Source organism: Leeia aquatica, from assembly GCF_012641365.1.
Classification (GTDB): Bacteria; Pseudomonadota; Gammaproteobacteria; order Burkholderiales; family Leeiaceae; genus Leeia; species Leeia aquatica.
In genome coordinates, this window is the sequence record NZ_JABAIM010000001.1 from 1175810 (window position 1) to 1626272 (window position 450463).

The window sequence follows — 450463 nt, forward strand, 5'->3', positions numbered from 1 at the left end:
CCTGCAACAGCTGGTGCGAGGCGTGGTGCGTAGCGAGCGTTTGTTGCAGCAACTGCTGTTGCTGTCACAGCTGGACCCGATGTCGCAGGTACCCGATGCCCAAGCCATTCACTGGCCTGAACTGCTGGAAACCTTGCTGGAAGACTGGGGGCTGACACACCCGGCAGACGATTTTCCCATTCAGGTCATCTGGTCTGATGCCCAGCCGCTTCCGCTACAGGGCAACGCCATGTTACTGAGCCTGCTGCTGCGAAACCTGCTGGAGAATGCCCGCCTCTATGCGGCAAGTGAAGCCGGTGTCAGACTGACCCTGGCCAAGGATGGCCTCACCGTCAGCGACCATGGCCCCGGCATGACAGCAGAACACCTCGCCCGTCTTGGCGAGCGGTTTTACCGCCCGGCAGGACAAGCTCAGCCCGGCAGTGGGCTTGGGGTATCAATTGCGATGCGGATTGCCCAGTTGCATGGCCTGCAACTGGACTTCCACAACCGCCCGGAAGGCGGGCTGGCGGTCCGTCTGCACCGGCCTGCAGCAGCGTAAACAGGCCTGTCAGGTCAGCAGGCAGTGTGCCCGGGCCACCGCGATCGGCTTGCTGCGATCCTCCTGCCAGGCCTCGATAGTGATGTGGGCCACTCGCTTACCCTGTCGGGTCAGATGGCAAGCGGCATACGTGTCCTGCGCGCGGCCTGAGCGCAAATAGTCAATGGCAAAATCCACTGTCAAGGGGATGGCTTCGCTTTCCTGCCGCCACAGGATGTAGAGCTGCGCACAGCACTCCATGAAACCGCCAATCACGCCGCCGTGCAGGGCGGGCAGCAGCATATTGCCCACATGCCTCTCCTGATAAGGCAAGGTAAACCACAGCTCGCCCGCCGCTTCGGTCACCTGCATGCCCAGCCCTGCAGCATAGGGTACGCTATCCAGCACCCGCTGATATTGATGATCCTGCCGGGATTGTGCCAAGGCGACAAACACCGGGTGGCGTTCCATATCCTGTTCCATGTTGGCCTCAGCTGCTTTGACGCATGAAGGTCGCCACGGCCGTGGCGATGGGTTGTTGCGGGTCATCGTGATAGATGCAGCCCCGCACGAAAGCGATCTGGCGGGTCATGCGATAACACTCGGCACTGGCCGTCAGCGCCAGGCCGGGCGTGGCCCGCTTGAGGAAATCCACCCGCAAGTCCAACGTGGCAATCATTTCCCACTCGGACAAGGCACAGAACACCGCAATACCACAGGTACTGTCCAGCAGGGCAGTCAACACCCCGCCATGCACCGTCCCGCTCACCGGGTCTCCCACCAGTTGCGGCTGGTAAGGCACACGCAAGGTCGCACAGCGGCGAGCCATGCTGACGAACTGGTACTGGTAAGCCAGACCATGCGGCATGCGTCCGAAAAACTGTTTGATGGCGATGTCTTCAAACTCTGGCGAATCCACCAGATACGTGGTGTGGGGCAATGTCGCCTCCTTGTTCAAGCACTTGCTTGATTTTATACAGTCACCCGAGCAAAAGCGAGCCAATCGGACAGGGTACAATACCACCCGGCAACATCCCCCGGGCTGAGTGAGCAGCGTCCCGACGCACGACTCTGATCAGTGCTTGACTTCAACTTTCATTGGTATTACATTGGCCTCATGTATCTAACTGGTATCAATTCAACCTCCAACCCGAATGGAGACAGAATGCGTATGGCGTTGCGTTATCTGATTGGTGTGGACGGTGGCGGCAGTGGTACCCGTCTGTGCCTGGCAGACACGCAAGGCCACATCCTGACCACCCAGACCGGTGGTCCTTCTGCGCTGGGCCAAGGCATTGAAGCCGCTTGGCAGACCATTACCGGCCTGTGCCAACAAGCCTTCAACCAGCAGCATCTGACCTTCAACCCTGCTGAATGTGGTATTGGGCTCGGTCTGTCCGGCGTACACAATCCGCAGTGGGCACACGCCTTCCAGGTTCGCGCCCCCGGCTTTGGCCATCTGCAGCTGGATACCGATGCCTTTACCACCCTGCTGGGCGCGCATGCCGGTGCCCCCGGTGCCGTGGTGGCCATCGGTACCGGCAGCGTGGGTGAGGCCCTGTACGCGGACGGCAGTCGACGCGGTGTCGGCGGCTGGGGCTGGACCAGTGGCGATGAAGCCAGTGGTGCCTGGCTGGGCAAACATGCCTCAGCCCGCACCCAGAAAGCACTGGATGGCCGCCTGCCGGATGGTCCGCTGGCTGCGGCTGTGATCCAGCATTGCGGTGGCAGTGCCGATCACTTCATGGCCTGGCTGGGAGAAGCCGACCAGAACGCCTATGCCCAACTGGCGCCGCTGGTCTTGCAGCACAGCGACGACGATACTCACGCCCGCCCCTTGCTGCAGCAGGCGGGTCAGGAAGTCGCCTTGCTGGCGCAGGCGCTGGACCCGGAAGGGACGCTGCCGCTGGCCTTGTGCGGTGGACTGGCCCAGGCCCTGACCCCCTGGCTACCGGAAGCCCTGCGTCAACGCATTCGTCCCGCACAGGGCGATTCGATGCAAGGTGCCCTCATTTTGATTCAGAAAGCGTGCTGATGGACTATCAGGACAAATTGCTGGCCTTGCGCCCCGACGAGGACAACGCCACCCCGCTCTACCTGCAGTTCAGCCAGAAGCTGGCTGCGGCCATCAATGCCGGGGTCTGGCAGGCGGATGAAGCGCTCCCCTCCGAGCGGACTTTCTGTGAGGCACTGGGTATCTCCCGCGTCACCGCGCGCAAAGCCATGGACCTGCTGCTGGAGCAAGGTCTGATCGACCGGCGACAAGGCTCCGGCACCTATATCACCCCCAAGCTGGAGCAACCGCTGTCCCGGCTCTCCAGTTTCTCCGAGGAGCTGCGGCAGCGGGGTTTCAAACCGGCCTCTCGCTGGTTGTCCCGCGAAGTGGCGCACGCCACGCAGGAAGAGGTATTGAAGCTGGGGCTGTCGCCCAACAGCAATGTGGCCCGCCTGCGTCGCTTGCGGACGGCGGACGACGTAGTGATGGCGATTGAAACCAGTACCTTGCCTCTGAGCAGCATGCCCGATCCCAAGCAGGTGGGCGACTCACTGTATGCCTGGCTGGATCAGGCGGGCACACCGATTGTGCGCGCCCTGCAGCACATCAAGGCCATCAACGCCAGCGAAGAGCAGGCCCGGCTGGCCGGGGTCAAAGTGGGCACCGCCATGCTGCTGATCACCCGGATTGGCTATCTGGAAAACAATATTCCCATCGAGCTGACGCATACCTATTGCCGCAGCGATTATTACGATTTTGTCGCAGAACTGCGGCGGTGAGGTAGCAGTGCTGAACGGAAACATCCTGACCCCGGACGGCTGGTATCACGGCACCCTGCATTTTGCAGAGCGCGTGGCCCGCATTGAGGGACAGCCACAGTCACCCGACAGCAATGGGGATGACTACCTGTTGCCGGGCTTCATTGACCTGCACGTCCACGGCGGCGGCGGGCGTGACGTGATGCAGGGTCAAGGGGCCATTGAGGTGATTACCCGGCAGCATGCCCGGCATGGCACCACCTCCCTGCTGGCCACCACCATGACCGCGCCGCGCGAGCACATTGAAGCGGCACTGCGTGATCTGGGTGCCAGCATGCAGCAGCGCAGCCCACACGCTGCCCGGGTGCTGGGGGTGCATCTGGAGGGACCGTTCATCAACTCCGGCAAGCTGGGTGCCCAGCCCAACTTTGCCCGCACCGCCTTGTGGGACGAGCTGCAGGCCTACCACGAACTGGCCCCGATTCGGGTACTGACGGTCGCACCAGAGATTTCCGGCCATCTGGAGCTGATCCAGAAGGTGGTGGCGCAAGGCATTCGCGTACAGCTGGGCCACACCCTTGGCAGTTATGAAGATGGCGTGGCCGCGCTGCAGCACGGCGCCACCGGTTTCACCCACCTCTACAACGCCATGAGCCCGCTCCACCACCGTGAGCCCGGCATCGTGGGCGCTGCGCTGGCGCACGCTGAATTCTCTGAGTTGATTCCGGACCTGCTGCATGTCCATCCCGGCGCCATTCGCGCCGCCATGCGCGCCATCCCCAAGCTGTTCTGCGTCACCGATTCCACGGCCGCCGCCGGCATGCCGGATGGTGACTACCAGCTGGGCAGCCATACCGTGACCAAATGCCTGGGCGGGGTGCGCCTGCCGGATGGCACGCTGGCCGGCAGCACGCTGACCATGGACGTGGCACTGCGTAACCTGGTGCTGATCGGCCTGAGCCTGAGCGACGCCAGCAACCGCCTGTCGCGCAATCCGGCTGATTTTCTGGGCCTGTCTGACCGGGGCCGTCTGGCCCCCGGCAGCTGGGCCGACATTCTGGTTGTAGACCGTCATTTGCGGCTGCGTGCCGTGTACGTGGAAGGAGAACGGATTGACCTCGCGGATGCTTGAAGAGGCGTGCAGCACGTCTGAAATGATCAGCCTGCAGTTGCAGCAGGATGAGGCACGCTATCTGGCACTGGGTGAAGCGCTGCGCGCTGCCCCCCCTCAGAATGTGGTCACGGTGGCGCGGGGCAGCTCCGACCATGCAGCAGGCTATCTGGCCTACCTGCTGATGTCTCGCATCGGCAAGCTGGTGACCTCGCTGCCGATGTCGCTGGTCACCCTACACAAGGCGCCGCTGGACACCCGCCAGGCGCTGGCGGTTGCCATCTCGCAATCCGGACAAAGCCCGGACGTGATCGAACCGATCCGTTTCTTCCGCGACGGCGGAGCCAATACCGTCGCGCTGGTCAACGACGTGCGCTCACCGCTGGCAGAAAGCGCGGAATGGACCTTTGGCCTGTGCGCGGGTCCGGAGTTGAGCGTCGCGGCCACCAAAAGCTTTATTGCCAGTCTGGTCGCCGGTGCCCGTCTGGTGGCACACTGGCAGAACGATCAGCCGTTCCTGAAAGCCATCGCCACCCTGCCGGAATCGCTGCTGCTGGCTTGCAAGCAGGACTGGAGTGCGGCGCTGGATGTACTGGCCCCTGCCAGCCGCATCATGGTAGTCGGTCGTGGCATCAGCTTTCCGATCGCGCTGGAAGCCGCGCTGAAGTGCAAGGAAACGTCGGCCATCCAGGCGGAAGCGTTCTCCGGTGCCGAAATCAAGCATGGCCCGATGGCGCTGATTGATGAAGGCTACCCGCTGCTGATTTTTGCCACCCGTGGTCCGGCACTGGAAGGGCTGCGCAAGCTGGCCGCCGAGATGCGTGGCCGGGGTGCACGGGTGCTGCTGGTGGCCCCGCACGATGTGCCGGAGCGAGACCTGACGCTGCCCGGCGCCGTGCTGCCGGAGCTGGACCCGATTGTCGCCATCCAGGCTTTCTATGTGATGGCGGCGCAACTGGCCGAGGCCCGCGGCATGGACCCGGACCAGCCACGACATTTGAGCAAGGTCACCCGGACCGAATAAAACGGAGCAGGGTTCGCCCTGTTGCAGCAGAGAAAACAATACGGAGCGGCCACAGGCTGCCCAATACAAGTGATCGGCAATGCACTGATCGCAGGCAGGCAACTGCCATTGTGTTTCCGTCAGCCCGGACCACCGGGCGGCGGCACGACCGTCCAGAAAACAGCTGAATCGGGCGGCGGTAATTCACTAACCTTGGAGATGCATCATGCAATTGAAGAAGCTGGCAAGCAGTCTGGCATTGATCGGTTTTGCTGTCGCAGGCAGCGCACACGCCGACAAGGTCAAGGTTGAATACTGGACCATGAGCCTGGCACCGAAGTTCAATGCCTACTTTGACATGGTGGAAAAGAAGTTCGAAGCGCAGAACCCGGACATTGACGTGGTCTGGGTGGACCTGCCGTGGGACGTGATCCAGGCCAAGCTGACCGCTGCCATTGCAGCCGGCCAGCCCCCGGCCCTGGTCAACCTGAACGTGCCTTGGGCCTATGACTACGCACAAGACGGCGTGATCCAGCCGGTAGATGGCCTGCTGGGTGGCGACAAAGCCGTCTACGCCTCCGGCGCACTGGCCGATGTGACCTTCAAGGGCAAGGTTTACGGCTTCCCGTGGTACAACGGCGCCAACATCCTCGCCTACAACACCAGCTTGTTCCAGAAGGCCGGTCTGGCGGGCAAGACCCCGAAGTCGCTGGATGAAGAGCTGATGATGGCCAAGCAGATTGCGGCCAAGACCGGTGTTCCGGGTTTTGCCCCTGCACTGGGCAAGATCATCGGCATCTTCCAGGCCGAAGGGCTGGACATCGTGGTGGGGGGCAAAGCGGCCTTTAACAGCCCGGCACACGTCGCGCTGCTGAAGAAGTTCCAGGATGCCTACAAGTCCGGCGCGCTGGCCAAGGACAATCTGTTCGCTGAAGACAACTTCCAGACCTCAATTGCCCTGTACAACGCCGGCAAGCTGGGCATGCTGGAAAGCACCCCGTCCACGCTGGACCGCACCAAGTCTGACGCCAAGGACATCTACGCCCTGACCGAAGTGGCACCGGCGCCGATGGGGCCGACCAAGGTGGTCAAAGGCGGCTGGTTGATGCACTTTGCCGTACCCAAGGGCGTCAACGCCAAGGTTCTGCCTGCCACCGCCAAGTTCGCCAAGTTCCTGACCGGCGACGAAATGCAGCTGGCTTTCTCCAAGGCCACTGGCGGCACCTACCCGTCCACCATCAAGGCGGGTGACGATGCCTACTTCCAGTCCCTGCCGGCAGGCTCGGGGGCCCTGGAAAAAGCGCGCGCGGTCGGCGGCAAGAACATCGACAACATCCGTACCTTGTGGGGCGTGCCGGGTCTGCCGGACTTCGAAGCCCTCAACAAGCGCCTGCAGGACGCAGTGGAAGCAGGGGTGACCGGCAAGAAGGACATCAAGGAAGCGCTTGATGACGCCGCCACCTTCTGGAACGAGAAGCTGGCCAAGAAGTAAATCCAGCTGAAGGTTGACTGCCCGGGCACACCCGGGCAGTCGGCGCACGCCCCTATTCCGCATTTGCTGTTCCAAGCAAAGGATATGTCACATGAAGCTGAACCGATGGGTAAGCAGTGGCCTGCTTGCGCTCGCCGCCACCTCCGCGATGGCCGACAAGATCAAGCTGGAATTCTGGACCAACAGCCTGCATCCAAAGTTTGATGGCTACTTCAAGGCGCTGGAGCAAACCTACGAAGCACAGAACCCGAATGTTGATCTGGTCTGGGTAGACATTGACTGGGACAATTTCGAGCCGAAACTGGCCGCGGCGCTAGCCGCCGGCAATGCGCCAGCTGTGGTCAATATGGATGTCCCGCAAACCTTCCGCTTTGCCCAGCAGCGGATGATTCTGCCGCTGGATGAGCAGATGGGTGCCGACCGCTCGCATTATGTGCGTGGCGCGCTGGAGGACGTGACCTTCAAGGGCAAGCTCTATGGTTTCCCTTGGTACAACAACGCCAACGTGCTGGCGCTGAATGCCGATCTGCTGAAGAAAGCCGGGCTGGATGCCAGCAAGCCTCCCCGCACGCTGGACGAACAGCTGGCTTTTGCCAAGCAGATTCGTGCCAAAACCGGCCAGCCGGGCTTGTTGCCTCAACTAGGCAAGATGTCTGGGGTGTTCCAGGGCGAAGGCCTGGCCTTGGTCAAGGATGGCAAGGCCGTCTTCAACTCACCCCAGCATGTGGCGCTGGTGCGCAAATTGGCCGACGCCTACAAAAGCGGCGCTTTGGCCAAGGACAGCCTGTTCTCGGAAGACAACTTCCAGGATTCCATCAAACTGTATAACGCCGGCAAGCTCGGCATGATGGAAGCGGCGCCGTCCGCCTTGTCCCGCACTCGGGATGATGCCAAACAGGTTTACGCCAGCACGGTGGTACAACCCGCACCATTGGGGGGAGGCAAGATTGCCAAGGGGGGCTACCTGTTCACCTTCGCCATCCCGGTCACCACCGACAAGGCCAAACTGCCAGAGGCCGTGAAGTTTGCCAAGTTCATTACCAATGACATCAACCAGCTGGCCTTCTCCAAGGCCACCGGTGGTACGTACCCGTCTACGGTAGGGGCGCTGGCCGATCCCTTCTTCACCCAGCTGCCCAAGAACCCCGGTGCACTGGACGTCGCACGGGCAACCGCAGCTCGGGTTGCACCCAATGTGCGGACGCTGGAGCTGGTCGGGGTACCGAACGTCACCACCCTGTCCAAAAAGCTGCAAACCGCCATTGAGGCTGCAGTCACCGGGCAGAAAGACCCCAAGCTGGCGCTGGATGAAGCTGCCGAGTTCTGGAATGAACGCCTGAAAGCCACACCGTAACTGTCGCACCCGGGCCGGTTTACCGGCCCGGCCAAGCACCACCTGAGAGAGAGTACACCGTGAAACCTGACCGCTTCCGGACCTTGCAGGGTTACCTGTTTCTGGCCCCTACCCTGCTGCTGTTGCTGGCCTTCACCCTGATCCCGGTGTTGTTCAATACAGCCTTGTCCTTCTATGACTATTTTCCCTCGGTCCGGGCGGACTGGGTGGGTCTGGAGAACTTCAAATACCTGTGGGAGGACGACCTGTTCCACATGGCACTGAAGAATTCGTTGACCTATTTGCTGATCGTGCCGCTGATCCAGCTGGCCGCCATTGTGCTGGCCGTCCTGGTCAACAACAAACTACCGGGCATCCGCCTGTTCCGCGCAGCCTACTACACCCCGGTGGTGACCATGGTGGCGGTGATCGGCATTGTCTGGACCATGATGTACCGTGAAGACGGGCTGATTAATCAGACCTTGCAGTTCCTGCATGCCATCAATGCACCCATCGGCTTTCTGACCGACGACAGCATTGCCTTGTTTGCGGTGATGTTTGTTACCTTCTGGCGCGGTCTGGGCTACTACATGGTGATCTATCTGGCCGGGCTGCAGGCCATCCCGCAGGAAATGCAGGAAGCCGCCACTCTGGATGGTGCCAACGCCTGGCAGCGCTTCTGGCGCATCACCCTGCCGATGCTGAAGCCCTCCATCCTGATCTGTTCGGTGCTGTCTACCACCGCAGCGCTGAAGTGTGTGGAAGAGCCTTGGGTGATCACCAAAGGTGGTCCACTGAATGCCACCTATACCGGCTTGTTCTATGTGTACCAGATGGGCTTCCGCAGCAGTGAATGGGGCCGTGCCGCCGCCGCTGGCGTGGTACTGGCGGTGCTGTGCCTGCTGGTGGCGTGGCTGAACTTCCGCTTCATCCGCCCCAGCCATCGTTAAACCAGGTCATCAGGACGCATCATGGATTTGAGAACCCGTAAAACCCTGCAGCGTACTGGCAACAAGGTGCTGCATTACAGCATCCTGCTGGCACTGGCGCTGTTCACCTGCTACCCCTTCCTCTGGCTGCTCAACACGGCACTGGGGACTGAAGGAGGCGTCTTCGACTTTCCGCCGCCGCTACTGCCACGCGGCCTGACCCTGGAGCACTTCCGCCAGGTCTTCGAGCAATTCAGCATCGGTACCTTCTTCAAGAACTCGGTGTGGATCTCGGTCTGGACCATTTTCTGGACCCTGTTCCTGTCCAGTACCGCCGCCTATGCGCTGTCGCGCATGCGCTTTCCGGGCCGCAATCTGGTGTTCACCATCATTGTGGTCAGCATGATGCTGCCGGCTGAGGTCAACTTTCTGCCCAACTACGTGATCATGGCCAAGCTGAACCAGCTGATGATGTGGCTGGCGGACAGCACTGGCTGGGAAGCGCTGGCCAGCATCAAGTTTGCCGATGGGCACCTGGGCGTGATCCTGCCCACCGTCGCCACGGGCTTCGGCATCTTTCTGATGAAGCAGGCTTTTGAGGAAATCCCGCAGGACCTGATCGACGCCGCCCGTATCGACGGTGCCAGTGAATTTGCCATCTTCTACAAGGTGGTGCTGCCGCTGACCCGCCCGCACCTGGCCGCGCTTGCCATCTTCACCCTTGTCAGCAGCTGGAACAACTTCATGTGGCCCAGCATCGTGCTGACCAGCCCGGATCAATATCCGATGGCCACTGGCGTGCTGCAGCTGTTTGGCGCCTTCCAGTCCTCATTCCGGTTAACCGCTGCCGGATGCGTGATTGCCATCGTGCCCATCCTGCTGGTGTTTGTATTTACCCAGCGCTACTTCATGCGCGGGATGGAGGGTGCAGTGAAGTAAGCCTGAACACACTGACCGGTTGGCTGCCCCGACCCCGCCTTCAGACCCTGCCCAAGCATGGCATGGGGTTTGGCAGGCCGCTAACCGAAACAGGCCGCCAACGCAGCCTGGCCTTACCTTGGAGAGACAGAAATGACGTACCCGCTTCGCGCTGGCGAGCACATGATGATTGAAATCTGGGGCCATACGCTGGACCCGGTGACTGAAGACCTGATCCGCCGCAACGGCATCCGTGCCGTATGCCTGTTTCGCAAGAATATCGACAGCTTTGCTCAGACCCAGGCGCTGGTGCAGAAGCTGCGTGACATCATGGGTGAGCACGCCCTGATTGCCATCGACCAGGAAGGTGGCGCCGCCGTGCGTGCCTGGTTCCTGCCACTGGGTCCTTCCGCCATGTGCCTCGGCGCGGCCGACGATGAACAGCTGGCCGAGCGGGTGGGCGAAGCCACCGCGCATGGTCTGGCCGCACTGGGCATCAACTGGAACTTTGCACCGGTGCTGGACCTGAACAACAACCCGCGCAATCCTATCGTCGGCGAGCGCTCCTTCGGCGCGGATCCGGTACGTGCCACCCAGTTGGCGCTGGCCTGGCAGCGCGGCAGCCTGCGTGGTGGCGTGGCCTGCGCCCTCAAGCACTTCCCCGGCCACGGCGATACCGATGTCGACTCCCATCTGGCGCTGCCGATCGTCGACAAGCCGCGTGCGGCACTGGAGCAGTACGAGCTGGCCCCGTTCGCGCTGGCGCTGCCGGAATCACCGTCCTTGATGACAGCCCATATCGTCTACCCGGCTTTCGATGCCGAACGCCCGGCCACACTGGCGCCGTCCATCCTCACCGGCCTGCTGCGTGAGGAGTGGGGCTACCAGGGTGTGGTGATCAGCGATGCACTGAACATGAAGGCGATCCGCGATGTCTACGGTCAACCCGCCGGAGCGGTGATGTCCCTGCAGGCCGGAGCGGACATGGTGCTGGTGATGGCCGACGCCGCAGAAACCCAAGCCACAGTCGATGCCGTGCAAACCGCCATCGAGCAAGGGGCACTGGATGCCGCCGCGCTCCGCACCAGTCGGCAGCGCCTGCAGGAGATGGCCGCACGCTTCCCCAGCCAGCCGCACGCCTATACCCCGAGTCAGGACGCACGTGACCGTGCCGTCATGCTGCAGGGCTGGTTGCGCGGGCTGACTCTGCATGGCAATGCGCAACGCCCCCACCCGGGCCAGAAAATCCGCTTGCTGGTGGCACGCGAAGTACCTGGCGATGGTGTGTCGGAAGCCGGTATTCGTGGGCAGGAACTGGTCGAGGCGCTGGCCCCGCACTTCCCGCTGGACGTGGTGCAATATGAGCACGTCAGCGAGCTGGACTGGCAACAACTGCCACAGGATGGCCTGTTTACCGTGCTGGCCAGTACCGGGCGTGAACGCTACACCGCCAGCCAGCAGCATTGGCAACCCGATCTGCATCTGGTGTTATGGAACCCTTACCAGGCCAACGATATTGATGCCCCGGCCCTGATCAGCTACGGCTTCCACCCGGAAGCGCTGCAAGCCTGCATCAGCTGGCTGAAAGGCGACTGTGAAGCCCCTGGCCGCATGCCCGCCCCGCTGGCTGCCGCAGCCTGACCGACTGAACTTTGAGAGTACACACATGGCGCACCTCCGTTTACGCAATATCCAGAAAACCTACGATAACCAGCAGGCCGTGATTCACGGGGTGGACCTCGACATCGCCGATGGTGAATTCGTGGTGTTCGTTGGCCCCTCCGGCTGTGGCAAATCCACCTTGCTGCGCATGATTGCCGGGCTGGAAGAGATCAGCGGTGGCGAGCTGTTCATCGGCGAGCAACTGGCCAATGACATTGCCCCGGCCAAGCGTGGCGTGGCGATGGTCTTCCAGAGCTATGCGCTCTACCCGCACATGAGCGTCTACGACAATATGGCGTTCAGCCTCAAGCTGGCCGGTACACCCAAAGCCGATGTCGAGCGCATGGTGAAGCGGGCGGCCGAGATCCTGCAAATTACCCACCTGCTGGACCGTAAGCCGAAGGCACTGTCCGGTGGCCAGCGGCAACGGGTGGCCATTGGTCGCGCCATCGTGCGCAAGCCGCAGGTGTTCCTGTTTGACGAGCCGCTGTCCAACCTGGACGCTGCCTTGCGGGTGCAGATGCGGATTGAGCTCTCCCGCCTGCATCAGGAGCTGGGCACCACCATGATCTACGTGACGCACGATCAGGTGGAGGCCATGACGCTGGGCGACCGCATCGTGGTGTTCAACGGTGGCCATATCGAGCAGGTTGGCACCCCGCTGGAGCTGTACGACCACCCGGCTAATCTGTTTGTGGCCGGCTTCCTGGGCTCCCCCAAGATGAACTTCATTCCGGTCACCCTGCAAGGGCAGCAGGATGGCGTGCTGAAGCTGGCCCTGCCAGATGGCCAGACGGTCCAGCTCAGCGGGCGTCACACCGACGGGCTCAGCTCCGGCAGCGCACTGACACTGGGCATCCGCCCCGAGCATCTCAGCCCCTCCGAAGCAGGCATCCTGCAGGTGCGCATTGACCTGGTGGAGCATCTGGGGGACTCCATGGTGGCCTACGTCGAACTGCCCGGTGTCAATGACATTCTGGCGGTCAAACTGCCTGGCGACCGCAGCAACCTCAAGGCTGGCGACCTGATGCGGCTGCATGTTGCAGAAACGCATCTCCACCTGTTCGATGCTGCAGGAAAAGCTTTGCCTCGTCTCTGATTTGTTTTACATTGGACTCATATTGGTATTTAAGCCATATCCATACAAAAGATCGTGGAGTGGCAAAAGAATAGCCGATCAAACAAAGATTTGACGGTAAAACCATTCAGCTTGGCCGCAGTCGGAGATCACACACTGGCGCGGGCAGGCTGAACACAAGCAGCAAGCAACTATAATACCACCTTGGAGAAACTAGCATGAAACGCGCACTCGCTTTGGCGGTGGCATCTGCCTTCGCCGTTCACACCGCCTACGCCGACTCCGGCAACGTCAACATCAGTGGCTGGATTGAGGCTGACGTATCATACGAAGACATCACCGGCAAGAATGTACGTGACAATCTGATCGCTATCGACGGACGTTTGAACTTCACCGGCACCGAAGATCTGGGCAATGGGTTGTCCACTATTTGGCAAATCGGTGCCAAGATCAATGAGGGCGAATCCACCAACCAATGGAATCCTTCTGCCATTTTCGGTAGCAATGACACTTTTATTGGTTTGAAAGGCAGCTTCGGTCAGGTTCGACTGGGCAAGATGCTCACCCCATACTATGAAATTGTAGACTGGCCTCTGTCCTCTGCTGGTATGGGCAAAATCATGGATGCAGGTGACCCGTTGAAGACCTCCGGGGGCTACGAGACCTGGAAAAACGGCGACCGCGTCGACAACAGTATCCGCTACGACTCACCGGACTTTGGTGGCTTCAGCGCCTCCGCCATGTACTACACCGCAGAGAACAAAAACAGCACTGGCCGAAACAGCCAGTCATTCTCCTCACGTCTTGCCTATGCCAATGGTAGCTTCAACACGTCACTGGGCTATCAATACCAAGGCGACAATGCTGGCACCGATGGCAACAAGCTGAGCTCCATCGTCTGGCAAATGGGTTATAGCTTCGGCAACTTTGGTATTTATGGTGGGGTGAAACAGACCAAGCTGAGCGGCAATGGCTTGGGCGAGAAGCGCAACTACTGGGAAATCGGCGCAACCTACTCCGCCTCCGACAAGCTGTCCTTCCGTGCCGCATACGGCCAAGCCGGTGACCAGAAGGGTAAGTACGGCAGCGATGACGGTGCCAAAGAGTTTGCCTTCCAGACCAACTATTCTTTGTCCAAGCGTACCAGTGTTCATCTGCGCTTTAACCAAATCAAGAATGACATTGGCCGTGGCTGGTTTGGCGAAGCTGGCAAGACGGGCCGTCGCTACATGTTCATCCTGGCCCACAGCTTCTGATGTGTTGTACCCCGGCTGCGGCCGGGGCGTAGTCCTCTCTTCACTCCATATGTTGATGCGCTGCCCAAGGGGCAGCGCTTTTTTTCGTGGTTCGCGACACGCAATAAAAAACCCCGCAACAAGGGCGGGGCTGGATGGTCAAGCCCAACTCAGGCTGTAGCCGTTTCCCGCAACTGCCGTGCCGCTTGCACCATATGGCGCAGGGCCGCTTCGGTTTCATGCCAGCCACGGGTCTTCAGGCCGCAGTCCGGGTTCACCCACAAGCGTTCCGCCGGGATCACCTGCCGTGCTTTCTCCAGCAGGCGCACCATCTCGTCGACCGCAGGGATGCGTGGCGAGTGGATGTCGTACACACCGGGGCCGATGTCGTTCGGGTAGTTGAAGGCCGCAAAGGCGTCCAGCAGCTCCATGTCCGAGCGTGAGGTCTCGATGGTGATCACATCCGCATCCATCGCGGCAATGCTCGGCAGGATGTCGTTGAACTCCGAGTAGCACATATGGGTGTGAATCTGCGTTTCATTCTGTACGCCGCTGGCCGACAGACGGAACGCTTCCACCGCCCATTGCAGGTAGGCATCCCAATCGGCACGGCGCAACGGCAAGCCTTCACGAATGGCCGGTTCGTCAATCTGGATGACACGGATACCAGCCGCTTCCAGATCACACACCTCATCTCGCAGGGCCAGCGCAATTTGCCGGGCTGTCAGCGCGCGGGGCTGATCGTCCCGAACAAAGGACCACTGCAACATGGTGACCGGGCCGGTTAGCATGCCCTTCATCGGGCGAGCCGTCAGGGTCTGGGCAAAGCGGCTCCACGCCACCGTCATCGCTTGCGGCCGGGACACATCCCCAAAAATCAGCGGTGGCTTCACGCAGCGGCTACCGTAGCTCTGCACCCAGCCGTTCTGACTGAAGGCATAGCCCGACAGCTGCTCGCCAAAGTACTCGACCATGTCGTTGCGCTCAGCTTCGCCGTGCACCAGTACATCCAGCCCCAGCTCTTCCTGCTTGGCGACGGCCAGACGGATGGCGCTCTTCATGGCGGCCAGGTAACCGGCCTCATCCAGTTCACCCCGCTTGAACGCGGCACGCGCACTGCGGATGTCCTGCGTTTGCGGGAAGGAACCAATGGTAGTGGTGGGGAAAGCCGGCAGGTTCAGGTGCGCCTGCTGGCTGACTTGCCGCACTGCAAATGGCGCGTCGCGCTCGGCATCCGCGGCCGTCAGAGCCGCCAGACGGGCTGCCACAGCGGCATTATGAATACGGGTCGAGCTGCGGCGGGAGGCAGCAGCCTGGTCACTGTCCGCCAAAATGGCAGACACCACAGACTCACCCTGGTTCAGGGCGTGCGACAAGGCCGCCACTTCATCCAGCTTCTGCCGCGCAAACGCCAGCCACGATTTCAACTCAGCATCCAGCTTCTGCTCAGCCGCCAGATCCACCGGCACATGCAGCAAGGAGCAGCTCGGTGCCAGCCACAGCTGCTCACCCCGATCGGCCACCTCGCTCAACTGGGCCAGCTTCTGCCGCAGGTCAGCACGCCAGACATTGCGCCCATCCACAATGCCAACCGACAGCACCCGGTCTTGCGGCCACTGTGCGGCAAACACAGACAATTGCTCCGGTGCACGCACCACATCTATATGCACCCCGGCCAGCGGCAAGCGGGTCAGCAAGGGCAAGTGCCGGGACACATCGCCAAAGTAACTGGCCAGCAGAATCGGGATACCCTGCTCTGCCAGCAGCGGGTAAGCCTGCTGGAAAGCCGCCAGCCATGGCTCATCCAGATCCAGCGCCAGAATCGGTTCATCCAGCTGTACCCATTGCACACCCAGGCCGTGCAGACGCAGCAAGAGGCTGGCATAGGCCTTCAACAAGCGGGGTAGCAGGTTCAGGCGGTCAAACCCCGCCTGCTTGCTCTTGCCAAGGAAGAGATAGGACACGGGACCGAGCAGCACCACCTTGGCAGGGATCGACTGGGCCTGGGCTTCCTGTACTTCGTCAAACAGCGCATGGGAGGACAGTTCAAACCGGCTGTCTGCGGTGAACTCCGGGACGATATAGTGGTAGTTGGTGTCAAACCACTTGGTCATTTCCATGGCCGGGGCGGAGGCCGTACCACGCGCCATGGCAAAATAGGTATCCAGACCCACTTCACCACCACTAAAGCCATAACGCGCCGGGACGTTGCCCAGCAGGGCGGTCAGATTCAGTACTTGGTCATACAAGGCAAAGTCGCCCACTGGCACCCAGTCCAGCCCGGCCTCACGTTGCCACTGCCAGTGTTGGGCACGCAAAGTGGCGGCGGTATCCTGCAGCTGTGCGGCGCTCAGCTCGCCGCGCCAGAATTGTTCCTGCGCAAACTTCAATTGGCGTTCCCGGCCAATGCGGGGAAAACCGAGGTTGTGTGTCTTGCTCATGAGGATGGCTCCCATTGTTCACTCATCAATCGGGATGCTGCACATACCGCACCCAATGCGGCAGGCAGTGGCAACGGCCCTCCGTTACCTGGTAGCCATGGTAAGCGCACGCCGTAAATTAGAAAAACGAATAATATTTGCTATAATCAATAAAAAATCTCATACAAAGACATGATCGACCACAAGCATTTGCGCCTGTTGCACGCACTGGCCCGCACCGGCACCTTGTCCGCCGCGGCCAAGACCTTGTTTCTGACCCAATCGGCCCTCTCGCACCAGATTCTGGCGCTGGAGGAGCATTACGGCCTCAAGCTGTTCGAGCGCAAGAGCCAGCCGATCAAGTTCACCCCAGCCGGGCTGCGCCTGCTGCAACTGGCGGAACAGGTACTGGACCTGACTCAGACCGCAGAACGGGATCTGGCCCGGCTGGCCAGTGGTGATGCCGGGGACTTGCGCATAGCGGTGGAGTGCCATACCTGTTTTGACTGGCTGATGCCCGCCATGGACCAGCTGCGCGAGCACTGGCCGGAAATCGAGCAAGACATCCTCTCGGGTTTCCACACCGACCCGGTCAACCTGCTGGTCGACGGCAAAGCCGATCTGGCGATTGTGACCGAAACCCCTGCCCGCCCCGGCATTCACTACCATCCCCTGTTCCGCTTCGAGATTGTCGGATTGGTGGGGCGGCGGCATGCGCTGGCGGGCACCGAGCGTTTGCAGGGCAGTGACTTCGCCGCGGATACCCTGATTACCTATGCGGTGCCGGAAGAACTGATCGACCTGATCCAGCAGGTACTGAAGCCCGCTGGTTTGCATGCGCAGCGCCGCACCACCGAATCCACAGTCGCCATCTTGCAACTGGTGGCCAGCCGACGCGGGCTGGCAGCGCTGCCCAACTGGAGCGTGCAGCCCTATGTGGACCGGGGTTATGTGCTGGCCAAGCGGATTGGCGAACATGGTCTCTGGCGTACCTTGTATGCCGCCACGTGGCATAGCTTTGGCGAACAGGCCTATGTCCAGGACTTCCTGCGCATCATCCGCGATCACAGCCTGAGCACCTTGCCCGGCATTGAGCTGGCGGAAGACTGAGCCCGGCGTGGCAAACCTGCGCTAACGATCAGGGTCAGCGCAGCTACCGGGCTGGACAATGGCAAGGGGTGTCCTATAGTCCAGATATATCGCTGCCACCTGCAGCCCTGGAGCCATCATGACCCTGACCCGCCGCCTGATGCTGACCCTGTCCACCGCCATTGCTGGCCTGTTGCTGGTGGGGGTCACCGGCCTCGTGCAGTCCTCGCGCATGCATGACGAAATCACCAATCTTGCTGATAACTATGTGCCCAGTATCGAGGCGGTGGCGGACATGGATCGGCAGGCGCTGCTAATCCGAACCTTTGTATTGCAGCATATCCTGAACCCGGATGCGGCCAAGATGGCTGCGCTGGATCAGGAGATCGCCAAGACGGACAAAGCGCTGGATGCCACCCTGGATTACTACCAGAAGAACCTCGCCTCTGACGACAAGGACCGACAGTTACTGGAGGCGGACCGCGCCCTGCTGGCGCAGTATCGTGAGAAACGACAGATTACGCTTGAATTGTCTCGCACCGGCAAGAAGGATGAAGCCCGTACCAATGCAGCCACGGTTGCCGGGCCCCGATTGCAGGCACTGATGGATGGCATCAAGGCGCATATTGCCTATATCCACGGCCAGACAGAACAAGCTCACGAAAATGCGAGCGCACGCTACCAGCAGGGTCGGCTGTGGTCCATCATCATCACCTTGCTGGCCCTTGGCTTGTCCACCGTGTTGGCGCTGTGGCTGATCAAGGCCATCCGAACGCCGCTGCAACAGCTAAAGGCAACCGTCAGCAAGGTCAGCCAGCAACTGGATTTCACCAGCCGGTCACAGGTACTGCACCAGGATGAAATCGGCGAAACCGTGACTGCGTTCAATACCCTGCTCGAACGTCTGCAAGCCAATCTGCAACAGCTCTATGGTGGGGCTGGAGAAGTCGCCGTTGCAGCCCAGCAGATGGCGCAAACAGCCAGCCAGTTGTCCCAGTCGGCCTCCAAGCAAAGCGAATCATCCGCAGCCGTCGCGGCAACTGTTGAGCAGATGACCGTCAGCATCAATCACATCGCCGAGCGTTCCAGTGATGCCCATCAACTGGCGCGAGACTCTGGTCAGCTGGCGCGCGAAGGCTCCAGCATCATCGGCCAGACCATTACCGACATTCGCAGCGTCAGCCAGACGGTCAGCCAAGTGGCAGGCAGCATCCGCGAACTGGAGGCACATAGCCAGCAGATCGGCTCGGTGCTGGCGGTCATCAAGGAGGTGGCGGACCAGACCAATCTGCTGGCACTCAATGCCGCCATCGAAGCCGCACGTGCAGGCGAACAAGGACGTGGCTTTGCCGTGGTGGCCGATGAGGTGCGCAAACTGGCGGAGCGTACCTCGGCCAGCACCCAGGAGATTGCCGCCACCATCGCCGCCATGCGCCAGCAAAGCCAGCAGGCGGCGGACCGGATGCAGGAAGCTGAATCACTGGTGTCACAAAGTGTAAGCCGTGCGGACCACGCGGATCAAGCCATGGCCCGCATCGGAGAAGCCGCACACCGCACCGAAGGCATGGTCAGCGACATTGCCAGCGCCATCCAGCAGCAAAGCGCTGCCAGCAGCAGCATGGCCGCCAATGTCGAGCAGATCGCGCAGATGACGGAAGAAGCCAGCGTAGCCGCCCAGGAGTCTTCTGGCAGCGCCACACACCTGCAGCAACTCTCCCGGCAACAGCAAGGCATCCTGGAGGCGTACCGGCTGGCTTGAGGGCCTGCCCTGATTCCAGTAAGCTGCCGCGGTTGATTGCTGGATGGAGAAGTCATGGCGCGCCCTGCCGAGCTGGTATTGATTGCTGCTGTCGCCCGTAACCGGGTGATCGGGCTGGATAACAAGATGCCATGGCACTTGCCGGAAGATTTGCGCTACTTCAAGGCCCAGACCGAAGGCCATACGGTGCTGATGGGGCGCAAAACCTTTGAATCACTGGGCCGCCCCTTGCCCAAACGACGCAACATCGTCATCACCCGGCAGTCAGACTGGCAGGCTGAAGGCGTGGAGGTGGCGCACAGCCTGCATGAAGCCTATGCGGCCTGCGCGACGGAGGGGCGGGTGTTCGTCATCGGTGGTGCGGAGTTGTACCGGCAGGCACTGCCAGATGCCGATACCCTGCTGCTAACCGAGATGGATATTACCCCTGAGGGCGACACCTTTTTCCCCGAATTTGATGCGGCGCAGTTTCGGGAAGCAGCGCGTGATCCCCACCAAAGTGCGCAAGGCATGCACTATGCCTTTGTGCGCTACAGCCGCCAGCAGCCGGAATAAGCCATGAATGGGGAGCGCGCACCGTTTTTTGCGGTGTCTACCTACAAGCTGCTGTGCATGACGATAGGCAGCCTGGGCTTCTACATCCCCTTCTGGTTTTACATGCACTGGTCCCGCATTGAGGAACGCGAGCATCGCTCGCTGCTGCCGCTGCTGCGCGCCATTTTTGCGATCCCGTTTGTCTACTTTCTGTTTCGGCGCTTTGCTGACGCTCAACGCGAACACCATGCGGGCGAGCCACTGGCGGCCGGGCTGTGGGCCATCGTCCTGATTGTGCTCAACCTGCTGGCCAGTACTCTGATGATGCAGGCCGGAGCCTGGCCACTGCTGGGCATCCTGCTCTCCCTATTGGAAGTGGTACCCTTGCTGGTGGCCCAGGCCGCCATCAACCAGCACAATCAGCTGCTGGTACCGGGGCACGACCGCAACGACCGCCTGACACCGGCCAATCGCCTGGTCTTGCTCATCGGAGGAGTGTTCTGGCTAATGATGGCCTGGTCCCTGCTCAGCGGCCAGCTACCGGTCAGCTCACTCGGGCAAAGTGGCTTCGCTGGCCTGAAGTGAAACCGCCTTGCGCCCATAGCACAGGGCATGCAGCGCCACGATGACCGCCCAGCACACCCAGGCCGACCACAGGTTGTGCGAAAGAAAATGCGCGCCACGTGCCACCTGGCTCCATCCCATCAGCAGGCCCAGCAACAGCGCGCCGCTCCATAACAGGGCAGCACGACGGCTTGAATGCTGCCGCCCCCAGAACCAGAACACCAAGAGCCCAAAGCCACCGGACGCATGGCCACCCGGGAAGCAGTGCCCGGGCTTGAGTCCCGCCGGCAAGCTTTGCCACAGCGGCAGATGAGGCAGGCTGCCGCCATACTCCAGCGTACCCCACGGGCAAGGCCGGTCGCTGATGGCTTTCAGCAGGCTGACCACCGTGGGGGCCAGCAGCATGCCCGCCACCAGAAACAGGTAAAAACGACGCTCACTCCCGCGGGTGCGCCACGCTTGCACACCCAGGCCAACGGCCAAGGTCAGCAGCGCGTACTTCACCCATTTGTGTACCACGGTTTCCAGAAACCAGGCATTCTGCAGCGGGAACGTCCGGCTGGCGGCATCGTAGAACGCATTGCTGATCCAGTAGTCCAGCCGGGTCAGCTCAAACAGCAGCAACAGCAGACAGGCGCTCGCCAGCAGCCATAGGCTCTGGCGACGATAAAAACCGACAGCGGGTTGGGTGATCACGGTAACGGTGGCAGGCGCGAAGTCTTGTTTCGAAACAGGTAGGACGCCCCCTGATACCAGGCGATGGCGTCATCCCGCAGCGCTGGATCATCCGGCAAGCCTACTGCACTGCCATCACTGAAGTTGGGCAGCACGGTTTTGACCTGCTTGCGTGGCGACAGGATAGCCAGTTTGCCATCCTTGAGGTAACCAATATCCTGGTAGGTGGCGATGAAAATCCGCTCCCGGCCCGGCTCCAGCGTGGCGATATCGTAACCGAAGAAGTGGCTGGTGTAACTGAAATTCAGCAAGCCCAGCAGGGTCGGTGCCAGATCCACCTGCGCCATCAGGCGTGGCATCACGCCGGGCTGGATCACCTTGGGGGCATACACCATCAGCGGAATATGGTAGCGATCCACTGGCAGATCGGTCTTGCCCGCGCTGGAAGCACAATGGTCGGCGGTGATCACAAACAAGGTGTTGTCGAACCAGGGCTTCTTCTGCGCCCGGCGAATGAAGTCGCCAATCGCCCAGTCGGTGTATTTGACGCCACCTTCGCGGCTCTTGCTGTCCGGGGGAATGTCGATACGCCCGGCCGGGTAGGTGAAGGGCCGGTGGTTACTGGTGGTCATGATGTGGCTGAAGAAAGGCTTGCCACCGGCGACGCTCTGGTCCATCTGCCGCAGCGCCAGGGTGAACAGGTCTTCGTCAGCCACCCCCCACACATTCTCAAAGTGAACGTCTTTGTCGCTCAGCGCAGTACGGTCCACCACCCGGTAGCTGTTGCTGCCAAAGAAGTGGTTCATATTGTCGAAGTAGCCATAGCCACCGTAAAGAAACTGACTGTCGTATCCCTTGCTGCGGAACACGTAACCCAGCGAGAACAGGTTTTCGTTATCCGGACGGCGAACAATGCTCTGGCCGGGGGTGGGTGGCAGCGCCAGCGACAAGGCTTCCAGACCACGCACGGTACGGGTACCAGACGCATAGAGGTTGGTATACATCAGGCTTTGCTTGGCCAGGGCATCCAGCTGCGGCGTAATGCCTTGCGTGTTGCCAAAGCTGGCCATGAAATCGGCGGACAAGCTCTCCACCGAGATCAACACCACATTCATCCGCTTTTCCGGACCGGGGTAGCGAACGGTACGCGCCAGCTGACGGGGATCTTCGCTGATGAAGGTGGATTCCGGGGTCTTCAGCAGGGTGCGCAGACGGCGCAGCACTTTTTCATCCGGCTCGCTGGCGTAGAAGGTGGCGTAATCCAGCTCATTATTGCGGTTGGCGGCAAAGAATTCATAAATGCCATTGCCAGACAACTGGTTGACCACGGTGTTGCTGCTCAAGTCTTTCTGCTTGTAATCCACCAGCCAGTAGGACAACACGGGTAACAGCAGCAGGAGCGCCGCCACACCCGTGCGGGCTTGCCAGCGGCTGGCTTGCTGCCAGGATGGCCGTAGTGCCGGGCGGCACAGCCAGATCAGCACCAGCGCCACCAGCAGCAGGCCGGACAGGATGGCGCCGACTGGATAAGATTCCTGGATATTGCGGACCACTTCCTGTGTATACAGCAGATAATCCACAGCGATGAAGTTGAACCGGGAGCCAAACTCGCCCCAGAACACCCACTCACCGGCTGCGGTGAACAACAGCAGGAACACCAGCCCGACAAAGCTGAGCTGCAGCCACCAGGTCTGAATGCGATGGCGATACCAGCGGTCCGGCATCAGCCACAGGTAGACCACCAGCGGAATCATGAAGTAACTGAGCGCCACCAGATCGAAAAACAGGCCTACCCCGAACACCCGCAGCAAGTTGAGCGGGCTCCAGTCCATATTGGCATGCGCCAGCACCAGCAGCGCAATGCGGGTCAGCAGGGACAAGCCCAGCAATAGCGCCGCCAGCACCACCAACGGGCCAAACCGGTTCGCCAGCAGGCGTGATTGCTTCTCTTTCAACATTATCAGGTCCTGTATCCGCCACCGTTCCCGGAGGGCCGGTCGCATCTTACGCCAACAGCTGGAGACTGTCTTGTTTAACGATATCAGTCTGGTGCGTATCCACTTTGACGCCCCCAGCTGCACGGGGTTCACGCCATCATGCCTGCGCGAGAGTGCACACCATAGCGAGAGTCGCTTATCCTGACCTTAAGCCGCAGCCCGACAGCAGGATCGACCAGCGGCCTCTCTTGGGCGAGCTGTGCCACAATACTTGGCAAGAACGGTAGCGGGGAGTCATGATGGCGGGATACAGCGGCAAACCTCTGATCGGCAAGCTGGGGCTAAAGGAAGGTCAGCAGATGGCCTTGCACCATGCGCCGGAATGCTTTGTTAACCTGCTGGCACCCTTTCCCGCTGCCGCTACACTGTACCCGCAGCGTCAGGCAGGGTGCGACCTGTTACTGGCTTTTTATATCCGCCAGGCGGATTTAAGCAGAGACTTTCCGGACCTGCTGACCGACCTGAGCCCTGGCGGCATGCTGTGGATTGCCTGGCCGAAGAAGGCCTCCGGTGTCGCCACCGACATTCGGGAAGATGGCGTACGGGCGGCCGGACTCCCGCACGGCTGGGTGGATGTCAAGGTTTGTGCCATTGACGAGACCTGGTCCGGCCTCAAGTTCCTACGCCGCAAGACCTGACGGGGCGCTTTTCAACACCTGATGGCGTGTGCCCTGCAACCAGCCATAACCCAGCAGCAGCACCGGCAGGAACAATATCCATTGCGGCATCAGCCACAACCCCGCCCAACCGGCCTGTCGCAAGGCAATCACCCAGAATACCAGGGTACCGGCAGCCCACCAGGCCAGCACCACTTGCACCCGGCCCCGCCGCTGCGGGTCGGCGGGGTGCCGGAGGCCAGACCACAATACCCAGGCGGAGGCCAGCAACATCACGCTCACCAGATGCCAGCAGGCATAGAGTATCAGTTGCAATTCCTGCGGCATGGGCACCTTCAGGAACGGGGTGACCACGTCCATACCACCGCCAACCAGATGCAGCCCGGCGGTAAAGGTTGCCATACTGGCGGCTGCCATACCCATCCACTTCATGATGTACTCCTTGAGGACAATAATCCGTTCAGCAGCAGGTCGATCATCTGACCGATACGCGCCTCGACCGCCTGCCAGGTCACCCAATCATCGTGACGCAGCGCCAACTCAAGTGACACCACGCCATGTATCCCCGCCCACAGGCTTTGCGTCGCCAGCTCCAGTGCCGGGGTGGCGTCGGCCGGGATGCCCTGGGCTTCTGCCAGCGCCAACCGCAAGGCGGCGTAGCCATCACGCCCCGGATTGTCCTTGCGCTCGGCAAACTGCTGCGAGGGTACGGGTAAGGGATGCATGAACATCAACTGATAGGCATGCGGATGATGCAGCCCGAAGCGGGCATAAACCCACAGCATCTCGCGCAGGCGCGCTACCGGGTCCGCCATCGGCAGCAAATCGGCCATCTCGGCAGACAGCGCGCTGAAATCGTCCAGCACCAGCCGGTACAGCAGCGCATCCTTGTCGGCAAAGTAGCTGTACACCGTGGCCGGGGCGTAACCAATCGCGGCCGCCAGTTTGCGCAGTGTCATGCCCTCCACCCCGTGTTCGACCAGCAACTGCCGGGCCGCCTGCATGATGGTGTGTTCCAGTGCCGTACGTTCAGCCGCACGGCGTTGTTGGCTCAGGCTCATGGAATCTTCAATAATTGAACAATGTTCAAACAATAAACATTGTTCAAACAAAAGACAAGGCTCGCCACTACCCTGCAACAGGGCTATCATCCCAAACCCTGCCGGGAAAGCCCCCATGAGTCGACCCCCACTTGAATGGCACGACGGCCAGCCCTATTCCAGCCAGTATGGCGACGTGTACTTCTCACGTGACAGCGGGCTGGACGAGACACGCCATGTGTTCCTGCAACATAACCAGTTAGCGGAGCGCTGGTCGCACCTGCCCTCAGGCGCTCACTTCGTGATCGGTGAAACCGGCTTTGGTACCGGCCTTAACCTGCTGGCGGCGTGGCAACTATGGCGGCAAGTCGCTCCGACTGATGCCCATCTGCACTTTGTCAGCGGCGAAGCGTGGCCGCTCAGCCTGGCGGAACTACAGCAGGCGCATGCGGCCTGGCCCGAGCTGGCCGAACTGGCAGCCACCTTGCACGCGGTGTGGCATGACCTCGCTCCCGGCTTCCACCGCCTGCATCTGGATGCCCACGTCAGCCTCACCCTGCTGATCGGCGACATCAACCAGACTTTGCCGGAGCTGGAAGCGCAAGTGGATGCCTGGTTTCTGGACGGCTTCTCCCCCGCACGTAACCCGGAGATGTGGAACCCGGCCCTCTATGCCCAGCTGGCCCGGCTGGCCGCGCCAGCGTGCACGCTGGCCACCTTTACCAGCGCGGGGCATGTCCGCCGGGGTTTGCAGGAGGCGGGCTTTGAAGTGGCACGGGCGCCGGGGCATGGCCGCAAGCGCGAGATGCTGGCCGGGCAGCGGCTGCAGCCCGGCAGCCAGCATGCCTTGCAGCACTATCGACCGGTATCCGGCACGCCCCGCGAGGCCATTGTGCTGGGTGGCGGCATGGCAGGCTGTGCGGCGGCCTGGAGCCTGGCGCGGCGCGGCTGGAGGGTGACCCTGCTGGAGCAGCACCCAGGCCTGGCGCAGGAAGCCTCCGGCAATGCCGCTGGCGTGCTGTATGCGCGACTGGCCCCCAAGATGGGGCCGCTGGCTCAGCTCATCCTGGCTGGGCTACAGTACAGCCAGCGCATCATGGCCCCCCTGCTGGGCTGGGATGGTGAGCGTGCCAGCCGCTGCGGTGTGCTGCAGCTGGCGTTTGATGTCGACGAAGCCGAGCGCATACAACAACTGGCAGCGCTGGACCTACCCACATCACTACTACAGCCCGTAGATGCCGCCACCGCCAGCACACTAGCCGGGGTGAGCATGTCACAAGGCGGGCTGTTTTTCCCGCAAGCCGGCTGGGTACATCCGCCTGCGCTGTGTCAGGCACTGACCACGCATCCGCTGATCAGCGTGCACTGCAGCCAGAGCATTACGCAGTTGCAACAACATGAGCAAGGCTGGCAGGTACACTCCGCCAGTGGCGAGCAGTGGCAGGCACCGGTATTGGTGCTGGCCAATGCCCACCACGCCCGGCAGTGGCAACCCTGCTTGCCGATCCGCACCCTGAAAGGGCAGGTCAGCTACCTGCCCGCGACCGTGGCCAGCCAGTCACTGCGTACCGTGGTGTGCGCCGAAGGCTATGTGGCACCGGCACGGCAAGGCCTGCATGCGCTAGGCGCCACCTTTGAGCCACATGCCAGCGATACCGCCGTCACCCACGCCGGACATCTGGATAATCTGCATACCCTGCGGCAACTGCACCCCGGCCTGCATGCGGCGCTGGATGGCCCGGGCTGGCAAGCGCGACTGGCGGGCGGGCAAAATCTAGCGGGGCTGGGTGGGCGCGCGGCGTTCCGCGCCGTGTGCCCGGACTACAGCCCACTGATTGGCCCGCTGGCGGATCTGGATGCCGTCATCACGCCACGTCGGCTGGGGCAACCCTTGCTGCAACCCGGCGAAGCCGCCCTGCCTGCCTTGCCTGGCCTGTTTGCCACGCTGGCGCACGGCACCCGTGGCCTGATCACCGCCCCGCTGGCCGGTGAAGTGCTGGCGGCATATCTGAATCACGAACCGTCACCGCTGCCGCGCGCGCAACGGTTAACAGTGCACCCGGCCCGCTTCCCGATTCCACCGCAACCGATCCGCAAGAAAGGATAGCTCATGCCCTCCCCTGACCACCCGGAATTGCATGGCAGCCGGATCAGCTTGCGTATTCCGAGGCCGAGTGATGCCGCAGCGGTGCTGGACTATTACCAACGCAACGCTGACTTTTTTCGTCGCTTTGATCCCCCATACCCGGAGGGTTTTTATACCCTGGCTTGGCACCAGCAGCGCATCGAGAAGGCCAACAAGGATGTGGCGGAGGATCGGGAATACCGCTTTGTACTGTTCAAGCCGGAACAGCCAGACCACATTATCGGCAATGCCAATCTGAGCGCCATCCAGCGCGGCCCTTTTCAGGCCTGTAACCTCGGCTACGGGCTGGATGAACAGGCCCAGGGGCAAGGGGTAATGACCGAGGCTTTGCGTCTGCTGATTGATCATGCGTTCAACGCACTAAAGCTGCACCGCATTCAGGCCAACCACTTGCCGGACAATCTGCGCAGTGCCGGTGTGCTGCAACGACTGGGATTTGTACGCGAAGGCTATGCCCCGGCCTACCTGTATATCAACGGGGCCTGGCGTGACCACGTGCTGAATGCGCTGAGCAATCCGCACGGGCCGGAGATGGGCTAGACAGAACACCGGCAGCACCCGCACGGGCGCTGCCGGGCAGAACATCAGGCTGCAGCCAGCGCCTGATCGAGGTCGGCCAGAATGTCGTCGATGTGCTCGATGCCGATCGACAGGCGCACCATGTCTTCGCTGACGCCCGCCTTCTTCAGTTCGTCCGGGTTCAGCTGGCGGTGAGTGGTGGAGGCCGGATGGCACGCCAGCGACTTGGCATCGCCAATATTCACCAGGCGGGTGATCAGCTGCAGCGCATCTTGGAAGCGGCCACCCGCCTCGCGCCCACCTTTCACGCCAAAGGTCAGCAGACCGGAAGCACGGCCACCGAAGTACTTGTCCACCAAGCCGCGCGACTCATGTCCGGCCAGCCCGGCGTAGTTGACCCACTCCACCTTGGCATGACCTTGCAGGAATTCGGCCACCTTGGTGGCGTTTTCAACATGGCGGTCCATGCGCAGGGCCAGGGTTTCAATACCTTGCAGAATGAGGAAGCTGTTGAACGGCGAAATGGCCGCACCCATATTGCGCAGCGGCACCACCCGGGCGCGGGCAATATAAGCCGCCGCGCCCAGCGCTTCGGTGTACACCACGCCGTGATAGGACACATCCGGTTCGTTCAGGCGGCGGAAGCGGGCCTTGTGTTCCGCCCAAGGGAACTTGCCGCTATCCACAATTGCGCCGCCAATGCTGGTGCCATGACCGCCCAGGTATTTGGTCAGCGAATGCACCACGATGTCGGCACCGTGCTCGAATGGCCGGGTCAGGTACGGCGTGGGCACCGTATTGTCCACGATCAGTGGCAAACCATTGGCGTGCGCCACCTGCGCAAAGGCACCAAAGTCCACCACATTGCCCAGCGGATTGCCGATCGACTCCACATACACTGCCTTGGTGCGCTCATCCACCAGCGCAGCAACCTGGCCCGGCTCGCGGTAATCGACAAAGCGTACCTCAATGCCATACTGCGGCAGGGTGTGGGCAAACAGGTTGTACGTCCCACCGTACAGGGTGCTGGTAGCAATAATGTTGTCGCCCGCTTCCGCAATGGTCTGGATCGCGTAGGTGATGGCCGCCTGCCCGGAAGCCAGCGCCAGCGCGCCGATGCCTCCCTCCAGCTCAGCCAGCCGCTGCTCCAGCACCGAGGTGGTCGGGTTCATGATGCGGGTGTAGATATTGCCCTGCACCTTGAGGTCGAACAGGTCTGCCCCGTGCTGGGTGCTGTCGAAGGCGTAGCTGGTGGTCTGGTAGATCGGTACGGCCACCGCGCGGGTGGTGGGATCGGGGCTGTAGCCACCGTGCACGGCCAGGGTTTCGAACTTCATGCGCACCTCTTTGCAATCGGGTTGGGAAGACAATCAGCACAATCTAGCACAGTGCCACCTCACCCCAAAGCAGGAAGATTCACTTGGTTATTCCGCAATGGTGCAAACGGGTCAGTTACCCGGAGGGGCCAGCCACAGCCGGAAATGAAAAGAGCGAGCCTTGGCTCGCTCTTTGACCGACCTCAGGTCGGCTGGCCCATGCCGGGCCTTTGCACCGGAAGATCCGGTCTTGGTGTGAAATCAGTGCAGATCGCTCACCCGACGCCCACGTGACTGCCGACGCTCATTGCCATTGAGTAGCAGGTTGGCAAGCTGCCAGTCACGATCCTCAGCCTGCGGGATTTGCCGACGTTCACTGTGGCGGCGATCTTCCAGAATGGCTGCCTGGATACCTTCATCAACTGCATGCTGTTCGGTCAAATTTGTCCTCCACGGCAGTGACTTGGGATCATTTATACGCCCATGCCCCCACCCTGCCAAGCACCGTTTGTCAGCTGAGCAGCCAGTCAATTGTCATGAAGGATCAGCGGCTGAAGCGCCCCACCACATGCAGCAATTCCTCAATGGCCCGCTCGCCGTCGCCGCTCTGCAAGGCATGCCGGACGCAGCCACGGGTGTGGTCTTCCAGCAGTTGCAGTGCTACCGCGTCGAGCGCTGAGCGGATGGCGCTGATCTGTGTGAGGATGTCGATGCAGTAGCGATCGCCTTCCACCATGCCGGCCACGCCCCGCACCTGCCCCTCTACCCGGCGCAGGCGACGCAGCAGCGCGTCCTTATGCGGCTGTACCGTCTGGCGGTCGTCCGGTGAGCAATGGGCGTGGTCGTCAGCGGACGTCATAACCGGCTTCCTCAATCGCTTTGACCAGCTGTGGCCGCCCGGTCTGGGCCGGGTCAAACTGTATTTCGGCCTGCTGCGGGCTGAGGCTGACCGTGGCCGACTGCACGCCCGCCTGGCTGCTCAGTATCTTTTGCACGCTGGCCACGCAGCCGCCGCAACTCATGCCATCCAGTTCCAGAATCAGGGTTTCCATGACATACCTTTTCGATGAGCGGTCACAGCGGGGGACGCCAGCGCTTGAGCAGCAAGGCATTGCTGACCACAGACACCGAACTGAGCGCCATGGCCGCCCCGGCTATGACCGGATTGAGCTGGCCCAGTATGGCCAGCGGAATACCCAGTGCGTTGTAGCACAGGGCAAAAAACAGGTTCTGCCGGATTTTGCGCCCGGTTGCCCGTGAAAGGTCAATCGCTGCGACCACATCGGTCAAGCGGCCATGCAGCAGGGTAACATCGGCCTGGGCGCGCGCCACGTCCGAACCTGAGGCGACGGCCAGCCCCACATCGGCCACCGTCAGCGCGGGCGCATCGTTGATGCCATCGCCCACCATGGCGACCGGCCCCATGGCTTTCAACTGTTGAATACGCTCGGCCTTGCCCTGGGGCGACAAACCCGCGTTCACCGCCTCCAGCCCAAGCTGGCGCGCTACCGCCTCCGCCGTACGCGGCTGGTCGCCGGTCAGCATATGTGGGGTGATGCCCTCGGTACGCAACCAGTGCAAGGCCTCGCGTCCGCCTGGTCGTAATGGATCGGCCAGCGCCAGTGCGCCCAGCGGGGTTTCCCCTTCGGCCAGCACCACCACCGTAGCCCCCTCCTCCTGCCAGGAAGCTACCTGTCCTGCCGCGGCTTCCGGCAGTGTCACCCTGGCAGCGGCCAAGAGCTGCAAGGTCCGCCATTGCCCCTCGACTTCAAGCTCGGCACGGACCCCTTCCCCGACCACTTGCTGAAACGCACGTAACGGCAAGCTTTCCGCTGCGCCAGCGGCCCGGCAGATGGCTGCCGCCAGCGGATGGTTAGCCTCGCGCTCCAGGCAAGCACTCCAGCGCAAAATCGTCTCGGCGCTGAGCCCAGCTTGCCAGCTGACCCTGCCATGCAGCACCGGATGGCCCTCGGTCAGCGTACCGGTCTTGTCCAGCGCCAGCTGGCGGGTGCGTGCCAGCCGCTCCAGCCCGGCAGCATGACGGAACAGGATGCCGTGACGCGCGCCTTGGCCGACCCCGACCATGATCACCGTCGGGGTTGCCAGCCCCAGCGCACAGGGGCAGGCGATCACCAGCACCGCAATCGCCGGGGGGATGGCTTGCGACAAGCTGCCACCACAGGCCCACCAGCCCAGCAAGGTCAGTATTGCCAAACCCAGCACGGCTGGCACAAACCAGGCCGCGACCTGATCGGCAAAGCGCTGGATCGGTGCGCGCGACGACTGTGCTTCCTGCACCAGACGGATGATCTGTCCCAATTGGGTCGCCTCACCCACTGCGCTCGCCTCACAGACCAGACGCCCGGCCTGCAGCACCGTCCCGGCAAACACCGTGGCCCCTGCCTGCTTGCCCACGGGCAGACTCTCGCCGGTCAGCATGGCCTCGTCCAGTATGCCCTCGCCCTCTCTCACTTGGCCATCCACCGGTACCGCATCGCCAACCCGAAGCAGGAAGCGGTCACCGGTCTGCAGCTGACGGGTGGGTACGGACAGCCAGTCCTGCGCATCATCTGACCAGCGCAGGGCCTGCTGGGGGCGCAGCTGTGCCAATGCCATCAGTGCCGCCTGGGTTTGCCGCCGCGCCCGGCCTTCCAGTGCCTTGCCCAGCATGACCAGCGTCAAGATGGCACTGCTGGCCTCAAAATACAGATGGGGCGATCCTTCACCCAGCCACAGCCAGAGCGAGTAACCGTACGCCGCGCTGGTACCCAGCGCCACCAGCACGTCCATATTGGCCGCACCGGCCCTGACCGCCCGCCAGGCTGAGCGGTAAAAGGGTGCCCCCAGCCAGCATTGCAGCGGCGTGGCCAGCAGCCATTGCCATACCGGCGGCAGCATGCCGTGCATGCTGCCCAGCAACATGCTGACCATGCCGGGCAAGAAAGGGAGGGTCAGCAGTATGGCCAGCAACAGACGGCCATGCTGCTGCCAAAAGCCCGGCGCTGGAGCCTCGGTCTGCCCCTCGACGAGTGACGCGACAAAACCCGCCTTGCCCAGTGCTGCGACCAGGGTGGCCTCCTGCAACAGCCCCGGCAAAAAGCTGAGCTGCACAGTTTCATCGGCCAGATTCAGTTGCCAATGCTGCAGCGGCAGGCGCTGCAGCTGTTGCTGCAACGGGCCAGTTTGCCCGGCGGAGGCCAGCCCCGGCACCGACCAGACCTGTACATTAGGTCTAATCCCATACCCGGTATGGGTAATTTTTTCATACAGCGACGTCAGCGTGTGCTGCTGATCGTCAAACTGCAAACGGGCCGTTTCATTGGCGAAGCTGACCTCGGCCTCGACGCCGGGAATACGGGACAGCACCCGCTCAATACGGCTGGCACACGCGGCGCAGGTCATGCCGCTGATGGGGACATCAATGCTGTAGTGGCTCATGGACTTGCCTGCATGCAGGCTTCCAGCTGAAAGGTGTCCACATCATACACCGTTAGCGCAGCTTATTTCAAATACCCCAACGGGGTATATATTTATACGGTAATTTTCATGTTGCGCTTCGGGGGGTGTGCTATACCCAAAGTGAGCACAACGGAACCACGGCGCCCAAGGAAAGAAAAGAGGATGGCTCCGGGAATTCTGCCAACAGAATGACGCCTAAGTCTTTAGGGCTGCCCGCATACCGCACAAGGAGATTGGCGCATGGACATCTTCAGCAACTTTGCCAGCCGTTATGACCGTACCCGCGAGGAAGAATACTCGCTGGAAGAATACCTGCAACTCTGCAAGACCGACCCCATGGCCTATGCCACCGCATCCGAGCGGATGCTGAAAGCCATTGGCGAGCCGGAGCTACTCGACACTCGCAATGACCCGCGGCTGTCGCGCCTGTTCACCAACAAAACCATCAAGATCTACCCGGCTTTCGCTGAATTCTACGGCGCAGAAGAGGTGATCGAGCAAGTGGTGGCCTTCTTCCGCCACGCCGCGCAGGGGCTGGAAGAGCGCAAGCAGATTCTCTATCTGCTGGGCCCGGTGGGCGGTGGCAAGAGCTCAATTGCCGAAAAGCTGAAGCAGCTGATGGAAGTGGTGCCCTTCTATGCCATCAAGGATTCCCCAGTCAACGAATCGCCTCTCGGCCTGTTCAGCGCCACGGAAGACGGCAAGATTCTGGAGGACGACTACGGCATTCCGCGCCGCTATCTGAACAAGGTGCTCTCGCCGTGGGCGGTGAAACGGCTGGAGGAGTATGGCGGCGACATCCGTCAGTTCCGCGTGGTCAAGCGCTACCCCTCCGTGCTGCGGCAGATCGCAGTGAGCAAAACCGAGCCGGGTGATGAAAACAATCAGGACATCAGCGCCCTGGTCGGCAAGGTGGATATCCGCCAGCTGGAGCTGTATGCGCAGGATGACCCCGATGCCTACAGCTACTCCGGTGGTCTGTGTCTGGCCAACCAGGGGCTGCTGGAGTTCGTGGAAATGTTCAAGGCACCGATCAAGGTGCTGCACCCCTTGCTGACCGCCACCCAGGAGGGCAACTTCAAGGGCACGGAAGGCTTCGGTGCCATCCCCTTTGACGGCATCGTACTGGCGCACTCGAATGAATCCGAGTGGAAGATGTTCAAGAACAACAAGAACAACGAAGCCTTCCTCGACCGCATCTACATCGTCAAGGTGCCGTACTGCCTGCGGGTGGCAGATGAAGTGAAGATTTACGAAAAACTGGTGCGCACCTCTTCACTGTGCGAAGCCCCCTGCGCGCCTGGTACGCTGAAGATGATGGCCCAGTTCTCGGTGCTGACCCGACTGAAAGAGCCGGAAAACTCCAGCGTATACAGCAAGATGCAGGTCTACGATGGCGACAACCTGAAAGACACCGACCCCAAGGCCAAATCGATCCAGGAATACCGCGATTACGCGGGCGTGGACGAAGGCATGACCGGTATCTCGACCCGCTGGGCGTTCAAGGTGCTGTCCAAGGTGTTCAACTTCGACAATACCGAAGTGGCCGCCAACCCGGTGCACCTGCTCTATGTGCTGGAGCAGCAGATTGAGCGTGAGCAGTTCCAGCCGGAGCTGGAGCAGAAGTATCTGGCCTATGTGAAGGAATATCTGGCCTCCCGCTATGTCGAGTTCATCGGCAAAGAGATCCAGACCGCGTATCTGGAGAGCTACTCCGAATACGGCCAGAACATCTTTGACCGCTATGTGACCTTTGCCGATTACTGGATTCAGGACCAGGAATACCGTGATCCGGATACCGGCGAGAGCTTTGACCGTGCCTCGCTCAACAATGAACTGGAGAAGATCGAAAAACCCGCCGGCATCAGCAACCCCAAGGACTTCCGCAACGAGATCGTCAACTTCGTGCTGCGGGCGCGTGCCAGCAATGCGGGCAACAACCCGCTGTGGACCAGCTACGAAAAGCTGCGCATGGTGATCGAGAAGAAGATGTTCTCCAACACCGAGGAGCTGCTGCCGGTGATTTCCTTCAACGCCAAAGCCAGTGCCGAAGATCAGCGCAAGCATGAAAACTTCGTCAACCGCATGGTGGACAAGGGCTACACCCCGAAGCAGGTCCGGCTGCTGTGCGAGTGGTACCTGCGGGTACGCAAGTCGTCCTGAGGTCCGGCGCCGACGCGATGTCGGCCCCGCCCGGCCACGCCCGACGTGGCCGGGTACATGCGGGAGAAGCACATGTACCAGCTGATTGACCGGCGTCTCAATGGCAAGCACAAGAGTGCCATCAACCGGGAGCGCTTCCTGCGCCGCTACCGCAATCAGGTCAAACAGGCCGTGACCAAGGCGGTCAAGGGCCGCAGCATTACCGATATGGAAGGCGGCGAGCAGGTCTCCATCCCCTCGCGCGACATCAGCGAGCCGGTGTTCGGCCACGGCCAGGGTGGCGTATGGGAAGGAGTGCATCCCGGCAATGAGGAGTACAGCCGGGGTGACAAGATCAATCGGCCGCGCGGCGGCGGGGGAAGCGGCAGTGGCAGCGGCCAGGCCAGCAATGAGGGCGAAGGCGAAGATGATTTCGTGTTCCAGCTCTCCCGCGAGGAATTTCTGCAGTATTTCTTTGAAGACCTCGAGCTGCCCAATCTGGTGAAAACCTACCTCAGCGCGTCGCAGGAAATGAAAACCGTACGCGCCGGCTATACGGCTGAGGGCACGCCAAACAACATTCATGTGGTGCGCTCGCTGAAAGGCGCACTCGGCCGCCGCATTGCACTCTCCAAGCCATTGCAGACCCGTCTGAAGGGCATGGAAGATTATCTGGCGGGCCTGCTGGAAGAGGACAATGACGAAAAGGATCGCCGCGAGATCACCATGTTGCGGGACAAGATTCATGTGCTGAAGGGGCGCATCCTCGGCATCCCCTTCATTGACCCGTTTGACCTCAAGTACACCAACCGGGTGAAGCAACCCCGCCCGACCAATCAGGCGGTGATGTTTTGCCTGATGGATGTCTCCGGCTCCATGGATGAGTCACGCAAGGATATTGCCAAACGTTTCTTCATCCTGCTCTATCTCTTCCTCAACCGTGCCTACGAGAAGATCGAGGTGGTCTTCATCCGTCACCACACCCAGGCAACCGAAGTGGATGAGGAAGGTTTTTTCCACTCCCGCGAAAGTGGTGGCACGGTGGTGTCCAGCGCCCTGAAGCTGATGCTGGAAGTGATTGAAGCCCGCTACTCGCCCACCGAGTGGAACATCTATGGTGCACAGGCGTCCGACGGCGATAACTGGGACAACGATTCGCCGCTCTGCAAGTCCTTGCTGTCAGACAAGATCATGCCGCTGGTGCAGTACTTCGCCTATATCGAGATCACCGACGGCCCAGAGCAGAATCTGTGGCATGAATATGTCCATGTGAAGGAGTTCCATCGCTACTTTGCCATGCAGAAGATCCGCACCCCGGCGGACATCTACCCGGTGTTCCGCGAATTGTTCAAGAAACAGTCTCCCACCGCAGCAGCCTGACGGAGCATCGCCATGTCACGCCAGCCCCTGCCCGCCCCGTCCGAATGGACGTTTGAGCTGATCGAGCGCTACCACGAGGAAATTGCCCGCGTAGCCGCCGGATATAAACTGGACACCTATCCGAACCAGCTGGAAATCATCACCTCTGAGCAGATGATGGATGCCTACGCTTCTGTGGGCATGCCGGTGCTGTACCACCACTGGTCCTATGGCAAACACTTCCTGTCGACCGAGAAATCTTATCGTCGTGGCCAGATGGGGCTGGCGTACGAGATCGTCATCAACTCCAACCCCTGCATCTCCTACCTGATGGAGGAGAACACCATGCCGATGCAGGCACTGGTGATCGCCCATGCGGCTTATGGGCACAACTCCTTCTTCAAGGGTAATTACCTGTTCCGCACCTGGACCGATGCCTCTTCCATCATTGACTATCTGGTGTACGCACGGAATTACATTGCTGATTGCGAGCAGCGCCATGGTATCGACACCGTGGAAGACTTGCTGGACTCCTGCCATGCCCTGATGAACTACGGCGTCGATCGCTACAAACGGCCACAGCGACTGTCGCTCGCACAGGAGGCCGCACGCCGGCGTGACCGCGAGGATTACCTGCAATCGCAGGTGAATGAGCTGTGGCGTACCATGCCGCGCCAGGCCGTACATGAGCAAGACACCGAGCCACGTCGCTTTCCGGATGAACCACAGGAGAACCTGCTCTACTTCATCGAAAAGCATGCCCCGCTGCTGGAGCCCTGGCAGCGTGAGGTGGTGCGCATTGTGCGCAAGGTGGCGCAGTATTTTTACCCGCAGCGACAAACACAGGTGATGAACGAGGGCTGGGCCACCTTCTGGCATTACACCATCCTCAACACCCTGTTTGATGAGGGTCTGGTGACCGATGCTTTCATCATGGAATTCCTGCAATCCCACACCAATGTGGTGTACCAGCCCCCGGTGAGCAGCCGCTGGTACAGCGGGATCAACCCCTATGCACTGGGCTTCGCCATGTACCGCGATCTGCGGCGCATCTGCGAGAACCCGGATGACGAAGACCGTGAGTGGTTCCCCGATTTGGCAGGTAGCCCATGGCTGGAAACGCTGGACTTTGCCATGCGCAACTTCAAGGATGAGAGCTTTATCTCGCAATACTTGTCGCCACGTCTGATGCGGGAGCTACGGCTGTTCTGCGTGCTGGATGATGATAGTCGCGACAAACTGGAGGTCAGCGCCATCCATGATGACCAAGGGTACCGCCATATCCGGCAAACGCTATCCGAGCACTACAATCTGTCGCAGCGCGAACCCAACATCCAGGTGTGGAATGTCAATGTGCGTGGTGACCGCAGTCTGACCCTGCGCCACTTCCAGCACCAGCGCCGCCCGCTGAACGGCAATACCACCGAGGTGCTCAAGCATGTGGCACGCCTGTGGGGGTTCAATGTGCATCTGGAGAGTGTGGACAACGACGGCACCGTGACCCAGACTTGGGATTGCCTGCACGAAAAACGCGTCTGAGCTGACAGAAAAGCGCGCAGGTTACCGACCAAGCCAGCAAGCCCTGACTGGAGTACACCATGCGCCGATTCTTCCTGTTGCTGTTCTGCCTGCCTTGCCTGAGCTGGGCGGGCTCCGGCAATGATGCCTTTAACCATGGCCAGTCCAGGCTGGCCTTGCAGCGCTATCTGCAAGAGGCCAAGGCCGGCAACCCCACCTCCCAGTACAACTACGGCGCCATGCTGGTGAATGGCGATGGAACCCGAGCCAACCCGAAAACCGGCGGCCAGTGGATACGCAAGGCCGCTGAACAAGGGTTTGCCGAAGCCCAGTATCGACTGGGCTGGATGCTGGAGCGCGGGCTGGGCATGAAGAAAGACCTGCCGCAGGCCATCGACTGGTATCGCAAGGCGGCCGAGCAGAATCAGGTGGACGCCCAAATGGAACTGGCCAACCGTTACTTCAGTGGCGCGGCCTTGCCACGTGATGATGTGCAGGCGGCCCACTGGTATCGGGAAGCGGCACGGCGCGGCGACATTGCCGCCCAGTATGTGCTGGGCAGCCTGTACGAGAAAGGTTATGGGGTGGAGGTTGACCTGCAGGAAGCGCTGAACTGGTATCAGGAAGCCGCCAATCAGGGCGACATTGCCGCCGTCAGCAAGGTACGGGAGCTGAGCGAGCGCCTCAAACTGACCCGCTGACCTCCATCAGGGCTGCTGCGGCTCCTGGTCCCGCAGCAAATGCTCCAGTGCCGCCCGCAGTGCCGGATAACGGAAGCGGTATCCCATGCTTTGCATGCGCCGTGGCAGCACTCGCTGCCCGGTGAGCAGCAAATCGGCCATCTCGCCCAATGCCAGCTTCAGCGGCCAGGCCGGCAGCGGTAGCCAGGCAGGCCGCCCCAGTACTTGCCCGGCGGTGCGGGCGAACTCGGCATTGATCACCGGCTCCGGCGCGGTCAGATTGTAAGGCCCGCTGGCCTCGGGCGTGGCCAGCAGCGTCTCGACGATGCCCAGCCAGTCTTCCAGATGGATCCACGACAGCCACTGCCGGCCGCTGCCCGTGCGCCCGCCGATGCCGAAGTGGAATGGTTTCAGCATGGCCGGCAAGGCCCCTCCCGCATTGCCCAGCACCAGCCCGGTCCGCAGCAGCGCCAGGCGGACGCCCAAACGGGTAGCGGCCTCAGCACTACGCTCCCAGTCCTGGCACAGGGTAGACATGAAGATATCCTGCCCCTGCTGCTGCTCATCCAGTTCCTCATCACCATGCACACCGTAGAAACCGATGGCGGAACCGGACAGCAGGACTTCAGGGCGCTGCGTTCGGCGGGACAGCCAGGCCAGCAGGGTATCGGTCAGCGCTATCCGGCTGTCACGCAGCAGCTGTTGCCGGGCCGGACTCCAGCGGCCTCCGGCGATAGGCGCACCGGCCAGATTGATGATGCCATGCAAGGGTACCGTATCCGGCAGATCGTCCAGGGTGCGAAATACGGAGACCCGCCCCCCGAACAGCCGCTCGGTGCCTGCCGGGTTTCGACTCCAGACACTGACCTGTTGCTCGGCATCCAGCAGGCGATGCACCAGTGCTTGGCCAAGAAAACCCGACCCGCCGGTCAACAACCAATGGCGTGGCTGGGTGAAGAATTGTTGCCGACGCAGCTCCAGCGCATCGAACCGCCCACTGCCTGCCTGTTGATCCACCCTGCCCCCTGCCCAGAAACACACTGCCCCCATGATGACATCAAGGGGGCAGTGTGTACAACCGGCCAGACGGCGGCGACTACATGCCGAGCCAGTGCGGCAGGAACAACGACACCTGCGGTACATAGGTCACCAGCAGCAGGAAGCCGATCATGGTCAACAGCCACGGCAATACCGCGACCGTCAGCTCGGAAATACCCATGCGGGTAATGCCGGATGCCACGTAGAGGTTGAGCCCTACCGGCGGATGGCACATGCCCACCTCCATGTTCACCACGATCAGGATGCCGAAGTGCACCGGGTCAATGCCCAGTTTCATCGCCACCGGGAACAGGATGGGGGCAAAGATCAGCACGATGGAAGACGGCTCCATCAGGTTTCCGGCCAGCAACAGCAGCACGTTGACGAACAGCAGGAAAGCAATCGGGCCCAGCCCCTGTCCAATCAACCAGTTCGCCATGTTCTGCGGGATGTTTTCCGAGGTCATCAGGTAAGAGAACAGGGCTGCATTGGTGATGATGTAGAGCAACATGGCACTCATGCTGGCCGAATCCAGCAGTACCTTGAACACCCGGCGCAACGGCATGTCACGGTAAACGAAAACCGCGATCACAAAGGCGTACACCGCACTCATGGCCGCCGCTTCGGTGGGGGTGAACTTGCCGCTGTAAATGCCGCCCAGCACCACCACAATCAGCATCAAGCCCCAGATGCTCTTGTAAAAAGCCCGGCCACGCGCTGCCCAGCTGGCTTTGGGCAAGCGCGGGTAGTTGTTTTTCCAGGCCAGGTACCAGGTGGTCAAGCCCAACAAGAAGGCCAGCAACAACCCCGGCACCACGCCCGCCATGAACAGCTGGCCGACCGAGGTGTTGGTTGCCACCGAATACATCACCATCACGATGGACGGCGGGATCAGGATGCCGAGCGCACCGCTGGTGGTGATCACCCCGGCACCAAAGCGGCTGGGGAAGCCTTGCTTGACCATCGCCGGCAGGATGATGCTGCCAATCGCCACCACAGTGGCCGGGCTGGAGCCGGACACCGCTGCAAACAGCGCGCAGGCCATCACCCCGGCCAACCCCAGCCCGCCGTGCCAGTGCCCGACCATGCTGGAGGCAAAGTCGATCATGCGCTTGGCCACCCCGCCATGGGTGAGGAAATTTCCGGCCAGAATAAAGAAGGGGATCGCCATGATTTCGAACTTCTCGATCCCGGTAAACAGCTTTTGCGCCACCACGGTCACCGGCGCATCGGTAAAGGTGAAGAAGAAGGTCAGTACCGTGAGGCCAAGGGAGATGGAGATCGGCATGCCGGTCAGCATCAGCACGATCAGCAGGGTCAGAATGATCAGCGCACTCATGCTTGCGGTCCTTTGCGTTGATTCAGGTCTTGCGGGACCAGATTGGCGTCGTCCAGCACATCTTCCATGCCATCGACGTGGCTATGGTCATGCTTGGGCAAGGCACCGGTGCGGGCGAAGGACACCAGCACCTGCAGAAAACGGAAGCACATCAGTGCCGACCCCAGCGGGATGGCGAGATAGACAATCCATTGCGGCCATTCCAGCACTTCGGTGGTGGAGCCATACTCATGCACTTCGCGCACCAGACCATAGCCCATCCAGCCAATGGTGCCGGTAAACAAGGCACCGCAGGCCAGCCCAAACAGGATGAAGCCGTAGCGGTAGCGGTCGGACAAACGATTGATCAGCACATCGACACCCACATGGATGCCGGTACGCACGCCGTAAGCCGCGCCGAACTTGGCCATCCACACGAACATGTAGATGCACAGCTCCTGTGCCCAGCTGACATTGAGCTGAATCATGGCATCCTGAATGCCAAACGCGGTGATCCCGGACAGGTAGCGCTGCACTACCGCCATGAAGATCACCAGTGTGGCACCCGCCATCAGGAACGCAATCAGCGTTTCCTCCAGCCGGTCCAGCAGCCTGGACAACAGTTTAAAAAGGGGTTTCATGGATAGCCTCCAGCCTGTTTCAGGCGCAAACGAAGGGCATCCCCCCGGCCAAAGCCGGTTGGTGCATCATCAGACAGGGGAAAGGGGGCCGCCCTGTCGGACGGCCCGTTCAGGATTTACAGTTTCGCAGGATCGAAACCGGTTTCCTTGTAGATTTTCTTCACCAGCTCGAGGCCAACCCGGTCGTCCATCTGGTCGTGCACCTTGACCAGGGCCTTTTTCATTTCATTCCGTTCGGCCACCGTCGGCTCGTACACCACGGTTTTGCCAGACGCTTTCACCTTGGCCAGCGCCTCTTCATTTTCCTTCTGAGCGATGGTATTGGCGTATTGGGTGGCGTTGAACATAGACTGGGTCAGCGCAGCACGCACGTCTTCCGGCAGACCGTCCCAGAACTTCTTGTTCACGATCACCGCATAGCCCAGATAGCCATGGTTGGTGAGGGTGACGTGCTTTTGCACTTCGTGCATCTTTTGGGTGTAGAAGTTGGACATCGGATTTTCCGTGCCATCCACCACCCCGGTCTGCAGCGCCTGGTACACCTCGGAGAAGGCCATCACCTGCGGATTGCTACCCAGTGCACGCATTTGCGCGTCCAGCACCTTGGAGGCCTGGATACGCATCTTCAGCCCCTTGTAATCGGCCACCGTATGCAACGGTTTGTTGGCGCTCATTTGCTTGAAGCCGTTGTCCCAGAAGGCCAGCCCGGTGATGCCTTTGCTTTCCAGCTTCTGCAGCATGCCCTGCCCAATCGCACCGTAAGTCACCTTGTGCAATTCCTGGTAGTTGTCAAACAGGAAAGGCAGGTCAAATACCTCGAACTCCTTCACTCCCAGCGGGCCAAACTTGGCCAGACTGGGCGCCAGCATCTGCACAGACCCGAGCTGCAAGGCTTCCAGCTCTTCCTTGTCCTTGAACAGCTGGCTGTTCGGATAAATCTCGATCTTCACCCGGCCTTTCAGCCGCTCTTCAGCCAGTTTCTTGAAGTATTCTGCCGCCTTGCCTTTCGGGGTATCGGCCGCCACCACGTGGCTGAACTTGATCACAATCGGATCAGCCTGTGCTGCCAAGCCAGGTACAGTCAGCGCAGCAGCCAAAGCTAGGGTTTTCCATTGCAGTTTCATCTTCGTATCTCCATGCAGTGCAGATGGGAACAGGCCTGTTATTCATCAGGCCCTTTATGTTGTGCGGGCAGTATCCCGCTTGTTGCCCTCGTCCACCATTGGGGAAACCCTTGATCAGGGAATTCCCGCATCAATCGGCCAAACCATCGCCAGCCGCAGCTGAACGCGGTACGCTAGGGCATGGCATTCCGTTTCCACACCCGCTGGCTCTGGGCCATGCCCAATCTGGTACTGCTGCTGTTCCTGCTGGCAGCAGGGGGCTTTGTTTATCTACTGCAGCACAATGAACTGGGCGAGCGGCGCGATGCCTTGATCGTGGATGCACTGTGGCAGGAGCAGACGTTGCGGCTGCATCTGGAAAGCCAGCGCAACCAGTTGATCGAACTGGCGCATGCCACCCAGAGCGAGGGGCTGGATGAGGACCAGTTGTCTGCACGCAGCCTGTTCCTGCTGTCCGAGAACCCGGAAATCATGGGCATGGTGCGGCAGGACAGTCTGGACCGCTCATTATGGGTGTACCCGCCGCTGGCCAATGCCGCGCTCGACAGCATTTTAAGCACGCCGGAGGCACGGCAGGCGCTGCGCCAGGCCCACCTGACCGGTCGCCCGGCCTACAGCACAGCCATATTCAGCCCCACCCGGGAATACGTTTTTGTTCTCTACGCGCCAATCAGTGATGGCAAGCGCTATGCCGGTGCACTGGCCAGTGTGCATTCGCTGAAAGGCCTGCTGGAGCAGCAAGTACCATGGTGGATTGCCAACAAATACCAGATCAGCATTGTCGATCTGGACGGCAAGGGGCTGGCCGCCAAATTTGACCAGCGCATCCCCGGCAGTGACCTCAGCCACGAGCTGGCCTTTGACCCGCCCGGTGGTGGCCTGCGCATGCGCGCCACCAGCTACCAGCAGGCCTCCCCCATTCTGCAGCGTGCCCTGCTATGGGTGCTGATCGGGCTGGCTGGCGTCATGCTGTGGTCAATGTGGGCCTTGCGGCGCCACATTCGGCAACGGCTGGAGGCCGAGCGTGCCCTGCGGCAGGAGATGTCCTTGCGGCGGGCGATGGAAGACTCGCTGGTCAGCGGCATGCGCGCCATGGACATGCATGGCAAGCTGATCTACGTCAATCGCGCATTCTGCGAGATGGTGGGGCTCAGCAGCGAGCAGTTGCTTGACCAACAGACCCCCATGCCCTACTGGGCGCCTGAGGCGCAGGATGATTGTGCCGCCATCTACCAGTCCATCCTCGCAGGGCAGTGCCCCCCCAATGGCTATACGGCCCGCTTCATGCGGCAGGATGGTGAGCGGTTTGACGTCCGGATCTATGCCTCGCCGCTGATCGACAGTCAGGGCAAGCAGAGTGGCTGGATGAGCTCCCTGTACGACATCACCGAGCTGAAGCGGGAACGGGAGGCACTGAAAGCCTCACATGAGCGCTTCATGACGGTACTGGACGGGCTGGATGCCATGGTCACGGTGGTCGATCCGGATAGCCACGAGGTGCTGTTCAGCAATCAGCGGGTACGTACCTGGCTCAGGCTGGCCTCCGACAGTGCTTACTGCATCATTCCCTTGCTGCCCCTGCCCTATCAGCACGACGACGGCGAAGCCTGGGATGCCATCGGCCAGCGCTGGTACCATATCCAGCGCCGCTTGCTACTGTGGGTAGATGGTCGCCCGGCCTGGCTGTCCATCGCCACAGACCTGACGGTGCTGCGCAGCATGCAGGAGCGTGAGCAGCAGCAGGCGCAGCAGCTGCAGCACACCGCACGCCTGATCAGCATGGGCGAGATGGCTTCCAGCCTGGCGCATGAGCTGAACCAGCCACTGGCGGCCATCTCCAGCTACAGCACGGGTTGCCAGAACTTGCTGGAGCAAGGCACCACCAGTCCGGAGGCGCTTCGCCTCGCCTTGGGCAAGATCAGCGAGCAGGCCAGACGTGCAGGCGGCATCATCCGTGGCATCAGGGAATTCGTGCAGCGCCGCGAGCCCAAACTGGGCGCCTGTCAGCTCAATGACATGATCGACAACGTACTCTCCCTACTTAGTGCAGAGCTGCGCCATACTGGCACCCAGGTACGCTACCGGCTGGTTTCCCTGCCCGATATTCAGGCTGACCGTGTGATGCTGGAGCAAGTGCTGTTCAACCTGGCAAAAAATGCCATTGAAGCCATGACCAACCGCCCGGCTTATCAACGCAAATTGACCCTTATCAGCAAGCAGCTGGACCATCATGTCTGCATCACGGTTGCCGACCGGGGGCCTGGCCTCAGCGAAGCGGAGAAGCAGCAGCTGTTCACGGCCTTCTACACCACCAAAGCGCAAGGCATGGGCATGGGGCTCAACATCTGCCGCAGCATTGTGGAGTATCATCAGGGGCGCCTGTGGGTTGAAGACAATCCCGGCGGAGGCTGCCGATTCAGCTTTACCCTGCCATTGCCACCAAGGGAGGTGGACCATGTCGAAACTGCCTGAGCTACCCCAGTTGATCGCCCTGGTGGACGATGATGATGCCATCCGCGATGCGCTGAGTTGGTTGTTTGCCTCGCGCCAGCTGAGCATCGAGACTTTTGCCGACCCGGCGGCCTTTCTGGGCAACTACGACCCGCACCGCTACGGTTGCCTGTTGCTGGATGTACGCATGCCGCAACTCAGCGGCATTGAGCTGTTCGAGAAACTGAAAGCCTCCGCCTATTGCCCGCCCGCCCTTTTTCTCACCGGCCACGGCGATGTGCCTTTGGCGGTGCAAGCCCTGAAGCTGGGGGCAGAGGATTTCATCGAAAAACCCTTTGATGACAACGATTTGATCCAGCGTGCCCAGCTCTGCCTGCAAAAAGATGGACAGCTTCGTATGACATGGCATAATGAGCGGGAACATGAGCGGCGTCTGGCAAGCCTGACGCAACGCGAGCGTGAGGTGATGCAATTGATTCTGCTGGGGCGCCTGAACAAGGTCATCGCGGATCAGTTGGGCATCAGCATGAAAACGGTTGAAGTTCACCGCGCGCGCGTGCTGGAGAAAATGGGTGTACGTTCTGCAGTCGAACTGGCAGCCATGCTGAAACCGTAGAGGTATCATTGACTTTTGCAGGGCGAGAACCTAAGCTGGCACCATATATTTCGTTCTCAGAATAAAATATATGTCCACTGAACCTAGAACCGCCCTGACAACCGTCTTGCAAGCCATACGGGAAACCAACCCGGTGAGCCGCGCGACCTTGACACGCCTGACCGGCCTGTCGGCGTCGGTGGTGTCGACCAGCACCAAATTGTTGCTGGAGCGGGGTTTGCTGCAGGAGCATGGTACGCATCAGGATAGTCTGGGGCGTCCTCAGGTGCTGCTGCGGATCAACCCCGGCTATGCGCTGGCGGTCGGGATGGCCCTGTCGTGGAGTGGCCTGCACGCGGTGTTGACGGACCTGGAAGGCAATGTACTGGCGCGGGATACGGTGCAGCTGACCAGTAACCAGCCAGAGCAGATCATTTCCAGTTGCGCCAGCCTGCTGGGTAGCCTGCGCAATCAGCGCCGCTTTCGCAACAAGGAAGTAGTGGGTGTAGGGCTGGCCCTGCCCGGCTGGATCGACAATGCAACGGGGACCTGCCTGAAGTCCACGGTGCACGGCTGGCAAGGCGTGCAGTTTGGCGCTCGGCTGGAGGATGCGCTGGACCTGCCGGTGTTCATGGAAAACGACGCCAACGCCTTGGCGGTGGGTGAGAAGTGGTTTGGGCTGGCGCGTGGTTTCGATAACTACGCGGTGGTCACCCTGGTGGGCGGGATTGGCGCCGGTATTTATACCGGTAACCAGCTGTACCGGGGATCGCGCGGTGCGACGGGTGAAATTGGCCACGTCAGCATTGTGCCAGGCGGTGCACTCTGCACCTGCGGCAAGCGCGGCTGCCTGGAAGCTTTGGCTTCCATCCCGGCGCTGTTGCAGCAGTCGCACCGACTGGGTTTGGGGGAAACGCTGGATGAGCTGGTGCACGCGGCCGAAACCGGTCAGCGCGAGGCCCAGATCCTGTTCAGCGAGGCAGGACGCTATGTGGGGCATGCTTTGTCGATGCTGACCCACTTGCTGGATCTGCAGGCAGTGATTGTGACGGCGCCGGTGGCGTACCTGAACCACTATCTGCGTTCTGCGCTGGAACACAGTTACGCTGAGAATAGTGTGCTGTTTGCCGACACCGGCTTGCAGCTGCTGTATCAGGAGGAAGATTCGGACATTTGGGCCATGGGTGCCGCCAGTCTGGCCATCCAGTCCTTTTTTGAACGTGGCGGGGTTTCGGCACAAGCCAGCTGACACCGCAATGAATTCAGTCTGCGTTTGCAGACGTACCAGCTCCAAGGTAGCGGTGATTTACCGCACGCCGGCATGCTCTGCATGACCGGCGATTTTTTTGCCCATTCTAGCCCGATTCCACCTGCCCGGCCCAAACAAAAACACCCCGCCAGGCGGGGTGTTTGGGTCAGCACAGCAGTCCTGTCAGGCAAACAGGCATGCCGCCTTGGTTTCGCTGGCCACCTGCCGCAACTCGGGCACATCCTTGCTGCAACGCTCCTTGGCCTGCGGGCAGCGGGTACGGAACACGCAGCCAGACGGCGGGTTGATGGGCGAAGGCAGGTCACCACTCAGCAGCTGAATCACCTTCTTGCGCTCCACTTCCGGATCTGGAATCGGGATCGCCGACAGCAAGGCGCGGGTGTAAGGATGGGTTGGCGTATCGTACAGCGCATGCTTCTCCGCCAGCTCCATCTCCTTGCCCAGGTACATCACCAGGATACGGTCGCTGATGTGTTTCACCACCGCCAGATCATGCGCGATGAAGATCAGTGCCAGGCCCATTTCCCGCTGCAGTTCACGCAGCAGGTTGATGATCTGCGCCTGGATCGACACATCCAGCGCGGACACCGGCTCGTCACAGATCACCACCTTGGGCTTGAGGATCAGCGCACGGGCAATGCCGATACGCTGGCACTGACCACCGGAGAACTCATGCGGATAGCGGTTGATCTGCTGCTCGGTCAGGCCGACCCGCTTCATCATCTCCTTGACCCGAACCATCACCTCATCGGACGACAGTTCTGGCATATGGGTGCGCAGCGGCTCACCGATAATCTGCGCAATAGTCATGCGCGGATTCAGTGAGGCCAGCGGGTCCTGGAAAATCATCTGGATCTCACGGCGTACCGGCAGCCAGTCCCGCGCAGCCGCACCATGCATCTCCTTGCCCATCCATACGATACTGCCTGAAGTCTCGGCACCTTCGTGCAGATTCAGTACCGCACGTGCCAGGGTGGATTTGCCACAGCCGGATTCGCCCACCACACCGAGGGTTTCCCCGGCGTACAGGTCAAACGACACGCCGCTGACGGCCTGCAGCTTGCGCTTGGGTGACCACGGCCACTGCTTGTCGCTCTTGACCGTAAAGCGGACACGGATGTCGCGTACCGACAGAATGGGCTTCTCGCCCGGTTTGCGCTCAGCCATGAACCACCTCCTTCTGCTGCATCACCTTGATTTCAGTTTCCGGGCGATGACAGGCTCGCAGCTGGGTAGCGTCCCGCACAGACGGCTGCAGCGCCGGCAACACGGAAGCACACTGCTCGCTGGCCAGCGTACAGCGCTCACTGAACGGGCAGCCCTTGGGCAAGTTGGCCATATTGGGCGGATTGCCCGGAATGGACACCAGCTCATCCCCTTCGTGGTCCAGACGCGGCAAGGCGCCCAGCAGACCCACGGTATAAGGGTGGGTTGGATGGTAGAAAATCTGCTGGGCATTGCCGTGTTCCATCACCCGGCCACCATACATCACCATCACGTCATCACACAGACCCGCCACCACGCCCAGATCATGGGTAATCATGATGATGGCCGTGCCAAAGTCGCGCTGCAGCTCTTTCAGCAGGGTGAGGATCTGCGCCTGCACCGTCACGTCCAGCGCCGTGGTCGGCTCGTCGGCAATCAGCAATTCCGGCTCACACAGCAGCGCCATGGCAATCATCACCCGCTGACGCATGCCGCCGGAAAACTCGTGCGGATACATGGTGACCCGACGTGCGGCTTCCGGAATCTTGACGGCATCCAGCAATTCGACCGAACGCTTGCGAGCGTCCTTGCGGCTCATGCCCTTGTGCAGCTCCAGCACCTCGGTCATCTGCCGCTCGACCGTCAGGTACGGGTTCAGCGCCGTCATCGGGTCCTGGAAGATCATCGAAATGCGATCGCCACGGATCCGGTTCAACTGCTTGGGCGACATGGCCAGCAGGTCCTGCCCTTCGTACAGGGCCTGACCGGTGGTACGACCATTCTTGGCCAAGAGGCCCATGGTCGCCAGCACCGTCTGGCTCTTGCCGGAGCCGGATTCACCGACGATACCGAGGGTCTGCCCCCGGTCCAGCTCAAAATTGACCCCGTTCACGGCATAGACCAAACCGTCGTTGGTCTTGAACTGCACGCCGAGGTTTTTCACCTGTAACAGACTCATGATGGTTTCCTCAGCGGTCTTTCGGGTCCAGCGCGTCGCGCAGGCCGTCACCGATGTAGTTGAAGCAGTACAGCGTGATCGTCAGCAAAGTGGCCGGTACCAGCAGGATGTAAGGTGCCAGCTCCAGCTTCTGGATGCCGTTACCGATCATTGAACCCCAGCTACTGTCCGGGAACTGTACCCCCAGCCCCAGCACCGACAGCACCGATTCGGTCAGGATCACACCCGGAATGGTAATCGAGGTGTAGATCACGACCACACCGAGCAGGTTCGGCACAATATGGCGCATCACGATCTTCCAGGTCGGTACTCCAATGGCGCGCGCCGCCTCGATAAACTCCTTGGACTTGATCGACAGGGTCTGACCACGGACCACACGCGCCATGTCCATCCAGGAAAATACCGTAATGGCAATCACCACCAGACCAAACTGGTTGCCAAAGATCTCGCTGAAGCGAACCCCAAACAGGGTCACAAACAGGATGGCAATCAGCAAATAAGGGATGGCGTACATCATATCAACAATACGCATCATCACCGAATCCACCCGGCCGCCGACAAAGCCGGCCACCGATCCCCAGATCACCCCTACCACAACCGAGGTGAGGGTCGCCAGCAAGCCGATGAGGATGGATACCCGCCCGCCATGCATGGACATCACCAGCAAGTCGCGGCCTTCGTCGTCCACGCCAAAGTAATGCCAGTTCTGCAGGGTCGGTGGTGTACTCATCGCACCCCAGTCCGAATCAATCAGTTTGTGCGGAGACAGGCTGGGCACCACCATACAGGCCAGCACAATCACCGCCAGCACGAACACACTCAGCACCGCGGCCTTGTTGCGCCAGAAGCGGATATAAGCATCCCGCCACGGGCTGCGCCCCTTTACACTGCTGGTCATGCTGCTCTGAGCCATTTCCACCAGCGCATTCCGTTGTTCTTGTTTAACCATGATGCACCTCAATAACGGATGCGCGGGTCAAGCCACGCGTACAGCAAGTCCACCAGCAGGTTGACCAGCACCGCCAGCACCGTCACCAGCACGACCAAACCCAGAATCAGGGTGTAGTCACGGTTGGATGCAGCCGTTGTAATCAGCTTGCCGAGGCCCGGCAGGGAGAACACGTGCTCAGTCACCACCGCAGCGGTGATCGACGAAATCGCCATCGGCCCAATCGCAGAGGCCACCGGGATCAGCGCGGGCTTCAGCGCATGCCGCAACACGATGGTTCGGGTCGACAGACCTTTGGCACGAGCAGTCCGGATGAAGTTGCTGTTGAGCACTTCAATCAGGCTACCGCGCATGACCCGCCCGGTAGTGGCCATATTGATAATGGTCAGCAGCGCAATCGGCAGCACCATGTATTTTGCGCCGAAATCGTTCCAGCCACCGGCCGGCAGCATCGTCCACCAGATGGCAAAAAACAGGATCAGTATCGGGCCAATCACAAAAGAAGGGACCGTACTACCCACGCTGATCTTGAACATCAGCAGGTAATCCACCCAGCTATTCTGACGCAGTGCCGCCACAATACCGGCCGAAACACCCAGCAGCAGCGCAAGCAGAATGGAAATGCCACCAATGGTCAACGACACCGGCAAGGCATTGGCCACGAGGTCATTGACCGACCAGTCTGCAAAGCGGAAGGAAGCCCCCAGATCGCCATGCAGCAGATTGTTCAGATAACTGAAGTATTGCTTGTACCAAGGCCAATCCAGATGGTACTTGGCTTGCAGGTTGGCCAGCACCGCTGCGGACAGCTTGCGCTCACCATCAAAAGGACCACCGGGGGTGATGCGGACCAGCACATAGCAGACCGTCACCGCAACCCACAAGGTGGGAATCGCCGACAGGATACGGCGAAGGGTATAAGACCACATTTTCAGGACTCTCCAAAACGCGCAAGCGGTCAACGCATGGTCTGCTCACGGGGAACAGGTGTGACAACATACCGGGCAGCAATCATGCTGCCCGGTATGGTCAAGCGTCATACAGGCTTGCGTTACAGCAACCGGCACGCACGGCTTGCGCCGTGCGTGGCGTCCGGCGGTACAGCTTTGCACTGTACCTGACCCTTACATCAACCGCTTAGTGCTTGATGATGTACAGGTCTTTGCTGCGGAAACGGTCCATCGGGTTCATGGTGGAGTAGCCGCCAACATACGGCTTCACCAGACGCGGCAGGGTGTACTGCAGCAGCGGGATCATCGGGTAATCCTGCATGATCATCGCAGCGGCTTGGGTGAACAGCTTCTTGCGCTCAGCCGGGTTCAGCGACTGGTTGCCCTTCAGGATCAGCTCGTCGGCCTTCTTGTTGCAGTTCTTGTTGTCGTTCTGATCAGAACCACACTGCACCAGGGTCAGGAAGGTGGTCGCGTCGTTGTAGTCAGCCACCCAGCCGTTACGGGCAATCTGGAATTCACCGTCATGGCGCTTTTTCAGCAGCGCCTTGAATTCCATGGCTTCCATGTCCATTTCAACGCCCAGCTTGGTGCGCCACTCGGAGGCCACGAACACGGCCATCTTCTTGTGGTATTCGCTGTTGTTGTAGCTGAACTTGATCTTGGTGCCCGGTTGCACGCCGGCAGCAGCCATCAGCTTCTTGGCTTCAGCCACGCGCTTGTCCATCGGCCAGGTCGACCAGTCGTACACACCGGCATCGGCACCGGCCACACCCTTCACGATCACGCTGTAAGCCGGAGCCTGGCCATCAGCGGTAATCTTTTGTCCCAGGATGTCACGGTCGATCACCATCGACAGTGCCTTGCGCACGCGCACATCCTTCAGCAGCGGGTCGGTGTTGTTGTAAGAATAGTAACGCAGGCCCAGCATGGTGCCGTTCTTGATTTCCTTCGGCAGTTCGGTCTTGAACTTGTCGAAAGTGCCCGGCGGCAGCTGGTACACCCAGTCGTTTTCACCCGATTGATACAGCTTCACGTCAGCATTGCCGTCTTCGATCGGCAGGTAGGTCACCTTGGTCAGCTGAACGTTGGCCTTGTCCCAATACTGTGGATTCTTTTCCAGCACAACCTTGTTGTTGACTTGCCAGTCTTTCAGCACGAAAGCACCGTTGCTGACCATATTGCCCGGCTTGGTCCATTCCTTGCCGAACTTCTCAACGGTCGCCTTGTGGATCGGGCCCAGGTTCAGGTTGGACATCAGGTCCGGCATGAAGCCCACCGGGTACGGAGTCTTGATTTCCAGGGTGTACTGATCAATGGCCTTCACGCCCAGCTCGGACGGAGCCTTCTTGCCATCAACGATTTCCTGGCCGTTGGCGATGAAAATGCCGTAGGTCGATGCGTAGGGGGAGGCGGTCTTCGGATCAACGAAACGTTGCATGCCGTAAACGAAGTCACCGGCAACCACGTTGTCACCGTTGGACCACTTGGCGTTCTTGCGCAGCTTGAACACCCAAGTGGTCGGATCCACTTGCTTCCAGCTCTCAGCCACGCCCGGCACCACTTTACCAACGCTGTCGGTCGCGGTCAGGCCTTCAAACAGGTCACGGGTCAGGTTGTTGGCACCCACCGACTCGGCCACAGCCGGGTCCAGGGTTTCCGGCTCGGAGCCGTTGTTACGTACCAGTTCCTGCTTGGCGTGCAGTTGGGTACCGGCCGGCACCTTGGCTGCCCACACGCTGCCAGCAGCGAAGCACAGTGCCACTGCACCCGCCATCATCTTGATCGACATGTTTTTCATCGCTCTCGGTCTCCTTGCTTGACTGCCACCATCTGGGCGGTGGACAGCGTCACGTGATTGAGAATTACGCTGCCCGAAACCAGTCGGGCCTGGCCTGCGCAATTTATGCACAAAACGGCGGCATTATGCCCCCGCGTCTGGAGACCGGCAAGCGGTGGCCATCAAATTTTTTTACCTTGCAATCCGTGCGATTACGGAAGCATATCGGGGAAATTACGTAGATCTAGGCTGGGTGCGCCTTAGCAGAGAATTTTGACCGGCGTATGACAGGCCGGCGCAGAGGAGTGCCCATTCATTCTCCAACAAGCCGAGTGATGCTGACAACCACTTTTTGCTGTCCGTGTTGCTCCCACGCGACGTCCAGATCATAGAGCGCGACACCGTAGCGGCGTCCTTCCGCTTGATGGTAAGCCGGGCGAGGATCGTAGCCCAGTGCGGCGGCAATCACGTTCGGCAGTTCCGGCCAGCGCTGCCGGTGCTCAAGCAGCTGCGCTTGCGCAGCCTCACTGTAGGTGATGGGCGACTGCTGGGGCGGCGCATCCACATAGCCACCACGGGCATCCGGTATGGCATCCGCAAAGGGAATATAGGGCTTGATATCCAGTATCGGCGTACCATCCAGCAGGTCTGCGCCACTGACCTGCAACACCACGCCCGCCTCCAGGCGAACCTGATGCAGGGCGACCACCGACAAACCAATCGGATTGGGCCGGTGGGTGCTGCGGCTGGCAAACACGCCGACCCGCCGGTTACCCCCCAGCCGTGGTGGCCGCACGGTCGGCCTCCAGCCGCGATCGAGATTGGCATGAAAGGCGAATAACAGCCACAGGTGCGAAAAGCCCTCCAGTCCCTGCACGGTCTGCGCGATATCATAGGGGGGCAGCAACACCACTTCACTGCTGATGCCCGCCGTCAGACCGGACTGGCGAGGGATACCAAACTTCTCGCGAAACGGTGAGCGCACCACCGCCACCGGCTGCATGGCGAGGGCGGCGGGGCTGTGCATCAGGCGTACCAAGCGTCCGTCAGCGCTTCCACTTCCACTTCGGCCACATCCTTGCGTGCCTGCAGCCATTGCTGCACAGCGGCGCGTTGCGCTTCCGTGACCGAGCCACGACGCGCGTCCAGCATCACATAGCCTTCCAGCACTTCAGCGGTCGGCTCGTGGAAGCCACCACCAAAGATCAGGTTTTGCCCTTCAATGGCTTCGGTCAGAAAGTCATCCAGCAGGTACATGCGCGCATCGCTATCCAGCCCGGCTTGCAGGCGGATGCTGACACCGAAGCCCAGCTCCTGCCATTGTCCCAGGCGCAGCTTCTTCAATTGACGGGGTTTATAACGGGAAAGACGAGACATTCAATCACACTCCATAAAAGCAATTCATGCTGCGCAGGCAACACATCGGCTGCGCAGTCTGGCGCAAGGGCTGACGATGGTCAACCGGTCATCCGTTGGCGCCGCAGCACTTCTTGTACTTTTTGCCGCTGCCACAGGAGCAGGGATCATTGCGCCCCGGCGCCTCGGCAGCGCGCAAAGGCTGATTGGACAGCACCGCCCCCAGCTCTGCAGCCAGCTGCAGCTGGCCATCGGCATCAGTACGCCAGTAGCGGTACAGGGTCAGCAGCAAGGCGGGCAGCTGGTCAATCCGCCGCTGCCGTGCCTTGGCCGACACCGGTTCCAGATCCTCATTGCCTGCCAGCTCGATCACCGGCATCAGCAAAGGCTCCAGCATGTCCTCACGCTCCGGCTCGCCGAACCAGGCCTGCTCGCAATACTCCAGCCCGACCAGAAAACCTGCCGCCCACCACTCGCCATTGAGCGGCACATCCTCGTCCTTGCTGATTTCCCACTCATCCACCAGCGGCTGGTACGGGGTTGCCGACTGGGTCACGGCTTGCTCCAGCTGCACGGCTACCGTAGCAAAATGCCGCCGCAGCAAGCTGGTGACACGCTCGCGCTCCGCCTCATCAGCAAATTTCGGTTCCTCACCTTCACCCCACACCACCGGCAACCAGTCTTCCGCCGCCACCAGTTGCGGTCCGGTCACCAGCGCACAGAACAGGCCATCGACCGCCTCCAGTGGCAGGCAATCGTCACCCGTGGCATCCGACTGCAGAAAATCGGACAGAAATTGCAGTTCATCCCCGCTCAGCGAGGTCAGTTTGTCATTCATCATGGGCTTTCATGTGCAACCGTCGTCCCGCTTGCGCCCCCGAACAGGTTTGCAAAGCGTAAAGACGCCGGGTAAGGAAAAAAGTCGTCAATCTGCCCAGCCCGGATGCGGCGCTGCTTTTCACGCCAGAATGCCGGGTCAAGCAAATCACGGTGGTGTTTGAGGAAAACCTGCCGCACTTCGGCATTATTCAGCAAAAAGCGGCCAAACTCTTCCGGAAACACATCATTACGGGCTACCGGGTACCACGGCTCGCTGGCCATTTCCATCTCCGGGGTGGGCGCCTCCGGAATATCGCGGAACTGGCAATCGGTCATGTACTCGATTTCATCATAGTCATAAAAAATCACCCGGCTGTAACGGGTCACACCAAAGTTCTTGTACAGCATGTCACCGGGGAAGATATTGGCGGTGGCCAGATCCTTGATGGCATTACCGTATTCAATGATCGCCTGCTCGCGCTGATCGGACGTGGCGCTGTTCAGGTAGAGGTTGAGCGGTACCAGCCGCCGTTCGATATAGAGGTGTTTGATCACCACCGTATCGCCCTCTTCTTCGGTCACCAGTGCCGCATGCTGGCGCAGCTCCTGCAGCAGCTCATCGGTGAAGCGCGCGCGAGGCAGCGCCACATCGGAAAACTCCAGCGTATCCGCCATGCGCCCCACCCGGTCATGCTGCTTCACCAACAGGTATTTGGCCTTGACCGTGGCCCGATCAATATCCTTGGGCGGGGCAAAACTGTCCTTGATGATCTTGAACACATAGGGATAAGACGGCAAGGTGAACACCAGCATCACCATCCCCTTGATGCCGGGCGCGATGATGAAGTCATCCTGCGAATGGCGCAAGTGGGTCATCAAATCGCGGTAGAACATGGTCTTGCCCTGCTTGGCCAGCCCCAGCATGGTGTACAGCTCGGCACGCGATTTGTTGGGCAGCATGCCGCGCAGGAACTGGACATAACCGCTGGGCACCGCCATATCGACCATGAAGTAGGCCCGCGACAGGCTGAACAGCACCGAAATGCGCCAGATGTCCATCAGGATGCAGTCGAGGTACAGCTTGCCTTCCGCATCATGCAATACCGGGATCGCAAACGGATATTCCTGATTGCCATTCACCCCTTTGCCGATGATGTAAGCGGCCTTGTTGCGGTAGAAGGCGGAATACAGCACCTGAATCTGCAGATTGGCCTCGGCATGTGGCCAGCCACCCAGCTGCGCCTTCAGGGTGCGCATGACGTAGTCGATGTCACGGTCCAGATTGGCAAACGGTCGTTGCCAGCCAAAATCCTGCACCACTTGCTTCAGGGTACGCCGTAAGCCGTTTCGCTGCGGGTAGTAACTGGTATAGGTCGGGGGATCGCTGTGCAGGTACTCGGTACTGACCGCAGGCCGGACAAAGATGAAATCGTTGTGAAAGTAGGTGCGGTGCAGAATCTTGCAGAATACCGAGTTGAAAAAGGTTTCCGCCAGTTCCGGCTGCTTGTGATCGACCAGCAGACCGATGAAATACAGCTTGGCTTGCGCCCAGCAGCCATCATCCAGGGTCTCGGCGTCAAACTCGCGGTGCAAGCGCTCTACCGTTTCCAGCACCCGATCATCGTAGAAGGCGATCCGGTCGCGGTTGGCACCTTGCACCGCCACCCAGTCCGCCGCTTCAAACCGGGCTTTGGCTCCGGCAGCCAACTCACGAAACAGGTGATAGTGGCGATTGAAGCCTTCCACCAGCACCCGTGCAATCTCGGCGGCCACGCCGCCCTGCCCTGCATAGTCTGCCATGCTCATCCCCCTGCCAGGTTACAGGGAGATGATACCTGATGCGAAGGCAGATTGTTGCGCAGCAGCAAATCAAACCAGTGGCGTCACCGTGTAGTCCGGCCATCCAGCTTGCAAGCGCGATGCGGGCGGGGCTTCGGCGGTACCCCAGTATTCTTCCATATGCTCAATCAAACCCTCCGCTGTCACGGTAAACAGGGTATTGGCAAAGAAGATGGTGCTGCCGTGCTCCACCCGGATGATGCTGTGTACCCGGCCATCCAGCAGCACATTGACAGCCAGCAAGTGCAGTGTCCAGCCCTCCGGGTATTCGCGGTTGGCACGGATGATGGTATCCGCCGAGGCGAGGCGCTCGCCACTGGCTACCCAGTCACAACAGGCCCGATCGACCAGCAGCGCACGCGCGCCCGCCCAGTCGCGCGCCTGAAAACTGTGCCAGAGTTGGCATACCACGGATGCAGCCAGATTGGAGTGAGCAGGTGAAGACAGGGACATGATGACCTCCGGGTTAAACAGGAAGCCACTCTAACAGAACGAATGTTCTATATCAAGCCCGTCAGCAGATTACGCCGCCGCCCAGGCATTCCTCGCCCCGATACAGCACCACCGACTGCCCCGGCGTCACCGCCCACTGGGGTTCGTCAAAGCGCACCTGCATGCGGCCATCCGCCAGCGCAGTCACTTCACATGCCGCATCCTGTTGCCGGTAACGGGTCTTGGCCGCCAGCCGTTCCCCCACCGCCGGTGGTGCCACGGTCCAGCTCAGGTCGGTGGCTTCCAGCTCCAACTTCAGCAGTAGCGGGTGATCGTGACCTTGCACCACGATCAGCACATTGCGCTGCATATCCTTGGCGGCGACAAACCACGGCGTGCCCTCGCCCTCCGCACTGCCACCGATGCCCAGCCCTTTGCGCTGGCCCAGCGTGTAGTACATCAGCCCAATGTGTTCGCCCATCCGCTTGCCTTCCGGGGTTTGCATCTCACCCGGCTGGCGCGGCAGGTAGCGGTTGAGGAAGTCACGGAACGGGCGCTCGCCAATGAAGCAGATGCCGGTGCTGTCTTTCTTGCTGGCATTCGGCAGGCCAATCTCGGCAGCAATGCGGCGCACCTCGGTCTTGTGGATGCCGCCCAGCGGCATCAAGGCGCGTGCCAGCTGATGCTGCTGCAAACGATAGAGGAAATAGCTCTGATCCTTGCCAGGATCCACCCCTTTCAGCAGGCGCGACGGACCGTCACCATGCAGCACCTGCGCGTAATGGCCGGTAGCAATATAGTCAGCCCCCCGAGCCATGGCGTGATCCAGAAAGGCCTTGAACTTGATCTCGGCGTTGCACAGCACATCCGGGTTCGGCGTGCGACCTGCGGCATACTCGGCCAGAAAATAGGCGAACACCCGGTCCTTGTACTCGGTGGCGAAATTGACCAGATCAATGTCGATGCCCACCAGATCGGCCACGGCAATCGCATCGTTGGCATCTTCCTTGATCGAGCAGTACTGGTCGTCGTTATCGTCTTCCCAGTTCTGCATGAAGATGCCATGCACCTCATGCCCTTGCTGCTTGAGTTGCCAGGCGGTGACCGATGAATCCACGCCGCCAGAGAGACCGACGACGATACGTTGCTGCGTCATGCTGTGTTCATTCCTTCAGGATTACCCACACAAATGGGGGCAACACCACGGTCCTTCAAGGCTGCAGCTCATATACCCGCCAACGGGCGTAAGGATCCGTCGTCGCAGGTGCTGCTGTACGCGGCGCATCACTGAGGACCGTCTTACCTGGTGTGGATGTGACGGCCGCAACCAGCACCGCCCGCTCATCGCCAAGGCTATCCGGCAACAGCTCGTTCACCGCCAGCACTTGCCCTTCCGGCAGATCGTCGGGCCAGGCACCGGCCAGCCACTCCGACAAGCCGAACACCACCGCAGGATGGCCATTGTCAAAAAACCAGTTATCGACCACATACTCATCGGAACTGCCCCGCTCGATGAGGTGCGCGCTGCGGTGGTAGTTGAAAATCAACGGTGCGCGCTCAACAAAGTGGCCGACATCATGAAAACGCAACCAGCCCTGGCGTGACATGAGTTGCAGGTAATTGGTGGTGGTCGCGGCATGGTCGTAGCAATCCATGCGCCCTTCGACACCGGACTCCATGCCGCCATTATCGCCCCGGTCGTTATGGATGGGGGTTTCACGCCCCATCAACCGCGCCAGTTCACCCACAGCCAGCGCCACGGCGCGCCGCTCACTGCGTGCGTCTGCCACTTTGGCAAAATAGCGACCTACCTGCTGCAACTGCCCGTTCGACAAGAACACCGATTGCTGCACCTTGCAGCCGTAGTTATAACAAATATCGACCGCCTCAGCGGCGACCTGCCCACTGGTCATCAGGCCCAGCAGCAGCGCGCTGGCCGCCACGCCACTCCGCCACCCCATTACGCCCCCTCCACCAGCACCGACAGCGGGAAGCGCTGTCCGGCCAGATAGTCTTCCACACAGCGCAGCACCAGCGGGCTACGCAAGCGCTCCGGCTGGGCACGCAATTCATCAGCCGTCAGCCAGACGGTTCGCAGGATGCCATCATCCAGCGTCAGCGCAGGGTCAGCCTCACCCACGCTGCCGATCACTGCCACCCGCAGGTAGGTCAAGGTCGGCAGGGGCAGCCGGTAAATGCCGAGCATTGCCTGCGGCGTGAAAGCACGGCAGGTTTCTTCGCGGGTTTCGCGCACCACGGCCGCCAGCAAAGACTCGCCCTCCTCCAGGTGCCCGGCAGGCTGATTAAGACGAACGCCGTCGGCGGTGGTTTCCTCCACCAGCAGGAAGCGGCCCTGCTGCTCGACGACGGCGGCTACCGTCACGTTCGGTTTCCACACCATGGCGTGCGGTCCTTGCTCCGGGTTTGACAACAGCGGCAGATTGTACCACTGGCGGCGCACTCACCTGCAGCACCCGCTGCTCGCCAGGTTGCAGGCCATCCAGAGCCCACTCGCCAATCCGGACCCGGATCAGGCGCAGGGTCGGCAGCCCCACCTTGGCCGTCATGCGGCGCACCTGGCGGTTCTTGCCTTCACGGATGGTCAGCTCCAGCCAGCTGTCCGGGATATGCTTGCGCACCCGGATGGGGGGCTGGCGCGGCCAGACATCCGGTAATGCCAGCCGCTGCACTTGTGCAGGTAGTGTGACGAAATCCCCCAGATTCACACCCTCACGCAGTGCCTGTAGCTGCAACTCATCTGGCTCACCTTCCACCTGCACCCAGTAGGTCTTGGGCAGTTTGTGGCGCGGATCAGTAATGCGATGATTCAACCCACCATGGTCAGTGAGCAGCAACAAGCCCTCGCTGTCGGTGTCCAGCCGACCGGCCGCATAAAAACCGGGGCGATCAATCAGGCTGGATAGGGTGGGATGCGTCGGGTGGCCGGAAAACTGGCAAATCACGCCATAAGGTTTGTTGAGCAGGATCAAGTCTGGCATGGTCACCGGGCCTTGCTGCCACGCCGTTCATACCATCAACGGGGCAACTGGTTTGATTGCGAAGTATTTTTACGGGATAATGCCAAGGTTAACCCGCTGGCAAATACACCCTGCCAGAAAGACGGGCCAACCCTTTTCCTGCCAGCGTGGATGACTATATTACACCCGTGGCAACGACAGTGCGTGCAACACGCGCCGTCACCGCCCACCGCGCAGGCAGCAGTGTCCCTGACCAACCTCACGATGGAGTAGGCATGAGCATCCAATCGCACATCACCGTTCCGGCCGGCGGCCAGAAAATCATTCCCGGCCAGCCGATGCCGAACAACCCGATCATTCCGTTCATCGAAGGTGACGGCATTGGCGTGGACATCACCCCGGTGATGAAAAAGGTGGTGGATGCCGCCGTGGCCAAGGCCTATGGCGGCCAGAAGCAGATTCACTGGATGGAAATCTACGCCGGTGAGAAATCCACCCGCGTGTACGGCAGCGACGTGTGGCTGCCGGAAGAAACCATGGCCGCACTGAAGGACTATGTGGTGTCCATCAAGGGCCCGATGACCACCCCGGTGGGCGGTGGCATCCGCTCGCTGAACGTGGCCCTGCGCCAGGAGCTGGACCTGTATGTCTGCCTACGCCCGGTACGTTACTTCCAGGGTGTGCCGTCGCCGCTGAAACAGCCGGAACTAACCGACATGGTGATCTTCCGTGAAAACACCGAAGACATTTACGCCGGCATCGAGTGGGCTGCGGAATCCGACAACGCCAAGAAGGTCATCGCCTTCCTGCAAAATGAAATGGGCGTGAAGAAGATCCGCTTCCCGGAAACCTCCGGCATCGGCATCAAGCCGGTCTCGAAGGAAGGCACCCGCCGTCTGGTACGCAAGGCCATCCAGTACGCCATCGACAATGACCGCAAGAGCGTGACCATTGTCCACAAGGGCAACATCATGAAGTTCACCGAAGGTGGCTTCCGTGACTGGGCTTATGAACTGGCCAAAACCGAATTCGGTGCCGAGCTGATCGACGCTGGCCCGTGGTGCAAATTCAAGAACCCGAAGACCGGCCGTGAGATCATCGTCAAGGACGCCATTGCCGATGCCTTCCTGCAGCAGATTCTGCTGCGCCCGGCGGACTACGATGTGGTGGCCACGTTGAACCTGAACGGCGACTACGTCTCCGACGCGCTGGCCGCACAGGTGGGTGGTATCGGTATCGCCCCGGGTGCCAACCTGTCCGACAGCGTGGCGATGTTCGAAGCCACCCACGGCACCGCACCGAAGTACGCAGGTCAGGACAAGGTCAACCCCGGTTCGCTGATCCTCTCTGCCGAGATGATGCTGCGCCACATGGGCTGGACCGAAGCCGCCGACCTGATCATCAAGTCAATGGAAGCCGCCATTGCGGCCAAGCAAGTCACCTATGACTTCGCCCGCCTGATGGACGGCGCCAACGAAGTGAGCTGCTCGGCCTTCGGCGACGCCATGATTGCGCGCATGTAAGTTGTACTGCTGCGGTACCTCCAACAGGCCACCTTCGGGTGGCCTGTTGTTTTTCATGCGCTCAAAACAGGCTCAGCTGCCCGTTCGCCGGTGAGGGTGGCTGGAACAGGTCGCAGCGCACATCCAGACTGCGGCGCGCAAGGCCAAGGCGGCGGCAATGCAGGGCAAACTGCCGCCGCAGCATGTCGGCATAGGGGCCGCGTCCTTTCATGCGTTCACCGTAGGCGGACTGGTAATCCTGCCCGCCGCGCATCTGTTGCAGCACACTCATCACGTGCTCGGCCCGCTGCGGGTAGTGTTGCTTCAGCCACTCGACAAACAGGTCACGAATCTCCAGCGGCAGGCGCAGGATCACATAGCTGGCGCTGCCCGCCCCGGCTTCTGCAGCCGCCTGCAGCACGGAGAATACCCCGGCATCGGTCAGTGCCGGGATGATGGGCGCCACCAGCACGCCAACCGACACCCCTGCCCGATGAAGTGCCTGTACTGCCTGCAGACGTCGTAGCGGCGTGGCGGCGCGCGGCTCCAGCCGTCTGGCCAGCTCGGCATCCAGCGTGGTGACCGACAGATAGGTTTGTATCAGCCCCTGTGCGGCCAGGGCTTGCAGCAGGTCCAGATCACGCTCGATCAAGGCCGACTTGGTGATGATGCCGACCGGATGGCGGCAGTCCAGCAACACTTGCAGCAGCTGGCGGGTGATTTGCCATTGCCGGTCGATCGGCTGATAGGGGTCGGTATTGGCGCCCAGCATGATCGGGCTGGCCTGGTAGCCCGGCTTCGCCAGTTCCTTGCGCAGCAAGTCGGCGGCGTCCGGTTTGGCAAACAGCCGGGTCTCAAAATCCAGCCCGGGCGACAGGTCATGCCAGGCATGGCTGGGTCGCGCATAGCAGTAAATACAGCCGTGCTCACAGCCCTGATAGGGATTGATGGACTGGTGGAACGGGATGTCCGGGGACTGGTTCTGGCTGATGATCTGCCGTGAACGCACCACCTGCACCACGGTAGCGACACGCTCAGGCACGCCCTCCTGCAGCCGCTGCTGCTCCAGCTGTTCCGCATCCGCTTCGCGCGTCGCCTGCAGATAACGACCACCACGGTTACTCGCCGCGCCACGCCCGCGCAGCCCGCCTTGCAGGGCAACGGCATCCGTCGGTAGCGGCGCTTTAAGCGGCTTCACTTGGGCTCCCTCTGATCAATATAGAACGATCGTACTATATTGATCAGAGGGAATCAACTCATCGCATTATCCTGCTTCAACAGTTCACTGAGAGATCCAGATCCGGGAACCGATCATGGATGACCTGCAGGAAGGCCTCCACCACTTTGGGATCAAACTGGCTGCCTGCGCGTGCCTGTATGTATTGCACGGCAGCCTCCAGCGTCCAGGGCTCTTTGTAGGGCCGCTTGTGCATCAGCGCATCAAACACATCGGATACCGCCGCGATACGCGCAGACAGGGGGATCGCCTCACCCTGCAAGTGCTGCGGGTAACCACTGCCATCCCAATGCTCATGATGATTGCCCGCAATCTCGCACGCCAGCGACAGGTAGCTGACCCCATCGACCATGTCGCTGGCCTTGCCCAGGATGGAGCCACCGGTGGACGCATGCTGCTGCATCACGCCCCGTTCCTGCTCATCATGCTTGCCCGGCTTGAACAGGATATGATCCGGAGTCCCCACTTTGCCGACATCGTGCAGGATGCTGGCCATGCCGACCTGTTCGACAAAGGCCAGCGTCAGCTGCTCGCTGTAGTACCCAAGCGCCTGCAGCTCGGCCACAATGGCATCGGTCATGCCCTGTACCCGCAGCACATGCTCTCCGGTATCGGTATCGCGGAACTCGGCCAGATCTGCCAAGGCCACCACCGTCGCCGTCTGTGCCCGCTTGAGTTGCTCATACAGGTAGAGATTGTCGAACGCAGCCGAGATACGGTCACAGAACACCCGCAACAATTGCTGCTCCAGCATGGCCAGTGGCCAGGGTGGCGCAAAGCAGATCACGTACTCGCGCTGATTCTCGGTGGCGATGTACAAGGCCACCCAGTCCTCGGCAAACTGGTGGGCCTGCTGCTGCAAGGCTGTCTGGATCAAGGCTTCGGCATCTTCACGGATATGCGGGTCAGGCGTATCCAGCAAGGTCTCGAAGGCTTCTGTTGCCGCCACCACACTGAGCGGTTGATGCTTGCCGGGTATCGGCGGGGGCACCGAAACGCACAGCACCCCATCGGCGCCAAAGCCAAGAATGCCACTGATCTGGCGCAGCACCCCGGAGGCAAACTCCCGCAGTGAGTGCTTTTGGTACAGGTTTGCCGAGGCATCCAGAATCTTGCCCAGGCCCTGGCGGCTGCGCTCAATGGACAGCAGACTCTCATACGCGCGCAAAGAGGCAATCACAGTGGTGAACAGCTTCTGGCTGGTCAACTCGGTTTTGGCTTTGTAATCGTTGATGTCGTAGTCGGTGATGACCTGCTGCTCTGGTGCCTGACCGGGCTGCCCCGTGCGCAGCACAATGCGCACCAGCGCATTCTGCAGCTCTTCACGGATACGCCGCACCAGTCGCAGACCGGCATCGTCGGTTTCCATCACCACATCAAGCAGCACCAGCGCCACATCGTCCCGACTGGAAAGTACCTCGAAGCCCTCGGCCCCCGAGTAAGCACTGATGAACTGCAGATTGCGCCGCTTGTAGCTGACCCCCTGCATGGCCAGCCGTGTCACGCTGTGCACGTCCGGCTCATCATCCACAATCAGGATCACCCAGGGCAATGAGGAAGGCCCGAGCAGCGTGGTACCGGGCTCCTCATCCTCAATCAGCCAGTCGTCCTCATCCGGCATACTCATGTTACTCCCCTTGCCCCGCCACCCTTGGTAACAGCATGGTGAAGCGGCAGCCTTGCCCCAGCGTGCTGTCCACCTCAATACTGCCCCCCAAGCGGCGACGTACCAGGTTATACACAATATTCAGGCCCAGCCCGCTGCCCCCGCTACCACGCCGCGTGGTAAAGAACGGATCAAACAGGTGGCCGACATGCTCCGGTGCCACACCTTTGCCATTGTCCATGAACTGCAGGCGTATCCTTTCCTCATCCGGCAGGGTGACCCGGATCAGGATGGCACCATCCTGCTCGGGCTCAAACGCATGAATCAGTGCATTCATCACCAGGTTGGTGAGCACCTGTGCAATCGCGCCCGGATAGCTGTCCATTTCGCAGCCCTCCGGGCAATCCAGCGTGATGTGCACCGGGCGCCGCTTGTAGTGTGGTCGCAAACTGTCCAGCACCTCTTCAATATAGTCGTGCAAATCAAATTTGCGCCGGACTTCGCTGGTCTGATCAACCGCAATCTCCTTGAAGCCCCGGATCAGATCCGCCGCACGCAAGCTGTTGCTGGAAATCAGCGATGCGGTATCTTCCACCTGCTGCATGAACTGCGTGAGGTCCGACTTCCGCACCGCGCCCTGATCTACCAACTCTCGCATCCGGCGGACGGTTTCACTCAGGTGCGATGCTGCCGTCAAAGCCACCCCCACTGGTGTATTGATCTCGTGCGCCACGCCGGCCACCAGTCCGCCGAGCGAGGCCAGCCGTTCGGACTCCAGCAAGCTGTCCTGAGCTTCCCGTAGCTGCTGTATGGCGTTCTCGGCTTGTACTTTCTCCTGCTGCAGACTGGCTTCCATATCCCGTCGTCGTACATTTTCCTCGGTCAACGAGTAGGCGAATTCCAGAAAGGCGGCACTCACCCGCGACAGCTCATCCTGGCTGGTCAACCGAAAATCGGCTGCATTGACACCGCCGCCGCCGCCGGATGCCAGCAAGCGGGCGGTGGCCTCTTCCAGCTGGTGAATGTCGCGCATGGTGCAGAGGTAAAAGGCCAGAAACAGGTAAGCCGCCAGTGCCAGGGAAAACGCCACCAGCCCCAGCAGCGCCCATTGCTGCTGACGCTCACTGTGCAGTGCACTTTGCAGATGCGTCTCCAGCGTGCGCACAGAGCGCTGCCACGCCTCATCGGCAATCCGCCACATGCTGTTCAAGACAGGCTGCATGCCGCGCAGCAACACTCGATCCGTCAAGCGGTCCTCATTGCGCAGGCGCTGCAGGACCTCACGCAACAATTGCACCTGGGCGGCCATGCGCCGGTCATCCCGGTCCATGCGATCCCGGTCTGCTTCATCGGTGCTGCGCTCATAACTGTTGCTCAGGATCGGCAAGCTATCGGCCCAGCGATCCAGCAGATCTTGCATGGCGCCCAGCTCTTCAATGGTCAGCTCATGCTCGGGGATGGCTTTGGAGAGGGGGCGCAAACGGTATGCCACGGCACGCAGCTGTGTCTGATAGTAAGGATGCAGCACCACCACTTGCTGGCCCAGCGAGAAGCGGAGCATGCTGTTTTCCAGCACCAGGCCCGATCGCTCATAGATATCGGCACGAATCGCCTGGATGGCGGGTGGCGTACTGTTGACGCGATACTCGGCCGTCTCCAGCTGCTGCCCTAGCAAATCCTGCCGGAATGCATCCAGGGTCTGCAGCTCGCCACGCGCAGCGGCAATGTAGCGGTCGCGCCCCACTTGATCCAGTGCCTTGTTCCACAGTGCCAAGGCGGACTGAAGCGGCAGGAAACGCTCACGTTGCCGGGCGACGGGAACGCCAGGCAGGGTCAGCAAGGCCAGACCACTCAAATTGCTCTCGATCTGGCTCAGCGGCTTTAACAAGGCGATACCTTGCTGTTCCTGGATCAGGGTATTGCTGCGTTCGACCGAAGACTGCCAAAGCTGCCACGTCAGCAGCAGCATGGGCAGCAGCATACAGGCCATCACCGTCAGAAACTTGACGGGATAGCGCACCTGCTGCATCAGCCAGATGCCTGGCCGCATCAGCCCTACATGACCGCCCACCCTGCTCTCCCCGGGACGCTGCTGTACTTTTACCTTAGCAGACCGGATCGGGCTGTGCTGGGGTCAGGCGGGCAATGCAGGGTAGAGGTCGAACCGGGTGCTGTCACCACCAATGGCACCCGAAGGAGCTCTGTCGGCCAGCCAGGGCGCCCCTTTGGGACGCTTCACCACCACACGCCGGCGCGCCACCCGGCACGCCTCCAGCAGCAAACCATCGGCGTCCGGATCACCGGACAGCAGTTGCTGAAACACCTGCATGCCCTTGCGGGCACGTGCTGTCCCTCGCTTCTCCGGGAACATCGGATCGAGGAACACCACATCAAAGGCAGCATCCGGCTGTTCGCGCAGCAGCTGCAGTGCATCACCATATTGCAGCTGCATGCGGGCTACAATGTCCCCGACCTCTGGATCTTCTGCCGCACGCAACAGACCATCCTCCAGCAGTGCAGCCACCACCGCCACGCGCTCAAACATCTGCACTTCGCAGCCGAGGCTGGCCAGCACAAAGGCGTCTCCCCCTAAGCCAGCCGTCGCATCCAGTACCCGGCAGGTCTGCGTGCCTTTTAATCCAATGGCCTTGGCCACCGCCTGGCCTCGTCCACCGCCAAACTTGCGGCGATGTGCCGCCGCCCCCGCGACAAAATCGACCCGCAGCGGGCCGGGGGCCTGAGGTCCGTGGCTGAGCAAGGCCAGCCCCTGCGCATCCAGCCACAAGCTATGCGCCTCATCCCGTCGGGGGCGGCAGACAAAGCCATAGCGTTCCGCCAACAGGTCAGCAGCCGAAAGCTGTTCAGAGGCCGCCTCAAGTGGCAGGCTTGCGTTAACATCGTGATTCATCACACTCTTCCAACAAGGAACCTTCATGCGGGTGGGGGTATTGGCCTGGCTGATCGGCGTGGTCTGTTTGCAGCAACTGGCTGCGCTGCCCAGCCTCAGCCTGTTGCTATGCCTGCTGGCCCTCGCCCTGCCCGGCTTGTGCCTGTGGCGACGGTATCCCGTCTGCGGCTATCTGGGTTGCCTGCTGGCGGGCTTCGCCATCAGTGGCCTTTGGGCACTGCCTCGTGCTGCCGCCCAATCCGCCTGGCCAGCGACCGCACAGCATTACCCGGTATGCGGCACCGTGCTGGATTTACCCGAGCTGCGCCAGCAAACCCTGTGGTTCACCCTGCAACCCGATGCCCGGCTTCCCCTGCCAGACCACGCGCCCTTGCGCATCGGCTGGTACCTGGGCGGCAGTACCCTTCAGCCGGCCACACCCCATGCCGCAGAGTATTGGTGCTTCGATGCCCGCCTGCGCCCGGTACACGGTCAGTATAACCCGGGTGGCAGCGATCTGGCGGCCCACTACTGGGCGAATGGTCTCTACCGCAGCGGCTATCTGGACCCGAAGACGGCCCAGCGCCGGACATCAGCCTTGACACCGCCGCTCCGCGCGCAACTGAATGCCTGGCGTGAGGCCTTGCGCCAACGCCTGCTGGATCAACTGGGCAACCACCCGCAACGCGGTTTGATTGTGGCGCTGTCACTGGGGGATCAGAGCCTGATTCCGGCAGACCAGTGGGCGGTGTATCGGCAAACCGGGGTCACCCACCTGGTCTCGATCTCCGGACTGCACATCACCTTGTTTGCGTGGCTGGCCAGCCTGCTGGGCAGCGCCGTATGGCGACGCATGCCGGCTGCCGCAGCCCGCCTGCCAGCGCAGCAGGTTGGTCTGTGGCTGGGCTTGATGGCTGCCACGGTCTATACCGCCCTCTCCGGCCTGGCCATACCGGCAGAGCGCACCTGGCTGATGCTGCTTGTGGCTTGCTGGATGCTGTCCCGTGGCAGACGCTACCATGTGTCCGACAGTCTGGCGGTGGCATTGTGGGTCATCCTGATCACCGATCCCTGGGCCGTGCTCTCCAGTGGCTTCTGGCTGTCATTTGGCGCAGTGGCCTTGCTGGTCTGGCATGGCAGTGGTCGTCAGCCAGGGCGGTGGTACAGCGCCCTGCGTAGCCAATGGGCCATGTTTGCCGGCATGCTGCCACTGCTGGTGTACGGGTTTGGGCTGCTGTCCCTGATTGCGCCTGTTGCCAATGCGGTGGCCATCCCCTTGGTCAGCCTGTTACTGGCCCCGCTCTCGATTGCCAGCCTGCTGCTTCCCATGCTGGCCGAGGGTACCGCCATGTTGGCACAGGGCCTGTTCCACGTGCTGGCAGTGCTGGCGCAATGGCCGCTGGCGACGCTGAGCCTCGCGGCCCCCGGAGTGCTGACCACGCTGCTGGCTGGTGCGGGGGGGCTGTTGCTGCTGGCGCCACGTGGCTGGCCGGGACGCGGCATGGGCTTCCTGCTACTGCTGCCGCTATTCTGGTCCGATCAGCTGCGTCCGGCAGCCGGCGCCATCCACCTCAGCGTACTGGATGTGGGGCAAGGGCTGGCCGTGCACCTGCAAACGGCCACGCATGACCTGCTGTACGATACCGGTGCACGTGGTAACGGTGAGCGGGTGCTGTTGCCCTATTTCCGTTCACAGGCCGTCAGTCGACTGGACCTGTTAATGCTTAGCCATGATGACAACGACCATACCGGCGCCAGCCGTGAACTGCTGCAAGGCCTGCCGACCATGGGCTTGCTGGCCAGCATGGCGTCACCACCGGATGTCGCAGGACCACGCCCGTTTCGCCACTGCCAGGCAGGGCAACACTGGCAGTGGGACGGCGTAGATTTCGCCATCCTGTGGCCGCCCGCCCATTCTTCGCCAGAATGGACCGACAACCAGCGTAGTTGTGTACTGCGGGTCACAGGGGCTTTTGGCTCGGTGCTGTTGACCGGAGACCTGGAGCAGAACGGGGAAACGGCACTGATTGCCTCAGGCGTGCCGTTACACAGCACCGTGCTGGTGGCCAGCCATCATGGCAGCAAACGCTCTTCCAGTACGGACTGGATTCAGGCCGTGGCCCCTGCGGCTGTTATCTTCAGTGCAGGCTATGGCAATGCTTTCCACCATCCTCACCCGGATACCCTGGCCCGTTTCCATCAACAAAGCGTGCCAAGCTGGCGCACCGATCTGCAGGGGGCCATTCAACTGAAGCTGGATGGTCAGGACTTGCAACCTCAGGGCTGGCTGGACTCACACCGCCGATACTGGCATGCGGTTGACCACTAGGCAGCCATTGCAGTATTGATCGGCCCGCACCTCGAACGAAGCGCGATGCAGGGTAGACAGCGTGACCGGCGGCTTGCCGGGCCGCACCAGGGTCACAATGCAATTGGCCAGTTTGGTATGCAGGCAGGTGTGGGGATGGCCGGCCACCGGGTAGCTGAAGCGGGCAAACAGCGGCAGCTGGGCCTGTATCTGACCGTGTATGCGCACACCGGACTGGCGGACGTCAAAACTCCAGACCACCAGCCCGGAATGGCTGTCTTCACGGATGCCATCTGCCAGCACATTGATCACATACACGGCTTCGGCATAGTGCAAGGTGAACACACTCATCCACGGCGCCCAGTCCTTGCCCAGGGACAGCTTCTGCGTGGAACACTCCAGATAAGCATGGTTGCTGTTGTCAAAGCCCACCACCTGCGCCCAGGCCTGCCGCTCAAACATCTTCAGCCCCTGGTCATCCAGGCGACTGCCGAGCCAACCTTTGACTTCAACTGGCTCGTTATCCAGCCACAGCATGCCGTTGAACAGCAAATGTGGCGGGCTATAACTGCTGCCATCCGGCAGCGCCGCTGGTGCAGGCAATTGATCGGCCAGCGGGTGACTGCTAAGCTCCCAGGACAGCTGATAGCCCACACCGGGCGCCGCCCCGCTCAGGTGATCCAGCCCCAGTACTGCGCGATCCATCTGCAGGCGCTCCTGCTCATAGTCGATCGCGCACAAATCCGCCGCTACCGGCAAACGCCCCCGCCACACCGAATTGCGCTCCCCGTCAAAAAAGGCCACAGAAAGCTCGCCATCCGCCGAGCTTCCGGGCTTGGGCAAGGAGTAAGACAACCACAATGCCAGTGGCCGCGTCGGATGATTGGCACGGATGATGTGCCCTGTCAGGGTTCGGGCACCTCGTTCAGGTGCAGCGGAGGGCATGGATACGTTCTCTTGCAATCAATAACGATTTGTATTCTGCATCATCTCGCACATCGCCCACCCTTCATGAGGACGAGGTTACGGATGGCTCCACGCCACAAATTCCATATAAAAACAACGGCATAAAATGGTCACCACAAGGCATCCGGTGTACCAGCCGAATCAAAAGCGGGCGAATTCCAGTATAGGCGGCTCTGGAAAATCTGCAACTGCCGAATCAGGATCAGCGCGGGTTTTGTGTCAAACCTTGATACAGTTCCAGATAGCTCTGGCTGAGCTTGTGCTGTGGCTGCAGGTTGATCAGGGGGCATGACAGCTGATGCGACTCACGTACCACCACAGAGCTGCCCAGCCGTACTGGCAGCACCGGCAAGCCCTCCGCCTGCAGGGCTTCCACCAGCTGACGCGGCAAGCTGGCGCGAGGCTGGTACTGATTGACCACAATGCCTTCCACTTGCAAATCAGGATTATGGTCATCCCGCAGCTCAGCCACATTGTCGAGCAACTGGTACAAGGCCTGCCGGGAGAAGGCGTCACAATCAAATGGAATCAGACAACGGTCTGCCGCAATGAGCGCCGAGCGGGTGTAAAAATTCAGGGCCGGCGGGGTGTCCATATAGACTTGTGCAAACGTATCGGACAGCGACGCCAGCGCATCACGCAGTTTATAGATTTTGTAGCGGGCTTCGAGCTTGTCTTCCAGCTCCGCCAACCGACGATGTGCCGGCAGCACGAACAGATTTGGAAAGGGCGTGGGGTGGACATACGCCTGCGCCGGTTTCTGGAACAGGCTGACATTGAGCACCTGCTCAAACAGCTCGGCCAGACCGGGCAGTGCCGTCGCGGCGGCCTCCCCCAGCAGATAATGGCTGGCATTGGCCTGCGGGTCCAGATCCACCACCAGCGTCGGGGTGCCTTGCGACGCAGCAATCGCTGCCAGATTGCAGGTGATGGTGGATTTGCCGACGCCACCTTTCTGGTTGAAAATCACACGCCGCATGTTCATGTCCCGAAGTTGGTTAGAATACGGGGAAACGGTACACCACTGCTTATGCTGCAGTGCATTATCCGGCAGGACCGCGTACCCTGCAATGATTCCACCCTGACCTAAAGCAAAGGCCCTCCATGTCGCACCAGGCTGACTCCGTCAAATCCATCATCTATGCGCTGACCGCCAATCTGGCGATTGCCGTTGCCAAGCTGGTAGGCGCCGTCATCACCCGCTCCGGGTCGATGCTGGCCGAAGCCATCCACTCGTTTGCCGACTGTGCCAACCAGGGCTTGCTGCTGTGGGGGCTGAAAGCAGCCAAGCGCCCACCGACTTCGGATCACCCCTTGGGTTATGGCAAAGCCATCTACTTCTGGTCTTTCATCGTGGCCTTGATGCTGTTCAGCGTCGGCGGCATGTTTTCGATCTATGAAGGCTGGCACAAGCTGCACAGCACGGAACCGCTGTCCTGGCCATGGGTGGCCATCGGCATCCTGACCTTCAGCATCATTGCCGAAGCGTTGTCGCTGGCGGGCTGCCTGAAAGAGATCAACAAGGCACGCGGTCGCCGCTCTCTCTGGCGCTGGGCGCGTGAATCCCGGCAAAGTGAGCTGATTGTGGTGCTGGGAGAAGACGTCGCAGCGCTATTTGGCCTGGTTTTTGCGCTCATCGCCATCGTGTTGACCCTGCTGACCGGCAATCCGGTCTATGATGCACTGGGCAGCATCATGATTGGCGTGCTGCTGATTGCGGTAGCGGTGTTCATCGGGGTGGAAATCAAGGGCCTGTTGATTGGTCAGAGTATTGAAGACCGTGAACAGGAAGACATTCGCCAGTGGTTGAAGGCGCGTGGCGAGATCAAGCAGGTGCTGAACCTGATCAGCCTGCAACTGGGCAACCGCTGCATGCTGGCCATCAAGGCTGAAATGGCCGAATTCACGGACCAGCATGCCATGATCCGCGCCATCAACACGGTAGAAGCGGAGCTGCGGCAGGCGTTCCCGCAAGTACAATGGCTGTTTTTCGAGCCGGATGACCGGCACTGAACCTGATATCTGAAGCTGGCAAACATGGTTTCTGTTGCACACCCTTTAGCCCATTCCGAGCAGCCACTATCGGCGGCCCTGGCAGAGCGCCTGGCGGCGCTGGAGGAGCGCTTCACCCCGGCGGAGCGTGCCACCATTGAAGCCGCGGCGCAGGTGGCGGAAACCCTGTACCGCGACCATCTGCACCCGGTCACCACCCTGCCCCTGCTGCAGCATGCGGTGGCCACCGCCATGATGGTGGCCGACCTGCGGCTGGACCACGAGGCCATCGCGGCAGCCCTGCTGTTTGCGGCGCCGGACTATCTGGTCAACTGGGAAGTGACGCTGGCGGATTTTGGCCCCGATGTGCACAAGCTGATCGACGGGCTGAGCAAGGTGCGCCAACTCCCCCTGCTGGCCGAGAGCAACCGCAGCGACCCCCGCCTGGCCGGTCAGCAGATCGAAGTCATGCGCAAGATGATGCTGGCGATGGTGGAGGATGTGCGGGTGGTGCTGGTCAAGCTGGCCTGGCGTACCCAGACCATGCACGGCCTGAAGTATGCCGACCCGGAACAACAGGTTCACATTGCCCGCGAGACCATGGACCTGTTTGCTCCGCTGGCCAACCGGCTGGGTATCTGGCAGGTGAAGTGGGAACTGGAAGACCTCTCTTTCCGCTATCTGGAGCCCGCCCGTTACAAGAAGATTGCCCAGCTGCTGGATGAAAAACGCCTGCAGCGGGAAGCCTACATCACCGATGTGCTCAACCAGCTACGGCATGAGCTGGCGCAAGCGGGCATTGAAGGTGATGTTGCCGGGCGGCCCAAGCACATCTACAGCATCTGGAAAAAGATGCAGAAGAAGCGGCTGGAATTCCACGAGCTGTACGACATCCGTGCCGTGCGCATTCTGGTACCCACCATTCGCGACTGCTACACCATTCTCGGCATCGTCCATCACCTGTGGCGACCGATCCCGGGGCAGTTCGACGACTACATCTCGCACCCCAAGGGCAACTTCTACCGCTCCTTGCATACCGCTGTCATCGGGCCGCAGGAAAAAGGCATGGAAGTGCAGATTCGCACCTTCGACATGCACCAGCATGCCGAGATGGGCGTGGCGGCCCACTGGCGATACAAGGAAGGCGGGCGTGGGGACGCCGGTTACGAAGAAAAGATCGCCTGGCTACGGCAACTGCTGGCGTGGCGCGATGAAATCGGCCATGAGGATGAAAGCAGCGATGAAGGCCCACCCGAGCTGGTGGAGCAGTTCAAGAACGAGCTGTTCCGCGACACCGTTTACGTGCTGACTCCGCAAGGCCGGGTGATCGACCTGCCCGGTGGGGCCAGCCCCATCGACTTTGCCTACGCGCTGCATACCGACCTTGGCCACCGCTGCCGAGGCGCCAAGGTCAACGGTCATATCGTGCCGCTGACCTACGCGCTGCAGAATGGCGACCGCGTGGAGATTCTGGCCGCCAAGGAGGGTGGCCCCAGCCTCGACTGGCTGCGTCACGGCTTGCTGAAGTCCAGCAAGGCCAATGCCAAGGTGCGGCAATGGCTCAAGCAGCAGCATCTGGACGTGCTGATCGAGCAAGGTCGGCAGCTGTACGAGAAGGTTCGCCTCAAGCACCACAGCCATCTGGAACTGGAAACCCTGGCTGGCCGCCTGGGATTCCGCAAGCCGGAAGACCTGTTTGCCGCCATCGGACGCGGCGAGCTGGGACCGAAGGCGCTGGGCGATGCCATCCAGACCCTGCCGGTCACCAGCAGCGAGCCAGAAGAGGCCACCGTCACGGTAGAAGACCTGATCCGCCGCAGCAAGGCGGGTGACAATGCCCAAGGCATCCTGATCGAGGGTGTCGATAACCTGATGACGGTACTGGCCAAGTGCTGCAAACCAGTGATGGGGGACGAAGTGGTGGGCTATGTCACGCGAGGGCGCGGCATCTCCATCCACCGCAAAGGCTGCAAGGCGCTGGAACGACTCGTCGCCAGCTGCCCGGAGCGGATGATCGCCGCCAACTGGGGCCAGCTGCGCGACGCACGCTTCCCGGTAGACGTGGTGGTGGAGGCACAGGACCGTAATGGCTTGCTGCGTGACGTGTCAGAAGCGTTTAGCCGCGACAAGACCCATATTACAGCGGCGCAGACCCTGTCCCACCAAGGCGGCGCCACCCTGCGCTTTACCGTGGAGATCCTGAGCCTGGAGCAACTGCGCCACCTGCTGGCGCAGCTCTCCAGCGTGCCGGGTGTCATCCGCGCCAGCCGCCGTTAACGCAGGGGGCGCGTTGTGACGCGCCCCGCACTGCTCAGCGCAGGGCCTCCCGCAAGGCCAGCAAGGAAGCCGCACTGGTTTCCGGGCGGCCATACTCCGGCGGGCGCAAGCTGCCACCCATGAATACGCGCGGATTACGATATTGCATCGGGCTATCGCACCACCCCATGGCGGCCACGTGGATTTCGCTGATGCCTGCGCCATAGCCGGTCAGCAGCGGTAACAGCCGTGGCGCGCTACGCTCTACACCCCCGCCCGGCATGATGCTGATGCGCCCTGCCGCCCGCACCAGCAGCTGCTGCAGCAAGGGTGCACCTTCAAAGGCGCTGGCCTCCTGCCCGGAGGTCAGCACGCGGGACACCCCCAGTTCGATCAAATCATCCAGCGCCGCAAATGGGTCGCGGCACATGTCGAAGGCACGATGGAACGTCACCGGCAAGCCGCCAGCCTGCTCCATCAAGATACGACAGCGCGTCACATCCACATCGCCTTCCGGTGTCAGGATACCGAACACCACCCCGTTCGCCCCGGCCTGCCGTGCGGCTTCCACATCCAGGCACATGGCTCGGAATTCATCCTCGCTGTAGCAGAAATCACCGCCGCGTGGCCGGATCATCACCATCAGGCCCAGTTCAACGGCTTCGCGCACTGCCCGGATCATGCCCAGAGAGGGGGTGGTGCCCCCTTCCAGCAGGTTGTCGCACAGCTCCACCCGCTGCGCCCCCCCGGCTGCAGCCGCCCGAGCCGACGCCACGGAATCCAGACAGACTTCGATTTGCAATGTCATGCACCCTGCTCCTGTATCTTTGCCATTCGCAAAGGCCACAGTCTGCGCCAGACCGCAGGCCCACCTGAACTGAATTCACGGCCCGTCGTACGGCGTGTTGCAACAGGGCGACACTGGTCTCAAACGCCCGCCTGCTGCAGGCGACCATGCCGTTGCCAGCACGACCGCCTGCCCTGCTTAGCGCACCACCGATACCGGCTTCCACTGTCCGGACTGGTATTGCTTGACGGTAACTGCGGCGTGTTTGATATCCCCGTTCGGATCAAACTCCACCGGGCCGATCACACCACTCATCTTCAGCTTGGCCAGGAAAGGCAGATAACGTGCAGGCTCCGTGGAGTCTGCCGCCTTCATGGCGTGTGCCAATGCCATGACCGCATCGTAGGCATACGGCGCATAAATATTGACCTCCACGCCGAAACGGGCCTTGAAGCGCTTGTAGAAATCCGCGCCTTTGCTCATCTTGTCCGCCGGCAGCCCCGCCTCGGTACAGTACACCCGGCTGTCCAGCACATTGCCGGACAGCTCGATCATGTCGCTGGAGCAGGCACCATCCCCCAGCACCAGATTGGCCTTCATCCCCAGGCGACGCATTTGCTGCAGCAAGGGTGCCGCCGTCGCATCCATGCCACCGTAGACGATGACATCCGGGTTCTTGCTGCGGATGGCGGTTAATACAGCCATCCAGTCTGTCGTCTTTTCCGTGCCATACTCCCGTGCCACCACGCTGGCAGGCGAACCTTGCAGCGACTTCTCCACCTCGGCCACCAGACCCTGCCCATAGGCAGAACGGTCGTCAATCAAGGCAAAGCGTTTGCCCTTGAGCGTCTGGAACGAAAAACGCCCCATCGCGCCACCCTGCTGCTCATCATTGGCGACCAGACGGAAGGTGGTTTTGAAACCTTGCCGGGTGTACTTGGGGTTGGTGGCGGAGGGGCTGATCTGCGGAATGCCCGCATCCGAATAGATGCGGGATGCCGGAATGCTGGCGCCAGAGGTTTCGTGCCCGACGACCCCATTCACCTTCATGTCGACCAGCTTTTGCGCCACGATGGTGGCGGTGCGCGGGTCGGCCACATCGTCCTCCGACACCAGCTCCCAGCGTACCGGCTGCCCGCCAATACGCCACCCCATCTTGTTGAGGTCTTCAATCGCCAGGCGGGCACCATTGTCGATGTCTTTGCCTGCCCGTGAAATCGGGCCGGTCAAGGGCGAGGCCTGGCCAATCCGGACCAGGGTGTCTGCACTGACGGCCGGCATTCCGGCCAGCAACAGTACGCCCAAAGCCGTCTGCGTGATCTTGCGGTTCATGTGTGTCTCCTTCTCCGTGGTTTACAGGTTGATCCTGCTTGTTTATGCGACTGCGGTCCGCTGCTGCTGCCGTTCTCGGCAGGCCGCACCAAACGTGGTAAAGATGTGGGTGGACAAGGCATCCTGGCCCACCAGGGCTTCCGGGTGCCATTGCACCGCCAGATTGAAACCGGGGGCCGAGGCATCACAAAAGGCCTCAATCAGCCCATCCGGCGCCACCGCTTCCACCGTCAGCCCGGCTCCCAGCACGGCCACACCCTGTTCATGCAGGGAATTCACGCGGACCTCGTCCACGGCACACCCGCGCTGCAATATTCCGCCTTGCCGCAAGCGCACCGAGTGACTGAGGGCATACCAATCGGCCAACGGCCGGCTGTGATCCCCCTCGCGGTGGTCCAGCGCGCCCGGCTGCTCATGCACCGCCGGATGCAGCGTGCCGCCATAGGCCACATTCATTTCCTGAAAGCCGCGGCAAATGGCCAGCAGCGGGATGCCGCGCGCAATGATGCGGGGAATCAACCGCAGTACTGCCTGATCCCGCTCCTCATCCTCCAGGGTGCCTGCCGGGGCGGGGGCCGCCCCATAACAAGCAGGGGCCACGTTTGAGGCACTGCCGGTCAGAACCACGCCGTCCACTTCCTCCAGCAGGCACGCATCCAGCCCTTCCGGCATGCCAACCGGCCACAGCCAGGGCAAGCCTTCGGCAAACTGCTGCACCGCACGCACATAGCTGTGCGACACCGAGTTGGCGGCATGGTGGCGATAGACGATCCGGTCACTGCATATGGCAATGCGGGGCAAGGCGGTGGGCATGGACATGCTCTACGGGTATCTGGATGGTGTAATGAAAACAGTCCGCGGCATTTGCGGAAAGCCATTACAATCGAAAGCTGCTTTTGCACAGGACGCAAAACCATGGATCAGATCGTTGCACTTCGCAGCCTGCTGCAAGTGGTGCAGCATGGCAGTTTCTCGGCGGCGGCCCGGTCGCTGTCGGTCGCAGTATCCTCCCTCACCCGGCAGATTGACGGCCTGGAGCGGGATCTGGGAACGCGCTTGCTGATCCGCTCCACCCACGGCTTGCATTTGACGGAAGCCGGTGAGTGGCTGCTGCAGAAATCACGGCTGCCGCTGATGGACGTAGAAGCCGCCCTGCAGCAGGTGAGCGCTCTGGATCAAGCTTTGCAGGGCCGCATCAAGCTGACGGCCCCACTCAATTTCGGGCGTCGCCTGCTGCCGCCGCTGCTGGTCAGCTTTCTGCAGCAGCATCCTGCCGTCGAGATTGACCTCAGGCTGTCCGATCACTACCAACGGATCGCGCTGGAAGGTTTTGACATGGGCATCCGTGTGGGACAACAGCACGACCCGGATCTGCTGGTGTTCCCGGCTACCGCCCACCGCCCCATCCTGTGCGCCAGCCCCGACTACCTATCGCGCCACGGTACCCCAGCGGAGGCCCGTGACCTGCACCAGCATGCTTGCCTGCCGCAGATCGTGCTCGACCAGCCTGCGAGCTGGACCCTGCTGGTGAACGGAGAAGCCTGGAAGTTTGTACCCCGTGGCCCGCTGCAGTCGGATCGCTCAGAGGTCTTGTATGAGGCCGCGTGTGCCGGCCTTGGCATCGCGGACATGCCGTACTGGCTGGCGAGTGAGGCTTTGCAACAAAGTCGGCTCGTGCAAGTATTGCCCCAGCATCCTTTGCTATCCCCACTCGGCGATCAGGTTTACATCGTGATCCCGCCGCACCGTCGGCAGTCTCCCCGGGTGCGTGCACTGCGTGATCATTTGCTGCTGCATCTGGCCAAGGTGGATGATGCCTGAGCTCGCTCACCGGCCACGCCGGATCGGATTGTCGCTACGTCCGCAACAACTGACTGGTAGATCAGGTTTTTTTCCTGCTTTTTCTGGTTGAAGCTGTTGCAACTGCGCTACAATCCGGCACGATGCATTTTTCAGAACTTGGTTTAAGCGAAGAGATCATGCGTGCGATAGCCGATCAAGGCTACGACGCACCGACTCCTATTCAGGCGGCGGCCATTCCGGCCGTCATGGGCGGTCGCGACCTGTTGGCCGCGGCACAGACCGGTACCGGCAAGACCGCAGCGTTCACGCTGCCGATGCTCAACCGGCTTCGGCCCTACGGCAACACCAGCCCCTCGCCTGCCCGTCACCCCCTGCGCGCGTTGATCCTGACGCCCACCCGTGAGTTGGCCGATCAGGTGTTTGCCAACGTACAGAGCTACAGCAAATACCTGCCGCTGCGCTGCACGGTGGCTTTCGGTGGCGTTGCCATGCCGCCGCAGACCACCGCGCTGCGCAATGGCGTCGAGATCCTGGTGGCCACCCCAGGCCGTTTGCTGGACCATATCCAGCAAAAGAACGTGCAGCTCAACCAGGTCGAGTTCCTGGTACTGGATGAAGCCGACCGCATGCTGGACATGGGCTTCATTGACGACATCAAGCGCCTGATGGGCATGCTGCCTGCCAAGCGCCAGAATCTGCTGTTCTCGGCCACCTTCTCGCCGGAAATCAAGGCGCTGGCTGATCAGCTGCTGGATAACCCGCAAGTGGTGGAAGTGGCACGCCGCAACGCCACCAATGCCAATGTGACCCAGCTGCTGTACAAGATGAAAGAGGAGCAGCGCTATCCGCTGCTGCTCAAGCTGCTCAAGCATCACGACATCCAGCAGGTGCTGATTTTTGCCCGCACCAAGCAGACCACCGAGCGACTGGCCCGCCAGTTGCAACGGGACCGGGTGTCGGCCGTCTCCATTCATGGTGACAAGACCCAGCAGGCCCGTCTCGAATCGCTGGCCGCCTTCAAGGAAGGTCGCGCACTGGTGATGGTCGCCACCGACGTGGCCGCACGCGGGCTGGACATTGACCTGCTGCCCTTCGTCATCAACTACGAGCTGCCCAACACGCCGGAAGACTATGTACACCGCATTGGTCGTACCGGTCGGGCGGGTGCGCTGGGTACCGCCATCTCGCTGTCCGCACCGGATGATGAACGGTCGCTGGCCAATATCGAAAAGCTGATCAAGCAGCCGCTGTCGCAGCAAGACAGCGACAGCCTGCTGGCACCGCCGCCTCGCCCGGTTCGGGAAGTGGTCAGTGAAGGCCGCCGCGAGCGTAGCCGGGACAGCGATGGTCCGCCCGAGCTCAGCAACTGGCCCACCACACCGCGCCGCGATCGCACCCCACAGATCGCAGCCTTGTTCCTGCCGCCACAACGCGTGGTCAGCCCGGATACGGGCGACACCGCCTGATCTGCATGTCCAAGGTGGACCCTGCGCTGTTGGCACAGCTGCGGCAGATACCCCTGCTGCAGGCCATGCAGTTGCAGGTAATCCAGGCGGACATGGACGGCATCCACTTCAGCGCGCCGCTGGCAGCCAACCGCAATGATAAAGGCACCGCTTTTGCCGGTAGCCTGGCCAGCCTTCTGACCCTGTCCGGCTGGGCCATGACCACACTACAGGCCCGGCACGCCGGCTTTGATCTGGCGGTGGCGGTCAGCCATAGTGAACTGCGCTATCTCCTGCCGGTCACCGATACCCTGCAGATCGTCTGCCCGCCCCCCACTCCTGAAGCCCTGCATCACTTCCTGCACGCCCTGCAACACAAAGGGCGAGGCCGCCTGCCGCTGGAAAGCCAGGCGCTGACGGCAGACCGCCGCGTCGCGGCCTGCCACCTTGGTCAGTTTGCGGCCTTCCCTCGCCCACACGCCTGAGCCTTCCCTGTCCGGAATGACAGGTCCCCACGGCTAGCGCTTTTCGCCATGCTGCCGACGGATTATTGTTAGGAAGCAGTCGCCCGGTGTGGCGCGGTTAACGGCTTAGGGATGCAACACAATTTTTCATGAGTGCAGAATGTGTGCTGTTTGCGCCGCATCCGGCGCGCCATGCCTTGATCCGGTCCTACTGGCCGGACAGTCTGGCCGCGCCCTGCACCCTCTCCCTTTTGCCTGAAGCGCCCCTCCCCGCCTGCCTGCTTTATGATCTGCATGACAGCCCCATGGCAGACCTGCAACGGCTGCTTGACTGGCGTCAGCATCATCCGGACGTACCACTCATCCTGCTGGGGGCAGACTTGCAGCACGAGGCGGTATTGCGTCTGCTGCAGGGTGGCGCGGGCGACATCCTGCAAGATCCGCTGTTACCGGCACTGCCGCACTACCTGCACCGTATTTTGCAGCAGGCACAACTGGATGCAGCGATCGACACGCTGCTGCTCGAGACGGCAGGCTTGCAGGGGGCTGACTTTTTGCAGGCCCTGGTCGAAGCACTGGCCCGGCTGCTGCAGGTCGATCAGGCGTATGCATCCACCCATGACCCGGTGCAACCCGACTGGCTGTGCACCGTCGCAGGCTGGCGTCGGGGGCAACCGGTCCCCCCGGTGCGCTACCCGCTGAGCGGTTCTCCCTGCGAACAGGTACTGCGGCAGGGCAAGCTGTGCTGTTACCCGAATGATGTGCAGACCTGCTTCCCGGAAGATCTGATGCTGCAGGAAGATGGGCTGGTTGGCTACATTGGCTACCCCTTGCGGGACCGGCAAGGCCAGGTCATTGGTCTGGTCAATGTTCTGCACCAGCACCCGCTGCATCCGTCGGCGCAATTGCGCACCATCCTGCGCCTGTTTGCTGCCCGTGCCGGCACCGAGCTGGAGCGCTTGCGCACGGCCGACCAGCTACAGGACACCCAGGGGCTGTTGCAGCATGTGTACGCCCACGCGCCCATCCTGCTCTGCCAGCTGGATCCGGCAGGACATGTACAGCAGGCCAACCCAGCCCTGGAACAGGCGCTGGGTAGTGCACTGCCTTTTCTGCATGGGCAACCGTGGCATGTCCTGTTCCAGCAGCCCGCCATAGCAGACTGGCAGCAGCCCCCGCAGCAGCTGGAAACCAGCCTGCCGGCCGCCAGCGGCAAACAGACCTACAGTTGGGTGTTTGCCCCTCGGTGCACCGCAGAGGGCTCGATCCGCGACATTCTGGCGATTGGCACCGACATGACGCAGCGCAAACAAAACGAGCAGGCGCTGCGCGACAAGGCGACCGCACTGGAAGCCACCAACCGTGAACTGGAAGACTTTGCCTTTGTGGCCTCACATGACCTGCAGGAGCCCTTGCGCAAAATCCTGGCGTATAGCGACTTGCTACAGCAAGAATGTGCAGCCTACCTGCCCGATACCGGGCAACAGTACCTGCAGCTGATGAACAAAGCCACCCAGCGCCTGCAACAGCTGATCCGGGATTTGCTGCAGTTGTCACGGGTCACCCGCAGTCAGCGCCGCTTTGAAGCGGTGTCACTGACGGATGTGCTGGAGCAGGTGCAACAGGATCTGGAGATCCCTTTGCGGGACACCCAGGCCCGCCTGCAGATCGAGGGTAGCCTGCCCACCCTGACCGGCGATCCGGTGCAGCTGCAGCAAGTGTTCCTCAACCTGCTCAGCAATGCCCTGAAGTACACCCGCCCAGACGTACCACCCGAAATCCGGATTCATGCGGAGCCTTACCGCCTGCCCCACCGCAAACCGCAGTGGCGCATTCTGATCTGCGACAACGGCATTGGCTTTGAGCAGCAATATGCTGAGCGGATCTTCAAGGTTTTTCAGCGCCTGCATGGGCGTGAGCAATACGAGGGGACGGGCATTGGCCTGGCCATCTGCAAGAAAATCGTTGAGCGGCACCGTGGCCAGATCACCGCTGAAGGCCGCCCCGGCGCCGGGGCGACGTTTATCCTGGATTTGCCGGCTTAAGGACATCCGCCATGCCTGATCTGATGCGCCCGATTTCCCTGCTGATTGCGGATGATGACCAGGAAGATTGCCTGCTGACCCGCAAGGCACTGGAAGCTGCCCGCCTGCACAACCAGCTGGAGTTTGTGGCAGATGGTGTCTACCTGATGCAACGACTGCAACAGTCACTGCAGAACCCGGAGATGGCGCTACCCGACCTGATCCTGCTGGACCTCAACATGCCGCGCATGGATGGCCGCAGTGCCTTGCAGGCCATACGCAACCACCCGCAGCTACGCCATTTGCCCGTGGTGGTGCTGACCACTTCGCGTGAGGAGGAAGATGTCTTTCGCAGCTACGACCTGGGCGCCAACTCCTTCATCACCAAGCCGGTGCTGTTCGATAACCTGGTCGCGGCCATGCAGTCATTGGGCCACTACTGGCTGAGCATCGTGCAGCTGCCCAAACACCCGGTGGCATGATGCGCACACCGCTGATCAAGGTCTTGCTGATTGATGATGATCCGGAGGAGCGGCTGCTGATCCAGCCTTTGCTGCGTGCGGAGGAACAGGTCCGCTACCAGCTGGAGCAGGTAGCGGACTACGACACAGCACGCAAGCGCATCCTGCAAGGCCACGATGACGTCTATCTGGTGGACTACCATCTGGGCGCCCATGACGGTATCGGGCTGATCGAGGAAATGACCGCGCTGGGCTGCACGCGCCCCTTGTTGCTGTTGACACATCAGGATAGCCTCAGCATCGACCAGCAGGCCATGCTGAAAGGGGCCGCCGACTACCTGCCCAAGGGTGAGCTCAGTGCACCGTTGCTGACCCGGGCCATTCAGCACGCGCTGGAGCGCAAGCGGCATGAGCGCCTGCTGCGCACCATGGCCATGCACGATGCCCTCACCGGTTTACTGAACCGGACAGGGGTCTACGACTACCTGGAGCATGCACTGGCCCGCTGCCAGCGCGATGACCGTCAGCTGGCGGTGATGTTCATCGACCTGGACCGCTTCAAGGAGATCAATGACACGCTAGGTCACCGGGTGGGCGATGCCTTGCTCATCGGTATTGCCCATCGCTTGAAATGTGCCCTGCGGGTGCAGGACATGGTAGCCCGCATCGGTGGTGATGAGTTCCTGGTCGTGGCCGAAGGCTATCAGCGCAAGCAGACCCCTGCGCACATTGCCGAAAAGATCCTGATGGCACTGCGCGAGCCTTTCCCGCTGGAAGGCAAGCCCTACTTTGTTACCTGTTCCATCGGCATTGCCACCTATCCGGATGGCCCAGCCGAAGCGGAAACCCTGATCCGGGATGCCGACACGGCCCTCTACAGCGCCAAAGACAGTGGCAAAAACACCTATCACTTCTTTACAGAGGCCATGCAGCAAAGCATCCGCGAGCGCCGGGATATCCATAATCATCTGTTGCAGGCCATGCAGCAAGATGAGTTCGAGCTGTACTACCAGCCGCAATTTGCGCTGGGCACGGGTGAGGTGGTGGCGCTGGAAGTCATGCTGCGTTGGCGACACCCACAGCAGGGCTTGCTGCAGCCGGAAGCATTCCTGGGTCACGCCGAAGAGCTGGGGTTGATGCAGCCTTTGCTGGAGTGGACGTTACAGTCACTGGCGCAATTCCAGGCACAGCTACCCGAGTCGCTGCAAACATCACTCCGCTACGGCATCAATCTGAGTGGGCGCCTGTTGTTGCGCGACCCCTTGGTCGAATTGTTGCAGCAATGGTGCGACCGGAGTGGCATTCTTCCGCAACAGCTGGAACTGGAAATCAGTGAGGAAGCCTTGCTTGAGTTGCACCGCAAGCAGGATCGCCGCCCCTTGCGCTTGCAACAGGCAGGATTTGGCCTGGTGCTGGATCACTTTGGTACCGGCTATGCCTCCTTTGGGCAGCTCCAGCACTACCCCATTTGCGGCATCAAGGTAGACCGTGAGTGCACACAGCAGTTGCTGGATAATGAAGTGGTCCGTGCCGTGGTGGAAGCCACCCGACATGTCGCCCACTCCTTGCAACTGCACGCGGCAGCCTGTGGGGTGGAAACCCCGGCCCAATTGATGCTCTTGCGCGAGCTGGGCTTTGACCGCGTGCAAGGTCAGCTTCCCCACCCTCCCCGGCCTGCAGCCCATATGCTGGAACAATTGCAGCACACCTTGCGCCTGCGCTGAAGGCATGGGCAAGGGCATGCTATGCTGTGATCATCCGCCCTGAACGAGACCCGTCATGCCCTCCATGCTGACCATGCATGCCATCATTGTTGATAACCGTAGCCCGGAGCGGAGTCTGCGCTGGCAGGAAATTGCCCGTCCTCAGCCCGCCCCTCATCAAGTCCTGATCAAGGTAGCGGCTTGCGGGGTCAACCGTATGGATCACCTGCAACGCATGGGGCATTACCCGGTTCCCGATGGGGCCTCACCGCTGTTGGGAGTGGAAGTCTCCGGTGAAGTAGTGGCGTGTGGTACGCAAGTCAGCCAGTGGCAGGTGGGTGACCTGGTCTGTGCCCTGCTCGATGGTGGCGGCTATGCGGAGTATGTCGTGGCGGATGCCCGGCTTTGCATGCCGATCCCGATCGGCTGGACACTGGAAGACGCGGCCTCCTTGCCCGAGGCTTTGTTCACGGTACAAAACACCTTGTATGACCATGCCCATTTGCAGCCCGGAGAATCAGTATTGATCCATGGCGGCAGCAGCGGCATCGGCGTCTACGCTTTGCAATGGCTGGCTGCAGCGGGCCACCCGCTCTATACAACGGCCGGCAACGACGAGAAGTGTGCCGCCTGCCTGCAGCTGGGGGCGAAGCAGGCCATCAATTACCAGCAGCATGATTTCACCCCTTTTATCGAGTTGGCCGGCGGGGTGGACGTGGTGATGGACATGGTCGGTGGTGACTATACCCTCTCCCATCAGCGCTTGTGCCACACCGGTGGACGCATTGCCATCATTGCATTCCAGGGGGGGCGCCATAGTGAGGTGGACCTGGGTTTGATGCTGGCCAAGCGTTTACAGCTGTTTGGCGTGACCCTGCGGGCGCAGTCCACCGAGCGCAAGATTCGCATGGCGCAGCAGATACGCCAAACGGTATGGCCCATGCTGGAAGATGGCCGGATCAAACCCATGGTGCATGCACGCTATCCGATGGCCGACGCCGAACAGGCGCATCATGCGCTGCTGCAACATCGGCATGTGGGTAAACTGCTGTTGCTGAGCAAAGGCGCGGCCTAAGCACTATACTGAAGATTACTTCCGCGGGAATCTGTCATGCTGACTGCCGCCTTACCCAATCTGCACGCCTGGGCGCTTTATCTGGAGCGTGCACCACTGCCCGTGCTCCAGCGCACCGTGGATGAGCTGGCGGCACTCCATCAGCGGCTGGACCAGATTACGGGCCGGGATTTGTCACGTGTCATCCTGCACGATCCGATGATGACCTTGCGGGTTTTACGCTATCTGCAATCGCACCGTGCTCCCAGCCAGCAAACTGAAGTCACCACCATCGCCCATGCCATCATGATGATGGGGCTCGGGCCCTTTTTCCGCGCCTTTCAGGACTTGCCCACACTGGAAACCCATCTGCAGCCCTATCCCGATGCCCTGCATGGCGTGATGCGGGTGATGAGCCGGGCCCGACATGCCGCCTTGTTTGCCGAGGACTGGTCACGACTGCGGCATGATCTGGAATCGGACGAAGTGACCATTGCTGCGCTGCTGCACGATGCCGGCGAGATGTTGCTGTGGTGCTTTGCGCCCGCGCTGGCCAGCCAGATCCGCCAGCTGCAGCAGGACAATCCGGGCATGCGCAGTGCACAGGCACAAAAGCAGGTACTGGGCTTTCCGCTCCCCGAACTGCAGCAGGAGCTGGCGCGGCAGTGGCATTTACCGGCATTGCTGCAAGCGCTGATGGACGACCAGCAAGACCAGCGCTCACCCCGCGTGCACAATGTCGTGCTCGCCGTAGCTCTGGCTCGCCACGCAGCCAATGGCCTGCATGATGCGGCGCTGCCGGATGACTACACGGCAGTCCAGCAGTTCCTTGGTCTCAACCCGGAGCAAACCTGGGACCATATCCGGCGCATGATCCTGAAGGCAGGGCGCGAGTGGGACTGGTATGGTGTCTCACCCGTGGCTGCCTGGCTACCGCAACAATAAATACCTGACCAGAAGTCTAGTTACAGTACAAAACCTTGACCTGCGTCTAACGTTTGCCAATCTCTTCATGTTTCAATGCGCACTCGCGCAAGGAAGATGAAAATGGCAATTGAACTCTATAACGATGGTGAGCATGCCTGCCTGATGTTTGCCGACCTGGTAGACGACCCCAACGATCACGCTGTACAAGCCAACCAGTTCCTGATTGTTGACAGCGGCCACGGCGCGCTGATCGACCCCGGTGGCAACATGACCTATAACGCACTGCGCATGGCCATGCACGCCCGCTTCCCTCCCAATGGGCTGGATTATGTACTGGCCTCGCATGCCGACCCGGACATCGTCGCCTCGCTCAACAAATGGCTGGTGCACACCGAGTGCAAGGTGATGGTGTCGCAAGTCTGGGCACGCTTCGTTCCACATTTCTGCTCAATTGGCAGCACCGACAACCGCATCATCCCGATTCCCGACCCTGGCCTGCACATCCGTCTGGGCAAAAGCAAGATTCTGGCCGTGCCGGCGCACTTCCTGCACTCGGAAGGCAATTTCCAGTTCTATGACCCGAAGGCCAAGATCCTGTTCTCCGGCGATATGGGGGCCTCGATGGTGGACCACGACGATGCCATGCAACCGGTCAAAGACTTCGATGCCCACCTGCGCAGCATGCGCGGTTTCCACCAGCGTTATATGTGCGGCCAGAAAGTGACACGCTACTGGGCTGACATGGTGCGCGAACTGGATCTCGACTGGCTGGTACCGCAGCACGGTAAACCGTTCAAAGGCAAGGCCATGATACATGCCTTCCTCGACTGGATCAGCGACTTGCCCTGCGGCATCGACCTGATGACGCCGAACCATTATCGGCTACCTGCGTCGTGACCCGCGCGCTCCTGCGTCAGCGGCGCAGTAAACAAAAAAGCCCTGCAAGTGCAGGGCTTTTTTGCGCAGGCTTAAGACTTAAGCCTCAGCAGCTTCCTCAGCTACCACGTCCACATCCGGACGATCCACCAGCTCGACCAACGCCATCGGCGCATTGTCACCCTGGCGGAAGCCGAACTTCAGCACGCGCAGGTAACCGCCGTTGCGGTTCTGGTAGCGCGGGCCCAGTTCGTCAAACAGCTTGCTGACGATGTCGCGATCGCGAGTGCGGGCAAATGCCAGACGGCGGTTTGCCAGCGAGGGCTTCTTGCCCAGCGTGATCAGGGGCTCAGCCACCCGGCGCAGTTCCTTCGCCTTCGGCAGCGTGGTCTTGATGACTTCGTGCTTCAGCAGGGCATTGGCCAGGTTGCGCAGCATCGCCTGACGGTGGCTGGAAGTACGGTTCAGTTTCCGATTGCCATTACCATGACGCATGATTCAACCTTTTTAAGCTTTTTCCAGATTGGCAGGCGGCCAGTTTTCCAGCTTCACACCCAGCACCAGACCCTTGGAGGCAAGCACTTCCTTGATTTCATTCAAGGATTTGCGGCCCAGGTTCGGGGTCTTCAACAGCTCGGTCTCGGTACGCTGAATCAGGTCACCAATGTAGTAAATATTTTCTGCCTTCAGGCAGTTGGCCGAACGAACGGTCAATTCCAGATCGTCCACCGGACGCAGCAGGATCGGGTCAAACTGCGGTGCTTCCGGCTGAGCCACTTCAGCAGTGGTCCCTTCCAGATCAGCAAACACCGACAGTTGATCCATCAGGACACGTGCAGCATAGCGCACGGCCTCTTCCGGATCGATCGAGCCGTTGGTCTCGATGTCCATCACCAGCTTGTCCAGGTCCGTCCGCTGTTCCACACGGGCGCTTTCCACCGCGTAGCTGACACGACGTACCGGGCTGAACGAAGCGTCCAGCAGCAAGGTACCCAAGGCACGACCTTCGTCGTTCTTGGCACGTACGTGTGACGGCTGATAGCCGCGACCGGCTTCCACCCGCAGTTCCATCGACAACTTGCCGTTAGCGGTCAGGTTGGCGATCACGTGATCCGGATTCACCAGCTCAACATCATGGCTCAGCTGGATATCACCGGCCACCACCGGGCCCGGGCCTTCCTTTTTCAGGTTCAGCACCACGGAAGAACGGTTGTGCAGCTTGAACACGATACCCTTCAGGTTCAGCAGCAGGTCGACAACGTCTTCCTGCACACCATCCAGCGAAGAATATTCATGCACCACGCCGTCAATCTTGACTTCCGTTACGGCATAGCCCGGCATCGAGGACAGCAGGATGCGGCGCAGCGAGTTGCCCAGCGTGTGACCGTAGCCGCGCTCAAACGGCTCCATCACCACCTTGGCGTGCTCAGCGGTGAGGTTTTCGACCTCGATCACACGGGGTTTCAGAAATTCATGTGCACTGCTATGCATAGTCGATTCCCAGTAATGGCAGACGGATTACTTGGAGTAGTATTCGACGACCAGTTGTTCGTTGATGTCGCTCGACAGTTCCGAACGTTCCGGTGCGCTCTTGTACGTACCTTCCATCTTCTTCGGGTCGACCGAAACCCAGCTCGGGAAGCCGATGGACTCAGCCAGTGCCAGTGCTTCAACGATACGGGTTTGCTTCTTCGACTTCTCACGAACGGACACCACATCGCTGGCCTTCACTTGGTAGGAGGCGATGTTGACGCTCTGGCCGTTCACCAGGATCGCGCAGTGGCTCACCAGCTGGCGTGCTTCTGCACGCGTGGAGCCAAAGCCCATACGATAAACGACGTTGTCCAGGCGGCTTTCCAGCAGCTTCAACAGGTTTTCACCGGTCGAACCCTTGCGGCGGGCGGCCTCTTCAAAGTAGCGGCGGAACTGACGCTCCAGCACGCCATAAATACGGCGGATCTTCTGCTTTTCACGCAGCTGAACAGCGAAATCGGACTGACGCTGACCGCTCTTGGCGCCATGCTGGCCCGGAGCGACATCAATCTTGCACTTGGAATCAATCGAGCGACGAGCGCTCTTCAAAAACAGGTCAGTGCCTTCCCGGCGGGACAGTTTGCACTTTGGACCAATATACCTTGCCACGAATGTTCTCCAATCGTTGGATGATTAGATGCGACGCTTCTTCGGCGGACGGCACCCGTTGTGCGGGACCGGCGTCACGTCGGAAATGCTGGTGATCTTGAAGCCGAGTGCGTTCAGAGCACGCACTGCGGATTCGCGACCCGGGCCCGGGCCCTTGATACGCACTTCCAGGTTTTTGACTCCATACTCCTGAGCCACTTTGCCAGCTTGCTCAGCAGCCACCTGCGCAGCAAACGGGGTACTCTTGCGAGAACCCTTGAAGCCAGCGCCACCCGCCGTCGCCCACGACAGGGCGTTGCCCTGACGGTCGGTGATGGTGATGATGGTGTTGTTGAAAGAAGCGTGTACGTGGACGATGCCTTCCGCAACACTCTTCTTGACCTTCTTGCGCACGCGCGCAGCAGTAGCCTTAGCCATGAGTGATCCTTAGATTACTTCTTGTTGGAAACGACCTTGACCGGACCCTTGCGAGTGCGCGCATTGGTGCGGGTACGCTGGCCGCGCACCGGCAAACCACGGCGATGACGCATGCCGCGGTAGCAGCCCAGGTCCATCAGTCGCTTGATGCTCATCGTCACTTCACGGCGCAGGTCACCTTCAACGGTGAACTTTGCGACTTCGTCACGCAGCTTTTCCATGTCAGCGTCGCTGACGTCCTTCATCTTGGTGCTGTAACCAACACCAGCCTTGTCACAAATCACCCGCGCACGAGTGCGGCCGATACCATAAATGGCGGTCAGCGCGATCTCAGCATGCTGATGATTCGGAATATTTACGCCTGCAATACGGGCCATGAAACACCCCTAAAAAATCAGTGATTATAATCAAACAAACTTGTCAAGGTCAAATCAGCCTTGACGCTGCTTGTGCCGAGGGTCGCTGCAGATGACACGCACAACGCGGTTGCGACGAATCACTTTGCACTTGCGGCAAATTGGCTTAACAGAAGCTTGTACACGCATGATGAATTCCTACTCTCTATTGCCCGGTTACTTCGCCCGGAAAATGATCCGAGCCTTGCTCAGGTCATAAGGGGTCAGTTCAACGGTTACCTTGTCGCCCGGCAGGATCTTGATGTAGTGCATACGCATCTTGCCGGAAATATGTCCCAGAATGACATGGCCGTTTTCGAGCTTCACCCGGAACGTTGCATTGGGTAGGTTCTCAAGAACCTCGCCCTGCATCTGGATTGTTTCTTCCTTTGCCATTCAACCAACCCGTCTTAATTGGCGCCCTTGAAGTTGGCTTTCTTCAAGAGACTTTCGTATTGCTGGGACATCATCTGCGCCTGGACCTGAGCCATGAAGTCCATCGACACGACGACAACGATCAGGATTGACGTCCCCCCAAACAGGATCTGGGTATTCAGGGCACTGGACAGGAAGTCGGGGATCAAACACACCGCCACCATGTACAACGCACCCGTCAACGTCAACCGCAACACCACCGCCTCAATGTAACGCCCGGTTTGCTCACCTGGACGCACACCTGGCAGTACGGCACCACTCTTCTTCAGGTTGTCTGCCATGTCCTTCGGGTTGAAGGTCAGGGCGGTATAGAAGTAGCTGAAGAAAATGATCGCAGCGGCAAACAACACCATATGCAACGGGCTACCCACCTGCATCATGCTGGAAATGTCTTTCAACGCCAGCATCACCGGGTTTTCACTGTTACCCGCAAAACCGGTAATGGTCGTCGGGATCAACAGCAGGGTCGAGCCAAAGATGGCGGGCATCACACCCGACATGTTGACCTTCAGCGGCATGTGGCTGGACTGCGCCTGCATCACCTTGTTGCCCACCTGACGGCGCTGATAGTTCACGATCAGCTTGCGCTGACCCCGCTCCACAAACACCACCGCAGCGACAACCAGCAAGGCAAACACCAGCAGCAGGATCGACCCCAGAATCCAGCGGGAATCGCTGGCAGCCAAGGTCAACACATGGCTGATGGCACCCGGCAGGCCCGACACAATACCCGCGGTGATCAACACCGAGATACCATTGCCCAGACCCCGTTCCGTAATCTGCTCACCCAGCCACATCAGGAACATCGAACCCGCAACCAGGCTCACCATGGTGGTCAGCACAAACTCTGCCGGGCTGACATTAGGCAAGCGCAGCGCCATTTGCGAGCGCGCCATGAAGAAGGCCCAGAACAGCGCCAGCACCAACGTCGCATAACGGGTGTACTGCGTAACCTTGCGGCGGCCTGCCTCACCATCTTTCTTCAGCTCCTTCAGCGACGGCAGCATTTCTGCAGCCAGTTGCATCAGGATCGAAGCGGTGATGTAAGGCGAAATGCCCAACACGAACACCGACGCACGCTGTACCGCGCCGCCGGAGAACATGTTGAACAAGCCAGCCAAACCGTTCTGGTTATCCGAGAACAGCTTGGCCAATTGCGCCGGATCGATGCCCGGAATCGGGATATAGGTCCCGATCCGGTACACAATCAAGGCCAGCAGCAAAAACCACAGCCGCTGCTTCAGGTCACCAAACTTGCCCGCAACAGCGGCCAACGGGTTTGCATTAGCCATGGTTGGTCTTATTCACCCACCGAGCCACCAGCAGCAACGATGGCTGCTGCTGCACCCTTGGTTGCCAGGACGCCGGACAGCTTGTAAGCGCGGTCAACCGTACCGGACAGAACCAGCTTGGCACCCTTGGCACGGCCGGAAACCACACCGGCTTGCTTCAGGACCAGCAGATCCACATCGGTCACCGGCAGCTTGGCCAGCTCGGACAGACGCACTTCCACCACATCGCCACGGGTCAGGGAGTTGAAACCGCGCTTCGGCAGGCGGCGTTGCAGCGGCATTTGACCGCCTTCAAAGCCCACCTTGTGAAAACCGCCGGAACGGGACTTCTGACCTTTGTGACCACGGCCAGCAGTCTTGCCCAGGCCGCTGCCGATACCGCGACCGACGCGACGCTTGGCGTGCTTGCTGCCTTCAGCCGGCTGAATCGTGTTCAAAAACATGTTAACCCTCGCACTTCAGCAGGTAATGAACCTTGTTGATCATGCCGCGGTTTTCCGGGGTATCCAGCACCACAGCGCTGCTGCCGACCCGGCGCAGACCGAGGCCACGCACGCAGGCGCGGTGGGATTCCAGACGACCGATCAGGCTCTTGACCAAGGTCACCTTGATGGTTTTCTTGTCAGACATGGCCTTACCCCAGAATTTCTTCAACGGTCTTGCCGCGCTTGGCAGCAATGTCCGCAGCGGTCGACATGGCCAAGAGGCCATTGATCGTCGCACGAACCACGTTGTACGGATTGGTCGAACCGTGGCACTTGGCGGACACATTGTGCACGCCCATCACCTCGAATACGGCACGCATCGCGCCACCAGCCTTGATACCGGTACCATCAGGTGCCGGCTGGATCATCACGGTGGTTGCACCATGACGGCCCACAGCGGTGTGGTGGAAGGTACCATTCTTCATCGGCACCTTAGCCATCTTGCGACGTGCTTCTTCCATTGCCTTTTGCACGGCAACCGGCACTTCTTTCGACTTGCCCTTGCCCATGCCGATGCCACCGTCTCCGTCACCCACCACGGTCAGTGCAGCGAAGCCCAGAATACGGCCACCCTTCACCACCTTGGTCACACGGTTGACGGAGACCATCTTTTCGCGCAAACCCTCGTTGCGATCGTCCATCTCAACTTTGGCCATGATTACCTCGATTAGAACTCAAGACCGTTGGCGCGGGCTGCATCAGCCAGTGCCTTGATACGGCCGTGGTATTGGAAGCCAGAGCGGTCGAACGCAACCTGAGTGACGCCGGCAGCCTTCGCCTTTTCAGCGATACGCTGGCCGATCAGCTCTGCCGCTTTGATGTTGCCGCCATTGCTCAGCGACGTGCGCACATCCTTATCCAGCGAAGAGGCAGCAGCCAGCACTTCCGAGCCGTTAGCCGCAATGATCTGCGCGTAGATATGGGTGTTGCTACGGTACACCGTCAGGCGAACTTGCTTCTGCTCTGCAATGCGTGCACGGGTTTTGCGTGCGCGGCGCAGACGAGACTGTTTCTTATCCATGACCTGGCCCTAATTATTTCTTCTTGGTTTCTTTGATCACCACCACCTCATCGGCGTAGCGGATCCCCTTGCCCTTGTAAGGCTCAGGAGAACGGTACGCGCGAATTTCGGCAGCAGTCTGACCAACACGCTGTTTGTCCGCACCCTTCAGCACAATTTCAGTCTGCGTCGGGGTTTCGGCCTTCACACCTTCCGGCAGCTTGTGTGCCACAGGGTGGGAGAAGCCCAGCGTCAGGTTCACCACGTCGCCGGCAGCAGCGGCACGGTAACCCACGCCAACCAGCTGCAGCTTGCGCTCGAAGCCCACGCTCACGCCTTTGACCATATTGGCCACCAGCGCGCGCAGCGTACCGGACATGGCACGTGCGTGACGGGTTTCTTCAGCCGCGGAAAACACCAGGTCATTACCGGTTTGTTCCACCTTGACTGCACCCGTCAGCGCCTGGCTCAGCGAACCGAGCGGGCCCTTGACGGTAATGTCGCCAGCGGTGATGGTTGCGCTCACGCCGCTAGGCAGGGCAACCGGATTCTTAGCTACTCGAGACATTCGCTTACCCCCTTATGCCACGACGCACAGCAGTTCGCCGCCGACGCCTTGTGCACGGGCCTTGCGATCGGTCATCACGCCACGCGAGGTGGAAACGATGGCCACGCCCAGACCGTTCATCACGGTCGGCATGTCGTCACGGCCCTTATAAATCCGCAGACCAGGACGGGAAACGCGCTCGAGGCGCTCAATGACCGGGCGACCTGCGTAGTAACGCAGTTCGATGGTCAGAGTTTTCTTGTTACCCGCTTCATCAGCCACGGAGAACGCATCCACATAGCCTTCGTCCTTCAGCACGGCGGCAATAGCCACCTTCAGGGAGGACGACGGCATTGCCACAGACGACTTGCCAGCCTGCTGGGCATTCCGGATGCGAGTCAGCATATCCGCAATCGGATCACTCATGCTCATTTGTACTTACCTCGCTTACCAGCTTGCTTTGGTCATGCCCGGCACTTCGCCGCGGAAAGCTGCATCACGCAACTTGCTGCGACCCAGACCGAACTTGCGGAACACGCCACGCGCACGACCGGTGAGCTGGCAACGATTACGCAGACGCACCGGGCTGGAATTGCGCGGCAGCGCTTGCAGCTTGACGCGTGCGGCGAAACGTTCTTCTTCGCTCAGCGACTGGTTGTTGATGATGGCAATCAGCGCTTCGCGCTTGGCGGCAAACTTGGCCACCAGCTTTTCACGCTTTTCTTCACGGTTGATCAACGCCAACTTAGCCATGACGCCCTCAGTTCTTGAACGGGAAGCGGAACGCAGCCAGCAGAGCGCGAGCCTCGTCGTCCGTCTTCGCAGTAGTGGTAATGGTGATGTTCATGCCACGCAGTGCGTCGACCTTGTCGTAGTCGATTTCCGGGAACATGATCTGTTCCTTGACGCCCATGTTGTAGTTGCCACGGCCATCAAAGGACTTGGCAGACACACCACGGAAGTCGCGGATACGCGGCATGGCGATGGTCACCAGGCGATCCAGGAATTCATACATCCGCTCGCGGCGCAGGGTAACCTTGCAGCCCACCGGGTAGTTGTCACGAATCTTGAAGCCGGCAATCGACTTCTTCGACAAGGTCACCACCGGTTTCTGGCCAGCCAGCTTCTGCATGTCGGCCACGGCGAATTCCATCACCTTCTTGTCGGCAACCGCTTCACCCACACCCATGTTCAGGGTGATCTTTTCGATCCGCGGCACTTCCATGATCGACTTGTAGCCGAACTGTTTAATCAGTTCCGGCACCACCGTCGACTTGTAGTAATCGTACAGACGCGCCATCTTTACGCCCCAACCTGTTCGCCATTGGACTTGAAGACACGCACTTTCTTGCCATCTTCAAGCAGCTTGAAGCCGACGCGGTCGGCCTTCTGCGTTGCCGGGTTGAACAGCGCCACGTTCGAAGCGTGCAGCGGCTTTTCAACAGCAACAATCCCGCCAGCCACACCCTTGACCGGGTTCGGCTTGACGTGTTTCTTGGCAACGTTCACACCCTCGACGACGATATAGCCATCGGCCTGAACCACCTTCACGGTGCCACGCTTGCCCTTGTCTTTACCGACGATCACGATGACATCGTCGCCTTTGCGAATTTTCTGCATGGTGACCTCTTAGATAACTTCCGGCGCCAGCGAAACAATCTTCATGAAGCGCTCGGTACGCAGCTCACGCGTCACCGGCCCGAAAATCCGGGTACCGATCGGCTCGAGCTTGTTGTTCAGCAGCACAGCGGCGTTGCTGTCGAACTTCACCAGGGAACCGTCAGCACGACGAACGCCCTTGGCAGTACGCACCACCACAGCACTGTAAACATCGCCCTTCTTGACACGACCACGCGGCGCCGCATCCTTGATCGACACCTTGATGATGTCGCCAATGGTTGCATAACGACGCTTGGAGCCGCCGAGCACCTTGATGCACATTACAGAGCGTGCACCGGTGTTATCCGCGACATCGAGTCGGGTTTGCATTTGAATCATGGTATTTAAACTCCAACTTATTCCGTTTGCGACAATCGCAGCCGGCCAGTTTTGGACCCCGTAGAAAGGGGTGTGGCGCGGATAGCCGCGCCACAAAGAACCGGCATTCTAAAGCAAACGGAATCGGTTTGCAATAGAAATATCAGCGAGCTTTCTCAACCAGCTGCTTCACGGTCCATGCTTTGGTCCGGGAGATCGGGCGGCACTCTTCAATCACCACCACGTCACCAATACCATACTCGTTGTTTTCGTCATGTGCGTGATACTTCTTCGACAGACGAATCACCTTGCCATACAGCGGGTGCTTCACGCGACGTTCGACCAGGACCGTAACGGTCTTGTTCATCTTGTCGCTGACAACACGACCGGTCAGCGAGCGGTTAACTTTCACATCAGTCATGTTATTCCGCCTTTTCACGCAGAAGGGTACGAACGCGAGCGATGTCGCGGCGTACGTTCTTCAGTTCGCTGGTCTTGGCCAGTTGCTGAGTGGCATGCTGCATACGCAGGCCAAATTGCGCCTTCAGCAGCGACAGCAGTTCTTCCTGCAGCTCTGCCGGGCTTTTTGCACGCAGTTCAGAGGCTTTCATTGTTGACCCACCATTCTGACCACAAAGGTCGTCAGGAACGGCAGCTTGGCTGCCGCCAGACGGAAGGCTTCGCGGGCAACTTCTTCGCTCACGCCGTCCATCTCATACAACACCTTGCCCGGCTGGATTTCTGCAACCCAGTATTCCGGACTACCCTTACCGTTACCCATCCGCACTTCAGCCGGCTTGGAGGAGATCGGCTTGTCCGGGAACACACGGATCCAGATACGGCCACCGCGCTTGATGTAACGGGTCATCGCACGACGGGCAGCTTCGATCTGACGCGCGGTCAGACGGCCACGGCCGGTCGCCTTCAGGCCGAATTCGCCAAAGTTGACGTTCGTGCCACGGGTCGCGATACCCTTGTTGCGACCCTTCTGTTGCTTGCGGAACTTAGTCCTAGTTGGCTGCAGCATGTTTAGCCCCCGGCTTGCGAGATTTCTTTTCCGGCTCGGCAGGTGCAGCCACTTGAACCGGCTGGCTACCCATTTCGCCCTTGTAAACCCAAACCTTGATACCGATGATGCCGTAAGTGGTCTTGGCTTCAGACACGGCATAGTCGATGTCGGCACGCAGGGTGTGCAGCGGCACACGGCCTTCGCGGTACCATTCGGTACGGGCAATTTCGATACCGTTCAGACGGCCAGCGCTCATGATCTTGATGCCCTGGGCACCCAGACGCATGGCGTTTTGCATGGCACGCTTCATGGCACGACGGAACATCACGCGCTTTTCCAGCTGCGCAGCAATGTTGTCAGCAATCAGCTGAGCATCGGTTTCCGGCTTGCGGACTTCTTCGATGTTGACGTGCACCGGCACGCCCAGCATCTTTTGCAGTGCGCTGCGCAGACCTTCGATGTCCTCGCCCTTCTTGCCGATCACCACGCCCGGACGGGCGCTGAAAATGGTGATCTTGGCGTTCTTGGCAGGACGCTCGATGACAACGCGGCTCACGGCTGCGTGGCTGAGCTTCTTCTTCAGGTACTCACGTACCTGCAGGTCTTCGTTCAGCATCTTGCCGAAGTTACGGCTGCTGGCGTACCACTTGGAAGCCCAGTTTTTGGTAACGGCCAGCCGGAACCCGGTCGGATGAATTTTCTGTCCCATGGCTATTCCTTATTCACCAACAGTCAGCGTAACGTGACACGTCTGCTTCTCGATGCGGTTCCCACGGCCCTTTGCACGGGCGGAGAAACGCTTCAGGGAAGGACCCTTGTCCACGTAGATCGTGGTGATCTTCAACGTGTCAATGTCAGCGCCTTCGTTATGCTCGGCGTTGGCAATCGCGGATTCCAGCAGCGCGCGAATCAGGGTGGCACCCTTCTTCGGCGAGAACTGCAGGATGTTCAAAGCCTGGTCCACGGACTTGCCACGGACCAGATCAGCCACCAGACGGCATTTTTGCGCCGAGAGGCGAGCATTCTTCAATACAGCAGAAACTTGCATGACGCCCCCTTAGCGCTTTGCCTTCTTGTCGGCAGCGTGACCCTTGAACGTACGGGTCAGCGCGAATTCGCCGAGCTTGTGGCCAACCATGTTTTCGTTCACGTACACCGGAACGTGCTGACGACCGTTATGAACGGCGATGGTCAGGCCCACGAAATCCGGCAGAACGGTGGAACGACGAGACCAGGTCTTGATCGGGCGCTTGTCGTTGGTCGCGCGCACGGTCTCGACTTTCTTGAGCAGGTGACCGTCAACAAACGGGCCCTTTTTAATGGAACGTGCCATGTTGATTACCCTTTATTCGAGAAGCGGCGACGTACGATCATGCCGGTAGTCCGCTTGTTGCTGCGGGTACGCAGGCCCTTGGTCTTCTGACCCCACGGGCTGACCGGATGACGACCAGCGGAGGTACGACCTTCACCACCACCATGCGGGTGGTCGATCGGGTTCATCGCCACACCGCGAACGGTCGGGCGAATACCACGCCAACGGATGGCGCCGGCCTTGCCGTAGGAGCGCAGGCTGTGCTCTTCGTGACCCACTTCACCGATGGTCGCGCGGCAGTCCACGTGCACCTTGCGGATTTCGCCAGAGCGCAGACGCAGCTGAGCGTACAGGCCTTCGCGAGCCAGCAGCTGTACCGAAGTACCGGCGGAGCGAGCCAGCTGGGCACCCTTGCCCGGGCGCATTTCCACCAGGCAAATGGTGGTACCCACCGGGATGTTGCGCAGCGGCAGGGCGTTACCTACCTTGATCGGGGCTTCAGAGCCGCTGATCAGCTGTGCACCCACCTTCAGGCCTTTGTTGGCCACCACGTAGCGACGTTCGCCGTCGGCGTAGCACACCAGCGCAATGTGGGCGGTACGGTTAGGATCGTACTCGATGGTTTCCACAGTTGCCGGGATGCCATCCTTGTTGCGACGGAAGTCGATCACGCGGTAATGGTGCTTGTGACCACCGCCACGATGACGGGTGGTGATATGACCGTTGTTGTTACGGCCGGACTTCTGCGACTGGCTTTCCAGCAGCGCAGCGTGCGGGCGACCCTTGTGCAGACCCGGGGTCACGACCTTGACAACGGCACGGCGACCAGCGGAAGTCGGTTTTACTTTAACGATAGCCATTATGGACTCCTTATTCGCCAGCCGCGAAGTTGATTTCCTGGCCCGGCTTCAGGCACACGAAGGCCTTCTTCCAGTCCTTGCGGCGACCCATGACCTTGCCGAAGCGCTTTTGCTTGCCCTTCATGTTGGCCACTTGCACCGATTCAACTTGCACCTTGAACAGCAGTTCGACTGCCGCCTTGATTTCCGGCTTGGTAGCATCCTTCACCACCTTGAACACCACTTGCTCGAACTTGTCGGCCAAGCGGGTGCTCTTCTCGGAAATCTGCGGAGCCAGCAGCACTTGCATCAGACGTTCTTGATTAAAGCTCATGCCAGCCACTCCTCAAACTGCTTCACCGCTTCACGGGTCAGCACAACCTTGTCAAAGCGCACCAGGCTCACCGGATCTGCTTCGGGCACTTCCAGCACCAGGGCGGACACCACGTTGCGAGAAGCCAAGAACAGGTTTTCGGTGATTTCGTGCGACACCAGCAGGACGTTTTCCAGACCCATGGCTTTCAGCTTGCCCACGAATTCCTTGGTCTTCGGCGCATCGATTGCCAGCGCATCCAGAACCAGCAGGCGGTCTTCACGCACCAGCTGCGACAGGATGGCGGCCACACCGGCGCGGTACATCTTGCGGTTCACCTTCTGGGTGAAGTTTTCTTCCGGCAGGTTCGGGAAAATCTTGCCACCGCCACGCCAGATCGGGCTGGAAGCACGACCGGCACGAGCGCGACCCGTACCCTTCTGGCGCCAGGGCTTGCGATTGGACTTTGCCACTTCGCTACGACCCTTTTGCGCACGGTTACCGCTACGGCCGTTGGCACGGTAAGCGGTCACCAGCTGGTGCACCAGATCTTCATTGTAATCACGGCCAAACAGGGCGTCGGAAGCTGTCAGCGACCCCACCACTGCACCGGTATCATTGATAACTTTCAGTTCCATTACGCACCCGCCTTCACACTGGGACGTACCACCACGCTGCCACCCTTGGAGCCTGGCACCGCACCCTTCACCAGCAGCAATTGACGCTCAGCGTCAACCCGCACCACTTCCAGGCACTGCACGGTACGCTTCACGTTACCGTACTGACCGGCCATTTTCTTGCCCGGCAGCACGCGACCCGGATCCTGCGCCTGACCGATGGAGCCCGGCGTATTGTGGGAGCGGGAGTTACCGTGGGAAGCACGGTTGGAAGAGAAGTTGTGACGCTTGATCACACCGGAGAAGCCCTTACCTTGGGTGGTACCGGTCACATCGACCAGCTGACCCGAAGCAAACAGCTCAACCGACAGGGCCTGACCCGGCTGGAAAGAAGCCAGCGCGTCAGCGGCCACGCGGAACTCGGCCAGTTCCTGCGCTGCTTCAACCCCAGCCTTGGCCAGGTGACCAGCCAATGCCTTGTTGATACGGCTGGCTTTTTGCTCGCCCACTGCAATTTGCAGGGCGGCATAGCCATCCACATCCGGGGTCTTGATTTGCGCAATACGGTTGTGCGACAGATCCAGCACCGTTACCGGGATGGTTGCACCATCATCGGTAAAAATGCGGGTCATGCCGACCTTGCGACCGACAAGTCCTAAACTCATAATAATTTCCTTTTCAGGCTCGGTTACGATTGACCGAAAAATGAAAAACGGGCTCGCAATAGAGCGAGCCCGCGATTCTAACAGCAGTTGCAGATTATTGCAACTTGATCTCTACGTCGACCCCAGCCGGCAGGTCCAGCTTCATCAACGCGTCAACCGTCTTGTCCGTCGGGTCCACGATGTCCATCAGGCGCAGGTGGGTACGGATTTCGAACTGGTCACGAGACGTCTTGTTCACGTGCGGCGAACGCAGCACGTCAAAACGTTCGATCTTGGTCGGCAGCGGAACCGGACCCTTGACCACAGCGCCAGTGCGCTTGGCAGTGTCAACGATTTCCTGGGCCGAGCGGTCGATCAGTTGATAATCGAATGCCTTGAGGCGGATGCGGATCTTTTGGTTCTGCATGATAGTCGCCTTTGATTATTCGATGATCTTGGCAACCACACCGGCGCCAACCGTGCGACCACCTTCGCGAATCGCGAAGCGCAGACCGTCTTCCATCGCGATCGGGGCGATCAGGGCTACCTTGATCGACACGTTGTCGCCCGGCATCACCATTTCGGTGCCTTCCGGCAGCTCAACCGCACCGGTCACGTCGGTGGTACGGAAGTAGAACTGCGGACGGTAGCCGTTGAAGAACGGGGTGTGACGGCCGCCTTCATCCTTGCTCAGCACGTAGATCTCGGCGCTGAACTTGGTGTGCGGGGTGATGGAACCCGGCTTGGCCAGCACTTGGCCGCGCTCGACTTCTTCACGCTTGGTGCCGCGCAGCAGCACGCCAACGTTGTCACCCGCTTGACCTTGGTCCAGCAGCTTGCGGAACATTTCCACGCCGGTGCAGGTGGTCTTGATGGTGGCCTTCAGACCCACGATTTCCACTTCTTCGCCGACCTTGATGATGCCGCGTTCAACACGGCCGGTCACCACGGTACCACGACCGGAGATGGAGAATACGTCTTCCACCGGCATCAGGAAGGTGCCGTCGATGGCGCGTTCCGGTTCCGGGATGTAGCTGTCCAGTGCGGCGGCCAGCTTGAAGATGGACGGTTCGCCGTATTCGGACTGGTCGCCTTCCAGCGCCAGCTTGGCGGAGCCGGTCACGATCGGGGTGTCGTCACCCGGGAAATCGTACTTGGACAGCAGCTCGCGCACTTCCATTTCGACCAGTTCCAGCAGTTCGGCGTCGTCCACCAGGTCTGCCTTGTTCAGGTAGACGATGATGTACGGCACGCCAACCTGGCGGGCCAGCAGGATGTGTTCGCGGGTTTGCGGCATCGGGCCGTCAGCTGCGGAGCACACCAGAATGGCGCCATCCATCTGGGCGGCACCGGTAATCATGTTCTTCACGTAGTCGGCGTGACCCGGGCAGTCCACGTGTGCGTAGTGGCGGCCTTCGGTTTCGTACTCGACGTGTGCGGTGTTGATGGTAATACCGCGGGCCTTTTCTTCCGGCGCGCTGTCGATCTGGTCGTAGCCCTTGGCTTCGCCACCGAACTTCTTCGACAGAATGGTGGTGATCGCTGCGGTCAGGGTGGTCTTGCCGTGGTCAACGTGACCAATGGTACCTACGTTGACGTGCGGCTTGGTCCGCGTGAATTTTTCCTTAGCCATCTTGATTCTCTTCCTTAGCTATAGAGTGAATATGCTTACTTCTTGCTGTTGATCACGGCGTCGGCCACTTGGCGCGGCGCTTCAGCGTAGTGCTTGAATTCCATCGAGTAGGTTGCACGACCTTGCGACATGGAGCGCAGCGTGGTCGAGTAACCGAACATGGCGGCCAGCGGAACTTCAGCCTTCAGCATCTTGCCACCTGCCGGGTTGTCATCCATACCCTGGATGATCCCGCGGCAAGAAGACAGATGACCCATGATGTCACCCATGTACTCTTCCGGGGTTTCGATTTCCACCGCCATCATCGGCTCCAGCAGCACCGGCTGAGCCTTGCGCATACCGTCCTTGAACGCCATGGAGGCGGCCAGTTCGAACGCCAGCTGCGAGGAGTCCACATCGTGGTAGGAACCGAAGATCAGGCGAACGCGAACGTCCACCACCGGGAAGCCGGCCAGAATACCGCTCTTCAGGGTGTTCTGGATGCCCTTGTCGCAAGACGGGATGAATTCGCGCGGAATCACGCCACCCTTGATCTCGTCGACAAACTCGTAGCCACCGCCTTCGCCCATCGGCTCCAGCTTGATCACCACGTGACCGTACTGACCCTTACCACCGGACTGCTTGACGTGCTTGGCTTCTTGCTCAACCGAAGCACGGATGGTTTCACGGTAAGCCACTTGCGGGGCGCCAACGTTGGCTTCAACGCCGAATTCGCGCTTCATGCGGTCAACCAGGATTTCCAGGTGCAGTTCACCCATGCCGGAAATGATGGTCTGGCCCGATTCTTCATCGGTACGCACGCGGAACGACGGATCTTCCTTGGCCAGACGACCCAGTGCCAGACCCATCTTTTCCTGGTCAGCCTTGGTCTTCGGCTCAACGGCAACGTGAATCACCGGCTCCGGGAATTCCATGCGTTCCAGCACGATCACATTGTTCGGATCGCACAGGGTTTCACCGGTGGTCACATCTTTCAGGCCGATGGCGGCAGCGATGTCGCCAGCGCGAACTTCGTCAATTTCCTTGCGGTCAGCCGCGTGCATCTGCACGATACGGCCAATACGCTCTTTCTTGTCCTTGACCGAGTTCAGCACGGTATCACCGGAGTTCACCACACCGGAGTACACGCGGAAGAAGGTCAGCTGGCCGACGTACGGGTCGTTCATCAGCTTGAAGGCCAGGGAAGAGAATGCAGCGGAGTCATCCGCAGCACGCGAAGCCGGGGCACCGCTCTCGTCCGTACCTGCAACCGGCGGAATGTCGGTCGGTGCCGGCAGATAGTCGATCACCGCATCCAGCATGGCCTGCACGCCCTTGTTCTTGAAGGCGGTGCCACACATCATCGGCACGATTTCGCTGGCGATGGTACGCGCACGCAGACCGTGCTTCACATCTTCAACGGACAAGTCACCTTCTTCAAGGTACTTGTTCATCATGTCTTCGGAGCATTCGGCGGCGGCTTCAACCATCTTCTCGCGCCATTCCTGGGCAGTCGCCTGCAGGTTGGCCGGGATGTCGCGCAGCTCGAACTTCATGCCTTGCGAAGCTTCATCCCAGTAGATGGCCTTCATGGTGACCAGGTCGATCACGCCTTCGAAGGTGTCTTCAGCGCCGATCGGGATCTGAATGGCAACAGGGTTGGCCTTCAGGCGCAGCTTCATCTGGTCAAAGACGCGGAAGAAGTTGGCACCTTGACGGTCCATCTTGTTGACAAAGGCGAGCCGGGGCACACCGTACTTGTTGGCTTGACGCCATACGGTTTCCGACTGCGGCTGCACGCCACCTACCGCACAGTACACCATGCAGGCACCATCCAGCACACGCATGGAGCGCTCCACCTCAATGGTGAAGTCCACGTGACCCGGGGTGTCGATGATGTTGATGCGGTGCTCGGGGTACTTGCCGTCCATGCCCCGCCAGAAGCAGGTCGTCGCAGCGGAGGTAATGGTAATACCCCGTTCCTGCTCTTGCTCCATCCAGTCCATGGTGGCTGCACCGTCGTGCACTTCACCGATTTTGTGCGACACACCGGTGTAGAACAGAATGCGTTCGGTGGTCGTAGTCTTGCCGGCATCAATGTGCGCACTGATGCCGATATTGCGATATCGTTCGATAGGTGTCTTGCGTGCCACAGCTCACTACCTTGTCAACAAGTTGATAAAGAACATCGGGTTCACAAACCCACCGCTTAGAAGCGGTAGTGAGCAAACGCGCGGTTGGCTTCAGCCATGCGGTGCACTTCGTCACGCTTCTTCATGGCGCCGCCGCGGCCTTCCGCTGCGTCAAGCAGTTCACCAGCCAGACGCTGGTCCATCGACTTTTCGCCACGCTTGCGAGCCGCTTCGCGAATCCAGCGCATCGCCAATGCCATACGACGAGCCGGACGCACTTCCACGGGAACCTGATAGTTCGCGCCACCAACACGACGGCTCTTCACTTCAACCATCGGCTTGGCGTTCGACAGTGCCTGGGTGAACACTTCCAGCGCGTCCTTGCCGGACTTCTTGCTGATTTGCTCCAGAGCACCGTACACGATACGCTCGGCGACGGACTTCTTGCCGTCTTCCATGATCGTGTTCATGAACTTTGTCAGGTCTTTGTTACCAAATTTCGGGTCCGGCAAGACTTCACGCTTGGGAACCTCACGACGACGTGGCATGTTACTTCCTTTACTAACGGTTCAGTTGAGTGGTTTGGCCACTCGCGATCATCCATCAGATGATCACTTACTCGACGGACGGGCCGCCGCGAAAAAATCCAATCAGGCCTTCGGGCGCTTTGCACCGTACTTGGAACGAGCCTGCTTACGGTCCTTAACACCTGCGGTGTCCAGGCTACCGCGCACGGTGTGATAACGCACACCCGGCAAATCCTTCACACGACCACCGCGGATCAGCACCACCGAGTGTTCCTGCAGGTTGTGGCCTTCACCACCGATGTACGAAATCACTTCGAAGCCGTTGACCAGACGCACCTTGCAAACCTTACGCAGTGCGGAGTTCGGCTTTTTCGGAGTGGTGGTGTACACGCGGGTGCACACGCCACGCTTTTGCGGGCAGGAATTCAGTGCCGGCACCTTGCTTTTTGCCGGAGCACTTTGGCGCGGTTTACGCACCAGTTGGTTAATAGTTGGCATTGTTTCTTCCTGACAAATGAACAGGCGACGCACGAACGCCGCCCACCGTAAAGACCGCGGATTCTACGCTCTGGAATAGCGGCTTGTCAAGCAAGCCGCTGATTCTCCGGCAAATTTCAGACCAGCTGTTCAGCTTGCCCGTCCACGCCCTCACCTTCTGCTGGCACAAACTGCTCTTCCGCCAGCAGCTCGCCGCTTTCCTTGCGGCGGCGTGCCGTGTGGTACGCCAGGCCGGTACCGGCCGGAATCAGGCGACCCACGATCACGTTTTCCTTCAAGCCACGCAGGTCGTCCTTCTTGCCCATGATGGCGGCTTCGGTCAGCACGCGCGTGGTTTCCTGGAACGATGCAGCCGAAATGAAGGAGTCGGTCGACAGCGATGCCTTGGTAATACCCAGCAACACATTGTCAAACTCGGCCGGCTGCTTGCCTTCTGCCACCATGCGTTCGTTTTCGGTCAGCACCTCTGCACGCTCGACTTGCTCGCCTTGCAGGAAGGCGGTGTCGCCGGCGCTGGAGATCACCACGCGACGCAGCATCTGACGCACGATCACTTCGATGTGCTTGTCGTTGATCTTCACACCCTGCAAGCGATACACCTCTTGCACTTCTTCGGTGATGTAGCGCGACAGGGCTTCGATACCTTGCAGGCGCAGGATGTCGTGCGGATCCACCGGACCGTCGACAATCACTTCACCCTTGTTCACCACCTGACCGTCGTGGACCAGCACGTGCTTGTCCTTCGGAATCAGGTATTCGTGTGCCACGCCATCCAGATCGGTCAGCACCAGGCGTTGCTTGCCCTTGGTGTCCTTGCCGAACGACACGGTACCGGTAATTTCCGCCAGCATGCCGGCATCCTTCGGCGAACGGGCTTCGAACAGCTCGGCCACGCGCGGCAGACCCCCGGTAATGTCGCGGGTCTTGGAGCTTTCTTGCGGGATACGTGCCAGCACGTCACCCACGTTCACATCCTGACCATCCTTCACCGAGATAATGCAGCCCACCTGGAAGGTGATGTTCACCGAGGTATCGGTGCCGCTCAGCTTCACTTCGTTGCCGTTGGCGTCCAGCAGCTTCACCTGCGGGCGCACGCCCTTGGTGGAGCCGGCACGACGCTTCGGATCAATCACCACCAGCGTGGACAGACCGGTCACATCGTCGATCTGCTTGGCAACGGTCACACCCTCTTCGACGTTCTCGAACTTCACCTGACCGGCGTATTCGGTAATGATCGGACGGGTATGCGGGTCCCAGGTGGCCAGCACTTGACCTGCCTTCACCGGTGCACCATCGGTCACTTGCAGCATGGCACCATACGGCACCTTGTGACGTTCGCGCTCGCGGCCATTTTCTTCCTGAATCACCACTTCGCCGGAGCGGGAGATGGCAATCAGTTCATTCTTCACGGTGGTCACATAACGCATCGCGCCGGAGAAGCGGGCAATACCGTTGGACTTGGTTTCCACCTGGCTGGCCACTGCTGCACGCGACGCCGCACCACCGATGTGGAAGGTACGCATGGTCAGCTGGGTACCCGGCTCACCGATCGACTGCGCGGCCACCACACCCACCGCCTCACCCACGTTCACCATGTGACCACGGCCCAGATCGCGGCCATAGCACTTGGCACACAGGCCGTAGCGGGTGTCGCAGGTCAGCGCAGTACGCACCTTCACTTCGTCGATGCCCAGCGCTTCGATGCGTTCGACTTCATCTTCGCCCAGCAGGGTGCCGGCTTCGTAGACGGTTTCGCCGCTTTCCGGGTTCACCACGTCCACTGCTGCCACACGGCCCAGAATCCGCTCACGCAGGGCTTCCAGCACGTCACCGCCCTGCACCACGGCCTTCATGGCCACGCCATTCTTGGTGCCGCAATCCTGCTCCACCACCACCAGATCCTGGGTCACGTCGACCAGACGACGGGTCAGGTAACCGGAGTTGGCGGTCTTCAACGCGGTATCGGCCAGACCCTTACGGGCACCGTGCGTCGAGATGAAGTACTGCAACACGTTCAGGCCTTCACGGAAGTTCGACGTGATTGGCGTTTCAATAATCGAGCCATCCGGCTTGGCCATCAGACCCCGCATACCGGCCAGCTGACGAATCTGCGCTGCAGAACCCCGGGCGCCGGAGTCGGCCATCATGTAAATGGCGTTGAAGGACTCTTGATCCACCGTCTTGCCTTCACGGTCGACCACCTTCTCGGTTTTCAGCGCGTTCATCATGGCGGTGGCCACACGGTCACCGGCACGACCCCAGATATCCACCACCTTGTTGTAGCGCTCACCCTGGGTCACCAGACCGGAGGTGTACTGTGCCTGGATCTCGTTGACTTCCTTCTCGGCTTCGGCCAGCAGGGCCAGCTTTTCCGCCGGGATCAGCATGTCGTCAATACAGATCGAGATGCCGGCACGCGTAGCATAGGTGAAACCGGTGTACATCAACTGATCGGCGAAGATCACGGTGTCACGCAGGCCGCAACGACGGAACGAGGCGTTGATCAGCTTGGAGACTTCCTTCTTCTTCAGCGCCTTGTTGACGAAGCTGAACGGCATGCCCTTCGGCAGAATCTCCGACAGGATGGCACGGCCCACCGTGGTTTCATAGCGGGTCAGCTTGTTGACCAGCTCACCCTCTTCGTTACGCTCCCACTCGCGGATGCGCACGCTGATACGGGTGTTGAGCTCGATCACCTTGTTTTCGTAAGCACGCAGGGCTTCGGCCACGTCTACAAAGGCCATGCCTTCACCACGCCCGTTGATCTTGTCACGGGTGATGTAGTACAGACCCAGCACGATATCCTGCGACGGCACGATGATCGGGTCACCGTTGCTCGGCGACAGCACGTTGTTGGAGGCCAGCATCAGGGTGCGGGCTTCCATCTGTGCTTCCAGCGACAGCGGCACGTGAACGGCCATCTGGTCACCGTCAAAGTCGGCGTTGAAGGCGGAGCAGACCAGCGGATGCAGCTGGATGGCCTTGCCTTCGATCAGCACCGGCTCGAATGCCTGGATACCCAGACGGTGCAGGGTCGGCGCACGGTTCAGCAGAATCGGGTGCTCGCGGATCACATCTTCCAAGATGTCCCACACCACCGGGGTTTCCTGCTCGACTTCACGCTTGGCCGCCTTAATGGTGGTGGCAATGCCCATGGCTTCCAGCTTGTGGAAGATGAAGGGCTTGAACAGCTCCAGCGCCATCTTTTTCGGCAGACCGCACTGGTGCAGACGCAGCTGCGGACCCACCACGATCACCGAGCGGCCGGAGTAGTCCACGCGCTTGCCCAGCAGGTTCTGACGGAAACGACCGCCCTTACCCTTGATCATGTCGGCCAGCGACTTCAGCGGACGCTTGTTGGCCCCGGTCATGGCCTTGCCACGACGACCGTTGTCCAGCAGCGAATCCACCGCTTCCTGCAGCATGCGCTTTTCGTTGCGCACGATGATTTCCGGTGCCTTCAGCTCCAGCAGGCGCTTCAGACGGTTGTTCCGGTTGATCACGCGGCGGTACAGGTCGTTCAGATCGGAGGTCGCAAAGCGCCCACCATCCAGCGCCACCAGCGGGCGCAGGTCCGGCGGCAGCACCGGCAGCACTTCCATCACCATCCATTCCGGCTTGATACCGGAACGCTGGAAGGCCTCCAGCACCTTCAGGCGCTTGGCAATCTTCTTGATCTTGGTTTCCGAACCGGTGGCATCCAGCTCGCGATGCAGACGCTCCACCTCGGAGGTGAGGTCGATGGCACGCAGCAGGGCACCGATCCCTTCCGCGCCCATTTCAGCACGGAATTCATCGCCGTATTCTTCCACCTTGTCGAGGTAGTCTTCTTCGGTCAGCAACTGCGCCTTGTTCAGCGGGGTCAGACCGGGATCGATCACCACATAGGCTTCGAAGTACAGCACGCGCTCGATGTCGCGCAGCGTCATGTCCAGCACCATGCCCAGACGCGACGGCAGCGACTTCAGGAACCAGATGTGGGCGGTCGGCGAAGCCAGTTCGATGTGACCCATGCGGTCACGACGCACCTTGGCCAGCGTAACTTCCACGCCGCACTTCTCGCAGATCACACCGCGATGCTTCAGGCGCTTGTACTTGCCGCACAAGCATTCGTAATCCTTGGTCGGGCCAAAGATACGGGCACAAAACAGGCCGTCGCGTTCCGGCTTGAACGTACGGTAGTTGATGGTCTCCGGCTTCTTCACTTCACCGAACGACCAGGAGCGGATCTTCTCCGGCGACGCCAGACCGATCTTGATCGCGTCAAATTCGTCGTCCTGCGTGACCTGTTTGAAGAGATCGAGCAAACCTTTCATATATCCTCCAAGTCGCAGAGGGCCGCAGCCCTCCACTGGCGTTCGGTGTTATTGGCGTTCCAGATCCATGTCGATACCCAGCGAGCGGATTTCCTTCACCAGCACATTGAAGGACTCCGGCATGCCTGCATCGATCTTGTGATCGCCCTTGACGATATTTTCGTAGACCTTGGTCCGACCGGTAATATCGTCCGACTTCACCGTCAACATTTCCTGCAGCGTGTACGCCGCACCGTAAGCTTCCAGCGCCCACACTTCCATCTCACCGAAGCGCTGACCACCGAACTGGGCCTTACCACCCAGCGGCTGTTGCGTCACCAGCGAGTACGGGCCGGTAGAACGGGCGTGCATCTTGTCATCCACCAAGTGGTGCAGCTTCAGCACGTGCATGTAGCCCACGGTCACCGGGCGCTCGAACTGCTCGCCGGTGCGGCCGTCATACAGGCGCAGCTGGGTCTTGGTCGGAGTGAAGCCCAGTACGGCAGTACGCGGGTCGCTGTCCGGGAAGGCCAGGTCCAGCATCGCCTTGATTTCGGACTCCTTGGCACCGTCGAACACCGGGGTGGCAAACGGCACACCGCCACGCAGGTTATGCGCCAGTTCCAGCACTTCCTGATCGGTCAGGCCCTGGATGTCTTCCTGCTTGCCGCTGCTGTTGTACATATTGTCGAGGAAGCCACGCACTTCGCTGACATTGCGCTCCTGACGCAGCATTTCGTCGATGCGACGGCCCAGACCCTTGGCTGCCCAACCCAGATGGGTTTCCAGAATCTGACCCACGTTCATCCGGGACGGCACGCCCAGCGGGTTCAGCACGATGTCCATCGGCGTACCATCGGCCATGTGCGGCATGTCTTCCACCGGCACGATGCGCGATACCACACCCTTGTTACCGTGACGACCGGCCATCTTGTCACCCGGCTGCAGGCGACGTTTCACCGCCAGATACACCTTGACCATCTTCTGTACGCCCGGCGACAGTTCGTCACCTTGCGTCAGCTTGCGCTTCTTCTCCTCAAACAGCTGATCGAAGTCCAGACGCTTCTGCGCCAGGATGTCCTTCTGCTGTTCCAGCTGACGGGCAGCATCTTCGTCGGCCAGACGAATGTCGAACCAGTCGTGCGAAGCCATGCCTTCCAGGTACTCGGCGCTCAGTGCCGTGCCCTTGGCCAGCTTCTTCGGACCGCCGTTGGCCACCTTGCCGATCAGCATCTTCTTGATACGGGCAAACGCATCGCCTTCCAGAATACGCAGCTGGTCAGCGAGGTCGATCTTGAAGCGCTTCAGTTCATCGTCAATGATGGACTGGGCACGCGCGTCACGCGGAATGCCTTCGCGGGTGAAGACCGACACACCGATCACGGTACCGCTCATGCCGGTCGGCACGCGCAGCGAGGTGTCCTTCACATCAGACGCCTTCTCACCGAAGATGGCCCGAAGCAGTTTCTCTTCCGGGGTCAGCTGGGTTTCGCCCTTCGGCGTCACCTTGCCCACCAGCACATCACCGGCTTCCACTTCGGCGCCGATGTGTACGATACCGCTCTCATCCAGACGGCCCAGCATGCGCTCGGACAGGTTCGAGATGTCACGGGTGATTTCTTCCGGCCCCAGCTTGGTATCGCGCGCCACCACCGACAGCTCTTCGATGTGAATGGTGGTGTAGCGGTCATCGGCCACCACGCGTTCGGAGATCAGGATCGAATCTTCGAAGTTGTAGCCGTTCCACGGCATGAAGGCCACCAGCAGGTTCTGGCCCAGTGCCAGCTCGCCCAGGTCAGTCGAGGCACCATCGGCGATCACGTCGTTACGGCCAACCTTGTCGCCCACCTTCACGATCGGGCGCTGGTTGATGTTGGTGTTCTGGTTGGAACGGGTGTACTTCACCAGATTGTAGATGTCGACACCCACTTCACCAGCGCTGGTTTCATCGTCGTTCACGCGGATCACGATACGGCCCGCATCGACATAATCCACCACACCACCACGGTCCGCCTTCACTGCCGTGCCGGCATCCACCGCCACGGTGCGCTCAATACCGGTACCCACCAGCGACTTTTCCGGACGCAGGCAAGGCACAGCCTGACGCTGCATGTTGGCACCCATCAAGGCCCGGTTGGCATCATCGTGCTCCAGGAACGGGATCAGCGAAGCGGCCACCGACACAATCTGGCTCGGTGCAACGTCCATGTACTGCACGCGGTCCGACGTTTCCAGGATGGTTTCACCCTTTTCACGGCAGGTGATCAGCTCATCGGCCAGGCGACCTTCTTCGTCCAGTGCCGAGTTGGCCTGGGCGATCACATAGCGACCTTCTTCAATGGCGGACAGGTATTCGATCTGGTCAGTCACCTTGCCGTCCACTACCTTGCGATAGGCGGTTTCCAGGAAGCCGTACTCGTTGGTACGCGCATAGATGGCCAGCGAGTTGATCAGACCGATGTTCGGGCCTTCCGGCGTTTCAATCGGGCACACACGGCCATAGTGGGTCGGGTGCACGTCACGCACTTCAAAGCCAGCGCGTTCGCGGGTCAGACCGCCCGGGCCCAGCGCGGACACACGGCGCTTGTGGGTGATTTCCGACAGCGGGTTGGTCTGGTCCATGAACTGCGACAGCTGGCTGGAACCAAAGAATTCCTTGATGGCGGCGCTGACCGGCTTGGCGTTGATCAGGTCATGCGGCATCAGGTTTTCAGATTCGGCCTGCGACAGACGCTCCTTCACAGCACGCTCAACGCGAACCAGACCGGCGCGGAACTGGTTCTCGGCCAGCTCGCCCACCGAGCGCACGCGACGGTTACCCAGGTGGTCGATATCGTCGACTTCACCACGGCCATTGCGCAGCTCAACCAGAATCTTGATCACGGCGACGATGTCTTCGTTCGACAGCGTACCGGTGCCGAGGATTTCCTCACGGCCGATACGACGGTTGAACTTCATGCGACCCACCTTGGACAGGTCATAGGTTTCGTCGGCGAAGAACAGGCGCTGGAACAGCATTTCGACCGCATCTTCGGTCGGCGGCTCGCCCGGACGCATCATGCGGTAGATGGAGATGCGCGCGGCATTGCGGTCTGCGGTTTCATCCAGACGCATGGTCTGCGAAATGAAGGCACCAAAGTCGAGGTCGTTGGTGTAAATCACTTCCAGACGGGCGATACCGGCGATCTGCATCTTGTTCAGCAGCGACTCGGTAATCTCTTCGTTGGCCACGGCCAGGATCTCACCGGTGGCCGGATCAATCACAGTCTTGGCCAGCACACGGCCCACGGCCATTTCATCCGGCACGCTCAGGCTGGTCAGACCCGCCGCAGCGATATCCTTGATGTGCTTGGCGGTGATGCGCTTGTCCTTGGCAACGATAACTTTGCCCGAAGCATCCTTGATGTCGAACTTGGCTACTTCGCCCTTCAGGCGTTCCGGCACCAGTTCCAGACGCACTTCTTCACGACCCAGATGGATGGTGTCAAAGGAGAAGAATTCCGCCAGGATGTCTTCGTTGCTGTAGCCCAGCGCGCGCAGCAGGATGGTCACCGGCATCTTGCGACGGCGGTCAATCCGGAAGTACAGCAGGTCTTTGGCATCGAACTCGAAGTCCAGCCAGGAGCCGCGGTAAGGGATGATACGTGCGGAGAACAGCAGCTTGCCGGAGCTGTGGGTCTTGCCCTTGTCGTGCTCAAAGAACACGCCCGGTGAACGGTGCAGCTGGGAGACGATCACCCGCTCGGTACCGTTGATGATGAAGGAACCGGCTTTGGTCATGAGCGGAATTTCGCCCATGTACACTTCCTGCTCTTTCACTTCCTTGATGGTCGGCTTGCTGGCATCCCGGTCCATGATGGTCAGGCGCACGCGTGCACGCAGCGGTGCAGCAAAGGTAATGCCGCGCTGCTGACACTCGGTCATGTCAAACGGAGGGGTGCCCAGCATGTAGCTGACAAACTCCAGACGGGCATTGCCCGAGTGGCTGGAGATCGGGAAGATGGAGTTGAACGCAGCCTGCAACCCTTGGCTTTCGCGGGATTCCGGCGCACGATCCGCCTGCAGGAATGCTGCGTAAGATTCAATCTGGGTTGCCAGCAAGAACGGAACGTCAAGCACACTCTCACGCTTGGCGAAACTCTTGCGGATGCGTTTCTTCTCTGTAAAAGAGTAACTCATAGAGACTCCATGGAGGTAAATGCCGCAGAAAGCAAAGAACAGCTCACTTGCACGGCCAACAAATCGGCTGTTGTTTGCACTCTGTGAAATGCCGATTCAGGTCTTGCAGCCCGAACCGGCACAAAGCAAACAAGGCCGGCGGTCTCCCGCCAGCCTGGTTTGCCGCAATCAAGACAATTACTTGATTTCTGCCTTGGCGCCGGCTTCTTCCAGTTGCTTCTTCATGGCTTCTGCGTCGGCCTTGCTTGCGCCTTCCTTCACGGTCTTCGGAGCACCGTCCACCAGGTCCTTGGCTTCCTTCAGGCCCAGGCCGGTCAGCGCGCGAACAACCTTGATGACGTTAACCTTGTTGTCGCCAGCAGCGGCCAGGATCACGTCGAACTCGGTCTTCTCTTCAGCAGCGGCAGCAGCGCCACCAGCAGCCGGAGCAGCCACAGCCATAGCGGCAGCGGACACGCCGAACTTCTCTTCGAACGCCTTCACCAGGTCGTTCAGGTCCATCACGGTCATCGCGCCAACGGCTTCGAGGATGTCTTCTTTGCTAATTGCCATTTTCAAATCACTCCTGCAATCTTTAAATCGTATCTAGTCGGATTCACCCACACGGATGAATCAAGCGGCTTCGGTTTCGCCCTTTTGAGCAGCCAGTGCAGCCATGGCGCGAGCAAAGCCCGACACCGGTGCCTGCATGACACCCAGCAAGCGAGCCAGCAGCTCATCACGGCTCGGAATGGAAGCCAGCGCTTGCACGCCTGCCTTGTCCAGTACCTTGCCTGCGAAGCTACCAGCGGTCAGAACCAGCTTGTCGTTTGCCTTGGCAAACTCGTTCAGCACTTTGGCGGCAGCCACCGGATCTTCGGAAAAACCGTAGATCAGCGGGCCGGACATTTGCTCAGCGAGGCCGGCAAAAGGCGTACCTTCCACAGCACGGCGCACCAGGGTGTTTTTCAACACGCGCAGGTAAACACCGGACTGACGGGCATTGGCACGCAATTGCGTCAGCTGACTGACCTTGACACCACGATATTCAGCCAGAACAATGGTCTGAGCCTTGGCAACTTCTGCCGCAACTTCAGCCACAACGGCCTTTTTATCTTCGAGATTGAGACTCAAGGTCTATCCTCCTATCAAACCCGAAGTCGGTCAGAAACCGACTTCACCTCGGCGACCTTGGCTCAGGAATGATTCGTACTGCATGAATTCGTATCCTTTACCCGGGATCACCATCTGCGCAGGCAGGCATTCCAACAGCGAATGCCAATTACGGCGAACCACCTGCGGTCTTTGACGATCTGCATCACTCATACGGCAGCGAGACAGCCCAAAGTACGGCCAGCCCGAAGGCCGGCCGTGTTACTGCATTACTGTGCGGCCAGGCTGGCGGTGTCGACGCGAACACCGATACCCATGGTGCTGCTCACCGCAACCTTGCGCAGGTAAACACCCTTGCTGGAAGCCGGCTTGGCTTTTTGCAGGGCTTCGATCAGCGCATTCAGGTTTTCACGCAGGGCAGCAGCTTCGAAGGAAGCGCGGCCCAGGGTGCAGTGAATGATACCGGCCTTGTCGGTACGGTATTGCACCTGACCTGCCTTGGCGTTCTTCACGGCGGTAGCGGCGTCCGGGGTCACGGTACCGACCTTCGGGTTCGGCATCAGACCGCGCGGGCCGAGGATCTGACCCAGCTGACCAACGATACGCATGGCGTCCGGGGTAGCGATCACGATATCGAAATCGAGCATGCCGCCCTTGATCTGTTCAGCCAGATCATCGAAGCCCACCACGTCCGCACCGGCGGCCTTGGCCGCTTCAGCGTTAGCGCCCTGTGCGAACACGGCGACGCGAACGGTCTTGCCGGTACCACGCGGCAGCACCACGGAGCCACGAACCACTTGGTCCGACTTACGAGCGTCCACACCCAGGTTCACCGAAACGTCTACCGATTCGTCAAACTTGGCGGTCGCGGTTTCCTTGATCAGGGACAGTGCCTCATCAACCGGGTACAGCTTGGTGGAATCCACCTTGGCACGCAGTGCCTTTGCGCGCTTGGAAATCTTCGCCATGATCAGCCCTCCATTTCCACGCCCATGGAACGGGCGCTGCCAGCGATACAACGAACCGCTGCGTCCAGATCGGCAGCAGTCAGGTCCGGCATTTTGGTCTTGGCGATTTCTTCAGCCTGAGCACGGGTCAGCTTGCCCACCTTGTCGGTATGCGGCTTGGAGCTGCCCTTTTGCAGGCCAATGGCCTTCTTGATCAGGGTGGTGGCCGGCGGCGTCTTCATGATGAACGTGAAGGACTTGTCCGCGTAGGCGGTAATCACCACCGGAATCGGCAGACCCGGTTCCAGCTTCTGCGTTGCGGCGTTAAAGGCCTTGCAGAATTCCATGATGTTCAGACCACGCTGACCCAGTGCCGGACCGATCGGCGGCGACGGGTTTGCTTTACCAGCGGGCACTTGCAGCTTGATCAAGCCAACAATTTTCTTTGCCACGTTAATACTCCTGAATGTGGGTCAAGCGCAGGCGATCAACCTGCTCCCCGTTGATGCAACAACACCCCGCACCAGGCGGGGTATCGCTTTACGCTGCCCAGAAGATCAGATCTTCTCGACTTGCGTGAAATCCAGCTCCACCGGAGTAGCACGACCAAAAATGGTCACCGATACCCGCAGCTTGCTCTTGTCGTAATTCACTTCTTCCACCGAACCATTGAAATCGGTGAACGGGCCTTCGGTCACCCGAACCGCCTCACCCACTTCAAACAGGATCTTCGGCTTCGGTTTCTCCACACCTTCCTGCATCTGATGCAGGATTTCGTCCACTTCCTTCTGGCTGATCGGGGCCGGGCGCGTCGCCGTGCCACCCACAAAGCCGGTCACCTTCGGCGTGCTCTTCACCAAGTGCCAAGTTTGGTCGCTCATCTCCATCTCGACCAGCACATAGCCCGGGAAAAACTTGCGCTCGGTGATGCTCTTGTGGCCGCCCTTGACTTCCACCACTTCTTCCACCGGCACCAGAATGCGACCAAACTGGTCTTGCAACTCGCTGCGGGAAATCTTGTCCTGCAGAGCGCGCTGCACACTCTTCTCAAAACCGGAATAGGCGTGCACGACATACCAGCGCATTGCCATGTTCTACCCTTACCTGTTCAACAAATAGCTATAAACGATCTTGGACAAACCCCAGTCCACCACTGACAGGAACACCGCCAGCAGCAGCACAAACACCAGCACCACGCCGGTCATCTGCAGGGTTTCCTTACGGGTTGGCCACTGAACGCGCCTGGCTTCCTTGTACGAATCATGAGCATACGCACGAAAGCGCCCACCCAGATCGCTGGTTGCCATCAGGCCCAGTGCCGCAAGCACCGTTACCAAAACAATAGCCCCGCGCGCCACGCCAGGGAGGCTGTGCAGGGTGTAAAACGCAACAAGGCCAGCCGCAACCAACAGCAGGGATGCGGCCAGCTTGGCTTTGTCAGTCGAAGTCATTATGGCTTGAAAGCTCTTGTCAGCACCCCGTAAGGCTAGGGTGTATGGCAGGCCAGGAGGGTTTCGAACCCCCAACCCTCGGTTTTGGAGACCGATACTCTACCAATTGAGCTACTGGCCTGAAGTGGGTGCAGTAAGGTACTGCACCCGTAACGCTTTGTCAAACTTATTCGATGATCTTGGCAACCACACCGGCGCCAACCGTGCGACCACCTTCGCGAATCGCGAAGCGCAGACCGTCTTCCATCGCGATCGGGGCGATCAGGGCTACCTTGATCGACACGTTGTCGCCCGGCATCACCATTTCGGTGCCTTCCGGCAGCTCAACCGCACCGGTCACGTCGGTGGTACGGAAGTAGAACTGCGGACGGTAGCCGTTGAAGAACGGGGTGTGACGGCCGCCTTCATCCTTGCTCAGCACGTAGATCTCGGCGCTGAACTTGGTGTGCGGGGTGATCGAACCCGGCTTGGCCAGCACTTGGCCGCGCTCGACTTCTTCACGCTTGGTGCCGCGCAGCAGCACGCCAACGTTGTCACCAGCCTGACCTTGGTCCAGCAGCTTGCGGAACATTTCCACGCCGGTGCAGGTGGTCTTGATGGTGGCCTTCAGACCCACGATTTCCACTTCTTCGCCGACCTTGATGATGCCGCGTTCAACACGGCCGGTCACCACGGTACCACGACCGGAGATGGAGAATACGTCTTCCACCGGCATCAGGAAGGTGCCGTCGATGGCGCGTTCCGGTTCCGGGATGTAGCTGTCCAGTGCGGCGGCCAGCTTGAAGATGGACGGTTCGCCGTATTCGGACTGGTCGCCTTCCAGCGCCAGCTTGGCGGAGCCGGTCACGATCGGGGTGTCGTCACCCGGGAAATCGTACTTGGACAGCAGCTCGCGCACTTCCATTTCGACCAGTTCCAGCAGTTCGGCGTCGTCCACCAGGTCTGCCTTGTTCAGGTAGACGATGATGTACGGCACGCCAACCTGGCGGGCCAGCAGGATGTGTTCGCGGGTTTGCGGCATCGGGCCGTCTGCCGCGGAGCACACCAGGATGGCGCCGTCCATCTGGGCGGCACCGGTAATCATGTTCTTCACGTAGTCGGCGTGACCCGGGCAGTCCACGTGTGCGTAGTGGCGGCCTTCGGTTTCGTACTCGACGTGTGCGGTGTTGATGGTAATACCGCGGGCCTTTTCTTCCGGCGCGCTGTCGATCTGGTCGTAGCCCTTGGCTTCGCCACCGAACTTCTTCGACAGAATGGTGGTGATCGCTGCAGTCAGGGTGGTCTTGCCGTGGTCAACGTGACCAATGGTACCTACGTTGACGTGCGGCTTGGTCCGCGTGAATTTTTCCTTAGCCATTGCGCAAATCCTCTAAGTCTCTGAATTCGAATGCGACAACCGCATGACATCGGTTGGTGCCCATGGCCAGAATTGAACTGGCGACCTCTCCCTTACCAAGGGAGTGCTCTACCCCTGAGCTACATGGGCGCTCACAGAAATCGTTGGAGCGGGTGAAGGGAATCGAACCCTCGTCGTAAGCTTGGAAGGCTTCTGCTCTACCATTGAGCTACACCCGCCTAACTGCCAAGTCGAGGTCCTGATGCTTTGCAGCCAAAATTCACCACACCGCCGACCGCTACTGCAATCCTTCTGGTGGAGAGGGCTGGATTCGAACCAGCGTACTCGTAAGAGGACAGATTTACAGTCTGTTGCCTTTAACCACTCGGCCACCTCTCCAGAAGAGACGCGCATTATGAGGAAACCACCCCACCCTGTCAACACCTCCCCATGCAATTTTCTCAGGTTTTTTCACACCCGTAGTGGGACTCAAAAATGGCATATATATCACGCGCGCGTAAGATCGAAAGGCCACTTGACGTGGCCTGCACGACGCAAGCACGTCTGGGGGGATTGGCTTCGTTCCATCCACACCACCCGCCCTAGCCTACCCTGCACCCTGGCGCCGGTGCGCTGAAACACCGCTTTGGATGTTTTTTCAAAAAAGGGTTGACGCGGGGCCGGATATCCGATTTAATGCGCGTCTCTTGTCGCTGACAAGAACGGCCAAGTAGCTCAGTTGGTAGAGCAGCGGATTGAAAATCCGCGTGTCGGTGGTTCGATTCCGCCCTTGGCCACCACAATTCATCATGACCTGATCCCTCTCTGTGATCACGGCAAATTCGGGGTGTAGCTTAGCCTGGTAGAGCGCTACGTTCGGGACGTAGAGGCCGGAGGTTCGAATCCTCTCACCCCGACCAGTCTTGTTTTCCCCGCTATACTGTCCATTAACAGTCTTTCACTTTTTAATACGCGCCCTAGACGGTAAGATTCCGCCTTTATTTCCCTGTCATTTCTGCGTTTGCCGCCGAAGTGGATAAGCACATGCTGGCCGAACTTGATCTTCGCGATAATCCTTACGCCGAGCAGCGTCGCAAGGGCTTCCGCTGGCTGAAATTTGATGCGCCGCTGGAAGAAGCCTACCTGGCCTATTTGCTGCAGCGTTATCAATTGCCACGCCGTATTGGCGGCATCATCCTGACGCTGGTTTTGCTGTTTTTTCTTGCGCAAGACATTCACTTTGCCCTGACGCATTACGTCCCCACCCTCAGCGGCGCCTTGATAGCGCTGCGCCTGATCTGCATCGCCGCCATTCAGTGTTGTGCCTGGATTGGTGAGCGGCAAACCTCACCCATGCAAAGTCAGCGCTGGATCATTTATGGTTTGCTCTCGCTGAGCCTTTGTACGCTGGCGTCTACCTTGCTTTACCAGCCTGTCCTGCTTGGCCTGGGTATCCCGGTGGCGCTGGACACCAATTTTCTGCTGCTGATCGCCATTTTCTTTCCGATCGGTCATAACTATTGGAATGCCGTCAAGCTGGCCTTGCTGGTCTGCATCAGCAGCTGGCTCATGTTGGCCCTGATGCTCAGTCCCGAGGCCATGCCTGATTTCTGGCACCTGCTGCCTTACCAGGTGACGGCCCTGCTGGGTCTGGCTGGCATGCGTTTCTCGCACGATCACGCCACTCGAGCCCAATTCCTGACCCGAGGCATCCTGAATCATCTGGCGGGCACGGATGGCTTGACCGGCCTTTTGAACCGTCGGGCTTTTGAGCTGCGCGCGCAGCAATCGTTGCAGCAGGCTCAGCGTGAACACAAGGGCACGGCGCTGCTCCTGATGGATGTGGATCATTTCAAAGCTTACAACGATCTGTATGGCCACCCGGCTGGCGATCAGGCGCTACGCCAGATCGGCCAATTGCTGCAGCAGCAGCTGCAGCGTGGTACCGATCTTGCTGCACGTCTGGGGGGTGAGGAATTTGCCATCCTGCTGCATGATTGCAGCGCCCAGCATGCACAACAGGTTGCGCGACGTATCATTCATGAAGCCGAGCATCGCCTGGCCATTCCGCATGCCCACTCCAATACGGCGAGCCATGTCACCCTCAGCTTGGGCTATGGTCTGGCCGAACCTGGCGAAACCCTGGCGGAACTGTACCAGCGCACGGACTTTGCCTTATACCGTGCCAAATCCAGCGGTCGCAATCGCGCCGAAGCGGCCACACCCGGCTCGCAGATCCCCTTCCCTTTCAGTGAGTGAATACCTGCCTGGCCCGTTGTGCCACAATGCGCACTTTTGCGGAGGCACACCATGGATCAAGCTGCGCGCGTCACCATTCCACTGGATAAATCCTGGCGACTGCTCAATCACGGCCCCACCGTGCTGGTCAGCTCCGCCAGCGGCGACCGCCGCAACGTGATGTCCGCCGCATGGTCGATGCCGCTGGATTTCTCGCCACCCAAGATTGCCATCGTCATCGACAAGGCCACGCTGACACGAGAGCTGGTCGAAGCATCCGGAGAGTTTGCGCTTTGCATCCCGCCTCGCACCCTGGCCGCCTCGGTGGTCTGGGCAGGGCAGCACAGTGGCCGGGACGTGCAAGGTGACAAGTTTGCACACGCCGGTCTACGCACCTTCCCGGCCAGCCGGATTGGCGCCCCCTTGATTGAAGATTGCCTGGGCTGGCTGGAATGCAAGGTCATCAGCGAGCCTGACGTGCAAGGCAAGTACGATCTGTTTCTGGCCGAGGTCGTCTCCGCCCAGGCCGATGCGCGCATCTTCCAGGATGGCCACTGGCAGCAAGATGCCATGAGCCCTCGCAGCATTCATTACATCGCTGGCGGGCTATTCTTCGAGACCGGCGAGATGTTTGACACGACTCCGCGCTAAGTCCTGCACCCCCTCCTCCTGTATTTTTTTCTGTTAGCCCGCCACAATGTAGTAACCTGATTGTAATGTGAACGCACCCTCACGCGACCTGACGGTGCAGTCGCCTGAGGGTACCCGTTTCGCGCAGTCATACCCGTGGCGCATGGCCAGTGGCCTGCAGCGGGTGCGGCAAGGGCTAAAGTTCGTTCCCGAAAATTCATTTGACGTACTTGTTTGTGTCACACCGCGGCCACGGCCGCCGTTTTGAGCGTCTGGATTTGACCATTTTGCGTCGTGTGCAGACAGAATTCGCCCTCTGGTTTTTTGGCATCATCGCCAGCGCTTATGCAGCACCATAAGCTGACGTGATAATGTGTGATTTCGCACCTGAAATTTTGTTAAAACAACATCGCTGTCACAAATCTGTCGCAAAACTTGGCAACAATGGACGCTTTCGCGTCATGCCCATCATGCTGCGCTTGTCTGCTTTTTCATGACACGCGGATGGCATGCCAGGTTGATCGAAAAGAAACAGGTACTCACCCAATGCAGCCTCAGGGTTGCGGGTTGATGGCACTGCCGGCGCATTCCGGTGGAGCGAACTCAGAATCACAGGTTGCAGTTGCAGTCGGGTCTGTTTTTCGTGAAAAACTAAAGAGAGGATCAGGAACATGAGCAAGATGGGCATCAAGGTCACGCTGCTGGCAGCAGCCATCGGGGCAATCGGCGCCGCACAGGCTGAGGCACCTGCCAAGCTGGTGGCCGCGGCCAAGGCAGAAGGTGAACTCACCGTGATCGCACTGCCGCACGACTGGTGTGGCTATGGCGAAGTGATCAGCAGCTTCAAGGCCAAGTATGGTCTGAAGGTGAATGAACTGAACCCGGACGCAGGCTCCGGCGATGAAATCGAAGCCATCAAGGCGAACAAGGACAACAAGGGTCCGCAAGCACCGGACGTGATCGACGTGGGTCTGTCCTTCGGCCCGCAAGCCAAGGCTGCCGGCCTGATTCAACCGTACAAGGTCAGCACCTGGAACAGCATCCCGGCTTCCGCCAAGGATGCCGACGGCTTCTGGTATGGCGACTACTACGGCGTGCTGGCTTTCCAGGTGAACACCGACATCATCAAGAACGTGCCGAAAGACTGGTCCGACCTGCTGAAGCCGGAATACAAGAATGCCGTGGCACTGGCGGGAGATCCGCGTACCGCCAACCAGGCCATCCAGGGCGTGTTCGCTGCAGGCCTGTCGCAAGCCAAGGGTGACGTGAGCAAGGCTGGCGATGCCGGTCTGAAGTTCTTTGCCCAACTGAACAAGAACGGCAACTTCGTACCGGTGATCGGCAAGGCCGCCTCGCTGGCCCAAGGCACCACTCCGATCATCATCCGCTGGGACTACAACGCTCTGGCTGACCGCGACACCCTGAAGGGTAACCCGAAGGTCGCCGTGGTGATCCCGAAGACCGGCGTGGTAGCAGGTGTGTACGTACAGGCCATCAGCGCCTATGCACCGCACCCGAACGCCGCCAAGCTGTGGATGGAGCATCTGTATTCGGATGAAGGCCAGGTTGCATGGCTGAAGGGCTACTGCCACCCGATCCGCTTCAACGATCTGGCTGCCCGCAAGAAGATCCCTGCTGACCTGCTGGCCAAGCTGCCGCCGGCTGCTGCTTACAAGGGTGCGCTGTTCCCGACGCTGGAACAGCAGGAAGCCTACAAGGCCGCCATCACCAAGCAGTGGGATCAAGTGGTCGGCGCTGCCGTCAAGTAACATCCTGCCTTGCAGTGCCTCCCTGCCACCCGCCCGGGTGGCAGGGGGTGCTGTCTGTGTATCACCGCCTCACACAAGGCTGACATCATGGCCGATACCTCTCGGGTTGCTGGTCCCGCTGCGTCTGTTGCAGACCGCAGCTGGCTGAACTGGCTGGGCGTTGCGCCCTTCCTGCTGTTTGCCCTGCTGTTCCTGATCCTGCCCACCAGTTTGCTGCTGGTCGGTGCCTTTCAGGATGCCCAGGGTCACTTTACGCTGCAAAACATGCGCAACCTGTTTCAGGAAAACATCCTGAATGCTTATTGGTTGAGCATCCAGATCAGTGCGGCATCTGCCTTCTTTGGCGGCATCATCGGTGTGCTGATGGCCTGGGCGGCCATTCAGGGCCGTTTGCCAGGCTGGATTCGCCCCACGTTGATGACCTTCAGTGGCGTGGCGTCCAACTTTGCCGGGGTACCGCTGGCGTTTGCTTTCCTCGCCACCCTGGGCCGCATGGGCTTGGTGACGGTACTGGCGCGCGACTATCTGGATTTTGACCTGTATGGCACCGGTTTCAGCATTCTCAGCTTCACCGGGCTGACGCTGACCTACCTGTACTTCCAGATTCCGCTGATGGTGCTGATCATCAGCCCGGCCATCGAAGGCCTGCGCAAGGAATGGCGCGAAGCCTGTGACAGCCTGGGGGGCTCCAGTTTCCATTACTGGCGCTACATCGGCCTGCCGGTGCTGTGGCCCAGCATCATGGGCTCTACCCTGCTGCTGTTCGCCAATGCCTTTGGTGCCATTGCCACCGCCTATGCGCTGACCGGCAGTTCGCTCAACATCATCACCATCCAGCTGTATGCACAGATTCGTGGCGACGTGCTGCATGACCCCAACCTGGGCTACGCGCTAGCCATGGGCATGGTGATCATCACCGGCCTGTCGAACGCCGGCTACATCTGGCTGCGCTCGCGCTCTGAAAGGGGTCGCAAATGAAACAGAACCGTATCGGCGCCTGGATCGCCATCATCATCGGCACCCTGTATTTCTTTGTGCCCCTGCTGGCGACCTTCATCTTCAGCCTGAAGATGCGACGCGATGAGTACAGCTTTGATGCCTATGTGGCGGTATTTACCGATCCACAGTTCCAGGCCACCTTTGGCTACTCTACCCTGCTGGCCTTGCTGACCATCGTGGTAGGCGTGCTGCTGGTAGTGCCCACCGCCTACTGGGTGACCTTGCGTCTGCCCAAGGCGCGTCCGGTGGTGGAGTTCATCACCCTGCTGCCGCTGGTGATCCCGGCCATCGTGATCGTGTTTGGCTATCTGCGCATGTACAACAGCAGCTCCATCCTGCCGATGACCAGCAGCGAGCGCGCCACCGACATCCTGTTGCTGTGCAGTTACGTCACCCTGTCGCTGCCCTATATGTACCGCTCGATCGACACCGGGCTACGGGCCATTGACGTACGCTCGCTGACGGAAGCGGCAGAGAGTCTGGGTGCAGGCTGGACCACCATCCTGTTCCGGGTGATTTTCCCCAACATCAAGTCGGCCATCCTGTCCGGTGCCTTCCTGACCTTTGCCGTCGTCATCGGGGAGTTCACCATGGCCAGCCTGCTGAGCCGCCCGGCCTTTGGCCCTTACCTGCAGCTGATCGGCGCCAACCGCGCCTATGAGCCGTCGGCGCTGGCCATCATCGCCTTCATGATTACCTGGGCCTCGATGGGGCTGATCCAGGTGTTTTCACGCAACGCTGGCGCCCTGCGCAGCAAGGCAGAACAAGGCCACTGAGCCAATACACACTGAGAGTGGAATACTGACATGGCCTTTCTCGAAATCAATCACCTGAAAAAAGCGTTCGGCACCCACACCGTGGTGCACGATTTCAACATGAATATTGAGCAAGGTGAGTTTGTCACCTTCCTCGGACCGTCCGGCTGCGGCAAGACCACCATCCTGCGCATGGTAGCGGGCTTTGAGACCCCCAGCAGCGGCCAGATCTGCATGAATGATCTGGACGTGACCCGCTTGCGCCCCAATCAGCGCGACATCGGCATGGTGTTCCAGGCCTACGCCCTGTTCCCCAACATGACGGTGCGTGAAAACATCGGCTTCAGCCTGAAGATCGCCAAGAAATCGGCAGCGGACATCCGCCAGCGGGTGGACGAAATGCTGCAGCTGATCAAGCTGCCGCAGCTGGCCGATCGCTACCCCTGGCAGCTCTCCGGTGGCCAGCAGCAGCGGGTGGCGCTGGCACGCGCGCTGGCGGGTGAACCCAAGCTGCTGCTGCTGGATGAGCCGCTGTCCGCGCTGGATGCCAAGATTCGCGTGTCCCTGCGCGACGAAATTCGCTCGCTGCAGCGCAAGCTGGGCATCACCTCCATTTTCGTGACGCACGATCAGGAAGAAGCCCTCTCCATCTCCGACCGTATCGTGGTGATGAACGAAGGCCGCGCCGAACAGATCGGCACCCCGTTCGACATCTACAACTATCCCCGCACCCGTTTCGTCGCTTCCTTTGTGGGTACCCTTAATCAGTGGGCGGGGCAGCTGGTGGATGCCAGCACCGGTAAAGTGCAGCTGGATGGGGTAACACTGACCACCAGTCGCCTGCCCAAATCAGCGGCATCCGCCCTGACCCTGGCACTGCGTCCGGAATCGGTCCGTCTGGGCGAAGGTGGCGATGGCCGCAATACGCTGGCAGCAACAGTAGAAGACGTCAACTTCCTGGGCGCCGTGGTGCGTATTCGTGCTCGTATCGCTAGCCAGACCGTCAGCTTTGACCTGTTCAATGATCCGCATCAGCCGCTGCCGCGGCCGGGCGATGCCATCAAGCTGAATTTCTCTTACGACAACCTGCTGGTGCTGGAAGACGCACCCGCTGCCTGACTGCCCATCCCGCTGCGAGGCGGGATGGCGAGAGACGCCCATGACTGAACTTGCTTTGTTTGACCTTGACCATACGCTGATCCCGTTTGACAGCTCCCAGGAATGGGGCCGTTACATGATGCAGCAAGATATGGCGCCAGAAGGTTTTGCGGCCCGACTGGACCAGTTTCAGGAAGACTATGTAGCCGGTACGCTGGACATGGATGCCTACCTGCGCTACTTCGCCGCTCCGCTGGCCAACTACAGCCGCACTGAACTGGACCAGTGGCATGAACGCTTCATGGATGCCGTGGTGCGCCCGCAAATCACCGCAGAAGCACGCCAGCTGGTACAGCAGCATCTGGACGCAGGGCACCTGTGTGGCATCGTCACCGCCACCATTGACTTCGTCACCCGCCCGATTGCACGTGAATTCGGCGTGAAACACCTGCTGGCGATCACACTGGAAACCGCCAATGGTCAGGAAGACGGCGCGTATACCGGGGGCTGGGTCGGCATCCCGACCTTCCGCGAAGGCAAGGTCACCCGCAGTGAAATGTGGCTGCAAGACATGGGGCTAAACTGGGACAGCTTTGCAGCGATTCACTTCTACAGTGATTCGATGAACGACCTGCCCCTGCTACGCCATGCCAGCCATCCGGTTGCCACCAATCCGGATGCACGCCTGAAGGTGCTGGCCGAGCAAGAAGGCTGGCCGATCATTCAGTTGTTCTAAGCCGCTTCTGGGTTAGCCGGGGTGTCCGGCGCTGGCCAGCGGTGCCAGCGCCTGGCACCATCCGGCCAGCATCGCCGCAAAGTCCACCTCGGTCACCACGTCCTTGGGCGCACACGCCGCGTAGCGAGCCGCCACTTGCTGCAACCAGCCATACAATTGCTGATCCGCCTGCAGCAAGGCTTGCCATTGCTCGATCGAAGGTAGCGGTTCGCCAGTCAGCCAGCGCTGCCATTGGCTCAGCCAGCGATAGCGCAAGGTCTCCAGCACCACCCACATGAAGTGGCTGCTCCCCACCGGCCCGGCCTGCCAGCCTGGTCGGGTCATTCCGCAGCGCTGCAAACCCGCCTCCAGCTGCCGCACTTGCGCGGTGGGCCCACCCCAGGCCAGCGGCCAGCCTGCCCACAGCGGATCGGGAGGCAACTGGCTGAGATAAGCCACCCCCGCCTCCGTAAACGCTGCCGCATCGTGGATCACCTGTTCGAACCAGCAGTGACGCGCATCAACCACCATGCAGGACTGCAAGGCCAGACTGGGCTGCAACCAGTCCTCATCACCCAGGCGAACAATGATGCCCTGACGGGATTGTGCCAGCCAGTGCTGCAGCGCCACTGCATCATTGCAGGGCAAAGCCGTGATCGCGGTGGTCTCAAACCACGCCTGCTGTGCTGCGCCGGAACGGGTGACGGCTACCCGCATAGCCCCTCCTGGATGGCTGGTGGTGTCTGGCAGGCCCTGGCCTGCTGGCGCAGCCAGTCGCACACCGCCTGTACCGCCGGACGGTGTGCCACCTCCTTGCGCCACAACAAATGATAGGCGTAGGGGCCGCACAGGGCAGGATACGGCAAAGCCTGTAGTCGCCCCGATTGCAGATCATCCAGTAAATGCGGCAGCGGCGCAATGGCTACGCCTTGCCCATGCCGCGCTGCCTCCAGCGTCAGATAGGTATGCGAGAAGGTCGAACCCAGCCGCCGCCCTTCCGGCAGTTGCTGCAGGGCAAACCAGCGCGGCCAGTCCAGCTGCTCAGGCAGCCTGGATTCAAAGCGGTCAAACAGCAAGGGCCAGCTCTCGGTCTGCTGCAATGACAAGCTGCGCAGCAAGGCCGGGGGGGCCACCGCCAGATACCACTCCGGCATCAGCGGTTCATGGGCGAGCGCAGGCCAAGGGCCTGTACCAAGCCGAATCGCGATGTCGATCCCCTCGCGCTGCAGGTCTTCCGACGGAATGCTGGCCAGCAGGTTCAGCTCGATCCTCGGGTGCTGCCGTCGGAAATCCTCCAGCCGGGGCATCAACCAGCTGCTGGCCAGCGAGGGCACCAGCGTCAACGACACTTGATGCGACGCCCCTTGCTGCTCGCGGTGCTGTTGCGCCACCGCCTCCAGCTGTGACAGCAAAGGGCGCCATTGGCTGGCCAGCTGGCTGCCCGCTTCGGTCAGCATCACGCCACGCGGCAAGCGTTCAAACAGGGCACTTCCCAGCCAAAGTTCCAGCTGCCGGACCTGATGCGCCACCGCTCCAGCGGACAAATGCAATTGCCGCCCCGCCTGCTGGAAACCTCCCGACTCCGCAGCGACAACAAATACCCGGATCGCGGTTAATGGCGGTCCCTGCACATAGCCCCCAAATTTTAATGCCTGAGCACACAAACTATCGCTTTGCGACACCGCTGGCAAGCCCGCTAGACTGCGGTTCATCCTGACCACTGCCATCAAACTGTCATGCCGAATCGCCACACACCCGCCTTTGGCCTGTTGCTGATCCTGATTTCTTCCGCAGGCTTTGGCTGCATTCCGTTGCTGGCCCACCTCGCCTATCAGGATGGCGTCAACGCCACCAGCCTGCTGGCGCAGCGTTTTCTGGTAGCCATCACCCTGCTGTTGCCCTGGGTCTACCAAAGACGCGCGCAGTGGCCAGACCGGCGGCAGGCGCTGGCGTACATGCTGATGGGCGGCGTGTTGTATACCCTGCAAGCACAAAGCTATTTCACCGCCTTGCAGCATGCCAGTAGCGGGCTGGTAGCCCTGTTGCTCTATGTCTACCCGATCCTGGTGGTGCTGTTTTCCGCCATGCTGCGCTGGGAGCCGCTCAGCTGGCAGCGCGGTCTCCTGCTGATCCCGGCATTCGGTGGCACCCTGCTGATGCTGTCGGGTCCAGTGCAAGGCTCGACGCTGGGCGTGGCACTGGGGCTGGCTTCGGCACTGTGCTATGCCGTGTATATTCTGTGTGGCAGCCGCTTGCGGGGCGACGCGCTACTGTCTGGCTGGCTGATCCTGTGTGGGGCCGCCATCAGCAACACGCTGCTGGCCACGCTGCAAGGCTGGCAGTGGCCCAGTCACGCCTCGGGCTGGCTGGGCATTCTGGGGCTGGCCGTGTTTGGCACCGTGCTGGCGATCACCCTGTTCCTGGCCGGGATGGCACGCGCCGGGGCAGGCCCCTCGGCGATTGTGTCCACGTTCGAGCCGGTAGTCACCATTGCGCTCGGCTATCTGCTGCTGGGCGAGCGACTACAGCCCATGCAGTGGCTGGGGGGCGCGCTGGTGCTACTGGCGGTGGTGCTGCTGGCGCGGCAAACCATGTCAGCAAAAGCGCTGGCGAACGACTAAACTGGCAGAAGACTTCGCTGGAGCCTGTCATGTCTGTTGCCTCGCCATATCGCCGCCGTTATCTGCAGTGGGGTAGCGCTGCCACCCTGCTTGCAGTCTTGCCGCAGTTGTCTCTGGCCGCCAGCACCGACACTGTACGGCGTCTGCAAGGCGAGCTGTGGATCAACGATCAGCCTGCCCAGCTGGGCAGCCCGGTCAAGGTGGGCGATGTCTTGCGTACCGGCTCCGACAGTTCCGCACAGGTGGTGCTCGGCAAGGATGCCTACCTGCTGCGTGCCCATACCCGCCTGCAGCTGACCCCTGCCAGCGATGACGGGCTGGTGGTCGGCGTGCTGCGCCTGTTCAGTGGCGGCGTACTCGCCTCGTTCGGGCGCGGTAACAAAACCCTGCGCACCCCGACCCTGACCGCCGGCATACGCGGCACCGGCATCTATATGGAAACCCAACCGGGCGGCACCTATTTCTGCACCTGCTACGGGCAAGTGGAACTGACCGACCTGCAAGGCAACCGCCGCTGGATCAGCTCCGCCCATCACCAGTCCGTGCTGTCTGACCAAGGGATGCAGGATGCTACTTTGCTGAACCACACAGATCACGAGCTGATCGAGCTGGATGCCCTGCAGGGGCGCACCCCTCCCTTTGTTGCCAAGCCCAGCTGATCTTCATCCAGTGCTGCAGGGCAACATTATTTCCGTGGAATGACTAGCAAGCGCTCGAAAAAGCGGTAAACTTGCGATACACTTCCGCCAATTGTGAACTATAGTTTACTATTCATGACACCGGGGCCGCGACAGCGCCCGGGCAAGGGTGAAAAGGGACCGAGACATGGAACGCGAATACATGGATTACGACGTCGTGATCGTCGGCGGAGGGCCTGCGGGCCTGTCGGCGGCGATCCGGCTCAAGCAGCTGGCCAATGAAGCAGGCCGCGAGCTATCAGTAGTGGTGCTGGAAAAAGGCTCCGAAATCGGAGCGCACACCCTGTCTGGTGCGGTGATGGATCCGCAAGCCCTGACCGAACTGATCCCGGACTGGAAAGCCCAGGGCGCCCCCCTGAATGTGCCAGTCACGGAAGACCGCTTCCTCTTCCTCAGCGAAACCGGTGCCACCCGCGCACCCAACTGGCTGCTGCCCAAAACCCTGCACAATGAAGGCAATTACATCGTCAGCCTGGGTAATGTCAATCGCTGGCTGGCCCAACAAGCCGAAGCGCTGGGCGTGGAAATTTTCCCCGGCTTTACCGCCTCACAGGTGCTGTGGGACGAAGAGCGCCAGATCGTGCGCGGGGTGATTACCGGCGACATGGGCGTGGCGCGTGACGGCAGCCAGAAGGGTGAATACACCCCGGGCATGGAGCTGCGTGGCAAGTACACCCTGTTCGCTGAAGGCTGTCGTGGCCACCTCGGCAAGCAGCTGATCCAGCACTACCAGCTGGACGATGGCCGTGATGCGCAGAGCTACAGCATCGGCATCAAGGAACTGTGGGACATCGACCCGGCCAAGCACAAGCAAGGTCTGGTGGTACACACTGCCGGCTGGCCACTGGGCAGCGATACCTATGGCGGCAGCTTCCTCTACCACGCCGAGAACAATCAGGTGGTGGTGGGGCTGGTGGTGGGACTGGGTTACAGCAATCCTTATCTGAGCCCGTTTGAAGAATTCCAGCGCTACAAGCATCACCCGGAAATCCGTCAGTTTCTCGAAGGGGGCCGTCGCCTTTCCTATGGTGCCCGTGCCATCGTCACCGGGGGCTTGCAGGCGCTGCCGAAGCTGACCTTCCCCGGCGGTGCGCTGGTGGGTGACAATGCCGGTTTCCTGAATGTGCCGCGCATCAAGGGTAGCCACGCCGCAATCAAGAGTGGCATGCTGGCCGCAGAAGCCGCATTTGAAGCCTTGGGAGCCGACCGCGCACATGACGAACTGAGCGCTTACACCACCCGCTTTGAGGGTAGCTGGCTGCACGATGAACTGCATCGCGCCCGTAACTTCAAGCCGTGGATGAGCAAGGGCGGCTTGTGGCTGGGTACGCTGATGGCCGGAATGGACCTGAAGCTGTTTGGTGGCAAGGCTCCTTGGACGCTGCACAACAGCACGCCAGACCATGCCAAGCTGAAAGGCAAGGATGAGTGCGAGCCAATAGCCTACCCGAAACCGGATGGCAAGCTGTCTTTCGACCGCCTCTCCTCCGTCTTCCTCTCCAACACCAATCACGAGGAAGACCAGCCCTGTCACCTGACGCTGAAAGACGCATCCGTCCCCATCAGCATCAATCTGGCCCGTTATGATGCGCCGGAACAGCGCTATTGCCCGGCGGGAGTGTACGAAATCGTACGCGCCGACGATGGCAGCAACCCGCGCCTGCAAATCAACGCGCAGAACTGCGTGCACTGCAAGACCTGTGACATCAAGGATCCCACCCAGAACATCAACTGGGTAGTGCCGGAAGGTGGCGGCGGCCCGAACTACCCCAATATGTAAACGGCCCGTCTTGCCCTGCATACACCCCGCCCTGGCGGGGTGTATGCTTTTCAGGCTTGCGCAGACTCAAAGCCCTGCAGCACATTCACCGCATTGATGCCGATTTCTTCCACGGCATACCCGCCCTCCATCACGAACAGGGTCGGGCAACCCAGTCCTCCGATGTGCTCCCCCATCCGCAGGTAGTCTGGCGAGCTCAGCTTGAACTGGCTGATCGGATCCTCCTGATAAGTATCCACCCCCAGCGACACCACCAGGGCGTCTGGTGCAAACTGGCGAACACGCTCACACGCTGCTTGCAGCGCCTGCTGGTAAGCGGCCCAGACGGTGCCGTGCGGCAAGGGGAAATTAGCGTTGTAGCCCTCGCCCTCCCCCGCGCCGATTTCATCGGCATAGCCCAGAAAGTAGGGATACTCCACCCGTGGGTCGCCATGAATCGAGGCCACCAGCACATCGTTGCGCCTGTAGAAGATATCCTGGGTGCCGTTGCCGTGGTGATAATCCACATCCAGCACCGCCACCCGCTCCGCACCTTGGTCACGCAGCATCTGCACGGCGATGGCGGCGTTGTTGAGATAACAGTAGCCACCCATATAGTCACGGGCGGCATGGTGTCCGGGTGGGCGGCACAGGGCAAAGGCGGCCCGCTCACCCTGTTGCAGCAGCTGTGCGCCGGTCATGGCGACTTGCGCACTCTGCCACACGGCCTCCCAGGTACCTGCGGTGATCGGTACCCCGGCATCCATCGCATAGTAACCCAGCAAACCGTCGATATCCTGCGGGATCCGATCAGTACGCAAGCGGCGTACCGGCCACACCAGTGGCAAGGCATCATGGCTGCGACCTGCCGCAGACCAGCGCTGCCAAGCCGATTGCAGAAATTGTACAAAGCCCGCGTCGTGCACCCGCAACACGGGCTCCAGACCAAACGCTTGCGGGGGGCGCACCTCACCCAGCCCGACCGCCTGCACCCGCGCCAACACCATGTCGGCACGGCTGGGCATCTCAAAGCAGGGCCTCATCTCTCCATCGATCAACTCAGCCTGGCCGTGATGCAGGCGATGGCTGTCACTGTAAATCGTCAACATGGCTAAAACTCCGGCAAAACAAGGGGCCGCCCCCTGTCTTGTGCGGGGGCAGCAGCCCGGATATCCGGGCGTCAGGAAGGTGTCACCTTATTTTTTCAGCTTGGTCCACACCTTGTCGCGCAGGGCCATGGCCTTGGTGGAACACAGCTTGTTGGGCACAAAGCGGCTACGGTAAGCGGCAGGCGTGTTCACAGCCGGGTCATCACGCAGGGCCGGCAGCAGGAATTTGTCAGAGCCCTGGATGGCATTGTTGTAGCCAGTAAAGTTGGAAGCCAGCGCAATGTTTTCCGGGGCCATCATCCAGTTGATGAACTTGAGCGCGTTGTCCTTGTTCTTGGCCCCAACCGGAATGGCGAAGTTATCGTTCCAGAACGACATCCCTTCCTTCGGGTAGACGAACACAGCCGACTTCAGCTTTTCCTTGGTGCGGTGCGCCGCGCCGTTCCATTGATGGTGCAGGATCACTTCCTTGGCCTGCATGCGCTCAATGGTGCCGTCCGAGTTGTACATCGCCAGCATCGGCTTCTGTTTCAACAACAGGTCCAGCACCTTCTGTGCTTCCTTGGGATCTTCGGTGCACTGGTCGACCTTGAGGTACAGCGAAGCGGCAACGAACAGCTCATTGACATCATTGAGGGCCACCATCTGCCCCTTCATGGCAGCGGGCGGTTCAAAGAAGCTCTTCCAGCTGTCCTCCAGTTTGCCGCCTGGCACCCGGGTGGAATCGTAGGTAAAGCCGGTGACCCCCCACATATAGGGCGCGGTATAGCTGCGGCTTGGGTCAAATACGGGTTTGTTCAGGGGTGCCGTCACATTCTTGAAGTTCGGCATCTTGTTGACGTCAATCTTCTCCAGCAGCTTCTCGGTGATCATGATCTTCACCATATAGTCGCTGGGCACAATCACGTCGTAGCCCTTGGCACCGGCCTTGAGCTTGGCCAGCAGGGTTTCATTGCTGTCATACACATCCAGGTTGACCTTGATGCCGGTATCTTTCTCGAACTTCTTCAGCAAATCGAGCGGAATGTAGTCCGACCAGTTGTACAGGTTCAGCTCCCCACCTGCTCGGGCCACGCCGCTCATGCCCAATGCCACCACCAAAGCCAGATGACGCCACTTCATGCTTGCTCTCCTTGATGTGATGCAAAGTCTCAGGGTTTCTTGCGCCCCAGCAACCAGGACAACACCACAAACCCCATGGATACCAGCAACATCAGTGCCGACAGCGCATTCACCTCTGGTGAAATGCCCCGTCGCACCATGCCATAGATATGTACCGGCAGCGTGGTGCTGCCCGCCCCTGCCACAAACGAGGTAATCACGTAATCGTCCAGCGACACGATGAAGGCCAGCATCGCACCGGAAAGAATGCCCGGCAGCAACAGCGGAAACGTCACCCGCCAGAACGTACGTTGTGGCGTGGCATACAGGTCTGCAGCAGCCTCAAACAAGCGCGGGTCCATGCCTTCCAGCCGGGCACGGATCGGCAGGTAGGCAAAGGGAATGCAGAACACGGTATGTGCAATCAGCACGGTGAGCATGCCCAGCTCCAGCCCCAGCGCCAGAAACAGCAGCAGGGAAGCGACCGCAGTGACGATTTCCGGCGCCAGCATCGGCAAGCCCAGCATGGCCTGCACCAGCCCCTGCCCACGGAAGCGGCCCGACGACATCGCCAGCGCCGCCAGGGTGGCAAAGGTGGTGGCAATCAGGGTGGCGCTGGTGGCAATCAGGAAGGAATTACGCGCTGCACGCAGGATGTTGGGGTCATCAAACACCACGCCATACCATTGCCAGGAGAAGCCGGTCCAGATCGTCGCCACCCGATTGGCGTTGAAAGACAGTGCAATCAGTACCACGATCGGCAGGTACAGATAAACCAGCGTCAACCAGGCCAAGCTGCGCACGCCACGGAAACGCCAGAGCGGGTTATGCGGGTTCATGCGGCCTCCGTGTGGCGGCGGAAGCGCCACTGATACGCCAGCATGGCCAGCAGCACCATCAGCAGCAGGGTAAAGGACAAGGCCGCACCGAATGGCCAGTTTCGCGCTGTACCAAACTGGTTCTGGATCAGGTTACCAATCATCAGCTGCTTGCCCCCCCCCACCAGCTCTGGAATGTAGTACGAACCAATGGCGGGGATGAACACCAGCATGCAGCCTGCCACGATGCCCGGCATGGCCAGAGGCAGGATCACCCGACGAAACGCCAGCCAGCGGTTGGCACCCAGATCAAACGCCGCCTCCACCAGTCGCCAGTCCATCTTTTCCAGGCTGGTATAAATCGGCAGGATCATGAAGGGCAGGAAGGCATAGACCATCACAATGCCTACCGCCGTCGGCGTATACAGCACCCCCAGCACCCCGTCAGGCAGCCCCAGCAGCGGGCGCAGGCTGTCAATCAGCCCGCCGTTGCGCAACAGCAGCATCCAGGCAAAGGCCCGAACCAGCAGGTTGGTCCAGAACGGGATCGAGATCAGAAAGATCAGCCGGTTACGCGCCCGCTCTTCCTGCAGCGCGATATACAGCGCCGTGGGCAGGCCAATCAGCAGGGTCGCCAGGGTCGCCATCCCGGCCAGCAGGAAGCTGCGCAGGAAAATCTGCAGGTAATCACCGTTCAATACCAGCTGGTCGTCCAGATCGCGTTCGTACAGAAACTGAACATAACCTTCGGCACTGTATTGACCCCATTTCACCCCGCCAAACGTGTCGGGCGCCATGATGGACATCCACGCCATCAGCCCCATCGGCAGCACCATGAACACAAACAGGGTGAGTACCGTCGGGGACAGCAGCAAGGGGCGCGACCAACGCGAGGTACGCATGCTCAATCCTCCAGCACTTGTACGGCCGTCGGATCCAGCACCAGCCCGACGCGGTCGCCACGTTGCCAGCGTTGCTGTGCTCCCCGGTCGTTCTGCATCCGCACCTGACAGGGATGCCCGCCCTCCAGCGTCAGCTGATACAGCGTATCGGTCCCCAGGTAGACCACCTCCTGCACCGTGGCGGCAAGGCCATCACCGGGTGCATTCACCCGCATCCGCTCCGGGCGCACCGCCAGCGTCACCGCCTGGCCAACGGGCTGGGCAGCCGCGGCAGGCAGCCATACACCTTCACCCAGCTGGTAGCCGTCGGAGGTCACCGTCGCAGGCAGCAGATTGATGTCGCCAATGAAACGGGCCACGAACCGGTTGGCCGGGTGATCATAGATTTCGGTCGGGCTGCCCACCTGCTGCACCTTGCCGCCGCTCATCACCGCAATGCGGTCGGACATGGTCAGCGCCTCTTCCTGATCGTGAGTAACAAACAGGAAAGTGATGCCGGTTTCACGCTGCAGACGCTTGAGCTCAACCTGCATCTCCTTGCGCAGCTTGAGGTCGAGCGCAGAGAGGGACTCATCCAGCAACAGCACCTTGGGGCGGTTGGCCAATGCGCGTGCCAGTGCGACCCGCTGCTGCTGCCCGCCCGAAAGCTGCGCCGGTTTGCGCGACGCCATGCCTTCGAGCTTGACCAGCGCCAGCATCTCCGCCACCGTCTGCTGAATCGCTGCAGTGGATTGGCGCTGCACCTCCAGCCCGAAGGCCACGTTCTGTGCCACCGTCAGATGCGGGAACAGCGCATAGCTTTGAAACACGGTATTGATGGGGCGCTTGAACGGCAAGGTACCCACCAGTGAGGTGCCATGAAGCCGAATGTCGCCCGAAGTCGGTTGCTCGAAGCCCGCAATCAGCCGCAGCAAAGTGGTTTTGCCACAGCCGGAGGGCCCCAGCAGGGTAAAAAACTCGTTCTCGCGTATGCCCAGAGAAACCTTGTCCAGCGCCAGCGCGCCTTGGGCAAAGGCCATGCAGACCTGGTCAATGTCAATCGCCGTCCGGGTAGCGGTCATGCACATATCCTGTGAGGTAGCAGGGTTCAGTGTAGCGTGCGCCAGCTCAGCGTGCATGCTCAATCTCCCGCATGCCATCACTGCTGAGGATGCCGCCATAACATTGTGGCCGGCGATCACGGAACAGGCCCCAGGCATGGCGGCGGCGTTCAATGGCACGCAGGTCGTAGGTTTGCAGCAGCACCCGTTCATCTTCCTGCCCGGCACTGACCAGCAGCGCGCCTGTCTCATCAGTCAGGAAAGATGAGCCATAGTAACGCTGAGAAAAGCGCTGCCCCTGCTCCACGCCAATGCGGTTGGCGGCGATGACCGGTATCACGTTGGCGGCTGCATGGCCCTGCATCACCCGCTGCCAATGTGCGGAAGAGTCCAGCGCCGGGTCTTGTGGCTCGCTGCCAATGGCGGTCGGATACAGCAACAGCTCAGCCCCTTGCAAGGCCATGATGCGTGCGGCTTCCGGAAACCATTGGTCCCAGCAGATACCGACCCCAATACGGCCATAGCGGGTATGCCATACCTTGAAACCGGTATCGCCAGGCGTGAAGTAGAATTTTTCGTTGTAGCCCGGCCCATCCGGGATATGGGTTTTGCGATAGACACCGAGGACCTGTCCGTCGGCATCCAGCATGGCAATGCTGTTGTAGTAGACCTGCCCTGCCCGCTCAAAGAAACTGATGGGCATCACCAGCTGCAATTCTGCCGCCAGCCTGGAGAAGCGTTGAAGGGTGGGGTGACCCGCCATGGGCTGCGCCAGCCGCAGATGGGCCGCATCCTGGTCGGTACAAAAGTAGGGTAACTCAAACAGCTCCGGCAACAGCACCACCTGTGCGCCTTGGGCGGCGGCCTGTCGCACCAGTCGTTCAGCGGTAGCAATATTGTCTGTGGATTGCCATGAACCAGCGGCCATCTGGATTGCGGCTACGGGACAGTCCATCCTCCACCTCCCCCTTGTGTGACGCTATTGTGAACCGTGACCGTGCACTGACTGTCAGCGTGAATGCGGTCAGCCAGGGGATCATTTCGGCCAACCGTTACTGCGTTGCAGCATGCGCAGGCGGCGCAGACCGCCAGTCACTCGGGCAACGTCCGGTCCAGCGGCGGAAGGCATGGCGAAAGCTGGCGGTCTCACTATAGCCCAGCCGCTCGGCCACCTCGGCAATCGGTAAACGGGTTCGCTCCAGATAGTCCACTGCCATCTGACAGCGTACCCGGTCCAGCACCTGCTGGAAATGCACCCCTTCGGCCAGTAGCCGTCGCCGCAACGTGCGCTCCGACATGCACAGGGATTTAGCCAGTACCTCCAGCTGACCATAATGCGCCGGGTTACTGCGCAGCAAATGCAGCACGCGCGCCAGCAAGCGGCTGCCTTGCACCTGCTGCCACTCCTGTTGCAAACGCTCGCACTGCTGCACCGCCATGTAATGGCTGACCGGCTCCGCCAGTGGCAGCGGCTGTGACAGCCATTCACGCGGAAACCACACCGCATCACATGCGGCCTCAAAGACAGGCATGACACCAAAGCAGGACAAATAGGCCGGGGCATGCTCCGGTCTGGGGAAGCGCAAGCTCACCGCACTGGCCTCCGTGGCGCGCCCCAGCACATCACCAATAATGGCCCACAACGAGGCCAGGCACATGTCCGCGTTAAGGGGGTAGAGCGCGGCGCGCGCATGGTGCGGGCCCGCCACCAGGGCGGCAAGCTCTCCGTCCTCAAGCAGGTTCAGTTCAAAGAAACTGCCCAGCAGGCCGGGAAAAGCCAAGGCACAGCGCAAGGCATCGCGCAGCGTCGGGCTGACCAGCATGGCATAGCCGAGCGCCCCGTAGCTCGACACATGCATGTTGCGGCCAATGCGCAAACCGATGACGGTATCCTGACTCAAGCGCAAGGCATTGGCGAAAATGGTCAGCTCCTGCCCTTGCGTGATCATGGCGGCTGGCGTTTGCAGATCCGACTCACTCACCCGGCTGCCCGAGAGCAAGGCCGATACCGCAATTCCCTGCGCCTGCAGCAGCTTGGCTGTCAATGACACGGTATGCAGTGTCATCGGGCGTTGATCGTAGTCGTCGGCAAAGGCGGGGTCCATGGCCGTAATTGTGCGCCTCCGCCGTCAATCGTCAAGAGCAGCCAGCCGCGACACAAGCAGGTAGAATGGCAGCTCTATTTCACCCCATGATGCAAGGTAGACCGTGTCTGAACGTCCGATGCTGGTGCTGGCCAGCGACAACGCGGGCAAGCTGGCCGAATTCCGGCAATTGCTGGCCCCGCTTGACCTGCAGATCATCCCGCAAGGAGAGCTGGGCATTCCGGGGGCGGAAGAGCCCCACGCCACGTTTGTGGAAAATGCGCTGGCTAAGGCGCGCCACGCCAGCCAGCTGAGCGGCAAGCCCGCGCTGGCGGACGACTCCGGCCTGTGCGTACAGGCGCTGGGCAATGCGCCGGGCGTCTGGTCTGCGCGTTATGCCGGTGAACCCAAGTCAGACGCCCGCAACAATGCCCGACTGCTGGAGGCGTTGAACGGTGTCAGTGACCGCCGTGCCTATTTCTACTGCATCCTGGCCCTGGTGCGCCACACCAACGACCCCCGCCCCATCCTGTGTGAGGGCATCTGGCGCGGCGAGATTGCCCAGGCGGCAGACGGTGAACACGGCTTTGGCTACGACCCCCTGTTCTGGGTAGCCGAGCTCGGCTGCACCTCAGCGCGCCTGAGCCGCGAGCAGAAAAATCAGCATTCGCACCGTGGCCGGGCGCTGCGGGCCTTGTTGCAACACTTGCAGGAAGAAGCATGGTGAGCTTTACCCCCCCGATCTGGCACAAGGCGGACGGTAGTCCGGTATCCTGTGTCGAGAAAATCAAGGTGCTGAACGAGAACCTGGAAGAATTGCGCCAAATGGCGCAAGACGCGCTGGAAGATGCCGTACTGCTGGAGTGCACGGAAGCCCAGATTCGGCAGGCACTGCACGCGCTGATCGACAGCCTGCACAACCCCTATCAGGAAGCCGGTCAGTGAGCGCACCGGTGGCCCTGCCGGTGGGGCGCAGCAACTGGTCCTTGCAGAGCCTGCCGCCGCTCTCCCTGTACGTGCATATCCCGTGGTGCATCCGCAAGTGCCCGTACTGCGATTTCAACTCGCACGAAAAGCGTGGCGAGCTGCCGGAGAAGGCTTACCTCGACGCGCTGGTGCGCGATCTGGAACTGGCCTTGCCGCTGGTATGGGGGCGGCGGATTGTGTCCATCTTCTTCGGTGGCGGCACCCCCAGCCTGCTGTCGGCCCAGGGGCTGAGCCGCCTGCTGGATGACCTGCGTGCGCGGCTACCCCTGCTGCATGAGGCCGAAGTCACACTCGAAGCCAACCCTGGCACCTTCGAGATCGAGAAATTCCGTGATTACCGGGCGGCGGGCATCAACCGGCTATCTATTGGCATCCAGAGCTTCAACCCGCGCCACCTGCAGGCGCTGGGCCGGGTACACGATGCCGACGAAGCCCGCCGGGCCGTCGACATCGCTGCACAGCTGTTCGACACCTTCAATCTGGATTTGATGTACGCGCTACCCGGCCAGACGCTGGATGAAGCGCTGGCCGATCTGGAAACCGCGCTGGGCTGGCAACCGCCGCATCTTTCCTGCTACCACCTGACGCTGGAACCGAATACCCTGTTCTACCGCAACCCGCCAGACTTGCCGGACGACGACCTGTCGGCGGACATGCAGGAAGCCATCGAGCAGCGGCTTGAAATTGCAGGCTATCAGCACTATGAGACCTCCGCCTTTGCCCGCCCCGGCCACCCTTGCCAGCACAATCTGAACTACTGGCAGTTTGGCGACTATCTGGGCATTGGCGCAGGCGCGCACAGCAAGCTAAGCTTTCCGGACCGCATTATCCGGCAGGCCCGCTACAAGCAACCGGCAGCCTACCAGCAACAGGTCGCCGCCGGTACGCCGGTACAGGAAGAGCGGCAGGTCACGCTGGACGAATTGCCGTTTGAATTCATGATGAATGCGCTGCGCCTGACCGCAGGCGTACCCACTGAGCTGTTTGCCCGCCATACCGGCCTGCCCTTGTCGCGCATCGAGCGCACCTTGCAGCTGGCCGAACAGGATGGCTTGCTGTACCGTGATCATCAATCCTTGGCGCCCACCTTGCGTGGACAGCGCTTCCTCAACAGCCTGTTGCAACGCTTCTTGCCGGAATCCCGCCCATGAAAGATGACGCCCCGCGCCTTGCCGTGCTGATCGACGCTGATAACGTCAAGATCAGCACCATTACCCCGCTTTTGTCAGAAATTGCCCAGTATGGCCGCATCACTACCCGGCGCATCTATGGTGATTTCACCTCCAACAATCTGGCGGGCTGGCGCGCCGTGATTGCCGAGCACGCCATTCAGCCCATCCAGCAATACCGCAACACCATCGGCAAAAATGCCAGCGACAGCGCGCTGATCATTGATGCGATGGACATGCTGCACTCCCGCCGCTTTGACGGCTTCTGCATCGTCAGCAGCGACAGTGACTTCACCCGCCTCGCCGCCCGCATCCGCGAAGACGGCCTGATGGTGTACGGCTTTGGCGAGCGCAAGACACCCAAATCCTTTGTGTCAGCCTGCGACAAATTCATCTACGTGGAAATCCTCAGCACCACCAGCGAGATCAAGCCGGGTAGCAGCAAGAAAAAACCGAAGTCGCCACAGCAAAAACAGGTCGACCCGATTCGCGATGTGCTGGCCCGTGCCGCACAAAGTGCGGCCGGTGAAGATGGCTGGGCGCAGCTCGGCAAGGTCGGTCAGCTGGTCAGCGCCAGCCAGCCCGACTTTGACCCGCGCAACTATGGCTTTGGCAAGCTGCGGCAACTGATCGAATCGTTTGGTGACTTCCAGCTGGAAACGCGGGCGCACGGTGCCGGGCAAAGCCTGTTCATCCGTCTGCGCGACAGCAGTAGCCCGAGCACACCTGTGACGCCAGCCGCAAGCAGTGCCCCAAATGCGACACCCGCCGCAGCCGCCAATGGCGAGCGCCGCGATGAGCGCAAGCGCCGCAAGGGTCGTAACCGGCGCGACGAAGCCGCGTCCTCCCTCATGGCCACCGCTGCGCCAGCCGAGGAGACCCCTTCAGCGCCTGCAGTCGAAGCACCGGCTGCTGCGCCCGCCTCTCGCCCGCTGCAACAGGAGTTGCATGACCTGCTACAGCACGCGGTACAGCAATCGCTCAGTGCTGATGGCGCCGCCCTGCTCGGCAGCATTGGCCAGCAATTGCGCAAGCTGAAGCCGGATTTCAACATCCGCAGCTATGACTATGCCACGCTGACCCAGGCGCTGGCAGACAGTGGCTTATTCTCGCTCAGCGGCAAAGGGGCTGCTTTGCGAGTCCGTTTGAAGTAACCCTGACAACCCCCAAGGAGACAACATGGCTAAGACCATCATTCATACCGACAACGCCCCCAAAGCCATCGGTACCTATTCGCAAGCGGTGAAAGTGGGTGACACTGTGTACCTGAGCGGGCAGATTCCGCTGGATCCGGCCTCCATGCAGCTGGTGGAAGGCATCGAAGCGCAAATTCACCAGATGTTCAAGAATCTGGCTGCAGTGGCGGAAGCAGCGGGTGGCTCGCTGGGTAATCTGGTCAAACTCAATGTGTTCATGACTGATCTCTCCAACTTCGCCAAGGTCAACGAGATCATGGCGCAGTACGTGCCGGAGCCCTTCCCGGCCCGCGCTGCGGTGCAAGTGTCGGCGCTGCCGCGCGGCGCACTGATCGAAGCCGACGGCGTGCTGGTTCTGGGCTGATGCCCTGCCTGAACCGGCAGGCCAACTTGCCGGTTCAGCATCGATTCAGCAATGGTGATTCATCATTCACAAAACGCTTGAGCCCATGCGCCGCTCGCGATAAGCTAGCAGCATGCAAGCCAGAAGCCCGCGACACTGGACGACGGGCCGGAACCCTTGACACTGCAAATGCAAGAGGAGAACCTCCCGTGATGATTCGCCGCCTGTCGCTGGCCCTGGCCAGCCTCTCCCTGCTGACGGTTGCCACCGCCGGCCATACTGCCACCCCGACTGCGCCTGTCGCCCCTGCTGCACCCGCGCCCAAGGCTGCGGTAGACCTGAATTCACCGATCGGCCTGTGGGAAACCATTGACGACGAAACCAAGAAACCGAAATCCATTGTGCGGCTCTACGACCAGGGCGGCGTGATTTCCGGCAAGGTCGAGAAGCTGCTGAACCGCCCGGCTGGCGATGAAAACCCGCTGTGTACCGAGTGCTCGGATGAGCGCAAGGACAAACCCATCCTCGGCATGGTCATCATGTGGGGCATGAAGAAGAGCGAAGACGGCTGGGAAGACGGCAAGATCTTCGACCCCAAGAAGGGCAAAACCTACTCCTGCCAGTTCAAACTGGCCGAAGGCGGCAAGAAGCTGGAAGTACGAGGTTATATCGGGGTGGTGGCGCTAGGCCGCACCCAGACCTGGAACCGGGTGCAGTAAGCGCACCGGTCTCGCAAAGGCGTGCTGCGGCACGCCTTTTTCATTTCATCTACGGAGTGAAACATGTCTGCCATCTGGTTTGCACCGCTGTCGCTGGATACTTTTCATGCCGTGAGCCAAAACACGCTGGCCGAGCATCTGGGGATCCGCTTCACTGAAATTGGCGACGATTATCTGGTTGCCACCCTGCCGGTTGACACCCGCACCGTGCAGCCGATGGGCCTGCTGCATGGTGGTGCCAGTGTGGTGCTGGCCGAAACCATGGGCAGCCTCGCCAGCTTCTGTGTCATCAACCCGGCCGAGTCGGTCTGCGTTGGCATCGAAGTGAATGCCAATCACGTCCGCGCAGCGCGCAGCGGCTTGGTCACTGGCATTTGTACGCCCTTACATCTTGGCCGCCAGCTCCATGTATGGGATATTCGCATCAGCGACGACGCTGGCAAGCTGGTGTGCGTGTCGCGACTGACCACTTCCATCCAGCCGAAAAGCCGATTGTGACCCGTTGAGCACCACCGACCCGTTCCTCAAACTGCCCGGATTCACCGCCAGTGTGCGGGACAAGCTGGCCAAGCTGAACCTGCTGCGGCTTGCCGACCTCACCTTGCATTTGCCGCTGCGCTACGAAGACGAAACGCAGTGCTACCCCATCCATGATGCCCCGCACGATCGGGTGGTGGTGGTGGAAGGCGTGATCCGCAAGAGCGAAGTACAGATTCGCCAGCGGCGGCAACTGGTGGCCGAAGTACGTGACGACAGTGGTCGCCTGATGGTCCGCTTTCTCAATTTCTACCCGGCGCAGCAGAAGCAGTGGCAGATCGGCAAGCGGGTTCGGCTGACCGGCGAGGTGCGCACCGGATTCTATGGCCCGGAGATGGTGCATCCCAAGGCCCGCTTTGTCGAAGCAGGCGCACCGCTGCCGGAAGGCTATACCCCGGTCTACCCGACTACGCAGGGGCTGGGCCAGGATACCCTCAAGCGTCTGGTCGAACTCGCGCTCAAGCACAGTCCGCTGACCGATACCCTGCCCGCCAGCCTGTTGCAGCCCTTGCAGCTCCCCGCACTGGAAGCCAGCCTGCGCCTGCTGCACCAGCCGCCCCCCGGCACCGATTTGCGCCCCTTGCTGCAACGTCACCATCCCGCCTGGCAACGGTTAAAGTTTGACGAGCTGCTGGCGCAGCAGCTGACCCTATTGACCAACCGGGCTCGCCGTCGCGCCATTCCCGCCCCCGTGCTGCCCAGCCAGGGACGGCTCAGTGGCCCCTTGCTGGCGCGGCTGCCGTTCCAGCTGACGGGCGCGCAACAGCGTGCGGTGGACGTCATCAGTCAGGACCTGCAGCGTCCGGTGCCCATGCAGCGGCTGCTGCAAGGCGACGTCGGCAGCGGCAAGACCATCGTGGCGGCACTCGCCGCCTTGCAAGCCGTCGAAAATGGCATGCAAGTCGCTTTCATGGCCCCGACCGAACTGCTGGCCGAGCAGCATTACCGCAAGCTGGATGAATGGCTGACGCCGCTGGGTGTCCGCATCGGCTGGCTGACCGGCAGCCAGAAAAAGAAAGTGCGTGAGGCGATGCAGGCCGAGATCGCCAGCGGCGAGATTCAGATTGCCGTGGGTACCCACGCGCTGTTTCAGGACAGCGTGCAGTTTGCCAATCTGGCGCTGCTGCTGGTCGACGAGCAGCATCGCTTCGGCGTGGCGCAGCGGCTGCAGTTGCGCAGCAAAGGCGTCGCCAGCAGCGGTGCGCCGCATCAGCTGATGATGTCAGCCACTCCGATTCCACGTACGTTGGCGATGAGCTATTTTGCCGATCTGGATGTGTCGGTGATCGATGAGCTTCCGCCCGGCCGCACCCCCATCGTCACCACCTTGCTGGATAACCGCAAGCGGGAAGCACTGGTAGCACGCGTGGGTGAGGCCTGCCGTAGCCAACAGGCGCAAGCCTACTGGGTGTGCCCCTTGATCGAGGAATCCGAGGCGCTGCAGTTGCAGACGGCGGTGGCCACGCACCAGGAACTCTCCACAGTTCTGCCCGACCTCCGCATCGGGCTGGTGCACGGCAAGCTGTCCGCTGCCGACAAGCAGGCGGTGATGCTGGCCTTCAAGGAACACCAGCTGGATATTCTGGTGGCGACCACCGTGATCGAGGTGGGGGTAGATGTGCCGAACGCCAGCCTGATGGTGATTGACCACGCCGAGCGCATGGGGCTGGCACAGCTGCACCAGCTGCGCGGGCGGGTCGGGCGCGGCAGCAAGGCCAGCTACTGTACCTTGCTGTATCAGGCCCCACTGGGCGAGCTGGCCAGCGCCCGGCTGGACCTGATGCGCCGCAGTACCGATGGCTTTGAGATTGCGCGTGAGGACTTGCGCCTGCGCGGCCCCGGCGAACTGCTGGGCAGCCGGCAAAGTGGCGTGCCGTTGCTGTGCTTCGCCGATCTGGAGCAGGATATGGATCTGCTGGAAGCCGCCCGCAACCTCGCCCCGCGCCTGCTGCGCGAACTGCCCGATGTCGCCGCCGACCATCTGGAACGCTGGCTGGGCTCACGCAGCGGGCTACTGGATGCCTGAGGGAACGTCGTCCAGCAGCTGGACTCTGAGAGACAAGACCCTTCTGCACGCTGGAGAGCCCTCATTCATGCGCTTATTGACCCTGGCCCGGCAAGGGCTTCTGCTACTGTGTGGCATACCCCTGTTTGCATGGGCGACCTCTTGGCAGGATGGCGACCTGATTTTCCAGACTTCGCGCTCCAGTCAGAGTAGCGCCGTGCAGATCGCCACGGGTTCCCGCTATTCCCACATGGGCATGCTGGTGCAACAGCGGGGAGAATGGCAGGTGCTGGAAGCGGCCGCCACCGTACGCTATACCCCGCTCGCAGACTGGCTGGCGCGCGGCGTGGGTGGGCATGCGGTCATCAAGCGGCTGCGTACACCGTTAACGCCCGCACAGCAGGCAAGCTTGCGGGCCGCGATCCCGACCTATCTGGGCAAACCCTATGACCTGACCTTCCGCTGGTCCGACCACCGCATCTACTGCTCCGAGCTGGTCTGGAAGCTGTACCAGCGCACATTGGGTATCCGGATCGGGCCACTGCAAAAGGTGCGGGATTTCCGCCTGGCCGACCCGCGCATCCAGGCACAACTGCGCGCCCGCTATGGCGAGCAGCTGCCGCTGGATGAGCCAGTGGTGTCTCCCGGCGCCATGTTTGACGACCCTCAACTGCAAACCGTGATGAAGCGCTGATCAGCCCTGCAGCGCCCCCGCATCAGGACTCCGACGTTTGCTGGCGCTCAAGGGTGCGTGGGTTCAGCTCGGCCCACTGCGCCAGATCCAGCTCGGCGCCATGCGGGCGCAAGTGGGAGAGGAACTGGCGGCTGGCGTGCTCCCAGCCGAACTGCTCAGCATGCTGGCGTGGCAGGCGACGGTCGATCTCCAGCGCCTGCAGGCATGCCGTCTTCAGGTCTTCGTGCATCACGCCGGCAGGCGAATCGCCGATCACATCCAGTGGCCCGGTGACCGGGTAGGCGGCGACCGGGCAGCCACAGGCCATGGCTTCGAGCATCACCAGCCCAAAGGTATCGGTCTTGCTGGGGAACACGAAGACCGATGCGCTGCGGTAGACCTCGGCCAATTGTTGCGAATCCAGCACGCCCAGCCAGTTAACGCTAGGAAAACGTCGCGCCAGCTGCTCACGCTGGGGGCCCACCCCAGCCACCCACTTGCTGCCGGGCAAGTCCAGCTCCAGAAACGCGGCCAAGTTCTTTTCCACCGCCACTCGCCCCACGTAGAGGAAGACCGGGGGTTCGGTGGCCAGCGCGTCTGCACGCCCCTCCGGGTGAAAGGTATTCAGGTCCACCCCGTGCGACCAGGAGGCCACATTGTTGAAGCCGCGTGCCTCCAGATCGCGCCGCACCACTGGCGTCGGCACCATCACCGCCTCGGCAGCACCGTGGAAACGCCGCAGCCAGGCATAGCTCACCGACAGCGGTAAACCGGTGCGCAACTGCACATACTCAGGGAAGCGCGAGTGATAGGCAGTCGTGAACGGAAAGCCATTGTTGAGGCACCAGCGCCGTGCCGCCATGCCAAGCGGGCCTTCGGTGGCGATATGAATCGCATCCGGGTTGTACTCGACTATCCGGCGGCTGACCTTGCGATAGGGGAACAGCGACAGGCGGATGTCCGGATAGGTGGGCATCGGCATGGTGCGAAAACCTTCCGGGGTCAGAAATTCGACCTGATGGCCCCAGGTTTGCAAGTCTGCTGCGGTGTATTGCAGCGTACGAACCACACCGTTGACTTGCGGCAGCCAGGCATCAGTCACGATCAGGATGCGCATGCGGTGCTCTCCTTGCTCTGAAAAGGTAATTCATACTGTTGCGGCAGGAAGGCACCGCCCGGCGTCTGCCAGCTGAGGATGCGCAGTTCGCCATTCTCCAGCTCCACCAGCGCGGTCAGGCTTTCCACCCAGTCGCCATCGTTGGCGTACAGCACGCCGTTGATGTCGCGCAGTTCCGCCTTGTGGATATGGCCACACACCACACCGTCGAGCCCGCGACGGCGCGCTTCGGCAGCCACCGCCTCTTCAAACTGGCTGACAAAATTGACGGCCTTCTTGACCTTGTGCTTGAGGTATTGCGACAAAGACCAGTAGCCCAGCCCCAGCCGCGCGCGCAACAGGTTGAGCCAGCGGTTGAGCTTGAGGGTGAATTCGTAGGCACGGTCGCCGACAAAGGCCAGCCATTTGGCACACTGGATGACACCGTCGAACAAATCGCCATGCAGCACCAGCATGCGCCGCCCGTCGGCCAAGGTATGCACCACTTCGTCGGCAATATGGATGTCACCGAAGGACAAGCCGATGAACTGGCGGATGGCCTCGTCATGGTTGCCGGGAATGAAGGTGACCTGGGTGCCTTTACGCGCCTTGCGTAGCAGCTTCTGCACCACGTCGTTATGGCTCTGTTTCCAGAACCATTGCCGTCGCAGCGCCCAGCCATCGACGATATCGCCAACCAGAAACAGGTAGTCCGATTCGGTATGCTTGAGGAAATCCAGCAGGTAGTCCGCTTGGCATCCGGCGGTACCCAGATGGATATCCGAGATGAAAATGCTGCGGAAACGGTGTCGCTGGCCGGTGTGCTCCGGTTCCTGATCAAGCCAGTCTGGGCGGGGGGCAGGGGCATTCACGCCCCTGATCTTGCCCGCACCGGGTTACATCACCATGACGCCAACATGACAGCCGTGTGTCAGGCACTGGCCGGTGGTACAGCCGCTAGCCCGCCGTACTCCGCTGCAAATGGGCCAGGATGTGTGGATAGACGTCCTGCGCCGCCTGCTTGCCAAATATGCAGTCGATATGGCCGTAACCGTCAATCACCGTGCGCTGGTAGAGGCTGCTGCCAAAGGTTTCACACAGCATGTCGTAGGTCAGTGCTGTGCTTTCCGGCAAGAAGCAGGCATTTTCGCTGCCGTGAATGAAGCTGACCGGCTTGTGGAAATGCTGCAGCACCCTGGCACGTGCCTCGGCTTCTTCCGGCAAGTATACATCCTCGCCATCGGCAGCCACCACCTTGCCCTCCCGCACCATGCGGGCGAGGTGGGCGATGCTGTCGATGTTGGCAATACCAAACCATTCACCCAGCGTATTGTGGGTCAACTCATTCAGTTGCGCATGCTCATACAGCAGGGCATACATAAAGCTGATGCGATGGCACACTGCACTATGGCAGCCCTCGTCACGCGGAATGGCCGGGTTCAGTGTCAAGGCCATGTCATACAGGCGGCTGAACCAGCCCGGGTCCTTGTCGACAAAGGCATCCAGTGTATCCACCCCGAGCACCTCCAGCGCTTCCGGCAAGTGCAGGCCTGCCCGCAAGCGGTTGGAGAAGGGCGCTTTCACATGTCCGGCCACCTGTGAGAACAGGGCGGAGCGCACGCCAGGCATGCCTGCCGCCATCGCCATGAACAGCGTACTGGCCCCAAAGCAGTGGCCGATGACATGAATGCTGTCCTGTCCGGTCAAGGCACACACCTTGGCGACCGCCGCCGGCCAGTCGCGTCGCGCCACATCATCACCGGTAAAGGGGGTACGACAGGATGGCAGGGCAATGCTGGCGCGGAAATCCAGCAGCCAGACGTCGTAGCCATGCGCATACAGATATTCCAGCAGGTTGGTGTCGATGGTATCGAGCGAGAAAATGGTGCTGGCGACCCCCAGCCCGTGTCCCAGCAACACCGTACCCTTGTCGCCTCCCCGGTAGCGGCTCAGCTGCAGGGTGACGCCATCATCGGTCTGTACCGGGTAAAGCTGGGGCAGCGGGACCCGCAGCGCCCGCTTCTTGCGCAAACGGGTATCGTCCACCTCACTGCTGCCAAAGGGATAATGGGTCAAACCGCCCAGATAGCTGTCCACCAGCTTGCCCGCGAAGAAACGCCCAAAGCGGGCCATGGCAGACAAGCGCTCGCTGGCGCTGCTGGCATGCAATACCTGCAGGGTTTGCATCTGCTTGAGGAAATCCAGCGGCTGGATATGCAGGATCCCCACCCCCAGCACCGGCGCTTGCGCGTCCAGCCCTTCGTGCACGCTGACATACAGGGTGGTGGTATCGGCCCACATGTCAAACAGGGGATCATCGCGGATGATTTTCTCACCCGAGAAAAACCAGCTGCGCCCATCCGGCGCGTGCAGCTGCATCTGGTAGCGCATATTGCGGGTATCCACCTGCTCGGCATTATCCGTCAGCAGCTGGAAACGGCCATGGCTGGTGGTCAAGGGCTCCGCACACAGGGCGGGGGCCTGTACGGTACCGATCAGGCCTGCCCGATGCGCGGGCTCATCCAGCAGTTGCGTCAGGTCATCGCTCTCGATGGTCAAGGTAAAGGACAGCGGCGAAGCTGCGGCCTCACCCTGCAGGTAACCCTGCTGAAAACCGGCGGCATCCGCCTGCTTCACCGCCGTCGAAAAATAGCCCTTCATGGTTTCCGTAAAGCGGATACCCACCGGCGGCGGCGAAAGCGGTGTGGCCGGATGGGAAGGCAGGCTGACATCCAGTGTCCAGCCTTGCTGAGTAGCCCACAGCATCAGGCTGCGTTCCGCCAGCGCCGTGATGGTGAACAAGGGGTTCACCCCCAGCGAGGTCGGCATGATGGCCCCATCCAGTACAAACAGCCCCGGGTGGACGCTGTCACCCTGCTCGCCGGCAAACACCTGCCCCAGATGGTTGACCACCCCTTGCTCTGCCCGCTCCCCCATGCCACACCCGCCCAGCGGATGTACGGTGATCAGCTCTTTGCCCAGCAACGACGTCCACATCGGGTTCCGCACGAACTCGCCACCCTCGGCAAAACTGAGGTCACGCAGCACCGCATTATCGCGCTGGAATACCGGCAGCTCACCCACCTGTGGCCACACTACCTGCACTCGGTCTTCCGCATCCAGCGCCAAGTGGCCTCCCGCGCCATCGTGGCTCATCACCAGATAGGTCTGGGTATGCTGAACCGCACCATGGTAGGCACCCAGAATCACGCTTTCCGTTTCGCGCAGCTGGCGGCGGGCAGCAGCCAGCATGCCATCATCCGGGCTCTCCGCCAGGGTAGCGTCAGCAGCGGCAAATGCCGCGGGCAACAGGCTGGCCATGGCGCCGGGCAGGCTACCCTCTTCAATCACGTAGCCCTCCTGCACCTGGCTGCTGCCACGCTGGTCAATCAAGCCGGTAATGCAAGGGCCTACCGGATCCGCCAGATCCGGCGCACGGGTACCGTCACCGATACCATTGACGCGTTGCTCCAGGTTATAGGCAAACGCCAGCACGTCACCATTACCCGTGAAGTGCTGACCCAGCTGCGCAGACAAGGGCAAGCCCTGCTGGCGCGAGCGCAACAGGATCTCGGTCGACCCCAGGCTGCCCGCACCCAGTACCACCTGACTGGCGGTAAGACACAGCAGTTCGTCACCAAACCGGTCACGCCCAGTATCCAGCAACTGATAGTAGACCTGCCAACGCTGCTGTGCGGCATCCCAAGCCAGATGATGGACCTGCACCTCACAATAGATTTCCGCACCGTGGTTGCGGGCGTCCGGCAGGTAGTTCATCAGCGTGGTATTTTTGGCCGATACATTACAGCCGGACACACAATCGCCACAGCCGGTACAGGGTTGCTGCATCACGCCCACATGATTGGGGCCATCCACCGTGAAATTGACATTGATCGGTGGTCGCGTACAGCTGGCGGGCAGGCTGTCGGCCATCTGCTGCAGCACCTGCAGTTTGGCGGGTGTGGGCCGGTCTGCCGGATAAGGCTGCGGCTTCAGCATGTCGCGTGCACGCTGATACCCTGCCTTGCGGCCTGACTCATCCTGCCGCAAGGCGGCAGGCCAGCGAGGATGGTCAAACACGCGGGGGTCCGCTTCCAGCGACACGTTGGCGTTCACCAGCGAAGTGCCGCCCAGGCCACAGCCCAGAAACACGTGCATGTCGTCATGCAGGCGCAGGTCATACAGTGCCGTTGACCGGCCGCCCGAGAGCCCGCCCTTGCGCCACTGGAACTGCCCTGCAGCCTCTCCGACTGTATCCGGATACTCGCCGGGTTGCAGCTCTGCGCCCCGCTCCAGCACGCACACGCTCAAGGCACTGCCATCGCTACGGCGCATGCGCGCCAGACGCGATGCCGCCACCCCGCCGCCATAGCCGCTACCGACCACCACAGCATCATAATGGGCTTGCAGGCGATCAATGGGCAGTGACAAACGAATCAGGCCAGATTGCGACATGGTATTCCCTTTCTTGAACGATCAGGCCGCCAACAGGCCATAGCCCGGCAGCAGCTCCAGCAGCACATATTGCCGGTGCCGTAACAATGCATCATGAAAGCGTTTCCAGTGGCTGTGCTGGAAAGCCGGGGTCCACGGATAAACCTGCCCTTTCGGCTGCTCATCTGCCAGCTCGCCCAAGGCCTGCGCCTTCCACGAGCCTGGCCCCTTGGCCAGATAGGTCAGTCTTTCCTTGATCGGTTCACCGCTGGCATCATGGAAGCGGCCGTGCGCAATGGCATCCAGCCAGACCTGATGGCGGACCTCACCGTCTTCATCCTGCGTCTGCCACAACAGCTGGTCCAGTGCGCTGAAATCCGGCAGCGTCACCGCCAGATCGGGATCCCCAGCTCGGTAACGGCAACAGGCCACATACAGCGCCCGTGCGGCCGCAGCAAAGTCCTGGGCATTATTGCGCTCGACCGCTTCTCCCCAGCCATTGTGATATCGCCAATGCAGCCAGGGCAAATCCGGCCAGGACAAGGCCGCACCATGCCCCAGCGGCAGTACCGCCCCGACCAGTTCCCCGGTCAAGGCTTCGACCTGCTCCCGAAAGTATTCGGATAAGCGCTTGATCAGGCTGAGTGGGGAATGGCCATGTTCATCCTGCAATTTGGTGGCGCGGTTGACCGCATGCTGCAGGCCGCAAAACCCCTGATGCGCCCAAGTATCCGCGTACACATGCAGCACAATGCCCAGCCGATGCAAATCCGGCGTCTGCCCGCGCTGCCGGATCAGGTCCGCCACCATGCGGCGGGCGGGCGGACTATCAGGGCGACAGACCATACGGCGAATGAAGCTGTGCTCATCCGTTGCCGTCAGCGGGGTATCCAGCCCGTCATTGCCCGGCAGAAAATGAAACGGGATCCACGCATAGTGGTCCGCCAGCTCGTCAAAGTTGCGGTAATCCAGCATTTTGTGGGCGGAGGCAATCCGCTCGTACAGCATGCGGTTATCAAAGTGGATCAGGCCCTGGTTGGTGGCATCGTCCACATACTGCGCACTGTGGGCAATGATACCGGCCTCCTCAGACGAGAAGCCTGCCATTCGGGCCACCACCCAGGTCACACCATGGTGAAAATCGATCTGCATGCCTTGCCCCCGCGTACTGATCTGTCGTTATAGGCAAAAACCTGATGGCAAACCAGCCTTCGCCAAAGAAAAACCCCGCCGCAGCGGGGTAAGACTGGCCATCCGGACAGGGCACCTCAGTCCGACTTGTGCGAGCCGCTCAGCAGACTTTCAATAGGCCGGTCACGCCGCAAGGCCTCCACCGCATCACTCACCTTGCGCACGGCGATGCGGTCCGGGCAGAAGAAATCGTCATACAGCACGTTCAGCTGACGATTGATCGCCCACTTGCGGAAAAACTGCCAGCTGGGGTTGCGCGGTTCACGCCAGGTACGGGTCCTGTCGTCACCGATGGCGTACAGCTTCTGTTCGTGGGAAGCACAGCGCATGCCTTCACGGGTAATGTTGACCGCCCCGTTTTCGCTCAACACCTTCAGCGTATAGCGCACCACCCCATCCGACGTGACATGCAGGCTGCCAACATCAATGAAGAACTGGTTGGTGGTACCCGAAGTGACGGTAAAGCGCACCCAATCCGGTTTGTCCGGAAACGGTGGCAATGCGGCCTTCACTTCCACCCACGGCTGCTCGGTGTCGTCAATCAGGTCGGTTTCTTCAGCCTGCGCAGTCATCGCCAACCCGGTCAACACCAGCGCGGCCATCCAACGGAATGTCATGTCTACCTTACTCCTGTTTACATCAACGTCGCGGGGTCGGTATTGGCCCCGCACAGCAGCACCCCGACCCGCTCACCCGGCTGCGGCTGGTATTGCCCGCTGAGCAAGGCCGCCAGTGCGGTCGCCCCGCCGGTCTCCACCAGCAGGCGGCATTGCTGCCACAGTGCACGGCGTGCCGACAGAATGGCTTCATCATCCACTTGCACCACCGTCGCTACATGCTGCTGGGTGACCGGGAAAGCCAGCTCACCAATCCGGCGCGATCCCAGCGAATCCGCCGCCACCCCGCCTACCGCCACATCCACCGGCTGCCCGGCCTGACGTGCGGCAAACAAGGTCGGCGCCGTAAAGGGCTCCACCGCCACCACTTTGACCCGACCCGCATACCAGGCTGCCATCCCGCCGATCAAGCCGCCACCGCCCACCGCCACCAGCACGGTATCCAGCTGGGCTTGCTGCTCCCATTCCTGCGCCAGCGTACCCTGCCCGGCCAGCACAGATTCCTGATCGTAAGCATGCACGGTCAACGCGCCGGTCTCCGCCGCACGTTGCTGACTGGCGGCCAGCGCTTCGGCGTAGTTGGCACCATGCAAGTGTACCGTCGCACCGAGACCGCGCAGCCGTTCCACCTTGGCAGCAGGCGCAGCGGCAGGCACAAAGATTTCCGCCTGTGCGCCCAGACGCTGCGCGGCCAGCGCCACCGCAATGCCATGGTTACCCCCGGAGGCGGCAATCACGCCGACCGCCGGCACGGGTTGCGACAGCAGGGTATTAAACGCCCCCCGCGCCTTGAACGAACCTCCATGCTGCAGGTGCTCCAGTTTGAGCGTTAATTCCAAATCCAGCCCAAAGCAGCCCAATCCTGGGCGCAACACCGGGGTTTCACGGACAAAGCCGCGGATACGGGCGGCTGCTTCACGAATCAGATCGGGGGTCACTGGCAGAGGTGCGGGCACGGGGTCGTCCTGTTCTGCGCCGCGACAGCGGCAATGTGCCGATTCTACCCTGTCTGCCACAGCCTTGCAGGGCAGACTGCTATACTGCGCGCTTTCTCAATGCGGGGGCTTGCATGTCGATTTTGCGTCCATGGTTTGCCAGCCGCTGGCATGCGGTCTGGAGTAGCCTGTTTCTGCTGGTGCTGCTGGCCAGCTGGTGGCAACCGATCTGGCCGTATGAGCAAGCCCTGCACAACAGCCTGACGCTGGTTGGCCTGTTGTGGCTGACCTGGCTGCAGCGCCGCTTCCCGCTCAGCGCCACCGAGCTCGGCGGCATCCTGCTGTTCCTGATGCTGCACAGCGTGGCCGCCCGCTGGCTGTACAGCAACGTGCCCTACCTGCAGTGGTGGCAGATGCTGACCGGCAGCACCCTGCCCGACATGCTGGGCGGCCAGCGCAACCACTTCGATCGCTTGGTACATTTTATGTACGGAGCTTGCCTCACCCCGGCCCTGAGCCGGGTGTTGAGCGCCGGGCGGCAGCGGGTCAGCCGCCAAGGCTTCTGGCGCGCCGTGCAGCTGATTGTGGTCAGCAGCGTCGCCTATGAGTGGTTTGAGTGGCTGATCGCCATCAGCCTCTCACCCCACGATGCCGAAGCCTACAATGGCCAGCAGGGCGATATGTGGGATGCCCACAAGGACATGCTGCTGGCCACCCTCGGCAGTCTGCTGTGGGGGTTGCGTTATGCCCGCGCGCCACGTGAATCGGGAACAGTCACGCCATCGTGATGTTGCAGGCTGTCCGCCGGAGCCTCGGCCCGCTGGTTCAGCCCATAATCCCGGCTCACACTGGCCACCCGCAAGCGGTAATCACGAAACACCCCTGCCCGCCCGGCCGCCTGAGTCTGCCGATGCGAGAGGTGATTGCGCCAACGCACGACCGCCGCCTCGTCCTCCCAGAAGGACAATGAGAGTAATTTGTCCGGGGACACCAGGCTGGCAAAACGCTCCACCGAGATAAACCCGGCTTGCTGCTGCAAGTGCGCGGCCAGTTCAGCCGCCAGCTGCAGATAATGGGGACGCTCGGTTTCATCCAGCCAGACTTCAAAAATGACGGCAATCATGCAAACCCCTCTTGGCGCAGGTCAGGAATACGCCCATTCAGTGAGCGCAGGAAAGAAACAGATTGGGGCAGTGCGGGCATGGGCAGTGGCACGGCTTCACGCAACAGGCTGCTGGCCAGCGTAAACGCCAGTGCCTGGCCTGGGCAGGCATGGGCACCCTGCCCAAAGCCAAACAAGCGTGGTGCAGGCCGCTCCGGCCAAAAGCGGTCCGGCTCCGGATTGGCCGCCGGATCACGCTGGGCTGCAGCCAGCAATACCAGAATCACCGCCCCGGCAGGCAGCCTCTGCCCGGCAACCTCGGCATCTTCCACCACAAAGCGGCGGGTGTTTTGTACCGGACCATAGCAGCGTGCGCTTTCCACCACCCAGCGCATCCAGTCTCGTGCGGGATCATGCAAGGGCACGCCTGCTTGCCGGCAAGCCAGTGCAGCATGACCAATCAGGGCTGCGGTGGCTTCGTAGGTTTGTGACAGCAAGCCCAGCAGATTGGCATGGCGTGCGGCATCCGGCAGGCCCGGTACAGCTCGCATCGCCTGTTGCAAGGCGGCGAGCGGCGTACCTTCGGCCAGCGGCTGCTGCATCAGCCCGTCCATTGCCAGGCTCAGCTGCGTGGCAGCATCGCTGGCCTGCTGTAACTGCGTTGTCGTACTCAATGGCGACAGACAAGCCACAAAGGCCGCAATCCATGCGGGCAGGCAAGCCGCCTGGGCTGGGGCAAACCCCAGCAGCTCGCCTACCAGCTGCACCGGCAGGTGGGACGCCAGACGCTGCCAGCCCGCTGCACCCTGCAGCAGCACCCGCTGATCACGCACCCTCGCCTGGCATAGCGCCGCCACCCGCTGCAGGTCCAGCCGCGCCAGATGCTGTTGCAGCAGCGGCTTGAGCTCAGGGTGAGGGGTGGCATCGTTCATGCGCACCAGCCAGCGAAACACCTCACCCGCCGGACTCCCGGCAATGGCAGTGGGTACCGGCTCCTGCGTCGGTCGTACCCGGCACGCCGGATGGGTCAGTACCGCAGCCACATCCTCGGCGCGGCTGGCGACCCACAGACCGCGCTGCGGATCATGCAGCAGCCCGCCCTGCGCCCTCAGCTGGGCGTAATGGGGCCAGGGATCGGCCAAGGTTGGCAGGTCAAGCAATTCAGAGATCGGCATCATTCAGGCTTTCTTTGCGAACACCGGCGTATTGTGTATGCTGGCCCATCGGCTTGATTCGATGGAGATCGAAACATGAATGATGAGAGTGCAGATGCCCGTCTGGCCCGAGTCGCCGCGGCCCTGGCCGAGCCTGCCCGTGCCCGCATGCTGTGCAGCCTGCTTGATGGCCGCGCCCGCACGGCAACCGAGCTCGCCACGGTAGCCGAGGTGGCACCCTCCACCGCCAGCAGCCATCTGGCGCGCTTACAGCAGGAGCACTGGATAGACTGTCTGGTGCAAGGCCGCCACCGCTACTATCGCCTCAGCGCCGGTCCGGCAGCAGGGGCCCTGGAAGCCCTGCTCAATGTCGCCGGACACACAGCCGCCCCCTTCCAGCCCAGCACCCCGCATCATCTATTGGACTTGCGCACGTGCTATGACCATATGGCCGGGCGTGTGGCGGTAGCCCTGCATGACCGCCTGTTTGCGCTGGGCTGGCTCAGCGACCCGGAGACTTATCAGCTACAAGCCACCGGCCAGCATGCCTTGCAGGCACTGGGGCTGGACTGGGCAGCGGTAAACAAGCCTCGGCGCAAACCGGCCTGCGCCTGCCTGGACTGGAGTGAACGCCGCCCGCATCTGGGTGGGGTGCTGGGCGCAGCGCTGCTGCAACTGGCCCGTCAGCGCCAGTGGGTACAGCAAGACCTCGACAGCCGCCGCCTGCAGCTCACCCGCCAAGGCCAACACGCCCTGCAACAGCATTTTGGCCTGACACTGCACTGATCCCGGTCAGGTCAGCATTGCCCCGTCCATCCACAGCTGCAATGCCCCCTCGCTGGAAAAGTGCAGCAGGGGCATACCCTGCAGCAGCGCAGGTAACAGGGCATCATACTTCCCCTTGCCTGCCTCGGCGCTGCTGCGCAGGCCGCCCGCCTGCTCCAGCCCGGCCAGATGGGAGGCCAGCGCAGCCGTGGTATGCAGACTCCAGTCCAGCTCCCGATTTTGTGCGAGCATCGCCTTGAAGGCGTCCTTGAAGGGATAGTCCTCCGGCAAAACCAGCTTGCCTTCCTGATCAAAGCTCAAGGCCTCTGGCGCATAGGGGATGTTGTGTGCTGCCAGCGCAGCCTTCATTTGCCCCTCTGTCCGCTGCCGCATGGCCTCGACATTGCGGGCGCTGGGCAGCAATAGTGGGCCAGGGAAAGGCTGCGACAGAGCTTTATCCAGAGGCATTTCGCCCTGGTCGGTATCTACCAGCGCATCCATGGACCTCACACCGGACTCTGCCGCCAGCCGCGCCTGCGCCTCAGCCGAAATATGGGTGACGCTGGCAGGGTTTGCCGCTGGGGTGGCAGCGGTTGCCGCCGTACGCGAAGCGGGTTTGCTGTAAACCGTACTGACCAGGCTGGACAAGGCAGAGAGCGGATTCATGACGGGCTCGCTTTCAGGGTTGAGGCGAGACTGACCAGCAACCTCCGTGCCAGCCTTGCCCTGAGCCGCCCGCCGGACTAGAGTGGTGTGGCCCTGCCACTGGAGCCCGCCATTCATCACAGATGATGGAAGTACTGAAGCTGAATACTGAGCTGACCCAGGCCACCCGGTACATGACCGAACGCATTGATCACCTCACCGAAGAGCTGCACCGCCATATCCTGCGCAGTACCGCGACGCCGGATCCCTCTTGAAGGCCTCAGCTGCGCGGAGGCTGAGGCTCACTCAGTAACCAGCGGAACAACCCCGCCGCCGCTGCTGCGCCAAGCAGCTGTGACAGGATGAAGCCCGGCACATCCTGCGGGCGGATGCCGGCAAAGGTATCGCTGAGCGCTCGAGCCAGCGTTACCGCCGGGTTGGCAAAGGAGGTGGACGAGGTAAACCAGTAGGCCGCCGTGATGTACGCCGCCACCGCAAACGGGGTGATGCCCGGTCGGTGCCGCGAGCAGCTGAGGATCACCGCCAGCAAACCAAAGGTAGCCACGCCTTCGCTCCAGCATTGCGCCAGACCACTGCGGGCGTGCAGGGAAGCTGAGAACAGCGGCTCGCCAAACATCAGGTGGGCGGCAGCCACGCCCGCCAAGGCTCCCAGTACCTGCACCAGCACATAGCCGGATAATTCGGCCCCACGCAGCTGGCCTTGCCACGCCGCTACCAGGCTCACCACCGGGTTGAAATGCGCGCCGGACACCGATCCGAAGGTCAGGATCAGGGCAAGCAGCCCAGCCCCCGTCGCCAAGGTATTGGCCAGCAGTGCCAACCCCACGCTGCCACCGGCCAGCCGCTCGCCCATGATGCCGGAGCCCACCACCACCGCCAGCAGGAATGCGGTACCGAGCGCCTCTGCCACCAGCCGTCGGCTCAGCGTCATACCGGCATCTCGCCAATCGCCCGCATCTCACGCAATACAGCGTCCCGTTCCATGCTGGACACCGGCAGGTCCACAAAACGCTGTACCTTGGCACGAATCTGCGCAGATACCTTGCTGAACGCCGCACGCCGCGCATCATCGCTGCCTGCTACGGCTGCCGGGTCCTCAAACCCCCAGTGTGCCGAAATCGGCTGCCCCGGCCACACCGGGCACACTTCCCCTGCCGCGTTATCACACACCGTCACAATGAAATCCATACGCGGCGCATCCGGCCCGGCGAACTCATCCCAGCTTTTGCTGCGCAAGGCATCGGTCGGGTAGCCGATTGCCGCCACCTGCTCCACCGCAAACGGGTTCACCTTCCCGGTGGGAAAGCTGCCGGCACTCCAGGCACGAAAGCGGCCTTGGCCCAAGGTGGTGATCAGGGCTTCCGCCATGATGCTGCGGGCCGAGTTGCCGGTGCACAGCACCAGCACATGCAAGGGGTAGTCGGTCATGATGGGACACTCAGGTTTAAAGAAAAACAGAACGGATCACGGCTGCCCCGGCTCGGCACAACCCGGCGCACCCACAGGTGCACAGCAGCTCGCACCACTGCAGCAGTTCTCGGTGAGGTAGGCCAGCAGGGCATTCATGGTGGCAAAATTGGCGGCATAGATGACAAAGCGCCCTTCCTGCCGCGAGCTCACCATCTGCGCCAGCGTCAATTCCTTCATATGGAACGACACCGAAGAAGGCGGCATGCCAACCAGCTCACCGATTTTCCCGGCAGCCAGCCCCGAAGGCCCGGCCTGCACCAAGGCGCGAAAAATGGCGAGGCGCGCTTCGTGCGCCAGCGCCGACAAAGCAGCAACGATCGGACTTTTCATGATAATTCTATAATAATTGAAATGTGGTGTGCTGTGAAGGGTGCTGCCTCTCGACACTAGTGGGAAACTACGGAAGGCGAGACATACAGGAAGTCGTGCCGAGGCCAACCCCACCAAAAATTGATTTTGCGGAGCAAACCCCGATTTGCGGAGCAAAAGAAAACGGCCCACATTGCTGTGGGCCGCTTGAATACTGGTGGGTGATGAGTGGCTCGAACACTCGACCTACGGATTAAGAGTCCGCTGCTCTACCAACTGAGCTAATCACCCAAATTGTCGTGGTCATTGCTGATCGACCCCGACATTCTACCCTGTTTTTGGTGGGTCGTGCGGGACTCGAACCTGCGACCAACGGATTAAAAGTCCGCTGCTCTACCGACTGAGCTAACGACCCTCAAACAAGAGAAGCGAGATGATACGGTCGCTTTGGCTTCTTGTCAACAGGCCGCGCCCTACTTTGTACGAACCACTCAGAAGGTCAGCTTCTCCCCGAACTGCTGTTCCAGCAGGCGGCTTTGCACCTGCATCTGCTGCAGGTCACCGGCGTAGAGCTTGTCCTCCAGTTCATCCATGGCGTTGTGCATCAGCTCAAAGTGCTGCAGCAGCAGGTCATGTGGAGACTTGCCCTGTTTTTTCATGCGGGCGTACATCGGCGGCAGCCGCAGATAGCTCTCGATGGAGGTAGGCAGATGCTTGAGCAGGGTCTGCTTGATCAGATGACGGGCCTCTGGGGCAACATCCCCAGACACTTCCAGCTCCTTGATCCGTGGCAGCATCTGCTGGGCTTTGTCGAGGATATGCTGTAGCGCAGGCTGAGTGTCTGGCGGCAGCCGTGGCAGGGCATGCTCGCGCAGCCACTCCAGCGCCTGCTGGGTTTTCAGGTTTTCCGGCAGGGTCATCGGCGGAGGCGGGGTCAGGGTCACCACCAGCGCCAGCGTGCCGATATAGGCCCCTGCCACCATGCCCCACACCATCCAGTTCGGCGCCCGCAAAATACCCGCCAGGTATAAGCCCAGTACCGCGATGGCCGCCAGCAGCCCCAGCAGATTGGCGGTAGAATAAAAGAAACGTCGCCAGCCCATGGTTACTGATTGGCCCTTATCTTCTTGAACACTTTGGAGAGTGGCGTCTTGCGCGCATCAAAGGTCTGTCCGCCGGTCAGGCTTGCCAGCTGGCTCATCTCACCCTCATCGGATTCGCCAAACAGGATCGGGTAAACCGGCACCTTGCCCCCACCCCACTGCTGCAACTTTTGCTGGAAGTCGCTGAACTCACTGCCATCTGCATTCTCTCCGTCTGTGAGCAGGATGATGGCCACATTGCGCTCACCCGATTTGGCCAGCTTCAGCGCCTCCGGATAAGCCTTGAGCAGGGTGTCGTAGATGGCGGTACCGCCACCGGCCTGCAGGTAATCCACGTTATAAGCAAACTGTTGCATGATGACTCGGTTGGCGTCCGGGTCCTTAACCATCTCGAAAGACAGCATGGGGTCGATCACGTGGCTGAAGGGCAACAGGAACAGCTGCTCACGTTCGCGCAAGGTGGCAAAGCGGCCTGTCACGGTATTGTCGTCCTGCACCAGCGTCAGCAAGGCTTTGCGGGCGGTGCCGATGCGATCATCCCGGCTCATCGAGCCCGACTGGTCAAACAGGATGAAGGTGCTGACCGGGCGTGAGTAGCTATCCAGATAGCCACGCAGGATGGCATCCACCACTGCACGTGAGCCCGGGAAGGGCAATTCGTTGACCACCACGTCGCCATCATCCCCGCCTGTGAGCGGGGTACGCTGGGTGGTCGCCGCAATCTGCTTCTGGGTTTCCGCGCTACGCAGCCAGGTCAGCAGCGCTTTGTAGGTAGTCGCTTGTTTGGAGGATTTCAGCAGCATCAGGGGATAGTCCGCCGTGATCACGCCCTCCTTCGGCAACAGCACCTGCAGCGGCACACCACGCGCCGCCATGCCTTTGATGACGGATTCGTAGTTGACCATGCCATCGGCCGCCGCCGGTGTGGCCGCCAGCTTCTCGGCGAGCAGACCACTGGAGCCACTGGCGAGCGACTGCCCCTTGAACAGGGCTTTCAGTTGCTCAGACGGCACATCGCTTACCTGCAGGGCATCGGCCTTGCCGGACAGCTCCGTCGCCAGTCCCACCAGCGCGACAAAGCCGGTATTGGACGAGGTCGGGTTGCTCATGGCGAAGCGGAACTTGCCTTGCTCAGACGCTGCAATCACGTCCCGCCAGCCCACTTGACCGGACTTCCAGCCAAGCTTCGCCGCCACTTCCGGCTTCACCCCCAGCACCACGCGGGAGTACATGGTTTTTTCCGATTGGGCGATCAGCTGCCGCGCTTCCGGAATCAGCTGCATGTACTTGCCGTGCGACACCCAGACGGCATCATAGCGATCCGGTTGCTCCTGCAGCTGGTCCACCGCATCCAGCGTGCCGCTATATTCGAGCTGGATGTTGACCTTGTTCTGCTGCCCGAACTGCTGCAGCAAGGGCACCATGTCCTTCAGCTCCGAGCCCGCCAGAATGCGAAATACCGGCCAGGAGGCATCCGGCGCAGCGGCATCCTGCGAGGCGTCGGGTGACGATGTCTTGTCGCACGCCAGCAGACTGGCTGCCAGCACGGCCAGCAGCCCCCATTGCAGATACCGCCACGCCCGGCGCATCACAGCGTAATGCCCTGCTCGGCTTGCGCACCCGGCTTGTTCGGGTCCATATCCAGCCGTTTACGCGCCGTGTCGATCTGAGCCTTGATAAGACGGTTGTTCTCCGCCATGGTGGCGAGCGCCTGGGTGCGATAGTTGTCCATGGTGTCCATCGCCTTGAAGGTCTGGTCAAACATGGTTTGCAGGGTTTTCACCCCCAGCGCCGGGTCCTGGGCAAAGCGGGTGGTCATGTTGACGTGCTCGTTCAGGGCCACCCCGGTATGCACGATCAAGTCTTCAATGGTCTTCTGGGTAGCCTGCACCATCTCCATGGTCTTCTGCTGGCGATCGGTCGCACGCGCCAGCGTCACCGCTACGGTGAGTGCGGCACGGCCAATGGTCGCCATGCGGTCGCAAGCATTCACCACCTCACGCCCGGTCTTCTTCAGCTCACCCAATACCGCGTAGGCATTGATGGACAGCGCTTGCGAGGTTTGCACATCCGCCAGGTTCTGGCGGATATAGAACAGCACTTCCTGCTCCAGCACCTTGGCGCGGTCGGCGTCATTCGGTTTGATACGGTCGATCTCGGCGCTCATCCGCTCGTCCAGCGAGCGGATGAAGAAAGCCACCCCTTCCAGCTTTTCCAGCGCCGCCCACATTTGCTGGCGCGCCACATCCAGCTCGGCAATGTCTCCCCGGATGGCATCCTTGGCCTCCAGCAACTGCTCGGTCAACTTGGTGATCTGCTCACCTGCCCCCTGATAACGGCGCAGATAGGCATTCAGCTTCTTAGCAAACGGAATCGGGATGCCGAGGAAACGGGTCGGGGCGAACAGGTCACCCTGGCGAGCCGGGTTCAGGTCATCAAACAAGCCGCGCAGCTCCAGCAGCGCCTTGGAGGCAGGGTCATCTTCCAGACCGATCAGGTTACGCTCGGTGAAACTGTTGCTCAGCGTGGTGGCAGTTTCGATCTCCTTGCGCCCGACCGAGAATGCCTTGTCCAGCTGGCTCTGGAATTCCGGGGTTTTCGGGTCGCCACTCAGCAGCGCCTGCATGAAGCCATCCAGCTGCTCCTTGATGCGCGCCTGCATCTCGTCCGGCAGCTTCACGGCACCCGGTGTCTGCTCCGGCTTGACCGGCTGGATCACTTCTGGCGGCTCCAGCTGCAAGGTGGGCAGGTTGAATTCCGGAATGGCCTGGATAACGGGCGCGGCAGCGGTCTGGGTCTCAACAGTCACGGGGGTGATCCTTTCCTGGTCAGCACTACTCATTCAAATCGGGCAACGATAGCGTCCTGCATGGCATCCAGCACGTGGGTAGCCGGCATGTCGGCCAGTTCAATCAGCTCGGGCGCAGGCAGCTTGATGGATTGCATGGCCGCCTCAAACACCTTGGGGTCGTTGGTGCGGAAACCATACTCTGCCGCAATCTTCTGCAGGTCTGGATCGCTGGCCAGCAGCTGGCCCACCCGCTGACCTGCGTTGCTGCGGGACACCCAGATGTGCTTGAGCACCAGGCTCGGGCGCGGGTAGATCAGTACATGCTTGTCGCGCAGCTTGCCCTGCCGCTTGGCTTCGACAAACTGGGATTCGTAGATCAGCACCAGTGGCGCCTTGCCCATGCCCTGACCGATGTAGTCTTCAAACGGCCCGGCCAGCGTACCTTCCTGAAAGCCTTGCCGGGTCATCAACGGTGCCAGCTCGTCTGCCAGCTTCACTGCCGCCTCGCTATTGGCGGGGACCTCGCCATGATTGCGCACCCAGGCCAGCAGGGCAATGTACAGCATGCCAGTATTGGATTTGCGCAGATCGGGGGTATTGACCAGGATGCCCTTGTTGACCGGGAATACGGCATTATTCTGCAGCTGGTTCCAGCGCTTGCCTTCCAGCATCAGCGGCAGGGTCTTGTCCAGCAACAGATTGGACACATCGTCGCGGGTTTCCAGCAGGCCGTTGGACGACAGCACCGGCAGCAATGGGGACCAGCTGGCCATCACCAGCGGGGTGGAGAATACGGGCTGCGCCGTCACCCCTGGCTGCCCTTTCAGGCCTTGCTGCACGTCCAGCGCGGCATTGGACCCGGCGGGCCAGATGGCGTCAAAATTACTGAGTTTGGGTAGATCATCCTTGAAGCTGCCACTCTTGGTCAGCTGCAGGCACAGGTTTTCTTTCTGCAGCCGTGCAATCACCCGCGCATCCTGCAGGTAGGCAAACTTGGCGGAGCCGGTCAGCACGGAGACTGTATTGCAGTTGGCAGGGACCTGTGCAGTAGTGGCCATGGCACCGGCAGGCACCGAAGCGGGCACCGTCGACGCGTCATCGCCAGAACCCGCCGCGCCCCGCGTAGATTTCCAGATCCCGGCTGCTACCGCCAGCAGCAGTGCCAGCGAGAGAATGACCCCGAGTATCTTGCGTCCCATGCCGTCCCATCCCTTTCCATGTAGAAGCCATTAGCGCACAAGCCGGTTGCGCAGCCATGACGGCACAACAATAGCAGAAAGACTGACCGCTGCGTGCAGGCTGAAACATTGCCTGATCAGATGGGGGAGCCCAGCCTTGTTTTCAAGCCGCCGCAACCATAGACTGCAAGCGTGCCCCACTCCTCACGCATCGATATGCTGAACGATCTATTCATAGTTCTGCGCTGGTTCTTCCGCGCTTTTCAGCTACTTCTTGTCTTGCTGATCCTTGCTCTGGTCTACCTGAGCTGTAATCGCACCGATAGCTTTCACATCAAATATGCTCAACTGGCTGAAGTCGCCAGCCAACCCCGCCCCATGCACCAACAGGGCTCACAACATGCATCCCGCACGGATGGAAACACCACCAGCCGGACGGAGGGATTTGGTTTCATGTTGCACCATATCCGGGCAGGGCAAGGCGGGATACTGGCTTATCGCAAGTTTGACCCTGGCAGGGGGCTGACAATAGAAGATGAAAACTACACCAAACTGACTGTTTGGCTACCCGATGGCCTACCGGCCACCCCAATGACCGTGGCGCTCACGCCTCAGTCCCGCATTCAAGCCATCTATTCCCAGGGCGGTTCCGCTTGGCCCGAAAACGACTGTACGATATCGTTGACCCAAGGCCGCTTGCAGATTACACCCGATGGAAATCAGTTTGACGTGGCATATCAAGGAAACGTCGCATTGCAACCAGATGTCGGCCCAGAATGCGATGAACTGTCCACACTACAGCTGACATTCACGACCTCTCCCCTGAGTTTTTCTGAGTTGACCCCTTGGCTAGGGCGGCCTGGAGCGGACTTGTATAACGAGACTTACCGTTAGCCATACTTACAGCACCCGCCCTTCCATATCCGCCGCCAGAAAGTCCAGCAGCAGGCGCAAGCTGAGCGGCTGGTGCTGCCGGTTCAGGTAGAGGGCGTAAACGCCTAAGGTAGCAGGCGACCATTCGGGCAGAACGGCCTGCAGACGACCTTGCTGCAAATCGGTTTGCACCAGATACATGGGCAGTTGTGCGATACCGGCCCCCGCCAGGGCCGCGCGGCGGGTAATCAGCGTTTCATTGCTGTGTAGCCGCCCGCCAACCGGCACCCGCACGCTGTCCTGCCCCCGGTGCAGCAGGTACTCGCTGCGGCCGACGTAAGCATGCGTAATGCACTGATGCTGCTGCAACTGTTGCGGCATCTCGAGCGGCGCATGCCGGGCCAGATAGTCGGGTGATGCGCACAGTACCGAGTGACACCGCCCCAGCAAGCGGGCGTGCTGCTGCTCATCGAGCTGATTGGTGATGCGCAAGGCAAGGTCCACCCGCTCCTCCACCAGATTCACCGCCCGCTCCAGTACCAGCAATTCAATATGAATGCCGGGGTAGTGTTGCAGGAAGCGCGCCATCGCCTCGGTGAGATAGGCATCAGCCAGTGAGGCGCTGGTGGTCAGTCGCAAGCGCCCCTGCGGGGTTTGCCGCAACGCCCCGACCACCCCCTGCACCTGCGCCTCCAGCGCCAGCATGCTGCGGCAGTGCTGCAAAGCCTCCGCCCCGGCTTCAGTCAAACTCAGGCGGCGGGTAGTCCGGTGCAGCAAGCGCAGTTGCAACCACCCCTCCAGATCGGCCAGATAGCGTGACACCATGGCCCGTGACAGCGACAGCCGCTCCGCTGCCAGCGTGATGCTACCGCTATCCACAATCTCCACAAACACCCGCATGGCAGTCAGGCGGTCCATTAATTTGCTCGAATCAGTAAACAGTTCATTCATTATATCGATGTTTATTGCAATTCAATTCACAAATAAAGTAGCGCCATACGGTCGCTGACCGCCATACTGCGAAAGGAAACACCATGAAACCCCGTCTGTTGTTCACCGCTACCCTGCTGGCCCTGTCTGCCACCCTGCACGCTGCGCCGCTGCAGATCAAGGTGTACAGTGCCAACGACAACAGCTTCAACGTCAACTCCACCCTGGTCTATGGCGACCATGAAGCCATGGTGATCGACGCCGGGTTTACCCGCGCCGACGCCCTGCGCATTGCTGCCAACGTGCTCGACAGTGGCCGTACCCTGAAAACCATTCTGGTGAGCCAGGCCGATCCGGACTACTACTTTGGTGTGGAAGTGCTGCACGCCCAGTTTCCGCAAGCGGAAGTGGTAGCCACCCCCGCCGTGCTGGAGGTGATCCGCAGCAAACTGAAGTACAAGCTGGAATTCTGGGGCCCGAAGATGGGCAACAATGCGCCGCAGCAACCGGTATTGCCCAAGGTGCTGAACGGCAACCGCCTGACGCTGGATGGTGAAGCCATTGAAATCCGCGGTACCACAGGCCCGCTGGCACATCGCCCCTATGTGTGGATTCCGTCGATCCGTACCCTTGCGGGCAATGTGGCCGTATTCAACCAGTGGCATGTGTGGACTGCTGACACCGCCACCCCGGCGCTGCGCTCCGCCTGGCGTGCCCAGCTGGACGAGATGCAGGCCTTGCAGCCACAATCCGTTGTACCGGGCCACATGAAGCCGGGCAGTGCGCTGGACGTCAGCGCCATCCGCTTCACCCGCGACTATCTGCAAAGCTATGAAACGGCCCTGCAGGAAGGCAAAGACGGTGCTACCGTCATCCAGCGCATGAAGCAGCAATGGCCCGCGGCCACCGGCATGCTGTCGCTGGAAATCGGTGCCAAGGTCAACAAGGGCGAAATGCCCTGGTAAGACAAAGGGGCAGCGGCCTGCCGCTGCCCCCAGACAAGGACTACACCATGGCAACCCTGCACTACTTTCTGGACCCCTTCTGTGGCTGGTGCTACGGTGCCGCGCCACTGATCAAGGCTGCACGCCAGCACCTGCCGATGGTGCTGCACGCGGGCGGCATGATGATGGGTGCGCAGCGACAGCCAGTCACCCCGGCTTTGCGTGACTTTGTGCTGTTACACGATGACCGCATCGCCGCGCTGACCGGTCAGCCCTTCAGTGCCGCCTACCGGGATGGCCTGCTGCAAGACCCGCACGCCGTATTTGATTCCGAGCCCCCCACCACCGCCCTGCTGGCGGCAGACAGCCTGGGCGGACGCGGGCTGGACCTGCTGGCGCAGCTGCAGTGTGCCCACTTTGTCGAAGGCCGCCGTATTGCCGACCCCGAGGTGCTGCGCGAGCAAGCGATGCAGATCGGTTTGCCGGAGGCCGACTTCGTGCACGCCTGGCAGGCGCAATCCGGCGATCCAACGCTGAGCCATGTTGCGGCCAGCCGCCAGCAGCTGGCCCGCGCAGGTGGACGCGGTTTCCCGACGCTGGTGCTGGAGCAGGAGGGTCAGTGGCAACGCATCGAGCTGTCTCCCTTCATGGGAAAGGGGGACGCCTGGTCCGCCTGGCTGGAGGAGCGCTTTCCGCTGCCCGCTGGCGAGCCCGGCTTGCTGTGTGACGCCGACCAGTGCCTGCCGCGATGAGCCTGTGGGAGGGTCAGGCCGGGTCCGGCTTGTAGAATTCGAACTCCGGCAGGGCCACGCCATCCTTGCGCCAGGTCAGCATGATCACGGTGTTGTTGTTGACCGCCACCAGCGACAGCGGCCAGCCACCGTTGGCCTTACGCAGGGATTCATACAAGGGCCAGAAGTAGTCCCCGGTCTGCCCTTGCGGGTCATACGGCACATCGACATAAAACACCGGGTACTTGCGCTCGTTGCACAGCTGCACCCGATAGAGTTTGACGCGATTGTGCTCAAATACGCCTTTGACCGGGTGTTTCCAGCCTTGCAGCGACACCTCTTCACAGCCCTTGGCCAGCCGGGTGTACAGCAGGGTCTGCGGCAGGGGCTTGGGGTCGACGTTATAACCGGACGCCAGCACCACCCCACTCATCAATAGCGACATCAACATCGGCGACCCCGCCTTTTACAAAAAACAGCACTGTAGCACAGGACAATCGCATAACCAGCGCGTGCCCCGTTACACATTCTTCACAGTGCCCCACCCGTCAGCAGGCTGCGGGTCAGCCGCTTCCAGTCGGTCAGCTGCCCGCCATCCAGCCGGGAGAAGAAGGCATCGTCCGTTCGCTCCACCGCCAGGATGGCCGCATGAATCAACTGCCTGCCGGACTCGGTAAAGCCAACCTCAACCGCCCGGGTATCGGTGGCAGACGGTACCCGCGCCACCAGCCCCATGTCTTCCAGTTTGCGGATGGCCTTGGACAAGGTCATCTTGTCGATACGGGTATGCGCCACCAGCCGGGCCTGGGTCGGCGGCTCCTGCTGCTGCTCGAACCAGCACAAGAATGGCTAGCTGCGGCTTAACACCCGCCTTGCCACGGCGGGCAACCAGCGCACCAACAGGCGGGCCAGCCTGGCCTTGCCAATGTGAATCTGCCACTGGTCCCGCTGCCAGCCGCGCCAGAATGCCGCCGCCACCTGCTCCGGGCTGAGCTTGCCCTGCCCCCGACCCTGGGTCATGGCGGTATCCACTAGCGGTGGCACCAGCTCGAATACCCGAATCGGGCTCCCCGCCAACTGCGCACGCAGCCCCTGGCTGAAGTTGAGCAAGCCCGCCTTGCTGGCGCAGTAGCTCAGGGCAGAAGCTTTCGGCATCCAGCCCAATACCGAGCAGACATTCACCACCGCCGCCACTGGCTGCTGCCGCAGCTGCGGCAGCCAGGCTTGCGTCAACAGCATGGGTGCCAACAGATTGGTATGCAGTTCATCCTGCACGGCCTGAGGTGAGAGGCTATCCAGCGCGCCACTGCATTGCACCCCGGCGTTATTGACCAGTACCTGCACCTCCGGAAAGCGCGCCGCCAGTTGCAGGCAGTCCGCCATCCGGCTCAGGTCAGCGCAGGCATACTGCGAGCCCGGCAGGCTGGCCACCGCCTGCTGCAGCGCCGCCTCATCCCGCCCGACCAGCACCACCGGATTACCGGCCTGATGAAACTGCCGCGCCAGCGCCAGACCAATGCCCCGACTGGCCCCCGTCACCACGACCCGCAATCCGGAAGTCTGCATCACCGCCCTGCCCTGCTCTGGAAAGCACACAGCATGGCGAATGAGACTGTTGCGGGATTGTAAAAACCCGCCACGAGGGCGGTTTCGGGAGATCAAAACTCAGCAGGTCTCAGCTTTTTAAACCTGCGACCTCTTTCAGTGCATTCAGCACTTCTTCGCAAGCCCATATCAATGCAGGGTACTTATCCTGCCCCAAGAAGGTACACTCATGGACAATGAGGTTACGAAAATCAACCGCAAGGCGAAACAGGTCCCAAGTATCTCCTTGAAAAAACAATCCAGGGTCGCCCTTGTCATAATGCTCCAACACCATCCTCACCATGTCTTCAGGCTTGCCATTCCTGAACTTCTTGTACGCTCCCTCAATGTCCAGCTTTTGATTAGTTTTAGCTGCTACAGAGTTCACAACCAGCGATCTTGCCAAGGCTTCCACTGCTGAAACCATCGTCACCAGACGAGTCGCCCCAATTTCTTGTTGTGCAATCCGTTGCATTATGACCTTCAAGCGCTGCTGAGGGTGTGCCCTGACATACGCAGCACGGAGACTGTCACACTCTGCTGCATAGTCAATTTCTGGATTCATGATTTCCAAGCAAGCCTCCTCATTCGACTGCATGCGGATTCGTTACATTTTACCCAGTCTGACAACACTGATCTGAAGGCCCCGAGATCTGAAAGCTCAATGGCTAGGACTCATCATCCCAAGCCGCCCGCAACAGATACGACGCAATCCACCGGCCGTATGGTGATTGATTGCGGTGGGGGATATCGTCAGACATAGCCAAGCGCTCTCATCATTATCCCGGGCACATCAGGGATGTTATCGGGGGTAGAAAATGTGCAGCCCAAAGGTGATCAGGTACATAGCCGTTAACCCAAGAGCACAGTCCGACAGCACACTAAGCCTGCGATCCCCCAGCACTTTGTGCTGTCGTCTGAAAACGAAGGCAAAGACCTTGGTGGTCGTATCCCATGATGAAGAGAAAAGGCTGGGTTGCCCTAACGCCAAGTAAACATTGGGATGTGCTCGCTTGAGCTGCCTGAACATCAAAGTACCTACCGTGCTTTGCACTAGAAAGAGTATCGGCAACACCCATCGGAGCAGCGCCATACAGTAGCCTTTCAACATGTAAACAAAAACCCGCCGCAGGTCACCCCACGGCGGGTTGGTGTGCGGCAGGTACAGCTTACCAGACGCCGAGGTAGGCCAGCATGCCTTCGGCGGCCTGGCGGCCCTCAAACACGGCACGCACCACCAGATCGGCCCCGCGCACCTGGTCGCCACCGGCAAAGATCTTCGGGTTGCTGGTCTGGTGCTTGAAGGGCTGGCTGGCCGGGGCGACAGTGCGGCCACGGTCGTCAGTCTGGATGCCTTGCGCGGAAAACCAGCTTTCCGGCTCAACCTGAAAACCAAACGCCACGATCACCACGTCCGCAGGCAGGATTTCCTCGGAGCCGGGGATCACTTCCGGCGCGCGGCGGCCCTTGGCATCTGGCGCACCCAGCTGGGTGGTGACCAGCTTGACGCCAAGATGACCATCCAGCTGCACCACGCCAACCGGCTGGCGGTTCCACAGGAACTCCACGCCCTCTTCCTTGGCATTGGCCACTTCGCGGCGCGAACCCGGCATATTGGCTTCGTCACGGCGGTAGGCGCAGGTCACACTGGCGGCACCCTGACGGATCGAGGTGCGGTTGCAGTCCATGGCGGTATCGCCACCGCCCAGCACCACCACCCGTTGGCCCGCCACACTCTGGAAAACCTCGCCATCCTTGAGGGTGCCCAGGTTGTTGCGCACATTGGTGATCAGGAAAGGCAGCGCTTCCTGTACACCGGGCAGGTCTTCACCTTCAAAGCCTCCCTTCATGTATTTGTACGCCCCCATGCCCATGAACACCGCGTCGTAGTTGCGCAGCAGTTCATCGATCATGATGTCGCGGCCGATATCGGTATTGAGGCGGAATTCCACCCCCATTTCCTCCATCATTTGCCGCCGACGTTGCAGCACATCCTTTTCCAGCTTGAATTCGGGGATGCCAAAGGTGAGCAGGCCGCCGATTTCTTCATAGCGGTCAAACACCACCGGCTTCACCCCATTGCGCACCAGCACATCGGCGCACGCCAGCCCAGCCGGGCCGGCACCGATCACCGCCACCTTCTTGCTGGTCCATACCACGTCCGACATATCGGGCCGCCAACCGGCCTTCCACGCTTCGTCGGTAATGTATTTCTCGATGGAGCCAATGCTGACCGCGCCGAAATCGTCATTCAGGGTACAGGCGCCTTCGCACAGCCGGTCTTGCGGACACACCCGGCCACAGACTTCGGGCAGGGAGTTGGTCTTGTGCGACATCTCGGCAGCTTCAAACAGCTTGCCCTCCCGCACCAGCTTCAGCCAGTTGGGGATGAAATTGTGTACCGGGCACTCCCATTCGCAATAGGGGTTGCCACAGCCCAGGCAGCGGCTGGCCTGCTCCATGGCCTGCTCCCGCCCCAGCGGCTGGTAGATTTCCTTGAACTCGATTTTCCGCACGCTGGCGGGTTTCTTCTCGCCGGGGTTACGCGGCAGATTCAAAAACTGGAATACGTCGCCCATGCTTACGCCTCAATCCTGTAGGGCGGGAACCTCCCGCCGTGTCCGCCTGCGGGTTGCCCCGCTGGCCTGACTGCCGTGGCAACTGCCACGGCGCGCGCATCAATCCTTCAGCAAGCTTTCCAGCTTGGCCGCCTTCGGCTTGACCAGCCAGAACTTGCCGACCGCCTCGCTGAAATCGTCGAGGATGTCACGGCCCCGCTCGGAGCCAGTGTATTCGACATGCTCTTCGATCCGCTCACGCAGGAACTGCCGGATGTGGCCGTAGGCCTCGCCGGTGATCAGCTGGATGTCCACCAGTTCATTGTTGTAGCGGCGAACGATCTTGTCGTGTTCGTCGTACACCATGGCGAAACCGCCGGTCATCCCCGCGCCGAAGTTGCCACCAGTTTCCCCCAGCACGATCACGCAACCACCGGTCATGTACTCGCAGCCGTGCTCGCCGACCCCTTCCACCACCGCCAGCGCACCGGAGTTACGCACCGCAAACCGCTCACCCGCCAGACCCGCTGCGTACAAACGGCCACCCGTGGCACCGTATAAGCAGGTGTTACCGATGATCACCGACTCATAGCCCTTGTAAGCCGCCTTGGGCGGCGGCGCGATGACAATACGCCCGCCGTTCATGCCCTTGCCGACGTAGTCGTTGGCGTCGCCTTCCAGGGTCAGGCTCAGGCCACGGGCGTTCCACACGCCAAAGCTCTGCCCGGCGCTGCCTTTGAAGCGGACATGCAGCGTGCCCTCTGGCAAGCCTTCCACCCCCCAGCGACGGGCAATCTCGCCCGACAGGCGCGCCCCGATGGAGCGCTGGGTATTCTGGATCGGGTAATACAGCTCTTGCATGCTGCGGTGCTGCAGTGCCAGCTGCGCATCCTGCACCATCTGCTCGGCCAGCTCGCCTTTGTCAAACGAGGGGTTGCTGGCCTCCACGCAGAAGCGCGGCTCGCTGGCAGGGATATCGCCTTGCCCCAGCAGCGACTGCATCTGCAGGCGTTGCTGACGCGGTGACTGACCTTCCAGCAGCTGCAGCAGGTCCATGCGCCCAATCAGCTCGTCCAGCCGGGAGACGCCCAGCTTGGCCATCCACTCCCGGGTTTCCTGCGCGATGAAGGTGAAGTAATTGATCACCATCTCCGGCAGGCCGATGAAGTGCTTGCTGCGCAGCTTGATCTCTTGCGTCGCTACCCCGGTGGCGCAGTTGTTCAGGTGGCAGATGCGCAGGTATTTGCAACCCAGCGCCACCATCGGGCCGGTACCGAAGCCAAAGCTCTCGGCGCCCAGGATGGCGGCCTTGACCACGTCCAGACCGGTTTTCAGGCCACCGTCGGTCTGCACCCGCACCCGGCCACGCAGGCCGTTGGCGCGCAGCACCTGTTGTGCCTCGGCCAGCCCCAGCTCCCACGGCGTACCCGCGTACTTGACCGAAGTGAGCGGCGAAGCACCGGTACCACCGTCGTAGCCGGAAATGGTGATCAGGTCGGCATACGCCTTGGCCACACCCGCCGCCACCGTGCCCACCCCAGGCTCTGCCACCAGCTTGACTGATACCAGCGCACTGGGGTTGACCTGCTTCAGGTCAAAAATCAGCTGTGCCAGATCTTCAATGGAATAAATATCGTGGTGCGGCGGCGGCGAAATCAGCGGAATGCCCGGCTTGGAGCAGCGCAGGCGGGCAATCAGCGGCGACACCTTGTCGCCCGGCAGCTGGCCGCCCTCGCCCGGCTTGGCGCCTTGCGCGATCTTGATCTGCAGCACTTCGGCGTTGACCAGATAATGCGGCGTCACCCCGAAGCGGCCAGTCGCCACCTGCTTGATCTTGGAATTCTTGATGGTGCCGTAGCGGGCCGGGTCTTCGCCACCCTCACCCGAATTGGAGCGGCCACCGATGCGGTTCATTGCCTCAGCCAGCGCCTCGTGCGCTTCCGGGCTGAGCGCGCCGAGCGACATGCCCGCCGAGTCGAAACGCTTGCGGATGTCCTCCACCGGCTCCACGTCTTCCAGTGCGATGCCGTCGCCCGTCTTCAGCTGCAGCAGGTCGCGGAACATCGCCACCGGACGCTGGTTCACCAAGTCGGCATACTTGCGGTAGGCTTGATAGTCGCCCTGTTGCACCGCTTTTTGCAGCCAGGTCACCACATCCGGGTTATAGGCGTGGTATTCCTCGCCAAACACATATTTGAGCAGACCACCCTGACCGATGGGCCGCATCGGGTTCCACGCCTGCCGCGCCAGCGCCTGCATGTCTTCTTCAAAGTCGGCAAAGTTGGCACCGGAGAGGCGGGTCACCGTATTCGGCATGCACAGCTGCATCACTTCGTCGTGCACGCCAACGGCTTCAAACAGGCCCGCACCGCGATAGCTGGCGATGGTGGAGATGCCCATTTTCGACAGCACCTTGAGCAGGCCTTTGTTGATGCCTTTGCGGTAATGCGCCAGCAGGTCATTGGTCTCGCCATTGATCTGCCCGCCCTCGCGCAGCTCGTGCACCGTCTGATACGCCAGATACGGGTAGACCGCCGAAGCACCCACCCCGATCAGACAGGCAAAGTGGTGCGGATCACGCGCGGTTGCGGTTTCCACCACCAGGTTGGTTTTGGTGCGCAGGCCAGCGTTGATCAGCGCGGTATGTACGGCACCGGTGGCGAACAGTGCATGCATCGGCAGCCGGTCCTTGCGGATCGAACGATCCGACAGCACCAGTATCACCCCGCCGCTGCGTGCCGCCGCCAGCACCTCTTCGCTCAGGTCACTCAGCGCCTGCTGCAGGCTCTTTTCCTGCGGGTTGTAGCACAGCTCGAAGCGTACCGCGCGGTAGTTCGGGTCCGACTGGCTGGTCAGCCGCACATACTTCTCGTGTGACAGCACCGGCGAGCGAATCTCCAGCCGCTTGGCGTGGTCCGGGCTTTGTTCGAAAATATTGCGTTCCGGGCCAAACACCGTGTTGAGCGACATTACGATGGCTTCACGGATCGGGTCGATGGGCGGGTTGGTCACCTGGGCAAACTGCTGGCGCAGGTAATCGAAGGGGGAGCGGATTTTCTGTGACAACACCGCCATCGGCGTATCGTCGCCCATCGAGCCGACCGCTTCCTGCGCGTCCTCCGCCAGCACGCGAATCACCTGATCGCGCTCTTCAAAGGTGAGCTGGAACTGCTTCTGGTACGCCTGCAGTTCCTTCTTTTCCATCACCGGGCCCAGACCATCTTCGTCCAGCGCGGTTTCAATATAGCGGGCGTTGTCGCGCACCCATTGGCGGAACGGGGCGGATTCCTTGATGTGGCTGTCGATGTCGAGCGAGGTCATCAGCTCGCCGGTGGTCAGGTCTGCCGCGAAGATCTGGCCCGGCTTGACGCGGCCCTTGCTGACCACGTCTTCCGGCTGATATGGCCAGACGCCAATTTCCGAAGAAATGGTCAGGTGGCGGTCACGCGTCACCACGTAGCGGGCCGGGCGCAGGCCGTTGCGGTCCAGCATGCAGGCGGCCACCTTGCCATCGGTCAGCACGATGCCCGCCGGACCGTCCCATGGCTCCATCTGCATTGAGGTGTATTCATAGTAGGCGCGCAGATCGCGGTCCATGCTGTCGACGTTCTGCCAAGCCGGTGGCACCATCAGCCGCAGCGCTCGGAACAGCGGAATGCCGCCCATCACCAGCGCTTCCAGCATATTGTCCATCGACATGGAATCCGAGCCATCGGTGCTGACGATGGGGCGGATGTCATCCATGTTCGGGATCAGCGGCGAGGCCATCACCTGCTCGCGCGAGCGCGCCCAGGAGCGGTTACCCTGCACCGTGTTGATTTCACCGTTGTGCGCCAGCAGGCGGAACGGCTGCGCCAGCCGCCACTCCGGCCAGGTGTTGGTGGAGAAGCGCTGGTGGAAAACCGCGAGGGACGACAGGAAACGCGGATCTTTCAGGTCCGGGAAGAACACCGGCAGGTTGGCCGGCGTCACCAGCCCCTTGTAACTGATCACCCGACAGGACAAGGTCGGCACATAGAAGGAGGCGTCACCCGCACCGGCGGCCTTTTCGGCACGGCGACGGGCAATATACAGATTGCGCTCGAACGCATCGGCATCCATGGTCGCCGGGCAGTTGACGAACACCTGCTCGATGATCGGCAGGGTTTGCCGGGCGTAGTCGCCCAAGGCTTCCGGATTGGTCGGCACCGGACGGAAACCGGCCACCTGCAGCCCTTGCCGGGTCAGCTCACTGCGCAGGATGGCGCGCGAATCATTGGCGATAGTGCTGTCCGCATTGAGGAACACCAGGCCGGCGGCGTAATTGTCTGCCAGCGGGAAACCACAGGCCCCAGCCACTTCACGCAGGAAGGCGCTCGGTTTCTTGAACAGCAGGCCGCAACCATCACCCGACTTGCCATCCGCCGCCACCGCCCCCCGGTGGGTCAAGCGGGCCAGCGAATCAATAGCGGTCTGCACCAGCCAGTGGCTCGGTTTGTCATCCAGGTTGGCGATCAAGCCAAAACCGCAACTATCCTGCTCAAAGTGACGGCGATACAGCGTACCGTCCAGCCATTGCTGTCTGCTCATCTGCAATTCTTTCCACAGCAGCGGGGGCAATCAGCTGACCCATGATCGCACCCCCGGTTATTCACGGGTTACCAGTCTGGCAAAGTCCTTCGCTCGCTTGCCCCACTTGGCACGACCCGTCTGGCTTGTGGCCCGACCTGTCGCACTGCGGGGAGCTGATCCGGGTAATGCGCGAACACTTGCGGTATCTGCCTTCTCCGCATCAGCAGAGAGGGAAATTGATTGTATGTAAGATGGACTGTCGATGCAATCGCTTTTTTGCAATGCAATAGTTGTTTAATTTCAAATACTTAAGCAATTCATCGCAAACAAAATACGCAAAAATACGTACTTTTCCTACCAAAAAACTACAATTCTGCGACATTCATTGTCGAAAAAGTGACGCATTTTTGACTGGCAAGGCCCTGCGAAATGTGTCATGGTGCACGCCAAGATAACCCCGACGTCCACGCAAACCCATCATGTATTACAAACGCGCCTTGAAACACCTGCTCTACATTGAGCTGGTTGCGGCCTTGGCAACCGTTGCAGCCTGCTACTGGCTGGGGAGCCAAACCCTCCTGCAGTTTGTCAATGTGTCCTCCTGCGTAGGCTTGGGTGTGGGTGGTATCGGGGCCTTGATCATGCAAGGTAACGGCTACTCTTCAGAAGATGCCGTGCAGGAAGACATGGCGCTGTCTGTTGCCAGCGACCCCGATGCCGCCTCATGGTGGCGTGCCTATGACCGCTGGCTTGCCGAACACCAGTCTGTCTTGCTGATTATTGGCGGTGTACTCTGGCTGGGGCTGACCGCGCTGGCTTACAACCTCCTGCACTAGCCCCCCGCATCCGCCACCCCATCCGGATTGACGGTGCCCGTCGACATCGGACACCAAGACGGATGGCAACGTTTTGCCAAAGGCTTAACGTCAGCCAGCCCTTGTGATACCCTCAATCCATGAAAGACTACGTGCGCAACCGCGCCAAGGCAGTGCAGGCTCCCATGCAAACCGGCAATATCTTTATCGTGGCCGCCCCTTCCGGTGCTGGCAAAACCACCCTGGTATCAGCCTTGCTGGCCGCAGACAGCAATGTGCGCCTGTCGGTGTCCTACACCACGCGCGCACCGCGTGAAGGCGAGCGGCATGGTACCGACTATCATTTTGTCTCGCGCGACGAATTCGTCGCCATGATTGGTCGTGGCGAATTCTTGGAGCACGCTGAGGTGTACGGTAATTTCTACGGTACCTCAGAGCGCTGGATACGTGAGCAACTGGCCAAGGGGCAGGACATCCTGCTGGAGATTGACTGGCAAGGCGCGCAGCAAGTCCGCAAGCTGTTCCCGCAGGCGATCTCGGTGTTTGTACTGCCGCCGTCACTGGAAACGCTGGAGCGTCGCCTGCGTGGTCGCGCCAAGGATAGCGAAGACGCTATCCAGCGTCGCATGCAGTCGGCACAGGAAGAAATCCGCCACGTAGACGAATACGATTACGTGATCGTGAATGAGTATATTGATGAAGCCGTACGCGACATCATCAGCTTGGTGCGTGCCGCTCGTCTGCGTATTGCCAGCCAGATGGAACGTCACACCACACTGATTGCCGAACTTAAAGGCTAAGGCTGAAGGCTGGCCGTTTGGCCAGCAAGCCGGTAAAATAGCCGCCCTTTGCGGTACGCCGCTGTTTTTTAATGTATTTTGAAGAGTGAACCATGGCCCGCATTACCATTGATGATTGCCTGAAGCGCATGTCCAACCGTTACAACCTGACCCTGGCCGCCACCACGCGTGCACGTCAGATTGCCAACGGCTCCACCCCGCTGGTGGAACAGGGCCGCGACAAGCCCACCGTAGTGGCCTTGAAGGAGCTGGCGCAGGGCAAGCTGGCCGATGACATTGTGAACCGTTATCGCGACTGATCGTCTCACCGCATGAATCCTCCTCCGGCCCCCCTCACTGCCGGTCAAGGCGTGCGCGTGGCAGTTGCCGTGCCCATGCAGGGTGGCCCGATGGACAAGGACGTCTCCGACTTTTTTGACAAGCTGGCGGCCTACCTCGATAGTGAAGAGGTCGCCCAGCTGGATGCGGCCTATCGTTTTGGCGAAGTGGCCCATGAGGGCCAGTTTCGCAAGAGCGGCGAGCCTTACATCTCCCATCCTTTGGCCGTCGCCAGCATTCTGGCCGACTGGCGGATGGACCCTCAGGCGCTGACCGCCGCCCTGCTGCACGATGTGGTGGAAGACACCCCCGTCACCAAGCAGGAATTGCAGGAGCTGTTTGGCAAAGCAGTGGCCGACCTGGTCGATGGCCTCTCCAAGCTGGAGCGCATCGAGCTGCAAAGCCAGGAAGAAGCACAGGCGGAAAATTTCCGCAAAATGTTGCTGGCGATGGCCCGCGACATCCGCATCATCCTGATCAAGATTGCCGACCGGCTGCACAATATGCGCACGCTGGGTGCCATGCACCCGGACAAGCAAAAACGCATCGCCCGCGAGACGATGGACATTTACGCCCCGATTGCCAACCGCATCGGGCTGAATGCCGTCTATCAGGAGCTGGAAGACCTCAGCTTCCGCTATCTGCACCCCAATCGCTATCAGGTACTGGCCAAGGCGGTGAAGGCCGCCCGAGGTAACCGGCGGCAGCTGGTGGACAAGATTCTGGGGGCGATCCAGCAACGCCTGCAGGATGCCCGCCTGCAAGCGCAGGTGAGTGGCCGAGAAAAGCACCTGTACAGCATCTACAAGAAGATGCAGGAAAAACACCTCTCCTTCTCCGAGGTGCTGGATATCTATGGCTTTCGGGTGATCGTGAACGACATCCCGTCGTGCTATCTGGCGCTCGGTGCCCTGCATGCACTGTACAAGCCCATTCCCGGCAAGTTCAAGGACTACATCGCCATTGCCAAAGCCAATGGCTATCAGTCGCTGCACACCACGCTGTTTGGCCCATACGGCACACCGATTGAAGTGCAGATTCGCTCCAGCGAAATGCACCAGACGGCGGAAGATGGTCTGGCTTCGCACTGGATGTACAAGAGCGCGGAGGGCAACCTCAACGACGTACAGCAACGCACCCACAAATGGTTGCAGCGCCTGCTGGATATTCAGTCGGAGAGCGGCGACGCTGCCGAATTCCTCGAGCACATCAAGGTCGATCTGTTCCCGGACGAGGTGTACGTGTTCACCCCCAAGGGGCGCATTCTGGCGCTGCCACAAGGGGCCACCGCCATCGACTTCGCCTACGCGGTGCATACCGACATTGGCACCCACTGCGTGGCCGCCCGGGTCAATTTCGAGCTGGCCCCGCTGCGCACCCGCCTGCGCAGTGGTGACCGCGTCGAGATCGTGACCGACCCCAATGCTTACCCCAATCCGTCGTGGCTGTCTTTTGTTGCCACCGGCAAGGCTCGCTCGCACATCCGGCACTACCTGAAAACCATGCAGTTTGGCGAATCCGTTCGCCTGGGTGAGCGCTTGCTGCAGCAGGCGCTGCAGGTGTTCTCGCCCCGCCATGGCGCGGTGTCGGACCATGTGTGGGAGCACTATCTGCGCGAGAACGGGCTGCCGGACAAGGCCGATCTGCTGGCCGACATTGGCCTCGGCAAACGCCTCTCCATGGTGGTGGCGCGCGGCCTGCTGATGGCTGAAGGCATCGAACCCAACGAAGCCAGCAACCTCTCCGCCATCCCGATCCGCGGCTGGGAAAACATGGCCTTGCAGTTCGCCAAATGTTGTTACCCGATCCCGGGCGATAATATCGTCGGCTTCATCAACAAAGGCCAGGGCCTGGTGATTCATACCGCCGATTGCCCGGTGATCCACCGCAGCGATGTCGATCAGGACAAGCTGGTAGACGTGGAATGGGATCCGGTGGCGGGCCGCCTGTTCGAAGTCGGCGTGGACATCATCGCCAGCAACGACCGTGGCGTCCTGGCGCAGATCGCTGCCGTGATCTCGGAGCAGAACTCCAATATCGTCAACGTACATCTGGAAGAATTTGAAGAGCGGCCCAACTTCACCTCCATCCGCTTCCTGATCCAGGTGGAGCACCGCCAGCACCTCGCCACCGTGCTGCGCCACCTGCGCGCCCTGCCGGTGGTGGAGCGCCTGCAGCGCCGTCGTAATCACCACTGAGCCTGTTGTGTGGATCGACACCCACTGCCATCTTGACGCGCCGGAGTTCGACGCCGACCGTGAGCAGGTGGTGCAAACCGCCTTGCAGGCCGATGTCAGCGCCATGGTGCTGCCCGCAGTCTTCATCGAAAATTGCCGCAGCCTGCCCTCCACGCCATGGCCCTGCTGCCGGGTCGCGCTCGGCCTGCACCCGATCTATATCGACAGCCACCATCAACCCGAACACCTCGACGAACTGGCGCAGCTGGTGCAGCAGCACCGCCCCATTGCCATCGGCGAAATCGGGCTGGACTTCTTTGTTGACGGCCTTTCCCAGCAGAAGCAGATTGATTTCTTTGTGGCCCAGCTCAAGCTGGCCCAGCGCTTCGATCTGCCAGTAATCCTGCATGTTCGCCGCGCACAGGATCAGGTACTGAAATACCTGCGCCGCCATCCGGTGCGCGGCGGCATCGCGCATGCCTTCAATGGCAGCCCGCAGCAGGCTGCCGCCTTTATCGAGCTGGGCTTCAAGCTTGGCTTTGGCGGGGTGATGACCTTCCCGCGCGCGCGCCGGGTACGCGAACTGGCACAGACCCTGCCGCTGTCGGCGCTGGTGCTGGAAACCGATGCACCGGACATCCCGCCGGAGTGGGACCACCGAGGCCGTAATCAGCCCGCCTGGCTGCCGCGTATCGCCCAAGTGTTGGCCGAGCTGCGTGGTGGCATGCCCCTGCCTGAGCTGGCACAAGCACTGCGCCACAACAGCGAAGCGGTATTCGGCCCCCTGCCCTGACCGACCATTGCCGCCAGCCGGACAAACCCGGACAATGTGGCGTTTTCAGCGTCACACCACTGGACCCCGCATGGACCTGCCCGCCATCAAACACTATCTGCAAGACTTGCAGCAGCGCATCGTCACCGCGCTGGAGCAGGTCGATGGTCACTCCTTCCAGCGCGACAGCTGGATACGCCCGCAAGGGGGCGGCGGCCTGTCCTGCCTGACGGAAGACAGCACGGTACTGGAGCGCGGCGGCGTCTTGTTCTCGCATGTGCTGGGTGAGCAGTTGCCGCCCTCGGCCTCGGCCCACCGCCCCGAGCTGGCTGGTCGCCGCTGGGAAGCGATGGGGGTGTCGCTGGTGCTGCACCCGCGTAACCCTTATGCGCCCACCGTACACCTCAATGTACGCTGCTTCTGCGCGCTGGCCGAAGGCCAAGAGCCCGTGTGGTGGTTTGGTGGCGGCATGGACCTGACACCCTACTATGGCTTTGAGGCCGATGTCATCCACTTTCACCAAACCTGCCATGACGCGCTGGCCCCGTTTGGCGAGCAGTACTACCCGCAAATGAAAGCCGCCTGCGACCGCTACTTCCACCTCAAGCACCGGCAGGAACCGCGCGGCATTGGCGGCATCTTCTTTGATGACTTCAACCAGCCCGGCTTTGAGCAAAGTTTTTCACTGACCCGTGCCGTCGGCGATGCTTTCCTCACCGCCTACCTGCCTATCCTGCAGCAACGCCGGGATACGCCCTATGGCGAGCGCGAGCGTGACTTCCAGCTCTACCGCCGTGGCCGCTACGTGGAATTCAACCTGGTATGGGACCGTGGCACCCTGTTCGGCCTGCAATCCGGTGGCCGCACCGAATCCATCCTGCTCTCCATGCCACCACACGCCAGCTGGCGCTACGACTGGCAGCCCGAACCAGGCAGCCCGGAAGCCCGCCTGTATAGCGACTTCCTGACCGAGCGGGACTGGCTGAAGCAACAGTAATCGCAAAGCCGCAGCACATTGCGCATGATAGAATGCCTCAAAATCCATTCATCATATAACCAGAACATCACAGGGAGCCTGCCCATGCTGTCCAGCCTGCGAAAACTCAGCCTGCTCTTGCCCGTCCTCTTGCTTCAACCCAGCTGGGCGGAAGAGGCGACATCCGGGACCGTCAGTACCGCGAATGCCGAAGCAGATGCCGAGGCCGCGTTCTTCAAATCGCTCAACTTCGTCAACGGCCCCAGCCAGGTGCAGGTGGGCAGTTACGGCACCTTCAAGCTGCCCAAGGACTATGAGTACCTGCAGGATGCCGACACCCGCCGCCTGATGGCACACTGGGAAAACCTGGATACCGGCAAGCCTGAATACTACTTTGCCCCCAAGGGCGGCAAGTGGTTCGCTGTGTTCAGCTACGAAGATACCGGGCATGTGAAGGATGACGAGAAGATTGACGCCGCCGAGCTGCTGCAAAGCATGAAGGACGGTGCCATTGCTGGCAATGCCGAGCGTGCCAAATTGGGCTGGGCCCCCATGACGGTACAAGGCTGGCATCAGGAACCCTTCTACGATCCGGACTCAAAACGCCTGACCTGGTCGATCAACTACCTGAGCGGCGGCCAGGCGGTGGTGAACTACAACACCCGCGTGCTGGGCCGTACTGGCGTGACCGAAGTGACGCTGGTAGCCGAACCGCAAGACCTTGAAGCGGCCATCAAGGAATTCAAGGAGGCCATCAAGGGCTACGACTACGTGGCCGGTCAGCGCTACGCGGAATATCAGGATGGTGACAAGACCGCCGAGTACGGCCTCGCCGCGCTGATTGCCGGTGGTGCCGCTGCTGTGGCTACCAAAAAGGGCTTCTGGGCCGCCATTGTGTCCTTCTTTGCCGCAGGTTGGAAAATCATTGCCGGGGTGTTTGTCGCGCTGGGTGGCTGGGTGGCCTCCCTCTTCCGCAAGAAGGAATGATGCTGCACCTGCCTCCGTTTGAGGTGCTGCTGGTGCTGGGGGTGGTCGGCTTTTATCTGTTCGATTCCGCCCAGCTGCTGTATCGCAATGAACTGCTGCTGCACAGCACCGGCTCCACTTGGCACGTCAGCGCGCCAAGCGGACTGCCCCTGCGCGGGCGCTACTTGCACATCCCCAACCCCTTTGCGCCCGGCCAGCTGCTGCTCAGGCTGAACTGGTACACCAGCGCACCTGCGCTGGATCGCCAGGCCCTGCTTGAGCTGCAGCGCACGCTGCAGCCCTTGCGCTACCTGTGTGGCCTGCTGGCCATTCAGCTGCTGCTGGGCCTGCCGCTGGTGCTGCTGCTGTTCCGGCCAGGCTCGGTTTGGCTCACCCAGATGGCCGCCATCTACCTGATTCTGCTGACCCAGGCGGTCTACCTGTGGCAACAGCGCGCCGCACTGGGACTCAGTCGCAAGGCCGCGCTGATGCTGGCGTTTGAAGTCATCACCTGCCCGCCCTTCGGGCTCAACCTGCTGCGCCGCCTCAGCCTGATGCACCCCCTGCATGGCGACAGCCTGCAGCTGCTGCAACAGCTGCTACCCGCCCCGGCGCAAACCGCCCTGTTCACTACCCTGCAGCAGCAACTGGCAGAAGACCTGCAGCTGGAAGCCGACGACAGCCCGGAGCGCACCGCCTTGCTGGCGTTACAAGCCCGGCTGGCTCAGCTCAACCCTGCGCCCGCAGCAGCCGACACCCCGGACTAAGCATCCACATCAGGCCGGACAGGCGGCCGCAGGTCGCTGGGGCGGGCGGACGCCCACGCGCCATACGCCCACGGCAGCGGCCAGCAAGGTCAGCAACACGTTCACGGCACCGCAGATGGATTCCTGCAGATACGCCGCATGATAGTCCGCGCTCAAGTGCCCCGCCGCCAGCGACTGTATCGCCAGCGCCGTCGCCCGCCCGACAGCTGGCATCACCAGCAGGTGCGCATTGAGCACAATCAGCAACATGATCAGCGCCTTGATCTGTACAAACCGCACACGGACACCATAGCGTTTGAACGCCATCAGCAGCCCGCTGATGGCCATCAACCACATCCCCGGCAAGGTCAACGCCTGCGTACCGGCACTGATGATGCGGCGACCAAACACCATCCACTCCAGCGCCGCCCCCTCCATCAACGTCGATACCAGAATGAACGACAGGATACTGCCCAGAAACAGTATCAAACCGATAAAGTGCAGTAGCTTCATCACGCGAAACATAGGATTCTCCAGAATTAACCGCGGGTTAAACCGCATTCCATGATTGGGCCGCCGGGTCAGGCGGGTGTACCGAGGCTTAACAGCTGCAACAGCCTGTGCAGGGTCGCCGTCGCCTGGTCTGCCTCATCCGCCGGCACGGCACGGGCCAGCCTGCTCACCTCGGCCTCCCACAAAGTCTTGGCCCCCAGATAGCGCTCGTTGCCCTGCGGGGTTAACCCATACTGGGGTGAGCGTTTGTGGGCAGGGTTGGCCTGCGCCGCCACCCACCCCAGCTCCAGCAGCACATTGAGCTGCTTCTGCGCCCCTTGTCGCGTCATCCCCATCACCTCGGCAATCTGAGGCGCGGTCAGCGGCTGATCGGCCATGGCCATCGCACCCAGAGTCTGCCAGCGCGCACTGGTCAGCCCCAATGGCGCCACCAGCTCATCCCCCCAAGCCAGCAGCTGCCCGTTCAAGCGAAACACCATCAAGGTCAGCTGACTGATGGCGTCCATATCCTGCGCAGTCTTCATGCAGTCCCCCCTTTATATTGACAACCAGTTTCCATTATTGGTAACCAGTTGTCAATATAGGGCTATAAAAAAGCCCGCATCAGCGGGCCTTTTTGCCGTACTTCACAGGCCCTTGGCCTGTGTCGGTTAGACGTTGAACAGGAAGTTCATCACGTCGCCATCCTTCACCACGTATTCCTTGCCTTCGGCGCGCATCTTGCCCGCTTCCTTGGCGCCTTGCTCGCCTTTGCAGGCGACGAAGTCTTCGAAGCCGATGGTCTGGGCGCGGATGAAGCCGCGCTCGAAGTCGGTGTGGATCACACCGGCGGCTTGCGGGGCGGTGTCGCCTTTGTGGATGGTCCAGGCGCGCACTTCCTTGACCCCGGCGGTGAAGTAGGTCTGCAGGCCCAGCAGGTCGTAGCCGGCGCGGATCAGGCGGTTGAGGCCCGGCTCTTCCAGGCCCAGCTCGGCGAGGAAATCGGCCTTGTCGGCGTCGTCCAGCTCGGCAATGTCGGATTCGATGGCGGCACAGACAGCGACCACCGGCGCGCCTTCGGCGGCAGCATAGGCCTGTACGCGCTCCAGCAGCGGGTTGTTCTGGAAGCCGTCTTCTGCCACGTTGGCGACGTACATGGCGGGCTTGATGGTGAGCAGGCAGAAGGGCTTGATCAGCAGCTTTTCGTCATCCGACAGGCCGAGCGAGCGGGCGGGCTTGCCTTCGTTCAGGTGCGGCACCAGCTTTTCCAGCACGGCCACCAGCTTTTGCGCTTCCTTGTCGCCCGATTTGGCTTTCTTGCCATCGCGGATGATGGCTTTTTCGACCGTGGTCAGGTCGGCCAGCGCCAGCTCAGTGAGGATCACTTCGATGTCGGACAGCGGGTCAACCTTGCCCGCGACGTGGACGATGTTTTCATCTTCAAAACAGCGCACCACATTGACGATGGCGTCGGTCTCGCGGATGTTGGCGAGGAACTGGTTGCCCAGGCCTTCGCCCTTGCTGGCCCCGGCGACCAGACCGGCAATGTCGACAAACTCGACAATGGCGGGCAGCACGCGCTGTGGCTTGACGATGTCGGACAGCGCCTGCAGGCGGGCATCCGGCACCTCGACCACCCCTACGTTCGGCTCGATGGTGCAGAACGGGTAGTTGGCGGCTTCAATGCCCGCCTTGGTCAGCGCGTTGAACAGGGTGGACTTGCCGACGTTGGGCAAGCCAACGATGCCGCATTTCAGACTCATGCCTTCAAACCTTTGCGATAATGGCCCAGGGCCGTAAGCTATTTAATCCGCTATTGTACACCGTCAGCCCCGGCTGTCGGAATGCCCGTTGATGCAAGCACTTGTTTGTGCGTCATAATTCTGCCTCATCAGCATGACCTGGAGACCCTGTATGACTGCCCCCTTGCGTGTTGGACTGATTGGCTATGGCTATGCTGGCCAAACGTTTCATGCGCCGCTGCTGGGCAGCACGGCCGGTATGGTGCTCAGCCGTATCTGCTCCAGCAAACCGGAGCTCGTGCAGCGAGACTGGCCGGGCTGCATGGTGGATGCCGACCCGATGCAGACCCTGCAGCATCCGGAAGTAGACCTGGTAGTGATTGCCACGCCGAACGATAGCCACGCGCCACTGGCGACTGCGGCCTTGCGGGCGGGCAAGCATGTGGTGGTCGACAAGCCGTTTACACTGACGGCCACAGAAGCCGAAGCACTGGTGGCGCTGGCGGAGCAGCAGCAGCGCGTCCTGTCGGTGTTCCACAATCGCCGCTGGGATGCGGATTTCCTCACCCTGCAGCACTTGCTGGCGGACGGGGTGCTGGGCGAGGTCTGCCATGTAGAATCCCGCTTTGACCGTTTTCGCCCGCAGGTGCGGGAGCGCTGGCGCGAGCGTGCCGAGCTGGGTGGCGGGTTGTGGTATGACCTCGGCCCGCATTTGCTGGACCAGGCGGTGTGCCTGTTCGGCCTGCCGCAACGCCTGCAGGCGCAGCTGCATACGGTGCGGCCCGGTGGGAGCCGTGATGACTGGGCGCACGTGCTGCTGGACTACGGTAGCTTGCAGGTAGAGCTGCGGGCGTCCATGCTGATGGGCGGCGGCTTGCCCCGCTTTGCAGTGCATGGCACCCAGGGCAGCTGGATCAAGCACGGGCTAGATGTGCAGGAACAGCAGTTACAGCAAGGCATTCGTCCCGGCCATGCGGACTGGGGGCTGGACCCTGTGCCCGGCCTGCTACTGCCAGAAGGGGATCATGCACAGCCTGCGTCACCGCGAGGCAACTATCCGGCCTACTATGCAGGCATCCGCGACTGCATTACACAGGGGCAACCCAATCCGGTGAGCGCCACGTCGGCACTGCACGTGATGCGCCTGCTGGAACGGGCGCAACAGTCGGCAGCGGAGGGGCGCAGCCTGCCAGTCAGCGCCTAGCTGTGTCCCGCCGGCTCGGTCAGGTCGGGCATGTGGTCGTCTTCACCCCAGACATAGAGGCAGTTCCGGCCGTTTCGCTTGGCATGATAGAGGCTGATATCGGCCCGGTGCATGAATTCGCTGGCCGTCTCGCCATACCGCCATTCGGCCAGACCAAAACTGGCCGTCACCCGGGGCACAGGGTCAAAACTGCCCAGCATCACAGCCACCCGCAGCTGCTCTGCCAGCACCCGCGCGCCGCTTTCTGCGGTTTCCGGTAGCAGCAGGCCAAACTCTTCGCCCCCCAAGCGCCCCAGGCAATCCCGCTGCTTGATCATCTGCTGCAAGGTATACACCAGCTGGTGCAACACATGATCGCCCACATTATGACCAAACTGGTCGTTGATGGCCTTGAAATGATCCAGGTCAATCATCACCAGACAAAGTGGCCGCTCATCAAAGGTGGCTTGTGCGATCGCGTCATCCAGCGACCGCAGAAAGGCGCGACGGCTGATGGCACCGGTCAGGGCATCCTGCCCCGCTTCCTGCGTCAGCAGTGCATTGGCCCGGTTCAAGGGCTTCAAGACCAGCATGCTCAGCAGCAGGTTCAGCACCACAAACAGCAAGCTGTAGATACCGGCCAGCAGCCACAGATAGCGAGTAAACGTATCATCCATCCGCTGCATGGGCACTTGTGCCGGTACGGACACAATCTGCGCCCCGACAATGTCACCCATACGCCAGCCGAAGCCGTTTTTGCGCCCGTAAAGGCTCACCAGTGCTTCAGGGGCCCGGTCCGGGCTGGAGTGGCAGTACAAGCACGCTTTGTCCGAGATGCGAATGGGGCGGGCCAGATTGAAACGGCTGCTGTCGGGCGTCTGCACCAGCTCCGTGACCGCTCCCTTCAGATGCTCGCTCTGGTAGCGCTGGATCAATGCCACTTCCCAGCCTTGGGCCACATTCTTGGGGTTCATCGGGTTCAGTGCAGCTTCGCGGTAGGACTGCCCCGGATAATGCTCATGAAACAAGGCCATGACTTCGCGTGCAGCAAACGCAGGCACCGCTTGCTTGCGAAATGCAAACGCCGGGTCTGCGTCCAGAATCGGCTTGATCTGCAGGGAGGTGTAACGCCGTACCGCGATGGCCGCTTCCATAGTGGCTTCTGCATTACGATGCAGTTCCTGCATCATTTCCTGCTTCAGGTTGTCATGCAAATACCACGCACTGACTGCCATGCCCAGCATGCAGGTCAACAACAGCACCAGATTGAACTTCGCGCGCATCAGCACGGCGCACTCCAGCGGGATTGGTCCCGTCCTAGCCCCATACCATCACTATATGTGATGCGCAGCAGATTTGCTGACTGAAGCGAATCGTTGCTTCATTCCGCCTCATCATGGGCACCCAAGGCGGGCCCACAAAGAAAAACAGCCCGGCAAGCCGGGCTGTTCTATCGTAAGCGGAAGCTTACAGCGGCTTGATGTTGGCCGCTTGCTTGCCCTTCGGGCCAGTGGTCACGTCGAAGCTGACCTTCTGGTTTTCCTGCAGGGACTTGAAACCATTCGATTGAATGGCGGAGAAGTGCGCGAACAGATCTTCGCCACCATCATCCGGAGTAATGAAACCAAAGCCTTTAGCGTCGTTGAACCACTTGACGGTACCGGTTGCCATGAATCTATTTCCTTGAAAAAAATTGGATGTATCGGGCGGATGCCCATTTTTTGCAAGCAGGGTCGACACCGGGAATGACAAACTGATACGCCGTGAAGCATTAACGACAGCTGACGAAAACCGTACTACCTTGAAACCTGCATGCGCAGTGTGCACTTGCCCGCTGGTGCCGTCAAGCATGCGGGCACATTTATTTCTACTCTGCCCAGCCGTACCGTGGTTGTCCTGCCACAGCGTCAGCTGATTTCGTCAATCCAGCATTGCTGGATGGCTTCCAGAATGCGCTCACCACAGTGCGCCGGATCGTCGTCAAAATCCGGCAGCGCCAGCACCCATTGCATCAGGTCGGTAAAGCGCAGCTGACGCGGGTCAATGTCGGGGTGCGCCTCGGAGAGCTCGATGGCAATCTCCAGTGAATCGGTCCATTTCATGGCATTGCCCTCAGTGGTTTTCCTTGGCGTGGTTGATGCTGTATTTGGGGATTTCCACCACCAAAGGCACCGAGCCCACCTTGGCCTGACAAGACAGCCGGGATTGCGCGGTCAGCCCCCAGGCGCGGTCCAGCATGTCGTCTTCGTCTTCATCCGATGCAGACAGGCTGTCAAAGCCCTCGCGCACCACCACATGGCAGGTGGTACAGGCACAGACCTGACCACAGGCATGGTCAATCTCAATGTCGTGCTCCAGCAAGGCATCGCAAATGCTTTGCCCCGGCGTGGCCTCGATCTCTGCGCCACTCGGGCAAATTTCATCATGCGGCAGCAAGGTGATGCGGGTCATGTCAACTCCACGATTAGTCCAGACTGGTCAATCGCTGACCAGCCAATGCCCGCTTGATGCTGGCGTCCATGCGGCGAGCGGCAAATTCATCGGTGGCCTGGCTGGTCTCGCGTGTGACATCCCGCAGCTTCGTCATATCATCACCGGCCAGTGCCTGCTCGAGTCGGTGCAAGGCTTGCCCCAACTGCTGCTGTTCCAGTTCGCTCAACAAATGGGCATCCTCTGCCAGCGCAGCGCGGGTAGCATCCAGCAAGCGCTGCGCGTCCACCTGCGCTTCCGCCCACTGGCGAGCAGCAATGTCTTCTTGCGCATGGGTAATGCTGGCTTGCAGCATGCGGCTGATCTCGTCATCGCTCAGGCCATAGGAAGGCTTGACGGTGACGCTGGCGCGAACACCAGTGGTTTTCTCGCTGGCTGAGACCGATAACAAGCCATCTGCGTCTACCTGAAAGGTGACCTGAATCCGGGCCGCACCGGCTGCCATCGGCGGGATGCCGCGCAGTTCAAAGCGGGCCAGCGACCGGCAATCCACCACGCGCTCACGCTCGCCTTGCAGCACGTGGATCAGCATCGCCGTCTGGCCATCCTTGAAGGTGGTGAACTCCTGAGCGCGTGCAGTGGGAATGGTCGAATTACGCGGAATGACCTTTTCCACCAGTCCGCCCATGGTTTCCAGCCCCAGCGACAACGGCGTCACGTCCAGTAATAGCCAGTCCTCCCCGGCTTTGTTACCCGCCAACACATTCGCCTGAATGGCAGCCCCCAGCGCGACCACCTTGTCCGGGTCCAGATTGTTCAGCGGCGCACGACCAAAGTAGTCGGCCACCGCTTGCTGCACATGCGGCATGCGCGTGGCGCCCCCGACCATCACGACACCATCCACGTCATCCACTTGCAGACCGGCATCACGCATGGCTTTGCGCAGCGGCAGCAGGGTTTTGTCGACCAGGTGGCGGGTCAGCTGGTGAAAAGTGGCCTGATCCAGTGTCAGGTCAACGGTATCGCCCTGCTCCAGAATGGCGGCGATGTTGGCGCTCAGGTTATCGGTGAGCGCTTCTTTGGCCAGGCGGGCCTTCTGCTGCAGCAGCTGGGTATCACGCGGACCCAGCAGGGAGAGCCCGGCCTGCTCCAGCATCCAGCAGTACACCCGGTGATCAAAGTCATCGCCTCCCAGTGCGGAATCACCACTGGTGGCCACCACTTCGAACACGCCACGGCTCAATCGCAGGATGGAGACGTCAAAGGTGCCACCGCCGAGGTCATATACCACATAAGTGCCTTCGGCGTGGTTATCCAGCCCATAGGCGATGGCGGCAGCGGTCGGCTCATTGAGCAGACGCAAAACATTCAGCCCGGCCAGTTGTGCGGCATCCTTGGTGGCTTGTCGTTGCGCATCGTCAAAATAGGCGGGTACCGTAATCACCGCACCGACCAAGTCGCCACTGCCGGCGGTCACCAGCGAGGCTTCGGCGCGGGCTTTCAGGCTGCGCAGGATGTCGGCGGAGACTTCCACCGGGCTTTTCTGGCCGCAACGCAACTTAAGCTGCACCATGCCGGGCGCGTCGATAAAGCGGTAAGGCAGGTGCTCACTGGCGATGTCTTTCAGACCACGGCCCATGAAGCGCTTGACCGATACGATGGTATCTTGTGGCTCGCGCGTCAGCCACGGCAAGGCGTCGTAGCCTACTTGCGGCTCGCCGTCTGCCGGATAGTGCACGACAGAGGGCAGCAGGCCACGCCCTTGGGTATCCGGCAGCACGGTGGGCAAGCTGCTGCGCACAGTTGCCACCAGCGAATGGGTGGTCCCCAGGTCAATGCCGATAGCCAGACGGTGCTGGTGGGGGGCGGCGCTCATGCCGGGTTCGGAAATTTGCAGCAGCATCAGTGTGTTCTTATCGATTTGATGATACCGGGTGCTTGCTGACAAGCTAGCCCAGCAGCCGCTCCAGCGCGGATTCCACTTCTTCGTCCAGCTTTTCCACAAAGCGCAGCTTGCGTACGGTACCAGCCGCGGCAACATCGTCTCGCTGCACATCCAGCCAGTTCACCAGCGCAGCCTGCAAGGTACGCTGCTCTTGTCGGAGCGCTTGGGACAAGCCTTCCAGCGCGGCAACATCACGTTGCCGGGCTGCATCCTCCAGCTGCTCACGCCATTCCATCTGCTGCATCAGGAAATCACGCGGCATGGCGGTGTTCGACTCCAGCTCCGGGTCCACCCCGCGCAATGACAGCAGGTAAATGGCCCGGCTCAACGGATGCTTGAGGATGTGATAGCCCTGGTTCGCCAGTGTGGCCCACTCCAGCGCACGACGTTTCTCGGCGTCGGTTGCCAGCGCATGCCGGTCCGGGTGCACCTGCGCCTGCACCGCGCGATAGGCCTGCTCCAGCGGTGCCAGGTTCAGCTGCTGCTGTTCGGGCAAGCCGAACAGGGAAAAATGGGTTTGCTGCACGCTCAAGCCATCCTGCGGTCAAACATTGAAGCTCTCGCCGCAGCCACAGGCATCCTTGACGTTCGGATTGTTGAACTTGAAGCCTTCGTTCAACCCTTCCTTGACGAAGTCGAGCTCGGTACCGTCGAGGTAGACCAGACTTTTCGGGTCAACCAGCACGGTGACACCGTGTGACTCAAAAGTCAGGTCTTCATCCTGTACCGCGTCAGCAAATTCCAGCTTGTAGGCCATGCCAGAACAGCCCGAGGTTTTCACCCCCAGCCGCAGGCCCACGCCCTTGCCGCGCTTTTGCAGGAAATTGGCCACATGGGTGGCGGCTGCTTCAGACAGTGTCACTGCCATGATCGACTCCTGCTCAAGCGTCGTGCTTGGCTTTGTAATCGGCCACCGCGGCCTTGATGGCATCTTCGGCCAGGATGGAGCAATGCACCTTGACGGGCGGCAAGGCCAGCTCTTCGGCGATTTGCGTGTTCTTGATGGACAGCGCCTCATCCAGCGTCTTGCCCTTCACCCACTCGGTCACCAGTGAGCTCGACGCAATCGCCGAACCACAGCCGTAGGTCTTGAAGCGGGCATCTTCAATCACCCCTTCTTCATTGACCTTGATCTGCAGCTTCATCACGTCGCCACAGGCCGGTGCCCCCACCATGCCGGTGCCCACACTGTCGTCACCCTTTTCGAAGGCGCCCACATTGCGCGGATTTTCGTAATGATCAATAACCTTGTCTGAGTATGCCATGCTGTTTCCCCTTGGCCGGCCTGCTGCCTGACCTTACAAACTGTATCAGTGTGCCGCCCATTGCACGGTGCTCAAATCCACACCGTCCTTGAACATTTCCCACAATGGCGACAATTCGCGCAACTTGCCGATCTTTTCCTGGATCAGTTGTACCGCGAAATCGATTTCCGCTTCGGTGGTGAAGCGACCCAAAGTAAAACGGATTGAACTGTGCGCCAGCTCATCCGAACGCCCCAGGGCACGCAACACATAAGAAGGCTCCAGACTGGCCGAGGTACAGGCCGAACCGCTGGATACCGCCAGTGCCTTCAGTGCCATGATCAGCGATTCACCTTCGACGAAGTTGAAGCTGACGTTCAGATTGTGCGGCACACGGGCGTCCATATCCCCGTTCAAATGCACTTCTTCGATCTGGCTCAGGCCGCGCCACAACCGGTCACGCAGCATGCGGATGCGCTCGTTCTCGCTCGCCATGTCTTCCTTGGCAATGCGGTAGGCCTCACCCATGCCGATGATCTGGTGCGTTGCCAGTGTGCCGGAACGCATGCCGCGCTCGTGGCCACCACCATGAATCTGCGCTTCCAGTCGCACCCGTGGCTTGCGTCGCACATACAGGGCACCGATACCCTTGGGGCCATAGCTCTTGTGGGCGGACAGGCTCATCAGGTCCACCTTGAGCACAGCCGTGTCGATGACCACCTTGCCGGTCGCCTGTGCGGCGTCGACATGAAACAGCACACCACGGCTGCGGCACAGCTCGCCAATCTCGGCAATTGGCTGAATCACGCCAATCTCGTTGTTCACCATCATGATGGACACCAGAATGGTATCCGGGCGAATGGTAGCCGCCAGTTCATCCATGTCCACCAGGCCGTTGGGCTTGGGGCTCAGGTAAGTGACCTCGAAGCCCTGCCGCTCCATCTCGCGCATGGTATCCAGCACGGCCTTGTGCTCGGTTTTCAGGGTAATCAGGTGTTTGCCCTTGCTGCTGTAGAAATGGGCAGCGCCTTTGATGGCAAGGTTGTCGGATTCGGTCGCGCCGGAAGTCCAGACAATTTCCTTGGGGTCGGCATTGAGCAAATCTGCAACCTGCTTGCGCGCCAGCTCCACCGCCTCTTCCGCCTCCCAGCCATAGGCATGGGAGCGGCTCGCCGGGTTGCCGAAGTGTTCGGTCAGCCAAGGAATCATTTTCTCAGCCACACGCGGGTCAATCGGGGTGGTGGCGGAGTAATCCAGGTAAATCGGCTTGGTGCTCATAGGTCGTCCAGTCAGATGCAGAATTACATTACGGCAGACAAGCGCTTGTCCAGCACCACCGGATGCTCGGACCCGGTGCACTGCTCACGCTCGCGCTGCTTGGCGACCAGCTCCGCCAGCGATACCGATGCCAGATAGCGGAAAATGGTCAGGTTCAGGTTGGTCCACAGATCATGGGTCATGCAGCGGTGCTCGTCGAGGCAGTTTTCCTTGCCGCCGCACTGGGTCGCATCAATCGGCTCGTCAACCGCCAGGATGATGTCAGCCACCGAGATGCTGAGCTCGGGACGGGCCAGACAGTAGCCGCCTCCCGGCCCGCGCACGCTGTCCACCAGCTCGGCGCGCCGCAGCTTGCCAAACAGTTGTTCCAGGTACGAGAGGGAAATCTTCTGCCGCTCGCTGATGCCAGCCAGCGTCACCGGGCCACACTGGTGGCGCAGCGCAAGGTCCACCATGGCGGTGACCGCAAAACGACCTTTGGTAGTAAGACGCATGACGGGCTCTTTCGGCCTGTAGAAGCCAATGACCCGATTTTAAAATACCCGATTAAATTGGTCAACAATTCAACCGTGATACTTGCCCTGGGTCAAGTGCGTGCCAGCCGCTGCCGGACAAACGCCACCACCACCGGCAGCACCGACAGCGCGATGATCCCCAGCACCAGCAGCGAGAAATTGGCGCGCACAAAGGGCTGGTTGCCAAAGAAATGGCCCAGATAAACCAGCAACAGCACCCAGCTCAGCGCGCCCAACACGGAATACAGCAGAAACTGACGATACGGCATGTGGCCGGCACCTGCGGTGAACGGGATATAGGTCCGCACGATCGGGATGAAACGCGCCAGGATGATGGCACGGCCACCATGCCGTTCAAAGAAGGCATGGGTGCGCTCCAGATATTCACGCCGGAACAGGCGTGAATTCGGCTTGGCAAACAAGCGCTGCCCCAGCCACCGGCCCAGCGCGTAGTTGACGTTGTCACCCAGCAAGGCGGCCACGATCAAGCTTGCCGCCAGCACGTGCGGGCTCAATGTCGTTCCCACCGTCAATGCCCCTGCAGCAAACAGCAGTGAATCACCGGGCAGGAAGGGCGTAACCACCAGCCCGGTTTCACAGAACACGATCAAGAACAGGATGCCATACACCCATACCCCGTGCTGATTGAACAGCTCGCGCAGATGGGTATCGACATGCAGGATGAAGTCAATCAGTAACCAGATCGTGTCCATGGTAGCGCTCAGGGCAAGGCGTGTTCGACTTCGGTTTTCTTCGGCTTGACGAAGTCTTCCCGCTTGACACCCAGCATCAGCAACAGCGGCGAGGCCACCAGCACCGAAGAGTAGATGCCAAACAGAATGCCGATGGTCAACGCCAGCGCGAAGTTGTGCAGGATTTCGCCACCGAGGAACAGCATGGAGGTTACCATCAGCTGCGTCGACAAGTGGGTGAGGATGGTCCGGCTCATGGTGGCGGTAATGGCGTTGTCGATGATTTCCGTCACCGTCTTGTTGCGCAGCTTGCGGAAGTTTTCGCGGATCCGGTCAAACACCACCACCGATTCGTTCACCGAGTAGCCCAGCACTGCCAGCACTGCCGCCAGCACCGTCAGGTTGAACTCCCAGCCAAACGCGGCGAAGCAGCCCAGAATGATCACCACGTCGTGCATGTTGGCAATGATGGCCGACACTGCAAACTTCCACTCAAAGCGAATGGCCAGATAGACGATGATGCCCAGACACACCAGCGCAATCGCCGTCAGACCACCGGTAACCAGTTCCTTGCCCACTTGCGGGCCCACAAACTCAATGCGTTTCATCACCACCGCAGGCTTGGCTGCCACTTGGCACACCCGCTGTGCCTGCTGGCCCGGCTGACCCGGCACCGCCACCAGCTGCCCCTGCTCGGCGGTACACAGCGCAGCATACACCCGGCTGGCGGTCTCGGCAGACGACCGGCTCTTTTCCAGCGGCAGCCGAATCATCACATCATGGCTGGTGCCATAGTTCTGCACGGCCACATCGGTATAGCCCAGTTTGCTGATGGCACCACGCACCCGCTCCAGATTGGCGTTCTGGGTGTACTGCAGCTCCACCACCGTACCCCCGGTGAAATCCACGCCAAAGTGCAAACCCTTGGCAATCAGGAAGTACACCGCTGCCAGGAAAGTGACCAGCGAAATGAAGGTGGTCAGCTTCCCGTAGCTCATGAACGGGATGTCTTTTTTAGGGTGGAAGATTTCCATATTGCGTTTTCCTTGTTGGCCCGCTCAGATCGACAGCGTCTTCAGCTTCTTGCGGCTGCCATAGACCAGGTTGACCAGCCCACGCGACACCAGCACGGCACTGAACATGGAGGTCAGGATACCCAGACAGTGCACCACGGCAAAACCACGCACCGGGCCACTACCGAAGATCATCAGCATCAGGCCCACGATCAGCGTGGTCACGTTGGAGTCAATGATGGTGGCCCAGGCATGCTTGTAGCCTTCCGAGATGGCCATCTGTGGCGACATGCCCGCACGCAGCTCTTCACGGATGCGCTCATTGATCAGCACGTTGGAGTCAATGGCCATGCCCAGCGCCAGCGCGATGGCGGCAATACCCGGCAAGGTCAGCGTGGCATGGATCAGCGACAGCAGCGACACCAGCAGAAACACATTGACCGCCAGCGACACAATGGAGATCACCCCGAACACCCGGTAATAGACCAGCATCAACACTGCGACCAGCGCAAAGCCCACCCAGGTGGAGTGGAAGCCACGCTCAATGTTTTCCTTACCGGCAGACGGCCCGACCGTACGTTCTTCCACCACCTTCATCGGTGCAGCCAGCGAACCAGAGCGCAGCAGCAGTGCGGTCTTGACCGTCTCGGGCGTAGTAAAGGAACCGGTAATGATGACGTTACCGCCACCAATTTCTTCATGCACCGATGGTGCCGTCACCACTTCCGACTTGCCATTCTCCACCAGCACCATGGCAATGCGCGAACCGGGCGCTTTCAAGGCCAGCTCACGGGTCAGGTTCTTGAAGATGTCTGCCCCCTCGCCATCCAGATTGATGGAGACGGCGGGTCGACCATCGCGGTCATTGGAAGTCTGGGCATTGGTGATGTTCTCACCGGTCAGCTCCACTTCCGTGCGCAGCAGGATCGGTCGGGTCTCGCCCTTGAAACGTTCCTGCATCAGCACGGTACCGGCCGGTACCGCGCCAGACAGGGCGCTGGACAGGGCTTGTGGGTCTTCCACCACCCGACGCACTTCCAGCGTCGCGGTGCGACCAATGATGTCCTTCACCTTGGTGGTGTCCTGCACGCCAGGCAGCTGCACCACAATGCGGTCCGCCCCTTGCTGCTGCACCACCGGCTCGGCCACGCCCATGGCGTTGACGCGCTTGCGCAGGGTGGCGATGTTCTGCTCCACCGCAGATTTACGGATCTCGGTCAGCGCGTTCGGTGCCAGGCTGCCTTCCACACGGAATTCACCGTCTGCTACCTGCTTTTGCAGGCTGACACTGACCAGCCGCGCCTTTAGCCCTGGCAGGGAGGCATCCAGACTGGCTTCATCGCGGAACTTCAGTGTCAGGCGGTCCGCACGGCGGGTCACCGTCGCACGTACCTTCTTCTCGCGCAGCACATTGCGGGCATCACGGGCAAAGCCTTCCATGGCCTTGTCTTCCGCCGCACGCATGTCCAGCTCCAGCATGAAGTGCACGCCGCCACGCAGATCCAGCCCCAGCACCATGGGGTTGGCCCCAAGGTCACGCAGCCAGTTCGGCGTATTCGGCACCAGGTTCAGCGCCACCAGATAGTCATCACCCAGCGCTTTTTGCAGAATGTCTTTGGCACGCAGCTGCGTCTCGGTATCCGCAAAGCGCAGTTTGACGCCATTCTGGTCCAGCTCCGAGGCGGTCACCGTCAGGCCCGCTTTGCGGACAGCGGCTTGCGCCTGATCCAGCAGTTGAGGCGTGACAGTAATGGTGGCCTTGTTGGGCGCAATCTGCACGGCTGGCGCTTCGCCAAACAGGTTAGGCAAGGCATACAGCACACCCGCCAGCAACACGAAGGCGGTCAGCAGCTTTTTCCAAAGAGGAAAACGATTCATGGTTCAGACATCCGTGAGACACGGGGTGGCGCACCCACCCCGCTGAGTGGCACCGCTTACAGCGACAGGGTGCCCTTGGGCAGCACGGCTGCAATGGCAGCGCGCTGAATCAGCAGCTGGGTATTACCTGCCGTTTCGATGGTGATGTAATCGTCAGCCAGTTTGTTGATACGGCCAGCCACGCCACCGTTGGTCAGGACTTCATCGCCCTTTTTCAGCTGGCTCAGCTGTTCGCGCAGTGCCTTGGCCTTCTTTTGCTGCGGGCGGATCAGGAAGAAATAAAACGCCACAAAAATGACCACCATCGGCAGAAACTGTTCGATCATGGACGGGGCAGCTGCGGCTGCAGGTGCGGCGTGAGCGGGGCTAATCCACATGGCAGGATATCCTGAAAATATTCGATAACAAGTTATTGATCGTGCTTGGCCGGGTGCATGCCTTGACTGTCACACACCCATTGCCAACCTTAGATGATACCGTAAAACCGTAACAACGCTAAGCCGCCCCCTTTTCCGCCGCCGTGTCACGCGGCGGAAAAAAGAAGGGGCCGGGTTGCCGAATGAAACGCCGCCCCAATGCGGCCAGCAAGCTGCGTCCTTGACCGAAACTGACGCGCCGTGCATGCAAGGCCACCAGCAGCGCCAGACTGAAACTCACCACCAGATTGACCATGCCGATCAGCGCTACCCCCAGCAAGGAAACACTCCACACCTGCCATGGCAGCTGGAAATCACTGCCCACCAGCGCAAACACAAAGTTGGCGCTGGAGAAGGTGATGTGGCGAATGTCGATCGGCAAACCGAAGATAAAACCCAGCGTGCCGATACTGCCCAGCATCAACCCAAAGAAGAAGTTGCCTGCCAGCGCCCCCAGGTTATCCCCCACATAGCGGGCTACACGCTGCAAGCGTTGCGGCCCGAGCAGGCGACGCAGCCAGCCCAGTTGTTGCAACCGCTCCGGAATCTGGTTGTAACTGGCCTTGTTGTCGTAGTAGCCGGAGATCAAGCCCGACAGGAACAGACATACCCCGGCAATGGCAGCATGGGGCAACGCCAGGCTCTGCCAGGGATGCAGGTCGTGCAGCAGGTGTGCCACCTTGTCCGGATTGGCCAGATGCTGCCCGCTCGCCCACTGCCAGAACAAGGCGATCACCAGCGCGGTGGGCATGGCGACCAGCACATTGCCCATGATGGCGCTGAATTGCGAGCGCGCCACCTGCACACACAGTTCCGCCAGCTCTTCCAGCTGCGCCTTGCCTCGGCTCACTGCCGCATCAATGCTGGCCGCCAATTTACTGGCCGTCATCGCCGGTTGTTTGGTAGCGATGGTGAAATGCAGCACATGCACCAGCATGAAGCCCAGCGAATAATTCAGGCTATACAGGAAGGCATAGCCAAACGGTGCCAGCACCAGCTTGCCTGCCAGCACTTTAAGCAAGGCCATGAAACCGACAATCCCGCCCGCCCCCATGGCGGAGCGCAGCATGGAGAACCAGCCGGCGCGGTCGGTGGTCACATAATGCTCGCCCACTTGGCCAGCGCGCTCGGTCACCTGCAGAGCCAGCAACTCGGTATTGCTGTGAAACACTTCCCGCAGGCTGTACTGGTGACGGCTCGCTCGCATCAACTGTTGAAACAGGCTCACCGCCTGGCGTCGCAATGCAAGGTCCCAGCGCGAGGACAGCAAGTCCAGCAACAGCTCCAGCCGTGCCATGCTGGCTTCCAGCCGCAGCAGCAGCCGGGTCAGGCTGACACTGACCCCTTGTTGCGCCGCACTCTTGCGAATCCGGGACACGATCACGGCACATTGTGCCAGCAACACTCGCATATGGCGGGCATCCAGCCGGGGTACGCGCCCCTCACCCAGTGCCTGCTGACACGCAGCCACTTCTGCCATCAGTTCCGTGTTCTGCCGAAGGAAGGGTGATTCAAACCGCTCGATTGCCGGATAATTGCGCACCAGCTCCGGCTCCAGACCAATGGCCGTCATGCGGTAGGACAACACCTGGGCCGCTTCCAGTGCTTCCTGCAACCAGTAACGGCGCAGTACCGCATCACGTCGCCGCCACCCCATGGCGTGGAGCAATGCCAGCCAGGTATCGGGCGCAACGGCCATCAACCACGGCGCATCCCGCTTGAGGTCGAACACCTGCAGCAACACATCCTTCAGATAGCGGTCGTTGCAGGCAGGCGGCAGCCAGCGGGCATTGAAACGCCGCCACAACGCGCTCCAGAAGCCTTCGTTGGCGGGAATGCCGGTATCAGTGAGCAGGTGCACCAGCTTGCGGCTGAGGATTACTCGCTCAAGATAGGCTCGCAAGCCTTGTTGATACGCTACGTTCTGCTGCAGCAGAAAAGCCAGGGCGCGCACATTCTGGGTCGCCTGTTCGCCGTCATCCGGACGCGCGGGACGCAGGCAGGAGATCAATTGCTGCAAGGGCTGGATCTCATCCGAGCCATGCGTCAGCAATTGTTGTAAAACCTCATCCATACTCATGCCATTCCTCCTTTCCAGAAAGAAAGACCCCGCATGGAGGGCAACAGTTCCCTCCGGCCCACGAAGGGAACGGCCTCAACACCCATCAGGAACGTGGATTAAGCTGAGCGACCGACATGCCTTCCGCCGCCAGCCACGCCTTCAGCCGCTGGTTCAGCTGCTCGAGCGTGATGGCCTTGATCTGCGCTTCCAGTGCTGCGCGGTTACGCAACGGCCAGCCCATCAACCAGCGCCCCAAGGCCCGGCTGCGCAAGCTGGCATTATCCTGCTGCTCTTCGGCCAGCTGCCGCAGCAAGCGCAGGCGCCCCTCTTCCAGCTCAGTGGCCGTCACCCCCTGGGTGCGCAGATCGGCAATCACCCGCTCCGCTTCGCGCAATGCTTCCGCCGCATGGCTGGCCTCGCCGGAAAAGTGCGCTTCGGCAAAGAAACCTTCGTACTGTTTGAGTGAACTGTCCACCCACACGGAATACGTCAGTGCCTTGTCTTCACGGATGGCCTTGGTCAGCCGTCGATCCAGTACATCATCCACCAGGCGGCGCAACCACAGGTTTTCCTCACTAACTTCCGCCCGTGCGGTCAGGTACAGCGTGGTATCGCTCTTGCGGGCCGACACCTGCTTTTGCGAGTCGCTGCTGTGCTGGCGAATTTCACGGAATCCGCCTTTGGCCACCAGCATGTCTGGCGTTTCCGGCTTGAACCAGTTATCCGGCTGTGGCAAACCGCCAATCCAGGTCGCCAGCAAGGGCTTGATGGCTTCCGGGTCCATATCCGCCACAAACACAAACCGTAAAGCCGCCGGGTTGCCCCACAAACGGCGGGCGACAAACTTGAAGTCATCCTCTCCAGTCTGCCGTACCGTACCGGGCGAGGGCATCAGCTTGCGATAGTGCCCACCCCAGATCTTGTCCATCATATCTTCCTGCAATTGCAGGTCGCTGCGTGAAGACAACTCCCGGTTTCGTCCAATCCACATCCCCAGCCAGCCCCAGGTTTCGTCTTCCTCAAAGCGAGGCTGGGTCAGCCGCAGGTGAATCAACGACAAGAGGTTGGTCAGGTCTTGTATTTGCGCCTGCCCCTGCATGCCATGATCGTACGGATTGACATAATACTTCAGCCGCGCAGTCTGGGTCGCCAGCACCCAGTCCAGCTCGCCTTGCCGGAATGCACCGGCACCACTGTCGTTCAAGGCGCGGTCGATGATGGTCGCCGGGGCATACAGGGTGCGCGGCACAGCGGCCTCGCCGCCAAACATGCCAGCGGCAAAGCTCACCTGTTTGCCCTGATCCCGTGTGCGGTAAAACAGCGCCTCGGCACCGTTGCTGAAACGCCAGCGCACCCATGCCCCCTCCGGGTCGGCCTCTTCCGCCACCACGGTCCCAGGCTTGCCAGGGGGGGCAGACAATGGCCGCTCGGGGGCAGGCTCAAAGGGGGACAGGCGTTCCTGCGCCATACGGGCATCAATACGCAGCAACCTTTCCGCATCAGGCGCCTTGTAGCGCTCATTGCTACCGAGCCGGATCCAGTGGATGGCTTGTTGTTGTGACAGGCGCTTGGCCAAGGCATTGATTTCCGGCAGCAGGTCTTGCTGCAGCAAGGCCTGGACCCGACCCTGCTCATCAGCGGGAGACAGCGTCGTTCGGTCTCCATTCCAATCATTCAGCAAACGCTCCAGAACGGCCGACGACTCCAGATGCTCATCATCATCCAGTTGCGATTGCAGAATCACACGGGATTCCGCCTTGGCGCGCTCCCATTCCTGCACCGTGAAACCATGCTGACGCACACGCTCAAGCTCGGTGCGCATCGACTCCCACGCGCTCCCCAGATCATAGCTGGTCGGCCAGGCCCAAAGGGAACGCTGCACCTTGCCATCCAGCGTCGGATCGGTATCCCCGCGCACGCCCTGAAAGGCCTGGTTGGGCCGCAAACCAACGGCACGCAGTCGGTTACGCAGCATGTGATAGTGCAAGTAGTTGAGCAGATTGCTGCGGTATTCCGCCGCCGTGCGCTCAGGCGAATGCGGCTCTACCCAACTGAAACCGACGTAGTAGCTGTCCTGGTCCACTTTCATGACCACAGCGCGGGTTTTGTCTGCGTCCGGGATCCGTTCGGCCACAAATGGCTTTTGCTCCAGTGAGCGGGGAATGGCCTGCATCAATGGGCGCAGCTGCGCCTCCAGCTCGACCGGGTCAATGTCGCCAACCGCCACGACCTTCATCCGCTCCGGGCGATACCATTGCTGGTAGAACGCTTGCAGCTGCGCCACATCCGCCCTGGCTACCCACTCCATCTTGCCGATCGGTTTGCGCTGCAGATACGCGCTGCCGGCCAGCTCCAGATTTTCAAGCGGTGCCAGCTGTGCATCCCGGTGCTCGCGCAGCCGCCACTCCTCGGTCACGATGGCCGCTTCCTTGCGGGCATCTTCCGGGTCGAACTGAATGCCTCCTGCCCAATCTGCCAGTAATTGCAGCCCCTGCTTGAAACGGGCAGGCTGAGTGGTAGGCAAGGACAGCTCGTAGCTGGTTTCATTAAAACTGGTATGGGCATTGGTGTCCGGGCCAATGCGCATGCCGAGGGACTCGATGAAACTGGCGACATCCTGCTGCTGAAAATGGCGGGTATGGCGGAAAGCCAGGTGCTCCAGCAAGTGCGCGTAGCCTTGCTGCTGCTCGGTTTCCTGCATGGAGCCAGACTGCACTATCAGGCGGAGTTCAACCTTGTTACGGGGTACCAGGTTTCGTCGGATCATGTAACGCATGCCATTCGACCAGGTGCCTTGCACAACGCGGCTGTCTGCCACCAGCGGCGTGCTGGCAGCATCTGCCCACGCGACACAGGAAGCCACCAGCAACGCAGCGCCCAGCAAGGGTTTCCACAACGTGATCTTCATCTTCAAGCGCTTAGTTCCCAATATGATTAGTCCGTACCCCGCGCCCGCTCTTCGGCAAACTGACGGGTAAATTCTGCAAAGCGGCCGGCATCCAGCGCGCCACGCATGTCGCGCATCAGTTGCTGGTAGTAGTGCAGGTTATGGATGGTGTTCAAACGAGCACCGAGGATTTCCCCGGTGCGGTGCAGGTGGTGCAGATAGGCCCGGCTGAAGTTGCGGCAGGCATAGCAGTCGCAGGTTTCATCCAGTGGGCGAGTATCCAGCCGGTGTTTGGCGTTCTTGATCTTGATGTCGCCAAAACGGGTAAAGATCCAGCCATTGCGCGCATTGCGAGTGGGCATCACACAGTCGAACATGTCCACGCCGTGGCTGACGGCATACACCAAATCCTCCGGTGTACCTACCCCCATCAGATAGCGCGGGCTCTCCTTGGGCAGCTTCGGCGCCGTAAACGCCACCATGCGGTGAAACTCCGGCTTGGGCTCGCCCACCGACAGGCCCCCGATGGCATAGCCGTGAAAGCCAATGTCGGTCAACCCGGCCAGCGATTCCTCACGCAGATTCTCGTGCATGCCACCTTGTACAATGCCGAACAGCGCATTCGGGTTCTGCTGCTCGCCAAAGGCTGCCTTGGAGCGCTTGGCCCAGCGCAGGCTCAGCCGCATCGAATCCGCCGCTTGCTTCAGGTCCGCCGGATAGGGGGTGCATTCATCGAAAATCATCACGATGTCCGAGTTCAGCACCGTCTGGATGCGCATCGACTCTTCCGGGGTCAGGAAACACTTGTCCCCATTGACCGGGCTTTGAAAGCGCACGCCCTCTTCGGTGATCTTGCGCAGCGCCCCCAGGCTGAACACCTGAAAACCGCCGGAGTCCGTCAAGATGGGCCGGTGCCAGTTCATGAAGCGGTGCAGACCACCATGCGCCGCGATCACATCCAGCCCAGGGCGCAACCACAAGTGGAAGGTATTGCCCAGCACAATGTGTGCGCCGATGGTTTCGATCTCATCCGGCGACATCGCCTTGACCGAACCATAGGTACCGACCGGCATGAAGGCGGGGGTTTCCACCTCGCCGTGATTGAGGGTCACCGTACCACGACGGGCTTCGCCCTCGGTACGATGCAAACGGAATTGCAATGCCATGCTGCTCTCCTGCCAGTGGGCAAGACAGGCCCACGGCGTGACCGGACACCACACCCTGCGGGCCGGTTGAATCCAAACAAAAACGGGGCCGACACCCGGCCCCGCGCTCTACTGAAAATTATAGCGTTTTCATGCGGAGGTGTTAACTGGCCGCCGCATCGCAGTAAAGGTAGGGTGTTCCCACTCCCGGAACACCACCATCAGGCCACTGCCATGGCGTCCGCTCAGTGGCAGATGGTCGCTGGCCTGGTGTGCATCGGCAAACGCCTGCTTGAGCGACAGCAAGCGCTGGCGCAATTGGCCATGTGCAGCATCACTCAGCATGCCATGCAGGAACCACAGCTCCTGATCGCTGGCACCATTGACGAAATCCTGCTGTCCGGTATGGCGGAAAAACTGGCGGATGGGACCACCCGGCAGCCAGTCGAAATCACGCGCCACCTTGAGCTTGACCCGGTTGCCCGGATGCAGGTCGATCAGCCCCATGCGGTCGAGCTGGGCCAGGTGGCGCACGCAGAGCGGCAGGTCTACGTCGTAGACCTGAATGATCTCGTCCACCGTCCAGCTGTTGACCACACAAACCGCCACCAGCAACAGTGAAGGATCCGCCACCAGCGCCGCTTCCTGTGCCTGGCTCAGATGCGACAGGCGCGGCTCGTCTGCCAGCGCCACCAGATCAGCGAGCGACAACTCCAGCATGCGGCTCACCTGTTCCAGCCGCTCCAGGGTGAAGCGTTCACTGGAAAACAACCGCTTCACGCTGGCTTCGGACAAATCCAGTACCTCGGCCACCTGCTTGTAGGTCAGGCCGCGCTGGCGCAGTTGCTGTTTGATGGCATGAATCAGCCGGGCACCCTGTGACACATCGCCTCCGGTATCGTTTTTCGCTACCGGACAGCTTAAAGGATGCTACCGCTGACGACAAGTCAGCCGCGCAGCCGGAACCACCCCGTCAGGCTGACCCGTTCACGCTGGGCGGGCTGCACGGCATGCCAGAAACGCTCGGCCAGGAAAAACACTGCCGTTCCGGCTTGCGGCAGGATGTCGTGGTATGGACCGGCTTCGTCACTATCCAGCCACAGCCGCAGCGCCCCCCCGTCGTCCATCTGCCAGTCCGGGTTCAGATAGTAAACGCAGCTCAACACCCGACTGCGCTGCCCCTGAAACGCATCCAGATGGCGTCCATAGAAGGCCCCGGCCGCATAGCGGGCAAAGTGGCACTCATACTCCGCCAGCCCCATGAACAGGGCGCGATTGACCGCCTGCCGCACCGACTCCAGCCGCTGCAGATAGGCCTGCTGTGCAGCATCTGCCGTTGCCGGGTCCAGCCACATCACCTCGTCCGAGCGAATACCCTCCCGCACTGCAAACTGGCTGGCACGGCCGGTACCGGCCAGATGAAATCCGCCCGCGGCATGCACCTGCAGGCAAGAGGAACGCAACTGCTGCACCGTTGCAGGTGGGAGCAGACCCTCGGTCACCGCCCAGCCCGGTCCGGCCAGGGCATCTACCAAACGGTCCAGTCCGTCCGGCTGGCTCAGGTCCATCCGCATCACCTCAGCCGTCAAAACTGCTCATCCTCGCGCAGATAGCGCCACTGCCCTTGCGGCAGATCGCCCAGCATCACGCGACCAATGCGCACCCGCTTGAGGCCGACCACACGCAAACCTACCAGCTCGCACATGCGGCGAATCTGTCGTTTCTTGCCTTCTTGCAGGATAAAGCGCAGCTGATCCTGGTTCTGCCACCACACCCGTGCCGGTTGCAGCGCCTCGCCATCGAGTGACAGACCGTGGTTCAGCAAGCGCAGGCCCTGCTCGGACAAGCGCCCCTGCACCCGCACCAGATACTCTTTTTCAACGGTGGAATGCTCGCCAATCAGCCGCTTGGCCACCCGACCATCCTGCGTCAGTACCAGCAGGCCCACCGAATCAATGTCCAGCCGTCCGGCCGGGGCCAGCTCTCGCAAATGCGCCGGGTCGAAGGCGATGTTGCTGCGGTCGCCATTGAAATGGGTCTCCTGCGTCACCAGGCTGGCTGCGGGTTTGTAACCTTTTTCGGCCTGGCCGGAGACATACCCAACCGGCTTGTTCAGTAAGATGGTCACTCGCGCCGCCTGCCGGGCGGTCGCCTGTCGCATCAGCTCGATGCGCTGGCTGGGCAGCACCTTGCTGCCGAGTTCGCTCACCACCACGCCGTCCACCTTCACCCAGCCCCGGGCAATGTAGTCGTCCGCCTCTCGGCGTGAACACAGCCCCAGTTCGGCCATGCGTTTACTCAAACGTAGCGGTTCCATCGACAACTCCTGACAAACAACCGGCTATTGTAGCGGCTTCCCGCGCCCGCGCCGAGCCGGAGCGGTCAAACGGTCAAGTTGCTCGTTCCGGGGCTGGACTTCTCACGGCAAGTCACTACCATAGGGACATCTTTCTGACTGGCAGGACACTCCATGGCCAAAGTGCTGATGCTGTTGCCCGAACGAGACTACGATCCCACCGAGGCCGCAGTCCCTTGGGCAGCACTGCGCAAGGCCGGGCACGAGGTGATCTTTGCCACGCCGGGCGGTCAACCCGCCTTTGCCGACCCGCGCATGGTCAAGCACGGCTTTGGCCTGCTCAATCCGCTGCTGATGACACGCCCTGATGGTCTGGCGGCCTACCGTGACATGTGCAGTGACCCACCTTTTGCTCACCCCATTCGCCATCAGGACTGGGCCAGCGTGGAGCATGACGCCCTGCTGGTGCCGGGAGGCCATGCCCAAGGCGTGAAAACCCTGCTGGAAAGCGAGGCCGCGCAGCAATGTGTGGTGGCCAGCTTTGCGGCCAATCTGCCGGTGGCTGCCATTTGTCACGGCCCGGTCCTGCTGGCGCGCAGTCGCATGGCCGATGGCCGCTCGGTACTGCATGGCCGCAAAACGGCTGCATTGACCTGTGCTCTGGAATACAGTGGCTGGCTGATGACCTGCTTTTGGCTGGGCCGTTACTATCGCACGTATCCGACTACCGTCCAGGCCGAGGTCAGCGCCGCGCTGGCCTCAGCGGACGACTTTGTGAGTGGTCCCTTGCCGTTGCGACGTGACCGCCGCGACCACCCGGAGTACGGCTTTGTGGTGCGCGACGGCCAGTATGTGTCCGCCCGCTGGCCGGGAGACAGCCATGCCTTTGCCGCTGCGTTTGTCGCCCTGCTGGCCGAGCAGCGCTGACTAGCGCTTTGACTCGAAGATCACATACAGCTTGCTGGCCGGCTGCAGCACCTGCCATACCCCGACAAAGCCCGCCGGAATCACAAAACTGTCGCCCGCACGCACGGTAATGCTCTCCCCCGTCGCGTCGGTGATTTTGACCTCGCCCGTCAGCATGTGGCAGAACTCGTGCTCGGTGTAACGCACCCGCCAGGTGGCTACCTCTCCCCGCCACACGCCGGCGTGGAATTGGTCGCTTTCATCCGAGTACACATTGCGCACCGCCTGCCGACCGTCACCCGCCAGCAGCTTTTCCGCATCCACCACGTAGTTGTCCTCTACCGCAGCAGCGGTAGCAAACAGGACGATATCGGCAACATTCATACAGGCTCCTGCCGCAAGGCGGCGCATGATCAATGCGGTAGCTGCTGCAGCTCCCGCACAAACTTTTCAATCCCGGACAGCAACATCTCAATGGCAATGGCAGTGAGGATCAGCCCCATCAGCCGCTCAAACGCCATGGTCACCTTTTCGCCCAGGAAGTCCGCTATGCGCTCGGCGAAGCCCAGCACCACGGCGGATACCAGCATGGCAATGGTCAGCGCCAGAATCCACGATCCCAGCCGGTCTGGCTGGTTGGACACCAGCAGCAGCACGGTCGCAATCGCCGACGGCCCGGCAATGAACGGTATGGCCAAGGGCACGATAAAGGGTTCCCCATGCATCTGGTGGCCAAAGATGCCTTCCGGATGCGGGAAGATCATGCGCAGTGCGATCAGGAACAGGATCACTCCGCCGGCAATACCCAGTGATTTGTCGGACAGGTGCATCAAGTCCAGCAGGCTGCGGCCAAAAAAGACAAAAAACAGCAGGATCAAGAAGGCAAACAACACTTCCCGGATGATGATGCGGCGGCGACGTTTGGGATCGACCTGCTTGAGCAGGCCGATGAACAAGGGGATGTTCCCGAGCGGGTCGGTCACCAGAATCAGCAGGATGGTGGCAGATACAACAGATGAAGCTTCCATGATTCAAAACGGCAAGGTTATTAAAAACCTATTATAGCGGTTCAACCGCATCCTGAATGTATCCGCCCGCCGCGGGTACCGCTTCCAACGTCTGAAACACTGGTTTTCCCAGTTGTTGTGCTACGGCCACCATGCGGTCAGCACCACGGGACGGCCCGCCAATGCGCAACACCCCATCGCAATGCGCCAGCAGGCGTTCGGCATGCGGATGAAAGTGCGCGTCCCATAGTACGTCGCCTGGCCCGTGACTCCCTGCCAGGCGCAGCATGGGCAGTGCCAGCCATTCACCGAGCACGGGCATAAGGCCCTGCTGATACAGCGCCCAGGCAACCGACTCCATGGCCGCCACATTGGCAGCCAGTTTAGCTGGATTATCGCCGGTTCCCGAACGGTAAGGGCCAGCCACCAGAATCATCAAGGATTGGCTCATCATGCCGCCTTGGTGAACAAGTGCAGGGCTGCGTACTGCAGCAACATGATGGTCTTGGCATCACAGATCTCGCCATGCTCAACCTTCTGCATGGCCTCAACAAAAGGCATGAGCACCACCTCGATGTCCTCACCCTCTGCCTCCAGCCCGCCACCTTGCCCGCTACGCTGGCCGGGGTCAAAAGGTGCCACAAAGAAGTGCAGACGTTCGGTCACCGAGCCGGGGCTCATGAAGGCCTCAAATACTTTCTGCACATTCCCTACCTGGTAGCCCGTCTCTTCCTCAACCTCCTCACGGATGCGATGTTCCGGATCTGCCGCATCCAGCAACCCCGCCGGGGCTTCCAGCAAGAAGCCATCGTGCCCGGTGACATACGCGGGATAACGAAACTGCCGCACCAGCACCACTTCCTGCGTCTGTGGGTGGTAGAGCAAGATGACCGCACCATGACCGCGGTCGTAAGTCTCGCGGCTCAACGTCTGCCAGCGGCCATCCCTCCGCAGAAAGTCAAAGGTCGTGGTTTTCAGCACATACCAGTTGTCCGACAGCAGGGTAACGGTCTTCACCCTGACGCGCTGCGTTTCTTCTGCCATGACACCCCCTTGTTTCGATCACCCACACAGTGTATCGTGCAATTTCATGCAAAAACAAGAATTTTCGTGCAATGCTAACCCAACAACGACGCCAGTACATTCTTGATCTGTTACAGCAGGAAGGCGAGGTGGTCGCCAAAGTGCTGGCGCAGCAATGGTCGATCTCGGAAGACACCATCCGGCGCGATTTGCGCGAGATGGACAAGCAAGGTTTATTGCAACGGGTACATGGCGGCGCCCTGCCGCGCTCTCCCGCGCTGGCCGATCTGACAACCCGGTCAACCTTGTGCGGCGAAGAAAAGCAGCTAATTGCTCGGCACGCGCTGACCCTGATCCAGCCGGGAGACATGGTGGTACTGGATGGTGGCACCACCACCCTGGCGCTGTGCCAGCAGATTCCAGCCAGCCTGCGAGCCACCTTTGTGACCCACAGCCCGCCGATTGCCATGGCACTGGCACAGCACCCGCTACTCGACGTCGTGTTGCTGGGCGGGCGCTTGTATCGTCACTCGATGGTGGCGGTGGGCGGCATGACGCTGGAAACCATTCAGCAGCTGCAACCGGACCTCTATTTCATGGGAGCCAGCAGCATCAATTGCGAACAGGGTGCCAGCACAGGCGACCCGGAAGAGGCGCTGATCAAGCGTGCTCTGGCTCGGCAGGCACGCGCCTGCTGGTTGCTGGCCTCCAGCGAGAAGTTCGACACGCATTCACCCTGCCAGATCCTGCCCGCATCACAGCTGCCTGACATGATCGTCAGCCCGCAACTGTCCGTCATCGTGCGTGAACGTTTGCAGCAGCTAGGCTGTCGGGTGCTTGTGGCAGTGTGACCCTGCACAAAGGTTAGCAATCGCTAACCTTTGTGCTATCCTTGCGGCTCTTTCCCATCGAAAGCCGCTGATGACTGCCCTGCCACCCTGGCACCACCCGTCCGACGCTGCAGGCAAACGCACGCTACTGACCGCCGCCATCCGCTTGATGGGGCAATATGGCGTACACGGTACCAGCATCCGCCAGCTGGCCGACGTCAGTGGGCTCAGCAATCCCGCGCTGTTCAAGCATTTTCCCAACAAGGAAGCGCTGGTTCTGGAGCTGTTCCGTCGTTGCTATCTGGCGCTGCATGACCAACTGCGACAGATCCTGCAGCAGTCACAACCGCCTCAGGACACCCTTCGTCAGCTCCTGCAATGCTTCAGTCACTGGCTGCAACACTATCCGGATGCCCTGCTCTACCTGAATGAGCACTTCATCTCCTTATGGGCACAGCTGTCACCCGAAGACCAAGCCCGCAGCGCATTACCGCTGTTACACGCCTGGCTGGAACAGCGCCCCCTGCCCGGCAGTGTCAGCCTGCGTGCAGCCATCCTGGTGGGCACGCTAGGGCAGCTGGCCCGTTTGCGCTTCTACCGGATTGAAGTCCCTACCGATGCCGAGAGCCTCTACGCCCAGCTGGCCCCCATCCTGCTAGGAGAAACCTGCACATGAAGTCACCCCTGCAATGGTCACGCGGGCCACAACTGATCCTGCTACTGGGGCTGTTCCTGACCGCCTACCTGCTGCTGAATGCCACCCACTTGCCGCTGTCGATTCCTGCCTATCGGGATGCCAACGGCGGCTACACCATCCTCAACCTGCTGCCATTTTATGACGCAGACACGGCGTATCGTTATCTGCAGCAGCTGACCCCACAGGCCATCACCATCTACCGCAACATCGTGCTGATGGACGCACTGTGGCTGATTCCGGCCTATACGCTGCTGTTTTCCCTCGGCATCCGGCATGCCAGCCAGTGGCGTAGCGGCGGGCACAGTGGTCGTGTTTGGCAATCGCTGAGCCTGCTGCCCTGGCTGGCGGCATTATTGAACTACATTGAGGACGCGATGATCTTGTATCTGATGCAGGAATTTCCGCAGCGCCATCTGGCGCTGGCCACCCTCTGTGGCGGGCTGACAACCAGCAAAACCCTCCTGCTGGTCATCAGCCTGTGCAGTTGCCTGGGGCTCTACCTCAGCATTGCGCTGCGACGCCCCAGAACTTCACGGTAAGACTCGCTTACAGGCCGCTACGCTGACGGTAGCGCACCAGCTCGTCGATGGTCAGGCTGGGCAACTGGTGCTGGCGAGCATAAGCCTCGATCTGCTCGCCGCGTGCCATGCTGCCATCCGGATTCATCAGCTCACACAGTACCGCGGCGGGCGAGAGCCCGGCCATCCGCGCCAAATCCACCGAGCCTTCGGTGTGACCCCGCCGCACCAGTACACCGCCCGTCTCGGCACGCAGCGGGAAGACATGGCCGGGACTGACCAGATCCTCCGGCCGGGCCTGTGCTGCTGTCGCGGCACGGATGGTGGTCACCCGGTCTGCGGCGGAGACGCCGGTGCTGACACCATGCCGTGCCTCGATGGACACGGTGAAGGCTGTGCCATAGCGGCTCTGGTTGTCACTGACCATGGGCGGCAGTTGCAACTTTTGCAAGGCTTCATCCGGCATGCACAGGCAGACAATGCCGCTGCAATCCCGAATCAGCATGGCCATGTTCTCCACGGTCAGCCGGTCGGCAGCGACGATCAGGTCGGCCTCGTTTTCACGGTCATCGTCATCCAGCAACAGCACAGGACGACCCTCCCGCATGGCCTGCAAGGCCGCAGCCATACGGCTTTCCAGTACCGGATCAACAAGATGGGACAAATTGGACATTTGAAACGCTCCTCGTAATGATACAAACGAAAAACGTTTCAGGGCGATGCCGCCAGCGATCTGGCGGACAGACAGGCGAACACCGACGGCCACGGCTGTGGCATCGGGGTTCACGTCTTCTCTCATCCGGACTGTAACCGTCGGCTCTGGCATCTCACCAGATCTGCTGACCCTGCCGGTAAGGCAGGCGCTCGCGGGCTCGGCCTTTCGGCCATACCGCCGGTGGGGACTTTCACCCCGCCCTGAAGACGTACTTATATGTGCACAGCCTCTGCCATGCACAGCCGCATTCTGCCAAGCCCTTGCCCACAAGGCAAGCGGGTTCAGGCCTGCTTCTGCCGAATGGCCAGTACCGCCTGGTTACGCAACGTTTTGAGCAGGGTCAGCTCTTTGCTGCCCAGCTGCAATGTATTTGCCAGCGCCTGGTCAGCATAGAACATGCCCACCAACCGCTTGTCCACCTGCAAGGGCAGGATCAGGAAAGCCTCTGCGCCAACGATACGGCGGAACCATGCGGGTACCCGCTCGGCAATATTCGGGGCCGACGCATCGTCAATTTGCACGTCCAGATTCTTGGCCAGCGCCAGCTGAAACACATCCTGCGCGCCATCCAGTGGCAGCACAAATTGCTGCTGCATGCGCGCCAGATCCGCCCCATAGCCAAAGCGGGCCTGCAGCCGGGGTGAACGGGCATCCCGCGCACAGAACAGCACGCGCTGAAATCCCATGCCGCGGTACATGGTTTCCAGAATCATGTTGATCAGGTCGTTCAATTTGAAATCACTCACCAGACTATTGGTGATGTCCTGAATCCCTGCCGACAGGATCGCCTGCGCATCCGGGCGCTCGGTGGTCATATCACTCACCGCCGCTTGTCGCGCCTGCTGATGGGCCTCCTCCAGCAGTTCGCCGGGGTTGCCCGCTGCAGAAGGCATGATCGCGCCACTCAGGCCCGTCCAGTCCTGCATGCGTTGCAGGAAATCGCCACCCCCGGCATCCAGCCCGAAATAATGCGCATCCCGCGCCAGATCGGCCAGCGCCGCTTGCAGCAGTTGCAACTGTTCTCGCGCACGCATGCCGCTCGCCGCACCATAGCGCTCTGCCAGCTGCACCATCAGTTTGTCACGCTCGGCCACCGCGCTGGAAGTGGCCAACTGTGTCAGCTCTCCGGCCAGGTTGGCGGAAAGTCGCAAGCGATCCGTGTCAGCATGTGGGGTCGGCACCCGCTCACTCGTGTAGCCATGCAGGGCTTGCACCAGCCGGTCCGGGAAATTCCACTCCCTTGCAATCCCGACACCCAGCTCGGCATAGCTCAGCCCCAATACCTGCACCACCGCCGCCGCCTCATTGCTACCTTGTTGCTGTCTACGTTCAATTTCCTGGTATTCGTCATGCAGGTAATAAGCGGTCAGCAGCTTGCCGATCTGGTAGAACATGCCGCCAATAAAACTCTCTTCCGTGCTGCGCAAGTTCAGCTTGCGTGCCACCCCTTTGGCCAGCAAGCCCGAGAGGAAGGTGGACAACATCAGCTCACGCAGGTGGCTGGCCTGACTGCGGTTCTGCAAATGCTCAAACAGCACCAGCCCGATGGCGAGATTGCGCACAGCCTCAAAACCAAGGATCATCACCGCCCGCGAAATGGTGCTGATGGTGCCGCCAAACTGGCCATAGGTCGCGGAATTGACCATGCGCAGCAGCTTGTTGGTCAGGGAAAAGTCACGCAGGATGGTTTCTGCCAGCCGGTGAATGCTCTCAGCGTCCGCCGCGACCAGCTTGTTGATGGCAGAAATGGAGCGCGAGAGCGCCGGGAAGTCTTGCGCGTGCTGCAAACGGCGCAGCAGAAAGTCCAGCGTGGTCTGCCCGGTGCTACTCCCCTCTGCTTGCAATGGAGGGGCCAGAAAAGCCTCCAGTGCAGCCAGCATGTCACTCGCCTGCGCGTAGCGCTCGCCCGCCTCCTTGTTCAGTGCCACCAGCAGCACATGCTCCAGTGCAGGGGGAATCTCCGGCTGCAGTTGCGAGGGTGGGGTGATCGGGACATGGGCAATCCGGTGAAACACCGCAAACAGATTGTCACCGGCAAAGGGGCTGTGCCCGGTCATCATCTCGTAGCCCAGCACGCCCACCGAGAACACATCGGCGGCCAGTCCCAGAGTGCTGCCATGCACGGCCTCGGGGGGCATGTACTGCGGGCTGCCTGACACCGTATCGCCCGACACCCCGACCGGTGCGGCAACCCCGAAGTCCATCAGCCGGGCCTGGTCATTCAGGTCCAGAATCACATTGGCGGGCTTGATGTCCCGATGCAACAATCCCTGCGCATGCGCGACCGTCAAGCCGGACAGCACATCGCGCAGGATGCGGGCCGCGCGATAGGGTTCCAGTCGCCCGGAAAACCGCAAGTGATCGGCCAGGCTGACGCCATCGACATACTCGAACACCAGCACCGGCGCACCATCCTGCGTCAGCACATCGTAGAGCTGTACAATATGGGGGTGCTGCAGACGGCTGACGGCGCGAGCTTCGTCCAGCAAGTCTGCTTGCTGCGCCACGTTCTTGTCATGCCAGACCTTCAGCGCAACCTGTCGGCCCAGTACCGGGTCCCGCGCCAGCCAGACCGTCCCCTGCGCCCCTTTGCCCAAGGTGCGGATCAGCTCAAAACGACCGATTGCCGCCATGCGGCCTCACCCCAAATGCAGATACACACTTGCAGTGTAGACCGTGCGTCCTGCGCTTGCCGCTCAGCTTTCCGCGTTCAGGCGGCCATCCCGCAGACGGTAACGCTGCTGCATGCGTCCGGCGAGTTCCAGGTCGTGGGTCACCAGTACCAGGGCCGTGCCCAACTGCTGGTTCAGCTCCAGCATGCAATCAAACGCCTGGCGGGCGTTGTCACTATCGAGGTTACCGGTGGGTTCATCCGCCAGCAGGCAGGCCGGGCGGGTGACCAGCGCGCGGGCAATGGCCGTACGCTGACGCTCCCCCCCGGACAGCTCGCCGGGTTTGTGGGCGGCCCGCGCCGCCAGGCCCACTTGCTCCAGCAGGGCCAAGGCTTGCTTGCGGGCTTCAGCGGCAGGCTGCCGCCGGATCAGCAGCGGCAGGGCCACGTTTTCCAGCGCCGTCAGCTCCGGCAGCAGGTGGTGGAACTGGTAGACAAAACCCAGCGACTGATTACGGACTGCACTGCGCCGTGCCTCGCTCATGCTGGAGAAGGCTTGCCCGTTCAGACGGACTTCACCCTTGGCCGGCTTGTCCAGCCCGCCCAGCAAGTGCAGCAGGGTGCTCTTGCCGGAACCGGACGCGCCGATGATGGCCACCCGGTCGCCCGCGGCAATTTCCAGCTGGACCTCGCGCAATACGTCAACCGCGGTGGGCCCTTTACCGTACTGCTTACTCAGCGACACGGCCTGCAGGATAGGCGTTTTACTCATAGCGCAGGGCCTCCGCCGGTTGCACCCGTGATGCACGCCAGCTCGGATACAGGGTCGCTACAAAGGACAGGCTCAAGGAAATGGCGGCAATCCAGCCCACTTCATTCCAGTGCAGGTCGGACGGCAAGGTGGACATCATGTAGACCTCGGGCGGCACCAGCTGCATGCCCAGCACCCGCTCCAGCCACGGAATCAACACATCAATATTCAACGACAAGGCCACCCCGCCCACCACGCCAAGCGCAGTACCGATCAGGCCGGTAATCATGCCCTGCACGATGAAAATGGCGAGAATACTGCCGGGTTTGGCGCCCAGCGTGCGCAGGATGGCAATGTCCGCCTGCTTGTCGGTCACCAGCATCACCAAGGTGGAGACCAGATTGAAAGCCGCTACCATGATGATCAGGGTGAGGATGATGGTCAGCATCACCTTCTCGGTCTGCACTGCACGGAAATAGCTGGCGTTCTGCAAGGACCAGTCGGTGGCGTAGGTATCACGCGGCAATTGCGCCAGCAGCTGCAGCCGCAAGGTGGGCGCACGGTCGGGGTCGTCCAGCCGCACCCGCACCCCGCTCACCGCATCACCCAGCCGGTAGAGCTTTTGCGCATCCCGCAGATGAATCAGTGCCACATTGGCATCCACGATGTTGTAATCCATGTGGAAAATGCCGCTCACCGTAAATTGCTTCATGCGCGGGATCACGCCGGCGGGGGTGACCTGGCCATCGGGCGCCATCAGCACCACCTTGTCGCCCACGTAGACGCCCAGCTCACGCGCGAGCTGGGAGCCCAGCACGATGTTGAACGCGCCGCCCTGGAGGGCATCCAGCCGCCCCTGCCGCATATGCCCGGCAAAATCCACTACCTGCCCTTCCAGTGCCGGGTCCACGCCACGAATCAGCGCCCCCTTGACGTTGGATTCCCACGACAGCAAGCCTTGCGACTCCACATAGGGGGCCGCACCCAGCACATGCGGCTGCTGGCGTGCCAGTGTCCGCACCGCAGGCCAGTCCTGCAGCTGCGGCATGCCCTGCACTTCCAGATGCGCGGTGGTACCAAACATCTTGGCCCGAATTTCCTTCTGAAAGCCATTGACCACCGACAGCACGGTAATCAGCGCCAGTACCCCCAGCGCAATGCCGAGCATGGATGCCAGCGAGATGAAGGAAATGAAACTGTTGCGACGCTTGGCCCGCGTATAGCGCAAGCCCAGCATCAATTCAAAATGGCGCACCGCGCACCCCAGTCAGCAAGAAGTCGGCAGTGTGCCACAGCCACCGGCTGCCGTCAGCCCGGCACCGAGACACAGCGGTTCAAGGGCAGTGACACACTCTGCCAGACCTGGGGCGCATTCGGCGCATCGGCCCAGGCCACCAGTCGCGCCGCCTCGGCCACAGCAGGCAGCCGGATGGTCTGGCCATCGCCGGTCACTTCAGCCGACCACAGCACCGCATGCTGATGACTCAGGGTTCGACCGGCATTTTCCCCCCGGGCGATGGCGTGCGGGAACGGCGCGCGCGTCAAGGCCAGCTGGTAGCGTACTGGCACGCCCTCCGCCTTGCCCTGCAGTGCCACTTGCAGGCCTTGCGCATCCTGTGACAGCACCTGCAGTTGCAGGCTCACCCGCGCACGCGCCTGTCGGGCTGCCTGCACACGGCTGCCCTCCCAGGCTTCCAGTGAACGGCCATTGAGCATCACCTGCGGGGTATAGACCACATTGCCGCCTTCACGCTGTACCATCTGTCGCTGTCGCCGCGACCAGGCGGCTTGGCTCAAGGCATCGGTCCAGCCCAGTCCGTTCCAGTAATCCACATGCCAAGCCAATGCATTGACCTCCGGCGGCAGGCGGCCCAGCCAGGCGTCTGCCGGCGGGCAGCTGCTGCAGCCTTCCGAGGTATACAGCTCCACCAGCGGCTGCGGGTAGGCCGGGCTGCTCACCTGACACAAGGGTGCGGCTGCAAGCGGCAGCCAGCAGGCACTCAACCATCCCATCCAGCGATACACCATGATGCGTGCTCCTGTTGTTCCATTATCGGCTTGGTCGCACACCACCGCCGACGGCTTACAGTGCTGCGCTACAATGGACGCATGAAACTGAACCTCTACCTGCCCGGCCTGTGCTGGGCTGACGCCGACCCCGCGCTGTACCAGCAATTGCCGACCCCGGCACTGGACCTGCTGTTCCGCCGTGCCCGCCACCGCCCGTTGGGCCTCGACGGTCTGGCGGTACTGGCTGACCGCCTGGGCCTGCCTCAACCCTTGCCGCACGCTGCGCTGAGCGCCCTGGGACTGGGTCTGGATGCGGGTGAAGGCCACTGGCTGCACGCCGACCCGGTGAGCCTGCAACCCTCGCGTGGCGAGCTGATCCTGCTCGACAGCAGCCAGTTCAGCCTGAGCCGCGACGAGAGCGACGCGCTGCTGGCGGCGCTGAACACGCATTTTGCCGACGATGGCTTGCAGTTTGTCGCTGCCGATGCCACCCGCTGGTTCCTGCGCCTGCCCTCCGCCCCGGCGATGCACACCACGCCGCTGCTGCAGGTGTTGGGGCGGGATATCCACCCGCGGCTGCCCCAGGGCGAACAAGCCATGCACTGGCACCGTCTGCTCAATGAGCTGCAGATGTTGCTCTACCAGCATCCCGTCAACGATGTACGCGACCGACAGGGTGATCCGCTGCTCCACAGTGTCTGGCTATGGGGTGAAGGCGCACTCCCCCCGGCGCAACCCAGCAAACACGCCCTGCAGCTGTGGGCCGATGCGCCGCTGTGGCAAGGCATTGCCCGCTGGCAACAGCGCCCCATCCAGCCCTTGCCCGCCGATGGCACGCGCTGGCTGGCCTCCACCCCCACCGGCGAGCACCTGCTGGTCCTGCCCCAGCTACAGGCGGCCACGGCCTGGCAGGATGGCTGGCAGTGGCGCGAGGGGCTGCTGCAGCTGGAGCAGCGCTGGTTTGCCCCGCTGTGGCAAGCACTGTGCAAGGGCCATGTGCAGCAATTGAACCTGCTGTGGGAGGGACCACACGGTCTGGTCGGCAGCAGCCTGACTCCGGCCGTGCGCTGGCGCGTCTGGCAGCGCAGCCGTCCCTGGCATCAGCTGCGCATCACACTGGAACACTCCACCACACTGGCCCCTGCACTGGCACTGGATTGGCACTAAACACCCAGCCCAGTCATGGTTAGGCTAGGAGCCACTGTTTTTTAATCCTGATCCGATCCTGGAGTGTTCATCATGTCACGAGATCCTGTCATCAACCCGTTTGGGCAAGCCATTGGCTATCCGGTGGCGAACTGGCAAGCGCTGACCGGCCCTGAGCACATGGTGATGACTGGCCGTTATTGCCGGCTGGAGCCCTTGTCCCGCGCCCACTTTGATGGCCTGTGGCAGTGCCTGATGAGCGATGAGGCGCAAGATACCTGGACCTACCTGATGGACCATCCGGCCAGTCGTGCCGAATTCGACGCCTGGCTGAACAAGCGGGTCGACAGCACTGACCCACTGTTCTTTGCCATCCTTGATCAACAAACGGGTGCGGTACTGGGTCAAGCCAGCTATTTGCGCATCGACCGCAAGGAAGGCGCAGTCGAAGTCGGCTGGTTGCACTATAGCCCGACGCTGCAACGCAGCCGGATCGCCACCGAAGCGATGTATCTGATGATGAAGCAGGCGTTTGCCTGGGGCTACCGCCGCTACGAATGGAAGTGCAACAGCCTCAACGCACCGTCTTGCCGCGCCGCGGTGCGCCTGGGCTTCACCTTTGAAGGCATCCACCGTCAGGTGCGGGTCGACCGTGGCCATAACCGGGACACCGCCTGGTACAGCATCCTTGACCATGAGTGGCCGCGTATCTCGGTGGAGCTGGGGCGCTGGCTGTCGCCGGACAACTTTGCGCCGGATGGTCAGCAGCGCAGCCGCCTGGACCTGTCAGCAGCCTGAGACGGGTTGCCCGGCCGGGCCACGGGTGACCACCAGGATCACCGGCTCCTGACCGGGCTCTACCACGGCCAGTGTGCTGCCGGGGCACTGCTTGGCGCGCTTTTTCATCAGGGCCGCCTGCTCTGCCAGTGCATGATGGGTCATGCTGCCCTGCCCGGACACCACCACGGCGCCCAGGGAAAGACTGGTCAGCGGGAACTGCCCCTCCTGCCCGGTACGGTCTGTGGCATGCAGTCGCCCCTGGCGTCGATGCTCAGGATCAAACAGGTGCGCGGCCTCTTCGTCAAAGCGAAACAGGGCATGCCGACAGCGTGATTCCCAATCGGCGCTGCGCATCAGCAGCATGAAGTCATCGCCGCCAATATGGCCAATGAAGTCCAGCTCGGCATGGCAGGCGTCCACCAGGATGCGTCCGGTCAGGCGAATCAGGTCGTCCCCTTGCCGGTAGCCATACAGATCATTGAACGGCTTGAAATGGTCCAGATCGGCATAGCAGGCAACAAACGGCGTAGCCTCCGCCAACAGCCGGTCAACTTGTTCGTCGATCGGTACATTGCCTGGCAACTGGGTCAGCGGGTTGGCATAACGGGCGGCGGTCAGCTGCTGCGCTGTAATGGCCCGCATCAGGTCAAAGGCACTGCCAACGCCCTGATACAGACCTCCATCGGTAATGACAAAGCCCTTGCCCAATTGTGCTCGCCCGCCCTCCAGCACCTGTTGGCTCAGGTGCGTCAACGCGGTATTGGCTTCTACCACCAGCGCATCCGCATCCATCAGTACCCGGCAGGGGCGACGGCCATACAGGTCGCGCTTGAACGGGCCAGCAAACAGCTCCAGCAAGGTTTGCCGGTCCAGCATGCCCAGCGGACGGCCATGATCGACCACCGGCAGAGCCACCAGATCCGGCTCACGGGCAAAGCGCTGGTAGACCGCCTCGCAATGCACATCCGGTGCGACCGGCTCAACCCGATGCAGCAGGGAGTGCGCCACCACTTGCCCCGGGCGGGCATTGCGCTGCTGGTGGGCACGGCGAGCCTCGCTCTGAATGGTGGCGACCACATCCTGATCCAGCGGCGTTACCGCTTCTGGCTGTGGCTTGCCCAAAAAATAGCCTTGACCGTAGCTAACCCCGAGTTCCTGCAGCACCCGCAGTTCACGATGGCTTTCAATGCCTTCGGCGATCAGCAAGGCGCCGGACAGGGTGCACAGCTGCTGTATGGTCTGGGTAAAGTGCCGCTTCATGGGCTCCGCGTCGATTTCCTGCACAAAGTGCATGTCCATCTTCACGTAAGCGGGCTTGAGCTCATGCCAGCGACGCAGGCTGGAATAACCCGCGCCGAGGTCATCCAGCGCCAGCGCAAAACCGGCCTGACGATAGGGGTCCAGACTGCGCAGCAGTTGCGTCAAACTGGCGACCGGGCGTTCCTCGGTCAGCTCCAGCACCAGCTGCGAGGGGCGCATGTCCAGTTCTGCCAGCTGTTGCTGCAACTGCTCGCTGGAAAAACCGGGACTAAAGAAACAATCGGCAGAGGTATTGAGAAACAGCTGACCCGGCAAGCCCTGTTCGGCAAACGCCCGCAGGATCACCTTGCGGCAGCAGGCCTCCAGCTGTAGTAGCAGCCCATGCCGTGAAGCTACCTCAAACAGCGCCAGCGGCGTTGCCAGCACGCTGCCTTGCGGACCACGGATCAAACCCTCAAAGCCGAGGACGCGCCCCTGCCGCAGGTCCACAATGGGCTGAAAGCAGGCATGCAAGGCCTGCTCGTGCAGCAATTGCACCAGCAGACCCAGCGTTTCATCCCGCTCAGTCCGGCTCAAGACGTGTAAGGACACCTCATCCCGCCTGTCAGTTTTGCAGGTCCATAATGCGGACAAGCTTACGGCGGGTGTATTACTGGGCCATGACAGGCCGGCCGGGGAACAGCCCGTACTTCATGCACACAGAACATGTGCCGGCGTGTGGGGCAGCTGTGGATAAGCCCCGCAACACCCTGTTGTTGTGGCACTTTTACTGCTTGCCCAAAAAACAGGCAACCCCTGCCCTCAGGCCTCGTCAGGGCTTTGATTCAGCCCACCCACCGCACTCATGCACAGCGAAGTTGAACCGGGCTGAGGGCAAGCTGTGGATGGGTGGGGTAAGCCCCTGTTCACAAAACACTTTTATGGGTTGCGCAAAAAATGGTCAGCGCCAGATTTTACCCACGCACAGCCTGAATGCAAACGGGGACAGCCTGTGGAAAACCGTGCTAAACCCATGAACAGGCAACGGTTTTCCACCTTGACCAAAAAACAGTCAATTCAGACAGCAGCAGGCACCTTGCTGCGCCATAAGGACCAGCGACCACTGCCCTGTGCCACCAGCACCAGAATCAGCAAGCCCCACTCCAGATGGTCCAGCGCCGCCGCATGAGCATTGGGTAGCAACAGCACATGCCGGTAGGACACAAACGCCATCAGGTTGATCATGAACAGGCTGGCAGCGGCAAAGCGGCCAAAAATCCCCAAGAGCAGCAATACCGGCATCACCAGCTCGCCAAAGGTGCCCATCACTGCCGCAAGTTCCGGCGGCAGCAGGGGGACGTGATATTCCTCACTGAACAGCAACAGCGTGGTATCCCAGTCGCGCAGCTTGGTCAGCCCGGAGAGGAAAAACACACGAAACAGGTACAGTCTTAACAGCAACAACACCAAAGGATTCAGCCAGGCGGCCAGTGTTTCTCCGGCCTGGTGCCATTGGCAGAGCCGCGCTAATGTCTTGTTCATTCCTCTTCACTCCAGTGTGCTTCGCACAGGATCGTCCTGTGCATCCAGTCTTGCAGCAATGGCCCCGGCTCGAACCCCGCATCACAGCGTAATGCCGTATCCAGCGCCTCGGCAAACGGCCGCTGTTGCATCACCGCCTGCATGAAGGCCGCTTCTGCCGCCGTGATCGACTCGACGTGCAGCAGCAGCCCCTCCCGCCAGACACGTACCGCACCGCCGCCCTGCCCCAGATCGACCTCCGGCACCTCATCCAGCCCCGGCTGGTGTGCCGCCCAGATGGCAGTCAGCGGCCAGGGTGAATCCATCAAACCCACTGAGGGGTGCAAGACAAAGCGCAGCTGTGCAATCTGCTGCGGCGGACACGCCGCCAACAGCGCGGGGCTCAGCCCCGCCCGGTCTGCGGCGTAATACGCCCGGTGCAATTGCCACTCCAGGCGGGCCACATCCGGCAGATAGGAATAGTCCGCCACTGGCGGAAACGTCTGCAGGAAATCAGCCAGCCCTGAACCATAGTCGTGCAGGTTGCCACTTTCTGACAGATGATCACGCACAAAGCGCTGGGCCAGCGCCTGGAAGAAATCCTCACCCAGCAGCTGCTGCAAGATGGGGTAAGCGCCCTTGAGTGCCTCCACCCGGTTGCCCTGGTGATTGTTACGGTAAGCCGCAATCCGCGCCGGGCTGTGGGTGTCGAACAGGGCGGCGGGCGCCTCTTCACCCAGCAAAACGGCGGCCATGCCTGCCAGCTGTTGCTCAAGCGAGGGCATGGTTCACCTCCGTGCGGGACCGGTGCTGCTGCAGGCGACGGCTGACTTCTTGGTATTCAATCAGCAGCTCGGTCAAGGGCGAAATATTGCCGTCCCGCTCCAGCAAGGTCGGCTGCGGCCCAAAGCGCTGCCAGGCTTGCTCCAGCAACGCCCATACCGGCTCGATCACGGCGGCGTCGTGGGTATCGAGCAGGAAACCATCACCCTGACTGTGGCCGGCAATATGGATCTCCTGCACCGCACCACACGGCAAGGCGGCCAGAAAGGCCTGCGGGTCCAGCCCGAGGTTGATCTGGTTGACGTAGACGTTGTTGACATCGAGCAGGATGCCGCAGCCGGTACGGCGATGCAGCTCGGCCAGCAGCGCGGCCTCGTCGGTGTCGGCCCCGGCAAAGCGCACATAGGCCGAGACATTCTCGATCAGCACCGTGCGCCCCAATGCATCCTGCAGCTGGTTTACCTTGTCCGCCACATGCAGCAAGGCATCCTGACGGTAAGGCAAGGGCAGCAGGTCATTGAACACGGTGTCGCCCACCCGGTTCCAGCTCAGGTGCTCCGACACGCCATGCGGCTCGATTTCGCGCACCAGGTGCTGCAAGGCCGTCAGGTGGCGCAGATCCAGCGGGCCGGGATTGCCCAGCCCCATGCCCACGCCGTGCAGGCTGATCGGGTAGTCGGCGCGCACCCGCCGCAGCGCGTCGAGATTACGGCCACCGCCAAAATAGTTTTCGCTGTGTACTTCCCACCATGCCACATCCGGGCGTTGCTGCACCACATCGCGCACATGCGGACTGCGCAAGCCCAAACCCGCTGCCAGCGGCAAACCTTGCTTGACCGATACCACGGCCCTCTCCTGTCAAATCCTGCAAACACAACGGGCCGCCGATCCCGAAGGACACAGCGGCCCGCATGGGCAGGCATTGTGCCGCCCAAACAACCGTTCAGACTCAGCTGGCGGGCTTCAGCTTGCCGCCCATTTTCACGCAGCTGCCTGCCGCCACGTACTTCCACTCGTTCGGGTCATTACTGGTGGTGGATTGACCAGCGCAGCTGTGCGAGCCATTGGCCGAAGCGCAGTCATTCTGGCCAGCCTTGGTGATACCGTAGCACTTTTCCTTGGCGCCATCGGCCTGGGCCACGCCGCTGGTCAGGCTGAGCGCCAGCAAACCGGAGACGGCGCCGAGCATCAGTGCGTGTTTCTTGTCCATGAAATTACTCCTTGTTGAGTTGGGCTACCCTGCCGGCAGCGTAAGGGAAAACATAAGCGATTGCAGATGAATGAATCCTGAACTACGTCGGACCTTTTCCTTCGGGTTCTGTTCCCTCGGCTTCAACTGCAACCTTCCTGCTGCTTGGTCAGGCGTGACCCCGTTATTCTTACAGGCATTTGGAAAAAAATCTGCCTGCAGGTAGCATAGTTCACCAGCAGCCATCACACCATGCCCCATGAGCAAAGCCTTTACCCGCGAAAACGATCAGGACGACGATGATGATCTGGGCGGTGCCCCGCCTGTTCCGTCCGGCAGCAAGAACTACATGACCCCCAAAGGGCACCGTCGCATGCAAGATGAGCTGCGGCAATTGGTCACCACCACCCGCCCGGAGCTGGTGCAGGTGGTCAGCTGGGCCGCCAGCAATGGTGATCGCTCGGAAAATGGCGATTATCTGTATGGCAAGAAGCGGCTGCGCGAAATCGACCGTCGCATCCGCTTCCTCACCAAGCGGCTGGAACAGGCGGAAGTGGTGCCGACCACCCGCACCGATACCGACCAGGCGTTTTTTGGTGCCACTGTCTGCTATAGCCATGCCGACGGGGTGGAGCGGACCGTGTCCATTGTCGGGCTGGACGAAATCGACCCGGCGCGTGGCTATGTCAGCTGGATTTCACCGATTGCCCGCGCGCTGAACAAAGCCCGCGCTGGCGATGTGGTGCGCCTGCAAACCCCGAATGGCTGGGAAGAACTGGACGTACTCGACGTCCGCTACGAGGATCTGGACTGAATGTTGCCCTCTCGCTTTGAACCGGCATTAACCCCGCCTGCAGACAGCCAGGCAGCGCCACTCTACTTTGTGTTCCGCAACGGTGAGCTGCTGCTGCAGGGTGAACCGGCACAACTGGCGCCTCTTCCGGCCCAGACCGACGGGCTGCATTATCTGGGCCAGCTGGAAGACACCCCTTGCTACACCGCCCACTACCCGCATGACGATACGCCAGAGGGCTGCCAGTGGGTGGGCCTGCGGGCCAGCCACGCGCTGATTGGCAATGAGCTGTTCCAGATTGCCGGGCGTGCCAGCCAGATTCTGGAATGGGACCGCAGCCATCGTTTCTGCGGCGTCTGCGGCAACCCGACCCGGATCAAGCCGGGTGAGCGGGCGCGTGAGTGCACCGCCTGCGGGCATCAGGTCTGGCCGCGTATCAGCCCGGCCATGATGGTGCTGGTTCGCCGTGGCAAACAGCTGCTGATGGCACGCGGCCCACACTTCCCGCCGGGGGTTTACAGCGCGCTGGCGGGCTTTGTCGAAGCCGGCGAATCGCTGGAACAGACGGTACACCGCGAGGTGCGTGAAGAGGTCGGCGTACGCATCCACAACCTGCGCTACTTCCACAGCCAGAGCTGGCCGTTTCCGCACTCGCTGATGCTGGCCTTTACCGCAGACTATCTGGAGGGTGAGCTCACTCCGGATCTGTACGAGATCGAGGACGCGCGCTGGTTTGACATCGACGACCTGCCAAACTGGCCGTTCAAGGCCAGTATTGCGCACCAGCTATTGAGCCACGTGGTGGCACAGATCCGTCAGGAAGAAGGCTGAGACTCAGGCGGCGGGGGTTTCTTCTGCCGCTGGTGCCACCTCTTCCGCCTTGGCTTCCAGCTCGGCGGCCTCCTTTGGGTGACGCCGCCGCCAGTGCAACCAGTGCAGCACATCGTGCAGCACCTGCTTGCCACTCTTGACGCCTTGCATGCCCAGCCAGACCGTCCACCACAATACGATCACCAGCAGCGGCCCCCAGGATGGGGACTGCAGCAGCACGTGCAGCACCAGCCCGAGCAAAGCCGCCCCACCAGCCAGGCAGAGGCCGCCGAACAGCATGTCGAGCAGGGAGAGGGGACGAGGGGGCATATCGGCCATTATAGCCGGGTGACCGCGCAAGAGACAGCCAACACCATTATTTCAGCAGCGGTTTGAGATAGGGCCAGATCGCTTCCAGCAGCAAGGGTTGCGCTGCCGCTACCGGATGGATGCCATCCACCTGGAACGCCTCGCGCTTGCCCGCCAAGGGGGCCAGGAACAAGGGCATCAGGCGAACTTGTCGCTGCTCGGACACCTGACGGTACACCGCACTGAACTTCTCGTTGTAGGCCTTGCCATAGTTGGCAGGCATCTGCATGCCGACCAGCAGCACCTTGGCGCCAGCCTGCTGGCTCAGCTGCACAATGGCAGACAGGTTGTCCGTGGTGGTATTGAGCGGCAGTCCGCGCAGAGCATCGTTGCCACCCAGCTCGACGATGACAATGCCCGGCCGGTGCTGCTGCAGCAGTACAGCCACGCGACTACGGCCACCGGCACTGGTTTCACCCGATACACTGGCATTGACCACCTGATGCTGACCCGCTACCTTCTTGCCCAGCAGGTCAACCCAGCCTTGGTCACGTTGCAAACCATAACCGGCGGACAGACTGTCCCCCAGCACCAGAATGGTAGCCGCATGGGCCATGCCGACCAGCAGGCCTGACAATCCGAATACGATACGACGCAAGGTATATTTCCTTCCATGACTGATACAACGGCCATCCTGCAAGCCACCCGTCTCGGGCGCACGGTTCAAGTCCACGATCAGGCCCTGCCCTTGCTGCAGGACATCCACCTGACGGTTCACGCCGGTGAAACCCTGGCGGTGGTGGGCCGCTCCGGTTCGGGCAAATCCACATTGCTGGCCTTGCTGGCCGGACTGGACCAGTTTGACCACGGCGACGTGCAGTTGTTCGGCCAGTCACTGGCCGGGCTGGATGAGGATGGCCGAGCCCGTTTGCGTGCAGGCCGGGTCGGCTTTGTGTTTCAGAACTTCCAGCTGTTGCCCACGCTGAGCGCACTGGAGAATGTGCGTTTGCCACTGGAGCTGGCTGGCGACCGTGAAGCCGATGCCCGTGCGCGAGACATGTTACAGCAAGTGGGCCTGGCCGAGCGCATCGAGCACATGCCGGCACAGTTATCCGGTGGTGAGCAGCAGCGGGTAGCGCTGGCGCGCGCCTTTGTCATCCGCCCGCAATTGCTGTTTGCCGATGAGCCGACAGGCAACCTTGATGCCCATACTGGCGAGCAGATCAGTGATTTACTGTTTGACCTCAACCAGCGCTTCGGCACCACACTGGTGCTGATTACCCATGATGAGGAGCTGGCACGCCGCTGTCAGCGCCGGTTGACTTTGGCGGGGGGCCGTCAGCTGGCAGAAGCGATGGAGTCGTCCACCACCTGAGCCAGGGCCTCCAGCAGCAGTTGCGGGTCATTGGCCTTGAGGCGGCTGGCGTCAGACAGCATGCGCCGCCACACCCGCGCACCAAAGCAGCCCTGGAACAAACCCAGGATGTGGCGTGCCATGAACTTGAGCGGCACCCCGGCCTGCAGTTCCTGTTCGACAAAGGGCAGGAAAGCCTGCAGCACTTCAGTCCGGGTCGGCACGGGGTGGTTGTCACCATACAGCCGGGCATCCGCCTGCACCAGTGCGTAAGGGTTATGGTAGGCCTCGCGGCCGATCATCACGCCGTCAACGTGCTGCAAATGCGCTTCCGCCTGCGCCAGCGTCGTGATGCCGCCGTTGATGAGGATTTCCAGCTCAGGAAATGCAGCTTTCAGCTGGTAGACATAAGGGTATTTCAGCGGCGGGATTTCCCGGTTTTCCTTGGGGGAGAGGCCCTTGAGGATGGCATTGCGGGCATGCACGATGAACACCGTGGTCTGGCTGTGCCGCGCCACCGTCTCCACAAAGTGGCGGAGGTAATCGTAATGCTCCACCTCATTGATGCCGATGCGGTGCTTCACCGTCACCGGAATCGACACCTGGTCCTGCATCGCCTGCAGACATTCCGCTACCAGCGCGGGCTCAGCCATCAAGCAGGCGCCAAAGGAGCCGGATTGCACCCGCTCGCTGGGGCAGCCGACATTAAGGTTCACCTCGTCGTAGCCCCATTGCTCTGCCAGCCTGGCACAGCGCGCCAGATCAGCCGGATCGCTGCCCCCCAGCTGCAGCGCCACCGGTTGTTCCAGCGGGTCAAAGCGCAGGAAGCGCTCGCGGTCACCATGCAAGATGGCCCCCGTATTGACCATCTCGGTATACAGCCAGGTATGGCGGCTGATCTGGCGGAAAAAGTAGCGGTAAAAGCGGTCGGTCCAGTCCAGCATCGGCGCAATCGCCAGTCGCCGGGGCGGCAGGGTAGTCATGTCAGGCAGGGGTCGTGCAAAAGGATGGCATGCTACCTGAAGGCCCTGCTGCGCGGCAAAGTTTCCGACAGGCGTTGCTGCTGGGCAGCAAGACCGTTAGAGTAAGCTTTTCCTGCTGACGAGCCCGACCATGACCTTGCACGCCCTGGCCCCCAATCTGTGGCACGCCCAACATCAGTTCAGCGTTTTTGGCATCCAGGCCAGTTCGCGCATGACGGTGGTCCGCTTTGCCAATGGGCAACTGTGGCTGCATTCACCGATCCGGCTGACCCCGGAGCTGCAAGCCGCGGTCAGCAATTTGGGCGAGGTGACCTGGCTGGTGGCCCCCAGCAAGATGCATCACCTGTTTGTGGGAGACTGGCAGCAGGCCTTCCCTCAGGCCAAACTGTACGGGCCACGCGGTCTGGCACGCAAACGCCCGGACTTGACCACCCTGCAGCCGCTCCCTGAGCAGGCCTTGCCGGAATGGGCGGATGAGCTGTTGCAACTGCCTATCCGGGGCATCCCGGCGATGGGCGAGTCGGTCTGGCTGCACCGCGCCAGCGAAACCCTGATCCTGACCGATCTGTGCATGTGGATCATGGGTGACGTCCCCGCCAGCAGCCGCGCTTACGCCAGCCTGATGGGCGTGCGCAAGGCACCCAACGTGTCGCGACTGGTGCGTTTCGTCACCCGCGACAAGCCCGCCGCGCGAGACAGCGTCCGGCAGATGCTGCAATGGCCGATCTTGCGGGTGATCCTCGGCCACAATACAGTGCTGGAGCAGGATGCCAAGGCCACCTTGCAGCAGGCCCTCAGCTGGTTTGAACGCTGAGCCCGCTGTGCGACAATAAAACATTCTGCTGGAATGGCATCATGCACATCGACCGCGACATTGACCTCAAAGGGCTGAACTGCCCGCTGCCCATTTTGCGCACCAAGAAGGCACTGGCCGACATGAGCAGCGGCCAGACGCTACAGGTGTGGGCCACCGACCCCGGCACCCCGACCGACTTCGCCCAGTTTTGCCGCCAGACCGGGCATCAACTGCTGCTGTCCGAGCAGGTCGACGGGGCTTTCCACTTTGTGCTGCAGCGCAAGTAAGGCCTAGGCCCCGCGTGTCACCCCCAGCTCACGCAAGCCCTCCACCACCGTCGGGTAGCGCAAGCGATAGCGCAGTTCCCGCTTCAGCCGCTGGTTCTCCAGCTGGCGCGACTCATTGAGGAAAGACAACAAGCCGGGTGACAGCTGCTGTTGCGCTTCAGCACGGCTGATACGCGGCGGACGCGACAAGTGCAGGGCATCGGCCACGGCATCGAAGTAGTCTCCCATTTTTTGCCGGGAATCATCGCAGGCGTGGTACACCCGCTGCGGCCTGCCCCGAAACAATGCTGCCGCTACGATTCCGGCAAGGTCATCAGCATGGATGTGATTGGTATAGCTGTCCTCTGCTGCGTGCAGCGCCGCTGTACCGGCGCGCAACCGTGCTTCCGGCAAGCGCACTGCGGCATAAATGCCGGGTACCCGCAGGATACTCAGCCGCCGCCGGGCGGAGCGACCCCAATGCCGCAGGCGCTGCTCTGCTTCGACCCGACGCAAGGCACGCGGATTGCGCGCCGCCAAGGGCCGGGTTTCCGGCACCGCTGCCCCGCCACAATCTCCATACACACCGCTGGTACTGATGTAGACCATGCCTTGTGGTAAACTGTTGAATTTGCTTGAGTCTGCGCGGGACAGCATCGCCAGCAGGCGGCGTCCACGAGGGTCATCCCGCCCGTCCGGATCCGGTGGCGCCAGCATCACCACATGGCGAACGAAACCGAGCCGACGGGTGGAAACCGGCCAGCGGTCGAGATCCCCCGGCAAGATGTGTGCGCCTTGCGCACGCCAGCGCTCGGCGCGCTCCGGATTGCGCAGCAGTGCGTACACGCGAAACCGGGGCAGCAGCCACGGCAGCAGACGCCAGGCAATATCGCCGCACCCCACCAGCAGCAGGGCGGGTTTACGACGATGCAAGGGTATTTTCATGGGCAGGATCCTCGGACACGCACCGGTATCCGCACAACAGGGAACGTTAACGTCATGTCTCGCCAAGTCACTTTGCAACCCAGCGGCCACCAGTTTACCGCAAATGAGGGTGAAACCATCCTGGACGCCGCCATGCGCGCTGGATACAACCTGCCCTACAGCTGCCGCAATGGTGCGTGCGGCTCGTGCAAAGGCAATGTACTGGAAGGCACGGTTGATTATGGCAACCATTCTGCCAATGCCCTGAGTGAGACTGACAAAGCGGCGGGCAAGGCGCTGTTCTGCTGCGCCGTACCGCAGGGTGATGTGACACTGGAAGTGCGTGAAGTAGCCGGCGCCAAGGACATTGTGGCCCGCACCCTGCCGTGCCGGGTACAGTCGATCGACAAGCCGGCAGACGATGTTGCCGTGCTGTCGCTGAAGCTGCCGACCAACGAGCGCCTGCAATTCATGGCAGGCCAGTACATCGACATCCTGATGAAGGATGGCAAACGTCGCAGCTTTTCGCTGGCCAATGCCCCGCATGATGACGAATTCCTGCAACTGCATATCCGGCACGTGGCGGGGGGCAGCTTCTCCGACTATGTGTTCAATGGCATGAAAGAGCGCGAGATCATGCGCTTCAACGGCCCGCATGGCAGCTTTTTCCTGCGCGAAGACAGCGACAAGCCGATGATCCTGCTGGCCAGCGGCACCGGTTTTGCGCCGATCAAAGGGATAGTCGAGCATATGCTGCACGAACAGTGCGACCGCCCGGTGGTGTTCTACTGGGGCGCGCGCCGTCCCAAAGACTTGTACATGTTTGAGCTGGCCGCAAGCTGGCAGACCCTGCACCCCAACTTCAGCTTCATTCCGGTGGTCTCGGATGCACTGCCAGAAGACCAGTGGCAGGGCCGTACTGGCTTTGTGCACCAGGCGGTGCTGGACGATTTTGCCGATCTGTCCGGTTATCAGGTATACGCTTGCGGTGCCCCCATCGTGGTGGAGGCCGCCCACAATGCCTTTACACGTGAGCGGGGCCTGCCAGAAGACGAGTTCTTCTCGGATGCCTTCTTTCTGTCCAAGGACATGAAGCCCAACGGTTGAAACGGCAGCGGCAACCTCTCGTCTGCCAAACCATATTGATGTTTGGCGGGCTGACTATAGTACAGGCATGATGCCCAAACGCCCTCTCCTTTTGCTGTGGCTCTTCCTGCTGGCCTGCCGGCCGGCAGGGGCCTTGCAACTGTTCACGGAAGAGTGGCCCCCCATCACATTCAGCCGTGAGGGCAAACCCACCGGGCTGGCGGTGGAAGTGGTACAGGCCATCCAGAAGCGGCTAGGCCAACAGCAGGATATCCAGGTGGTGCCTTGGGCACGGGGTTATCGCATGGCGACCTCGGTGCCCGATGTCATGCTGTTCACCACCACGCGCACGGCGGAACGGGAGCAGCTGTTCACCCTGGTGGGCCCAGTCGCCCTGGGTATCAACAACCTGTATGTGCGGCAAGCGGATACCCTCCAACTGCGGGCGCTGGATGATGCCAAGCTGCATGGTCTGATTGGCGTTTACAAGGATACGGTGTTCCAGCAATTCCTAGAGCGACAGGGCTTTGACAACCTCGATATTTCACCGGACCCGCAAAGCGCTGCACGCAAGCTGCTGGCCGGGCGAGTTCGCTTCTGGTTTGACTCCAACCTGACCGCGCCCGCCATTCTGAAAGGGCTGCACGTCCCCACTACGGCCATACGCAGTGTGATGGCCGTGGAGGAAAACAACCTTTATCTGGCCTTCTCCAAAGGCACCCCGGCGGCCACCATCGAGAGCTGGCGTGCCAGCTTGCTGGCCCTCAAGCAAAGTGGCGAATTTACCCGCATCTACCAGCGCTGGCTTCCGGGTGAACTGCCCCCCATGAAAGTGGAAGTGATCGGCATCATGCCGCATTGATGGCAGACCTACCGTCCATCCTGCTTGCCGTGCAGACCCTACCCGGTCGTCTATAGTACCAACAGGACAAGGCAACGGCAGGATACATGATGAAGATGCCACGGCTTCGCGCAACACTGTTGCTCCCCATTGTACTGTCGATCCTCGCCAGTGCAGCGGCCTCTGCTTTGCAGGTCTTCACCGAGGAATGGCCCCCAATCACCTTTAGCGAAGCCGGCAAACCCACCGGTCTGGCCGTTGAGGTGGTGCAGGCCATGCAGAAGAGAATCGGCCAGCAGCAGGCGATCCAGGTGGTGCCGTGGGCCCGTGGCTATCGCATGGCCACCACCTTGCCGGATGTGATGCTGTTCACCACCACCCGTACGGCGGAACGCGAGCAACTGTTCACCATGCTGGGGCCGGTGGCCTTGGGGGTAAACCATCTGTATGTGCGCCGCAATGACAACGTGCAGCTGCGTACGCTGGAAGAAGCCAAGACCATGGGCTTGGTCGGTGTATACAAGGATTCCGTCTGGCAGCAGCAGCTGGAGCGACAGGGCTTTGACACCCTGGATATCTCGCCCGATCCGCAAAGTGCTGCACGCAAACTGTTGGCCGGGCGGGTACGCTTCTGGTACGACTCCAACCTCACCGCCCCCGCCATCCTGAAAGAGCTGCGCGAGCCTACCACTGCCATCCGCAGTGTCATGGCGGTAGAAGAAAATGCCCTGTACCTGGCGTTTTCCAAAGGTACGCCGGCCAGTACCATTGAAAGCTGGCGTCAGGCGCTGCAGGCGGTCAAGGACAGTGGTGAGTTTGCGCGTATCTACCAGCATTGGTTACCTGGCGAGAAGGTTCCCATGCGGGTGGAGGTGATCGGCGTACCCCCCGGCACCCCTACCCGCTGATCCGCTTTGGCTTGCGCAGGCCTGTGGCTTGCTGCATGATGAAATAACTTGAATTTCAGGAGTAGAGACCGATATATCCAGTAACAGACATCACGACCGTTCACCCGCCAGAAGGAGGTGCAGCATGCGTAACCCGAACACCGATATCCTGCATGTACTGGAACGCTCCGACATGATCCAGTTCAATGGTGAATACGCCCGGCCGGATTTTCTGTACGTGCCTGCCGAAGATGAACCCAGCCACCCCGACGATGTGGTACTGGAAATCAGCGTGGCTGATGATGAAGTGGACTTTACCCTGTCCGAACTGGAAAACGCCAAACCCTTGGGTGAAGGCTCCTATCTGCTGGAAGACCGTGGCCTGCTGCGCTGCCTGAGCTCAGCCATCCTGCACTGAACCGCAGGATGTGGCATCAAACGAAAAAACGGCCCGCAAGGGCCGTTTTGTTTTCGGGTGGCCTACTCGGCCAGTAGCAGCCTGAGGTCGTGCGCCCAGTTTTCCGTGCCATGACCCAGCGGCACCATCAGCCTGGCCCTGCCCTGCCGGTCCAGCACAAAGGAAGCGGCGGAATGGTCTACGGCATAATTGCCGTTGGCGTCCGGTTTTTGCGCCTCCCCGACCAGTTTGTAATTTGCTTTAAACTGGGCCAATGCTGCACCTTCGGCACGTAGCCCGAGGAAATCAGGCGAGAAATAGGTCACGTACTGCCGTAGCACGGCTGCAGTGTCGCGTGCCGGATCGGCGCTAACAAACAGTACCTGCACATCGCGGAAATCCTCACCCATCCGCTTGCGCACATTGGCGAGCTCCCCCAGTGTCACCGGGCAGACATCCGGGCAGTGGGTGTAGCCAAAGAACAGCACCACCAGCTTGCCCTTGAAGTCGGCCAGCTTGCGGGCTTTGCCATTGAAATCCACCAGCGAGAAATCCCCGCCGATGGCGGAGCCGGTAATGTCGGTGGCCACAAAAGGCTCCGGCTGCTTGCAGCCCTGCAGACCCAGCAACAGCACAACCATCCATAGCCAGCGCCACATCATCCATGCCCCTTAAACGGTGACCGGCCAGTGCCAGTAATGATCCAGCAGCAGCGCGGCGAACAAGAGGGACAAGTATAGGATGGAATAGCGGAAGGTATGCTGTGACAAAGCGTCGCTATAGTGGCGGTGAATACGGACGGCCAGCCACAGGAAATAGGCTCCCAGCACCACCGCACTCGTCAAGTAGATCCAGCCCGACATGCGGATAGCTACCGGCAGCAAGGTAGCTGCGAACAGGATCACGGTGTAGAGCAGGATATGCAGCCGGGTGAACTGTGGGCCATGGGTCACCGGCAACATCGGCAGCCCCGCCTTGGCGTATTCATCTTTGCGGTACAAGGCCAGCGCCCAGAAGTGTGGCGGCGTCCAGGTAAAGATGATCAGGAACAGCACCCAGGCTTCCGCTGGCACCTGTCCGGTAACGGCGGCCCAGCCCAGTACCGGCGGCATGGCACCACTGGCCCCCCCGATCACGATGTTCTGCGGGGTCGAGGGCTTGAGCAACAGGGTGTAGATGATGGCGTAGCCGACAAAGGTCGCCAGCGTCAGCCACATGGTCAGTGGGTTGACCCACAGCCAGAGCAGTACCATGCCACCACCGCCCAGCAACACGGCCCACTGCAGCACCTCTCGCTCGGACACCTGCCCTTTGGGCAAGGGGCGGCCCTTGGTGCGTGCCATCACCGCATCAATGCGTTGTTCCACCAGGCAATTGATGGCAGCAGCAGCGCCCGCCACCGCAGCAATCCCCACGGTACCTGCCAGCAGCACCGGCCAAGGCACCATCCCCGGCGTGGAGAGCAGCATGCCGATCACGGCACAAAACACGATCAGCGACACCACACGTGGCTTGGTCAAGGCCATGAATTCCTGCCAACGCAGGCGGGTGGAAGCAGGGGGGGTACTGATTGTCATGCCCATATCGCCCTCATCATGCACTACGGATACGCCCGGTCCAGACGCGATAATTCAGCGTCACCACACTGCACAGCAGCAAAGCCGCCACCAGATTATGCGCCACCGCCACCGCCAGTGGCAGCTGCAACAGAATATTGCCAATCCCCAGCGACACCTGCAGCAACAGCAAGGCCAGCACGATGCGGGCATGCCGGGTGAGGCCATAGGCGTGCTGCGCCCGCCAGGCAAACGCGCCTACCACCAGCAAGGTCAGCAGCGCACCCAGCCGGTGCACCATATGGATGGCAGTGAGATTGGCTTGGGTCAGCATTTGCCCGTCGGGGGTTTCCCCCAGCTCACGCAGGACATGAAAGGCATGGCGGAAATCCGTCTGCGGCCACCATTGCCCCTGGCAGGTCGGGAAATCCGAGCACACCGTTGCCGCATAGTTGGTGCTGACCCAGCCACCCAGAATGATCTGGCAGGCCAGTACCAGCAAAGCCAGCAAGGCCAGGCCACGCAAATGTCGATATTCGCTGCCGGATGCAGCATGCTTGGTGAAGACCTGCCGCATTGCCAGCCAGCTGAGTAGCCCCAGCAGGGTCATGCCGCCGATCAAGTGCGAGGTGACAATGGCGGGCTTGAGCAGCAAGGTGACCGTCCACATGCCCAGCAGCCCCTGGAAAATCACCAGCGGCAACAACACGCTGGCCAGTAGCGGCGACTGCTGCAGACGTTCACGCTGCCGCCAGGCCATGATGGTGATGGCAATGATCAGCAGGCCGACACCGCTGGCCACAAAGCGGTGAATCATCTCTTTCCATGCTTTGCCCATCGACACCGGACCGGTGGGATGGGCTTGCTGGGCCGCGCTAATTTCCTCCGCCGCATGAGCCGGGCTCAATTTGCCATAGCAGCCCGGCCAGTCCGGGCAGCCGAGGCCCGCATCCGACAGGCGGACATAGGCCCCCAGCGCCAGCAGCAGGGCGGTAATGAGAGTCGTCCAGATCACCAGTTTGCGGTATGCCATGGTGTCAGCCCAGCCCCTGATTGTTTTTCAACAGCTTGGCAAACTCCTGGATAACGGAGTGCGGCACCGCATCGGGGGCATAGCGAAACACCAGATTGCCATGCGGATCCATAATGAAGATGGCGTGCTCCGGTGCACCAAACGGCTGCAATTGCTTGAGCAAGGCCTCACCGCCACGGGCAACCAGCAGGCCTTCGCGATCCATCGCCGGCAGCGATGCCAGCGGCGCAGTACCCGTCGCCAGCCACACCCGCTCTACCCGCCCCATATCCTTGCCTTGAGCCAGGCGGATCTGCCGCAAGGCATGCACCTGCTGCAGGCATGGTGCGGTGCACTCTGCCGCGCCCACGGTCAGCAGCCACCATTTACCGGCAAAGCGCTCTGCGGTGAGAGCTTTGCCCTCCACCGTCTGCAAACCTTCCAGCCGGGCGGGTGCAACCGGCTGCATCAAGGTACCGTAACTGCGTACCGTAGTGGGCTTGAAGAAGAAATAAGCCACGGTCGCCGCCATGATGGGCACGGCACTTAGCAGAGCCAGCAAGTACAGGGTCCTGCGGTTGTTTGCCAGACTCAATCACGCCTCCTGCTTTTCAGATTGACCACCACGAACAGTACCACCATCAGCACCGCAATCAACAACCACTGCCCGGCATAACTGACATTGCGCAGGCGTCCATCGTCCACCTCAGGCCAGTCGTGGGCCAACCCGGCTTCCACCGCCCCGGTTTGCCGCACCAGCCACGGCAACACCGCTTGCTGATAATGCTGTTGGTAGCGCTGCGGATTCAGGTTTTGCCACAGCTTACCCTGCTGCACATCCTGGCTCAATTCCATGGGCAAAGGCCCCGGCCAGACCACCTCACCACGCACACTGTCCGTCCGCGCCAGCGCAGCAAGAGCAATCTGCGCCTTGCCCGCGCGTGACACCCAGCCGCGGTTGACCAGCAGCCAGCGCGATTCACCACTCAGCTTCAGCGGCATCCACAGCTCGTAGCCCGCCACACCGTTTTGCACCCGATTATCCAGCCAGACTGCGCCTTGCGGCTGCCAGCTACCTTGCAATTGCACCGGTTGCCAGGGCTGTGGCGGCTGTTTCAGCATCGCTGCCGCGTCCAGCGCCGGGGACTGCTGCATGAGCGTGAGCTGCGCCCGCTGAGCCGCCTTATGCTCAGCCTTGCTCCACTGCCACCAGCCCAGCCGCAGCGCCAGCAGCACTCCCACCAGCAACATCAGCCAAGCCCACCAGCGGGGTTGAAAACGGCGCGTGCTCATCATCAAGCGGCCCTGCCGGTCTGTTCACGCCTGAAGTACAATACGGGGATTGTGCTGCGGACATCAAGAGAGGGGAACACCATGCGGGTTGTGGTCATCGTCATGCTGCTGGCCATCGTCGCCAGCATGGGTTCTGCGGTTTACTATTTGCTGAGCCGGAAAAGCCAGTCTTCCGAGCGACTGGTGCGGGCGCTGACTTTCCGCATTGGCTTGTCCGTCTGCCTGTTTCTGTTACTGATGGCGGGCTTGTATTTCCACATCCTGCCAAACCAGCATTTGTAATCGGGTGTGCCAGCCAAGCTGGTACACCCGATGATTCACTTACAGCCAGTAGACAAAGACAAACAGGCCCAGCCACACCACATCCACAAAGTGCCAGTACCAGGCTGCGGCTTCAAAGGCAAAGTGGCTATCCGGCTTGAAGTGGCCCTTGATCGAGCGCACCAGCATTACCAGCAACATGATGGTACCCAGCGTCACGTGTGCGCCGTGGAAGCCGGTCAGCATGTAGAAAGTAGAGCCATACACACCCGAGGCCAGTGTCAGGTTGCCATGGGCAATGGCATGACCATATTCCTCCACCTGGAAGTAGAGGAAGAGTGCACCCAGGCCCACCGTCGCCGCCAGGCCCCAGATCAGCTGGGCGCGGTTATTCTTGATCAGCCCCCAGTGGGCAATGGTCACCGTGATGCCGGACGTCAGCAGGATCAGGGTATTGATGGCAGGCAGGCCCCAGGCAGCCACCGGGGTGAAGTGCTCCGGTGCCACCGGCGCGACCTGTGCGGGCCACATGGCCGTGAAGTCCGGCCACAGCAGCTTGTGGGTCATATTGCCCAGCTCGGGTACCGAAATCACCCGGATGTAGTACAGCGCACCGAAAAAGGCGGCAAAGAACATCACTTCGGAGAAAATGAACCAGCTCATGCTCCAGCGGAAGGACATGTCCACCTTCTTGCTGTACAGGCCGCTCTCACTTTCACCGACAACTTGGCCAAACCAGCCAAACAGCATGTACAGCAGGATGGCAAAGCCGATGCCCAGTGCATAGTGCCCCATCTCCATGTGATTCATGGTGAAGGCAGCGCCCAGCCCCAGGAAGAACATGGCGGTTGAGCCCACCAGGGGCCACTTCGATGGCTGAGGTACAAAGTAATGCGGCTGAGGCTGCGTACTGGCCATGATGTCTTCCCTCTCTCCTTTAGTGACCGCTGGTAGCGATCAGGTATTTGACTGCGCCCAGTACAGTCAGCACAAACAGCACGCCACCGACGATCCCGGTAATGATCAGCTGCTTCGCCGTCAGGCGATGTGCATCCTGCTGGTAATCCTGGTTACTGCGAACCCCAAGAAAGCTCCACAATACCGCCACAATTGGCGATCGTTTGCTGCGGGGCTGGGGCTCACTCACGACTGATTCCCTTCAACTTCAAAAAACGTGTACGACAAGGTGACGGTACCGATTTCCTTGGGCAGCGCACTATCCACCAGAAACACCACCGGCATCACCCGTCGTTCACCCGGTGCAAACTTCTGCTGGCGAAAGCAAAAACACTCCAGCTTCTTGAAGTGGCTACCCGCCTGCATCGGCGCGTAGCTCGGCACCGCCTGGATCACGACCGTCCGGTTGGTCCGGTTGACCACCTCATACTCCACCTGCTGCACCTGTCCCGGGTGGATACTCACTTTGCTCATCTTGGGCCGAAACTGCCACGGGCTGCTGCCGCGTTCATTGCTGTCCAGCTCCACTACCACTTGCCGTGTCGCATCCACCTGCGTGTTGGTCGGGCTTTCTGCTTGCAGCAAGCTGTTCAGGCCCAGCGCCTCGCACAGGTGCTTGTAAAACGGCACCATGCCGTAACTGACCGCGAACATCAGCAAGGCCACAATAGTCAGCTTGAACAACAGCTTGCGGTTCAACACCGGCAGGTACAACACAGCGTCACCCCGTCAAATGTGGCCAAACAACCACTGCTTGATCATGACGCCGACAAACACGGTCAACACAATCGACAGCAAAATCCACAGCAGGCGGCGGTTTTTCTGCTGCACTTCCGGTGAGCTACTCATCCACACTCCTCGCAGGCGGGTGACCGGCACCCGCCCCCATGCTTACTTGACGGTCGGCGGCACATCCCAGCTGTGATACGGTGCCGGGCTCGGCAGCGTCCACTCCAGACCTTCCGCACCATCCCAAGGCTTGGCTGCTGCAGGCTCACCCTTCTTCAGGAAGGTCACCTTGACCACAATCCACAGGAACAGCAGCTGGGTCAGGCCAAATCCGAACGCACCAATCGAGGCGATCTCATTAAAGCTGGAGAACTGCAGCGCATAGTCCGGAATCCGGCGCGGCATACCCGCGAGCCCCAGGAAGTGCATCGGGAAGAAGGTGATGTTGAAGAAGATGGTCGACAGCCAGAAGTGGGTCTTGCCCAGCTTCTCGTCGTACATGCGGCCCGTCCACTTCGGCAACCAGTAGTACACCCCGGCAATGATGGAGAACAAGGCACCCGACACCAGCACATAGTGGAAGTGCGCCACCACGTAGTAGGTATCGTGCAGGTTGATGTCCACCGCTGCCATCGCCAGCACCAATCCGGAGAAGCCGCCGAAGGTGAACTGGGAGACAAAGCCAATGGCAAACAGCATCGGGGTTTCAAAGCTCAGTGAGCCGCGCCACATGGTGGCCACCCAGTTGAACACCTTCACCCCGGTCGGCACGGAAATCAGCATGGTGGCGAACATGAAGAACAGCTGCGCGGTCACCGGCATGCCCACCGTGAACATGTGGTGCGCCCATACCATGAAGGACAGGATGGCGATGGAGGCGGTGGCATACACCATCGAGCCATAGCCAAACAGCTTCTTGCGGCTGAAAGCGGGAATGATCTCGGACACCACGCCGAAGGCGGGCAAGATCATGATGTACACCTCAGGGTGTCCGAAGAACCAGAACACATGCTGGAACAGTACCGGATCACCGCCACCTGCCGCATTGAAGAAGCTGGTGCCAAAGTGACGGTCCGTCAGCAGCATGGTCACCGCACCGGCCAGCACCGGCATCACGGCGATCAGCAGGTAGGCGGTAATCAGCCAGGTCCAGCAGAACATCGGCAGCTTCATCATCGTCATGCCCGGCGCGCGCATGTTGAGGATGGTGACGATGATATTGATCGAGCCCATGATCGAGCTCATGCCCAGAATGTGCACGGCGAAGATGGTCAGGTCCATGCCGATGCCGAACTGGGTCGCCAGCGGCGGGTACAGGGTCCAGCCCCCGGCGGCGGCACCACCCGGCATAAAGAAGGAGATCACCAGCAGCAAGGCGGCTGGCGGCATCAGCCAGAAGCTCCAGTTGTTCATGCGGGCAAACGCCATGTCCTGCGCGCCAATCTGCAGCGGGATCATGATGTTAGCCAGGCCCACAAAGGCCGGCATGATGGCACCAAACACCATCACCAGTGCATGTACCGTGGTCAGCTGGTTGAAGAACTCCGGCTTCCAGAATTGCAGGCCCGGCTGCCACAGCTCAGCACGAATGCCCAGCGCCAAAAGGCCGCCGAAAAACAGCATGAAGAATGAGAACCACAGATACAGCGCACCAATATCCTTGTGGTTGGTGGCCATGAACCAGCGCTGGAAGAACGCCGGTTTGTGATCGTGATGATCGTCGTGGCCGTGCCCAGCATCGTGACCGAGCGCGGCGTCTTGTGCATGCGACATGGTAAGTCTCCTGATACGTGCGGTTCGGTCGGGTTACTGGCGAGCAGCCTTCACCTGGGCAGGCTGCAACAGGTCACCCTTGTTGTTGCCCCAGGCATTGCGCTCATACGTTACCACCGCCGCAATATCGGTATCGGACAGTTGCTTCCAGGCTGACATGGCCGTACCCGCCTTGCCTTTCAGCACGATTCCCAGATGGTCTGCGATCGGGCCGGTTGCCACCTTGGAGCCTGCCAGTGCCGGGAAGCTACCCGGCACACCCTGGCCACTGGCCTGATGGCAAGCGGCACAGTTGGCTTCGTACACCCCTTTGCCCCGCGCCACCAGATCCGGCAAGGCCCATACCTTGTTCGGGTCGTCCTTGGCCAAGGCCAGGCGCGCCTTGGTGTCCGCCTTCCATTTGTCGTAATCCGCTTGCGGCAAGGCACGCACCACAATCGGCATGAAGCCATGATCCTTGCCACAGAGCTCAGCACACTGACCGCGGTAGATCCCCGGCGCATCTGCCTTGAACCAGGCATCACGGATGAAGCCCGGGATGGCATCCTGCTTCACACCCAGTTGCGGCACCCACCAGGCGTGAATCACGTCGTTGGCGGTCAGCAGCAGGCGCACCTTCTTGCCAACCGGCACCACCAGCTCCGTACCCGGCTCCACTTCCAGCAGGTAGTGGGCATTCTTGGCAGCGCTCTTGCCGTCGTAGTTATCAATCTGGTCACGCGGGGTCGCCAGCGCCGAGACATACTCGATGCCATCGTCGAGGTAGTTGTAACCCCACTTCCACTGATAACCCGTGACCTTGACCGTCACCGCCGCGTTGCTGCTGTCCTTCTGCGCGATCACGGTTTTGGCTGCGGGAATACACAATGCGATGAGGATCACGAACGGAATCACCGTCCAGATCACCTCAACCACATGGTTTTCGTGGAAATGCGCGGCTTGCGCGCCTTTGGACTTGCGGTGGGCGTAGATGGAATAGAACATCACGCCAAACACCACAAAGAAAATCGCGAGGCAGACCACCAGCATCATGCTGTGCAGGTTGAAAATCTGCTCGGCAATGCCGGATTTCGGCGCTTGCAGGTTAAGCGGATAATTGCCGGGCTGATTGCCCTCGGGCAGTGTGTCCGCAGCCCACGCCAGCGGCGACATCAACGCCAGCGATAACGTACAGGCCACTCTTTGCTTCATGGTTTCAAACATGCAACCCCCATACGGAAATGCCCTTGCTCGTATACCCACTACTTCGGTGCCAGTCACGTTCCTCGGCTCAAAATGCATGAGGAGGCCGCCACTGTGTCAAATTGTCGCGGTCGATGTTAGCAAATGCGCAGCAACACGGGCAAGCCAGCCTTGATCTTGATCTAAGTCATAATTTGTGCAGGTAGTTGCCGCGCCGCAACATGTTTTTGTCCAAAAACCGCCTGCATCCACGTCTGCAGGCCAAAAAATGCCCATTGGTGGCCTGAATTTGGTTTATTGCAGTGCATGATGAAAAAATCCAACACTGCCAGCACGATTCAGCATGGACAGGCCGCCACGGTTGCGCAAGCGCCCAAGGGGACAGGTTACTCAGGGTATCAGCAGCAAGGTGCCCGAACCTTGGCAGGGTCCGGGCTTCGGCAAATGGCGCTTAATCTTGCAGTAGTGCCTGCAGTAACGGCTGCAGTTGCAAAGGAGAAGCGGGGGGCGCCTGCCACGGTAGTACGCCCAGGCAAGGGGCAGGGATGTGCTGGCGCAAGGTGGCCAGGTTGGCCTCGGCATGGCGCATGACAGGGTCCAGCTGATTGGCGACCCAGCCCAATAGCGGTGCGCCACTGGCACGAATGGATTCAACCGACAGCAGCGCATGGTTCAGACAGCCCAGCCGCATGCCGACCACCAGCACCACCGGCAACTGTAGCTGCAGCGCGAGATCACGCATGAACAAGGTATCGGTGAGGGGCGCTAGCCAGCCGCCCGCACCTTCCACCAGCACCACATCCGCCTGCTGGCGCAATTGCTGCAGGTGGTCCGCCAGCAAAGCCAGATCAATCTCGACGCCCGCCTCGTGTGCCGCCAGATGCGGCGAAATCGGTGGACCAAACAAATAAGGGTTGACCCACGACATCGGCTGCACGGAACTTGCGGCCTCTGCCAGCGCGCGGGCGTCTTCACTGTAGCGCCCCTCACCATCGACCAGTGCGCCACTGGCAACCGGCTTCATGCCCAGCACCTGCAGGCCATGCGCGCGCAAGCCATGCATCAATCGCACCGAGCTGAAGGTCTTGCCGACTTCGGTATCGGTGCCGGTCACGAAAAAGGCAGCACCTTTCATCCGCGTGACCCGCGCGGGTGGAAGTCAATCACCTGCCGCCCATCGGGCAGCTGTCTGGCAGGTCGGGGCTGCGGCTTCCAGGCATGCCCATACACCACTTCGTAGGTGGCGGGCAGCTTGCCATCCTGCCGCAGCTGCTCGTAATTACGCAGCACCTGCTGCCAGCGCTGCTTACCCATCAGGCCCTGTGGGCGCCCGTGGGTCACATTGTGCGCACCGATGGCCTTGAGGTCCTGCATCACCGCACGCACATCATCGTAGGTGAGCGTCAGATACTCCATGTCCATAACCGGCGTGGCAAAGCCATTGCGGACCAGGCCGTCGCCGATATCGTGCATGTCGATAAAACGGTTGACGTGGGTATGCCCGTCTAGCCCGGCAAAGGCTTGTCGCAACTCACGCAGGGTGTCCGGCCCCAGCGTGGAAAACATCAGCAGGCCTTCTGGCCGCAATACCCGGTGAAACTCGGCAAACGCCTGGTCCAGGTCCGTCACCCACTGGATGGCGAGGTTGGACCAGATCATGTCCACGCTGTCCGCCTGCAGGGGCAGGCGCTCAATGTCGGCACACAAGGCCGGAGCGGGGGCCAGCCAGCGCTTCAGCAAGCCTTGCTTGCGACGCGCCGCCAGCAGCATGCTGTGGGCAATGTCCAGCTCCAGCACCTGCGCCTTGGGATAGGTGGTGCGTAGCAGGCCGCTGCCATAGCCGGTGCCGGAACCGGCATCCAGCACCCGGTGCGGCTGATGCTTGATGTAATCCAGCCGCTCGGCCATGCGGTCACACACCTCCCGCTGCAATACTGCGGCGGCATCATAGCTATCCGCCGCACGCTCAAAAGCGCGCCGCATCAGGCGTTTTTCAGGCTGGAACACTTCAGGCATACAACACTTCACGAATCAATGCCGCACACTCACGGCCATGGGTCAAAAACGGCGCATGCGCCGACTGGGGCAGCAGCAGGCTGCGTGCCTGCGGCAACTGTGTCTGCAGCCAGTGCGCCGCCCCGATCGGCACCAGCGTATCGCGCTCACCGTACAGCAGGACAGTGGGCTGCTTCACGGCAGGCAGCAGCGGTCGCAAATCGCTGTCACGCAGCAGTTGCAAACCCGCTGCCAACGCCTCGGCACTCGCCAGGGGCCGCTCATGCAGGCTGTGGCGCAGCTGCTGCACCTGGCGGCGTGCCTCCGGGCTACCCAGCGCCTGCAAGGCCAGAAACTGCTGCACGGTGGCAGCGGTATCCGCCTGCAGCCGGTCCACAAACTGCTGCAGCACTGCCTCCGGCATGGCACACGGCCAATCGGGCTGCTGCATGAAGCACGGCGAGCTGGCCATCAGACCCAGGCGCGTGACCCGCTGTGGACGGGTAGCTGCTGCCTGCAAGGCCAGCATGCCACCCAGCGACCAGCCCAGCCACATGGCCTGTTCCGGCACGGCATCCAGAATAGCCTCAGTCAGGCTCGCCACCGTGTAGGGGGTGCACAAGGCGGAATGACCATGCCCCGGCAAATCCACCACATGCACGCGGGCAAACGCACTCAACCGGGATACGAACTCTCCCCACACCCCACCGTGCATGCCCCAGCCGTGCAACAGCACCAGATCGGGACCGGTACCGTGGCTATCGACCCGTATCATCAATCTGCCCCCGTGGTCAGCCGGGATGAATGAGCAGCGGAATCATAATCCGGCGTTCCACCCTGCCACTCCCGGGCGCAGGCGTGCAGCCCTTCCAGCAGCAGGCGAATATCGTCTTCGGTATGCGCCGCGCTGAGCGAAATGCGTAAACGCCCCTGCCCCACCGGGACCGTTGGCGGACGAATGCCGGGCACCCACAGCCCGCGTTGCCACAGGCGATCCGCCAGCTTCTGCGTCTCTTCGTTACTGCCCACCCGCAGCGGCTGAATCGCCGTTTCCGATGGCAGCAAGGTCCACGGCAGGTCCGCACACCCCTCTCGCAGCTGCCGAATGTGGGCGCGCAAGGTCTCTCGCCGCTGCTGGCCACCTTCGATCAGGTCCAGGCTTACGCACAGCGCGGCAGCCAGCGCCGGTGGCGATGCCGTGGTGTAGATGTAGCTGCGGCAACGGTTCAGCAACCAGTCGATCAGCAGAGCATCACCGCATACCGCCGCCCCTTGCACCCCTGCCGCCTTGCCAAAGGTCAGCAACTGGATCAAGCGCGGGTGATGCAGGCCCCAGTATTCCGCGCAACCTCGCCCGTGCTCGCCCAGCACCCCTAGGCCGTGGGCATCGTCCACATACAGCCAGGCATCATATTGCTCGGCCAGCGCCAGCAACTCTGGTAGCGGAGCCAGATCGCCATCCATGCTGTAGACGCCATCGACCACAATCAGCCGTCGCCGGGCAGGTGTGGTGGCCAGCAGTGTGGCCAGCTGGTTCAGGTCCTGATGGGCAAAGCGGCGAAAGGTGGCGCGGGACAGCAGGCAGCCATCGTTTAGCGAGGCATGGTTGAGGCGATCGGCAAAGATGGCGTCCTCACGCCCGACCAGCGCCGGGATGATGCCCACATTGGCGGCATAGCCGGTGGCAAAACTGAGCGCGGGCCAACCGGTAAACGCCTGTAGCCGCTGCTCCAGGCGGGCATGCTGCAAGTGATGGCCGCTGACCAGATGTGAGGCCGCGCCGCCCAAGCCGGATTCGTCCAGAGCCTGCTTGGCGGCGTCGATCAGCAGGGGGTGGTGTGCCAGCCCCAGATAGTCATTGCTGCAGAACGACAGTACCGCCCGCCCGTCCGCCACAATGTGGGTATCAGCCGGGGTGGTGCGGGTGCGGCGCTGACGGCGCAGCTGCTGCGCCGACAATTCATCCAGCTCCGCCGCAAATGCGGCGAACGGTGACTCAGCGGTGGCCATGGCCACAGCCACAGCCGCCGGTCGGTGAGGTCTGGTCGTCCTCGTCGTCGTGGCAGTGGCTCATCTCAAACTGTTGCGGGCGCATGTTCAGCTTGGTCAGCAGCGCCTGATCGCGGCTGACTTCCGGGTTTCCGGTGGTCAACAGCTTGTCACCATAGAAAATCGAGTTGGCCCCCGCCATGAAGCACAGCGCCTGCATGGCCTCCGGCATGGCCTGCCGACCCGCAGACAGGCGGACATGGCTGCGCGGCATCAAGATACGCGCCACCGCGATGGTGCGCACAAACTCGGTCCAGTCCAGTGCATCGGTACCGTGCAACGGGGTGCCTTCCACCTGCACCAGATTGTTGATCGGCACCGATTCCGGCTGTGGCTCCAGATTAGCCAGCTGTGCCAGCAGCCCGGCCCGTTCCAGCCGGGTTTCGCCCATGCCGACGATGCCGCCACTACAGACGTTGATGCCGGCCTGACGCACCTTGTTGAGGGTATCCAGCCGGTCTTCATAGTCGCGGCTGCTGATGATGTCGCCGTACTTTTCCGGCGCGGTATCCAGATTGTGGTTGTAATAGTCGAGCCCCGCATCCCGCAGCTGCTCGGCCTGGCCTTTTTGCAGCATGCCGAGCGTGGCACAGGTTTCCAGCCCCAGCGCCTTTACCGCCTTGACCATTTCGATCACCGGCGTCAGCTCTTCCTGGCCCGGCCCGCGCCAGGCCGCGCCCATGCAGAAGCGCCCGGCCCCGGCTGCCTTGGCAGCTTTGGCCGCGCTCAATACCTCGTCCAGCTGCAACATCGGCTGATTGTCCACCCCCGCGTCGTGCATGGCCGACTGCGGACAGTAGCTGCAATCCTCAGAGCAGCCACCGGTCTTGATCGACAGCAGGGTGGACAGCTGTACCACATTGGGGTCAAAGTGCTGACGGTGAACGGTCTGCGCCTGAAACAGCAGATCGTTGAAAGGCAGGTCAAGCAGTGCCTGCACGTCTTCGGCAGTGAAACGGTCCACCTCAGGATGTGCTTGCAGCGGGGTCAGGGTCTGGAAATGCAGGGTATGCTGGCTCATGGCAGGTACAGGTCATTACGTTGCCGCGAGGGTAGGATGAACCGCAAGGATTGTCAAATTTTAGCCGGCCATTTTTTGAACCACTGCGCACAATTTGTGCAATCACTCCTCCCCGGCCGTTGCGCCTTGTGTGACCGCAGCGGCAACCATCCCCTATGCGCATCCTGCTGGCAAGCCCTGCCCCGATTGGGCCCAACCCGCTGCCGAGGCTGCGCCCGACCTTTATCGCAGCCAGGTCTGTGCGGCCCCTGTCTGCGTCAGCCCCTGAGCCTTCAGCAAATCCATGCCAGCTATCATTTTGACGCCCCGCTGAGTGCCTTGATTCACCGCTTCAAGTATCGGCAGCGCTGGGCGGATGCCCGCCTGTTGGCCCGGTTGATGCTGGAGGACGTACCGGACTGGCCTGCGGGTACCCTGCTGTTGCCCATCCCGCTGCATCCACACCGTTTGCGCGAGCGAGGCTATAATCAGGCCGCCCTGCTCGCTCGCCACCTGGCGCGTACCTTGCAGCTGCCCAGTAGCTTGACTGCCTTGCAACGGGAACGCGACACGCTACAACAGCAAGGCTTGTCACGCCAGGAGCGACAACGTAACCTCAAAGGGGCCTTCCACGTGGATGGCAGCCAAGTGGCCGGGCGCTGCGTGGTATTGGTCGACGACGTGATGACCACCGGCAGCACGCTGGACACCGCCAGTCGGGCCCTGCTGCGGGCAGGCGCACGTCAGGTCGAGGGCTGGGTTCTGGCCCGCGCCTTGTAAGCACCCCCAGCATGATTTCCAGGCGGATGCCACGATGGCAGGCCGCTGCTTTGACCGATTCAGGAGTACCGCACATGAGCCACCCCGCCATCATTCAACCTGATGCCATCCGTGATGCAGATGACAGCAGCTATCCCGGCAGCCGCGAGCTGCATGGCATTGGGGCCAACTTCGGCCAGCATTTCGGCCTGCAGCGGCTGGGCATCCATCACGAGCTGCTGCCGCCCGGCCGCCGCACTTCACGACCGCACGCCGAGGCCGACGAGGAAGAATTCGTTTATGTGCTGAGCGGCGCACCCGATGTCTGGCTGGATGGCGAGCTGCACCGCCTGCAGCCGGGCGAGGCGGTGGGCTTCCCGGCAGGCACCGGGCTGGCACACACCTTCATCAACAATACCGACGAGATGGTGACGCTGCTGGTAGTCGGCGAAAAAGTACCCGGCTGTCGGGTGCATTACCCGCTACACCCGGACTACAACCAGACCATTGGCGAGCGTCACTGGACACCCCCCGCCCGTCCGCTGGGCCCCCACGATGGGCTGCCGGACGCCCTGCGCGCCAACCCGGTGGATTAAGGCATGTTCCATATTGTCCTGTTCAACCCCGAAATTCCGCCGAATACCGGTAATGTGATCCGGCTGGCCGCCAACACCGGCTGCCAGCTTCATCTGGTCGAGCCTCTGGGTTTTCCGCTGGAAGACGCCAAGCTGCGCCGCGCCGGGCTGGACTACCACGAGTACGCCCGCATGCAGGTGCACCCGGACTGGGCAAGCTGCAAGGCGGCATTGGGCGAGCGGCGCTGCTTTGCCTTCACTACCAAGGGCAGCCACTGCTTCAGTGAAGTCGCGTTCCAGCCGGAAGATGTATTCGTGTTTGGCCCGGAAACCCGTGGCCTGCCTGCCGAACTGCTGCAGGAATTTGCCCCGGCTGAGCGCCTGCGCTTGCCGATGCTGCCGACCAGCCGCAGCATGAACCTGTCCAACACCGTGGCGATCACAGTGTTCGAGGCCTGGCGACAGCACGATTTCGGCGGACATCGCTGATCGCCCCCAGCGTGCAGGCAACAAAAAAGCAGGCACCCGGCCTGCTTTTTTGTTTGCTACTGCATGGTCTTACTTGCGGGTCACCGCGTCACCCGGCGCATATTGCGCGGTTTTCACCGGTTTTTGTGCCGCCACAAACTCGCGCAGCACGTCTGCATCCACATAACCGGTATTGACATAACCCGGATGGGTGCTCAGCTTCGGATAACCATCACCACCCGCAGCGGTGAAGTTGTTCAGCGCCATGCGGTAGGTCTTGACCGGGTCCAGTGGCTTGCCACCGATGCTGGCCGACTTGACTGCACCGCCTTCAATCTCCAGACGGATACCGGCAAACTGCGGGAAGGCACCGGAACCTGCGGTCATCTTGGCGGCCGCGTTCAGGTAGTCCAGCACTTCCTTGCCGCTCAGGTCTACATACACCAGCATGTTGCCGAACGGATGCACCTTCAGCACATCCTTGTAGGTCAGCTTGCCTGCCGGCATGGAATCACGAATGCCGCCGGCGTTCATCAGCGCGAAGTCGGCCTTCGACTTTTGCATCATGGCGGTAGCAATGAACACGCCCAGATTGGTCGGCTCTTTGCGCACCACGTTGCGGTCACCTTCCAGCTTGCCGTCGGACTCACCCACCTGCACATCCAGCGCGGCACGGCCCTTTTCCTGATACGGGGTCAGGAACTTGAGCATGTCGACATCTTCCTTGATCTCGCTGGTGTAGAAGACCTTTTTGTCCTTGCCGTCGTCGCCCTTGACCGTCTTCTTCAGGTTGATCGGCACCAGGGTGTATTTGACCAGCTTCATCTCACCATTGCGGTATTCGAAGTCCGCCCGGCCCACATACTTGCCCCATTCGTGTGCCTGTACGATCCAGGCGCCATTCTGGCGGTCTGGCGCGCACTCGGTGCCTGGAACATAGGCATCGTTACGTACGTTTTCCGCCTTCATGCACACCGGGTTCTGGCTGTGGCCACCCACGATCAGGTCAAAACCCTTGACCTGACGTGCCATCTCCACGTCACCCTCGGCATTCACGCCACGTGCGCCATTGGTGTAGTGGCCCATGTGGGTTGCTGCAATCACGATATTGGCCTGACCACGCAACTCTGGCATCAGCGCGGCGGCTTCCTCGGCTGGCTTGCGGAAGGTGACACCCTGCACATTGGCCGGGTCCACCATCTTGGCGGTATCGTCCGTGGTCAGACCCACCACGGCCACCTTGAGGCCATCCAGGTTGAACACTTGATAGGGCTTGAACAGGCGCTGGCCATCCTTGTAGATGTTGGCAGACAGCATCGGGAAGTTGATCCATTCACGCTGCTTGCTCAGCACCGACCACGGATTGTCGAACTCGTGGTTGCCCACCGCCATGGCGTCATAGCCCAGCTTGGCCATGCCCTTGAAATCTGGCTCGGCGTCCTGCATGTCGGATTCCGGTACTCCGGTGTTGACATCGCCACCGTCCAGCAGCAGCGAGTAACCGCCTTGCGCCTTCACATCGGCGCGGATCTGGTCGATCACGGTCTTGCGGGCCGCCATGCCGTACTCGCCATCACCGTTTTTCCAGAAACGGCCATGGTGGTCATTGGTATGCAGGATGGTCAGATGATAGGTTTTCTCCGGCTGGTAGTTGGCAGCACAACCGGACAGCAGTGCGCCAATCAGCATCGGCAGCAGCAAAGGCTTCAAAGACATGGTGATTCCTCTCTCTTACGCGGCATATGGGGTGCTTCAGGCCTCGATGGCCTCGCTCGCGGTGTCATGGCACCGCATTGTTATGGTGGCCCCGACAGGGGTAGCACTGCGCAATGTCAACAAAGAAACTTTACTTTGTCAACAAAGGCAATCAAACATCACACCACACCCAGATCACGTCCGGAGAAGCCAAACGGCAACAGCTCACCCACGGTGGTGACCAGACGGGCATCCCCCAGATTGGCCAGGATCACCGGCGTATCCGGTGCACACAGCTCCAGCATCACCTGACGGCAGGCGCCGCACGGTGAAATCGGCCCTTCGGTATCACCGATCACGGCCAGCTCGGCCACTTCACCCGGGCGCATGCCCGCTGCGATGGCGCTGAACAAGGCGGTACGCTCTGCACAATTACACAAGGGGTAGGATGCATTCTCGATATTACAACCGGTAAACACCCGCCCATCACGGGTGCGCAACGCGGCCCCCACCTGGAAACGGGAATACGGTACATAGGCCCCTTCACGGGCCAGACGGGCAGCTTCTACCAGTGCCTGGCGGTCCATAGTGCTCTCCTCGCAGCGTCATGCTGCATCCAACAGATTACGGGGGGTAATGCTTTTCAGCTTATGCGGGGCGACTCAGCCCTGGGCAGGTGGCAATTCCAGCACCGGTTCACGCGCCAGCAGGCGAAGCAAGGCGTCTTGCGCGGTGACTTCACCCCGCAGCAGTTGTCCCACAGCCGCCGTAATCGGCATCGACACCTGCAGGGCAGCGGCCAGCCGCTCTGTCTCGTAGGTGGTCGGCACCCCTTCGGCAACATGCCCCAGTGCCTGCAACACATCAGGCAAGGACTGGCCCTGTGCCAGCAACAAGCCCACGCGGCGGTTGCGCGACAAATCACCGGTGCAGGTCAGCACCAGGTCGCCCAGGCCACCCAGGCCCATCAGGGTCTCGGGACGTCCGCCCATGCGGGTCGCCAGCCGGGCCATCTCGGCCAGGCCACGGGTAATCAGCGCAGCCCGGGCGTTATGCCCCAGCTGCAAACCATCGGCGACGCCAGCGGCAATCGCCATCACATTCTTCACCGCCGCACCGACCTCCACCCCCACCACGTCATCGGTGGCGTACAGGCGCAGGCGCTGGCTATTCAGCTTTTGTGCCCAGTGCACGGCCAGCTCGCTGTCGGCGCAGGCCAGCGTAATGGCAGTCGGCTGACCGGCAGCCACTTCCTTGGCAAAACTGGGGCCGGACAGCGCACCGGCCGGGTGCTCACCCAGCAACTCGGCCACCACCCGATGCGGTAGCTGGCGAGAAGTGGCTTCAAAACCTTTACACGCCCAGAACAGGGGCGGCAAGGGTAGTGACAGGGCCTTCAAGGCTTGCAGGGTCGGGCGCAGACCGGCGATCGGGGTCACCAGCAGCAGCAGATCTTGCCGGGCGACCGCAGCGGTCAGGTCATCCGTTACGCTCAGATGATCGGGGAACGCGGCATCCGGCAGGTAGCGGGCATTGCTGCGGCTCGCCTGCATCACCGCAACCTGCTGGGTATCCCGCGCCCACAGGGAGACCTGATGCCCATCCCGAGCATAGGCGATGGCCAGCGCCGTGCCCCAGGCGCCTGCGCCAAGCACACCGATCTGCAAACGACTCATCAGGCGCCCCAGACGTCAGCCAAGCGCACCCAGCCGGTCACGCCATCACGATGGCGCACCTGCAGCCAGCCTGGCTGGGCTTCTTTACCTATTGGCAGCAGCTCCAGCACCACATCCCGGCTAACCCGCGCCACGACACTGCCGGCGGCCTCAGGCTTGCTGCGCATGTCGAGCTGGGCCACATTGACCAGCACCGTGCGTTTGCTGCTCCATTCCGATTTCTGCCCCCAAGCCAGGCTGCCGCTGCGATCCCGCAGCTTCACCCAATCGCCCTGCGTAATCAGCACTTCAGCCGGGTAACCTTGATTGACCACATAGAGCTTGCGGGCGCTGGCGTTCGGGGCATCGTACAGCACCGCCGCCCGGCTGGACGCCGAGCGGTATTCGGTGGCCGATGCCACACTGGCCCACAACAGCAGGCCCAGTGCGAGCAGACGGCGATCAGGCATTGCCTTGTGCCTCGGCCAGCTCTTGCATGCGCTGCATGAACAGGGCTTCGAAGTTGACCGGCTGCAGAATCACCGGCGAGAAGCCCGCGCGGTTGGTCAGGTCGGAGATCACTTCACGCACATACGGGAACAGGATGGTCGGGCAGTGAATGCCGATCACGCCCGGCATGTCGTCGTCGGGGATGTTCAGGATGTGGAAAATGCCAGCCTGAGCCACTTCGGCCAGAAACACCGTCTTTTCACCAATCTTGTTGGTCACGGTGACCGTCAGCACCACTTCAAAGAAGCCTTCGCCGATTTGCTGAGCTTCATTGTGCAGCTGGATACCGATCTCGTTCTCGCCCTCTTCCAGAAAAATCTGCGGGGCATTCGGCACTTCCAGCGATGCATCCTTCACATACAGCTTCTGGATGTTGAATACCGGGTTCTGGTCGGCAGCCTGTTGTTCGCTCATGGTGTTCTCGTCAAAGTGAAAAAAACCCGGCCCGGCAACACGCTCGGTCCGGGTATGTGCGTCCCGTACAGGGTCCGCAACATGCCAGCCGCCTATTTTAACAGCGGATCCAGTTTACCGGCACGGTCCAGTGCCGACAAATCGTCAAAACCACCGACATGCTGCTCGCCAATATAGATTTGCGGCACCGTACGGCGGCCTGTACGTGCCATCATCGCCTCGCGCACCTGCGGGTCCTGGTCGACACGGATTTCTTCAATGGCCGTAACACCCTTGCTGGCCAGCAGCCGCTTGGCCATCTGGCAGTAGGGGCACACAGCGGTGGTATACATGGTAACGGCAGCCATATGACAACTTTCTTGCAAAACAGTGAATGATGAGATGCTGCCACAGCAGCGGCCCGAGCTCCAGCATGACATGCATGGAGAGGGCCTATTACATCCCGGCTACGAATTAGATAAAAACTATCATAAATAAGCTCCACCCGCCAGTAAAACTATGAAGCCATGCGCAAATGGCGTAAAATCAACCTTCTAGTCTGCCACCTTCGCCGCGCCACGGCGTTCGCACCCGCTTGCCAGGAGAGCCTGATGTCTGCCCTTACCCCTGTTGCCCTGTTGATTCTGGATGGCTTTGGTTATCGCACCGAGGGGGAGGACAATGCCATCCTGCACGCCAACAAACCTCACTGGGACCGCCTGTGGGCGCAATATCCGCACAGCACGCTGGATGCCTCCGAACATGCGGTGGGCCTGCCCAATGGCCAGTTTGGCAATTCGGAAGTGGGGCATCTGAACATCGGCGCCGGTCGCATTGTGCGGCAGGACATTACCCGCATCGACGTCGACATCGAAGCGGGTACACTGGGACAGAACCCGGCTCTGGCCGAGGCCATTCAGCTCGCTGCACGTCAGCAAAGCACGCTGCACCTGATGGGCCTGGCTTCCGACGGTGGCGTGCACAGCCATGAAGCCCATCTGTTTGCCCTGATCGACGCGGCCCATCAGGCTGGCGTCAACCGGATTGCCATCCATGCCTTTCTGGATGGTCGGGATACCCCTCCGCGCAGCGCGGAAACTTATCTGGCACGGCTGGAAGATGCGTGCAGCCGTACGGCAGGCCATGCCCGCATTGCCTCAGTGGTGGGGCGCTACTATGCGATGGATCGCGACCAGCGCTGGGACCGGGTGGAAGCGGCTTACCGCATGCTGACCGAAGGTGTGGCCCCGTTCGAAGCCAGCAATGCCCAGGCCGCACTGGCTGCCGCTTACGCCCGCAATGAAAACGACGAGTTCGTGCAAGCCACCGTGATCCGGGACGGCAATGGCAAGGCCAGTGTGATGCGTGATGGCGACGTGGTGATTTTTGCCAACTTCCGCGCCGACCGCGCCCGCCAGCTGACCATGGCCCTGCACTGGCCCGATTTCAATGGTTTTGCCCGCAAGGTCTGGCCCCAACTGGCCCGCTACACCAGCATGACTCGCTATGGTGAGGCTTTCAGCAACCCCTGCGCCTACCCGCCAGTGCGGCTGAGCAACACGCTGGGTGAGTACCTGTCCTCGCTGGGGCTGCGCCAGCTGCGCATCGCGGAAACCGAAAAGTACCCGCATGTGACCTATTTCTTCTCCGGTGGTGAAGAAACCCCGTTTGCGGGCGAAGACCGGGTGCTGGTGCCCTCCCCCAAGGTTGCCACCTACGACCTGCAGCCGGAAATGAGTGCTCCGGAAGTAACCGCCCGCATTGAAGAAGCGATTGCCAGCGGGCAATATCACGCCATCATCGTGAACTATGCCAATGGAGACATGGTCGGACACACAGGTAACTTTGCCGCCGCCGTCAAGGCCGTGGAGGCCCTCGACGATTGCGTGGCCCGTGTGGTGGCCGCCATGCAGCAAGCCGGTGGCGAAGTCCTGATTACCGCTGACCATGGCAATTGTGAAGACATGTTTGACGAAGCCAGCCATCAACAACACACCCAGCACACCCTGAACAAGGTGCCCCTGCTCTACATCGGCCGCCCAGCTGAGGTACGTGAAGGCGGGGCCTTGCAGGATATCGCGCCGACCCTGCTGCACATGATGGGGGTGGCGGTACCGGCTGAGATGACCGGGAAAAGCCTGCTCACATGGTGTTGAAACGGGCACTGACCACCCTGCTGTGTGTGGCCGCCCTGGGCAGCATGGCGGCGCCAGTAGCGCCATCGCGCAATGTCAAAGGCCAGCTGAACGATACCCAGGGCGAGCTGGACGCGCTGCATCAGAAAATTGAGGCCTTGCAGCGTAGCGTCAGCGCCTCGGAACAATCCCGCAAGGACGCCAGCGACGCGCTGCAACAGTCGGAACAGGCCATCAGCCAGACCAATCGCACCCTGGCCGACCTGCAAGATGAGCAGGATCAGCTGGAGGATCAGCTGAAACAGCTGGGACAGCAACAGCAGCAATTGAGCAAGCGGGTGCAGCAACAAAAGCAGGCGCTGGCTCAGAAGCTGCGTGCGCAATACCGCCACAGCAACAGTGACACCCTGCAGTTGCTGCTCAATGCCGACGACCCCAATACTGCCAGCCGCGATCTGGCCTACCTGCGCTATATCGCCAAGGCGCATCAACAGCAGATCAGCAAACTGAAAGCCGATCTGCAGACCCTGGCTGCCACCCGCAGCCAGATCGAGCAAAATCAGCAACGCCTGCAAGCCATTGCCAGCCAGCGCATCCAGGAAAAGCAAGCGCTGGAAAACCAGCGCACTCAGCGCAAACATGTGCTGAACCAGCTCGACAATCAGTTGCTGGCCCAACGTCAGCAAATGGAGAAATGGCAGCGCGATGAAAACCGCTTGGGCAATCTGGTGGAACAGCTCAACCGCATCGTTGCCGAGCAGGAGCGGCAGCGCCAGGCCCGCCTGAAGGCCGAAGCCGAAGCGGCCCAGCGTGCGCGGCTGCTGGCACAGCAAAAGGCAAACCGGGGCAAGCCCGCTACCAACGGTAAACCGGCCCCGGTCAAACCCGGCAAACCGGAAACATCAACCCCGGTGGAGACGAACAACAACCGGGTTACCCTGCCGGTGGACAGCGCCCAGGTCAGCGGTAATGCGCAGAATCTGAAGGGGCGCTTGCTCACACCCGTCTCGGGCAGCCCGTCAAACCGCTTTGGTGCACCCCGGGCCGACAGTGGTGTCGCCTGGCGCGGCTGGTTTTATCCGGCGGCCGAAGGCAGCGATATCCGCAGCGTGGCTGCTGGTCAGGTGGTCTACGCCGACTGGCTGCGCGGCTTTGGCAATATGGTGATTGTGGATCATGGTGGCGGACTGATGAGCATTTATGGCTCCACTGAGTCGGTGCTGCGCCGGGTTGGCGACCGGGTCGATGCCGGGCAGGTGATTGCCCGCACCGGCAATTCGGGTGGCAGCGACAAGAGTGGCCTGTATTTTGAGCTGCGCTTCCGGGGCAAAGCTTTCGACCCGAGTGGCTGGTTACGCGGCTAAGATTGCGTCATACTGAACAACTGGTTCCAGCCGTACGGCAGGTACGGCCTGATTGTGTCAGCATACACAGCGCGGATACCCGGTGGTATCCAACATCAGGCGCACAGCGCCACAGGAATTGCGGGCATGCCCAAACAAACCATCAAGAAACTCAGTCTGGTCCTCTTGGGGGCCGGTATTGGCATTACAGCCAGCGTCAGCCTCCACCTCTACGCCGACAAGGCGGCCACCCCGCCTGCCAAACCGGGCAATGTACTGCCGGTGGCCGAGCTGCAGGAATTCGTTCAGGTCTATAGCCGGATCAAGGATGTCTACGTTGAGCCGGTAGAAGACAAGAAGCTGATCCGCGAGGCCATCAACGGCATGCTGACCGGGCTGGACCCGCACTCGACCTATCTGGACGAAACCGGCTTCAAGGAACTGACCGAGGACACCAAGGGTGAATTCGGCGGCCTCGGGCTGGAGGTCGGGATGGAAGACGGGCTGGTCCGCGTGACCTCCCCGATCGACGATACGCCTGCCGCCCGCGCTGGCATCAAGGCGGGGGATTTCATCGTCAAGATCGACGATACCCCGGTCAAGGGCCTGACGCTGGACGACGCAGTCAAGCGCATGCGCGGCAAGCCGGATACCAGCATCACGCTGACCATCTTCCGCAAGACCGAGACCAAGCCACTGGTGCTGACGCTCAAGCGCGCCGTGATCAAGGTGGCCAGCGTCAAATCCCGCCTGCTGGAAGCGGGCTACGGCTATGTGCGCCTGACCCAGTTCAAGGAGCGCAGCACCGAAGACGTCGCCAAGGCCATCGACAGCCTGTACAAGGAAAACAAGGCACCGCTGAAAGGCCTGGTGCTGGACCTGCGCAATGATCCGGGTGGCCTGCTGACCAGCGCCGTCGGCGTGTCGGCGCTGTTCCTGCCGGAGAAGGCACTGGTGGTGTACACCGATGGTCGCGCGCAGGATTCCAAGTTCAAGTACTACGCCAGCCGTGAGTTCTACGCACCGCGCGCCACGCTGGCCAGCGGTGACCCGGTCAAGCTGGCACCGAAGGAAGTCAAGGACGTTCCGCTGGTGGTGCTGGTCAACGGCGGCACCGCTTCAGCCTCCGAAATCGTGTCGGGTGCACTGCAGGATCACAAGCGTGCGGTTGTCGTCGGCACCCAGACCTTCGGTAAAGGCTCGGTGCAGACCGTGCTGCAGCTGAGCCCGACCACCGCCATCAAGCTGACCACCGCGCGTTACTTCACGCCGAATGGCCGTTCGATCCAGGCCCAGGGCATCAAGCCGGATGTCGAGGCAGAAGAGGCCACGGTCAGCAGTGCGGAAAACAATGCCTTGCGCATTCGTGAAGCCGATCTGGAGCACCATCTGGATAACCCGAATGGCGCACCCGCCGACCCTGCAACCAAGCCGGTCGACCCCGCTGAAGCGAGCAAGGCAAAAGATGCTGCACAGGAAACCCGCAAGGACTACCAGCTGACGCAAGCCTTGAACGTGCTGAAGGTACAGCAGATTCTGCTGAAAAAATAAGCAGATATCACAGCAATATGCCGCCGGGTTACACGCGCGTGTAACCCGGCGCGTGCATACTGCGGTGCATCATTTGATTGCACCGGAGTAAGCCATGCCCCGCCTCGCCTTGTACCGTCCCTTTTCCCTGCTGATGGCGCTGGTGTTGACCATCGTCGCCAGCGTACATGCCGAAGCCACCCTGCAAGCCGGTACCAGTGACCTCAACAAAGCCGGGCAGTTGCGCATGCTGTCGCAGCGTGTCGCTAAGCTGGCCCTGCAGCAGCGCCTCAATATCCTGCCGGACCGCACCCGACAGGAAATGGCACAGAGCATCAGCCAGTTCGACAGCCTGCTGGCCGACCTGAACCGCCTGAATACCCTGCCCCGCCTGGTACGTCCGCTCGCCGGAGTCAGCCGCCGCTGGAGCGAGCTGAAACCGCAGCTTGGTCTGGCCGACCCGGATACCCTGCACGTGTTCAGCGAAGACCTGACGCTGGCCATCTCGCAAATCACCAATATCCTGGAAGACGAAACCGGCACCCAGAGTGGCCGCCTGGTCGATCTGGCGCAGCGCCAGACCATGCTGTCGCAACGCATGGCCAAGCTCTACCTGCTGAACCAGCTGGGGCGCAATACATCGGTGGACTTGCAGATCACCCGCTCAGAATTTCTCACCGCCTTGAACGAACTCAACGGCGCGCAGCAAAATACCCAGCGCATCCGCGGCCAGCTGGAACTGGCCAAGGGGCAATGGTTCTTCTACGAGAAGGCCATTGCCGTGCCGCGCAGCACGGATCTCTCCCGGCTGGAAAACGTTGCCACCACGTCCGAGCGCATCAGCCAGGTGATGCTGGAAATCGTTGGCGATTACCGCAAGCTGTACTAAGCCCCACATCCGTACCGACCGGCAGCGTTCCCCCGCTGCCGGTTTGGCGTTATCATCGCGGGCATGACCGCGCTGTTCGATTCTGAGGGCTGGTACCGGCCCGCCACACACCATCCGTCGCCCAATTGCAATGATCGTCCGGATGGCGAACTGCCATCGCTGATTGTGTTGCACAACATCAGCTTGCCGCCCAACCAGTATGGTGGCCCGGGCATCCTGCAGCTGTTCAGTAACCAGCTGAACCCGGATGAGCACCCCTACTACGCCACCATCCATACCCTGCGGGTGTCCGCGCATTTCCTGATCCGCCGTGATGGTCAACTGCTGCAATTCGTGCCGGTCCTCAAACGCGCCTGGCATGCCGGTGCCTCCCTCTGGCGAGGGCGGGAACAATGCAATGATTTTTCAGTGGGCATTGAGCTGGAAGGCTGCGATACCGAAGCCTTTACTTCGCAGCAATACCAGCAGTTGAACAACCTGCTGGCGGCCCTGCAACAGCAATGGCCCAGCCTGCAGGCCGTGACCGGCCATAGCGACATCGCGCCAGGCCGCAAAACCGACCCCGGCCCCTGCTTCGACTGGCAGCAACTGAACATGCCGCATCAGGCCGCACAATGAGCAGCGTAGACACCCTGGATCATGACCCGCATCAGCTGGCGCGCCGCTTTGGCGGGGTCGGTCGGCTCTATGGGCAGGCCGCACAGCAGGCCTTTGCCAGCGCCCACATTGCCATCATCGGTATTGGCGGGGTGGGCAGCTGGGTGGCGGAAGCACTGGCGCGCAGCGGCGTCGGCCAGCTGACGCTGATCGACCTTGATAACGTGGCCGTCTCCAACACCAACCGGCAGGTTCACGCGCTGGAGGGTAGCTTCGGCCAAGCCAAGGTGGATGCCATGGCGGCACGCATTCAGGCCATTCACCCGGCTTGCCGGGTGCATACGGTGGAAGATTTCTTGAGTCCGGACAATCTGGCCGCGCTGCTGCTGGATGGGCCCGGTGGCCGCCCCCAGCTGGTGATCGACGCCATGGACCAGGTACGCACCAAGGCGGCGCTGGTGGCCTGGTGCCGACAGCAGCGCTTGCCCTTGCTGGTATCAGGCGGTGCCGGTGGGAAACAGGATCCGGCACTGATCACCCACGGTGATCTGGCCGACACCCGGCAAGACCCGCTACTGGCCAAACTGCGCACCCTGCTGCGGCGCGAGCATGGCTTTGCCAAAGGCGGCGCTGGCCGCATGGGGGTAATGTGTGTCTACTCCACCGAACCGCTGCAACAGGCTGTCGAGTGTGAGGTGGATGGGAGCGCCGGGCTCAATTGTGCAGGCTATGGTTCCGCTGTGGTGGTAACGGCCACCGTTGGCCTGCGGCTGGCCGCGCTGGCCCTGCAACGCCTGCAGGGCAAACGCTAAGAACCTGTCCATGGTCTGCATGCAGGACAGCGATGCGGCGTTGAAAATCACTTCGGAATGCTCATTTACACCCAGTAAACGCCGCATCCTCAGTCGTTTTCGCCTTGCCTCGCCCTCGCTCGCGAGAGCATAGACAAGTTCTAAGACTCAGCTTGCTGCCGGGGTCACCCCAGCCTGATAGCGGGTGGGGTCGGCCACACCAGCCGCCACAAAGCCCGCATGGCGGATACGGCAGCTGTCGCACACACCGCAAGCTGCGCCCGCCGTATCTGCCTGATAGCACGATACGGTGAGGCTGTAATCCACCCCCAGCGCCACACCTTGCCGGATGATGTCGGATTTCGGCAGGTCAATCAGCGGGGTCAGCAGCTGGAGGCGCTCACCTTCCACCCCGGTCTTGGTCGCCAGATTGGCCATCGTCTCATAGGCGGCGATGTATTCCGGACGACAATCCGGGTAGCCGGAGTAGTCCACCGCATTGACCCCGATACCGATGGCCCCGGCGTGCAGCACTTCCGCCCATGCCAGCGCCACCGACAGCAACACGGTATTGCGTGCCGGTACATAGGTCACCGGAATGCCGCTGCTGCCCTCGGTCGGCACGGCGATGCTGGTGTCGGTCAAGGCCGAACCGCCGAACAGCGAGAGGTCCAGCTTGACGACCCGGTGATCCGCCGCACCCAGTGCGCGCGCCACCTTGGCCGCCGCGTCCAGCTCGGCACGGTGACGCTGGCCGTAATCAAAACTGAGTGCATACACCTCAAAGCCTTGCGCCTTGACCATTGCCAGCACTGTGGCGGAATCCAGCCCGCCCGACAATAACACCACCGCTTTACGGTTCATCCTGCTTCCTTTCCAGACGAGACGCACTCAAACGCCCGGCTTCTCGCCCCATAAAATCTTGTGCAATTGCACCTGCATGCGTACCGGCAAGCCATCGCGCACAATCCAGCCTGCCAGGTCGGTGGGCGACACGCCCTGCCAGACCGGCGAGAACAGCACCGGGCAACGCCCAGCCAGCTGATGCTGCTCCACCTGCTGCCGCGCCCACTGGTAGTCAGCTTCGCTGGTCAGCACAAATTTCAGTTCATCCTGCGCTGTCAGCAGGGGCAGGTTATCCCAGCAGTTTTTGTCCACTTCGCCGGAGCCTGGCGTTTTCAGGTCGACAATGCGCGACACGCGCGGGTCGACCTCACCAATCGGCATGGCGCCACTGGTTTCCAGCGACACCGAGTAACCAGCATCACACAGTGCGGTGAGCAACGGCAGGCAGTTGCGCTGCGCCAGCGGCTCACCGCCCGTCACACACACGGTACGGGTCGGGTGTTTGGCTACCTCGTCCAGAATACGGTCAAAATGCCAGGTTTCGCCACCGTAGAAGGCGTACTCGCTGTCGCAATAGCCGCAACGCAATGGACAGCCCGTCAAACGGATAAAGACCGTGGGCAGGCCTACCCGGCTGGATTCCCCTTGCAGGGAAAAGAAAATTTCGGTCAGCCGTACGGAATCCGGACGCGCCATAGTGCACCTCTTGCCACGGCGGCATCCCCTTGCCACTCGCAGCCCCAAAAGACAACGGCAGACCACCTCGTGGTCTGCCGGGGATACAAATTATCGCAAAAACAGGCGCTTGGGAAAAGCCCCACCTGCCAGGCGGACTCAGTCTGGCCCTTACTTCAGACTGGCCAGCCGTTTCTTGCCCTGCTCGGCTGCACTGCTGAGCGGATACTTGGCCACCAGGGTTTCCAGCGTACGCCGTGCCGCTGCCGTATCCCCCATCTCCTGCTGGGCGGTGGCCATGTTCAGCATGGCATCCGGCACCTTGCCACTGTCAGGCCAGGTGCTGATCAGCTTTTGCTGCTCGGCCACCGCACGCTTGTAATCACGCTGCGCCGAGTAGGCATTGCCAATCCAGTACTGTGCATTGGGGGCCAACTTGCTGCCGGGATAGTTCTTCAGGAATGCGGAAAACAGACTGATCGAACCCGGATAATCCCCGACACGGAATTTGGCAAAACCCGCATCATAGGCTGCATTTTCCTGAGCAGGGTCCGCACTCACCGTCACCGGTTGCGGCGCTGTCGTTGCCGCGGGCGTGGTGGCAACGGGGGCAACCCCGCCCTGCTCCAGCTTGCGCAAGCGGGTATCGGTATCCAGATACAGGTCCTTCTGCCGCTTTTCACCCTCCGCCAGCAGATGGGCTTGCTCTTCCAGCTTGCCGTTCAGCTTGGCCACTTCGCTGTTCAGCTGTTCAATGCGGGCTGCCAGCTCCAGCAGCTTCTGGTTATTCAGCAAGCTCTCCAGCTTGGCGACGCGGTCGCTCAACTGCTGGATCACCACCTTCTGTTCGGCAATCTGCTTGCGGGCCTCATCATCGTCAAACAGACCCGCCTGGCCAGGCAATGCCCATGCCAGCAGCAACAGGCCCGGCAGCACACGCCGGGCATAGCTTGGCCATGCAATCATGGTTTACTGTCCTTGGTAGACGAAGTCTGCACGGCGATTCTGGCCGTAGCATTCTTCGGTTTTTTCTTCACAACGCGGCTTTTCTTCACCCAGGCTGACGGCCTCAACGCGGCTGCCATCTGCGCCCAACAGTTCCAGCGCTTCCTTCACCGCATTGGCCCGCTTCTGCCCCAATGACAGGTTGTACTCACGGCTACCACGCTCATCGGCATTGCCTTGCACCAGTAGCTTGAGCACGCCATTTTTCTTCAGAAAGGCGGCATGTGCCTCGATCAGCGCCTTGAATTCGTCCTTGACCGAATACTGGTCATAGTCGAAGAACACGCTGCCAGCGGGTGCACCCATCTTGTCACCGTTCTGGTTGTCCAGGTTCACCTGGGCCATCTTGCCGTCGTCCACTTTTCCGGTGGTATTCGAAGTGTTGCCATTGCGGTTTTCCACCGGCGCACCGCCATTGGATGGTGCATTGCTGCTGGAACACGCCACCAGCATACTGGCCAGCAAGACACTGCCTGCGAATTTCATGATCTGCATTACGTTGCTCCTGTCAGTTCGGGCAAGCTGCTGCCCGGGGTCTGGGCGTCATCCTTAGCGGATGTACGGCCCCCATGCCGGTTCACGTACATCCCCAGCCAGTTCGGTCAACTTCATTTTGACGCGGCCATCAATCGACACCGCCGCCAGTACACCTCGCCCCCCCTGCTGGGTGGCGTAAAGAATCATCTTGCTATTGGGCGCAAAGGTGGGCGATTCATCATGCCCGGTATCGCTCAGCAGCAGGGTCTGCCGTGTGGCCAGATCCATCAGTGCCACGCGGAACCGCCCCCCGCTGTTCTGGATAAAGGTCATGCTCTTGCCGTCCGGGCTGATGTCGGGCGATACATTGTAGCCCCCTTCAAACGTCACCCGCCCTACCCCACTACCATCCGCCGCCATGCGGTAAATCTGCGGGCTACCGCCCCGGTCGGAGGTGAAATAGATGCTGCCATCTGGCGCATAGGTCGGCTCAGTATCAATGCCGTTGCTGCGGCTTAATCGGCGCGCCTCACCGCCCTGCACCGGCACACTGTAGACCTGCGACAAGCCGGACTGGGTCAAAACCACCGCCAGCGTGCTGCCATCCGGCGACCACGCCGGGGCGCTGTTGCTGCCCTTGAAGTTGGCCACCGCCGTCTGATTACCGGTGGAGAGGGATTGCACATATACCACCGGTTTCTTGGCCTGGAAGGATACATAGGCAATGCGGCTGCCATCCGCAGACCAGCTGGGCGAAATGATCGGTTCACTGCTGGACACCACCGATTGCGGGTTGTAGCCATCAGCATCCGCCACCTGCAGGTGATAACGCTTGCCTTGGCGCAGCACGTAGGCAATACGGGTGGAGAATACGCCGCGGTCGCCGGTCAGCTTTTCGTAGATATTGTCTGCGATGCGATGCGCCATATTGCGCAGCCGGTTACTGCCCTGGCTCAGCGCCAGGCCCGACAGCTGCTCGCGGCGCGCCACATCCACCAGCCGGTACTTGATGGTGACGCTGCCATTGGCCTGCGGTTCAACCACCCCGATCGCCAGCGCCTGCACCCCCAGACGGGACAGCTCATCGAACGACACCTGGCCCAGCTCGGTCGGCGGTACTGCCGGGTTGTAATCCACGATCTTGAACAGGCCACTGCGCTGCAGATCGGCCTTGATCACCGGGGTGACCAGCTGTACATAGGTCGATTCCTGCGCGAACGGCGCGATGGCAACCGGAATCTGGCTGGCGCCCCCACCCACCACTTCAAAATCCAGCGCCTGGGCCGTGTTGAATGACAACAGCAGCCCCAGCCCCATCAAACCAGCGTGCGCCCAACGGGCAAGGGTACGAATCATGTGCGCCTTTCCTGTGTGCTCGCCCGTTCTACTCAGGCCAGCGGAAGGTGATGGTCTGGGTTTTGCCAATCAGCTCGTTACGCAAGCTGTCTGGCGGCGCCTCAAACCGGTTTTGCAATTTTAGGGCGGTTTCCACCGCCTTGTCATACTCGTCGTTACCGCTCGACTGTACCAACCGAATCGCTACCACATCCAGACTCGGCAGCAACCGGAATTCAAAGCGTGCCGCCAGCTTGGGCCAGTCATCTTTGCGCACGATGCGCTGTTTGATCAACTGTTCCATCCGCCCAAGGTAAGCATCGCGGTCACGCTTCAGACCCGCGGCTTGCGCTGCGGCTTGATCGGCCTGCGCTTTGGCGTCCGCTTGCGCCTTGGCCCGCTCCTTCGCCTCGGCTTCAGCCTGCCGTTGCGCCTCGTCCACCATCTGCTGATGCTGACGATCCGGTTTCTGTGGTTTCTCCGGCTTGGGCTGTGCCGGTTTCTCCACGGGCTTCTCCACCGGCTTGCGCGGTTTGGGCTCGCTGGCCGCCTGCTCCGGTTTGGGCAGGTTCACCTGCGCTCGCGGTTTCGGAGTGGGCGTCTGTGCCTGCGGCTCCGGCGCCTCCACCGGTTTGGGTTCAGGCTTGGGGGTCGGTTTGACCTCCGCCGGCACCGGCTTGCTGCTCGGCGGAGGGGGCGGCGGTAAACCACGCCACAACTGCGCTTCCACCACCTTGGGCGGCGGTGACTTCCAGTCCACCCCCAGCCACAGCACCACCAGCAGTACGGCGTGCACCAGCACGGCCAGCAACAGCCCGCTAGGACGCAGCCCGGCCTGACTCATTGGCTGGCCTTGTTCTGTACCAGCAAGCCGACCTGATCGATCCCGGCCCCTTGCAGCACGTCCATCACCTGCACCACCGATTCATAGCGCACTTCACGATCCGCACTGATCACCACCGCAAAGCGGGCGCTGTCCGCCGGGTTGGCATCGTGCATGGCCACCACGCGCTCAACCAGGTCCCCCAGCCGAAAAGTTTCTTCTGGCTGGCCGGGTGCCCGCAAGCGGTACTGCACATCCTCACCTTCTGCGATCACCTGCACTTGCACTGGCTGTGTTGCCATGGCGCTGGCGTGACTGACCGAGGGCAACTTGACCTGCCCGGTCTGCATCATCGGTGCCGCCACCATGAACACGATCAGCAGCACTAGCACCACGTCGATAAACGGGACGACGTTGATTTCGCTCTTCAGCGCCCGCCGCTGACGACGACGCATCGCCATCAGCGGGTCGCCTGCCGTTGCAGGATGTTGGAAAACTCCTCCATGAAGCTTTCCAGCTTGATCGACAGGCGATCAATATCGTGCAGGTAACGGTTGTAAGCCACCACCGCTGGGATGGCGGCGAACAGGCCAATCGCGGTGGCAATCAGCGCTTCGGCAATGCCGGGCGCGACTTGCGCCAGGGTGGCTTGCCCGACGTTGGCGAGCCCACGGAAGGCATTCATGATCCCCCACACGGTACCAAACAGACCGATATAGGGTGATACCGAGCCGGTGGTGGCCAGAAAGGCGAGGTGTGACTCCAGCCGGTCGATCTCGCGCTGGTATTCGGCACGCATGGCCCGCTGCACGCTGTCCATCATGTCACGCGGGTCCAGGCCATTGCCCGGCTTCTTCAGCTTGAGGAACTCACGGAAGCCGGCCACGAAGATGCGCTCCATGCCCTGGCTTTCTTCATGCGGACTGATCTGCTGATGCAACTGGTTGAGGTCTTGTCCGCTCCAGAAATTGCGCTCGAACACATCGCTGTGCCGCACCGCCTGCCGGATGGCCACCCACTTGGAGAAAATATAAGACCAGGACAACAGTGACATCAGCAGCAACACCACCATCACCAGCTGCACCACCAGGCTGGCTTCCGTCACCAGGTGGACAAAGGACAGATCGCTGGCGGCGTTCATGCTGGAATCTCCAGTGCGTGCCGGATATCGGCGGGTAACTCGACAGACTTGCCGGCCTTGATGTCGACACAGACCACATTGACCTGACCATGCACCAGCACGGTGTCACCCCGCATCACATACTGCGACACATGCACCCGGCTACGGCCAAACTCGGTCACTTCGGCGGTAATGGTGATCAAATCGTCGAGCAAGGCGGGGGCCAAGTAATCCAGCTTGACCGAGCGCACCAGAAAGCCGATCCCCAGCGTGCGCGCCAGTTTGACCGATTCGAAACCCACGCTGCGCAACCATTCGGCACGCGCCCGCTCCATGAACGCCAGATAGTTGGCGTGGTAGACAATACCTGCAGCATCGGTATCGGCATAGTACACACGGGCTTCCATGCGGAAGGCACCCGAATTGGGTTTAAGGTCGTGACTCATCAATCCGTTCAATCAGTCCATGGTATAAAAATGGCAAACCCCTTGGAGCAGGCCTGCCGCTGATTCGTTCCCCACCTGGTCAGCCTCACAGGACAAAGGTGTGCTCGACTCGCTCAGAACGCAGTACGTAATTGCCCCAGATCAAGCCGTAAACCAGAGATTGCCAGACCAGTTTCAAACTCTCGCCTTGATCATCGAGCAGCTCAGCGGGCAGCAGGGCCTGCCCCAGGAAATGATCCATGGTGTAGAAGCAGAATGATACCGTCAGCAAAATCAGTAACACCCGCTTGAACCGGGCACGCCGCTTGAAAAAAAGTAATGTTGCCCACAGGGTCAGCGACCAGATCAGTAGGTTGATCAGCAATTCAGTCACAATCAGCGCACGTAGCCCCGTCGCATTCGGCAACGCTCCGAGTCGCTCCCAGCCACCCTCTTGCATCACGAAGGGGGAGAACAGGCCCCATATCCCAAAGGGCAACACTGCCGCGCGAACAATCAAACCGAACCCCAGCAGATATAGCCAGCCGCCAATGCGCCATGGTCCATCGTCTGGCAGCGTTACATCTGCAACCGAAGCACTGGGTGCCTGATAAGGGTTGTGTGATTCACTCATGCCCGTTTATTCCCCTTGTGTGGAAGGCTGCGGCAAACCAAAGTGCTGGTAAGCCAGCCCGGTAGCCAATCGCCCGCGCGGTGTGCGCTGCAAATAGCCTTGCTGGATCAGGTAGGGCTCCAGCACATCCTCGATGGTGTCGCGCGCCTCGCCGATGGCTGCCGCCAGGTTATCCACCCCGACCGGCCCACCGCCAAATTTCTCCAGTACCGCGCCCAGCAGCTTGCGGTCCATCACATCCAGCCCCGCCGCATCCACGTCCAGCATCCGCAGCGCATCGTCCGCCACCTCGCGGCTGACCACACCATCAGCCCGCACTTCGGCATAATCACGCACCCGGCGCAGCAGGCGGTTGGCAATCCGCGGTGTCCCGCGCGAGCGGCGGGCGATTTCCAGCGCGCCTTCGTCCACCATCTGCATATTGAGCAAACCCGCCGAGCGGGTAACGATGCGCTGCAGCTCGGCCGGGGTATAAAACTCCAGCCGAGCAACGATACCAAAGCGGTCACGCAAGGGGTTGGTCAGCATGCCCGCACGGGTGGTGGCGCCCACCAGGGTAAACGGCGGCAGGTCGAGCTTGACCGAGCGCGCAGCCGGGCCTTCCCCGATCATGATGTCGATCTGGAAATCCTCCAGCGCCGGGTAGAGGATTTCCTCCACCACCGGGCTCAGACGATGGATTTCGTCGATGAACAGCACATCGTTCGGTTCCAGATTGGTCAGCAAAGCCGCCAGATCCCCCGCCCGCTCCAGCACCGGGCCACTGGTCTGTCGCAGGCTGACGCCCATTTCGCGTGCAATGATATGCGCCAGCGTCGTCTTGCCCAGCCCCGGCGGGCCGAACAGCAGCACATGATCCAGCGCTTCGCTGCGCTTGCGAGCAGCCTCGATGAATATCGACAGCTGCCCGCGCGCCTTTTCCTGCCCGACGTATTCGTCCAGCAGCTTGGGGCGCAGCGCCCGCTCCAGCGCCTCTTCCTGCGCGCTGCCACGGGCAGGTGAAATCAGGCGGTCATCTGGCGCAAACGAGTCGGTTTCAATCATGGCAAGTACCGGGCAAACAATCGCAACATCTTACCACGCTGTGACAGTGTCATCCCGGCTGAGCAGCATGGCATCCCCATAGCTGAAAAAGCGGTAGCGCTCGGTGATGGCGTGCTGATACAAGGCGCGCATGCGTTCATAGCCGGTAAAAGCCGACACCAGCATCAGCAGGGTGGATTTGGGTAAATGAAAGTTGGTCAACAACAGGTCAACCAGCTGGAAGCGGTAACCCGGCGTGATAAACAGGTCCGTTTCTTGCCACCCCGCCGCCAGCGTACCGCAGCGCGCCGCCGACTCCAGCGCGCGTAACGAAGTGGTGCCCACCGCAATCACTCGCCCGCCCTTGGCACGGGTGGCCTCAATGGCAGTCACGGTTGCTGCCGGGATGTCGTAGCGCTCACTGTGCATCTGGTGCTCGGACAAATCCTCCACCCGCACCGGCTGGAAGGTGCCAGCGCCCACATGCAGGGTAACAAAGGCTTGCCCTACGCCCATGGCCGCAAGCTCCGCCAGCAAGGCGTCCGTGAAATGCAGCCCGGCCGTGGGTGCGGCGACGGCACCATCTTGCCGGGCATAGACTGTCTGGTAGCGCTGCTCGTCATCGTCGGTCGGGGTATGCACGATATACGGCGGCAGCGGCAAGCGGCCACTTTGCGCCAACACCGCCAGCGCCGGCTCTTCTTCAAAGCGCAAATGAAAGAATTCGCCCTGGCGCCCCAGCACAGTCGCCGTCCAGCGGTCTGCCAGGATCAACTGGCTGTCGACAGGTGGCGACTTGCTGGCCCGCACATGCGCCAGCACCTCATACTCGGACAGCACCCGCTCGACCAGCACCTCTACTTTGCCGCCCGAGCGCTTGCGCCCAAACAGGCGCGCCTTGAGTACGCGGGTATCGTTGAATACCAGCAAGTCGTTCGGCCGCAACAACTGCGGCAAGGCCTGTACCGTGCGATCGTGCACAAGCTCGCCACTGGCATCCAGCAAGCGGCTCTGCCCCCGCACCACTGGCGGGAACTGGGCAATCAGTTCTTCGGGCAGCTGATAATCAAAATCGGACAAGCGCATACGGTTTCAGACCACAGGGGAAACTCACGAACCGCCCAGTATACGGCATGCCCGTGACAGGCAAAACCGCACCCTTTGTCCGCTTGGCAAAGCCATGGGCTTGTCTTAAGATGAACATCGCTTGGGGGGGTAGCTCAGTTGGGAGAGCGTCGTGTTCGCAATGCGAAGGTCGGGAGTTCGATCCTCCTCCTCTCCACCAATGCTAAAAGGCCCAGATGACTTCCGGGCCGCTTATATTGGGTGCTCAGTGGCCCATGGGTCGAGCAGCCGTAATGCATGCCCACAACTCAACCTACGGATAACCTATCCGCTAAAGCTCCTTGTGCCATACTGTACGATTAATGTAATCGGTATAGCTGAGCACCACCCGCAAAATCTGCTTGGAAACGGCAAGTGCTTCGTAATCAGCGACGGGTTCCATCACGCGCTGCGTGCGGTCATGCTGGCTGACGATCACTCGTACGGCATCAAGCACGCGCTCTTGCTTCAGACCCGCCATGATCAGGGTGCCGACGTCCATGCCTTCGGGGCGTTCGTGGGCATTGCGGATGGTGATGGCCGGCAGGTTGAGCAGGGAACCCTCTTCGGTAATCGTGCCGCTATCGGACACTACGCACAGCGCTTCCATCTGCAGCTTCACATAGTCACAGAAGCCAAACGGTTTCAAAAACTGGATCCGTGCGTCCATTTGTCCTGAACCCAAGGCATCCAGCCGCTTTTGGGTACGTGGATGGGTGGAAACAATCACCGGTACGTCATATGCCTGTGCCAGTGCATTGAGTGTTTCCATCAAGTCACGCAGATTCTGCGGAGAATCTACATTCTCCTCACGGTGCGTGCTGACAATGAAGAAGTTGCCGCTTTGCAGGTTCATGCGTGCCAGTACGTCGGACGCCTGGATCTTCGGCATGTAGTGATCCAGCACCTCACGCATGTGCGAGCCGGTCTTGATGATGGTCTCAGGCCGGATGCCTTCTGCAATCAGATAGCGGCGCGCATGTTCGGACAGGACCAGATTGATGTCGCTTAGATGGTCCAGTACCTTGCGATTCAGCTCTTCAGGGACGCGCTGATCAAAACAGCGGTTGCCCGCTTCCATATGGAAGACCGGAATCTTGCGACGCTTGGCAGCGATGACCGCCAGGCAGGAGTTTGTATCTCCGTAGAGCATCACCGCGTCCGGTTTTTCGGCCCCCATCACCTCATCACCCTTTTCGATCACGCGGGCAATGGTCTGTGCTGCATTGTCCCCTACGGCCTGCAGAAAATGGTCCGGCTTGCGAATCCCCAAGTCTTCAAAAAAGATCTGGTTGAGTTCATAGTCGTAATTCTGGCCGGTATGCACCAGCACATGCTGTGTGTGCTGATCAAGCTCGGCAATCACACGACTCATTTTGATCAACTCCGGGCGAGTGCCCACAATGGTCATGACTTTAAGCATGAAGCACGCCTTTGATGTAATCCAGCGTCATCAGTAGCGACTTTACTTCCTGAACATCCAGACGCCGTGTGTTATGCGAGGTGTAGTCATCTAGTGTGGCGATATTCGCCTCACCTTCACTGAAATACTTGGCATAGTTCAAGTCACGATTATCAGCGGGTATACGATAGTAGTCGCCCATATCAATGGCATGAGCAATCTCTTCTCGAGAGATCAATGATTCGTAGAGTTTCTCACCATGGCGAGTGCCGATCACCCGGATCTCATGATCCAGCTTCTGAAACAATTCCCTCATAGCTTGTGCCAAATCACCTACTGTTGAAGCAGGAGCCTTTTGCACAAAAATATCGCCTTGCTGACCGTGTGTAAATGCATACAAGACCAGGTCAACAGAGTCCTCCAGTGACATCAGGAAACGTGTCATGTTCGGGTCCGTTATGGTCAAAGGCTGACCGCCCATGATTTGTGAGACAAACAGGGGGATGACGGAGCCGCGTGACGCCATCACGTTGCCATATCGAGTTGCGCAGAAAACGGTCTCACCAGGCTGTTGAAGACGCGCTTTAGCCACCATGACTTTCTCAGCAAGCGCTTTTGACATGCCCATCGCATTGATCGGGTAGACTGCCTTGTCGGTAGACAACACCACCACACGCTCAACATGCGCATCCGTAGCCGCATTGAGCACATTTTCTGTGCCAATCACATTGGTGCGCAGCGCCTCCATCGGGTAGAACTCACATGAAGGTACCTGCTTGAGCGCAGCGGCATGAAACACATAGTTCACGCCTTTCATGGCCTGACGCAAGCTCATTTCATCCCGGACGTCTCCTATATAAAACCGTAGCTTCGGATGATTGAGTGCAATACGCAGGTCCTCTTGCTTTTTCTCATCCCGGCTGAAAATACGGATTTCCTGCACATCCGTATCCAGAAACCGCTTCAGGACGGTCTGACCAAATGACCCCGTTCCACCTGTAATCATCAGAATTTTTTTATCAAACATGATTCACCTTTCTGCCTGAAATCACGCATCTGCGCGATCAAATCTGGCCATGGCGATGCAACATACCCTGTCGCCTCATGAAAGCGTGATGCGTCCAAGGCGCGGTTGATCCTGACCTTGTCATCTGGTTCAATCTGTAGTGCTTTACCATATACCTGATTCACAATTCCTAGCAGATCATGCTTGGAGATGGCCTCTGCGGCAACATGGTATAGACCGCTCAGTTCGGCCCGGGGAATAACGACGTCCCTGACGACCCTGGCCAGCTCATTGGTGGGTAGACCCGAAAAAATAGCCTGCGTATAGCCTTTAACGCTGCCTTGCTGCGAAAGAAACCAGTCAATCAAGCTGTGTTGACTCCCAAGCTCGTGTCCAATGATGGAGGTCCTGAGGGTTATAGCGTGTGGGTAACTGACCTCGCCCATCAACTTTGATCGTCCATAGACATCCTCCGCATCCGGCGTGTCACTCTCGCGATAATGGCCCTGTTTCCCTGAGAAAACACAGTCTGTGCTGAAATGCACCAGTCTGGCTTGGGATAACTTGCACAGATTTGCAAGCCTGTGTGGCAAAATGGCATTGATAGGAATCGCCTCAAGCGGGTCACCCGCGCTGGCTAATTGTTTAATCAAGCCGACACAGTTGATCACCACATCCGGGAGGCTTTTTGTGAACGCCTCAACCAGACTATCCGGCTGATCTGCACGAATCCCAGGGATGAGCTGCGCCCGGGGCACCCAAGCTTGCAATGCAGGGCTGGGGGCTCGTACGGTACCGTAGACGGTCCAATCTTCCTTGTCCGTCATCGTTTTCAGCATGGCATTACCAAGCATGCCACTCGCGCCAAGCACCAAAATTCTCATGCGGTATGTCCTTGCGTGCGGTGCACTGTCTGCTCCAGCTGCTGGATCAGCTCACCAATCAGTTTTTCGTGCGTAAAATGTGCTTGATAATAGCAACGCCCGCGTTCTCCCATAACGCACCGCTCATTCGTCGACATGGTGTATAGCGTCATCACAGCCTTGGCCAATAATGTCCCGTCCTCCGCTGGCGCAGTCAGCCCTGCTCCGGCCTCCGCAACAAGGTCTGCACCCGCGCCATTGAGCGAAGCAATGATGGGGCGCCCGGCCGCAAGGTAAGCCTGAACCTTGCTGGGCACGGTTGCAGCAAAGATTTCACGATCCGCCAGCGTTACCAGCAGTACGGAAGCCTTTTGCATGAAACCCGGCATGGTTTCCACCGGAAAACGCCCAGGCAAGTGCAAATTTGCCAAGCCTTGCTGCCTGACTTGTTGAAGCATCCATTCCCGTCGACTGCCATCGCCCAGCACGATGAAGTGGATATCCGAGTGGGCCTTCAGCAACGCGGCGGCCTCCACGATCACTTCCACGGCTTGTGCTGCCCCGATATTGCCAGCAAACATGACCGTAAATGGCGCATCCAGCGCAGGAACTTCCGGATGGCTTGCCGGCATGGCGGGCTTGGCAAAGCTTTCATCCACCGAGTTCGGATGATATTGGATGGGCGTCCTCGGCGCCAATTTGCGTACAGGGGCAATAAAGGCGCGAGATTGTACCAGCAAGAGGTCCGTGTGGTGATAGATGAACCGCACCACTTTCTCCACGGCTTTAAGAATGAAACGGTTTTTGACATAGCCTGTGGCAGAGAGGCTTTCCGGCCACAGATCCTGCACCCAGATCACAACCGGGCTTTTCTTCAGCCATCCCAGAAGCAGTGCAGGCAGGGCTTGCAGGATTGGGGACACCCCATAGACGAAAATCACATCATACTTTTGCCCACGCGTCAGCCAAGGGCCGAATGCGTAGCCACTGAAAATGAACGACAGGTAATTGAGCGCCAGACGTACCTTGCTGTCCTTGCCACGCGGGAACAGAGGCATGCGACGAATGGTAACCCCATGGTAATCCTCTTGTTGGCATCCCCAAGCACGGTATCCGGTAAAGATTCGCCCCTCAGGGTAGTTGGGTTTGGCCGTCAGCACGTCCACTGTGTGGCCCTGCGCCACCAGCGAGCGGGCGACATCGTTGATATGAAACCCCTCCGGCCAGAAGTGTTGACTAACAATCAGAATGCGCACTTTTTCCTGCTCTTTCAACAACATGATCAAGGAATGCGGTAGCACCCAGCAAGGGAAGCGGGTTCTCTTCCTGCTGCAGATGGCGCTTCACTGCGCGTGCGATTGAGATGGCAGACAGTGGATCAAACGTCTGCTCAGGGTCGACCACATCCCTGACATAATCCAGTTCAGATGCCAGAATAGGCAGGCCAGCCTGCCGAGCCTCAATCAGAGGTAGACCAAATGACTCAAAGGTGGAGGGGAAGATTAACGCACCCACTTCACCATAACATTCCAGCACTTTTTCGTGGGATAACTTGCCCAGCGTTTCAATATGCAGTGCATGCTTGGCGACTTTGGCCTCCAGCCAGTTGCAGAGCTGAGGGAAATCCGACGTATCCAAAGTCAGTCTCAGCGATGGAAACAAGCCTTGCTGTGCCAGTAAGCACCATGCCTCTATTAAGGTCCGGTGATTCTTGTGCGGCTCCCCGGAAGCCACATACAGAAAATCAAACGCCGTTTTCCGACTGGCATCTGGCTCAAGCTGTGCCCGACGATATGTCTCGTGCTGTTCCATGAATGGTCGTACCTGTACATCTGCCCTGGTACGTGCCTTCAGCAAGCGCTGCATTGACGGCGTCTGCACAATGAACTCATCAACATTCGACATCTTGCTTGCAAACCAGAGACGTTCCGCCTGCAACCGCAATCGCGTTTTTAATGGAAACGAGCCCAAATCTACATTATCAACCAGATAGCGGTTCTGCAGGAAAACGGTGACATGGCAAGGCAGACGGAACAAGGGGGGTAAATTACCAAAGCAGAGCACCATATCCCCAGCCTTGACATTCCGCTTCAACCACAGCTCAGCACGGAAACGCTGCACCACACTAGGTTTGACGCGATGAACTTGGTTAAAAGGGAAATCTGAGGGCAACTCCATGCGTTCATCCAGACAAAAGATCGTCTCCCAACGACCCTCTGTAGCTTTGATCAGGGATAGCAACAAAGCCCTCCCACCGCCCTGGTGAACGTTGGTGGCATGAATGAACAGCCTAGTCATAACCAGCAGTTTGCGTCACCAACCGCCCTTCTGACAACGCCAATACTCTTTTGCAGAATTTAAGTGTCTCGGCTCTATGAGTGATCATTAATAGTACGCGACCCTCCATGTACTCGGACACAACAGTCATTACCAAGTCTTGCGTCTGGACATCCATAGCACTGGTCGCTTCATCCAGGATCAACACTTGCGGATCCCTTAGCAAGGCACGTGCAATTGCCAATCTTTGCCGTTGCCCGCCAGAGAGACGCCCACCATCCTCACCAACACTAGCCTCCATGTCTTTTGCGACACCATGAAGCCCTAGTTTCACCAGTAGTTCTTCAGCGATTTTCACGTCAGTATCAGAGAGCTTGGCTTTGCCTAAAAACAGATTAGACAGCGCACTCCCCTCAATTAGGAAAGGTTCTTGAGGGACGTATGCCACACAGGACCACCAATCCGACTTCATCCCTACCAGGGGGTGACCATTTAAGATTACATTACCCTGATGCGGCTCTATCAAGCCAAGTGCAAGGTTAATCAATGTACTTTTTCCAGTACCCGATGAACCTACAATAGCAATAGCATCACCCGAAAAAATTTCCAGGCTAAGGTTACGAAAAATGGTCTTATCACCATAATAAAATGTTATGTTTGAAAGTGACAACGTATTAAAAGTGATTTTGTTAAAATCATCAACAGAGCTCAAAGATGAGAAGGACACCGCCCCTGAAAGTTCCTTATTAACGGTTTCTATTGTCGATTTAGCATACTTAAAAGACTGAAGGTGGCTAACAACTTTACTGACCGACGGCAGCAGACGCATAGCTGCAACGCCAAACACAGCAACCTCACCGACAACCTTCATCAGAGGCACATCCTGAAAAGCATAAACTGCCAGTATTACGCCAAGGCTAATATATATTGCAACTTCAAATACAAATCTCGGCAAAAGGCTAATACTCAGCGCCTCACTAACAGCCGTGCTTGAGGTATCAGTGTGCCCTTCAAAAGTCCTTTTTGCCCAACCATGCAAAGCATAAATCTTTAGCTCACATAGCCCATGAAATGCCTGCTGGACAGCCTGGACAATCTTGCTTTCAGCTGCTTGCTGGACCTTTCCAAGGTCTACCAGTCGATTGTGTGTAGAGAGAAAAACCAATGCCCCCAAAGCAACAAAGACGCCTAATGCAACAAGAAAAATGGTCGAGTTTACCAGCAGCAACATGCCACAAATGCACAAAGCTGGAATGATTTCTCCAACCAGCACCAATACTGGTGTGAAAAAACGCCCCTCTAATGCGTTACAGTCAGCAGTAATACTTCGGACCCAGTCTGCAGATTTCCTCTCAGATCGCTCCTTGAAAGAATACTGAAGAAAGCGCTCAAAGAGCATGTCCTGAAAGCCCTTGCGAGCAGCAATAGCAGTCCGATAGGAATAGCGGCCAACAACAAGAACAATAATAGATTTCAGCACAAAAACGCAAAGCGTGATCACCAATAAAAAACTGGCAGAAGGCGTGAACCCTAATTCTTGGATCCATGCTTGAACCCTACCGCCCGTCGTATTGAAACCCATCCCAAAAAAAGCAAGCAGCGCCGAAAGAGAAAACATCTCCAGCAAGCCCACTATGCCAACAAGCAAAAAGGCGACAAAGAAACGGCGGCGAATTTTTGACGAGAGGAATAAGAAGTTTTTAATATATGGATTTTTATCCATAGCGCCTTCAGATTATTTCTTTAGCAACACATTGCACATCATTAATGACAACACCCGCTTTTTTCAGCAAGAGCAATTACATATTTTGAGAGAATTGCTCCAAAAGCTTCTTATACTCATCGGGGACGCCACAGAAGCCGATTTCTTCAATAGAAATGGTTTTATAAAGCACGGGCAACCCCATTGCAATTAATTCATTATACAAAGGTGCAACATAAATCTCACCCTCACGCTCTCGAGCCCGGATCCGGTATGAGTATAGCGCTTTCCTAAATAAATCCACCGACTGAAAATAGTACAAGCCATTAGAGCAGAGGTCAGAAACTCTAACTTTCTCAGTCACTTGTGCAGCGTGCCCATCTCTTGCTGAGTCAGGAAAAACAAAAGACCAATGATCACCTTCTCCTTTAAATACTTCAAGGTACCCCGCTGCTCGAGTATGGGAGCCCCCCTTTTCAAACGCGTAAAGCAGTGTATCAATATTAAAAATGAATAGCTCATCATCTGCACACTCAGCCTCGACAGCCAGCTCGACCGACTCGGCTTGACCATTCGTTTCACCATGATGAGCAATCACTTTAAAGTCCAGCACCCCCAGATGATGCATCCTCTCAATAATAAAGGATCGGTCATTAGCATCTGCTCGACAAATCAGTACAAATCGGTCGGATTCAAAATAGCGCCGAAAAGACAAGATCACATGATCAAACACAATCTGATCCGGCTCCCCAAGCGGCAGCTTGTATTTTGGGAGCGTATAACCCGCATTATAAAATCGGCTAGACTTCCCCAGCATCGGAAATACAAACATTTCAACCGCCTCTCACCTATAAGCAGCTACATACAACCTCAGCGCATTCGCAAGCAACGCCATTTGCCTGCGAGGTGAGTCCTTATGTAGCGGCAACATCGCAATAAACAAAAGGGGCAAAATTTTCTCGACATCACTCATGCATGCACTAGCACCAAATTCACGGCGCCTAAAAGCCGCCTGAATTTCCTCAACATCACCCTCACCATATAAACTGAATGTAAAATTATTATTCGCAACAGATAGGTGGTACTGCCCCGCTATGATATGATCATATAAACCAATGACTGAGTGCGCGAGTTTCGCTACATCATAAAGTTGACTGCCAAATATCATATTTTGCCCGTCTTCATCCACCCCCCTTGGATCAATAAGTTTAATTGCACGCATTCTTGAGTCATACAAAATGTTGCTTAAGCATAAATCCCCATGCAAGAAAGCAGCCATATCAGGAAGCGCCATCAAGTGCTTGCTTGTATCTGCGAGAATTTCCTTCAGGCTTGGCAACATCCTCCCATTCAAATGGAGCGCTACATCCGCATTAAATCCTGTATCTGCAGAAAACTCAGCCAGTCGACTTTCAGCCTTACGCACAAATAGCGCATGGTTACCTGCTCCCTTGGCCATGACCGGCACATTCAACGACCTCGACTCATGCAAATAAGCTTCGATCCTCGAAAAAATCCGCTCCCAGAACACAACCGTTTGGCGCCCATACACAAAAATTTCACTTAGCGGTATGGCACCTAAATACTCAATTGAGTAGTAATAGCCATCACTGTCAACACCCTCGCCAAAATATTGGGGAATATATTTACGCAAAGACCTCGGGACCTGATTAAACCAGTTCGCCTCTGAGCGAATTTTATCTCCATTGCTACTAAATTTCTTTAAAACAGTATGATTCACTGTCAATCGATTAAATGCACGCTCGGTTGTAAAAGATGAGCGCGCTCGAAAATAGCAAGGCGCATTCAAAAGTACATAGCATTCATCAAGGTGAACATTCCTAAGTTTTCTTTTGAACGAGTAGCGCTTTACAGCACGATAGTAATCCAACGACTCCTCAGCCAAACTGGAAGCAAGAAGCGAAACGTCGGCAAAGGAGGCTATACCAGCCCAAATCAGATCTCGCTCGGCACCATAAATCTCAACCGGCAAGCCAGGCTCCAGATCAGTCTCAAACACGGCCAGGGAATCAGGTTCCGTGGGCAAGCTAGCAGGGAGGCATGCTCCATGCATTAACATAACGGCCTCGCCACTATTGCAGCACTGCTCAAGCACCAAGGCCGCCTCTTCACCAAGAGTGGTCACACTTTCAAGCCTGATCAGCGAAACCCCATACTCTTCAAACCAAGAAAGCTCCGCCTCTGTCATATGAAAATTGGCAGGGACAGACAAGGCAATGGGGCGCTGAGGGAAGAAGCGGCGCAAGACTTCAACCTGAAATGCATATAGCCGACGATTTGCAAGCGGAACAAAGCTTAGTGGTAAATCACCGACCTCAGCTCTCAAGCTTTCACCAACATATAGTGCAGACAAAATAATAATCATGCCTTGTTACTGCTTCGCAAAAGTTCGTTGACTTGCTCAGGGCTTAGCCTTGCAAATTCATCTGGGCGAATAGCTCTATCATCCACATAAAAACCCTCAGTGCCGCACCAAGGCTTTCCTACTAACACCTCATCATATTCAACATTATGCTTATTCAACCATTCCAGGATAACTGGAAGAGTGTGTATATTTATCTTCCCCACATTACCCTGAAAAGTCCTCATATTACGACTTGTATAAACAACAATTTCGAAGCCTAATGCGCGGTAGGCGCGGACCTTATCAATGACTTCAAGATTAGGTTCGGCATTCTGGTACTCCCCGCTTGAGTAACAAAGAGTACTATCAAGATCTATAATTATGCGCTTCATCAGAACCACCCTCGTTGAGCCGGATCTATATGATGCATTTCGAGCAAAGGCTCAAGCTCAGTTCCGTACTCCCCTAGATTCCACTTCCCCTTACCAATCGCCGTGGCAATATAGGGGTAAACATCATTGTCAAAATGATGCAGCCCCCTTCGCTTCCCAGCACGATATGAAAAAGCAGCCCTCAACCCCATTCTCTTGACCACCTTCTGGCTGTTGACTTCTAGGTCCCAAATATTCACAGCCAAATTGGCCTTCAGCACATCCATCAAAACTGTTCGGCGCCAAAAACTTGGTTGGATCGAGAAAATCCACTTAGACTTTAAGCTCAGGGCATACAACGAGGGGCAGCTCGGCACAGGCTCATATATGCAATCACCACCTTTGATAAGGCGGATATGATCAAACTGCTCCTGTCTCATGAGCTCATAGTATTTGGCAAGTTTTTTATAATCCGGAGAAGCATATAGAAACATGTCCTCATGATCAAAAAAAACATAGTCGTAATCCACAAGCGCCTCAAGGCTGGACATCAAACGCTGCGGGTAAGGGTGCTTCTCATCATAAAGAAGAGCCGTTACATTTTCAGGCAAATCCCCTGACTTCTCGTTAACGGCTACAAAATGCTTCAAGCCAACCGAGAAGTGTGCATGCATTTGTGAAAAATACAAACGCCACACATCAGCGCAGTCAGTATGTGAAAAGGTGAGGTGGCAAATATTATCATCAAATAAATTCATGCATTAACCCAATAAAGAAAGGTCAGCCCGAACCAAATCAATTGGTGAAGTACCAGCATAAAAGGATTGATACCATCTTATCGCACGCTCGACACCTTCCATGCTATCGAAGACAGGTGGGGAAAATTGATCACTATACTTCGCCACATCAACCCTAAGATTTAAATCTTCCTTGATTTTTTCTTCACTATCTATAACACTAAGATTTGGATAATACCTTTTGAACAAATCAATGACATCACGAACTTTCGCGAAACTATTATTGCGTGGACCTAAGTTCCATGCCTCACCACTCCGCAACTGTCCGTTTAGTGCCGCAGAGGCGATCTTTGATATTCCATTCACAACATCACTTACATGCTGAAATGGGCGCGTTGCATCCATATACCGCACTCTAAAGTCACCACCACTTCTTGCAGCATGAATCAAATCAGGAATCAATCGATTAACGGCCCAGTCCCCACCACCAACAACATTACCAAGCCTGATCGTTTGAATGTTAGGCGATCCATTGCCACAATGAGACGCATTGTATGCTTTAGCGATTAGCTCCGCACCTGACTTTGAGACACTGTAGATATCACTGCCGCCCAGCATGTCCGGCTCAGAAAATGCCTGACCATTATTGTTATTCTCGTAGACTTTATCACTTGTGATGCACATGACAGCTCGAACACAGGGTGTTAAACGGGCTGCTTCAAGTATTGCCAAGGTCCCTAGTGCGTTTGACTTAAAGGTCAGGTAGGGCTGCTTGAATGCTCTTGGTACAATCGCTTGCCCTGCTAGATGTATAATCAATTCAGGGCCAATCTGCTCGATCCAGGTTTGTGTCATTTGCAAGTCTGACACATCACTTGTAAGCTCGCCGGCAAGCATGCTCTTCATGCCTGCTGCATCATACAGACGCTCTCCATAAGAACTCTCATCATCCAGGCCAAAGACAGTCCAACCTGCTTGGCATAGCAACTGCACTGTCCATGCACCAATAAAACCTTTATGGCCCGTCACAAGAACACGTGATTGCCCCATGTCTCACTCCAATACTATTGCGCGTATTACTATAGATTGATCTTCATTGACTGCCCAGCACGTGAAAAGCCGCATGCCTCGTAGAATGACAAAGCACTATCTGCAGCCTCTAATGAAACCTTAAAACACCCCTTACCCCTTGCCTGTTCGAGCAGTTTCTCTAACAGCGCACGCCCAACACCATGGCCTTGCATGTCTTGCGCGACGACAAGGTCTTCAATGACGGCTGAGCAACCGCCTCGAACCCTGTTTAGCATGAAAATTGATCCGAAGCCGATGACTCTACCCTCATGTATCGCTACGAATGAATAGCAATTATCCATACACTCAAACCGCTTAGCATATTCTAATGCCTCGGATGGTTCTGGCTCAAAGCGGCTCACTAATTGCAATAAAGCTATAACTGACTCTATATACGTTGGAGAAAACGGGCGCAAATGCACATTATTCACTTGCATTACCCATATTCTTCAGATGCTCAGCGATGTACTTAGCTGCATGACCATCCCCAAACGGGTTGATTGCTTGCACCATGGAAGCGTAGGCAGCGTTGTCATCGATTAAGCGCTGGGCCTCATGAATAATTCTACCAGGGTCAGTCGTGACCAATCTTGCAGTTCCCGCCTCAATAGCCTCAGGCCGCTCACTTGTATCGCGGAGTACCAAAACGGGCTTGCCTAGTGCCGGGGCCTCTTCCTGGATCCCACCACTATCAGTCATGATAAAAAGGCAATGCCTTAGTAACCATGCAAAGCACATGTAGTCTTGCGGTGGAATCAATGAGACATTATCTATTCCTGCCAACTTATCCTCTACAACATCCCGAACCTGAGGATTAAGGTGGACTGGGTATATGAAGCGAATATTTGGATTAGCACGAGCCAGTGCATCAATGCTAAAGCAAATATTACGTATACCATCACCAAAATTTTCCCTGCGGTGCGCTGTAATCAGGACATACGGGGTATTCTGCAGATCGAATTTGATCATGCTACTAAAGTGGTGGTTCAATCGCTCCTGCTCACTTGAACTTGACTCTAACCTTGTTATGGTGAACAGTAAGGCATCTATGACGGTATTTCCGGTCTTGTAAACTCGCTCTGGCACGACTCCTTCCGACTTCAGATTCGCGCATGCTGCCATAGTCGGTGCAAAGTGATACTCAGCAGAAAGCGCCACGCACTTCCGGTTATACTCCTCTGGAAATGGCGAGCAAAGATTCCCGGTCCTAAGACCTGCTTCAACGTGCCCCACGGTGATTCCGCGGTAGAAAGCAGCCATTGCTCCTACCATAGCTGATGTCGTATCACCATGAACTAGTACAATATCCGGGCATGCAGAAGCAAAATATGAGTCTAGCCCAGACAGGAGACGGCATGTTAACTGCGCCAATGACTGGCCTGGTCTCATAACATCGAGCTCAACATCCGCTTCAATATTAAAAACCGATAACGCATCCTTCAGCATCGTAGTGTGCTGTCCTGTGCTACAAAGGCATACATCAAAAACATCAGGATACGCACGCAAAGCATGCACGACCGGCGCCATTTTTATAGCCTCCGGTCGCGTACCGATAACAATGCAAATTTTTTTCAAATCATCCCTACCTTAGATATGGATATTTCTTTTAGCCAATTTGTCTCTTAAAGACCGGCCCCAATTTCCAAGCGAAGGAAATCGGGCAGCCAGCTTCTTAAGAAAGCGCACGCGTGACACTCCAGGGCCAATAACCACAGCGGCAGGTAATGTCTCAAGCGTATCTTTGCACAGCAGGAATCCATTTGAAGTACAGTGCCGCAGTGCTTTATCAAACTTGAGCAGCGCCTCATCTCCCTGCGAAACAGCCTCTTTTGAAGTGCCTAGTTTGATCGCTAAAACAGGGTCACTACCCCATACCGACATATCCGAAGTGGGGTGTGGGGGGACCATTGTACGGATGCCCAAATGCTTCTGGAGCATGAAAGAGAAATGCATATCCTCCCCAACCAAGCGCGATGATCCCAGCTCCGGAAGCTCACGCCAAAAGGCTCCCAGCCATTCACGGCGGAAAAACCACGCGTGACCAACAATATCCACCACTTCAGCCTGCTCATTTGGAGCATCCCAGCCGAAGGATATAAAGGGGTGGTATCGTGTTGAGCTCAGGAAACGCAAACCTCGGGCCCCTAACAGTGCTGGCTCCTTTGCCATTTGCTGCAGGCAACTCTCAAAAAAACGGGGCGATGGAAATGTGTCATCATCAAGAATGCAGACATATTCAGTCTCTGCGTTTACTGCATATGCAAACCGAGACCACACACCCAGATTATGTGAATTATTTGCAACCATTACTTTTTCATGGAGACCGTCTAGGCATATAGCCTCTCCATTGTTCCATACCAACACCCTCTCTGCGGGTACGGTCTGCGACAAGACGCACTCTATCTGCTGCGGCAAGTGCTGCTGTCGCTTGAAGGCGTTCAAAACAACCGTAATCATGTGCTCACCATTTAAGCTTATATTCCGGGTGTCTTCGATAACACCAGGCTGAAAATTTTTCCCGCATTGTTTTTGGGGCGTTGAGTTTATGATAAGCGCGAGTCTTCATTGGCAATCCAATGCAGTCATTAAGCACCGTCCCAATGTCTATGAAGGTAAGGTCAGGCCGTACCAGCCGTAACTGATGTCCAAGTATATTAGAAAGTGATGATGCAGAAGACAGAATCAACGCTGACTCAGGCGCCTCTTTTAGCTCCGACAGTATAGAGTTTAACGTTGATAGGTAAGAGGAGAAAAAGTTGTCCGGCACCTGGACAATTCGCCCTCGACTTAAGTAGTTCTCAAGCTTGCACCTCCAGTTACACACGACCAGCACGTCTGAAAAGGCAGCAACCATGCGGGGGAAGAACTGCTCTCTTGCACGGATGAAATTTGAATTCAGAAACAAGTCCGAAAACGTCATCTGGGATGTAAAGCCACCATTTAAGCGCAGCATAAACTCTCTGTCTAATACAGCACCATTATGGTATGTCGGGATACCTTTGAAGTATGATAAATCACGAAATAGTGCTGATGACAGCAGGTCTCTCCGGATATCTTTACCACGCAGAGGATCAAAGCTTTTTTTGTCAAACTCAGGGAAATGATTCGAGAATCGATTTCCGCGAAACTCTGTTACCCCATCAGCTATAACCAATTTTCTATTTCGCAGAACTTCGATTTCACCATCACTAAACCTCACGAATGTGAATGGCTCACGCTTTAAGGCCATTTCTTCAAAACGGCTCAGATCACCCTCTCCCGTCGGAAATGAGTAATTGACCTCATATTGCTCATTTTTCATGCCAATCCACCTTCGGGAAAGAGCATTCTCCCATTTGAAACGGCCAGGAAATCAAGTGCCATCTTGTCTGCCCACGCACAAACATCTACAAGGGCGACATCGGCATGAGTGAGTATCGAGTGAATTCCCTTTGCAGTACCTGCAACTGCCTTTAGATTAAACACACCTCCACCTCTGGCCATGCAGAGGTCAGGAAAGTCAGCATACACTTTCCCAGAGCCTTTCCCATTTAATGAAATGTAATCCGGGTTCCGCCACGCTATATACTTTATGAGCGCACCGAGGTAGAACCAGTCAGTGCATGCCATGTAGCACTCTACCGAGGGCAGCACAAGAACAGGACTTGTCTCTCCCAAGCACTCCTTAATCTCTTCTAGAGCATCTAAAATGCGGTCTCTCGGAGCGTATGGCCTTGCAGATACATCTGCTTCCTCTGGTTTTCCTTGCTGGTATGGCCCAAGGAAAACAACTTTCGCGATCGGCAGCGGGGAGCGCTCGAGTACGCTAAGTCTCTCAGCACTTTCGCCCTCCAGTACCAGCAAAACCAGCGGTTGAGGGTTGATGAAGCACCCAAGGTGCTCATCAATGATAAAATCATCATGAGATAAAAATCGTGTTTTCTCACGCAAGTTCTTGCCAAGAATGAAGAATTTTAATAGTGCGTGAATGTTCAACGCCATATAGGGTGGAAACACCCTTCGCTTATTCATCAGATCAGGTGTGCATGAGACCTCTGCTGAGAGCATGGGCCTCTCCATGAAGCGCTGTAGTGGTCTGACCGCTCTACGCACAAGCCTATTGGGTAGGCTATTTGCTTTTGTTCGAACTTGAATAGCCCTCAGGATTTTAAGCAGCTTTGAATGAACACGTTGTCCTATTGGATGAGTGATTGCGTTTTCATATTGGGTTTTAATACGTGCAAGAGGCCACCCTTTTTCGCAGAACTGCTCTAAATAAGGGTTCGCGCCGGAAAGGCTGTCCAGAACAAAGCGATCAAACTCTGCAAACAGCAATGCATCTCTCCAAGGCGCGGTAATCCACATGTCGGCATACCCCTCATCCACCTCAGAGAAATGTGACATATAAATGTAATCGTGAGGCAATGCTGAATCAAATACCAATCTGTTGACTTGACTGCTCCCAGTCTGGCCCAAGTCCCAGCGGGTAATTAGAACCTGCCCCGTTGCGCCCGACAGGGCATTCAGCAATTGTACTGCTTTCGCGCGAGACCGCGCATTCCCAAGGACGGACTGGATAGATACGTTTTTCCATGTAGAGTTAAGCCTGTCCAAGCCCTTCTCGAACCGATCAGGCGGAACTATCTTGTGCATGAACTCGGCGTACATTACAGGCTGACGCTCATGGAGTACAGCGGCTGGTGCATAGACGAAATTCACCAAATCGGCCAACTCTGGGTTCCAACTATGAGTAGCAATGTGCTTTATCTTGCAGTCTGCAGGTAATTTTCGTTGCAGCTCAATATAGCCGCTCCAGAACGGTCGCATGTCTGTGGATTGAGACCTGCATACATGCCCTGATAACACAAGGGTAATTTCATTATCAGGCATCAGCGCACTCCAGCATTTGCTTGAACTGAACTGATATGTCTAAACTGGCAGAAGTGTGCCCTGCTTTAGCTTCTCCGTTTGCCAAAGCGGTCAAGCAGCACCGCAGTGCCACTTTGATTGCATTCCGTTGATCTGCCCTAGCAGTAAACCCTCCATTAGACTCTAACAAAGCACTCAATTCATCATTGATTAGTAGCCCGAGTGTTGGTAGTCCAAGATTCAGATAATCGTATGTCTTATACGGGATGGTCTCCATACTGCGCTCATCAGTATGCTGGACCAAGAGCAGGCATGATGCGCCTCTAGCCCGTTGCAAGGCCTCTTCTCGCTCCAGCGCATCAAGCATCAGAAAATCCGTACGGGAAAGGTATGACGGCAATGTCTGGCAATATACTGCCCCAAGGTTGACTACCCTGACAGCGTCTGCCAACTTGAAGCCCTCACTACGAAGCATGTCTAGGGCTTCAAAAAAAAGATCGAGGTTTCTTGTTCCATACAAAGTCCCGAGGTGCATAAATTCAAATGTGGCCCCTTCGGTATATGGATGAAGTGATGCGGAAGGGCCAAATGACCATGCCCCAGGATAAATAGCATGAACTTTCTCAGCATAGTGGGGGTTACGCTCACACGCTGACTGGGCCGCCTTCTTTGTGACGTAAATCACTTTCATAGCACGCTTCAGCAGCCATGCTTCAATTCTTGCTGAAATGCCGCTAGTTCGCTTTGAGCGGTTCATCATGACACCAACCAAGGGGTCCTGGAATTCACAAAAAAGCCGGCCTCTTGAAACAGATGTGATCACCCCACCTACGATATGTGCGGCTGTAGGTCCGCCTGTACTGAATACATCAACGATGCGATATCGGGCTTTTAGCCATATTGCGACAGGAATCGCTGTCAACAACCACGACCAACGCCCTGCACTCACCGTTTTGGTAATTTTGCGCAAGACATAATCAATCATGCCACCGAAGAGAAAGGCGAATGGCATCAGTAGAAACAGCGCTAGTGGTACTTTTTCACCACCAAGTTTCAGCTCTTTAATTTCTTCTTTGTAATCACACCATGACAATGACGGCACCCTTATGTAGTGCACAAACGCATTACTCGAAGTATGGCTACCCATACCAGTCAGCACGATCACTTTTCGCCCCATAGATTCCAAGACGCGTATCTTGTCATCAGCCCACTCAGCAGGGCAGTTACCTCGTATATTGGTAAAGTAGCTAATCATCAATAGGGGGGGCATTCTTAACACCTTGTATGTAAGTCAATGCATGAGCTTTCTATTACCATGGCATTACTCACACTTTGCTGACTCTATCGCACGCTTGAGTGTATCAACCACACGTATCTGGTCATCCTCCCCCAGCCCAATCCAGAGAGGAAGCCGAATAATCCGCTCCGAGAGTTGATCCGTATTTAATAGTTGGCCATGGGCTCGGCCAAAATGCTGCCCGGCAGGAGAGGAGTGTAATGGTACATAGTGAAATAGCGCATGCACGCCACGCTGCTTCATGAATGATAGCACCTTGCTTCGGTCGACCCCCTTTTCAAGCAGAACGTAAAATATGTGTGCATTATGTTCGCAACCAACCGGTACTATTGGACGCCTGATGAGCCCATCACTCTCCAAGCTCTCCGCCAGCATATTATACCGAGACCAGATTTCTCGTCGCATCTCGGTTATTTTTACAGCGCTCTGCAGTTGCGCTAAAAGAAATGCCGCGATGATTTCACCAGGTAAAAATGATGACCCAACACTCTGCCAGGTATATTTATCCACCTCACCCCTAAAAAAGCGACTCCGATCTGTGCCTTTCTCGCGGATGATTTCTGCTTTCAGGGAGTATTCTGGGTCATTTACTAGCAACGCCCCGCCTTCACCACTTATTACATTTTTTGTCTCGTGAAAGCTAAACGCACCAAAGTCCCCAACACTCCCCAAAGGCATGCCTTTATAGTAGGCCATTACACCTTGCGCTGCATCCTCTACTACCTTAACTGCATGCTTACTGGCCACAGCCAAAATAGCACTCATTTCACATGCCACTCCGGCATAATGCACCGGAACGATGGCCTTAGTACGGTTTGTTATGGCTGACTCTATTTGCAGCTCGTCAATATTCAGTGTATCGCTCCGAATATCAACAAACACAGGCACGCCGCCACGTAGTACAAATGCATTTGCGGTCGACACAAAAGTGTACGACGGCATAATGATCTCATCACCAGGTTGTATGTCAATTAACAATGCAGCCATTTCCAACGCTGCAGTACATGAGTGGGTAAGCAATGCAGTTCTGGCACCCGCCTCTGACTCTATCCAGCGATGGCACTCCTTCGTAAACCATCCATCACCGGCCAACATATTACGCTTTTTGGCGTCATCAATAAATGAAAATTCCGCACCTGTCATATAAGGGCGATTAAATGGTATTAAATCCATATCACAAAGCACTCTTATTCATTGAGACAAAAACCTTTTATCCTCGACCTCTTTCCAAGCACCGCCAACACTGGCCGCGAGTAGAAACCCTATGAGATGCTCTATAGAAAAAAGGTATGCATCAAATCCATTATGAAAAAGCCCAACTGTCGTAAAATATATAACAATTGCACGCCCATGGTTATTTAGCTTTTTAAAAAATCTAAAGAGAAATACCATCCAACAGCCTGTCACCAATACACCAAAATTTATTATGCTATTTAGTAACCAGCTGTGCGGCCGCACCATCCCACCCCCCTCAAGCACGATATTGGCACCAAAAGCACGCTCCCCAGTTAGCAGCAGCCAAGGCTTTTGTTGGATGGTATCCATATAGCTCTTTATGTAAGTCAGCCGCCCCCCTGGGTCACCCAAAAAATCAGGCCTCCCTGAGAAAGAGGCAGCCACCAGCGCCATGACTGCCACAACCAGAATCGCCGCCAATAAAAGCCTCAAAGACCTCTTATCAAAGGCAAATACAAAAACTAAAGATAAAGCCAATGCAACCAATGCAGCCCGCGAACTCGCCAAGGACAGTGCCACCAGCAACAGGCCCATCCAGATAAAGTCAGCCACTCTTTTTTCATGCCTCGCAAGAATGCACAGGAGCGCAACTCCACAGAGGTATGAGTACGCTATTCGATCCCTCGCAAAACCCCTGAATGATTCACCACGGAATAAGCCATTGTTACTTGTTACATCCATTAAGTAATGAAACTTACCTGGCAAAAGCCCCATCCATTCAACGAGAAATAATGAGGCAAGGAAAACGATAGGTAAAATCAGGTAGCATACCAGATACTTGCAACCCTCACCCAAACTTAATTCCGGAGGATTATGATCAATAAAAAACACGAAAAAACAAGCCGCAATTATGGCAGGGCTTAAAGTACCGGTGCTTAGCTGCAAGACCAGCGCCATAATGGCCCCGGCAAATGGCACGGACAACATACTTAGCCTTTTACCTGAATCCCAATTTGCATTTCTTAGCAGCAAAAAGGCGATTGCAGGATATAAGAAGCGGGGGCCCCATGTCTCAAGGGTGTAACTTAACGTATATCCTTCGCTCCCCAATGGCATAGTGGCCGACTCTAAAAATCCCGCCAGCTGCATCAGTATAAAAAAAATTGTTAAAAGGTTTACGGCCCCTAAATTTTCGATTTCTTTATAAAGTACTTTAATTTTCTCAACCACGTACAACACCCTAAAAACTCATTTCTTTGACTTTACAAGCAGGCCACAAAGCAACCTTCGTGGGCGCTGGCGCAACCCTTTTTTGGCCTCACTATAATCTTGTTAGGCTGTTGAACGCAGTCGTAGCGTTGTGACTAGGGCGAGGCTTTAAATGTCAGCTGTGTGCAGTGTCTCCACCATAAATCTTCATTGTTGGGTCCTGCTTGAGCTTTGTGCCTTCCACAACCTCCATGGTGGTCCAACAGGGCACTTCATGTTTGTAAGCGTAAATTGTAGTCCATAACGGCATGTTCTAGCGAGGCTCCTCGGTAGCTCCAGCGAAATCCACGTCTCAGGCTGTTGTGCTACGCGACCTAGGCCAGATGGGGTGACCATGGGCTAAGCATGACTTTCTTAGTGTGACATAGAGGAAAGGCGCGTCGAGATCAGCCTGAACCACTAGCGGGTATCAGCACACATCATTTATTTGCAGGGTTGGATTACACACTTAGAGTACGCAGCACCCTCTGCCTCGAAGATCTTGCGGTAGGAGACATTACTCGTATTCACGGGCTAATACCGAGGTCGTTGACAGTGGGGCACACTCAAAGCCCTAGCAACTTCCCCGACGCATAGCCTGTAGCCCTGGCTTGCCAAGAAACAGTCGCACAAGGGGTAGCTCAGCCCCAAACTTCGGATGCTGGCAGCCTGTTGCCAGTACTACGCGACCCAAGGTGCCCGTCGTTTGGGATCAGCCTTGCAAACAGCCCCGCCCCCTGAGCCCAGCTGCAAGTAGATTGCACCGCTAAACTTACATGCGCAACAGCGCCCGTCCAGGATTCAGCAGGAGGCAGGATAGAGCCTCCTTACTCTAGCGTTCGAGAATCCCTCTTACCTTGGCACCTCCCACCAGCGCTGTAGTGCACGGTTGGCCAGCCTCCCTACGGCGGATTTTGTTTTGCAGTTGCATCAGACCGTAGAGCAAGGCCTCCGCGGTAGGGGGGCAGCCGGGGACGTAGATGTCGACCGGGACAATGCGGTCGGCGCCGCGCACCACCGAATAGGAATAGTGATAGTAACCGCCTCCGTTGGCGCAGGAGCCCATGGAGAGCACGTAACGCGGCTCGGCCATCTGGTCATACAGCCTGCGCAGCGCCGGGGCCATCTTGTTGGTGAGGGTGCCTGCGATGATCATCAGATCTGACTGGCGTGGCGTAGCGCGCGGGATCATGCCGAAGCGATCCATGTCGTAGCGCGCTGCCGCTGCGTGCATCATCTCTACTCCACAGCATGCCAGACCAAAGGTGAGGTACCACAGCGAGTGTTTGTTGGCGAGGTCGAACACCTGCTTGGTGGTGGTCAGCAGGTAGCCCTCTTTGAGGAACTGCTCGTCTTGCATGCTCATGCTCCGGTGTGTTGATCACCGAGCAGCATAAACAGCACTCAATTCACCGTCTTGAATCAAAACGCCATCGCATATCAGGCTTGATGACGATGGAAACGCACCCGATTCATGATGTCCTGCGTCTGAGTGGAGGGCATACGGAACGCCCAGAATGCGGGATCTTGTGCCAATTGCTGCCGAAACCGGCCCGGCGTTGTGCCGCAAAACTGGCTGAAGTCTCGGGTAAAATGCGCTTGATCGGCATAACCTGCCGCTTGCGCCAGCTGCGCCAATGTGGGGCCATGGCCACGCTGCTGCATCAGCAGGCCCAACACCCGCGTGAAGCGGGCCAGCTGGCGGTAACGTTCTGGCGCCAGGCCAAACTGTTGTTGAAAGCGGCGTTCAAACTGGCGCAGGCTCCAGCCACAGTCACGCGCCAGTTGCAGCAAGGGCTGATTCAGCGCCCTCGCGCCCAGCTGGTCCAGCGGCGACAGGCGCTGCTGAGCAAAGCGTAGCTCCAGCTGTGCGATCAGCCGATCCTGCAACACCAGCAGCCGCTCCAGCGCCCCTTTTGCCTCACAGAGGGCCTCCAGCCACAGCGCTGTCTGCGCAACCCCCAACACCCCCTCCAGCGGCAGCAATTGGTCGGTCAACAGATCCGCCTGTATATCAAACAGCCTTGAAATCTGGCCAGCATGAAAAGCCACCGCCAGCATCCAGTCTGCTTGTATGGATTGTGAGCGCCGACTGCGCAAGGTCGGACCACTCAGCATGGCCTGCGGCAGAAAAGGCCCCAGACCGTCTTCCTGATAACGGATACCATGCGGCTGCCCGTGAAAAAACAACATCGGGAAAGGGGATGCGGGCAGCTGGTTGCCGTGCGCTTGCAGGTCAACCAGTACAAAGTACGCTACATAGGGGGCCAGTGCCGGGCCGGGCGGCACATACAGAGGCAGCGTCAAAGCCACCCCAGCGGTGAGGGACGGCGCTGCGAGCAGCAAACCGTCCTCTGGCATCAGGCCACCAGCACCAGCAATTTGTCGAAGGCTTCATCAAACAGCTTAAGGCCCTCCTGCTGCAGTTGCTCGCCCAGCACATTCAGGTCCAGACCCGCCACCTGCAAGGCTGCCAGTTGCTTCCGCGCCTCGGTCAGACCCTCGCCCAGGCTGCTGCGGGCTTCGCCATGATCTGCAAAAGCGGCCAGCGTGGCATCGGGTACGGTATTGACCGTCTCGGCACCGATCAGCTCTTCCACATACAGCACGTCCCGGTATGCCGGGTTTTTGGTGCCGGTACTGGCCCACAGTGGCGTTTGCGGGTGGGCACCCTTGGCACGCAGGGCAGCAAAGCCCGTGCCGTGGAATCGATCTTGCCAGACAGCATAGGCGTCCTTGGCGGCGGCAATAGCGATCCTGCCTTGCAGGGCTGCAGCATTGGCAGGCAGTGATTTGTCCACCAGGGTGTCCACCCGGCTGATGAACACGCTGGCCACCGAGCGGATGTGGTCTACCGGCAGCCCGGCGTCCATGCGACGCTGCAGGCCACGCTGATAGGCAGCGAACACATCCTCGACATGCTTGGGCGAGAACATCAGGGTGACGTTGACGTTGATACCATCGGCAATGGCATCTTCAAACGCCTGCACCCCGGCAGCGGTCGCCGGAATCTTGATCATGGCGTTCGGCTGGCCGATTTCAGCCCACAGACGACGTGCCGCAGCCAACGTGCCAGCCGCATCGTGCGACAGGCGCGGTGACACTTCGAAACTGACATAGCCCATCTCGCCCTTGCTGGCATCATACAGCGGACGCAACATTTGGCAGGCGGCCACCACATCCGGCAGTACCAGCAATTCAAAGCGGCGCTCGGCGTCCGGCTCAGTCTGTTTCAGACGGGCCAGGTCCGCCTGATAACCGGCATCCTTGCTGATGGCGTTATAGAAAATGGCCGGATTGGAGGTCACCCCCGCCACACCATCTTCATTGATCCAGCGGGCCAACTGGCCACTGGCCAGCAACTCACGCGACAGATTATCCAGCCACACCTGCTGACCCAGTTCTCGAATTCGGGCAATACGGCTCATTTCCACACTCCGGTAGCACTCGTCACACACATTACGGCAATGTTCAGCACATTGCCCACTTCAGAACAGCCTGCACCGGGGGCCATGCATGGGAACTGTCTGGCAAAAAGGTTATCATATCAGAATGAAACCACTGATTACTGCCCTTGTGGCCTGCTCGCTGCTGAGCGCACCGATCACCGCCCCGGTACACGCCAGTGGGGTACCCGATCTGGGGGATTCCGCACAGCAGGTTTTGTCACGCAAGGCAGAGCAAGCGCTGGGCGACAGCATCATGGCCGAGATCCGCATGGACAGTGCGGTGATTGATGATGTCGAAGCCCGCGACTATCTGAACCGGTTAGGCAACCGGCTGGCTAGTGTCAGCAACGATAGGCACCAGCGCTTTGAATTCTTTGTGGTCAACGACGCGACCCTGAATGCCTTTGCTCTGCCGGGTGGCTATATCGGCGTGCATACCGGCCTGATTGCCACCACACAAAGCGAATCCGAGCTGGCGGCCGTGCTGAGCCACGAAATCGCCCACGTCACACAACGGCATATCTCCCGCTTTCTGGAAAAAGACCAGAATATGGGGATGGCCAGCCTCGCCTTGCTGGCCATCGGCATCCTGGCCGCCAGCAAAGGGGGGCCTGTGCCAGAGGCCGTCATCGCCACATCCCAGGCGCTGCAGATTCAAGGCAAGATCAATTTTACCCGCACCCATGAAACCGAGGCCGACAGTGTGGGCATGCAGTACCTGGCAGCAGCCGGGTTTGATCCACATGCCATGCCAGCCTTCTTCGGCCGCATGGAGAAGGCTGCCCGCGTTTATGGCGAGGGTGCGCCGGTGTATCTGCGCACCCACCCGCTGGAATCCACGCGCCTGGCGGAATCGGCCAACCGGGCCGATCAGTATCCATACAAGCAGGTGGCGGAGTCGATCGAGTTTCATCTGGTTCGCGAACGTCTGCGTGCACTGAATGGCTCGGAGAGTACGCAGATCAGCTACTTTGAGAATGCACTCAAAGAGCGCCGCTTCAATCTGGAAGCGGCCAGCCAATACGGCCTGGCCGTCGCCTTGCTACGAAATGGTCAGGCGGTTCGTGCCCAGCAGGCGCTGGACCAGGCGCGCAAGCAGCTGAAACACCCGATGCTGGAGAGCTTGGCCGCCGAGATCCTGATCAAGCAAGGCAAGCTGGACGCGGCGGGCAAAGTCTATGAAACCGCCTTGTCCAATACCCCCAACCATGTGGGTCTGAACTACGGGCTGATCCGCTGCCGTCTGTTGCAAAAGCGGGCGGTCGATGCCGAACATCTGGCCAGTGCACAGATTGAAGCGCGCAGCAGCAATGGTCCTTTCTATGCGCTGCTGTCGGAAGCCTACGCACAGCAAGGCAACGAGGCCGCCGCGCGGCAAGCGCAGGCCGAGTTTTATTACCGCCAGGGGCAATTGAAAGAAGCCATCGTGCAGTTGCAGCTGGCTTTGCAGGTCAAGGGGCTGGATTTTTACCGACAGGCTGGCGTAGAGGCGCGGCTGAAAGAATGGCAGGCCGAGCAAGAGCTAATCAAGGCCAAGAGCTAAGCAGATCTACCGTGCGTGGCACACCGGGCAGGCCGGATCACGCGGCACCCGTATGCTGCGCCAGTCACCGCGCAGGCTGTCATACATCAGCAATCGCCCTACTGCGTCCGGGTCTAGCCCGCACAGACGCTTGATCGCCTCAGTAGCCTGCAGGGCGCCGATCACCCCCACCAGCGGAGACAGCACCCCAAAGGTGGCACACCGCTGTTCGCCGGTTTCGGCACCGGCCGGAAACAGGCAGTGGTAGCAGGGACTGTTGGCTTGCCGTACATCAAACACCACCAGCTGGCCTGCAAAGCCCAGGGCCGAACCGGAAACCAAGGGCTTGGCCGCTGCGACACAGGCTTGGTTGACCGCTTGTCGGGTAGCAAAGCGGTCACTGCAATCCAGTACCAGATCCACCGCAGACACCGCCGCCGCCAGGCTATCCGCAGCCAGATCCTGCGGCAACAGCTGCAATGTCAGCGCCGGGTTCAGTTGCTGCAGGTAGACTGCGGCTGACTGGGCCTTGTTCATGCCCACGCGGCTTTCGTGATGCACAATCTGCCGCTGCAGATTGGTCAGGTCGACCTGGTCACCGTCTGCCAAATGCAGAGCACCAATGCCACCGGCCGCCAGATAGGGCGTCGCAGCTGAACCCAGCCCGCCCATCCCCACCACCAGCACCTTAGCCGCCAGCAGCTGCTGCTGGCCCTCAATACCCAGCTCCTCGAGCAGGATGTGGCGAGAATAGCGTAGCAGCTGGCTATCGCTCAGCTCATTGGACGTCATCGTTCAATCCCAGACGTTCCATCCGGTAGCGCATGGCACGGAAGGTAATCCCCAACAGTTTGGCTGCAGCGGTACGATTGAAGCGGGTACGCTGCAGTGCCTCCAGAATGGCCTCTTTCTCCACGCGGTCGAGATAATCCTGCAGCGGCCACTTGTCGCCCGCGCTGACGGGTGCCACCTCGGCAGACACCGCGGGGGACAGTTGCAGGTCCTGCTCCAGGATCTGCTCGCCATCGCACAAGGCCAGTGCACGCTCCAGAATATTCTCCAGTTCGCGCACATTGCCAGGGAAATCATAATGCACCAGCGCCTTGAGGGCGGCTTTGTCCAACCGTGGCTGGTGCATGCCGCTGGCACTGGCCAACCGCTCAAGCACCCTCAGGGTGATGGTTTCGATATCGTCACGCATGTCGCGCAAGGCCGGCATACGCAGTGCGATCACGTTCAGGCGGTAATACAAGTCCTGCCGGAAACGACCGGCCTCCACACAATCCGCCAGATTCTGGTGGGTGGCGCAGATGATGCGCACGTCGACACCCTCCTCCTGCGTGTTCCCCAGCTTGCGCACCTTCTTTTCCTGGATCACCCGCAGCAGCTTGACCTGCATGGCCAGCGGCAAGTCCGCCACTTCGTCGAGAAACAGGGTGCCGCCCTGTGCGGCATGGAAGAAACCGTCCCGGTCATCGTTGGCGCCAGTAAACGCGCCCTTGCGATAACCAAAGAACTCACTCTCCATCAGGTTCTCGGGAATGGCGCCACAGTTCACCGCGATGAAGGGCTTGTCACTGCGCGGACCCTGCTCGTGAATCATGCGCGCCGCCCGCTCCTTGCCGCTACCGGACTCGCCGCTGATGTAGACCGGTGCCAGGCTACGGGCCACCTTGTCGATCAACTGCCGCACTTGCTGAATGGCGGGCGAATCACCCAGCAGACCCTTGCTGACCTCACCGCCCTTGATCACCTTGACCCGCGCGCCCTCCAGATTCAGCGCCGACTTGACCAAGGTGCGCAACTGCTCCAGAGATACTGGCTTGGAGAGGTAGTCAAATGCGCCGGCCTTCAGGGCCGCCACCGCATTCTCGGTGCTGCCATAAGCGGTAATGACGGCTACTGGCACATCCCAGCCCTGCTCGGCAATCGCCTGCACAATCTGCAGGCCCTCACCATCGGGCAGGCGCATGTCGGTGAGGCACAGATCAAAGCGCTGGTTGGACAAGGCGTTCAGCGCCTCGGCAACACTACCAGCTCGGCTGACCTGGATACCCATGCGCATCAGGGTCAGGTCCAGCAGCTCCAGCAGGTCCGGCTCATCGTCAATGATCAAGGCGTGAAAGGTATGCTTGCTTACAGCCATCGTGTTTTATCCATGGGTGGGCCCGGACAGTTCGAAAGTGACCCCCTGCTCAGCTGCCACATAGCGCAGTGTCGCGCCATTGGCCGCGCACAGCTCGCGTGCAATATAGAGGCCCAGCCCGGTACCGGTCGATCGTGTTGTGAAAAAGGGCTCAAACAACTGTGATTGCAATTCCGGCGGAATCGGAGGGCCATCATTCCATAATGCCAGCCGCCAGACACCATCCACCTGTCCGATCTTCAGCTGAATGCAGCCTGGTTGCTGCGTGCAGTAGCGGATGGCGTTGCGACACAGGTTCCACAGGATCTGGTGCAAATGCTCACGGTCAAACGGCACCGTCAGCGCCTCTCCGGGCGGGCAAGCAAACCAGTCCGCAGCAATACCCTCTACCTGCACAAACTGCTGCACAAACTCAGCCACAAACCGGTCCAGCACCACCGGGTCCGGCTTCATGCGATCGCGCCTGTTCAATTGCAGGACATCCTGCACAATCCGCTCCAGCCGGAACACATTGTCCGACACGATACGGTGCAGACGGTGCCGGGTCGCCTCGTCATTGTCTTCACTCAGCAATTCGTTGGCATGACCAATGGCCGACAGCGGATTACGGATTTCGTGGGCAATATTGGCGGTGAGCCGCCCCAGCGCGGCCAGCTTCATCTGCTGTGCCAGATGCTGCTGCTCGCGCGTGTCCTGCACATAAATCAAGGCGCCCGATACGCGATCGCCTGTCAGCGGCTTGATGCGCAAAGACACCAGCAGCTCCGAGGCCGGCACCGATACGGTCGCCTCCGTGGTGCCAAACTCCCGCCAGCGCTGCAGGGCCTCCACCAGAAAGGGCCACTCTTCCAGCGGGCGGCCGCTGATCGAATCCGGAACCCCCAGCAGGCGTAGCGCCTGCTGATTGTGGCTGAGCACCTGCCCTTCGGCCCCCACCACCAGCACGCCATCGTGCATGTCGCGGATGATGAGGCGATTGATATCTTCCTGTTTTGCCAAGGCCGTTGCGCGAACTTCAGCCAACAGCTCTTTCTCACGGGCATAGACGGCCAATCGGTGCGCCAGCCAGGCCACCGCAAAACAGGCGACCGACAGCATGGCCGCCTGGGCCAGGCTATCCATGCTGTCGGTCATCATCCCGCGCAGTGTTTCACCAGACAGCAAAACCAGACTGGCGATCGACGCATAGAAAAAACTCATGCGCCCACGGCTGATCAACGCGGCGGCGGCCAGATAAGGCAGCAGCAACATGCCAAGGCCACTGCGCATGCCACCCGCCAGCCAAGTCAGCAGCCCAATGAAAAAGATGTCGCCCAGCACCTGCCCGGTCAGCACGTATTCAAAACGGGCCAGGCGCTGACGCGCCGCCAGCCCGGCAGCTACCGCAAACAGGGCATAACCTAACAGGGAGCCCAAATAGCCCGGGGGGGCCAGTCGGGGCGAATTGGCACTCAACGCGGAGGCCATCATCGCAAGGATGGCGATGATCAGCAGCCGGTAAAGGGAGAAATAGCCCAGCGAACGCCAGTGGCCCGGCGTGATGGCGGCAGACGACATGTCTCAGCGTTCCGCAGTTGATCCCGACGGGCGGTGCTGGTCGCAGTAGAACTGACCATTGGCATACAGCGCCTCACGACGGGGCACATGTACACCGCAAGTGGTGCAGCGCACCGTCTCGATAGTCTGCTCAGGCGGCGGGACCGGGTGCTTCAGGGTGGGTGCGCCGGATTGCAGCAAACGCCGCACCAGCAGGTAGCCAATCACCCCCAGCATGGCAAACAACAGTAAACGCCCCATGTCCTGCTCCCGCAACAGTCAGGGCTACAGTTTAGCCATTTTCGTGCGTGCCGTCGGCGGGTTTTTGACAAAGTAGCGGCGAATACCATTCACGATGGCCCGCGCCAGCTTGTCCTGATAGTCCTCATCGGTCAGCTTGGCTTCTTCCTCCGGGTTGGAGATGAAAGCCGTCTCGACCAGGATGGACGGAATATCCGGTGCCTTCAATACGGCAAAACCCGCCTGCTCGACACTGCCCTTGTGCAGACGGTTGATGCCCCCGATCTCGCCCAGCACCGCTTTGCCCAGCTTCAGGCTGTCGTTGATGGTAGCGGTCTGTGTGAGGTCAAACAGCGTGCGCTTGAGGTAGGGATCATCCACATTCATACTCACCCCGCCGATCAAGTCCGCCGCGTTCTCTTTCTTGGCGAGCCACTTGGCTGCGGTTGAGGTGGCACTAGTATCCGACAGGGCGAACACCGACGAACCTCGTGCCGACGGTGTCAGGAACGCATCGGCATGGATGGAAATAAACAGGTCTGCATCAATACGCCGGGCCTTGTGTACGCGCTCCGCCAGCGGCACAAAGAAATCATCATCACGGGTCAACGCCGCCCGCATATTGGGCTGCTCGTTGATCAGCTGGCGCAGGCGGCGGCCAATCGCCAGCGTCACCCGCTTCTCCTGCGTACCGCGGCTGCCAATCGCCCCCGGATCTTCCCCGCCATGGCCGGGGTCAATCATAACAGTCACCACCCGGCCTTTCAGCGGTGGCGGGTCATCCGCCCGGGTGGGTTCATTGGGGCGGGTATCCGGCTTGGTTTGCTGGACCGCAGCTTCATCCCGCTGCTTCTCCTGCAGCAGAGCCAACAGCGGGTCTGCCGGGTTTTCCGGGTACAGGTCCACCACCAAGCGATTACCATACTCACCCACCGGGGCCAGCGTAAAGACCTGCGGCTTGACCGGCACCTTCAGTTCAAAAACCAGACGCACCGTACCGGGCTTGTTGTTACCGGCACGCAAGAGCTTGATGTAGGGGTCACCGTCATTGACCTTGCCTGCCAGCTGCTGCAGAGGCCCACCCAAGTCGACCCCATTGATGTCGAGCACCAGACGTTCCGGGTCCTTGACGCTGAATGACTTGTAATCCAGCGGCTGTGAGGATTCCAGTGTGACCCGGGTATAGTCGCCAGCGGGCCACACCCGCACCGACAACAGGGCCGTCGCCGCCGCCTGACTGGGTCGCAAGGCCAGCAACAAGGCCGCGCCACTCCCCAACTGCAACAAACGGCGACGCGCCTGCCGTGCTTGCGGCAAGCGTTCTGTCAGCCAGCGAGAGGGAACCGGTTTAAACATGCTGCTCCTGCGGGGCTCAGCGCGCGCACCTGCAATTCACGCCCCTCACCCGACCAATTCAGCCGCAGGGCCAGATCCGGCTCGGGCAAGCTGCCCGCCGCCTTTTCTGGCCATTCGACCAGGCAAATGCTGTCTGCATGGAAGTATTCACGAAATCCGCTTTCCTGCCATTCCTCAGCATCTTCAAATCTATAAAAATCAAAGTGATACAAGTATAAGTTAGAAACCACGTAAGGTTCAACCAGAGAATAGCTGGGGCTCTTGATCCGCCCGGTCACGCCCAGCGCACGCAGCAAACCCCGGCTGAAGGTGGTCTTGCCTGCCCCTAGGTCACCTTGCAACGTCAGCACCATCCCGGGCTGCAGGCAGCCTGCCAAGGCGGCGCCCGCCGCCAGCGTGGCGGCCTCGTCCGGCAGAAAACAGACAGTCGGGGTATCATTCAGCACATGCAACACACATCTCCATCTGCCAGCGCGGCCCTGTCCGATGAACAAGGCCTGATGCTGGCGCAGCTGATCCGGCAATGGGGTCAGGAGCTGGGTCTGGCGCAGATCGGTATCACCGATACCGATCTGTCTGATGCCGAACCCGAGCTGCTGGCCTGGCTCGACCGTGGTTACCACGGCGAGATGGATTATATGGCAAAGCACGGTACGAAACGTTCCCGGCCCACTGAACTGGTGCCGGGTACGCTGCGCATCCTGTCTGCCCGCATGAACTACCTGGCCGAAGCACCTGCGCAAACCCGCGCACGCATGCACACACCCGGTCTGGCCATGATTTCGCGCTATGCGCTGGGGCGTGACTACCACAAAGTGGTCAAACAGCGTCTGGAGCAACTGGCCCGCCGCATGCAGGACTGGCTGGCGCAGCACGGCCTGGACCATCAATACCGGGTATTTACCGACAGCGCCCCGGTGCTGGAGGTCCAGCTGGCACGCAAAGCTGGCGTGGGCTGGCGCGGCAAACATACCCTGCTGTTAAACCGGGAGGCGGGTTCCTACTTTTTCCTAGGCGAGATCTTCACCACCCTGCCGCTACCGGTCGATGCCCCGGTACGCAACCATTGCGGACAATGCCAGGCCTGCATGGATGTGTGCCCTACCCAAGCAATCGTGGCGCCCTATCAGGTGGACGCACGGCGCTGCATCTCCTACCTGACCATCGAGCTGCATGGCGCCATTCCAGAGCCGCTACGCCCCCTGATCGGCAACCGTGTCTATGGTTGTGATGACTGCCAGCTGTTCTGTCCATGGAACCGATTTGCCCAGCTCAGCAGCGAGCCAGACTTCAAGATTCGCCATGGGCTGGACCAGGCCAGCCTGTGCGAACTGTTCAGCTGGGACGAAACCACCTTCCTGCAACGGATGGCGGGGAGCGCCATCTATCGCATCGGCCATGAACGCTGGCTGCGCAATCTGGCGGTCGGTCTTGGCAATGCTGTGAGCAGCTCAGAAGTGATTGCTGCCCTGCAACAGCGCTTGGGTCATCCCAGCTCACTGGTCCGTGAGCATGTGGTCTGGGCGCTCAAACAACACGGGGCGCTATAAGCGCCCCGTGTCATCATGCGTAAACCGACTGATTATTTGATCAGGCGGATCGGCAGCGGGAATGGCACGCGGTAGGCACGGCCTTCGTTCACGGCAATGGCACCCATGATGCACAGCACCAGAATCGCCAGGCCAAACAACATGCCAACAATGCTAAAAATGAAACCCACGCCCGGAATGATGCCTGCCAGAATGCTCAGCACGATGGACACGCCACCCGCCGGGATCACCAGATTCAGCGCTTCTTTAGCCTGATCCTGTGCAAACTCGCTGTCTTTCTTGGTCAGATAAATCACCAAGGCGACAATGAACCACGTAAAGATGGTACCCACCCAGATAATCAAACCCAGTGTCTTGTCATCCTGATTTGGAGCGCTAACATTGCTCATGCGGATCAACCTTTCATGCCATGATTCAGTTCAGTGAACAGCCAGCATGCCTAAAAGCACACCAACTCAGCCCAATAGCATAACACATCATCATTTCATCGCAAGACGTTTTGTGCGCCAAGCACAACTACATCATGGCGGGATCAGGTGCTTAGGTCAACCGCCCATGGCACTGCTTGTATTTACGGCCCGATCCACACGGGCAAGGGTCATTCCGCCCCACCTTGTCGCCTGCCCGCACATAGGTTTGCGCATCCGGGTCCGCAGCGGCCGCGGCCTGCGCAGCCGCCATGGCTTCATCATGGTCTGCATGGTGATACTGCACTTGTGATGGCTCGTGCTGGCTTACTTCTTCGGCGGCTTCCGTCGCTTCTTCCGCGCTGCGAATCTGTACGGTAATCAGCAAACGGGTGACATCCAGCTTGATGGAATCCAGCATGTTGGAAAACAACTCAAACGCTTCGCGCTTGTATTCCTGCTTCGGATTTTTCTGCGCGTAGCCGCGCAGATGAATGCCCTGCCGCAAATGATCCAGCGCGGTCAGATGCTCACGCCATTGCTGGTCAATATGATGCAGCATAATGCTGCGCTCGAACTGCTGCATCGGTTCTACACCAGCCAGCGCCACCTTGGCCGCATACACTTCATCCGCGGCCGCTACCACTTTCTCGACCAGCCCTTCGGGGTCCAGGCTGTCATCGGCTTTCAGCCACTCGCGCAGAGGCAGGTCCAGCAGGTATTCACTGGCAAGGGCGCGCTCCGCGCCTTCCACATCCCACTGCTCTTCCACGGTTTCCGGCGGGATGTACTGGCTGACGGTGGCCGCAATCACATCTGCACGCATCGCCGCGATGGTGTCAGAGATGTGGCTGGCTTCCAGCAGCTCGTTGCGCTGCTGGTAGATCACCTTGCGCTGATCGTTGGCCACATCGTCGAACTCCAGCAACTGCTTGCGCATGTCAAAGTTGCGCGATTCCACCTTGCGCTGTGCCCCTTCCAGCGCACGGGTCACCATTTTCTCTTCGATCGGCTCACCTTCCGGCATCTTCAGGAAGGCCATGATCTTGGCAATGCGGTCGCCTGCAAAAATCCGCAGCAGCGGATCTTCCAGACTCAGATAGAAACGGCTGGAGCCCGGGTCACCCTGTCGACCGGAACGGCCACGCAGCTGGTTGTCGATACGGCGGGATTCGTGGCGCTCCGTACCGATGATGTGCAAACCACCAGCAGCCAGCACGGCATCGTGACGCAACTGCCAGTCAGCCTTCAGCTGCTCCAGCTTCAGCGCGCGCTGACCTTCGCTCAAGCTTTCATCCTGCTCAATCGCGTGCCGCTCTTTTTCGATGCTGCCGCCCAACACGATATCGGTACCACGGCCGGCCATATTGGTCGCCACCGTCACCCGCCCGGCCATACCGGCCTGGGCAATGATCTCGGCCTCACGCGCATGCTGTTTGGCGTTCAGCACTTCATGCGGGATGCCTGCTTGTTGCAGCATGGCCGACAGCAGTTCGGAGTTTTCCACCGAAGTGGTCCCCACCAGCACAGGCTGCTGGCGCTCACGGCAGGCTTCAATATCCTTGACGATGGCCCGGTACTTCTCTTCTGCGGTGCGATAGACCTGATCCAGATGGTCCTTGCGCTGAATGGTCCGGTGCGTCGGGATGACCACCGTTTCCAGCCCATAAATGGACTGGAACTCGAATGCCTCGGTATCGGCCGTACCGGTCATACCGGCCAGCTTGCGATACAGACGGAAATAGTTCTGGAAGGTGATCGAGGCTAGCGTCTGGCTCTCGCGCTGCACCGGCACCCCTTCCTTGGCTTCCACCGCCTGGTGCAGACCATCCGACCAACGGCGGCCCACCATCAGGCGGCCGGTATTTTCGTCGATGATCACCACTTCACCATCGCGAATCATGTACTGGGTGTCGCGTTTGAACAGGTGATGCGCCTTGAGCGCAGCCGTCAGGTGGTGCATCAGAACAATATTGCCCGGCTCGTACAGGCTGCGCCCTACTGGCAGCAAGCCGCGCTGGGCCAGGATCTGCTCGGCATGCTCATGCCCGGCCTCGGACATGACAATATTGTGGCCTTTTTCATCGACCCAGAAATCACCCTCGCCATCTTCCTTGTCCTGACGTACCAGCAGCGGCACCACCTCGTTCATGCGGTAGTACATCTCGGTATTGTCATCCGCCTGGCCGGAGATGATCAACGGCGTACGCGCCTCGTCGATCAGAATGGAGTCCACCTCATCGACAATGGCAAAGTTGAGGCCACGCTGCACGCGCTGGGAGGTTTCCTGCACCATGTTGTCGCGCAGGTAGTCAAAGCCGTATTCGTTATTGGTGCCATAGGTGATGTCGGCAGCGTAGGCAGCCTGCTTGTCGTCATGCGACATCTGGCTGAGGTTGACACCCACCGTCAGCCCCAGGAAGTTGTACAGCTTGGCCATCCAGGCCGCATCACGGCTGGCCAAATAATCGTTTACCGTCACCACGTGCACGCCCTTGCCGGTGAGGGCATTCAGGTACACCGGTAGCGTGGCTACCAGCGTCTTACCTTCACCGGTGCGCATTTCAGCAATCTTGTTATTGTGCAGCACCATGCCGCCAATCAGCTGCACATCGAAATGGCGCATGCCCAAGGCACGGCGGCTACCTTCACGACAGACCGCAAACGCTTCCGGCAGCAAGGCGTCCAGCGTCTCCCCACCGGCCAGCCGCTCACGGAACTGTACCGTCTTGTTCCGCAAAGCGTCATCGGACAGCGCTTGCAGCTCCTGTTCCAGGGCATTGATCTTGCGCACGACCTGGCTGTACTGCTTGATCAGGCGATCATTACGGCTACCGAAAACTTTTCTGAGCAGGGAGGCAATCATGGGGTCAACAATCTCGGCAGCGGTGAAGCTGCAAAATAGAACGATAAACGCGCCACTTTAACCGCAATGTGACGGCGAAGCAATCCAGCACCATGGCATGGCGCTGGCATGGCAGGTGGGGGCTACCCCGGGGTTTTTCAACCTGCACTGCCCGGAATGAATCGACTGGGGTTTTGCGCGACACCATCAAAGCGGACTTCAAAGTGCAAGTGCGAGCCGGTAGAGCGCCCGGTACTGCCCACCTTGGCGATTTCGTCTCCAGTCTGCACATGATCCCCCATCTGCACCAGCAACCTGGAGGCATGGGCATAGCGACTGGTAATGCCATGCCCATGGTCGATTTCCACCATATAGCCATAGTCATGGTGGTAACCGGCATAGATTACCGTACCCGCCCCGGCCGCCTGGATGGACGTTCCCACCGGTGCCGCAAAGTCGATGCCCTCGTGCATCGCCTGCCTGCGGCTGAAGGGGTCGCTGCGTGGGCCAAAGTTGGAGGTAAACTCGCCGATATTGACCGGCATCAACTCCGGCAGCTGATACTGCTGGCGGGTTTGCATGGCGGTCCAGCTTTGCAGTAACTGCTGGTCGGACTGAGCGCGGGCCACCGCTTCTTCCAGTTTGCCAAGCTGTTGTTGCAGCATGGCAGGGGTGAGCGGCACCTCGGGGCCACCTACAGCAGGCGGGTCTGCCGCTGGCCGGGTCAGGCTAAGCCCTTGCTGCTGCGCCAGCGCTTGCTGCTGCAGCTGCACCACTTTCAGCTCTCCTTCCATCTGCCCCATGCGACGCACCAGCGCCTCCATCGGGTCGGTATGGCGGCTGTCCTCGCGCTGTGCAACCGTACTGGCATTGAGCAACGGCAGCAGGATGGCTTCACTCGCCCCCGGCACCAGCCAGATCACCATCCAGATGGCCGCCAGCACCGCCGCCACCCCGGAAAGAATCAAGGCCGGGATACCCCACCATAATTGCCAGCGCCGCAGCCGCAGCTGGCGCACGCGGCCGGTGGTGGACGCCATCAGGATGATTTCCATGCTTACCTCTCTCACAGGGGCGGACGGGCCATGCAGCCCTCGCCACTTCGCGTACAATGCAGGTGTGAAACGTCCACTGACCTTTGCCAGCGAACAGGCCGGGCTGCAGCGCCTGCTTCGGGTGGCTGACCATCTGCAACAATGGGAGCGCCTGTTGAGCAAACTGCTGCCCAAGGGGCTGGCGGGTTGCTGCCATGTTGCCGCAGTGGAACAACGTACCCTGGTCATTGCTGCCGAGCACGGCACTGCCGCAGCACGACTGCGCCAGTATCAGCCAGCACTGCTCCGGCTGATTCAGCAGCAGGTGCAAGGCAACGGGGTGGCTGGCGGCGAGATTAGCGCAATCCGGGTAGTGGTGCAAACCCGCGCCCAGGTGGTGCCGAGCCGTCGCCCCAAACCCGGTCTGTCCGGCAAGGCCTTGCAGGCGGTAGAAGCGCAAGTCGCCCAGCTCCCTGCTGGCCCGCTACAGCAGGCCATGAGCCGCTTGCTGCAGCATCACCGCAAAGGCTGAGTCCGGGCGAGGTCAAACCGCCAGATTGGCGGTCTGCAAACGGTGAAACGCGTTGGGGGCCTCATCCGCGCTACGGAAACTCACCACCTCATAGGCGGTTTCATCTGCCAGCAGTTTGCGCAGCAGCTGGTTGTTCAGCGCGTGGCCCGATTTGAAACCACGGAACTCCCCGATCAGCGGGAAACCCAGCAGGTAGAGGTCGCCAATGGCATCCAGCACCTTGTGGCGCACGAATTCATTTTCGTAACGCAAACCGTCGCTGTTGAGTACCCGGTACTCATCGAGCACCACGGCGTTATCGAGGCTGCCGCCCAGGGCCAGACCCTGGCTGCGCATCCACTCCACCTCATGCATGAAGCCAAAGGTGCGGGCGCGGCTGATTTCCTCGATGAATGAGGCATTGGCAAAATCAATATGGACCGTCTGGTCCGACTTCTGGATGGCCGGGTGGCGGAATTCGATGGTGAGGCTGACACGATAGCCATCGTGCGGCAGCAACTCCACCCACTTGTCCCCCACCTCCACCCGTACCGGCTGCTTGATACGGACAAAACGCTTGTGGCCAGCCTGTTCGACAATCCCGGCCTGCTGCATCAGGAAGATGAACGGGGCGGCGGACCCGTCCATCAAGGGCACTTCCTGATCTGACAGCTCGACCAGCAGATTGTCGATACCCAGGCCAGCCAAGGCAGACATCAGATGTTCAACGGTTCCCACCCGCACCTCACCATCGACCAGCGTCGATGACAGCCGCGTATCGTTCACGAACTCGGGCTTCGCCTGGATACACGGTTGGCCCGGCAGATCTATCCGCCGGAACACAATGCCATGGTCCACCGGGGCAGGATGCAACCACATTTCGACTTTGACGCCGGAATGCAGTCCCAGTCCTGTGGCCCGTACCGGGGCTTTCAGGGTGCGTTGCTTGATCATCCGTCTACATCATTGAGCAAAGTGCATAGTGTACCACCCAGCCCCATAGCCGGTGTTTGTACTTCTGCATGTCTGCCATAGCGCTCCGCTATCAGTCAGCCTGTTTGCGCAGGAAAGCCGGGATGTCCAGCGTATCCAGTGCCGAGAAGCTGCTGTCCACATTACGGCTGGACAAGCGCTCACGAGGGCTGCGCATCACAGCCGGCTTCTCGAAGGCATCGTAATCAATCTCGGTCGCCATGTTGTCGGTACCGGTCTTGATCAGCGTCATCGGCTTTTGCTCTTTGCGCACGGCGGACATGCCGAGGCCCGTTGCCACCAGCGTCACCCGCATGCTGTCGCCCATGCTCTCGTCGAACACGTTACCGTAGATGATTTCGGCATCTTCGGCGGCATAAGCACGGATCACTTCCAGCGCATCGTTCAGCTCGCGCATCTTCATGTTGCTGCTGGCCGAGATATTGACCAGGATGCCGCGTGCACCACGCAGGTCCACATTGTCCAGCAGCGGGCTGGCCACAGCCTGCTCGGCAGCAATGCGGGCACGATCGACACCGCTGGCGGTAGCCGAACCCATCATCGCCATGCCCATCTCGCTCATCACGGTGCGTACGTCGGCAAAGTCCACGTTCACCAGACCCGGGCAGTTGATGATCTCGGCAATACCGGCCACGGCACCATGCAGCACGCCATTGGCAGCGCGGTAAGCATCCGGCACCGGCATGTCATCACCCAGCACCTGCATCAGCTTGTCGTTCGGGATGATGATCAGCGAATCCACCGTCTTTTGCAGCTCTTCCACCCCAGCCATGGCGGCACGCTGGCGCTTGCCTTCAAAGCTGAACGGCTTGGTGACCACTGCCACGGTCAGGATGCCCATTTCCTTGGCCACTTGCGCCACCACTGGTGCTGCGCCGGTACCGGTACCGCCACCCATGCCAGCGGTAATGAACAGCATGTTGGCGCCCTCGATCACTTGCGCAATGCGCTCACGATCTTCCTCCGCAGCAGCACGGCCCACTTCCGGGCGTGCACCGGCACCCAGACCCTTGGTCAGGCTGACGCCCAGCTGCAGCTGCACATGGGCAGAACTGCGCTTCAGGGCCTGAACGTCGGTATTGGCGCAGATGAATTCCACACCTTGCACACCGGATTCGATCATGTGTTCGATGGCATTGCCACCGCACCCACCCACCCCGATCACCTTGATCACGGCTTCCGGCTGTACGTCTTCCATCAGCTCAAACATCATTTGTTCTCCTTCTTTGCCCGAGTAAAGTACTGCTTGCACATCCGCCGCTGCGCCGCGCAGCGGTCAGAAATCCTGTTTAGAAATTGCCCTGGAACCAGCTCTTCATCCGCGAAAACAGTTGCCCCATGGAGGCGCCTTGCAAGCGCTGGATCTGGTGCCGCTGCGCCTGCTGCTTGCCAAACATCAGCAGGCCCACACCGGTGGAGTAGCGCGGGTTGCGCACCACCTCGGCAAAGCCCAGCACGTTCTGCGGCAAGCCAATGCGCACCGGCATGTGGAACACCTCCTCGCCCAGCTCCACCATGCCTGGCATCAGGCTGGAGCCACCGGTAATCACGATGCCGGAGGACAGCAAGTCCTCAAACCCGCTGCGCCGCAGCTCGGCTTGCACCAGCGTGTACAACTCTTCCACGCGCGGCTCGATCACCTCGGCCAGCGTTGCGCGCGACAACTGGCGCGGCCCGCGCTCGCCTACACCCGGCACTTCCACCATCTGGTTGGCATCCGCCAGCTGACGCAGCGCACAACCGTGGGCCAGCTTGATGTCTTCCGCCTCTTTGGTCGGAGTACGCAGGGCCATGGCGATGTCGCTGGTGATCTGGTCACCGGCAATCGGGATCACGGCGGTATGGCGAATGGCCCCCTCGGTGAACACTGCGATGTCAGTCGTGCCACCGCCAATGTCGATCAGGCAGACGCCGAGGTCTTTTTCGTCTTCTGAGAGCACGGCGTGGGCCGACGCCAGCGGTTGCAGGATCAGGTCGGTCACTTCCAGCCCGCAGCGGCGCACACACTTCATGATGTTTTGCGCAGCAGACACGGCGCCGGTGACGATATGCACCTTCACCTCCAGCCGCACCCCGCTCATGCCGAGCGGCTCTTTCACATCTTCCTGCCCGTCGATGATGAATTCCTGCTCCAGAATGTGCAGGATCTGCTGATCGGTCGGGATGTTCACTGCACGTGCAGTCTCGATCACCCGGTCCACGTCGGTCTGGCTGACCTCCTTGTCCTTGATCGCCACCATGCCGTGCGAGTTGAAGCTCTTGATGTGGCTGCCCGCGATGCCGGTATACACCTCGCGAATCTTGCAGTCCGCCATCAATTCCGCCTCCTCCAGCGCGCGCTGGATAGCGTTTACGGTGGATTCGATATTGACCACCACGCCCTTTTTCAGGCCGCGGGAGGGGTGACTGCCCATGCCGATGATTTCCAGCTGGCCATCCACCTTGAGCTCCGCCACGATGGCCACGATCTTGCTGGTGCCAATGTCGAGCCCGACGATCAGGTTTTTGCTGTCCTTGCTCACCCTGTGTTCTCCTGCTTTAAACCTGTTGTCTGTTGATGACCGGACGGCCCGGTCGGGTTGTCAGTGCTGCGGGCTTGGCCGGCTTGTTCGGCACCGCCTGACCCGTACTTCCCGGCTTGCTGCCATTGCCGGGCTTGCTTGCAGCCGGTTTGCTCACTGGCTTGCTGCCCGGTTTGTTCGCTGGCTTTGCTTCTGCATCCGCGGGCAAGGCACTGGCAGGCAAGCGGATCGCCACCCCGTTGCTGTAACGCAAATCCACCACACCGATGGTGTTGCGCCCGGCCAAGGCCCGGTCATAAATGCCGATGAATCGCTTCAGGCGGTCATCCACATCATCACGCCCCACCAGCACCTGCATGCCGTTTGACAGCTGCATGCGCCAAGCACGCCGGGGGGACAGCTCCAGCTTCACCGCTTGCAACTGCTTGCTGCCCAGCACACTGCTGAACTTGCGGTAAGCGGCCACCACATCCTGACTACTGCCTTCCGGACCGTTGAACTGGGGCAGCTCGTCTTCGCTGTTGGCCTCAAACACTTCACCGCGGGTGTTGACCAGTGAGGCTTCGCCCCAGCGCGCCAGCGCCTGATGCTCTTCAATGCTCACCACCAGCACCCCCGGCCAGCGCCGGCGGATGCTCACCTGCCGTACCCAGGGCAACTTCTCGAAGGCGTGCCGGGTTTCATCAATATCCAGCGTGAAGAAATTGCCTTGCATCACATTCTTCGAGATGTAGTGCACCTGATCACGGCTGATGTGTGACAACTGCCCTTCCACCTTGATCTGCCGCAGCGGAAAGGCACGTGAATTCACCAGCAGGTACACCCCGCTGTACAACACCGCCGCTGCGAACAGGCCGTACAACAGGTTGGCGAGCGCATTCAGCACCTGTGGCTTATCCCACATGTGTGCGCTCCTTTCTGTCGTGCAGCCTGATCAGCATGTTCTATTACGCCCCTTGCAAGGTGGTATCCAGGATCCGCAGCACCAGGTCGGGATAATCCATCCCGGCCTGCCGAGCCCCCATCGGCACCAGGCTGTGGCTGGTCATGCCCGGCGCGGTATTGGCTTCCAGCAAATACGGCTGGCCTGCGGCATCGGTCATGAAGTCGATCCGGGCCCAGCCTCGACCGCCGATCGCCCAGAAGGCCTTCTTCACCAGCTCACCAATAGTGGCTTCCTGCTCGGCGGGCAAACCACACGGGCAGCGGTACACCGTGTCATCACGGAAATACTTGGCCTGGTAATCGTAAAACTCGGTCGCCGGTTCAATCTTGATGGCGGGCAGCGTGACAAAGCCACTGACCTCATCGCCCAGGATCGGCATGCTGTACTCGCCACCATCCAGAAAACGCTCCGCCAGCACCACGCGGTCATAGCGCCGTGCTTCGGCAAAGGCTGCAGGCAGATCAGCCGCCTGCTTCACCTTGCTGATGCCGATGCTGGAGCCTTCGATATTCGGTTTGACGAAGATCGGCAGGCCCAGCTTGGCAACAACGGCATCCCAGTCGCTGTGCTCATCCAGCAGCTCAAACTGCGGCACCGGCAAACCCAGTGCTTGCCACAGCAGACGGCTGCGCAGCTTGTCCATGCCGATGGCCGACGCCATCACGCCACAGCCGGTATACGGCAGGCCCATCACTTCCAGCGCACCCTGTACCGTGCCATCCTCACCGAAGGGGCCATGCAGGATCAGGAAAGCACGATCAAACCCCTCGGTTTTCAGATCTGCCAGCGGGCGCTCCGCCGGATCAAACGCATGTGCATCCACGCCCCGGCTGCGCAAGGCATCCAGCACACCATTACCGCTCATCAGCGAGACTTCGCGCTCGGCGGACGGGCCACCCATCACTACCGCCACCTTGCCGTACTTCTGCTTCATGTCCATGCTCATTGTCCTGCCACCAATTTGCCCGGCACCGCCCCGATGGAGCCTGCCCCCATGGTCATCACCACGTCACCCGGCTGCGCCACCCGCAGGATGGCCTCCGGCATATCCGCAATCTCGGCCACAAACACCGGCTCGACCCGGCCTTGCACCCGCACGGCACGCGCCAGGGCACGGCCATCTGCCGCCACGATCGGCTGCTCACCTGCTGGATACACCTCGGCCAGCAACAGACCATCCACGGTGGACAGGACCTGGGCAAAGTCTTCAAACAGATCACGGGTACGGCTATAACGGTGCGGCTGGAAGGCCAGCAGCAGACGGCGATCCGGAAACGCGCCACGGGCTGCGGCCAGCGTTGCCACCATTTCCACCGGGTGATGGCCGTAATCATCCACCAAGGTGAAGCTGCCACCTTGCGGCAACGGCACTTCGCCATAACGCTGGAAGCGACGGCCTACCCCGCCAAACTCGGCCAGCGCGCTTTGAATCGCCTCTTCCGACGCGCCCACTTCCAGCGACACCGCGATGGCGGACAGCGCATTCAGCACATTGTGGTGGCCCGGCGTATTGAGCGTGATGGGCAAACGGTGCTCGGTACCGTTCTGCCATACCGCGTCGAACTGCATCTGGCCATGGTTGGCGACGATGTTCTCGGCGCGAATGTGCGCGTCTTCACTCACCCCGTAGGTGGTGACCGGCTTGCTGATGCGCGGCAGGATGGAGCGCACGTGCGGATCATCCACACACAGCACAGCACGTCCATAGAACGGCAGGCGTTGCAGGAAATCGACAAACGCGCCCTTCAGCCTTTCAAAATCATGGCCATAGGTATCCATATGATCGGCGTCGATGTTGGTCACAATCGCCATCACCGGGCTCAGCATCAGGAAGGACGCATCCGACTCGTCTGCTTCCGCCACCAGAAAATCACCCTTACCCAGCTTGGCATTACTGCCCGCTGCGTTGAGCCGCCCACCGATCACATAGGTCGGGTCCAGCCCGGCCTTGCCGAGAATGGAAGCCACCAGACTGGTGGTGGTGGTCTTGCCGTGGGTACCCGCCACCGCAATGCCTTGCCGCAGCCGCATCAACTCGGACAGCATCATGGCGCGCGGCACCACCGGAATGCCCAGTTCACGGGCTTCCTGCACTTCCGGGTTATCTGCCTGTACGGCGGTAGAAGTGACCACCACGTCGGCCCCATGCAGCAACCCCTTGCCATGCCCCTGGTGGATGCTGGCACCCGCCTTGGCCAATCGCTGCGTGGTGGCATTGCTGGCCAGATCACTGCCGCTGACCTCGAAACCGAGGTTGAGCAAGACCTCGGCAATGCCGGACATGCCTACGCCGCCAATGCCAACAAAATGAATCCGTTTGACCTTGTGTTTCATCGCGCCACCTCTTCACATGCCGCAACCACCTGCTGGGTAGCCTGCGGCATGCCTTTTTGCCGTGCCTTTTCGGCTCGGACTTGTAATTCCTGACGGTCCAGCCCGGCCAGCAAACGCGCCAGCGACGCCACCGTCATCTCTTGTTGCGGCAACAGCCAGCCGGCACCCGCGTCCGTCAGGAAGCGGGCATTGGCCGTCTGGTGGTCGTCAACTGCCGTGGGCAGCGGCACATAGATACCGGCCACCCCGGCTGCGGCCAGCTCGCTCACCGTCAGTGCGCCGGCACGACACAGCACCACATCGGCCCGCTGCAAGGCTGTGGCCATGTCTTCAATAAAAGGCACAGCTTCTGCCGCCACCCCGGCCTGGGTGTAGTGCTCACGCAGGGCCGCAATCTGCTTTTCACCTGATTGATGCACCACTTGTGGCCGCTGCGCTTCCGGCATGCTGGCCAGTGCAGCAGGCACCGTCTGGTTAAGTGCCATGGCACCCTGGCTGCCACCTACGACCAGCAATTGCAGCGGCCCATGCCGGTCGGCATAGCGGACAGCCGGTTCCGGCATCGCCACAATGCTGTCGCGCACCGGGTTACCCACCGTCGCCAGCTTGGGCTGCGGCGGGAACACATTCGGAAATGCCTGCAGCACCCGCTTGGCCAGCCGGGCGCTGACACGGTTGGTCAGACCCGCCACCGCGTTCTGCTCGTGGATCAGCAACGGCACCCCGGACAACCAGGCCGCAACTGCCCCCGGAAAACCCACATAACCACCAAAACCCACCACCACGGCCGGGCGGTGCTGGCGGATGGCCTTGCGGGCTTGCCAGATGGCTCGCAGCAACATGAAGGGGGTCTTCAGCTTGCGCAGCAGCCCATTGCCACGCACGCCTTGCATCTGCAGTTGCACCATCGGGTAGCCATGCGGCGCCACCAGCCGGTTTTCCATGCCGTGGGTGGTACCCAGCCAGACGGGCTTCCAGCCTTTGGCCTGCAGCGCCTGTGCCACAGCCAGCGCCGGGAAAATGTGCCCACCGGTCCCGGCGGCCATGATCAGGGCGGTCTTGCTCATACCTGAAACCCCCGCATCATTTGCCGTGACTCCCAATCAATCCGTAATACCAAGCCCAGCGCCATCAGGTTGGCCACCGTGCCGGAACCACCAAAGCTCATCAGCGGCAGGGTCAGGCCCTTGGTTGGCAACCAGCCGACGTTCACGCCGATATTGATCAGCGCCTGTCCACCAATCCAGATGGCCACACCATAGGCGGCCAGTGCCGACCAGTAGCGCTCCAGCTTCAGGGCTTGCTTGCCCACCGCAAAGATGCGCCAGACCAGCAGCAGGAACAGGCCGAGCACCGCTGCCACACCAACGAAGCCCAGCTCCTCGGCGACAATCGCCAGCAAGAAGTCGGTATGCGCTTCGGGCAGGTAGTGCAGTTTTTCGACCGAACCGCCCAGACCGACCCCCAATACTTCGCCACGGCCGAAGGCGATCAGCGAGTGGGTCAGCTGGTAACCTTTGCCGAGCGGATCAGCAAACGGGTTCAGGAAGCCCAGCACGCGCTTGTAGCGATACTCGGAAGTGGTCACCAGCAGCACAAAGCCGATACCCAGCGTCAGCACCAGGCCGACAAACAGCCGCCAGTTCATGCCCCCCAGGAACAGGGTTCCCATGGCAATCGCGGTGATCACTGCAAAAGCGCCGAAGTCGGGCTCCGCCAGCAGCAAGCCACCGGTGATCAGCATCACAAAGAACATCGGCACAAAGCCCTTGATCAGGCTGTGCATGTAAGCGGCCTTGCGCACCGTATAATCAGCGGCATACAGCACCACAAACAGCTTCATCAGTTCAGACGGCTGCAGGTTGATCACCACCAGACCCAGCCAGCGACGGCTACCATTGATCTCGCGCCCCACATGCGGGATCAGCACCATCACCAGCAAGGTCAACCCGAACAGGAAGGCGTAAGGCGCATACTGCTGCCAGATGCGGGTCGGGATCTGGTAGGCCAACAGTGCCGCTACCAGCCCGACACCGATGAACACCGCCTGACGGGTCAGGTAATAGGTGATGCGGTAGTTGGTGTCCTTGTCGGTCGCGGCATAGGCAATGGACGCCGAGTACACCATGACCAGACCGATGGCCAGCAGCAGCAGGGTGGACCATACCAGCACCGCATCCACGCCACTGGGTTGCGGACGGTTACGCAGCTGGCGGAAGGACAGGCTAACCATGCGCCCCTCCCACTCGTGCAGCGATTGCGTTGGCCGCAGCAATGAACACCTCGGCGCGGTGCGCATAGTTACGGAACATGTCGAGGCTGGCGCAGGCCGGGCTGAGCAGGATCACTTCGCCATCCTGTGCATCGGCCCAGGCAGCTTCCACTGCTGCCGGCAGATCTGCACAGTGCTGCACCGGCACGCCACTGCCTTGCAGGGCTGCTTCAATCTGCGCTGCGTCACGCCCGATCAGGTAGACCGCGCGGGTAGAGCGCTGCACAGCGTGCTGCAGCGGACTGAAATCCTGCCCCTTGCCATCACCCCCGGCAATCAGGCGCACGCCCCGGTCAAAGCCCAGCAACGCGGCTTCTGTCGCGCCAACATTGGTGCCTTTGGAATCGTCGATAAAAGTCACGCCATTCAGTGTCAGCACCGGCTCCACCCGGTGCGGCAAGCCACGGAAGCTGGCCACATGCGGCAGCAGTGTGGCCAGCGGCAGCCCGGCAGCGTCCAGCAAGGCCAATGCCGACAACACGTTGGCGGCATTGTGCAAGCCGGGCAGCGGTACCGACAGTACGGGCAGCAAGGCCTGATCCCCCCGCGCCAGCATCAGGCCATCCGCCCGGTCCAGCAGACCATACTCGCTGGCGGACTGCGGCGTAGCCAGCGCAAAGCTGCGCAGCGGCAAACGCGCGTCGCGCATCGCCCAGCTGCGTGCATCGTCACGGTTCAGTACCTGTGCCTTGGCATTCAGGAAAATACGCTGCTTGGCGGCGGCATAGCCATCCATGCCATCGTAGCGATCCAGATGGTCTTCCGACAGATTGAGTACCGTCGCACTGTCGCAGCGCAGGCTATTCGTGGTTTCCAGCTGGAAGCTCGACAGCTCCAGCACAAACACGTCCGGATAAGCTGCGCCATCCGCACGGTCTTCTTCGCAGGCTTCCAGCGCATCCAGCACCGGCAGGCCGATATTGCCCGCCACCATGGTCTTCAGACCCGCCTGCTGGCACAGATGGCCGACCAGGCTGGTGACCGTGCTCTTGCCATTGGAGCCGGTTATGGCAATCACCTTGCTGGGCCAGTCACGAATCCAGCGTGCGAACAACTCCACATCGCCCAGCATCGGCACGCCTCGCGCCTGGGCGCGGGCAATCGCCGGTTCCGCCAGCGCAATGCCAGGGCTGACCACGGCATAGTCAATACCGCCAAACAGCATGTCGTCAAACGGCCCCAGGTGAATGGAGACCTGCGGCAAATCCTGCTGGAAACGGGCGAGCTGGGGCGGGGCACTGCGGCTGTCTGCCACCGTGACCTGTGCGCCATGCGCGCACAGCCAGCGGCAGGCCGACAGCCCGCTGTCGCCCATCCCCAGAACCAGTACCCGTTGGTTGCCGTACATGCTTTGGATTACCTCAGCTTCAGGGTGGCCAAACCAGCCAACACCAGCATCATGGTGATGATCCAGAAGCGGACCACCACCTGCGTTTCCTTCCAGCCCTTCTTCTCGTAGTGGTGATGCAAAGGCGCCATCAGGAAGATGCGCTTGCCACCGCTGTACTTGAAGTAGGCCACTTGCAGCATCACCGACACCGCTTCCACCACGAACACGCCGCCCATGATGGCGAACACGATTTCCTGCCGCACGATCACCGCCACCGTACCCAGACCGGCACCAATCGCCAGTGCACCCACATCACCCATGAACACTTCTGCCGGGTAGGCGTTGAACCACAGGAAGCCGAGACCTGCCCCGACCAGGGCGCCGCAATAGATCACCACCTCGCCGGTACCCGGCAGGAAAGGGAAGCCCAGGTGCCGAGCGTGCAGCATATTGCCCGCCACGTAGGCAAACACCGCCAGGCCACCTGCCACCATGACGGAGGGCATGATGGCGAGGCCATCCAGCCCGTCGGTCAGGTTGACGGCATTGCTGCTGCCGACAATCACCAGATAGGTCAGCACCATGAAGCCCACCAGCCCAAACGGGATGGCCACAGTCTTAAAGAAGGGCACCAACAGCGTGGTCTGAGCAGCGGTTTCCTTGAAATCGGACAGTGCAAAGCTGCCATGGGTCGCCAGCCAGTAACCGGCGATCAGCGCAATGGCGCTCTGGCCGATCATCTTGGCGCGGGCAGACAGGCCTTTCGGGTTCTTGTGCACCACTTTCTTGTAGTCATCAATGAAGCCGATCGCCCCGGTACCCAGCGTCACCAGCAGCAGCAGCCAGACGTAGTGGTTGCGCAAGTCGGCCCACAGCAAGGTGGTCATCGCCAGCGACAGCAGGATCAAGGTCCCGCCCATGGTCGGCGTACCGGCCTTGCTCAGATGGGTTTGTGGACCATCATCACGGATCGGTTGGCCCACTTTCAGCGAGGTCAGCTTGCGGATGACCGACGGCCCCAGCCACAGCGAGACAAACAACGCGGTCAGCATCGCCAGCACGCCACGCAGGGTGACGTAGTTGAACACATTGAAGGCCCGAATCTCGGTATGGGCCGCCAGCCATTGTGCCAGTAGCAACAGCATGCTCAGGCCTCCCTCATGAAATGTTCCACTACCCGCTCCATACGCATGGCACGAGAGCCTTTAACCAATACCGAACAATCGGCATCCAGCAAGGTTTCCAGCGCCTGCAACAGGGCATCGAACTCGGTAAAATGCTGTGCCGTCGGGCCATATGCAGCACACGCCTGGGCAGTGTCCCCACCCCAGGCCAGCATGCAATCGGTGCGTCCTTGCGCGTAGGCGCCCACCTCGGCGTGCAGGTCACGGCTTTGCTCGCCCAGCTCACCCATGCCGCCCATCACAAACACCCGCTTGCCCGGCATGGCTTGCAGCACATCCAGTGCAGCGCGCATGCTGGCAGGCTGGGCGTTGTAGGTGTCGTCAATCAGACGGCCACCGAAGCGGGCGGGCTTCTGCTGCAAGCGGCCCTTGCTGCCCTGGTATTGGGCCAGCCCGGCTGCCACGGCCTTGGGAGAAATGCCCAAAGCCAGCGCAGCCGCGGTGGCTGCCTGCGCATTGCGCACATTGTGTTGTCCCGGCACCTGCAGGCAGGTTTGAATCTCACCCGACAGAGTATGCAGCAGCAACTCGGTACCACGTGCGCTGCTGCTGGCTTCGGCATGCACATCCGCCTGCGCCGTACCGAAGGACACCATGCGGCGCCCGGGGTTGAGACCGCGCCAGTAGTCCGCATACGGGTCTGCCGCATTGATGACTGCGATACCGCTGGCGGCAAGACCCCTGAAAATTTCGCCCTTGGCCGCGGCAACGCCATCCAGCGTGCCACCCACACCAGGCAGATGGATCGGAGCGGCATTGTTGATCAGGGCCACATCCGGACGGGTTAGCCCTGTCAGGTAGGCAATCTCGCCGGTGTGATTCATGCCCATTTCGATCACGGCGAAGCGGTGCCGAGGACGCAGACGCAGCAGGGTAAGCGGCAAACCGGTATGGTTGTTGAAGCTGCCCTCAGTGGCCAATACCTGTTCAGCACCGACTTCAGCTGCACAAATCGCCGCCAGCATCTCCTTGACCGTGGTCTTGCCGACCGAGCCCGTGACACCAGCCACCGGGATGCGGAAACGCCCACGCCACCAAGCTGCCAGTTTGCCCAACGCCAGATCCACATCGGCCACCTGCAATACCGGGCAGGCATAAGCGGCTGCAGGTACTTCACTGACCAGCGCGGCCACGGCACCTGCCGCCAGCGCATCCGGAATCAGGGCATGGCCATCCAGCGACGCACCCTTGCGTGCCACATACAGGCTGCCCTGTTGGACTGTGCGGGTATCGTGGGTGACGTGGCGGAAGGCCACATCGTTGCCGATCAGCTGCGCGCCAATGGCTTCAGCGGCCATGCTGAGCGTGGTCATCGCAGTTTCATCCGCGCCCACCAGCGCCTGCCGTGCTTCTTCCACATCGTCAAAGTGGTGCTTGGTCTTGCCGATGATCTGGTAATCCTCGTTGCCCTTGCCGGCGATCAATACGATGTCGCCCGCTTGGGCAGCCGCAATGGCATGGCGGATGGCGGCACGGCGATCGACCTCGACATGGTGAGCGCCCACCACACCCGCTGCCACCTGCGCAACGATGCTGTGCGGGTCTTCGGTACGCGGATTGTCGCTGGTCACCACAGCCACATCAGCCAGCCGACCGGCAATTTCGCCCATGATGGGACGCTTGCCCGCGTCACGATCACCGCCACAGCCAAACACGCAGTAGAGCTTGCCCCCTGCGGGCAGGACATCGCGCAGTGTTTGCAATGCGTTTTCCAGCGCGTCCGGCGTGTGCGAGTAGTCCACCACCACCGAAGGCAGCGTACCGCCGCCGACCCGCTGCATGCGACCGGCCACACTGCGAATCTTGCCCAGCACGCAGCCAGCCTCTGCCAGCGACACGCCTTCGCACAACAGCACACCCAGCACGCCCAGCAGGTTGGCGACATTGAAGCGCCCCAGCAGCGTACTGTTCACGGACACGCCCCCCTGCGGGGTGACCAGCTCAAGTTGCAAGCCATCCAGGCCCATCTGCAACTGGCGGCAATGCAGGTCACCTTGCGACAGGCCATAGCTCAGCACCTGCACGCCCTGCGCCCGGGCCAGCGCCACCAGTTCGGGCCCAAACGGGTCGTCAATATTGATCACGGCATGTTGCAGACCGGGCCAGCGGAACAGGCGGGCCTTGGCAGCGCCATAGGCGGCCATGGTACCGTGATAATCCAGATGATCACGGGTCAGGTTGGTAAACAAGGCGGTACGGTAACGCGCACCGTTGACACGGCCTTGCTCCAGCGCATGCGAGGACACTTCCATCGCCACCGCCTGCGCGCCCTGTTTCAGCAAGTCCGCCAGGGTGGCGTGCAAGGTCACGGCATCCGGTGTGGTGTTAGTGGCCTCCACCAGCTGCCCGGCAAAGCCGTTGCCTGCCGTACCGATGACTGCAGTCTTGCAGCCCAGTGCATCCAGCGCCTGCATCAGCCAGTGGGTGCAGGAAGTTTTGCCATTGGTACCGGTGATACCGATCAGGCTCAGCTGCTGACTGGGTGCGCCATACCATTGATCGGCGATCTGGCCCAGCTGTTCGCGCAAGCCGGTCACCGCGCAATGCGGCACTTGCAGCACAGCGGGCCACTCGAAACCTTCGGCTTCATAGATGACGGCGCTCACGCCAGCGGCTACCGCTTGCTCAATATAACGACGACCATCCTGGGCGCTGCCCGGCATGGCAACAAATACCCGCCCCGGACCGGCCATGCGGCTATCCAGCGTCAGGTCGGTGACCGATGGCGGCAGTTGCCGCAGAAATGCCATCACATCCATGTTCAAACTCATAATCCGGTCTCCGCTTCCGGCTCATCAAAGCCGGGGATCACCGTGGTCTGTACCGGGGCATCATGCGGCACCTTCATCTTGCGCATGATGTCGGACACAATCTTGCTGAATACCGGCGCAGCGACCTGACCACCGTAATGGCGGGTCGGATCCGGCTCATCGATCATCACGGCCACGATGATCCGAGGGTTGGAGATGGGCGCGACCCCGACGAAGGAGGCCACATACTTGCTCTTGTCGTAGCCCCGGCCACTGACCTTGTATGCCGTGCCGGTCTTGCCGCCGACCCGGTAGCCCACCACCTGCGCCAATTGCGCGGTACCACCGGGCTGGGTCACCATCTCCAGCATTTTCAGCACTTGCTGCGCGGTTTGCGGCTTCAGCACCTGGGTAGCCGGCCCCGGCGCATCCAGCTTGAGGATGCTCACCGGGCGAATGGCGCCGTTATTGGCGAACACCATGTAGGCGCGGGCAATCTGCATCAGGCTGACCGACAGGCCATAGCCGTAAGACATGGTGGCCTGCTCCACCGTCTGCCAGGTCTTGGGGGACCGCAGCTTGCCACGTGCCTCACCTGGGAAACCGGTGCCCGGCACCTTGCCCAAGCCGACGCGATCGAACAGGCTCCACAAGGTTTCGGCCGGCATTCTCAGGGCGATGGTGGCGGTGCCGATGTTGCTCGACTTCTGCACCACGCCCTCTACCGTCAGCGAGCCATAGTTATGGGTGTCGGTGATGGTACGGCCGCCGATCTGGGTGCTGCCGCTGGTCGGAATCAGGGTGGTGGGCTGCACGATCCCGGCGTCCAGCGCCGTGGCGATCGACAGCGGTTTCATCATGGAACCGGGCTCGAACTGATCGGTCAGCACACGGTTACGCATGCGGCTGGGGTCGATCTTGCTGCGGTTGTTCGGGTTGTAGGTCGGCAGGTTGGCCAGCGCGAGGATCTCACCGGTATGGGCATCCAGCACCACCACGCCACCGGCCTTGGCCTTGGCCGCAGCCACCCCCGCCACCAGTTCGTGATAAGCCCAGTACTGAATATCGCTGTCAATTGACAGGGTGACCGTCTCGCCGTCCTTCGGCAGCACCTTGGTGCCAACGTCTTCCACCACATAACCACGGCGATCGCGGATCACCTTCCAGCGGCCATCCTGTCCGGCCAGCAGACTGTTACGTGCCCGCTCGATGCCTTCCTGCCCCTTCTCGTCGTTGTCGGTAAAGCCAACGATATGGGCCATCATCTCGTGCGCTGGATACAGGCGGACATACTCCGGCTGCTGGTACACGCCAGGCACTTTCAGGTCCAGAATGGTTTTGGCCAGCTCCGGGTTGATGCGGCGCTTGAGATAGACGAACTCACGGTCCTTGCTGGCAAAACGGGCCCTCAGCTCGGTTTCAGGCACTTTCAGCAGGTCGGATAACTGGCGAAATTGCTCCAAAGTCACCAGCCCGGCCGCCTCTTTGGCATTGACCCAGATACTGGCCGCCTGTGCGCTGCGTGCCAGGGTGTTGCCCTCACGGTCGGTAATCACACCGCGCTTGGCCTTGAGCGGAATCACCCGGTTGTAGCGGATCTCCCCTTCTTTGCGCAGGAAATCATCCTGCTGCACCTGCAGGTAGAGCGCGCGACCCGCCAGCGCCACGATGCCCAAACCGAGCATGCCAAAGACCAGTGCCGACCGCCAGGCCGGCAACTTCAGGGCAAGTTCAGGATTGGCATAGCGTGCGCGAGCCACGTTTTACTCTTCCTTCGGTGGCACCACCACCACCGATTCACCATTGGCCGTCACCACCCGCGTACGCTGTGGGTCCGGCGTTTTCATCTTCAGCGTCCCGGTTGCCTCACGCTCAATACGCGAGTGCATGCCCTGGGTGCTCTGTTCCAGCAACAGCTTGTCGTACTCCTCTTTGTACTGCTTGGCCTGCGCATCCTCATGTTGCAGCTCGGCAAAGATGCGGCGTGACTTGTGCTGTGAAGTCACCACCGACAAGGCAGACAACACCGCCACGATCAGCAGCAGGGCATTGAGCTTATGCACGCTCACCCCCGGTGCGCTCTGCCACACGCAGCACAGCGCTGCGTGAGCGCGGGTTCTGCCGGATCTCTTCTGCACTCGGCTTGATGGCCTTGCCGATTAGCGTCACCGGCGCCTGCGGCATGTCTGCGGCACGCACCGGTACCCGGCTGGGCAAACGATCCACCGTCGCCGCGTCACGCAGCGTCTGCTTGACCATGCGGTCTTCCAGCGAGTGAAAGCTGATCACCGCCAGACGCCCGCCTGGCTTCAGGCAGGCAATGGCCGCCGGCAGGACTAGCGAAAGTTCTTCGAGTTCGCGATTGAGGTAAATCCGTACAGCCTGAAAGGTGCGTGTCGCGGGGTCCTGGCCCGGCTCGCGAGTGCGGACGGCCTTCGCCACGATCGCGGCAAGCTGCCGGGTTGTGACGATGGGCTCTTGGCCGCGCGCAGCAACAATCGCGCTTGCAACCTGTTTAGCAAACCGCTCTTCACCATAATCCCTGACCACCCTTGCGATATCCGCTTCTGCAGCGGAGTTGAGCCAATCCGCAGCGGTAAGGCCACGGCTGTTGTCCATGCGCATGTCCAGTGGCGCATCAAAACGGAAACTGAAACCACGCTCAGCCTCATCCAGCTGCGGGGAGGACACACCCAGATCCAGCAAGATGCCGTCCACCTGGGCGATGCCCTGCTGCGCCAGCACATCGGCGAGCTCGGCGAAAGCGGTATGCACAATGGTGAAACGCGGGTCGTCGATACTGGCCGCCGCGGCGATGGCCTGCGGGTCACGGTCGAGCGCGATCAGGCGACCCTGCGGCCCCAGCTGCTGCAGGATGCGTCGGCTATGTCCCCCTCGACCAAAGGTGCCATCCACATAGATGCCGTCCGGATGCACGGAGAGTGCCGTCACCGCTTCCTCGAGCAACACGGTGACGTGTGGGCTGGAGGTGGACATTAGAGCGAGAACCCTTCGAGTTCGGCAGGCATGCCATCACTGCTGTACTGCAGCGCCACATCACACTGGCGCTGCCATCCGAGCTCATCCCAGATCTCGAATTTCTTGCCTTGACCGATCATGACCACCCGTTTGTCGAGCCCGGCGAAGGCACGCAGCTCAGGAGAGAGTAAAATGCGCCCCGCCGAGTCCATCTCCACGTCCTCGGCGTAACCCACCACCACCCGCTGATAGGCGCGCAGTTGCGGATTGAAACTGGACACACTGTTGAGTTTTTCTTCAATCGGGCCCCATTCCGGCGCCGGATACAGCAGCAGACACTTGCTTGGGTCCGCCGTGATGACCAGACGGCCATCGGCCTGCTCGGCGAGCGCATCCCGATAGCGTGCCGGGACCGCCATGCGCCCCTTGCTATCCAGATTCAGAATCGCGCTACCCCGAAAGCCCACTGTGTCCTCGCGCCGCTGGTTTGGGTCAAAAACCCACAAAAACCCACTTTTTCCCACTTGTCGCCACTATAGTTAAAAAAAAATGGCAGGTCAAGGCGGTAAATCGCGATTTTTCCTTTTGCGACAAGGACTTACGGCATTTTCATCGAAAAGACAATTTCCTTTAAAATGAATGAGATAGCGCTCAAATAGAAAGTAACCTCTGAGGATTAACCTCACCCGTGAGTCAGTACGACGTCATGCGCAGATCCACCATCCCACTTCAGGCTGGACAGTACCCGCAGCGCGTCTTACCCTTGTCGGCATTACCCTCCGGAGATCACCATGACGCGCCATGGCCTGCCCCTGCTGCTGGGTCTGCTCTGCTGTGCCTGCACCCAACTGAAGCCGACTGCGCTCTGGGTGGCGGACCAGCATGGCCTGGACGCCGGGGTCGATACGCTGGAGCTGGGAAACCAGCGTTGGCAGATTCGGGTAGAAACCAGCACCCTGCTGATGACCGGCAACATCCAGCAGCGCCTGCAAGATGCCGTCCACTTGCATTGCCGTAAGCAAGGGCGCCCCATTCCTGTGATCGAACGTGAGGAAAGCGGCCTGCTCAACAGCCTGACGGGGGGCCGCCGCTACGCCACCGCCATCCTCCATTGCGACCCCGCCGCAGCCGCCGCTCCGTCAACTGTCCAATAGTTCATACCTTTCATGCTACTCAAGGTTTAACTGCGTTCCTGGCAGTGCTAGCATTAGGACTACTGCCTTCTTCAGGGCAGCGATCACAGGAAGCCATGCCGCCATGAGTTTCGAGATCGTCAATAACCAGTTCCTGCAGCAGTTGGCTGCCGCAGGGGCAGCGCATGACATTCAGGCGTGCGAAGACATCTATTCCGAAACTGGCGTTAAACTTCTTGCCAATGGCAGCACGTTGGCGGGCGACATTCAGGCGAGACTCCTGCATCACAAGTTGCGCCGCCCGCTGGAGCACAGCATCCGGGTAGCCGATGCACCCAACAACCGCACCCTGCTGGATATTTTTAATCACATCCTGGATCAGGACCCCATTCTGGCGCACTGGGCCAGTCGCAGTGGCATTACGCTGGAGTTACAAGAGGCCCTGCAGCGTCTGAGCCTCCCGGAGTGCGCGTGGAGTGCACTGGCCATTGCACGGCACAGTGACCCAAAGTTTATTGAGCATGGCTTAAGGGTCGCCCTGATTGCGATTTCCACGGCCCAAGCTGCCGGGCAAGCCTGGCGCCACCTGCTCCCTGCAGCGTTATTGCACGACATTGGTTATCTATACCTGAACCCGGCCCTGTGGAAGGCCCAACAACCGATCGGGCCGGGCGAATGGAAGCAGTTGTCGGCCCATCCGATCATCGGGCAAATGTGGGCGCAAAATGTGGCCGGACTCGGCGGTGAAGTGGCCGCTCTAATCGCCTGCCACCACGAACGCGCCGACGAGAGCGGTTATCCGCGTCAGATTGGCGGGGAGCGCCTCGGTCCCGTCGCAGAAATTTTGGCTTTGGCAGAAATGGTCAGTGGCATGCTGGAGCACCGTAGTTATCCCTTGGGGCAACTACGTATTGCCTTCAAACTTTTGCCGGGCCAGTTCACCCGAAAGACACGTCAAGCCGCACTCAGTGGCACACAAGACCTGCCGGTTGGCGAAGCCCCCGCAATCAGCACGGAAAAGATTGAAGCTGCCCTGCATCAGCTTTTGTTACGCTTTGGTCAAGCACTGGAAGTGCTGGAGCAGCTGGACTGGCACTGTACCAGCCATGTTGGCAGACAGCTGAAACAGCGACTGGCAGATCGGCTGAATGTCATTCAGCGCGCCTTCACCAGCGCCGGGCTTGATGTCTGGTTGCCTGAAGCCCAAAGGGAATCTGACACTAACGGGGAAATCTTCTGGAACGAACTGGCATGGATCATTCGTGAAACCAACTGGCACACACGCCATCTGGCGCGTGATTTAACCCGGCAATGTCTACTGCTACCCCAAACTGAAGCGCACGCCTTCGAACCACTGGCAAGCCTGTTTTTGGCACTTTCCGACGAGTTGACCCGGGCCGGATTGTGAAACGCGTCCTTTTGGTGTGGCATAGCCAGGGAGGACGAACCGGGCGGCTGGCTGAGGCCGTCGCTGCCGGTCTCGCCCAGGCAGCCGATGAAATCACCGTCTGCAACCGGCAAGCGCTGCAGGCCACCACCACGGAATTGCTGGAAGCCGATGGCATCCTGATCGGCACCGCCGAGCAGTTTGGTTATATGTCCGGTGCCATCAAGGATTTCTTTGACCGCACCTACTACCCGGCGGAAGGCAAAATGCAGGGGCGACCCTACGGCTTGTTTGTCTGCGCGGGCAATGACGGTCAGGGTGCCATTGTCAATGTGGAGCGCATCGCCACGGGTTACGGCTGGAAACGCGCGCTGCCACCCATGCTGGTCAAAGGGGAACCCACCCCCGAGCAGTTGAACGCTGCCGAGGAGTGGGGCGCCACCTTTGCGGCCGGGCTCAGTATCGGCCTGTTCTGATCCTGAGCCTGATCAGCCGCGCTTACTGCCGCCGCCAGGTGGTGCCTTGCGGGCCGTCTTCCAGCACAATCCCGGCCGCCAGCAGTGCATCACGGATGCGGTCGCTTTCGGCAAAGTCCTTTGCCTTGCGCGCCGCTTGCCGCGCGGCAATCTGGGCTTCAATCGCGGCGGCATCCAGCCCGTCCGCGCCCGCCTCACCTTGCAGGAAGGCTTGCGGATCACGCTCGAGCAGGCCCAGCACATTGGCCAGTGCCTTCAGCTGCGCCGCCAGCTGCGGATCGCGGCTGCGGTTGACTTCACCAGCCAGATCAAACAGCACTGCTACGGCTTCCGAGGTGCCAAAGTCATCATCCATCGCCTCACGGAAGCGGGCAGCATACGAATTCTGCCAGTCCAGCGTTACGCCATCAGCAGGCGGGGTTTGCCGCAGCGCGGTGTACAACCGCTCCAGCCCTTGCTTGGCATCGCGCAGCAGCTCTTCCGAGTAGTTGATCGGGCTGCGGTAATGTGCCCGCACCAGCAGAAAGCGTACCACTTCACCGTCGAACTGTCGCAGCACATCGCGGATGGTGAAGAAGTTGCCCAGTGATTTGGACATCTTCTCGCCATTGAGTTGCAGAAAGCCGTTGTGCAGCCAGTAATTGACGTAAGTATGGTTATGGCAGCCTTCGCTTTGCGCGATCTCGTTCTCGTGATGGGGGAACTGCAGGTCCTCGCCACCGCCGTGAATGTCAAAGTGCACGCCAAAATGATGCTTGGACATCACCGAGCACTCAATATGCCAGCCCGGACGCCCCGGCCCCCAGGGCGATGCCCAGTGTGGCTCACCGGGTTTGGCGGCCTTCCACAGCACAAAGTCAAACGGGTCACGCTTGTGCGGATCCACCTCCACCCGCTCGCCGGCCCGCAGGTTGGCCAGCGTTTTACCGGAGAGTTTGCCGTAGCCCTCAAAGCTGCGTACCGCGTAGTACACATCACCGTTGTCCGCCGGGTAGGCGCGACCATTGGCAATCAGCTGTTCGATCATCTGCACCATGCCCTCCACGTGCTGGGTGGCACGCGGCTGCAGGGTGGGCGGCAACAGGTTCAGGTGAGCCAGATCATCGTCCATGGCAGCGACATTCTCATCCACCAGCTGCATCGGGGTAATGCCACGCTCCAGCGCCCGCTTGATGATCTTGTCTTCAATGTCGGTGATGTTGCGCACATAGTTCACCTCGTACCCCGAGGCCCGCAGCCAGCGATAGATGGTATCGAACGCAGCCAGCATGCGGGCATGCCCGACATGGCAGAGGTCGTACACCGTCATGCCACAGACGTACATATTGACCTTGCCGGGCTGGATCGGGGTAAACACTTCTTTCTGGCGGGACAGGGTATTGTACAGTTTCAGCATCTGGGCTCTCACTCAAGGTACCCGGCCTCAGGCCGGGCCAAACCGGTGCTTTCCGGCCACCGGCAACAAAAACGCCGCCCGAAGGCGGCGTACCGGGCAGGCGCAGGCCTCCCCGGCGGGATCAACTACAGTACTTGGCAATATCCGCTTCCAGCGAGCGGATGGCTTGCTCCGATGCTTTCGGGTCCATGAAGACACGCTCACCGTTCTCGTTCACCTGATAAATCCCGCTCGCCGACCTCATCCTTGACAGGTGGTCCCGCGCCTCAGCGCAGCGCTGGCGCTGGGTTGCGTCTTTGGCGGCCTGGGCATCGGCCTTGGACTGCTGGTCTTTCTTGTCCATCTGCCGCTTGTTGAAGTCTGTCTGTTGGCTCTGCCAGTCGCCACTGCCACTGGCCTTGCCACCACCTGAGGCCGACTTGGGCGCAACAGTCTGCGTCTGGGTGCCCGCAGGAGGCGGCGTCTGCGAGTAGTGGGTCACGCCCTGTGCATCGACCCATTTATACATTTGCGCCTGGGCGCCCAGCGCCAGCAGCAATAACAGCCCACCCAACGTTTTCAACATCTGCATCACCCTGCTCCTGCCTTAGCCTGCTTCCTTGCTCCAGGAATCCTTCAACGTCACCGTCCGGTTGAACACCGGCTTGCCCCCTGCCCGATGTTCAACGCGGTCAGTGCAGAAATAGCCCAGCCGCTCGAATTGGTAACGGGTCTCCGGTGCCGCGTCTTGCACTGCAGCCTCCACCCAGGCCTCCACCACCTGCAAGGAATGCGGGTTGAGGAACTGCATGAAGTCCACGTACTGGCCATCGTCACCCCGCACCGCATCCGGACGGGGTTCGGTAAACAGGCGGTCATACAGACGGACTTCTGCCGCAATGGCGTGTTCGGCGGACAACCAGTGAATCACGCCCTTGACCTTGCGGCCCACCGGGTTCTGCCCCAATGTAGCGTGATCAATCGAGCATTTCAACTCGACGACCTCGCCTGATGCGTCCTTCACCACCTCATCGCAGCGAATCACATAGGAGTAGCGCAAGCGCACTTCCATGCCCGGCGCCAGACGCTGCCAGCCAGCGGGCGGCACTTCGGCAAAGTCATCGCGCTCGACGTACAGGGTGGCAGCGATCGGTACTTCACGCTCACCGAACTCCGGGTGATGCGGATGGAACGGTGCGCTGCGCTGGCCGGTGACCCCGGCTTCAAAATTGGTCAGCGTCACCTTCAAGGGGTTGAGCACGGCCATCACGCGGGGCGCTTCGGCTTCCAGCGTCTCGCGCACAGCGCCTTCCAGCACCGAGTAATCAATTACGTTCTCGCTCTTGGAGATGCCGCAACGCTGTGCAAACAGGCGAATCCCGGCCGGGCTGTAGCCCCGGCGACGCATGCCGGAGACCGTGGGCATGCGTGGATCGTCCCAGCCACTGACCACCTTTTCGTTGACCAGCTGGTTCAGCTTGCGCTTGGAGGTCAGCGCGTACAACAGCTCCAGCCGCGAGAACTCGTACTGCCGTGGGTGGCAGTCAATGCTGATATTGTCCAGCACCCAGTCATACAAGGGCCGGTGGTCTTCAAACTCCAGCGTGCACAGCGAATGGGTGATGCCTTCCAGCGCATCCGAGATGCAATGGGTGTAGTCGTACATCGGGTAGATGCACCATGCATCTCCGGTGCGAATATGATGCAGGCGGCGAATGCGGTAGATGACCGGGTCACGCAGGTTGATGTTGCCGGACGCCATGTCGATCTTCAGCCGCAGGGTACGGCTACCGTCGGCAAACTCGCCGGCACGCATGCGGGTGAACAGGTCGAGGTTTTCTTCAACACTGCGGTCACGCCAGGGGCTCGGCTTGCCCGGCTCGGTCAGGGTGCCGCGGTAGGCACGCATCTGCTCGGCATCGAGGTCATCCACATAGGCCAGACCTTTCTGGATCAGCTCGACAGCATAGCCGTACAACTGCTCGAAGTAATCCGAGGCAAAGCGCACTTCGCCTTGCCATTGAAACCCCAGCCAGCGCACGTCTTCCATGATGGCGCGCACATACTCTTCGGATTCTTTTTCCGGATTGGTATCGTCAAAGCGCAAGTTGCAGGCACCGGCATAGGCCTGCTCGCCCTGCACCAGCCCGAAGTTCAGGCAGATCGACTTGGCGTGCCCCACATGCAGGTAGCCATTGGGCTCCGGCGGAAAACGGGTCTGGATGGCCGCATGCCGCCCATCCTTCAGGTCGTTGTCAATGATGGTGCGGATGAAATGGGCAACTACTGGTGCATCACTCATGGTGTACGGGAACGATCCATTGCGTCGGAAAATAATCAGGTCTTGATCTTACCTGAAAAGACAGAATCCCGCAGGTGCTCCCCCCCCAAGAGCGGGTCATGGTTCGAGCTTGTCGGCGCATGCCATCTGACCTTGTACCAAGGGGCAGTAGGGCGGCATGACTGGCGGCATCCGGCAGACCACACCCGACACACCAAACACAATGCCCACCGCATGCCGCGCAGGACAAGCTCAAAAGCACGCCGTGCCTTAAGCATGATAAACAAATGCAACAATGATGCTGCGCTGAATTGTGGTACAGGACTGCTTCTTGTTAGAATCCGCCAGATCAAACCGCTTTGACAAAGTCCAATATGCCCAATCGCCCGCTGCGCCTCATTCCGCTTTGCCTGGTACTGGCACTGACCACCGCCCGTGCTGACGAAGCCCAGGACATCAGCGCGCTGATCAAGCAAGGTCAAAGTACGCAAGCCCTGGAGCGGGCCAATCAGTATCTGGTCAAAGACCCCAAGAATGCCAAAGTCCGCTTTGCCAAAGGCCTGGCGCTGGTTGACCTTAACAAGCCTGCCGACGCCATCAAGGTCTTCCAGGGGCTGACGGAAGACTATCCGGAGCTGCCGGAGCCGTATAACAATCTGGCGGTGCTGTACGCCCAGCAGAAACAGTTCGACAAAGCGCGTCAGGCGCTGGAAATGTCGATCCAGACCCACCCCAGCTATGCCACCGCACACGAGAACCTGGGTGACATTTATGCGCAGATGGCAAGCCAGGCCTACAGCCGTGCGCTGCAGCTGGACAAGAACAATGCCAACGCGCAAACCAAGCTGACGCTGATTCGTGACCTCTTCACCAAGCCTGGCGCACCGCTGGCCACCGTGAAACCGACCGCACCGGTGGTGGTCGCCACCGCCAAGCCGGAACCGGTGAAGCCTGAGCCGGTGAAGACTGAACCCGCCAAACCGGCCGCAACCGTGACGACACCTGCCACCAAGCCCGTCAAACCGGATGCCACCACGCCAGCGGTGAAGGTGGAGCCCAGCAAACCGGAACCAGCCAAGACTGAGCCGGCCAAACCGGCCGCCAGCAGCCGCGATGACAAACCGGTATTGCAGGCCACCGAGGCTTGGGCACAGGCTTGGTCGAAGCAGAAAGTAGGGGCTTACCTGTCCGCCTACGGCAGCAGCTTCAAGCCGCCACGCGGCATGAGCCGCTCGGCGTGGGAAGCCGAGCGTCGCGAGCGCCTTACCGCATCCAGCTCCATCAGCGTCAGCATTGGCGCACCTAAAGTCAGTTTCATTGATGACAACACGGCACGTGTGACATTCACCCAGTCATACAAGTCGGATACACTGAAGACTTCCACCGGCAAAACGCTGATCATGACGAGGAATGGCGACCGATGGTTGATTACCGAGGAACGGGTAGGCCGTTGAACCGTTCAAAACGTAGTGGCTTGATGTCTCCCCGCCCAGGGCGGTTGCGACGTGTACTGGCACTGGTGCTGGTCAGTCTGCCCGCGGCGTCGGTCAACTCCATGGGTTCGTTTGCCACACCGGACCCGGCGCCCCTGCCGCTGGCGCAGGCCAGCCCCGGCAAGCCCATTGACGTGACGCATCGTCGCCCCGAGCAGGAATTGATGCGGGTGCTGGATGCCATGCAGCGCGGGCAGTTTGGCACGGCCCAGTCCACGCTGGACCAGCTGCTGCGCGATTACCCCAACTACCGTCTGGCACACCTGATTCAGGGGGACCTGCTGAAGGCGCGAGGCCGTCCGCTCAAAACCATGGGCGATGTCTCCGAGGTCAGCCCCGAAGTGCTGAATGACCTGCGGCTGGAAGCCCAGGTCCGCCTGAAGCGCTATACCGAAGATGCGCCGGTCGACAAGGTACCCGGCAACATCTTGCAACTGTCCAGCGCCCAGCGCTATCTGCTGGCGGTCGATGTCAGCCGCTCCCGCCTGTATGTGTACCAGAACGACAATGGTACCCCGCGCCGGGTGGACGATTTCTACATCACCATCGGCAAGAATGGTTACGACAAGCGGATCGAAGGCGATCAACGCACTCCGCTGGGCGTGTACTTTGTGCTGTCACAGCTCCCCAAGGCCTCGCTGCCTGATCTGTACGGGGCCGCCGCTTTCCCGCTGAGCTATCCCAATGAGTGGGACCGGCTGCAAAAGCGGACCGGCCACGGTATCTGGCTGCACGGCAGCCCGTCTGACACCTATAGCCGGCCACCGTTATCCAGCAATGGCTGCGTGGCGCTGACCAACCAGGACTTGATGGCGCTCAGCAAATACCTGCAGATCGGCGTCACTCCGGTGATCATCAGCCGGGACTTTGACTGGGTTAATGCCGAGCAAACCCAGCAGGATCGGGATAGCCTGTTGCAAAGCCTGGAGCACTGGCGGCAAGACTGGGAAAGCCGTGACACCCGCCGCTACCTGGAGCACTACTCGGCCAACTTCCGCAGCGGCAGCCAGGACCTGACGGCCTGGTCGGCACAGAAAACCACAGTCAATGCCAGCAAGAAATGGATCAAGATTGGCTTAAGCAATGTCAGCCTGTTCCGCTACCCGGATAACCCGGATATGGTGGTGGCCACCTTCGAGCAGGATTACCGTAGCGACAACCTCAGCAGCAAGGGCGGCAAGCGGCAATACTGGCAACGCGAAGGCAGTGGCTGGAAAATCATTTACGAAGATGTCAGTTGATGGACACCCGCATGAAATCTGTTACCCGTCTGTTTACCCTCAGCGCCCTGCTGTTCAGCCTGCCCCTGCTGGCTCGCCCCATGGTGGAAATCCGTACCAACCGGGGGGTGATGGTCGCCGAGTTGTATAGCGACAAAGCACCGAAGACGGTGCGCAACTTCCTGCAGTACGTTGGTGACGGCTTCTACAGCCAGACCACCTTTCACCGCGTGATCCCTGGCTTCATGATCCAGGGCGGCGGCCTGACGGCCAGCATGGAGCCCAAGGCCACCCGTGCACCCATTGCCAGCGAGTCCAACAATGGTCTGAAAAACCAGTTCGGCACCCTGGCCATGGCACGTACCCACGATCCAGATTCGGCCACCAGCCAGTTCTTCATCAATCTGAGTGACAACAAGCACCTGAACTATTACAAGCCCACGCCGGACTACATGGGCTACACCGTGTTTGGCAAGCTGGTCAAAGGCGAGGATGTGGCGGAAGCCCTCTCCAAGCAAACCACGCAGACCATTGGCGACTTTACCGATGTGCCGGTAGAAGCCATTACCATCGAAGCCATCGTTCGCCTGCCGGACAGCCCGGACGCACCGGTTGCCAGCAAGCCCACCAGCAAGAAACCTGTCCGCAAACGCAGCAAGTAAGCTGCGCTACGCCTACTGAAGGAAACTGATCATGAGCGACATCGTCACCCTCTATACCAGCATGGGCAACATCACGCTGGAACTGAACGCCGACAAGGCCCCGAAGACGGTGGCCAACTTTCTGGCCTATCTGGATGCGGGCCACTACAACGGCACCGTATTTCACCGTGTGATCGACGGTTTCATGATTCAGGGCGGTGGCTTTGAACCGGGCATGAAGCAAAAACCGGCACCGACGACCGTCGAGAATGAGGCCGCCAATGGCCTGCGGAACGACACCTACACGGTGGCGATGGCACGCACGCCAGACCCGCATTCGGCCAGCGCCCAGTTCTTCATCAACGTCGCCGACAATGCCTTCCTCAACTATCGCGACCCCAGCCAGCAAGGCTTTGGCTACTGTGTGTTTGGCAAGGTGATTGCCGGGCAAGAGGTGGTGGACCAGATTGGCAAGGTCAAGACCGGCAGCGCAGGCTTCTTCCAGGACGTACCGGTGCAGGATGTGCTGATCGAGCGCGCCGAGCGCGGCGAAGCTGCCTGAGCCTGGCGGGCCACAGCCCCGTGGCCTGACGCATGTCCAAGCTGTATTTTATCGCCGACCTGCACCTGTCTACCGACACGGTGCAGGAATACCACCGCTTTGCAGACTGGCTCCCAAGCCTGCAAAGCGGTGACCGCCTCTATATCCTGGGCGACTTCCTCGAGGTCTGGGTAGGGGATGACGATCTGGATGATCCCTTTGCCCGGCAATTGACAGCCCTGTTGCACCACACGGCGGCACGAGGTGTCTCACTGTTCCTGCAGCATGGCAACCGGGATTTCTTGCTGGGCGAACGCTTTGCCCAGGCCGCCGGGCTGACGTTGCTGCCCGACCCTTGCTATCTGCCCGGCGAACAACTGCTGCTCAGCCATGGTGACCAGCTGTGTCTGGATGATCATGACTACCAGCGCTTCCGTGCCGAAGTACGCCAGCCGCAGTGGCAGCAGGCTTTTCTGGCGCGTCCACTCAGCGAGCGCAAGGCTTTTGCCCGCCAGCTGCGCGAGCAAAGCGAGGCCCAAAAGCGGAGCAAGCCATTGCCCATCATGGACGTCGCCGACAGCGCGGTACAGGATTGGCTGGCACGCTGGCCCGATGCGATCCTGATTCACGGCCACACCCATCGGGCGGCGCAGCATCGCTACACCACGCCCTCCGGCGCACGCCAGCGCTGGGTACTGCCGGATTGGCATGCCGAGCGCTGGGGCTTCCTGCAGTGGCAAGCCGGTCAGCTACAGGCACATTACACCCCACCGCTGGACACGCCCTAATCCATTTGTTGCAGTGCCGCAACAGCCAAATTTCAATACCACCATTGCCAGACCCGCGCCCTGATTTGGTTCAAGGCATCAGCATATTTAGCACTCCACACATTCCGCACCATCCCTCTTGCATTGCAGCAGCAAAGGCATAGACTTCGCGCAACTGCCCTAAAGTAGGGCGTCGCCACGAAGGAAATGCACCAAATGGTTACATTGGCTGATTTGCACGCCTGTCTGCAAAGCTGTAATGATCTGGCCCAACAAGCCAGCCACGCTTGGCTGTGCGGGATGGAGGATGCGCTGCAAGCACAGCTGGATGGCAGCCGTGCCCTGCTGGAGGACTGGCAGGCGCAGCCTTTGCTGCCGGCAGGAGGCCCCGAGCAGCAATTACGCCAGCAACAGCAGCGGCTCTCCCATCAGCTGGAGCTGGGCATGACTGCGGCACGCAATATCTACCTGAGCAATATGCGTACGCAAACCGAATGGTTGCAGCTCAGTGAAAAATGGGTTGCCACCTGCAGCGCAGCCCTGCTGGACCAGCTCCCCACGCCGCCGGGCTCGCCAGCACCTGCCGTGGAAGCCATGCGCTCAGCCGTAGAGATTGGCGGGTGCGCCTTCGACTCGCTGTCCAAGGCCACCCGCCAGGTCAGCCATTTCGCTGGTACCAACATGACCGCCGCCACCCTGAAGGCACTCAATGTGGCCCGTGAGAAGCTGAACGGCTAAGTAGCAGGCTGGCCTCGCCAGCCCCGTACAAGCGGCAGTCAGCTCACGCTTCAGTGCCGGTTGCCACCGGCCGTGATGCGTCGCTGCACCATTCACTCCACGAGCCAGCATACAGGCGGCTGCCCGTCAGCCCGGCATGGCTCATCGCCAGCAGATTATGGCAAGCGGTCACACCAGAGCCACACTGGTGCACCAGCTCGCTGGGTGCCACACCCGCCAGCAGCTGCTCAAACTGCTGGCGCAGCACATCCGCCGGTTTAAAGCGCCCATCGGCCTGCAGGTTGTTCTGGAAAAAGAAATTACGTGCGCCGGGAATATGACCACCGACCGGGTCCATGGTCTCCCCCTCCCCGGCAAAACGGCCTGGCGCCCGTGCGTCCAGCACCACAAATGCGGGGTGCTGCAGGTTAGTCAGCACGGTCTCTACCCGTACCGGCTCGTCCGCCGGTTGCAGCGGATAGGGTGCCGCAGGAACCACCTGTGGCAGCTCGGTGGTCAATGCCCCCCCCGCAGCCTGCCAGGCGGCGACACCGCCATCCAGCACCGCCACCGCCTGATGCCCAAGCCAGCGCAGCATCCACCATAGCCGCGCCGCGTACATCCCGCCTGAAGAGTCATACGCCACCACCTGCGTCCGCGGGGTAATGCCCCAGCGCGCCACGGTCTCCGCAAAGTGGGCACGCTCCGGCAAGGGGTGCCGCCCATTGCGCCCGGTCTTGGCTGCGGACAGGTCATCCTCCAGACTGGCAAACTGTGCCCCCGGCAAATGTCCTGCCGCGTACTGGGCACGCCCCCAGCTCAGGTCGGTCAGTTGATGGCTGCAATCGAGCAGGCACACCTGGCCTTGCAGTGCCTGCAGGCTGGCTGCATCAATCAGCGTCTGGTACATGAGGTGCTCCTTGTGGGTCCGGTCGGCGATTGCTGCCCGCCACCATCTTGAATTCCAGCAGGCGGCATTCCAGTGCGCCATTGAACAGGACCGTACGCTTGCTGGCCGACAAGCGGATGGTTTTGGCCAGCTCCGGATCGGCACTCAACAGGTAAGCACGCCAGCCACTGAAGTGTTGCTTCAGCCAGTGCCCCAGCTGCGGGTACCACGCCTTCAGTGCTTCCAGTTCACCCAGACGTACACCGTAGGGCGGGTTGCTGACGATCACCCCATCGCTGGCCGGTGGGCGGCAATCCAGCAGGTCACACTGTTTGAGCTCGATCGCCTCGCCCAAACCGGCAGCCTCAATATTGGCCTGCGCCCGTTTCAGCACATCGCCGTATTTGTCGCTGCCATAAATCGGCAAACGGCGGCGAACCGGCGCCTGCTGCTCTCGTTCGGCCAACCAGGCTTGCCATTCCGCCTGTGGAAAGCTGCGATTGCGCTCAAAGGCAAACCGCCGCCCGGAGCCCGCATCGATGCCCAAGGCCATCTGCGCCGCTTCCATCAGGATGGTGCCGCTACCGCACATCGGGTCCAGCAGCGGCTGGCACAAGCCATCCTCGGTATGCGCTTGCCAGCCGCTGAGCATCAGCATACCTGCCGCCAGATTCTCGCGCAGCGGCGCTTCGCCCTGCACCTGACGCAAGCCCCGCTTGAACAGCGGCTCACCGCTGGTGTCCAGATACAGGGTCAGTACCCGTGCATCCAGAAACGCATAAATGCGCTGATCGGGTGCTTCGGTATTGACGCTGGGGCGGCTGCCAGTACGCTCACGGAAATGATCGCAAATGGCATCCTTGATGCGCAGGGTCAGGAAGTCCAGACTGGGCAGCGGGCACTTTTGTGCCGACACGCTGACCTTGATGGTCTGTGACGGGTCAAACCACTGCCCCCACGGCAGCGCCTGGGCTGCACGGTAGACGTCCTGCTCGGTGCGGTAAGGGGTCTGCCGCAGGCGCCACAGAATGCGGCTGGCCAGACGGCTGCAACGGTTGGCACGCGCCGCGCACAACCAGTCGCCCTTGAAATGCACGCCACCGGCCACCGCCTTGACCTGTTCACCGCCCAGCGCTGTCAGCTCCTCGGCCAGCAAAGCCTCCAGCCCGCGGGGACTGGTCGCAAAAAAATCATGCATGGTCATCAAAACTGCTCCTGCCTGGGGCCACTTGCGGTGACGTGTTCGTTTACAATAGCACTGGCCCGCGCGTACCGCGGGCCGCTGTACAGCGGATGGCGCAGCTTACCACAGCCCCGCTCCGCTTGCCCTGATCCCTCTGCCGATGGAAACCCGCATGCATACCAATCGCTCCTTCCCACTGACCCGTCTGCGCCGCCTGCGCCGTCATGCTTTTTCCCGTGATCTGGTGCGTGAGCATCAGTTGACCGTCAAAGACCTGATCTACCCGGTATTCGTGATTGACGGCGAGGACAAGATCGAGCCCGTTGCCTCCATGCCGGGCGTGGCGCGCATGACGCTGGACCGCCTGCTGAAGGAAGCCGGCCGCTGTGTGGCACTGGGCATTCCGGCGCTGGCCTTGTTCCCGGTGGTGGGCAGCAGCCTGAAATCCCTGCAGGCGGAAGAAGCCTGCAATCCGGAGGGTCTGGCGGCACGTGCGGTACGGGCGCTGAAGCAGCATTACCCGGAGCTGGGCGTGATCGTGGACATTGCGCTGGACCCCTACACCAGCCACGGTCAGGACGGGGTCATCGACGATCAGGGCTATGTGCTCAATGAAGTCACGGTCGACATCCTGTGCCAGCAAGCAGTTTGCCTGGCACAAGCCGGGGCTGACGTGGTGGCCCCCTCCGACATGATGGATGGCCGCATCGGCAGCATCCGTCAAGCACTGGATGCCGCCGGTTTTGAACTGGTGCAGATCATGGCCTACTCGGCCAAGTACGCCTCCAGCTTCTACGGCCCCTTCCGCGATGCGGTGGGTTCGGCAGGCAATCTGGGCAAAGGCAACAAGTACACTTACCAGATGGACCCAGCCAATGGCGACGAAGCGCTGCATGAAGTGGCGCTGGACTTGCAGGAGGGTGCCGACATGGTGATGGTCAAGCCCGGCATGCCGTATCTGGATGTGGTGCAGCGGGTCAAAACCGAATTCAAGGTGCCGACCTTTGTGTATCAGGTCAGCGGTGAGTATGCGATGCTGAAGGCCGCAGCCCAGCAAGGCTGGCTCGACGAACGAGCCTGCGTACTGGAAAGCCTGCTGGCCTTCAAACGCGCCGGGGCCGATGGCATCCTGACGTATTTCGCCCCGCAGGTCGCCCGCTGGTTACAGGAAACTGCCTGATCACCTCAAGCCGCGCTGACTTCCTCGAGCAGCGCGGCAAGCTGGCTGCTGGACGCGGTCAGGCGCTGTCCATGCTCATTGCGCCGCTGCGACGCTTTGAGCCACTCCCCACGCGGCAACAGGGAGAGGTGAAACTGTTGGCCATACGCTTCAAACGCCAGCGACAGGAAACGCCCGCCTTGTCGCCATTCAAAAGGCAAGCCCAGGTTGGTGAGCAGAATGGCGGCCCGCTTTTCGTCTTCCGCCTCGGCCAGCAATTCGATGCAGGCATGCTCGCCCGCCACCCCACTGAGCACATCTCCCGACAGCAGAGGGGACAAGCCCTGCAGTTGCCCCATCATCGCCAGCGCCGCCTGCCGTAATTCCTGCAAGCGCTGGGGGTGCTCGTCATCAAACAGCGCGCGATACTGTGACAACGCCTGCTCCAGCAAGGCCTGATCCGGCCAGCTGGAAGGGTCATGGTTGCCCAGTTGCAAGGCGGCCCTGCGGCAAGCCACCGCCAGCTCCTGCTCGCTACCTTCTGCCAGCAGGCGGGCGGCCCGGTCTGCAATCTGCCATTGGGCATGCCGGTTACGGGTTGAACGTGAACGCATGTCGACCTCCTTCACCCCTAGCCCGAACTTACGCTAACAAACCCGTGTGACAATCCGGTGACGTCACCAGCCCTTAGAATAGCAGGTCGCGCACCGTCTCCACATTGGTGCCCGCCTCTTCACCGCCGTCACCGCCCTCTCCGCTGGCAGGGCGTGCCGATGAACTGTTATCCAGCCCCAGCCCCGGCGCGGTAGAGGTCCGCTCGGCGTAATAGTATTCACTGCCTTGCTTGACCACGCCCTTTGGCATCGGCAACGGCCGCTCCGGAATACCCTTCAGTACTTTGCCCATATAGGTCATCCAGATCGGCAAGGCGGCGTGACCACCGGTTTCCGAGCCACCCAGTGGCTTGGGCTGGTCATAGCCTACCCAGACCACGCCCACCAGATTGCGCTGCGAGAAGCCGGCAAACCAGGCATCCATCACGTCGTTGGTGGTACCGGTCTTGCCTGCAAGGTCTTTCCGGCCCAGCGACATGGCACGTGCTGCAGTACCGTAACGCACCACGTCACCCATCACACTGGTCATGATGAAGGCGTTGCGCGGATCGATGGCCTCCGGTGCATTCTGGCCCACTACATAGGGCTTGCTCTGGAACACCACCTTGCCCTTCGGGTCTTCAATGCGTTCAATGAAGTAGGGCTGTACCTTGTAGCCACCGTTGGCAAACACACTGTAAGCCGCTGACATCTGGTACGGCGTCACGGACCCCGCACCCAGCGCCATGGTGAGGTAAGGGGGGTGTTTGTCTGGTGTGAAGCCGAACTTCTGCATGTACTCCTGTGCATATTGCGGCGTAATCGCCTGCAGGATACGGATCGATACCAGGTTCTTGGACTTGGTCAGTGCCTGCCGCAGACTCATCGGCCCGGAGAAGCGGCCATCCGAGTTTTTCGGCTCCCAGCGCTGCCCGCCTTGATCAATCACCAGCGGGGCATCATTGATGATGGTGGATGCCGTAAACCCTTTTTCCAGCGCGGCTGAATAGATAATGGGCTTGAAGCTGGAGCCCGGCTGCCGCCAGGCTTGCGTGGCATGGTTGAAGTTGTTGCGGTTGAAGTCAAAGCCGCCCACCAGCGCCTTCATCGCCCCCGTATTCGGGTCCATCGACACGAAGGCGGACTCGATCTGCGGCAGTTGTGAAATCTCCCACTGGCCTTTGCTGTTCTGGAACACACGGATCACCGCACCCGGGCGAATCCGCACCGCTTCGTTGGCCTTGGGACCGATCATGCGCTGGGCAAACTGCAGACCCGCACCGGTCAGCTCCAGGGTTTCCCCACCCTTGCGATAGGCCACCACCTTTTTCGGGCTGGCTTCCAGTACCACGGCCGGGTAGATATCGCCGCTGTCCTTTACTTCCTGCAACATCTGGTCGAGGTAATCCTCGCGCTGCTCGACTGGGCCCTCGGCATAATTGCTGATGTCTATGTAAGACTCGGCACCACGGTAGCCATGGCGCTTGTCAAAATCCAGCATGCCATGCCGTACAGCCAGATGCGCCGTCTCCTGGTGATCGGCCAGAATGGTGGTATACACCTTGTAGCCTTGGGTATAGGCCGCATCCTTATACTGGTCCACCATAAACTGGCGCACCATTTCGGCCACGTACTCCCCGCGCACCGTAAAGTCGGCCTGTGACTTCAACACGTGCAGCTCTTCGACTTGTGCCGCTGACCATTCCGCATCCGTAATGAAACCCAGCTCGTGCATGCGGCGCAGCACATACAACTGGCGGGTTTTGGCCCGCTCCGGGTTGACCACCGGATTGAACTTGCTGGGTGCCTTGGGCAAGCCGGCCAGCATGGCATACTGGGCAATGCTCAACTCATTGATGGGTTTGCCGTAGTAGATCTTGGCGGCCGCGCCAAAGCCATAGGCACGCTGACCCAGATTGATCTGATTCATGTACAGCTCAAGGATCTGGTCCTTGCTGAAATTCTGCTCAATCTTGAACGCCAGCAAGGCTTCCTTGAACTTGCGCTCCATGGTCTGCTCGGGCGTCAGGAAGAAATTTTTGGCCACTTGCTGGGTGATGGTACTGGCACCGGAAACCGTCTTGCCTTTGGTAAAATTGGAGAGCAGCGCACGGGCGACACTGATGTAGTCCACGCCCCCATGCTGATAGAAGCGCTCGTCTTCCGCCGCCATCAAGGCCTGCTTCATCTTCTCCGGCACATCAGCAATCTTGAGGAAGTCTCGCCGCTCCTGGCCGAACTCCCCAATCTGTACACCGTCTGCGGTATAGACCCGCAGCGGAATGGCGGGTCGGTAATCCTGCAGCACTTTGACATCGGGCAAGCGGGGATACACGATCATGACGGCGATGGCCAGGATGGCAATCCCGATCAGGCCAAGGCTTACCATGAACAACAACGGATAGGTAATCCACTTGCGTGACGGTCTCAAGTTCATGTCTGTTTTGTAGAGGGTCTATAGTTAAACGAGGGCTACTGTAGGCGAAAACGCGACAATATGCGAGCATTCATGATAAAAGCATGATTGCTTTACTTGACAGCTTTACGCTGCTAGCATTTCATGTAGTTTCACACATAATGCATGTAACCTGCTTAATGTTCAAAGGAATTTGCCTTGAAATCCAGCTTTAACATGGACTTTCTGAAGCCGAAAGCGCCACCGCTGGTTGGGGTCGATATCAGCTCGCACGCTGTTAAAATGGTCGAGCTGAGCAAAGCGGGCAAAACCCTCAACATCGAGCGGTATGCCATCGAACCCCTGCCCAAAGACGCGGTTGCTGACGGCAATATCGCCAACCATGAGGCCGTGGCAGACGCCATCAAGCGCGCTTGGCGCAAGCTGGGCGCGCGCACTAAAAACGTCGCGCTGGCCCTGCCGGCTGCCGCAGTCATTACCAAAAAGATCACGGTACCCGCAGGTCAAAGCGAGCGGGACCTCGAGCTACAAGTCGAATCCGAGGCAAACCAGTATATCCCGTTTGCCCTGGAAGAGGTGAATCTGGATTTTCAGATCATTGGTCCGTCCCCTGCCACGGCCGACGAGGTTGAGGTGCTGATCGCTGCATCCAAAAAGGAAAAGGTGGAAGACCGGGTCGCCGCTGCGGGTGAGGCCGGTCTGAAAACACTGGTGATGGATGTGGAGTCGTACGCCACCCAGGCGGCGTTCGAGCTGATCCAGAAGCAACTGCCCGGTGAGGGCCGCGATCAGACCATTGCCATCGCTGACATTGGCGCGACCATGATGCACATCATGGTGGTACGCAACGGACAGCAGATCTTCCTGCGCGAGCAGGCGTTCGGTGGCAACCAGCTAACGCAAGACATCCAGCGCCGCTTTAACCTGAGCCAGGATGAAGCAGAAACTGCCAAGCGCAACGGCGGGCTGCCAGAGAACTATGAACCAGAGGTGCTCAAGCCCTTCATGGAAACACTGGCACAGGAAGTGATGCGTTCCTTGCAGTTCTTCTTTGCCTCCACCCAGTACAGCCATGTGGACTACATTCTGCTCGGCGGTGGCTGCAGCAGCATTCCTGGACTGGATGAAGTGGTGGCCAACCGCACCCAGGTCAGTACCTTGATTGCCAACCCCTTCCTTGGCATGTCTCCACCCAGCCGGATCAAGCCGAAGCAGTTGCTACAGGACGCCCCGTCACTGCTGATCGCCTGCGGTCTCGCCCTTCGCAAGTTTGAGCCATGATTAGATTAAACCTGTTACCTCACCGCGAGCTGCGCAAGGCCGCCCAGACCCGTCAGTTCTACATTTTGACGGCCTTTACCTTGCTCGCTGCCTTGGGTGGTGCTTTTGCCGTCTACCAATACCTGGTAGATCAGGTCACCTACCAAGAGGCGCGCAATGGCTACTATCGCCAGGAGAATGACAAGCTGTCCAAGCAGATAGTAGAAATTGACAAGCTGAAGGAAGAGCGGGAAACCCTGCTCAGCCGCAAGAAAGTGGTTGAGGACCTCCAGGTCAGCCGCTCGGAAGTGGTGCAGCTGCTCGATTCACTGGCCAAGCTGACCCCGGAAGGCATCATGCTGACCAGTATCAAGCAGACCGACACCACGGTGGACCTGACCGGCAACACCATTTCCAATGCGCGGATCGCAACGTTCATGCAGAACATCCAGAGCTCCAGCATGCTGGCCAATCCGACCCTGATCCAGATCACCGGGGGCGATGCTGGCAAGCCGAGCACGTTCAGCATGCAGATTCAGATCAAGCGCGGCGCACCGGCTGATGCGGCCGCTTCCGCTGCACCCAAGGGTTAAGTCATGGCCTCCCTAGACGAATATCGCAACCTGAACATCAACGAGATTGGCACATGGCCATGGCCGGCACGGCTGGGCATCCTGTTGCTGATCGTTATCCTGATCAACGTGGCCGCCTACTTCCTGTTCTGGGAAGAAGAAATCACCAACCACGACAACAAGGCTGCAGAGGAAACCCAACTGCAGGAAAAATACAAGGAACTGAAGCAAAAGGCCGTTAACCTGGATGCTTACAAGCTGCAGCTGAAGGAAATCCGCCAGTCGCTGAGCGAGCTGCTGAAGCAGCTGCCGAAGCGCTCTGAAATGGACGCCTTGCTGACCGACATCAACCAGGCCGGCGTGGGTCAAGGTTTGGTCTTTGTCGAATTCAAGCCGCAAGCTGAAACCAAAACCAATGAGATGGCTGAACTGCCCATCAACCTGAGCATGAAGGGCAATTACCACAGCTTTGCCCGCTTTGCCAACGACATCGCCAAGCTGCCCCGTATCGTCAACCTGAACAACATTCAGATGACCGCAGCCGCCGATGGCAACATCAGTATCCAGACGGTAGCCAAGACCTTCCGCTATCTGGATGACAATGAGCTGGAAGCCATGCGCAACAACCAGAACAAGGGGGCGAACAAACCATGAAGCGCCCACTGACCCTAGTCAGCCTCTTGCTCGGCAGCATATTGCTGAGTGCCTGCGGCAAAAGTGATTTCAAAGACATTGACGACTGGATGGCCAACGAGTCCAAGGATTATCGTGCCCGGATTGAACCCGTGCCCGAACTCAAACCCTATGTCCCGTTTGACTATCAGGCTCAGGACCAGCTGGAGCCCTTCTCCAGCGCCAAGATCCAGGCCAAGAAAGGGGCTGGCAACGGCACCCCAGCCAACTGGAAAAAAGAACCCCTGGAAGAATTTGATCTCGACAAGATCACGATGGTGGGCACGCTGAACAACAAGGCAGAAGGTCGCATCGCCTTGGTCAAGGTGTCCACCGGGGAAATCTTCCGGGTCAAGGTCAGCAATCACATCGGACGCAACTTCGGTGTGATCACGGCCATTACCGATAGCAGCGTCGAGATCAAGGAAATGATCGAAGACAGCAGTGGCGACTGGTCAGAGCGCAGCGCCAGCCTCAAACTATCTGAGCAGGAGTAACCATAATTATGAAGACCGTCACGCTGTCCGACTGCAAAGCGGTCCGCTGGGTATCAGGGCTGTTGGCAAGCGTCTTGCTGAGTGCCTCGGCCTGGGCGGCCAACAGTATTGAAAGTGTCGATGTTTCGGCACTGCCAGGCGACCAGGCCTTGATCAAGGTCAAAATGAGCGGCCCTGCCGTCACCCCGACTGGCTTTACGGTTGCCACGCCCCCACGCATTGCGCTGGATTTCCCCAATGTCAGCAGCCATCTCAGCTCGCCCAACATCTCGGCCAATCAGGGTAACCTGCGTGCGGTGAATGTGGTAGAAGCCAATGGCCGTACCCGCCTGGTAGTCAGCCTGCTGCAAACGGCACCCTACGAAGTCAGCACCCAAGGCAATGAAGTCTGGGTCAAGCTGGGCACGGTGATGACCGGTGCCAATGCCGGCACATCCAACACACAGTTTGCGACCAGCAAGCCCGCTGCAAGCCGCGACTCCATTCGTGATATCGAATTCCGCAAAGGCCGCCAGGGTGAAGGCCGCGTGGTGATTGATCTCAATAACGGCAATGCCGGCATCGACATTCGCCAGCAAGGCAAGCTGCTGCTGGTGGACATCAGCAAGGCCACACTGCCGATCAACCTGCAACGCCGCATGGACGTGACCGACTTTGGCACGCCGGTGCAGTTCATCGACGCCAAAGGCAAGGGTGAATCGACACAGCTGGTGATTGAGCCCAAGGGCCTGTGGGAGTACTCGGCGTATCAGACCGATGGCCAACTGGTGATCGAAGTCAAGGAACAGGTACGTGACCCTAACCGGGTCAGCCAGACCAAGACCTATTCGGGCGAAAAACTGTCGCTGAACTTCCAGAACGTGGAAGTGCGGTCTGTGATTGCCGTACTGGCAGACTTTACCGGCCTCAACATCATTACCAGCGATACCGTCACCGGCAATCTGACCCTGCGTCTGAAGGATGTGCCATGGGACCAGGCCTTTGACATCGTGCTGCAAGCCAAGGGCCTGGATTCCCGCCGTAAAGGTAATGTGATCCTGGTCGCCCCGCGTGAAGAATTGGCCACAAAAGAAAAGCTGGCGCTGGAAAATGAGCAAAGCATTGCCGATCTTGAAGCCACCCGCACCGAAACCTTCCAGCTGAACTATCAGAAAGCCAAGGTGGTTTTCGAATTCCTCAAGGATGAAAAGAACCGCTTCCTGACCAAGCGCGGCAGTGTCATCGTTGATGAGCGCACCAATCAGTTGTTTGTCAGCGATATACCTACCAAACTGGACGAGATTCGTGACTTGCTGCGCAAGATCGACGTGTCCTCCAAGCAAGTCATGATTGAGGCACGAGTGGTGATTGCCGAAGAAAGCTTTGGCCGTCAGCTGGGCGGGCGGCTGACCTTCAACCAGACCAAGTCATTCTTTGGCTCGACCAGTACTACAGCTGCAGGCTCTGCGCTAGGTGGATCCATACTGGGCTCGTTAGGGACTTCCGTCAGTGGTAGTTTCGGCCTGAAACTGACGCACAACCCAACCGGAGCCCTGCTTAACTTGGAATTGCTAGCGCTGGAATTGGACAGACGGGGCAAAGTGGTATCCAGCCCGCGCCTGGTCACCAGTGACCAACGGCAAGCCACGATAAGGCAGGGTGTTGAAATCCCGTACCAGACGTGTACTGCGGCGGCAAATGGTGGCGCAGCAACCTGCTCCATTGCATTCAAAGCAGCACTACTAGAGCTGGATGTCACGCCGCAAATTACGCCAGACAATCGGGTGACAATGACGCTCAAAGTCAGTAAAGATGCCAAAGGTGAATCCACCAGCAATGGTCCGGCCATCAACAAGCGTGAAGTCAATACCAATGTCACGGTTGCCAACGGTGAAACCACGGTAATCGGCGGTGTGTTTGAAGAGGAAACCCACGCCGACATTGAGAAAACCCCTTTCTTGGGCGACATCCCCTTGCTCGGCTGGTTCTTCAAGAACAAGAAAGATACGGTCGAAAAGCGTGAGTTGCTGATTTTCGTCACCCCGCGTATTCTGGATGATCGTCTGGCGGTGCGCTAAGCTGCTGTAAAATCCGCTACAATGCCCGTCATGGCACTCGACATGACGGGCAATTTCTTTTTGGTGGGTTTGATGGGCGCAGGCAAGACCACGGTGGGTCGCGCCCTGTCGCGCCGCTTCAACAAGGCCTTCTTCGATTCAGACCATGAAGTGGAGGCCCGCACAGGGGTGCGCATCGCTACCATTTTCGATATCGAAGGCGAGGCCGGTTTTCGTGAGCGCGAACGCGAGATGATTGCCGAGCTGTGCCAGCGCCAGAATGTGGTACTCGCCACCGGCGGCGGTGCCGTGCTGGACCCGCGCAACCGTGAGCAGCTCGCACGTCATGGCTTGGTCATTTATCTGCGCGCCACACCGGAAGAGCTGTATCACCGCACCAAGCTGGACCGTAACCGCCCCCTGCTGCAGACCGCAGACCCACTAGGCCGCCTGCAGGCCCTGTACACCCAACGCGACCCTCTGTATCGCGAGGTCGCCGATGTCATCTTTGATACCAGCCGCCAGACGGTGCAGAGCCTGCTGACGCAACTGGAACCCCAATTACAAAAACTGAGCCATGCCTGATTACCAGACCCTGACCCTCGACCTGGGGGCACGTAGCTATCCGATCTTCATTGGTGAAGACTTGTTGTCTGCAGCGGAGCACACTTTGCGTCCGTGGTTGGGCAATGGCAAGGTGGTGCTGGTCAGCAATACCACGGTCGCCCCGCTCTATCTGGCGCGCTGGCAGGCCTGCCTGGAGCACTGGGGGATCGCGCACCATCATGTCATCCTGCCGGACGGTGAGCAGTACAAGGATGTCCAGCACCTGGACCAGATCTACAGCGCCTTGCTGGCCGCGCACTGCGACCGCAAGACCACCCTGCTGGCCTTGGGTGGCGGTGTTATTGGGGATATGACCGGTTTTGCCGCGGCCTGCTATATGCGTGGCATTGCCTTTATCCAGATCCCGACCACCTTGCTGGCCCAGGTGGATTCATCGGTGGGGGGCAAGACCGGCATCAACCACCCTTTGGGCAAGAACATGATTGGCGCGTTCTATCAGCCCCGCGCCGTGCTCGCCGAAATCAGCAGTTTATGCACCCTGCCCGCGCGTGAACTGGCCGCCGGGCTGGCAGAGGTCATCAAATATGGCTTGATTGATGATGTACCCTTCTTTGACTGGCTGGAGCAGCACATGCCCGCCCTGCTGGCGCGCGACGGTGCGGCACTGGCTGAAGCCGTCGCCTGGAGCTGCCGCAACAAGGCACGCATCGTCGCCGCCGACGAAACCGAAAGCGGTGTACGCGCGCTACTGAACCTGGGGCATACTTTTGGTCATGCCATTGAAGCCGGACTGGGATATGGCCAGTGGCTACATGGCGAAGCGGTAGCAGCCGGCATGGTGATGGCCGCGACCGCATCCCATTTGGCCGGATGGCTGTCTGCGCCCGAATTGCAGCGCATTCGGCGGTTGATTGAAGCAGCAGGCCTGCCAGCCGAAGCGCCGCCCTTGGGTGCTGAACGCTATCTGCAACTGATGCAGGTCGACAAGAAAAATGAGGGTGGCCGCATCCGCTTTGTCATGCTACGTGGCATCGGGCAAGCCTTTCTGACCGATGCCTTGCCCACTGCAGCACTAAACGCTGTCTTGCGTTAAGCAGCGCGCACCGCCAATAAAAAGGCCCGCATCAGCGGGCCTTTTTATTCAGTCAGGATGTCCTCACGCCGCGGCAGGCACAGCCATCCGCTGCAGCTGACGTGCAAACTGCTGTAGCGATGGAATGCCGCTCAATTCGGCACGTTGGCACCAGTCACGCAAGCGGTTCAGCAGTTGCTCGGAGTTCATGGCCGAACGCTCCCACAACGTCGTCAGCTCTTGCCGCATCTGGTACACGGTTTCCAGCACCCGGCTTTGCTGCAGGATCGTCTGCAGCGTCGCGCGCTCGCCTTCCGGTGTGTCTTTAGCATCCTGCTTCAGCCAGCGCTTCATCTGCCCCCAGCTGAGGCCCGATGGCAGCTTGGCAGCACCGGCCAGCTTTTCCAGCTCAGCCGCGCAGGTTTCACGCAGCGTACGCGCGTATCGTGAGGCAATGATGTAGCGATTGGCAATCAGCGCCTGCAAGGTGGCATGGTCGGCTTCGAGTTTGGTGGGGACATCCACCATCTTCGGCTGGGTACGGCGCACCGTCGCCAGCCCCAGCAGCGACAGGATGCGGATATACATCCAGCCGATGTCAAACTCAAACCACTTGTAAGACAGCTTGGCGGATGTCCCAAAGGTGTGGTGGTTGTTGTGCAGTTCTTCCCCCGCAATCAGGATGCCCCACGGGAAAATATTGGTGCTCTTGTCCTCGCACTCAAAATTGCGATAACCCCACCAGTGCGCCAAGCCATTGATGACCCCTGCTGCAAAAAACGGGGTCCACACCATGGCCACCGCCCACATCCAGATACCATTAGGGCCAAACAGCAGGATAGCCAATACCAGCAGTATGCTGATACCGCCCGCGCTGTAGCGGGTGTAGACATTGCGCTCCATCCAGTCATCCGGCGTACCGTGGCCGAACTTGTCCATGGTTTCCTGGTTCTTGGCCTCTTTGCGGTAAAGCTCTGCGCCTTGCAACAGCACTGTACGGATACCATAGGTCCACGGGCTATGCGGGTCTTCCGGGGTCTCGCAGCGAGCATGGTGCTTGCGGTGGATCGCCGCCCACTGCTTGGTCACCATGCCGGTGCCCATCCACAGCCAGAAGCGGAAAAAGTGGCTGACCACCGGGTGCAGGTCCAGCGCACGGTGCGCTTGATGCCGGTGCAGAAAAATCGTCACTGCTGCCATGGTGACATGGGTAAAACCCAACACCACCAGGATATAGCCCCACCAGGGCAGATCAATCAAACCATTAAGCCATTGCATGAGTCCATTCCATCCATCTTGATCATGGTTATTGTCACTGCATTATACCTGCGTCCATACGGTCTACACTGCACCGGCTGTCCAGATTCCAGGCGAGTTGCCCCCGCATCAGGTGCTGGCCAGCACAATCTGCCGCTCGCGGAACAATTGCCAGGCACGCGCCAGAATGGCTGAAGACAGTTCACCACTGCCCTTTTCAGGGTCTGCAATCCAGAAGCCCAGCTCCAGCTGCACGCCGTTGGCGGCGAACGCCTTGACGATCACGCCGGGTGCTGGATCCTGCAGAATGCGCTGCTGCCCCTGCGCCGCCTCCAGCAAGGTAGCGCAGGCCAGCGGCAAATCTGAGTCGAACGTAACGATCGCCTGCAAGGCAATACGGGTGCGCCGATCCGAGTAGGAATGATTGGTCACCACCGAGGTAATCAGCGTGTCGTTCGGCACAATGGCTTCATTGCCTTCCGGGTTGCGCAACACCATGTAGCGTGCGGTCAGCCGGGTCACTTCGCCGAAGCGGCCATCCACCGTCAGCAGGTCACCCAACCGGATGGAGTGATCCAGCAAGATGATGAAACCACTGACGTAATTGCTGGCAATCTTTTGCAGGCCGAAACCCAGCCCCACCCCCAGCGCCCCGCCAAACACCGAGAGCAGGGTCAAGTCGATGCCGGCAACGCTGAGCGCAATCATTACGCCAGAAACCAGCAGCAACGCCCGTCCCAGTTTGGACAACATCACCCTGGAGCTGCTATCCAGTGCCTCCGTCCGCAACAGTCGGCGCTCCAGCGCTCGGGATAGCGACAGCGTAACCAGCAGCGTCAGCGTCACCGTCATCAAGGCATTCAGCACCATCAGCAGCGACAAGGAGTGTTTGCCTACCGGGATGGCTACCCCGTCAAGCAACAGCAGGAAATCTTCCCAGTCGCCAGTCAGATGCAGGGTGACCACCAGCCAGATGACGATGGCCATACCCCGCTCGGACACCCGCAGCCAGCGCGCCTGAGGAAATACACTGCGCAGCAGGTAAATGCCCAGCCGGATCAGCAGCCACGCCAGCACCAGTACATTGATCAGCCATAACAGCCAGACCTGCTGGTAATGCTGCAGGCTCCACTTCCCGAAGCTGATGAATACTACAGCCAGCAAGGGAAACAGCACCCGCTGCAAGCCACCGGCACCATATTGCCAGGTCGTCTCTTCTGCCTTGAGTACCGGCCGCCAGCGACGACTCAAGCCCCAAGCCAGCAACATGGCCACCGCCAGCACCAGCCACTCTTTCCACGAGGCCTGCCAGCTCAACAATTCGCGTAATGAAGCGTCCAGGTAACGTTGCTTCAGCATCACGTTCCAGTTCATGCACGAGTCCGATGCAAAATCATAGCGCGCACCCGGCCATTCGACCAGCGCCGCTTGGGCAAGTACATGGTTTCAAACATGAAAATGACATGTTGATTGTAAAGAAATTTGTTATCATCAGGCTTCTTTAATCATCTTCAACCGGATTTCACGCGACCATGAGCAAGAAAATCGTCATCCCTGTCGCCATCGTTGCCGTCCTGGGCGTCGGCTACACCGGCACATCCTGGTGGTTTGGCAAGCAGGCACGGACTCAGCACCAGCACTTTGTAGAGCGGCTCAACAAGGTCGCTCCTTATCTGAAGGTGACGGAACTGGAAAGTTCCAGTGGCGTCTTCTCCTCCAGCCGAACCATCAAGTATACCGTGGCTGGCAGTGTAGGGTGTGATCTTGCCGAGAGCATGCAGCGCGTGGGCAAAGACATGGGCCCGCTGGAGTTCACCGTCAAGGAAACCATCCACCATGGCCCGTTCACCTTCGGTGGTGGTCACACCGGGTTTGCCCGTGCGGTGGTGAACACCGAGCTGGTGCTGAGCGCAGACACCCGCAAGAAGCTGGAAGAAGTATTCGGCAAAGTACCGCCTGCCAGCCTGCGCACCGTGGTCAGCATGGGCGGTGACAGCGAACTGACCCTGGATGTGCCAGAACTGACCTCCAGCCTGAATGATGGCTCCAAACTGCAATGGACCGGCCTGACCGCCTCGGTCAGCTACCCTGCCGATTACAGCAGCTACGTCACCAAGATGAGCAGCAATGGCCTGACCATCACGGGCGCATCAGGCGAGCAAGTGCAGATCGGCAAAATCAGCATGGACAGCAACAGCAAGACCGAATTTGATGTGCTGTCGGTTGGCGATGCCAGCTTCAACATCGACAGCATGTCGTTCAAGAATGCCGCGCTGCCCATGCTAAACACGGAAGTCTCCAAGATCAGCTACACCGCCACCAGCAAGAAGAATGGCGACTTCCTCGACATGTCGCTCAAGCTGGGCGTGGACAAAGTCAACACCATGGGCAAGAGCTATGGCCCGGCCCACTATGATGTTAGCCTGAACCACTTGCACGGTAGCACCTTGGGCAAGCTGGTACAGGAAGTCAACAGCATGTCCGGCCAGTGCAGCGACCAAGCGACCCGCCAGATGCAGCTAATGAGTGCGCTGGGCAAGCATGGTATTGCCCTGATGCAACAAACGCCGGAATTCATTCTGGACCGCATCAGCTTGAACATGCCGGAAGGTGAAGCCGTGATCAAGGCCAATGCCAAGATCAACAACTTTGCTGCCAGCGATGTCCAGCAACCTGCAGGTCTGCTGCAAAAGCTGGAAGCGGGTCTGGATATCAACTTCCCGGAAGCCATTGCCAAGATGCTGGCTGCGCAAATGATGGCCAAGGAAGGCATGGATCCAGCAACGGCAGAGGCCATGCTGACCCAGCAACTGGAAGGTGCTTTGGCCCAAGGCCTGCTGGCCCGTAATGGCAAGCAGCTGGTGACCAAGCTCAGCTGGAAGGCCGGCAAACTGCAGATCAACGGCAAGGAGTTCCCGCTGCCGATGCTGGGTGCCCTGATGGGCGGCGCCCCGGCCGCACCGGAAGGTGGTACGCCCGAAGGCGCCATGCCGGAAGGTGAAGCCAGCGACGCCATGCCACAGTAAGCGGTAACCGTACAAACAACAACGGGACACAGTGTGTCCCGTTGTTGTTTGTACCCCTGGCTATCTGATCAGACATCGCTGGGGGAAAAAGACCTTAGTCTGGCACCCGCTCCAGCACTGCCGCAAAGAACCCGTCTGTTGCGTGCACATGCGGATACAGTTGCAAGTAATCGCCTTGCTGTGGCACCTGCGGCAGCAGGCTGGACACCGGCACCACGCGGAAAGCCGGGTGGCTTTGCAGGAAGCGGGTAATTTGCAGCTGGTTCTCATCCGGCAAGATGCTGCAGGTCGCATACACCAAGCGCCCACCGGGTTTGACCAGCCGGGCCGCACTTTCCAGAATCGAAGCCTGACGTTGCAGCAAGTCCTGCAGCGAGGCTTCACTTTGTCGCCACTTCAGGTCCGGGTTGCGTCGCAGCGTGCCCAGACCACTACAGGGCGCATCCACCAGCACCTTGTCGATCTTGCCCTGCAGACGTTTGATGCGGCTGTCGTTCTCATGCGCAATCAACTGCGGGTGAACGTTGGACAGGCCGGAGCGTTTCAGCCGTGGCTTGAGGTTGTTGATGCGCTTTTCTGACACGTCAAAGGCATACACCCGGCCTTGTGATGCCATCAAAGCCCCCAGCAGCAGCGTTTTGCCACCGGCACCGGCGCAAAAATCCACCACCATGTCGTGGCGCTTCGGGGCCAGCAACAAGCCCAGCAGCTGGCTGCCTTCGTCCTGCACCTCTACCCCACCCTCGAGAAACAGCGGGTGGCGGTTGATGGCGGGTTTACCCGGCATACGGATACCCAGCGGGGAGAAAGGCGTCGGCTCGGCCTGCCAGCCCGCTTGTTGCAGTGCTGCCAGCGCCTGCTCGCGCGTGCTTTTCAGCGTGTTGACACGCAAATCCAGCGGCGCAGGCTCACGCAATCCCCGCCCCAAGGCCACAATGTCAGCTTCCGGCATGTCCTTGAGGTGCGGCAGCACCCAGTCCGGTAGTTCGGCACGGGCGATCAAGGGCTGCTCGGTGGGGGCTGCCGCCAGCAAGGCAGTCAACCATGCGGTATCGGCTTCCGACAGCAGTGGCGCCAGCTCCCGCTGCGGCAGGCTGCGCACCAGACGCATATAGGCCAGCAACAATTGGCGTGGCGTCGCATCCGGTGCACGCCATTCCAGCCACAGGCGATGGCGCAGCACCCCGAACACGCTTTCGGCAATAAAGTTGCGATCCTGCGCGCCCAAGGCCGGATGATTACGAAAGTAATGGCTCAGCGACACATCCGCCGGATAGGTCAGCGGCAGAATGGCTTGCAAAGCCTGATGGGCCTGTTCAAATTGAAACGGGGTCATGGTGTGTTCTCATCAACGCAGCCGAAACCGCATCGGATTATTTGTTGTCCCGGCCGGTTTCCAGCATGGCACGGTATTGATATACCACTTGATCGCCGAATTTCAAACCCAGCAAGACCAAATCTACGGGCTGCCCTTCATCATTGGTACCGACAATCCGCACCGGATAATTAAAGTGGTCCAGATCGAGCCAGACATCAAAGCGCCTGCTGCCGCCCACCACCTGACCACGAACGTGGGCTGTACGGATTTTCCCTGCAGGCACTTCAATCACTTCTTCCCGGTCTGCCACAAAGCGAACCGGATAAACCTTGTTGCGGAATACCAGTTGAAGGTCAAATGATTGCCCTGGCTCCAGCTGAGCGGCCAATTGATACCCCCAGGTTAACAAATCCTGGGTATCACTCTCCAGCGCCACCTCTTTCGGGTCATCCGGTGAACCATAGTGAATGACTTTTTGCGCATAGTCGATGGCCGCCGCGTACTTTGGCTCGGTCTTTTCATCCCGATACTCGGCAAACTTGTCAGGCAAGATACCATCCTTGCCGATCCGGCCACGGCTTTCCCAGCGGATGCTCTTGTTGAACAGGGAGCCCCCCATCACGATGCGGTAGCCCTCGCCGGTAATCTCCCAGCGCTGGGTCATTTCCGGCCCCTTCAACATCTGATACTTCGCTGTGCCCGCCCGTGGGAAACTGTCACCATAATTGGCCAGCTTGCCATTACTTGGCTTATCCGCAGGCTTGTCAGCCGGCTTGTCCGGCTTGCTACTCGGCTGCGAGGCCGAAGCTTCCGGTTTGATCTTGGGTACTTCCGTCGACGCACCACGCGCCAAAGCGCCGATGGAAGCCGCTTGCCCATTAGCCTGCGACGCGGCTTGCTGCCCGCGTGCCGGGCGATTATTACGATGGCTGGCGTGCTGTGTCCTGCCGATATCTGAGGCTGCCTGCTCGGAAGCGGCCTGCTCCGAGGCCGCCATACCGTCTGCGGGATCAGGCTTGACCGCCAGTTGTGCTGCTACCTTGACCGGATCACTCTGCAGCAGCTTGGCCTTGTTGGCCTTGGTCAGCAGCTTGGTCTGCAGCACCTTGGTTTCCGGTGTGCTCCAGTCCGGCAAGGTGATGATGTTGGCCGCCAGCAGGACGATATGGATCAACAGAGAGAGGGTCAGTGGCAGCCACCACCGCTTGAATGCCGACATGGGTTTAACCTGCCACCCGCACCCGGCCATCGGCTTCCATGTGTAGCCGGTTTTCTACAAACAGGCGTACTGCCTCAGGATAGAGACGATGCTCTTCAACCAGCACACGCGCCGCCAGGCTGGATTCATCATCCTCTGCCAGCACCGGCACCGCCGCTTGCGACACAATCGGGCCGTGATCCAGCTCGGCGGTGACAAAATGCACCGTGCAACCGTGCAGCTTGACCCCCGCCTGCAAGGCTTGCTGATGGGTGTGCAAACCCTTGAAGGCGGGCAGCAGCGAAGGATGGATGTTCAGCATCCGCCCCGTGTAATGGCGGGTAAAGCCTGCGGTGAGGATGCGCATGAAACCGGCCAGCACCACCAGATCCGGCTGATAGCCGTCGATCAACTGCATCAGCGCTGCGTCGTATTCCTCACGGCTGGCGAAATCGCGGTGCGACAGCACCGCGGTCTCAATACCGTGCTCACGGGCAAACGCCAACCCTGCAGCATCCGGTTGATTGCTGATCACCGCTGCTATCCGGCACGGCAGCTGCGCCTTGACCAGCGCCTGCATATTGCTGCCGCGACCCGAAATCAGGATGACAATCTGTTTCATGACCCTTACACCACCAGCGTCTGCGCTTCGCCCACCAGCTGCGGGCGGATACGACCAATGCGGTACACCGTCTCACCGGCTTCGGTCAGGATGCGGGTCGCCGCTTCGGCATCTTGCGCCGACAGCACCAGCACCATGCCGATGCCACAGTTGAACACGCGGTACATCTCGCCCATCGCCACATTGCCCGCATCACGCAGCCACTCAAACAGCTTGGGCAGCTGCCAGCTGCCAGCCTGTAGCTCGGCGGTCAGCCCTTCCGGCAGCACGCGCGGAATATTGTCCAGCAAACCTCCACCGGTAATATGAGCCATGCCCTTGACGGTGATGCTCTCCATCAGTTTCAGCACGGGCTTCACGTAGATGCGGGTCGGCGCCATGATGGCAGCCGCCAGCGTGCGGCCATAGAAGTCCGCATTGAGATCAGCCTGGCTGTGCTCAATGATCTTGCGCACCAGCGAGTAGCCATTGGAATGGGTGCCATTGGAGGCCAGGCCCAGCACCACATCGCCTTCGGCAATGGTCTTGCCGGTGATGATCTTCGACTTTTCCACCACACCCACGGCAAAACCCGCCAGATCGTATTCACCGGCCGGATACATGCCCGGCATTTCAGCGGTTTCACCCCCAATCAGCGCACAACCGGCCTGCTCACACCCCTGGGCGATGCCTTTGACCACATCGGTGGCTTGGGCCACGTCCAGCTTGCCGCAGGCAAAGTAGTCGAGAAAGAACAGCGGCTCGGCGCCCTGCACCAGAATGTCGTTGACACTCATGGCCACCAGGTCAATGCCCACCGTGTCATGGCGGCCCAGCTCAAACGCCAGGCGCAGCTTGGTACCCACCCCGTCGGTCCCGGACACCAGCACCGGTTCCTGGTACTTTTTGCTGATTTCCACCAGCGCGCCAAAGCCGCCAATGCCCGTCAACACTTCCGGGCGCATGGTGCGTTTGGCAAAAGGCTTGATGTTCTCAACCAGCTGGTCACCTGCGTCGATGTCCACGCCAGCGTCACGGTAGGTGAGGGAGGTGCTCAATTCGTACTCTCTTTCCGGGGGCAGTCAACGGTACGTTTTGCAACGCGCCGGGCCGGTGTGACTCACACGGGCCGATCAAACAAAAGATTCTTCTGGGCTTCACCCAAGCGCAGGCAACTGTGGAATAATCGTCAGTTCCTTCGCTTAAGCCAGTGATTTCGCTGCGGATTGTACCCGAAATGCGCGCTGCCCGCCCTCTTTTGCCATCATCGGTCTGGATCGGCCTTGCCGTCGTCAGCGGCCTGGCCCTGCTGTGGCTGCTGCGTTCGGTACTGACGCCCTTTCTGGTCGCGGCCATCCTCGCCTACATCCTCTATCCCTGGGTCGAAGCGCTGACCCGCCGCAAGGTACCGCCCACTGCAGCCTCCCTGCTGGTGCTCAGCGTGGTCGGGATCATCTTCCTGGTTCTGCTGATGTTGATCATCCCGCTGTTTTACCGGCAATTTGCCGCGCTGATCGAGCGCATGCCAGCCTTGACGGCCTGGCTGGAAACCCAGGTGGCCCCCACCCTCTCTGCCTGGTTCGGCACGGAGATCACACTCGATGGCAGCCGCCTACAGGCCTTGCTGTCCGGCAATCTGGGCAAGATCAATCAGCTGTTGCTGTCCCTGTTGCCGTCCTTGCGCAGCAGCACCCTGTCCGTGATGGGCACCCTGGCCAATCTGGCGCTGATCCCGCTGGTGATGTTCTACTTCTTGCGGGATTGGCCTCGTCTGACCCACAGTGCCGAGAACATGCTGCCGCGCCGCTTTGCCGCCCGTACTTCGGGTTTGGCCCGGGAAATCGACCGGGTGCTGGGCGAATTCCTGCGCGGTCAGCTCTCAGTCATGCTGGTCATGTCCATTTACTATAGTCTGGTCCTGAAGCTGGTGGGGCTGCAGTTTGCATTTTCGGTCGGGATCATTACCGGCCTGCTGGTGTTCATCCCCTATGTCGGCATGGCAACCGGCTTGCTGCTGGCGACCATGGCGGGCATGCTGCAGTTCGACAGCATGGCGCCCTTGCTGATGGTGTGGCTGGTGTTTGCCATTGGTCAGGCACTGGAAGGCTTTGTGGTGACCCCCTGGCTGGTCGGCGATCGCATTGGCCTGCACCCGGTGGCCGTCTTGTTTGCCCTGATGGCGTTTGGCCAGCTGTTCGGCTTTACCGGGGTGCTGCTGGCCCTGCCATTGGCCGCCTGCCTGCTGGTCGCACTGCGCGAGGCCCGTACCCGCTATCTGAACAGCGCCTTCTATCAGCAGAACTGAATCTTGCAGCAACTGATCCTTGATCTGGCCCCACCGCCCGCCCCGCGTCTGGACAATTTCGTCGGTACCGGCAATCGCGAATTGCTGAGCGCCCTGTCCGCCTGGGCGACGCAGCGCGAGAGCGAGCCTTTCATTTACCTCTGGGGCGAGCCCGGCAGCGGCAAAACCCATTTGCTGCAGGCAGCGCTGGCAGATGCGCGCGAAATGGGCCACATGGCCTTCCTGCTGCAAAATGACCTGTTGCTGGAAGTAGAGGCCGCGGCCATTCCAGGGGACGCCCATGTGGCCGTTGATGATGTCAACTGCCTGAACCCGGCGCAACAGATCGCGGTATTTGCCCTGTTCAATCGCCTCAAGGAAGGCGGGGGATCCATGCTGTCTGCCGGACCGCAGCCGCCGATGCAGCTGGACCTGCGCGATGACCTGACCACCCGCCTGGGCTGGGGGCTCACCTACCGTGTCAACGCCTTGAGTGACAGCGACAAGACCACGGCGCTGCAACGGCATGCCCGCAACCGTGGCATCGTGCTGGCACCCGAGGTATGTGATTACCTGCTGCGCCACTATCGGCGCGACCTGCCTTCGCTACTGAACCTGCTGGACCTGCTGGACCGGGAGTCGCTGGCCTTGAAGCGCCCGATCACCCTGCCGCTGGTCCGTAACCTGCTGCTGGCCTCTGCGCCTTCCCAGCCCTGATGCAAGGATGTACTGCCATGAAACTGGTGATGTTCGATCTCGACAATACCCTGCTGGCCGGTGACAGCGATGTCAGCTGGACCCGCTTCCTGATCGACCAGGGTCTGGTGGACCGTGAGCAATACCACACCGCCAATGAGCGCTTCTATGCGGATTACTCGGCGGGCAAACTCGACATGCAGGCCTATCTGGAGTTTGCCCTGGCGCCGCTGACCCGCTTCTCGCTAGAGGAGTTGAACCGGCTGCATCAGCAGTTCATGCAAGGCTACATTGAGCCGATGATGACCCCACGCGCGCGCGCCGAAGTCGCCCGCCACAAGGCCGAAGGCGCCATCGTGCTCATCATTACCGCCACCAATCGCTTTGTGACGGCCCCGATCGCGGAAGCCTTTGGGGTAGCACACCTGATTGCGACGGAAGCGGAACTGAAGGATGGCCGTTATACCGGCAAATCGTTTGGTACGCCCTGCTTCCAGGCGGGCAAGATCATCCGACTGGAGCAGTGGCTCGCGGAGCAAGGCAAGCAATGGCAGGATTTCAGCGAGACCTGGTTCTATAGCGACTCCCGCAACGACCTGCCCTTGCTGCAAAAGGTCAGCCACCCGGTGGTCGTCAACCCCGATCCGGTGCTGAAAGCCCACGCCGACAACGCCGGCTGGCCTACCCTGCTCTGGCATTAAGCCGCGAGGGGCAGCACGGCCCCTCCCAGCATCAAACCCAGCTGAAGCGGTAACTCTCGTAGTTGCTGCCACGCTCTTGCAGTGCCTGCAGCTTGAAGCGGCGTACTCCATCGGGCAGCTGCGCTTCCAGCACCCGCTCGACCTGAAACACACCAACCGGTACCATCACGGTCGCCAGCTGCAACAGCGAAGGCACATCCGGCAAGAACACCGCCGGTTGCGGCTGAATGGTCAGCGACTGTACGCCAGTAGCGGACACCACCGCAGCCGTGGGCTGCCCCGCCAGCAATTGCACACCCAGCTCAACCTCATTGATGCCAGCCAGCTGCAGACGGCGGACAATCCCCAAGGTATCCGGCACCCGGGCACGCCGGATCATCACCAGCTGGTGCTGCAGCCACTGCTGCCCGGTCTGCTCAGCCTGCAACCGCAGGCCACTGGCACTCTCATCCTGCAGTGACCAACCTTCCAGCGGTGGCAAGTGCAGGGTGTGGTCGCCGCCTTCACGGAAGGTTTCACTGGCCCGCCGCCCAAACAGCTGGAAATCCGCCATACCGCTGGCGCGAATTTCCTTGGTCTCTTTCGGCAATTCAAACAGACGCCCGCTCAGCTGAGCGTAGATACGCGGCCAGTCACCACCGATTTCCACTTCTTCGATGGCTTGGCGACGCGGAAACACGCGGTCGCCCTTCTCGCTCCACAGCCGGTAGAGCTGGCTGAGCAACTGCACCCCTCCGGCCGCAACCAGATCATCCCCCAGATCCGCCACATCCCAGTCGCTGCCATCGCGCAGCATCTTGATGCGCTTGGCGAGGCTGGCCACGACCGGGTCACGGTCGATGTAGCGCGGCTGCGCCGCATCATGCAAGGGCAGGCTGCGTGCCGGCGAACCACCGGCCAAATCAACCTGCAGCGGTGACAACCGCGCCTCCGGAGCCGCAGCCGTCACGTTCAGCTTGAGCGACCAGCGCGACAGCAAGCCATCCACAAAGCGGTACTGCCGCACCGTCATCTGGCTGGGGTTGGACAACTCCACCATCAGCACATGGCAATAAGCCGCCATCGGGGTGGTATAGGGCAGCCCTTCCTGCAGCGTGTCCTTCAGCCGCTTGCCCGCCCAGCCACGCGCCTCAATCTCTCGGTAAATCTCATGCAGGGTATGCCAGCCAGACGGAGGCACTTGGCGGTAGGTGGCATGAAACTCGCTGAACCAGCGGCCCAGGTTATACACGGCGCGCTGACCGGCAAACGGGCCGTACTCCAGCGCGTCCGGGTCGCCCTGCAAGGCGGCGTGCAGCACCAGCCGGTAGCCCGCCTGCATGGCGCGCCACAGCTCGCATACCAGCTCCCATTGCTGCAGGTGCTCTTCGTGAAACGGCAAGGGTCGGTTCAGGTATTTCTTGGCCAGCTCCTCCTGCACCATGGCCACTGGCTCACGCAGCATTTCGAGGATTTTCAGCCGCTCGCGCGGCACCAACTCACACTCATTCTGCTGGCGCAGCAAGGATAGCAACTGCAATTGCGCCGGGGCCACATTGATCAAGGAGATGCCGGACAGCCACAGCTTGCAGGCCTTGGCATCCTGTACCGGGCATTCGGGATTGGCCTGCGGCTGGGGCAGCAGGAACTGGGCGTGATAGTGATCCATCGTCTCAAGACCCCGGCTGGAGGATCCGTTGCAATGCGGCCTGCAATCGGCCAGGCAACGTCGGATCGTCCTGTTTTTCAGTCACGCGCACCGCACTGCCCCAGATTGGATTGGGAAAGTGCCGGTCACGACGGAAGCGGGGAATCACATGCCAGTGCAGGTGTGGCGTCATGTTGCCCAAGCTGGCCAGGTTGATCTTGTCTGGCTGCAGCACCTCACGCAGCACCTGCTCGGTGGCAAACACCACGGTCATCAGTTGCTGACGCTCTGGCAGTGGCAGATCGGTCATCTCGGGCAAGTGGCGGTTCAGGATCACCCGGCAGAAGCCCAAGTAATCTTCATCCTCCACCAGTACCACGCGACAACACGCATCCTGCCACAACACCAGACCACCCGTGGTCTGGCACAGCTCACAGCCTGCGTTGGTGCTCAGTGTGGCAGACATGCGACCCCCATTGGTAATGCCGGACTATAATTGACTTGGCATTCACACGTCAAGACAATGGCATACCTGCCTGCCGGTAACCGACAAAGGGTTGCCCCTGACCGACAGGCTTACAGCAGAATGCGCTCGATTCCGCCTTGCCGGGCTTTCTCCACATACTGGGGCAGCCAATCCTCACCCAGCAGATGGCGCGCCATCTCCACCACAATATAGTCTGCCGTGGTGCCCGCGTCATCATTATAGCGGGACAAGCCTTGCAGACAGGAGGGGCAGGAGGTCAGTACCTTGACGGCGACTTCGGCGTCCCCGGCACGCAACTGTGCGGCATCCCGCCGCATTTCCTCTTCCTTGCGGAAGCGGACCTGGGTGGCAATGTCCGGGCGGCTGACGGCAAAGGTGCCGGATTCACCACAGCAGCGCGCATTCTGCACCACCGGCACGCCCATCAGTTCGTTGGCGACTTTCAGCGGCGCATGCGTCTTCATCGGGCTGTGGCAGGGGTCATGGTACATATACTGCACGCCACTCACGCCCTCCAGCCGCACGCCCTTTTCCAGCAGGTATTCGTGGATGTCCAGCAGGCGGCAGCCGGGGAAAATCTGCTCGAACTGATACTTCTGCAACTGGTCCATGCAGGTGCCACAGGACACGATCACCGTTTTGATGTCCAGGTAATTCAAGGTATTGGCCACCCGGTGGAACAGCACCCGGTTCTCGGTGGTGATGGCGTCGCCCTTGTCCTTGAAGCCCGCGGAGGTCTGCGGATAACCGCAGCACAGATAGCCGGGTGGCAGCACCGTCTGCGCCCCCACATGGTAGAGCATGGCCTGCGTCGCCAGCCCCACCTGCGAGAACAGCCGCTCGGAGCCACAGCCGGGGAAGTAGAACACCGCTTCGCTATCATCCGCCGCCCGCGCCGGGTTGCGGATCACCGGCACGATGCTGGGGTCTTCAATGTCCAGCAAGGCCCGCGAGGTTTTCTTCGGCAGCTTGCCCGGCATCGGCTTGTTGATGAAATGGATCACCTGCGCCTTGACCGTCGGCTTGCCGAGTGAGGCAGGCGGCGTGCTAGTCTGGGTTTTCAGCAAGCCAAAACGCTTGCCGAGCTGATGCCCCATGCGTTGCAGTCGGTAACCCCAGCCGATCATGCTGCTACGGATCAGCTTGATGGTGGCCGGGTCCTTCACTGTCAGGAAGGTCATGGCCGCCGCCGTACCGGGGTTGAATTTCTTTTTGCCCTCGGCGCGCAGGAAATTGCGCATCGCCATGCTGACATTGCCAAAGTCGATCTTCACCGGGCAGGGGTTAGCACACTTGTGGCACACCGTGCAGTGATCCGCCACATCGGAGAGCTCGTCAAAGTGGCGCAGCGACACCCCGCGTCGGGTCTGTTCTTCGTAGAGGAAAGCTTCGGTCAGCAGCCCGGTGGCCAGAATCTTGTTGCGCGGTGAGTAGAGTAGGTTGGCGCGCGGTACGTGGGTGGCACACACCGGCTTGCACTTGCCGCAACGCAGGCAGTCTTTCACCATGTCGGAAATGCCGCCAATCTCACTCTGCTCCAGAATCAGCGACTCCGCCCCCAGCAGGTTGAAGGAGGGCGTATAGGCATTGCGCAGATCGGCCCCCGGCAGCAGCTTGCCCTTGTTGAAGTGGCCATGGGGGTCGATGCGTTGCTTGTAGTCGACAAAGGGCTGCAGCTCTTCCGCGCGCAGGAATTCCAGCTTGGTGATGCCAATGCCGTGCTCGCCGGAAATCACCCCGCCGAGGTCGCGCGCCAGCGCCATGATGCGTGCCACCGCCTGATGCGCAGTCTGCAGCATGGCGTAGTTGTCCGAGTTCACCGGGATATTGGTATGCACATTGCCATCACCGGCATGCATGTGCAGTGCCACGAACACCCGGCCGCGCAGCACCTGCTGGTGCAGGCGCTCCACTGCGGCCATCACCGGCGCATCGGTGCGCCCGGCAAACAGGCCTTGCAGATCCGCCAGCAGCTCCTGCTTCCAGCTCACGCGCAGGATGGAATCGCGCAAGGCGTGGAACACGCTCTGCGGCATTTCATCCGCTTCGGGCTGCCGTTCCAGCGGCGCATCCGGCCAGCGAGCACGGTACAGCTCGAAAGCGACGTCCAGATGGTCCAGCTGCCACTGCCAGCGTTGGGCGACGGCATCAATCTGCGCCAAGGCGGCATCACGGCGGTCACCAATCAGCTCTTCATGGCTGAGCTGGGCATCGCCCTCGTCCAGCGGCAGATTGCCGCTGTGGAAGAACTCTGCCAACCTGGCCAGCAGCTCCAGCTTGTTACGGATCGACAGCTCGATATTGATGCGCTCGATCCCGTCCGAATAGTCGCCCAGCCGGTGCAGCGGAATCACCACGTCTTCGTTGATCTTGAAGGCATTGGTATGGCGGGCAATGGCCGCAGTGCGGGCGCGGTCCAGCCAGAATTTCTTGCGGGTTTCCGCGCTCACTGCAATGAAACCCTCGCCGCCACGCGCGTTGGCCAGCCGCACCACCTGCGAGCAGGCTTCGCTGACCGCAATTTCATCGTCCGACACCAGATCCGCCAGCAACACCATCTTCGGGCGACCCCGGCTCTTGGCCTTGGTGGCATAGCCCACCGCCCGCACATAGCGCCAGTCCAGATGCTCCAGACCGGCCAACTGCACCAGCGGGTGCTGGTCCAGGTAATCCTTGATCTCGACAATGGCCGGGGTGGCGCGGCTCACCTCGCCAAAAAACTCCAGACAGACGGTGCGCACATGACTGGGCATGCGGTGAAGGATGAAGCGGGCGGCGGTAATCAGGCCATCGCAGCCTTCCTTCTGCACGCCGGGCAGCCCGGCGAGGAATTTGTCGGTCACATCTTTACCGAGCCCCACCTTGCGGAAGGCGGCACCCGGAATTGTCAGCACCTCTTCGGAGGCAACAGTACGGTCGTCGTCGGCAAAGCGGATGATACGGAAACGCGCCAGCGCCGCATCATGAATCTTGCCGCGGTTATGGTCCAGCCGGGTCACTTCCATCCAGCGACCATTCACGTCCACCATGCGCCACCAGGCAAGGTTATCCAGCGCGGTACCCCACAGCACCGCCTTCTTGCCACCCGCGTTCATGGCAACATTGCCGCCGATACAGGAAGCGTCGATCGAGGTCGGGTCCACCGCAAACACCAGCCCGCTGGCGTCTGCGGCGTCGGCCACCCGGCGGGTCACCACCCCGGCACCGGCACGGATGGTGGCGGTCGGGCTATCGTGGCCCGGCAGCACCAGCGGTTCGACCTGGCCCAGCACGTCCAGCTTTTCAGTGTTGATCACCGCGCTCAGCCGGGTCAGCGGCACGGCACCACCGGTGTAGCCGGTACCGCCGCCGCGCGGGATGATGGTCAATCCCAGCTCGATACAGGCGCGCACCAGCGGAGCCACTTCGTCTTCGCTATCCGGCGTCAGCACCACAAAGGGGTACTCCACCCGCCAGTCGGTGGCATCCGTGACATGGGATACCCGTGCCAGACCGTCAAAGCAGATGCTGTCGCGCCGGGTCAGCCCGGACAGGCGACGCAGGATGCGCTTGCGCAGCGCCTTGGTTTCCGCAAAGCCATCGGCAAAGCGCTTCACCGCCTCGCGCGCAGCCGCCAGCATCTGGCCAACGCGTGCCTGCTGCTCGCCCTCGCCCTCACTTTTGCGCTTCTCGATCTCGTTCAACCGATGGTAGAGCGCCTCGATCAGGGCTTGCTGACGCTTGGGGTTGTCCAGCAGATCGTCTTGCAGGTAGGGGTTACGCTCTACGACCCAGATATCCCCCAGCACCTCGAACAGCATGCGGGCAGAGCGACCGGTCTTGCGCTCCTGGCGCAGGCTTTCCAGCATGTGCCACATCGGCTCACCCAGCAGACGACTGACGATTTCATGGTCGGAAAACGAGGTGTAGTTGTAGGGAATTTCGCGCAAGCGTGCGGTCATGACGGCGTACCGGGGGCGGATTTAGAATATTAATAGTCGTATTTTGCAACTTAATATTAACTTTGCCTAGCCTTGACAAGCGTCAAAAGCTGCGCTGCAACAAAGAAAAATCACCCTGTATTTCATAGGGTTATAAGCTCATAACCCAATCCAGCAACCACAGTAGCACCGCATAGCGCGCGGCCTTGCCCAACAGCATCCACAGCATGCAGGGCAGCCACGGCAGGCGCAGCCAGCCCGCTGCCAGGCACAGGCCATCCCCCACCAGCGGCACCCAGGAGAACAGCAGGCTGGCTGGCCCCAGCCGCTGCAACCGTTGCTGCCAGCGCCCCATGGCGGGTGGCGGCGCGCGGCGCCCCAGCCACAGCGAAGTCATGCCGCCCAGGGTATTGCCGAGACTGGCCAGCAGCCAGGCGGTCCCTGCCCAGTCCGGCCAGTGCTTGACCAGCGCCAGCAACACCACTTCCGAGCTGCCCGGCAGCAGGGTGGCGGACAGGAAACTGCTGCCAAACAGCCCTGCCAGCGCCCAGACCAAAGGACTCAAGCCATCCGCCACAACATCTCCTTACTGTCGCAGCCCAAAAAAAACGGCGCACAAACGTGCGCCGTTTTCCCAGGTACGTGCCTCGGCTTACAGCTTGTCCGCATTGCTGGACAGGTAAGACGCCACGCCTTGCGGGTTGGCTTGCATGCCGGTGTCGCCCTTGTTCCAGCCTGCCGGGCACACTTCACCGTGCTCGTCGGTGAACTGTACGGCGTCGACCAGACGCAGGATTTCATCCACGCTGCGGCCGATCGGCAGGTCGTTCACCAGTGCCACGCGCACGGCGCCGGTCTTGTCGATCACGAAGGTACCACGGTAGGCGACGGTGCCGTCCGGGGTTTCCACACCGTAGGCCTTGGCGATGCTGTGTGCCATATCAGCGGCCAGGGTGTACTTGACCGGGCCGATACCACCCTGGTTGATCGGGGTGTTGCGCCAGGCGTTGTGGGTGAAGTGGGAGTCGATGGACACGCCCACCACTTCCACGCCACGGGCCTTGAACTGCTCCATGCGATGATCGAAGGCGATCAGCTCGGACGGGCAGACGAAGGTGAAATCCAGCGGGTAGAAGAACAGCACGGCGTACTTGCCGGCGATGGTTTGCGAGAAGCTGAAGTTCTCAACGATCTCGCCATTGCCCAGTACGGCGGGAACGGTAAAGTCTGGGGCCTTGTGGCCAACGAGTGTGCTCATGGTGTTCTCCAATCAGTCAACTAGCAGAAAGGCGGTGGCAGCCCAGCGGACAAGCCGCAATCAGACTACCGCCGTCGTGTGACAGTTCGCATCATGCCCCGCAAGCGGGGAGTGCCGATGTGGCGACAAGGATAACCAGCTACGCCGCTTTGCTCAATCGGGAATGGCTATCAGTGCGATAGCCCTGCCCTATCAGTCAGGGGCGTTCACTGCCCGCCCAGGCGCGCGGCCTCCACCCGGCGCTGCACATGCGCCAGAAAACGGGCCAGCTCGTTGAGCGCACGTTCGTAGACATCCCGTTTGAACTCAATGACACTGTCCACCGGGTCCCAGTAGTCACTCCAGCGCCAGGCATCAAACTCAGGGTGGGTGCTGGCGCGCAAGGACACGTCGCAATCGCGCCCGGTCAGCCGCAACAGGAACCAGATCTGCTTCTGTCCCTTGTAGCTGCCGCGCCATTCGCGGCGCACCCAGTGGGTCGGCACTTCATAGCGCAGCCAGTCACGCGTGCGCCCAAGGATCTGTACATGACAGGCCTTGAGCCCGACCTCTTCTTCCAGCTCGCGGTACATCGCCTGCTCGGGGGTCTCCCCGTGCTTGATGCCACCTTGCGGGAACTGCCAGGAGTGTTCCCGGATCCGTTTGCCCCAAAAGACCTGATTTTTGTGATTACACAGAATAATGCCGACATTGGGGCGATAACCGTCGCGATCAAGCATCGTTATCACCTGCAAGAAACTATTGAACTGGCTTCATTTTTTCACATTTCAGGCAGATTGAACAGGTCGGCACCGGGTTCAGATCAGCAGGGCGCGCTCCGTATGCAGATTTTCATGACGCAAACGGGCCGTCATGTCCTGCATTGGCAAGCCAAAGCTGTCCTCCAGCGTTTCTGCCAGCTCATACAGCGCCTTCCAGCCAGGGTCATTCTGACCACGGCGGAAAGCCAGCACGATGGTATTGCCATGTTTGAAGTCCGGCAGCAGCAGGATGCGGCGGTCGAAAATCACATTGATGCGCTCCACCAGCATCTGGAACTGCGGCGAGGCACGCCACAGGTTGACCACCATGATGCCGTTGGTGGTCAGCGCACGATGCGCAGCCTGGTAGAACGCTTCACTGCACAGATTTTCCGCCAGCTGGTGACTGCCAAAGCCATCCACCATGATCACGTCACTGTGGTTCTCCAGCCCGGCAACAAAGGTACCACCATCGCCCACATGCACTGGCAGGCGCTCGGCATCCAGCGGCAGCATGAACTGGCTGTGCGCCACCGCCACTACTTCCGGGTGCAGCTCGACATTCTCGATCACCGTGTCCGGCAGGTGCTTGTACATGAACTTGGGCAGCGAAGCGCCGCCCAGCCCGAGCACCGTCACCCGCCTGGGGCGATCGTTGAACAGCAGGAAGGACATCATGCAGTGGGTGTACGGCAGCTCCAGCGCAAACGGGTCGCTCAGGCGCATGGCGCTCTGCACGGTTTCCGAGCCCAGATGCAGGTAGCGGACACCGCCTTTTTCGCTGACATTGATGGCCACTTCGTCCTGGCCACCCCGCTGCCGACGCTTGAACCAGCTCATGCGCCCCCCTGCCACTCGGCACGGCTGGTGCGAATCTCGACGCCAACCGCTTCCACATCCGAGTAGGCCTCGAGCTTGGCGCTGGACACACAGACCGCGTGCACCTCCGGCCGGGTAAAGCACAGGTCGACAATGCTTTCCACCAGGGATTCCTGCAGGTTGAAGTGGCGGCTCTTCACCAGTGCCACCACGCCGTCGCGCAGGTAGTCATAATCCAGCGAGTACTGCACGTCATCTGCGGGCAAGCGCTGGTCGTCCAGCTCCACCTCCAGATTGATATGCACGGTCTGCCGCCGCAGCCGCTCGTGCTGGTAAAAACCGATGGACGCCATCAGCCGCAGGTTGCGAAAGAACAGTTTGCGCACAGTTGCCCCGTCATGGTTTGAGAGTGAATGAACCACGTCCTGCGTGGTCAGATGTATACGCTGCGGCCACCATCCACGTTCAGAACATGCCCCGTCACATACGGTGCGTCCAGCAACAGGAAGGCCACCGCCCCGGCCAGATCGGCAGGCTGCCCCGAACGCCGCAAGAAGGTGTGAGCCAGAATCTGCTCACGCGCCTGCTCATCAAAGCCGTCATGGTGCTCCGGCCACAGGTTGACCCCTGGCGCCACCGCGTTGACCCGCACTGTCGGGGCCAGCTCGCCGGCCAGCCCCTTGGTCAGGGCCACCAGCCCGGCCTTGGCCAGCGAGTAAATCAAGTGCCCCGGCATCGGCCGTTCGGCGTGGATGTCGACAATATTGACGATGGCCCCGCCCAGCCGGGTCAACCACGGTGCGGCGGCCTGCGACAGGAACAGCGGTGCCTTCAGGTTGGTCCCCACCAGCTCGTGCCAGGCGGCTTCATCACACTGCCCCAGCGGCGTGGCATAAAAGCTCGACGCATTGTTGACCAGCATATCCAGCCGGCCAAAGCGGGCCACCACCCGCTCGACCAGTGCCGGTAATTGGGCGACTTCCAGCAAGTCTGCCGCAAAGCAGGCGCAGGAGTCTGGCCGGTGTGCATTGAGCTGTGCAGCCAGCTGCTCCGCTTCCTGCTGCGATCCGCGATAGTGAATCGCCACATTGAGACCGCGCTGGTGCAAGGTGCGGGCAATCTCGGCACCCACCCGACGCGCCGCGCCGGTGACCAGCACCACCCGTGGGGAGGTGTGAGACTCAGCCAACACTGCCACCCCCATCCACCGGCAGCAGGTGGCCGGTCACAAAATCGGCTTGCAGCAGATAGTGCATGGCCTGCACCAAATCCGCTTCGCGCAGCGGGCGTTTCATCGCCACCTTCTGCACCATGCGCTTGTGCGCCAGCTCGTTCAGCTCCCCCTCCCGCAATTGCGCAGCGGGGTACTGGATGGCATTCAACCGCACATCGGGTGCCAGCTCAGCCGCCAAGGCCCGCAAGGTGGCGGGCAAGGCCGCCTGCACGGCGCCGTCCAGCCAGTGGCTGCGGCTCACTGCCTGATCCAGCCACCACAGCACCACCCCCTGTTGCTCACGCAGCAGGGGAACCGCCGCCTGGGTCAGCGCCAGCAAGGGCCCCAGCCGCTGCGCCAGCTCCAGCTCCACCGCTTCCGGCAGCGGCAGGCCGGGCCGTTGTGGCGGCTGCAGCAACAGCACATCCAGACGCCTCCACAATTGCTGCACTTCGCGCAGCAGCGCCTGGGCAGTGGCCTCGGAATGCACATCGGCCTGCACCCGGCAGACCCGGCTGGCAGGGGCCGCTGCCAAGGCAGGCGGCAGCGGCAAGGGACTGTGCCACACCAGGCGATAGCCTGCCTGCAGCAGGGCCTCGGCCAGCGCAGGCCACGGCGACGCAGCGCCGGACAGCAGCGCCACCGGCATCATCTCGTCTGGAGTCGCAGAGCGTGTAGGATTCATCATGGCGATTGTAGCAGTCCGCCCTCAAAAACCGTAGCCACTTGCCCGCCATGGTAAGCTAGCGGCTTTGTATACCTGTTGTTGTATCGTGCATATTTCTGGACACACCCCCTCACTGCCGGAGCCGTCGGCGGACGCGCTGGCGCTGTCGCAACGTCTGCTGGCCCATATCCGTGACGCCATTGCGGCGGCGGGCGGCTGGCTGCCTTTTGTCGAGTATGAAGCGCTGGCGCTGTACGCGCCGGGCATGGGCTACTACAGCAACGGCAGCGTGAAGCTGGGGCAGGAGGGTGACTTCACCACCGCACCGGAGCTCTCCAGCCTGTTCGGGCAGACGCTGGCACGGCAAGTGGCTGAGATCCTGCCGCATACCGGCCGCCAGATCATTGAGTGCGGCCCCGGCTCCGGCAAGCTGGCGCTGGACCTCCTGCGGGAGCTGGAGCGGCTGGACTGCCTACCGGAGAGCTATGCACTGCTGGAAGTGAGTGGCGACCTGCGCGAACGCCAGCAGCAGCGCTTTGCAGAACAAGCCCCGCAGCTGCTGCCGCGCCTGCGCTGGCTGGACCAGTTGCCGGAGCAGATCGACGGTGTAGTGCTGGGCAATGAGGTGCTGGACGCCATCCCCACCCATTTGCTGCGCTGGGAGAAAGACGGCGTACATCAGCTGGGCGTCGTCTGGCAGGATGACGCCTTGCAGCTGGCCGCGCGCCCGCTGACCGACGCCGACTTGCTGGCCCAGGCGGAAGCGCTGCCGGTTGACGCCCCTTACCAGAGCGAAGTGCAGTGGCAGGCCGCGGGCTTTGTCCGCACGCTGGCAGAGCGGCTGCAGCGCGGCGTGATCCTGCTGATCGACTACGGCTTCCCGCAGCGCGAGTACTACCACCCGCAGCGCGTCAGCGGCACCCTGATGTGCCATTACCGCCACCATGCCCACCCGGACCCGCTATGGCTGCCCGGCCTGCAGGACATCACCACCCACGTTGATTTCACGGCGATGGCACTGGCAGGCGTCGAGCAAGGGCTGGAACTGGCGGGTTACACTAGCCAGGCATTGTTTCTCGCCAATGCCGGCATCACCGAATTGCTGCAGGAAGCGGACCAGACCGATCTGCCGCGCTGGCTGCCGCTGGCCAACCAGGCGCAGCGACTGATGAGCCCGGCGGAGATGGGCGAGCTGTTCAAAGTACTGGCGCTCAGCCGCCACTACCCGCATCCGCTGCGGGGCTTTGCCATGGGCGACCGCAGCCATACACTGTAGCCCCCGCGCGGACGACTGCTGGTGTTGTTTAACCCTGACCTTGAGGATCTGCCATGACGACGCTACCACCGGATAACCTGCCCAGCTACCGCCTGTTGACCGGGCCAGACGACGCGCAATTCTGCCATCGGGTCAGCGAGGCCCTGGCCTTGGGTTACGTGCTGTACGGCTCGCCCGCCGTCACCTTCAATGGTGAGCGGGTGATTGCCGCCCAGGCGGTCATCTGGCCGCATAGCGTGGCAGCATCCCATGCTTGAAACGACCGGCGTGCTGGTGATGGGTCAGGTAACCGTGCACGATGAGGCACTCTGGGCACGCTACCGGCAGCAGGTACCCGCCACGCTGGCCCCGTGGCAAGGCCGGGTGCTTGCACGAGGTACCTTGGGGCCGGCGCTGTGCGGGCAACCACAAGGTGAGCAGGGGGTCATCCTGCATTTCCCCAGTCAGGCACATGCCGAAGGCTGGTACGGCTCACCGGCTTATCAGGCTTTACTGCCCTTGCGACAGGCCGCCGCTGACATGAGCTTGATGCTGATGCACAGCAACACTTGACAGTCTCCATATTCCTGTGGATAATGCGCGACTCTCGTGTGGCGAATTAGCTCAGTCGGTTAGAGCAACGGAATCATAATCCGCAGGTCCCCCGTTCGAGTCGGGGATTCGCCACCAGTCATTCCAAAAATGGCCCGCAAGTATGCGGGCCATTTTTCATTTGTACTGCCCTAATCCGGCCATGGGTCCTTTCGCCCTGGGCCTCTTCAGAGAAAACACCTTGTTGCCGCATGCTGTAACAAGGCTGCGCTTACATCCCGCCCCTGCTTCGTGCTATGTTGATGCGCTTGAGTGCTCATCCTTCACGCCGCCATGTCCTCCACCCCTCTGCCCGTTGGCAGCCCCTTGTGGCTGCAGATTGCCACCACCCTCAGCCAGGACATCCTGGCGCATCAACTGACAGGTCGCCTGCCCAATGAGCAGGCGCTGGCGGCGCGCTTCACCGTCAACCGCCACACCATCCGTCAGGCGGTCCAGCACCTGAAAGACCGGGGGCTGGTGCGCATCGAGCGCGGGCGCGGCACCTTTGTGCAGGAGGACATGATCGCCTACCGGCTGGGCCGCAACAGCCGTTTCTCGCACAGCCTCACCGTGCAGCACCTGGTCGGCTCGGTCGCCATCCAGTCCCACCAGGCCGAAACCGCCAGCGACGCCGTATGCGCCCTGCTGCAGTTGCCCGCCGGCAGCAGCGTGCTGCGGGTGGAATCGCTCGACCTCGCCAACGGCGAAGTGGTCAGCGTCTGCACCCAGTACTTTCCCCTGCCGCGCTTTACGGACTTCAGGACGGTCTACCGCAACAGCAGCAGCACCAGCGATGCCTTCCGACAGATGGGCATAGCCCGTTTCAGCCGGGTACTCAGCCGGGTCAGCGCCCGCATGCCACGGCTGGAAGTGGCGCAAGCGCTGCAGATGGGCCGCCAGCAACCGGTGCTGTATGTCGAGAGCGTCTACGCCGATGAAAGCGGCCAGCCCATTGAATACGGCATCACCCGCTTCCCCGGCGACCGCGTGCAGATCGAAGTCACCCCGGATACGCTGTAGTTTTTTTGCCCGCAAATACATCTAGACGTCCAGATGTAAACAGACTGTCATATTTCCCCGGTACAGTGGCGCCGTTCTCACTCACCACCGGAAGGCAACATCATGCGTACCTCCCCTACCCTGCTGGCCGCCATTCTGGCGCTGACTGGCTTGACTGCTGCTGCAGAAACCACCCTCACCGTTTACACCGCACTGGAAGCCGACCAGCTGAAGGCCTACCAGCAGAAGTTCGAGCAGGAAAACCCGGACATCAAACTGCGCTGGGTGCGCGATTCCACCGGCATCATCACTGCCAAGCTGCTGGCCGAAAAAGCCAGCCCGCAGGCTGATGTGGTGATGGGTGTGGCGGCTTCGTCGCTGCTGGTGCTGGAAAAAGAAGGCATGCTGCAGGGCTATGCGCCGAAGAACGTGGGCAAGCTCAGTAAAAACTATGTGGATGATGGCAGCACCCCGAGCTGGGTGGGCATGGATGTGTGGGGTGCCACCGTCTGCTTCAACACCGTCGAGGCTGCCAAGCTGGGCCTGAAAAAGCCGGAGAGCTGGAAGGACCTGCTGAAGCCAGAGTACAAGGGCAAGATCGTGATGCCGAACCCGGCCTCCTCCGGCACCGGTTATTTTGACGTCACCGCCTGGCTGACGATTTTTGGTGAAAAAGACGGCTGGGCTTACATGGACCAGCTGCACCAGAACATCGCCCAGTACACTCACTCCGGTTCCAAGCCTTGCAAGCAGGCAGCAGCCGGTGAATTCCCGATCGGTATCTCCTTTGAATACCGTGCCGCCAAACTGAAAGAGGGTGGCGCACCGCTGGACCTGGTATTCCCGAAAGAAGGTCTGGGCTGGGACGTGGAAGCGACCGCCATCATGAAGGGCACCAGCAAGCTGGACGCCGCCCGCAAGCTGGCCGACTGGTCCGCCTCAGTATCGGCCAACGAGCTGTATGAAAAGAACTTCGCCATTGTCGCCATCCCCGGCATTGCCAAGCCGAATGCCTTTATCCCGGCGGATTACGAAAAGCGTCTGGTGAAGCAGGACCTGCGCTGGTCGGCCAGCAACCGTGACCGCATTCTGGCCGAGTGGATCAAGCGCTACGACGCCAAGTCGGAACCGAAGTAATTCCATTGAACAGGGGGCAGCCTGTGACTGCCCCCGCACCTGGAGTCGCACCATGCGCCTGGCCCCGCTTCCCCATCTGGATGCACTGGAAGCCCTGCTACTGGAAGCTGGACATGATCTGTACAGTGGTGAAGCGGTCAGCCAGCTCGAGCATGCGCTGCAGGCGGCTTATGCCGCCGAGCAGGAAGGGGCCAGCGCCGCGCTGATTACCGCCGCCTTGCTGCACGACATCGGCCATCTGCACAGTCAGCAGCAAGCCAGCGACCTCGCCGCCGGCATCGACGACCACCATGAGGCGCTGGCGGTACAATTGCTGCACGATCTGTTCGACCATAATGTGCTGCAACCGATTGCCCTGCATGTGGCAGCCAAGCGCTATCTGGCAGCGGCAGAGCCTGGCTATCTGGACAACCTTTCCCCCGCTTCCACCTGTTCGCTGACCTTGCAGGGTGGCCCGATGAGCGAGGAAGAAGCCGCGCGCTTCCGCCTGCGTCCCAACGCGGCGCAGGCCATTGCCTTGCGGCGCTTTGATGAACTGGCCAAAGTTCCCGGCCTGCCCACCCCACCGCTTAGCCATTATCTGACCATCGCCGTCACCGTGATGAAAGCCTGCCCATGAAAACCGACCCCGCTCACCGCTTGCTGGATGCCCCTTACCCCTACCGTGATGCCGAGCCCTGCCTGCAGCTGCACGGCTTGAGTAAACGCTTTGGCAACCAGACCGTGCTGCAGCAGATCGACCTCACCGTGTATAATGGCGAATTCATCAGCCTGCTCGGCCCTTCCGGCTGTGGCAAGACCACCCTGCTGCGCTTGATCGCCGGGCTGGATCAGCCCGATCAGGGGCGGATCGAACTTCATGGACAGGACGTCACCCGCCTGCCCCCGGCCCGCCGTGACTACGGCATCGTGTTCCAATCTTACGCGCTGTTCCCTAACCTCAATGTGGCCGACAACATCGCCTACGGCCTGCGCGGCAACAAGGAAGCCCGCCGCAAGCGGGTTACCGAGCTGCTGGCACTGATCGGGCTCGACGCCTACGCCACCCACTACCCGGCCCAGCTCTCTGGCGGCCAGCAGCAGAGGGTGGCGCTGGCGCGGGCACTGGCCACCTCACCCAGCCTGCTGCTGCTGGACGAACCCCTCTCGGCGCTGGATGCCCGCGTGCGTGAGCACCTGCGCCGAGAGATCCGCCAGTTGCAGCAGCAACTGGGCATCACCACGGTGATGGTGACGCACGATCAGGAAGAAGCCTTGACCATGGCCGACCGGGTGGTGGTCATGCATCGTGGCGGGATTGAACAATCCGGCACCCCGCACCAGATCTACCGCCAACCCGCCAGCCCGTTTGTTGCCAGCTTCGTTGGACAGGGTAATTTTCTGCCTGTGCAGATTAACGATGATGGCCGGGTACAGCTCGGCGAACACCACTATGCGATCCCGCATACGCTAGCAGTCGGACAGGCAGCCAGCCTGTTTATCCGTCCGGAAGACCTGCGGCTGCACCCGGAAGGCGAGCTGCCGGATCACACCGTCTGGGCCGAACGCGACAAGCAGGAGCTGCTGGGCGCGCTGTACCGCATTACCCTGCGGGTGCCGGCCTGGGGGCAGCACACCGTGCAGGTAGACCTCGGCCATGAGGCCCTGTCCCGGCTTGGCCAGGCACAGCGGGTGGCACTCAGCCTGCCGCTGGAACGCGTGCATCTGTTCCCGCAGGAGGCCACATGCTGAGCCTCAGCCTCTCCAGCCCCCGCAGCCTGCGGTCCACCCCGGACGAACATACTGCCCGCCTGCTCGGCTGGCTGCTGCTGGCCCTGCTCGCGCTGATGGTGCTGGGCCCGTTGGTGGCCATTCTGGGGCAAGCCGTGCTCAGCCCGCAGGGGCAATGGCAAGGGTTGCAGGTCTTGCAGCAAACACTTACCCAACCCGGCACATTGGCCGCCACGCTGGGCAGCTTGAAAGTAGCCCTGGCCACCACGGCCCTGGTCGTACCGCTGGCGTGCGCCTACGCCATGGCGCTGACCCGGGTCGCTCTGCCGGGCAGGGCATTGTTCCGCCTGCTGGCGCTGCTACCCATACTGGCACCCTCTCTATTGCCTGGCATCTCGCTGGTTTATCTGTTCGGTAACCAGGGTCTGCTGAAAAGCGTGTTCCCGGACGGTGGCATTTATGGCTTTGCCGGCATCCTGATTGGTGAGGTGTTCTATACCTTCCCGCATGCGCTGATGATCCTGCTGACGGCACTGGCAGTAGGTGATGCCCGCTTGTACGAGGCCGCGCGCACCTTGGGAGCAGGGCCATTGCGCCGCTTCTTCACCCTCACCCTGCCTGCTACCCGCTATGGCCTGGTGTCAGCCACACTGGTGGTGTTCACCCTGGTGGTCACCGACTTTGGTGTCGCCAAGGTGGTGGGGGGGCAGTATCCCGTACTGGCCATCGAGGCTTACAAGCAGGTGATCGGTCAGCAAAATTTCCCGCGTGGAGCAGCCATCGGCCTGCTGCTGTTGCTGCCAGCCGTGCTGTCGTTCGGGGTAGACCGCTGGCTGCAGCGGCATCAACGCAATATGGTCAGCAGCCGGGCCCAGCCACTGCAAATGGTGAATACCCCACTGACCCGCACAATCGCTGTGCTGGTGTGCAGCGTGATTGGCGGTGCCTTGTTGCTGTTGCTGGGGACCGCCATCACCGCTGCTTTCATTCGTCAGTGGCCTTATCAGCTGGACCTGACGCTGGCACACTTTGATTTCGACATGGTAGATGGCGGCGGCTGGCTGGCCTTCGCCAACAGCCTCAAGCTGGCACTCGCTACCGCAGTGCTGGGCAGCCTGTTGGTATTCGTCGGCGCCTGGTGCAGCAGCCGGGTGCGCGCGGCACGGCGGCCTGGCCAGTTACTGCATGCGCTGGCCATGTTACCAATGGCGGTGCCCGGCATGGTGCTGGGGCTGGGTTACATCTTCTTCTTTAACCACCCAGAAAACCCGCTGCACGGCCTCTACGGCAGCATGACCCTGCTGGTACTGTGCTCAGTCGCACACTTCTACACCACCGCCCACCTGACTGCGCTGACCGCGCTGAAGCAGCAGGACCCGGATTTCGAGCCGGTGGCGGCCTCGCTCAAGGTATCGCTGTGGACCACGTTGTGGCGGGTCACCCTGCCCGCCACCCTGCCCGCCATGCTGGAGACGGCACGTTATTTCTTTGTGTCGGCGATGACCACCGTCTCGGCAGTGATCTTTCTCTACACCCCGGACACCGTGCTGGCCTCGGTTGCCGTGCTGAACATGGACGACGCCGGAGATACTGCGGCGGCCGCCGCCATGGCCAGCCTGATCGTGTTCAGCTCAGCCATCGCCTGCCTGCTGTTTGCCCTGCTGTCCCACGGCCTGCTACGGCGCAGCCAGCGCTGGCGACAGCCTCGCCCCTAACACTGTGACCGGGTTGCGGCCCGGTCTTTTTTGAACCCGCATAGACATCTAGACCACTGGAGTAGCACACCATGCGCGAACCCATCCTGCTCACACCCGGCCCGCTGTCCACCAGCCTCGCCACCAAGACCGCCATGCTCACCGACTGGGGCTCGTGGGATGACCGTTTCAACGCGCTCACCGCCAGCGTCTGCCGCGACCTGCTGCAGATCGTGCACGGTGAAGCCGAGCACGTGTGCGTGCCGCTGCAGGGCTCCGGCACCTTTGCTGTCGAAGCGGCCATTGGCAATCTGCTGCCGCGCACCGGCAAGCTGCTGGTGCTGGTCAACGGTGCTTACGGTCGCCGTATGGCGCAGATTGCTGCCGTGCTGGGGCGCGAACATCAGGTGTACGAAACCGCCGACGATACCCCGCCCAGCGCCGAGCAGGTGGCACGCCTGCTTCAAGCCGATCCGGCCATCAGCCACGTTGGCGTGATTCACTGTGAAACCAGCACCGGCATCCTCAATCCGCTGGCCGATATTGCCCGCGTGGTACAGCAGGCCGGTCGCCGTCTGATTGTGGATACCATGTCCAGCTTTGGTGCCCTGCCGCTGGACCTGCGCAGCCTGCCGCTGGACGCGCTGATTGCCTCGAGCAATAAATGCCTGGAAGGCGTGCCGGGCATGGGCTTTGTCATCGCCCGCCGTGACAGCCTGCAGGCCAGCCGGGGCAACAGCCACTCACTGGCGATGGACTTGCTGGCACAGTATGAATACATGCAGCAGACCGGGCAGTGGCGCTACACCCCGCCCACCCATGTCGTCGCTGCCCTGCGCGCGGCGCTGGACCAGTATCTGGCAGCGGGTGGTCAGCCCGCCCGGCTGGCGCGTTATCAGGCCAACGCCGAACTGCTGATCGAGCGGCTCTCCGCCACCGGGCTCAAGCTGTTCCTGCCGCCAGCACTGCAAGCGCCGATCATCCTGACCTTCCACGCGCCGGACCACCCCGGCTACCGCTTTGCCGATTTTTATCAGGCGGTACGTGAGCGCGGCTTTGTGCTGTATCCGGGCAAGCTCACCCATCAGGAAACCTTCCGTATCGGCTGCATCGGCGCCATTGACCACGCAGAGATCGAACAAGCTTGCGCCGCCATTGCGCAGACCATCACCCACTTTGGCTGGAATCGTTAAGGAGTCACCCCATGTTGTTTCATCGTCTGGAAGCCCTGATCCTGGATTGGGCCGGTACCGTGGTGGATTTTGGGTCGTTTGCCCCCACCCAGGTGCTGATTGATGTGTTCCGCAGCGAAGGCATCGCAGTCAGCATGGCTGAGGCGCGGGTGCCGATGGGCCTGGCCAAGTGGGACCATATCCAGGCGCTGGGCAAGCTGCCCGGCGTAGCTGCCCTCTGGCAGGCTCGTTTCGGTAGCCCGATGTCGGATGCCGACGTTGACCGCCTCTACCAGCAGTTCATGCCCTTGCAGATTGCACGGGTGGCCGAATACTCCGCCCCCATCCCCGGTGCGCTGGACACGCTGAACGCGCTGCGCGCGCGCGGCCTGAAGATTGGCAGCTGCTCCGGCTACCCCCGGGTGGTGATGGACCGCCTGCAGCCGCACGCCGCCGCCTGCGGTTACAGCCCGGACCATACCGTCGCGACTGATGACCTGCCCGCCGGGGGCCGCCCCGGCCCGTGGATGGCACTGGCCAATGTGCTGGCACTGGGCATTGGCGACGTGCGCCACTGTGTGAAGGTGGACGACACCGCCCCCGGCATCCATGAAGGCCTGCGTGCCGGGATGTGGACAGTGGGCCTCTCCGCCAGCGGCAACGCGGTGGGTCTGAGCGCGGACGACTGGTTCGCCCTCACCCCGGCGCAACAGGCCGAGTATCGCACCCCGGCGGAAGCGTTGCTGCGCGAGGCCGGGGCTCATTATGTGGTGGATACGCTCTCTGCACTGCCCGCCGTACTGGACGACATCGAGCGTCGCCTGCTGGCCGGTGAACGACCTTGAGCCCGCAACCGTTCTGGTTTGCCGATGCGCTGGCGCAAGAAGCCAGCGCGGCGCTGCCGCCACTGCAGGGCGAGCACACGGCGGATGTCTGCATCGTCGGTGGCGGCTTTACCGGCCTGTGGACCGCCATCCAGACCCGCTTGAAACGACCAGACTGGCGCATTGTGTTGCTGGAAAAAGGGCGCTGCGGTGGCGGCGCCTCCGGCCGCAATGGCGGCTGCATGCTGACCTGGTCCACCAAATACGCCAGCCTGTGCCATTACTTTGGCGAGCGGGAAGCCGCCTGGCTGCTGCGCGCCTCGGAACAGGCGGTATTCGACATCGCCAGCTTCTGCCAGCAGCACGGCATCGACGCCGACCTGCGGCTGGGCGGGGCCGTCTACGCCGCCAGTAATGCCGCGCAGCAGGGCCGCCTGCAGCCGGTATTGCAGCAATTGGAACAAGTGGGGCTCAACCGCTGGCAAGCGCTGGACGACCCCGCCACCCAGGCGCGCAGTGGCAGTGCGCTGATGCGCGATGGCGCCTGGACCGATGCAGCGGGCAGTGTCCACCCCGGCAAGCTGGTGCGAGGCTTGCTGCGGGTGGCGCGTGTGCTCGGTGTCGAGGTCCATGAGCACAGCCCGGTGCAGGCGGTGAAAGGCAGTCAGCCAGTACAGGTGAGCACGGATCAAGGCATCTTGCACGCGCCGAGGGTGGTGCTGGCGCTGAACGCGGAAACCCCGGCGCTGCTGCCGCAGTTCGCCCGCCATCTGCTGCTGGTCTCCTCCGACATGATCATCACCGAGCCCGCCCCTGCGCAGATTGCGGCACTCGGGCTGGACCAAGGGCAGGCCGTGTGCGACCTGCGCACCTTTGTCCACTACTGGCGCAGCACGCCGGATGGCCGCCTGATGCTGGGCAAGGGCGGCAATCTGCTGCCCTTTGGCAATCGCCTGCATCCTGCCTTTGATGCCCCCAGTCGTTACCAGCCCATGCTGCATCACGCCCTGCGCCGCTTCTTCCCCAGCCTCGCCTCCGTGCCGCTGGCGCGCAGCTGGACAGGAGCCTCGGAGCGCTCAGCCAGCGGTTTGCCCTGCTTTGGCGAGTTACCCCGGCAGCGTGGTGTGTACTACGGCTTTGGTTATTCCGGCAATGGCGTGGTACAGAGCCATCTGGGTGGCCAGATCCTCAGCAGCCTGCTGCTGGATGAAGACAATATCTGGACCCGTAGCGGACTGGCTCAAGGCCCGCAAGCCAGTTTCCCGGCCGAGCCGATACGTTGGCTGGGCGCGCAGCTGGTGCGCGGTGCCATCCGCCGGGTGGAGGCCGCCGAAGACCGCAATCAAGCCAGTCGCTGGCTAGACCGCAAGCTGGCCGGGCTGGCCAGCATGGCGGGGAAAGCTGACGCCCGGCATTGATGGTGAGACAACCGGCTTGTGAGGGCGCACAACCTGCACCTATACTGGCCAGACTTTGCCATGGAGTCTGCCATGTTCGGGTGGTCAAACCGGGTCCTCCCCCTGCTGCTATTGGGGCTGGCTTTGCCCAGCATGGGCTTGTATCTGCCCCGCCCTCAGTTGCCGGATCACACCCGCCACTGGACCCTGCACGCCAATGGCTATGGTCCCATCCGGATCGGCATGACGGTTGCGGAAGCCGAAAAGTGGCTGCGCCTGCCGCTGCTCGCCGATGGCCCTACTGACAGCGACTGCTACCACGTCAGCCCCGGTGCGCCGGAACCGGCACTGACCTTCATGGTTCGGGCGCAACGCATCAGTCGTGTCAGTCTGTTTGGCCAAAGCAGCATCCACACGGACACCGGCTTGCAGGTCGGGGACCGTGAGTTGCAAGTGTGGAAGCGACTCGGGCGTAGTGTCAAAGCCAGCCCGCATACCTACGGTGGTGAGGATGACCATTATCTGACCTGGTGGCGTAGCGACAAACCAGGCCACTATCGAGGCATCCGCTTTGAAACCAGTAACGGTAAAATCGCTGTGATCCATGCAGGTGATGACAGTATTGAACTGGTTGAAGGCTGTTCCTGAGCTGCATGGTGGCCCACCCCAAACCACCCGATTGGCCCTAGCAACCACACCTTTTCTTTTACACACTGCAGACACTTCTTCCCATCCAAGGTGTCTGCATGTCCTTACTGATCCGCCCGATTACCGAACACGATTTTGAGCAATGGCTGCCGCTATGGCTAGGTTATAACGCATTCTATGGCCGCTCCGGCGACACCGCCCTGCCGGAGGACATTACGCAACTCAGCTGGCAGCGCTTCCTCAGCGAGAGCGAACCAATGTATGCCCTGGTGGCCGAGCGGGATGGCAAACTGGTGGGCATGACGCACTATCTGTACCACCGCAGCACCATCCTGCGCGGGCCAAGCTGTTATCTGCAGGACCTGTTCACCGACCCCAGCTGCCGGGGGCAAGGGGTGGGCCGCCAGCTGATCGAGGCGGTGGCTGCACGCGCCTTTGCCAGCGGTGCCGAACGGCTGTACTGGGGCACCTATCAGGACAATGCCACCGCACGCCGCCTGTACGACACCGTGGCCAAACACACCGGCGGCATCATTTACACCTATAACCGCCCCTGAGCCACAGGCAGATGGCGGGGCGGCTTACTCTGCCTGCAGCAGCTGCTGCAGGCGGTAGAGCTGCTCCAGCGCTTCACGTGGCGTCAGTGCGTCCGGATCCAGCTGTTGCAGCGCTTGCATGGCCGGGTGTGGCTCTGCCGCCAACGGCTCGTCTGCGGGTGGCAGCGTGGCAAACAGGTCGGCCTGTGGACCACCGGCGCCGATGCTCATGGCTTCCAGCTGCTGCAGGTGCCGCCGCGCCACGCGGATCACGCTGGCGGGCACCCCGGCCAGTTGCGCCACGGCCAGGCCATAGCTCTGGCTGGCGGGGCCATCCTTCACGCTGTGCAGGAACACCACCGTATCCTTGTGTTCTACCGCGTCCAGATGCACATTGGCCAGCTGCGGGTAATCTTGCGACAGGCGGGTGAGCTCAAAGTAGTGCGTGGCAAACAGAGTGTAGCTGCGGTTCTTCTCCACCAGTTGCCGCACGATGGCGTAGGCTAGGGCCAGGCCGTCGAAAGTGGAGGTGCCGCGCCCGACTTCGTCCATCAGCACCAGGCTGTGTTCGCTGGCGTTGTGCAGGATGTTGGCGGTTTCGGTCATCTCCACCATGAAGGTGGAGCGGCCTCCGGCCAGATCATCCGACGCGCCGATACGGGTAAAGATGCGGTCAATCGGCCCCAGCCGTACCTGCTGCGCCGGCACAAAACTGCCGACATGAGCCAGCAGCACAATCAGCGCCGTTTGCCGCATATAGGTGGACTTACCGCCCATGTTCGGGCCGGTGATCAGCAGCAGCTTGCGGGTGAGCGATAGGCCGGTATCGTTGGCGATGAAGTCATCCACCTGCGCCTCCACCACCGGGTGACGCCCTTGCTGGATGTCGATCACCGGCTCGTCGACAAACTGCGGCGCATGCCAGTCCAGCAGCGCCGCCTGGGCGGCAAAGGTGCTCAGCACATCCAGCGCGGATACCGCCTGCGCCAGCAGTTGCAGTGCAGCGAGGCTGTGCATCAGCTCATCCAGCAGCGCCTCGTACAGCCGTTTCTCCAGGGCCAGCGCCCGCTCCTGCGCCGAGAGCGCCTTGTCCTCAAAGGTTTTCAACTCGGGGGTGATATAGCGCTCGGCGTTCTTCAGCGTCTGGCGGCGGCGGTAGTCGTCCGGCACCTTGTCACCCTGCGCCTTGCTGACTTCGATATAGAAGCCATGCACCCGGTTGAATTCCACCTTGAGGTTGGGGATGCCGGTCCGCTCGCGTTCACGCGCTTCGAGCGCCAGCAGGTACTGGTCGCAATTGGTCTGGATGCCGCGCAGCTCGTCCAGCTCGGCGTGATAACCATCGTTGATCACGCCGCCATCGCGCAGCAGGCTGGCTGGCTCCAGCAGGATAGCCGCCTGCAGGGTGGGCAGTACCGCCTCCGGCGCGGTGAGGTGCTGTTGCAACTGTTGCAGCAACGGTGCGTCCATACGTGCCAGTTGCTGCTGAATGGCGGGCAACGCAGCCAGACTGTCACGCAGGCTGGACAGATCACGCGGGCGGGCGCTTTTCAAGGCAATACGGCTGGCAATACGCTCAATATCAGCAATCGGCCGCAGCGCCTGCTGCAATGAAGGCAAGGCGCTATGCTCGCGCAGCTCGGCCACCGCGCCCAGTCGGGCCAGCAGCTTGCTGCGGTCGCGCAGCGGGTGGTGCAGCCAGTGCCGCAGCAAGCGGCTGCCCATGCTGGTCATGCACTGGTCCAGCACCGAGGCGAGTGTCGGCGCCGGTTCACCACGAATGGTCTCGGTCAGCTCCAGATTGCGACGGGTAGCGGCGTCCAGCTCGATATACTGGCCACGTACCTCTACCGACAGCCCTTGTACATGCGCGAGCTCGGCACCCTGGGTGGCACGGGCATACTGCAACAGCGCGCCTGCCGCACCCACCGCCAGCGACATATTCTCCACACCAAAACCGACCAGATCGTGGGTGCCAAAGTGCTTGCACAGCAAGCGGTTGGCGGCTTCCGCGTCAAAATGCCATAAGGGCAGACGCTTGACCGGACGGGATTGCTGACCGAGCAAGGCCAAATCGTGGTCGTCCGCCAGCAGAATCTCGGCAGGGCGCAGCCGCTCCAGCTCGGAGGGCAGCGCGTCCGACTTGCCTTCCCACAGGGCAAAGCGGCCCGAAGCCAGCGACAGCCAGGCCAGACCCAGCCGACCGCGCGACAGGGACAGCGCCAGCAGCAAGTTATCTGACTTTTCGTCCAGCAATGCAGCATCGGTCAGGGTACCTGGCGTCACCACCCGCATCACCTTGCGTTCCACCGGCCCCTTGCTGGTGGCGGGGTCACCCACCTGCTCGCAAATCGCCACCGATTCACCCAGCTTCACCAGCCGGGCCAAATACTGCTCGGCGGCATGGAAGGGAATGCCTGCCATCGGAATCGGCTGTCCGGCACTCTGCCCGCGTGCGGTCAGGGTGATGTCCATCAGCCGCGCTGCCCGCTGTGCGTCTTCATAGAACAGCTCGTAGAAATCCCCCATGCGGTAGAACAGCAGCTTGTCCGGGTGCTCGGCTTTCAGCGCCAGGTACTGCTGCATCATCGGGGTATGGCTTGCGGGCGTACTCATCTTGGGGTTGGTCTCGGGCTGCTTGCAGCACACCGGGCTGCAAAAACGTCGATTCTACCTGAGGCCATGCGGCAGGTCAGTGGCCTTGTCACCCCTGTACTTTTGTGCCTGTCAATCCGCAATGCACATGGCATTCATGCTTCGTTCAGCTTGTAGAAAATATGATATCGTGCTGCCAAACTGAACGAATGCCCATTCACTTCTCACCCTACAGGTTGATCCCTCCATGCAAAAACTGCTACTCAGCACCCTGGTACTGGCCTTGGCCGGTTGCCAGGTCACAGTCAAGTCCCAGGATGGCACCGCCACCACCTACGGACTGGGCCCGACCAAAACCAGCAGCACGCCTGCCCCTGAAGCTACCCCAGCCCCTGCGACTGCACCCGTTAGCGCCATCAGCCCGGCCACCAGCAACCAGGCGATTCCCTCTGGTCTGTACAGCGCCCAATTGCAGACCCAGCACAAGGACGGCAAGGGCAAACTGCAAAATGAAGTCAGCAAGTACAGCTATCTGGTAGAAGATCTCGGCGGTGGCCGCGCGCTGGTGAAGTTCATCGGCGAGGGCAGTGCCGCCGATCCCGGCGGCTTTGGCGGCTTGATGAGTGGAGAGGCGCAGGCCATCGGCTTTGCGGTCTACAACAAGGGCGTATGGCAGTTCAGTGGCAAGAGTGAGGATGGCCCCTGCGAGGCGCGCTTTACCAGTGACAACAACACGCTCAAGCACCTGTCTGGCCGCTGTTCTGGCGCGGGTAACTGGGGTGATCTGGCCTGGCCGCGTGCCAATACACCACTCAAGTTTGTGCGAGCCTTGCAGGCCAGCGAGCGCAGCATGCTGCAAACCGGTGGCGGCATGGCCCCCAGGGCAGCCAGCACCCCCGCCAGTAGTGGCAGTACCAATCCGTACCTGGGCCTGATCGGCAAAACCTTCCCGCACTGGGATCTCCCCTACAAGAGCTTTGGCTTCGATGCCTTCAACAGCAAGCTGGATAACATCAATGGTGCCGAGATGCCGGAAGGCAAGGTAACGGTCTACGCGGTGCGCAAGGGCAGCGCCCGCTATGTACTGATCGCTGGAACCGCAGGCAACGGTACGGACCGGGTGCTGGATGTGCGCCCGGTCGCCCCGGCGGCAGGCAAGCACTTTGTCGCCGTCAGCGAAGAGGGCGATGTCGCCACCAGTTGCACCCTCAACGGCAAACGCGTGTCTCAGGTGTTCGCCTACGCCCAGCCCGGCAAGCGGGGGAGCTACAGCGCCACCGCCAGCGGCAAAGGAGAGAACGTCTGGCTGGTGCAGCCGGGTGGCACCCAGGTCATCGCCTTGCGCCAGGGTGAAAAACTGGTGTGCACACAAACCGTATTCAGTGGTTAAAACATCTGGGCTCTGAACGAGCCCCCCCCCGCTCACCCGATTGGCATGGTGGGCGGCGTCCTGATCCCGTACAATCGCGGCATTCGTTTCAGGGCCCCACGTCATGCTCAGTTATCGCCACGCCTTTCATGCGGGCAACCACGCCGATGTGCTCAAGCATCTGGTACTAGATCAGCTGCTGATCTATCTGAACCAGAAGGACAAGCCTTATTGGTACATCGACACCCACGCAGGTGCCGGGGTCTATGCACTTACCGAAGGCTATGCCACCAAGAATGCCGAGTTTGCCACGGGAGTCGCACGCCTGTGGCAGCGCAATGCGCTACCAGAGCCGATCGCCAGCTATCTGCAACATGTGCTGGCGCTGAATCCGGACGGCGCACTGCGCTATTACCCCGGCTCGCCACAGCTGGCGGCGCAGCGGGTGCGCCCGGATGACCGCCTGCGCCTGTATGAGCTGCACAGCAGCGACTTCACCTTGTTGCAGGAAAACATGTCGCCGTTGGGCAAGCGGGTACTGGTCGACAAAAGTGATGGCTTCGCCGGGCTGAAAGCCCTGCTGCCGCCCCCACCCCGGCGTGCCTTGGTGCTGATCGACCCACCGTATGAAGACAAGAAGGACTATCAGCGCGTCACCAAAGCGCTGGAGGATGCACTGCGCCGCTTTGCCACCGGCATCTATGCGGTGTGGTATCCACAATTGCAGCGGGTGGAGTGGCAATTGATGCTGGAGCAGTTGAAGCGCTTGCCGGTCAAAGGCTGGCTGAACGTCTCGCTGCAAGTGGAACCGCCACACCCGGATGGCTTTGGCATGTACGGCAGTGGCATGTTCATCCTCAATCCACCTTACACCTTGCACCCACTGCTGGAGCAACTGATGCCGTGGTTGGTGCAGACCTTGGGCCAGGGTGCCGGCAGCCGCTTCGTGCTGGAGCAGCAGGCGGCATAATTCATGACAACGGCAAGCAGGCTGTTATAATCAGGCCCTGTTTGCCGTGCAGCCTGCATGGCCTCCTGCCTCACGGAACCTGCATACCATGCCCCATGCCCTGCAACGTCTGATCCTGCCGCTGCTGCTCACCACCACTTTGCTATTGACGGCCTGCCCGGCCCCCCGCCAAGAGGTGAGCGATAGTGCCGCCCCGGCAAGTGATACCCGCTCGCAACCCATCACCAGCCAAGCTGTGGCATTAGCCGCGCCAGCCGGGGTTGCGATTCCGGCATCCATCAACCCAGTCGACCCCAAGACCCTGCCCGCTGACATCAAACTGCCGGGTAAGCTGTTACAAGTCTGGTATTGGACCGAGGCCGATGGCGAGCATTGGCTGGTACGCAGCCATAGCAAGCGTAGCTACACTTTTGAAGAGATGGATGCCACGGAAAGCCTGCTGCATGTTGCCCAATTCCGGGTTAAGGCTGGCAAGGCCGAGCGCTTGTGGCTACTGCAGGATGGGGTAAAGGATTGCCCATTTGACAGTGTGGCTCGTTTCTATCCGGAGGGAGTGCGCATTACCGATCTGGATCAGGATGGTGTTCATGAGGTCGCCATGGCCTATCACACCACCTGCACCAGTGATGTCAGCCCGCAAGACATGAAAGTGATCCTGCGCGAGCGTGATGGCAAATGGGGCTTACGGGGCACCACCTGGCTGCCGGACGAGGCCTTGCAGGGCAAAACCCCACCACCGGTGCCGCAAGCTGCCGCCTGCCCGCCTGGCACGGATCTCAGCAAGATGGACCCGCAGCACTGGCATACCGGCTGCTACCAGTCGGAGCAGGATTTTACCAGCGCACCACCCGTATTCCTGCAGCACGCCAAGGCCCTCTGGCGTGCTGCCTTGCTCGCATCCGCGCCAGGAGGTCAGCCTGACCTGAGTTCCGTAGATGAAGGCGAAGACTAAAGCCGATGGACCCGGTAGACCTGCACAAGCTGTGGCACACCAGCATGCCCTTCGGCAAGTATCAGGGGCGGGCGCTGGCGGAACTGCCGGGGCATTACCTCAACTGGTTTGCCCGCAGTGGCTTTCCACCGGGCACGCTGGGGCGACTGCTGGCGCTGATGCAGGAAATCGACCATAACGGCCTGCGCCCGCTGCTCGCCCCGTTACGCCCGGCCCATCATCAGCCGGCAGGCAAGCGCGGCTCGCCCAGCACATAGGTCTGTGCCACCACCCGGTCGCAACCCAGCAGCATCAGTGCAAACAACCGCTCTTCCAGCGACTGCGCCGCCTGCATGCGGCGTTCCAGCAGCGGCGTGGCGGCCCAGTCCAGCACCACGAAATCGGCCTCCTTGCCGGGCAGGAAGTTGCCGATGCGGTCTTCCAAATACAGCGCCTCCGCCCCGGCCAGTGTCGCCAGATAGAAGCCACGCCAGGCGTTGAGTTTTTGCCCGCCCAGCTGCAACACCTTGTAAGCCTCGTTCAGCGTTTGCAGCATGGAGAAGCTGGTACCGCCGCCCACATCCGTCGCCAGCCCCACCCGCACCCCCAGCTCGCGGGCGCGGTTCAGGTCAAACAAGCCACTGCCAAGGAACAGGTTGGAGGTCGGGCAGAAGGACATGGCGGTACCGGTCGCCGCCATTCGCTCACGGTCGGCACGGTCCAGATGGATGCAGTGGGCGTAGACACCGCGCTCGCCGAGCAGGCCATAGCGGTCGTACACGTCCAGATAGCTGCGGGCATCCGGGAACAGGTCGGCCACCCAGCGCACTTCGTCCACGTTCTCGGCCACATGGGTCTGCAGCCACAAGCCCTCGTATTCGGCAAACAGCCGCCCGGTCATCGCCAGCTGCTCCGGGGTGGAGGTCGGCGCAAAGCGCGGGGTCAGCGCATAGCCCGCACGACCGCGACCATGCCAACGCTCGATCAGCTCGCGGCTGTCCGCCTCGGCGCTCGCCACATTGTCTTGCAGGAAATCCGGGCAATGGCGGTCCATCATGATCTTGCCGCATACCATGCGCATCTGCCGCTGCTCTGCGGCGCTAAAGAAGGCATCCACCGAGGCCTTGTGTACCGTCGGGTAGACCGCAGCGGTGGTGGTGCCGTTGCGCAGCAGCTCGTCTAGGAAGAACTGCGCCACGTTGTCGGCGTGCACGCGGTCGGCAAAGCGCCGCTCGGCCGGGAAGGTATAGGTATTGAGCCAGTCCAGCAATTGCGCGCCATAGCTGGCGATGATGTCCGTTTGAGCAAAGTGGATGTGGGTATCGACAAAACCCGGCAGCAGCAGCTTGCCACGGTGATCCACCACCTTGGCCTGCGGGTATTGCGTCAGCAGCGCGGCCTCCGGGCCACAGGCCACCACGCGGCCAGATTCGACCACCAGTGCGCCGTCCTCCCAATACTGCCAGGCGCGATCGTCGGCGGCTTCGCCGGGGTCGCGCAGAAAATGCAGGATGGACGCCCGGAACAGGGTCAGCTCAGACATGTGTACTACTCCTTTAACCAGTCTGGGGGGCTGGCCTGAAGCGCCGCACGCAGCGACTCAGGGCAACCTCCGTTTGGACATCTGGAGGCCCGCTTCTGAATCATAGGCCCCCATGAAAAAGGGCGCGCCTTTCGGCGCGCCCTTTTTTGTCCACCGGCACCCTTCCGTGCCTGCGACAAGCGTATTGTACATCAGTTTCAGCCACCGCCAAGGAAGGGTTTGCCCAGCGATGCCGGGGCGTGCAGGCGGATCATCTGACTGTTGCGCGAGATCAGCACCAGCACCACGATGGTGGCCAGATACGGCAGCATCGACAGCAGTTGCGACGGGATCGCTACCCCCAGCCCCTGCGCGTGGAATTGCAAAATGGTGACGCCACCAAACAGGTAGGCCCCCAGCAGCACCCGCAGTGGTCGCCAAGTGGCAAACACGGTGAGCGCCAGCGCAATCCAGCCCGCACCCGCCGTCATGTTCTCCACCCACATCGGGGTGTAGGACAGCGCCAGGTACGCGCCGGCCACCCCGCAGCAGGCGCCGCCAAACAGGGTCGCCATATAGCGGATGCGGATGACCGCATAACCAATCGCGTGTGCCGATTCCGGGCTTTCACCCACCGCGCGCAGTACCAGCCCGGCCTTGCTGCGGTAGAGCAGCCAGCTGATGGCAGCAAACAGCAGGAAAGCCAGATAGACCATCGGCGTCTGCTTGAACAGCGCGGGTCCCAGCAGCGGAATGGCACTCAGCCCCGGCAAGCTCACCGGCTGGAAGCCCTGAATGGCGGTCCCCAGCCAGGCTTTGCCGACAAAGGCGGAGAGGCCAATGCCAAAGATGGACAAGGCCAGCCCGCTGGCGTACTGGTTGGCCTGCAGGCTGAGCGCCAGCACGGCAAAGATCAGCGCCATGCCCATACCGGCCACCGCACCCGCCGCCACCCCGGCCCACAGGCTGCCGCCACTGGCCACCGTGGCAAAGGCGGCAATTGCCCCCACCAGCATCATGCCTTCCACCCCGAGGTTGACCACCCCGGATTTTTCAGTGACCAGCTCCCCCAGCGCGGCAAACACCAGCGGGGTGCCTGCGCTCAGGGTCAGGGCCAACAATGCCGCAGTATGATCGAGCATCTCAGGCCTCCACCTTGGCCGCTGCCGTGCTGGACGCACGGACCACGGGTTGACGGCGGCGCAGCCGGTAATTCACCAGCAGGTCGCAGCCCAGCAGGAAAAACAGCAGCATGCCCTGAAACAGGCCGGTGATGGCATTCGGCAGCTGCAAGCTCATCTGCGCCGACTCGCCGCCCAGGTACAGCAGCGACATCAGCAAGCTGGCCAGCACGATGCCCACCGGGTGCAAACGCCCCAGAAACGCCACGATGATGGCGGCAAAACCATAGCCCGGCGAGGCCGAGGGCTGCAGCTGGCCCAGCGGCCCGGCCACCTCGCCCACCCCGGCCAGCCCTGCGGCGGCGCCACTGATCAGCAGCCCCAGCCAGATGGAGCGGGATTCGGAAAACCCGGCGTAGCGAGCGGCGGCCGGGGCCTGACCGCCCACCTGCATCTGGTAACCGGCAAAGCTCTTGCTGAGGAACAGCCAGGCCAGCGGCACCGCCAGCACCGTCAGCAGCGCCGACGCGTTCAGCCGGGTCCCCTCCACCAGCATCGGGAACAGGGCAGCATCGCCAAACATGATGGACTGCGGGAAATTCTGCCCGTTCGGGTCTTTCAGCGGCCCATCCACCAGATAACCGAGCAGCAGCTTGGCAATGTAGGTCAGCATCAGGGTGACCAGAATCTCATTGGCGTTGAAGCGGGTACGCAGCAACGCGGCCATTGCGGCCCACAGCGCGCCACCCAGCATCCCGGCCAGCACCATGCCGGGCAGCAGCCAGGGGCTGCTGCTGCCGTCAAACCCGATCGCCAGCGTGCCACCAAAGATGGCCCCCAGCGTCAACTGCCCTTCTGCGCCGATATTCCACACATTGGCTCGAAAGCCAATCGCCAGCCCCAGCGCAATCAGGCACAGGGGCGAGGCTTTCAGCAGCAGCTCGGTCACCCCGTTCAGGTCTTGCACCGGCGAGAGGAAGAACACCTCGAATGCCTCCAGCGGTGCCCGCCCAAGCGCAGCAAACAACACCATGCCACAGATCAGGGTCAGCAGCGCCGCCAGCACCGGCGACAGGTAGCGCATCCAGGCCGACGGTACGGGCCGGGTTTCCAGCTTGAACATCATGCAGAGGCCTCCTTGGCGGGCTTCTCATTCACATCACGGACACAGTGTATCGCGTCCTTCGGGTCAAACCAGTGCTGACCGTAGCGCGCAATCAGCGCGGGCAATTGCCGGGCCGGAACCTGGAGCTGGACACCGCCATTGCGATCCGCCTTCCCGGCGACCTGTCCTTGCCGGACTGCCCGGTGCAGGTTTTTATACTCACTGGCCATCACCATCCAGAAGCCCTCCCCCTCCCAGGCCCCACCCAGCACTAGCCACTGAGGTTTGCTGGATGGTTTGGCGGTTTGTGCAAAAAACAGCAGGCGCTGGTCTAGCCGGGACATCGTGACCCGAAAGCGTTCCGGTCTGCCGCCTTGATCGTCGGACACGATGACCGTCCCAGAAGGTTGAACATCCAGCCAGCCACGCTCGTCTTCTGGCTTCGACTGCCCTTCAGACTGTGGGGCTTCTTTCACCTGTCGCGGCGCGATACAACGCCAGCGCCCCAGCAACTGTTGCTGCAACTCAGGGTCTGACGGCATCGGTTCACGTACGGTCAGCGTCGCGCAGCCACCCAGCCCCAGCAGTACGACACCGAGCAGGATAGGGCGTATCACGCCGCCACCTGTTCCGCTGGGCCGCCTTCAAACATGCCGGCCATCCACAGGCCGATCTCTTCGCTGTTGGTCTCCGCCACGGCCTTGGAGGCCGACAGGCGGCCACCCGCAATCACACTGATGCGGTCGCAAATCTGGAACAACTCTTCCAGCTCCTCCGAGATCACCAGCACGGCCACACCCTGGGCGGCAAAATCCAGCAACTGCTGACGAATGAAGGCCGCTGCGCCAACATCCACCCCCCAGGTGGGCTGCGCCACAATCAGCACCTTGGGTTGCTGCCGCATTTCACGACCGACGATGAATTTCTGCAGATTGCCGCCAGAAAGGCTGCGCGCCGGGGCATCCGGCCCGCCGCACTTGACGCCAAAATCCCGAATGCAGGCTTCGGCAAACTCACGCACCTTGCGGCTGGCGATCAGCCCTTTGCGGACCAACCCTTGCCGGTGTGCGGTGAGCAAGGCGTTGTCGGTCAGCGACATCGCCGGTACCGCACCACGCCCCAGCCGCTCCTCAGGCACAAAGGCGAGGCCGCGGTCGCGCCGCCGCCCTGGCCCCATGCGCCCGACGGCTTCGTCGCACAGGCGCACCGCTGCCGCATCCTTGATGCGCTGCTCGCCCGACAGCACCGACAGCAATTCGGCCTGACCATTGCCAGACACCCCGGCAATGCCGAGAATTTCCCCGGCATGCACTTGCAGGTTGATACCGCTGAGCGAGACGCCAAACGGGTCCCGCGTCGGCAGATTCAGCTGCTGCAACTGCAGCCGGGTATCGCCAGTGCGGTGGGCGCGCCGTTCCGGGCGCGGCAGCGCGCGGCCAATCATCAGTTGCGCCAGCGATTCTGCGGTTTCTTCACGCGGGATCGCCATGCCACTGACCTTGCCGCCACGCAACACGGTGGCGCGGTCACACAGCTGCTGGATTTCATCCAGCTTGTGCGAGATATAGAGGATGGCACAGCCTTCTGCCGCCAGCTGGCGCAGGGTGACAAACAGGCGGATCACCGCTTGTGGCGTCAGCACCGAGGTGGGCTCATCCATGATCAGCAGGCGCGGATTCTGCAGCAGGCAGCGCACAATCTCCACCCGTTGCCGCTCGCCGACCGAGAGGGTGTGCACCAGCCGCTCCGGCTCCACCGCCAGCCCATAGCGCTCGGATACCTCGCGGATGCGCACAGAAAGGGCCGCCAGGTCAAAACGGCTATCCAGTGCCAGTGCGATGTTCTCTGCGACGGTCAGGGTCTCGAACAGCGAGAAATGCTGGAACACCATGCCAATGCCCAGCTGGCGCGCCGCTGCCGGATTGGCGACCTTGACCGGGTGGCCATCCCACAGCATCTCGCCCTGGTCGGCATGCACCGCACCGTAGATGATCTTCATCAGCGTGCTTTTACCGGCGCCATTCTCGCCCAGCACGGCGTGGATTTCTCCCGGCATCACGCTGAGGCTGACATTGTCGTTGGCGCACACCGAGGGGTAGCGCTTGCTGATGCCGCGCAGTTCCAGGCGGGGTTGCGTACTGAATTGAATGGTCATGCAGGCCTCACGGGGGAATCGGCGGTGTCATTCCAATATTGCTCCAGTATGGCCAGCCAGCGCGCTTTCTCGACTTCGGGCAGGAAGCTGGCGACAAAACCGTTGCGGGCGATGTTGTACAGGTTTTCACGCGACAAGCCAAGTGCAGCGGCCACCGCGCGATAGTTCGCCAGCACATAGCCATCAAAATAGGCGGGGTCGTCCGAATTCACCGTCACGCACAGACCGGCATCCAGCAGGCGCTTGAGGTTGTGCTGGCGGAGGTCGTCCACCCCCTTGAGCTTGAGGTTGGACAGCGGGCAGACGGTGAGCGGTATCTGCTCCTGCTGCAGGCGATGCATCAGCTGCGGGTCCTCCTCCGCCCGCACGCCGTGGTCGATGCGCGCCACCCGCAGCAGGTCCAGCGCCTGCCAGATGTATTCCGGCGGGCCTTCTTCGCCCGCATGGGCCACCCGCTGCAGCCCTTCCAGCCGGGCTTGCTCAAACACCGTCTCGAAGCGCTCCGGTGGATTGCCTACCTCGCTGGAATCCAGCCCGACGCCGACAAAGTGCCGACGATAGGGCAAGGCATCCAGCAGGGTCTGCATCGCCGACTCGGCAGACAGGTGCCGCAGGAAACAGAGGATGTAATACACCGAGAGGCCGGATTCGGCACGGATGGCCTCGGCAGCACGGGCCAGACCCCGGATCACCGTGCCGATGTCGATGCCTCGGTCGATATGGGTTTGCGGGTCGAAGAATACCTCGCAATGTTTGACACCGTCCGCCACTGCGCGCCGGAAGTAGGCCATTGCCAGCTGGAAGAAATCCGCCTCGGTCTGCAGCACACTGGCACCGGCGTAGTAGAGGTCGAGGAAACTTTGCAGGTTGTGAAAACGGTACGCTGCGCGTACCCCTTCGACATCCACCCACGGCAGCGATACACCATTACGGCGCGCCAGCGTGAACATCAGCTCGGGCTCAAGCGTGCCTTCGATGTGCACGTGCAATTCGGTTTTAGGGAGTGCTGCCAGCCATTGGTCCATGCCTGTCCTACCTCCATTGCGGCCCCCCTCGGTGCGAGGATAGCCATCGTGCTGTGTTATGCCTGTGCCTGTACCCGTCCTTGTTGCTGTAGCTGTCTGGCCTCATGGCGTTGCAGCAGCTCTGCCGCTACCGCAATGGCAATCGCGGCGGGCTGCTTGCTGCGAATGCCGGCGACACCGATCGGGCAGGTCAGCGCCTGCCACTGCAGTTCACTCACACCCCGCCGCCGCAGGCGCTGGCGAAACTGTTGCCGCTTGCTGCGCGAACCGATCAGCCCGCAGTAAGCCGCATCGCCTCGTCGCAAGATGTGCTCCACCAGCCGCTGGTCTTCGGCATGGCTGTGTGTCATCACCAGATAGAAGCTGCCGGGGGCGGCCTCTGCCACCCGCTGCTCCGGCAAGTCCAGCCATTCGGTCTGCACATTGTCCGGCACATCTGCAGGCAGCATCTCCTCGCGGCTGTCCACCCAGTGCACCGTGCACGGCAAGCTCGCCAGCAGCGGCAACAAGGCACGCGCTACATGCCCGGCACCAAACAGCTCAATGCGGAAATCACAGGCCGGGAAGCGCTCCAGCAGCCACTGCTGCTCACCCTGCTGCAGCCACTGGCAACGTGGGGCATCGGCCTGATCCAGGGCCGTGTGCAAGGCAGTGGGCAACTGTGGCCGCAAACTGGCGACCTCCCCCCATGCGGCCCCTGTGGCATCGGCGTGCAGAGCCTGCAGGCGACACACCGTGTGCTCGCCCCGCAGCGCCTGCTGCATCTGGGCACACTGTGCAGCATCCCAGCGCTCGAACAGCAGCCACACCACGCCACCACAGCACTGGCCGAGTGATGCGCCCAGTGCAAAGCGTTCGATATGCCGGGTCACCCCTTGCTGCAACAGTGCCCGTGCGTGCGCAATGGCCTGAAACTCCAGATGGCCGCCACCAATCGTGTCAAAGCAGGCGTCTGGCTGCACCGCCATGCGGGCACCCGGCTCGCGCGGCGCGGAGCCCGATACCGCCAGCACCGTCACCCACAGGGTGACGTCCGGCTGGTGAAGGGCATCGCGCCAGCGCATGCTCAGCCCCGCAACGTCGTTACGGCCTGCAACACCGCTTCCGGTGTGGCGGGCATGTTAAGCGCCGGATTACGCTGGTAGCCATCCACACTGGCTACCGCGTCACGAATGGCGTGAAATACCGAGAAAGCCAGCATCAACGGCGGTTCACCCACCGCCTTGGAGCGGTGGATGCTGTCTTCCACGTTGGCATTGTCAAACAGCGCCACCCGCAGGTCAGCCGGGACATCACTGGCGGCCGGAATTTTGTAGGTGCTGGGGGCGTGCGTCATCAGCTTGCCGGCTGCGTTCCAGTACAGTTCTTCGGTGGTCAGCCAGCCCATGCCCTGTACAAAGCCGCCTTCAATCTGGCCAATGTCCAGCGCCGGATTGATGGAGCGCCCAACATCATGCAGGATGTCGGCGCGCAGCAGCTTGCTCTCGCCGGTGAGGGTGTCGATGATCACCTCCGCCACCGCCGCGCCATAGGCGAAGTAGTAGAACGGCCGCCCGGTCAGCGTCTTGCTGTCGTAATGAATCTTCGGCGTCTTGTAGAAACCGCTGGCCGACAGCGACACGCGGGCCAGATAGGCTTGCTTCACCACCTCGGCAAAGCGGAAGGTCTGCTCGCCCACCCGTACCTGCCCCTCAGCAAAGTGGACTTGCTCCGCAGCAACCTGATACCGCTCAGCGAGGAAGGTGACCAACCGCGCCTTGATCTGCTGCGCGGCGTGCTGGGCGGCCTTGCCATTGAGATCGGTTCCGCTGGAGGCTGCGGTCGCCGAGGTATTCGGCACCTTGCTGGTGTCGGTAGCGGTCACCCGCACTTGCGACAAGGCCAGCCCCAGCTCATGCGCCACCACCTGCGCCACCTTGGTATTCAGGCCCTGCCCCATTTCGGTACCGCCGTGGTTGAGTAGCACCGAGCCATCGGTATACACATGCAGCAGCGCGCCAGCCTGATTAAAGAAGGTGGCGGTAAACGAAATGCCAAACTTGACCGGGGTGAGCGCAATGCCGCGCTTGAGCACCGGGCTGCTGGCGTTAAACGCGCGGATGGCCTCGCGGCGGGCGCGGTAATCGCTGCTGGCTTCCAGCTCCGGCAACAGACGCGGTAGGCAGTTATCCTCCACCTCCATGCCGTAGTGGGTGGATAAGCGGGTGCGGTCCTGCCCGTCCGGGCCACCGTAGAGGTTGATATAGCGCACGTCCAGCGGGTCGCGCCCCAGTGTGCGGGCGATGTCGTCCACGATGTACTCGATGGCCGCCACGCCCTGCGGCCCGCCAAAGCCCCGGAAGGCGGTGTTGGACTGCGTGTTGGTGCGGCCCCGCAGCGAGCGGATGGCTACCGCGTCCAGGTAATAGGCATTGTCGAGGTGGAATACCGCGCGGTCGTTCACCGGGCCGGACAGGTCGGCGCTCCAGCCACAGCGCGAGGCCAGCGTGGTTTTCAGGCCGAGGATGCGGCCCTCATCGTCAAACCCGACATCGTAGTCCACCACGAAGTCGTGACGTTTGCCGGTGAGCATGAAATCATCGTCACGGTCGGCACGCAGCTTGACCGGTCGGCCACTGGCTTGCGCCAGCAGCGCTGCGGTGCAAGCGAACAGCGCCGATTGCGATTCCTTGCCACCAAAACCACCGCCCATGCGGCGGCATTCGACGGTCACATCGTGGCTGTGCCAGCCGAGCGCGTGCGCCACCATATGCTGCATCTCGGTCGGATGCTGGGTGGAGCTGTACAGCAGCAGGCTGTGCTGCTCCTTGGGCAGCGCGTAGGCAATCTGCCCTTCCAGATAGAACTGCTCCTGCCCGCCGACCTGACATTGCCCTTGCAGCCGGTGCGGTGCGGCAGCCAGCGCGGCTTCCGCCTCGCCACGCCGCAGCTCCACCGGCGGCAACACCCAGGACTCGGCCTCTACCGCCTGCTGCGCGGTGAGAATCGCCGGTAGCGGCTCGTACGCCACCTGTGCCAGCCGCACGGCGCGGCGTGCCTGCTCACGCGTCTCCGCCGCTACCGCAAACAGCGCCTGGCCGAGGAAGTGCACGGTATCGGTCGCCAGAATCGGCTCGTCCGGCAGCACCGGGCCGCACAGATTGGCACCGGGAATGTCGGCAGCGGTGATCACGCAGCGCACCCCCGGCGCTTGCCGTACCGCATCCAGGTTCATGCTGAGGATGCGGGCATGGGCCTGGCTGGAGAGGCCCAGCGCGGCGTGCAGGGTACCTTTCAGCTCCGGCAGGTCGTCGGTATACGGTGCGCGACCGCTGACATGCAGGCGAGCGCTTTCGTGCTCGACGCTGTGGCCGACGATGCCTGGCAAGTGGGTGGCGCTCATGCGGAGGCCTCCTGTTGTTTGACCCAGGCCAGCACGCTGACCGGCGCATTGCCGCTGCTCTCCAGCCAGAAGCGGTACAGCAGGTTCTGCGCCGCTTGCAGGCGGTAGGCGGCACTGGCGCGCATGTCACTCAGCGGCTGAAAATCGGTCGCCAGCGCCTGCATCGCAAGGCGAACACTGTCTTCACCCCAGTGTTGCCCGACCAAGGCCTGCTCGGCAGCCTGCGCCCGCTTCGGCGTGGCGGCCATGCCGCCAAAAGCCAGCCGTGCCGCCTGCACCATGCCGTCCTGCAATTGCAGCGCAAAGCCACACATGACGGCTGAAATGTCCTGATCGAAGCGCTTGGAGAGTTTATAGGCACGGAACAGGCGGGCATCCGGCAAGGGGATGCGCAGTGCCTGCACAAATTCGCCCGGCTGCATGGCGTTCTTCTGGTAGGCCAGATAGAGGTCTTCCAGCGGCAGGTTGCGTGTGGTGGTCCCACCGCGCAACACCACTTCGGTGGACAGCGCGATCAGTGCGGGCATGGCATCGCCGATCGGTGAACCATTGGCGACATTGCCGCCCAAGGTACCGGCATTGCGAATCGGGGTGGACGCGAAGCGCTGGTGCAATTCCTGCAGTTGCGGATAGTGCCGCACCAGCGCGGCGAACGCGTCATTCAGACTGACCGCCGCGCCAATCTGCAGCACGCCATCCTGCTCGCTGACCGTATGCAACTCGGCCACCCGGCCCAGATAGAGGATATCGCCCAGCTCGCGGAATTGCTTGGTCACCCACAGGCCGACGTCAGTGCCACCGGCCAGCATGCGGGCTTGTGGCTTGGCCTGCCGCAAGGCGGCCAGCTCGTCCAGACTGACCGGGGCGTGGAAATGCTGGCCATCGCGTTCAATGTGCAGCGACTCACCGGCGGACAGCTGATCCAGCTGCTGGCGCAGCGCGCGCCGGTCCAGCGTGTCACGCGGCAGCTGGTACATGCGCTGGGCGGCGTCGAAAATCGGGCGATAGCCGGTGCAGCGGCACAGGTTGCCGGACAGGCAATCCGCCACCTCGCTGCGTTCGGCCTGCGGCTGGTTCTGGTAGAGGGCAAACAGCGACATCACAAAGCCCGGCGTGCAGAAGCCGCACTGCGAGGCATGGCAATCCACCATCGCCTGCTGCACCGGGTGCAGTGGGCCACTGGCGTCGCTCAGTGCTTCGACGGTATACAGGGCTTTGCCGTGCAGGGTGGGGATGAACTGGATACAGGCGTTAATGGCCTTGAGGGACACACTGTCCCCGTCCGGCTCGGCCAGCACCACGGTACAGGCGCCACAATCGCCTTCGGCGCAGCCTTCCTTGGTGCCGGTACAGCCGGCCTCTTCACGCAGGTACTGCAGAACGGTACGGGTGGGTTGCGGTGCCTGCAGCGTGTGCGCCACCCCGTTCAGCAGAAAGCGGACTTCGCCTTCCATCAGCCTCTCCTCCAGCCATCCGGTGGTCCGGATTGTTGCGCCGTGCGCCGTCGCCAGAGGTTCCGGGCGCTGCGCCGGTCTTCAGGGTCCATCTTGCGCCGTCCGCCCGCAGGCGGCGACGCAGTTTGTCAGGTTCCCGGCGTACGCCGGGATGCCAACCAGCAGCCCATTCGCCATACCCCCCGGTGTTTTGAATGGCCTGCTGGTCGTGCTCGGTGTGCACCCTATTGGGTGCAATAACTGACCAGGGCGTGACGCCATACCCCCCGGTGTTGTGCCACGCCCGGTCAGTTTTGCTCGGTTTGCGCCGCACGCGCCGCTTGCAGCATGGACAGATCAATCTGCCACGGCTCAGCCAGCGCGACTTCGTCGCAGTTATGTCCTTGGCCACCACGGTCAACGACGATGAAGTCGGACGTGTGGTGCAAGGCCAGCAGCGGGTGATGCCATACCCCCCGGTGATAGTTCACCCCCTGCCAGCCTGTGCTCAGGAAGGCGCACACCGCCGCGGGATCCAGCTCACCCGGCGGTGCCACCACAATCAGATACTCCGTTTCGCCCAGCGGCAGGAAAGCCTGGCTGCCAAGCGGGTGCCGTTCCATCATGCTGATGGTGATCGGCAGGTCGCGGGCCTGGCCGCGAAACACATTGATTAACGGTCGGCCACCCTGCTCGGCGACATCGACCTGCGCCAGATCATGGTAGCGCTCGCAGCTGCCACCATTGATCGGGTAATGCCGAGCGCCTGCCAGCTCGATCACATCGCCAAACGGCGCAAACGCCGCGCGGCTGAGCGGTTCAACCCGGAGGGGGCGCACGTGGTCCATCAGCGCACCGCCAGCTTGCCGTGCAGGCGCAGGCGGCTCACCCCGCCATCGGGGATGATGTTGAGGCGCACATGCGTTACCGGCCCCAGCTTGGCAATTTCACTGCTGAAATAGTGCTGCGCGTCCATGCTCAGCTTCTGCTCCGGCAGCAGTACCGGCCAGAACATGCTCTGCGTGATCAGCGAGCTTTCGGTGCCGCCAGTGATGTAACCGGCCTGGATGCTGCAGCGGTCCGGGTAGTTGCCCTTGAAGTGGCAGGTGTCCACTTCAATCTGTTCGATCACGCCGGGGTGACCCAGCGCGATGATGCACCAGTCGTTGCCCGGCTCGCGGCGGCGGCGGGTTTCCCAGCCGTCACCCATGTTCTCGCCACGCCCCGGCATCAGCAGGTTATGCGGCGCACCAAAGTGGGCGTCGTTCCACGCCACCGGACGGCCACCATTTTCTGCGGCCACCAGATCGTACAGCGCACTGCGATCACGCCCGGCCCAGTCACAGGCGGGTTCGCCATACACCCGCAGGCGGGCCACGCCGCCATCCGGGTAAATGTTCAGCCGCAGATGGGTCCACGCCTCGCGGCTGGCGACCGCCAGGTAGTGATGGCTATTGCCCTGCAGATTGGTCGACGGCAGGATCTCCTGCCATACCGTGCTGTCATCCGGTGTACCTTCGCAGCGGCAGGCGTCGATCGACGCGGCGGGCGGGTAGTTGCCAGTGAAGTGGCTGGTGTCGATGTCCACACCGTGAATCACCCCCGGCAGGCCGAGCTGGACGATGGCCCAGTCGTGACCATTGCTGCGTTTGCGTCGGGTTTCCCAGCCATCCATCCACTTGCCGTGGTCGTCGTACTTGCCGGGAATGAACTGCGCCGGCTCCGGGTTCAGCATGCGCGACAGCGGCGCAAAGAACTCATCGGTGGCAAACAGCCCGGCCGCGCCCAGCTTGGGGTGCGCCAGATTGATGAATTGCCGGACGAAGGCAGGGGCATTCGGGTCAAACTGTACAGCGGCCATGCTTATTCCTTCACCAGATCACTGAGGCGGAATTGCGCGATACGGGCAATCTGCCGCAGGCATTCTGCAAATTCCTGTTCCTCATCCTGCGCCAGCCGCGCAGCAAACTGCTCAATAATCTCCGCCCGCTGCCAGCCCTTCACCGCCAGGATGAAGGGGAAGCCAAACTTGTCGCGGTAGGCCTGGTTCAGGTCTTGCAGGCGCGCATACTCTTCCGGGCTGCACTGGGTCAGCCCGGCGCCGGACTGCTCCCTGGTTGAATCCGCAGTAAGCTCGCCACGGATGGCGGCCTTGCCCGCCAGCTCCGGGTGGGCGCAGATCAGCGCGCGTTGGCGAACCGGATCAGCCGACCACATCACCTCGCACATTTTCTGGTGCAGGTCATCCACGCTGACGAAAGGCCGCCGGTGCCAGGCACCTTCAGCCACCCACGGTGAGTGCTCGAACACGCCGCCCAGCAGCGAGACAAACGCGCCAAGGTCAGCATGGTTCAGTGCGGTCAGGCTATACGGTGGGTTCATGCCAGCTCCGGAGCCGGGTGCCGGGCGATCCAGTGCCGGGCAATATCGACCCGGCGGCAGATCCACACCCGGTCGTGCGACTGTACATAGTCCAGAAAACGCTGCAGCGCGCGAAAACGGGCCGGACGGCCCAGCAAGCGGCAGTGCATGCCGATGGACAGCATTTTCGGCGCGGTTTCACCTTCGGCATACAGCACGTCAAAGGCGTCCTTCAGATACTGATAGAACTGCTCGCCACTGTTGAAGCCTTGCGCGGCGGCAAAGCGCATGTCATTGCTGTCCAGCGTATACGGCACCACCAGATGCGGCTTGCCGGCCACCTGCACCCAGTATGGCAGATCGTCAGCGTAGGAATCGGCGTCGTAAAGGAAACCACCGTGTTCGACCACCAGCTGGCGGGTCTGCGGGCTGTCGCGCCCGGTGTACCAGCCCAGTGGCGCGTCGCCAGTGAGCTTGCGGATGATCTCAACCGCCTCTTGCATATGGGCGCGCTCGGTTTCCACGTCCACATTCTGATAGCTGATCCAGCGCAGGCCGTGACAGGCAATCTCGTGACCGCCTTCAACGAAAGCGCGGGTCAGCTCCGGATGCCGCGCCAGCGCCATCGACACACCAAAAATGGTCAGCGGCAGGCCGCGTCGCTCAAATTCATTGAGGATGCGCCACACCCCGGCACGTGAGCCGTACTCGTAGATCGACTCCATGCTCATATGACGGTTGCTGAAAGCGGCCGCACCAATGATCTCGGACAGGAAGGTCTCGGACGCCGGGTCGCCATGCAGTACACAGTTCTCGCCGCCCTCCTCATAGTTGAGGACGAACTGCAGCGCCACCCGTGCCTGGCCAGGCCAATCGGCCTGAGGCACCGATCGGCCATAGCCGATCAGGTCGCGCGGGTAGTTCGGGTCGATCTGCATGTCGTTTCCGCTCTCGGTCTCAGTCTGGCTGGGTCTGCACGGTGCGGCTGCGGAACACATGTTCCAGCGACACGGCAGGCTCGGCCCCCATCAGGTTCAACTTGTGCTCCACCATGCCGAGGTGCGAGGTCATGCACTGCACCGCCAGCGTGGCATTGCCGCTCTCGATGGCATCGAGAATGGCATCGTGTTCATCAAACGAGCAGCAGTTACTGCTGCGCGGGTCGTACAGCGCCGAAATCAGCGGGTAGCGCAGCACCAGGTTCTGCACGTATTCCACCATCACCTGGTTACCCGACAATTCCACCAGCCGGTTATGAAAATCCAGCGAGCGGCGTACCCAGCCCGGGTAGTCTTTGTCGTGGAAGCATTGCCGCTCTTCCTTGACCAGATTCCGCAGCGTGCCCAGTTGCGGTTTGGGCGATTGCCCGGCCATCTTGGCCACCACGGCGGTTTCCAGCACCCGGCGCACTTCAAACGTGTCGCGCGCCTCATCCACTGTGGGCGTCGCGACAAACGCGCCGCGGTTGAAATGCAACTCCACCATTTTCTTGCTGGCGAGCTGCGTCAGCACCTTGCGCAGCGCATTGCGCTTGACGCCGAAGATCTCGCACAGTGTCACCTCGGTCAGCTTGGTGCCGGGGGGTAACTGGCGCGACATGATCGCGTCAAATATCTCTTGGTACAGTTCTTCTTCACTCATGTGTTTGTCCGGGGGAGAAGGTGCAACACATTTTCGGCTTTGATTGTTGACAATTATTGGGCCACGGTTTCATGATTGTCAACAATCCACTCAAAATCGTCGAAAATATGCTGATGTCAAGTCAGTAAAACAGGCGCCCGTGTCACTGCTATCCTGAAGGCAGGACGGTGCACTGCGGGTTGGACCGGAGAACAGCACAGAGGAGAGACAGATGGGTCGCCTGACCACGCACATACTGGATACCGCCGCCGGGCTACCGGGCAAGGATATCCGCATCGAACTCTACACCATTAGCGGTACGGCGCGTCGCCTGCTGCGCGAAACCCGCAGCAACGACGATGGCCGCTGCGATAGCCCGCTGCTGGAAGGTGAGGCGTTCCAGACCGGGATTTACGAGCTGGTGTTTCACGCGGGCGACTACTTTGCGGCACGCGGTACCCCGCTGCCGGAGCCCCGCTTTGTCGATCAGGTGGTGCTGCGCTTTGGCATCGCCGACACTGACAGCCACTACCACGTACCGCTGCTGGTCAGCCCGTGGAGCTACTCAACCTACAGGGGAAGCTGATGGAAGGCTATCTGCTGGAATGGGCCAACCTGCTGCTGCGCTGGCTGCACCTGATTGTGGGCATCGCCTGGATCGGCTCGTCCTTTTACTTTGTCTGGCTGGACAACAGCCTGCGCCCGCCCAAGGATGCAGACCTGAAAGCACGCGGTGTCGATGGTGAGCTGTGGGCGGTGCACGGCGGCGGCTTCTACAACCCGCAGAAGTATCTGCTGGCACCCAAGCACCTGCCGGACGAGCTGCACTGGTTCAAATGGGAAAGCTACAGCACCTGGCTGACCGGCTTCCTGCTAATTTCGGTCTTGTACTACCTGCAGGCCGGGACCTATATGGTGGACAAGAACGTGGCCGACCTCAGCCCGCAGCAGGCGGTACTGATTGGCCTCGGCACGCTGGCCGGGGGCTGGCTGGTGTACGACACGCTGTGCCGCCTGTTCTTCAACCGCAGCCAGTTGCTGTTTGGCGTGGTGTATTACGCCTTTGTGGTATTCGTGACCTGGCTGCTGACCCACCTGCTGTCGGGGCGCGCCGCCTTCATCCATGTCGGCGCCATGATCGCCACCACCATGACCGCCAATGTGTTCTTCTGGATCATTCCCGGTCAGAAGAAAGTGGTGGCCATGCTCAAGCGGGGTGAACAGCCCGACCCGGTATACGGCAAGCGCGGCAAGCAGCGCTCGGTACACAATAATTACCTGACGCTGCCGGTGCTGTTCTGCATGATCAGCAACCACTACGCTTTCACTTACAACCATCCGCAGGCATGGCTGGTGCTGGCGCTGATCTTCCTCGCCGCCGTGCTGATCCGCCACTTCTTCAACCTGCGCCACAAGGGCGTGGTGGCGTGGCACTACCCGCTGGCGGGTATCATCCTCCTGCTGGGGGTACTGCTGTGGCTGCGCCCGGTGTCTTCGGTGGCCGTGCCAGCTACCCCTGCTGCCGCTGCGGGCCCAAACTATGCTGAGGTTCGCCAGATCCTGCAACTGCGCTGTGCCAGCTGCCATGCTGCCGCTCCCACCCAGCCCGGCTTTGCCAGCGCCCCTGCTGGCGTGAAGCTGGATAGCGACGCTGACATCCAGCGCAATCTGGCGCGCATCCAGCAGCAAGCGGTGGTGCTGAAAGCGATGCCGCTGGGCAACCTAACTGGCATGACCGATGCCGAGCGCACCCTGCTGAAAACCTGGTTTGCCGCAGGCGCCAAGATGCAGTGAGCGCAGCAGCAGCACCCCTTTGACGCCACCTTCGGGTGGCGTTTTTCATGCTGGACTTGCCATTAATAAAACATTTGTTTATTGTTATAGACATATGTTTACTAACGGGTACGCCATGAGTGACCTCTCACCGCGGCAACGCATCCTGCAGTTGATCCAGCACAACCCCTATCTGTCGCAGCAGGAGCTGGCCGAGCAGACCGGGCTCTCGCGCTCGGCGGTGGCCGGGCATATTGCCAGCCTGACCCGTGAGCGGCGCATCCTCGGTCGCGCCTATGTGCTGCCGGAGCAGCGCCCGGTGGTGTGCATTGGCGGTGCCAATATCGACCGCAAGGTACGTACACTGGGGCCGCTGCAAATGGGCACCTCCAATCCGGTTGAGGTAGAAGAAACCTTTGGTGGCGTCGGGCGCAATGTGGCCGAAAACCTGGCCCGGCTGGGCGCCCCCACCCATCTGATCACGGCGGTCGGGCAGGACCCGGCCGGTGAAGCCCTGCTCAGCCACCTGCACAGTTTGGGTGTGGACACCCGTGGCAGCCTGCAACAAGCCCATGCCAGCAGCGGTACTTACACGGCCGTGCTGGATGACCATGGTGAGATGGTGCTGGCCCTGGCACATATGCAGCTGTGCGATGCGCTGACCCCGACGTTGCTGCAACAGTGCAGCGCCCAGCGCGCCGCCGCCGCGCTGACCGTGCTGGACCTCAACCTGCCTGCCGACAGCGTAGCCAGCCTACTATACGCGGCAAGGGAAGATGCGGTGCCGCTGGTGGTGGTGGCTGTTTCCATTCCCAAAATGGCGCGCCTGCCTGCCGACCTGCGCGGTATCCGCCTGCTGATCCTCAACCGCGGCGAGCTGGAAAGCCGCGTCGGCCGCCCGTTACCCGATCTGCCCGCGCTGGAAGTCGCCTGCCAGCAGGTACAACAGCAAGGCGTGCAGGACTTGATTGTGACCCTCGGCGCTGACGGCGTGGTGCACACCCACGACCAAGGTCTGCTCCACCTGCCTGCACCGCAGGTGCCGGTGCGCGATGTCACCGGCGCGGGCGATGCCTTTTCGGCAGCGGTGTGCTGGTCGCTGCACCAGCAGCCGGACGACCTCACCCTCGCCTGCCGCCGTGGCCTGACCCTGTCTGCGCTGACCGTGCAATGCAACAGCACGGTCTACCCCGATCTGACCCCCGCCAGCTTGATGGACTTGCTGGCCTGACCCCGATACCCAACCTTGAAGGACACCCACATGCAGGATTATCTGGTTTTCTCAGCCGAAGTCGCCGCCGCCCGTGCCAGCGGCAAGCCGGTAGTGGCGCTGGAATCGACCATCATTTCGCACGGCATGCCTTACCCGCAAAACGTGCAGACCGCGCGTGAAGTCGAGCAGATCATTCGCGACCACGGCGCGGTACCGGCGACCATTGCCATCATCGACGGCAAAATTCGCATTGGCCTCTCCGACGACGAGCTGGAGCAATTCGGCAATACCCCCGGCGTGCTGAAAGTGAGCCGCCGTGACCTGCCTTATGTGCTGACCAGCGGCAAACTGGGCGCAACCACGGTGGCCGCCACCATGATTTGCGCGGCACTGGCCGGCATCGAAGTGTTCGTGACCGGCGGCATCGGTGGCGTTCACCGTGGTGCAGAAACCAGCTTTGACATCTCGGCGGACCTGCAAGAGCTGGCGCAGACCTCGGTGGCGGTGGTGTGTGCCGGGGCCAAGTCCATTCTGGACCTGCCGCTGACACTGGAATACCTGGAAACCCACGGTGTGCCGGTGATCAGCGTGGGGCAGGATGCCTTCCCCGCCTTCTATACCCGCGACAGTGGCCTCAAAGCCGACTTCCGTCTCGACAGCGCAGCCGAGCAAGCCGCCTTCATCCGCGCCAAGTGGCAGCTGGGCCTGCGCGGTGGCGTGGTGGTCAGCAACCCGGTGCCGGAAGCCGAAGCAATGCCCAAGGCCGAGATTGATGCCATTACCCAGCAGGCATTGTCTGAAGCCGCCCAGCAAGGCATCAGCGGCAAGGCAGTCACCCCGTTCCTGCTGGCCCGCATCAAGGAGCTGACCGGTGGCCGCAGCCTTGCCACCAATATTGCACTGGTCAAGCACAATGCGGTGGTGGGCAGTCAGCTGGCGGTTGCCTTGCATAAAGGTTAAAGGTGGTTACAGCGCATGGACGATAGCGGGTGGGTTTGCTAATGTCATGTCATCACCCTTTTAGATGAACAGGAGACTCACCATGCTGAAATTACGCCATGCGCTGCCCCTGGCCCTGCTGCTGGCTGCCAGCAGCAGTTTTGCGCTGGAATCCTTTACCCGTCCGATCATCGGCAGCCTGAGCGCTACCCCAAATCCGGCCAAGCCCGGTGACACCGTTACCTTCCGTGTCGACCCCTCGCAAAATGGCAAGATCGACTGTGGTCTGCTGGTGACCTATGGCAATGGGCAACAAGAACAGATTGCCGTGAAACAGGGCTTTCCCAAAGAATTTACCCATGTCTTCGATGCCCCCGGCAAATTCACGGTGAAGGTCGAAGGCAAAGAGTTCGATGGCATGAACAACTGCAAGGGTGAAGCCACCACCACCGTCGCTGTGCAAGGTGTAGTCGCACCCAGCTGCCCGACTGGCTGGGAGCTGATCAAGGGCTCCACCAAGAAAAACGGCGCATTCAGCTGCCGCGCCGCACAGCCCGCTGAACTGCCACGTTGCTCCAGCGGCCTGAAGGGCTACTATCAGAATGGCGTGATCGGCTGCAAGTAAGCCACCCCGCGCAGCATGAAAAAAGCCGGGTTACCCCGGCTTTTTTCATGCTGCGTATCGCTCAGTTGCCTGCGGCAAAGCTGTCCGGGTCTACCGGCTTCGGCAGATGCGGGGTAATCACCTGCATCATCTGACCAAACACGCGCGGGGTGCCCGCCACCACATTGCCCGACTGCATATAGTCTTCACCACCGTGGAAATCGGCCACCAGACCACCGGCTTCCTGTACCAGCAACACACCGGCGGCAATATCCCACGGCGACAGACCGTACTCCCAGAAGCCATCAAACCAGCCCGCGGCCACATGGGCGAGGTCCAGCGCGGCCGACCCCGGGCGGCGAATCGCGCGTGCCTTGGTGGTGAAATCCTTCAGCATGGCAAAGTAGCTGTCCAGATTGCTGAAATCACGATAGGGGAAACCGGTGGTCAGCAGTGCTTCGCTCAGTTGCAGGCGGCGCGAGACGCGGATACGGCGGTTGTCCAGATAGGCACCGCCACCCCGGCTGGCGGTAAACAGGTGGTTGCGGTTGGGGTCGTACACCACCGCCTGGGTGATCTGCCCCTTGTGTTGCAGGGCAATGGAGATGCAGTAGTGCGGGAAACCGTGCAGGAAGTTGGTAGTGCCATCGAGCGGGTCGATGATCCACTGGTAGTCCGACTCCCCAGTGACGCCGCTTTCCTCCGCCAGAATGGCGTGATGCGGGTAGGCATCCAGAATGGTCTCAATGATGGCAGCTTCGGCAGCACGATCCACTTCACTGACCAGATCATTCGGCTGCTTGTGTTGCACCGTCAGGGTATCCAGATTGCGGCTGGCGCGGGTAATGATGCCAGCAGCGCGACGGGCGGCCTTCACCGCCGTATTGAGCATGGGATGCGATTGCATGAGTCGGACCTGTTTTTAAAAGAAGCAAGCCCACTGTCTGGGGACAGCAGGTCGAAAAGAGCACAAGGCCAGCCCAAAGCTGGCGTAACGGCATGATTATAAACAAAAAGCCCATTTCATGCAAAATCCGGCGTGCACCCGCAGATCAAGGCGGGGGCAGGAAACCATGCTGACTGCTACAATCCGGCCCACATATGAATAAACCGGCTGCCCACCGCAGCACACTGCGATCCCATGAAATCCATCATTGCCGACCTTGACCTGCAACCCGATGCGGCCCTGACACCCATCCGCGTCGTCCTCTCCCATACCTCCCATCCCGGTAATATTGGCGCGACCGCTCGTGCCATGAAAAACATGGGGCTGAACCAGCTGGTGCTGGTCAACCCCAGGCATTTTCCCGATGATGAAGCCACCTCCCGTGCCAGCGGCGCGGTGGATGTGCTGGAGCAGGCACAGGTGGTGGATAGCCTGCAGGCAGGTTTGCAAGGAGCGACGGTCGTCGCCGCACTCACCAGCCGCCGCCGTGAGCTGGGGCCGGAGCTGGTGGACGCCCGCGAAGCCGCGCAGCGTTTGACCGTAGCCAGCCAGCGCGGCGAGACGGTGGCGTTGGTTTTTGGCAACGAAACCAACGGCCTGAGCATCGACGAGCTGCAGCAATGTAACCTGCTGGTGACGATTCCGACCAATCCGCATTATTCTTCGCTGAACCTGGCACAGGCGGTGCAAGTATTGACCTATGAGTGCCGGATGGCGGTGAACCGTTCGCTGGCCAATGTGGAAGAGCACCACCCGTTGGCCAGCCATGAGGCGGTGGAGCAGTTTTATCAGCATCTGGAAGCCGCATTGATCGACATCGGCTTCCTCAACCCGAAACACCCCAAACGGCTGATGCCGCGATTACGGCGGCTGTTTGGGCGCAAGCAACTGGAAAAAGAAGAAGTCGATATCCTGCGCGGCATTGTCCGCGCCATGCGCGAGGGAAGGGGTTCGGATGGACTGGAGCAATGAGGTCGTCAACAGCCTGATCTGGCTGGGCAAGGCGTTCGGAATCACCTTGACTGTCTTGGTGATTGTGGGTGGGCTATTGATTCAGACGACGCGCTGGGGGCGGCAGTTTTGGCGGCTCTCAGGCCAATACTTCTTGCGATACGACCTGCGCTCCCCCATTTGGCCGTTGATGTTCATCCTGTTGATCACCCTGTTCGGTGTGCGGATGGATGTACTGTTTTCTCGCTGGTACAACCAGATGTACACCTCCTTGCAGAAGCTCGATTTTGCAGCCTTCTGGTTTGCCATGATTGTGTTTTGCATTCTGGCAACAATTCATGTTGTACGGGCGTTATACATCACCTATCTTCAGCAAGCATTCTCCATCCACTGGCGGCAATGGCTGAACACACGTCTGGTCGGTGACTGGCTTGATGGGAACGCCTACTACAAGGCGGGTTTCCTACCAGATGCTTCTGACAACCCGGATCAGCGTATCCAGCAAGACATCACCGCATTTGCCACCAGCTCCTTGTCGCTGTTGATGGGCATTATTGATGCGGTTGTTTCGATGGTTGAATTTACCATTATCCTTTGGGGGTTGGCCGGAACACTGAGGCTGGCGGGTCTGGAGATACCGCATGGTTTGGTCTACGTCGCTTACGCTTATGTCATCGCGGCTACCGTATTTGCGTATTACATCGGCAGACCGTTGATCTCACTGAATTTCATCTCTGAGCAGGTAGCCGCTACCTATCGCTACGCGCTGGTCAGGCTCAAGGAGTACAGTGAAAGCATCGCTTTCTTCCGTGGCAATACGCTGGAACGTGCGATTCTTGATAATCGCTTTCTGGCCTCCATCGCCAATGCGTGGCAGCTGCTGTGGCGCAATCTGTTTCTGGATGGCTACAACCTGATCATTTCGCAAATTGCGGTCGTATTTCCACTGATCCTGCAAGCCCAGCGCTTCTTCTCCAAAGAGATTACCTTGGGTGACTTGATGCAAACCAGCCAGGCCTTTGGGCAGCTGCAAGGCAATCTTTCGTTCTTCCGTCGCAGCTTTGCAGATTTCGCTGGCTACAAAGCCACACTGGACCGGCTTACCGGCTTTGTAGACTCCAACATGGACGCACGAGCTTTGCCTATGCCCAGCATTGAAGCTCGTGCTGAACAACTGCACATCCAAAACCTGAACCTGCAATCGCCCCACCACCACCCCCTGCTCAACCAGCTCAACCTCAACCTCACCCAAGGCCAGCGCTTATTGATCCGGGGCCGTTCCGGCAGTGGCAAGACTACCTTGCTGCGGGCATTGGCCGGTTTGTGGCCGTATGCTGAGGGGGAGATTGCGCGGCCTGAGGGCAGCGCTACGCTATTCCTCTCGCAAAAGCCTTACCTGCCGATTGGTACGCTGCGCACGGCTTTGTATTACCCCGGTGAGGCGGTGGAAGGGCCGGATGCGGTCAAGGTGCTGGAGCAGGTGCAGCTGGGGCATCTGGCCGGGCGGCTGGATGAAGAGGCAGACTGGAGCCGTATCCTGTCGCTGGGTGAGCAGCAGCGGCTGGCGTTTGGCCGGGCGTTGCTGGCGCAGCCCGCTTTGCTGTTCCTTGATGAGGCCACTTCGGCCATGGATGAAGGGCTGGAGTACGCCATGTACCAGCTGCTGCGCGAGCGCTTGCCGCAGTGCATTCTGGTGAGCGTGGGCCACCGCAGTACGCTGCGGCCTTTCCACCAGCAGGAGCTGGAGTTGACCGGCGAAGGTGGCTGGCAACTGCACGCGCTGCAATAAATCTGCCGCCACAACACAACGGCCCGCTTGCGGGTCGTTGTCGTTTCAGGCGGTCAGTACATGGCGCCGGTACAATAGCTGACCATCCAGCACCCGTTCGTCCTGTGCCGGTTGCTGGCCTTTGCCGAGCACGCCCTCAAAGTCAAACTGTTCCCCGGCATGGCGTATCCAGGCGGGAATCGGCTGACCATCAAACTGGCCGACGCTGTCTGCCGCCAGCTCCACTTCGCTGCGCTGCAGGCGTTGCAGGTCAACTGTCGCTGCAGCGGGGGCGGGGGCTTGCGGCGCGGGTGCCGAGGTGGTGGCCAGCAAGTACCACATCAACAATGTGTTTGGCAGGTGCAGACGCATCACCTGTTTGTCCTGGGTGATCAGGCAGGTAACCGGGAACTCATGGCTGCACTTGGGGCAACGCGCCTTGGCGGCCACCATGGCGCGGTCGGGCAACACCCGTACCGCACCCGACATATTGGGCAATTCCACCACCTGCCCACAGCGCACGCACTGCTTGGCAAAGCGGGTGACCTGGGCCTGGTTGGCAAAACGCAACGGGAAGTAATGAGAGAGGGGATCTGGACGGCGCATAACGATATTGTACCTGCTTGGCGCGCCGAAAAAAAATGCCGGGCAAAAGCCCGGCAAAGTCCTCAACGTAGAGAAGAGCAGTGTTACACGGTTGGGCAGGCTGCCAGGCAGCCCGCCGTATGAGCTTGCATCAGCCTTCGCCGCCCATCGCCAGCAGGCTGGCGTTGCCCCCCGCAGCGGTGGTGTTGACGGAAATGGCGCGTTCGACCGAGAAGCGCAGCAGATAGTGCGGGCCACCTGCCTTGAAGCCCGTACCGGACAGGCCTTCGCCGCCAAACGGCTGAGTACCGACCACCGCGCCGATCTGGTTGCGGTTGACGTAAATATTGCCGATCTTGGCGTTCTGCTTCACCCAGTCGATATGCGCATCAATGCGGCTGTGGATGCCCAGCGTGAGGCCATAGCCGGTGGCATGGATCGCGGCCAGCACCTTGGGCAAGTCGCCCGCCTTCCAGCGGATCACATGCAGGATGGGGCCGAACACTTCACGCTCCGGCAACTGCTGCAGGCTGATCTCGAAAGCGACCGGCTGCACAAAGTTGCCACGGCCTTCCGGTGGCAGCGGTGCTGCCGCCACTTCACGCGCGGTCTGGCGCATGGTGGCAATGTAGCGGTCCAGCTCCAGCTTGGCGTTGACGTCGATCGCCGGGCCGATGTCGGTGGTAATGGAAGCTGGGTCACCCAGCTTCAGCTCGGCCATGGCACCCTTGAGCAGGCTGATAATGTTGTCGGCAATATCGTCTTGTACGAAAAGCAGGCGCAGGGCGGAGCAACGCTGACCGGCACTATTGAAGGCTGACACGATCACATCAGAGACTACCTGCTCCGGCAGGGCCGAGCTGTCCACGATCATGGCGTTCATGCCACCGGTTTCCGCGATCAGCGGCAGGATGGCACCGTCACGATTGGCGAGGCCGCGGAACAATTGCTGCGCCACTTCGGTGGAGCCGGTGAACACCACGCCGTCGATGCGCGGGTCGCCAATCACCTTGCGGCCAATGCGCGAACCGGAGCCAGGCAGGAAGTTCAGCACGCCGCCGGGCACCCCGGCTTCCAGCAGCAACTCCACCGCGCGGAAGGCCACTAGCGGGGTCTGCCCGGCTGGCTTGGCGATCACGGCGTTACCGGCGGCGATGGCCGCAGTCAGCTGACCAATGAAGATGGCCAGCGGGAAATTCCACGGGCTAACGCAGAAGAACACGCCACGGCCAGACAGCAGCAACTGGTTGTCTTCACCCGTCACCGCCGGCAGCTGGATCGGCTGGCCCATCAGGCGCTTGGCTTCATTGGCGTAGTAGCGGCAGAAATCCACCGCTTCGCGCACTTCACCCAGCGCATCGCCCATGGTCTTGCCCGCTTCACGCACCAGCATGGCAATCAGCTCGGCCTGGTGTTCTTCCATCAGGTTGGCGGCGCGATACAAGGCCGCCGCACGGGTGGTAACCGGGGTCTGGTTCCAGCCTTCAGCAGCAGCATGCGCCACCTGCAGGGCTCGCTCCATCTGCTCGTCACTGGCGTTGGTCACACTGCCGATCACTTCGGCGATGTTGGCCGGGTTGAAAGCAGCCACATTGTCGCCATGCAGGCGTTCGCCGCCAATCAGCGGGCAGGCATGCCAGCTTTGGTTCAGATATTGCTGCATTTCAGTCTGCAGACGGGTCAGCACGTCGAGGTCGGCCATGTTCAATCCCTTGGAATTCGGTCGTTCATCGCCAAAAATGGCGAGCGGCAGTGCAATCTTGCTGTGGCCGCTGAGGTCAGTTGCGGCCACTTTGGCCACGGGGTCGGCAATCACGTCTTCAATCGGCAGGTTGGCATCGCCCAGCCGGTTGACGAAGGAGCTGTTGGCGCCATTTTCCAGCAGGCGGCGCACCAGATACGGCAGCAGGGTGTGGAAGGAACCCACCGGGGCGTAGACCCGTACCGGCACCTTGCAGCGATCCATCTGCGCCCGGTGCAGCATTTCACCCATACCATGCAGGCGCTGGAATTCAAACTGGGCACCGGCAAACTCGGCCTGCGTGCCACGGGTCAATTCCAGGAAATAGGCCACGGTATGGGCGTTATGGGTGGCGAATTGCGGATAAAAGGCGGTGCCGTGCGACAAGATGCGACGGCCGCAGGCCATATAGGACACATCGGTGTGCGATTTTTTGGTGTAGACCGGGAAGCCTTCCAGCCCGCCCAGCTGAGCGCGCTTGATTTCGGCATCCCAGTACGCACCCTTCACCAGCCGGATCGGAATGGTCTTGCCATGCTGACGCGCCTGCTCAGCCAGCCAGTCGATCACCAGCGGTGCACGCTTCTGGTAAGCCTGGACCGCCAGACCCAGACCATTCCAGCCCTTGAGGCTCGGTGCCGCCAGCAGGGCGGCGAATAGTTCCAGCGACAGCTCCAGCCGGTCTGCCTCTTCCGCATCCAGCGTCAGCAGAATGTTGGCGTCACGCGCCTGCTCACACAATTGCAGCACCAGCGGCACCATCTCGGCCAGTACCCGCTCGCGTTTGGTGTAGTCGTAGCGCGGGTGCAGTGCGGAGAGCTTGACCGAAATGCTGTTGCGGCCATTGAAATCATCTTGCGGGGCGCAGGCCAGCGCCTTGATGGCGTGCTGGTAATCCCGGAAGTAGCGCTTGGCATCTTCTGCGGTAAAGGCCGCTTCGCCCAGCATGTCAAAGGAATAGCGGAATTCTGGCTGCGCTTGGGATTCCTTCAGCGCATCTTCGATGGTCTCGCCAATCACGAATTCCTTGGCGAGGATACCCATCGCAGCTTTCACCCCCTGCCGCAGGGTGACATCACCCAGCTTGGAGGTCAGCCGCGAGACGATCTGCTTGGGTTCGCTGGTCCAGTTCAGGATCTTGCCGGACAGCATCAGCCCCCAGGTGGAGGCATTCACCAGCCACGAGGTGCTGCTGCCCATGTGCTTGTCCCACTCTCCCTTGGCCAACAGGCCCCGGATCAGCTGGTCGGCCGTCTCATTATCCGGGATGCGCAGCAAGGCTTCGGCTAGGCACATCAGGATCACGCCTTCTTGCGTATCCAGACCGTATTCCTGCAAGAAGGCATCCAGCTTGGTCAGCTTGCGGGTGCGTACCGTCGACACCAGCTGCTGTGCCGTGGCCTGCACCTGTGCGCGCACTTCTGGCGACAAGGTGGCCGCTTCCAGCAAGGGTCGCAGGGCACTCGCCTCGTCCATCAAGAAACGGGGGCGGAGGTTGGCGAGGCCCGCAGCGACGGGGGGGGGTGGGGAGGGTAAGGTCGCCATTCGGTATTCCGTTTATACTTTCTACACTACCCGGCAAGCATGTCAGCTGACACGCGTTACCATCTTTAAAGGGGAGAACATGCAGCCCATGGTCTTGCCGTGTATCCCGCACCGCAGGAGGTGAAACCATCACCTCATCAGACCTTGGGTTGCCCCTGCATTCAGACCCACTGTTTCATCAAAAACCATGTTGGTCCGCGCCGTTTTCACTGACGGCGTTTTTTATTCATGATATTAGGCTTGCGGACAGACAGGGTTTTGAATAATGCCAACATAGCAGAATATAATTTGCTAAAATTCAATACCAACCGAATCATGCACGGAAGTCATCATGGCAAACCTGGACCGAACGGATCGCACCATTCTGAAACTGTTGCAGCAGGATGGCCGCATGACCAATGTGGAGCTGGCCAAACGCATCCACCTCTCCCCTGCGGCTTGCCTGGAGCGAACCAAACGCCTCCAGCAGGCGGGTTACATCCGTAAATACATGGCGGTACTGGACCCTAATCTGCTGGGGGTAGGGCTCCTGGTGTTTGTTGAAGTGGCGCTGGACCGCACCACGCCTGAGTCTTTTGCCAGCTTTAAGAGTACCGCGCAGAAGATGCCGCAGATCATGGAATGCCACATGGTCGCCGGTGGCTTTGACTATCTGATCAAGGCCCGCGTGAAGGACATGACGGAATACCGCGCTTTTCTGGATGAGTTTCTCGGCTCAGTGAAAGGCGTGCGGGAAACCCATACCTATGCTGTGATGGAAGAGGTCAAGAACACCTTGATGTTGCCGCTGTAACCCTGTCCGCTTTGTCACTGGCATTTTCCGCAGTCCCGTCTACGCTGCAGAGATACCACCCGCGTACGGGACTCAGGAGGTCAGCGTGCAACGACTCTCTATTCGCGTTCAACTCATCACCCTGGCCGTGACCGGCATCCTGGTTACAGTGCTGCTCGGCGGACTCAGCATGATGGGGAGCAGCAACCTTCACAGCCTGCTGGGCGAACTACTGGGCGGCCAGTCCATGGTCCGTCAGCAAATGGAAGCCGACATGATGCACGATGCGCTGCGGGGCGACGTGCTCAAGCTGCAACTGGATGTGGCCAGCCAGAACGCAGCAGGCATCAAGGAAGGCCAAGACGCGCTGGCCGAGCATGCCCAGCATTTCCGCGAGATGATGACCGCCAACGGCAAGCTGATCACCGATCCGGATACCCGCTCCCAGTTCAATCGCACCCTGCCCCTGGTCGAACGCTACCTCAGCACCGGGGCCAGCGTGGCCAGCAAGGCTGGACAGGGCACTGCAGCTATCCAAGGTGACCTGCCCGGCTTCTACAAGGACTTCGAGACGCTGGAAGAGGAGATGGGCAAGCTGTCCGATGCCATCCAGAATGACGCGTCCCGTATTGAAAAGGCGTCGGACCGGACAGTCGGCCAGATGCGGCTATGGGTGGCCGTGATTACCCTGGCCGCAGTCATCGGCCTGAGTGGCCTCGCTTGGCGGGTGGTGCGAACCGTCACCCTCCCGTTGTCACAGCTCACCACCGTGGCACGCCAGGTAGAACGCAGTGGCAACCTGCAGCTGCGCGTAGATTACAGCCAGTCCAATGAGCTGGGCGCGGCCATTACCGCGTTCAATCACCTGCTGGGCTCTCTGCAGATGCTGGTGCAGCAAACCCGGGACGCCAGCAATGCCATCCGGCACAACACCGACACCTTCAGCAGCGCCGCGGTGCAGGTCAACAGCAACGCCGAGGCGCAATCCGAAGCGGCTCAGCGCATGGACGCCGTGATCGACCACCTGAGCCTGTCCCTCAGCCAGATGGCGGAGGAGGCACACCATACCCTGGAGCAAGCCCGGCAAGCTGGCACTCTGGCAGAGCAAGGTGGCGGTGCCGTACATCGGGTTGCCCATGAAGTCGAGCAACTGGCCTTTGCCATGCGGGATACCTCCGCCACCATGGGCTCACTGGAGGGTGACGCACGGGAAATCGGCAACATCGTCGGCATCATCAAGGAAATCGCCGACCAGACCAATCTGCTGGCGCTCAATGCCGCCATTGAAGCGGCGCGTGCCGGGGAACAAGGGCGCGGCTTTGCCGTGGTGGCCGACGAGGTGCGAAAACTGGCTGAGCGCACGGCCAACTCGACTCACGAAATCGTCAGCGTCATCCAGAAAATTCAGCACACCATTGAACAAGCGGTGAGCAGCATCAACCATGGCGTGCATCAAGTCACGCTCAGTACCGAGCTGACCCGTGATGCGGGCAACACGGTGAGCGGCATTCAGCAGCAAAGCAGCACCACCGAAGCCCGCATGCAACACTTGAACAGTGCGCTGCAGACGGAAAGCCAGAATAGCCAGCAGCTGGCACAACAAGTGGATCATGTGTCGCGCATGGCGGATGAAACGCGTCGGGCGGCCAACCTGACCGAGCACAGTGCTCGGGAACTGGTGCAGCTGTCCAATCAACTGGAAGCGGCGTTACAGCGTTTCCAGACCTGAGGTGCGGGCCGGCTTGCCCGGCCCCGCTTCATTTGCGCAGCAAATCAAAACATAACAACTATCAATTTCACAAATCCAGCTTCACCCCCTACCATGCGATCAGACTGGCCGCCCCCATACACCCCACGGCCAGCTTCACCAACCGCTCAAGGTTGGCATTGATCCCATAACAAGAACTGGATGAGACCATGTGGAACCCCGCAACGGTAGCGGACTTTGACCCGGAGCTGTGGTCAGCGGTCAGCGCTGAGACCACCCGGCAAGAAGACCATATCGAACTGATTGCCTCCGAGAACTACACCAGTCCGCGCGTGATGGCCATGCAAGGTACGGTGCTGACCAACAAGTACGCCGAGGGCTATCCCGGCAAGCGTTACTACGGCGGTTGCGAGCATGTCGATGTGGTGGAGACACTGGCCATCGAGCGCGCCAAGCAGCTGTTCGGAGCCGACTACGCCAATGTGCAGCCGCACTCCGGCTCACAGGCCAATGCCGCCGTCTACATGGCACTGCTGAACCCCGGCGACACCATTCTGGGCATGAGCCTGGCCCACGGTGGTCACCTGACCCACGGCGCCAAGGTCAACTTCTCTGGCAAGATATACAACGCCGTGCAGTACGGGCTGGACCCGCAGACCGGCGAAATCGACTATGCGCAGGTGGCGGCACTGGCACAGGAACATCGCCCGAAGATGATCGTGGCCGGTTTCTCGGCCTACTCTCGTGTGGTGGACTGGGCACGCTTCCGCCAGATTGCCGATAGCGTAGGTGCGCTGTTGTTTGTGGACATGGCCCATGTGGCCGGACTGGTAGCAGCAGGGGTCTATCCGAACCCGGTACCGCACGCGGACATCGTCACCACCACCACCCACAAGACCCTGCGTGGTCCGCGCGGTGGCCTGATTCTGGCCCGCAGCAACCCCGATCTGGAGAAAAAGCTGCAGTCCATGGTGTTCCCCGGCATTCAAGGCGGCCCGCTGATGCACGTGATTGCCGCCAAAGCGGTTGCCTTCAAGGAGGCGCTGGATCCCGAGTTTCGCAGCTATCAGGAACAAGTGGTAGCGAATGCCCGTGCAATGGCGCACACTTTCATTCAGCGTGGCTATGAGGTGGTGTCCGGCGGCACCGACAATCACCTGTTCCTGGTCAGCCTGATCAAGCACGGCCTGACCGGCAAGGCGGCCGATGCGGCCTTTGGTGCAGCCCACATCACCGTGAACAAGAACGCGGTGCCGAATGATCCACAGTCGCCTTTCGTCACCAGCGGCGTCCGCATCGGCACCCCGGCACTGACCACCCGTGGCATGAAAACGTCGGAATCCGAACAGCTGGCCCACTGGATGTGCGACATTCTGGACGATCTGGACAATCCCGCCGTGATCGACCGTGTTCGCCAGCAGGTGCAGCAACTCTGCGCCCGGTTCCCGGTCTATCTCGGCTGACCTTACACGGAGTGCGTCATGGCCATCAGCGTATTTGACCTGTTCAAGATCGGCATCGGTCCCAGTTCTTCCCACACCGTCGGCCCGATGCGGGCGGCGTGGCGCTTTGTCAGCGTATTGCAGGAAGACGGTCTGCTGGACACCGTGCACAGCATCAAGGCCGAGCTGTACGGTTCGCTGGGTGCAACTGGCAAGGGCCACGGCTCCGATACCGCTGTGCTGCTCGGACTGGAAGGCGACCTGCCGGATCAGGTGGATGTAGAGAGCATTCCTGCCAAGCTGGAGCGCATCCGCAGCGAAGACACCGTGAAGCTGATGGGGACGCACACCATCCGCTTTGTGGAAAAGGAACACCTGATCCTCTACAAGCGGCAAAGCCTGCCCTACCACCCGAACGGCATGCGCTTTGCAGCGTATGACGCAGCAGGTGAACTGATTCGCGCCAAGATCTACTACTCGGTGGGTGGCGGCTTTGTGGTCAACGAGGAAAATGCGGGCAAGGATTTGCTGAAGGCGGACGATACCCGCCTGCCCTATCCGTTCAAGTCCGGCGACGAGCTGCTGCAATTGTGCCGGACGCATGGCCTGCGCATCTCCGACATCATGCTGGCCAATGAGCAGGTCTGGCGCAGCGAAGCCGAGGTACGCAGCGGCCTGCTGCAAATCTGGAATGTGATGCAGGAGTGCGTACGTCGCGGTTGCGAAACCGAGGGCATCCTGCCCGGTGGCATGAAGGTGAAGCGCCGCGCCGCTGACCTGAAGCGCCAGCTCTGCAACAAGCCGGAGCAGGCGATGCAGGACCCGCTGACGGTGATGGACTGGGTGAACCTGTACGCGCTGGCGGTCAACGAAGAAAATGCGGCCGGTGGTCGTGTGGTCACGGCACCGACCAATGGCGCAGCCGGGATCATCCCGGCGGTGATGCATTACTATCACCGCTTTGTGCCGGGCGCCAACGACGACGGCATTGTCCGCTTCCTGCTCACCGCCGGAGCCATCGGCATCCTGTACAAGGAGAATGCCTCCATCTCTGGCGCAGAGGTTGGCTGCCAGGGCGAAGTCGGTTCAGCCTGCTCCATGGCGGCAGGCGCACTGGCCGAGGTGCTGGGCGGCACACCGGAACAAGCTGAAAATGCCGCCGAGATCGGCATGGAGCACAACCTGGGCCTGACCTGTGACCCGGTGGGTGGTCTGGTGCAAGTGCCGTGCATCGAGCGCAATGCCATGGCCTCGATCAAGGCCATCAACGCCGCCCGCATGGCTTTGCGCGGTGACGGCAAGCATTTTGTATCGCTGGACCGCGTGATCAAGACCATGCGCGATACCGGCGCCGACATGAAACTGAAATACAAGGAAACCGCCCGCGGCGGCCTCGCCATCAACGTCATCGAAGTGCCGGTGAACGTGATCGAGTGCTGACGGGCCTCACTACCCCAAGGAGCCATGATGAGTGACACCCCCCTGCTGACCACTGCCCTCAACGACCTGCATCTGGAGCTCGGCGCCAAGATGGTGCCGTTTGCCGGTTATGCCATGCCGGTGCAGTACCCGATGGGCGTGCTGAAAGAGCACCTGCACACCCGTGAGCAAGCCGGTCTGTTTGACGTGTCGCACATGGGCCAGCTGAAGCTGTTTGGTGCGGACGCAGCGGCCGCGCTGGAAACGCTGGTGCCGGTGGACGTGATCGACCTGCAGCCGGGCCAACAGCGCTATGCCCTGTTCACCGATGAGCAAGGTGGCATTCTGGACGACCTGATGATCACCAACGCCGGAGATCATCTGTACGTGGTGGTGAACGCGGGCTGCAAGGTGCAGGATACCGCCCACCTGCGTGAACGCATCGGCTCGCGTTGCGACATCGTGGAGCTGTCCGAGCACGCGCTGCTGGCGCTGCAAGGCCCGCAGGCCGCGACCGCGCTGGCCCGCCTGCTGCCTGAGGTGGACTTCAAGAGCTGGGTGTTCATGACCGCCCGCAGCATCACGCTGGCCGGGGTGGAGTGCTTCGCCACCCGCTCCGGTTACACGGGTGAAGACGGCTTTGAAATCTCGGTACCGAACGCCAAGGCGGTCGAGGTAGCCCGTCTGCTGCTGGCACAGCCGGAAGTGGCCCCGATCGGGCTGGGCGCGCGCGATTCGCTGCGTCTGGAAGCCGGGCTGTGCCTGTACGGTCACGACATCGACACTCAGACCACACCGGTGGAAGGCAGCCTGCTGTGGGCGATGCAAAAGGTGCGCCGCACCGGTGGTGCCCGTGCCGGCGGCTTCCCCGGCGCTGATCGCATCCTGCAGCAGATCGAGCAAGGTGCCAGCAAGAAGCGCGTAGGTCTGCTGGGCCTGGAAAAAACCCCGGTGCGCGAAGGTGCCGAACTGGTAGACGCGGAAGGCCGCGTGATCGGCAAGGTGACTTCCGGTGGCTTCGGCCCCTCGCTGGGCGGCGTGATGGCGCTGGCCTACGTGGAAACCGCGTTTGCTGCCGCAGACACCCCGGTGTTTGCGCTGGTGCGCGGCAAGCGGGTACCGATGAAGGTCGCCAAGACCCCGTTCGTACCGCAGCGCTACTATCGCGGCTAAGTACCCTGCCCGCCTTGGCATGCCGCAGCATGCCAAGGTGGGTCTTGCTGTTCATTCCCCCTCATTCCCGTTACCATCAGGGCAGTCATCTGTATTTGTGCTGGCCCCATGTCCCGTATCCTGAGCGCACGCATCACCCCATTCTGGCAGCGCATGCCGCGATTCTTCCTGTTTCCGCTGCAGGGTTGGTCGCTACTGGTGATTGGCGCGTTTGCGCTGGCGATGCTGCTGATCCCCTTGCTGCCCAACCTGATTGTGCTGCTGGGGGTGCTGACAGGGTTGGTGGTGTTTATCCGCTATGCCTTCGAGGTGCTGGAGCAGACGGCCATGGGTCGCCTCACTGTGGACCAGTTCGACATCACCAACGGCCATGGTGAAAAAGACCGGCCCTATCAGCTTGCAGGCATTCTGTTGCTGGATGGGCTGTTGAGCGGGCTGGCTTACAACTTTAACCCTTTTGTCGGCTTTATTGTCACCACCTTGCTGCAGGTGGCCCTACCCGCCAGCATGCTGATTCTGGCCATTAATGGTCGCTTTTCCCGCGCCATCCACCCGCGCGACCTGTGGTTTGTGGCCAACCGTATCGGCATGCCGTACTTGGGGCTGTGGGGTCTGCTGACCCTGCTGTCCTCCAGCTGCATGGCGGCTGCCAACCTGCTGAGCGGTATCCGCAGCCCGTGGCTGCTACTGGCACTGGCCACCTTTATCCTGCTGTATTTCACGCTGGTGATGTTCAACCTGATTGGCTATGTGGCGTATCAGTATCACCGCGAGCTGGGCATGGAAGTCGAGGTCAGCTTTGACGACGCACAGGATGGCAGCGCCCGCCAAGCCGCAGACGCCGCCGAGCAAAAGCGCGCGGCGATAGGCCAACTGGTCGCTTTGGGGGACTGGCCTGCCGCGCTGGACAAGGCCGCCGCACTGGTGGCGGAGCAGCCTGCACACACCGGCCATCGCTTGCGCTGGTTAAAGCTGCTGTGGCTGGCCCAGCCGAAGGAAGCGCCGCACGATATGCGGCCGGTGATGCGGCAATGGCTGGAGCAAGGTCAGGGTGCGGCTGCGATGGACCTGTTTCGCTTTGTCCGCCAGCTGCATGCCGACTGGCAGCCGGATGAAGTTGGCCAGGTGGTGCCGCTGGCGCAAGCGGCCTGGAACCAGAAAGAGCCGGAACTGGCCATGGGCTTACTGGCGCACTTTGACAAACGCCACCCCGCCCATCCGGATGTTCCGGCCAGCTTCTGGCTGGCGGCGCAGATTGCCAGCGAGCATTACCGCAAGGATGACCTGGCCCGCGCCTTCCTCACCACCCTGCTGCAGCGCTTTCCCTCCTCACCACTGTGCGAGGACGCGCGACGCTATCAGGCGGTGCTGGACAAGCTAAAGCCCGCCTGACCTCGCCTGCTCAGGTCAGCACGCTGACCTGCACCGCAGTGTCGTCCCCCGCCAGCGGCGACAGCTCAAACGTCACCGGCAGGAATTTCTCGATCACCTGCATATTGGTACGCAGGTGTTCCGAGGCCACACTGGCGACAAAAGCACCACCGCCCGCCAGCGCCATCGGCAAGATCAGCTGATCGGCCAGATGCTCATCGACCACACCACGGCCTTGCTGGTAGGCGAGCACCTCCCGCGCCAGCCGTTCGGCCACCCGCTCTGATGACACCCCTTTTTCACCGAGGGTCACAAACAGCGCCGTGATCTGCTCATGGCACAGCGCCACTTGCAGTACATTGCCCGCACCAAAACGGGCAGGCAGCTGGCGGCTATGGCAGTGCAAGGGCTGCTGCAGGCTGGTTAACGCCTGTGACAAGGCGCTCAGCTCACGCTGCGCCACCTCCAGCGGCACATCCGCCACCCGCGCCTCCAGCTCGACTTGCTGCAAAACACCGCGCTGCAACAGCTGCAAGCGCCCCTGCGGGCGGCCCGGTGTCACGAGTGCCCGCACCTCACCGCCGCCTGCCGGGTAGAAGCCGTGGCTGATCAGCTCGATCTCGGTCTGCACACCCAATTGCCGCATCAAGGGCAGCCAGCTGCGGATCAAGTAATCGGCAGGCGGTGCCATCGGATTATGGGTGCCCCCGCTCACCGTGATCCGGCTGTCTTCCGGGGCAAACCACAAGGCAGGCAGCACGGTTTGCAGCACCAGCGTACAGCTGCCCGCCGTACCAATGGCAAAACGATACTCCCCACCCTGCACCGGTCCCGGCTCAAAACGCAGTCGGGACGAACCCAGCTCGGCCCCCTGTACGGTCGCCCCACATACCTGCTGCGCCGCCTGCACCGCCGTAAGGTGCTGGCGCAGCAGGCCCGGCTTCTTGCGCCGGGCACGGATGCGCTCGATCACGAACGGGATGCCGGTAATCATCGACAGGCTCAGGGCGCTGCGCAGGATCTGGCCGCCACCTTCACCGGCGGCCCCATCCAGCGTCACACTCATGGTTTGATTCATTTCTTTTTTCCTGATCCTCAAGCCCCACCATGGGACATATCCCACTGCAGGACGGTTTCCTGTAATAACTGATCCAGCAGCAAACGGCTACCCTCCGGGCGACGCCAGTGGGGCTCGCCGTGCTCTGCACGCAGCAGCTCCTGCTCGATCATGCGCTGCATGCCCGGGCGTTGCGGCCCGGTCAGCGCTTCATCACCGGCCATTTTCAAAGCCAGCAGGTCGTTGATCTCCGCCAGCAGCTGCGGATCTTTCACCGTGGCCTGCACCAGAGAGGCAAAACGCATGGGGGGCAGCCCCAGGCCCATATCCAGCCAGCGTACCGCCAGCAGCGGGCGCAGCACGTACAGATACTTCTTGTAGCGCACCTGCTCGCCGCGCAGATAGCCGCGATAGTTTTTCCGCGCCATCGCCAGGTAGTGATAACGCACCTTGCTCAGTGCGGCAAACTGCGGCGCCAGCGCGCGCAAACGTGCCACCCAGGCCGACTGTTGCCGGTAAACCACCGGCGAGTCCAGCCACTCCAGCAAGGTCGGGTTGGAGCGGCGCAGCAGGTACAGTGCCTTGCGCAACTCCCAGCCGCTCACGTCCAGCTCGTCATCCAGCGGGCGTTCGATCACATCCCGCCCCAGTTCGACCTGCAGATACCACGGCAGCCGGTGTACGTACAGAAAACGCACATCGTAGTCACTGTCCGGCGAGGCAAAGCCCCAGGCCCGGCTACCTGACTCACAGGCAAACAACACCGTCACCTGATGCTCGGTCTCCAGCCGGCTCAATTCCGCCTCCACCCGTGTCCGCACAGCCTCTGCCACGGGATGGGCAAACAATACGTCCATCTTGCATCCTTACTGCGGGCGATTCCCGCTCCTGCGGCAACCGCCTGTCGCAGCGGCTTGCCCTATCCTTTCACACACACCACCTGGCGCAGGGTATGCACCACTTCCACCAGGTTGCGCTGGGCGTGCATCACGGCGTCGATGTCCTTGTAGGCCATCGGGATTTCGTCGATCACGTCCTCATCCTTACGGCATTCCACGTGGGCGGTCGCCTCGATCTGGTCCGCCACGGTAAAGCGCTTCTTGGCCTGGGTACGGCTCATGGTTCGACCCGCACCGTGGCTGCAAGAGCAGAAGGCTTCTTCGTTACCCAATCCGCGCACGATAAAGCTCTTGGCCCCCATCGAGCCCGGAATGATCCCCAGTTGCCCCTTCTGCGCCGATACCGCCCCTTTTCGCGTCACCAGAATCTCATTCCCGAAGTGGGTTTCTTTCTGCACATAGTTGTGGTGGCAATTCACCGCCTCCACTTCCGCACTGAAAGGCTTGGTAATGACCGCACGGGCGGCGGCAATCACGTTCTGCATCATCACCATACGGTTACGGCGCGCGTAATCCTGCGCCCACCCCACCGCTTCCACATAATCCTCAAAGTGCTGGCTACCCTCGGTGAAGTAGGCCAGATCGCGGTGCGGCAGGTTCACCATGTGCTGACGCATATCGGCCTGGGCCAGTTCGATGAACAGATTACCAATGGCATTCCCCACCCCGCGCGATCCGCTATGCAGCATGAACCACACCCGGTCAGCCTCATCCAGACACACTTCAATGAAGTGGTTACCGGTTCCCAGCGTTCCCAGATGCTTGTGGTTATTGGTGTTCTTCAAACGCGGATACTTTTCGGTGATCCGGCTGAAGCCCGGCAGCAAGGACGCCCACATGGCATCCACCGTCTCCGGCGGCGTATTCCAGGACCCCTTATCACGTGCTCCTGGCGTCCGGCCATGCGGCACCGCCTGTTCAATGGCGCTACGCAGTGGCCCCAGCTGCTCGGGCAGGTCGGACGCGGTCAGGCTGGTACGTACCGCCATCATCCCGCAACCGATATCCACCCCCACGGCGGCCGGGATAATGGCGCCCTGGGTCGGGATCACGCTACCGATGGTGGAACCCTTACCCAGGTGCACGTCCGGCATCACCGCCATATGGCGGAAGATGAACGGCATCTGTGCTGTCATTTGAAGCTGCTCACGCGCTTCCGGCTCCACCGGTACGCCAACCGTCCACATCTTCACCGGCTTGCCGTTGGCGACTTCCAGCAGTTGTACATCGTTTTGCATCGTCATGTTTTCTCTCTTCTTTGACATCAGGTGTCGGGCCTCCCGGCCCCACCCCCGCTGCCCGTCTGGCAGCGGGGGTCAACACGGTAACCACAGTGTGGTGGATGCCCATCTTATTGCAAAGCCCGTGCCAGCCTTGGCGTCAGCAGAAAGATATTCGTTTAAATCCATATAAATCAATGCACTACAAGCATCATCACATTGATCATTAAGATTTTCCCTGTTTACAAAACCTTATCAATGCTATCTTTATATATCGCTATTTATATATTTTTACCATCATGAAGCGCTTGGTGGTCATCGGTTTTCTGGGGACGGTGCTGGATAACGGCGGCAAGGGCAGCTCGCGCTGGGAACGCTGGAGGCCTACCGTCTCGCTGTGCCAGCACCCGGAGCTGCTGGTACACCGGATGGAGCTGCTGCACAGCACACGCGATCGTGGCTTGGCCTCGCGCCTGATCAACGACATCGCCACCGTTTCGCCGGAAACCGAGGTACGCCGCACGGAAATTAACCTGCGCGACCCGTGGGACTTTGAAGAGGTGTACACCACGCTACACGACTTCGCCCGCCACTATCCCTTCGACACCGAGCAGGAAGACTATCTGGTCCACATCACCACCGGCACCCACGTGGCTCAGATCTGCTGGTTCCTGCTCACCGAAGCCCGCTACCTGCCTGCACAACTGGTGCAGACTTCACCGCCCGGCAAGGCTGACGAGCTGCGTGGCGGCATGGCGGCATCCTCGCCGGGCAGATACAGCCTCATCGACCTCGATCTCAGCCGCTACAACCAGATCGCCAGCCGTTTCCAGCGCGAGCAGGCCGAGACGGTCTCTTTCCTCAAAGCTGGTATTGCCACCCGCAACGCCGCCTTCAACCGGGTGATCGAGCAACTGGAACGGGTAGCTGTGCGCTCCACCGCACCCATCCTGCTGATTGGCCCCACCGGCGCAGGCAAATCCTTTCTGGCGCGTCGGGTCTACGAGCTGAAGCGCAACCGCCACCAGCTGCAGGGGCGCTTTGTCGAGGTCAACTGCGCCACCCTGCGTGGGGACAGCGCCATGTCCACCCTGTTCGGCCATGTCAAAGGGGCCTTTACTGGTGCGCAGCAAGAACGCGCTGGCCTGCTGCGGGCCGCCGATGGCGGGCTGCTGTTTCTGGATGAGATTGGCGAACTGGGCCTGGACGAGCAGGCCATGCTGCTCAAGGCCATTGAGGAAAAGCGCTTCTTTCCGCTCGGCGGTGACCGCGAAGTGTCCAGTGATTTCCAGCTGATTGCCGGCACCCACCGCGACCTGCGCCAGCGGGTCGTCAACGGGCAATTCCGCGAGGACTTGTTCGCCCGCATCAATCTGTGGACCTGGCCACTGCCCGGCCTGCGTGACCGCCGCGAGGACATCGAACCCAACCTCGACTTTGAACTGGCACGTCTGGCCGATGAAACCGGGCATCAGGTGCGCTTCAACAGCGAAGCGCGCCAACACTACCTGCGCTTCGCCTGCAGCAGCGAGGCGCAGTGGCCGGGTAATTTCCGCGAGCTCTCCGCCTCCCTCACCCGCATGGCTACGCTCGCCGAATCCGGCCGCATCACCCTGGATGTGGTTGAAGATGAGCTGGCACGGCTACGCTTCATGTGGGGTGGTACACACGCGCAGGACCGCGCCCACGCCCTGCTGGGCGACGCGGCGGATCAGCTCGATCTGTTCGACCGGCTACAGCTGAACAGTGTGCTGGACATCTGCCAGCGTAGCCGCAGCCTGTCCGACGCCGGGAGGCAACTGTTCGCCCAGTCGCGCCAGGACAAAAAGAGCAGCAACGACGCCGACCGCCTGCGCAAATACCTGGCACGGTTTGACCTGCAGTGGGGGGATATGGCGGGAAAATGATATCGCCCGCCCTTCTTCACACAGGCACGCCTTCTTGGCCGGCACCGCATGCCCAAACCCACCCCAATATCATGCGTTGATACGCGCTTTCCCTAAAGGCAGCCAAAGCGCCTGAGGCTATCAGCAAGTCCCTGCATGTGAAAGCGACATGCCTGTATTGGGATGTGACGCCTCGCTTGTTACTGACCATGCCGTTTGCTTCCATGGCATGACCCGTGCCTGCCTGATTCTTGTGCAGCCTGTCCTCGCAACCTGACAGGCATCAGCCGACCTGCATGATGAGCTGGCGCAGGGTATGTGACGAAGCGTGCCTCAGACTACGCGTCACGCAACAAGATGGAATGGATCAAAAAGCCATCCAGGCTGCAGCTCCGCTGCAGCACATCTCCATGAGACGAGGAGCACCACAATTGAAGCTTCATCACCGCATCACCATGACAGGGTTCGCCTTGGCTGCGTTACTGGGGGTAACCCCTCTACAGGCCCAGACCGACAGCACCCGCTATGACATTGACGCGACCGTGGATTACAAAGCCGCCACCGTCACGGTCAAAGAGAACGTGCATTACACCAATCGCACCAAGCAACCACTCAGCACGGTGGCCTTCACCGTGGTGGCCGCTGCAGAGCCCTATCGCGCATTCAAACTGTCGGAAGCCCGTGTCAACGGCCAGACCAGCCGCGCTACCCTCGGCAAAGGCCAGCAGGATGGCGGGCTAGATGTCACGTTGCCCAAGGCCCTCAAGCCCGGCGAGAGCGTCGAGGTACAGCTCAACTATGCGCTGGCCCTGCAGGACAAGGTGGACCTGCGGCTGGGACGCAACCAGCACATCCTGCACCTTGGCAACTGGCTACCCACCGTCAAGCGCGCCACAGAGGCAGGCTGGCCGCAAGACCGCTACATTGATACGGGTGATGCCTTCTTCATGGAGGCCTCGGATTACCAGATCAAGCTCACCGTCAACCACACCTCAAGCGCATTGAAAGTGGCCAGCAGTGGCATGCAATCTGCGCGAACCGAGCAGGGCTCCAGTGTCAATCTGACCCTGCAAGGCAAGCGCATGCGCGAATTTGCCATCCTGATGTCAGAAGACTATCAGGTCAGCAGCCGCAAGCTCGGCCCTACCACGATCTTCTCTTACTACCTGCCCCAGCAGCAAGCCGAGGCAGAGGAAGTTCTCAAGACCACTGTCGATGCACTGGCGTGGGGCAACACCCATCTTGGCGCCTACCCCTACCCTACACTGACCATTGCCGAAGGCTGGGATCCGGAAGGGGGTGGGCAGGAATATTCCTCACTGTTTGTGATTGCCAGCGGGGACTACAGCCTCAAGGATCTGCAGTACTTCAAGTACCTGATCGCCCACGAAACCTACCACATGTGGTTTTACTGGCTGGTTGGTAATGACCAGATCAACGAAGCCTGGCTGGATGAATCACTGGCTACCTATATGGGCTACCAGTATGTCAAATCCATCATGCCGGGTCCGTTTCCTGCCATCTGGCAAAAGAAGGTGAAGGATTACTTCGAGGAAGGCCGCAAGCAATACGGTTACCTGCCGCTGAATTCGACCCTCTATGCCTATAAGGATGATGAGCACAGCTACTCCGTCCTCTACCGCCAGGGCGCGCTGTTCCACGACGCGCTAAAACAGCAAATGGGCGAGCAAGCCTACTACGCAGCGATCAAGCGCCATGTCGCAGCACAGTCTGGCCAGCTCTCACAAACCCTCCCCTTCCTCAGGCAGGTCATCCGTGACCTGCCCGGTACCCGCGCCAGCAAACAGGCGTTCATCCGCAAGTATTTCTCAGCCAAAGTCACCGAGGCTGCCTTCACTCCCTGAATCCGCCCCCCTCTGGCTGTGCACCCATACGGGTGCGCGGCCTGAGGGGTAGCACCTACAATGCAGCTCCCGCATGCCTATCCGCCGCGGTTGGATTTGCAGCGCTGGGTATCGCGTGGCGATGTTCCTACTGGCTTAAAACCGCGCAGAACTTCACGCACTCCCGGGACATCAACAGTTGCCGGAATCTGTCGAGTGGTGGCCTCACCATGGGGTCCACCTTGCTATACGTCACATCCAGGCTATTCAGCAAGCGCTTGCGCTGTCCAGGGCGCATCGCCCCCAGCACACTGGGACCGGCCTCCACCAAGGCCTCAGCCATCCTGTACTGGTTTGCCTTGCCAGGCAGGTCGGCTGTGGCTCCTAAAGCGAGTGTCAAGAGCGATACGTTGTCGTTACTTTGCTTATCGGCACGCGTCCAATCCTTGTCGGAAAGACTGTCAATCGAGCTGCGTCGCAATTCTGCATCATAGTAGTCCTGTTCCTTGGCAAGAAACCGCACAAGGTACGCGTTTAGCCTGCCCAATGGATCACTCAACTTGCGTACATTGGCCATGACATCCGGCTTGCCATTCGCCTGTACCGGTTTGAAGTGGAGAAGCAGCTCCCCCAACTCTGCCAGCTGTATTTGTCGTTCCCACAGCAGCAATGTCTCATCAGTCGTGCTACCAAACGCTTGCAGTTGCCGACGATCCGTCAGTACTTCCACTTTCTGGATCGCATCCGCTGTCAGCAACATCTCCGGCGAGTTAGCAGCTTCGGCGCGTCGCACCAGCGCCTTGTAGTCATTCACCAGTCGCTGAAAATCCTCATCGGCTGCGCGGGCAGCCAGCCCGCACAGCAAGCCCAGACACAGTACCCAGCCTCGCCATCCATGCATCGCACGCTCCCTGTTGTGATATGCCCGGTCATCATGACGGCCTCAAGCTGAACCGGACCACAACAGGAGACCATACCACGCACCCAGCTGAAGCAACCTTTGCTGCCCCAGCTCAAGCACAAGTGCACAACGGTGAGTGGCAGCCACTTTAAAGAAGCCGCAGCGATGTCGCCTAACGGCGTAAATGGAGCTGATGCGCTAGCACACCACTACACCCCACTGATTGGCAGCTTCAGGTAGTGGCGGCCATTGTCATCGGCTGGAGGCAGGTGTCCGGCGCGGATGTTGACTTGAATGGAAGGCAGCAGCAGATTGGGGGGCTGCAGGGTGGCGTCGCGGGCCTGGCGACGGGCGACAAAGGTGGCTTCGTCCACGCCGTTGCCAATGTGCAGGTTGTACTGCCGCTGTGCGGCCACCGTACTTTCCCACGCCGCAGCGCGATCAGTAGGCGGGTAGTCATGGCACATGAATAGCCGGGTGGTATCCGGCAAGGCCAGCAGTTTATGGATGGAGTGGTAGAGCTGGTGGGCGTCACCACCGGGGAAATCGCAGCGTGCGGTGCCGACATCCGGCATGAACAGGGTGTCACCCACGAATACGGCATCACCGATGCGGTAAGCGACATCTGCCGGGGTATGACCCGGCACCGCCAGCACCTCGACCTGCAGCCCGCCAGCAGCCAGGACTTCCCCATCCTGCAACAGGGCGTCGAAGGGGCTGCCGTCAGCGGGGAACGAAGCGCCCAGATTGAACACCGGCTTGAACAGCGCCTGGACGGTACGAATGTGCTCGCCAATCGCCACCTTGCCGCCAAAGCGCTGCTTCAGCCATTGCGCTGCAGAAAGGTGATCGGCATGGGCATGCGTTTCCAGAATCCAGACCAGTTGCAGGTGCTTTTGGCTCAAGAAATCAGCCACTGCTTGCACACTGTCGGTCCGGATGCGTGCGCCGGGCGGGTCAAAATCCAGCACCGGGTCGATCACCACCGCATGGCCGCCCGGCTGGTCGTACACCACATAGCTGATGGTGCCGGTTACCGCATCATGGAACGGCTCAATTCTAGGATTCATGGTAGTTTACTCCTTGTATATTGACTTTAATTATACATTTTTATATAATGTTTTAAAGTAAATTGTAAACACCATGGATATTGCCCTACTGCAGCATGCCGCACAGGAAGCCGGCCAACTGTTGCGAGCCCTCGCCAATGATGACCGCTTGCTACTGCTGTGCCAGCTTAGCCAAGGCGAACGCTCGGTCAGCGAACTGGAAGCCCTGACAGGGATCCGCCAGCCCACTTTGTCGCAACAGCTGGGCATCCTGCGGCAAAAGGGACTGGTACAGACTCGCCGCGAGGGTAAGCGCATCTACTATCAGGTGGTGGATGAAACTGCGCTGGCTATCCTGCAGCTGCTGTACCAGCGCTATTGCCCTGCCCCACAAGGAGACTCCACATGAGTATAGACTGGCCACACTTCACGCCGTGGAGCGCCTTGATGGGCGGGCTGTTGATTGGCCTGGCAGCCGCCATGCTGCTGCTGTCACTCGGTCGCATTGCAGGCATCAGCGGCATCATCGCCGGCCTGCTATTGCCTCAGCGTGGAGAATGGCCATGGCGGCTGGCGTTTACCGCCAGCTTGCTGATGTCACCGGTGCTTTGGCAACTGCACTCACCACTGCCCGTCATCACACTCGGCACCAGCAAGGCCATGCTGCTGATCGCCGGGCTCTTGGTGGGGGTGGGCACCCGCATGGGCTCTGGCTGCACCAGTGGCCATGCCGTATGTGGCTTGTCACGCCTCTCTCCCCGCTCGCTGGCAGCCACCCTCACCTTCATGGCTGCCGGTTTCCTGACAGCCTTTCTTCTGCGCCATCTGCTCTAGGAACATCACATGTTGCGACTGTTACTTGCAGCCCTGAGCGGCCTGATATTTGGCCTGGGTCTGATTCTGGCCGGCCTGGCCAATCCGGCCAAGGTGCTGGCCTTCCTGGATCTGGCCGGGCTTTGGGACCCTTCACTGATCCTGGTGATGATCAGCGCCATCGGTGTCTCCGCCGTGGGCTATCTGTGGGTGCGCCGTCGCGGACGTACGCTGCTGGGCGACCCCGCCCAGCTCCCCACGGCACGGCAGATTGATCGCCCTTTGCTGCTCGGTGCCGTACTGTTCGGCATAGGCTGGGGGCTGACCGGTATTTGTCCTGGCCCGGCTGTGGTATTGCTCGGCAGCGGTGCAAGCGACGCGCTGTGGTTTGTCGCCGCCATGCTGGCAGGCATGCTGCTGCATGATCTGTGGCGGCGTCGCGCATGAGTACTGCGCTGCTGCTGGGCCTGATGATCGGGGCCATCCTCGGCCTGACCGGGGCTGGCGGCGGCATCCTGGCGGTACCCGCCCTGATGGCCAGCATGGGCTGGAGCCTGCCACAGGCCGCCCCGATTGCTCTGATTGCGGTTGCCAGCGGTGCCAGTGTTGGCACCCTGGAGGGGTTGCGACAAGGTTTGGTGCGCTACCGCGCCGCCTTGCTGATGGCCGTGTGCGGTGCACCGTTCACCCCCGTAGGACAGCACTGGGCCAGCCTGCTGCCTGCCCGACTGCTAACCGGGCTGTTTGCAGCCATCATGCTGCTGGTGGCCCTGCGCATGATGCTGCGCCGCCAGCAAGATCACGCTGACGACCTGTGGCTGCCCGGTGTGGGCTGCATTCGTCAGGGTACGGGTCGCTTTGTCTGGACTGGGCCTACCGCCCTCATGCTGGGCTCCGTAGGTGCGCTGACTGGCTTTCTGTCTGGCTTGCTGGGGGTGGGCGGCGGCTTCATCATGGTGCCCCTGCTGCAACGCCTCACCGAGCTCTCGCTGCGCGGTGTCATTGCCACCTCCTTGATGGTGGTTGCCCTGATCAGCAGTAGCGGCGCGCTGGTGGCCTGGTGGCATGGCCGGGTTGAATGGACGCCGTTTGTGGCTGCATTTGCCGGAAGTGTCGTCATCGGCATGGTCGTTGGCCGCGTGTTGTCACGCTATCTGCCGATTCGCACCGTGCAGCTGTCCTTTGCCGGCGTACTGTTGCTGGTCGCCAGCCGCATGCTCTACCTCAGCCTGCACGGCTGACCCTTCCCCCTGTCACAAAAAAGCCCTTTTCAAGCTGCACAATTTGTTGCAATATCGTGCAACGCAACAAATTCAAGCAAACGCTTGAGCAAATCACTGCCCGTCATCCCTTGGGCAGTTACGCAAGCAACATGGCAAGACCGCAGCGCGTGTCACCCATGCGCCGCCGCCCGCCATGCGGAATTTCCTTTCATTTTCATCAAGTTGTATTAAACCCACGTTCACCACAACAGGTCGGTCGGACGGGTAACAGCAGCAGACGACTGTGTCATAGTGTGGTCTGTTCAAGGGGCAAGATGCAGTTGCGGTTCACTGCATCAGGCAGTGCCGGAGACAAAGGTAGCCGGCATCGGGTCAACACGCATGCAGAGGGGAATCATGCGCATCGGCATCATCAAGGAGACCGCGCTGTCCGAACCGCGGGTCGCCGCCACACCGGAAACGGTAAAGAAACTGGTGGCCGCCGGACAGCAACTGATCATCGAACGGGGCGCAGGCCGCGCTTCCAGCATTCTGGACGACGACTATGCCCAGGCGGGTGCCGAGCTGCTGGACGACAGCAGCAGCGTGCTGCGTCAGGCGCAGATCCTGCTCAAGGTGCAAGCACCGAGCGCGGATGAGCTAGCTCAGCTCAATCCGGGCTGCGCCGTTCTCAGCATCGTGCATCCGCACAAGAACCCCTTGTTGCCGGACTACGCCCGGGCTGGGCTCTCGGTGCTGGCCATGGAGCTGATGCCACGCATTACCCGCGCACAAAGCATGGACGTGCTGTCCAGCCAGGCCAATATTGCCGGTTATCGCGCAGTGCTGCTGGCCAGCCAGTATTACGGTCGCTTCATCCCGATGTTGATGACCGCTGCCGGTACGGTCAAGGCCGCCCGTGTGCTGGTACTTGGTGCCGGGGTGGCTGGCCTGCAGGCCATCGCCACCGCCAAGCGGCTGGGCGCTGTGGTGGAAGCGTTTGACGTGCGCCGCGCCGCCAAGGAGCAGGTGGAATCCCTTGGCGCACGCTTTGTGGAAGTACCGGTGGAAGAATCCGGCGATGCCGCCGGTGGCTATGCCCGCGAGATGTCCGACGAATACAAGGCGCGGCAGGCCGAACTGATCCACGAGCGCGCCTGCCAGGCAGATATGGTAATCAGCACGGCATTGATTCCGGGGCGCCCGGCGCCGGTGCTGATCAAAGCCGCGACCGTCGCCGCCATGAAGTCCGGCGCGGTGCTGGTCGATCTGGCGGCTGAGAGCGGCGGCAATATCGAGGGCACAGTCGACGGCGAGGTGGTGACCACCGAGCGCGGCGTCACCCTGATCGGCACCCGCAACATTGCCGGTCTGGTGGCGGCGGACGCTTCGGCGCTGTACGCCCGCAACCTGCTCAATTTCCTGCTGCCGATGCTGGACAAGGAGCACGGTCTGCAACTCAACCCTGATGATGAACTGGTCAAGGCCACTCTGGTGGTCGCCGACGGGCAGGTGCGGTTTGGCCAGCCTGCTGCCCAATAAAGGAGCTGACATGGATCCGCTGATTGTCAATCTGACCATCTTCGTGCTGGCTGTGTTTGTCGGCTACCACGTGGTCTGGAATGTGACCCCCGCCCTGCATACGCCGCTGATGGCGGTGACCAATGCCATTTCCGGCATCATCGTGGTCGGGGCCTTGCTGCAGGTGGTGGACATCAATGGTGAGCAACTCACCGTGACCTCGGTGCTGGGGGCGCTGGCAGTGCTGCTGGCCTCCATCAATATCTTCGGGGGCTTCATGGTCACCCAGCGCATGCTGGACATGTTCAAGAAGAAAGACCGCAAAAAGCAGGGGGGGGCATGATGCAGAACCTGATTGCACTGGCCTATCTGGCCGCGTCCATCCTGTTCATTCTGGCCCTGAAGGGTCTGGCTTCACCGGACTCGGCCCGGCGTGGCAATGTCTATGGCGTGCTGGGCATGCTGATTGCGGTGGTTGCCACCCTGCTGCTGATGCACAAGCCGGTGTGGGCCTTGCTGGCGGGTGCCATGCTGGTGGGCGCGACCGTTGGCGGCACGCTGGCCAAGCGGGTGCAGATGACGCAAATGCCCGAGCTGGTGGCTGCCATGCACTCACTGGTGGGTCTGGCCGCCGTGCTGATTGCGGTGGCTGCCATTTACCATACCGGCGAGCACCATACCCCGGCACAGCGGGTGGAGCTGTTCATCGGCGCCTTCATCGGGGCGATTACCTTTACCGCTTCGGTGGTGGCCTATGGCAAGCTGTCCGGCCGCTTCGGTGCCAAACCGCTGGCATTTGGTGGCCAGCATCTGCTCAACCTGTTGTTGGCGCTGGGCATGGTGGGCTTTGGCGTGGTGTATTTTACCAGCGAAAGCCAGGCCGCCTTCCTGATGATGCTGGCGATTGCGCTGGTGCTGGGCGTGCTGCTGATCGTGCCGATCGGCGGTGCCGACATGCCGGTGGTGGTGTCAATGCTGAACAGCTACTCCGGCTGGGCTGCAGCCGGTATCGGCTTCACGCTGGGTAACCCGGTGCTGATCATTGCCGGTGCCTGCGTCGGCTCCAGCGGGGCGATCCTGTCCTACATCATGTGCAGGGCGATGAACCGCTCCATCCTCTCGGTGCTGCTTGGCGGCTTTGGCGCCGAAGCTGCGGCAGGACCTGCAGGTAACAGCGGGCCGAAGAACTACAAGTCCGGCAGCGCCGACGACGCCCTGTTCCTGATGAAGAATGCCGACAGCGTGGTGATCGTGCCGGGCTATGGTCTGGCAGTGGCACGCGCCCAGCACGCACTGCAGGAGCTGGCGGAGAAGCTGATGCATGATGGGGTCAATGTCCGCTACGCCATCCACCCGGTAGCGGGCCGCATGCCCGGCCACATGAACGTGCTGCTGGCCGAAGCCGAAGTACCCTACGAGCAGGTGCTGGAAATGGAGGAGATCAACAACGACTTCTCCAGTACCGATGTGGTGCTGGTGATCGGCGCCAACGACGTGGTCAACCCGGCGGCCAAGACCGATCCGGCCAGTCCGATCTACGGCATGCCGATTCTGGAAGCGCACAAAGCCCGTACCATTCTGGTGGTGAAGCGTTCCATGGCAGCAGGCTACGCCGGGCTCGACAATGACCTGTTCTACCTCGACAAGAGCATGATGGTGTTTGGCGACGCCAAGAAGGTGGTCGAAGACATGGTCAAGGCCTACGGCTGATACTCGCCTGGCCACCCTCGCCAGCGTGTCAGGCTCACGGTAGACTGGCTGTACCCCGTCTCCGGAGCCTGCCGTGAATCGTCCGCAATACCTGGCCAGCCTGCTGCTGGCCGCCGCGCTGCTGATCCTGATTCCCAAAACCCACTTGCTGCCCGCCATGCTGGCCGGATTGCTGGTACACGAGCTGGTGGCCGTGCTGGCCCCGCGTGTGCTGCGCGGCGCGCAGCAGGCGGAGCGGGCACGCTTGCTGGTGGTGGCCGGCATTGCGGCAACCGTATTACTGATTCTAGTCTTGCTGGTCATCGGCGGCCTGTTCCTGCTGCGCAGTGGCAACCCCACGGCGCTGCTGCAGAAAATGGCCGATATCCTGGCCGATACCCGCAGCATGCTGCCAGAAGCGTTTCGCAGCTACCTGCCGGTGGGCACCGACAGTCTGAAGCAGGCTGCGATAGACTGGCTGCGCGAGCACGCCAGCGAGCTGCAGAGCGTCGGCAAGGAAACCGGGCTGATGGTCGCCCACCTGCTGATCGGCATGGTGGTCGGGGCCCTGGTCTCGTTGCGGCAGGTGCGCAGCCACCGCCATGTCGGGCCACTGGCGCAGGCGCTGCAGGAGCGGGCGTTCCGCTTTGCCAATGCCTTCCGCGACGTGGTCTTTGCCCAAGTGACGATTGCGGCCATCAATGCCGTGTTCACCGCCCTCTATCTGGCGGCGGTGCTACCCCTGTTTGGCATTCACCTGCCGCTGACTAAAACCATGATCCTGCTCACTTTCCTGTTTGGTTTGATCCCGGTACTGGGTAATCTGGCCTCCAATACGGTGATCTTTGTGGTCAGCCTCAGCCATTCCCCACAGGTGGCTGTCGCCTCCTTGCTGTACCTGGTGGTGATCCACAAGCTGGAGTATTTTCTCAACGCCCGCATTGTCGGTGCCCGCATCCAGGCAGCTGCCTGGGAACTACTGCTGGCCATGCTGTTGATGGACGCCCTGTTTGGCATCCCTGGTGTGATCCTCGCCCCGATCTACTACGCATACCTGAAACGGGAGCTGTCCGCCGCCGGGCAAATCTGACGCTGGCGAGCCAGGGTTTTCCACTGGCATAATGGATACCATCCTGTCAGGAGCAATCCGAATGAGCATGCAGCAGTGGTGGCTCTATCTGGTTACGGTGTTCGCCATTTCGGCTACACCGGGGCCAAACATGCTGTTGGTGATGCACAGCGGCATGCGCCATGGCCTGCGCGGTGCGCTGGACACCATGGCAGGCTGCATGACCGCCCTGATGGTACTGATGGGCCTGTCAGCCACCGGGCTGGGCCTGCTGCTGTCCACCTCGGCCCATCTGTTTACTGCGTTGCGCTGGCTGGGTGCCGCCTATCTGATCTGGCTGGGCATCCAGTGCTGGCGCCACGCCACCCCCAGGGACAGTGCGCAGCCCAGTACGCCACAACGCCCGGCACAGCGGTTCCGGCAAGGTTTTCTGGTGGCCATCAGCAACCCCAAGGCCATCCTGTTCTTCGGGGCACTGTTTCCGCAGTTCATTCAGCATGATGCGCCGCAAACACCGCAGCTGCTGGTGATGTGCCTGACCTTCCTGATCGTGGAATTTGGCTGGCAGCTCGCCTATGCTTCGGGTGGAGTACGCATTGCGCCGTGGCTGGAAACCCCACGTATCCAGCGTCGTTTCAATCAAACCACCGGTGGGGTGTTCATCGGTTTCGGTGCCTTGATGGCACTGGTACAACAAAAATAGGAAACCACCATCGTGCCCCTGCATACCTGGTTACTGTATATCGTCACCGTCAGCGTCGTCATCATGACGCCGGGCCCTGGCATGCTGCTGGTCATGAACCATGCCTTGCGTTATGGTACCCGCCCTGCGCTGGCGACCATCTCCGGCAATGCCTGCGGCGTACTGTGCCTGATGCTGGTCACCGCTGCCGGGCTGGGCGCCTTGCTGGCCGCTTCCGCTACCGCGTTTGTGGTGCTCAAGCTGGCGGGCGCCGCTTATCTGGTTTACCTGGGCATCCGGGTCTGGCGGGCACCCGCCACGCCGTTTCAGGTGGAGGCCGGCGTGACGATGAGACCGTTGACCACCCTGTTTCGTGATGGCTTGCTGATGGCGCTGAGCAACCCGAAGATCCTGCTGTTCTTCGCGGCTTTGTTCCCGCAGTTCATTGACCCGCATGCCTCCCAAGCCTTGCAACTGGGCATTCTGGCCAGCACCCATCTCAGCATTGAGCTGATCTGCTCCTCGCTGTATCTGCTGGGCAGTCGCAAGCTGGCCCCACTGCTGGCCGAAGCCCGGCGAGTGCGACTGTTCAACCGGACGACCGGGGGCATGTTTGTCGGCTTTGGTTGCCTGCTGGGGCTGTCACAACGATGACACGCTTCGTCGCCCTGCTCGCCCTGTTGTGTTGCCTGCCCGCCAGCGCCGCCTGGCGCACGGTGTACAGCAATAACTCGGTTGCGGTGTCCATGGACGAGAGTACTTGGCAGGTCAAGGGCATGCAGGCCACCCTGTGGACACGGGACCGCTATGTGCAGGCCGCACAAGCCGATCCCGGCGACTTCTACTTCAAAAGCATGAACCAGCAGGCGCAATATGCCTGTGACCGCCACACCATCACCCCGCTGCTGACGGTGTACTACGATTTGGCCGATCAGGAAATCAAGCGCCTGAACGGGGATGGCAAAGCGATCCCGGTGGTGCCCGGCTCGCTGGAGGAGCGCAAGTTCAATCTGGCCTGCAAGGTGACCCCGGTCGGGCTGGTCAAGGAGAACACGCCGCCGCCACCCGGCAAACCGGCAGCGGCCCCGGCAGGCAAACCGGCTACCGGCAAGCCCGCGGACAAGGGCAAACCCGGCGACAAGGCCAACGGCAAAAAGCCGGAAGCCAAGCCCGGCAGCAAACCCGAGGCCAAGCCGGAAACCGCCCTGACCGCCGCCAGTGGCCCGGTCGCCATTGAGCCGCCACAGGGCGAAAGCACGCTGTCTGAAGCTGCGCAAATTCGCAATTTGCTGCAAAACCTGCGCGAGGACAACGATCGCTATCGCAAAGCACGCAATGAAGCTTACTTCAAACCGATCCGTGATGGGCAGTTCCCGCGTGCCACTGTGGTGACCTGTGCGGACTCCCGGGTACAAACCCCGGTGTTCGACCAGAACCCGGAAGGGGACCTGTTCATGGTGCGCAACATCGGCAACCAGCTGGTGAACAGTGAGGGCTCGGTCGAGTATGGGGTGCGTCACCTGAAGACCCCGGTGCTGATTTTTGTCGGCCACGTCGCATGCGGCGCGGTGAAGGCCGCAATGGGCGATTACAGCGAAGAATCCCGCCCGATCCGCAAGGAGCTGGACAACCTGCGGCTGGACAAGAAGCTGAACCTGACCGATAACGTGATTCGCAACGTTCACCTGCAGGTCCGGGCCGGCATGATCAAGTTCGAGCCGGAGGTGAAGGCCGGCAAGCTGGCGGTCATCGGTGCCGTGTATGACTTCCGTAATGACCTCAAGCAGGGCTATGGCAAGCTGGTGTTTGTCGATTACAACGGCGAAACCAGTGCCGCCAAGATCGCCAAACTGATCGGCAGTAGCGACAGCAAGCCCGCAGCCCCCGCCAAACCCGTCAAGAAGAAGCCCTGAGCAGTCTGTCCCGGCTGTCGCCCTGATCCGTCGGGGCGGATCACGCCCTGCAATTTCGTTCAATCCATCCGCATCCGGCTACGGCACACTGAGCACCTTTCACGGATGGAGCAGCACCATGGCTTACCCACACCCCGGCTGGCGGGGTCACCTGCAAGTTGCGCTGGCCATGGCAATGGTCGGCAGTTTTGTGGTGGTCGGCAAGCTGCTGGATGCCGCACTGCCGATCGGCGTACTGTCCTGGCTGCGTTTCAGTGTCGCCTTGCTGGTACTCTGGCCCTGGGTGTACTGGAAAAAACTGCCGCAACCGCAAGGTCGAGAATGGGGGCAACTGGCGCTCGCTGCTTTCTGCGGGGTGTTCGGCTTTTCGCTGTGCACCTTGTATGGGGTGCGCGATCTGCCCGGCATTGAGGCGGGCATTCTGCTTGGCACCCTGCCCGCTTGCGTGGCCCTGGTCGCGTGGGGCTTGCTCAAGCAACGTCCCGATCGCCGTGCCACCATCGCCATTGTGCTGGCCTGCCTCGCCACCGTGCTGCTGCAAACTCCGGCACAGAGCGTGGTCGGCGGGCACGCCCTGCGCGGCAGCGTACTGATCATTCTGGCCTTGCTGGGCGAGGGGGTGTTCGCCGCCATGGGCCAGACACTGGGCCAACGCCTGTCGCCCCTGGTGGTCACCACCTGGGTCAGCACCTTTGCCTGGCTGATGTTCCTGCCGCTGGCGGTCTGGGAAGCCCCTCGGGTCGTCTGGTCACAGCTGGGCTTGCCACACCTGGCCACCATGCTCTATCTGGGGCTGGGCATCACCGTGCTGTGCTTTGTCTTGTTCTTCCATGGCGTACGCCAGATCAGCAGTGCCGCAACTGGCGTACTGACCACGGTACTGCCCCTGTCGGCCACCTTGCTTAGCGCCCTCATCTTGCACGAGCCATTGCAGCTGCAGCATGCGGCCGCCCTGGGTCTGGTGGTCGCCGCGGTACTGGTGGTGGTACGCCCTGCGGTCACGGTTCAGCCTGCTTGAACGCCCATAAAAAAACGGCAGCCGCAGCTGCCGTTTTATCCGCCCGATGTCTGCGGCTTACATGAACTGGGTACCCAGCTTCCAGCACAAAGCAGACACCAGCGCCGCCGCCGGAATGGTCAACACCCAGGCCCAGACGATGCGGCCTGCCAAGCCCCAGCGCACGGCCGAGAAGCGACGTGAAGCGCCCACCCCGACAATGGCGCCGGTGATGGTGTGGGTGGTCGATACCGGCACTCCCAGCGAGGTGGCGAGGAACAGGGTGATCGCCCCGGAGGTTTCGGCGCAGAAGCCGCCCATCGGCTTGAGCTTGGTAATGCCCATGCCCATGGTCTTGACGATACGCCAGCCACCGAACAAGGTGCCCAGCCCCATCGCCACCTGACACGACAGCACCACCCACATCGGCAAACCGGCATGGCTATCCAGCAGGCCATTGGAGATCAGCAACAGCATGATGATGCCCATGGTCTTCTGCGCATCATTGCCACCGTGGCCCAAGCTGTACAGCGCAGCCGACACAAACTGCAGCTTGCGGAAACGCATGTCGACCCCCACCGGCGTGGAGCGGACACACAGCCAGGTCACGATCACCGACAAGGTAATGGCCAGCAGCATGCCCAGCAACGGTGACAGCACAATCGCCACTGCGGTCTTGATGAAGCCACCGCCGATCAGCGCCGTTGGGCCTGCCTTGGCCACCGCGGCCCCGGCCAGACCACCAACCAGTGCGTGCGAGGAGCTGGACGGGATGCCAAAGAACCAGGTAATGATGTTCCAGGTCAGCGCGCCTACCAGTGCGCCGAAGATCACCGCGTTATCCACGATCTCCGGGTGCACGGTCCCCTTGCCGATGGTGGCCGCCACCGTGTGGTCAAATACCAAGAAGGCGATAAAGTTGAAAAAGGCCGCCCACGCCACCGCCAGCTGTGGTGAGAGCACCTGGGTCGACACGATGGTGGCAATTGAGTTGGCCGCATCGTGAAACCCGTTCATGAAGTCGAATGCCAGCGCGAGCAGCACCAGCAAGCCGACCATCAGCATCAGATGAGTCGTCATGGCGCGGGCCTCAGATCCGTTCCAGCACCACGCTGTGGATCACGTCCGCGGCATCTTCGCAACGGTCCACCGCGGCTTCGTACAGCTCGTACAGCTCCTTGGTGGCCAGCAGGACCCGGGCTTCAGTCTCTTCGGCAAACAGGCGGGAGATGCCGTTGCGCATCACGCGGTCGGCATCGTCTTCGATCACCGTGACGTCATGGCAGGCCTTGATGATGCGATCGGCATGGTTCATGTCGTTCAGCATCGCCACCGCTTCTTTCAGCTTCTCGGTTGCACGCAGCACGATCTGGCCCAGTGCAGCCATTTCCGGCGTGAAGCGGGTCAGACCGTACATGGAAGCACGCACCGGAATCTGTTCGATGATGTCGATCACGTCGTCCAGCGCAGTCGCCAGATCCTTGATCTCGCCACGGTCAAACGGCGTCACAAAAGTGCGGTGCAGTGCCAGCAGGATTTCCCGCGACACATCATCCGCCTGACGCTCCAGACCTTCGATGGCTTCAAAATGCCCTTTGAAGGAATGGTCCTGCTCGGCGCTCATGGCCGCCAGATGCTTGGCAGCATTGACGACCAAGTCGGCATGCTGGTTGAACCAGTCAAAAAACTTCTCTTCGCGCGGAGAGACCTTGGCGATCAATGTGGTCAGAAAATTGGACATGACGTGCCCTCCCTTTACAGGCATGCAATGCAACAACTTGATTTTTGGAAACAAAATGGATTCATGCAAGCGGGTCTCTCATCCTTGCGGATGCTGCCCCGCTCAATTCGGCGCGAATTGTGACAGAAAGATGAAAAAGAAGCACGGCCATCTATCCTGAGTGGTGCGCCAATGCGACACCATAGCCGACTTCCGGCGGCATAAAAGCGACACCGGGTGCTGTCTTGGCCACAAAACAAAAACCCCGCTGACCTGAGGTCTGGCGGGGTTTGGCGGCACAAAGCCGGAATTCGTGGTGCCCGGGGTCGGAATCGAACCGACACTCCTTGCGGAACCGGATTTTGAGTCCGGCGCGTCTACCAATTTCACCACCCGGGCGAGCGGAAGGCGAATTATCCATAACTTTCCCCTTCACTGCAAGCCTGCCCCGCTGACAGTCCCCGGCGGGCTGTGTAGAATCAGTTGATTCCCTGAACATGCCGGACCTTTTCACATGTCAACCGACCTCCACGCCTATATGCAAGGGCTGGGCCAACAAGCCCGAGCCGCCTCGCGTTTGATGGCCCGTGCTGAAACCGCGCAAAAGAATGCCGCGCTACTGGCCATCGCCGAGGCGATCGAATCCCGTCGCAGCGAGCTGGTGGCGGCCAACCAGGCCGATCTGGACGCCGCGCGCGCCGCCGGACTGGACAGCGCGCTGCTTGATCGGCTGGCCCTGTCGGACAAGGCGATTGCCACCATGATCGAGGGGCTGCAGCAGATTGCCGCGCTGGCCGACCCGATTGGCGAAATCACCGAGCTCAAATATCGCCCGACCGGCATTCAGGTGGGCAAGATGCGGGTGCCGCTAGGGGTGATCGGCATCATCTATGAGGCTCGGCCCAATGTGACCATTGACGCCGCCGCCTTGTGCCTAAAATCCGGCAATGCCACCATTCTGCGCGGCGGCTCGGAAGCCATCCGCGCCAACCAGGTCCTGGCCCGCTGCATTCGGGATGGCCTGGAGCAAGCCGGTTTACCCGCTGAAGCGGTACAGGTGGTCGACACCACCGACCGCGCCGCTGTAGGCCTCTTGATTACCATGCCGGAATACGTGGACGTGATCGTGCCACGCGGTGGCAAGGGGCTGATCGAGCGCATCAGCCGTGATGCACGGGTACCGGTGATCAAGCACCTGGACGGCATCTGCCATGTCTACATCGACAACGATGCCGATGTAGACATGGCCATCCGGGTGGCCGACAACGCCAAGACCCAGCGCTACGCACCGTGCAACACCATGGAAACCCTGCTGGTACATCAGGACATCGCCGCCACGGTACTACCACAGCTAGCGGACATTTACCGGCGCAAGGAGGTCGAACTGCGTGGCTGCCCGGCCACCCAGGCCCTGCTGCCCGGCATCAAGGCCGCCACTGAGGAAGACTGGGTGACGGAATACCTGGCACCGATCCTGTCGATCCGCATCGTGGCGGATCTGGATGCGGCTATCGAACACATCAACCACTATGGCTCGCACCACACCGACAGCATCATCACCGAGCATTACAGCAAGGCGCGACGTTTCCTGCGCGAGGTGGACTCCAGCTCGGTGATGATCAATGCCTCCACCCGTTTTGCCGATGGCTTCGAGTACGGGCTGGGCGCCGAGATCGGCATCTCTACCGACAAGCTGCATGCACGCGGCCCGGTGGGGCTGGATGGGCTGACCAGCCAGAAGTATGTGGTATTCGGCAATGGGGAAATCCGCCAGTAAGGCCAGGCATGGGCGAGCATCCCGTACACGCCCTGTTTGGCGGCACCTTTGACCCGATCCATAACGGCCATCTGCACATTGCCCGCGCCCTGCGTGATGAGCTGCAGCTGACCTGGCCCGGCGACCAGGTTCGCCTGCTGCCCACTGGCCAGCCGCCGCACCGCGACACCGCCCAGGCCAGCCCGGCTGAGCGGCTCGCCATGTGCCAGCTGGCGGTAGCGGGTGAAACTGGACTGGCGGTAGACGCGCGCGAGGTGTTTCGCACCACACCGTGCTATACCGTAGACACGCTGACGGAAATTCGACAAGAGATTGGCAACGAGGCCCCTTTGTTGTTTCTGATAGGCGGCGACTCGCTGCAGCAGCTGCACCGCTGGCGTGACTGGCAGGGCATTGTGCGGCTGGCCCATCTGGTGGTGGCGCAGCGTCCCGGCAGTGATTTACAGGCGGGTCTGTACCCCGATGTGGCGGACTGGGTCAGCAAAAATCAGCTACCCCCTAGCCGACCAAGGCTAAGTCACGGTAAAATATACGTTTTATCTGCGCCGCCCGTCACCGTCTCGGCAACCGATCTGCGTCAGCGCCTCGCCTTGGGCGAGCCGACGGCAGGTTTGCTGCCCGACGCTGTGCGGCGCTTTATCTTTGATAACGGGCTCTATCATGGAGCCGGCAGGAACTGATATGGAACTCGCTGCAATCAAGGCCGCAGTGGTGGATGCACTGGAAGACGTCAAGGCCAAGGACATCGTGGTGCTGGACGTCGGCCACCTCACCCCGTTGTGGGACGCCTTGATCGTCGCCAGCGGTGACAGTAATCGTCAGGTCAAGGCCCTGGCCAATAATGTAGCCGTCAAGATGAAAGAGCAAGGCGTGCCGGTGCTCTCCGTTGAAGGCGAGCAGTACGGCGAATGGGTGCTGGTAGACCTCGGCAATGTGGTGGTCCACGTCATGCAACCCGCCGTGCGTCAGTATTACAGTCTGGAGCAGTTGTGGGGCGGCCAGAAGCCGACCCCGATGCCCCGGCAGGGCGAATGAGCAGCCCCTCCCAGAACAAGGAAAACAGAGCATGGCGGATCTTCACGTCAATTGGGACGACTATCACAGCCTGATCGAAGACCTGGGTCACCGCATCCAGGTATCGGGCTGGCAGTTCAATCAGGTGGTGTGCATTGCCCGTGGCGGCTTGCGGGTGGGGGATGTACTGGCCCGCATTTTTGATGTGCCACTGGCCATCATGTTCACCTCTTCCTATCGCGAAGAAGGGGGCCGTGTACAAAACCGGCTGGTGATTTCCGAGCACCTGACCATGGCGACGGAAACGCTGGGCGACCGCGTGCTGCTGGTGGACGATCTGGTGGATTCCGGCGTCACCCTGCGTCGGGTGGTGGAAGAGCTGAAGCAGCGCTATCCGCAGATCCAGGACATTCGTACCGGCGTGCTGTGGCAGAAGGAATGCTCGGTGTTCGTGCCGGAC

453 protein-coding genes, 11 tRNA genes, 1 pseudogene and 1 riboswitch (2 of these 466 cut by a window edge) are annotated in these 450463 nt (G+C 60.6%); of the genes and pseudogenes, 175 read left to right on the top strand and 290 right to left on the bottom strand.

The window, feature by feature from the left end; translation table 11 throughout:
- A protein-coding gene (locus tag HF682_RS06070; protein ID WP_168876314.1) for an ATP-binding protein crosses the window boundary here: on the top strand, positions 1 to 541 show its 3' end. It extends 791 nt beyond the left edge of the window; 541 of the gene's 1332 nt are visible here — the last part of the coding sequence; the start codon falls outside the window, past its left edge; the stop codon is at positions 539 to 541.
- Positions 542 to 550: 9 nt separating this feature from the next.
- On the opposite strand, the gene HF682_RS06075 is transcribed toward HF682_RS06070, so the two are convergent.
- Positions 551 to 1003, bottom strand: coding sequence for a PaaI family thioesterase (locus HF682_RS06075; protein ID WP_168876315.1), 453 nt, complete (start codon positions 1001 to 1003; stop codon positions 551 to 553).
- A 7-nt stretch (positions 1004 to 1010) separates the two neighbouring features.
- Positions 1011 to 1460, bottom strand: coding sequence for a PaaI family thioesterase (locus HF682_RS06080; RefSeq protein ID WP_168876316.1), 450 nt, complete (start codon positions 1458 to 1460; stop codon positions 1011 to 1013).
- A 225-nt stretch (positions 1461 to 1685) separates the two neighbouring features.
- On the opposite strand from HF682_RS06080, the gene HF682_RS06085 reads away from it, so the two are divergent.
- From HF682_RS06085 to HF682_RS06135, 11 genes are all read left to right on the top strand, one after another.
- Positions 1686 to 2555, top strand: coding sequence for a glucosamine kinase nucleotide-binding domain-containing protein (locus tag HF682_RS06085; RefSeq protein WP_205881915.1), 870 nt, complete (start codon positions 1686 to 1688; stop codon positions 2553 to 2555).
- Entirely contained in the window at positions 2555 to 3295 is a 741-nt protein-coding gene (locus HF682_RS06090; protein WP_168876317.1) for a GntR family transcriptional regulator, read from the top strand. Before HF682_RS06085 ends, HF682_RS06090 begins: the two co-directional genes overlap by 1 nt.
- 7 nt (positions 3296 to 3302) lie before the next feature.
- Positions 3303 to 4406 (top strand): N-acetylglucosamine-6-phosphate deacetylase, encoded by a 1104-nt coding sequence (gene nagA / locus HF682_RS06095; protein ID WP_168876318.1) that lies wholly within the window; start codon positions 3303 to 3305, stop codon positions 4404 to 4406.
- On the top strand, positions 4387 to 5409 hold the full coding sequence (locus HF682_RS06100) for an SIS domain-containing protein (RefSeq protein ID WP_240947064.1): 1023 nt from the start codon (positions 4387 to 4389) through the stop codon (positions 5407 to 5409). Before nagA ends, HF682_RS06100 begins: the two co-directional genes overlap by 20 nt.
- 205 nt (positions 5410 to 5614) lie before the next feature.
- On the top strand, positions 5615 to 6880 hold the full coding sequence (locus HF682_RS06105; RefSeq protein ID WP_168876319.1) for an ABC transporter substrate-binding protein: 1266 nt from the start codon (positions 5615 to 5617) through the stop codon (positions 6878 to 6880).
- Between the two features lie 91 nt (positions 6881 to 6971).
- The gene (locus HF682_RS06110) at positions 6972 to 8234 is read left to right on the top strand and encodes an extracellular solute-binding protein (protein ID WP_168876320.1); all 1263 of its coding nucleotides are present in this window, start codon (positions 6972 to 6974) and stop codon (positions 8232 to 8234) included.
- A 59-nt stretch (positions 8235 to 8293) separates the two neighbouring features.
- The gene (locus tag HF682_RS06115; RefSeq protein ID WP_168876321.1) at positions 8294 to 9163 is read left to right on the top strand and encodes a carbohydrate ABC transporter permease; all 870 of its coding nucleotides are present in this window, start codon (positions 8294 to 8296) and stop codon (positions 9161 to 9163) included.
- Between the two features lie 21 nt (positions 9164 to 9184).
- The gene (locus HF682_RS06120) at positions 9185 to 10081 is read left to right on the top strand and encodes a carbohydrate ABC transporter permease (protein ID WP_168876322.1); all 897 of its coding nucleotides are present in this window, start codon (positions 9185 to 9187) and stop codon (positions 10079 to 10081) included.
- Between the two features lie 132 nt (positions 10082 to 10213).
- Positions 10214 to 11701, top strand: coding sequence for a beta-N-acetylhexosaminidase (gene nagZ, locus HF682_RS06125; RefSeq protein ID WP_168876323.1), 1488 nt, complete (start codon positions 10214 to 10216; stop codon positions 11699 to 11701).
- A 25-nt stretch (positions 11702 to 11726) separates the two neighbouring features.
- Positions 11727 to 12821, top strand: a complete 1095-nt coding sequence (locus tag HF682_RS06130; protein ID WP_168876324.1) for an ABC transporter ATP-binding protein — start codon at positions 11727 to 11729, stop codon at positions 12819 to 12821.
- Positions 12822 to 13018: 197 nt separating this feature from the next.
- Positions 13019 to 14056: a porin gene (locus HF682_RS06135; RefSeq protein ID WP_168876325.1), complete on the top strand. Its 1038-nt coding sequence runs from the start codon at positions 13019 to 13021 to the stop codon at positions 14054 to 14056.
- A gap of 149 nt (positions 14057 to 14205) precedes the next feature.
- Here the strand turns inward: HF682_RS06135 and metE are convergent, their stop codons facing one another.
- Positions 14206 to 16476, bottom strand: a complete 2271-nt coding sequence (gene metE, locus HF682_RS06140; RefSeq protein WP_168876326.1) for a 5-methyltetrahydropteroyltriglutamate--homocysteine S-methyltransferase — start codon at positions 16474 to 16476, stop codon at positions 14206 to 14208.
- A gap of 171 nt (positions 16477 to 16647) precedes the next feature.
- Between metE and HF682_RS06145 the strand changes: the two genes are divergently transcribed.
- The 4 genes from HF682_RS06145 to HF682_RS06160 all read left to right on the top strand — a co-directional run bounded on the left by HF682_RS06145 (position 16648) and on the right by HF682_RS06160 (position 20422).
- Positions 16648 to 17565, top strand: coding sequence for a LysR family transcriptional regulator (locus tag HF682_RS06145; RefSeq protein ID WP_168876327.1), 918 nt, complete (start codon positions 16648 to 16650; stop codon positions 17563 to 17565).
- Positions 17566 to 17683: 118 nt separating this feature from the next.
- A complete protein-coding gene (locus HF682_RS06150) occupies positions 17684 to 19303 on the top strand; it encodes a methyl-accepting chemotaxis protein (RefSeq protein WP_168876328.1) in 1620 nt (539 codons plus the stop codon).
- Positions 19304 to 19357: 54 nt separating this feature from the next.
- A complete protein-coding gene (locus HF682_RS06155) occupies positions 19358 to 19858 on the top strand; it encodes a dihydrofolate reductase (protein ID WP_168876329.1) in 501 nt (166 codons plus the stop codon).
- Positions 19859 to 19861: 3 nt separating this feature from the next.
- Complete coding sequence (locus HF682_RS06160; RefSeq protein WP_168876330.1) at positions 19862 to 20422, top strand: hypothetical protein; 561 nt, start codon at positions 19862 to 19864, stop codon at positions 20420 to 20422.
- On the opposite strand, the gene HF682_RS17790 is transcribed toward HF682_RS06160, so the two are convergent.
- Together HF682_RS17790 and HF682_RS06170 are read right to left on the bottom strand one after the other, a co-directional pair.
- Positions 20387 to 21097, bottom strand: a complete 711-nt coding sequence (locus tag HF682_RS17790; RefSeq protein WP_168876331.1) for a phosphatase PAP2 family protein — start codon at positions 21095 to 21097, stop codon at positions 20387 to 20389. The two genes, HF682_RS06160 and HF682_RS17790, sit on opposite strands and share 36 nt — an antisense overlap.
- Positions 21094 to 23034, bottom strand: a complete 1941-nt coding sequence (locus tag HF682_RS06170; protein WP_168876332.1) for an LTA synthase family protein — start codon at positions 23032 to 23034, stop codon at positions 21094 to 21096. The genes HF682_RS17790 and HF682_RS06170 overlap by 4 nt, the downstream gene beginning before the upstream one ends.
- 275 nt (positions 23035 to 23309) lie before the next feature.
- Between HF682_RS06170 and HF682_RS06175 the strand changes: the two genes are divergently transcribed.
- Positions 23310 to 23711: a hypothetical protein gene (locus HF682_RS06175; protein WP_205881917.1), complete on the top strand. Its 402-nt coding sequence runs from the start codon at positions 23310 to 23312 to the stop codon at positions 23709 to 23711.
- On the opposite strand, the gene HF682_RS06180 is transcribed toward HF682_RS06175, so the two are convergent.
- The gene (locus tag HF682_RS06180) at positions 23694 to 24122 is read right to left on the bottom strand and encodes a hypothetical protein (RefSeq protein ID WP_168876333.1); all 429 of its coding nucleotides are present in this window, start codon (positions 24120 to 24122) and stop codon (positions 23694 to 23696) included. The genes HF682_RS06175 and HF682_RS06180 overlap by 18 nt on opposite strands.
- The gene (locus tag HF682_RS06185; RefSeq protein ID WP_168876334.1) at positions 24119 to 24751 is read right to left on the bottom strand and encodes a TetR/AcrR family transcriptional regulator; all 633 of its coding nucleotides are present in this window, start codon (positions 24749 to 24751) and stop codon (positions 24119 to 24121) included. Before HF682_RS06185 ends, HF682_RS06180 begins: the two co-directional genes overlap by 4 nt.
- Before the next feature lie 115 nt (positions 24752 to 24866).
- Between HF682_RS06185 and mnmC the strand changes: the two genes are divergently transcribed.
- Both mnmC and HF682_RS06195 read left to right on the top strand, forming a co-directional pair.
- Positions 24867 to 26837, top strand: a complete 1971-nt coding sequence (gene mnmC, locus HF682_RS06190) for a bifunctional tRNA (5-methylaminomethyl-2-thiouridine)(34)-methyltransferase MnmC2/FAD-dependent 5-carboxymethylaminomethyl-2-thiouridine(34) oxidoreductase MnmC1 (RefSeq protein ID WP_168876335.1) — start codon at positions 24867 to 24869, stop codon at positions 26835 to 26837.
- A gap of 3 nt (positions 26838 to 26840) precedes the next feature.
- Positions 26841 to 27416 (top strand): GNAT family N-acetyltransferase, encoded by a 576-nt coding sequence (locus tag HF682_RS06195; RefSeq protein ID WP_168876336.1) that lies wholly within the window; start codon positions 26841 to 26843, stop codon positions 27414 to 27416.
- Positions 27417 to 27460: 44 nt separating this feature from the next.
- Here HF682_RS06195 and HF682_RS06200 read toward each other — a convergent pair whose 3' ends face one another.
- The 5 genes from HF682_RS06200 to HF682_RS06220 form a co-directional block, all read right to left on the bottom strand.
- Positions 27461 to 28732, bottom strand: a complete 1272-nt coding sequence (locus HF682_RS06200) for an O-acetylhomoserine aminocarboxypropyltransferase/cysteine synthase family protein (RefSeq protein ID WP_168876337.1) — start codon at positions 28730 to 28732, stop codon at positions 27461 to 27463.
- Positions 28733 to 28972: 240 nt separating this feature from the next.
- The gene (locus tag HF682_RS06205) at positions 28973 to 29152 is read right to left on the bottom strand and encodes a hypothetical protein (RefSeq protein WP_168876338.1); all 180 of its coding nucleotides are present in this window, start codon (positions 29150 to 29152) and stop codon (positions 28973 to 28975) included.
- Positions 29153 to 29255: 103 nt separating this feature from the next.
- Positions 29256 to 29570 (bottom strand): metal-sensitive transcriptional regulator, encoded by a 315-nt coding sequence (locus HF682_RS06210; protein ID WP_168876339.1) that lies wholly within the window; start codon positions 29568 to 29570, stop codon positions 29256 to 29258.
- Positions 29557 to 29763 carry a heavy-metal-associated domain-containing protein gene (locus HF682_RS06215; protein WP_168876340.1) on the bottom strand — a complete coding sequence of 69 codons (207 nt, stop codon included), beginning with the start codon at positions 29761 to 29763 and terminating at the stop codon, positions 29557 to 29559. Before HF682_RS06215 ends, HF682_RS06210 begins: the two co-directional genes overlap by 14 nt.
- A 22-nt stretch (positions 29764 to 29785) precedes the next feature.
- Positions 29786 to 32149: a heavy metal translocating P-type ATPase gene (locus HF682_RS06220; RefSeq protein WP_168876341.1), complete on the bottom strand. Its 2364-nt coding sequence runs from the start codon at positions 32147 to 32149 to the stop codon at positions 29786 to 29788.
- Between the two features lie 261 nt (positions 32150 to 32410).
- Here HF682_RS06220 and HF682_RS06225 point away from each other — a divergent pair, with 261 nt between their 5' ends.
- From HF682_RS06225 to HF682_RS06240, 4 genes are all read left to right on the top strand, one after another.
- Entirely contained in the window at positions 32411 to 34333 is a 1923-nt protein-coding gene (locus HF682_RS06225; protein WP_168876342.1) for a PrkA family serine protein kinase, read from the top strand.
- 72 nt (positions 34334 to 34405) lie between these two features.
- The gene (locus HF682_RS06230; protein WP_168876343.1) at positions 34406 to 35692 is read left to right on the top strand and encodes a YeaH/YhbH family protein; all 1287 of its coding nucleotides are present in this window, start codon (positions 34406 to 34408) and stop codon (positions 35690 to 35692) included.
- A gap of 12 nt (positions 35693 to 35704) precedes the next feature.
- The gene (locus HF682_RS06235) at positions 35705 to 37210 is read left to right on the top strand and encodes a SpoVR family protein (RefSeq protein ID WP_168876344.1); all 1506 of its coding nucleotides are present in this window, start codon (positions 35705 to 35707) and stop codon (positions 37208 to 37210) included.
- 59 nt (positions 37211 to 37269) lie between these two features.
- Entirely contained in the window at positions 37270 to 37890 is a 621-nt protein-coding gene (locus tag HF682_RS06240; protein ID WP_168876345.1) for a tetratricopeptide repeat protein, read from the top strand.
- Positions 37891 to 37896: 6 nt separating this feature from the next.
- On the opposite strand, the gene HF682_RS06245 is transcribed toward HF682_RS06240, so the two are convergent.
- The 4 genes from HF682_RS06245 to HF682_RS06260 all read right to left on the bottom strand — a co-directional run bounded on the left by HF682_RS06245 (position 37897) and on the right by HF682_RS06260 (position 41990).
- Entirely contained in the window at positions 37897 to 38919 is a 1023-nt protein-coding gene (locus HF682_RS06245; protein ID WP_168876346.1) for a TIGR01777 family oxidoreductase, read from the bottom strand.
- A 46-nt stretch (positions 38920 to 38965) separates the two neighbouring features.
- Positions 38966 to 40246: a TRAP transporter large permease gene (locus tag HF682_RS06250; protein ID WP_168876347.1), complete on the bottom strand. Its 1281-nt coding sequence runs from the start codon at positions 40244 to 40246 to the stop codon at positions 38966 to 38968.
- A complete protein-coding gene (locus HF682_RS06255) occupies positions 40243 to 40866 on the bottom strand; it encodes a TRAP transporter small permease (protein ID WP_240947066.1) in 624 nt (207 codons plus the stop codon). The genes HF682_RS06250 and HF682_RS06255 overlap by 4 nt, the downstream gene beginning before the upstream one ends.
- 116 nt (positions 40867 to 40982) lie before the next feature.
- Positions 40983 to 41990 (bottom strand): TRAP transporter substrate-binding protein, encoded by a 1008-nt coding sequence (locus HF682_RS06260; protein ID WP_168876348.1) that lies wholly within the window; start codon positions 41988 to 41990, stop codon positions 40983 to 40985.
- A gap of 180 nt (positions 41991 to 42170) precedes the next feature.
- Here HF682_RS06260 and HF682_RS06265 point away from each other — a divergent pair, with 180 nt between their 5' ends.
- The 3 genes from HF682_RS06265 to HF682_RS06275 all read left to right on the top strand — a co-directional run bounded on the left by HF682_RS06265 (position 42171) and on the right by HF682_RS06275 (position 46285).
- Positions 42171 to 44462 carry a PAS domain-containing sensor histidine kinase gene (locus tag HF682_RS06265; RefSeq protein WP_168876349.1) on the top strand — a complete coding sequence of 764 codons (2292 nt, stop codon included), beginning with the start codon at positions 42171 to 42173 and terminating at the stop codon, positions 44460 to 44462.
- Positions 44446 to 45057, top strand: coding sequence for a response regulator transcription factor (locus HF682_RS06270; RefSeq protein ID WP_168876350.1), 612 nt, complete (start codon positions 44446 to 44448; stop codon positions 45055 to 45057). The genes HF682_RS06265 and HF682_RS06270 overlap by 17 nt, the downstream gene beginning before the upstream one ends.
- Positions 45058 to 45127: 70 nt before the next feature.
- The gene (locus HF682_RS06275; RefSeq protein WP_168876351.1) at positions 45128 to 46285 is read left to right on the top strand and encodes an ROK family protein; all 1158 of its coding nucleotides are present in this window, start codon (positions 45128 to 45130) and stop codon (positions 46283 to 46285) included.
- A gap of 183 nt (positions 46286 to 46468) precedes the next feature.
- Here the strand turns inward: HF682_RS06275 and oppF are convergent, their stop codons facing one another.
- The 14 genes from oppF to HF682_RS06345 all read right to left on the bottom strand — a co-directional run bounded on the left by oppF (position 46469) and on the right by HF682_RS06345 (position 59594).
- Positions 46469 to 47473: a murein tripeptide/oligopeptide ABC transporter ATP binding protein OppF gene (oppF, locus tag HF682_RS06280; RefSeq protein ID WP_168876352.1), complete on the bottom strand. Its 1005-nt coding sequence runs from the start codon at positions 47471 to 47473 to the stop codon at positions 46469 to 46471.
- Positions 47466 to 48470: an oligopeptide/dipeptide ABC transporter ATP-binding protein gene (locus HF682_RS06285; RefSeq protein WP_205881918.1), complete on the bottom strand. Its 1005-nt coding sequence runs from the start codon at positions 48468 to 48470 to the stop codon at positions 47466 to 47468. Before HF682_RS06285 ends, oppF begins: the two co-directional genes overlap by 8 nt.
- Positions 48471 to 48480: 10 nt before the next feature.
- The gene (locus HF682_RS06290; protein WP_168876354.1) at positions 48481 to 49419 is read right to left on the bottom strand and encodes an ABC transporter permease; all 939 of its coding nucleotides are present in this window, start codon (positions 49417 to 49419) and stop codon (positions 48481 to 48483) included.
- An 8-nt stretch (positions 49420 to 49427) separates the two neighbouring features.
- Positions 49428 to 50348 carry an oligopeptide ABC transporter permease OppB gene (oppB, locus tag HF682_RS06295; protein WP_168876355.1) on the bottom strand — a complete coding sequence of 307 codons (921 nt, stop codon included), beginning with the start codon at positions 50346 to 50348 and terminating at the stop codon, positions 49428 to 49430.
- Between the two features lie 208 nt (positions 50349 to 50556).
- Positions 50557 to 52170 (bottom strand): peptide ABC transporter substrate-binding protein, encoded by a 1614-nt coding sequence (locus HF682_RS06300; RefSeq protein ID WP_168876356.1) that lies wholly within the window; start codon positions 52168 to 52170, stop codon positions 50557 to 50559.
- Positions 52171 to 52462: 292 nt separating this feature from the next.
- Entirely contained in the window at positions 52463 to 53176 is a 714-nt protein-coding gene (gene tsaA, locus HF682_RS06305) for a tRNA (N6-threonylcarbamoyladenosine(37)-N6)-methyltransferase TrmO (protein WP_240947068.1), read from the bottom strand.
- Positions 53176 to 53526, bottom strand: a complete 351-nt coding sequence (locus HF682_RS06310; RefSeq protein ID WP_168876357.1) for a YggL 50S ribosome-binding family protein — start codon at positions 53524 to 53526, stop codon at positions 53176 to 53178. The genes tsaA and HF682_RS06310 overlap by 1 nt, the downstream gene beginning before the upstream one ends.
- Before the next feature lie 88 nt (positions 53527 to 53614).
- A complete protein-coding gene (locus tag HF682_RS06315; RefSeq protein WP_168876940.1) occupies positions 53615 to 54346 on the bottom strand; it encodes a UPF0149 family protein in 732 nt (243 codons plus the stop codon).
- Positions 54343 to 56124, bottom strand: a complete 1782-nt coding sequence (gene aceK / locus HF682_RS06320; protein ID WP_168876358.1) for a bifunctional isocitrate dehydrogenase kinase/phosphatase — start codon at positions 56122 to 56124, stop codon at positions 54343 to 54345. The genes HF682_RS06315 and aceK overlap by 4 nt, the downstream gene beginning before the upstream one ends.
- A 69-nt stretch (positions 56125 to 56193) precedes the next feature.
- The gene (locus HF682_RS06325; protein ID WP_168876359.1) at positions 56194 to 56616 is read right to left on the bottom strand and encodes a hypothetical protein; all 423 of its coding nucleotides are present in this window, start codon (positions 56614 to 56616) and stop codon (positions 56194 to 56196) included.
- Positions 56617 to 56677: 61 nt separating this feature from the next.
- The gene (gene mnmA, locus HF682_RS06330; RefSeq protein WP_168876360.1) at positions 56678 to 57751 is read right to left on the bottom strand and encodes a tRNA 2-thiouridine(34) synthase MnmA; all 1074 of its coding nucleotides are present in this window, start codon (positions 57749 to 57751) and stop codon (positions 56678 to 56680) included.
- A gap of 55 nt (positions 57752 to 57806) precedes the next feature.
- Positions 57807 to 58556, bottom strand: coding sequence for a hypothetical protein (locus HF682_RS06335; protein ID WP_168876361.1), 750 nt, complete (start codon positions 58554 to 58556; stop codon positions 57807 to 57809).
- Positions 58556 to 58978 carry an NUDIX hydrolase gene (locus tag HF682_RS06340; protein ID WP_308418702.1) on the bottom strand — a complete coding sequence of 141 codons (423 nt, stop codon included), beginning with the start codon at positions 58976 to 58978 and terminating at the stop codon, positions 58556 to 58558. Before HF682_RS06340 ends, HF682_RS06335 begins: the two co-directional genes overlap by 1 nt.
- The gene (locus tag HF682_RS06345) at positions 58899 to 59594 is read right to left on the bottom strand and encodes a pseudouridine synthase (protein ID WP_168876363.1); all 696 of its coding nucleotides are present in this window, start codon (positions 59592 to 59594) and stop codon (positions 58899 to 58901) included. Before HF682_RS06345 ends, HF682_RS06340 begins: the two co-directional genes overlap by 80 nt.
- Before the next feature lie 254 nt (positions 59595 to 59848).
- Between HF682_RS06345 and icd the strand changes: the two genes are divergently transcribed.
- The gene (gene icd / locus HF682_RS06350) at positions 59849 to 61096 is read left to right on the top strand and encodes an NADP-dependent isocitrate dehydrogenase (protein ID WP_168876364.1); all 1248 of its coding nucleotides are present in this window, start codon (positions 59849 to 59851) and stop codon (positions 61094 to 61096) included.
- A gap of 61 nt (positions 61097 to 61157) precedes the next feature.
- Here icd and HF682_RS06355 read toward each other — a convergent pair whose 3' ends face one another.
- The 4 genes from HF682_RS06355 to HF682_RS06370 all read right to left on the bottom strand — a co-directional run bounded on the left by HF682_RS06355 (position 61158) and on the right by HF682_RS06370 (position 66826).
- Positions 61158 to 62273, bottom strand: coding sequence for a PA0069 family radical SAM protein (locus HF682_RS06355; RefSeq protein ID WP_205881919.1), 1116 nt, complete (start codon positions 62271 to 62273; stop codon positions 61158 to 61160).
- Positions 62274 to 62349: 76 nt separating this feature from the next.
- The gene (locus HF682_RS06360; RefSeq protein WP_168876365.1) at positions 62350 to 63939 is read right to left on the bottom strand and encodes a DUF3369 domain-containing protein; all 1590 of its coding nucleotides are present in this window, start codon (positions 63937 to 63939) and stop codon (positions 62350 to 62352) included.
- A gap of 1 nt (position 63940) precedes the next feature.
- Positions 63941 to 65989: a sensor histidine kinase gene (locus HF682_RS17990; protein ID WP_168876366.1), complete on the bottom strand. Its 2049-nt coding sequence runs from the start codon at positions 65987 to 65989 to the stop codon at positions 63941 to 63943.
- Positions 65990 to 66052: 63 nt separating this feature from the next.
- The gene (locus tag HF682_RS06370; RefSeq protein ID WP_168876367.1) at positions 66053 to 66826 is read right to left on the bottom strand and encodes a class I SAM-dependent methyltransferase; all 774 of its coding nucleotides are present in this window, start codon (positions 66824 to 66826) and stop codon (positions 66053 to 66055) included.
- A gap of 25 nt (positions 66827 to 66851) precedes the next feature.
- Between HF682_RS06370 and HF682_RS06375 the strand changes: the two genes are divergently transcribed.
- Positions 66852 to 69134 carry a DNA internalization-related competence protein ComEC/Rec2 gene (locus HF682_RS06375; RefSeq protein ID WP_168876368.1) on the top strand — a complete coding sequence of 761 codons (2283 nt, stop codon included), beginning with the start codon at positions 66852 to 66854 and terminating at the stop codon, positions 69132 to 69134.
- Here the strand turns inward: HF682_RS06375 and HF682_RS06380 are convergent.
- Together HF682_RS06380 and HF682_RS06385 are read right to left on the bottom strand one after the other, a co-directional pair.
- Positions 69099 to 70058, bottom strand: coding sequence for a hypothetical protein (locus HF682_RS06380; protein WP_168876369.1), 960 nt, complete (start codon positions 70056 to 70058; stop codon positions 69099 to 69101). The genes HF682_RS06375 and HF682_RS06380 overlap by 36 nt on opposite strands.
- Before the next feature lie 223 nt (positions 70059 to 70281).
- Positions 70282 to 71058: a ParA family protein gene (locus HF682_RS06385; RefSeq protein WP_168876370.1), complete on the bottom strand. Its 777-nt coding sequence runs from the start codon at positions 71056 to 71058 to the stop codon at positions 70282 to 70284.
- A gap of 125 nt (positions 71059 to 71183) precedes the next feature.
- Here HF682_RS06385 and HF682_RS06390 point away from each other — a divergent pair, with 125 nt between their 5' ends.
- On the top strand, positions 71184 to 72092 hold the full coding sequence (locus tag HF682_RS06390) for a cation diffusion facilitator family transporter (RefSeq protein WP_168876371.1): 909 nt from the start codon (positions 71184 to 71186) through the stop codon (positions 72090 to 72092).
- Positions 72093 to 72116: 24 nt separating this feature from the next.
- A complete protein-coding gene (locus HF682_RS06395; protein ID WP_168876372.1) occupies positions 72117 to 74348 on the top strand; it encodes a RelA/SpoT family protein in 2232 nt (743 codons plus the stop codon).
- A gap of 34 nt (positions 74349 to 74382) precedes the next feature.
- Here HF682_RS06395 and HF682_RS06400 read toward each other — a convergent pair whose 3' ends face one another.
- The 3 genes from HF682_RS06400 to HF682_RS06410 all read right to left on the bottom strand — a co-directional run bounded on the left by HF682_RS06400 (position 74383) and on the right by HF682_RS06410 (position 77259).
- Positions 74383 to 75135 (bottom strand): copper homeostasis protein CutC, encoded by a 753-nt coding sequence (locus tag HF682_RS06400; protein ID WP_168876373.1) that lies wholly within the window; start codon positions 75133 to 75135, stop codon positions 74383 to 74385.
- A gap of 177 nt (positions 75136 to 75312) precedes the next feature.
- Positions 75313 to 76446: a branched-chain amino acid ABC transporter substrate-binding protein gene (locus HF682_RS06405; protein ID WP_168876374.1), complete on the bottom strand. Its 1134-nt coding sequence runs from the start codon at positions 76444 to 76446 to the stop codon at positions 75313 to 75315.
- A gap of 42 nt (positions 76447 to 76488) precedes the next feature.
- Positions 76489 to 77259 (bottom strand): gamma-glutamyl-gamma-aminobutyrate hydrolase family protein, encoded by a 771-nt coding sequence (locus HF682_RS06410; RefSeq protein WP_168876375.1) that lies wholly within the window; start codon positions 77257 to 77259, stop codon positions 76489 to 76491.
- 102 nt (positions 77260 to 77361) lie between these two features.
- Between HF682_RS06410 and HF682_RS06415 the strand changes: the two genes are divergently transcribed.
- The 9 genes from HF682_RS06415 (at position 77362) to HF682_RS06455 (ending at position 87224) form a co-directional block, all read left to right on the top strand.
- On the top strand, positions 77362 to 78267 hold the full coding sequence (locus HF682_RS06415; protein ID WP_168876376.1) for a LysR family transcriptional regulator: 906 nt from the start codon (positions 77362 to 77364) through the stop codon (positions 78265 to 78267).
- Positions 78268 to 78425: 158 nt separating this feature from the next.
- Positions 78426 to 79715, top strand: a complete 1290-nt coding sequence (locus HF682_RS06420) for a DEAD/DEAH box helicase (protein ID WP_240947070.1) — start codon at positions 78426 to 78428, stop codon at positions 79713 to 79715.
- 5 nt (positions 79716 to 79720) lie between these two features.
- Positions 79721 to 80179, top strand: a complete 459-nt coding sequence (locus HF682_RS06425) for a YiiD C-terminal domain-containing protein (protein ID WP_168876378.1) — start codon at positions 79721 to 79723, stop codon at positions 80177 to 80179.
- A gap of 128 nt (positions 80180 to 80307) precedes the next feature.
- Positions 80308 to 82203 carry an ATP-binding protein gene (locus tag HF682_RS06430; protein WP_168876379.1) on the top strand — a complete coding sequence of 632 codons (1896 nt, stop codon included), beginning with the start codon at positions 80308 to 80310 and terminating at the stop codon, positions 82201 to 82203.
- An 11-nt stretch (positions 82204 to 82214) separates the two neighbouring features.
- Positions 82215 to 82664, top strand: a complete 450-nt coding sequence (locus tag HF682_RS06435) for a response regulator (RefSeq protein WP_168876380.1) — start codon at positions 82215 to 82217, stop codon at positions 82662 to 82664.
- The gene (locus HF682_RS06440; RefSeq protein WP_168876381.1) at positions 82661 to 84367 is read left to right on the top strand and encodes a putative bifunctional diguanylate cyclase/phosphodiesterase; all 1707 of its coding nucleotides are present in this window, start codon (positions 82661 to 82663) and stop codon (positions 84365 to 84367) included. The genes HF682_RS06435 and HF682_RS06440 overlap by 4 nt, the downstream gene beginning before the upstream one ends.
- Positions 84368 to 84422: 55 nt before the next feature.
- A complete protein-coding gene (locus HF682_RS06445) occupies positions 84423 to 85421 on the top strand; it encodes an NAD(P)H-quinone oxidoreductase (RefSeq protein WP_168876382.1) in 999 nt (332 codons plus the stop codon).
- A gap of 36 nt (positions 85422 to 85457) precedes the next feature.
- Positions 85458 to 86345 (top strand): HDOD domain-containing protein, encoded by an 888-nt coding sequence (locus HF682_RS06450; protein ID WP_168876383.1) that lies wholly within the window; start codon positions 85458 to 85460, stop codon positions 86343 to 86345.
- A 102-nt stretch (positions 86346 to 86447) separates the two neighbouring features.
- Positions 86448 to 87224: an oxygen-binding di-iron domain-containing protein gene (locus tag HF682_RS06455; protein ID WP_168876384.1), complete on the top strand. Its 777-nt coding sequence runs from the start codon at positions 86448 to 86450 to the stop codon at positions 87222 to 87224.
- A 78-nt stretch (positions 87225 to 87302) separates the two neighbouring features.
- Here HF682_RS06455 and rplQ read toward each other — a convergent pair whose 3' ends face one another.
- The 46 genes from rplQ to HF682_RS06685 all read right to left on the bottom strand — a co-directional run bounded on the left by rplQ (position 87303) and on the right by HF682_RS06685 (position 119095).
- Entirely contained in the window at positions 87303 to 87698 is a 396-nt protein-coding gene (gene rplQ / locus HF682_RS06460) for a 50S ribosomal protein L17 (protein ID WP_168876385.1), read from the bottom strand.
- A 12-nt stretch (positions 87699 to 87710) separates the two neighbouring features.
- Positions 87711 to 88694 (bottom strand): DNA-directed RNA polymerase subunit alpha, encoded by a 984-nt coding sequence (locus HF682_RS06465; RefSeq protein ID WP_168876386.1) that lies wholly within the window; start codon positions 88692 to 88694, stop codon positions 87711 to 87713.
- Between the two features lie 27 nt (positions 88695 to 88721).
- Positions 88722 to 89345, bottom strand: a complete 624-nt coding sequence (rpsD, locus tag HF682_RS06470; RefSeq protein ID WP_168876387.1) for a 30S ribosomal protein S4 — start codon at positions 89343 to 89345, stop codon at positions 88722 to 88724.
- 24 nt (positions 89346 to 89369) lie between these two features.
- Entirely contained in the window at positions 89370 to 89762 is a 393-nt protein-coding gene (rpsK, locus tag HF682_RS06475; protein ID WP_168876388.1) for a 30S ribosomal protein S11, read from the bottom strand.
- Positions 89763 to 89776: 14 nt separating this feature from the next.
- Positions 89777 to 90139 carry a 30S ribosomal protein S13 gene (rpsM, locus tag HF682_RS06480; protein WP_168876389.1) on the bottom strand — a complete coding sequence of 121 codons (363 nt, stop codon included), beginning with the start codon at positions 90137 to 90139 and terminating at the stop codon, positions 89777 to 89779.
- A gap of 54 nt (positions 90140 to 90193) precedes the next feature.
- Positions 90194 to 90307, bottom strand: a complete 114-nt coding sequence (gene rpmJ / locus HF682_RS06485) for a 50S ribosomal protein L36 (RefSeq protein WP_168876390.1) — start codon at positions 90305 to 90307, stop codon at positions 90194 to 90196.
- 27 nt (positions 90308 to 90334) lie between these two features.
- On the bottom strand, positions 90335 to 90553 hold the full coding sequence (infA, locus tag HF682_RS06490) for a translation initiation factor IF-1 (protein ID WP_168876391.1): 219 nt from the start codon (positions 90551 to 90553) through the stop codon (positions 90335 to 90337).
- A gap of 14 nt (positions 90554 to 90567) precedes the next feature.
- On the bottom strand, positions 90568 to 91884 hold the full coding sequence (secY, locus tag HF682_RS06495; protein WP_168876392.1) for a preprotein translocase subunit SecY: 1317 nt from the start codon (positions 91882 to 91884) through the stop codon (positions 90568 to 90570).
- A gap of 8 nt (positions 91885 to 91892) precedes the next feature.
- Positions 91893 to 92327 (bottom strand): 50S ribosomal protein L15, encoded by a 435-nt coding sequence (gene rplO / locus HF682_RS06500; RefSeq protein WP_168876393.1) that lies wholly within the window; start codon positions 92325 to 92327, stop codon positions 91893 to 91895.
- Between the two features lies 1 nt (position 92328).
- Positions 92329 to 92514 carry a 50S ribosomal protein L30 gene (gene rpmD / locus HF682_RS06505; RefSeq protein ID WP_168876394.1) on the bottom strand — a complete coding sequence of 62 codons (186 nt, stop codon included), beginning with the start codon at positions 92512 to 92514 and terminating at the stop codon, positions 92329 to 92331.
- Positions 92515 to 92518: 4 nt separating this feature from the next.
- A complete protein-coding gene (gene rpsE, locus HF682_RS06510; protein ID WP_168876395.1) occupies positions 92519 to 93025 on the bottom strand; it encodes a 30S ribosomal protein S5 in 507 nt (168 codons plus the stop codon).
- Positions 93026 to 93036: 11 nt separating this feature from the next.
- Positions 93037 to 93390, bottom strand: a complete 354-nt coding sequence (rplR, locus tag HF682_RS06515; protein ID WP_168876396.1) for a 50S ribosomal protein L18 — start codon at positions 93388 to 93390, stop codon at positions 93037 to 93039.
- A gap of 13 nt (positions 93391 to 93403) precedes the next feature.
- Positions 93404 to 93937, bottom strand: a complete 534-nt coding sequence (gene rplF / locus HF682_RS06520) for a 50S ribosomal protein L6 (RefSeq protein ID WP_168876397.1) — start codon at positions 93935 to 93937, stop codon at positions 93404 to 93406.
- A 12-nt stretch (positions 93938 to 93949) separates the two neighbouring features.
- Entirely contained in the window at positions 93950 to 94348 is a 399-nt protein-coding gene (gene rpsH / locus HF682_RS06525; RefSeq protein ID WP_168876398.1) for a 30S ribosomal protein S8, read from the bottom strand.
- Positions 94349 to 94363: 15 nt separating this feature from the next.
- On the bottom strand, positions 94364 to 94669 hold the full coding sequence (gene rpsN / locus HF682_RS06530; protein WP_168876399.1) for a 30S ribosomal protein S14: 306 nt from the start codon (positions 94667 to 94669) through the stop codon (positions 94364 to 94366).
- Positions 94670 to 94676: 7 nt separating this feature from the next.
- Complete coding sequence (gene rplE / locus HF682_RS06535) at positions 94677 to 95216, bottom strand: 50S ribosomal protein L5 (protein WP_168876400.1); 540 nt, start codon at positions 95214 to 95216, stop codon at positions 94677 to 94679.
- 2 nt (positions 95217 to 95218) lie between these two features.
- Positions 95219 to 95536 carry a 50S ribosomal protein L24 gene (gene rplX / locus HF682_RS06540; protein WP_168876401.1) on the bottom strand — a complete coding sequence of 106 codons (318 nt, stop codon included), beginning with the start codon at positions 95534 to 95536 and terminating at the stop codon, positions 95219 to 95221.
- A gap of 9 nt (positions 95537 to 95545) precedes the next feature.
- Entirely contained in the window at positions 95546 to 95914 is a 369-nt protein-coding gene (gene rplN, locus HF682_RS06545; RefSeq protein ID WP_168876402.1) for a 50S ribosomal protein L14, read from the bottom strand.
- A 142-nt stretch (positions 95915 to 96056) separates the two neighbouring features.
- Positions 96057 to 96314 (bottom strand): 30S ribosomal protein S17, encoded by a 258-nt coding sequence (gene rpsQ, locus HF682_RS06550; protein ID WP_168876403.1) that lies wholly within the window; start codon positions 96312 to 96314, stop codon positions 96057 to 96059.
- A 1-nt stretch (position 96315) separates the two neighbouring features.
- Complete coding sequence (gene rpmC / locus HF682_RS06555; protein WP_168876404.1) at positions 96316 to 96504, bottom strand: 50S ribosomal protein L29; 189 nt, start codon at positions 96502 to 96504, stop codon at positions 96316 to 96318.
- Positions 96501 to 96920 carry a 50S ribosomal protein L16 gene (rplP, locus tag HF682_RS06560; protein ID WP_168876405.1) on the bottom strand — a complete coding sequence of 140 codons (420 nt, stop codon included), beginning with the start codon at positions 96918 to 96920 and terminating at the stop codon, positions 96501 to 96503. Before rplP ends, rpmC begins: the two co-directional genes overlap by 4 nt.
- Entirely contained in the window at positions 96904 to 97611 is a 708-nt protein-coding gene (rpsC, locus tag HF682_RS06565; RefSeq protein ID WP_168876406.1) for a 30S ribosomal protein S3, read from the bottom strand. The genes rplP and rpsC overlap by 17 nt, the downstream gene beginning before the upstream one ends.
- Before the next feature lie 9 nt (positions 97612 to 97620).
- Positions 97621 to 97950, bottom strand: a complete 330-nt coding sequence (gene rplV, locus HF682_RS06570) for a 50S ribosomal protein L22 (RefSeq protein ID WP_168876407.1) — start codon at positions 97948 to 97950, stop codon at positions 97621 to 97623.
- Between the two features lie 9 nt (positions 97951 to 97959).
- Positions 97960 to 98235 carry a 30S ribosomal protein S19 gene (gene rpsS / locus HF682_RS06575; RefSeq protein WP_168876408.1) on the bottom strand — a complete coding sequence of 92 codons (276 nt, stop codon included), beginning with the start codon at positions 98233 to 98235 and terminating at the stop codon, positions 97960 to 97962.
- A gap of 5 nt (positions 98236 to 98240) precedes the next feature.
- Positions 98241 to 99074 (bottom strand): 50S ribosomal protein L2, encoded by an 834-nt coding sequence (rplB, locus tag HF682_RS06580; RefSeq protein ID WP_168876409.1) that lies wholly within the window; start codon positions 99072 to 99074, stop codon positions 98241 to 98243.
- Positions 99075 to 99084: 10 nt separating this feature from the next.
- A complete protein-coding gene (gene rplW, locus HF682_RS06585; protein ID WP_168876410.1) occupies positions 99085 to 99387 on the bottom strand; it encodes a 50S ribosomal protein L23 in 303 nt (100 codons plus the stop codon).
- Entirely contained in the window at positions 99384 to 100004 is a 621-nt protein-coding gene (gene rplD, locus HF682_RS06590) for a 50S ribosomal protein L4 (RefSeq protein ID WP_168876411.1), read from the bottom strand. Before rplD ends, rplW begins: the two co-directional genes overlap by 4 nt.
- Positions 100004 to 100648: a 50S ribosomal protein L3 gene (gene rplC, locus HF682_RS06595; RefSeq protein ID WP_168876412.1), complete on the bottom strand. Its 645-nt coding sequence runs from the start codon at positions 100646 to 100648 to the stop codon at positions 100004 to 100006. The genes rplD and rplC overlap by 1 nt, the downstream gene beginning before the upstream one ends.
- A 94-nt stretch (positions 100649 to 100742) precedes the next feature.
- Entirely contained in the window at positions 100743 to 101054 is a 312-nt protein-coding gene (rpsJ, locus tag HF682_RS06600; protein WP_168876413.1) for a 30S ribosomal protein S10, read from the bottom strand.
- A 15-nt stretch (positions 101055 to 101069) separates the two neighbouring features.
- Entirely contained in the window at positions 101070 to 102260 is a 1191-nt protein-coding gene (gene tuf, locus HF682_RS06605) for an elongation factor Tu (RefSeq protein WP_168876414.1), read from the bottom strand.
- A gap of 35 nt (positions 102261 to 102295) precedes the next feature.
- Complete coding sequence (fusA, locus tag HF682_RS06610) at positions 102296 to 104392, bottom strand: elongation factor G (protein ID WP_168876415.1); 2097 nt, start codon at positions 104390 to 104392, stop codon at positions 102296 to 102298.
- A gap of 56 nt (positions 104393 to 104448) precedes the next feature.
- Positions 104449 to 104919, bottom strand: a complete 471-nt coding sequence (gene rpsG / locus HF682_RS06615; RefSeq protein ID WP_168876416.1) for a 30S ribosomal protein S7 — start codon at positions 104917 to 104919, stop codon at positions 104449 to 104451.
- A gap of 102 nt (positions 104920 to 105021) precedes the next feature.
- Positions 105022 to 105396 (bottom strand): 30S ribosomal protein S12, encoded by a 375-nt coding sequence (gene rpsL, locus HF682_RS06620; protein ID WP_168876942.1) that lies wholly within the window; start codon positions 105394 to 105396, stop codon positions 105022 to 105024.
- A gap of 116 nt (positions 105397 to 105512) precedes the next feature.
- The gene (rpoC, locus tag HF682_RS06625) at positions 105513 to 109712 is read right to left on the bottom strand and encodes a DNA-directed RNA polymerase subunit beta' (protein WP_168876417.1); all 4200 of its coding nucleotides are present in this window, start codon (positions 109710 to 109712) and stop codon (positions 105513 to 105515) included.
- Between the two features lie 48 nt (positions 109713 to 109760).
- Positions 109761 to 113870 carry a DNA-directed RNA polymerase subunit beta gene (gene rpoB / locus HF682_RS06630; protein ID WP_168876418.1) on the bottom strand — a complete coding sequence of 1370 codons (4110 nt, stop codon included), beginning with the start codon at positions 113868 to 113870 and terminating at the stop codon, positions 109761 to 109763.
- A 177-nt stretch (positions 113871 to 114047) separates the two neighbouring features.
- A complete protein-coding gene (gene rplL / locus HF682_RS06635) occupies positions 114048 to 114422 on the bottom strand; it encodes a 50S ribosomal protein L7/L12 (protein WP_168876419.1) in 375 nt (124 codons plus the stop codon).
- Positions 114423 to 114482: 60 nt separating this feature from the next.
- The gene (rplJ, locus tag HF682_RS06640) at positions 114483 to 114983 is read right to left on the bottom strand and encodes a 50S ribosomal protein L10 (protein ID WP_168876420.1); all 501 of its coding nucleotides are present in this window, start codon (positions 114981 to 114983) and stop codon (positions 114483 to 114485) included.
- A gap of 248 nt (positions 114984 to 115231) precedes the next feature.
- The gene (gene rplA, locus HF682_RS06645; RefSeq protein WP_168876421.1) at positions 115232 to 115930 is read right to left on the bottom strand and encodes a 50S ribosomal protein L1; all 699 of its coding nucleotides are present in this window, start codon (positions 115928 to 115930) and stop codon (positions 115232 to 115234) included.
- A 2-nt stretch (positions 115931 to 115932) separates the two neighbouring features.
- Positions 115933 to 116361: a 50S ribosomal protein L11 gene (gene rplK, locus HF682_RS06650; protein ID WP_168876422.1), complete on the bottom strand. Its 429-nt coding sequence runs from the start codon at positions 116359 to 116361 to the stop codon at positions 115933 to 115935.
- Positions 116362 to 116466: 105 nt separating this feature from the next.
- Entirely contained in the window at positions 116467 to 117000 is a 534-nt protein-coding gene (nusG, locus tag HF682_RS06655) for a transcription termination/antitermination protein NusG (protein WP_168876423.1), read from the bottom strand.
- 9 nt (positions 117001 to 117009) lie between these two features.
- A complete protein-coding gene (gene secE, locus HF682_RS06660; protein ID WP_277346155.1) occupies positions 117010 to 117435 on the bottom strand; it encodes a preprotein translocase subunit SecE in 426 nt (141 codons plus the stop codon).
- A tRNA-Trp gene (locus HF682_RS06665) sits at positions 117406 to 117481 on the bottom strand. The genes secE and HF682_RS06665 overlap by 30 nt, the downstream gene beginning before the upstream one ends.
- 45 nt (positions 117482 to 117526) lie before the next feature.
- On the bottom strand, positions 117527 to 118717 hold the full coding sequence (tuf, locus tag HF682_RS06670; RefSeq protein ID WP_168876414.1) for an elongation factor Tu: 1191 nt from the start codon (positions 118715 to 118717) through the stop codon (positions 117527 to 117529).
- Between the two features lie 54 nt (positions 118718 to 118771).
- A tRNA-Thr gene (locus HF682_RS06675) sits at positions 118772 to 118846 on the bottom strand.
- A gap of 15 nt (positions 118847 to 118861) precedes the next feature.
- Positions 118862 to 118935, bottom strand: a tRNA-Gly gene (locus tag HF682_RS06680).
- 74 nt (positions 118936 to 119009) lie between these two features.
- Positions 119010 to 119095 (bottom strand) — tRNA-Tyr (locus HF682_RS06685).
- A 325-nt stretch (positions 119096 to 119420) separates the two neighbouring features.
- Here HF682_RS06685 and HF682_RS06690 point away from each other — a divergent pair.
- From HF682_RS06690 to HF682_RS06705, 4 genes are all read left to right on the top strand, one after another.
- Positions 119421 to 119496 (top strand) — tRNA-Phe (locus tag HF682_RS06690).
- Positions 119497 to 119539: 43 nt separating this feature from the next.
- Positions 119540 to 119616, top strand: a tRNA-Pro gene (locus tag HF682_RS06695).
- Between the two features lie 124 nt (positions 119617 to 119740).
- Positions 119741 to 120955: a GGDEF domain-containing protein gene (locus HF682_RS06700; protein WP_168876425.1), complete on the top strand. Its 1215-nt coding sequence runs from the start codon at positions 119741 to 119743 to the stop codon at positions 120953 to 120955.
- 51 nt (positions 120956 to 121006) lie between these two features.
- Positions 121007 to 121585: a flavin reductase family protein gene (locus tag HF682_RS06705; protein ID WP_168876426.1), complete on the top strand. Its 579-nt coding sequence runs from the start codon at positions 121007 to 121009 to the stop codon at positions 121583 to 121585.
- A 394-nt stretch (positions 121586 to 121979) separates the two neighbouring features.
- Here HF682_RS06705 and HF682_RS06710 read toward each other — a convergent pair whose 3' ends face one another.
- On the bottom strand, positions 121980 to 122237 hold the full coding sequence (locus HF682_RS06710; RefSeq protein WP_168876427.1) for a hypothetical protein: 258 nt from the start codon (positions 122235 to 122237) through the stop codon (positions 121980 to 121982).
- On the opposite strand from HF682_RS06710, the gene HF682_RS06715 reads away from it, so the two are divergent.
- The 5 genes from HF682_RS06715 to HF682_RS06735 all read left to right on the top strand — a co-directional run bounded on the left by HF682_RS06715 (position 122236) and on the right by HF682_RS06735 (position 126921).
- Positions 122236 to 123333 carry an ABC transporter substrate-binding protein gene (locus HF682_RS06715; RefSeq protein ID WP_168876428.1) on the top strand — a complete coding sequence of 366 codons (1098 nt, stop codon included), beginning with the start codon at positions 122236 to 122238 and terminating at the stop codon, positions 123331 to 123333. The genes HF682_RS06710 and HF682_RS06715 overlap by 2 nt on opposite strands.
- An 87-nt stretch (positions 123334 to 123420) precedes the next feature.
- On the top strand, positions 123421 to 124311 hold the full coding sequence (locus HF682_RS06720) for an ABC transporter permease (RefSeq protein ID WP_168876429.1): 891 nt from the start codon (positions 123421 to 123423) through the stop codon (positions 124309 to 124311).
- A complete protein-coding gene (locus HF682_RS06725) occupies positions 124308 to 125108 on the top strand; it encodes an ABC transporter permease (protein ID WP_168876430.1) in 801 nt (266 codons plus the stop codon). The genes HF682_RS06720 and HF682_RS06725 overlap by 4 nt, the downstream gene beginning before the upstream one ends.
- A 30-nt stretch (positions 125109 to 125138) precedes the next feature.
- Positions 125139 to 126206 (top strand): ABC transporter ATP-binding protein, encoded by a 1068-nt coding sequence (locus HF682_RS06730; protein ID WP_168876431.1) that lies wholly within the window; start codon positions 125139 to 125141, stop codon positions 126204 to 126206.
- A 40-nt stretch (positions 126207 to 126246) separates the two neighbouring features.
- Positions 126247 to 126921 carry an HAD family hydrolase gene (locus HF682_RS06735; protein WP_168876432.1) on the top strand — a complete coding sequence of 225 codons (675 nt, stop codon included), beginning with the start codon at positions 126247 to 126249 and terminating at the stop codon, positions 126919 to 126921.
- Positions 126922 to 126933: 12 nt separating this feature from the next.
- Here the strand turns inward: HF682_RS06735 and HF682_RS06740 are convergent, their stop codons facing one another.
- Both HF682_RS06740 and HF682_RS06745 read right to left on the bottom strand, forming a co-directional pair.
- Complete coding sequence (locus HF682_RS06740; protein ID WP_168876433.1) at positions 126934 to 127617, bottom strand: hypothetical protein; 684 nt, start codon at positions 127615 to 127617, stop codon at positions 126934 to 126936.
- On the bottom strand, positions 127608 to 128612 hold the full coding sequence (locus HF682_RS06745; RefSeq protein ID WP_168876434.1) for a LysR substrate-binding domain-containing protein: 1005 nt from the start codon (positions 128610 to 128612) through the stop codon (positions 127608 to 127610). Before HF682_RS06745 ends, HF682_RS06740 begins: the two co-directional genes overlap by 10 nt.
- Before the next feature lie 24 nt (positions 128613 to 128636).
- Here HF682_RS06745 and HF682_RS06750 point away from each other — a divergent pair, with 24 nt between their 5' ends.
- From HF682_RS06750 to HF682_RS06760, 3 genes are all read left to right on the top strand, one after another.
- Entirely contained in the window at positions 128637 to 129521 is an 885-nt protein-coding gene (locus HF682_RS06750; protein WP_168876435.1) for a DMT family transporter, read from the top strand.
- Positions 129522 to 129550: 29 nt separating this feature from the next.
- A complete protein-coding gene (locus HF682_RS06755; RefSeq protein ID WP_168876436.1) occupies positions 129551 to 130180 on the top strand; it encodes a FecR family protein in 630 nt (209 codons plus the stop codon).
- Positions 130181 to 130328: 148 nt separating this feature from the next.
- Positions 130329 to 131999 carry an electron transfer flavoprotein-ubiquinone oxidoreductase gene (locus tag HF682_RS06760; RefSeq protein WP_308418703.1) on the top strand — a complete coding sequence of 557 codons (1671 nt, stop codon included), beginning with the start codon at positions 130329 to 130331 and terminating at the stop codon, positions 131997 to 131999.
- 50 nt (positions 132000 to 132049) lie between these two features.
- Here HF682_RS06760 and HF682_RS06765 read toward each other — a convergent pair whose 3' ends face one another.
- From HF682_RS06765 to HF682_RS06795, 7 genes are all read right to left on the bottom strand, one after another.
- On the bottom strand, positions 132050 to 133087 hold the full coding sequence (locus HF682_RS06765; RefSeq protein ID WP_168876438.1) for a histone deacetylase family protein: 1038 nt from the start codon (positions 133085 to 133087) through the stop codon (positions 132050 to 132052).
- Positions 133088 to 133174: 87 nt separating this feature from the next.
- Positions 133175 to 134209 (bottom strand): extracellular solute-binding protein, encoded by a 1035-nt coding sequence (locus tag HF682_RS06770; RefSeq protein ID WP_168876439.1) that lies wholly within the window; start codon positions 134207 to 134209, stop codon positions 133175 to 133177.
- Positions 134210 to 134238: 29 nt separating this feature from the next.
- Positions 134239 to 135027, bottom strand: coding sequence for an ABC transporter permease (locus HF682_RS06775; protein WP_168876440.1), 789 nt, complete (start codon positions 135025 to 135027; stop codon positions 134239 to 134241).
- Entirely contained in the window at positions 135024 to 135908 is an 885-nt protein-coding gene (locus HF682_RS06780; protein WP_168876441.1) for an ABC transporter permease, read from the bottom strand. Before HF682_RS06780 ends, HF682_RS06775 begins: the two co-directional genes overlap by 4 nt.
- Before the next feature lie 2 nt (positions 135909 to 135910).
- A complete protein-coding gene (locus tag HF682_RS06785; RefSeq protein WP_168876442.1) occupies positions 135911 to 136969 on the bottom strand; it encodes an ABC transporter ATP-binding protein in 1059 nt (352 codons plus the stop codon).
- 46 nt (positions 136970 to 137015) lie between these two features.
- Positions 137016 to 137903, bottom strand: coding sequence for an N-carbamoylputrescine amidase (gene aguB / locus HF682_RS06790; protein ID WP_168876443.1), 888 nt, complete (start codon positions 137901 to 137903; stop codon positions 137016 to 137018).
- A gap of 97 nt (positions 137904 to 138000) precedes the next feature.
- Positions 138001 to 139053 (bottom strand): AraC family transcriptional regulator, encoded by a 1053-nt coding sequence (locus HF682_RS06795; protein WP_168876444.1) that lies wholly within the window; start codon positions 139051 to 139053, stop codon positions 138001 to 138003.
- A gap of 118 nt (positions 139054 to 139171) precedes the next feature.
- Between HF682_RS06795 and rdgB the strand changes: the two genes are divergently transcribed.
- From rdgB to HF682_RS06840, 9 genes are all read left to right on the top strand, one after another.
- A complete protein-coding gene (gene rdgB / locus HF682_RS06800) occupies positions 139172 to 139759 on the top strand; it encodes an RdgB/HAM1 family non-canonical purine NTP pyrophosphatase (RefSeq protein ID WP_168876943.1) in 588 nt (195 codons plus the stop codon).
- Entirely contained in the window at positions 139753 to 139977 is a 225-nt protein-coding gene (locus HF682_RS17800; RefSeq protein ID WP_168876445.1) for a hypothetical protein, read from the top strand. The genes rdgB and HF682_RS17800 overlap by 7 nt, the downstream gene beginning before the upstream one ends.
- An 8-nt stretch (positions 139978 to 139985) precedes the next feature.
- Positions 139986 to 141170, top strand: a complete 1185-nt coding sequence (hemW, locus tag HF682_RS06810; RefSeq protein ID WP_308418714.1) for a radical SAM family heme chaperone HemW — start codon at positions 139986 to 139988, stop codon at positions 141168 to 141170.
- On the top strand, positions 141167 to 142342 hold the full coding sequence (locus HF682_RS06815; protein ID WP_168876447.1) for an NYN domain-containing protein: 1176 nt from the start codon (positions 141167 to 141169) through the stop codon (positions 142340 to 142342). The genes hemW and HF682_RS06815 overlap by 4 nt, the downstream gene beginning before the upstream one ends.
- Before the next feature lie 25 nt (positions 142343 to 142367).
- Complete coding sequence (ridA, locus tag HF682_RS06820; protein ID WP_168876448.1) at positions 142368 to 142748, top strand: deaminase RidA; 381 nt, start codon at positions 142368 to 142370, stop codon at positions 142746 to 142748.
- Positions 142749 to 142939: 191 nt separating this feature from the next.
- Positions 142940 to 143446 carry a DUF2147 domain-containing protein gene (locus tag HF682_RS06825; RefSeq protein ID WP_168876944.1) on the top strand — a complete coding sequence of 169 codons (507 nt, stop codon included), beginning with the start codon at positions 142940 to 142942 and terminating at the stop codon, positions 143444 to 143446.
- 63 nt (positions 143447 to 143509) lie between these two features.
- On the top strand, positions 143510 to 143944 hold the full coding sequence (locus HF682_RS06830) for a hotdog fold thioesterase (protein ID WP_168876449.1): 435 nt from the start codon (positions 143510 to 143512) through the stop codon (positions 143942 to 143944).
- Positions 143945 to 143948: 4 nt separating this feature from the next.
- The gene (recG, locus tag HF682_RS06835; protein ID WP_168876450.1) at positions 143949 to 146009 is read left to right on the top strand and encodes an ATP-dependent DNA helicase RecG; all 2061 of its coding nucleotides are present in this window, start codon (positions 143949 to 143951) and stop codon (positions 146007 to 146009) included.
- A 67-nt stretch (positions 146010 to 146076) separates the two neighbouring features.
- A complete protein-coding gene (locus HF682_RS06840) occupies positions 146077 to 146682 on the top strand; it encodes a YiiX family permuted papain-like enzyme (RefSeq protein WP_168876451.1) in 606 nt (201 codons plus the stop codon).
- 22 nt (positions 146683 to 146704) lie between these two features.
- Here HF682_RS06840 and HF682_RS06845 read toward each other — a convergent pair whose 3' ends face one another.
- The 6 genes from HF682_RS06845 to HF682_RS06870 form a co-directional block, all read right to left on the bottom strand.
- Complete coding sequence (locus HF682_RS06845; RefSeq protein ID WP_168876452.1) at positions 146705 to 147778, bottom strand: glycosyltransferase family 4 protein; 1074 nt, start codon at positions 147776 to 147778, stop codon at positions 146705 to 146707.
- Positions 147766 to 148629 carry a UDP-2,3-diacylglucosamine diphosphatase gene (locus HF682_RS06850; protein ID WP_308418705.1) on the bottom strand — a complete coding sequence of 288 codons (864 nt, stop codon included), beginning with the start codon at positions 148627 to 148629 and terminating at the stop codon, positions 147766 to 147768. Before HF682_RS06850 ends, HF682_RS06845 begins: the two co-directional genes overlap by 13 nt.
- Before the next feature lie 85 nt (positions 148630 to 148714).
- Positions 148715 to 152212 carry a GMC oxidoreductase gene (locus HF682_RS06855; RefSeq protein ID WP_240947072.1) on the bottom strand — a complete coding sequence of 1166 codons (3498 nt, stop codon included), beginning with the start codon at positions 152210 to 152212 and terminating at the stop codon, positions 148715 to 148717.
- 21 nt (positions 152213 to 152233) lie between these two features.
- A complete protein-coding gene (locus HF682_RS06860; RefSeq protein WP_168876453.1) occupies positions 152234 to 153343 on the bottom strand; it encodes a DUF6765 family protein in 1110 nt (369 codons plus the stop codon).
- Positions 153344 to 153459: 116 nt separating this feature from the next.
- Positions 153460 to 153999: a CNP1-like family protein gene (locus HF682_RS06865; protein ID WP_168876454.1), complete on the bottom strand. Its 540-nt coding sequence runs from the start codon at positions 153997 to 153999 to the stop codon at positions 153460 to 153462.
- Positions 154000 to 154016: 17 nt separating this feature from the next.
- Positions 154017 to 154955 carry a threonine/serine dehydratase gene (locus HF682_RS06870; RefSeq protein WP_168876455.1) on the bottom strand — a complete coding sequence of 313 codons (939 nt, stop codon included), beginning with the start codon at positions 154953 to 154955 and terminating at the stop codon, positions 154017 to 154019.
- 113 nt (positions 154956 to 155068) lie between these two features.
- Between HF682_RS06870 and HF682_RS06875 the strand changes: the two genes are divergently transcribed.
- The gene (locus HF682_RS06875; protein WP_168876456.1) at positions 155069 to 155722 is read left to right on the top strand and encodes a DUF2238 domain-containing protein; all 654 of its coding nucleotides are present in this window, start codon (positions 155069 to 155071) and stop codon (positions 155720 to 155722) included.
- Here the strand turns inward: HF682_RS06875 and HF682_RS06880 are convergent.
- Together HF682_RS06880 and HF682_RS06885 are read right to left on the bottom strand one after the other, a co-directional pair.
- The gene (locus tag HF682_RS06880) at positions 155677 to 156057 is read right to left on the bottom strand and encodes an antibiotic biosynthesis monooxygenase family protein (RefSeq protein WP_168876457.1); all 381 of its coding nucleotides are present in this window, start codon (positions 156055 to 156057) and stop codon (positions 155677 to 155679) included. The genes HF682_RS06875 and HF682_RS06880 overlap by 46 nt on opposite strands.
- Positions 156054 to 157214 carry a cytochrome P450 gene (locus HF682_RS06885; RefSeq protein WP_168876458.1) on the bottom strand — a complete coding sequence of 387 codons (1161 nt, stop codon included), beginning with the start codon at positions 157212 to 157214 and terminating at the stop codon, positions 156054 to 156056. Before HF682_RS06885 ends, HF682_RS06880 begins: the two co-directional genes overlap by 4 nt.
- A 72-nt stretch (positions 157215 to 157286) precedes the next feature.
- Between HF682_RS06885 and HF682_RS06890 the strand changes: the two genes are divergently transcribed.
- Positions 157287 to 157976: an ArsR/SmtB family transcription factor gene (locus HF682_RS06890; RefSeq protein WP_168876459.1), complete on the top strand. Its 690-nt coding sequence runs from the start codon at positions 157287 to 157289 to the stop codon at positions 157974 to 157976.
- Between the two features lie 6 nt (positions 157977 to 157982).
- Here the strand turns inward: HF682_RS06890 and HF682_RS06895 are convergent, their stop codons facing one another.
- Positions 157983 to 158621, bottom strand: a complete 639-nt coding sequence (locus tag HF682_RS06895; RefSeq protein ID WP_168876460.1) for a hypothetical protein — start codon at positions 158619 to 158621, stop codon at positions 157983 to 157985.
- 122 nt (positions 158622 to 158743) lie between these two features.
- Between HF682_RS06895 and HF682_RS17950 the strand changes: the two genes are divergently transcribed.
- Positions 158744 to 158875, top strand: coding sequence for a hypothetical protein (locus HF682_RS17950; RefSeq protein ID WP_277346156.1), 132 nt, complete (start codon positions 158744 to 158746; stop codon positions 158873 to 158875).
- Positions 158876 to 158880: 5 nt separating this feature from the next.
- Here the strand turns inward: HF682_RS17950 and HF682_RS06900 are convergent, their stop codons facing one another.
- The 9 genes from HF682_RS06900 to HF682_RS06940 form a co-directional block, all read right to left on the bottom strand.
- Entirely contained in the window at positions 158881 to 159552 is a 672-nt protein-coding gene (locus tag HF682_RS06900) for an aquaporin (RefSeq protein WP_168876461.1), read from the bottom strand.
- Positions 159549 to 160049 carry an arsenate reductase ArsC gene (locus HF682_RS06905; protein WP_168876462.1) on the bottom strand — a complete coding sequence of 167 codons (501 nt, stop codon included), beginning with the start codon at positions 160047 to 160049 and terminating at the stop codon, positions 159549 to 159551. The genes HF682_RS06900 and HF682_RS06905 overlap by 4 nt, the downstream gene beginning before the upstream one ends.
- A gap of 36 nt (positions 160050 to 160085) precedes the next feature.
- A complete protein-coding gene (locus HF682_RS06910; protein WP_168876463.1) occupies positions 160086 to 160421 on the bottom strand; it encodes an ArsR/SmtB family transcription factor in 336 nt (111 codons plus the stop codon).
- Between the two features lie 194 nt (positions 160422 to 160615).
- Positions 160616 to 160691, bottom strand: a tRNA-Lys gene (locus HF682_RS06915).
- 48 nt (positions 160692 to 160739) lie between these two features.
- Positions 160740 to 160815 (bottom strand) — tRNA-Lys (locus HF682_RS06920).
- A gap of 76 nt (positions 160816 to 160891) precedes the next feature.
- A complete protein-coding gene (locus HF682_RS06925) occupies positions 160892 to 161503 on the bottom strand; it encodes a hypothetical protein (RefSeq protein ID WP_168876464.1) in 612 nt (203 codons plus the stop codon).
- A gap of 2 nt (positions 161504 to 161505) precedes the next feature.
- Complete coding sequence (locus HF682_RS06930) at positions 161506 to 163092, bottom strand: substrate-binding and vWA domain-containing protein (protein WP_168876465.1); 1587 nt, start codon at positions 163090 to 163092, stop codon at positions 161506 to 161508.
- On the bottom strand, positions 163092 to 164312 hold the full coding sequence (locus tag HF682_RS06935; protein ID WP_168876466.1) for a toxic anion resistance protein: 1221 nt from the start codon (positions 164310 to 164312) through the stop codon (positions 163092 to 163094). The genes HF682_RS06930 and HF682_RS06935 overlap by 1 nt, the downstream gene beginning before the upstream one ends.
- 29 nt (positions 164313 to 164341) lie before the next feature.
- Positions 164342 to 165493, bottom strand: coding sequence for a hypothetical protein (locus HF682_RS06940; protein WP_168876467.1), 1152 nt, complete (start codon positions 165491 to 165493; stop codon positions 164342 to 164344).
- Between the two features lie 195 nt (positions 165494 to 165688).
- Here HF682_RS06940 and HF682_RS06945 point away from each other — a divergent pair, with 195 nt between their 5' ends.
- Positions 165689 to 166366 carry a hypothetical protein gene (locus tag HF682_RS06945; protein ID WP_168876468.1) on the top strand — a complete coding sequence of 226 codons (678 nt, stop codon included), beginning with the start codon at positions 165689 to 165691 and terminating at the stop codon, positions 166364 to 166366.
- 6 nt (positions 166367 to 166372) lie between these two features.
- Here the strand turns inward: HF682_RS06945 and HF682_RS06950 are convergent, their stop codons facing one another.
- A complete protein-coding gene (locus tag HF682_RS06950; RefSeq protein WP_168876469.1) occupies positions 166373 to 167263 on the bottom strand; it encodes a LysR family transcriptional regulator in 891 nt (296 codons plus the stop codon).
- Between the two features lie 116 nt (positions 167264 to 167379).
- On the opposite strand from HF682_RS06950, the gene HF682_RS06955 reads away from it, so the two are divergent.
- Positions 167380 to 168240 carry an MBL fold metallo-hydrolase gene (locus tag HF682_RS06955; RefSeq protein WP_168876470.1) on the top strand — a complete coding sequence of 287 codons (861 nt, stop codon included), beginning with the start codon at positions 167380 to 167382 and terminating at the stop codon, positions 168238 to 168240.
- Between the two features lie 47 nt (positions 168241 to 168287).
- Positions 168288 to 168971 (top strand): DsbA family protein, encoded by a 684-nt coding sequence (locus HF682_RS06960; protein ID WP_168876471.1) that lies wholly within the window; start codon positions 168288 to 168290, stop codon positions 168969 to 168971.
- Between the two features lie 13 nt (positions 168972 to 168984).
- Here HF682_RS06960 and HF682_RS06965 read toward each other — a convergent pair whose 3' ends face one another.
- The 6 genes from HF682_RS06965 to gltB form a co-directional block, all read right to left on the bottom strand.
- The gene (locus tag HF682_RS06965) at positions 168985 to 169401 is read right to left on the bottom strand and encodes a hypothetical protein (RefSeq protein WP_168876472.1); all 417 of its coding nucleotides are present in this window, start codon (positions 169399 to 169401) and stop codon (positions 168985 to 168987) included.
- Between the two features lie 80 nt (positions 169402 to 169481).
- The gene (locus HF682_RS06970) at positions 169482 to 169793 is read right to left on the bottom strand and encodes a MarR family winged helix-turn-helix transcriptional regulator (protein WP_168876473.1); all 312 of its coding nucleotides are present in this window, start codon (positions 169791 to 169793) and stop codon (positions 169482 to 169484) included.
- Between the two features lie 6 nt (positions 169794 to 169799).
- Positions 169800 to 170516: an SDR family oxidoreductase gene (locus tag HF682_RS06975; RefSeq protein WP_168876474.1), complete on the bottom strand. Its 717-nt coding sequence runs from the start codon at positions 170514 to 170516 to the stop codon at positions 169800 to 169802.
- Between the two features lie 109 nt (positions 170517 to 170625).
- The gene (locus tag HF682_RS06980; RefSeq protein WP_168876475.1) at positions 170626 to 171108 is read right to left on the bottom strand and encodes a hypothetical protein; all 483 of its coding nucleotides are present in this window, start codon (positions 171106 to 171108) and stop codon (positions 170626 to 170628) included.
- A 595-nt stretch (positions 171109 to 171703) separates the two neighbouring features.
- Entirely contained in the window at positions 171704 to 173113 is a 1410-nt protein-coding gene (locus HF682_RS06985; RefSeq protein WP_168876476.1) for a glutamate synthase small subunit GltD family protein, read from the bottom strand.
- Positions 173114 to 173212: 99 nt separating this feature from the next.
- Positions 173213 to 177661 carry a glutamate synthase large subunit gene (gene gltB / locus HF682_RS06990; protein WP_168876477.1) on the bottom strand — a complete coding sequence of 1483 codons (4449 nt, stop codon included), beginning with the start codon at positions 177659 to 177661 and terminating at the stop codon, positions 173213 to 173215.
- A gap of 461 nt (positions 177662 to 178122) precedes the next feature.
- On the opposite strand from gltB, the gene HF682_RS06995 reads away from it, so the two are divergent.
- From HF682_RS06995 to HF682_RS07030, 8 genes are all read left to right on the top strand, one after another.
- Positions 178123 to 178479, top strand: coding sequence for a hypothetical protein (locus tag HF682_RS06995; protein WP_168876478.1), 357 nt, complete (start codon positions 178123 to 178125; stop codon positions 178477 to 178479).
- A gap of 119 nt (positions 178480 to 178598) precedes the next feature.
- Positions 178599 to 179258 carry a guanylate kinase gene (gene gmk / locus HF682_RS07000; RefSeq protein WP_240947073.1) on the top strand — a complete coding sequence of 220 codons (660 nt, stop codon included), beginning with the start codon at positions 178599 to 178601 and terminating at the stop codon, positions 179256 to 179258.
- Positions 179259 to 179350: 92 nt separating this feature from the next.
- Positions 179351 to 179557, top strand: a complete 207-nt coding sequence (gene rpoZ, locus HF682_RS07005) for a DNA-directed RNA polymerase subunit omega (RefSeq protein ID WP_168876479.1) — start codon at positions 179351 to 179353, stop codon at positions 179555 to 179557.
- 75 nt (positions 179558 to 179632) lie between these two features.
- A complete protein-coding gene (locus HF682_RS07010) occupies positions 179633 to 181774 on the top strand; it encodes a RelA/SpoT family protein (protein ID WP_168876948.1) in 2142 nt (713 codons plus the stop codon).
- Positions 181775 to 181781: 7 nt separating this feature from the next.
- Positions 181782 to 182546: a TatD family hydrolase gene (locus HF682_RS07015; protein WP_168876480.1), complete on the top strand. Its 765-nt coding sequence runs from the start codon at positions 181782 to 181784 to the stop codon at positions 182544 to 182546.
- A gap of 70 nt (positions 182547 to 182616) precedes the next feature.
- The gene (gene hemF, locus HF682_RS07020; RefSeq protein WP_168876481.1) at positions 182617 to 183522 is read left to right on the top strand and encodes an oxygen-dependent coproporphyrinogen oxidase; all 906 of its coding nucleotides are present in this window, start codon (positions 182617 to 182619) and stop codon (positions 183520 to 183522) included.
- Between the two features lie 84 nt (positions 183523 to 183606).
- Positions 183607 to 184488, top strand: a complete 882-nt coding sequence (locus HF682_RS07025) for a DUF2167 domain-containing protein (protein WP_168876482.1) — start codon at positions 183607 to 183609, stop codon at positions 184486 to 184488.
- Entirely contained in the window at positions 184485 to 185234 is a 750-nt protein-coding gene (locus tag HF682_RS07030) for a hypothetical protein (protein ID WP_168876483.1), read from the top strand. The genes HF682_RS07025 and HF682_RS07030 overlap by 4 nt, the downstream gene beginning before the upstream one ends.
- Before the next feature lie 9 nt (positions 185235 to 185243).
- Here HF682_RS07030 and HF682_RS07035 read toward each other — a convergent pair whose 3' ends face one another.
- From HF682_RS07035 to ychF, 3 genes are all read right to left on the bottom strand, one after another.
- The gene (locus HF682_RS07035) at positions 185244 to 185738 is read right to left on the bottom strand and encodes a hypothetical protein (RefSeq protein ID WP_168876484.1); all 495 of its coding nucleotides are present in this window, start codon (positions 185736 to 185738) and stop codon (positions 185244 to 185246) included.
- Positions 185739 to 185794: 56 nt separating this feature from the next.
- Positions 185795 to 186250 carry a MarR family winged helix-turn-helix transcriptional regulator gene (locus HF682_RS07040; RefSeq protein WP_205881920.1) on the bottom strand — a complete coding sequence of 152 codons (456 nt, stop codon included), beginning with the start codon at positions 186248 to 186250 and terminating at the stop codon, positions 185795 to 185797.
- Between the two features lie 126 nt (positions 186251 to 186376).
- Complete coding sequence (gene ychF, locus HF682_RS07045) at positions 186377 to 187468, bottom strand: redox-regulated ATPase YchF (RefSeq protein WP_168876485.1); 1092 nt, start codon at positions 187466 to 187468, stop codon at positions 186377 to 186379.
- A 151-nt stretch (positions 187469 to 187619) separates the two neighbouring features.
- Between ychF and HF682_RS07050 the strand changes: the two genes are divergently transcribed.
- Positions 187620 to 188651 (top strand): oxidoreductase, encoded by a 1032-nt coding sequence (locus HF682_RS07050; RefSeq protein ID WP_168876486.1) that lies wholly within the window; start codon positions 187620 to 187622, stop codon positions 188649 to 188651.
- On the opposite strand, the gene HF682_RS07055 is transcribed toward HF682_RS07050, so the two are convergent.
- The 20 genes from HF682_RS07055 to HF682_RS07150 all read right to left on the bottom strand — a co-directional run bounded on the left by HF682_RS07055 (position 188648) and on the right by HF682_RS07150 (position 208452).
- Complete coding sequence (locus HF682_RS07055; protein ID WP_240947194.1) at positions 188648 to 189913, bottom strand: c-type heme family protein; 1266 nt, start codon at positions 189911 to 189913, stop codon at positions 188648 to 188650. The genes HF682_RS07050 and HF682_RS07055 overlap by 4 nt on opposite strands.
- Before the next feature lie 184 nt (positions 189914 to 190097).
- On the bottom strand, positions 190098 to 190301 hold the full coding sequence (locus HF682_RS07060) for a cold-shock protein (protein WP_168876488.1): 204 nt from the start codon (positions 190299 to 190301) through the stop codon (positions 190098 to 190100).
- Between the two features lie 236 nt (positions 190302 to 190537).
- Complete coding sequence (iscX, locus tag HF682_RS07065) at positions 190538 to 190732, bottom strand: Fe-S cluster assembly protein IscX (protein ID WP_168876489.1); 195 nt, start codon at positions 190730 to 190732, stop codon at positions 190538 to 190540.
- A gap of 10 nt (positions 190733 to 190742) precedes the next feature.
- The gene (fdx, locus tag HF682_RS07070; protein WP_168876490.1) at positions 190743 to 191081 is read right to left on the bottom strand and encodes an ISC system 2Fe-2S type ferredoxin; all 339 of its coding nucleotides are present in this window, start codon (positions 191079 to 191081) and stop codon (positions 190743 to 190745) included.
- 13 nt (positions 191082 to 191094) lie between these two features.
- Positions 191095 to 192966, bottom strand: a complete 1872-nt coding sequence (gene hscA / locus HF682_RS07075; RefSeq protein WP_168876950.1) for a Fe-S protein assembly chaperone HscA — start codon at positions 192964 to 192966, stop codon at positions 191095 to 191097.
- Between the two features lie 43 nt (positions 192967 to 193009).
- The gene (hscB, locus tag HF682_RS07080; protein ID WP_168876491.1) at positions 193010 to 193531 is read right to left on the bottom strand and encodes a Fe-S protein assembly co-chaperone HscB; all 522 of its coding nucleotides are present in this window, start codon (positions 193529 to 193531) and stop codon (positions 193010 to 193012) included.
- Positions 193532 to 193549: 18 nt separating this feature from the next.
- Positions 193550 to 193873: an iron-sulfur cluster assembly protein IscA gene (iscA, locus tag HF682_RS07085; protein WP_168876492.1), complete on the bottom strand. Its 324-nt coding sequence runs from the start codon at positions 193871 to 193873 to the stop codon at positions 193550 to 193552.
- A gap of 13 nt (positions 193874 to 193886) precedes the next feature.
- Positions 193887 to 194270 (bottom strand): Fe-S cluster assembly scaffold IscU, encoded by a 384-nt coding sequence (gene iscU, locus HF682_RS07090; protein WP_168876493.1) that lies wholly within the window; start codon positions 194268 to 194270, stop codon positions 193887 to 193889.
- 45 nt (positions 194271 to 194315) lie between these two features.
- Positions 194316 to 195527, bottom strand: a complete 1212-nt coding sequence (locus tag HF682_RS07095) for an IscS subfamily cysteine desulfurase (protein ID WP_168876494.1) — start codon at positions 195525 to 195527, stop codon at positions 194316 to 194318.
- Between the two features lie 23 nt (positions 195528 to 195550).
- The gene (gene iscR / locus HF682_RS07100) at positions 195551 to 196021 is read right to left on the bottom strand and encodes a Fe-S cluster assembly transcriptional regulator IscR (RefSeq protein ID WP_168876495.1); all 471 of its coding nucleotides are present in this window, start codon (positions 196019 to 196021) and stop codon (positions 195551 to 195553) included.
- 92 nt (positions 196022 to 196113) lie between these two features.
- Positions 196114 to 196755 carry a DedA family protein gene (locus HF682_RS07105; RefSeq protein ID WP_168876496.1) on the bottom strand — a complete coding sequence of 214 codons (642 nt, stop codon included), beginning with the start codon at positions 196753 to 196755 and terminating at the stop codon, positions 196114 to 196116.
- 8 nt (positions 196756 to 196763) lie between these two features.
- The gene (gene secF, locus HF682_RS07110) at positions 196764 to 197768 is read right to left on the bottom strand and encodes a protein translocase subunit SecF (protein ID WP_168876497.1); all 1005 of its coding nucleotides are present in this window, start codon (positions 197766 to 197768) and stop codon (positions 196764 to 196766) included.
- Between the two features lie 24 nt (positions 197769 to 197792).
- Positions 197793 to 199625, bottom strand: coding sequence for a protein translocase subunit SecD (secD, locus tag HF682_RS07115; RefSeq protein ID WP_168876498.1), 1833 nt, complete (start codon positions 199623 to 199625; stop codon positions 197793 to 197795).
- A 56-nt stretch (positions 199626 to 199681) separates the two neighbouring features.
- A complete protein-coding gene (gene yajC / locus HF682_RS07120) occupies positions 199682 to 200002 on the bottom strand; it encodes a preprotein translocase subunit YajC (RefSeq protein WP_168876499.1) in 321 nt (106 codons plus the stop codon).
- A 118-nt stretch (positions 200003 to 200120) separates the two neighbouring features.
- Positions 200121 to 202121 carry a site-specific recombinase gene (locus tag HF682_RS07125; RefSeq protein WP_205881922.1) on the bottom strand — a complete coding sequence of 667 codons (2001 nt, stop codon included), beginning with the start codon at positions 202119 to 202121 and terminating at the stop codon, positions 200121 to 200123.
- Between the two features lie 85 nt (positions 202122 to 202206).
- Entirely contained in the window at positions 202207 to 205011 is a 2805-nt protein-coding gene (locus HF682_RS07130) for a M16 family metallopeptidase (protein WP_205881923.1), read from the bottom strand.
- Positions 205012 to 205037: 26 nt separating this feature from the next.
- Positions 205038 to 206156 (bottom strand): tRNA guanosine(34) transglycosylase Tgt, encoded by a 1119-nt coding sequence (gene tgt, locus HF682_RS07135; protein WP_205881924.1) that lies wholly within the window; start codon positions 206154 to 206156, stop codon positions 205038 to 205040.
- Between the two features lie 129 nt (positions 206157 to 206285).
- Positions 206286 to 207020 (bottom strand): helix-turn-helix domain-containing protein, encoded by a 735-nt coding sequence (locus HF682_RS07140; RefSeq protein ID WP_168876501.1) that lies wholly within the window; start codon positions 207018 to 207020, stop codon positions 206286 to 206288.
- Between the two features lie 62 nt (positions 207021 to 207082).
- On the bottom strand, positions 207083 to 207703 hold the full coding sequence (locus tag HF682_RS07145) for a 2OG-Fe(II) oxygenase (RefSeq protein ID WP_168876502.1): 621 nt from the start codon (positions 207701 to 207703) through the stop codon (positions 207083 to 207085).
- Positions 207704 to 207720: 17 nt separating this feature from the next.
- A complete protein-coding gene (locus HF682_RS07150; RefSeq protein ID WP_168876503.1) occupies positions 207721 to 208452 on the bottom strand; it encodes a pseudouridine synthase in 732 nt (243 codons plus the stop codon).
- Positions 208453 to 208605: 153 nt separating this feature from the next.
- On the opposite strand from HF682_RS07150, the gene HF682_RS07155 reads away from it, so the two are divergent.
- Complete coding sequence (locus HF682_RS07155; protein WP_168876504.1) at positions 208606 to 209358, top strand: type 1 glutamine amidotransferase domain-containing protein; 753 nt, start codon at positions 208606 to 208608, stop codon at positions 209356 to 209358.
- Here the strand turns inward: HF682_RS07155 and HF682_RS07160 are convergent, their stop codons facing one another.
- The 4 genes from HF682_RS07160 to HF682_RS07175 are packed head-to-tail and all read right to left on the bottom strand — an operon-like array spanning position 209359 to position 211388.
- Positions 209359 to 209721 carry a cupin domain-containing protein gene (locus HF682_RS07160; protein ID WP_168876505.1) on the bottom strand — a complete coding sequence of 121 codons (363 nt, stop codon included), beginning with the start codon at positions 209719 to 209721 and terminating at the stop codon, positions 209359 to 209361.
- Between the two features lie 29 nt (positions 209722 to 209750).
- Positions 209751 to 210365 carry a MarC family protein gene (locus HF682_RS07165; protein ID WP_168876506.1) on the bottom strand — a complete coding sequence of 205 codons (615 nt, stop codon included), beginning with the start codon at positions 210363 to 210365 and terminating at the stop codon, positions 209751 to 209753.
- A 31-nt stretch (positions 210366 to 210396) separates the two neighbouring features.
- Complete coding sequence (locus tag HF682_RS07170; RefSeq protein ID WP_240947074.1) at positions 210397 to 210795, bottom strand: DUF4406 domain-containing protein; 399 nt, start codon at positions 210793 to 210795, stop codon at positions 210397 to 210399.
- A complete protein-coding gene (locus tag HF682_RS07175) occupies positions 210795 to 211388 on the bottom strand; it encodes an NUDIX domain-containing protein (protein ID WP_168876508.1) in 594 nt (197 codons plus the stop codon). The genes HF682_RS07170 and HF682_RS07175 overlap by 1 nt, the downstream gene beginning before the upstream one ends.
- 71 nt (positions 211389 to 211459) lie before the next feature.
- On the opposite strand from HF682_RS07175, the gene HF682_RS07180 reads away from it, so the two are divergent.
- The 3 genes from HF682_RS07180 (at position 211460) to HF682_RS07190 (ending at position 213433) form a co-directional block, all read left to right on the top strand.
- The gene (locus HF682_RS07180) at positions 211460 to 212218 is read left to right on the top strand and encodes a DeoR/GlpR family DNA-binding transcription regulator (RefSeq protein ID WP_168876509.1); all 759 of its coding nucleotides are present in this window, start codon (positions 211460 to 211462) and stop codon (positions 212216 to 212218) included.
- 70 nt (positions 212219 to 212288) lie between these two features.
- Positions 212289 to 212873 carry a TetR/AcrR family transcriptional regulator gene (locus HF682_RS07185; RefSeq protein WP_168876510.1) on the top strand — a complete coding sequence of 195 codons (585 nt, stop codon included), beginning with the start codon at positions 212289 to 212291 and terminating at the stop codon, positions 212871 to 212873.
- Positions 212870 to 213433 carry a hypothetical protein gene (locus tag HF682_RS07190; protein ID WP_168876511.1) on the top strand — a complete coding sequence of 188 codons (564 nt, stop codon included), beginning with the start codon at positions 212870 to 212872 and terminating at the stop codon, positions 213431 to 213433. The genes HF682_RS07185 and HF682_RS07190 overlap by 4 nt, the downstream gene beginning before the upstream one ends.
- Positions 213434 to 213440: 7 nt before the next feature.
- Here HF682_RS07190 and ribB read toward each other — a convergent pair whose 3' ends face one another.
- From ribB to HF682_RS07215, 5 genes are all read right to left on the bottom strand, one after another.
- Positions 213441 to 214085 carry a 3,4-dihydroxy-2-butanone-4-phosphate synthase gene (gene ribB, locus HF682_RS07195; protein WP_168876512.1) on the bottom strand — a complete coding sequence of 215 codons (645 nt, stop codon included), beginning with the start codon at positions 214083 to 214085 and terminating at the stop codon, positions 213441 to 213443.
- A gap of 110 nt (positions 214086 to 214195) precedes the next feature.
- Positions 214196 to 214339, bottom strand: a riboswitch (FMN riboswitch).
- Positions 214340 to 214408: 69 nt separating this feature from the next.
- Positions 214409 to 216760 carry a serine/threonine protein kinase gene (locus tag HF682_RS07200; RefSeq protein ID WP_168876513.1) on the bottom strand — a complete coding sequence of 784 codons (2352 nt, stop codon included), beginning with the start codon at positions 216758 to 216760 and terminating at the stop codon, positions 214409 to 214411.
- Between the two features lie 63 nt (positions 216761 to 216823).
- Entirely contained in the window at positions 216824 to 217510 is a 687-nt protein-coding gene (gene lolD / locus HF682_RS07205; protein ID WP_168876514.1) for a lipoprotein-releasing ABC transporter ATP-binding protein LolD, read from the bottom strand.
- On the bottom strand, positions 217503 to 218744 hold the full coding sequence (locus HF682_RS07210; RefSeq protein WP_168876515.1) for a lipoprotein-releasing ABC transporter permease subunit: 1242 nt from the start codon (positions 218742 to 218744) through the stop codon (positions 217503 to 217505). The genes lolD and HF682_RS07210 overlap by 8 nt, the downstream gene beginning before the upstream one ends.
- 53 nt (positions 218745 to 218797) lie before the next feature.
- Entirely contained in the window at positions 218798 to 219517 is a 720-nt protein-coding gene (locus HF682_RS07215) for a DUF1223 domain-containing protein (RefSeq protein WP_168876516.1), read from the bottom strand.
- Positions 219518 to 219598: 81 nt separating this feature from the next.
- On the opposite strand from HF682_RS07215, the gene HF682_RS07220 reads away from it, so the two are divergent.
- The gene (locus HF682_RS07220) at positions 219599 to 220666 is read left to right on the top strand and encodes a hypothetical protein (RefSeq protein WP_168876517.1); all 1068 of its coding nucleotides are present in this window, start codon (positions 219599 to 219601) and stop codon (positions 220664 to 220666) included.
- A gap of 72 nt (positions 220667 to 220738) precedes the next feature.
- The gene (locus HF682_RS07225; RefSeq protein ID WP_168876518.1) at positions 220739 to 221443 is read left to right on the top strand and encodes a GNAT family N-acetyltransferase; all 705 of its coding nucleotides are present in this window, start codon (positions 220739 to 220741) and stop codon (positions 221441 to 221443) included.
- On the opposite strand, the gene HF682_RS07230 is transcribed toward HF682_RS07225, so the two are convergent.
- The 5 genes from HF682_RS07230 to HF682_RS07250 form a co-directional block, all read right to left on the bottom strand.
- Positions 221432 to 223276, bottom strand: a complete 1845-nt coding sequence (locus tag HF682_RS07230) for a GGDEF domain-containing protein (protein ID WP_168876519.1) — start codon at positions 223274 to 223276, stop codon at positions 221432 to 221434. The genes HF682_RS07225 and HF682_RS07230 overlap by 12 nt on opposite strands.
- 465 nt (positions 223277 to 223741) lie before the next feature.
- Positions 223742 to 224206 carry a DoxX family protein gene (locus tag HF682_RS07235; RefSeq protein ID WP_168876520.1) on the bottom strand — a complete coding sequence of 155 codons (465 nt, stop codon included), beginning with the start codon at positions 224204 to 224206 and terminating at the stop codon, positions 223742 to 223744.
- Positions 224203 to 224970: an HvfC/BufC N-terminal domain-containing protein gene (locus HF682_RS07240; RefSeq protein WP_168876521.1), complete on the bottom strand. Its 768-nt coding sequence runs from the start codon at positions 224968 to 224970 to the stop codon at positions 224203 to 224205. The genes HF682_RS07235 and HF682_RS07240 overlap by 4 nt, the downstream gene beginning before the upstream one ends.
- Positions 224957 to 225814 (bottom strand): MNIO family bufferin maturase, encoded by an 858-nt coding sequence (gene bufB / locus HF682_RS07245; RefSeq protein WP_168876522.1) that lies wholly within the window; start codon positions 225812 to 225814, stop codon positions 224957 to 224959. Before bufB ends, HF682_RS07240 begins: the two co-directional genes overlap by 14 nt.
- 103 nt (positions 225815 to 225917) lie before the next feature.
- Positions 225918 to 226178 (bottom strand): BufA1 family periplasmic bufferin-type metallophore, encoded by a 261-nt coding sequence (locus HF682_RS07250; RefSeq protein WP_168876523.1) that lies wholly within the window; start codon positions 226176 to 226178, stop codon positions 225918 to 225920.
- 238 nt (positions 226179 to 226416) lie between these two features.
- Here HF682_RS07250 and greB point away from each other — a divergent pair, with 238 nt between their 5' ends.
- Entirely contained in the window at positions 226417 to 226971 is a 555-nt protein-coding gene (gene greB / locus HF682_RS07255) for a transcription elongation factor GreB (protein WP_168876524.1), read from the top strand.
- On the top strand, positions 226972 to 227781 hold the full coding sequence (gene nudC, locus HF682_RS07260) for an NAD(+) diphosphatase (RefSeq protein ID WP_168876525.1): 810 nt from the start codon (positions 226972 to 226974) through the stop codon (positions 227779 to 227781).
- Positions 227782 to 227784: 3 nt separating this feature from the next.
- Here the strand turns inward: nudC and HF682_RS07265 are convergent, their stop codons facing one another.
- A complete protein-coding gene (locus tag HF682_RS07265; RefSeq protein ID WP_168876526.1) occupies positions 227785 to 228090 on the bottom strand; it encodes a hypothetical protein in 306 nt (101 codons plus the stop codon).
- A gap of 46 nt (positions 228091 to 228136) precedes the next feature.
- Entirely contained in the window at positions 228137 to 228727 is a 591-nt protein-coding gene (locus HF682_RS07270) for an arylesterase (protein ID WP_240947075.1), read from the bottom strand.
- 15 nt (positions 228728 to 228742) lie between these two features.
- On the opposite strand from HF682_RS07270, the gene HF682_RS07275 reads away from it, so the two are divergent.
- Entirely contained in the window at positions 228743 to 229444 is a 702-nt protein-coding gene (locus tag HF682_RS07275) for an ABC transporter ATP-binding protein (protein ID WP_168876527.1), read from the top strand.
- Here the strand turns inward: HF682_RS07275 and dusA are convergent.
- A complete protein-coding gene (gene dusA / locus HF682_RS07280; RefSeq protein ID WP_205881996.1) occupies positions 229408 to 230415 on the bottom strand; it encodes a tRNA dihydrouridine(20/20a) synthase DusA in 1008 nt (335 codons plus the stop codon). The genes HF682_RS07275 and dusA overlap by 37 nt on opposite strands.
- A 121-nt stretch (positions 230416 to 230536) precedes the next feature.
- Here dusA and HF682_RS07285 point away from each other — a divergent pair, with 121 nt between their 5' ends.
- Complete coding sequence (locus HF682_RS07285) at positions 230537 to 231220, top strand: DUF4336 domain-containing protein (RefSeq protein ID WP_168876529.1); 684 nt, start codon at positions 230537 to 230539, stop codon at positions 231218 to 231220.
- A 41-nt stretch (positions 231221 to 231261) separates the two neighbouring features.
- Positions 231262 to 231489 carry a sulfurtransferase TusA family protein gene (locus HF682_RS07290; RefSeq protein ID WP_168876530.1) on the top strand — a complete coding sequence of 76 codons (228 nt, stop codon included), beginning with the start codon at positions 231262 to 231264 and terminating at the stop codon, positions 231487 to 231489.
- A gap of 3 nt (positions 231490 to 231492) precedes the next feature.
- Here HF682_RS07290 and HF682_RS07295 read toward each other — a convergent pair whose 3' ends face one another.
- Positions 231493 to 232413 (bottom strand): Rossmann-fold NAD(P)-binding domain-containing protein, encoded by a 921-nt coding sequence (locus tag HF682_RS07295; RefSeq protein ID WP_168876531.1) that lies wholly within the window; start codon positions 232411 to 232413, stop codon positions 231493 to 231495.
- A gap of 54 nt (positions 232414 to 232467) precedes the next feature.
- Between HF682_RS07295 and HF682_RS07300 the strand changes: the two genes are divergently transcribed.
- The 4 genes from HF682_RS07300 to HF682_RS07315 all read left to right on the top strand — a co-directional run bounded on the left by HF682_RS07300 (position 232468) and on the right by HF682_RS07315 (position 235624).
- Entirely contained in the window at positions 232468 to 233499 is a 1032-nt protein-coding gene (locus HF682_RS07300) for a CDP-6-deoxy-delta-3,4-glucoseen reductase (RefSeq protein ID WP_168876532.1), read from the top strand.
- A 133-nt stretch (positions 233500 to 233632) separates the two neighbouring features.
- Positions 233633 to 234340, top strand: coding sequence for a substrate-binding periplasmic protein (locus HF682_RS07305; protein WP_168876533.1), 708 nt, complete (start codon positions 233633 to 233635; stop codon positions 234338 to 234340).
- Between the two features lie 95 nt (positions 234341 to 234435).
- Positions 234436 to 235227: a substrate-binding periplasmic protein gene (locus HF682_RS07310; protein ID WP_168876534.1), complete on the top strand. Its 792-nt coding sequence runs from the start codon at positions 234436 to 234438 to the stop codon at positions 235225 to 235227.
- A 124-nt stretch (positions 235228 to 235351) separates the two neighbouring features.
- Entirely contained in the window at positions 235352 to 235624 is a 273-nt protein-coding gene (locus tag HF682_RS07315; protein ID WP_168876535.1) for a hypothetical protein, read from the top strand.
- A gap of 62 nt (positions 235625 to 235686) precedes the next feature.
- Here the strand turns inward: HF682_RS07315 and HF682_RS07320 are convergent, their stop codons facing one another.
- Genes HF682_RS07320 through HF682_RS07340 form a run of 5 tightly spaced genes read right to left on the bottom strand, consistent with a single transcriptional unit; the run spans position 235687 to position 239467 of the window.
- Complete coding sequence (locus HF682_RS07320; protein WP_205881925.1) at positions 235687 to 236265, bottom strand: SCO family protein; 579 nt, start codon at positions 236263 to 236265, stop codon at positions 235687 to 235689.
- Positions 236266 to 236274: 9 nt separating this feature from the next.
- The gene (gene cyoE / locus HF682_RS07325) at positions 236275 to 237180 is read right to left on the bottom strand and encodes a heme o synthase (protein ID WP_205881926.1); all 906 of its coding nucleotides are present in this window, start codon (positions 237178 to 237180) and stop codon (positions 236275 to 236277) included.
- A gap of 16 nt (positions 237181 to 237196) precedes the next feature.
- Positions 237197 to 238192, bottom strand: a complete 996-nt coding sequence (locus HF682_RS07330; protein WP_168876537.1) for a COX15/CtaA family protein — start codon at positions 238190 to 238192, stop codon at positions 237197 to 237199.
- A 4-nt stretch (positions 238193 to 238196) separates the two neighbouring features.
- A complete protein-coding gene (locus HF682_RS07335; protein ID WP_168876538.1) occupies positions 238197 to 238733 on the bottom strand; it encodes an SCO family protein in 537 nt (178 codons plus the stop codon).
- Between the two features lie 29 nt (positions 238734 to 238762).
- Positions 238763 to 239467: an SURF1 family protein gene (locus tag HF682_RS07340; protein WP_168876539.1), complete on the bottom strand. Its 705-nt coding sequence runs from the start codon at positions 239465 to 239467 to the stop codon at positions 238763 to 238765.
- Between the two features lie 78 nt (positions 239468 to 239545).
- Here HF682_RS07340 and HF682_RS07345 point away from each other — a divergent pair, with 78 nt between their 5' ends.
- Complete coding sequence (locus tag HF682_RS07345; RefSeq protein WP_168876540.1) at positions 239546 to 239746, top strand: twin transmembrane helix small protein; 201 nt, start codon at positions 239546 to 239548, stop codon at positions 239744 to 239746.
- 39 nt (positions 239747 to 239785) lie between these two features.
- Here HF682_RS07345 and HF682_RS07350 read toward each other — a convergent pair whose 3' ends face one another.
- The 11 genes from HF682_RS07350 to bioB all read right to left on the bottom strand — a co-directional run bounded on the left by HF682_RS07350 (position 239786) and on the right by bioB (position 249431).
- On the bottom strand, positions 239786 to 240643 hold the full coding sequence (locus HF682_RS07350) for a cytochrome c oxidase subunit 3 (RefSeq protein ID WP_168876541.1): 858 nt from the start codon (positions 240641 to 240643) through the stop codon (positions 239786 to 239788).
- A 19-nt stretch (positions 240644 to 240662) separates the two neighbouring features.
- Complete coding sequence (locus tag HF682_RS07355) at positions 240663 to 240872, bottom strand: DUF2970 domain-containing protein (protein ID WP_205881927.1); 210 nt, start codon at positions 240870 to 240872, stop codon at positions 240663 to 240665.
- Complete coding sequence (locus HF682_RS07360; RefSeq protein WP_308418707.1) at positions 240869 to 241399, bottom strand: cytochrome c oxidase assembly protein; 531 nt, start codon at positions 241397 to 241399, stop codon at positions 240869 to 240871. Before HF682_RS07360 ends, HF682_RS07355 begins: the two co-directional genes overlap by 4 nt.
- Before the next feature lie 12 nt (positions 241400 to 241411).
- The gene (locus tag HF682_RS17805) at positions 241412 to 241531 is read right to left on the bottom strand and encodes a cytochrome oxidase small assembly protein (RefSeq protein ID WP_240947076.1); all 120 of its coding nucleotides are present in this window, start codon (positions 241529 to 241531) and stop codon (positions 241412 to 241414) included.
- A gap of 42 nt (positions 241532 to 241573) precedes the next feature.
- On the bottom strand, positions 241574 to 243184 hold the full coding sequence (ctaD, locus tag HF682_RS07365) for a cytochrome c oxidase subunit I (protein ID WP_168876542.1): 1611 nt from the start codon (positions 243182 to 243184) through the stop codon (positions 241574 to 241576).
- A gap of 33 nt (positions 243185 to 243217) precedes the next feature.
- Positions 243218 to 244387: a cytochrome c oxidase subunit II gene (coxB, locus tag HF682_RS07370; RefSeq protein WP_240947077.1), complete on the bottom strand. Its 1170-nt coding sequence runs from the start codon at positions 244385 to 244387 to the stop codon at positions 243218 to 243220.
- A gap of 430 nt (positions 244388 to 244817) precedes the next feature.
- Positions 244818 to 245501, bottom strand: coding sequence for a dethiobiotin synthase (gene bioD / locus HF682_RS07375; protein WP_168876543.1), 684 nt, complete (start codon positions 245499 to 245501; stop codon positions 244818 to 244820).
- The gene (gene bioC / locus HF682_RS07380) at positions 245498 to 246382 is read right to left on the bottom strand and encodes a malonyl-ACP O-methyltransferase BioC (protein ID WP_168876544.1); all 885 of its coding nucleotides are present in this window, start codon (positions 246380 to 246382) and stop codon (positions 245498 to 245500) included. The genes bioD and bioC overlap by 4 nt, the downstream gene beginning before the upstream one ends.
- On the bottom strand, positions 246375 to 247136 hold the full coding sequence (bioH, locus tag HF682_RS07385) for a pimeloyl-ACP methyl ester esterase BioH (RefSeq protein ID WP_168876545.1): 762 nt from the start codon (positions 247134 to 247136) through the stop codon (positions 246375 to 246377). Before bioH ends, bioC begins: the two co-directional genes overlap by 8 nt.
- A complete protein-coding gene (gene bioF, locus HF682_RS07390; protein ID WP_168876546.1) occupies positions 247136 to 248371 on the bottom strand; it encodes an 8-amino-7-oxononanoate synthase in 1236 nt (411 codons plus the stop codon). The genes bioH and bioF overlap by 1 nt, the downstream gene beginning before the upstream one ends.
- Entirely contained in the window at positions 248358 to 249431 is a 1074-nt protein-coding gene (gene bioB / locus HF682_RS07395) for a biotin synthase BioB (RefSeq protein WP_168876547.1), read from the bottom strand. Before bioB ends, bioF begins: the two co-directional genes overlap by 14 nt.
- 36 nt (positions 249432 to 249467) lie before the next feature.
- Here bioB and HF682_RS18085 point away from each other — a divergent pair.
- The 4 genes and pseudogenes from HF682_RS18085 to HF682_RS07410 all read left to right on the top strand — a co-directional run.
- A pseudogene (locus HF682_RS18085) lies at positions 249468 to 249674 on the top strand (double zinc ribbon domain-containing protein); the annotation flags it as partial.
- A gap of 75 nt (positions 249675 to 249749) precedes the next feature.
- A complete protein-coding gene (locus HF682_RS07400; RefSeq protein WP_168876548.1) occupies positions 249750 to 250190 on the top strand; it encodes a ComF family protein in 441 nt (146 codons plus the stop codon).
- 74 nt (positions 250191 to 250264) lie between these two features.
- Positions 250265 to 250765 (top strand): cupin domain-containing protein, encoded by a 501-nt coding sequence (locus HF682_RS07405; protein ID WP_168876549.1) that lies wholly within the window; start codon positions 250265 to 250267, stop codon positions 250763 to 250765.
- Between the two features lie 3 nt (positions 250766 to 250768).
- Entirely contained in the window at positions 250769 to 251233 is a 465-nt protein-coding gene (locus HF682_RS07410) for a tRNA (cytidine(34)-2'-O)-methyltransferase (protein WP_168876550.1), read from the top strand.
- 69 nt (positions 251234 to 251302) lie between these two features.
- On the opposite strand, the gene ushA is transcribed toward HF682_RS07410, so the two are convergent.
- From ushA to grxC, 6 genes are all read right to left on the bottom strand, one after another.
- Positions 251303 to 252928, bottom strand: coding sequence for a bifunctional UDP-sugar hydrolase/5'-nucleotidase UshA (ushA, locus tag HF682_RS07415; protein ID WP_168876551.1), 1626 nt, complete (start codon positions 252926 to 252928; stop codon positions 251303 to 251305).
- Between the two features lie 158 nt (positions 252929 to 253086).
- Positions 253087 to 253494, bottom strand: coding sequence for a cytidine deaminase (gene cdd, locus HF682_RS07420; protein WP_168876552.1), 408 nt, complete (start codon positions 253492 to 253494; stop codon positions 253087 to 253089).
- 75 nt (positions 253495 to 253569) lie between these two features.
- Positions 253570 to 254574: an NAD(P)H-dependent glycerol-3-phosphate dehydrogenase gene (locus HF682_RS07425; protein WP_168876958.1), complete on the bottom strand. Its 1005-nt coding sequence runs from the start codon at positions 254572 to 254574 to the stop codon at positions 253570 to 253572.
- 8 nt (positions 254575 to 254582) lie between these two features.
- Positions 254583 to 255032 (bottom strand): SH3 domain-containing protein, encoded by a 450-nt coding sequence (locus tag HF682_RS07430; protein WP_168876553.1) that lies wholly within the window; start codon positions 255030 to 255032, stop codon positions 254583 to 254585.
- Positions 255025 to 255486 carry a protein-export chaperone SecB gene (gene secB, locus HF682_RS07435; RefSeq protein WP_168876554.1) on the bottom strand — a complete coding sequence of 154 codons (462 nt, stop codon included), beginning with the start codon at positions 255484 to 255486 and terminating at the stop codon, positions 255025 to 255027. Before secB ends, HF682_RS07430 begins: the two co-directional genes overlap by 8 nt.
- A gap of 92 nt (positions 255487 to 255578) precedes the next feature.
- On the bottom strand, positions 255579 to 255833 hold the full coding sequence (grxC, locus tag HF682_RS07440) for a glutaredoxin 3 (protein WP_168876555.1): 255 nt from the start codon (positions 255831 to 255833) through the stop codon (positions 255579 to 255581).
- Positions 255834 to 256076: 243 nt separating this feature from the next.
- Here grxC and gpmI point away from each other — a divergent pair, with 243 nt between their 5' ends.
- From gpmI to HF682_RS07470, 6 genes are all read left to right on the top strand, one after another.
- Complete coding sequence (gpmI, locus tag HF682_RS07445) at positions 256077 to 257621, top strand: 2,3-bisphosphoglycerate-independent phosphoglycerate mutase (protein WP_168876556.1); 1545 nt, start codon at positions 256077 to 256079, stop codon at positions 257619 to 257621.
- Entirely contained in the window at positions 257612 to 258964 is a 1353-nt protein-coding gene (locus HF682_RS07450; RefSeq protein WP_168876557.1) for a murein hydrolase activator EnvC family protein, read from the top strand. The genes gpmI and HF682_RS07450 overlap by 10 nt, the downstream gene beginning before the upstream one ends.
- Positions 258965 to 259090: 126 nt before the next feature.
- Positions 259091 to 260494 (top strand): S41 family peptidase, encoded by a 1404-nt coding sequence (locus HF682_RS07455; protein WP_205881928.1) that lies wholly within the window; start codon positions 259091 to 259093, stop codon positions 260492 to 260494.
- Between the two features lie 94 nt (positions 260495 to 260588).
- Complete coding sequence (locus HF682_RS07460) at positions 260589 to 261362, top strand: type IV pili methyl-accepting chemotaxis transducer N-terminal domain-containing protein (protein WP_168876558.1); 774 nt, start codon at positions 260589 to 260591, stop codon at positions 261360 to 261362.
- Positions 261363 to 261425: 63 nt separating this feature from the next.
- Positions 261426 to 261980, top strand: coding sequence for a 1,6-anhydro-N-acetylmuramyl-L-alanine amidase AmpD (ampD, locus tag HF682_RS07465; protein ID WP_205881929.1), 555 nt, complete (start codon positions 261426 to 261428; stop codon positions 261978 to 261980).
- A complete protein-coding gene (locus tag HF682_RS07470; RefSeq protein ID WP_168876559.1) occupies positions 261977 to 262771 on the top strand; it encodes a tRNA threonylcarbamoyladenosine dehydratase in 795 nt (264 codons plus the stop codon). Before ampD ends, HF682_RS07470 begins: the two co-directional genes overlap by 4 nt.
- Before the next feature lie 147 nt (positions 262772 to 262918).
- Here HF682_RS07470 and queC read toward each other — a convergent pair whose 3' ends face one another.
- The 12 genes from queC to queA all read right to left on the bottom strand — a co-directional run bounded on the left by queC (position 262919) and on the right by queA (position 272199).
- Entirely contained in the window at positions 262919 to 263614 is a 696-nt protein-coding gene (gene queC / locus HF682_RS07475) for a 7-cyano-7-deazaguanine synthase QueC (RefSeq protein WP_168876560.1), read from the bottom strand.
- Between the two features lie 27 nt (positions 263615 to 263641).
- Positions 263642 to 264292, bottom strand: a complete 651-nt coding sequence (gene queE / locus HF682_RS07480; RefSeq protein ID WP_168876561.1) for a 7-carboxy-7-deazaguanine synthase QueE — start codon at positions 264290 to 264292, stop codon at positions 263642 to 263644.
- A gap of 150 nt (positions 264293 to 264442) precedes the next feature.
- Positions 264443 to 265237 (bottom strand): tol-pal system protein YbgF, encoded by a 795-nt coding sequence (ybgF, locus tag HF682_RS07485; RefSeq protein ID WP_168876562.1) that lies wholly within the window; start codon positions 265235 to 265237, stop codon positions 264443 to 264445.
- A 3-nt stretch (positions 265238 to 265240) separates the two neighbouring features.
- On the bottom strand, positions 265241 to 265771 hold the full coding sequence (gene pal, locus HF682_RS07490; RefSeq protein WP_205881930.1) for a peptidoglycan-associated lipoprotein Pal: 531 nt from the start codon (positions 265769 to 265771) through the stop codon (positions 265241 to 265243).
- 54 nt (positions 265772 to 265825) lie between these two features.
- Positions 265826 to 267109 (bottom strand): Tol-Pal system beta propeller repeat protein TolB, encoded by a 1284-nt coding sequence (tolB, locus tag HF682_RS07495; RefSeq protein WP_205881931.1) that lies wholly within the window; start codon positions 267107 to 267109, stop codon positions 265826 to 265828.
- A 28-nt stretch (positions 267110 to 267137) separates the two neighbouring features.
- Positions 267138 to 267932, bottom strand: coding sequence for a TonB C-terminal domain-containing protein (locus HF682_RS07500; protein WP_168876563.1), 795 nt, complete (start codon positions 267930 to 267932; stop codon positions 267138 to 267140).
- A complete protein-coding gene (locus tag HF682_RS07505; RefSeq protein WP_168876564.1) occupies positions 267929 to 268372 on the bottom strand; it encodes a biopolymer transporter ExbD in 444 nt (147 codons plus the stop codon). The genes HF682_RS07500 and HF682_RS07505 overlap by 4 nt, the downstream gene beginning before the upstream one ends.
- Positions 268372 to 269052: a protein TolQ gene (tolQ, locus tag HF682_RS07510; protein WP_168876565.1), complete on the bottom strand. Its 681-nt coding sequence runs from the start codon at positions 269050 to 269052 to the stop codon at positions 268372 to 268374. The genes HF682_RS07505 and tolQ overlap by 1 nt, the downstream gene beginning before the upstream one ends.
- Positions 269049 to 269477, bottom strand: coding sequence for a tol-pal system-associated acyl-CoA thioesterase (gene ybgC, locus HF682_RS07515; protein ID WP_168876566.1), 429 nt, complete (start codon positions 269475 to 269477; stop codon positions 269049 to 269051). Before ybgC ends, tolQ begins: the two co-directional genes overlap by 4 nt.
- A gap of 85 nt (positions 269478 to 269562) precedes the next feature.
- The gene (locus HF682_RS07520) at positions 269563 to 270090 is read right to left on the bottom strand and encodes a DUF2569 domain-containing protein (protein ID WP_168876567.1); all 528 of its coding nucleotides are present in this window, start codon (positions 270088 to 270090) and stop codon (positions 269563 to 269565) included.
- Positions 270091 to 270096: 6 nt separating this feature from the next.
- Complete coding sequence (gene ruvB, locus HF682_RS07525) at positions 270097 to 271134, bottom strand: Holliday junction branch migration DNA helicase RuvB (protein ID WP_168876568.1); 1038 nt, start codon at positions 271132 to 271134, stop codon at positions 270097 to 270099.
- Positions 271135 to 271164: 30 nt separating this feature from the next.
- Positions 271165 to 272199 (bottom strand): tRNA preQ1(34) S-adenosylmethionine ribosyltransferase-isomerase QueA, encoded by a 1035-nt coding sequence (queA, locus tag HF682_RS07530; protein WP_168876569.1) that lies wholly within the window; start codon positions 272197 to 272199, stop codon positions 271165 to 271167.
- A gap of 123 nt (positions 272200 to 272322) precedes the next feature.
- Between queA and HF682_RS07535 the strand changes: the two genes are divergently transcribed.
- Positions 272323 to 272398, top strand: a tRNA-Ala gene (locus HF682_RS07535).
- 111 nt (positions 272399 to 272509) lie between these two features.
- Here HF682_RS07535 and wecB (HF682_RS07540) read toward each other — a convergent pair.
- The 22 genes from wecB (HF682_RS07540) to tal form a co-directional block, all read right to left on the bottom strand.
- Positions 272510 to 273640 carry a non-hydrolyzing UDP-N-acetylglucosamine 2-epimerase gene (gene wecB / locus HF682_RS07540; RefSeq protein WP_168876570.1) on the bottom strand — a complete coding sequence of 377 codons (1131 nt, stop codon included), beginning with the start codon at positions 273638 to 273640 and terminating at the stop codon, positions 272510 to 272512.
- Positions 273633 to 274646 (bottom strand): polysaccharide biosynthesis protein, encoded by a 1014-nt coding sequence (locus HF682_RS07545; RefSeq protein ID WP_168876571.1) that lies wholly within the window; start codon positions 274644 to 274646, stop codon positions 273633 to 273635. Before HF682_RS07545 ends, wecB (HF682_RS07540) begins: the two co-directional genes overlap by 8 nt.
- Entirely contained in the window at positions 274625 to 275509 is an 885-nt protein-coding gene (locus HF682_RS07550; protein WP_168876572.1) for a dTDP-4-dehydrorhamnose reductase family protein, read from the bottom strand. Before HF682_RS07550 ends, HF682_RS07545 begins: the two co-directional genes overlap by 22 nt.
- A complete protein-coding gene (locus HF682_RS07555; protein ID WP_205881932.1) occupies positions 275506 to 276768 on the bottom strand; it encodes a glycosyltransferase family 4 protein in 1263 nt (420 codons plus the stop codon). The genes HF682_RS07550 and HF682_RS07555 overlap by 4 nt, the downstream gene beginning before the upstream one ends.
- Positions 276725 to 277666, bottom strand: coding sequence for a glycosyltransferase (locus HF682_RS07560; RefSeq protein ID WP_205881933.1), 942 nt, complete (start codon positions 277664 to 277666; stop codon positions 276725 to 276727). Before HF682_RS07560 ends, HF682_RS07555 begins: the two co-directional genes overlap by 44 nt.
- A 112-nt stretch (positions 277667 to 277778) precedes the next feature.
- A complete protein-coding gene (locus HF682_RS07565; RefSeq protein WP_168876574.1) occupies positions 277779 to 279488 on the bottom strand; it encodes an ABC transporter ATP-binding protein in 1710 nt (569 codons plus the stop codon).
- Between the two features lie 76 nt (positions 279489 to 279564).
- Complete coding sequence (locus HF682_RS07570; RefSeq protein ID WP_168876575.1) at positions 279565 to 280299, bottom strand: glycosyltransferase family protein; 735 nt, start codon at positions 280297 to 280299, stop codon at positions 279565 to 279567.
- A gap of 12 nt (positions 280300 to 280311) precedes the next feature.
- Complete coding sequence (locus tag HF682_RS07575) at positions 280312 to 281853, bottom strand: protein kinase family protein (RefSeq protein ID WP_168876576.1); 1542 nt, start codon at positions 281851 to 281853, stop codon at positions 280312 to 280314.
- Positions 281850 to 282224, bottom strand: a complete 375-nt coding sequence (locus HF682_RS07580; RefSeq protein ID WP_168876577.1) for an HAD family hydrolase — start codon at positions 282222 to 282224, stop codon at positions 281850 to 281852. Before HF682_RS07580 ends, HF682_RS07575 begins: the two co-directional genes overlap by 4 nt.
- Complete coding sequence (locus tag HF682_RS07585; protein WP_168876578.1) at positions 282224 to 282961, bottom strand: hypothetical protein; 738 nt, start codon at positions 282959 to 282961, stop codon at positions 282224 to 282226. Before HF682_RS07585 ends, HF682_RS07580 begins: the two co-directional genes overlap by 1 nt.
- A 3-nt stretch (positions 282962 to 282964) precedes the next feature.
- Positions 282965 to 283990: an NAD-dependent epimerase/dehydratase family protein gene (locus HF682_RS07590; RefSeq protein ID WP_168876579.1), complete on the bottom strand. Its 1026-nt coding sequence runs from the start codon at positions 283988 to 283990 to the stop codon at positions 282965 to 282967.
- Between the two features lie 29 nt (positions 283991 to 284019).
- Complete coding sequence (locus HF682_RS18090) at positions 284020 to 284448, bottom strand: GNAT family N-acetyltransferase (protein WP_168876580.1); 429 nt, start codon at positions 284446 to 284448, stop codon at positions 284020 to 284022.
- Positions 284435 to 285586 (bottom strand): non-hydrolyzing UDP-N-acetylglucosamine 2-epimerase, encoded by a 1152-nt coding sequence (wecB, locus tag HF682_RS07600; protein WP_168876581.1) that lies wholly within the window; start codon positions 285584 to 285586, stop codon positions 284435 to 284437. Before wecB (HF682_RS07600) ends, HF682_RS18090 begins: the two co-directional genes overlap by 14 nt.
- 12 nt (positions 285587 to 285598) lie before the next feature.
- A complete protein-coding gene (locus HF682_RS07605) occupies positions 285599 to 286468 on the bottom strand; it encodes a glycosyltransferase family 2 protein (protein WP_168876582.1) in 870 nt (289 codons plus the stop codon).
- A gap of 4 nt (positions 286469 to 286472) precedes the next feature.
- On the bottom strand, positions 286473 to 287312 hold the full coding sequence (locus HF682_RS07610; protein ID WP_168876583.1) for a hypothetical protein: 840 nt from the start codon (positions 287310 to 287312) through the stop codon (positions 286473 to 286475).
- Positions 287309 to 288880: a hypothetical protein gene (locus HF682_RS07615; protein ID WP_168876584.1), complete on the bottom strand. Its 1572-nt coding sequence runs from the start codon at positions 288878 to 288880 to the stop codon at positions 287309 to 287311. The genes HF682_RS07610 and HF682_RS07615 overlap by 4 nt, the downstream gene beginning before the upstream one ends.
- Complete coding sequence (locus HF682_RS07620; RefSeq protein WP_168876585.1) at positions 288873 to 290129, bottom strand: glycosyltransferase family protein; 1257 nt, start codon at positions 290127 to 290129, stop codon at positions 288873 to 288875. Before HF682_RS07620 ends, HF682_RS07615 begins: the two co-directional genes overlap by 8 nt.
- 51 nt (positions 290130 to 290180) lie before the next feature.
- Positions 290181 to 291329 (bottom strand): dTDP-4-amino-4,6-dideoxygalactose transaminase, encoded by a 1149-nt coding sequence (gene rffA / locus HF682_RS07625; RefSeq protein ID WP_168876586.1) that lies wholly within the window; start codon positions 291327 to 291329, stop codon positions 290181 to 290183.
- Between the two features lie 18 nt (positions 291330 to 291347).
- Positions 291348 to 292562 carry a hypothetical protein gene (locus tag HF682_RS07630; protein WP_168876587.1) on the bottom strand — a complete coding sequence of 405 codons (1215 nt, stop codon included), beginning with the start codon at positions 292560 to 292562 and terminating at the stop codon, positions 291348 to 291350.
- 850 nt (positions 292563 to 293412) lie between these two features.
- Complete coding sequence (locus tag HF682_RS07635; protein ID WP_168876588.1) at positions 293413 to 293940, bottom strand: NuoB/complex I 20 kDa subunit family protein; 528 nt, start codon at positions 293938 to 293940, stop codon at positions 293413 to 293415.
- Between the two features lie 80 nt (positions 293941 to 294020).
- Positions 294021 to 294941, bottom strand: coding sequence for a helix-turn-helix domain-containing protein (locus HF682_RS07640; RefSeq protein WP_168876589.1), 921 nt, complete (start codon positions 294939 to 294941; stop codon positions 294021 to 294023).
- Entirely contained in the window at positions 294941 to 296008 is a 1068-nt protein-coding gene (tal, locus tag HF682_RS07645) for a transaldolase (RefSeq protein ID WP_168876590.1), read from the bottom strand. The genes HF682_RS07640 and tal overlap by 1 nt, the downstream gene beginning before the upstream one ends.
- A 124-nt stretch (positions 296009 to 296132) precedes the next feature.
- On the opposite strand from tal, the gene HF682_RS07650 reads away from it, so the two are divergent.
- Positions 296133 to 297572, top strand: coding sequence for a M48 family metalloprotease (locus HF682_RS07650; RefSeq protein ID WP_168876591.1), 1440 nt, complete (start codon positions 296133 to 296135; stop codon positions 297570 to 297572).
- Positions 297573 to 297578: 6 nt separating this feature from the next.
- On the opposite strand, the gene HF682_RS07655 is transcribed toward HF682_RS07650, so the two are convergent.
- The 6 genes from HF682_RS07655 to tsaE are packed head-to-tail and all read right to left on the bottom strand — an operon-like array spanning position 297579 to position 303275.
- Positions 297579 to 298343 (bottom strand): HesA/MoeB/ThiF family protein, encoded by a 765-nt coding sequence (locus HF682_RS07655; RefSeq protein WP_168876592.1) that lies wholly within the window; start codon positions 298341 to 298343, stop codon positions 297579 to 297581.
- Entirely contained in the window at positions 298330 to 299697 is a 1368-nt protein-coding gene (locus HF682_RS07660; protein WP_168876593.1) for a sigma-54-dependent transcriptional regulator, read from the bottom strand. The genes HF682_RS07655 and HF682_RS07660 overlap by 14 nt, the downstream gene beginning before the upstream one ends.
- Before the next feature lie 6 nt (positions 299698 to 299703).
- Complete coding sequence (locus HF682_RS07665) at positions 299704 to 301254, bottom strand: two-component system sensor histidine kinase NtrB (protein WP_168876594.1); 1551 nt, start codon at positions 301252 to 301254, stop codon at positions 299704 to 299706.
- A 3-nt stretch (positions 301255 to 301257) separates the two neighbouring features.
- A complete protein-coding gene (locus HF682_RS07670; RefSeq protein ID WP_168876595.1) occupies positions 301258 to 301494 on the bottom strand; it encodes a phage holin family protein in 237 nt (78 codons plus the stop codon).
- A 24-nt stretch (positions 301495 to 301518) separates the two neighbouring features.
- Positions 301519 to 302829 carry an N-acetylmuramoyl-L-alanine amidase gene (locus tag HF682_RS07675; protein ID WP_168876596.1) on the bottom strand — a complete coding sequence of 437 codons (1311 nt, stop codon included), beginning with the start codon at positions 302827 to 302829 and terminating at the stop codon, positions 301519 to 301521.
- Positions 302799 to 303275, bottom strand: coding sequence for a tRNA (adenosine(37)-N6)-threonylcarbamoyltransferase complex ATPase subunit type 1 TsaE (tsaE, locus tag HF682_RS07680; protein WP_308418715.1), 477 nt, complete (start codon positions 303273 to 303275; stop codon positions 302799 to 302801). The genes HF682_RS07675 and tsaE overlap by 31 nt, the downstream gene beginning before the upstream one ends.
- Here tsaE and queG point away from each other — a divergent pair, their 5' ends adjacent.
- The gene (queG, locus tag HF682_RS07685; protein ID WP_168876598.1) at positions 303276 to 304379 is read left to right on the top strand and encodes a tRNA epoxyqueuosine(34) reductase QueG; all 1104 of its coding nucleotides are present in this window, start codon (positions 303276 to 303278) and stop codon (positions 304377 to 304379) included. It abuts the gene before it with no gap.
- A 32-nt stretch (positions 304380 to 304411) separates the two neighbouring features.
- Here the strand turns inward: queG and HF682_RS07690 are convergent, their stop codons facing one another.
- The 3 genes from HF682_RS07690 to HF682_RS07700 all read right to left on the bottom strand — a co-directional run bounded on the left by HF682_RS07690 (position 304412) and on the right by HF682_RS07700 (position 308686).
- Positions 304412 to 304768 carry a DUF4870 domain-containing protein gene (locus HF682_RS07690; protein ID WP_168876599.1) on the bottom strand — a complete coding sequence of 119 codons (357 nt, stop codon included), beginning with the start codon at positions 304766 to 304768 and terminating at the stop codon, positions 304412 to 304414.
- Positions 304769 to 304919: 151 nt separating this feature from the next.
- Positions 304920 to 307652, bottom strand: coding sequence for a preprotein translocase subunit SecA (gene secA / locus HF682_RS07695; RefSeq protein WP_168876600.1), 2733 nt, complete (start codon positions 307650 to 307652; stop codon positions 304920 to 304922).
- Positions 307653 to 307789: 137 nt separating this feature from the next.
- A complete protein-coding gene (locus HF682_RS07700) occupies positions 307790 to 308686 on the bottom strand; it encodes a M23 family metallopeptidase (protein ID WP_205881934.1) in 897 nt (298 codons plus the stop codon).
- A gap of 64 nt (positions 308687 to 308750) precedes the next feature.
- Here HF682_RS07700 and HF682_RS07705 point away from each other — a divergent pair, with 64 nt between their 5' ends.
- Positions 308751 to 309197, top strand: coding sequence for a DciA family protein (locus HF682_RS07705; protein ID WP_168876601.1), 447 nt, complete (start codon positions 308751 to 308753; stop codon positions 309195 to 309197).
- A 12-nt stretch (positions 309198 to 309209) separates the two neighbouring features.
- Here the strand turns inward: HF682_RS07705 and lpxC are convergent, their stop codons facing one another.
- The 15 genes from lpxC to mraZ all read right to left on the bottom strand — a co-directional run bounded on the left by lpxC (position 309210) and on the right by mraZ (position 327010).
- Positions 309210 to 310130 carry a UDP-3-O-acyl-N-acetylglucosamine deacetylase gene (gene lpxC, locus HF682_RS07710; RefSeq protein WP_168876602.1) on the bottom strand — a complete coding sequence of 307 codons (921 nt, stop codon included), beginning with the start codon at positions 310128 to 310130 and terminating at the stop codon, positions 309210 to 309212.
- Between the two features lie 91 nt (positions 310131 to 310221).
- Positions 310222 to 311379 carry a cell division protein FtsZ gene (gene ftsZ / locus HF682_RS07715; protein WP_168876965.1) on the bottom strand — a complete coding sequence of 386 codons (1158 nt, stop codon included), beginning with the start codon at positions 311377 to 311379 and terminating at the stop codon, positions 310222 to 310224.
- A gap of 79 nt (positions 311380 to 311458) precedes the next feature.
- Positions 311459 to 312691 carry a cell division protein FtsA gene (gene ftsA, locus HF682_RS07720; RefSeq protein ID WP_168876603.1) on the bottom strand — a complete coding sequence of 411 codons (1233 nt, stop codon included), beginning with the start codon at positions 312689 to 312691 and terminating at the stop codon, positions 311459 to 311461.
- 16 nt (positions 312692 to 312707) lie between these two features.
- A complete protein-coding gene (locus HF682_RS07725; RefSeq protein ID WP_168876604.1) occupies positions 312708 to 313595 on the bottom strand; it encodes a cell division protein FtsQ/DivIB in 888 nt (295 codons plus the stop codon).
- 43 nt (positions 313596 to 313638) lie between these two features.
- Positions 313639 to 314571 carry a D-alanine--D-alanine ligase gene (locus tag HF682_RS07730; RefSeq protein WP_168876966.1) on the bottom strand — a complete coding sequence of 311 codons (933 nt, stop codon included), beginning with the start codon at positions 314569 to 314571 and terminating at the stop codon, positions 313639 to 313641.
- A gap of 8 nt (positions 314572 to 314579) precedes the next feature.
- Entirely contained in the window at positions 314580 to 315971 is a 1392-nt protein-coding gene (murC, locus tag HF682_RS07735; RefSeq protein WP_168876605.1) for a UDP-N-acetylmuramate--L-alanine ligase, read from the bottom strand.
- Positions 315968 to 317038 (bottom strand): undecaprenyldiphospho-muramoylpentapeptide beta-N-acetylglucosaminyltransferase, encoded by a 1071-nt coding sequence (gene murG / locus HF682_RS07740; protein ID WP_168876606.1) that lies wholly within the window; start codon positions 317036 to 317038, stop codon positions 315968 to 315970. Before murG ends, murC begins: the two co-directional genes overlap by 4 nt.
- Positions 317035 to 318204, bottom strand: a complete 1170-nt coding sequence (gene ftsW, locus HF682_RS07745; protein ID WP_168876607.1) for a putative lipid II flippase FtsW — start codon at positions 318202 to 318204, stop codon at positions 317035 to 317037. The genes murG and ftsW overlap by 4 nt, the downstream gene beginning before the upstream one ends.
- Positions 318197 to 319591, bottom strand: coding sequence for a UDP-N-acetylmuramoyl-L-alanine--D-glutamate ligase (murD, locus tag HF682_RS07750; protein WP_205881935.1), 1395 nt, complete (start codon positions 319589 to 319591; stop codon positions 318197 to 318199). Before murD ends, ftsW begins: the two co-directional genes overlap by 8 nt.
- Before the next feature lie 8 nt (positions 319592 to 319599).
- Positions 319600 to 320706 carry a phospho-N-acetylmuramoyl-pentapeptide-transferase gene (gene mraY, locus HF682_RS07755; RefSeq protein WP_444543170.1) on the bottom strand — a complete coding sequence of 369 codons (1107 nt, stop codon included), beginning with the start codon at positions 320704 to 320706 and terminating at the stop codon, positions 319600 to 319602.
- 14 nt (positions 320707 to 320720) lie between these two features.
- Positions 320721 to 323528, bottom strand: coding sequence for a bifunctional UDP-N-acetylmuramoyl-L-alanyl-D-glutamate--2,6-diaminopimelate ligase MurE/UDP-N-acetylmuramoyl-tripeptide--D-alanyl-D-alanine ligase MurF (murF, locus tag HF682_RS07760; protein WP_168876609.1), 2808 nt, complete (start codon positions 323526 to 323528; stop codon positions 320721 to 320723).
- Entirely contained in the window at positions 323525 to 325267 is a 1743-nt protein-coding gene (locus tag HF682_RS07765) for a peptidoglycan D,D-transpeptidase FtsI family protein (protein ID WP_308418708.1), read from the bottom strand. The genes murF and HF682_RS07765 overlap by 4 nt, the downstream gene beginning before the upstream one ends.
- A gap of 3 nt (positions 325268 to 325270) precedes the next feature.
- Entirely contained in the window at positions 325271 to 325570 is a 300-nt protein-coding gene (gene ftsL / locus HF682_RS07770) for a cell division protein FtsL (protein ID WP_168876610.1), read from the bottom strand.
- Positions 325563 to 326504 carry a 16S rRNA (cytosine(1402)-N(4))-methyltransferase RsmH gene (rsmH, locus tag HF682_RS07775; RefSeq protein WP_168876611.1) on the bottom strand — a complete coding sequence of 314 codons (942 nt, stop codon included), beginning with the start codon at positions 326502 to 326504 and terminating at the stop codon, positions 325563 to 325565. The genes ftsL and rsmH overlap by 8 nt, the downstream gene beginning before the upstream one ends.
- A complete protein-coding gene (gene mraZ / locus HF682_RS07780; protein WP_308418709.1) occupies positions 326504 to 327010 on the bottom strand; it encodes a division/cell wall cluster transcriptional repressor MraZ in 507 nt (168 codons plus the stop codon). The genes rsmH and mraZ overlap by 1 nt, the downstream gene beginning before the upstream one ends.
- A 267-nt stretch (positions 327011 to 327277) precedes the next feature.
- On the opposite strand from mraZ, the gene HF682_RS07785 reads away from it, so the two are divergent.
- From HF682_RS07785 to HF682_RS07795, 3 genes are all read left to right on the top strand, one after another.
- Complete coding sequence (locus HF682_RS07785) at positions 327278 to 327640, top strand: hypothetical protein (protein ID WP_168876612.1); 363 nt, start codon at positions 327278 to 327280, stop codon at positions 327638 to 327640.
- A 103-nt stretch (positions 327641 to 327743) separates the two neighbouring features.
- Complete coding sequence (locus HF682_RS07790; RefSeq protein WP_168876613.1) at positions 327744 to 329027, top strand: HD-GYP domain-containing protein; 1284 nt, start codon at positions 327744 to 327746, stop codon at positions 329025 to 329027.
- A complete protein-coding gene (locus HF682_RS07795; protein ID WP_168876614.1) occupies positions 329024 to 329482 on the top strand; it encodes a flavodoxin family protein in 459 nt (152 codons plus the stop codon). Before HF682_RS07790 ends, HF682_RS07795 begins: the two co-directional genes overlap by 4 nt.
- Positions 329483 to 329504: 22 nt before the next feature.
- On the opposite strand, the gene cysS is transcribed toward HF682_RS07795, so the two are convergent.
- From cysS to HF682_RS07810, 3 genes are all read right to left on the bottom strand, one after another.
- Positions 329505 to 330878, bottom strand: a complete 1374-nt coding sequence (gene cysS, locus HF682_RS07800) for a cysteine--tRNA ligase (protein ID WP_168876615.1) — start codon at positions 330876 to 330878, stop codon at positions 329505 to 329507.
- Positions 330879 to 330999: 121 nt separating this feature from the next.
- On the bottom strand, positions 331000 to 331449 hold the full coding sequence (locus HF682_RS07805) for a DUF4124 domain-containing protein (RefSeq protein WP_168876616.1): 450 nt from the start codon (positions 331447 to 331449) through the stop codon (positions 331000 to 331002).
- 15 nt (positions 331450 to 331464) lie between these two features.
- Positions 331465 to 333159, bottom strand: a complete 1695-nt coding sequence (locus tag HF682_RS07810) for a glutamine--tRNA ligase/YqeY domain fusion protein (protein ID WP_168876617.1) — start codon at positions 333157 to 333159, stop codon at positions 331465 to 331467.
- A 353-nt stretch (positions 333160 to 333512) separates the two neighbouring features.
- Between HF682_RS07810 and HF682_RS07815 the strand changes: the two genes are divergently transcribed.
- From HF682_RS07815 to HF682_RS07840, 6 genes are all read left to right on the top strand, one after another.
- A complete protein-coding gene (locus HF682_RS07815; protein ID WP_168876618.1) occupies positions 333513 to 334592 on the top strand; it encodes a tetratricopeptide repeat protein in 1080 nt (359 codons plus the stop codon).
- A gap of 23 nt (positions 334593 to 334615) precedes the next feature.
- The gene (locus HF682_RS07820) at positions 334616 to 335872 is read left to right on the top strand and encodes a L,D-transpeptidase family protein (protein WP_168876619.1); all 1257 of its coding nucleotides are present in this window, start codon (positions 334616 to 334618) and stop codon (positions 335870 to 335872) included.
- An 11-nt stretch (positions 335873 to 335883) separates the two neighbouring features.
- A complete protein-coding gene (locus HF682_RS07825; RefSeq protein ID WP_168876620.1) occupies positions 335884 to 336513 on the top strand; it encodes a peptidylprolyl isomerase in 630 nt (209 codons plus the stop codon).
- Between the two features lie 31 nt (positions 336514 to 336544).
- Positions 336545 to 337054, top strand: coding sequence for a peptidylprolyl isomerase (locus HF682_RS07830; protein ID WP_168876621.1), 510 nt, complete (start codon positions 336545 to 336547; stop codon positions 337052 to 337054).
- A gap of 32 nt (positions 337055 to 337086) precedes the next feature.
- Complete coding sequence (locus tag HF682_RS07835) at positions 337087 to 337821, top strand: UDP-2,3-diacylglucosamine diphosphatase (protein WP_168876622.1); 735 nt, start codon at positions 337087 to 337089, stop codon at positions 337819 to 337821.
- A 195-nt stretch (positions 337822 to 338016) separates the two neighbouring features.
- Positions 338017 to 338538, top strand: coding sequence for a hypothetical protein (locus tag HF682_RS07840; RefSeq protein ID WP_168876623.1), 522 nt, complete (start codon positions 338017 to 338019; stop codon positions 338536 to 338538).
- A 43-nt stretch (positions 338539 to 338581) separates the two neighbouring features.
- Here HF682_RS07840 and HF682_RS07845 read toward each other — a convergent pair whose 3' ends face one another.
- Both HF682_RS07845 and HF682_RS07850 read right to left on the bottom strand, forming a co-directional pair.
- Positions 338582 to 339427, bottom strand: a complete 846-nt coding sequence (locus HF682_RS07845; RefSeq protein ID WP_168876624.1) for a sulfurtransferase — start codon at positions 339425 to 339427, stop codon at positions 338582 to 338584.
- Complete coding sequence (locus HF682_RS07850) at positions 339408 to 340610, bottom strand: THUMP domain-containing class I SAM-dependent RNA methyltransferase (protein ID WP_168876625.1); 1203 nt, start codon at positions 340608 to 340610, stop codon at positions 339408 to 339410. Before HF682_RS07850 ends, HF682_RS07845 begins: the two co-directional genes overlap by 20 nt.
- Positions 340611 to 340761: 151 nt before the next feature.
- On the opposite strand from HF682_RS07850, the gene hemB reads away from it, so the two are divergent.
- A complete protein-coding gene (gene hemB, locus HF682_RS07855; protein ID WP_168876626.1) occupies positions 340762 to 341769 on the top strand; it encodes a porphobilinogen synthase in 1008 nt (335 codons plus the stop codon).
- A 5-nt stretch (positions 341770 to 341774) separates the two neighbouring features.
- On the opposite strand, the gene HF682_RS07860 is transcribed toward hemB, so the two are convergent.
- Together HF682_RS07860 and HF682_RS07865 are read right to left on the bottom strand one after the other, a co-directional pair.
- On the bottom strand, positions 341775 to 342362 hold the full coding sequence (locus HF682_RS07860) for a hypothetical protein (RefSeq protein ID WP_168876627.1): 588 nt from the start codon (positions 342360 to 342362) through the stop codon (positions 341775 to 341777).
- Positions 342363 to 342435: 73 nt separating this feature from the next.
- A complete protein-coding gene (locus HF682_RS07865) occupies positions 342436 to 344778 on the bottom strand; it encodes a penicillin-binding protein 1A (RefSeq protein WP_168876628.1) in 2343 nt (780 codons plus the stop codon).
- Between the two features lie 177 nt (positions 344779 to 344955).
- Here HF682_RS07865 and HF682_RS07870 point away from each other — a divergent pair, with 177 nt between their 5' ends.
- Genes HF682_RS07870 through aroB form a run of 7 tightly spaced genes read left to right on the top strand, consistent with a single transcriptional unit; the run spans position 344956 to position 351454 of the window.
- Complete coding sequence (locus tag HF682_RS07870; protein ID WP_240947082.1) at positions 344956 to 346038, top strand: pilus assembly protein PilM; 1083 nt, start codon at positions 344956 to 344958, stop codon at positions 346036 to 346038.
- Positions 346035 to 346610: a PilN domain-containing protein gene (locus tag HF682_RS07875; RefSeq protein WP_168876629.1), complete on the top strand. Its 576-nt coding sequence runs from the start codon at positions 346035 to 346037 to the stop codon at positions 346608 to 346610. Before HF682_RS07870 ends, HF682_RS07875 begins: the two co-directional genes overlap by 4 nt.
- Positions 346611 to 346613: 3 nt before the next feature.
- Positions 346614 to 347243 (top strand): type IV pilus inner membrane component PilO, encoded by a 630-nt coding sequence (locus tag HF682_RS07880; RefSeq protein ID WP_168876630.1) that lies wholly within the window; start codon positions 346614 to 346616, stop codon positions 347241 to 347243.
- Positions 347240 to 347758 (top strand): pilus assembly protein PilP, encoded by a 519-nt coding sequence (locus HF682_RS07885; protein WP_168876631.1) that lies wholly within the window; start codon positions 347240 to 347242, stop codon positions 347756 to 347758. Before HF682_RS07880 ends, HF682_RS07885 begins: the two co-directional genes overlap by 4 nt.
- Positions 347759 to 347766: 8 nt before the next feature.
- The gene (locus HF682_RS07890; RefSeq protein WP_168876632.1) at positions 347767 to 349815 is read left to right on the top strand and encodes a type IV pilus secretin PilQ; all 2049 of its coding nucleotides are present in this window, start codon (positions 347767 to 347769) and stop codon (positions 349813 to 349815) included.
- Between the two features lie 21 nt (positions 349816 to 349836).
- On the top strand, positions 349837 to 350379 hold the full coding sequence (locus HF682_RS07895; protein WP_168876633.1) for a shikimate kinase: 543 nt from the start codon (positions 349837 to 349839) through the stop codon (positions 350377 to 350379).
- The gene (gene aroB, locus HF682_RS07900) at positions 350372 to 351454 is read left to right on the top strand and encodes a 3-dehydroquinate synthase (RefSeq protein WP_168876634.1); all 1083 of its coding nucleotides are present in this window, start codon (positions 350372 to 350374) and stop codon (positions 351452 to 351454) included. The genes HF682_RS07895 and aroB overlap by 8 nt, the downstream gene beginning before the upstream one ends.
- Positions 351455 to 351517: 63 nt before the next feature.
- On the opposite strand, the gene HF682_RS07905 is transcribed toward aroB, so the two are convergent.
- Both HF682_RS07905 and HF682_RS07910 read right to left on the bottom strand, forming a co-directional pair.
- Complete coding sequence (locus tag HF682_RS07905) at positions 351518 to 352711, bottom strand: DesA family fatty acid desaturase (RefSeq protein ID WP_168876635.1); 1194 nt, start codon at positions 352709 to 352711, stop codon at positions 351518 to 351520.
- A 108-nt stretch (positions 352712 to 352819) separates the two neighbouring features.
- Positions 352820 to 354064, bottom strand: coding sequence for a mechanosensitive ion channel family protein (locus HF682_RS07910; protein ID WP_168876636.1), 1245 nt, complete (start codon positions 354062 to 354064; stop codon positions 352820 to 352822).
- Between the two features lie 158 nt (positions 354065 to 354222).
- Between HF682_RS07910 and HF682_RS07915 the strand changes: the two genes are divergently transcribed.
- On the top strand, positions 354223 to 355716 hold the full coding sequence (locus HF682_RS07915; protein ID WP_168876637.1) for a YdgA family protein: 1494 nt from the start codon (positions 354223 to 354225) through the stop codon (positions 355714 to 355716).
- A gap of 94 nt (positions 355717 to 355810) precedes the next feature.
- Here the strand turns inward: HF682_RS07915 and HF682_RS07920 are convergent, their stop codons facing one another.
- Genes HF682_RS07920 through purM form a run of 4 tightly spaced genes read right to left on the bottom strand, consistent with a single transcriptional unit; the run spans position 355811 to position 359891 of the window.
- Positions 355811 to 357052: an RsmB/NOP family class I SAM-dependent RNA methyltransferase gene (locus HF682_RS07920; protein WP_168876638.1), complete on the bottom strand. Its 1242-nt coding sequence runs from the start codon at positions 357050 to 357052 to the stop codon at positions 355811 to 355813.
- A 37-nt stretch (positions 357053 to 357089) separates the two neighbouring features.
- Entirely contained in the window at positions 357090 to 358253 is a 1164-nt protein-coding gene (locus tag HF682_RS07925; protein ID WP_168876639.1) for a DUF3108 domain-containing protein, read from the bottom strand.
- Positions 358254 to 358257: 4 nt separating this feature from the next.
- Positions 358258 to 358854 (bottom strand): phosphoribosylglycinamide formyltransferase, encoded by a 597-nt coding sequence (gene purN / locus HF682_RS07930; RefSeq protein WP_168876640.1) that lies wholly within the window; start codon positions 358852 to 358854, stop codon positions 358258 to 358260.
- A 5-nt stretch (positions 358855 to 358859) separates the two neighbouring features.
- Positions 358860 to 359891 carry a phosphoribosylformylglycinamidine cyclo-ligase gene (gene purM, locus HF682_RS07935; protein ID WP_168876641.1) on the bottom strand — a complete coding sequence of 344 codons (1032 nt, stop codon included), beginning with the start codon at positions 359889 to 359891 and terminating at the stop codon, positions 358860 to 358862.
- 179 nt (positions 359892 to 360070) lie between these two features.
- On the opposite strand from purM, the gene HF682_RS07940 reads away from it, so the two are divergent.
- The 3 genes from HF682_RS07940 to HF682_RS07950 are packed head-to-tail and all read left to right on the top strand — an operon-like array spanning position 360071 to position 362514.
- Positions 360071 to 361138: an AI-2E family transporter gene (locus tag HF682_RS07940; RefSeq protein WP_205881937.1), complete on the top strand. Its 1068-nt coding sequence runs from the start codon at positions 360071 to 360073 to the stop codon at positions 361136 to 361138.
- Positions 361139 to 361141: 3 nt separating this feature from the next.
- Positions 361142 to 361834 carry a DnaA regulatory inactivator Hda gene (gene hda, locus HF682_RS07945; protein ID WP_168876642.1) on the top strand — a complete coding sequence of 231 codons (693 nt, stop codon included), beginning with the start codon at positions 361142 to 361144 and terminating at the stop codon, positions 361832 to 361834.
- A 17-nt stretch (positions 361835 to 361851) separates the two neighbouring features.
- On the top strand, positions 361852 to 362514 hold the full coding sequence (locus tag HF682_RS07950; RefSeq protein WP_168876643.1) for a histidinol-phosphatase: 663 nt from the start codon (positions 361852 to 361854) through the stop codon (positions 362512 to 362514).
- Positions 362515 to 362545: 31 nt separating this feature from the next.
- Here HF682_RS07950 and HF682_RS07955 read toward each other — a convergent pair whose 3' ends face one another.
- The 10 genes from HF682_RS07955 to HF682_RS08000 all read right to left on the bottom strand — a co-directional run bounded on the left by HF682_RS07955 (position 362546) and on the right by HF682_RS08000 (position 373266).
- A complete protein-coding gene (locus HF682_RS07955) occupies positions 362546 to 364162 on the bottom strand; it encodes a cyclic-di-GMP receptor FimW-related protein (protein WP_168876644.1) in 1617 nt (538 codons plus the stop codon).
- 4 nt (positions 364163 to 364166) lie between these two features.
- On the bottom strand, positions 364167 to 364607 hold the full coding sequence (locus HF682_RS07960; protein WP_168876645.1) for an HIT family protein: 441 nt from the start codon (positions 364605 to 364607) through the stop codon (positions 364167 to 364169).
- Positions 364608 to 364717: 110 nt separating this feature from the next.
- On the bottom strand, positions 364718 to 368569 hold the full coding sequence (locus HF682_RS07965; protein ID WP_168876646.1) for a DUF3683 domain-containing protein: 3852 nt from the start codon (positions 368567 to 368569) through the stop codon (positions 364718 to 364720).
- Between the two features lie 130 nt (positions 368570 to 368699).
- Positions 368700 to 369113 carry a YqaA family protein gene (locus HF682_RS07970; RefSeq protein ID WP_240947084.1) on the bottom strand — a complete coding sequence of 138 codons (414 nt, stop codon included), beginning with the start codon at positions 369111 to 369113 and terminating at the stop codon, positions 368700 to 368702.
- 87 nt (positions 369114 to 369200) lie between these two features.
- The gene (locus HF682_RS07975; protein ID WP_168876647.1) at positions 369201 to 369806 is read right to left on the bottom strand and encodes a peroxiredoxin; all 606 of its coding nucleotides are present in this window, start codon (positions 369804 to 369806) and stop codon (positions 369201 to 369203) included.
- 206 nt (positions 369807 to 370012) lie between these two features.
- A complete protein-coding gene (locus tag HF682_RS07980; protein ID WP_168876648.1) occupies positions 370013 to 370525 on the bottom strand; it encodes an RNA pyrophosphohydrolase in 513 nt (170 codons plus the stop codon).
- A gap of 78 nt (positions 370526 to 370603) precedes the next feature.
- The gene (locus HF682_RS07985; protein ID WP_168876649.1) at positions 370604 to 371386 is read right to left on the bottom strand and encodes a spermine/spermidine synthase domain-containing protein; all 783 of its coding nucleotides are present in this window, start codon (positions 371384 to 371386) and stop codon (positions 370604 to 370606) included.
- Positions 371383 to 371751 carry a dihydroneopterin aldolase gene (locus tag HF682_RS07990; RefSeq protein WP_168876650.1) on the bottom strand — a complete coding sequence of 123 codons (369 nt, stop codon included), beginning with the start codon at positions 371749 to 371751 and terminating at the stop codon, positions 371383 to 371385. Before HF682_RS07990 ends, HF682_RS07985 begins: the two co-directional genes overlap by 4 nt.
- 47 nt (positions 371752 to 371798) lie before the next feature.
- Positions 371799 to 372557: a pteridine reductase gene (locus HF682_RS07995; protein ID WP_373282868.1), complete on the bottom strand. Its 759-nt coding sequence runs from the start codon at positions 372555 to 372557 to the stop codon at positions 371799 to 371801.
- Entirely contained in the window at positions 372547 to 373266 is a 720-nt protein-coding gene (locus HF682_RS08000; RefSeq protein ID WP_168876652.1) for an SDR family oxidoreductase, read from the bottom strand. The genes HF682_RS07995 and HF682_RS08000 overlap by 11 nt, the downstream gene beginning before the upstream one ends.
- Positions 373267 to 373351: 85 nt before the next feature.
- Here HF682_RS08000 and HF682_RS08005 point away from each other — a divergent pair, with 85 nt between their 5' ends.
- The 14 genes from HF682_RS08005 to HF682_RS08070 all read left to right on the top strand — a co-directional run bounded on the left by HF682_RS08005 (position 373352) and on the right by HF682_RS08070 (position 385232).
- On the top strand, positions 373352 to 374521 hold the full coding sequence (locus HF682_RS08005) for a class I SAM-dependent methyltransferase (RefSeq protein WP_168876653.1): 1170 nt from the start codon (positions 373352 to 373354) through the stop codon (positions 374519 to 374521).
- A gap of 53 nt (positions 374522 to 374574) precedes the next feature.
- Positions 374575 to 374778 (top strand): DUF1737 domain-containing protein, encoded by a 204-nt coding sequence (locus HF682_RS08010; RefSeq protein WP_168876654.1) that lies wholly within the window; start codon positions 374575 to 374577, stop codon positions 374776 to 374778.
- Positions 374771 to 375073, top strand: coding sequence for a DUF1330 domain-containing protein (locus HF682_RS08015; protein ID WP_168876655.1), 303 nt, complete (start codon positions 374771 to 374773; stop codon positions 375071 to 375073). The genes HF682_RS08010 and HF682_RS08015 overlap by 8 nt, the downstream gene beginning before the upstream one ends.
- Positions 375074 to 375113: 40 nt before the next feature.
- A tRNA-Met gene (locus tag HF682_RS08020) sits at positions 375114 to 375190 on the top strand.
- Positions 375191 to 375385: 195 nt separating this feature from the next.
- Complete coding sequence (gene phnF, locus HF682_RS08025; RefSeq protein WP_168876656.1) at positions 375386 to 376114, top strand: phosphonate metabolism transcriptional regulator PhnF; 729 nt, start codon at positions 375386 to 375388, stop codon at positions 376112 to 376114.
- A 102-nt stretch (positions 376115 to 376216) separates the two neighbouring features.
- On the top strand, positions 376217 to 377230 hold the full coding sequence (locus HF682_RS08030; RefSeq protein ID WP_168876657.1) for a putative 2-aminoethylphosphonate ABC transporter substrate-binding protein: 1014 nt from the start codon (positions 376217 to 376219) through the stop codon (positions 377228 to 377230).
- Between the two features lie 52 nt (positions 377231 to 377282).
- Positions 377283 to 377849, top strand: coding sequence for a phosphonate degradation HD-domain oxygenase (locus HF682_RS08035; RefSeq protein WP_168876658.1), 567 nt, complete (start codon positions 377283 to 377285; stop codon positions 377847 to 377849).
- Positions 377846 to 378961 carry a putative 2-aminoethylphosphonate ABC transporter ATP-binding protein gene (locus HF682_RS08040; protein ID WP_168876659.1) on the top strand — a complete coding sequence of 372 codons (1116 nt, stop codon included), beginning with the start codon at positions 377846 to 377848 and terminating at the stop codon, positions 378959 to 378961. The genes HF682_RS08035 and HF682_RS08040 overlap by 4 nt, the downstream gene beginning before the upstream one ends.
- On the top strand, positions 378955 to 380655 hold the full coding sequence (locus HF682_RS08045) for a putative 2-aminoethylphosphonate ABC transporter permease subunit (RefSeq protein WP_168876660.1): 1701 nt from the start codon (positions 378955 to 378957) through the stop codon (positions 380653 to 380655). Before HF682_RS08040 ends, HF682_RS08045 begins: the two co-directional genes overlap by 7 nt.
- A gap of 71 nt (positions 380656 to 380726) precedes the next feature.
- A complete protein-coding gene (locus tag HF682_RS08050) occupies positions 380727 to 381827 on the top strand; it encodes a 2-aminoethylphosphonate--pyruvate transaminase (protein WP_168876661.1) in 1101 nt (366 codons plus the stop codon).
- An 11-nt stretch (positions 381828 to 381838) separates the two neighbouring features.
- On the top strand, positions 381839 to 382651 hold the full coding sequence (phnX, locus tag HF682_RS08055) for a phosphonoacetaldehyde hydrolase (RefSeq protein ID WP_168876662.1): 813 nt from the start codon (positions 381839 to 381841) through the stop codon (positions 382649 to 382651).
- Positions 382648 to 384048: an FAD-dependent oxidoreductase gene (locus HF682_RS08060; protein WP_168876663.1), complete on the top strand. Its 1401-nt coding sequence runs from the start codon at positions 382648 to 382650 to the stop codon at positions 384046 to 384048. The genes phnX and HF682_RS08060 overlap by 4 nt, the downstream gene beginning before the upstream one ends.
- Positions 384049 to 384120: 72 nt before the next feature.
- Complete coding sequence (locus tag HF682_RS08065) at positions 384121 to 384675, top strand: hypothetical protein (protein ID WP_168876664.1); 555 nt, start codon at positions 384121 to 384123, stop codon at positions 384673 to 384675.
- A 98-nt stretch (positions 384676 to 384773) separates the two neighbouring features.
- Positions 384774 to 385232 (top strand): GNAT family N-acetyltransferase, encoded by a 459-nt coding sequence (locus HF682_RS08070; RefSeq protein ID WP_168876665.1) that lies wholly within the window; start codon positions 384774 to 384776, stop codon positions 385230 to 385232.
- Between the two features lie 24 nt (positions 385233 to 385256).
- On the opposite strand, the gene mutS is transcribed toward HF682_RS08070, so the two are convergent.
- Entirely contained in the window at positions 385257 to 387827 is a 2571-nt protein-coding gene (gene mutS / locus HF682_RS08075) for a DNA mismatch repair protein MutS (RefSeq protein WP_205881939.1), read from the bottom strand.
- A 226-nt stretch (positions 387828 to 388053) separates the two neighbouring features.
- On the opposite strand from mutS, the gene HF682_RS08080 reads away from it, so the two are divergent.
- The 4 genes from HF682_RS08080 (at position 388054) to HF682_RS08095 (ending at position 391354) form a co-directional block, all read left to right on the top strand.
- Entirely contained in the window at positions 388054 to 389196 is a 1143-nt protein-coding gene (locus HF682_RS08080) for a hypothetical protein (protein WP_168876666.1), read from the top strand.
- 103 nt (positions 389197 to 389299) lie between these two features.
- The gene (locus tag HF682_RS08085; protein ID WP_168876667.1) at positions 389300 to 390145 is read left to right on the top strand and encodes a 23S rRNA (adenine(2030)-N(6))-methyltransferase RlmJ; all 846 of its coding nucleotides are present in this window, start codon (positions 389300 to 389302) and stop codon (positions 390143 to 390145) included.
- Between the two features lie 88 nt (positions 390146 to 390233).
- Positions 390234 to 391097, top strand: coding sequence for a M949_RS01915 family surface polysaccharide biosynthesis protein (locus tag HF682_RS08090; RefSeq protein WP_168876668.1), 864 nt, complete (start codon positions 390234 to 390236; stop codon positions 391095 to 391097).
- A 5-nt stretch (positions 391098 to 391102) separates the two neighbouring features.
- Positions 391103 to 391354: a DUF3820 family protein gene (locus HF682_RS08095; protein ID WP_168876669.1), complete on the top strand. Its 252-nt coding sequence runs from the start codon at positions 391103 to 391105 to the stop codon at positions 391352 to 391354.
- Here HF682_RS08095 and guaD read toward each other — a convergent pair.
- From guaD to HF682_RS08165, 14 genes are all read right to left on the bottom strand, one after another.
- Positions 391318 to 392619, bottom strand: coding sequence for a guanine deaminase (gene guaD / locus HF682_RS08100; protein ID WP_168876670.1), 1302 nt, complete (start codon positions 392617 to 392619; stop codon positions 391318 to 391320). The two genes, HF682_RS08095 and guaD, sit on opposite strands and share 37 nt — an antisense overlap.
- A 197-nt stretch (positions 392620 to 392816) precedes the next feature.
- On the bottom strand, positions 392817 to 393740 hold the full coding sequence (locus tag HF682_RS08105) for an ABC transporter permease (RefSeq protein ID WP_168876671.1): 924 nt from the start codon (positions 393738 to 393740) through the stop codon (positions 392817 to 392819).
- Between the two features lies 1 nt (position 393741).
- Complete coding sequence (locus HF682_RS08110; protein ID WP_168876672.1) at positions 393742 to 394845, bottom strand: ABC transporter permease; 1104 nt, start codon at positions 394843 to 394845, stop codon at positions 393742 to 393744.
- Complete coding sequence (locus HF682_RS08115) at positions 394842 to 395441, bottom strand: hypothetical protein (protein ID WP_168876673.1); 600 nt, start codon at positions 395439 to 395441, stop codon at positions 394842 to 394844. The genes HF682_RS08110 and HF682_RS08115 overlap by 4 nt, the downstream gene beginning before the upstream one ends.
- Positions 395438 to 396979 carry an ABC transporter ATP-binding protein gene (locus tag HF682_RS08120; RefSeq protein ID WP_168876674.1) on the bottom strand — a complete coding sequence of 514 codons (1542 nt, stop codon included), beginning with the start codon at positions 396977 to 396979 and terminating at the stop codon, positions 395438 to 395440. The genes HF682_RS08115 and HF682_RS08120 overlap by 4 nt, the downstream gene beginning before the upstream one ends.
- Positions 396976 to 398004 carry an adenosine deaminase gene (locus HF682_RS08125; RefSeq protein WP_168876675.1) on the bottom strand — a complete coding sequence of 343 codons (1029 nt, stop codon included), beginning with the start codon at positions 398002 to 398004 and terminating at the stop codon, positions 396976 to 396978. Before HF682_RS08125 ends, HF682_RS08120 begins: the two co-directional genes overlap by 4 nt.
- Before the next feature lie 56 nt (positions 398005 to 398060).
- Positions 398061 to 399068: a xanthine dehydrogenase accessory protein XdhC gene (gene xdhC, locus HF682_RS08130; protein WP_168876676.1), complete on the bottom strand. Its 1008-nt coding sequence runs from the start codon at positions 399066 to 399068 to the stop codon at positions 398061 to 398063.
- A gap of 2 nt (positions 399069 to 399070) precedes the next feature.
- A complete protein-coding gene (gene xdhB, locus HF682_RS08135; protein ID WP_168876677.1) occupies positions 399071 to 401386 on the bottom strand; it encodes a xanthine dehydrogenase molybdopterin binding subunit in 2316 nt (771 codons plus the stop codon).
- Positions 401383 to 402840, bottom strand: coding sequence for a xanthine dehydrogenase small subunit (xdhA, locus tag HF682_RS08140; protein WP_168876678.1), 1458 nt, complete (start codon positions 402838 to 402840; stop codon positions 401383 to 401385). Before xdhA ends, xdhB begins: the two co-directional genes overlap by 4 nt.
- Before the next feature lie 287 nt (positions 402841 to 403127).
- Positions 403128 to 403667 (bottom strand): ureidoglycolate lyase, encoded by a 540-nt coding sequence (locus tag HF682_RS08145; RefSeq protein ID WP_205881940.1) that lies wholly within the window; start codon positions 403665 to 403667, stop codon positions 403128 to 403130.
- Positions 403667 to 404680 (bottom strand): allantoicase, encoded by a 1014-nt coding sequence (gene alc, locus HF682_RS08150; protein ID WP_168876679.1) that lies wholly within the window; start codon positions 404678 to 404680, stop codon positions 403667 to 403669. Before alc ends, HF682_RS08145 begins: the two co-directional genes overlap by 1 nt.
- 2 nt (positions 404681 to 404682) lie before the next feature.
- Positions 404683 to 405201 carry a 2-oxo-4-hydroxy-4-carboxy-5-ureidoimidazoline decarboxylase gene (gene uraD, locus HF682_RS08155; protein ID WP_168876680.1) on the bottom strand — a complete coding sequence of 173 codons (519 nt, stop codon included), beginning with the start codon at positions 405199 to 405201 and terminating at the stop codon, positions 404683 to 404685.
- Positions 405198 to 406118 (bottom strand): allantoinase PuuE, encoded by a 921-nt coding sequence (puuE, locus tag HF682_RS08160; RefSeq protein WP_168876681.1) that lies wholly within the window; start codon positions 406116 to 406118, stop codon positions 405198 to 405200. Before puuE ends, uraD begins: the two co-directional genes overlap by 4 nt.
- Positions 406119 to 406137: 19 nt before the next feature.
- Positions 406138 to 406821: a GntR family transcriptional regulator gene (locus HF682_RS08165; RefSeq protein ID WP_168876682.1), complete on the bottom strand. Its 684-nt coding sequence runs from the start codon at positions 406819 to 406821 to the stop codon at positions 406138 to 406140.
- Positions 406822 to 407032: 211 nt separating this feature from the next.
- On the opposite strand from HF682_RS08165, the gene uraH reads away from it, so the two are divergent.
- From uraH to HF682_RS08190, 5 genes are all read left to right on the top strand, one after another.
- Positions 407033 to 407386, top strand: coding sequence for a hydroxyisourate hydrolase (gene uraH / locus HF682_RS08170; RefSeq protein WP_168876683.1), 354 nt, complete (start codon positions 407033 to 407035; stop codon positions 407384 to 407386).
- On the top strand, positions 407386 to 408594 hold the full coding sequence (locus tag HF682_RS08175; RefSeq protein WP_168876684.1) for a urate hydroxylase PuuD: 1209 nt from the start codon (positions 407386 to 407388) through the stop codon (positions 408592 to 408594). The genes uraH and HF682_RS08175 overlap by 1 nt, the downstream gene beginning before the upstream one ends.
- Before the next feature lie 115 nt (positions 408595 to 408709).
- Positions 408710 to 409804, top strand: a complete 1095-nt coding sequence (locus HF682_RS08180; protein WP_168876685.1) for a carbohydrate kinase — start codon at positions 408710 to 408712, stop codon at positions 409802 to 409804.
- A 30-nt stretch (positions 409805 to 409834) separates the two neighbouring features.
- Positions 409835 to 410746, top strand: a complete 912-nt coding sequence (locus HF682_RS08185; RefSeq protein ID WP_168876686.1) for a pseudouridine-5'-phosphate glycosidase — start codon at positions 409835 to 409837, stop codon at positions 410744 to 410746.
- An 82-nt stretch (positions 410747 to 410828) separates the two neighbouring features.
- Entirely contained in the window at positions 410829 to 411350 is a 522-nt protein-coding gene (locus HF682_RS08190) for a hypothetical protein (protein WP_168876687.1), read from the top strand.
- A 61-nt stretch (positions 411351 to 411411) separates the two neighbouring features.
- Here HF682_RS08190 and HF682_RS08195 read toward each other — a convergent pair whose 3' ends face one another.
- Positions 411412 to 412236: an inositol monophosphatase family protein gene (locus HF682_RS08195; RefSeq protein ID WP_168876688.1), complete on the bottom strand. Its 825-nt coding sequence runs from the start codon at positions 412234 to 412236 to the stop codon at positions 411412 to 411414.
- A 234-nt stretch (positions 412237 to 412470) separates the two neighbouring features.
- Between HF682_RS08195 and HF682_RS08200 the strand changes: the two genes are divergently transcribed.
- Positions 412471 to 413247, top strand: coding sequence for an RNA methyltransferase (locus HF682_RS08200; protein ID WP_168876689.1), 777 nt, complete (start codon positions 412471 to 412473; stop codon positions 413245 to 413247).
- A complete protein-coding gene (locus HF682_RS08205; protein WP_168876690.1) occupies positions 413231 to 415015 on the top strand; it encodes an ABC transporter ATP-binding protein/permease in 1785 nt (594 codons plus the stop codon). Before HF682_RS08200 ends, HF682_RS08205 begins: the two co-directional genes overlap by 17 nt.
- 45 nt (positions 415016 to 415060) lie before the next feature.
- On the opposite strand, the gene HF682_RS08210 is transcribed toward HF682_RS08205, so the two are convergent.
- Together HF682_RS08210 and putA are read right to left on the bottom strand one after the other, a co-directional pair.
- A complete protein-coding gene (locus tag HF682_RS08210; protein WP_168876691.1) occupies positions 415061 to 415600 on the bottom strand; it encodes a hypothetical protein in 540 nt (179 codons plus the stop codon).
- Positions 415601 to 415730: 130 nt separating this feature from the next.
- Positions 415731 to 418865, bottom strand: coding sequence for a bifunctional proline dehydrogenase/L-glutamate gamma-semialdehyde dehydrogenase PutA (gene putA, locus HF682_RS08215; protein ID WP_168876692.1), 3135 nt, complete (start codon positions 418863 to 418865; stop codon positions 415731 to 415733).
- A gap of 331 nt (positions 418866 to 419196) precedes the next feature.
- Here putA and HF682_RS08220 point away from each other — a divergent pair, with 331 nt between their 5' ends.
- The 6 genes from HF682_RS08220 to HF682_RS08245 all read left to right on the top strand — a co-directional run bounded on the left by HF682_RS08220 (position 419197) and on the right by HF682_RS08245 (position 426771).
- Positions 419197 to 419658, top strand: coding sequence for an Lrp/AsnC ligand binding domain-containing protein (locus HF682_RS08220; RefSeq protein WP_168876693.1), 462 nt, complete (start codon positions 419197 to 419199; stop codon positions 419656 to 419658).
- Positions 419659 to 419743: 85 nt separating this feature from the next.
- Positions 419744 to 421366 carry a methyl-accepting chemotaxis protein gene (locus HF682_RS08225; protein WP_168876694.1) on the top strand — a complete coding sequence of 541 codons (1623 nt, stop codon included), beginning with the start codon at positions 419744 to 419746 and terminating at the stop codon, positions 421364 to 421366.
- A gap of 188 nt (positions 421367 to 421554) precedes the next feature.
- Positions 421555 to 422808 carry a serine hydroxymethyltransferase gene (glyA, locus tag HF682_RS08230; protein WP_168876695.1) on the top strand — a complete coding sequence of 418 codons (1254 nt, stop codon included), beginning with the start codon at positions 421555 to 421557 and terminating at the stop codon, positions 422806 to 422808.
- Positions 422809 to 422826: 18 nt separating this feature from the next.
- Complete coding sequence (locus tag HF682_RS08235; RefSeq protein ID WP_168876696.1) at positions 422827 to 424227, top strand: L-serine ammonia-lyase; 1401 nt, start codon at positions 422827 to 422829, stop codon at positions 424225 to 424227.
- A gap of 27 nt (positions 424228 to 424254) precedes the next feature.
- A complete protein-coding gene (gcvT, locus tag HF682_RS08240) occupies positions 424255 to 425379 on the top strand; it encodes a glycine cleavage system aminomethyltransferase GcvT (protein ID WP_168876697.1) in 1125 nt (374 codons plus the stop codon).
- A 108-nt stretch (positions 425380 to 425487) separates the two neighbouring features.
- A complete protein-coding gene (locus HF682_RS08245) occupies positions 425488 to 426771 on the top strand; it encodes a tetratricopeptide repeat protein (RefSeq protein ID WP_168876698.1) in 1284 nt (427 codons plus the stop codon).
- A 10-nt stretch (positions 426772 to 426781) separates the two neighbouring features.
- On the opposite strand, the gene rtcA is transcribed toward HF682_RS08245, so the two are convergent.
- The 3 genes from rtcA to HF682_RS08260 form a co-directional block, all read right to left on the bottom strand.
- A complete protein-coding gene (gene rtcA / locus HF682_RS08250) occupies positions 426782 to 427828 on the bottom strand; it encodes an RNA 3'-terminal phosphate cyclase (RefSeq protein ID WP_168876699.1) in 1047 nt (348 codons plus the stop codon).
- A 17-nt stretch (positions 427829 to 427845) separates the two neighbouring features.
- Positions 427846 to 428664 (bottom strand): nucleotidyltransferase domain-containing protein, encoded by an 819-nt coding sequence (locus HF682_RS08255; protein WP_168876700.1) that lies wholly within the window; start codon positions 428662 to 428664, stop codon positions 427846 to 427848.
- Between the two features lie 62 nt (positions 428665 to 428726).
- Positions 428727 to 429950 carry an RtcB family protein gene (locus HF682_RS08260; protein WP_205881941.1) on the bottom strand — a complete coding sequence of 408 codons (1224 nt, stop codon included), beginning with the start codon at positions 429948 to 429950 and terminating at the stop codon, positions 428727 to 428729.
- A gap of 275 nt (positions 429951 to 430225) precedes the next feature.
- Between HF682_RS08260 and rtcR the strand changes: the two genes are divergently transcribed.
- Positions 430226 to 431833, top strand: coding sequence for an RNA repair transcriptional activator RtcR (rtcR, locus tag HF682_RS08265; protein ID WP_168876701.1), 1608 nt, complete (start codon positions 430226 to 430228; stop codon positions 431831 to 431833).
- Positions 431834 to 432243: 410 nt separating this feature from the next.
- Complete coding sequence (locus HF682_RS08270; protein ID WP_168876702.1) at positions 432244 to 433677, top strand: M1 family aminopeptidase; 1434 nt, start codon at positions 432244 to 432246, stop codon at positions 433675 to 433677.
- Positions 433678 to 433804: 127 nt separating this feature from the next.
- On the opposite strand, the gene HF682_RS08275 is transcribed toward HF682_RS08270, so the two are convergent.
- Positions 433805 to 434557: a hypothetical protein gene (locus HF682_RS08275; protein WP_168876703.1), complete on the bottom strand. Its 753-nt coding sequence runs from the start codon at positions 434555 to 434557 to the stop codon at positions 433805 to 433807.
- A 209-nt stretch (positions 434558 to 434766) separates the two neighbouring features.
- On the bottom strand, positions 434767 to 435627 hold the full coding sequence (locus tag HF682_RS08280) for an MBL fold metallo-hydrolase (protein WP_168876704.1): 861 nt from the start codon (positions 435625 to 435627) through the stop codon (positions 434767 to 434769).
- A 73-nt stretch (positions 435628 to 435700) separates the two neighbouring features.
- Between HF682_RS08280 and HF682_RS08285 the strand changes: the two genes are divergently transcribed.
- The 12 genes from HF682_RS08285 to HF682_RS08340 all read left to right on the top strand — a co-directional run bounded on the left by HF682_RS08285 (position 435701) and on the right by HF682_RS08340 (position 445513).
- On the top strand, positions 435701 to 436015 hold the full coding sequence (locus HF682_RS08285) for an ArsR/SmtB family transcription factor (RefSeq protein ID WP_168876705.1): 315 nt from the start codon (positions 435701 to 435703) through the stop codon (positions 436013 to 436015).
- Positions 436012 to 436440: a YeeE/YedE family protein gene (locus HF682_RS08290; protein WP_168876706.1), complete on the top strand. Its 429-nt coding sequence runs from the start codon at positions 436012 to 436014 to the stop codon at positions 436438 to 436440. The genes HF682_RS08285 and HF682_RS08290 overlap by 4 nt, the downstream gene beginning before the upstream one ends.
- Positions 436441 to 436449: 9 nt before the next feature.
- On the top strand, positions 436450 to 436866 hold the full coding sequence (locus HF682_RS08295) for a DUF6691 family protein (protein WP_168876707.1): 417 nt from the start codon (positions 436450 to 436452) through the stop codon (positions 436864 to 436866).
- Complete coding sequence (locus HF682_RS08300) at positions 436863 to 437660, top strand: sulfite exporter TauE/SafE family protein (RefSeq protein ID WP_168876708.1); 798 nt, start codon at positions 436863 to 436865, stop codon at positions 437658 to 437660. Before HF682_RS08295 ends, HF682_RS08300 begins: the two co-directional genes overlap by 4 nt.
- Before the next feature lie 378 nt (positions 437661 to 438038).
- Positions 438039 to 439163: a Re/Si-specific NAD(P)(+) transhydrogenase subunit alpha gene (locus HF682_RS08305; protein WP_168876709.1), complete on the top strand. Its 1125-nt coding sequence runs from the start codon at positions 438039 to 438041 to the stop codon at positions 439161 to 439163.
- Positions 439164 to 439173: 10 nt separating this feature from the next.
- Entirely contained in the window at positions 439174 to 439485 is a 312-nt protein-coding gene (locus tag HF682_RS08310; protein ID WP_168876710.1) for a proton-translocating transhydrogenase family protein, read from the top strand.
- Positions 439482 to 440852, top strand: a complete 1371-nt coding sequence (locus HF682_RS08315; protein ID WP_205881942.1) for an NAD(P)(+) transhydrogenase (Re/Si-specific) subunit beta — start codon at positions 439482 to 439484, stop codon at positions 440850 to 440852. Before HF682_RS08310 ends, HF682_RS08315 begins: the two co-directional genes overlap by 4 nt.
- Before the next feature lie 73 nt (positions 440853 to 440925).
- The gene (locus HF682_RS08320) at positions 440926 to 441921 is read left to right on the top strand and encodes an AI-2E family transporter (RefSeq protein WP_168876711.1); all 996 of its coding nucleotides are present in this window, start codon (positions 440926 to 440928) and stop codon (positions 441919 to 441921) included.
- Between the two features lie 61 nt (positions 441922 to 441982).
- A complete protein-coding gene (locus HF682_RS08325; protein WP_168876712.1) occupies positions 441983 to 442603 on the top strand; it encodes a LysE family translocator in 621 nt (206 codons plus the stop codon).
- Between the two features lie 12 nt (positions 442604 to 442615).
- The gene (locus HF682_RS08330) at positions 442616 to 443236 is read left to right on the top strand and encodes a LysE family translocator (protein ID WP_168876713.1); all 621 of its coding nucleotides are present in this window, start codon (positions 442616 to 442618) and stop codon (positions 443234 to 443236) included.
- On the top strand, positions 443233 to 444495 hold the full coding sequence (locus HF682_RS17955; RefSeq protein WP_168876714.1) for a carbonic anhydrase: 1263 nt from the start codon (positions 443233 to 443235) through the stop codon (positions 444493 to 444495). Before HF682_RS08330 ends, HF682_RS17955 begins: the two co-directional genes overlap by 4 nt.
- Before the next feature lie 118 nt (positions 444496 to 444613).
- Positions 444614 to 445513, top strand: coding sequence for a DMT family transporter (locus HF682_RS08340; RefSeq protein ID WP_168876715.1), 900 nt, complete (start codon positions 444614 to 444616; stop codon positions 445511 to 445513).
- 57 nt (positions 445514 to 445570) lie between these two features.
- On the opposite strand, the gene HF682_RS08345 is transcribed toward HF682_RS08340, so the two are convergent.
- The 3 genes from HF682_RS08345 to HF682_RS08355 all read right to left on the bottom strand — a co-directional run bounded on the left by HF682_RS08345 (position 445571) and on the right by HF682_RS08355 (position 447611).
- Positions 445571 to 446572, bottom strand: coding sequence for an inorganic phosphate transporter (locus HF682_RS08345; RefSeq protein WP_168876716.1), 1002 nt, complete (start codon positions 446570 to 446572; stop codon positions 445571 to 445573).
- A 10-nt stretch (positions 446573 to 446582) separates the two neighbouring features.
- On the bottom strand, positions 446583 to 447233 hold the full coding sequence (locus tag HF682_RS08350; RefSeq protein WP_168876717.1) for a DUF47 domain-containing protein: 651 nt from the start codon (positions 447231 to 447233) through the stop codon (positions 446583 to 446585).
- A 293-nt stretch (positions 447234 to 447526) separates the two neighbouring features.
- Positions 447527 to 447611, bottom strand: a tRNA-Leu gene (locus tag HF682_RS08355).
- 115 nt (positions 447612 to 447726) lie between these two features.
- On the opposite strand from HF682_RS08355, the gene HF682_RS08360 reads away from it, so the two are divergent.
- The 4 genes in view from HF682_RS08360 to HF682_RS08375 are tightly spaced (at most 31 nt apart) and all read left to right on the top strand, a layout consistent with a single transcriptional unit that may run on beyond the window.
- The gene (locus HF682_RS08360) at positions 447727 to 448989 is read left to right on the top strand and encodes a glutamate-5-semialdehyde dehydrogenase (protein ID WP_168876718.1); all 1263 of its coding nucleotides are present in this window, start codon (positions 447727 to 447729) and stop codon (positions 448987 to 448989) included.
- Between the two features lie 8 nt (positions 448990 to 448997).
- Positions 448998 to 449669, top strand: a complete 672-nt coding sequence (nadD, locus tag HF682_RS08365) for a nicotinate-nucleotide adenylyltransferase (protein ID WP_168876719.1) — start codon at positions 448998 to 449000, stop codon at positions 449667 to 449669.
- Position 449670: 1 nt separating this feature from the next.
- The gene (rsfS, locus tag HF682_RS08370) at positions 449671 to 450024 is read left to right on the top strand and encodes a ribosome silencing factor (RefSeq protein ID WP_168876720.1); all 354 of its coding nucleotides are present in this window, start codon (positions 449671 to 449673) and stop codon (positions 450022 to 450024) included.
- A 31-nt stretch (positions 450025 to 450055) separates the two neighbouring features.
- A protein-coding gene (locus HF682_RS08375) for a phosphoribosyltransferase (protein ID WP_168876721.1) crosses the window boundary here: on the top strand, positions 450056 to 450463 show its 5' portion. It continues 102 nt past the right edge of the window; 408 of the gene's 510 nt are visible here — the first part of the coding sequence; the start codon lies at positions 450056 to 450058; its stop codon lies beyond the right edge, outside the window.

What these genes read in the sequence shown, in the direction of transcription:
- bioB (WP_168876547.1), bottom strand. Translation starts at nt 249,431, where the DNA reads ATGAGCCAGCATACCCTGCATTTCCAGACCCTGACCCCGCTGCAAGCA.
- HF682_RS07290 (WP_168876530.1), top strand. Translation starts at nt 231,262, where the DNA reads ATGCACATCGACCGCGACATTGACCTCAAAGGGCTGAACTGCCCGCTG.
- HF682_RS06315 (WP_168876940.1), bottom strand. Translation starts at nt 54,346, where the DNA reads ATGATGAATGACAAACTGACCTCGCTGAGCGGGGATGAACTGCAATTT.
- ridA (WP_168876448.1), top strand. Translation starts at nt 142,368, where the DNA reads ATGGCTAAGACCATCATTCATACCGACAACGCCCCCAAAGCCATCGGT.
- HF682_RS08275 (WP_168876703.1), bottom strand. Translation starts at nt 434,557, where the DNA reads ATGCATGGATGGCGAGGCTGGGTACTGTGTCTGGGCTTGCTGTGCGGG.
- HF682_RS06380 (WP_168876369.1), bottom strand. Translation starts at nt 70,058, where the DNA reads ATGCCCTCCGCTGCACCTGAACGAGGTGCCCGAACCCTGACAGGGCAC.
- rplO (WP_168876393.1), bottom strand. Translation starts at nt 92,327, where the DNA reads ATGTTTTTGAACACGATTCAGCCGGCTGAAGGCAGCAAGCACGCCAAG.
- rpsQ (WP_168876403.1), bottom strand. Translation starts at nt 96,314, where the DNA reads ATGACTGATGTGAAAGTTAACCGCTCGCTGACCGGTCGTGTTGTCAGC.
- alc (WP_168876679.1), bottom strand. Translation starts at nt 404,680, where the DNA reads ATGGCCGCTGTACAGTTTGACCCGAATGCCCCTGCCTTCGTCCGGCAA.
- HF682_RS06985 (WP_168876476.1), bottom strand. Translation starts at nt 173,113, where the DNA reads ATGGGCGACGTATTCCAGTTTTTGAATCTGCCGCGTAACCCCGGCGAG.
- yajC (WP_168876499.1), bottom strand. Translation starts at nt 200,002, where the DNA reads ATGTGGATTAGCCCCGCTCACGCCGCACCTGCAGCCGCAGCTGCCCCG.
- HF682_RS08310 (WP_168876710.1), top strand. Translation starts at nt 439,174, where the DNA reads ATGGATCCGCTGATTGTCAATCTGACCATCTTCGTGCTGGCTGTGTTT.
- HF682_RS06780 (WP_168876441.1), bottom strand. Translation starts at nt 135,908, where the DNA reads ATGCGTACCTCGCGTTGGTCGCGCCCCTTGCTGCTGTCCCCGACGGTA.
- HF682_RS06895 (WP_168876460.1), bottom strand. Translation starts at nt 158,621, where the DNA reads ATGAATCCGCTCTCTGCCTTGTCCAGCCTGGTCAGTACGGTTTACAGC.
- HF682_RS06195 (WP_168876336.1), top strand. Translation starts at nt 26,841, where the DNA reads ATGCCCTCCCCTGACCACCCGGAATTGCATGGCAGCCGGATCAGCTTG.
- HF682_RS06220 (WP_168876341.1), bottom strand. Translation starts at nt 32,149, where the DNA reads ATGAGCCACTACAGCATTGATGTCCCCATCAGCGGCATGACCTGCGCC.
- queA (WP_168876569.1), bottom strand. Translation starts at nt 272,199, where the DNA reads ATGCGCTTGTCCGATTTTGATTATCAGCTGCCCGAAGAACTGATTGCC.
- HF682_RS07635 (WP_168876588.1), bottom strand. Translation starts at nt 293,940, where the DNA reads ATGCAAGACGAGCAGTTCCTCAAAGAGGGCTACCTGCTGACCACCACC.
- HF682_RS07265 (WP_168876526.1), bottom strand. Translation starts at nt 228,090, where the DNA reads ATGCCCCCTCGTCCCCTCTCCCTGCTCGACATGCTGTTCGGCGGCCTC.
- gltB (WP_168876477.1), bottom strand. Translation starts at nt 177,661, where the DNA reads ATGAGCAGACAGCAATGGCTGGACGGTACGCTGTATCGCCGTCACTTT.
- HF682_RS06370 (WP_168876367.1), bottom strand. Translation starts at nt 66,826, where the DNA reads ATGAATCACGATGTTAACGCAAGCCTGCCACTTGAGGCGGCCTCTGAA.
- lolD (WP_168876514.1), bottom strand. Translation starts at nt 217,510, where the DNA reads ATGAGTAAAACGCCTATCCTGCAGGCCGTGTCGCTGAGTAAGCAGTAC.
- HF682_RS06860 (WP_168876453.1), bottom strand. Translation starts at nt 153,343, where the DNA reads ATGCAGATCGATTTTCACCATGGTGTGACCTGGGTGGTGGCCCGAATG.
- HF682_RS07965 (WP_168876646.1), bottom strand. Translation starts at nt 368,569, where the DNA reads ATGACCGCACGCTTGCGCGAAATTCCCTACAACTACACCTCGTTTTCC.
- HF682_RS06200 (WP_168876337.1), bottom strand. Translation starts at nt 28,732, where the DNA reads ATGAAGTTCGAAACCCTGGCCGTGCACGGTGGCTACAGCCCCGATCCC.
- rtcA (WP_168876699.1), bottom strand. Translation starts at nt 427,828, where the DNA reads ATGAATCAAACCATGAGTGTGACGCTGGATGGGGCCGCCGGTGAAGGT.
- ctaD (WP_168876542.1), bottom strand. Translation starts at nt 243,184, where the DNA reads ATGTCGCATGCACAAGACGCCGCGCTCGGTCACGATGCTGGGCACGGC.
- HF682_RS07575 (WP_168876576.1), bottom strand. Translation starts at nt 281,853, where the DNA reads ATGATTATTATTTTGTCTGCACTATATGTTGGTGAAAGCTTGAGAGCT.
- HF682_RS08035 (WP_168876658.1), top strand. Translation starts at nt 377,283, where the DNA reads ATGCGCCTGGCCCCGCTTCCCCATCTGGATGCACTGGAAGCCCTGCTA.
- rplA (WP_168876421.1), bottom strand. Translation starts at nt 115,930, where the DNA reads ATGGCGAAGATTTCCAAGCGCGCAAAGGCACTGCGTGCCAAGGTGGAT.
- HF682_RS07805 (WP_168876616.1), bottom strand. Translation starts at nt 331,449, where the DNA reads ATGCAGATGTTGAAAACGTTGGGTGGGCTGTTATTGCTGCTGGCGCTG.
- HF682_RS06775 (WP_168876440.1), bottom strand. Translation starts at nt 135,027, where the DNA reads ATGAACCCGCATAACCCGCTCTGGCGTTTCCGTGGCGTGCGCAGCTTG.
- mnmA (WP_168876360.1), bottom strand. Translation starts at nt 57,751, where the DNA reads ATGACGCAGCAACGTATCGTCGTCGGTCTCTCTGGCGGCGTGGATTCA.
- HF682_RS07850 (WP_168876625.1), bottom strand. Translation starts at nt 340,610, where the DNA reads ATGACCATGCATGATTTTTTTGCGACCAGTCCCCGCGGGCTGGAGGCT.
- HF682_RS08295 (WP_168876707.1), top strand. Translation starts at nt 436,450, where the DNA reads ATGTTGCGACTGTTACTTGCAGCCCTGAGCGGCCTGATATTTGGCCTG.
- wecB (WP_168876570.1), bottom strand. Translation starts at nt 273,640, where the DNA reads ATGCTTAAAGTCATGACCATTGTGGGCACTCGCCCGGAGTTGATCAAA.
- rpmC (WP_168876404.1), bottom strand. Translation starts at nt 96,504, where the DNA reads ATGAAAGCCTCTGAACTGCGTGCAAAAAGCCCGGCAGAGCTGCAGGAA.
- HF682_RS08040 (WP_168876659.1), top strand. Translation starts at nt 377,846, where the DNA reads ATGAAAACCGACCCCGCTCACCGCTTGCTGGATGCCCCTTACCCCTAC.
- HF682_RS07130 (WP_205881923.1), bottom strand. Translation starts at nt 205,011, where the DNA reads ATGAAGATCACGTTGTGGAAACCCTTGCTGGGCGCTGCGTTGCTGGTG.
- HF682_RS08080 (WP_168876666.1), top strand. Translation starts at nt 388,054, where the DNA reads ATGCAAAAACTGCTACTCAGCACCCTGGTACTGGCCTTGGCCGGTTGC.
- HF682_RS07950 (WP_168876643.1), top strand. Translation starts at nt 361,852, where the DNA reads ATGAAACTGGTGATGTTCGATCTCGACAATACCCTGCTGGCCGGTGAC.
- HF682_RS08315 (WP_205881942.1), top strand. Translation starts at nt 439,482, where the DNA reads ATGATGCAGAACCTGATTGCACTGGCCTATCTGGCCGCGTCCATCCTG.
- HF682_RS06425 (WP_168876378.1), top strand. Translation starts at nt 79,721, where the DNA reads ATGTCCAAGGTGGACCCTGCGCTGTTGGCACAGCTGCGGCAGATACCC.
- rpsG (WP_168876416.1), bottom strand. Translation starts at nt 104,919, where the DNA reads ATGCCACGTCGTCGTGAGGTTCCCAAGCGTGAAGTCTTGCCGGACCCG.
- HF682_RS08350 (WP_168876717.1), bottom strand. Translation starts at nt 447,233, where the DNA reads ATGTCCAATTTTCTGACCACATTGATCGCCAAGGTCTCTCCGCGCGAA.
- HF682_RS06375 (WP_168876368.1), top strand. Translation starts at nt 66,852, where the DNA reads ATGCGGGTGGGGGTATTGGCCTGGCTGATCGGCGTGGTCTGTTTGCAG.
- ybgF (WP_168876562.1), bottom strand. Translation starts at nt 265,237, where the DNA reads ATGATTGCATGGCCAAGCTATGCCCGGCGTGTGCTGCCGGGCCTGTTG.
- rpsE (WP_168876395.1), bottom strand. Translation starts at nt 93,025, where the DNA reads ATGGCCAAAGTTGAGATGGACGATCGCAACGAGGGTTTGCGCGAAAAG.
- HF682_RS08305 (WP_168876709.1), top strand. Translation starts at nt 438,039, where the DNA reads ATGCGCATCGGCATCATCAAGGAGACCGCGCTGTCCGAACCGCGGGTC.
- grxC (WP_168876555.1), bottom strand. Translation starts at nt 255,833, where the DNA reads ATGGCTGCCGTTACCATGTATACCACCGCTGTGTGCCCCTACTGCCAG.
- HF682_RS06720 (WP_168876429.1), top strand. Translation starts at nt 123,421, where the DNA reads ATGGCCGATACCTCTCGGGTTGCTGGTCCCGCTGCGTCTGTTGCAGAC.
- HF682_RS06885 (WP_168876458.1), bottom strand. Translation starts at nt 157,214, where the DNA reads ATGATGCCGATCTCTGAATTGCTTGACCTGCCAACCTTGGCCGATCCC.
- nusG (WP_168876423.1), bottom strand. Translation starts at nt 117,000, where the DNA reads ATGGCAATGCGCTGGTATGTCGTGCACGCCTATTCCGGTTTTGAGAAG.
- HF682_RS07925 (WP_168876639.1), bottom strand. Translation starts at nt 358,253, where the DNA reads ATGTCGGCATTCAAGCGGTGGTGGCTGCCACTGACCCTCTCTCTGTTG.
- HF682_RS07875 (WP_168876629.1), top strand. Translation starts at nt 346,035, where the DNA reads ATGATTAGATTAAACCTGTTACCTCACCGCGAGCTGCGCAAGGCCGCC.
- HF682_RS08125 (WP_168876675.1), bottom strand. Translation starts at nt 398,004, where the DNA reads ATGGACCAATGGCTGGCAGCACTCCCTAAAACCGAATTGCACGTGCAC.
- HF682_RS06175 (WP_205881917.1), top strand. Translation starts at nt 23,310, where the DNA reads ATGATGGCGGGATACAGCGGCAAACCTCTGATCGGCAAGCTGGGGCTA.
- HF682_RS07455 (WP_205881928.1), top strand. Translation starts at nt 259,091, where the DNA reads ATGCCCAAACAAACCATCAAGAAACTCAGTCTGGTCCTCTTGGGGGCC.
- murD (WP_205881935.1), bottom strand. Translation starts at nt 319,591, where the DNA reads ATGTACGGCAACCAACGGGTACTGGTTCTGGGGATGGGCGACAGCGGG.
- nadD (WP_168876719.1), top strand. Translation starts at nt 448,998, where the DNA reads ATGGGCGAGCATCCCGTACACGCCCTGTTTGGCGGCACCTTTGACCCG.
- HF682_RS07310 (WP_168876534.1), top strand. Translation starts at nt 234,436, where the DNA reads ATGCCACGGCTTCGCGCAACACTGTTGCTCCCCATTGTACTGTCGATC.
- ftsW (WP_168876607.1), bottom strand. Translation starts at nt 318,204, where the DNA reads ATGGTTAGCCTGTCCTTCCGCCAGCTGCGTAACCGTCCGCAACCCAGT.
- HF682_RS06445 (WP_168876382.1), top strand. Translation starts at nt 84,423, where the DNA reads ATGCCCTCCATGCTGACCATGCATGCCATCATTGTTGATAACCGTAGC.
- rpoZ (WP_168876479.1), top strand. Translation starts at nt 179,351, where the DNA reads ATGGCCCGCATTACCATTGATGATTGCCTGAAGCGCATGTCCAACCGT.
- HF682_RS06300 (WP_168876356.1), bottom strand. Translation starts at nt 52,170, where the DNA reads ATGAAAAACATGTCGATCAAGATGATGGCGGGTGCAGTGGCACTGTGC.
- cysS (WP_168876615.1), bottom strand. Translation starts at nt 330,878, where the DNA reads ATGCTGAAACTGTACAATACCCTGTCCCGCCAGAAAGAAGTGTTTACC.
- HF682_RS06240 (WP_168876345.1), top strand. Translation starts at nt 37,270, where the DNA reads ATGCGCCGATTCTTCCTGTTGCTGTTCTGCCTGCCTTGCCTGAGCTGG.
- ruvB (WP_168876568.1), bottom strand. Translation starts at nt 271,134, where the DNA reads ATGATTGAAACCGACTCGTTTGCGCCAGATGACCGCCTGATTTCACCT.
- HF682_RS06160 (WP_168876330.1), top strand. Translation starts at nt 19,862, where the DNA reads ATGAATGGGGAGCGCGCACCGTTTTTTGCGGTGTCTACCTACAAGCTG.
- bioC (WP_168876544.1), bottom strand. Translation starts at nt 246,382, where the DNA reads ATGCCTGAAGTGTTCCAGCCTGAAAAACGCCTGATGCGGCGCGCTTTT.
- rtcR (WP_168876701.1), top strand. Translation starts at nt 430,226, where the DNA reads ATGAAGCGCTTGGTGGTCATCGGTTTTCTGGGGACGGTGCTGGATAAC.
- HF682_RS08345 (WP_168876716.1), bottom strand. Translation starts at nt 446,572, where the DNA reads ATGACGACTCATCTGATGCTGATGGTCGGCTTGCTGGTGCTGCTCGCG.
- HF682_RS06180 (WP_168876333.1), bottom strand. Translation starts at nt 24,122, where the DNA reads ATGAAGTGGATGGGTATGGCAGCCGCCAGTATGGCAACCTTTACCGCC.
- HF682_RS06705 (WP_168876426.1), top strand. Translation starts at nt 121,007, where the DNA reads ATGGATCAAGCTGCGCGCGTCACCATTCCACTGGATAAATCCTGGCGA.
- HF682_RS08000 (WP_168876652.1), bottom strand. Translation starts at nt 373,266, where the DNA reads ATGATGAATCCTACACGCTCTGCGACTCCAGACGAGATGATGCCGGTG.
- HF682_RS17805 (WP_240947076.1), bottom strand. Translation starts at nt 241,531, where the DNA reads ATGAGTAGCTCACCGGAAGTGCAGCAGAAAAACCGCCGCCTGCTGTGG.
- HF682_RS07300 (WP_168876532.1), top strand. Translation starts at nt 232,468, where the DNA reads ATGTCTCGCCAAGTCACTTTGCAACCCAGCGGCCACCAGTTTACCGCA.
- HF682_RS06910 (WP_168876463.1), bottom strand. Translation starts at nt 160,421, where the DNA reads ATGAAAAGTCCGATCGTTGCTGCTTTGTCGGCGCTGGCGCACGAAGCG.
- rffA (WP_168876586.1), bottom strand. Translation starts at nt 291,329, where the DNA reads ATGGATTTAATACCATTTAATCGCCCTTATATGACAGGTGCGGAATTT.
- HF682_RS06415 (WP_168876376.1), top strand. Translation starts at nt 77,362, where the DNA reads ATGGATCAGATCGTTGCACTTCGCAGCCTGCTGCAAGTGGTGCAGCAT.
- HF682_RS08260 (WP_205881941.1), bottom strand. Translation starts at nt 429,950, where the DNA reads ATGACGATGCAAAACGATGTACAACTGCTGGAAGTCGCCAACGGCAAG.
- HF682_RS06725 (WP_168876430.1), top strand. Translation starts at nt 124,308, where the DNA reads ATGAAACAGAACCGTATCGGCGCCTGGATCGCCATCATCATCGGCACC.
- uraD (WP_168876680.1), bottom strand. Translation starts at nt 405,201, where the DNA reads ATGAACCCACCGTATAGCCTGACCGCACTGAACCATGCTGACCTTGGC.
- HF682_RS07890 (WP_168876632.1), top strand. Translation starts at nt 347,767, where the DNA reads ATGAAGACCGTCACGCTGTCCGACTGCAAAGCGGTCCGCTGGGTATCA.
- rpsN (WP_168876399.1), bottom strand. Translation starts at nt 94,669, where the DNA reads ATGGCTAAGTTGGCGTTGATCAACCGTGAAGAAAAGCGTGAAAAGCTG.
- HF682_RS06265 (WP_168876349.1), top strand. Translation starts at nt 42,171, where the DNA reads ATGGCATTCCGTTTCCACACCCGCTGGCTCTGGGCCATGCCCAATCTG.
- rsmH (WP_168876611.1), bottom strand. Translation starts at nt 326,504, where the DNA reads ATGTCCACCTCCAGCCCACACGTCACCGTGTTGCTCGAGGAAGCGGTG.
- rpsM (WP_168876389.1), bottom strand. Translation starts at nt 90,139, where the DNA reads ATGGCCCGTATTGCAGGCGTAAATATTCCGAATCATCAGCATGCTGAG.
- ybgC (WP_168876566.1), bottom strand. Translation starts at nt 269,477, where the DNA reads ATGAGTCACGACCTTAAACCCAATTCGGGTGCCTTCCGCATGGAAGCC.
- HF682_RS07460 (WP_168876558.1), top strand. Translation starts at nt 260,589, where the DNA reads ATGCCCCGCCTCGCCTTGTACCGTCCCTTTTCCCTGCTGATGGCGCTG.
- HF682_RS07320 (WP_205881925.1), bottom strand. Translation starts at nt 236,265, where the DNA reads ATGATGTGGCGCTGGCTATGGATGGTTGTGCTGTTGCTGGGTCTGCAG.
- HF682_RS06270 (WP_168876350.1), top strand. Translation starts at nt 44,446, where the DNA reads ATGTCGAAACTGCCTGAGCTACCCCAGTTGATCGCCCTGGTGGACGAT.
- HF682_RS08110 (WP_168876672.1), bottom strand. Translation starts at nt 394,845, where the DNA reads ATGATGTTCAAGCTGGAAACCCGGCCCGTACCGTCGGCCTGGATGCGC.
- HF682_RS17800 (WP_168876445.1), top strand. Translation starts at nt 139,753, where the DNA reads ATGGTGAGCTTTACCCCCCCGATCTGGCACAAGGCGGACGGTAGTCCG.
- nudC (WP_168876525.1), top strand. Translation starts at nt 226,972, where the DNA reads ATGTTGCCCTCTCGCTTTGAACCGGCATTAACCCCGCCTGCAGACAGC.
- HF682_RS06420 (WP_240947070.1), top strand. Translation starts at nt 78,426, where the DNA reads ATGCGTGCGATAGCCGATCAAGGCTACGACGCACCGACTCCTATTCAG.
- HF682_RS07170 (WP_240947074.1), bottom strand. Translation starts at nt 210,795, where the DNA reads ATGAGCCAATCCTTGATGATTCTGGTGGCTGGCCCTTACCGTTCGGGA.
- HF682_RS07315 (WP_168876535.1), top strand. Translation starts at nt 235,352, where the DNA reads ATGCGTAACCCGAACACCGATATCCTGCATGTACTGGAACGCTCCGAC.
- HF682_RS06090 (WP_168876317.1), top strand. Translation starts at nt 2,555, where the DNA reads ATGGACTATCAGGACAAATTGCTGGCCTTGCGCCCCGACGAGGACAAC.
- HF682_RS07340 (WP_168876539.1), bottom strand. Translation starts at nt 239,467, where the DNA reads ATGATGAGCACGCGCCGTTTTCAACCCCGCTGGTGGGCTTGGCTGATG.
- ribB (WP_168876512.1), bottom strand. Translation starts at nt 214,085, where the DNA reads ATGTCCAATTTGTCCCATCTTGTTGATCCGGTACTGGAAAGCCGTATG.
- HF682_RS06410 (WP_168876375.1), bottom strand. Translation starts at nt 77,259, where the DNA reads ATGCCCACCGCCTTGCCCCGCATTGCCATATGCAGTGACCGGATCGTC.
- HF682_RS06105 (WP_168876319.1), top strand. Translation starts at nt 5,615, where the DNA reads ATGCAATTGAAGAAGCTGGCAAGCAGTCTGGCATTGATCGGTTTTGCT.
- HF682_RS06890 (WP_168876459.1), top strand. Translation starts at nt 157,287, where the DNA reads ATGAATGATGAGAGTGCAGATGCCCGTCTGGCCCGAGTCGCCGCGGCC.
- HF682_RS07555 (WP_205881932.1), bottom strand. Translation starts at nt 276,768, where the DNA reads ATGTTGTTGAAAGAGCAGGAAAAAGTGCGCATTCTGATTGTTAGTCAA.
- HF682_RS06145 (WP_168876327.1), top strand. Translation starts at nt 16,648, where the DNA reads ATGATCGACCACAAGCATTTGCGCCTGTTGCACGCACTGGCCCGCACC.
- HF682_RS07010 (WP_168876948.1), top strand. Translation starts at nt 179,633, where the DNA reads ATGCAGGGTGGCCCGATGGACAAGGACGTCTCCGACTTTTTTGACAAG.
- murF (WP_168876609.1), bottom strand. Translation starts at nt 323,528, where the DNA reads ATGAGTTTGAACATGGATGTGATGGCATTTCTGCGGCAACTGCCGCCA.
- pal (WP_205881930.1), bottom strand. Translation starts at nt 265,771, where the DNA reads ATGCAGATCATGAAATTCGCAGGCAGTGTCTTGCTGGCCAGTATGCTG.
- HF682_RS07025 (WP_168876482.1), top strand. Translation starts at nt 183,607, where the DNA reads ATGCTGTCCAGCCTGCGAAAACTCAGCCTGCTCTTGCCCGTCCTCTTG.
- HF682_RS06450 (WP_168876383.1), top strand. Translation starts at nt 85,458, where the DNA reads ATGCTGACTGCCGCCTTACCCAATCTGCACGCCTGGGCGCTTTATCTG.
- HF682_RS07160 (WP_168876505.1), bottom strand. Translation starts at nt 209,721, where the DNA reads ATGAATGTTGCCGATATCGTCCTGTTTGCTACCGCTGCTGCGGTAGAG.
- HF682_RS06815 (WP_168876447.1), top strand. Translation starts at nt 141,167, where the DNA reads ATGAAAGATGACGCCCCGCGCCTTGCCGTGCTGATCGACGCTGATAAC.
- HF682_RS06430 (WP_168876379.1), top strand. Translation starts at nt 80,308, where the DNA reads ATGAGTGCAGAATGTGTGCTGTTTGCGCCGCATCCGGCGCGCCATGCC.
- HF682_RS07845 (WP_168876624.1), bottom strand. Translation starts at nt 339,427, where the DNA reads ATGTACCAGACGCTGATTGATGCAGCCAGCCTGCAGGCACTGCAAGGC.
- HF682_RS07295 (WP_168876531.1), bottom strand. Translation starts at nt 232,413, where the DNA reads ATGAAAATACCCTTGCATCGTCGTAAACCCGCCCTGCTGCTGGTGGGG.
- HF682_RS08325 (WP_168876712.1), top strand. Translation starts at nt 441,983, where the DNA reads ATGAGCATGCAGCAGTGGTGGCTCTATCTGGTTACGGTGTTCGCCATT.
- HF682_RS07285 (WP_168876529.1), top strand. Translation starts at nt 230,537, where the DNA reads ATGACCTTGCACGCCCTGGCCCCCAATCTGTGGCACGCCCAACATCAG.
- HF682_RS06405 (WP_168876374.1), bottom strand. Translation starts at nt 76,446, where the DNA reads ATGAACCGCAAGATCACGCAGACGGCTTTGGGCGTACTGTTGCTGGCC.
- HF682_RS06710 (WP_168876427.1), bottom strand. Translation starts at nt 122,237, where the DNA reads ATGTTCCTGATCCTCTCTTTAGTTTTTCACGAAAAACAGACCCGACTG.
- HF682_RS06075 (WP_168876315.1), bottom strand. Translation starts at nt 1,003, where the DNA reads ATGGAACAGGATATGGAACGCCACCCGGTGTTTGTCGCCTTGGCACAA.
- HF682_RS07250 (WP_168876523.1), bottom strand. Translation starts at nt 226,178, where the DNA reads ATGGACAAGAAACACGCACTGATGCTCGGCGCCGTCTCCGGTTTGCTG.
- HF682_RS06745 (WP_168876434.1), bottom strand. Translation starts at nt 128,612, where the DNA reads ATGAACCGCAGTCTAGCGGGCTTGCCAGCGGTGTCGCAAAGCGATAGT.
- HF682_RS06965 (WP_168876472.1), bottom strand. Translation starts at nt 169,401, where the DNA reads ATGTTGATGTCGCTATTGATGAGTGGGGTGGTGCTGGCGTCCGGTTAT.
- HF682_RS07790 (WP_168876613.1), top strand. Translation starts at nt 327,744, where the DNA reads ATGAGTTTCGAGATCGTCAATAACCAGTTCCTGCAGCAGTTGGCTGCC.
- HF682_RS06735 (WP_168876432.1), top strand. Translation starts at nt 126,247, where the DNA reads ATGACTGAACTTGCTTTGTTTGACCTTGACCATACGCTGATCCCGTTT.
- HF682_RS07585 (WP_168876578.1), bottom strand. Translation starts at nt 282,961, where the DNA reads ATGAATTTATTTGATGATAATATTTGCCACCTCACCTTTTCACATACT.
- HF682_RS06310 (WP_168876357.1), bottom strand. Translation starts at nt 53,526, where the DNA reads ATGTCTCGTCTTTCCCGTTATAAACCCCGTCAATTGAAGAAGCTGCGC.
- HF682_RS06435 (WP_168876380.1), top strand. Translation starts at nt 82,215, where the DNA reads ATGCCTGATCTGATGCGCCCGATTTCCCTGCTGATTGCGGATGATGAC.
- queC (WP_168876560.1), bottom strand. Translation starts at nt 263,614, where the DNA reads ATGAACCGTAAAGCGGTGGTGTTATTGTCGGGCGGGCTGGATTCCGCC.
- rplL (WP_168876419.1), bottom strand. Translation starts at nt 114,422, where the DNA reads ATGGCAATTAGCAAAGAAGACATCCTCGAAGCCGTTGGCGCGATGACC.
- HF682_RS06855 (WP_240947072.1), bottom strand. Translation starts at nt 152,212, where the DNA reads ATGTCGCAATCTGGCCTGATTCGTTTGTCACTGCCCATTGATCGCCTG.
- HF682_RS08235 (WP_168876696.1), top strand. Translation starts at nt 422,827, where the DNA reads ATGGCCATCAGCGTATTTGACCTGTTCAAGATCGGCATCGGTCCCAGT.
- HF682_RS07060 (WP_168876488.1), bottom strand. Translation starts at nt 190,301, where the DNA reads ATGGCAACCGGTACCGTCAAGTGGTTCAACGACGCTAAAGGCTTTGGT.
- HF682_RS06245 (WP_168876346.1), bottom strand. Translation starts at nt 38,919, where the DNA reads ATGGGGGCAGTGTGTTTCTGGGCAGGGGGCAGGGTGGATCAACAGGCA.
- HF682_RS07500 (WP_168876563.1), bottom strand. Translation starts at nt 267,932, where the DNA reads ATGAGTCAGGCCGGGCTGCGTCCTAGCGGGCTGTTGCTGGCCGTGCTG.
- secY (WP_168876392.1), bottom strand. Translation starts at nt 91,884, where the DNA reads ATGGCTAATGCAAACCCGTTGGCCGCTGTTGCGGGCAAGTTTGGTGAC.
- HF682_RS07860 (WP_168876627.1), bottom strand. Translation starts at nt 342,362, where the DNA reads ATGCGTTCACGTTCAACCCGTAACCGGCATGCCCAATGGCAGATTGCA.
- xdhB (WP_168876677.1), bottom strand. Translation starts at nt 401,386, where the DNA reads ATGAGCGCCACCCACTTGCCAGGCATCGTCGGCCACAGCGTCGAGCAC.
- aguB (WP_168876443.1), bottom strand. Translation starts at nt 137,903, where the DNA reads ATGGACTGTCCCGTAGCCGCAATCCAGATGGCCGCTGGTTCATGGCAA.
- HF682_RS07220 (WP_168876517.1), top strand. Translation starts at nt 219,599, where the DNA reads ATGAAACTGAACCTCTACCTGCCCGGCCTGTGCTGGGCTGACGCCGAC.
- HF682_RS06700 (WP_168876425.1), top strand. Translation starts at nt 119,741, where the DNA reads ATGCTGGCCGAACTTGATCTTCGCGATAATCCTTACGCCGAGCAGCGT.
- gpmI (WP_168876556.1), top strand. Translation starts at nt 256,077, where the DNA reads ATGTCTGCCCTTACCCCTGTTGCCCTGTTGATTCTGGATGGCTTTGGT.
- HF682_RS07175 (WP_168876508.1), bottom strand. Translation starts at nt 211,388, where the DNA reads ATGGCAGAAGAAACGCAGCGCGTCAGGGTGAAGACCGTTACCCTGCTG.
- HF682_RS08185 (WP_168876686.1), top strand. Translation starts at nt 409,835, where the DNA reads ATGCAGGATTATCTGGTTTTCTCAGCCGAAGTCGCCGCCGCCCGTGCC.
- rpoC (WP_168876417.1), bottom strand. Translation starts at nt 109,712, where the DNA reads ATGAAAGGTTTGCTCGATCTCTTCAAACAGGTCACGCAGGACGACGAA.
- HF682_RS07620 (WP_168876585.1), bottom strand. Translation starts at nt 290,129, where the DNA reads ATGCCCCCCCTATTGATGATTAGCTACTTTACCAATATACGAGGTAAC.
- HF682_RS08245 (WP_168876698.1), top strand. Translation starts at nt 425,488, where the DNA reads ATGTCCCGTATCCTGAGCGCACGCATCACCCCATTCTGGCAGCGCATG.
- rpsK (WP_168876388.1), bottom strand. Translation starts at nt 89,762, where the DNA reads ATGGCTAAGGCTACTGCTGCGCGCGTGCGCAAGAAGGTCAAGAAGAGT.
- HF682_RS07905 (WP_168876635.1), bottom strand. Translation starts at nt 352,711, where the DNA reads ATGCAATGGCTTAATGGTTTGATTGATCTGCCCTGGTGGGGCTATATC.
- rpoB (WP_168876418.1), bottom strand. Translation starts at nt 113,870, where the DNA reads ATGAGTTACTCTTTTACAGAGAAGAAACGCATCCGCAAGAGTTTCGCC.
- xdhC (WP_168876676.1), bottom strand. Translation starts at nt 399,068, where the DNA reads ATGCGCTGGCGCGATGCCCTTCACCAGCCGGACGTCACCCTGTGGGTG.
- rpmJ (WP_168876390.1), bottom strand. Translation starts at nt 90,307, where the DNA reads ATGCGTGTACAAGCTTCTGTTAAGCCAATTTGCCGCAAGTGCAAAGTG.
- bioH (WP_168876545.1), bottom strand. Translation starts at nt 247,136, where the DNA reads ATGATACGGGTCGATAGCCACGGTACCGGTCCCGATCTGGTGCTGTTG.
- HF682_RS08050 (WP_168876661.1), top strand. Translation starts at nt 380,727, where the DNA reads ATGCGCGAACCCATCCTGCTCACACCCGGCCCGCTGTCCACCAGCCTC.
- HF682_RS07155 (WP_168876504.1), top strand. Translation starts at nt 208,606, where the DNA reads ATGGCCAAAGTGCTGATGCTGTTGCCCGAACGAGACTACGATCCCACC.
- cdd (WP_168876552.1), bottom strand. Translation starts at nt 253,494, where the DNA reads ATGGACCGCCAGGCACTGGTAGAAGCTGCCCGTCTGGCCCGTGAAGGG.
- HF682_RS06750 (WP_168876435.1), top strand. Translation starts at nt 128,637, where the DNA reads ATGCCGAATCGCCACACACCCGCCTTTGGCCTGTTGCTGATCCTGATT.
- rpsJ (WP_168876413.1), bottom strand. Translation starts at nt 101,054, where the DNA reads ATGCAGAACCAAAAGATCCGCATCCGCCTCAAGGCATTCGATTATCAA.
- HF682_RS08255 (WP_168876700.1), bottom strand. Translation starts at nt 428,664, where the DNA reads ATGGACGTATTGTTTGCCCATCCCGTGGCAGAGGCTGTGCGGACACGG.
- HF682_RS08145 (WP_205881940.1), bottom strand. Translation starts at nt 403,667, where the DNA reads ATGGACCACGTGCGCCCCCTCCGGGTTGAACCGCTCAGCCGCGCGGCG.
- lpxC (WP_168876602.1), bottom strand. Translation starts at nt 310,130, where the DNA reads ATGATCAAGCAACGCACCCTGAAAGCCCCGGTACGGGCCACAGGACTG.
- HF682_RS08290 (WP_168876706.1), top strand. Translation starts at nt 436,012, where the DNA reads ATGAGTATAGACTGGCCACACTTCACGCCGTGGAGCGCCTTGATGGGC.
- HF682_RS07975 (WP_168876647.1), bottom strand. Translation starts at nt 369,806, where the DNA reads ATGAGCACACTCGTTGGCCACAAGGCCCCAGACTTTACCGTTCCCGCC.
- rplP (WP_168876405.1), bottom strand. Translation starts at nt 96,920, where the DNA reads ATGCTGCAGCCAACTAGGACTAAGTTCCGCAAGCAACAGAAGGGTCGC.
- HF682_RS06905 (WP_168876462.1), bottom strand. Translation starts at nt 160,049, where the DNA reads ATGACCGACTACCCCTTGCATGTGCTGGTGCTGTGCACCGGCAACTCG.
- oppF (WP_168876352.1), bottom strand. Translation starts at nt 47,473, where the DNA reads ATGGCTGAGCGCAAACCGGGCGAGAAGCCCATTCTGTCGGTACGCGAC.
- rplC (WP_168876412.1), bottom strand. Translation starts at nt 100,648, where the DNA reads ATGAGTTTAGGACTTGTCGGTCGCAAGGTCGGCATGACCCGCATTTTT.
- HF682_RS08285 (WP_168876705.1), top strand. Translation starts at nt 435,701, where the DNA reads ATGGATATTGCCCTACTGCAGCATGCCGCACAGGAAGCCGGCCAACTG.
- HF682_RS08105 (WP_168876671.1), bottom strand. Translation starts at nt 393,740, where the DNA reads ATGCTCGATCATACTGCGGCATTGTTGGCCCTGACCCTGAGCGCAGGC.
- HF682_RS07450 (WP_168876557.1), top strand. Translation starts at nt 257,612, where the DNA reads ATGGTGTTGAAACGGGCACTGACCACCCTGCTGTGTGTGGCCGCCCTG.
- mnmC (WP_168876335.1), top strand. Translation starts at nt 24,867, where the DNA reads ATGAGTCGACCCCCACTTGAATGGCACGACGGCCAGCCCTATTCCAGC.
- HF682_RS07215 (WP_168876516.1), bottom strand. Translation starts at nt 219,517, where the DNA reads ATGGTGTATCGCTGGATGGGATGGTTGAGTGCCTGCTGGCTGCCGCTT.
- HF682_RS06225 (WP_168876342.1), top strand. Translation starts at nt 32,411, where the DNA reads ATGGACATCTTCAGCAACTTTGCCAGCCGTTATGACCGTACCCGCGAG.
- HF682_RS06400 (WP_168876373.1), bottom strand. Translation starts at nt 75,135, where the DNA reads ATGACATTGCAAATCGAAGTCTGTCTGGATTCCGTGGCGTCGGCTCGG.
- HF682_RS06150 (WP_168876328.1), top strand. Translation starts at nt 17,684, where the DNA reads ATGACCCTGACCCGCCGCCTGATGCTGACCCTGTCCACCGCCATTGCT.
- infA (WP_168876391.1), bottom strand. Translation starts at nt 90,553, where the DNA reads ATGGCAAAGGAAGAAACAATCCAGATGCAGGGCGAGGTTCTTGAGAAC.
- HF682_RS07050 (WP_168876486.1), top strand. Translation starts at nt 187,620, where the DNA reads ATGACTGCCCCCTTGCGTGTTGGACTGATTGGCTATGGCTATGCTGGC.
- HF682_RS06345 (WP_168876363.1), bottom strand. Translation starts at nt 59,594, where the DNA reads ATGCCAGACTTGATCCTGCTCAACAAACCTTATGGCGTGATTTGCCAG.
- ushA (WP_168876551.1), bottom strand. Translation starts at nt 252,928, where the DNA reads ATGTCTTTGAAGCCTTTGCTGCTGCCGATGCTGATTGGCGCACTGCTG.
- rpmD (WP_168876394.1), bottom strand. Translation starts at nt 92,514, where the DNA reads ATGTCTGACAAGAAAACCATCAAGGTGACCTTGGTCAAGAGCCTGATC.
- HF682_RS06730 (WP_168876431.1), top strand. Translation starts at nt 125,139, where the DNA reads ATGGCCTTTCTCGAAATCAATCACCTGAAAAAAGCGTTCGGCACCCAC.
- guaD (WP_168876670.1), bottom strand. Translation starts at nt 392,619, where the DNA reads ATGTCTGAGCTGACCCTGTTCCGGGCGTCCATCCTGCATTTTCTGCGC.
- rplR (WP_168876396.1), bottom strand. Translation starts at nt 93,390, where the DNA reads ATGGATAAGAAACAGTCTCGTCTGCGCCGCGCACGCAAAACCCGTGCA.
- HF682_RS07880 (WP_168876630.1), top strand. Translation starts at nt 346,614, where the DNA reads ATGGCCTCCCTAGACGAATATCGCAACCTGAACATCAACGAGATTGGC.
- tgt (WP_205881924.1), bottom strand. Translation starts at nt 206,156, where the DNA reads ATGGCATTGCAATTCCGTTTGCATCGTACCGAGGGCGAAGCCCGTCGT.
- cyoE (WP_205881926.1), bottom strand. Translation starts at nt 237,180, where the DNA reads ATGACAATCAGTACCCCCCCTGCTTCCACCCGCCTGCGTTGGCAGGAA.
- HF682_RS07570 (WP_168876575.1), bottom strand. Translation starts at nt 280,299, where the DNA reads ATGTTTGTATTTCCGATGCTGGGGAAGTCTAGCCGATTTTATAATGCG.
- HF682_RS07550 (WP_168876572.1), bottom strand. Translation starts at nt 275,509, where the DNA reads ATGAGAATTTTGGTGCTTGGCGCGAGTGGCATGCTTGGTAATGCCATG.
- HF682_RS07545 (WP_168876571.1), bottom strand. Translation starts at nt 274,646, where the DNA reads ATGTTTGATAAAAAAATTCTGATGATTACAGGTGGAACGGGGTCATTT.
- HF682_RS07840 (WP_168876623.1), top strand. Translation starts at nt 338,017, where the DNA reads ATGGTTACATTGGCTGATTTGCACGCCTGTCTGCAAAGCTGTAATGAT.
- HF682_RS07200 (WP_168876513.1), bottom strand. Translation starts at nt 216,760, where the DNA reads ATGGCGGCAATCGGTCGTTTTGAGCTGATCCGCACCTTGGGCAAAGGG.
- HF682_RS06250 (WP_168876347.1), bottom strand. Translation starts at nt 40,246, where the DNA reads ATGAGTGCGCTGATCATTCTGACCCTGCTGATCGTGCTGATGCTGACC.
- rplW (WP_168876410.1), bottom strand. Translation starts at nt 99,387, where the DNA reads ATGAGCTTTAATCAAGAACGTCTGATGCAAGTGCTGCTGGCTCCGCAG.
- HF682_RS06385 (WP_168876370.1), bottom strand. Translation starts at nt 71,058, where the DNA reads ATGCGGCGTGTGATTTTCAACCAGAAAGGTGGCGTCGGCAAATCCACC.
- hemB (WP_168876626.1), top strand. Translation starts at nt 340,762, where the DNA reads ATGCATACCAATCGCTCCTTCCCACTGACCCGTCTGCGCCGCCTGCGC.
- greB (WP_168876524.1), top strand. Translation starts at nt 226,417, where the DNA reads ATGAGCAAAGCCTTTACCCGCGAAAACGATCAGGACGACGATGATGAT.
- HF682_RS07470 (WP_168876559.1), top strand. Translation starts at nt 261,977, where the DNA reads ATGAGCAGCGTAGACACCCTGGATCATGACCCGCATCAGCTGGCGCGC.
- secA (WP_168876600.1), bottom strand. Translation starts at nt 307,652, where the DNA reads ATGATTGCCTCCCTGCTCAGAAAAGTTTTCGGTAGCCGTAATGATCGC.
- HF682_RS07410 (WP_168876550.1), top strand. Translation starts at nt 250,769, where the DNA reads ATGTTCCATATTGTCCTGTTCAACCCCGAAATTCCGCCGAATACCGGT.
- HF682_RS06925 (WP_168876464.1), bottom strand. Translation starts at nt 161,503, where the DNA reads ATGGGCTGGCGACGTTTCTTTTATTCTACCGCCAATCTGCTGGGGCTG.
- mutS (WP_205881939.1), bottom strand. Translation starts at nt 387,827, where the DNA reads ATGAGTACGCCCGCAAGCCATACCCCGATGATGCAGCAGTACCTGGCG.
- HF682_RS06755 (WP_168876436.1), top strand. Translation starts at nt 129,551, where the DNA reads ATGTCTGTTGCCTCGCCATATCGCCGCCGTTATCTGCAGTGGGGTAGC.
- HF682_RS07240 (WP_168876521.1), bottom strand. Translation starts at nt 224,970, where the DNA reads ATGCCCTCGCTTGAGCAACAGCTGGCAGGCATGGCCGCCGTTTTGCTG.
- HF682_RS06940 (WP_168876467.1), bottom strand. Translation starts at nt 165,493, where the DNA reads ATGGGACGCAAGATACTCGGGGTCATTCTCTCGCTGGCACTGCTGCTG.
- rplD (WP_168876411.1), bottom strand. Translation starts at nt 100,004, where the DNA reads ATGGAACTGAAAGTTATCAATGATACCGGTGCAGTGGTGGGGTCGCTG.
- HF682_RS06975 (WP_168876474.1), bottom strand. Translation starts at nt 170,516, where the DNA reads ATGCAGACTTCCGGATTGCGGGTCGTGGTGACGGGGGCCAGTCGGGGC.
- rsfS (WP_168876720.1), top strand. Translation starts at nt 449,671, where the DNA reads ATGGAACTCGCTGCAATCAAGGCCGCAGTGGTGGATGCACTGGAAGAC.
- xdhA (WP_168876678.1), bottom strand. Translation starts at nt 402,840, where the DNA reads ATGGAAGGCGAAGTCCGCTTTCTGCTGAACGGGGTGGCGCACACGCTG.
- metE (WP_168876326.1), bottom strand. Translation starts at nt 16,476, where the DNA reads ATGAGCAAGACACACAACCTCGGTTTTCCCCGCATTGGCCGGGAACGC.
- HF682_RS06840 (WP_168876451.1), top strand. Translation starts at nt 146,077, where the DNA reads ATGCGCTTATTGACCCTGGCCCGGCAAGGGCTTCTGCTACTGTGTGGC.
- ampD (WP_205881929.1), top strand. Translation starts at nt 261,426, where the DNA reads ATGACCGCGCTGTTCGATTCTGAGGGCTGGTACCGGCCCGCCACACAC.
- HF682_RS08300 (WP_168876708.1), top strand. Translation starts at nt 436,863, where the DNA reads ATGAGTACTGCGCTGCTGCTGGGCCTGATGATCGGGGCCATCCTCGGC.
- HF682_RS06455 (WP_168876384.1), top strand. Translation starts at nt 86,448, where the DNA reads ATGGCAATTGAACTCTATAACGATGGTGAGCATGCCTGCCTGATGTTT.
- HF682_RS07955 (WP_168876644.1), bottom strand. Translation starts at nt 364,162, where the DNA reads ATGGATCACTATCACGCCCAGTTCCTGCTGCCCCAGCCGCAGGCCAAT.
- tuf (WP_168876414.1), bottom strand. Translation starts at nt 118,717, where the DNA reads ATGGCTAAGGAAAAATTCACGCGGACCAAGCCGCACGTCAACGTAGGT.
- HF682_RS08070 (WP_168876665.1), top strand. Translation starts at nt 384,774, where the DNA reads ATGTCCTTACTGATCCGCCCGATTACCGAACACGATTTTGAGCAATGG.
- HF682_RS06335 (WP_168876361.1), bottom strand. Translation starts at nt 58,556, where the DNA reads ATGGGGTGGCGGAGTGGCGTGGCGGCCAGCGCGCTGCTGCTGGGCCTG.
- rpsC (WP_168876406.1), bottom strand. Translation starts at nt 97,611, where the DNA reads ATGGGACAGAAAATTCATCCGACCGGGTTCCGGCTGGCCGTTACCAAA.
- HF682_RS07345 (WP_168876540.1), top strand. Translation starts at nt 239,546, where the DNA reads ATGCGGGTTGTGGTCATCGTCATGCTGCTGGCCATCGTCGCCAGCATG.
- HF682_RS08045 (WP_168876660.1), top strand. Translation starts at nt 378,955, where the DNA reads ATGCTGAGCCTCAGCCTCTCCAGCCCCCGCAGCCTGCGGTCCACCCCG.
- HF682_RS17955 (WP_168876714.1), top strand. Translation starts at nt 443,233, where the DNA reads ATGACACGCTTCGTCGCCCTGCTCGCCCTGTTGTGTTGCCTGCCCGCC.
- nagZ (WP_168876323.1), top strand. Translation starts at nt 10,214, where the DNA reads ATGACGTACCCGCTTCGCGCTGGCGAGCACATGATGATTGAAATCTGG.
- rpsL (WP_168876942.1), bottom strand. Translation starts at nt 105,396, where the DNA reads ATGCCAACTATTAACCAACTGGTGCGTAAACCGCGCCAAAGTGCTCCG.
- HF682_RS07700 (WP_205881934.1), bottom strand. Translation starts at nt 308,686, where the DNA reads ATGGAAATCATCCTGATGGCGTCCACCACCGGCCGCGTGCGCCAGCTG.
- HF682_RS06230 (WP_168876343.1), top strand. Translation starts at nt 34,406, where the DNA reads ATGTACCAGCTGATTGACCGGCGTCTCAATGGCAAGCACAAGAGTGCC.
- HF682_RS07915 (WP_168876637.1), top strand. Translation starts at nt 354,223, where the DNA reads ATGAGCAAGAAAATCGTCATCCCTGTCGCCATCGTTGCCGTCCTGGGC.
- HF682_RS06135 (WP_168876325.1), top strand. Translation starts at nt 13,019, where the DNA reads ATGAAACGCGCACTCGCTTTGGCGGTGGCATCTGCCTTCGCCGTTCAC.
- HF682_RS06900 (WP_168876461.1), bottom strand. Translation starts at nt 159,552, where the DNA reads ATGACGCTGAGCCGACGGCTGGTGGCAGAGGCGCTCGGTACCGCATTC.
- HF682_RS06260 (WP_168876348.1), bottom strand. Translation starts at nt 41,990, where the DNA reads ATGAAACTGCAATGGAAAACCCTAGCTTTGGCTGCTGCGCTGACTGTA.
- HF682_RS08165 (WP_168876682.1), bottom strand. Translation starts at nt 406,821, where the DNA reads ATGAGTGAAGAAGAACTGTACCAAGAGATATTTGACGCGATCATGTCG.
- rplN (WP_168876402.1), bottom strand. Translation starts at nt 95,914, where the DNA reads ATGATTCAAATGCAAACCCGACTCGATGTCGCGGATAACACCGGTGCA.
- HF682_RS07125 (WP_205881922.1), bottom strand. Translation starts at nt 202,121, where the DNA reads ATGAGTATGGATGAGGTTTTACAACAATTGCTGACGCATGGCTCGGAT.
- HF682_RS06215 (WP_168876340.1), bottom strand. Translation starts at nt 29,763, where the DNA reads ATGGAAACCCTGATTCTGGAACTGGATGGCATGAGTTGCGGCGGCTGC.
- HF682_RS07865 (WP_168876628.1), bottom strand. Translation starts at nt 344,778, where the DNA reads ATGAACTTGAGACCGTCACGCAAGTGGATTACCTATCCGTTGTTGTTC.
- iscX (WP_168876489.1), bottom strand. Translation starts at nt 190,732, where the DNA reads ATGAAATGGACCGATTCACTGGAGATTGCCATCGAGCTCTCCGAGGCG.
- HF682_RS07225 (WP_168876518.1), top strand. Translation starts at nt 220,739, where the DNA reads ATGTCACGAGATCCTGTCATCAACCCGTTTGGGCAAGCCATTGGCTAT.
- queE (WP_168876561.1), bottom strand. Translation starts at nt 264,292, where the DNA reads ATGGCGCGTCCGGATTCCGTACGGCTGACCGAAATTTTCTTTTCCCTG.
- HF682_RS06845 (WP_168876452.1), bottom strand. Translation starts at nt 147,778, where the DNA reads ATGCGCATCCTGATCGTGACTGATGCCTGGCTGCCGCAAGTCAACGGT.
- HF682_RS08065 (WP_168876664.1), top strand. Translation starts at nt 384,121, where the DNA reads ATGTTCGGGTGGTCAAACCGGGTCCTCCCCCTGCTGCTATTGGGGCTG.
- HF682_RS07670 (WP_168876595.1), bottom strand. Translation starts at nt 301,494, where the DNA reads ATGGGGCGTTTACTGTTGTTTGCCATGCTGGGGGTGATTGGCTACCTG.
- HF682_RS06740 (WP_168876433.1), bottom strand. Translation starts at nt 127,617, where the DNA reads ATGCGGGTAGCCGTCACCCGTTCCGGCGCAGCACAGCAGGCGTGGTTT.
- HF682_RS07615 (WP_168876584.1), bottom strand. Translation starts at nt 288,880, where the DNA reads ATGCCTGATAATGAAATTACCCTTGTGTTATCAGGGCATGTATGCAGG.
- puuE (WP_168876681.1), bottom strand. Translation starts at nt 406,118, where the DNA reads ATGCAGATCGACCCGAACTACCCGCGCGACCTGATCGGCTATGGCCGA.
- HF682_RS06085 (WP_205881915.1), top strand. Translation starts at nt 1,686, where the DNA reads ATGCGTATGGCGTTGCGTTATCTGATTGGTGTGGACGGTGGCGGCAGT.
- HF682_RS07815 (WP_168876618.1), top strand. Translation starts at nt 333,513, where the DNA reads ATGCCCAATCGCCCGCTGCGCCTCATTCCGCTTTGCCTGGTACTGGCA.
- rdgB (WP_168876943.1), top strand. Translation starts at nt 139,172, where the DNA reads ATGCTGGTGCTGGCCAGCGACAACGCGGGCAAGCTGGCCGAATTCCGG.
- HF682_RS07910 (WP_168876636.1), bottom strand. Translation starts at nt 354,064, where the DNA reads ATGAACTGGAACGTGATGCTGAAGCAACGTTACCTGGACGCTTCATTA.
- secD (WP_168876498.1), bottom strand. Translation starts at nt 199,625, where the DNA reads ATGAATCGTTTTCCTCTTTGGAAAAAGCTGCTGACCGCCTTCGTGTTG.
- phnF (WP_168876656.1), top strand. Translation starts at nt 375,386, where the DNA reads ATGTCCTCCACCCCTCTGCCCGTTGGCAGCCCCTTGTGGCTGCAGATT.
- HF682_RS06880 (WP_168876457.1), bottom strand. Translation starts at nt 156,057, where the DNA reads ATGATTGCCGTCATTTTTGAAGTCTGGCTGGATGAAACCGAGCGTCCC.
- queG (WP_168876598.1), top strand. Translation starts at nt 303,276, where the DNA reads ATGCAACACACATCTCCATCTGCCAGCGCGGCCCTGTCCGATGAACAA.
- rpsH (WP_168876398.1), bottom strand. Translation starts at nt 94,348, where the DNA reads ATGAGCATGAGTGATCCGATTGCGGATATGCTGACTCGCATCCGGAAT.
- HF682_RS08085 (WP_168876667.1), top strand. Translation starts at nt 389,300, where the DNA reads ATGCTCAGTTATCGCCACGCCTTTCATGCGGGCAACCACGCCGATGTG.
- HF682_RS07985 (WP_168876649.1), bottom strand. Translation starts at nt 371,386, where the DNA reads ATGAGCTGGTTCAAGCGTCGGCAGCGGGGTGGCCAGGACGAAGTGGCC.
- HF682_RS07940 (WP_205881937.1), top strand. Translation starts at nt 360,071, where the DNA reads ATGCGCGCTGCCCGCCCTCTTTTGCCATCATCGGTCTGGATCGGCCTT.
- HF682_RS08180 (WP_168876685.1), top strand. Translation starts at nt 408,710, where the DNA reads ATGAGTGACCTCTCACCGCGGCAACGCATCCTGCAGTTGATCCAGCAC.
- HF682_RS07235 (WP_168876520.1), bottom strand. Translation starts at nt 224,206, where the DNA reads ATGAACAAGACATTAGCGCGGCTCTGCCAATGGCACCAGGCCGGAGAA.
- rplQ (WP_168876385.1), bottom strand. Translation starts at nt 87,698, where the DNA reads ATGCGTCATGGTAATGGCAATCGGAAACTGAACCGTACTTCCAGCCAC.
- HF682_RS07660 (WP_168876593.1), bottom strand. Translation starts at nt 299,697, where the DNA reads ATGGCTGTAAGCAAGCATACCTTTCACGCCTTGATCATTGACGATGAG.
- HF682_RS08095 (WP_168876669.1), top strand. Translation starts at nt 391,103, where the DNA reads ATGGACCCGGTAGACCTGCACAAGCTGTGGCACACCAGCATGCCCTTC.
- rplE (WP_168876400.1), bottom strand. Translation starts at nt 95,216, where the DNA reads ATGGCGCGTCTGTACGATTACTACAAGTCGACGGTGGTGCCGGAACTG.
- phnX (WP_168876662.1), top strand. Translation starts at nt 381,839, where the DNA reads ATGTTGTTTCATCGTCTGGAAGCCCTGATCCTGGATTGGGCCGGTACC.
- iscR (WP_168876495.1), bottom strand. Translation starts at nt 196,021, where the DNA reads ATGCGTCTTACTACCAAAGGTCGTTTTGCGGTCACCGCCATGGTGGAC.
- HF682_RS06155 (WP_168876329.1), top strand. Translation starts at nt 19,358, where the DNA reads ATGGCGCGCCCTGCCGAGCTGGTATTGATTGCTGCTGTCGCCCGTAAC.
- HF682_RS07605 (WP_168876582.1), bottom strand. Translation starts at nt 286,468, where the DNA reads ATGATTACGGTTGTTTTGAACGCCTTCAAGCGACAGCAGCACTTGCCG.
- HF682_RS07145 (WP_168876502.1), bottom strand. Translation starts at nt 207,703, where the DNA reads ATGGACCTGAGCCAGCCGGACGGACTGGACCGTTTGGTAGATGCCCTG.
- aroB (WP_168876634.1), top strand. Translation starts at nt 350,372, where the DNA reads ATGCCTGATTACCAGACCCTGACCCTCGACCTGGGGGCACGTAGCTAT.
- HF682_RS08030 (WP_168876657.1), top strand. Translation starts at nt 376,217, where the DNA reads ATGCGTACCTCCCCTACCCTGCTGGCCGCCATTCTGGCGCTGACTGGC.
- HF682_RS06170 (WP_168876332.1), bottom strand. Translation starts at nt 23,034, where the DNA reads ATGTTGAAAGAGAAGCAATCACGCCTGCTGGCGAACCGGTTTGGCCCG.
- aceK (WP_168876358.1), bottom strand. Translation starts at nt 56,124, where the DNA reads ATGGCAGACTATGCAGGGCAGGGCGGCGTGGCCGCCGAGATTGCACGG.
- HF682_RS07185 (WP_168876510.1), top strand. Translation starts at nt 212,289, where the DNA reads ATGACTGCCCTGCCACCCTGGCACCACCCGTCCGACGCTGCAGGCAAA.
- uraH (WP_168876683.1), top strand. Translation starts at nt 407,033, where the DNA reads ATGGGTCGCCTGACCACGCACATACTGGATACCGCCGCCGGGCTACCG.
- HF682_RS07830 (WP_168876621.1), top strand. Translation starts at nt 336,545, where the DNA reads ATGAGCGACATCGTCACCCTCTATACCAGCATGGGCAACATCACGCTG.
- tolB (WP_205881931.1), bottom strand. Translation starts at nt 267,109, where the DNA reads ATGATTCGTACCCTTGCCCGTTGGGCGCACGCTGGTTTGATGGGGCTG.
- bioD (WP_168876543.1), bottom strand. Translation starts at nt 245,501, where the DNA reads ATGAAAGGTGCTGCCTTTTTCGTGACCGGCACCGATACCGAAGTCGGC.
- HF682_RS08190 (WP_168876687.1), top strand. Translation starts at nt 410,829, where the DNA reads ATGCTGAAATTACGCCATGCGCTGCCCCTGGCCCTGCTGCTGGCTGCC.
- HF682_RS07030 (WP_168876483.1), top strand. Translation starts at nt 184,485, where the DNA reads ATGATGCTGCACCTGCCTCCGTTTGAGGTGCTGCTGGTGCTGGGGGTG.
- HF682_RS07690 (WP_168876599.1), bottom strand. Translation starts at nt 304,768, where the DNA reads ATGAGCAATGTTAGCGCTCCAAATCAGGATGACAAGACACTGGGTTTG.
- HF682_RS07650 (WP_168876591.1), top strand. Translation starts at nt 296,133, where the DNA reads ATGAAACCACTGATTACTGCCCTTGTGGCCTGCTCGCTGCTGAGCGCA.
- tuf (WP_168876414.1), bottom strand. Translation starts at nt 102,260, where the DNA reads ATGGCTAAGGAAAAATTCACGCGGACCAAGCCGCACGTCAACGTAGGT.
- tolQ (WP_168876565.1), bottom strand. Translation starts at nt 269,052, where the DNA reads ATGAACGCCGCCAGCGATCTGTCCTTTGTCCACCTGGTGACGGAAGCC.
- rplX (WP_168876401.1), bottom strand. Translation starts at nt 95,536, where the DNA reads ATGCAGAAAATTCGCAAAGGCGACGATGTCATCGTGATCGTCGGTAAA.
- HF682_RS06950 (WP_168876469.1), bottom strand. Translation starts at nt 167,263, where the DNA reads ATGGACCGCCTGACTGCCATGCGGGTGTTTGTGGAGATTGTGGATAGC.
- tsaA (WP_240947068.1), bottom strand. Translation starts at nt 53,176, where the DNA reads ATGCACAGCCCCGCCGCCCTCGCCATGCAGCCGGTGGCGGTGGTGCGC.
- HF682_RS06395 (WP_168876372.1), top strand. Translation starts at nt 72,117, where the DNA reads ATGGTTTCTGTTGCACACCCTTTAGCCCATTCCGAGCAGCCACTATCG.
- HF682_RS06875 (WP_168876456.1), top strand. Translation starts at nt 155,069, where the DNA reads ATGTCGATTTTGCGTCCATGGTTTGCCAGCCGCTGGCATGCGGTCTGG.
- murG (WP_168876606.1), bottom strand. Translation starts at nt 317,038, where the DNA reads ATGAGCAAGACCGCCCTGATCATGGCCGCCGGGACCGGTGGGCACATT.
- HF682_RS07610 (WP_168876583.1), bottom strand. Translation starts at nt 287,312, where the DNA reads ATGAAAAATGAGCAATATGAGGTCAATTACTCATTTCCGACGGGAGAG.
- HF682_RS07675 (WP_168876596.1), bottom strand. Translation starts at nt 302,829, where the DNA reads ATGTTTAAACCGGTTCCCTCTCGCTGGCTGACAGAACGCTTGCCGCAA.
- HF682_RS06360 (WP_168876365.1), bottom strand. Translation starts at nt 63,939, where the DNA reads ATGAGTATGCCGGATGAGGACGACTGGCTGATTGAGGATGAGGAGCCC.
- HF682_RS07590 (WP_168876579.1), bottom strand. Translation starts at nt 283,990, where the DNA reads ATGGGGCAATCACGTGTTCTTGTGACGGGCCATAAAGGTTTTATTGGT.
- HF682_RS08195 (WP_168876688.1), bottom strand. Translation starts at nt 412,236, where the DNA reads ATGCAATCGCATCCCATGCTCAATACGGCGGTGAAGGCCGCCCGTCGC.
- HF682_RS07035 (WP_168876484.1), bottom strand. Translation starts at nt 185,738, where the DNA reads ATGTTTCGCGTGATGAAGCTACTGCACTTTATCGGTTTGATACTGTTT.
- HF682_RS06325 (WP_168876359.1), bottom strand. Translation starts at nt 56,616, where the DNA reads ATGTCCCTGTCTTCACCTGCTCACTCCAATCTGGCTGCATCCGTGGTA.
- ychF (WP_168876485.1), bottom strand. Translation starts at nt 187,468, where the DNA reads ATGAGTCTGAAATGCGGCATCGTTGGCTTGCCCAACGTCGGCAAGTCC.
- HF682_RS06930 (WP_168876465.1), bottom strand. Translation starts at nt 163,092, where the DNA reads ATGCGCCGGGCGTGGCGGTATCTGCAATGGGGGCTGCTGGCCGTGCTG.
- HF682_RS06770 (WP_168876439.1), bottom strand. Translation starts at nt 134,209, where the DNA reads ATGAAGTGGCGTCATCTGGCTTTGGTGGTGGCATTGGGCATGAGCGGC.
- HF682_RS06715 (WP_168876428.1), top strand. Translation starts at nt 122,236, where the DNA reads ATGAGCAAGATGGGCATCAAGGTCACGCTGCTGGCAGCAGCCATCGGG.
- HF682_RS07640 (WP_168876589.1), bottom strand. Translation starts at nt 294,941, where the DNA reads ATGCCAGAGGACGGTTTGCTGCTCGCAGCGCCGTCCCTCACCGCTGGG.
- HF682_RS07350 (WP_168876541.1), bottom strand. Translation starts at nt 240,643, where the DNA reads ATGGCCAGTACGCAGCCTCAGCCGCATTACTTTGTACCTCAGCCATCG.
- HF682_RS06290 (WP_168876354.1), bottom strand. Translation starts at nt 49,419, where the DNA reads ATGGTTAAACAAGAACAACGGAATGCGCTGGTGGAAATGGCTCAGAGC.
- HF682_RS07405 (WP_168876549.1), top strand. Translation starts at nt 250,265, where the DNA reads ATGAGCCACCCCGCCATCATTCAACCTGATGCCATCCGTGATGCAGAT.
- glyA (WP_168876695.1), top strand. Translation starts at nt 421,555, where the DNA reads ATGTGGAACCCCGCAACGGTAGCGGACTTTGACCCGGAGCTGTGGTCA.
- HF682_RS07430 (WP_168876553.1), bottom strand. Translation starts at nt 255,032, where the DNA reads ATGCCTGATCGCCGTCTGCTCGCACTGGGCCTGCTGTTGTGGGCCAGT.
- HF682_RS06945 (WP_168876468.1), top strand. Translation starts at nt 165,689, where the DNA reads ATGCTGAACGATCTATTCATAGTTCTGCGCTGGTTCTTCCGCGCTTTT.
- HF682_RS07825 (WP_168876620.1), top strand. Translation starts at nt 335,884, where the DNA reads ATGAAATCTGTTACCCGTCTGTTTACCCTCAGCGCCCTGCTGTTCAGC.
- HF682_RS06185 (WP_168876334.1), bottom strand. Translation starts at nt 24,751, where the DNA reads ATGAGCCTGAGCCAACAACGCCGTGCGGCTGAACGTACGGCACTGGAA.
- HF682_RS06390 (WP_168876371.1), top strand. Translation starts at nt 71,184, where the DNA reads ATGTCGCACCAGGCTGACTCCGTCAAATCCATCATCTATGCGCTGACC.
- HF682_RS06765 (WP_168876438.1), bottom strand. Translation starts at nt 133,087, where the DNA reads ATGTTGACGATTTACAGTGACAGCCATCGCCTGCATCACGGCCAGGCT.
- HF682_RS08120 (WP_168876674.1), bottom strand. Translation starts at nt 396,979, where the DNA reads ATGACCATTCAATTCAGTACGCAACCCCGCCTGGAACTGCGCGGCATC.
- secF (WP_168876497.1), bottom strand. Translation starts at nt 197,768, where the DNA reads ATGGAAATCTTCCACCCTAAAAAAGACATCCCGTTCATGAGCTACGGG.
- HF682_RS07165 (WP_168876506.1), bottom strand. Translation starts at nt 210,365, where the DNA reads ATGGAAGCTTCATCTGTTGTATCTGCCACCATCCTGCTGATTCTGGTG.
- HF682_RS06960 (WP_168876471.1), top strand. Translation starts at nt 168,288, where the DNA reads ATGGCAACCCTGCACTACTTTCTGGACCCCTTCTGTGGCTGGTGCTAC.
- iscA (WP_168876492.1), bottom strand. Translation starts at nt 193,873, where the DNA reads ATGGCAGTGACACTGTCTGAAGCAGCCGCCACCCATGTGGCCAATTTC.
- fdx (WP_168876490.1), bottom strand. Translation starts at nt 191,081, where the DNA reads ATGACCCGCATCACCTTGCTGCCGCATGATGAAATTTGCCCGAGTGGC.
- HF682_RS07180 (WP_168876509.1), top strand. Translation starts at nt 211,460, where the DNA reads ATGCTAACCCAACAACGACGCCAGTACATTCTTGATCTGTTACAGCAG.
- rplF (WP_168876397.1), bottom strand. Translation starts at nt 93,937, where the DNA reads ATGTCTCGAGTAGCTAAGAATCCGGTTGCCCTGCCTAGCGGCGTGAGC.
- HF682_RS08015 (WP_168876655.1), top strand. Translation starts at nt 374,771, where the DNA reads ATGCTTGAAACGACCGGCGTGCTGGTGATGGGTCAGGTAACCGTGCAC.
- HF682_RS07055 (WP_240947194.1), bottom strand. Translation starts at nt 189,913, where the DNA reads ATGCGCGCGAAGTTCAATCTGGTGCTGTTGTTGACCTGCATGCTGGGC.
- HF682_RS06235 (WP_168876344.1), top strand. Translation starts at nt 35,705, where the DNA reads ATGTCACGCCAGCCCCTGCCCGCCCCGTCCGAATGGACGTTTGAGCTG.
- HF682_RS07725 (WP_168876604.1), bottom strand. Translation starts at nt 313,595, where the DNA reads ATGTGGGATAAGCCACAGGTGCTGAATGCGCTCGCCAACCTGTTGTAC.
- HF682_RS06465 (WP_168876386.1), bottom strand. Translation starts at nt 88,694, where the DNA reads ATGCATAGCAGTGCACATGAATTTCTGAAACCCCGTGTGATCGAGGTC.
- HF682_RS07095 (WP_168876494.1), bottom strand. Translation starts at nt 195,527, where the DNA reads ATGAGCACCAAGCCGATTTACCTGGATTACTCCGCCACCACCCCGATT.
- HF682_RS08010 (WP_168876654.1), top strand. Translation starts at nt 374,575, where the DNA reads ATGACGACGCTACCACCGGATAACCTGCCCAGCTACCGCCTGTTGACC.
- HF682_RS06255 (WP_240947066.1), bottom strand. Translation starts at nt 40,866, where the DNA reads ATGAAACCCCTTTTTAAACTGTTGTCCAGGCTGCTGGACCGGCTGGAG.
- HF682_RS06120 (WP_168876322.1), top strand. Translation starts at nt 9,185, where the DNA reads ATGGATTTGAGAACCCGTAAAACCCTGCAGCGTACTGGCAACAAGGTG.
- HF682_RS07835 (WP_168876622.1), top strand. Translation starts at nt 337,087, where the DNA reads ATGTCCAAGCTGTATTTTATCGCCGACCTGCACCTGTCTACCGACACG.
- HF682_RS07920 (WP_168876638.1), bottom strand. Translation starts at nt 357,052, where the DNA reads ATGACCCCGTTTCAATTTGAACAGGCCCATCAGGCTTTGCAAGCCATT.
- HF682_RS06995 (WP_168876478.1), top strand. Translation starts at nt 178,123, where the DNA reads ATGTATTACAAACGCGCCTTGAAACACCTGCTCTACATTGAGCTGGTT.
- HF682_RS18090 (WP_168876580.1), bottom strand. Translation starts at nt 284,448, where the DNA reads ATGCAAGTGAATAATGTGCATTTGCGCCCGTTTTCTCCAACGTATATA.
- purN (WP_168876640.1), bottom strand. Translation starts at nt 358,854, where the DNA reads ATGAAACAGATTGTCATCCTGATTTCGGGTCGCGGCAGCAATATGCAG.
- HF682_RS07580 (WP_168876577.1), bottom strand. Translation starts at nt 282,224, where the DNA reads ATGAAGCGCATAATTATAGATCTTGATAGTACTCTTTGTTACTCAAGC.
- HF682_RS07655 (WP_168876592.1), bottom strand. Translation starts at nt 298,343, where the DNA reads ATGACGTCCAATGAGCTGAGCGATAGCCAGCTGCTACGCTATTCTCGC.
- HF682_RS07520 (WP_168876567.1), bottom strand. Translation starts at nt 270,090, where the DNA reads ATGAGTGAATCACACAACCCTTATCAGGCACCCAGTGCTTCGGTTGCA.
- HF682_RS07105 (WP_168876496.1), bottom strand. Translation starts at nt 196,755, where the DNA reads ATGGACACGATCTGGTTACTGATTGACTTCATCCTGCATGTCGATACC.
- HF682_RS06110 (WP_168876320.1), top strand. Translation starts at nt 6,972, where the DNA reads ATGAAGCTGAACCGATGGGTAAGCAGTGGCCTGCTTGCGCTCGCCGCC.
- HF682_RS06865 (WP_168876454.1), bottom strand. Translation starts at nt 153,999, where the DNA reads ATGACATTCCGTTGGATGGCCGCGCTGGTGTTGACCGGGTTGGCGATG.
- HF682_RS07150 (WP_168876503.1), bottom strand. Translation starts at nt 208,452, where the DNA reads ATGGAACCGCTACGTTTGAGTAAACGCATGGCCGAACTGGGGCTGTGT.
- rplV (WP_168876407.1), bottom strand. Translation starts at nt 97,950, where the DNA reads ATGCAAGTTTCTGCTGTATTGAAGAATGCTCGCCTCTCGGCGCAAAAA.
- HF682_RS08200 (WP_168876689.1), top strand. Translation starts at nt 412,471, where the DNA reads ATGAAATCCATCATTGCCGACCTTGACCTGCAACCCGATGCGGCCCTG.
- HF682_RS06285 (WP_205881918.1), bottom strand. Translation starts at nt 48,470, where the DNA reads ATGAGTCTGTTACAGGTGAAAAACCTCGGCGTGCAGTTCAAGACCAAC.
- bioF (WP_168876546.1), bottom strand. Translation starts at nt 248,371, where the DNA reads ATGGCCACCGCTGAGTCACCGTTCGCCGCATTTGCGGCGGAGCTGGAT.
- putA (WP_168876692.1), bottom strand. Translation starts at nt 418,865, where the DNA reads ATGGCGACCTTACCCTCCCCACCCCCCCCCGTCGCTGCGGGCCTCGCC.
- HF682_RS07190 (WP_168876511.1), top strand. Translation starts at nt 212,870, where the DNA reads ATGAAGTCACCCCTGCAATGGTCACGCGGGCCACAACTGATCCTGCTA.
- HF682_RS06830 (WP_168876449.1), top strand. Translation starts at nt 143,510, where the DNA reads ATGTCTGCCATCTGGTTTGCACCGCTGTCGCTGGATACTTTTCATGCC.
- tal (WP_168876590.1), bottom strand. Translation starts at nt 296,008, where the DNA reads ATGAGCCGTATTGCCCGAATTCGAGAACTGGGTCAGCAGGTGTGGCTG.
- HF682_RS07505 (WP_168876564.1), bottom strand. Translation starts at nt 268,372, where the DNA reads ATGGCGATGCGTCGTCGTCAGCGGCGGGCGCTGAAGAGCGAAATCAAC.
- HF682_RS07960 (WP_168876645.1), bottom strand. Translation starts at nt 364,607, where the DNA reads ATGTCTGCCACACTGAGCACCAACGCAGGCTGTGAGCTGTGCCAGACC.
- gmk (WP_240947073.1), top strand. Translation starts at nt 178,599, where the DNA reads ATGAAAGACTACGTGCGCAACCGCGCCAAGGCAGTGCAGGCTCCCATG.
- HF682_RS08340 (WP_168876715.1), top strand. Translation starts at nt 444,614, where the DNA reads ATGGCTTACCCACACCCCGGCTGGCGGGGTCACCTGCAAGTTGCGCTG.
- HF682_RS07330 (WP_168876537.1), bottom strand. Translation starts at nt 238,192, where the DNA reads ATGGCATACCGCAAACTGGTGATCTGGACGACTCTCATTACCGCCCTG.
- HF682_RS08280 (WP_168876704.1), bottom strand. Translation starts at nt 435,627, where the DNA reads ATGAATCCTAGAATTGAGCCGTTCCATGATGCGGTAACCGGCACCATC.
- secB (WP_168876554.1), bottom strand. Translation starts at nt 255,486, where the DNA reads ATGAGCGAACAACAGGCTGCCGACCAGAACCCGGTATTCAACATCCAG.
- rplB (WP_168876409.1), bottom strand. Translation starts at nt 99,074, where the DNA reads ATGGCTATCGTTAAAGTAAAACCGACTTCCGCTGGTCGCCGTGCCGTT.
- HF682_RS07885 (WP_168876631.1), top strand. Translation starts at nt 347,240, where the DNA reads ATGAAGCGCCCACTGACCCTAGTCAGCCTCTTGCTCGGCAGCATATTG.
- ftsZ (WP_168876965.1), bottom strand. Translation starts at nt 311,379, where the DNA reads ATGTTTGAGCTGATGGAAGACGTACAGCCGGAAGCCGTGATCAAGGTG.
- HF682_RS06825 (WP_168876944.1), top strand. Translation starts at nt 142,940, where the DNA reads ATGATTCGCCGCCTGTCGCTGGCCCTGGCCAGCCTCTCCCTGCTGACG.
- coxB (WP_240947077.1), bottom strand. Translation starts at nt 244,387, where the DNA reads ATGTTTGAAACCATGAAGCAAAGAGTGGCCTGTACGTTATCGCTGGCG.
- HF682_RS07895 (WP_168876633.1), top strand. Translation starts at nt 349,837, where the DNA reads ATGCCCGTCATGGCACTCGACATGACGGGCAATTTCTTTTTGGTGGGT.
- HF682_RS06275 (WP_168876351.1), top strand. Translation starts at nt 45,128, where the DNA reads ATGTCCACTGAACCTAGAACCGCCCTGACAACCGTCTTGCAAGCCATA.
- HF682_RS07810 (WP_168876617.1), bottom strand. Translation starts at nt 333,159, where the DNA reads ATGAGTGATGCACCAGTAGTTGCCCATTTCATCCGCACCATCATTGAC.
- HF682_RS06130 (WP_168876324.1), top strand. Translation starts at nt 11,727, where the DNA reads ATGGCGCACCTCCGTTTACGCAATATCCAGAAAACCTACGATAACCAG.
- hemF (WP_168876481.1), top strand. Translation starts at nt 182,617, where the DNA reads ATGGACCTGCCCGCCATCAAACACTATCTGCAAGACTTGCAGCAGCGC.
- HF682_RS06785 (WP_168876442.1), bottom strand. Translation starts at nt 136,969, where the DNA reads ATGACCGCTACCCGGACGGCGATTGACATTGACCAGGTCTGCATGGCC.
- oppB (WP_168876355.1), bottom strand. Translation starts at nt 50,348, where the DNA reads ATGTGGTCTTATACCCTTCGCCGTATCCTGTCGGCGATTCCCACCTTG.
- HF682_RS08175 (WP_168876684.1), top strand. Translation starts at nt 407,386, where the DNA reads ATGGAAGGCTATCTGCTGGAATGGGCCAACCTGCTGCTGCGCTGGCTG.
- HF682_RS08090 (WP_168876668.1), top strand. Translation starts at nt 390,234, where the DNA reads ATGCCCCATGCCCTGCAACGTCTGATCCTGCCGCTGCTGCTCACCACC.
- murC (WP_168876605.1), bottom strand. Translation starts at nt 315,971, where the DNA reads ATGAAACACAAGGTCAAACGGATTCATTTTGTTGGCATTGGCGGCGTA.
- gcvT (WP_168876697.1), top strand. Translation starts at nt 424,255, where the DNA reads ATGAGTGACACCCCCCTGCTGACCACTGCCCTCAACGACCTGCATCTG.
- HF682_RS06440 (WP_168876381.1), top strand. Translation starts at nt 82,661, where the DNA reads ATGATGCGCACACCGCTGATCAAGGTCTTGCTGATTGATGATGATCCG.
- HF682_RS07820 (WP_168876619.1), top strand. Translation starts at nt 334,616, where the DNA reads ATGTCTCCCCGCCCAGGGCGGTTGCGACGTGTACTGGCACTGGTGCTG.
- HF682_RS07565 (WP_168876574.1), bottom strand. Translation starts at nt 279,488, where the DNA reads ATGGATAAAAATCCATATATTAAAAACTTCTTATTCCTCTCGTCAAAA.
- HF682_RS08210 (WP_168876691.1), bottom strand. Translation starts at nt 415,600, where the DNA reads ATGCGCCGTCCAGATCCCCTCTCTCATTACTTCCCGTTGCGTTTTGCC.
- HF682_RS07275 (WP_168876527.1), top strand. Translation starts at nt 228,743, where the DNA reads ATGACTGATACAACGGCCATCCTGCAAGCCACCCGTCTCGGGCGCACG.
- HF682_RS08205 (WP_168876690.1), top strand. Translation starts at nt 413,231, where the DNA reads ATGGACTGGAGCAATGAGGTCGTCAACAGCCTGATCTGGCTGGGCAAG.
- rpsS (WP_168876408.1), bottom strand. Translation starts at nt 98,235, where the DNA reads ATGGCACGTTCCATTAAAAAGGGCCCGTTTGTTGACGGTCACCTGCTC.
- HF682_RS07665 (WP_168876594.1), bottom strand. Translation starts at nt 301,254, where the DNA reads ATGTCGTCTGCCGCCATCACGCCGGGCCACTGGCGTTCGCTGGGCTAT.
- HF682_RS07785 (WP_168876612.1), top strand. Translation starts at nt 327,278, where the DNA reads ATGACGCGCCATGGCCTGCCCCTGCTGCTGGGTCTGCTCTGCTGTGCC.
- HF682_RS06955 (WP_168876470.1), top strand. Translation starts at nt 167,380, where the DNA reads ATGAAACCCCGTCTGTTGTTCACCGCTACCCTGCTGGCCCTGTCTGCC.
- HF682_RS07040 (WP_205881920.1), bottom strand. Translation starts at nt 186,250, where the DNA reads ATGAAGACTGCGCAGGATATGGACGCCATCAGTCAGCTGACCTTGATG.
- HF682_RS08220 (WP_168876693.1), top strand. Translation starts at nt 419,197, where the DNA reads ATGGCAAACCTGGACCGAACGGATCGCACCATTCTGAAACTGTTGCAG.
- HF682_RS08360 (WP_168876718.1), top strand. Translation starts at nt 447,727, where the DNA reads ATGTCAACCGACCTCCACGCCTATATGCAAGGGCTGGGCCAACAAGCC.
- HF682_RS06210 (WP_168876339.1), bottom strand. Translation starts at nt 29,570, where the DNA reads ATGACGTCCGCTGACGACCACGCCCATTGCTCACCGGACGACCGCCAG.
- HF682_RS06795 (WP_168876444.1), bottom strand. Translation starts at nt 139,053, where the DNA reads ATGGACCCCGCCTTTGCCGACGACTACGATCAACGCCCGATGACACTG.
- HF682_RS07560 (WP_205881933.1), bottom strand. Translation starts at nt 277,666, where the DNA reads ATGGAGTTGCCCTCAGATTTCCCTTTTAACCAAGTTCATCGCGTCAAA.
- HF682_RS17950 (WP_277346156.1), top strand. Translation starts at nt 158,744, where the DNA reads ATGATGGAAGTACTGAAGCTGAATACTGAGCTGACCCAGGCCACCCGG.
- HF682_RS07980 (WP_168876648.1), bottom strand. Translation starts at nt 370,525, where the DNA reads ATGCTTGATCGCGACGGTTATCGCCCCAATGTCGGCATTATTCTGTGT.
- HF682_RS07730 (WP_168876966.1), bottom strand. Translation starts at nt 314,571, where the DNA reads ATGAAGCAGAAGTACGGCAAGGTGGCGGTAGTGATGGGTGGCCCGTCC.
- icd (WP_168876364.1), top strand. Translation starts at nt 59,849, where the DNA reads ATGAGCATCCAATCGCACATCACCGTTCCGGCCGGCGGCCAGAAAATC.
- iscU (WP_168876493.1), bottom strand. Translation starts at nt 194,270, where the DNA reads ATGGCATACTCAGACAAGGTTATTGATCATTACGAAAATCCGCGCAAT.